Here is a 457,203-nt window from a genome sequence, read left to right on the forward strand (position 1 = left end):
GGGGCGCTCGCGCGTTCCGGCTACCGATACGGCGACTCCGTTTGCCCGACCATCGCGATCCACCCGAACTCTGCGGGTACGAGCGTTCGAATCGCTTCATGCATCCCAGCAGAGTCGACTGATGGTCCGATGACCGGGATGAAAGCTTGCTGCTCGATCCGGTATGCGCCGGACTCCGCGGGCGCGCCGCTAAGCATCTCCGGATGTGAGTCGGTGAGAAGGTCGAACTCGAGGAAGACTTTGATTCCCGTGGCCCCGGCGATGTGTCGGTACTGGAGGTTATGAGACTCCGACGAATGAGGTGAGATCAGCCTCCATTCATGCTCGGCGCTGAACGACCCGTGCTTGATGAGCGGCGCGAATCGCTCGAGATCTTCGATGAAGTCATTAACGAGATGGCCGCTGATCCCCTCCCGGGGGGAGGCGAGATCACGTCGCTTATTCCACAGGATCAAATGGTGCTTGACGATCTGCCGGACGAGCGCCAGGTGAGTCTCGGCGTCATAGACGCAGGGAGCTAACAGGTAGCCCTGGTCCGCAGCAACAAGTCTCAGATGCTCGGACTGGAAACCGAGTGCGACGCCACCACTTCGTGGGCAATACGCGCGCCACTGTTCGAGGGAGTCTCCCTCCGAAGTGAGTGAGACCGTATAAACCCTGGACGCACTCAACGAGACGGGTCTGCGCAGCCGAAGCATGTCGAGGGCATACTCGACCATTCCCTCCCCGAAGGATCCCGCAGGGAAGTCGAGTCGTCGCAGCTCCATGTCTGCATACTCCTGCGCAAGCAGTTGCTCGGTAGCATCGTTCATGTCGGCGGGACGCCCTGCCCACAGCTTCCGGGATTGCAGAATTCCGATTGCTCCGGCTGGTCCGGTGTAGTGATATAGGTGAGTAGGCGACTCCCGGTGGAGTAGCTCCCACAGTGGGCCGGCGTCGGTCAGCGCTTCCATTCTCTGATGATGGCATGACCGTCAGTATTGCGAGTGAGCTGGCGTAGGGGCATGGCCCGGACGCTTGTGACCGGATCGAGAGCCGCCGAGCAGAGTGGCCCCCTCCGGCGCGATGCCACGACCTCGGAGCGCGGGATGATTCAGTGGAGCAGTTCGGACCGCGGTTGCCTCTCCGGCGGCCAGCCCGCCATTTTCAGAGTGGCGGAGAACTGGCTGAAGCTCTCGACGCGGGTGAAAAAAAGGCCATGCGCTCCGAAACGCAACAGTTTGCGCGAGTCTTCTCGCGGGGTGAACATCAGCTCGGGGAGCAAGATCAAGCCTTCGAGCTTGTAGCCTGTCAGGTCATAGTTGTCCCCGATTGGTGCTTGGCGGAGAGTACGTATCCGGTCTTGCCATTCGTCGAGTGCGGCATTCAGCCGGAACGTCCCACTCCTTGCCGCGGCGTATTCGCCAGCCAGATAGTCGACCTTGCGAAGGAAATTCTTGCAGGACACCAAGAAGACTGTGCTGTCCACCATCAGGATGGCGTCGATGTCGGTGATCTGCCTGCCATTCAATCGAAGTGTGCGTCCTCGTAGCTTCCGCAGGCCCGGCGAAGGCGCGAGCACGCTCGCGTCAATGACCTGCTGCGCCGCGAGTTCGAACTCTTCCGCCGAAAGGTTGGCTATGGCGCCACCGGTGCGCGGTGAGAGCTTTAGGTCATGGGTGACGTGCCAGGAGTACGCCCAGAGATCGACTGTCGATCTTCCATCGTGATCTTGCAGGATGGGGCCGGGAAAGCTGCGCCGGTCATGTTCGTAGAGACTGCGGACGAGGTCGAGGACCACTCGTGGAGCCAGCGACTCGCGCCCACTCGAAGCAAGCCACTCCGCCATCTTCGGCTGGTCCAATGTCCTCTCGACCTCATGCAGTAGGCTCGCTGGGTCAATCTCCAGCACGCCGAGATGCGGAAGCGACTTTCCAGCGCTCTCCGCGGAGTCGAGCACGTAGCGGAGCAGCGTGTTGCCGAAGACGGCCAGCGCCGCGATGGCATCGGGGTTCTCGAAGCTCTCCAAAACGTCACCTCGACCGAGCGTCGTATAAGTCTCTTCGGCCGTCGTGAAAGCCCGGATGGTGAACTGGACGGCTTCTTCGCAAACTCGCCCCGCTGTGAAGGGGCCGTCCCACACCTGATCCATCGCAATTCCGTGGTGAAAACGGTATGCGACGAGCATGGGTGGGTCGTTCTCGAAATCATCGACATTGATAATCCCAAGGCGGGCCGCGTCATCGGCGGATCCCCACGTATTGCGGATGTCGAACTCATAGAGCGCGTCGAGCAGGGAATTGCTGTCGTGTGCGCGTGGTCGGTGGTGCCGGACCACTTTATACTTCACTCCCTTGGTGGAACAGCGGATAGCGCCCTCGAGCTCATCCACCATTCGGACGAGCGCCATCAGCCGAGCAAGTCGCATCGCTACGTCGGTTGGCACCACGTCGTAGTTGAGGCGCGGCGACAACCCCCGAGCTGTTCCGACAAGGTTCTCGGCGATGCGTTGGAGCGCGTCACCTTCGTGGTCCGTCGTCCCTGTCTCAACGAATCCAAGCGCGTGCGGGCTGAGGCGGCGGATTAGGTGCAACCAGGTAGCGGAGTCGTAGCAGCTCGCGGTTTCGGTGGCTGCGTCAGCGATTCGTTGTCGCAGAGACACCATGTAGTCGAACGCCGCTTCACCTGCGAGGACTTCGCCATTGAATCCTCGCGGCAGGGAATCCTCGAGCGTTGCCTGGGCAGACCGGCGGGCGGCGGGATAGCACTGTATGAACGCTTCGCTCAGCGCATCAAACTCGGCGCGAGACTGGGGTCCGGCGTGAGTGGGCGGAGGCCCCCCAGCGAACCAGGAAGGATCCGCTTGAAAGGTCGACGAAGGGTCCGGATCCGGCCGCCGAAACGAGTTGCCATTGAACATGGACTCATACTGCCGCATTGATCTCATGACTCACCGGATCGTCAATGTGATGCGATTCTGCCAAGTTGGGCAGGGCCTGCCCAGGAGACCTTGGCTGGAGTGTGCCCTACTCCTACTGGGATCGAAGGCCCCTGCCAAGGCTCCTTCCGAACTCCGAGCTCAAGATCTACGAGGGCTACCCCACCCCATGCTCACCACGCACGCCGATGTCTTCAACCCCGACATCCTGGCTTTCATCCAGCAATAGTGAGGGATCCGGCGGGTGCGACATACACGGTGAGTGCGTGCCGCACCAGCCGGGCGGCATAGAGTCGCTACCGCGGCCCGTTCTCCCATCGCGCTAACGCCGAGAGTGATCCCGATGAGCAGCACTGCTCGGCGTTCGGTGGGTTCTGATGGCTTGCTCCACGATGGACGCCACGAAACTGTCTGCGTTAGGGCTCGTGCGTGCTATGTCGGGGGAGACGCAGCATCGTCGAACGACACCGCGTTGCCCCACACCCAGCAGCGGAACGTCTGGTCTCCCGCGCGGAACTCGATTCCTGCGGCGGTCGGTGTGGAGCGCGCGAGCTTGGGTCGACGCGGATGGTCTCCGGCCCGAACCGCGCCCATGCCCGGATCATTCGGTAGGGGTGCGGGTAGATGGTGAGGGGGTGTTCTCGGAGGGCGAGTTCGCGGTCGGTGAGTGACTGGAGCGGTCCGGATCGGGCAGCCGTGAGGATCGCCTGATGCTGTGAGCGCATGTCGTAGTGGTCTGCCAAGCGCTTGCTCGTGCCCATGCCGGCTCCCTTCTCCGACCTGAATCCAGGGTAGCAACATTCGAATCTATGTTCTATTCTAGGATCATGCGACCGGCGACCGATCACCTCCCGCGACCCTATGGATGGTCGACGACATTCCCTCGCGCATGGTGTTCGCCGGGCAGCGTTGGAGAGTGTCCGACACGCCCACGCGCCTGCGTCACTCGATCTTGACGGCGTCTCCGGATCAGAACCACGGACTCTACGGATGGCGTTTCCAGGGCACGGACGACGATGGTCTGTCGCTGGTGTTCGACGTGTTCAAGGGTGAAGACGGCTGGCACGTACACCGGAGCTACGATTAGCCGGATACGCTCTCGACGGACCTAGCCAGGCGAGGTTGAAACGCGGCGGACCCCCTCCAGCGATTTTGCGAGCTGACCCTTAGCGTGAACCGAGCCCAGATCTGCGCCGGGTCAAGAGCTCCAGAACCACGCGGCGTGCCGAGCGTCGCGAAGCACTTCACCGCTCTTTCCCGCGCGGAGCTGTGCTATGGCGCTGGACACTGTTGCGCCTGACTCATCATCAGCTTGGGTATTCAGCCACTGCGCCCAGGTCCACGGAGAACGGGTACCCGTACACAACACTGAGAGAACATCGCCGAGCCCCGCGACAGGCCGCCCCTTCCATATCTGAAAGTCCGGGTAGAGCACTACTTCGTCATCTGTCAGTAGTTCGAGCACGGTGCGCGACGTCGCCGCCTCGACGACCTCGACTTCCGTCCATCCGAGGGCCCGAGCAAACGAAGCCTTGGTGTAGCAAGGGCCGACGATGGCAGACCACCGGTTGATGTCGGTGTCGCGTGTCATCGACCGGCCGCCTCTCGGATCTGGCGGAGGGTGGGCGTCTCGATTCGCAGTGTCTGCATGTCGAGGAACCCGAGGTTGCCCTGCTGTCCGTCCTGACCGAGGCTTGCCACACGTAGCCCATCGTCGGTCTGGCCGCCCCCGGGTGCGTGCATGTGGCCGTGAATGAGAAGCTCCGGGTACACGATGTTCCACACCTTGGCGACTCGGGCGCGGGATGTGGCCGAGTCCCGAAGTGCGTCATCAGGGAAGCCCATCGGGTTCGCGCGCAGAATCTGCTGTACCGCGCGCACCGGCGTTCCCGCCGGCGGCTCGTGGGTGAGCATGAGGTCCGCGGCACCGCCGGCGACGGCCGCCCTCACGTGCTCACTGGTGATCTCTTCGTCCTTCCAGTAGCTGAAGCCCTCCTGGCGCCATGCCCTGTCGACGGACACCGCGCCTCCAAGCGAGAGGACGCTACGGCCGCCGATGGTGAGGCGAGCAGGCCTCGGCAGAATCCAAGTGATCTCGGAGACCCGGATGGCGCAGCCGGCGTGCGCGTTGAGCAGCGGTGTGAGTTGGTTCCATGGTTCATGGTTGCCGAGCGTGACATAGATGCGCTCGATACCGGTCCCGTCGAGGGCCTCATCGGTTGTGTCGGGATCCATTGCCCAGTCGCCGAGCTGCAACATAGTGGAGACCCCCGGGGCAAGCGTCTGGACCGCCCTGGCGACGATGTCCAGCCATCGGAAGTTGCCGTGGACGTCGCCGACGACGGCTACGCGCTGGTCGGGCAGCGAGACCTCACGTGCCACCTCGCGCGCTCCTAAAGGGGGAGGGGTCCACATGATTCAAGCTGCCTTTCTTGCTTCGTTGCGGGGGATCATCGTGATCGGGCCGCCTGCCGCTCTCGCGAACGCGCCCGAAAAGTTGGTCCGACTCGCAGGCTGCGTTCAACGCCTGGATCCCAACTGATCCATCCGCCTCGTTTCCACTGAATGGCGACGTGGAGGCGGAACGCGTGATGGATGGCGGCGCGGACGGGATAGGTGAGACCTGTGGGCCATTCAGGGTGTAACGGCTCGTCTGAGAACAGCTCGGCGAAGAGCTCGGAGAAGGTGGGACCACGCCCGGTGCGGCGACGCACACGTGCGATGAAGATCGCGGCCGCAAGCCCCAATCCACTTGCGCGTTCTTCGTTGGTGAGCGCGTCGAACGCCTCAATCCAAGCCTCGGGAGCATCAACCTCCGTGGCGCTCCACCAGATCGGTCGGGGATCAGTCACTGCTACTCAACAATCGGGGTCGACCTGAACGGGACCTACGCATCGAGGCGACCCGGAGCCGATGCGCAGCGGCACACGTGCAGGTCGAGACGCGAGGCTGCGTCCGTCGATGGAGTGAATGTTTCGTATGGCTGAGCACGATTATGCCATATGAGAAAGGCCATGACGGCATGGCTTCTCGCAAGGCTGGACTCGTGGGAAAAGAGCCAGCAACATGGACCGCAGAGTGGGAGAGCTTCGCGGTCGCGCTGGGTCGTAACCTGCAGCGAGCTCGCTTGGCGAAAGATCTTAGTCAGGAAGCCGTTGCGTACCGCGTCGGCCTCACTCGCTACACCTACCAGGCCTATGAGCGCGGGCGCTCGCAATCACGTTCACCAATGAACCCTTCGCTGAGGGTCATGATCGCACTGTCTCAGGTTCTCGACGTCCCCGTGAACGATCTGATCCCGGCCCAAGCGCCGGACGTGACCACCCGGTAACTACCGTCGAGTCGTGGGCTGCGTCCGGTTCGGAGCGACGTACTCCAACCGGTGCGCGGCTCGAGCGCAACGTTCGAGTCGCACCGAAATCGACTTCGTGTTAGCGAACAGGCTCTCCGAAGCCACGGAGTCGCATCACACCGGCAACCGCGCGTCGTGGAAGACTGCCGAGATGTCGAGGGCAGGGGCCAGAGAGACCGCCTCGGCGGCGAGGTGGTCACGCAGGCCCTTGGATCTTCTGCGAGCGGCTGCCGCGCGGGACTGCACTGTGATCTGACCGGGCGGAAACGTGACTACTAAGTACACGCCGTGCGTGAGCCCGGCATCCTGTAGATAGTCCTTGGCGAGTTGTGCACGAAGACTTGTCTTGACTTCCGAGTTCCAAATCCCTTTCACCTCGACGACGACGATGTATGCGTGACCGCTGTCGGGATCGCGCACCTCGACTCGAAGGTCGTTACGCTTTCCGACCCCTCGACCTGTGCGGTTGACGACCTCAACCTCGCGGTTGATGATCAGACCACTGCGTGCGAGCAGCAAACGCAACCCGTGGCAGTACCAATCGGAGATGTGGTTTTCATCTTTCGGGTTTGCCAGGTTCGCCCCCAGATTCCAAAGCGCGAATGCTTGAGGTGTCTCGCCGCGCAACCAATCCTCAATCTCTCTCAGGGCATCCAATACGGCGAGCTTCACATCGCGGGAACTCCGCACCAAGCGCGTGTCAGTGCGTTCGAGTACGGAGTGAAGTTCTGCAACGGCGAGAGGGAACCAGCCGGCAAGGCGGTATGCCTCGCGGGCACGGATCAAAGCGTGACCGCTGACGTCGCCGGGAACTCGGCCTGCTATTGCCGAAACGGCCGCCAGACTGTCTCGTGTCCCCTCGCGGACAACGCCGGAGAGCAGTTCATCTCGCCACTCGGCGAGATCCTCTTGGGGAGTGACGGAGTGGACTCCGGAGGGCCATGATTCTCCGGGCGGGAATAGAGCTGCAACCTCGATGTACAACCTGGCGCGCGTTTGCACGTCTATCCCCAGAAGAGTCGCCGACTCGAAGCGCTCTGCCTGCGCGAACAACGGCATTGTCACCTTTGCCAGGTCGGCCCGGTTATTGAGTAGCGACTCCATGAATCGGACCCCCTCGGCGGGGTTCGCTCGCAGCGTTGACTCAATTATGGTGGCCAGCTCAGCGGCGGAGGATGAGACTTTCATTCGCCGACGCATCCACAACAGAGCGCCTTCCTCGTTCCGCTCGAGGTATATGCGCGTGAGTTCTCGTCTGGATTGTTGGCTGTTCCGAATACCGGACCGGATCTCTGGTTCCATGGAATCGTCCATGTAGGGGGCGAGCCCGGACACGTAGTGGCTGACGCTGGATTCCCGGCTGACACGTCGAAGATGTTCGTGCACCGCGCTGCGGAGCGCTTCAGGGTTTGCCAGGAAAGATCGTTGGAGCAACGCTTCTCTCTCCTCTCCCTCCACTCCCGTTGGCGGAAACTCGAGCACTGGGGTGTTCAGACGCGCCCAGTCATCGCCGGTTACGCTGTCGAGTGACGATTCGTCGTGTTTCAGCAGGGTATGCAGTGCCTGATAGGCGGCTACGGCCACGAAGCTGTACTCCGATGGCGATACCTCGGAAAGCCCCTCGACGTGCGAATTCCTGAGGAACTCACCGGCTAGTGCGCAGACATCGGCTCTCGTCCTGGCGTCCAGGTGCTGCGAGGCGTTCGTAGAAAGGAGATCTGGGCTGAAGCTGTACCGGAACTGCGCGCGCTCCAGGTCCACGTCCAGCCAACGCGCGAGGTCCCAGAATCGTACTGTGTCAGCACGCGACTCTTCCAACCGCTCGCGGATGCCCGCCGTGTAGGCATCGGCGGTCATTCCTTCGGTCTCCACTTGATTTGTTGCCGATGCCTCCTCGCGATAGGCGCGGAACTGCTCGCGAGCCTTGGCCGCGTGGTCGGAGTCGAGTCGGATCGGGTCGAATCGATACCGGAAGTGAGACCAAAGCGGCGTATCACGCGTGAGCCAGATCAACACCATGTCTTCGGGGCGTTCCGAGTCCAGGAATCGGTCGACGAGCTCGACCCAGAAGCTCCGCTCCGCCCCTGAGGCTCCCTGAGCGACCCTCAGCATCCAGCCCAAGTCTTCGCGCTCAATGAGTGAAGACCCATCAGAGAACCCGGCGCCCTGAAGTCGGAACCAGCCAATGCGGTCATCGGCGAACAGCGGACCGAGGGAGCGGATGAGCGCACGACGGGCTTCGCTACTCATCTCGTCCCGACGAATAGGGAGCTTACGATGTCCTGCGGTGAGCTGGGCGTGTAGCGCTGCCGTTACGTCAGCTGGAACATCGCCGTCGCCTGTGATCGTCTTGAGCCGAGTAGCCATGGCGCTTTGCACAAGCTGTCGTAGGCTGCCCCGCCCGGACCACCACCGGGTGTCCAACGCGTCAGCAGTCGCCGCCCAGGACAAGATTGCCGCAGCGTAATCGTCGGTCAGCGAGTCGCTCAGGCTTGATATAAACGTCGAGTAACTGCCCAGCACGTGTTCCCGCGGTTGCCACAACAACTCCGTGAGGAGCAGTGGCGTCATCTCTTTGGGCCAGAGCGCGCGCATCACAAGCCCGCGGAGCTCCCCGCTACGGTCGTTCGCAAAGTAGTCGCTGGTCACAAGGTCGGATTGATCCAGGTGCTCGGCGAGTTGCTGTCGCAAGATCACACTTGCTGACAACTCCCGCTCTCTCGGCGTCGCGGAGCGGTCGGAGACGATTGCAGCAAGCTCATCCTCTAGGCCAGGGACGTAGGAGTCGCGAAGAATCCGTAATGCGACCACTCGTTCGATCTCATCGCCTGTGCGCAAAGTCGATTGCAGCTGGCCCCGCAGTTCGGTGTGCTCGAGCCCGGCGAGCTCATCTCGCCAGGTGATTGCCCGCTCGACCGTCGCTGCTCGTTGTAACAAGAGCTCGACTAGGGAGCCTGCAAGCTCAGGAACGTCGAGCGCAATTTTGTTGCGGACGAGACTGATCGGGTCGAGTTCGACAAGCCAGCGAAAAGAGTCCCCATCAAGCGCTACCAACCAAGTGGCCACGTCGGCCATCTGGGGCGGAATCACCTCGCCATCGGGAACGATGAGGATCGACTCCAGGCGGGACCTCGAAATCTGATGGCGAATCAAGAACCGTGCAGCGAGAAAGTCTTGGAGACGTCGATGCGCGAATCGGCTCTGGCTCGTCCCGCTCGACGCGAACAAGGAAGTCCGGAGAACATCCTGGAAGTCGGTGTTCTCGATGTTCACTGAGCGATTCGCAACGGGGCTGATTCCTACTAGCAGCTCTGTCTGGGTCGCTTCGGACGGAGTTCCCGCTTGATAGAGGGCAAAGTCGGTGGTGCCCGAGAAAGTGGCGAAACCGGCGAGACGCTCTGCCGTGGCTATCTGCTGCAAAGGGACCGCCGTGCTCGGAGCCGGCGGCGTGTACCCTGCCACGGAGCTGTGTCCAAGTGAGAGCTGGATCGCGCGATCAAATAGGTCCGCTCGTGAGTCAGGGAACGACCCGTCCTCAAGGTAGATCTCACACAGTAAGTGCAAAGTGAAGGGCACCGCCGCGAGCGAATCGAGTCTCCGGCTCGCGAGTTCCGTTAGGAACGTCTCTGTTTCGATGCCCATCGAGTGCGCAACGGCTTCGACGTCACTGCGACGCAGCGGCAGGAGAACGTGTGATGCGCCCTCCTCCAGCTCGTCGAACAGATCATGCAACGCCATGACCGATTCCGCCGTGCGGCAGGTGGCGATCACCTGCCAGCCCGCCGTGGTAAGACGCGTCAGCGTCTTCCTGAGAAAAGGCACGAAGTTGTTGATGAGCGTCGGTGCCTCGTCGACGCTGTCCAGCAGAAGCAACCGTGCGTCTTCAAATGTGTCGAGCCGTTCGAACGCAACCTCCAGGCTGCGCCCTGAAGTGCACTCGCGAAGGTTCACTAACTCAATCGCGTGGCCATCGGCGCTCCACTGTTCGAAGAGGTGAAGCATCGCGGTCGACTTGCCTATCCCAGGTTCGCCGAGTACCAAGCTTGCGGTTCGGTCTCTCAGCGATGTCAGCGGAAGATAGAACTCCGGGCTCGCGTCCTCTGCTTCGGGCGCGTACTCCCCGCTGTGGCCGAAGGACTTAGCGGTGACGAGGCGGTCGACTACATGCACGACATCAAGCTATCGCCGACACACGCTATTCGGCGTGGATGAAAGTCATGCGTGTCGCCGGCGAGAGGAGTGCGCAGCGCTGGCGACACTGACGACTTAGGTTTGGCTGACGTCGGCGCATTCAGGGTGTGGATAGCCGTTTCTTGCTAGACGACGGGTCGTATCACTTACCACGCGGCTGAGGAGTCACAACCATGGATCCACCGCGCCGTAACGAGTAAACGAGCAAGACCTCAAGGCTGCGTGCGAGAGATCCCAGTCCGGCCACATCGGTAGGTCGTCGCTATTTATCGTCACATAGTGCACTCCAAACCAGCCGAAGTTGATCTGTTGGACGTGGAATGGCCCGAAGTGCCGAAGGTCGGATTCAGACGGGTAGGAGACGGACCAATTCTTGAGATTCTCGACCGCCCGAAAGGTCACTCGCGTTCTTGCCGCAGCACCGCGCCAATCCGCGCCGCCCGCGACGAAATCGGCGACCGCGCCATGTATCGGTACGTCGTGATTCGCATGACGCGAATACTCAAGCTTCAGCAGTCCGCGGTAGAGGTCAAGGGCATCGTGGTCCCCGAGATCCAGGGATACTTCTCTGGATCTCCAGATGTCGTCCTCCTTCGCGGCGACCCTTCTCAACAGGGAGTCGACCGCTCGGTCTTGTTTCGCTGTGCGCGCGTTGTTGCACTGAGAGCAGAGCACCGGCAGCTTGAAATTATTCGAGCCGGGGCCCTGTGTATGGAAGATCGACCCGTCGAAGCTTCCGTGAGACACGGTCTTCCAATCCACTCGCATCCGCCGAAGGTATCGGGCCGGATACTTATGCTCCCCAGAATTGGCGGGGGCGTCTCGGCAGATCCAACACAACCTCGCGGGGGCCATATCGGGAGCATAGCGCGGGAATCCGGGGGACTGTTGCCCCGCCCGGGGGGCTCACCAGATGAGTCTGGCTGGTGACCGATGTGCGGTGTGCTCACGCACTCGCAGCACGCCTCGACGCCTTACAGAAGCTGTGGGTAGAGTTCGGAGACGCAAGCCTCCACTGCCAGTCCGCTTCGGTGTATCATCGGGACACCTGATCGCTCGTCTTTGGCCCACGTCGACGAGACATGATACACGTCAGAAACCATACTTGAGCGCACCAGGTCGCTGTCACGGTGATAACCCCCGTGGGACTGCTTCGTGCAGTCCCACGGGGGGTTTCGTATGGATCAGGAGAGTCGAGGGCTCGCTGACCCGAGAGGCTCAGTCGAGACTCTCGAGGGTGGCTTCCGCCCGCTTCGCCGCCGCATCCGCATCGGCCAGTCCGGCTGCGGCGTCACGCTGCGCGACCTCGGCGCGCTGCAGTTCTCGTCGTGCGCGTTCGGCATCATGCCTCACTGCTTCGAGCTCCTTCTCCAGCTCCGCCGCGCGGGAGGCGAGAGCATCCGACGTGCGTGCGGTCTCCCGCACTCTGCGCGTCGAGAGGGCGGCTTCATCGGCCGCGTGGTCGCGGATCCGTCGAGCGTCCCGCAGCTCGCGTTCGGCGTCGCGTCGTCTTCGTCGAGCCGCCACCTCATCATCAGGGCGGCTCTCTCGGGCGGGCGCGACCGGTGCCCCGCCGCCGACGATCGTGTCCATCGCGTCAGAGAAGGTGCCTTGCGGTTCCAGAGCTCGAACGAGACGCCCTGACGATACGGCGACGGCGGCGTCGGCATCGAAGAACGCAGCGCTGAGTGTCTGGTTCACGGACTCCCGTGTCGCTGGGGTGATGCGCTCGCCTCGGCTCTCCGCGAGGTCGGCGGCCATGGATGCGAGGCGGACCGTGAGTGCGCGTCGTTCGCGGCCGAGCTGGCTGAGGGCTTTGGCGTCGAGGTCCTCCTGCGCTTCTCTCAGCTGTTCGGCGAGCTCGAGCGCCTCGGTGAGCTGCGCGGTTCGTTCGACCGCGAAGACGTTGACGACCCACGCGGCGACAGATGGCTTGCGCAGGGCGCGGATCTCGGCAGCCAGGGCGGGGTCCGTGGGGCGCACCGCAGCGGCGTGCCGGTCCCTCTCCCGGATGAAGTCGTCGAGCGGGCCTGCGTACAGCGTCGACGCGATCTCGAGAAGTGAGGCCTCTCCTGTCATGACTGCGACCCTACCGTCGCACGGTCCGGATGCGGCGACGCGCGGTCAGCTCGCCCAGTCGATCAGGATGAGCCCTTCGCGGGTGTCGGCGACCTTCACCCAGCCGTCGCCGAACAGATAGGTCATCCCGTACCCGGCCTCGTCTGTGCCCATCGCGAACTGAGGATCCTCGGTGATGTAGATGCCTTCGGGGCCGTCGTCACGGGTCCACCCATGCGACAGCAGCGATGACTGCGCGCGGGTCGCGTCCTCCGGAGTGATCTCCGACCATCCGTACAGCTGTCCATGGTCTGACGCGACCGAGTAGTCCGCCCAGAAGCACAGCAGGCCGTCAGACATCGTGACATCGCCGATGACGAACTCCTTCTCCTCGAACGTCCACCCGAGGTCCGTGAGCGCCGCGACAGTGCCCTCGGAGATCATCGCGTCGCACGTCGGCAGTCCGGCGCTCACAGAGGGCGACGGAGACGCCTCGGGCTGCGCGGGCGCCGTCGCAGACGGTTGCGCAGCGGGAGACGAGGGGGTCGTCTCAGGCGCGACGGCGGAGCAGCCCGTGAGTGCGACAGCGACGAGCAGCGCACCGCTCAGGGCTGAGGTGAGGCGAGGGGTCATCGGGGCCTTGGTCGTGGTGATCAGTCGTGCAGGAGCCGCAGGAACGCGTCGTGGAGAGTGCCGTTGCTGGCCAGTGTCGAGAGGTCGGAGATCGTCTCGGCGCCGTCGAAGCCGGTCATGCGTCCGCCTGCTTCTCGGACGATCGGTACGGCGGCCGCGATGTCGTATTCCTTCACGCCGAACTCCGCGACCATGTCGAGGCGTCCTTCAGCGAGGAGCATGTATGCGTAGATGTCACCGTAGGCCCGATCCCGCCACACTCGATCCGCAAGGGTCAGCAGTTGAGGCAGTCGGCCGGCCTCCGCCCACTGAGTGATGCTCTGGAAGCTGACGCTCGCATCGTCCAGTGACGAGACCGCGGAGGTGTGCAGCCGTCGCGGGCCGTCGTCGGTCGCGGTCCATGCGCCCGCGCCTGTCGAGGCCCACCATCGGCGCCCCATAGCAGGCATGCTCACGACGCCCACCTGCGGAACCCCATCGAGCGCGAGCGCGATCATGGTTCCCCACAACGGAACCCCGCGAAGGAAGTTCGCGGTCCCGTCGATGGGGTCGATGATCCATTGGCGCTCGGTGCTGCCTTCCGCGCCGAACTCCTCGCCGAAGATCCCGTCGTCCGGACGCTCGGCGGCGAGGAGCGCGCGAATCGCTCTCTCGGTCGCGAGATCGGCGTCCGTCACATGCGACCGGTCGGCTTTCGTGGAGATCTGCAGGTCTGCGCTGTCGAAGCGCGCCAGGGACTGCGCGTCGGCGGCGTCTGCGAGCCTGAGGGCGAGCTCGAGGTCGTGGCTGAGATCAGCCGGGTGCGGGGAAGCGGTCACCCCCTCAGGATAACCGCCCCGGGCTCGCCGCCCCGGGCGGTCCGAAACGGGGCGACACGCGCGGCGCGCACGGACCTCCCGTCCCGATTTCGCCTCGGCGTGATCGGCTGGTAATGTAATTCCTCGGCCGGGGGTTTCCCGGGCCACGCACCTCTAGCTCAATCGGCAGAGCAACTGACTCTTAATCAGTGGGTTCTGGGTTCAAGTCCCAGGGGGTGCACGGATCAGCCCCGATGACTCTCGCCAGTCATCGGGGCTTTTCTGCGTCTGTCCAGACGCGCGACCCTGCGCTAGCGTGATGCCAACGCAAGGGGATGGCGATGCGCGACGTGCGACGGGCAGTGGCAGCCGTGATGGTGGCGGCGGCGATCACGCTGCCGCTGGGCGGCTGCGCTTCGGTGATCGAGCGGCGCGTGGAGTACACGACGTCGTCCGTGTCGCTCGCGCGTGGCGAGGCACTCGTCGTCGAGTTCGGTGAGGTGAACCACTCGGTCGGGGACGACTGGGTGCTGACCCGCGAGCCGGATCCCGCGGTCCTCGGAGAAGGGGGCGAACGCAGCCGTTACCTCGGGGAGGAGGGTGCGACCGGCTCTCCGAGCGAGATGACCTATCGGTTCCCCGCGATCGGGGCCGGCACGACCGTCGTGCGCTTCGAGTATCGTTTCCGCGGCTCGGTGCCGGAAGACCCTGCGAATCGCAAGTCCGCTGAGATCGCCGTCACCGTCAAGTGAGAGCGATCAGGTGACAGTGATCACGGTGCCGCGGGTGAGGGCCCGCAGTGCGTCGAAGGTCAGCGGCATGACCGTGTGCGGATGGCCCGCCGCAGCCCAGAGCTGATCATGCGCTCCCAGAGCCGCGTCAATGTACGTGGGCAGAGGAGCCGGATGACCGACGGGCGCGACACCGCCGATCGTTTGTCCGGTGACCTCGCGCACGACCGACGGCGGTGCCATGCTCACCTCGTTCGCTCCGATGCTCAGCGCCACGGCCTGCAGGTCGGCGCGATGCCCACCGCTCGTCATGACCAGCACAGGAACCCCGTCGGCGAGGAAGACCAGGCTGTTGGCGATCGCCGACACGTCGCAGCCGATGGCTGCCGCTGCCTCCGTCGCCGTACGCGCCGACTCCGGGAGCACGATGATCTCGGCGCGGATGTCGGCCTCGTCGAGGTGCTGCTTCACGAGCATGCTGCGTTCGGGGAGGGCGTTCATCGCCCCACCGTAGCGAATCTCACTCGTGTCGCTCATCTGCGGGGTGGTGCTCGATCAGGCCGCGTCGCCGAGCAGGATGGCCTCAGCGTCTTCGAGCTCCGCGTCGGCGGGTTCGTCGTCGATGTGCGCCAATGTCGCTCTCCCGAAGAAGATCACGGCAGCGGCGATGAGGATCGCGCCGGCGGCGACGAGATACGGCACGGTCGCGCTGAATGCGTGCCAGAGCGCCGCAGCCAGCGGGGGTGCCACCGCTCCGCCGAGGAAGCGCACGGAGGAGTACGCCGAAGAAGCGACGGAGCGCGGCAGGTCGGTCGCCTCCATCACTGCCTCGGTGAGCACGGTGTTCATGATTCCGAGCAGAAGACCGCCGATGACGATGCAGGTGACCAGGGCGGCAGCGGACTCGACGAGGAGCCCCGCGACGACGAGATCGATCGCGAGCAGCGGGAGGACGGTCAGGATGACGCGGGTGCGCGACATCCGACGCATCAGCAGGGGAGCGACCCAGACGCTCGTGACGGCGAGTGCGACCCCCCAGCCGAAGAAGGTGAAGCCGATGCCCATCGCCCCGAAGCCGAGCGGGAACGGCGAGAAGGCGAGCAGGATGAAGAAGCCGATGTTGTAGAAGAAGGCCGCGACAGCGAGCACCGCCAGTGCGGGACGCGTGAGCGCTCTGAAAGGAGCCGAAAAGGGAATCGGCGTGCGCTTCCCCTCCGGACCGCGCAGCAGCACCAGCACGGCCAGGAACGCGATCGCCATGAGTGCGACGACGCCGAAGAACGGGGCACGCCAGCTCTGCTCACCGAGGATTCCACCGAGCAGAGGGCCGATGGCGATGCCGAGTCCGAGGGCGGCCTCGTAGAGGATGATCGCGGCGGCGCTGCCACCCGAGGCCGCGCCGACGATCGTGGCGAGGGCTGTCGAGATGAAGAGGGCATTGCCCAGACCCCAGCCCGCACGGAATCCGATGACCGCATCGACACTGCCGCTCAACGCGCAGAACAGGGCGAAGACGACGATGAGGGCGAGCCCGATCAGCAGGGTCTTCTTCGCACCGATGCGGCTCGAGATCCAGCTGGTCACCAGCATCGCGAGACCCGTCACGGCGAGGTAGCTGGTGAACAGCAGCTCGGTCTCGACGGGGCTGGCCTGCAGGGAGTCGGCGATGGCAGGGAGAATCGGGTCGACCAGCCCGATTCCCATGAACGCGACGACGCACGCGAATGCGACCGCCCAGACCTGCGCGGGTTGTCTCCAGATGGATGTGGTGGTGCTCGTCACCGGTTCACTCCTGTCGAGTCGATTGTGGTGTGTGCCGCCAGGATCTCGGCGGCGCGGGTGAGTGCGCTCCACTCGTCGTCGTCGAGGGCGGCGAAGCGAGGAGCGAGGATGTCGCGGAACTCCGCGCGCCAGGCGCTCAGAGCGTCGGAGCCGGCGGGGGTGATGTCGACCGCGATCGCGCGTGAGTCCTCGGGGACGGGCGAGCGCAGCACCAGGCCGTCGCGTTCGAGGTTGCCGATGAGTCTCGTCATGCCGGGCTGGGTGGTGCGCGCCGCGGCCGCGAGCTCCCCGACGCGTTGAGGGCCGGCGTTCTCGAGCAGGTTGAGGACGCGCCATTGGGCCGCGGGGGCATCGTTCCCCGCATCCTGCGCGGCGATCCGCCCCAGCGCGTACCCGGAGAGCACGAGAGACGGGATCACGTCGATACGATTCATACCAAGAAGTATATACCCGGTGGTATGTATTGCGTGCAGCGAAGCTGCAACGAGCTAGCGACGTGCGTTGGCGATCCGCGCGGACAGCTGATGTGCGTGCGCGAGAAGCGTTCGGCCGAGTTCGGGGAGCCGCTCCGGTCCGAATCTGAATCCGACTCCCGTGAGGCTCAACGCCCACTCGGGTCGACCTGATCTGTCGAACACGGCTGCGCCCAGCCCCCAGCTTCCCTCGACGATCAGGCCAGGGTTCACCGCATAGCCCCGCTCCTTCGTCTCGGCGAGCCGGGTGCGCAGGGGCAGAGCGCTGTGCGGCGCTCCCCACTCCTGCTCCAATCGGGGGTGGCGTTCGAGATAAGCGTCCACATCGTGGTCCGGCAGGAAGGCCAGGATGGCGAGTCCAGCGCTCGCGACACCGAGGGGGAAGCGGATTCCTTCACTGAGCACGAAGGACCGAATGGGGAAGGCTCCTTCCTCCCGTACGAGACAGACGGTCTCGTCTGCGCGACGCACCGAGAGAAAGGCGCTCTCCTCGGTCTTGACCGCAAGCGATCGCACGATGTCGCGCGCGAGCCCCGTGACGTCGTACCGCGCCGCCGCGACGCTGCCCATCAGGTAGAGCTCGGGTCCCGGCATCCATTTCGTCGACTCCTCATCTCGATCGACGAGACCCTCTGCACGCAGCGCCGAGAGGAGCCGGTGCGTCGTGGACCGGGTGAGGCCGGAGGCCCGGGCGAGGTCATGCAGCGGGGCGCCGCCGGCTCCACTGGCAGTGACGAGGCGCAACAGTGCGGCTGCGCGAGCGATGGCCTGCGCTCCGGGAACCCCGCGCGATGTTTGTTCCATGATGTGGACGCTACTGCCGGATCAGTCCACATCACAAGAGCGGGCTCGCGTGCGGGGGACGACCGCGGGATCCTGTTCCCAGGCACGTCTTCGAAGGAGCACGCGTGATCGACAAGCAGAGGGCATCCGCAGCGGAAGCCGTGGCAGACATCTGGGACGGATCCTCGATCGCGGTGGGAGGATTCGGGCTTTCCGGCAATCCGATCGCTCTGATCGAGGCGATCCTCGCGCAGGGCACCACCGATCTCCGCGTCGTCAGCAACAACTGCGGCGTCGATGATTGGGGTCTGGGAGTGCTGCTCGGCGCGGGGCGGATCCGCAAGATGACATCGTCGTACGTGGGCGAGAACAAGGAGTTCGAGCGTCAGTTCCTGTCCGGCGAACTCGAACTCGAACTCACGCCGCAGGGGACCCTCGCCGAGAAGTTGAGAGCCGGCGGTTCGGGCATCGGAGCATTCTTCACCCAGACCGGCGTGGGAACCCAGGTCGCCGAGGGAGGGCTGCCGCGTCGCTACGCACAGGACGGGGCGACCGCCCTCGCCTCTCCGGCAAAGGAGGTGCGCGTGTTCGACATCGACGGGACTCCCCAGGAGTACGTGCTGGAAGAGGCCATCACCACCGATTTCGCGCTGGTGCACGCTCTTGCCGGCGATCGCCACGGCAACCTCATCTTCAACAAGGCGGCACGCAACTTCAATCCGCTCGCGGCCATGGCCGGCCGTGTGTGCATCGCCCAGGTCGAGCATCTCGTGGAGCCGGGTGAGCTCGACCCCGATCGCATCCACCTGCCCGGCGTGTACGTGCACCGCATCATCGAGGTCGGCCCCGACATCACCAAACGCATCGAGCGGCGCACGGTCGCCGTGGAAGGGGCTTGAGATGGCGCTCACGCGTGACGAGATGGCGGCTCGCGCCGCCGCCGAACTGCAGGACGGCTCATACGTGAATCTCGGTATCGGGCTTCCCACCCTCGTGCCGAATCATGTGCCGGAGGGGGTGACAGTCGTGCTTCAGTCCGAGAACGGCATTCTCGGTGTGGGCCCCTATCCCCGCGAAGAGGCAGTCGACCCCGACCTCATCAACGCAGGCAAGGAGACGGTCACGGTGCTGCCGGGATCGGCCTTCTTCGATTCTGCGCTGAGCTTCGGCATGATCCGTGCGGGCAAGATCGACGCGGCGATCCTCGGAGCCATGCAGGTGTCTGCTCGGGGCGACCTCGCCAACTGGATGATCCCGGGCAAGATGGTCAAGGGTCCAGGAGGCGCGATGGACCTGGTGCACGGTGCGCGACGCGTGATCGTCCTCATGGAGCACACCGCGAAGGACGGCTCCGCGAAGATCGTCGACGAATGCTCGCTGCCGCTCACCGGGCGCCGTGTGGTCGACCGCATCATCACCGACTTGGCAGTGATCGACGTCACGGACGCGGGTCTGGTACTGGTCGAAACAGCACCGGGGGTGTCAGTCGACGACGTGGTCGCGGCGACCGAGCCGGTCTTGATCGTGGAATCGTGAAGAGCAATCGACGGAAGGACCCCGAAATGACCGACACCACGCACTCGGATGCCGAAGACATCGTGATCGTCGCCGCGGCTCGCACGCCCCAGGGGCGTCTGAAGGGGCAGCTGGCGGGCTTCACCGCACCGCAACTCGGCTCCTTCGCGATCCGCGGCGCGCTCGAGCAGGGGCGCGTCGACGGATCCGAGGTCGATGCCGTCATCATGGGGCAGGTGCTCGCGGCCGGATCCGGTCAGAATGCCGCACGCCAGGCGGCGATCGGAGCGGGCATCGGATGGGACGTGCCGGCGCATTCGATCAACAAAGTATGCCTGTCGGGTCTCACGGCCGTGATCGACGCGGCTCGCATGATCCGCACGGGTGACGCGGGGGTCGTGGTGGCAGGCGGAATGGAGTCGATGACCCGCGCGCCGCATCTGCTGATGGGGTCGCGCGAAGGCTGGGCCTACGGCAGTGTCGAGGTGCTCGATCACATGGCGTACGACGGCCTCACGGATGCCTACGACCGCGAGAGCATGGGGGCGTCGACGGAGCGCCACAACGCGCGATACGACCTGACCCGTGCCGCGCAGGACGAGGTCGCGGCGCTGTCGCATCAGCGCGCGGCCGCCGCACAGGACAGTGGGGTGTTCGATGCGGAGATCATTCCGGTGGCGGTGCCGCAGCGACGCGGTGAGCCGCTCGCCGTCTCGGCCGACGAGGGCATCCGCCGTGACACCACGGTCGAGTCGTTGAGCGGCCTGCGACCGGCATTCGCGGAGGGTGGCTCGATCACCGCAGGCAACTCGTCGCAGATCTCCGACGGTGCATCGGCGGTGATCGTGACGACGCGGGGCCGTGCCCTGGGATCGGGCTGGCCCGTTCTGGCGACGGTCGGTGCGAGCGGGCAGACGGCCGGCCCCGACAACTCCCTGCAGGCTCAGCCCGCCCGGGCCATCGAGCGCGCATGCTCCAAGCAGGGGATCCTGCCGACTGATCTCGACCTCGTCGAGATCAACGAGGCGTTCGGTGCGGTCGTCGCGCGGTCTCAGACTGAGCTCGGCATCTCGAGCGCCGTCGTCAACATCCATGGCGGAGGAATTGCCATAGGCCATCCGATCGGAGCCTCGGGAGCGCGCTTGGTGGTGCACGTGGCGCATGAACTCGCGCGGCGAGGCACCGGCACCGCGGCCGTCGGGCTGTGCGGAGGTGGAGGCCAGGGAGAGGCTCTCATCCTCACGCGCTGATGGTCAGCGCTTCAGCGGCTTCACCTTCGCGGAGCGCTTCTCCTCTTTCTCCTGCTCCCGCTGCTGCTTCGCGTAGACGGGGGAGTCGGGGGAGACAGGGCGTCCCTGCTTGGCGCGACGTGTGTCGATCACGGCGCCCACGGCCAGGGCGAGGCTGATCGCCCAGCTCACCCATGCGAGCGCCGAGCGCCAGGTGATCTTGGTGTCACGGGAGCCGCGGAGCAGGGTGACCCCGGTCATGATCGCGCCGATGAGTCCGGTACCCGAGAGGTAGTTCATGCCCTCACGCTACCCGCACAGGCGTCGCCCGTGCCGAGCCTTGACAGCGGCTGCACGGTCTGGCAGGCCCAGCACGCTCGCAGACGCCTGCGATAGCATGACGGAGTCGCGGCTCGTCCGCGTCCGAAACCCGTGTATCTACCGGCCGTCGGCTCCCCGGCGGACAGCGGCGGCACCCGACCCCGCGTCTTCGGGCGCGCGAGAGCCATGACACACGTATCTCCTCCGGCGTATGCCGCCGCTCCCTCACCGATTTCCGAGGCCCCGAGCCTTCTCCGCACGGCGGGGCTCCCGTACTTCGTGATCGCCTTCGTCGCGCGACTGCCGTTCGCCATGATGGTGGTCGGCGTGCTCACCGTCGTCGTCTCGGCGCGCGGCTCGCTCTCACTCGGCGGCCTCACGTCGGCGGCGGTCGGCCTGGGCACCGCCTGCTTCGGCCCACTGCTCGGCGCTGCAGCCGACCGCTTCGGTCAGCGCACCGTGCTGCTGCTCCTGGCGGTCGCGAACGGAACGATGCTGGTCGTCTTCACCATCGTCGTCTATGCCGATGCCGCCGACGCACTCGTGCTGGTCACGGCGATGGGCATCGGCGCCACGGCGCCGCAGGTGGCGCCGCTGTCGCGATCCAGGCTCGTCACGATGATCGCCGATCGGATGCCCGAGGCCGTGCGCGCCAAGACGACGTCGGGAACCATGGCCTACGAATCGGCAGCCGATGAGACGGTGTTCGTCTTCGGACCGTTCATCGTCGGCATCCTCGCCTCGGTGTTCGCGCCGTGGGCACCGCTCGTCGGCGCGGCTGCTCTCACGGTCATATTCGTCGGAGCGTTCGCACTGCACCCGAGCGCGCGCGTCGTGTCGGTGCATCGCGACAGTGACGGGCGCGCGCCATCGGCGGTGTCCGAACTGTTCCGACCGCCGGTGCTCGTCATCATCCTCGGGATCCTGGGCGTCGGCATGTTCTTCGGCACCATGCTCACCTCGCTCACCTCGTTCATGGCCGACCGCGGTGACCCCGAGCAGGCCGGACTGCTGTACGGCGTCATGGGAGTCGGATCGGCGATCCTCGCGCTCGGCGTCGCCTGGCTCCCGGTGAGGTTCTCGCTGCGGGCGCGCTGGCTGCTCTTCTCCGGAGTCCTGCTCGCCGGGAGCATCCTGCTGCTGTTCGTGGATACCCCCGCGACGATGATGATCGCACTCGCCGTCATGGGCGTCGGCATCGGACCGACGCTCGTCACGCAATACAGCCTCGGCGCGGCGCGCAGCCCGCTCGGACGTTCGGCGACGGTCATGACGATGCTCGGTTCCGGGATCGTGGTGGGCCAGTCGCTCGGCGCCGCGGTGGCGGGAGAACTCGCAGAGAACGTGGGCACCGGCAGCGCTCTGCTCCTTCCGATCGTCGCGGCCGGAATAGCGTTCGCTGCGGGGCTTGTCAACTGGCGCTGGGGCGCGTCCGGGTCTCGCGTACCCTCGGAAGAGGCCCCAGTAGCCTGAGGTCCGTCCCCCCTTCGCAGTGCCAAGGAGCTCCATGCCAGCCGCAGATTTCGTCGTCGTCGCCAATCGCCTCCCTGTCGATCGGGTGGTGGGTCCCGATGGCGAGGACGAGTGGCGCACCTCGCCGGGCGGACTCGTGGCGGCACTCGAGCCGATGATGCGCAGCGCGCACGGCGCGTGGGTGGGGTGGCCCGGACAGCCGGACGTCGAGCTCGACCCTTTCGAGATCAACGGGATCGATCTGGTGCCCGTGCCTCTCAGCACGGAGGAGGTCGCCGACTACTACGAGGGTTTCGCGAACGACACGATCTGGCCGCTCTACCACGACGTCATCGCGCCGCCGCAGTATCACCGCGAGTGGTGGGATGCGTACGTGCGAGTCAACCGGCGGTTCGCGCAGGCTGCCGCTGACATCGCCGCACCGGATGGGACGATCTGGGTGCACGACTACCAGCTGCAGCTGGTTCCTCAGATGATCCGTGAGATCCGCCCCGACGTCACGATCGGCTACTTCCACCACATCCCGTTCCCCGCCCACGGCCTCTATGCTCAGCTTCCCTGGCGCGATCAGGTGCTCACGGGACTCCTGGGCGCAGATGTGATCGGGTTCCAGCGTGCACAGGATGCCACCTACTTCCTGACGGCCGTCCGTCGGCGTCTGCGGCACGAGGTCAAGGGATCGGCGGTCACTGTCCCGACGGGCGACGGGGGCTCGCGCACAGCGGTCGCCCGGGCATTTCCGATCTCGATCGACACGACGCCGTACCTCGAACTCGCGGCTCGCCCCGACGTGCGCGCTCGCGCAGCGGAGATCAGGGAGAGCCTCGGCAACCCGAAGAAGATCCTCCTCGGCGTCGACCGGCTCGACTACACGAAGGGCATCCGGCATCGGATCAAGGCATACGGCGAGCTTCTCGAAGACGGCAAGCTGAGCGTCGACGACGTCACCTTCGTGCAGGTCGCCAGCCCGAGCCGCGAGCGCGTAGACGCCTATGTGCACCTGCGCGACGAGATCGAGCTCGCGGTCGGGCGCATCAACGGCGACCACGACACGATGGGGCACACCGCGATCCGCTACCTCCACCAGGGCTACCCGCGTGAGGAGATGGTCGCGCTGTACCTCGCCGCCGACGTGATGCTCGTGACCGCACTCCGCGACGGCATGAACCTCGTGGCGAAGGAGTACGTCGCGACGCGCGCCGACAATCGCGGCGTGCTCGTGCTGAGCGAGTTCACGGGGGCCGCCGATGAGCTGCGGCAGGCCGTGCGTGTCAACCCGCACGACATCGCGGGGCTGAAGGACGCGATCATGACCGCGGTCACGATGACGCCCGCCGAGCAGGGCAAGCGGATGCGGTCGCTGCGGCGCCGCGTGCTGGAGAACGACGTGAACGCGTGGTCGTCGTCGTTCCTCCGCGCACTCGCTGACGTCCGCGGACGCTGATCGGCCGGGTCGCATCGTTCCGCCGGGTCATACTGGGAGGACACCGCCTCGATTGGAGACCCTGTGACCCGTAGCTGGACCCCCGGAGCCGCAGACCCGGCGCTGAGCGCCATCGCCGCCACACCCAGACTCATCGTCGCCCTGGACTTCGACGGCACGGCCTCCCCGCTCGTCCCCGACCCGATGGCGGCCAGGGCGCTGCCCGAGGTCGCGGTGCAGGTAGCACGCCTCGCGGCGCTCCCCGACACGGTCGTCGCCTACGTCTCCGGGCGCAGCATGAACGACCTGCGGGTGATCACGGAGCACACGGACGACTCCCTGATCGCGCTGGCCGGATCGCACGGCGCCCAGTACTGGTATCCCGGCGTCGGCGCGGACGAGGCCGACGGAGACACCGCCGAGGGCTCGCGAGAGGAACTGTGGGAGGCCGCGCGGCCGATCATCGATCGTTACGAGGGTGCCGAGCTCGAACCCAAGACCTTCGGAATGGGGGTGCACACGCGCACGGCCACTCCCGAGGTCGAGAAGGCGGTGTTCGACGAGATCGACGCGCTCGTCGCGGAGCGCTTCCCGCATTGGCGACGGCGTGCGGGGCACCGTGTTCTCGAGTTCTCGTCCCGCAACGAGGGCAAGGATGCCGCGATGACCGCCCTGCGCGAGCACTTCGACGCCACGGCGATCCTGTTCGCGGGCGACGACGTCACGGACGAGGATGCCATGCGCGTGCTCAGCGGCGCCGATCTGGGCGTCCGCGTGGGGCCGGGGGAGAGCGCGGCCGAGCTTCGTGTGGAGAACCCACAACAGATCGCGCTGCTTCTGGAGGCACTCGCGGACGAGCGGACCTCGCGGCGGGAATAGACTTCCGTCATGTCCTCGCATGATCCCTCCACCAGCGCGCCCATCGACATCAAGCCCCGCAGCCGAGTCGTCACCGACGGCATCGAGGCGACGACCTCCCGAGGCATGCTCCGTGCCGTCGGCATGGGCGACGCCGACTGGGACAAACCGCAGATCGGCATCGCGTCCAGCTGGAACGAGATCACCCCCTGCAACCTGAGCCTCGACCGCCTCGCGCAGGGTGCCAAGGAGGGCGTGCACTCGGGCGGCGGCTACCCGTTGCAGTTCGGCACGATCTCGGTCTCCGACGGCATCTCGATGGGCCACGAGGGCATGCACTTCTCGCTCGTGTCGCGTGAGGTCATCGCCGACTCGGTCGAGACCGTGATGATGGCCGAGCGCCTCGACGGGTCGGTTCTGCTCGCCGGCTGCGACAAGTCGATCCCGGGAATGCTCATGGCCAGCGCCCGGCTCGATCTGTCGAGCGTGTTCCTCTACGCCGGCTCCATCGCCCCCGGCTGGGTCAAGCTCTCGGACGGCACCGAGAAGGACGTCACGATCATCGACTCGTTCGAAGCGGTCGGCGCGTGCCGTGCTGGTCTCATGAGCGAAGAGGACCTCAAGCGCATCGAGTGCGCGATCGCGCCCGGTGAGGGCGCCTGCGGTGGCATGTACACGGCCAACACCATGGCGTCGGTCGCCGAGGCCCTGGGACTGAGCCTCCCCGGCTCCGCCGCGCCGCCCGCCGCCGATCGTCGTCGCGACTACTTCGCGCACCGCTCCGGCGAGGCCGTCGTCAACCTGCTCCGTCAGGGGATCACGACCCGCGACATCCTCACCAAGGAGGCGTTCGAGAACGCGATCGCCCTCGCGATGGCCCTGGGCGGCTCGACCAACGTCGTGCTGCACCTCCTCGCGATCGCCCGCGAGGCCGAGGTGGAGCTGAGCCTCCATGACTTCAACCGCATCGGCGACAAGGTGCCGCACGTCGCCGACATGAAGCCTTTCGGCAAGTACGTCATGAACGACGTCGACCGCCACGGCGGCATCCCGGTCATCATGAAGGCGATGCTCGACGAGGGCCTGCTGCACGGTGATGCGCTCACCGTGACCGGCAAGACGCTCGCTGAGAACCTCGCGGACCTCGACCCGCAGCCGATCGACGGCGAGGTCATCCACACGTTCGACAACCCGATCCACGCGACCGGCGGCCTGACGATCCTGCACGGTTCGCTCGCGCCCGAGGGTGCGGTTGTGAAGACGGCGGGCTTCGATGCCGCCGTGTTCGAGGGCTCCGCCCGGGTGTTCGAGCGCGAGCGCGCCGCCATGGATGCGGTGGCGAACGGCGAGATCGAGGCGGGCACGGTCATCGTCATCCGCTACGAGGGTCCGAAGGGTGGACCGGGTATGCGCGAGATGCTCGCCATCACCGCGGCCATCAAGGGCGCGGGGCTCGGAAAAGATGTACTACTCTTGACTGACGGACGATTCTCAGGCGGCACAACCGGCCTGTGCATCGGCCACATAGCACCCGAAGCGGTGGACGCAGGTCCTATCGCCTTCGTGCGCGATGGTGATCTGATACGGGTCGATATCGCAGCTCGCTCTCTCGACCTACTCGTCGACGAGGCGGAGCTCGCCTCCCGCCGTTCTGGCTGGGAGCCGCTACCCCCGCGCTATACCCGTGGCGTTCTTGCCAAGTACTCGCGTCTCGTGCGGTCCGCCGCCGAGGGCGCGACGACCGGCTGATCCGCGTCGGCTCCGGCATCCCCGCCTCCGACGTCGCCAACAGACCATCAGAAGGAGTGTCATGACCGCTGACACCGTCTCGGCTGTGCCGAGGCCACCCGCACCCAAGTCCGCTGCGCAGGAGATCTCCGGAGCGGAGGCCGTCGTCCGCTCGCTCGAGCTCCTCGGCGTGAAGGACGTCTTCGGCCTCCCCGGCGGAGCCATCCTCCCCGTCTACGACCCGCTCATGGATGCCGCCGAGCTGCGTCACATCCTGGTGCGCCACGAGCAGGGCGCGGGCCACGCCGCCGAGGGCTACGCGTCGTCGTCCGGCAAGGTCGGCGTCTGCATCGCGACGTCCGGACCCGGGGCGACCAACCTCGTCACCGCGATCGCCGACGCCTACATGGACTCGGTGCCGTTGCTCGCGATCACCGGACAGGTCTTCTCGACGCTGATGGGAACGGATGCGTTCCAGGAGGCCGACATCGTGGGCATCACGATGCCGGTGACGAAGCACTCGTTCCTCGTGAAGGATGCGTCCGAGATTCCCGGGGCCATCGCCGCGGCCTACGAGATCGCCTCGACCGGTCGACCCGGTCCCGTGCTCGTCGACATCACCAAGGACGCCCAGCAGGCCATGGCGCCGTTCGTCTGGCCGCCGAAGTACGACCTGCCGGGCTACCGTCCCGTCACAAAGGCGCACGGCAAGCAGATCCAGGCGGCGGCCGCGCTGCTCGCCGAGGCCAAGAAGCCCGTGCTGTACGTCGGCGGCGGTGTGATCCGCGGTCGCGCCTCGGCCGAGCTGCTCGCTCTGGCCGAGACGACGAATGCGCCGGTCGTGACCACCCTCATGGCGCGGGGCGCCTTCCCCGACTCGCACCAGCAGCACCTGGGCATGCCCGGCATGCACGGCACCGTTCCTGCGGTGCTCGCGCTGCAGGAGGCCGACCTGATCGTGTCGCTCGGTGCACGGTTCGACGATCGTGTGACCGGCAAGGCCGCGCTCTTCGCACCGAACGCCAAGGTCGTGCACGTCGATATCGATCCTGCCGAGATCTCGAAGATCCGCACGGCCGATGTGCCGATCGTCGGCGACGTCCGTGACGTGCTGGTCGACCTCGAGTCGGCGTTCCGCACGGCTGCCAGCACCACCACCCCCGACACCGAGGAGTGGTGGTCGTACCTCGACGGACTGCGCAACGAGTTCCCGCTCGGCTACGCTCCGACGACCGACGGCCTGCTGGCGCCGCAGTATGTGATCCAGCGGATCGGCGAGTTGACGGGTCCGGAGGGCATCTACGCCGCGGGTGTCGGACAGCACCAGATGTGGGCCGCGCAGTTCATCAAGTACGAGCGCCCCAACGCCTGGCTGAACTCCGGGGGAGCGGGAACGATGGGCTACTCCGTGCCCGCCGCGATGGGTGCGAAGGTCGCAGAGCCCGACCGTGTGGTGTGGGCGATCGACGGCGACGGCTGCTTCCAGATGACCAATCAGGAGCTCGCGACCTGCTCGATCAACAACATCCCGATCAAGGTCGCGATCATCAACAACTCCTCGCTGGGCATGGTGCGCCAGTGGCAGACGCTGTTCTACGACGGACGTCACTCGAACACCGACCTCAACACCGGACACGGCACCATCCGCATCCCCGACTTCGTGAAGCTCGCAGAGGCCTACGGCTGTCTCGCGATCCGCGTGGAGAAGGAGGATGAGGTGGATGCGGCGATCAAGCTCGCCCTCGAGACGAACGATCGCCCCGTCGTCATCGACTTCGTCGTCAGCGCCGATTCGATGGTGTGGCCGATGGTTCCCCAGGGCGTGAGCAACAGCTACGTCCAGTACGCCCGCGAGCACGCGCCCGCATTCGACGAGGAGGACTGACCATGTCGACTCACGTGCTGAGCCTCCTCGTGGAGAACACCCCCGGCCTGCTGACGCGAGTCGCGGGACTGTTCGCACGCCGCGGCTTCAACATCGACTCTCTCGCTGTCGGCGTGACCGAGGTGCCCGGCATCTCGCGCATCACCGTCGTCGTCGACCTCGAGGACCTCCCTCTCGAGCAGGTGACGAAGCAGCTCAACAAGCTGATCAACGTCATCAAGATCGTCGAGCTCGACTTCCCGACGTCCGTGCAGCGCGAGCACATGCTCGTCAAGGTCCGCACCGACAACGCGACCAGGTCGAACGTCATCGAGGTGGCGAACCTGTTCCGCGCCTCGGTCGTGGACTACGCCTCCGACGCGCTGGTGATCGAGGTCACCGGTGACCGGGGCAAGGTCGACGCCATGCTCCGCGCCCTCGAGCCGTTCGGCATCAAGGAGATCGCGCAGTCGGGCCTCCTCGCCATCGGCCGCGGCGGCAAGAGCATCACCGAGCGCGTCCTGCGCGGCTGATCAGCTTTCACACACGTACACGAACATCAATCAAGGAGAGAAACCAGTGAGCACCGAGATCTTCTACGACGCAGACGCCGATCTGTCGATCATCCAGGGCAAGAAGGTCGCAATCGTCGGCTACGGCTCGCAGGGTCACGCGCACGCGCAGAACCTTCGCGACTCGGGCGTCGAGGTCGCGATCGCCCTCAAGGAGGGGTCGAAGTCGGCACCGAAGGCGGAGGAGGCCGGATTCGCGGTCAAGACCGTCGCGGACGCGACGCAGTGGGCCGACCTCATCATGATCCTCGCGCCCGACCAGCACCAGCGCACGATCTACAGCGAGTCCATCGCTCCGAACCTGACCGAGGGCAAGACGCTCGCCTTCGCGCACGGCTTCAACATCCGCTTCGGCTACATCGATGCTCCTGAGGGCGTCGACGTGATCCTCGTCGCTCCCAAGGCGCCGGGTCACACCGTGCGTCGCGAGTTCGTCGCCGGCCGCGGCATCCCCGACATCATCGCCGTCGAGCGTGACGCCTCGGGCAACGCGTGGGCGACCGCGCTGTCGTACGCCAAGGCCATCGGTGGCACCCGCGCCGGCGTCATCAAGACGACCTTCACGGAAGAGACCGAGACCGACCTGTTCGGCGAGCAGGCTGTGCTCTGCGGTGGCGTCAGCCACCTCGTGCAGGCCGGCTTCGAGACCCTCACCGAGGCGGGCTACCAGCCGCAGATCGCCTACTTCGAGGTGCTGCACGAGCTGAAGCTCATCGTCGACCTCATGTGGGAGGGCGGCATCGCGAAGCAGCGCTGGTCGGTCTCCGACACGGCTGAGTACGGCGACTACGTCTCGGGACCCCGCGTCGTGACCCCCGAGGTCAAGGAGTCGATGAAGGCGATCCTCGCCGACATCCAGAACGGCAACTTCGCCAAGCGCTTCATCGATGACCAGGACAACGGTGCCGAGGAATTCCTGGCACTGCGTGCCAAGGAGGAGACGCACCCGATCGAGGCCACCGGCAAGGAGCTGCGCTCGCTCTTCGCATGGAAGCAGCAGGACGAGGACTACGTCGACGGCAGCGCTGCACGCTGACGTCGAGTAGTCCTCGAAGGGCTGTGCTGGTCGAGCCGCTGGCGCGGCCGCCGGCCCTTCGGGCCTGGGTCGACGGCAGCGCTGCGCGCTGATCTGAGACAGTCGAAAGAGGGGGCCCGGTGCGAATCGCACCGGGCCCCCTCTCGCGCTCCTGGGGGTCACTCCGCCGGAGCCTCCTCGACCTCGATCGGCGCGTCGGCCGGGTCGGCCCAGACCGGCGCGGGCAGCAGGGTGTCGACTGCTCCGCCCTGGATCTCCCGCAATGCGTCCTCGATCTCGTCGGCGTTCTCCGGCACCGCGAGACCGCAGGTGCGCAGCTCGCTGGCGAACTTCAGCGTGAGGCGGCTCTTGCCGGCCTCGACGGCCTCAGCCGTGGTGCCGGTGCGCTTCTCGCTGCCGGTCTGGATGTCGGAGACCTCATCGCACACGTGGTACACCGCACCACCGTCGACCCACACGACCTCGTCCTTGCCGAGCATCAGGATGACCGCGGACTGGTCGGCCGTGTACTTCTCGACGGACGGCGGGTTGAAGTCGACACCGATCACCGTGGCGAGCACGGCGAGGACCACGCCGACGATGCCTGCGGTGGTCTTCTGGCCCTTGCTCATGTCCTTGTTCAGGAAGATCAGGATGACCAGGGGGAGGAAGGCCACGATCGCGATGATCGCGCCGAGCTGGTTCTGCACGAAGAAGCGCACGGTCTCGGACCTGCGCGCAGGGTCGAGCCGGTTGGCCTTCTTCCAGAGGATCGAGCCGGTGATCGCGAGCGCTGCGATGACCACCAGCAGCACGAGCAGGGTGACGAACGCCCACTGCGGGAACTGCGTCGTGACGCCCTGCTCTTCCAGCAGACCCGTGTCGGGGTCGCGGACGAGGGTGCCGTCCTCACCGACGTACACACGCTGACGAAGCAGCCAGAAGATCGACACCGCTTCAGCCGCGATGGCGACAGCCCACAGGATCGCGGCGATCCATCGGAAGGTCGTCGCCTTCGACTTCGCCGCGGCTGTCGGCTTCCACCCCGCGGCGGGCTCTTCTGCTCCGCCCGCTGTGCTCTGGTCGACCCTGTCGTTCTGCTCGGCCACTGGCTTCCCTCCCCGAGTGGGCCGCGATGGCCCAGATGCCCCCGAGCATAGTGGACGAGGTGTCCTACGCTGGGGACATGACTTCCGACTCCGACGATGCCCTGAGCTGGGACGGTGATGACGGCGTCGTGCCGAAGGCGCGGCGCACGGCGAAGGGCTCCGGGAGTGGGGCGCCCGCGCCGCTCGACCGCTCTGATGATGCGGCGCTGCCGGACGGATGGAACGCCGTCGGCCGCGGCAGCGAGGCTGTCGGTCGGGTCGAGACCGACGGTACTGCCACTGTGCCTGACGAGCAGGAACCGGCGCACCTGAGCACCGCCATGCTTCTGACCCTCGGGGTGGTCGGCGGCGTCTACCTCCTCTACAGCATCGGCTGGGTCGTCGGAGGGCTTCGACTGAAGCCGCTCGCCAACCTGATCGTGGCCGATGCGATGTACGTGCCGTGGTTCGTGCTCGCGGTGGCGGCGCCTTCGCTGTGGTTCCTGGCGGTGTGGGTGTTGACGCGTGCGAAGGCGACCTGGATCCGCGTCGGGCTGCTGCTGCTCGGAGTGGTGCTGCTCGTGCCCTGGCCATTCGTGACAGTGGGGGTGATCGGATCATGACCGTGCAGCCGACATCATCGGTGACGGGCGCCTCTCCACGGTGGCTCAGCGCAATCGTGCTCGGCGTCGCGGGCCTCTTCTACGCCTACGCGATCTGGAACGCCGTCGCTCACCTCGTCTCGATGGCCCAGAGCGGACTCACCGGCATCGGCTGGGTGACCCTTCTCTTCGGAGTGGTGTTCCCGGCGCTCGTCTTCGTGTTCGCGTACGCGATCGGGCGGCGGCGCCGCGCGGGCGAACTCGCTCTGGTGCTCCTGGCCGGTCTCGGCGTCGTGGCGGTGTTCTGGCTGAGTCTAATCGGCTACAGCATCCTCAACATGTCGGATCTCGTGACGGTCGCGCTCTGATCGACCGCGTCACACGGCACGGAGCAGCGGAGTCGCTCGGGTACAGTTGAAGTGATCGCGCCCCCATGGTGTGCGGCGCATCGGCCCCCTGTCGCGCTGCCCCGAAGGATCCCTGTGCCGAAGCCCGTCGTGCTCATCGCTGAAGTTCTCTCTCCCGCCACGATCGAGGCCCTCGGCCCCGACTTCGACGTCCGCAACGTCGATGGCACCGACCGTGAGGCGCTGTTCGCGTCGCTCGCGGATGCCGACGCGGTACTGATCCGTTCGGCGACGCACATCGACGAAGAGGCGCTCACCCACGCTCCGAAGCTCAAGGTCGTCGCCCGCGCAGGCGTCGGTCTCGACAACGTCGACATCAAGGCGGCCACGGCCGCAGGCGTCATGGTGGTCAACGCACCGACGTCGAACATCGTGTCTGCCGCCGAGCTGACGGTCGGCCACATCCTCAGCCTCGCCCGTCGCATCCCCGCCGCGCATGCGTCGCTCGCGGCCGGTCAGTGGAAGCGCAGCTCATTCACGGGAGCGGAGCTCTTCGAGAAGACGGTGGGCATCGTCGGCCTCGGACGAATCGGCGCCCTCGTCGCCGCGCGCCTCGCCGCGTTCGACATGCGCGTCGTCGCCTACGACCCCTACGTGACCTCGGCACGCGCGCAGCAGCTCGGTGTGCAGCTCCTCTCGCTCGATGAGCTCGTCGCAGAAGCGGACTTCCTCACGATCCACATGCCGAAGACGCCGGAGACGACCGGCATGATCGGTGCCGAGCAGTTCAAGGCCATGAAGCCCACCGCCTTCGTCGTCAATGTCGCGCGCGGCGGGCTCATCGACGAAGAAGCGCTCCACGCGGCACTCGTCGCGGGTGAGATCGCGGGTGCCGGTCTCGATGTCTTCACCTCCGAGCCGCCGGCCGAGGGCGGAACGGCCCGTCCGCTGCTCGACCTCCCCAACGTCGTCGTCACCCCGCACCTCGGGGCCAGCACCGAGGAGGCGCAGGAGAAGGCCGGTGTCTCCGTCGCCCGTTCCGTGCGCCTCGCGCTCGGCGGCGACCTCGTTCCCGACGCGGTCAACGTGGCCGGGGGAGTCATCGACCCGTACGTCCGCCCCGGCATCTCGCTCGTCGAGAAGCTCGGTCAGATCTTCGCCGCTCTCGCGACCTCACCTCTCACGAGCCTCGACGTCGAGGTGCACGGCGAACTGAACGACTACGACGTCAGCGTGCTGAAGCTCGCGGCGCTCAAGGGCGTGTTCACGAACATCGTCAGCGAGACGGTCTCGTACGTCAACGCACCGCTGCTCGCCGACCAGCGCGGTATCGCTGTGCGCCTGATCAAGGACGACGTGAGCGACGAGTACCGAAACGTCATCACGCTGGCCGGCGCGCTCTCCGACGGCACGCAGCTGTCGGTGTCGGGCACGCTCACCGGTCCCAAGCAGTCCGAGAAGCTGGTCGCGATCAACGACCATGCCCTCGAGCTGCCGATCGAGAAGCACCACGTCGTGATGCTCTACACCGACCGCCCCGGCATCGTCGCGGTCTACGGTCAGAAGTTCGGCGAGACGGGCATCAACATCGCCGGAATGCAGATCTCGCGTCTCGGCGCGGGCGACCAGGCGCTCAGCGTGCTCACGCTGGACTCGCCGGTCTCGGACGATCTGCTCGACGACCTGCGCAGCGAGATCGACGCCGACCTGTTCCGTCAGATCGAGATCACCGAGGTCTGATCGGGGGAGACCCGGACTCGAGAGCGGGAGGAGCGGCCGAGAGGTCGCCCTCCCGCTCTGTCGTCGCGCGTGAGTCAGGGGGCGGTCGCGCGCAGCACGAGCGTGATCAGATCGGACAGCTCGTCGCTTCTCGGCACGAGACGCTCGGGACCGTGCACGTCGAGCGAGTTGTTGAAGTAGAGACCGTCGCTCAGCAACATCACCAGGTCGAGGCTGGCGGCATCCCGCACATGGGGACGGATCGTGTCCTCCCAGCGGTCGCGGTTGCGGCGCAGCGCGTCGGCGGCAGGTGCCGAGCCGCCCTGGGCGAGGCGAGTGGCTGCGATGAGGGCGCGGTCGAGAGCATCGTCCTCCATGACCGACGTGCGGACGTAGTAGGCGACAGGCCCCTCGTCTGCCGCCGTCATGCGCTCGAGATCAAGGGTGGTGAGCGCATCGAGGCGCTCGATCAGGCCCGCCGCGAGCTCTTCCTTCGAGCCGAAGTGGTAGAGGAGGCCGCCCTTCGAGACGCCTGCGGCCTTGGCCGTCGCATCGAGTGTGGCCGCGCGCTCACCGTCTTCGATCACGATCGACTCGAAGGCGTCGAGGACGCGCTCGCGGGCGAGGGGAGGTCGGGGCATCGGGGATCCTCTGTTCGTCTCGATTCACAGTAGCGCGACGGTGTGACGACTCTGTTACTATACCATCTGGACGGTTTAGTAACGATGTCGTCCGGATTCTGAGAGGTGTTCCATGACCCGTACTGCGTCGATCCCGACGACAGAGACGGATGCCCCCCGCGTCGGCGCCCGTGGCTGGGCGGCTCTCGTCGTTCTCATGCTGCCGGTGCTGCTGGTGTCGGTCGACAACACGGTGCTGAGCTTCGCGCTCCCCGAGATCTCGATCGCGCTCGCTCCCACCGGAGCGGAGCAACTGTGGATCATCGACGTGTATCCGCTGGTGCTCGCCGGGCTGCTCGTCACCATGGGAACGCTCGGAGACCGCTTCGGGCGGCGCCGGATGCTGTTGATCGGAGCGACGGGCTTCGCTGCCGTGTCGGCACTCGCGGCGTTCGCCCCCACGGCAGGGCTGCTCATCGCGGCGCGGGCGCTCCTCGGCTTCTTCGGCGCGATGCTGATGCCGTCCACGCTCTCGCTGCTGCGCTCGATCTTCACGAACCGCGATCAGCGGCGCCTCGCGATCGCGGTCTGGGCGTCGGCCTTCTCGGCGGGGTCGGCCCTCGGGCCGATCGTCGGCGGCTTCCTGCTCGAGCACTTCGACTGGGGCTCGGTCTTCCTGATCGCCGTGCCGGTCCTGATCCCGCTCCTCATCGCCGCCCCGCTGCTCGTTCCCGAGAGCCGTGATCCCCACCCCGGACGCATCGACATCGTCAGCATCGCGCTCTCGATGGCCGCGATGATCCCGGTCGTCTACGCGATCAAGTCGCTCGCCGTCGACGGGCCCAGCCTCACCGCGGGTGCATGGGCGCTGCTCGGCATCGTGATGGGCTATCTCTTCGTGCGGCGGCAGCTCGCTGCCGAGGTTCCGATGCTCGACATGCAGCTGTTCCGCAGGGGGTCCTTCTCAGGGGCGATCCTCGTCAACCTCCTCAGCGTCGTCGCGCTCGTGGGCTTTCTCTACTTCGTGTCCCAGCACCTTCAACTCGTCCTCGGTCTCTCGCCGATGACGGCCGGCGCCGCGCTCGTGCCCGGAATGGCCGCGATGATCGTCGCGGGCCTCTCGGTCGTGCCGATCTCGCGGCGAGTGCCACCGCATGTGCTCGTGCCCGTCGGTCTCGCGTTCTCTGTGGCCGGCTACCTGCTGGTCGCGTTCACGACGGCGGATCACGGCGTCGCGCCGCTGATCATCGCCTTCGTGGTGCTGGGCATCGGGATCGGCGCGGCGGAGACGATCTCGAACGAGCTGATCCTCTCGAGTGCTCCGGCCGAGAAGGCGGGGGCGGCCAGTGCCGTGTCCGAGACCGCATACGAGCTCGGGGCGGTGCTCGGCACCGCCGTGCTCGGCGGCCTGATCACCGCGTTCTACCGCGGGGCCCTGGTGATCCCCGCCGGCATCCCCGCAGAGTCGGCGCACGCCGCGAAGGAGACGCTCGCCGGTGCCTACACCGCCGCGAAGGACCTCCCCGCGCAACTCGGAGAGGCGCTGTGGGATGCGGCATCCGCCGCCTTCGGATCGGGTGTCCTGGTGACCTCCCTGATCGGCGCGGCACTGGTTGTCCTGGCCGGGGCGATCGCCGCCGTCACACTGCGCAAGGTGCCCTCGCACTGACCAGTACGCTGGGAGGACCGGCGCGCTCGGCATGCATCCGAGCGTCGGCCGGTCCATCCCGATGCAAGGAGTGTCATGTCGCGTGTCGTGAAGCTGGCCGTCATCCCCGGTGACGGAATCGGCCCAGAGGTCGTCGCCGAGGCCGAGAAGGTCCTCGACGCGGTCACCGCATCGAGCGATGTGACGTTCGAGAAGACGCGCTTCTCGCTCGGTGCCGCGCGTTTCCTCGAGACCGGCGACACCCTCACGGACGACGATCTGCAGTCGATCTCCGAACATGACGCGATCCTGCTCGGCGCCGTCGGCGGTACGCCCGGCGACCCCCGCCTCAAGGACGCGAACATCGAGCGCGGCCTGCTGCTGAAGCTCCGGTTCACTCTCGACCACTACGTCAACCTGCGTCCGTCGAAGCTCTTCGCCGGCGCCTCCGGCCCGCTCTCGAACCCCGGCGAGATCGACTTCGTCGTCGTCCGTGAGGGTACCGAGGGGCCATACGTCGGCAACGGCGGCGCGATCCGCAAGGGCACACCGCACGAGGTCGCCAACGAGACGTCCGTGAATACGGCCTTCGGCGTCGAACGGGTCGTGCGTTACGCGTTCGATCTCGCGGAGCGTCGAGGCAAGAAGGTGACGCTGGTGCACAAGACCAACGTCCTCGTGCACGCCGGAGCGATCTGGCAGCGGATCGTGGACGAGGTCGCGGCGGAGCACCCGGACGTGGCGGTAGACTACCTGCACGTCGATGCGGCGACGATCTTCCTCGTCACACACCCCTCTCGCTTCGACGTGATCGTCACCGACAACCTGTTCGGCGACATTCTCACAGACCTTGCGGGAGCCGTCACCGGCGGCATCGGACTCGCAGCCTCGGGCAACATCAATCCCGACGGCACCTTCCCGTCGATGTTCGAGCCCGTCCACGGCTCGGCGCCGGACATCGCGGGGCAGCAGAAGGCCGATCCGACCGCCGCGATCCTGTCGATCGCACTGCTGCTCGACCATCTCGGTCTCACCACGGAATCAGCTCGCGTGAGCGCCGCCGTCGAGGCCGACATCGCCGCCCGCTCGGGCGCACGCACGACAGCGGAGATCGGCTCCGCGATCGCCGCGCTGCTCTGAGTGGCAGGCGTAGGCTGAAGCGGCGCGATGAGGCGCCCACCCACAAGGAACGGAATGAAGACATGACGACGATCGACGCAGAGACCGCCACGGCTCCGCTGGAGTTCGCTGTGACCAGGAACCTGGCTGCGGCCTCGCCCGCGCGGGTCGCAGAGGTGCACGAGAACCCGGGGTTCGGTGTCGTCTTCACCGACCACATGGTCGACATCTGCTGGTCCGCCAAGGGCGGGTGGCACCGTCCTCGCGTGCAGCCCTACGGACCCATTGCGCTCGACCCCGCGGCGTCGGTCCTGCACTACGCCCAGGAGATCTTCGAGGGCATCAAGGCCTACCGCCACGCCGACGGCTCGATCCACACGTTCCGGCCCGACCGCAACGCCGCACGGCTGCAGGCCAGTGCGCGTCGTCTCGCGCTGCCGGAGCTCCCGACGGAGTACTTCATCCAGTCGTTGCGCGAGATCATCGCCGTCGACGGTCGTTGGGTGCCGTCGGGCGCCGACCAGAGCCTGTACCTGCGCCCGTTCATGTTCGCCAAGGAGGCCTTCCTCGGCGTGCGTGCGGCGCAGAAGGTCGCGTACTACGTGATCGCAAGCCCGGCCGGCGCGTACTTCACCGGGGGCGTGAAGCCCGTGCGCATCTGGCTCTCCGAGGACTACGCCCGTGCCGGCAAGGGCGGCACCGGTAAGGCGAAGACCGGCGGCAACTACGCGTCGAGCCTGCTCGCGCAGAGTGAGGCCAGCGCGAAGGGCTGCGACCAGGTCGTGTTCCTCAATGAGGAGCGCAACGTCGAGGAGCTCGGCGGCATGAACGTCGTGTTCGTGTTCAAGGACGGTCGCGTGGTGACTCCGGAGTCCGACAGCATCCTCGAGGGGATCACGCGGGATTCGCTGCTGCAGCTCGCCGAAGACCGCGGATACACGGTCGAGAAGCGCCCGATCTCCATCGACGAGTGGCGCGAGGGCGTGGCCTCCGGCGACATCGTCGAGGTCTTCGCGTGCGGAACCGCCGCAGTCGTGACGCCCATCGGCGCTCTGGTGGGTGAGGGCTTCGATGAGCCGCAGCCGCTCGGCGAGCTCGCGCTGTCACTGCGCGAAGAGCTCACCGACATCCAGTACGGACGCCGAGAGGACAAGCACGGCTGGTTGCTGCGCCTCGACGCCTGAGCACCTTCGCACTCCTGAGACCCCGCTGCGCTCCCGCGCAGCGGGGTCTCGTCGTGCAGCACGCTGGATAGGCTGGTGGCATGAAGATCGCCCGATTCAGCCATGACGACGCCATCCTCTTCGGGATCGTCGACGACACCGACCTCGTCGTCCTCTCGGGCGATCCGCTCTTCGCGGGATACGAGCCCACGGGAGACAGGGTGCCGATCGCGGACGCGGTGATCCTCGCCCCGGTGATCCCGCGGTCGAAGATCGTCTGCGTCGGCAAGAACTATCACGATCATGCCGCCGAGATGGGGGGAGTGGCTCCCGAGGAGCCGCTGCTGTTCCTCAAGCCCAACACCGCTGTGATCGGCCCCGGCGACGCGATCGTGCGTCCATCGATCTCGGAGCAGACCGAGTACGAAGGTGAGCTCGCCGTCGTGATCGGCAGGGTCGCGAAGAACGTGAAGGCCGCAGATGCGCTCGATCACGTGCTCGGCTACACGATCGCCAACGACGTGACCGCGCGTGACCTGCAGCGCAAAGACGGCCAGTGGACGCGCGCGAAGGGGTTCGACACGTTCTGCCCCCTCGGCCCGACCATCAGCACCGACTTCGACCCCTCGGTCGCGACCATCGAGACCCGCGTCAACGGCGAGGTGCGGCAGAAGGCGCCGCTCACCGACATGATCCACTCGGTCGAGGCGATCATCGAGCATGCCTCGGCGGCGTTCACGCTGCTGCCGGGCGACGTCATTCTCACGGGCACGCCGGCGGGTGTGGGGGAGTTCGTCGCCGGAGACACCGTCGAGGTCGAGATCACCGGCCTGGGTATCCTGCGCAACACCGTGCGTGACGCCGTGCGCGCGTCATGACCGCTGGCGCCCTCACGGCTGCTCAGCAGGCGGCGGTGCAGCGGCGCACCGTGCTGGTTCTCTCGACCGGGCAAGTGCTGGGCGGGATCGCGTTCGGGGCGACCGTGTCGCTCGGTGCTCTGCTCGCCGCCGATCTCTCGGGCAGCGATGCGCTCTCGGGACTGGCGACGGCCTCTGTCACGCTCGGTGCTGCGGTGTGCGCGATTCCGTTGGCGCGGCTCGCTGCGAGGGTCGGCCGACGCCGCGCACTCACACTCGGCAACCTGTTCGCGCTCGTCGGCATCGCCGTGGTCATCCTCGCGGCTTCTCTGCGGGTGTTCCCTCTGCTCTTGGTCGGCATTCTGATGATCGGCGCCGGGAACGCCGGCAATCTGCAGTCGCGCTTCGCCGCGACCGACCTCGCGGCGCCGCAGCACCGCGGCCGCGATCTCTCGATCGTGGTGTGGGCGACGACGATCGGAGGAGTCGCCGGCCCCCTGCTGCTCGGCCCTGGTGAGATCGTGGGAGCGGCCATCGGGATGCCGCCGCAGACGGGGTCGTACGCCTTCTCGTTCGTCGCCCAGTGCGCCGCTCTCGTGCTCTATCTGGTCGCGCTGCGCCCGGATCCGCTCATCGCGGCGCAAGGACTCGCCAGAGCGGCAGCCGCCGCGACCGGCCAGGTCTTCGCGGATCGTCCGGTCGTCGCACGGTACGCCATCTTCGCCGTGGCAGGATCGCACGTCGTGATGGCGTCGGTCATGGCCATGACTCCCGTGCACCTCGCCCACATGGCGCACGGAGACCATGGCATGGCTCCGACGCCGGCCGACGTCTCGGCGCTCGTGGGGATCACGATCGCGCTGCATGTCGGTGGCATGTACGCGCTGTCTCCGCTCTTCGGAATCCTTGCAGACCGCTGGGGTCGACTGCGTGTCGTTCTGCTCGGGCAGCTGCTGCTGGGCGGCGCGCTCGCTTTCGCCGTGTTCGTGAACGACCAGGAGTGGGGCGTGATGGTGGCGCTCATCCTGCTCGGCCTGGGCTGGAGTGCGGCGACAGTCGCAGGGGCGGCTCTGCTGACCGAGTCGAGTGCTCCGGACCTCCGCACCCGCCGACAGGGACGGAGCGACTCGCTGATGAGCCTGTCCGCCGCGGCCGGTGCGGTGCTGGCGGGCGTGATCCTGTCGAATTTCCAGTATGCCGGGCTAGGGATCGCAGCATCCGTCCTGGTGGTCGCGATCGTGGCGCTCTCGCCGCTCGGAGTGGTGAAGAGGTGACGCCGCCGGGGGTGCCGGGTCGACGCGCCGGTTCAGCGCAGACACGACACCCCCGGCCGCACGCCGATCAGGTGTACCAGGTCGGTTCCGGCACTTCGTTGAGCAGTACGTACGCGCCCACTTCGCGCTTCTTGTAGGGGAGCGGATCGTGCAGGCTGTGGGTTCGCAGATTACGCCAGAAGATGTCGAGGCCCACGGAGCTCGCCGAGGCCCGGGCGCCCGTGAGCTCGAACACCTTGGTGGCGATCTGCAGGCCGTCGTCGACGATCCGCAGTTTGCCTGCAGCGATCCGCACGGCGACGTCTCCGCGTCGACGTGCGGTGAGCTCTTCCCGCGGTGCATGCAGGAGGGCGCTGATCTCTGCGCCGACGGCGTCGAGCAGCGCCTCGTCGGCCCACAGCTTCGACGCCAGCTCACCGTAGCCCTCAAGCACGTACCACTCGTCTGTGGCACGCTCCTTGTCGTCACCGCCGTAGGGCCATGCTCGGGTCGTGGTCCGTGTAGGCAAATGCCGTCTCGAGAGCTGCCTGCGCGATGCCGAGGTAGAAGTTGGCGAAGACGAGCTGGATCGTCGGAACGTTGAGGGTGTTGTATACCAGCGGAACGAACTGCCGGTCGACGAATCCGGCGGCTGAGGCTTGCGCCCCGAGAAGACGAGGTCGTCACCGTCTTCTCTGATCGTCAGGTCCGAATCGCGCGGGTTGACGGCACCGCCGAACAGCAGTTCGTTCGACGTGTAGAGCTCTTCTACAGCGGTGATCTGGTCGTCCGTCGCGACGAGGCGGGCCGCCCACGCCCAGACCCGAGTCCTTGAGCAGCTGCACCTCGGCATGAGGTGTCGCGGTCGCGCTCGACGGCGTCGACCGCGAGGATGTCGGCGACCTCCTGAGCCCTGTCGAGCCATTCGGCGCTCGTCCGAGGACGGTCGGCGCCTCGCCACCGATCGCCGAGTCCGGTAGCCGTCGTATCCGTGAGTGTCATGGTGGTGCCTTCCGTTCGTGCGTGTCCGACGGTGTGAGGATTGCCGCCACGATAGGAGCCGATGATCGCGTCGCACCGGGGTGTTACCCGGGGTGAGTCTGCGTTACCCGCTGTGACTGCATCGCGACGCGCGGCGACGTCGAGATGGCGCCGATGGGGCGCGAGCCTGGCGCAACTAGAATCGAAGGGCTATGGCTACTCCTCATCCCCTCACCACGACCGCCAGCGGTGCCGACGTCCGCGTCCGCTTCTGCCCGTCGCCCACCGGCCTTCCGCATGTCGGCATGGTCCGCACAGCGCTCTTCAACTGGGCGTATGCCCGTCACACGGGCGGGAAGATGGTGTTCCGTATCGAGGACACCGACGCCGCTCGCGACAGTGAAGAGAGCTTCCGTCAGCTCGTCGATGCGCTCACCTGGCTCAAGATCGACTGGGATGAAGGGGTCGAGGTGGGCGGCCCGCACGCTCCGTATCGGCAGTCCGAGCGTCATGAGATCTATCGCGGCGTGATCGACAAGCTACTCGACTCCGGGGCGCTGTACGAGAGCTATTCGACGGCGGACGAGATCGACGCCCGTAACGAGGCCGCGGGCCGCGCGAAGCAGCTCGGGTACGACAACTTCGATCGGCACCTGACCGACGAGCAGAAAGAGGCGTTCCGCGCGGAGGGCCGTCAGCCCGCCCTGCGCCTGCGCGTACCCGACGAGGATCTCACGTACGTCGACCTCATCCGGGGCGAGGTGACGTTCCCCGCCGGATCCTTCCCCGACTTCGTCGTCGTGCGTCCGAACGGCATCCCGCTGTACACCTTCGTGAACCCGGTCGACGATGCGCTGATGGGCATCACGCACGTGCTGCGCGGCGAAGACCTGATGCCGTCGACCGCGCGTCAGCTCGCCCTGTACGCGGCGCTGATCGATGCAGGGGTCACGAGCTTCGTCCCGCGCTTCGCGCACATGCCGCTCGTGCTGGGCGAGACCGGCAACAAGAAGCTCTCGAAGCGCGACCCGCAGGCAGACCTCTTCCTGCACCGCGATCGCGGATTCATCCACGAGGGTCTGCTGAACTACCTCGCGCTGCTCGGCTGGTCGATCGGTCCCGATCGCGACGTGTTCTCGCTCGATGAGTTCACCGAGGCGTTCGACATCGTGAACGTGAACCCGAACCCGGCACGGTTCGACCAGAAGAAGGCCGAGTCGATCAACGGTGACCACATCCGCAGGCTCGGCGAGAAGGACTTCGCCGAACGCACGGTGCCCTACCTCGCCGCCGCGGGTCTGTTCGAGGAACCCACGCACGAACAGCTCGTGATGGCGTTCCGGGTGGCGCCGCTCGTGCAGGAGCGTGTGCAGCTGCTGGGGGAGGTGCCGGGGATGGTCGGATTCCTCTTCACCGACGACGTCTCGTACGATGCGGATGCGCTCAGGGGGTTGCCGGCGAATGCCGCCGAGGTGCTCGACGCGTGTGTCGCGGCGCTCGAGCCGGTGTCGGAGTTCACGCCGGAGAAGATCCAGGAAGCTCTCTCCGCCGCCCTGGTCGAGACTCTCGAGCTCAAGCCGCGTGTCGCCTTCGGGCCTCCGCGTGTGGCGATCACCGGCCGTCGCATCTCGCCGCCGCTGTTCGAGTCCATGGAGCTGCTGGGCAAGGACGAATCGTTGCGCCGGTTGCGCGCGCTCTCGGAGTTCCTCGCCGGCTGATCCTGCAGAGAGGGAGAGCATCCCGTGGGTGCTCTCCCTCTCTCTGTCCTCTGCGGTGCAGGAGGCGTGGTCGAGGGCCCCAGCTCGAGCGACGCGCCCGGACGGCGGGGGGCGTTTTGGCAATACGGTCAAGGCTCGGGTAAGCTTGACTCTCGGTGCGAGGCTCCGGTTTCGCCCTTGGGGTATGGTGTAATTGGCAACACGGCGGTTTCTGGTTCCGTTGTTCTTGGTTCGAGTCCAGGTACCCCAGCAAGGTGAAGCCCGCGGATCTCCGCGGGCTTTCTTGCATTCTCAGGCGCTCCACTCCCGGTCGGAGCACCCCTCGTGCGAGTCCGTGATCACGAGAGCGATCATCTTCATAGCAGTTGGGTTAGCTCGCACGCCATGCCCTTCACAGAATCGCCCGCACCCCGCATTCTCATGCTCGGACGCTCCATACTCGAGAGGAGCGCCGGAGAGAGACGGCGATGGCACTGAGACGAGTCGTTCCGGGCGAGGAGCCTGGAATCCGACGCATCCGGTCGGGGTCGGGATTCCGCTATATCGACGCCGCAGAACAGCCCGTGATGGAAGCCGATCGCGAGCGGATCCGAGATCTCGTCATCCCCCCGGCGTGGAAGGACGTGTGGATCGCCGCGGACCCGCTCGCGCACATCCAGGCGGTGGGGACGGACGATGCCGGACGGCGGCAGTACCTCTACCACCCGCTCTGGCGTGCCGGCCGTGACCAGCGGAAGTTCGCGAGGGCGCTTCGGCTGGCAGCGTCCCTGCCTTCGGCGAGAGCCCAGGTCACCCGCGCGATCAACCAGCAGGGTCTCACGCGCGAGCGCGCTCTCGCGGTCGCGTTCCGTCTGCTCGACGATGCCGCTCTGCGCATCGGATCCGAGCGGTACCTGGTCAAGAACGGCAGCCGAGGCCTCAGCACGCTGCGTCGCCACGATGTGCGGATCGACGGAAGCACCGTCTCGTTGAGCTTTCCCGCCAAGAGTCGCCAGATAGCCTCCATCGAGATCAGCGATGCTCCGCTCGCCGACGCCCTGTCGGAGTTCGCCGTCGGTTCTCCCCGAGCGCCGCTGCTCGCATACCGGAAGGGGAGACGACGGGTTCGTGTGAACTCGGGAGAGGTGAACGACTACCTCAAACAGGTCACGGGCTCCGCATTCACGGCGAAGGACTTCCGCACGCTCCATGGGACGATCCTCGCAGCCGATGCCCTCGCCCGCATCGGACGCCTCGAGACCAAGAACGAGCGACGCAGAGCCGAGCGCCTCGCCGTCCAGGCGACGGCGTCGGCACTCGGCAACACTCTCGCGGTGGCACGGGGGAGCTACATCGATCCGCGCGTGTTCCGGCAGTACGCGCGTGGTCGCACCCTCGACCTCACGGTGTCGCCGGAGACCGCCATCCGCAAGCTGCTCGGGCGCTGAGGGCCCGCGCTCTCGCGCGGTCCTCAGCTCTCGCGAGGATAGGTGTAGAAACCCTCACCGGTCGCGACGCCGAGCTTGCCCCTGTCGATGTACTGCTCCTTCAGCAGATCGGCGAACCGCTGCTGCTTCTCGCCGCCCATGCGTGAGATGTTGTACGCGGTGGTGAGGCCCACGATGTCGTAGATCTCGAACGGCCCTGCGGGCGCACCGGTGCCGATCCGCCAGGTCGCGTCGATGGCCTCGGGTTCGGCGATGCCGTCGACGAGAAGCTCTGCCCCTGCTTCGAGGAAGGGCACGAGCAGCGAGTTCAGCAGGTACCCGGCCTTCTCCTTCTTGATCTGGATCGGGACCATGCCGATCTCGGAGGCGAAGTCGACGACCGACTCGTACACAACAGGGTCGGTGGCAGGAGTGCCCATCACCTCGGCGGTGTTGTGCGCCCAGATCTCGTTGGCGAAGTGCAGAGCGAGGAAGCGGTCGGGGCGACCCGTCGAGTCCGCGAGTGCGCTGGGCAGCAGGGTCGACGAGTTCGTCGCGAAGATCGTCGAGGCGGGGGCGACCTCCGCGAGAGTCCGGTAGATGCCCTGTTTGAGCTCGAGGCTCTCGGGGACGGCCTCGATGATGAGGTCGGCGTCGCTCGCGGCATCCGAGAGATCCGAGGTGAGTCGGATCCGCTCGATCGCCGCTTTCGCGCCGCCATCGGCGGAGCCCTCGACTCGATCTGTCACATAGCGTTCCGCGAGAGCCTGGAATCGTTCCGACGCCCGCGTGAGCGCCGCCTGGTCGATGTCGTATGCGACGACGTCGAATCCGTGGAAGGCGGTCTGGAACGCGATCTGCGATCCCAAGACGCCGGTCCCGAGAACGGTGATGTTCTTCATTTTCCTTCTTCTTTCCTCGATGGCCTTGTGGGCCTGGTCAGGGTGCGCCGTGGCCGCGGTCGAAGCGCTGCAGGTCGTGCGCGAATCGCGAGACCTCTTCGTCGGACCAGTCAGCCAGGTGGGTGTCGATGACATCGTGCAGTGCGGCGAGCGTGCCGAGGAAAGCCTCGTCGCCGGCCGGTGTCAGCGTCAGTGGGCGGCCGCGTCCCGCAGGCGACGAGGCCTCTTCGACCAGCCCGAGTGCGATGAGCGCGGAGAGCTGGCGTGACACGGTCGATCGATTCAGGCGGAACATCTGCGCGATGTCCGTCGAACGAATTCCGGGGGCGTCGGCGATCGCCATCACGATCGACTGCTCGGTGATCGAGAGCCGGGTCTCTCCGGCGCGCGCATCGACGAGACCGCGGCGCGTTATGCCGACGAGGGAGCGCAGCACGGTCGCGCTGTGTTCGCGTCGTGCATCCGATCCCTTGGATTGTTGCATGGCGCAACTCTACGCCTCTCTGTTGCACTATGCAACGCGATGCCGCAGAGCGTAGATGACAGGATGGACGCATGGACACCGCCAACCTCACCCGCGAGGAGACCGCCGCGCGATCCGCGGCCCTCTCCGTGCGAAGCATCCGAGTGGAGCTCGACCTGACCGGCGCACCGGAGCGAGCGCGCACGAGCTTCTCGACGGTCACGACCCTCGAGTTCGCCTCCACCTCGGAGTCGACGTGGGTGGACTTCATCGGTGAGAGCGTCGATCGCGTCGTCGTCAACGGCGTCGAGCAGGACGTGGAGTACGACGGTGCCCGGATCGCGATCCACGGCCTGGGGGAGTCCAACGTCGTGCGCATCGAGGCGGTCGCCGCATACAGCCGCTCGGGCGAGGGGCTGCATCGCTTCCATGACCCCGCCGACGATCTCACCTACCTCTACACGCAGTACGAGCCGGCTGATTCGCGTCGGGTGATGGCGTGTTTCGAGCAGCCCGACCTCAAAGCCGCGTTCACGTTCGTCGTCGATGCGCCGGCAGGATGGAACGTCCTCTCGAACCAGGCTCCGGCGAAGGTCGACCTCGGCGTCGGAGTGCAGCGCGTGGAGTTCGCCCCGACCCTCCCGATCTCGAGCTACATCACATCGGTGGCGGCTGGCCCCTACACCCGCATCGACGGCCACTGGCAGCGTGACGATCAGCGCATCGCGCTCGGCCTGTTCGCCCGACAGTCGCTCGCGCAGTACCTCGAGGCCGATGACATCCTCGAGATCACGCGTCAGGGGCTCGACTTCTTCGCGGATGCCTTCGCCTACCCGTATCCGTGGGGCAAATACGACCAGATCTTCGTGCCCGAGTACAACCTCGGAGCGATGGAGAATCCGGGACTCGTCACATTCACGGAGGCGTACCTGTCTCGAGGCGCTGCGACCGATGCGCAGCGCGCCGCCCGCGCGAACACGATCCTGCACGAGATGGCGCATATGTGGTTCGGCGATCTCGTGACCATGAAGTGGTGGGACGATCTGTGGCTCAAGGAGTCGTTCGCCGACTACATGGGCGCCCACGCCTCGGCGGTGGCGACGCGGTTCCACGATGCCTGGGTGAAGTTCGCGGCGAGTCGCAAGGCGTGGGCCTATCAACAGGATCAGCTGCCGACGACGCATCCGATCGTCGCGGACATCACCGACCTCGAGGCGGCGAAGCTGAACTTCGACGGCATCACGTACGCCAAGGGGGCGGCGGTGCTCAAGCAGCTCGTCGCGTTCGTCGGCGACGACGCGTTCTTCGAAGGCGCGCGCCGCTACTTCGCGGCCAATGCCTTCGGCAACACGACCCTCGAGGACTTCCTCGTCGAGTTGAGTGCCGTGTCGGGACGAGACATGACCGAATGGTCGCGCGCCTGGCTGCAGACCACCGGTGTGTCGACGCTGTGGATCGAGCGGGACGGTGACGAGGTCACCCTCGTGCAGAGCGCTCCGCGCCCGCACAGGCTCCGGGTCGGTCTCTACGAGAGCATCGACGGGCGGGTGGTGCGCACGCAGCAGATCGCCCTCGATGTCGCGGAGGAGAGGACTCCGATCGAGCTGCCGCACGCCGATCTCGTCCTCCTCAACGACGACGACCTGACGTATGCGAAGGTTCGCCTCGACGAGACGTCGCTCCGCACTGTCGAGGAGTCGCTGTCGTCGATCGAAGATCCGCTCGCCCGCGCCGTCGTCTGGTCCGCTCTGTGGAACGCCACGCGAGACGGCGAACTCCCTGCCCAGCGATACACGTCGATCGTCCGCTCTCACGCTCGCGGTGAGACGAACATCGGGCTGCTGGTCGGCATTCTCGCGAATGCGGCGTTCGCGATCCGGCACTACGTCTCCGAGGCTGTTCGCGACGACGAACAGCGCACCTGGGTGGAAGCGACCTGGACGGCGCTGCAGGACGCGGATGCCGGAGGCGACGCGCAGTTGTCGTGGGCGCGCGCCTTCGCGAGCGCCGCGACATTCGACGACTGTCGGCAGCGGGAGATCCGCGGCCTGCTCGACGATGACGTGCCCGCGGGCCTGGTGGTCGACCCCGACCTCCGGTGGCAGCTGCTCACGGCGCTGGTCACCACCGGGCATGCCGACGCTTCGGAGATCGCCGAGGAGCAGCGCCGTGATGACACCGGAAGCGGACGAACGGCTGCTCGACGAGCGTTCGCGTCTCGACCCGAGGCTCTCGTGCGCGCGGCGGCGTGGGATGCGGCGTGGAACGATCTCGGACTCAGCAACGACCACCTCGATGCGGAGATCGCCGGCATCCGCGCGGGCGGTCGGCGCGACCTCATCGACGGATTCGACGACGAGTACTTCGCGCGAATCGTCGACGCCTGGCGGTCACGGAGCATCGAACTGGCGCAGCGGCTCGTGGTCGGGCTGTTCCCCGCATCCCACTCGCTCGATGCGGTCGATGCCTGGCTCGCCGACAATGCATCGGCGCCGGCGGCATTGCGGCGCATCGTGATCGAGCAGCGCGACCACCTCGCCCGCGACCTCCGGGTCCGCGGCGCGCAGTAGTCAGCGTTCGGTGAGGGCGAGAACGGTGCTCGCCCCGAGTCTGCGGAACTCCGGCCGGTCGTCCATCTGCGTGAGGAAGACGGTCGCGAGGTACGCCGCCCAGGCGCGAGCGCGGATCCAGGTGGCGTCGTCATAGCGGGCACGAGTGGCGCGACGGAAGGTCATGTGGCCCGGTTGGTCGAACAGCAGCCACGCTGCGGCGAGATCGTAGGCGGGGTCGCCCGCGGTGACGTCGCCGAAGTCGATCAGCGCGCAGAGCGCTCCATCGCGCACGATGATGTTGCCGGGGTGGAGGTCCCCGTGGATCCAGACACGCTCACCGGTCGGCTCTGCATCCAGTCCGTCCTGCCAGGCCCGGCCGATGACCGGTGGCAGGGCGACGGTACGAAGCCTCTCCGCCATGACTCCGTCTCGATCTCCCAACGGCACTCCGCGCACGGGATTGCGCGGCGCATCGTCGGGGGCCGTCCGGTGCAGCGCCGAGAGGGCGTCGGCGAGACTCCTCGCCCACCGGGCGTTCTCGCCGCGGGTGATCCCGAGCGCGTGCTCGCCCTCGATCCACGGGACGATCGACCAGGGCCACGGGAAGCGGTCGGAGGCGCCGCCCGCCAGCACCGGTATCGGAGTGCGCACGCCGACGGCGGCGAGACGCGGCCCGAGGTGCGGCAACGCGCGCTGCTCGTGCTCCGCGAGCGCGAGCGAGGCATCGCGTCGGGGGATGCGAAGTGCCAGATCGTCGCCGATCCGCCACATCGCGTTGTCCCAGCCCGCGGCCACCAGGTGCAGAGACCGTTCGGCGAGGTGCGGTGCCGACGACTGCAGGAGGGTGCGGACCTGCGACTCGTCGAGCGTGATCTGCGCGGCCGGTGAGTCCGCCATCAGACGTCGAGCGACTCGCCGGGCTCCAACACGAAGAACTCGCCGCCGTTCTGCTCGGTGGCCCATTGCAGTCGCTGGCGATGCATCGTCTTGCCCGCCACCGAGAGCGTCATGTCATGAGTGCCGAACGCGCGCCGCGGACGCACGGCCAGTACGTAGTCCATCGCCTCGCCGATCTTCAGCCACGGGGCGCCGAGCGGGGCGGCGAGGATGTCGACGTCGACGCCCTCAGGGACGGCGTATGAGTCTCCCGGATAGTAGAGGACCTCGTTCACGAGCACGCCCACGTTCTCGATCGTGGGGATCGACGAGTGGATGACCTCGTGGGACCCTCCGAAGAAGCGGAGGCTGAATCGGCCGACCTCCACCGTGTCCCCGGGCGCCACGACCGTGATGTCGTATCCGGCGGCTGCGCGGGCGACTCCGGACGGCGCGTAGATCGGAGTCCTCGGTGCTGCGCTGAGGATGCGGTCGAGGTGCTCGGGGGTCCAGTGATCGGGGTGCTCGTGGGTGAGCACGACGGCCACGAGGCCACCGAGGTCCTGCGGGGGAGTCGTGAAGGACCCGGGATCGATGAGGAGGACCTCCGAACCCTGCTCGATGCGGAGGGCGGCATGTTCGAATTTCGTGACGCGCATGAGACGAGTCAACTCCTTCTGTCCCCGTCTGGCAAACGCCGCCGCGTCGCGCGCCACGCCCGGGAATCGACGACGGCCGCGCTCGATTTTGCGCGCACAGAATCGCCATGGCATACTTGAACAGTTGTCGCGGCACGGAAGTTCCGCAAGACGGCCCCATCGTATAGCGGCCTAGTACGCTGCCCTCTCACGGCGGTAACGCGGGTTCGAATCCCGCTGGGGTCACACAACATACGAAAGCCCTCCGGTTGTCCGGGGGGCTTTCGTGATTTCCGGGGTTTCCGGGCCGGTGATCTCCGGGTCGGGGCCGATCAGCTCTCGGCAGCAGACACTTCTCGGGAGCGTCGGATGCGGCGCGAGCGCCTCGTGCGGCGGAGGAAGAAGATCACGAGCATGAGCACACTGGCGACGGCGATCCACGGGAGCAGGAATCCGAGTGCGACGACGAGGGCGTTGAGCGAGGCCACGAGACCGTTCCAGCCCGCGAAGAGTCCGTCCGCGAACCCGGCGGGGTCGGCAGCGGTCGGCGGATCCGTGCGGGTCAGCTGCACCTGGAGGGTCGACAGGGCGACCTGATCGTCGAGCGCGGCGAGCTGCTGCTGGTACGACTCGAGCTGTGCCTGACGATCGGTGAGAGCGACCTCGGCCTCGATGAGCTCCGCCACCGTGCCTGTCTGCGACATGAGCTCGGTGAGACGCTGTACGGACGCCTTCATGGCCTCGACCCGTGCGCGCAGGTCGATAGCGGTCGAGGTGACGTCCTGCCGCGACACCGATGAAGACAGCACGTCTCCGGAGTCCGCGAGTGCGGCGATCGCTGCAGTGAGGTCGGAAGACGGCACGCGGACGTTGATCCACCCGTAGCCTGCGTCGGCGGGAGCCGGGGCAGTGGGACTGTCACCGGCTGCGCTCGCGCCGATCTCGGTGCTCTCGACATAACCTCCATAGGACTCCGCGAGTGCGCTGATGGCGGCGGACGCCGTGGGGATGTCCTTCACCTCGAGTGTGGCGGTCGCGGTCGCGATGATCTCCCGGTCCGCGGTGTCAGACGCCGCGGGTGCGAGAGCGGAGGACTCCGCCTCTGTGACCAGAGCGCCGGTATCGCCCTGCTCGACCGCGCCTCCCCGGGAGTCCTCGACGACGACGCCGGAGGGCATGTCTGCGCTGTCTGCGGTGCTCATGGCTCCGCCGGTCACGGCGCCGACGATGGGCGGTGCGACCAGGATCCCCACGACGAAGGCGGCGGCGATGCCTGCCCCGGTCAACCAGCGACGGCGCCGCACTCGTGCGCGCGCCGCGGTCGCCGTCGTCCGACGTCGGTCGTCGCTCGAGATCTCATGGAGAACGGCCGCCTCGATGCGCGCGACGGCGGAATCCGTGAGCACGGGCAGCTCGTCCGCAGGCACGGCGGCGCTCTGCGCTGCGCTGTCGACGGCTTCTCCGCCTTCCCTGTGCGCTGCGTCGTTCATGATGGCCCTGTCTTCGTCTGGAGTGCTGTCGTTCATGCGCCACTCGCTTCCTTCACGGCACCGCGCAGTCGGGTGCGGACTCGGGAGAGACGGTTCCGGACGATGGCATGGCTCACGCCCAGCTCTTCGGCCGCGGCCTGGTATGCGTACCCTTCAGCGGCACACAGACGGAAGATCTCGCGATCGAGCGCGTTCAGGGTGCCGATCTCGGCCGTGATCCGCGCTGCCAGTGCGGCCGTGATCACCTGGTCCTCGATGTCGATCGCCGAAGGGATCGCGTCATCGAGCATGTCCGTGGTGTGCGACCGGTCCCGCCTGCGCTGTCGCAGTCGGTTCGCGGCCTGAAACCGACAGATCGTCGCGAGCCAGGGGAGCAACGACTCGCCCCGCAGCTCGAGATCCGGCAGCTTCCGCCACGCGGTGACGAATGTCTCCTGCGTCACGTCCTCTGCATCGGAGGGGGAGCCGAGTAGTCCGTGCGCGATCCAATAGACCGCACGGACATGCGCGCGGTACAGCTCGCGGAAGGCGCTCTCGTCACCCTTTGCGGCCTGCGCCACCCAACTCTGGTCACTCGTCTGCACGGAAATCCCGTTTCGGTTCGGTGTCTCTCACCTGGGAAGTGTCGGACGACGCCTCATCGTCTCAGATCCTGTCGTGAGTCGCAGGAACCGATCCACGGCGACAGCTCGACTCGGCTAGAATCGACGACGCGAGAGGGAGTATCCCGCAAGCGCACCCGCCGTCATCACGAGCACCGTCATCGCTGCTCCGGTCGTGCGACGCATTCCATGCGTGGGAGAGACTTTCGGCAGTTTTGCGACCCTCCGACTATCCGGCCCCTCCCGAAAGGTGCAGAGCACCCTTGGACATCCCTGTCTGGTTCGAGATCACCTCGATGGTGGTCCTCTCGATCATCCTGATCGCCGACCTTCTGCTCGTACGTCTTCGTCCGCACATCCCCTCGACGAAGGAATCCACGCTGTGGGTCGTCTTCTATGTCGGGCTCGCGCTGATCTTCGCCGTACTTCTCGGAAACGTCGCGGGATGGCGCAATGCGGGCGACTTCATCACGGGTTGGGCGCTGGAGTACAGTCTCTCGATCGACAACCTGTTCGTGTTCGTGCTGATCATGGCGCAGTTCGCGGTACCGCGGCGCCTGCAGCAGCAGGTGCTGATGGTGGGCATCATCATCGCGCTCGTGCTGCGAGGTGCGTTCATCCTCGTCGGTGTGACGGTCATCGAGCACTTCTCGCCGATCTTCTACATCTTCGGCGCATTCCTCATCTACACCGCCATCAAGCAGGCGATGCCCGAGGGCGAGCATGAAGACGATGTGAAACGCGAGAACTTCATCGTGCGCCTGCTGCGGCGCCGCATCGACATCAGCGAGACCTACGACGGCTCGAAGCTGCGGACCACGGTCGACGGCACGCGCATGTGGACTCCGATGGTCATCGTGTTCATCACCATCGGTGTCACCGACCTGATCTTCGCGATCGACTCGATCCCTGCGATCTTCGAGATCACGACGAACGGGTTCCTCGTCTTCGCCGCGAACATCTTCGCTCTCATGGGTCTTCGCCAGCTCTACTTCCTGCTGGGCGACCTGCTCGACCGCCTGCGCTACCTGCACTACGGCATCGCGGTCATCCTCGGCTTCATCGGCATCAAGCTGATCCTGCATGCCCTGCACGAGAACGAGCTGCCGTTCATCAACGGTGGTCAGCACGTCGAATGGGTTCCCGAGATCGACAACCTCGTCTCGCTCGGCGTCATCATCGTGTCGATGACCGTCGCGACCGTGGCGAGCCTGATCGCCGCATCGCGCGAGAAGACCGCGGCGAAGAAGGCGGCGATCGTCGAGTAGGGGCGCGCCCTCAGTCTGCCGACCACAGCAGCTCGGCGTCGAGCGTGAGATCGACCACCTGACGAAGCAGGGCGCCGACCGTGGTCGACTGCAGGAGCGTGTAGCGGTCGTACTCTCCGAGCGGTGCGATCGCGGCGAGTTGCCAGGACGACTCGAGAGGGTCGACTGAGAGCTCGGTCTCCGGGTCCCACGGACCGTCGACGCGCGCGAGGACGCTTCGTACGATCGCCTCCGCTTCGGTGCGCAGCGGGGTGAGCGCATCGTTCCACTCCAGCACGGGAAGCGGCGAGATCTCGGCCCGAGGATAGGGCTCGTCGTCCGTCCACTGCTCGACCGTGAACCGAGTGGTGCCGACCGCGACGATGTGGAGCACGTCAGCATCCGCCGAGACGCTCGCCAGCCGGGCGAGCGTGCCGACCTGGCTGCGCCGGTCGCCGCCGCCGACTTCGTGACCGCGTTCGATGAGCATGACACCGAACTGCGGATCTTCTTCGTCGAGAAGCTGCCCGATCATCGTGAGGTATCGCGGCTCGAACACGCGCAGCAGGAGAGGCGTGTGCGGGAAGAGCACCGAGCCAAGCGGGAACATCGGTCGTGCGGCCATGACCCCAGTCAACACCGCGCGACGTACAGTGAACAGATGCGCAGACCAGACGTCATCACACCGGCTCCCGGACAGGAATCCGTGTGGGACTATCCGCGGCCGCCGCGGGTCGAGAGGGTGGCCGAGCGCGTCACCATTCGTCTCGGCGGTGAACTCGTCGTCGACACCCGTGATGCGGTGAGGGTGCTCGAGACGAGTCATCCTCCTGTGTACTACCTGCCGATCGCCGACTTCGTCGAGGGGGCGCTCCTGGATGCCCCCGGTTCGTCGTTCTGCGAGTTCAAGGGTGCGGCGCGCTACCTCGACGTGCGTGGCGGAGGGCGGGTGGCCGCCGGCGCGGCATGGAACTACCCGCATCCGACCCGCGGGTTCGAGGCTCTGTCAGGCCGGGTCGCTGTCTATGCCGGGCCGATGGACGAGTGCACGGTTGGCGGCGAGGTCGTCGTCCCGCAGCCGGGCGGGTTCTACGGCGGCTGGGTGACGTCGACCGTCGTCGGGCCGTTCAAGGGAGTGCCGGGATCCATGGGCTGGTGAGCCGGGCAGCTCGCTCAGAACGCGCGCAGATTCGCCTGCAGACCGCCCTCGACGTACTCCCGACGCAGGATGCCGCGGCGGCGGAGCACGGGCACGAGCTCATCGAGCGTCCGGTGCAGGGTGACCGGGTGGAAATCGCCCCACAGCAGTATGCCGTCGTTGCCCCAGTCGCCGAGCTCTTCGATGAGATCGGCGAACTCCTCGGCGGTCCCGACGAACCCCGAGCGGTCGGTGATGCGGCCGGTGCGGGCGAGCGCTGTGAGATGGGCGCGCAGCGGAGCTTCTTCGCCCCGGTCGCCGATCAGGCGCTGGATGCTGCCGCGCGAGACGTGCTCCCCGAAGACCGACAGGTCGAGCGGGCGGTCGAGATCGAGCGCGGTCAAGTCGGTCTCGAGGTCGCTCGACTGCTTACGAGCGATCTGCACGAGCGCGCTGTCGTCGGGGTGTGCCGACGCGGCGACGATGCGATCCGCCTCCTCGGGCGATGAGGTGATGACGGGCTGGATGGCGAACAGGATCTTGATGTCGTCGGCCGAACGGCCTGCAGCGACCGCCGCGTCGTGGATCTTCGCCCGATACGCTCGCACGGAGGCTTCGTCCAGAGGGGCCAGAGCGAGCTGCACGTCGGAGTTCGCACCGGCGAATCCGAGTCCTCGGCCGGATCCGCCGGGGGAGACGATCGCGGGTTCGCCGCCGGTGAAGGGCACCGCGTTCAACGGTCCGTCGAACGCGAAGTGCTCACCACGATGGCGCACGGGGCGCAGCCTCGATCCGTCAGCGAACACGTCGGTGCCGCGGTCCTGCACCAGAGCGCCGTCGTCCCAGCTCCGCCACAGCGCTCGGATCCCGGAGAGCCATTCCTCGGCGCGATCGTAGGCCGCATCGTGGCCCAGCTGCTCGGCGGCCGAGAAATGGCGGGCGCTGCCCGTGTCGGTGACGACGTTGAGTCCGAGGCGGTGCGCGCTGAGGTGCTGCAGGGTCGAGAACTGTCGCGCTGCCGTGTACGGCAGATAGGCCGCCGGGTTGACCGTCGGCACGACTCCGAGATGGCGGGTGGCCTGGAACAGATACGGCGCTAGCAGAAGCGGATCGTGCTTGGGGCCGCCGAACGCGTGGCGGACGCGCAGATCGATCGTCTCGGGAGAGCCGAGCGACGGTGCGTCCTCGATGATGACGAGGTCGAACCCGGCCTGCTCCAGAGTGCGAGCCGCCTCCTGGTAGATCTCGGGGCGGGTCCAGTCGTAGTCCCAGTCAAGTGACGGGTATCCCCAGCCCTGCGGACCGAAGCCGCGCGCCAGGAACCATCCGAAGTGCTGGGGCCTGCTCACGCGACGGCCTCTCGCGCCGGCTCCAGCACGCGCGCGAGATCCCCGAGGAGGTCGGCGACGTCTTCGATCCCGATCGAGAGACGCAGGGTTCCCGGCTGCACGCCGAGGATGTCGCGCTCCTCCTGCGTGCGGTGAGAATGGCTCGTCGTCCCCGGGTGCAGCACGAGGGAGCGGACATCGCCGATGTGCGTCATATGGGTGAACACCTCGACGCTCTCGACGAAGTCGCGTGCCGCGCCGAGCCCTCCGCGCAGCGTGAACGTGAAGATGGATCCGTAGCCGCCGTGCAGGTACTTCTCGGCAAGGGCGTGATCGGGGTGCGTCTCGAGGCCGACGTGGTCGACGCTCTCGACCGCATCCTGCGCGGCCAGCCAACGGGCCACCTCGAGCGCGTTGCGGGACTGGCGCTCGACGCGGAGCCCGAGCGTCTCCGCGCCCTGGCCGATCAGGAAGGCGTTGAGCGGAGACGGCGATGCGCCGAAGCGGGGCGCGACGGATTCACGGGCATACGCGATGCGTGCCTTGCCACCGTGCCGTGCGGCGACGCTCGGAAAGCCGCCGCGGCCGGGGAGCACAAGATGTGGTGCGTTGTGGCCCGCCTTCGCCGCGTCGAAGCGACCGTCGTCCACGAGGACCCCGCCCAGGACCGAGCCATGACCGGCGAGGAACTTCGATGCCGAGTGCACGACCATCGCGGCGCCGTGCTCGATCGGACGGACGAGGAACGGGGTGGCGAGCGTGTTGTCGACGATGAGCGGAATCGCAGCATCGTCGGCGACGGCGCTCACGGCTGCGATATCGAGGATGTCGTTGCGGGCGTTCGCGATCGACTCGGCGAACAGAGCCCTCGTGTTCGGACGGATCTCTCGGCGCCAGGCCTCCGGGTCGCCGATGTCGTCGATGAAGGTCGCTTCGATGCCGAGCCTCGCGAGGTTGTCGAGGAGAAGTCCGCGTGTGCCCTCGTAGATGTGCGTGGAGGAGACGATGTGGTCACCGGCTCCGGCCACTGTCAGGAGAGCGGTGACGACAGCCGCCTGACCGCTGGCGACGAGAACCGCATCCGCACCGGACTCGAGCGCGGCGAGTTGCCGCTCGACCGCGTGCACCGTCGGATTGCCGGTGCGCGTGTAGCCGAAACCCGTGCCCGTGCCGAAGTGGTGTGCCGCGTGGTCGAAGTCGTCGAATTCGAAGCCGGCGGTCAGATAGATCGGGGTCGCCCTGGACGACGCCGCACCCTGATTCCGGGCGGCGTGGACCGCCTTGGTGGCGAAGCCGGTGGTGTCGTCGGTCATGCGCGTGCCTCTCGAAGGTGCGGGTGACTGTAGCGTGTCACGCGGCGACTCGGGGTGCGGAAGCGATGGTAATCTGACGTCATGCGGACCGTGCTCCTTCTTAGCGGCCGCGACGAGACCTCGTTCTGAGCCCCTCCTCGTCGCGGAGTCCAACGTGGGCCGGCCCGCCAGCTTCAGGAGAAACGCAATGAACATGCCCGCAGCAGATTCTGCTCCCGCACGCCGCAGGACCCTCGCCGAGAAGGTCTGGGACGACCACCTCGTCGTCAAAGGCGAGAACGGCGAGCCCGACCTCATCTACATCGACCTGCACCTCGTCCACGAGGTGACCAGCCCGCAGGCCTTCGACGGCCTGCGTGCCGAAGGGCGTCCACTGCGCCGACTCGACCTCACGATCGCCACCGAGGACCACAACACCCCGACGTGGGACATCGACAAACCCATCGCCGACCTCACGAGTCGCACCCAGATCGAGACGCTGCGCCGCAACGCCGCCGAGTTCGGCGTGCGCCTGCACTCGCTCGGAGACGCCGAACAGGGCATCGTGCACGTCGTGGGGCCGCAGCTCGGTCTCACGATGCCCGGCATCACGGTGGTCTGCGGTGACTCGCACACGTCCACCCACGGCGCGTTCGGAGCCATGGCGTTCGGCATCGGCACGAGCGAGGTCGAGCACGTGATGGCGACTCAGACGCTGCCACTCAAGCCGTTCAAGACGATGGCGATCAACGTCGAGGGCACGCTGCGTCCCGGCGTCACGGCCAAGGACATCATCCTCGCGGTGATCGCGAAGATCACCACCGGCGGCGGTCAGGGCTACGTCCTGGAGTTCCGCGGCAGCGCCATCCGCGCGCTGTCGATGGAGGGCCGGATGACGATCTGCAACATGTCGATTGAGGCGGGCGCACGCGCGGGTATGGTCGCCCCCGACGACACGACGTTCGAGTATCTCAAGGGCCGACCGCACGCGCCCAAGGGGCAGGACTGGGACGACGCCGTGGCGTACTGGCGCACGCTGCCCACAGATGAGGGCGCGACGTTCGACGCCGAGGTCTTCATCGACGCCGACGAGCTCGAGCCGTTCGTGACCTGGGGCACGAACCCTGGTCAGGGCAGCTCGCTCTCGGCCGCGGTTCCCGACCCGGCAGAGATCGCCGACGCCAACGAGCGCGCGGCTGCCGAGCGGGCACTCGAGTACATGGATCTGACGCCCGGCACGCCCCTCAAGGAGGTGCCGGTCGACGCGGTCTTCATGGGGTCGTGCACCAACAGCCGCATCGAGGACCTGCGCGCCTTCGCCTCGATCGTCAAGGGCAAGAAGAAGGCCGACGGCGTGCGCGTGATGGTCGTGCCCGGGTCCGCGCGGGTGCGCCTCGAAGCCGAAGCGGAAGGCCTCGACCAGGTCATCAAGGACTTCGGCGCCGAGTGGCGGTTCGCCGGATGCTCGATGTGTCTCGGGATGAACCCCGATCAGCTCGCCCCGGGGGAGCGCTGCGCGTCGACCTCCAACCGCAACTTCGAGGGCCGCCAGGGCAAGGGCGGACGTACCCACCTGGTGTCGCCGCTCGTCGCTGCAGCGACCGCGATCCGCGGGACTCTGTCGAGCCCGAGCGACCTGCTGAACGAGGAACCCGTCGCCGCGGGTGCGACCACGGACGGAGCTTTCTGATGGAGAAGTTCACCACCCACACCGGTATCGCCGCGCCGCTGAAGCGCTCGAATGTCGATACCGATCAGATCATCCCGGCGGTGTTCCTGAAGCGAGTCACGAAGACCGGCTTCGAGGATGCCCTCTTCCACGGATGGCGGCAGGACCCCGACTTCGTGCTCAATCAGCCCGCGTTCCAGGGCGCCTCGGTGCTCGTCGCCGGCCCGGATTTCGGCACGGGGTCAAGCCGTGAGCACGCCGTCTGGGCGTTGCGGGATTTCGGCTTCAGTGTGGTCCTCAGCCCGCGCTTCGCGGACATCTTCCGCGGCAATTCAGGCAAGCAGGGCCTGCTCGCCGCGACGATCTCGGAAGAGGATCTCGAGCGCATCTGGGCCGAGATCGACCGGAATCCCGGGGCTCGGATCACCGTGAACCTCGAGGAGCGCGTCGCGTCCATCGGCGATATCCAGGCTGACCTCGGTATCGACGATTACACTAGATGGCGGCTCCTCGAAGGGCTCGATGACATCGGGCTCACCCTGCGCAACGAAGACAAGATCGCGCAGTTCGAGGCCCGTCGCGAGTCGTGGCGGCCCCGCACCCTTCCCGTTCAGTGAACGGCGGGGCGGGTGAGCTGAAGGGCGACCCGCCCCGATTCCCCTGAACGAAGTGAGGCCCGAATGACGACACCCGTGCGCGACGCTCTCCCCGACGGAGCAACCGCTCTCACCGGAGACGTCCTCGCCATTCGCGGAGGGCGCCCGCTTCGCGGACGCGTCGACGTCAAGGGCGCGAAGAACCTCGCGACGAAGGCGATGGTCGCCACCCTCCTGGGCGAGACGGCGAGCACGCTGCGCGATGTCCCCGATCTCAGCGATGTCGCCGTGGTGCGCTCGCTGCTCGAGGTGCACGGTGTGCAGGTCAACCCGGGCGACGAGCCCGGCTCGCTGGTGTTCGACCCGGTAGGCGTCGAGTCCGCCCACTTCGAGGAGATCGACGCCCACGCCGGCGCCTCCCGCATCCCGATCCTGTTCTGCGGTCCGCTCCTGCACCGTCTCGGACAGGCCTTCATCCCTGATCTCGGCGGATGCCGTATCGGTGACCGACCGATCGACTTCCACCTCGACGCCCTGCGCAAGTTCGGCGCCGTCGTCGAGAAGCTGCCGAGCGGCATCCGTCTCTCGACCGGTGGCTCGCGCCTGCACGGAGCGAAGATCCACCTGCCGTACCCGAGCGTCGGTGCCACGGAGCAGGTTCTCCTCACCGCGGTGCGTGCCGAGGGGACGACAGAGCTGCGCAATGCGGCCATCGAGCCGGAGATCATGGACCTGATCGCTGTGCTCCAGAAGATGGGCGCGATCATCTCGTACGAGCCGAACCGGGTGATCCTCATCGAGGGCGTCGAGAAGCTCCGCGGGTACGACCACCGGTCGATCTTCGACCGCAACGAGGCGGCCTCGTGGGCCTCTGCAGCGCTTGCGACCGATGGCGAGATCTTCGTCGGCGGCGCCAAGCAGCAGGAGATGCTCACCTTCCTCAACGTCTTCCGCAAGGCGGGCGGCTGGTTCGACATCCAGGAGGACGGGATCCTCTTCCGGCGCGAGGGCGAGCTCAAGCCGGTCATCGTCGAGACCGACGTGCATCCCGGCTTCATGACCGACTGGCAGCAGCCGCTCGTGGTGGCCCTGACCCAGGCGAACGGGCGCTCCGTCGTGCACGAGACGGTCTACGAGAACCGCATGGGCTTCACGGACGCGCTGGTCAAGATGGGCGCCGACATCGTCGTGCACCCGCGAGGACTGCAGGACGGACCCCGTCGGGTACCGCGCCGCGATCTCGAGCAGGCCGCTGTGATCACAGGACCGACGCCGCTGCACGGCGCCGACATCGTGGTCCCGGACCTCCGCGGTGGCTACAGCCACGTGATCGCCGCGCTGACTGCCGAGGGCGAGTCGAAGGTCTCCGGAGTCGACATCCTCAGCCGCGGATACGAGAAGTTCCTCGCCAAGCTCGACGCACTCGGCGCCGACTTCGACGTCATCCGGTGACCCCGATGGGTTCCCGGTCGACGGAGACCACGCGACCGAGCGCGTTCTGGCCGGTCGCGGCGATCGCCGTGCCGCTGATCTCGCTGGTCGCGAAGCTCCGCATCACCGGCGGTGAGAAGCTTCCCCGCGAGGGGGCCTTCGTGCTCGCGCCGAACCACTACTCCGAGTTCGATCCGCTCGTGGTCGCTCTCGCGGTGTGGCGCATCGGTCGCGCGCCTCGCTTCATGGCCAAGGAGAGCCTGTTCTCGGTGCCCGTCCTCGGGTCGATCCTGCGTGCCACGGGGATGGTCCCGGTGGCACGCTCGTCCTCGGCCTCCGCGGCGAAGCAGACGCTGAAGCAGTCCGCCGAACTCGTCGAGCACGGGCGCGGAGTGATCGTGTACCCCGAGGGCACGCTCACGCGGGATCCCGACATGTGGCCCATGCGCGGCAAGTCCGGAGCCGTGCGGCTCGCTCTCGCCGATGGCATCCCACTGATCCCCATGGCGCACTGGGGGACCCAGAAGATCATGGGGCGGTATCAGAAGGGGCTGAGTCTCTGGCCGCTGCGCAAGCCCGTGGACGTCGTCATCGGCGATCCCGTCGACGTCTCCGACCTGCGAGGACGCGCCGGCGAGGCGGCGGCCCTCAACGAGGCCACCGACCGCCTGATGAACGCCATCACGGCACTGCTGGAGGACCTGCGCGGCGAGAAGGCTCCCGCTGAACGCTGGAACCCCTCGGCGCACGGACAGAAGGAGACGGGTCGTCTTGACTCCTAAGCGCAACGTTCCTTCCGGGCCTCGCGTCGCGGTCATCGGCGCGGGGAGCTGGGGTACGACCTTCGGGAAGATCCTCGCCGACGGCGGAGCCCAGGTCACGATGTGGGCGCGCCGTGCGGAACTCGCCCACGAGATCGACGAGGCCAAGCGCAACTCGCGCTACCTGCCGGGCATCAATCTGCCACGGACGATGGCGGCGACGCACGAGCTGGCGATCGCGCTCCGGGATGTCGATCAGGTCTACCTGTCGGTTCCCAGCCAGTCGCTCAGGGAGAACCTGAAAGCACTTCGTCCGCTGCTCGCCGACAACGACGCGAAGATCGTCAGCCTGATGAAGGGCGTCGAGCGAACGAGCGGGCTGCGCATGAGCCAGGTGATCGAGCAGGAGCTCAGGTGCGATCCCGATCGGATCGCGGTCGCCTCAGGTCCGAACCTGGCTCTCGAGATCGCCCGCGAGCAGCCGACCGCCGCGGTGATCTCATCGCGCAGTCGCGAGACGGCCGAAGAGGTCGCGCGTGCGGCGCGCAACAGCTACTTCCGAACCTTCGTGAACACCGATGTGATCGGCACGGAGTTCGGGGGAGTGCTGAAGAACCTCATCGCGGTGGCGATCGGGATCGTCGACGGAGTCGGGTACGGCGAGAACACGAAAGCGTCGATCATCACTCGCGGGCTCGTCGAGATGACCGACTTCGCGGTGGCGAACGGCGCGCACCCCGAGACGCTCCAGGGGCTCGCGGGACTCGGCGATCTGATCGCCACATGCCAGTCTCCACTGAGCCGCAACAACACGGCCGGGCGTCTGCTCGGCCAGGGATACAGCTTCCAGGACGTCGTGAAGCAGATGCAGCAGACCGCGGAGGGCCTCGCGTCCGTGGCCCCGGTGCTGCAGCTTGCGCGCGAGTCCGACGTCGACATGCCCATCGTCGAGCAGGTGAAGATGGTGCTCGACGGCAAGATGAATCCCCGCGACATCGCACCCCACCTGACGACGGATGACGACACCCCACAGGGTGAGAGGACCAACCATGGACAAGCAGACGGTGGTGGTGCTCTTCGGAGGGCGCTCCAGCGAGCATTCGATCAGTTCCGCAACGGCGGGCGGGGTGCTGGGAGCGATCGACCGTGACCGCTACGATGTGATCCCCGTCGGGATCACGCGCGAGGGGGCGTTCGTCCTCGAAGACGATGACCCCGCGAAGTTCCCGCTGGATGCGGCGCATCTGCCGGAGGTCGTCGACAACGGCACCCGGGTGGTGTGGCCGGAGCCAGGGGGCGACCGGAGACTGCGTGTCGTTCGCTCCGACGGCACGATCGACGGTCTCGCCGAGGTCGACGTGGTGCTGCCCCTGCTGCATGGACTGCACGGGGAAGACGGCGCCATCCAGGGGTTCTTCGAGGTCATCGACATGCCCTACGCAGGATGCGGGATCCTGGACTCCGCGGTCTCCCTCGACAAGCACTTCACCAAGTTGGCACTCACCGCCGCCGGCATCTCGGTCTCTCCCGGCATCACGGTGCGCCGGCACGAGTGGCAGACCGATGCGGCCGGGGTGCGCGAGCGCATCGCGGCACTGGGAGACACGGTCTTCGTGAAGCCCGCGAGCGCCGGTTCCAGTGTCGGCGTGTCGCGCGTCGAGGGCGGCGACGGTCTCGACGCAGCCATGGAGCTCGCGTTCGACGAGGACTCGAAGGTCCTCGTCGAGTCGCAAGTGGTCGGGCGAGAGATCGAGGTCGGTGTGCTCGCAGGGCTTCCCGGCGAGCGCGCACGCGCTTCTCTGCCCGGCGAGGTCGTCCTCACCTCGCGAAGCTTCTACGACTTCGAGGGCAAGTACCTCGGCGGCGACGGCGTCGAGATCGTGTGCCCGGCAGACGTGGAGGAGGCACTGATCGAACGGCTTCGCGAGACGGCGATCAGGGTCTTCGAGGCCGTCGACGGCAAGGGCCTCGCGCGCGTCGACTTCTTCGTGACGCCCGCCGGCGACCTGGTTGTGAACGAGCTGAACACGATGCCGGGCTTCACTCCGATCTCGATGTTCCCGAAATGCTGGGTCGCATCGGGTCTCTCCTATGGCGACCTGATCTCAGAGCTGATCGAGGCGGGGCTGCGCCGCTGACGGCGCGGGCTGCGGCGGGCGGACTGCTTCCTACCCCTCGGCGGGGACGCGGTCCGTGCAGCGCGCGGTCGCGGGAGCGAGACCGGACTGGATGCTGGTCGAGAGACTCTCGACCACGGTGCGGAAGTCGATCGACTCGCCCCGGCGGATGATGACCTCGACCGCGGGATCGCGACCATAGGTCACGAGCCGCTGTCGCTCCTCCTCCTGGTCGAGCACGAGCCAGTCGACGCTGCCGATCGTCGTGCAGACGTCGGTCGACGGCGCGGGGGGCTCGACGCCGCACCGGAGCACGACGGTCGGGTCGCCCCATGCTCCCGTCGCCTGTGCGTCGGTCCAGACGCGGTCCAGCTCGCCCACTGCGTCGGGAAGGAGGACCGAGACCTCGGCGCAGGCGGGATCGTTGGCGTACTCCGCCGGTTCGAGGTGGATCGTGGTCGAGCATCCGGAGAGTGCCGCGGCGAGTGCCACTGCGCCCGCGACGAGGGTGACACGGCGGGAACGGGGCATGCATCCAGGCTACCTTTGACTGCATGCCCTCCCGACCCGACGACGACGACCCCCGCCTGGGAGATCTCTCTGAAGGGGAGATCCTGCGTGCGATCCTCGCCAGGACCGCGCCCGGATCGCACACCCTCCTGGGGCCCGGCGACGACGCCGCCGTGATATCCGCACCGTCGGGCAGCGTGGTGGCGACCACCGACACCCTCGTGCACGGACCGGACTTCCGCCTAGCATGGTCGAGCGGGTACGACCTCGGGTGGAAGTCCGCCGCGGTCAACCTCGCCGACGTCGCCGCGATGGGAGCCCGTCCGACCGCGCTGCTGGTCGCCTTGGCCGTCCCGCGTGACCTGCGCCTCTCGTTCGTCACCCAGCTCGCTGACGGGCTCCGCGAGGCATGTCAGGCACTGGCTCCGGGCTGTGCCGTGGTGGGGGGAGATCTGACGGTGTCGGACGTCCTCACCGTCGCTGTGACCGCCTTGGGCGACCTCGAGGGACGACCGCCGGTCACGCGCGCAGGGGCCAGGGTCGGAGATGTCGTCGCCGTGGCTGGGGAGTTGGGTCATGCCGCCCACGGCCTCGCCGTTCTCTTCGGTCGATTCCGCGAAGACGACGTGCCCGTTCCCGTCGATCCCCGCCGAGTCGGCGCAGGGGAGAGTGCGGCCCTGACCGCGCAACTGCGTCCCTCGCCTCCGATCGGCCTCGGCCCCGTCGCCGCGGTGAGCGGCGCGACGGCGATGATGGACATCTCCGATGGTCTCGCGATCGATGCTCGCCGTATGGCGTCGGCGTCCGAGGTGACCCTCTCGCTCGACGCCGCGACTCTGGGAACGCACCCCGAGCGGGCCCTGGCGGGAGGCGAGGACCATGCGCTCCTCGCGACCTTCCCGGCCGGCATGCTGCCCCCGGGCTTCCGGGTGATCGGCTCGGTGCTCCCGCGGGGCCAGGAGGGACTCCTGGTCGATGGCGATCCGGTCGACGTCACGGGTTGGGATCCCTACCGCGACTGGGACTCCGCCTCGGGCTGAGGAGCGGCGGGCTCCGCCCACCAGAGGGTCGTATCGCCATAGGACTTCTCGCGCACCAGGGCGAGTCCTGCCGCGGTGAGCTCCGGCGGTGTCGACCGACGTGCACGCTCGATGATCACGAGGGCGTCGGGCGACAACAGAGGAGCGAGCGCTGTGAGGTCGTCGGTCATCGCGGTGTCGGAGAGGTCGTACGGGGGGTCGGAGAACACGAGATCGTACGGACCGGCGGCTCGCTGGAGGAACGATCTGACGGAGCTCTCGTGCACTCGTGCGAGCGGCAGGTCTCTCGCCTTGGCGACGATCCCCGCATTGCGACGCGCCACGGCTGCGGCGGGGCGCCCCTGCTCCACGAGGTCGGCCGAGGCGGCGCCGCGACTGAGTGATTCCAGACCCAGCGCTCCGGACCCGGCGTACAGGTCGAGCACCCGCGCGCCCTCGAAGGCGTATGCAGACGCCAGGGAGCCGAAGAGCGACTCCCTGACCCGGTCGCTCGTGGGTCGGGTTCCCGCAGCGGGTACACCCAGGCGGGCTCCGCGTGCCTTGCCGGCGATGATCCTCGTCACCCGTTCACGATACGACAGCCACAGCACCTCGGGTGTCGGCGCCGCCTTCTAGACTCGGAGCATGTCGCTCACGCTCGATTCGTCCCTGGAGGAGGCACTCGGGGCGACCCCGGCGAAGACGCTCGATCGGGCGTTCGGAATGAAGTCGGTCGGCGATCTGCTCTCGCACTACCCCCGGCGCTATGCCGATCCCGGCGAGCTGACACCGATCCGGGAGCTGCCGCTCGGCGAGACCGTCACCATCGTCGCGGAGGTCCTGTCCTCGAGCGCGCGCGCCATGCGCAACAGGCGCGGCGCGATGGCCGATGTGGTCATCGGCGACGGCATCGGCAAGGTGTCGCTGACGTTCTTCGCGAAGAACCTGGGGGCGGCCAGGTGGCGCTCCGAAGAGCTCGCAGTCGGCCGTCGCGGGGTCTTCTCCGGCAAGGTGGGTGAGTTCAACGGTGTCACGCAGTTCGCGCACCCCGAGTACGAGCTGTTCGACGACGAAGATGCGGCCCGTCGTCGAGCCGATGCGCGGGCCGCGGTCCTGATCCCGATCTATCCCGCCACCGCGAGCGTGCAGACCTGGCAGATCGCGAAGTTCGTCGGACGTGTGCTGGACGCGGTCGAAGACGTGCCTGAGCCGCTCGCCGACGATGTGCGTGCGCGTGAAGAGCTCCTCACCGCCCGTGCGGCGCTCGAGCAGATCCATCGTCCGAAGACCCGCAACGACATCGATCCCGCTGTGCGAACGCTCCGCATGCACGAGGCGCTGACGCTGCAGACGGCACTGCTCCAGCAGCGTGCCGCCGTGCGGTCCCTCGCGGCTACGACGCGGCCGTCGAAGCCCGGAGGGCTGCTCGAGCGCTTCGACGCGAGCCTGCCGTACTCTCTGACTCCCGATCAGCAGACCGTGGGAGAGCAGGTCGCGACCGACCTCGTCGGATCCTGGCCGATGAATCGCTTGGTGCAGGGCGAAGTCGGCTCGGGCAAGACGCTGGTGGCGTTGCGAGCGATGCTCCAGGTGGCGGAGTCGGGCGGACAGTCTGCGCTGATCGCCCCGACCGAGGTCCTCGCCGGCCAGCACCTCCGTTCGATCACGAAGATGCTCGGTCCCCAGCTCGCGCCGCTGGTGATGCCGACCCTGTTGACGGGGCAGATGCCTGCGGCCGAACGTCGTAAGGCGGCGCTCCGCGTGGCCTCGGGGCAGGCGCTCATCGTCGTCGGGACGCATGCGCTCCTCGGCGAGAAGACGACGTTCGCCGACCTCGGCCTCGTGGTCGTCGATGAGCAGCACCGATTCGGTGTGGAGCAGCGCGAGGCCCTTCGCGCCAAGGGATCGAGCCCGCATGCTCTGGTGCTGACTGCGACTCCTATTCCGCGGACGGTCGCGATGACCGTCTTCGGCGACCTCGACACCTCTGTGATCCGCACCATGCCGAAGGGGCGCGCAGGGATCGAGTCGTTCGTGGCACCCCTCGCCGAGCATCCGGGCTGGTTCAACCGCGTCTGGGAGCGGGCCGCAGAGGAGATCGCTCAGGGGCGACAGGTCTTCGCGGTGTGCGCCGCGATCGATACGACCAAGAAGACCGCGGAGGCAGGCGCGCTCCCGGCGCCGTCGCCGGAGGGAGCGTCCGCCGAGGGCGCCTCGGGTCCACGGTGGGGAGTGGTGCAGCTCGACGAAGCGCTCTCGACGCATCCGACTCTGGGCGGGCTGCGGCGCGCAGTGCTGCACGGGCGGATGCCGTCGGACGAGAAGGATGCGGTCATGCAGGCGTTCGCGCGCGGCGAGATCGATCTCCTCCTGGCGACGACCGTGATCGAGGTCGGCGTCGATGTGCCGAACGCTTCGACCATGATCGTCCTCGACGCCGACCGATTCGGTGTGTCGCAGTTGCACCAGCTGCGCGGTCGCGTCGGTCGAGGAGGTGTGCCGGGCCTGTGCCTCCTCGTGACGGAGGCGGAAGAGGGGTCCGTCGCACGGGAACGCGTCGATGCGGTCGCCGCGACTCTCGACGGATTCGCGCTGGCCGAAGTCGATCTGGAGCTGCGCGGAGAAGGAGACGTGCTCGGGGCTGCGCAGGCGGGAGTGCGTTCGTCGCTCAAGCTGCTCCGCGTCGTCAAGGACTCGCACCTGATCGTCAGAGCTCGCGAGCTCGCAGAGGTCATCCTGGGCGAAGACCCAGAGCTCGAGAGCAACGACGGACTGAGATCTGCCATCGCACGACGTGTCACCGATGACGACCGCGCAGCGCTGGCCAAGAACTGAGCTGCTCAGCGTGTGCTTTAGGCTGTTCGCATGAGCAGTCGGATCGCCGTCGTCCCGGGTTCGTTCGATCCGCCGACCCTGGGTCACCTCGACGTGATCCGTCGCGCGGCGAATCTGTACGACGAGCTTCATGTGCTGGTCGTGCACAATCCCGGCAAGGAGGCGATGCTTCCGATCGCGCAGCGCATGACGCTGCTCGAGCAGTCGATCGCCGAAGAGGGTCTGGACGGCAACGTCGTGATCGGGTCGTGGAGCATGGGCCTCCTCGTCGATTACGCACGCGATGTCGGAGCGGGTGTACTGGTCAAGGGGATCCGATCGCAGATCGACGTCGCGTACGAATCGCCGATGGCCATCGTGAACCGCCATCTCGCCGATATCGAGACGGTCTTCCTGCTTCCCGATCCCGCGCATGCGCTCGTGTCGAGCTCTCTCGTGCGCCAGGTGGCAGGCCTGGGTGGCGATATCTCGCCGTTCGTACCGCGTGCCGTGGCCGCCTTCCTCGACACCGGGTCTCGCGGCATCTGAGCGCACTCGCGCCTGTCGCGCTCAGCTCGGAACCAGCCCCGGAGGCCGGAGAGCCGATACCATTGCGGGGTGCGTTCCCGACTCAATGGCCCCTTCGTCCTCCCCGTCCGCGACATCGTCCGCAAGCCGGGCGAGATGCGTGAGCATGAGTTCACGGTGACACTGCCCGAGGCCTGGGGAGAGGGGATCGTCTCCTACGAGGCCGGGTCCGAACTCGATCTCGATGTGCGTCTGGAGTCCGTGCACGAGGGCATTCTCGTGTCGGGAAACGTCGATGCGGAGTACTCCGGCGTGTGCGGCCGGTGCCTCATCGACATCACTCGGCCCGTCGAAGTCGAGTTCCAGGAGCTTTTCGCGTATCCTGGTGAGGAAGAAACTGACTTCGAGGTTCAAGACGACCACGTGGATCTTGAAACTCTAGTCAGGGATGCGGCCGTGTTGTCGCTTCCATTTCAGCCGGTGTGTCAGCCGGATTGCCCCGGGCTCGACCCGGAGACGGGCGAGAGGTTGACAGAGAAGGCCGGCACGGAGCGGGCAGCTCCCATCGATCCTCGGTGGAGTGCGCTCCAGAAGATCACAGACCAAGACGGCACGGAAGAACCTCGTGCCGCCGAGAAAGAAGAGAGCTAGTCATGGCTGGTAACCCCCCGAAGCGCAAGGTATCCCGTTCCAACACCCGCTCGCGTCGCGCGCAGTGGAAGGCGGCGCCCATCGCTCTCGTCAAGACCATCGAGAACGGCAAGGCCGTCTACAGCCGTCCCCACCAGGCGAAGGTCGTCACCGACTCGCAGGGCACCGAGCTGTTCCTCGAGTACAAGGGCCGCAAGGTCGCCGACGTCTGAGTCGCGACATCACGGTTGTGACCGAGGCCGACGGAGCGTCGAGACCTCTCGCCGAGAAGCTCCGCGTCGACATCGACGCGGAGCTTCTCGAGTTGGCGCTCACACATCGTTCGTACGCGTACGAGCACGGCGCGATCCCGCATAACGAGCGACTCGAGTTCCTCGGTGATTCCGTTCTCGGGCAAGCAGTGACGGTGATGCTGTTCACGACCCATCCTGAGCTCGACGAGGGATCGCTGGCCAAGCGGCGCGCGAGCGTCGTCTCCACGGTGGCACTCGCCGAGGTCGCACGCGGCATCGACCTCGGGCGCCACCTTCGTCTCGGACGAGGCGAAGAGCAGACGGGCGGTCGCGACAAGGACTCGATCCTCGCCGACACGATGGAAGCGGTGATCGGCGCCACCTATCTCTCGGCGGGCCCAGAGGCTGCGACCGAGCTCGTGCTCCGTCTGACGGCGCCGCTGCTTGCAGATCCCGAGCGCTACGGAGCCGCGATGGATCCGAAGACGAGTCTGCAGGAGCTGGCCGCGAAGATGGGGTCCACGCCGCCGCAGTACTCGATCGAGGCGAGCGGACCCGATCACGATCGCCGTTTCACGGCGACAGTGGTCGTCGGCGAGCTGGCGATGACGGGCAAGGGCAGCAGCAAGAAGACTGCGGAGATGGCTGCCGCGCTCAGCGCGTGGCGCTATCTCGACGAACGTGCCTGAGCTCCCAGAGGTCGAGGTCGTGCGGGCCGGACTCGCACCGGCAACGACCGGGTCGGTCATCACAGCGGTCAGCGTGTTCGATGAACGGGCCCTCACTCGACACGCCGCTGGAGCAGGGGACTTCATCAGCCGCCTCGAAGGCCGCACCTTCATCGAGGCGATGCGTCGTGGCAAGTTCCTCTGGCTGCCGCTCGACGACGGGAGCTCCGCTCTCATCGCACACCTCGGCATGAGCGGTCAGATGCTGCTCCGTCGCCCGGATGCCGACGCCGAGCGCCACGAGCGGATCCGCGTGAACATCGAGCATCCGGTGCACGGGGAGCTCGCCGTGGTGTTCGCCGATCAGCGGACCTTCGGTTCGCTCGCGGTGGATCACCTCGTGGCCGACGGGCCGTCGCGGATCCCCACACAGGTCGCGCACATCGCCCGCGACCCGCTGGACCCGTTCTTCGACGACGCCGTGTTCCGGCACTCGCTGCACCGGCGCGGCAGTGCGATCAAGCGAGTGCTGCTCGACCAGCAGATCATCAGCGGCGTGGGCAACATCTACGCCGACGAGTCGCTGTGGGCAGCCCGGATCCATCCCGAGACGCCGGCGAATGCGCTCTCGACCCGGGCCGTCGTGTACCTGCTCGCCGAGATCCGCTCGGTGCTCGCAAAGGCCCTCGCCGAAGGCGGCACGAGCTTCGACGCACAGTACGTGAACGTGAATGGGCAGGCCGGGTACTTCGCGCATTCACTCAACGCGTACGGGCGCGGCGGGCAGCCCTGTCCGCGCTGCGGGACTCTGATCCGCCGCGAAGCGTTCATGAATCGCTCGAGCCACTTCTGCCCGCGCTGTCAGCGGCGTCGCTGACGGGGCGTCACGCGTCGCGGAAGGCACGGGCGAGCAGCGGTCTGGTCGTCTGAGCGCTCGCCCAGACGATGCCGATACCGATCATGAGTACGACGCCGATCGTGAGCGGCGATGCGGGTGCCACGATCGACGCGAGTCCGAGGAGCGGGAAGACCAGGATTCCCGCGCAGGCCGCCGACCCGAGCGATACCGTCAGCAGCGGCGACATGATCGCCCGTCGGCGCGCCATGTCCACCGTCGCGAGGGGCATTCCGAGTCGGTGAAGACTGATATGCAGTTCGCGCTCGTCGAGCACAGCAGCCGCCTGATTGATTCCGACGGATGCCGCGACCATCAGGAACGACGCGACGAGCGTGATGACGAGACCTGTGCGGATGTCGGTGGCCAAAGCCGCTTCTGCGGGGTTCGGGTCGCCCTCCGACATCACGGAGAGGATCGATACTCCGGTCCCCGCGAATACTGCGACGAAGCTCGTCATCGCGACGCCGCTCACCTGGCGCCACGCGGCCTTCGGCGAGTCGAGAACGATTCGTGCGGCGAGAAGCCCGGCAGGCTTCTGCGCGCGGCGCAGCTGATGGGAGGCCCCGATCTTCACGACCCAGGGGCCGATGAGGTTGAGCACGGCGAGAGCGAGCCCGAACGATGAGGCGAGCACGACGATCGTGAGGGTGAGCCCCGCGACCGCGGGGAAGACGGCGATGACCGCGAATATGCCTCCGAGGGCGGCGACCCCCACGAGCGCGCGGACCCAGCGCACAGGCGACGCCGCAGCTCGCAGACGCACGCCGAGCGGAGAGACGATCACCCTGCGCAGGCCGAGTGCCGCGCTGAGTGCCGAGATGAGAACGATGACCAGCATGACGCCGGCAACGCTCAGCGGCGAGAGCAGGACGGCGTCGAGACCGAGCGCAGCGCCGCGGAACGGAATCATTCCGATCAGCGGCGAGATCACCAGATAGCCGAGCACTCCGAAGACGGCACCGGAAGACGCGACCAGCACGGACTCGGCGACCGTCACGACGCTGACGCCGGCGGGGGTCACTCCCAACAGGCGCAGAGTGGAGAGGAGCTCATCGCGTCGACGAGCGGAGAGACGTGCCGCGGCACCGCCCAGATTCGCCAGCGGCACGACCAGAAGCACGAGCGCGATGGCGGCCAGTGCGTGATAGATGGGAGCCTCAGCATCAGACCAGGACCAGAGGGCCTGGGCTCCGCCGACCACAGTCAGCACGAGAGCGGTGACGACAGCGAAGGCCGAGACGGGTAGCGCCAGCACTGAACTCCGGTTCTTGGCCGGACGAAGAAGAAGTGCGAGAGTCTGCGTGTTCACGCGGACACCTCATTCGCGTGGATCCGACCGTCACGGACGGCCACGACGCGCGAGCATCGTGCGGCCACATCGGAGTCATGCGTGACGACGAGCAGTGTGCGTCCCTGACCGGTCGTGGACCAGAGGAGGGCGTCCATCACCTCGTACGAGGTCCGTGAGTCGAGAGCTCCCGTGGGCTCGTCCGCGAACACGAGCTCCGCTCCGGTGACCTGCGCCCGCGCGATCGCGACACGCTGAGCCTGGCCCCCGGACAACTCGCCGATCCGACGCTCTTCCAACCCACCGAGCCCGAGCGCTCCCATCCAGGAAGCCGCGTGCGCGACAGCGTCCGCTCGCGTCATCCCGTCGATCATCGCGGCCAGGGCGATGTTCTCGACGGCGGTGAGCTCGGGGATCAGAAGCCCCTGCTGGAAGACGAACCCGAATCGTTCCCGACGAAGCCGTGATCGAGGCCCTTCGGCAAGACCAGTGACGTCGACAGGAGCACCCGTCGAAGGCTGAAAGCTGACGCTGCCGGAGTCCGGCGGGACGATGCCCGCGAGCACGTGCAGCAGTGTCGTCTTCCCCGAGCCCGAGGCGCCCATGATCGCCACGGACTCTCCGCGGTCGACCGTCAGATCGACCGCGGAGAGGGCGCGGGTGGTTCCGTAGGACTTGGTGAGGGACCGGGCTTCGATCACGGGTGTCTTCATGAACCCAGCCTCGCCGCACCGACCGGATCCGCGCATCGCTCGCACGTATGATCCGACGTGGCCGCAGTACACCGCGCGGATGATCCGTCAGAGACGCTTCTGCCACGCTCCCGCGTACGACACAGGCGCGAAACCCACCGCTTCGTTGATGTCGAGCATCGGTCGGTTCTCCTCCGCGTTGAAGGTCGATACTGCAGGCGACAACGGCATGGATTCTCTCCAATACAGCAGATTCGTGCACTTGACGATGATGCCGAGGCGATGCCCGCGGTGCTCGCGCGCGACGAGTGTGCCCAGCTGGTGAGTGACGCTCGAACGGTCCGCACCGATGAGGAGCTCGTTGTACGCGACGATGGTGTCGCTCGGAATGTGCTCCACCACCACGATCGAGAGCGCTTGACCTGCACTCGTGAGTCGTCGTTCACGTCGGACGACCCGGTCTGCGTCCCAGACCTCGGCGACGAAGTCCATGTCGCCGCTCGGCGCGTCGGTCGACAGCCGGGCCAGGATCGCGGCATAGCCGTCGCGACGGTTCGCCGGTATCGGAGCCATCCACTGCACCACTCGATAATCGGGTCCGGCTGCCGCCCTCGCATCATCCAGTGCCGCGTGCAATGGCGCCGGATCTGCGCGCAGGTCGAATTCGCTGTTGCGCTCCACCTGCTCGAACTCGTAGCCGCGAGCCACGACGGCCTCAGACAGGGCCGTCGCCGGCACACGCCCCCAACCCGTCCTCGGAGTGATCATGTGGTCGGTCTCGATGGGGCGATGCAGCGTCCAGGTCTGCACGAGCGAGCGACCGTAGGCGCGCGCCTCGGACTCGGCGAGGGTGAGCAGGGCATCCTCGACGCCGCGACCCCAGTGCCGCGCAGGCACCATCAGATCGATCTCCGCCGCCTGCGCGTCTTCCTCCTGGGGGTAGGCGATGGTGATCATGCCCACGATCTCATCGCCGTCCCTCGCTACGAACCCGACGCTCAGGGTGTCGGTCGGGTCCTGCCAGGATGCGAGCAGCTGCGTCGTGTCGGGGGCGAGGTCGGGGAGGCCGACCGCTTCATCGCAGATGAGCCGGTTCAGGTCTCCGTAAGCCCGGAAGTCCGACGCATCGTCGTCGTCGAGCGAGGCCGGGACGGATAGTGGGGTGATCGTCGGAGCGATCGTCGTCATGTCAGTACCTTCTTCCAGGCGCCCTCGTAGGCGATGGCGGTGAAGCCCATGGCTTCGTTGATCGAGAGCATCGGCCGGTTCTCTTCGGCGTTGTATGTGATCACCTCGGCCGAGGCGGGGAACGCCTCAGCCCACGACAGGAGCGCTTCGCATTTCACGAGCTGTCCCAAGCGGTGCCCACGATGCTCTTTCAGCACGAGGGTGTCGTGCTGGTGCGTGGTCAGGGCCGGATCGGGCCCGATGCCGAGCTCGGTGAAAGCGGTGAGTTCGGAGGTTCCGATGTGCTGCGCCACCGTGACCTGCACCGTCTGACCCATCTCCTGGATGCGCTTCTCCGAGGCGATCAGGCGCTCGGCGTCCCAGAGCTCCTCGTCGGTCTCCAGATCCGCCGATGGCGCATCGGTCGACATCCGCGACTTGAGCCACGCGTAGCCCTCGAGATGCTCCGAGGGGGTCGGCAGCATCCAACTGAGAACGCGATACTCGTCAGAGGGCCCGAGCGCGTCGGCGCGCAGGGCGGTGACGCGTTCGAGCACTGAGGGGGAGACCTCGAGGCGGCTTACACGGTAGACCTGCTCGAGGCTGAATCCGTGGCGGACGAGGAACCGCGCGACATGGTCGTCGGGCACGCTGCCGAACCCGGTCCTCGCCTCCAGCCGCGGGCCGTCGCTCGCCTGCTGCTCCGCCCAGTTCTGTATGACCGAGCGGCCGTGCAGCCTGGCGAAGGACTCGACGTGTGGCAGGACCGCGGTTCCGATTCCCCGGCTCCACACACGCGGGTGGAGCTCGATCGAGGCAATGGCCACCCGTGAACCCTCCTCGTGGGGGATGTCGATGACGGCGCGACCGACGATCTCGTCCGAGACTCGCACCGCCCACACTGCGGTCGTGCGCTCCTTGCGCGAGCGCAGGATTGGGAGCAGGGCCGCAGGGGTCAGATCCTGTTCGGTGCGCCCGGTGAGTTCCCGATAGACCTCGTTGCGCACCCGGGCGAGCTCGCGGAACTCGGCGGCGTCCGCTGCATCCGCCCGTGCCGGCAGCACGAGCGGATGCAGCGACGCATCGGCGGTGAGCGGAATGCTCATTGTGATCTCCAGATCAGCGCAGCTGACGCTGCAGGTCGTAGGTGAGAAGCGCTCGCTCCTCGAGCGGCGAGCGATTCCGACCGTAGAGATGCAGGGCATCTGCCTCGAGAGTGGCGGCCCGGTACGTACGACGCGGACGCTGTGCCCTCTGAAGCAGCCAGAGGCCGATCCTGAGGGAGATGCGATCTGTCAGTGCGAGGCGACGGAGCTCCTCGGGGGCGGGGATGTGGAGGACCTGCTGGTCCTCGGTATCCGGAGGGTGGGTGGTGCTGTGATGCAGCGTGGTGTTCACGATGATTCCTTCGAGATGACTGATGAGTGATGCGAGAGCGCTGCCGTGCGGCGCCGCGGGGGCGGCCGACGGAGCGCGACGAGAGTCGAGAGCCCGGGCGCCGGGAGGCGAAGGCCGGGGTCGGCAGAGATCCGTGATCCGGAGTGGATCAGGCGGGGGCGCGCGGAGAAGAGCGAACGAGGGGCCCCGTCACAGGTCGTGGACCGGTGCGAGATGCGGGGCAGAGTTCTCGGGCTGCGTGTCTACGAGAGAGCGCTTCGACGGACGCCGGCGGTTACCGAGTGCGCAAGGCGCGGCGCGAATGGCGCGGCGAGGCCAGTGGCCTGAGCAGTGAGCTGAGTGATCATCGGTAACCTCCTTTCGTGTGGCGATCCGGAGGTTACGGTAGCGAATCCCGGGCGTGTCCGTCAAGCACCCCCTGCGCGGATCGGCGTGTCGCACCGGACTCGCGTTCGCTCCGAACCCGCGCGGGATGCCGATTCTGAGCGGTCATTCCGGTAGCGTATGGGCGTGATTCACCCCCGAAATGCGGCACGCGCATGCATCTGAAGAGCCTGACCCTCAAGGGGTTCAAGTCCTTCGCGCAGCCGACCAGCTTCGTCTTCGAGCCGGGTGTCACATGCATCGTCGGTCCGAACGGATCGGGCAAATCCAATGTCGTCGACGCGCTTGCCTGGGTCATGGGCGAGCAGGGCGCCAAGACACTCCGCGGCGGCAAGATGGAGGACGTCATCTTCGCGGGCACCTCGACCCGTGGGCCCCTGGGTCGCGCAGAGGTGCAGCTGACGATCGACAACAGCGATGGCGCGTTGCCCATCGACTACGCCGAGGTCACGATCAGCAGGACTCTCTTCCGCAGCGGTTCCAGCGAGTACGCGATCAACGGCGAGAACTGTCGCCTGCTCGACGTGCAGGAGCTGTTGAGCGATTCCGGTCTCGGACGTGAGATGCACGTGATCGTGGGGCAGGGGCGTCTCGACACCGTGCTGCAGGCATCCCCCGAGGATCGTCGAGGTTTCATCGAAGAGGCCGCGGGGATCCTGAAGCATCGCCGCCGCAAGGAGAAGACCATTCGCAAGCTCGACGCGATGGAGACGAACCTCACGCGCCTGAGCGATCTCGCCGGCGAGATCCGGCGGCAGTTGAAGCCCTTGGGCAGACAGGCGGAGATCGCGCGCGAGGCTCAGACCATCGCTGCAGTCGTCCGTGACGCCAAGGCGCGCATCTTCGCCGATGACGTCGTGGCCCTGCGAACGGCTCTGGCCGACCACACTCGCACCGAGCACGAGCGGCACACGGAGCGACTGGTGCTGAGCGATCACGCCGAGGCGGTCCGCGCCGACATCACCCGGCTGGAGCAGGACCAGAACTCTGCCGCGGTGGATCAGGCGCGCGGCATCGCCTTCGGCCTCGAGCAGGTGCAGGAGCGCATGCGGGGGCTTTACACCCTGGCGAACCAGCGACTCGCTCTGCTCGGCTCCGAAGCGGACGATGCCGCCGTGACGGCGGTGACCGTGACTCAGGGCGCGATCGACGAGGCGAAGGATGAGATCACCGAGATCTCCGCAGGGCTCGGCGACGCGCAGGATGCCGCGAGCGTGGCGAGCCGCGAAGTCGTCCACGCACGGGCTGAACTCGACACGCTCGACGTCGATATCGCGGAGCAGAGTGCGCTGGTATCGGAATACGACATGCGGCTCAGCTCGCTTCGTGGCGCCGCGGATGCCGCAGCATCGGCTCTCGCCGCGGTGCGCGGCGCGGTCTTGCGACAGGAGAATGCGCTCGAGGCGGCGAACATCCGTCGCCGCGAGGCGGCCGAGGCTCTCGAGGCCATGGACGACGCCGAAGCGCCCGAGGGAACGGCAGCCGAGCACTCCGCCGCATACGAGAGTGCCCAGCGGGCGGCGACGGCGGCTGAGTCCGAGCGCGAGACGCTCCGGGAGCGCTTGCACGCCGCCGAACGAGAGGTCGACTCGCTCATCGCGAAGTCGGCTGCGCTCGGCAGCGCCCTCGCGGTGTCCGGCGGCGCGGCCGAGATCGTCGCGGCAGGTGGCGAAGGCATCCGTGGCCTCGTCGGCGATTCAGTGCAGGTGCGGGCGGGCTTCGAGGCGGCGATCGCGGCGGTGCTCGGGCCCCTGGCCGAGGGAGTGCTCGTCGAGCGTTCCTCGGTCGCTTTCGATCTTGCCGCGGAGGCTGCCGCGGAGCGTCGTGGAGTGGTCGATTTCGTCGTCGCCGACGCTGGGCGCGGGGCGGCAGAGGTACCGCGATTCGACAGCGTGACCGCGGCCGTCGATACCGTCACCGCGCCCGAGGGGGTGCTCGCGATCCTGTCGCATGTCCTCATCGCGGACAGCCTCGATGCGGCCCGCGCGGCGCGGGCCGCTCTCGATGCAGCGGGCGATGCCACCACGACCATCGTGACCACGACCGGCGATGTGATCACGGCTCAGACGCTGCGCACCGGGTCGGGCGGAGAACGCTCGCGTCTCGAGCTCGCCGCCGAGCGGGACGCGGCGGATGAGCGCCTCGCCGAGGTGCAGGTGATCGTGGATTCCTTGCGAGAAGCGCGGGACGAGGCGAACGAGACCGTCGAGTCGTCGCGTCGCCATGCGAAGGACGCACTGCGCGCACTGCGAGAGCATGACGCTGCGCTGGCCAGCCGTGCAGAGCGCGTCAACCGCATCACCGTGACCCACGAGTCGGCTGTCGCCGAGTGCGAGAGGCTGGAGTCCGGTCTCGCACAGGCCCAGGCAGCGGTGGTCGACGCCGAGGAGAAGGCGGCCAGGGCCAAGGACGATCTCGAGAGCGCGGTGTCATCGCCGCGTCCGGTCCTGGATGCCTCGGCGCGAGACGGTCTGCTGCAAGCGCTCGAGACGGCTCGAGAGAACGAGATCCGAGCACGTCTCGAGATCGAGACGCTGCGTGAGCGCGTGCGCGCGGCGCAGGCGCGTGTCGTGGCACTCGAACGGCAGCGGGAGCAGGAACGTGATGCCGCTGCCGAGGCGGCCCGTCGTGCCGTGATCCGACGAGCACAGCGCGAAGCCGCCGGAGCCGTCGCCGAGGAACTGCCGCGCATTCTCGACTCGATCGATCGCTCGGTCACCGAGGCGCGGGTGGCGTTGGCCGAAGCGGAGGCCGCGCGGTCGGCTCAGAATCAGGAGCTCATCGCGCTGCGCGCGCAGGAGACCTCATTGCGCGAGAGGCTGGCGGGCCTCACCGAGAGCGTTCATGGGCTCGAGCTCCAGATCCATGAGAAGAAGCTCCACCTGCACAGCCTGCTGGAGCGAGTGGCGTCGGAGCTGGCGCTCGACGAAGATATTCTCGTTGCGGAATATGGCCCTGACCAGCTCGTGCCGCGCGATCCGAGTGGGGGAGCCGCCGACGACGAGCATTCCGACGACACCGCCATCCCGTTCGACAGACGCATTCAGCAACGGCGTCTCGCCGACGCCGAGCGCAAGCTCGCGCAACTGGGCAGAGTGAACCCCCTGGCGCTCGAGGAGTTCGCCGCACTCGAGCAGCGGCATGCATTCCTCACCGAACAGCTCGCAGACCTGACGCAGACGCGGCAGGACCTTCTGACGATCATCGCGGACCTCGATGAGAGGATGCAGACGATCTTCGCGAGTGCCTTCGAAGACACGAGAGTCGCCTTCGGCGAAGTGTTCCCGCTGCTCTTCCCCGGCGGATCGGGGAGCATCTCCCTCACCGATCCCGAGAACATGCTCACCACCGGCATCGAGGTCTCGGTGCGTCCGGTCGGAAAGAAGATCGAGCGGTTGTCTCTCCTGTCGGGGGGAGAGCGCTCGCTCGCCGCGGTCGCGCTGCTCGTGGCCATCTTCAAGGCCCGTCCCAGTCCGTTCTACATCCTCGACGAGGTCGAGGCGGCACTCGACGACGCGAATCTCGGGCGCCTGCTGACCGTGTTCGAGCAGCTCCGAGAGAGTTCTCAGCTGCTGGTCATCACTCATCAGAAGCGCACGATGGAGATCGCGGACGCCCTCTACGGCGTATCGATGCGCCAGGACGGCGTCTCGGCCGTGGTCGGGCAGCGAGTGGGCGACAGGGCCACGGCCGCGAGTTGACGGCGGGCGCGGAGCCGGCGTGAACGACGAGTGGCGCGACGCGCTCGATGGACGGTCTTCCCGAACGGGGCACTGTCAGGGTGTCGGTGTCGGTGCCGAGTCCACGACCGACAACCGGAACGTCTGGATGCTGTCGGGGAGCCCGCTGGGCACGATCTGACTCGGGTGTCGCGGCGGGTCGATGATCGAGATCAGCATCCCGGTTCGCGTGTCGACCACGAACTGCTGCATCGTGTCGGCGTTCGAGCGTTGGATCGTCGCGAGGTCACCGTCTTCCGCGACGAGGGTGACCTCGCGCAGTCGGGCGAGAGCGCCGAGCAGCGCTGCCCGCAGGTCCGCGGGCGGGAGGTTCTGGGAGAGCGCATTCTCCCATCGGTGAGGATCTGATCCATCGTCGTCTCCACCCGCAGGTATTGCCCCGGTGACGAGAGGGCAGCGATACGTGGTCCGAGTGCGTGCACGGCAGGGAAGCATCCAGTCGGGTGTCGGAGCGTTCCTCGTGCGAACTCGAGGGCTGGGCCTGCGCAGACGCGCTCGCACGCCACACTCGCTGCTCATCGCGTCGGTGCCGGTGCATCACACGCGTGGCGATGCCCAGCAGCCAGGGCCGTGCCGAGTCCGACTCGCGGCGGAAGGATGCACGCTTGCGGAAGGCCACGAGGAAGGTCTCGCTCAGGACATCGTCGACGGCATCGAACCCGATCCGGCGTCGCGTGTATCCGCCGACTGCGGCGGCATGGCGCTCGAAGATCTGCGCGAACAGTGCGGGCTCGGCGATGGAGCGAGAGATGAGGTCGCTGTCGTTGGTCACACTGTGTATTCCTCCGCCGGCGTGACGCGGTTCCATTCTGACGGGGCCGGCCGAGCACGTGTCCGCGAGGGATCTCAGGATGCTACCCGTAGGCTGGAGGCATGGCGGAGAAGTCCTGGTCCCTCACCCGTGCTCTGCGCGGGATGTTCGTCAAGCCCACGATCGATGAGACGACCTGGGAGGATCTCGAGACGGCGCTCATCACGGCCGACTTCGGTCCCGACATCAGTGAGCGAGTCGTGGAGGAGCTGAAAGAGAAGGTCGAGCGCTACCGCACGACCGACCCTCAGGATCTCCAGCGGATGCTCCGAGAGACTCTCGAGGAGCATTTCGCAAAGTTCGACACGACCCTCACACTCACCGAACGACCCGCGGTCGTTCTCGTCGTCGGTGTGAACGGCGTGGGCAAGACCACGACGATCGGCAAGTTCACCAAGTTCCTCCGCGGATACCAGCGCAGTGTGGTGGTCGGGGCAGCTGACACCTTCCGAGCGGCTGCGGTCGACCAGCTCGCGACCTGGGCTCAGCGTGGGGGAGCGGCCATCGTGCGCCCGCAGCAGGAGGGGCAGGATCCGGCATCGGTCGCGTACCAGACTGTCGAGTACGCGCAGCGGGAGGGGATCGAGATCGCGATCATCGACACCGCGGGCCGACTGCACACCAAGGGCGGACTCATGGACGAGCTGTCGAAGATCCGACGGGTCATCGAGAAGCAGGCGCCGATCAGCGAGGTCCTGCTCGTGCTCGATGCGACGACGGGCCAGAACGGTGTGATGCAGGCAGAGGCCTTCCTGCAGCACGCCGGAGTCACCGGCCTCGTCCTCACCAAGCTCGACGGATCGGCCAAGGGCGGATTCGTGCTCGCAGTCCAAGAACGCACCGGGATCCCCGTGAAGCTCCTGGGGCAGGGCGAGGGCATCGACGACCTCACCGGATTCACCCCACATGTCTTCGTCCGTTCCATGGTCGGCTGACACAGGACTACCGTCACGAGCACGAGGCTGGTTTCATAGCGTTATGGCGATCGAACACGACTACTTCGGACTCCTGTCCTCAGGGCCCGACGGCTCGATCTTCTGGTCCGAGACCGTCGAGCTCGGTGATCAGAGCGTCACCGTCGATCTGACTGCTCCGGATCAGGACGACGTGTCCGTGGACGCGCTCGACATCGCTGCCTCACTGATCGCCGGTCTGGAGAACGTCGATGGCACGGCCAGGCGAGGGATGCTCGCGGAGGTGGACGATCGCACCAGCGAAGTGACCGAGTACATCCTGCAGCAGCAGGAGGCATACGGCGATGAGCTCGAGGACGTGCTGGTCGACGTGAGCGGCGACGCAGCAGTCGACATCATCCGTTCGCTCAGACTCATGAGCATGACGATTCTGGCCGACGAGCACGGCGGCTCCGAGCCGTTCGCGGTGCTCGAGTATGCACTCGACGAGGGTACGACCGACGACGTGCTGCTCGTGAACCTCGGGTCCGACGGCACCGTGCAGTCGGTCATGAGCGCCGACTGACGCGCGTTCGCCTGCTCCGCGTCGCCGCTCAGACCGCCTGGGCGAATCCCAGGTCCGCGCTCTCTGCGATGTGTGCGAGGTGCGGCGGGATCTCGCGTCCCTTCGACACCATGGACTGAGCCCACAGGCGGCCGGCGCGGTACGACGAACGCACCAGCGGGCCGGCGAGCACTCCGAGGAAGCCGATGCGCTCTGCCTCTTCCTTGAACTCGACGAACTCCGACGGCTTCACCCAGCGCGACACCGGCAGGTGGCGAGGAGACGGGCGCAGGTACTGCGTGATCGTGATGATGTCGCAGCCGGCATCGTGCAGGTCGTTCAGCGCCTGGACGACCTCTTCGGGCTCTTCTCCCATTCCGAGGATGAGGTTCGACTTCGTGATGAGTCCGGCGTTCCGGGCCTGGGTGATCACATCGAGCGAGCGCTCGTACCGGAATGCCGGTCTGATGCGCTTGAAGATGCGCGGCACGGTCTCGACATTGTGGGCGAACACCTCGGGCCGTGCGTCGAAGATCTGGCCCAGGAAGGCAGGATCGGCGTTGTGCTCGTTGGCGAGAAGCTCCACCCCGGTGTTCGGGTTCAGCTCATGGATCTTCCGCACCGTCTCGGCGTTGAGCCAGGCGCCGGTGTCGGGCAGGTCGTCGCGGGCGACGCTCGTGACGGTCGCGTACCGGAGGTTCATCCGCACGACGCTCTCGGCGACCCGGCGTGGCTCGTCCGTGTCGTAGGCAGCCGGCTTGCCCGTGTCGATCTGGCAGAAGTCGCATCGACGAGTGCACTGCGAACCACCGATGAGGAAGGTCGCCTCGCGGTCCTCCCAGCATTCGAAGATGTTCGGGCACCCGGCCTCCTGGCAGACCGTGTGCAGATCCTCGCTCTTCACCAACGAGTGGAGCGCGGTGTATTCGGGACCCATCTTCGCCTTCGTCTTGATCCACTCGGGCTTGCGCTCGATGGGGGTCTCGGCGTTGCGGATCTCGAGGCGGAGGAGCTTTCGCCCCTCGGGTGCAGCGGTCATGCGGGAACTCCTGCGTGGTCGGCGGGTGCGTATTCGGCAAGGAAGGCGGCGGACACGGAGTCGGCGATGTCGGCGGGGGAGATGTCCGCACCGACGATCTCGCTCACCGTCGTCACGCCGGCATCGGTGATCCCACAGGGGATGATGCCGCGGAATCCTGACAGGCTGTTGTTGCAGTTGACGGCGAACCCGTGCATCGTGACCCCCTGCTGCACGCGCACCCCGATCGCGGCGACCTTGTCCTCTGACAGCGGGCGGCGGACCCATACGCCGCTCCGGCCTTCGACCTGGTATCCATCGACCCCCACCGGGCGGAGCACATCGATGAGGATGCGCTCGAGACGGCGAACGTGCGCGACGACGTCCATGGGCTCGGGGAGCCGCACGATCGGGTAGCCGACCAGCTGGCCGGGCCCGTGCCAGGTGATCTTCCCGCCGCGGTCCACATCGATCACCGGGGTGCCGTCCTGCGGCCTCTCCTGCGGTTCGGTGCGCTTGCCGGCCGTGTACACGGCCTCGTGCTCGAGGAGGATGAGGGTGTCGGGGCGGGTGCCGTCGACCACTGCGGCGTGGGTGCGCCGCTGCAGGTCCCATCCGTCGGTGTACGGCACGTAGGCCGGAGCGAGTCCGGGGGTCACGATCTCGAGCATGCTGACGTCGCTCTCAGTAGATTGATGGATCGCGTCTAACAATACTCCTTCTGACGATCTGCGGCACGCGCTGACGACGCGCGGTAGCGTGTGAGCATGAGCAGCACGAGCCGAGCAGGGCGCCCGAAGGCGTCTTCGCGCGAGACCCTCGCCGAGGCTGCCTGCGAGCTCTTCCTCGAGCGCGGATACGACGCGACGTCCGTCGCCGACATCACGCAGCGTGCTGGCGTGAGTCGCTCGAGCTTCTTCAACTACTTCTCATCGAAGAGCGACGTGCTGTGGTCAGGTCTCGACGAGCGGATCGACGCCGCTGTCGAGGATCTCGCCGTGCTGCCTCACGACCGCGACGGCGCCGAGGTCAGGCGCATCCTCTCGGCACTCGTCGCGGACTTCGCGCCGGACAGTCTGGCTCTCGCCATGACCAACTCCTCGGCCATGGGCCTCGATGACGAGCTTGAGCAGGACGCCGCGCTTCGCCAGGCCCGGCTCGCCGCGGCCCTGGCCGACCTCGCGCGACGGTCGGGAGTCGTCTCCCTCACGGCGGACATCGCCGCGGCCACCTGGGCTGCTGCCGTTCTCGCGGCCGTTCGGGCCTGGGCGGAGAGCGGTGCCGGTCGAGGATCCGTGGCCGACAGGTTCGCAGATGCGATGGCGGCGATGGCTCGGCTCCCGTGGAGTTCGCGCGGTATCTGACAGACGCGCGGACGGATTCGCGGGATCCGGACAGGTCAGGAGTGAGGCACCCACTGACCGAGGAGACACAATGACCGCTGATCCGCTCGACGAGATGCTCGACCTTTCCGCCCCTCGGCGCCACGAACCGGATCCTGCGGTCACCCACGCCATGATCGTCGCCGCGCGCGAGGAGAGCGGGCCGCCGACGCGACGACGACGCCGAACCGCTGCGCTCAGCGGGCTGCTCGCATTGTTCCTGATCAGCGGCGCAGGCGTCGCGGCGGCGTCATCCGACTGGCTCTGGGGGCCCGGTCTCGATGACCTCGATCGGGTGTACAGCTACACATCGCCGACCTGGGGAGAGTGCGAGCTCCGGTTCAGCGCGATGGACACGCACGACGTGTTCACCGACGCGCGGGTCAACCGCATCATCGACGAGTGGTTCGCCTCCACGGATGTCGAAGCTGCCGCGGCGCCTCTCATCCCGAAGTATCGCGCGACCCTGGAGGCCGCGGACGCCGCCGGCACGTCCGCGGAGACCGACCCTCGGCGCGCGGACCTGAACGCCTGGACGGCGCATGAACAGGCCGTCGGTGAGCTGATCCATGACGTGCTGCAGAACCAGGGGTTCGCCGGCGATGTCCTGGCCGGAACGGACGCGCACAGTCAGGTGCGCTGTGCAGGCGAAGAGTGGGGAGCAGGGGAGTGACTCCCGAGGCGAGGCTGACGGCAGCGTTGGAAACGAGTTCGACCGACCTGCTCGCCTACCTGTCGCGTCGAGTGGGGTCCGGAGAAGCGGCGGACCTGCTCGGCGAGACCATGGTCATCGCGTGGAGACGCTCCGCGGATCTCCCTGTCGACCCGGAGCGCGCGCGGATGTGGCTCTTCGGCGTCGCTCGAGGCACACTCTCGAACCATGCGCGCGGACAGCGCAGGAGGTGGGCGCTCGCGGATAGGCTCCGTCTGCATCTGAGAGAGAGCGACATCTCGCCGTCGGCAGATGACGGGATCGAGGTTCGCGACGCCATCGCACGGATCGACCCGGATCTGGCCGAGATCGTGCGACTCGTGCACTGGGATCGTCTCTCGCTCACGCAGGCGGCAGAGCATCTGGGGGTCCCCTCGTCGACGGCTCGGGGACGCTACGCGCGCGCGAAGGAGCTGCTCAGGGCCGAGCTCGCGATCGGTGCCGCCCCGAGCGCGGAGAACGGAGCCGGAGTCGCGTAAACTCGGTGTCACCATGGCTACCTTTGGCACGCTCTCCGATCGGCTCACCGAGACCTTCCGCAACCTTCGCACGAAGGGAAAGCTCACCGCGGCCGACGTCGACGGCACCGTGCGCGAAATCCGTCGCGCACTGCTCGACGCCGATGTCGCGCTCACCGTCGTCAAGGAGTTCACTGCCAAGGTGCGCGAGCGCGCCCTCGGCGATGAGGTCAACAAGGCGCTGAACCCCGCGCAGCAGGTCGTGCAGATCGTCAATGAGGAGCTGATCCAGATTCTGGGCGGCGAACAGCGTCGTCTGCAGTTCGCCAAGACCGCTCCGACCGTGATCATGCTGGCAGGCCTCCAGGGATCGGGAAAGACGACGTTCGCGGGCAAGCTCGCGAAGCAGCTCGAGGGCGAGGGGCACACGCCTCTGCTCGTCGCCGCCGACCTCCAGCGACCCAACGCCGTCAACCAGCTCCAGGTCGTGGCGGAGCAGGCAGGCGCGACCGTCTACGCCCCCGAGCCGGGCAACGGCGTCGGCGACCCGGTGAGGGTCTCCCGCGACGGTGTGGAGTACGCGCGCCGTCAGCAGCACGACGTGGTCATCATCGACACCGCCGGTCGCCTGGGCGTGGATGCCGAGCTGATGAAGCAGGCGTCCGACATCCGCAAGGCGACCGACCCCGACGAGGTCCTCTTCGTCATCGACGCCATGATCGGTCAGGACGCGGTCAACACCGCCCGCGCGTTCCAGGAGGGCGTCGACTTCACGGGAGTCGTGCTGTCGAAACTCGATGGCGACGCCCGCGGTGGCGCGGCCCTCTCGGTCGCATCCGTCACCGGACGCCCGATCATCTTCGCGTCGACCGGCGAGCGGCTCGAGGACCTCGAGCCTTTCCACCCCGATCGCATGGCGAGCCGCATCCTCGACCTCGGCGACATCCTCACTCTCATCGAACAGGCCCAGCAGGCCTTCGATGAGGAAGAGGCCGTCAAGATGGCCGAGAAGCTCGCGACCGAGCAGTTCACTCTCGAGGACTTCCTCGACCAGCTTCAGCAGATGAAGAAGATGGGCTCCATGAAGAAGATGCTGGGGATGCTTCCCGGCATGGGGCAGATGAAGCAGCAGCTCGAGGACTTCGACGAGCGTGAGATCGATCGCACCGAGGCCATCATCCGGTCGATGACCCCGGGTGAGCGACGTAATCCGAAGGTCCTCAACGGCTCGCGACGCCTGCGCATCGCCCGCGGTTCGGGCATGACGGTCACGGATGTCAATCAGCTCGTCCAGCGGTTCGACCAGGCGGCCAAGATGATGAAGACCGTCGCGCGCGGCGGCACGCCGAACATCCCCGGAATGGGGGCGATGCCCGGGATGGGCAAGCCCGGCGCATCGTCCAAGCGCGGCAAGAAGGGCAAGTCGTCGGGCGGATCCCGTTCCGGAAACCCGGCCAAGCGTGCTGCTGAGAATGCCGGGATCGCGACCGCTTCCACCCCGACCGGGTCCGGATTCGGTCTGGGAGGGGGCAAGGCGGCACCCAGCGAGGCGGACCTCGCCGAGATCCAGAAGCTCTTCGGCAAGAGCTGACGTCCGTCACGATCGGGATGCCGTCAGTGAGTGCTCCCGAACAGGGGACGGCGACCGACGCGGTGTTCTGAGCGCCGTCAGCTGTCCCACGATGAGCGCGACGAATATCAGGGCGATCCCCAGCGCCTGGAGCGGCGTGAAGGACTCGCCGGCAACGACTGTGCCCAGCAGCGTCGCGACCACGGGGGAGAGCAGAGCGAGCAGCCCCGGGGCGATGACCGGCAGCAGCTGGATGCCGCGAAACCAGAGTGTGTAGGCGAGCAGCCCTCCGACCGAGCCCAGCCAGACGTATCCGAGCACAGCTCCACTGTCGACGGTGGCCGGCACGCCCTCGAAGAGCAGGGTGAGCGGCAGGAGGACGAGACCGCCGGCCGTCAACTGCCAACCCGCGTATGCCACGGGTCCGACCCCTGCAGGACGGCCCCAGCGCTTGGTGAGGATCATCCCGAGCGCGGTGGCGGTCACGCCACCGAGAGCGGCGAGGATCCCGAGGGCGTCGAGCTGCGCGGCCGGCCCCAGGACGACGAGAGCGACGCCGCCCGTTCCCACGACGGCAGCGACGGCGGTGAGCGGGCGGATCCGGTCGCCGAGAACGAGCGCGCTCATGCCGAGGATGATCATCGGCTGTGCTCCGGCGACGGCCGCGGCGACTCCACCGGGCAGCCGCTCGGCGGCCAGGAAGAGCAGGGGGAAGAATGCCCCGATGTGGAGGCTTCCGAGAACCAGCGACTTCAGCCACCAGTCGCCGGACGGGAGGGTTCTGCCGATCGCCAGCGCGATGAGTCCCGCAGGGAGTGCGCGGAGCAGCCCCGCGAGGAGAGGGTGACCGGCCGGAAGCAGTTCCGTCGTCACCAGGTACGTGGTGCCCCAGGAGAGGGGAGCGAGAGCGGTGAGCAGCAGAACCGATAAGCGTGTCATGCCTTCAGCCTGAACCGGTTCAGGGCATGAGTCCAAGGCGTGTTTGTCAACGGAACCATGAAGAGAGATCATGGATGTGTGGATCTACAGCAGCTGAGGTACGTCGTCGAGGTGGCGTCGACGTCGAGCTTCACTCGGGCGGCCGAACGGTGCTTCGTCACGCAGTCCGCCCTCAGCCACCAGATCGCCGCGCTCGAACGGGAGCTCGGACAGCGTCTCTTCGTCCGCTCGAGCCGGAGTGTCCGGCCGACGGAGGCGGGAGAGGCGTTCCTGCGTCACGCGAAGGTCGCGGTGATGGCGGCGGACGACGCCCGTGAGGCTGCGGCCGCGGCTTCCGGCCGTGTCGTGGGTACGCTGCGCCTCGGCGTCATCCCCACGGCGAGTGCGGTCTCGGTGCCGCGGGTCCTCTCTCGCTTCCGCGAGGCGCATCCTGATACCCGGGTCGAGCTCGCCGTCGGCAACAGCGACACCCTCGCCGACGCAGTGCGGCACGGCGACCTCGATGTCGCGCTGCTCGGTCTGCGTGAGCAGGCCACGCCGAGGGGTGTCGCCGCCCGAGAACTCGGTCGCGAGCGACTGGTCCTCGCGGTGCCGCCGTCGCATCGCCTGTCGGGTCGGGCCCGAGTGCGGCTCGCGGACCTCGCAGATGAGGACTTCGCAGACTTCCCTGCCGGCACCTCCGGGCGTGCACAGGGAGACGCGGCATTCGCGGCATCCGATGTCTCGCGCGATGTGGCATTCGAGGCCGACTCGTCGGAGCTGCTGCTCGGACTCGTGTCCGAGGGGCTCGCAGTCGCGCTGCTCGCGCCGGGCGTGATTGCCGCATCATCCTCCGAGGTGGTCGCCGTCGAGCTGCGCGACGGTCCGGTGCGAGTCCAGTACGTCGTGTGGGACGACCGTGCGCCGCGCAGCGTCACGACCGCCTTCCTGCGGATCCTCGCGTCCGTGACAGCTTCTCGGGGACACGAAACGGGCCCGGAGGAATCCTCCGGGCCCGCCTCCTCAGATCACTGAGGTCACTTCACGTCTTCGTCGACCCAGTCCATCGACTTGTTGACGGCCTTGCGCCACAGTCGCAGCTGGCGGTCGCGCTCGGCGTCCTCCATCGAGGGCTCCCAGCGACGATCCTCCTGCCAGTTGGCGGAGAGGTCGTCGAGTCCGTTCCAGAATCCGACGGCCAGACCCGCAGCGTAGGCCGCTCCGAGCGCCGTGGTCTCGGCGACGACGGGGCGAACCACGGGAACTCCCAGGACGTCGGCCTGGAACTGCATGAGCGCGTCGTTCGCGACCATGCCGCCATCGACCTTGAGCTCGGTGAGGTCGACGCCGGCGTCGGCGTTGACCGCGTCGAGCACGTCGCGGGTCTGGAAGGCGACGGCCTCGAGTGCCGCACGAGCGATGTGGTTCTTGTTCGCGTAGCGGGTGAGGCCGACGATCGCGCCACGGGCGTCGGGACGCCAGTACGGAGCGAACAGACCCGAGAATGCGGGGACGATGTACACGCCTCCGTTGTCGTCGACCTGCTTGGCGAGCTCCTCGACCTCGGGAGCGGATCCGATGATGCCGAGCTGGTCGCGGAGCCACTGGATCAGGGATCCGGTGACGGCGATCGAGCCCTCGAGCGCGTAGTGCGTGGGTCCGTCGCCGAGCTTGTAGCCGACGGTGGTGAGCAGCCCGTTCTTCGAGTGGACGATCTCCTCGCCCGTGTTGAAGATGAGGAAGCAGCCGGTGCCGTAGGTGTTCTTGCTCTCGCCCGTGTTGAAGGCCGCCTGGCCGAACGTCGCAGCCTGCTGGTCGCCCAGGATGCCGGCGATCGGGGTCTCGCGCAGCAGCGACGAGTCCTCGGCCGCGCCGTACACCTCGGAGGAGGAGCGGATCTCGGGCATCATCGAGCGCGGCACACCGAACGCCTCCAGGATGTCGTCGCGCCATTCGAGCGTCTCGAGGTCCATGAACATCGTGCGCGACGCGTTCGTGACGTCTGTCACGTGCACGCCGCCGTCGACGCCACCCGTGAGGTTCCAGAGCACCCAGCTGTCGGTCGTGCCGAAGGCGAGGTCTCCGGCTTCCGCCTTCTCCCGTGCTCCGTCGACGTTCTCGAGGATCCAGGCGATCTTCGTGCCGGAGAAGTACGTGGCGAGGGGGAGGCCCACCACGGGCTTGAACCGCTCGACGCCGCCGTCGGCCGCCAGGCGGTCGACGATCTGCTGCGTGCGCGTGTCCTGCCAGACGATCGCGTTGTAGACGGCCTTGCCGGTCTTCCTGTCCCAGACGACCGCGGTCTCACGCTGGTTGGTGATGCCGACGGCGGCGATGTCGTGACGCGTCAGGTCGGCACGGCTCAGAGCGAGACCGATGACCTCCTGCACGTTGCGCCAGATCTCGGCGGGGTCGTGCTCGACCCAGCCCGCCTTGGGAAGGATCTGCTCGTGCTCCTTCTGACCCGTCGCGACGATGCTGCCCTTCTTGTCGAAGATGATCGCGCGGCTGGAAGTGGTGCCCTGATCGATGGCGATGATGTAGTCGGCCATGTGTGTTCTCCTTTGAAGTCAGGTTCGGGTTCAGGCGAGGTTGAGCAGTGCCGGCGCGGCGACCGCCGCGAGGACGCCACCGATGAGCGGTCCGACGACAGGCACCAACGAGTAGGACCAGTCGCTCGAGCCCTTGCCCTTGATCGGCAGGATGGCGTGGGCGATGCGCGGGCCGAGGTCACGGGCCGGGTTGATGGCGTAGCCGGTCGGTCCACCGAGAGAGGCGCCGATCGCGACCACGACGAGTGCCACGGGGAGGGCGCTGAGCGGTCCGAGGCCGCCCGGGACACCGATCTCGATGTCGCCGTAGTCGGCGAACGCGAAGACGGCGAACACGAGGACGAACGTGCCGATGACCTCGGTGACGAGGTTCCAGCCGTAGGAGCGGATCGCGGGGCCGGTCGAGAACACGCCGAGCTTGTTGGCGGGATCGGGCTCCTCGTCGAAGTGCTGCTTGTAGGCGAGCCAGGTGAGGATCGCTCCGACGATCGCGCCGAGGAGCTCGGCTCCGGTCGCGACGGCGAACTGCGAGAAGTCGATCTTGTCGGCGACCAGGAGACCGATGCCGACAGCCGGGTTCAGGATGGCGCCGGAATACGCGGAGGCGAGGACACCCACGAAGACCGCGAGACCCCATCCCCAGTTGACCATCAGGAAGCCGCCGCCGAAGCCCTTGTTCTTCGCGAGAGCGACGTTCGCCACCACACCACATCCGAGGAGGATCAGCAACGCTGTGCCGACGAACTCCGAGAGGAAGTAGAGACCGAGATTCACTTCAGTCATGTCTTCATTGACCTTTCTCGAGTGCCAGGGCCCCATAGCCCTGGCACTTGTTGTTGATTACACCGCGTGGAGGGCGGTGCTCGGATCTCTCGTCAGCCGCGTGCGCGGGACGAGATCTGGAGTCCATGTCGTTCGTTCAGCAGCAGACGCGTCTGCTCGAGCTCGGCATCGTGCCGTGCACGATCCCAGTCGAGCAGAGGAGCCAGTGCGTCGGCAAGCTCTTCGAGCACATCCGCGTCGGCATGCCCCACGAACGCGATGCTGGTGCGGCGCAGGATGACGTCCTGCAGTCGGGCCACCATCTCGTTCTCCACCATCCAGGCCAGCTCGCGGGTCGAAAGATCGCCGCCGGCGAGGGGAGCGTCGTCACCCTGCTCGATGAACTCCCACACCTGCGAGGCGCGCGTGCCGTAGCGAGCGAGCAGCCGCTCTGCGCGGTCGCCCGCTCCAGGGAGGTTCTCCTGGATCCAGATGCGACGGGCCTTCTCCGTGCGAGGGAAGTCGCGGCCGCCGCCGATCGCGCGTCCCACAGTCGACACGGTACGGGTGCGCCCGATCAGGCCGAGCACGACATCCGAGAGCGATTCGCCGAGTGCGCGGAAGGTGGTCCACTTCCCGCCGACCAGGCTGACGAGCGGCGCAGCGCCCTGTTCGTCGACCTCGATGCGGTAGTCGCGGGAGACGAATCCGGGAGCGGTGTCCTCGTGGCGCGGCAGGGGGCGGATGCCCGAGAAGTTGTAGACGATCTGCTCACGCGTCACATCGATCTTCGGGAAGACGTGGTGGATGAGCTCGAAGAAGTAATCGATCTCCTCCTCCGTGCACACCGGGACCTCCCGCGGATCGGCGTCGATGTCGGTCGTCCCGACAAGAACGCGGCCCTTCAGCGGGTAGATCAGCACGATGCGTCCATCGGAGTGCTCGAAGAAGATCTCGCGTCCGCGGGTGGCCTCGAGGAGTTCGGGGTGATCGAGCACGATGTGCGAGCCCTTGGTGCCGCCCATGAACTTCGTGTCGGTGCCGAGAGAGTCGTTCGTGAGGTCCGTCCACGGACCCGAGGCGTTGACCACGACGTCGGCGGTGACGGCGAACTCCGTCCCGCTCTCGCGATCGCGGAGCAGCACGTCCGCACCGTCGCGACCGATCGCCTCGACGTAGTTCAGAGCGATCGCGCCGGGGTGGGCGAAGCGTCCGTCCTGCAGCACGTCGAGCGCGAGACGCTCGGGGTCGTGCATGGAGGCGTCGTAGTACGTTGCGGTGTACTTGATGTTCGGGTCGAGCGAGGGGAGTTCGGCGAGCGAGCGCTTGCGTCCCAGGAACCGATGGCGGGGGACGGTGCCTCCGTCGCGGGAGAACGTGTCGTAGATCGTGAGCCCGACCTTGATCAGGAACGCACCGCGCTCCTGCGGCTTTCCGCTCTTGTGCGTGAGGAAGCGCAGCGGGGCGGAGAGGATGCCGGAGAAGGTGGAGTAGATCGGGATCGTCGTCTGCAGCGGCTTCACGTAGTGAGGGGCGATCTTCAGCAGACCGTTCCGCTCTTCGACGGATTCACGCACGAGACGGAACTCGCCGTTCTCGAGATACCGGATGCCTCCGTGGATCATGTGGCTGGAGGCCGCCGACGCGCCGGATGCGAAATCTCCGCGTTCGACGAGCACCACGTCCACGCCCTGGAGGGCAAGGTCACGGAACGTGGAGATCCCGTTGATCCCTGCTCCGATGACGACGACGCTGGTGCGTCCGGATTCCCGTACGGCGCGGACGTCCGCGCGTTCGGGTGATGAGTGTGTCGACTCGATCATCTTCGACCCTTCTCTCTGCGTGCTCCCAGCTTCGACCCCTGTGCCCGCTGTGCGCAAGCCCGCTGCACATATGTGCAAGGATCGATGACCAGGAGGTCGACATGGCGCAGCCACCCGCAGAATCCCGGGATGCAAAGCTGATCGCCGCGCTCACCGCGGCCCAGCTCTACTACATGCAGGACAAGACCATGGAGGTGATCGCGAAGGAATTGCACACCTCGCGCTCATCGGTATCCCGCCTTCTGAGTTACGCACGCGAGAGCGGCCTCGTCGATATCCGCATCAACTCGCCCCTCGAACGACTGGGCATGCTCGAACAGCGCATCCGTGATCGCCATCGGGTGGTCGCGCACGTCGTGCCGATCCCCGAGATCGTGAGCGAGGTCGAGCGTCTCGAGAGGGTGGCGCTGACAGCAGGTCGTTTGCTGTCGCAGTTCGTCGACTCCAACATGATCGTCGGCGTCGCCTGGGGGTCGACGATCAGCGCGGTGAGTCGGGGCCTCACACAGAAGGAGACGCACAACACGACCTTCGTCCAACTCAACGGTGCAGGCAACACGCAGACGAGCGGCGTCGAGTACTCGAGCGATATTCTGCAGCGCTTCGGAAGCGCCTTCGGTGCGCAGGTGCAGCAGTTCCCGGTTCCCGCGTTCTTCGATGACCCGTCCACTCGCGAGGCGATGTGGCGCGAGCGCAGCACCCGCCGCGTTCTCGATCTCCAGTCGAAGATGGACATCGCTGTCTTCAGCCTCGGATCACCGGCCGCGGAAGTCCCCAGCCGGGTCTACGTCGGGGGATACCTGAGCAGAGACGACTATCAGAGTCTGCGCGAGGACCACGCCATCGGCGACGTCGCCACGGTGTTCTTCCGTGCGGACGGCTCGTGGCGCGACATCCGGGTCAATGCGCGAGCGACCGGCCCCGGTCTCGACCGGCTGCGCCGCGTGCCGCGTCGTGTGTGCGTGGTGTCAGGGGTTCCCAAGCTCGTGAGCCTCAGAGCGGCGATCGCCGCGGAGCTGATCACGGATGTCGTGCTGGACGAAGGGCTCGCCCGAATGCTCGTCGAGGACTGACCTCACGGTCCGTCGGTCGAGGACTCGGGTCCGGAGCGGAACTCGCGAATGAGGTGCTGCACGACTGCTCCGAGGTCTCCTCCCGTGGCATTGGCGATCGTCAGCTGCCGCTCGTAGCTCGCGCCCTCGCTCAGGATCGAGCCGATGCTGCCGAATTCTCGTACGCAGCCGAGCTCGACTGCGACGGGGGCGAGGTCCTCGATGATCTCGGCAAGGTGGTCTCGCACGGGGCGCTGAGCTCCGGCGGCGTCGACGATCACCCGGGCATCGAGCCCGCGGGCTGCCCGCCACTTGTTCTCTCGGTGGAACCAGGCCGGCATCGTCGCGAGGTCGCGGCCCTCGTCGAGCTGGCGCGAGAGATGTTCCACGAGGACCTGGACCAGGGCTGCCATCGCAGCGAGTTCGGGAAGCGTGGAGAGGCCGTCGCACGCGCGCACTTCGATGGTTCCCCATCGAGGTGCGGGACGGATGTCCCAGCGCACCTCGGTGGCGTCGGCCATGACGCCGGTCCTCACCATGTCCTCGAGGTAGGACTCGTACTCCGACCAGTCGCTCAGGGGCCAGGGCAGTCCTGCGGTCGGCAGCTGCTGGAACACGAGTGCCCGGTTCGATGCGTACCCGGTGCGCTCGCCCGCCCAGAACGGACTGGAAGCGGCCAGCGCCTGCAGGTGGGGGAGGTAGGCGGCCAGCGCGTTGATGATCGGAATCACCTTCCGCTGGTCCTCCACTCCGATGTGGACGTGGATTCCCCAGATCATCATGTTCCTGCCCCACCACTGGGTGCGCTCGATGAGCGTGTGGTAACGGGTCTTGTCGGTGACTTCCTGGTCGTACCACTGCGCGAACGGGTGGCTTCCGGCAGAGAGCAGCTCGATACCGGCAGGGTCCGTGGCTTCTCGCACCGCCGCGATGGCGTTGGCGATGTCGTCGACCGCATGAGCAACGGAATCGCCGATGCCGCTGGTGACCTCGATCGTGTTCGTGAGCAGCTCGCCCGTCACCGTGTGGCGTTCGTCTGCGCTCTCAGCCTCGAGCGCGGCCAAGAGCTCGGGCGCGCGACCGACGAGATCGCCACTCGCCGGATCGGCGAGCATGATCTCCCACTCCAGGCCTACAGTGGACCGCGCGGATGGCGCGAAATCGAGCTTCACGAGCACAGTCTGACACGCGCTGTCGGCGACACGGCAACCGTGATGTCGCCGCGTTTCGCGCCTGGGCCGCGCATCTGGCAGAATAGAAGGTCGGACGACGTGCTCGACCCTCTATCCAGCATTCGTCCTCCCTTTTTGAGCTTCCGCCGGGTGTGCACCCCACTCTCCAGGCGATCGGTTCGTCAACTTCCACACAATTCAGGAGAATCGTGGCTGTCAAGATTCGTCTCAAGCGCCTGGGCAAGATCCGTGCGCCGTACTACCGCATCGTCGTCGCCGACTCGAAGACCAAGCGCGATGGTCGCGTGATCGAAGAGATCGGCAAGTACCACCCCACCGAAGAGCCCTCGTTCATCGAGGTCGACTCCGACCGGGCGCAGTACTGGCTGTCCGTCGGCGCTCAGCCGACCGAGCAGGTCACCGCGCTCCTCAAGATCACGGGCGACTGGGGCAAGTTCAAGGGCGACAAGGACGCGAAGTCCACGCTCAAGGTCAAGGAGCCCAAGGTTCCGTTCGAGATCGACGCTTCCAAGAAGTCCGTCGTGAAGCCCAAGGCCGAGAAGAAGGCAGAGGCTCCCGCTGAGGAGGCTCCCGCCAAGGCCGACGCGGAGGCCGCTGAGGCTCCCGCCGCAGACGCGGAGTAATTCGTCGTGCTCGCCGCCGCGCTCGAACACATCGTCAAGGGGATCGTCGATCACCCGGAGGATGTGCGTATCGACTCGTCCACCTCGCCGCGAGGCGATCTCCTCGAGGTGCGTGTGCATCCCGATGATCGTGGACGCGTGATCGGGCGCGGCGGCCGCACAGCCAAAGCACTGCGTACGCTCATCACCGCTCTTGCCGATGGGCGTCGCGTCCGCGTCGATGTCGCGGATGACTGACGTGGTGTCGAAAGACCGCAACCAGGGCAAGAACCAGCTGCGGGTGGGGCGTCTCGTCAAGGCCCACGGCCTCAAGGGTGCCCTCAAGCTGGAGTTGTACACCGACAACCCGGAGAGACGGTTCACGACAGGAGCCGAGTTCACGTTGCAGGTGCCCGAGGCATCTCCGTGGCATGGAAAGACCGTGGTCGTGCGCGAGTACCGCGTGATGAACGGCAACCCCGTCGTCTTCCTGCAGGATGTCGACGATCGCGACGCGGCCGAGACCCTCGTTCGGGCGATCCTCTGGATCGATCAGGATTCCGACGAGGACGAGGACGACGCGTGGTTCGATCACCAGCTCGTCGGCCTCGATGTCGTGCGCGATGACGTCGTCGTCGGAAGAGTCGCGCGCGTCGATCACTTCCCGGCACAGGACCTGCTCATCGTCCGCTCGGGCGACGACGAGATCCTCGTGCCGTTCGTCAAGGCGATCGTGCCGACCGTGGACGTGAGTGCCGGTCGCGTCGTCGTGACCCCACCGCCGGGGCTCTTCGAAGAGCTGCCCGACACGTCGGACGGCACCGAGGCGGAGTCGCAGGACTCAGACGCCTCCGAGTGATCGCAGTCTCGATCACATGCGCATCGACGTCCTCTCGATCTTCCCGTCGTACTTCGATGGACTGACGCTCTCCCTCCTCGGCAAGGCGCAGAGCGCCGGCATCCTGGATCTGTCGGTTCACGACCTCCGCGAATGGACCTTCGATCGTCACCGCACGGTCGACGACACGCCCTACGGCGGCGGCGCCGGAATGGTGATGAAGCCGGAGCCATGGGGTCTCGCTCTCGACGAGCTGGCTTCTCGACCGCCGGCGCAGCCCTCCACCATCATCTTCCCTTCGCCCGCCGGTGAGGTCTTCACACAGGCGACCGCACGGGAGTTGAGTACACGCGAGCACCTCATCTTCGGTTGCGGGCGCTACGAGGGGATCGACGAGCGCGTCTTCGAATACGGAGCATCTCTCGGTGAGGTGCGGTTGATCAGCCTCGGAGACTACGTGCTCAATGGAGGAGAAGTCGCGACCATGGCGATGATCGAGGCCATCGGCCGACTCATCCCGGGAGTGGTCGGCAACCCCGAGAGCCTCGTCGAGGAATCACACGAAGACGGCCTGCTCGAGTACCCCTCGTACACGAAGCCGTCGCTGTGGCGCGATCGAGCGGTTCCAGACGTCTTGCTCAGTGGCAACCACCGAGCGATCGCGACCTGGCGTCGCGACCAGCAGATCGAGCGCACCCGCAGCCGGCGCCCGGATCTCCTGCCCGACGACGGATCCTAGGCGATCTCCGGCACCCTCCTGGCCGTCGTCGACCAGGAGGGCACGCGCGGGTCAGCGCACCCCGAGGAACGACCTGTCGGTGAGGATGATCGGTCCCTCGCCCGTCACGGCGACCGTGTGCTCCGAATGAGCACCCCGCGATCCGTCGGCACTGCGAAGGGTCCAACCGTCCGGGTCGGTGATGAGTTCGTCCGTGGTCTCGAGGAGCCACGGTTCGAGTGCGAAGACCAGACCTTCGCGCAGGGGGAAGCCTCGTCCGGGTCGACCGTCGTTGGGGACGTGCGGGTCGCCGTGCATGATGCGTCCGACGCCGTGCCCGCCGAAGTCCGTGTTGATCGAGTACCCCTCGCCATGGGAGACGGCTGCGATCGCAGCGGAGATGTCGCCGATCCGGTTGCCGACGACAGCTGCCGCGATCGCCGCATCGAGAGCGCGCTCAGTCGTCTCGATGATCCGGAGATCCTCGTCGCGCGGCGTGCCGACCACGAAAGAGACCGCGGAGTCCGCCACCCAGCCGTCGACCGACACCGCGAAATCGAGCGACACCAGATCTCCATCCCGCAGCTCGTAGTCGTGCGGGAGGCCGTGCAGGACCGCATCATTGATCGACGTGCAGATCACCTTGCCGAACGGACTCGCTCCGAACGACGGGTGGTAGTCGATGTAGCAGGACTCGGCCCCCGCCTTGCGGATCATGTCGTGTGCTCGGCGGTCGATGGACAGCAGGTTCGTCCCGACCCTCGTCTCATCCCGCAGGGTGGCCAGTGTCTCGGCCACGAAACGACCTGCGGCGCGCATCTCGTCGATCTCGGCAGGGGTGCGCAGTTCGATCATCGGGTGTCCTCTCGTCGCTTCCATTCTCCCCGATATGCCGATCGCGCGCGTCCACGCGCTCACAGCGAACACCGGGACAGGAGCCGGTGCGCCGTCGTACGATTCAGGCATGTGGTTGCGTCAGGCGTTCTTCCGCTGGCTGATTCCGGCGGCGTTCCTGCTGCCGCTGTGGCTGTTCATCGGCTGGGGCGTCTTCCAGGGTGGATGGTCGATCCTCTGGGTCCTGTTCATCGCCGTGCCATCCGTGTTCGTGGGGCAGCTGGTGTTGACGCTCCTCACCCGATCACGACCGTCGGTGCGTGCGAAGCGCGCGGTCTCCTGGTGGGATGTCGCGGGATTCACCCTCTGGCACGGCCTCACGATCGCGGTGGGGTGCTTCATCGACGGAGCGTTCGGCTGGCTACTGGCTGCCGCGGTCGTCGTGGGCATCGGCATGTTCTGGCTCCAGTTCTGGCAGCTCTGGTCTGAGGCGAAGGCCGATGGCGCGGGGTTCCGCCAGACCGTCTCATGGTCGATGACGGAGGGTGTGGGGACGACCGGCTCGACGAGTCGTTCCGCGAGCGCTCCCGAGGTCATCGTCGTGCGCGAGTCGGACCCCCGCGACTGAACGCGGTCGACGCGTTTTGGTTGCGGAGTGCACGCATGGCAGAATGGATGATTGTGCCGTGACCGGCCCTGCCTCAGGGGAGCCCGCGGACGCTTAGGCGCCGTACGACACGAACCCGTTCTTATTCCTTCCTAACATCATGCATCCGACCTGAGGCGAGTGCAGAGAGAGACGATCATGCAGATCCTCGACGCCGTCGACGCAGCCTCGCTGCGCTCCGACATCCCCGTCTTCCACCCCGGTGACACCGTCAACGTGCACGTCAACATCACCGAGGGCACCCGCTCGCGTATCCAGGTCTTCAAGGGCGTCGTCATCGGCCGCCAGGGCGACGGCGTGCGCGAGACCTTCACCGTCCGCAAGATCAGCTTCCAGGTGGGCGTCGAGCGTACCTTCCCGGTGCACTCCCCGGTGATCGACCACATCGAGGTCGTCACCCGCGGTGACGTGCGTCGCGCGAAGCTCTACTACCTCCGCCAGCTGCGTGGCAAGAAGGCGAAGATCAAGGAGAAGCGCGACAACTGACGTTCGCGCACTCCACAGCACCCCGGGACACGATGTCCCGGGGTGCTGTGTTTTCAGCCAGGTGTGCGACGCTTGGTACTGCCGTCTCCGAGCGGTGTGAGACTGTGAAGGATTCCAGATGACGACTGACTCAGCGGCTGCGTCCACGCCTCGGACCAGGCGTCCTCGCGGGTTCCTGATATTCCTGCGTGATGTGCTGGTGATCATCGTGATCGCGGCGCTCGTGTCGTTCGTGGTCAAGACCTTCGTCGTGCGCTCGTTCTACATTCCGTCGGCATCGATGGAACGCACTCTCATGGTCAAGGACCGGATCCTCGTGGACGAGCTCACTCCGCGTTGGACCTCGTACGAACGAGGAGACGTCGTCGTCTTCAAGGATCCGGGTGGATGGCTCGACGGGGTGCCGCAGACGCCCGCTCAACCACCGCTGATCGAGGCGGTGGACTGGGTGCTCAACGTGATCGGGATCTCCGCGACGGATTCGCAGGACCACCTCGTCAAGCGCGTGATCGGGTTGCCGGGCGATCACGTCGTCTGCTGCAACGCATTGGGCCAGATCACGATCAACGGCGCTCCGATCGATGAGCTGACGTATCTGAACCTTCCCGACGGCGACACCGCGGCGTCGAATGAGGCATTCGACGTCACGGTTCCCGAAGGTTCGCTGTGGCTGCTCGGCGACAACCGCGATCGCTCGCGTGATTCTCGAGCACACCAGGAACTGCCGAGCGGAGGATTCGTACCCCTCGACAACGTGGTCGGCAAAGCCTTTCTCACGACCTGGCCGCTGGACAGGTTGGGGACGATCGACGGCCATCATGACAGCTTCAACGGAGTGCCGGACCCGGAATGACCACAGTCGTGCCGACGCTCTCACTGGAGCGGAGACTGCTCAAGGAGTGCGAACTCGTGATCTCGCTCGACGAGGTGGGACGAGGCGCACTCGCCGGTCCGGTCGCCGTGGGCGCCGCGATGATGGATGCCGCGGGAGCCCGCCGACGAGTTCCGGATGGACTTCGCGATTCCAAGCTCGTCACGGAGCACCGCCGGCCGGACGTCGCACTCCGAGCTGCTGCGTGGGTGCAGGCCTCGGGTGTCGGCTGGGCGAGTTCGACGGAGGTCGACGAGCTCGGAATCATGCGCGCGCTCGGACTCGCTGCCTCGCGTGCGGTGCAGAGCATCGCCGACCAGGGGGTCGTGCTCGCGGATGCCCTGGTGCTTCTCGACGGCAACCACGACTACGTCTCGGCGATGCATCCCGCCCCTCTGCGTGTGCGCCCGGTGATCAAGGCTGACCGGGATTGCGCCTCGGTGTCGGCGGCATCGGTGATCGCCAAGGTCGCGCGGGACACGCATATGGCCCGATTGCACGATGATCACCCCGAGTATCACTGGCGCCGGAACAAGGGGTACGCGAGCGCGGAGCACCGTCTGGCGATACGAGAGCTCGGACTGTCGCCGCACCACCGTTCATCCTGGGCGATCGCGGACGCACCGACGCTGTTCTGAGATCCCGTGCGACTCGCTCGCGCCGTCGACTCTAGGATGGAGTGATCATGGATGAGGAAGCCTTCGACGACTACGACCGCGAGCTCGAGCTCGCTCTGTTCCGCGAGTACCGGGATGTCGTGGCCCAGTTCCAGTACGTCGTCGAGACCGAGCGGCGGTTCTACCTCGCCAACGAGGTCAACGTCGTCCGACGCGATACCGAGCACGACTTCTACTTCGAGATATCGATGACCGATGTCTGGGTCTGGGACATCTATCGGGCCGATCGATTCGTGAAGGCGGTCCGTGTGCTCACGTTCAAGGACGTGAACGTCGAAGAGCTGCAGCGACGAGAGTTCGAGATCCCGCAGGAGCTGTCGCTCGACGGCGAGTGATCCGCTCTGCACACCCTCCCGCAGGACGTCGGGTATCCACCGGACCCGGCGATGACGGGTGATCGTCTCCGCACGGGGATGCGGTTCTCGGCAGTCTGTCCGCATGGCAGCGAAAGACGACCTCGGCAGAGCCGGTGAAGAGCGTGCAGTCCGATATCTGAGCGCGATCGGCTATCGCGTTCTCGACAGGAACTGGCGATGCGTCCAGGGCGAGGTGGACATCGTCGCGCGCGTCGGCTCCCGTCTGGTCATCGTCGAGGTGAAGACGCGGAGGACGGACTCCTACGGCCACCCGTTCGAGGCCCTGGACCACCGAAAACGCCGACGGCTCTGGCAATTGGCTCATGCGTGGGTGGCTGCGCATCCCGGCGAGGCGCTGGGACATGACATCGCTGTGGAGGCGATCGGGATCGTCGGCGCCGACCCGGCCACAGGAGAACTCGAGCACCTTCTGGATCTCTCGTGACGACGGCGCGGACCTGGGCGGTGGCGCTCACGGGCGTCGTCGGACACATGGTCGAGGTCGAGGCAGATCTCTCGAACCAGACCCCGGAGTTCAAGATCATCGGCTTGCCCGACAAGTCGCTGGCAGAAGCGGTTCAGCGCGTGCACAACGCCTGCAAGAACGTGGGTCTGTCGCTCCCTCGCCGCCGACTGACGGTGAACCTGTCGCCGGCGAGCCTGCCCAAGCAGGGGTCGGCATTCGATCTGAGCATCGCAGTGGCCGCTCTGGCGTCGGGTGGTGCACTTCAGGCGCGTTCGATAGCCCAGACCGTGCATCTGGGGGAACTCGGTCTCGACGGGCGTCTTCGACCCGTGCCGGGGGTGCTCCCTGCCGTGTTCGCCGCCGCTCGTGCAGGCTTCGAGACCGTGATCGTGCCGCACTCTAACGAGGCCGAAGCACGGCTCGTGCCCGGAATCGACGTACGCGCGGCGACCACGCTCGCCCAGGTGGCGGCCTGGCATGGCGCCGACGTCGAGGTGACGGAGGTCGACGCGGTGGAACTCCCTCTCACAGACACTGACGAATCCGAGGCTCTCGACCTCGCCGATATCGTCGGACAGCGGGCCGCCGTCGAGGCATTGATCGTGGCTGCGGCGGGCGGTCACCACATGCTTCTGAGCGGCCCGCCGGGGGCGGGAAAGACGATGCTGGCGAAGCGGCTTCCCGGAATTCTGCCGAGGCTCAGCGACGACGAAGCACTCGAAGTCGCATCGATCCGCTCGCTCACGGGGGAGTCCGTGCGCAACCTCGACTTCACCCCGCCGATCCAGACGCCGCACCACAGTGCGTCCGTCGCGGCGCTGGTCGGGGGCGGTTCACGCGCGGCGCGCCCGGGCGCCATCGTCCGGGCACATCGAGGCGTGCTCTTTCTGGATGAAGCGGCAGAGTTCTCTCGTGTGGCTCTCGATTCGCTCCGGCAACCGCTCGAAGCGGGGACGATCGAGCTGAGCCGCGCGGGGTTCACCGCCAGCTATCCCGCGCGCTTCCAGCTCGTTCTGGCGATGAACCCGTGCCCGTGCGGCAACTACGGAGTCCGAGGATCCGAGTGCGTGTGCCCGTCGTTGGCGATCAGGCGCTATTCGACTCGATTGTCGGGGCCTCTCCGTGACCGGATAGACATCGAGCTGCACCTGGCCCGCGTCAGTGCTGCCCACGCGATGAGCGGCGAACAGGCATCGCTCACCTCCGCCGCTGCGGGTGATCGCGTCCGCGATGCGAGAGACCGCGCAGCGGCCAGGTGGCGAGGCACGCCGTGGCGTCAGAATGCGGAGATTCCGGGAGCCCGCTTGCGGCAGACGGATATCCGTATCGGTTCCGCGGCCCGCGCTCCGCTCGACAGGGCATTGGAGCGGGGAGCGCTCACGTTGCGCGGATACGACAGGGTTCTTCGCGTCGCCTGGACGCTGGCGGATCTGGCAGGGGTCGACCGGCCAGGTCGCGATGAGATCGGTGGCGCGCTGTTCCTCAAGAGAGGGATCGTCTCATGATCGATGCCCTCCTCTCTGACGCTGCACTCATGGCATCAGTCCGCGATGTGGGCCAGCTCGGTGATGCCCCCGAGGCGGTCGCACGGATCGCATGGTCTGTGCTGGCAGAACCCGGCGACGGCGTGGCAGGTGAGCTCATCCGCGAGCTGGGCGCGACCGAGGCCCTGCGCGTCGTCTTCGGGGACGGTCCGAGGCTCGTCGCGCCCGGTACGCTGGGCGGTCCCGTCGCTGAAGGGATCGCCCGATGGTCGGCGCGAGCGGATCCGTCGAGGGTGAGGCGCGCCGTCACCGATGCGCGCGACGTCGGGGCGCGTCTCGTCGTGCCCGAAGACTCCGAGTGGCCGCTCGGACTGAACGATCTCGGTCCCCACGCACCCGTCGTGCTCTGGGTGCGCGGTGATCCCTCGCTGCTCACGCGCGGTCCGCATGTGGCGATCGTCGGCGCGCGGGCCGCGAGCGCCTATGGCGAATCCGTGGCCGCGGAGCTGGCCGGCGATCTGGCGACCGGGGGAGCGGTCATCGTCTCCGGCGGAGCCTACGGCATCGATGGCGCTGCACATCGAGCCGCACTCGCGGTCGGCGGTGCCACGGTGGCGTTCCTCGCCGGCGGTGTCGATCGCGCCTACCCGCAGGGGCATCAGCAGCTGCTGCGTCGGATCGTCGACACGGGGGCGGTCGTCAGCGAAGTTCCGTGCGGCGTCGCGCCGACGAAGTGGCGCTTTCTGTCGAGAAACCGACTCATTGCTGCCGCCAGCCAGGCGACCGTCGTGGTCGAGGCCGGATGGCGCAGTGGATCGCTCAACACGGCCGGCCATGCGGCGTCGCTGGGGAGGCCGATCGGGGCAGTGCCCGGGCCGATCACGTCGGCGTCGTCGGCAGGGTGTCACCGGCTGCTCCGAGAGTTCGACGCCCGGTGCGTCACGAGCGCCGGCGAAGTCCGCGAACTGTGGGGGAGCGGGACCGATGCTGCGGTGGCCATGCCGGAGGACGATATCGACGCAGAGCAACGTCGGCTGCTCGATGCCGTCGGAACACGCACATGGGTGACCGTGACGGAGATCGCCAGCCGCGCGGGGCTCGCCCCGGGGCGCGTGGCAGCTCTTCTGGGGATGCTGGATCTGGAAGGGGTCGTGGAACGTTCCGAGACCGGGTGGAGGCGCAAGCGCGCGACCGGGCGGCGAGGCTGACCTCTGCCGGCGCCCCGGTCGTGCAAGCTGGCTCCGTGGAGTTCTCGGTCGCCGCTGATGCGTTCACCGACCACCTTTCGAAGGTGCGTCGGCTGTCCGCCGCGACCGTTCGCGCGTATCGATCGGACCTGCGTGACCTGGGCTCCGGCCTTGGTGACGCGGCTCTCGATGCCATCGACCTCGACGTTCTGCGCGATTGGCTGTGGAGGGCGACCCAACGGGGCGATGCCCGTTCCACGCTCGCGCGTCGCACGGCAGCTGCTCGTTCGTTCTTCGGGTGGGCGCATGAGCAGGGGCTCATCGACGTCGATCCGAGCCTGCGGCTGGTCAGCCCGAAGAAGGGGCGTACCCTGCCCACAGTCGCGTCACAGGACGCGATGCAGAACCTGCTCGAGGCGCAGCGCATCGCCGCGGAGTCAGGCGAGCCGATCTCGGTCCGAGATCGGGCGATCCTGGAGCTTCTCTACGGTGCGGGTATTCGCGTGTCCGAGCTCTGCGGAATCGATGTCGACGACCTCGACCTCGACCGGCGCACTGCTCGTGTGCTCGGGAAAGGGGCCAAAGAGCGAGTGGTGCCGTTCGGAGCGCCTGCGCGGACCGCGATAGGCGACTATCTCAGCCGTGCCCGTCCCGCTCTGCTCGCGAGATCGTCGACCTCGACTGCTGCGCTCTTTCTGGGAAGCCGGGGTAGCCGCATCGGAACGCGGGCGGTCTACGGTCTGGTCGCGGATGTCCTGTCGCCTTTCGTCGGGGCGGAGACCGTGGGTCCACATGCCCTCCGTCACACCGCGGCGACCCATCTCCTCGACGGAGGCGCGGATCTCAGGGCCGTGCAGGAGATCCTCGGGCATGCGAGTCTCGGTACGACTCAGATCTATACGCACGTGTCGGCGGAGCGGCTCACTGCCGCATACCGGCTGGCGCACCCGCGCGCCTGAACTCGTCGCGCGGCGCGGGCGTGCTCCGCCGAGATCCGAGAGCCACTGTCACAACGGATCGCAACAGGGAAGCAGCACGGCGCGGTCGACCGGACCGAAGAGCAGAAGCGGATTCAGGTAGACGCCGTCCAGGCGAACGCCGATGTGCAGGGTCCCCGATGCGGCGTGTCCACCCTGCCCGACAGCACCGAGGACATCGCCCCTCGACACGGACTCGCCCGGGGACAGCTCGGAGAGAAGCGGTTCGAACGTGGAGACGTAGCCGCCCGGATGCTCGATGGTGAGGAGCGGACGATCGACGACGGTACCGCGGAACGCCACCACTCCGTCGTCGGGGGCGTGCACGATGCCGCTTCCGGGACTCACGTCGACGCCGCGGTGCCCCGCGGCGAAGTCATGGGCCGGCGCTCGATAGGCGGCGACGACGCTGCGCGGACCGTCCACCGGCCAGTCCCACACCGGCCGCGACGGCTCAGACGGAGCGGCATCCGCGAGACTCGCGTACGCGCCCGATCCGGGGCATACGGTCATCATCAGCAGGATGTACGCGAAAAGGCGGATGAGGCGCGTGCGACGGCTGTGCATCGGTCGATCTTCGGACACCCGTGCACCACGGAGTGCGCGGTGCCGCCGACATCTCCGCGGATGGCGAGGCACTCGGCGATTCAGGGCAGCGGTGCAGAGCGAGTCGCGGGCGAGGATCCTGTATGATGGACGAGCACCTCGATCTCGGGGTGACTACGCGTGCCCAGAGCGACTCCGGTCGTGGCATCCACTCCCACAGGTCCTTGCTTCACGCAGGCGGGAGTGTGCCGGGCACCAGGAAGTTCGATCGTCCGATCGACTTGACAACCTCAAGGGCGCAGAATCGCGCCGGAACAAGGAGACGACCATGGCTGTGGTCACCATCCGCCAGCTGCTCGACAGCGGTGTGCACTTCGGACACCAGACCCGTCGGTGGAACCCGAAGGTCAAGCGCTTCATCCTCACCGAGCGCAGCGGAATCCACATCATCGACCTGCAGCAGTCGCTCGGGTACATCGACAAGGCCTACGACTTCGTCAAGGAGACGGTGGCGCACGGCGGCACCATTCTCTTCGTCGGCACGAAGAAGCAGGCGCAGGAGATCCTCGCAGAGCAGGCCACGCGCGTCGGTCAGCCTTACGTCAACCAGCGCTGGCTCGGCGGACTCCTCACGAACTTCCAGACGATCGCAAAGCGTCTCGCTCGCATGAAGGAGCTCGAGGAGCTCGACTACGAGAACCCGGCCGCTTCCGGCTTCACCAAGAAGGAACTCCTTCTCAAGAAGCGCGAGCTCGACAAGCTGCACAAGTCGCTCGGTGGTATCCGCAACCTCACCAAGACGCCGTCCGCCCTCTGGGTCGTCGACGCCAAGCGTGAGCACCTCGCCATCGACGAGGCCAAGAAGCTCGGCATCCCGGTCATCGGCATCCTCGACACCAACGCCGACCCGGACGACTTCCAGTACCCGATCCCCGGCAACGACGACGCGATCCGCTCCGTCTCGCTGCTGACCCGCATCATCGCGGACGCAGCCGCCGAGGGCCTTCAGCAGAAGCACAACCCCGAGACGGGCGACGCTGAGCCGCTCGCCGACTGGGAGAAGGAGCTCCTCGAAGCTCCGGTCCAGGAGTCGGCCGACGCCGCACAGGTCGATGACGCCGCTGCCGACGAGGCTGCCGTCGTCGAGACGCCTGCTGCTGACGAGACCGCTGCCGATGAGGCCGGTGCTGAGGCTCACGACGAGGCGATCGCCGCCGCTTCCGGTGAGGAGACCGCTGAGGTCGCCGCCGCCGAAGCAGCAGACGCCAAGTAATTCCGCGACCACCACACACATCACGAAGCAAGGAGCCACCACACATGGCCAACTTCACCATCGCCGACCTCAAGGCGCTGCGTGAGCAGCTCGGCACGGGAATGGTCGACACCAAGAAGGCGCTCGAGGAGGCTGACGGAGACGTCGAGAAGGCCACCGAGATCCTGCGTCTGAAGGGTGCCAAGGGCAACGCGAAGCGTGCTGACCGTTCGACCAGCGAGGGCCTCATCGTCGCTCGCGAGCAGGACGGCGCCGTGACGCTCATCGAGCTCGCCTGCGAGACGGACTTCGTCGCGAAGAACGATCGTTTCATCGCTCTGGCCGACAAGGTCGCCGACGCCGTCGCAGCCGTCAAGGCTGATTCGGTCGAGGCTGCCCTCGCCGCCCAGGCCGGCGACAAGAGCGTCGAGCAGGTCATCTCGGAAGAGGCCGCGATCATCGGCGAGAAGGTCGAGCTCCGCAAGGTGCGCACGATCTCGGGCGACAAGGTCGAGGTCTACCTGCACCGCACGAGCAAGGACCTCCCGCCGCAGATCGGCGTCGTCGTCGCCTACTCGGGTGACGACGCAGAGACCGCTCGCAGCATCGCGCAGCACATCTCGTTCGCGAACCCGTCGTACCTCTCCCGCGAGGACGTTCCGTCCGACGCCGTGGAGAAGGAGCGCGAGATCGTCACCGAGATCTCTCGCAACGAGGGCAAGCCGGAGGCGGCTCTGCCCAAGATCGTCGAGGGCCGCGTCTCCGCGTTCATCAAGCAGGTCGCACTGCTCGAGCAGGACTACGCGAAGGACAACAAGCTCTCTGTCGCCCAGGTGGCGAAGGACGCCGGTATCACCGTGACGGACTTCGCGCGCTTCAAGGTCGGCGCGTAACATCGTCGAAGGGGTTCGGATCAACGCGATCCGGACCCCTTCTTCATGCCCAGAAGGCACTATCTTGAATCGGGACGAGAGGACCACCCCCATGACCGACCGCACAGGACGCCGCCGCGTTCTTCTCAAGCTCTCCGGCGAGGCGTTCGGCGCCGGCCAGCTCGGCGTCAATCCTGACGTCGTCGGCCAGATCGCGCGCGACATCGCCGCCGCGGTTGACCGCGTCGAGATCGCCATCGTCGTCGGTGGCGGCAACTTCTTCCGCGGCGCCGAGCTCAGCCAGCGCGGCATGGATCGAGGTCGCGCCGACTACATGGGAATGCTCGGCACAGTGATGAACGCGCTGGCGCTGCAGGACTTCCTCGAGCAGGCCGGCGCGCCCACGCGCGTGCAGTCCGCCATCTCGATGACCCAGGTCGCCGAGCCGTACATCCCGTTGCGTGCCGAGCGCCACATGGAGAAGGGCCGTGTCGTGATCTTCGGCGCGGGCGCTGGCCTCCCGTACTTCTCCACCGACACCGTCGCCGCCCAGCGCGCACTCGAGATCGGTGCGCAGGAGGTGCTCGTGGCCAAGAACGGTGTCGACGCGATCTACACGGCTGACCCGAACAAGCATGCGGATGCCGAGCGCATCGAGCGCGTGACCTACCGCGATGCTCTCCAGCAGGGTCTCAAGGTCGTCGATTCGACTGCTTTCAGCCTGTGCATGGACAACAACATGGACATGCGTGTGTTCGGCATGGAGCCGGTCGGCAATGTCACGCGGGCATTGCTCGGCGAGCCCATCGGAACTCTCGTCACCGCCTGAGCGCCTGGCTGGGCTCGTGGGCCCGGGCCGATAGAATTGCTTCACACCCCGACGATAGGAGTCACCGTGATCGCGGATGTCCTCGCAGAAACCACTTCTCGTATGGCCCGAGCGGTCGATGCAGCCAAGGAGGACTTCTCCACTGTGCGCACGGGACGGGCGAACCCGCAGCTGTTCCAGAAGCTGCTCGTCGACTACTACGGGACGCCCACCCCGCTGGCTCAGCTCGCCTCGCTCGCCAACCCCGAGGCTCGTTCGCTGCTGATCACGCCCTACGACAAGTCCGCGCTCAAGGCGATCGAGCAGGCCGTTCGCGACATGCCGAACCTCGGTGCCAATCCGACGAATGACGGCAACGTCGTTCGCGTCACGATGCCCGAACTGACTGCCGAGCGCCGCAAGGAGTACGTCAAGCTCGTCAAGTCGAAGGGTGAAGACGCGAAGGTCCACGTCCGCGGCATCCGTCGCAAGGCGAAGGACGAACTCGACGCCCTCAAGAACGAGGTGGGCGAGGACGAGATCGCCCGTGGCGAGAAGGAACTCGACGCCCTCACGCGCCAGCACGTCGACCTGATCGACGACGCACTCAAGCGCAAAGAGGCCGAACTGCTCGAGGTGTAGGCGGGATGCCCGACGTTTCCACCGGTGCTGGCGCCGACCAGCCGAACACGCGCCGCGAGGCGCGTGACTCGTCGGCGTCGACCGGCGGTGTCGCCAGCGGCGACGGAGCAGTCCCTGTCTTCGACATCGAGAGTGCTCCGCCCCGTCCACCGTTGCCTCGCGGCGAGGAGGGCGCATCGGCATCGCCCCTCGACACGGCCGAGCACAAGGTCATCAGAGATCAGTGGCGCATCGCGCGAGATGAGCTCGGCTCTCATGTCTCCAACGCGCGCGACCAGTTCGACCAGGCGAACGAGAGGATCAAGGAGCGCACCGGCCGCGACCTGGTGCTCGCTATTCTGATCGGTCTTGCCTTCGGCGCTGCTCTTCTCGCCTCGCTGCTGTTCATCAAGGTGCTCTTCGTTCCGTTCGCTCTCGCTGCGGCGCTGCTCGGTGTGTACGAACTGGCGTTGGCGCTGCGCATCGCAGGCAGACGCGTCGACATCGCCCCACAGCTCGGCGCCGCCGCTCTGGTCGTGCTCACGGCATTCTTCGTCGACGTGTGGCTGGTCTGGGTCATGCTGTTCATCGCAGTGGCCGTCGTGATCGTCTGGCGACTCGTCGCGCAGATGATGACGAAGGACGGTCGCACTTACGGCGATGTGCTCACAGATGCGGTGGTCGCCGGCTTCGTCCAGATCTATGTCCCGTTCCTCGCAGCTGTCGCGCTGATCCTGTTGAAGCAGGACGGCGGACAGTGGTGGGTCCTGAGTTTCATCGCGATCGCCGTCGTCGCCGACACCGGTGCCTACGCGGCGGGCCTGGCGTTCGGTCGCCACCCGATGGCTCCGCGGATCAGCCCCAAGAAGACCTGGGAAGGTTTCGGCGGTGCGGTGGTCGGGTCGATCGCCGCGGGCGTCCTGCTGGCGATCTTCCTGCTCGGGCTGCCCTGGTGGTTCGGTGTCATCTTCGGAATCGCGATCCTGCTGTCCGCGACGCTCGGCGACCTCGGGGAGTCCATGCTCAAGCGTGATCTCGGAATCAAGGACATGAGCTCCTGGCTTCCCGGGCACGGTGGCCTTCTGGATCGCCTGGACAGCATCCTGCCCTCGACCGTTCCTGCGCTCGGCCTCTACTTCCTCTTCTCCTCCTGGACGGTGCTGTGATGACTTCCGACGACGTGTCTCTCCGGGACGGCGGCACCCGAACTGCTCCGGCGTTCTCGCTGACGGCCGGGCGTGAAAAGGGATACCACCGAGCGGCCGTGGACAGCTTCCTGGCGGCGGCCCGCGCCGCATTCGAGAACTCGAACGGCGAGCTCACTGCCGCCGACGTCCGGGTCGCCTCGTTCCCCCTCGTGAAAGAGGGGTACGACGTCGCGGAAGTCGATGCGGCTCTCGGCCGGGTCGAGGACGCCCTGGCAGCCCGAGAGCGCGACCAGGCTGTGCGGTCACGCGGAGCCGGAGTATGGGTGGACCAGGCCCGTGGTGACGCGCAGGTGATCCTCGACCACCTTGCTCGCCCGGCCCGTCACCTCTTCGCCCGCACCAACGTCCTCACCTTCGGCTATCGCGTCGACGAGGTCGATCACGTGGCTGGTCGCATCGTCAGGTACCTCCGCGACGGGGAGGCGCTCACTGCGGAGCAGCTCCGGTCGGCAGCTTTCCGCATGCAGCGCGGTGGTTACCGTGAAGAGCAGGTCGACGCACTGCTCGACGCGACCGTCGATGTGATCCTGGCGGTTCGCTGAACGTTCACCGTGGTCGAGCGTCGGCTCACCGGGTAGACTCCCTCGTATCGTGAACTCCCGAGACGACATGACCCTGAAGCGCGAAGATCAGACGCCGGTGCGTGCAACACCGGCGCTTTCGGTGCGCAAGGGATCACGCAAGCACACCGTGGCCGGCATCGTGAGCGCACTCGCGGTCATCGGTTTCGCCGGAGCCATGGTCGCGCCGACCGGGGTGGCTCTCGCGCAACAGCCGATGGAAGCAGCTCCCGAGTCCGCGTATTCCCTTGCGCTCGCGGACACGCAGAATCTCACCGTCACCTCAGACGGCGCGGCGATCGCGCCGGTTCAGCGCGGAACGTTCACCGTCTACGTGACGCCTACACCGACTCCGACCCCCACACCGACCGAGAAGGCTCCGTCGCCCTCATCGCCGGGCGGAGGCGGCGGCGGGCCTCTGTACTACACGGGCGGAGGCGCTCCCGCTGAGTGGATGGCGGCGGCCGGCATCGCCGAGGGTGACTGGGGTTACGTCGACTACATCGTGTCTCGTGAGAGCGGCTGGAACCCCAACGCCACCAACAAGTCCTCCGGCGCTTGTGGGCTCGTGCAAGCGCTGCCGTGCAGCAAGGTACCGGGCAACGGTTACGATCCGATCGACAACCTCAGGTGGGCGACGGGGTACGCGACCGGTCGGTACGGCAGCTGGGCCGGGGCGCACGCCTTCTGGACGAAGAACCACTGGTGGTGAGCGGCGGTCATGCCCCGCTCACATCGCCGCCGTCAGACGCGCCCGCAGGCTGACGACTCTCTCGATCGGCTGCTCGCATCCTGGAAACGCACGGAGGTGCGTCGTGGGTCGCAGTGGACCGTGCAGCCGGTCTCGGCGGCGCAGGCGCAGAAGGAGTACAGCTGCCCCGGATGCGGCCGCATGATCGACCCTGGAACGGCACATCTCGTCGCATGGCGCGCAGACGGGGTGCTCGGCGACGCGGCCGACCTCGCGGCGCGCAGACATTGGCATACGCACTGCTGGAGGTTGGCATGACCATCGAGATCCGTGGACCTATCGAACTGCCGGCGCGGCGCGAGGCCATCGAGCTCACCACGGCGGACGAGCTCACTCTGGTCGGTGAGCTCGCGGTGCCGGAGTCGACTGCTCCGGTAGCGACACTCGTCACCCTGCACCCGCTGCCCACGGCCGGTGGATTCATGGACTCCCACATCCTGCGCAAGGCGGCGGCGCGTCTGCCCGCCACGGCAGACCTCGCCGTGCTGAGGTTCAACACGCGAGGCACGAGCTCGCCCCGTGGCACGAGTGAGGGGCGCTTCGACGGCGGCGCCGCGGAACAGTTCGATGTCGCTGCGGCGATGGACTTCGTCCGGGATCGGGGGCTCCCTCGCCCCTGGCTGCTCGGGTGGTCGTTCGGCACGGAGCTGGCTCTGAAATACGGGCGCGACCACGATGTCGAGGGCATCATCCTGCTCTCCCCGCCCCTGCACCGGGCGACGGATGCCGAGGTCGCCGCGTGGGCGGACTCCGGAGTCGAAGTGGTCATCCTCGTGCCCGAGTTCGACGACTACCTCCGGCCCGATGAAGCCCGCTCTCGCTTCGCGTCGATTCCACACGCGACGTTGATCGCGGTGGAGGGTGGGAAGCACCTCTGGGTGGGGGAGACCCAGACGCGTCGCGTGCTGACCGAGATCGTCGCCGCTGTGAATCCCGCCGCGCTCCCGCTGCCTACGACGTGGCCGAGCGACTAGAGCTCGTTCATGCGGGGGATCAGGACCTGCCGATAGATGATCAGGATGCTCGCAGCCACAGGGATGGCGATCAGCGCACCGAGGAGCCCGAGCAGGCTGCCACCCGCAAGGGCGGCCACCACGACGACCGCTCCGGGCACAGACACCGCACGACTCATGATCCTCGGCGAGATGACGTACGCCTCGATCTGCATGTAGATCAGATAGTAGATGGCTGCGGCGATCGCCGTCCCGGGGGACCCGAGTCCGGGGATCAAGCAGACGAGCACGATGATCGTCGATCCGGTCAGAGTGCCGACGAGTGGGATGAGTGAGAAGAAGAAGGCGATCACGGCGAGGACCGCAGGGAATGGGGCGTCGATGATGGTGAGGAAGATCATGCTCAGGACGCCGTTGATGACACCCTGAGAGACCTGCCCCATGACGTAGTAGCCGACGGAGTCGGTGATCTGCTCGGCGAGGTCGATGAACCGTTCCCTCTTCGACGCGGGGGCCAGCTGGTAGACCGCCCTCTTGAGCGAGGGGGTGGATGCTGTGAGATAGATCGTCAGGATCAGCACGATGAAGGCGCCGAACAGGCCACCGACGACGGCGCCGCTGACTGCGAGAACACCCTGGCCGATCGAACCGCCGATCTGCGCGACATTCGTCTCGAGCCAGTTGGCGACGTACGCGAAGACCTCGTCGACCTTGAGGTTCGGGAAGGTGTCGACCATCCATTCGCGCAGGTCATCGAGGAACGTGCCTCGTTGCACGATGGCGGTGATCTGCGCGATGAGCTGCGAGATCTGGTCCACGAGGACAGGCAAGACGATCAGCACCACTCCGGCGAACACCCCGAGCACGGCCACGATCGTGATCAGGACGGCGAGCCACCGGGCGAGACGTCGGCGCTCGAGGAAGGTCACGAGAGGATCGAGGCCGAGGCTGAGGAACAGGGCCGTACCGACGTAGAGAAGGACAGTCGAGAGACTCTGGACGCTCCCGATGAGCAGAATACCCAGACCGACGCCGAGGGTCGCCACCAGCGCGGTGCGGAACGGGTTGTGGATCTTCATCTCACGGCTCCTCGGGAAAAGCGGATGCTGCAAGGGTATCCACCGGGCGGGCTGTGATCCTCCACGACGTGCCGCGGTATCGCGGAGGCGGGCCTCGTGGGCAACACACAGGTGATTTCGCTAGTCTGAAATGTCGAGTGTTGCGACTCGGGCGAGCGTCCGGGCCGCGTGAGGAGACTATTCGTGCGTTTCGTATGGGCCGTGGTGGCCTTCGTGCTGGCCGCGGGACTGATCGGTGCAGGCATCGCCCAGCGAACCATTTTCCAAGGGCCGTCGACCCAGAAGGTCGCCGTCGACGTCGCTGAACCGGCGCCGTTCGTGCTGATGGACGGCGAGGTGCTGCGCGAGAACCCGGGCGCCCAGACCCTCCTGATCCGAGGCCAGGGCGACATCTTCGCGGCGTACGGCCGCACAGCCGACATGGAGGCGTGGCTCTCGGACACCGAGTACAACCACGTGACGGCCGGCGCTGACGGGGGACTCGATGTCGAGTTCACGGAGGCTTCCGCCGATGCGGCGACGACGGAACCCGCACCGGGGGAGGAGCCGGTCGACGGTGCCACCGGTGAGACCGCCGAAGGGGGCGAAGCTGCAGAGAACGCGGGACGCAACCCCGCGGGCTCGGACCTGTGGCTCGACTCGTTCACGGAGAAGGACTCGCTGATCACCGACCTCCAGCTTCCCGAGGGAGTCAGCGTCCTCATCGCATACGACGGCACGCAGGCAGCCCCCGACGACATCGTGCTGTCGTGGCCGCTGGACAACTCGACTCCTCTCGCGGGACCGCTCATGGCCGCAGGTGCCGCTGTGCTCGTCGTCGGTCTCGTCCTCTACATCCTCGGCATCCGCCACCAGCGTCGCGGTCGGGGCCCGCGCCGAAAAGGTCCCGGACCGCTTCCCGTGACCGAGCCGATCGATCTGGCGCAGTTGCCGCCGTCCGAGCGCGCTGCCATCGAGGGGCCCGGCTCTTCAGCCGCGTCTGATCCGTCGGAATCCGAAGAGGCCGGCCCGCAGGACGAAGCGAGCGACGAAAGCCGTTCTGGGAGCGCCGGACGCTCGGCGGAGATGCGTGAGAATGCGCCTTCTCGACGACGACGGCTGTTTGCGGTTCCTGCGATCGCGCTCACCGCGCTCCTCGCCACAGGCTGCTCCGCGGATTCCTGGCCGCAGATCGGGGAGGGCTCGCCGTCACCGACTCCGACCGAGACGGTGATCGCCCCCGACAACCAGAAGCCTCCGGCAGTGACCGAGGCGCAGGCGAAGAAGATCCTGCAGAGCACGGCCGCAACCATCAGCGAAGCGGATGCCGCGATGAATCTCGACCTCGCGGGGACGCGCTTGGACGGGCCGGCGCTGACCGCGCGCACGACCGAGTACGCGCTGCGGACCGCCCTCCCTGAGACGACGCCGCCCGCGGCGATCCCGACCGACGACGTCGAGGTCGTGCTGCCCGAGGCGACGGATCGCTGGCCGCGTACGGTGCTGATGCTCTCGAAGAGCGAAGGCGATGACACGGTTCCCCCGGTGATCCTGACGATGACGCAACAGGATCCGTGGTCCAACTACCGCATCACCAACATGGCCGAGATGTCGGCTGATGCGGTGTTCCCGGACGTCGCCGCCACCTGGCTCGGAACGTCGCTCGTTCCCGATGATTCGGCATTCCTGAGCATCCCGCCGGGCGAACTCGCGGAGACGTACGCAGACGTGGTCGACGCCGGCGAACAGAGTGCGGCATACGGTCTCTTCGACGATCTCGCGCTCAACCTCGCGAAGTCGATTCGGGACAGCCGCCAGGCCGTGGTCCAGAACCTCGCCGACAATGGCGCCGCGGAGACCTCGCAGACCGCCTTCGACATCGCGCCCGCAGACTCGGCGCCGGTCTCGATGGCCACTCTCGGAAGCGGGGCGATCGTGGCGGTGTCGCTGATCGACAACGAGACGGTGACTCCGACGTCTGCCGACGCGGTGATCCGTTTCGGAGAGAACGCCCAGGTCAAGGCGCTGACGGGAGTCAGCGAATCGGCCAAGGGCGTGACCACCCGTTACGAGTTCCAGCTGTTCTTCTCCGTTCCCGCTCAGGGGTCGACCGAACAGATCCGCCTCCTGGCCGTCCGCCAGGACCTTCTTTCTGCCGAGGTGCTCAAGTGACCGATATCTCTCCTGCTGCCCTCCGCGGAGCCGTCGACCTCTCGACGCTCCGTAACCGACCGGCTGCGCCGCCTGCAGGAACTCCGGCCGCTGCCGGCGCACGTGGGCTCGTGGTCGATGCGACCGACGAGTCGTTCGGGGAGATCCTCGAGATCTCGCGAACCGTACCGGTGGTCGTCGACCTGTGGGCGGAATGGTGCGGTCCCTGCAAGCAGTTGAGTCCCATCATCGAAAAGGTGACGCGCGAGCTCAACGGCAAGGTGCTTCTCGCCAAGGTCGATGTCGACGCCAACCCGCAGCTCGCCCAGGGGTTCCGCGCTCAGTCCATCCCGATGGTCGTGGCGCTCATCGCGGGCCAGCCGGTGCCGATGTTCACCGGAGCGGTGCCGGAGCAGCAGGTCAGGGATGTCTTCGCGCAGCTGCTTCAGCTCGCGGCGCAGAACGGCGTGACGGGCACGCTCGACGTCGATGAGGAACCGGCAGGCGAGCAGACGCCCGAGGAGCCGCCGATGCCTCCGTTGCACGCCGAGGCCTTCGCTGCCATCGAGAACGGTGACTACGCAGCGGCTGTCGTGGCATACGAAAAGGCTCTCGCGGAGAATCCTCGCGACGAAGACGCCATCGCCGGGCTGGGGCAGGTTCGACTGCTCGACCGTGTGCAGAAGCTCGACCTGCAGGACGCCAGGGCAGCTGCGGCCGCCGGCCCCCTCGACGTTCAGGCCCAGTTCGATGTCGCCGATCTCGACCTCGCAGGAGGCCATGTCGATGACGCGTTCGGAAGGCTGCTCGACCTGTTCGCCCAGCTGCCGTCGGATGAGCGGACGCCGGTGAGGGAACGTCTTCTCGAGCTGTTCGGCCTGATCGGCGTCGCAGATCCGCGCGTCATCTCTGCGCGCAACCGATTGTCTTCTCTGCTGTTCTGAGCTGAGCCCGCAGCACGACAGCCCCCGGCCTGATGGCCGGGGGCTGTCGTGCCGTTCGACGCAGGCGTCAGCCGCGGCTGATCGTGGGTACGTGCGGGTCGCTCTCGTGGCGTAGCCAGATGGTCGACAGCGCCGGCACGGTGATGGTCGCCGTCGCCGGTCCGTCATCCTCGGAATGCGCGACGACCATTCCCAGGTTGCCGGATCCGCGGCCGCCGTACTCTGCGGCATCCGTGTTGAGGATCTCCTGCCACACACCCGCGGCCGGCAGCGCGAGGCGGTAACCGCTGCGTTCGACGCCGGCGAAGTTGCTGATCACGACGACACGGCCCCCGTGCGCGTCACGGCGTTCGAAGGCGATCACGTTGGGGTCCCAGCTGGGAGCACCGAGGCGCGAGAACGAGGACCCGTCGTTGTCCCGCTCCCAGAGCGGAGCCTGCGCGCGGTAGGTGCGGTTGAGCTGCCCGACGAAGCCCTGCAGCTGCGCATGCGAGGGCTGGTCGAGAAGCCACCAGTCGAGTTCGCGCGATTCCGACCACTCAGCGAGCTGTCCGAACTCCTGCCCCATGAAGAGGAGCTTCTTGCCGGGGTGGCCCCACATGTAGCCCAGGTACGCGCGCACGTTGGCGAGCTTGTGCCAGTGATCGCCGGGCATCTTCGCGAGAAGGCTGCCTTTGCCGTGAACGACCTCATCATGACTGATCGGCAGCAGGTAGTTCTCGCCGAACGCGTAGACGAACGAGAACGTCATCTCGCCTTCGTGGTGCGCGCGGTACATCGGGTCGCGTTCGATGTACTGGAGCGAGTCGTTCATCCATCCCATGTTCCACTTGAACCCGAATCCGAGTCCTGCGTGGTCGGTCGGTGCCGTCACACCGGGGAAGCTCGTCGACTCCTCGGCGATCATCAGCACCCCGGGGTGCAGGCGATAGGCGGTCGCGTTGACCTCCTGAAGGAACCGGATCGCCTCGAGGTTCTCCCTGCCGCCGTGGATGTTCGGCTCCCACTCGCCTTCCCTGCGGGAGTAGTCGAGGTAGAGCATCGACGCAACCGCATCGACTCGCAGACCGTCGACGTGGAACTCGCTCAGCCAGAAGAGGGCATTGGCGACCAGGAAGCCGCGCACCTCGGGGCGGCCATAGTCGAAGATGAGCGTTCCCCAGTCCTGATGTTCACCGCGACGAGGGTCGGGGTGCTCGTACAGCGGCTGTCCGTCGAACTTCGCGAGGGCGAATGCGTCTTTGGGGAAGTGTCCGGGGACCCAGTCCATGATCACGCCGATGCCGGCCTGGTGGAGCTGATCGATGAGGTAGCGCAGGTCGTCCGGGTTGCCGAAACGGCTGGTCGCCGCGTAGTACCCGCTGACCTGGTAGCCCCAGGAGCCGCCGAATGGATGCTCAGCGAGCGGCATGAACTCGACGTGGGTGAATCCGGACTCGGTGACGTGTGCGATCAGCGGTTCCGCGGCATCGCGGTAGCTGAGGCCCCCGCGCCAGGAGCCGAGGTGCACCTCGTAGACCGACAGAGGCTGAGCCACAGCGTGAGTTGCCGCGCGGCGCGTCATCCAGGCGCCGTCCGACCAGGCGTAGGTCGACTGTGTGACCACCGAGGCGGTCTCGGGCGGCACCTGCGCAGCCTGCGCCATGGGGTCGGCCTTGAAGATCCAGGAGCCTCCGCGGGTGCGGATCTCGTACTTGTAGGTCGTTCCGATGGCGAGGTCGGGGATGAACAGCTCCCAGATCCCGCTCACTCCCATCGACCGCATCGCGTGGGCTTCGCCGTTCCAGCCGTTGTGGTCGCCGGCGACGCGCACCGCGGTGGCGTTGGGCGCCCACACCGCGAAGGCGACGCCGCTCTCGCCGCCGGTGACCCGCGGGCGGGCGCCCAGCACCTCCCACAGCCGCTCATGCCGCCCCTCCGCGATGAGGTGCAGATCTATGTCGCCCAGCGTGGGCAGGTGCCGATAGGGGTCGCCGACGATCGTCTCCTCGTCATCGCCGTACGCGGTGGCGATCCGATACGGCACGGGAGCGCCGTCGTGCTGCGCCTCCCAGATGCCGTGGGCGACGTGATCGAGCTGCAGTCGGCTGCCGTCCTCGAAGACGGCGGCGACGGAGGACGCGAGAGGGCGACGGATGCGGATCACTGTGACGGTGCGCTCGCCCGCGTCCTTGAAGGGGTGGGCGCCGAGCACAGCGTGCGGGTCGTGGTGGGCGCCCGCAGCGACAGCGGCCCACTCCGAGGACGTAGTGGCATCTTCGACGTAGCTCATGCTCGTCTCCTCACCTTCAGAATGTGCACCGGCTCGGCGAAGGAGTCGAGGCGCACGTAGTTGTGATCCGCCCATGTCCACACGGCTCCCGTGAGGAGATCCTCCACCTCGAAGGGCTCGCCCGGCGGCACGCCCCAGACGGTGGTGTCGAGGTGGACAGTGGTCTCTCGAACGGAATGCGGATCGACGTTGGCGATGACGAGGATCGTATCCGGCTGTCCGGAGTCGGTGAAGGCCGCGTCGAGGTGCTTGCTGTAGACGAGCACGGAGTCGTCGTCGCTCCAGTGCACGGAGAGATTGCGGAGCTGTCGAAGGGCCGGGTGCTCGCGGCGGATCTCATTCAACCGACGAAGGAGGGGTGCCAGAGAGTCGCCCGAGGCCTCTGCGCCCTCCCAGTCTCGGAACTTGAACTCGTACTTCTCGTTGTCGATGTTCTCCTCGGAACCGGGACGCGCGACATTCTCGAAGAGCTCGTAGCCGGCGTACACGCCGTACACGGGTGCTGCGGTGGCCGCGATGCAGGCTCGGATCCGGTAGGCGGCCCGCCCGCCGAACTGCAGGTACTCGGTGAGGATGTCGTGCGTATTCACGAAGAGGTTCGGCCGCATGTAGTCGCTGGTCTCGTGCGCGACGCTGGTGAGGAACTCTTCGAGCTCGGCCTTGGTGTTGCGCCACGTGAAGTAGCTGTAGCTCTGCTGGAACCCCACGGCCGCGAGCGCACGCATGACGGCGGGTCGGGTGAACGCCTCTGCGAGGAAGATCACATCGGGGTCCTGCGCGTTCACCGTCGCGATGAGCCATTCCCAGAACTGCAGCGGCTTCGTGTGCGGATTGTCGACCCGGAAGATCTTGACGCCTTCGCGCACCCAGTGCTGCACGATGCGCAGCATCTCCTGATAGATGCCGGCAGGATCGTTGTCGAAGTTCAGGGGGTAGATGTCCTGGTACTTCTTGGGAGGGTTCTCGGCGTAGGCGATGGTGCCGTCGGGGAGGGTCGTGAACCACTCGGGGTGCTCGTCCACCCACGGGTGGTCGGGCGACGCCTGCAGCGCGAGGTCGAGAGCGACTTCGAGCCCCTCGCGCTTCGCCGCGCGGACGAAGGCGCGGAAGTCGGCGGGCTTTCCGAGCTCGGGGTGGATGGCGTCGTGTCCGCCGTCTGCGGATCCGATCGCGTACGGCGAGCCGGGGTCGCCGGGCTCCGTCGTCAGCGTGTTGTTGCGACCCTTGCGGTTGGTGGTGCCGATCGGATGGATCGGCACCAGATAGATGACGTCGAAACCCATGGCCGCGACAGCGGGCAGGCGCTTGGCCGCGGTCCGGAAAGTGCCGCTCTTGATGGAGCCGTCCTTGAGACGCTTCGCGCCCTCCGAACGGGGGAAGAACTCGTACCACGCGCCGACGCCCGCCGCCGTCCGCTCGACCAGCAGCGCATGCGCGGCGGATGCTGAGCGAAGCGTCATGAGCGGCCGCTCGCGGAAGACACCGGCCAGCTCGGGATCCGTCGACACCGCGGTCGTGGTCTCGGCATCGCCGTCAGCGAGCGCTGCGGCGAGTTCGCTGAGGCGTCTGCGCTGCGCGGCGGGGCGATCCTTCTCGCCGGCTGCGCGTGCGAGAAGCTCGGCGCCGAGGGCGGCCATGACCGGAACATCGACGCCGGCGGCGACCTTCACCTCGGCGGCGTGCGCCCAGGTCGCGAAGTCATCGGAGAACGCCTCGAAGCGAAAGCTCCAGCGGCCCTGCAGGTCCAGCGCGATCTCGGCGCCCCAGCGATCGGTTCCGTCCAGGAACGGGACGAGCCGGTGCAGCGATTCCTCGCCGTTGGGCGCGGTCAACCGCAGCTGCACCCCGATCAGATCGTGCCCTTCGCGGAACGCGACCACGCTGAACGGCACCACCTCGCCGACGAACGCCTTCGGTGCGAAGCCGCCCGGAACGGACGGTGTGCCACCCACCAGAGGGATTCGCGTCGCGACGAGTCCGCCGTCGTCCGAGACGGCTCCCCACGGGCGCGACGGGATCTGCGCGGGGCTCCGGAGAGCCTTGGGACTGGTGCTGCTCATGCGTGCGGCCACTCCCCGAATGTACCGCTCCCGACGTGGAGCGGGTAGCTCGCGGAGGGCACCGGCGCGCCGCCGTTCATTCCACGCGGAAGAGACGCATCGAGGTGCCCGGGATGGGCAGGATGTCGCCGGGGGCGAACACCTCGCCGCGGTCATCCGGACGGTCATCGGCGCTCGACCACAGCGACACGAAACGCGTCGCGTCCTCGAGATCCTCGGGAAGGCGCACGTCGATCGGCGACTCCGTGCCGTGCACAATGAGAAGGATGCGGTTCGCCGGCTCACGGTCGGGCGTCGATGCTGCGACGTACTGCAGCGTGCGGTTCCCCGGATCAGTCCACTGTTGACTCTCCATCGTCTCGCCGTTCTGATCGAACCAGTCCATGACCGAGGCGTTGGGGATGTGCTCGCCGAGACGGGCGTACCGGCTCGGGCGCAGGGCGGGGTTCTCGGATCGAAGCTCGATGAGACGGGTCGCGTGCGCGCGCAGGTCTTCCTGCCAGGGTTCGGCATCCCAGCCGAGCCATGTCATCGACGAGTCCTGCGCATAGGCGTTGTTGTTCCCGCGTTGCGTCCGACCGACCTCATCGCCTGCCGTGAGCATCGGGATGCCTGCGGACAGCAGCAGGGTGCCGAGCAGGTTGCGCATCGCCTTGCGGCGGGCGGCGAGAATGGCGGGATCGTCGGTCGGCCCCTCGATGCCGTGATTGAACGCCCTGTTCATGTCGGCGCCGTCGCGGTTCTGCTCGCCGTTCGCCTCATTGTGCTTGACGTCGTAGGACACGAGGTCGTGCAACGTGAATCCGTCGTGCGCCGTCACGAAGTTGATGCTCGCGAGCGGGCCCCGCTCGTCGGCGAACGTGTTCGATGAGCCGGCGAGACGAGTGGCGAAGCCACCGATGCCCACCGGAGCGGACGCGCGACGCGCGTAGTCGATGTCGCTGAGCCAGAAGTTGCGGACCCGGTCGCGGTAGCGGTCGTTCCACTCCATCCAGCCGTTGGGGAAGTTCCCGGTCTGCCAGCCACCCATGCCGACATCCCACGGCTCGGCGATGAGCTTGGTGTCACGGAGGACGGGGTCGTTCGCGATGGCGGTGAGCAGCGGATGCTCCGGAGTGTAGGTGTGCGTGCCATCGCGGGCGATCGCGGCGGCGAGGTCGAAGCGGAATCCGTCGATCTGCATCTCCTGGGCCCAGTAGCGCAGCGAATCCAGGACGAGCCGAGCACCGGCATCCGTCGAGGTGTCCAGCGTGTTGCCGCACCCCGTCGTATCGATGTACGCGCCCGACGCGTCCTGGCGGTAGTAGCTGGCGTTGTCGATGCCGCGCAGGCTTGAACGGGGACCCCCGAGGCCCTCCTCCGACGTGTGGTTGTACACGACGTCGAGGATGACCTCGAGTCCGGCCTCGTGCAGCAGTCGCACCATGCCCTTGAACTCGGCCAGAACGGCCTCCGGGCCGCCCTTGCGCGCCTCTTCGGTCGCATAGGCGTTGTGAGGCGTGAAGAAGTTGAGGGTGTTGTAGCCCCAGTAATTCGTGAGGCCGCGCTCGAGCAGTCGTGGCTCGGGAACGAATGCCTGCACGGGGAGCAGCTCGATCGATGTGATCCCCAGCGCGTGGAAGTACTCGATCATCGCCGGGTGTGCGAGTCCGGCATACGTCCCGTGTAGAGCAGGAGGCACCGCGGGCTGGCGCTTCGTCAGGCCCTTGAGGTGGCCTTCATAGATCACGGTCCGGTCGAGGGGGACCCGTGGCTTGACGGACTCGCCCCAGTCGAAGCCGTCGACGATCACGACGGACCTCCATTCCTCGTACCCGTCGCCCTGGGCGAGGCCACGGGCATAGGGGTCGAGGAGGAGGGTCTCGGGATTGAACGTGTTCCCCGGCCCGTGCGGACCTCCGACTCGGATGGCGTACCTTGTGCCGGGTTGGAGGAGGTCGGTCGTCACCTCCCAGACGCCGCCGGGGAGGCGAGCGAGGTCGACTTGGTCGGTGACCCAATCGAGGTCGGTCGCGTCGAAGACGACGAGTTCTATGGATGACGCGTTCTGCGACCAGACGCGGAGGGTTCCGACGCCGTCGTGAAGGCGCACCCCGAGGTTGTCGAGTGCAGTACCGCCGGGCACGGTGATGTCTCGGATCGCGGGCATGAGTACACCATAGAGGTCTGCACCCGGGTCTCAGGACAGAGCGCACTCAGTTCCAGATGCGCGCCATGCCCCCTCAAATGGGGGAGAGTGGAACGATGCAGCACTATCTCGACCACGCCGCGACGACACCGCTGCGCCCCGAGGCGCGGGACGCATGGCTCGAAGCGAGTCAGATGATCGGGAACGCATCGTCGACACATGGCGCCGGACAGGATGCGCGGCGTCTCCTCGAAGAGGCGCGGGAGCGCGCTGCAGCAGTGCTGGACTGCGATCCGATCGAGGTCGTCTTCACCTCAGGGGGAACGGAATCGATCAACCTCGCGCTCCAGGGACTGTGGCAGGCGCGAACCGCGGGATCGGATGCCATCGTCATGCCGGACGCCGAGCATCACGCGACGATGGACACTGTCGAGGCCTTGGTGGCGGCAGGAGCGGTGCTGCGCGCTGTTCCGGTATATCGCACGGCGGCGATCGATGTGGGCGCATTCGCGGCGCAACTGCCGGGGGCGGCGCTGGCCACCGCGCTGGTCGCGAACAACGAGGCGGGGACGACGAACGATGTCGCCTCGCTCACTGCCTCGGCCGCTCAGACACGCGTTCCGCTGCATCTCGATGCGGTCGCGGCGCTCGGCCATCTCCCGCTCTCCTTCCGCACGCTGAGAGGAGATGCCCCGGATGCGGTCGGTCTTGTCGCGATGAGCGTCGCGGGGCACAAGATCGGCGCGCCGGTCGGTGTCGGCGCGCTGGTCGTCGCTCGCACCGCGCGGCTCTCCGCGCTGCTTCGCGGTGGCGCGCAGCAGCGCGGGCTGCGCGCCGGAACGCAGGACGTCGCCGGCGCTGCGGCCTTCGCGACCGCGCTGGAGCTCGCCGAGTCAGAGCGGGAGGCCGAGGCGGCGCGGCTCTCGGCGATGCGCGACCGGCTGATCGACGGCATCCTGGCGAGAGTGCCCCAGGCCGAGCTCCTGGGGGACCACTCGAGTAGGCTCCCCGGCAATGCTCACGTCCTGTTCCCCGGGGCGGTGGGGGAGAGTCTCCTCTTCCTCCTCGACATGGCGGGTGTCGCCGCCTCGACCGGTTCGGCCTGCCAGGCGGGTGTCGCAGAGCCGTCTCACGTCGTGATGGCCATGGGACGCACCGAGCAGGACGCACGCAGCGCGCTCCGCTTCACGCTGGGACGCACGTCGACCGACGCCGACGTCGATGCTGTCCTCGCATCCATCGCCGAGGCCTACCTGCGGGCTTCCGGCTCCGGCTCAGCCGCACGCTCGTAGACTGGTCCCATGAGGATTCTTGCGGCCATGAGTGGTGGAGTGGACTCCGCAGTCGCGGCCGCACGGGCCGTCGACGCGGGGCACGACGTCGTCGGCGTGCATCTCGCACTCTCCCGCGCGGGCGGCACTCTCCGCACGGGAAGTCGGGGGTGCTGCACGATCGAGGATGCCCTCGACGCGCGTCGAGCGGCTGATCTCCTGGGCATCCCCTTCTACGTCTGGGACTTCTCGGAGCGCTTCCGCGAGGACGTGATCGCCGACTTCGTCTCGGAGTATCAGGCCGGGCGCACCCCGAACCCCTGCATGCGATGCAACGAGAAGATCAAGTTCGCGGCTCTCCTGGAGCGCGCGATCGAGCTCGGTTTCGACGCGGTCTGCACCGGACACTACGCAACACTGATCCCGACGGATGCCGGGCTCGAACTGCACAGGGCCGCCGACAATGCGAAGGATCAGTCGTACGTACTGGGCGTCCTGACGGCGGAGCAGCTTGCGCACACCTACTTCCCGCTGGGCACCACACCTTCGAAGGCGGTCGTGCGCGCCGAGGCGGAGGCTCGCGGGCTGAGCGTCGCCCAGAAGCCCGACAGTCACGACATCTGCTTCATCCCCGACGGCGACACCAGAGGCTGGCTCGCCGAGAAGGTCGGCACCGCCACCGGAGAGATCGTCGACCGCACCGGTTCGGTCGTGGGCTCCCACGAAGGCGCGCACGCCTTCACAGTCGGCCAGCGCCGCGGCCTCAAGCTCGGTGTGCCGGCGGCCGACGGCAAACCGCGGTTCGTGCTCGAAGTGCGGCCGGTGTCGAACACGGTCGTGGTCGGTCCGAAGGAAGCCCTCGCGACGCGCGAGATCTCAGGTGATCGATTCAGCTGGGCGGGTGCCGCCCCGGTCGAGTCCGAGTTCGACTGCGAAGTGCAGATCCGTGCACACGCGGAGCCTGAGACGGCGCGGGCCTTCGTCTCGTCCGATGGTGTCCGCGTGGTGCCGGACCAGCCTCTGAACGGAGTCGCACCTGGCCAGACGGCGGTGCTCTACGTCGGCACCCGGGTGCTCGGTCAGTTCACGATCGACCGCACGGTGTCCGCGGTTCCGGTCGACGCGTAGCGTCTGCCTCTGGATGTCAGTGGCCGCTCGTAGACTGGCGGAGTGCCGGAGAACATCTCGCTGGAAGACGCCCGTATCGAAGCCGACGAGCTGACCACTCGCATCCTCGAGGCGAAGGACGCGTACTACGGGCGCGATACCTCGCTCGTCGACGACTCCACCTATGACGGCTGGATGCACCGGCTCGAAGAGCTCGAGCGGTTGCACCCCGAGCTGCAGGGGCAGGACTCGCCCACGCAGATGGTGGGCGCGGCCGAGGCGACGGGGCTCGCGACCATCGAGCACGCCGAGCGGATGCTCAGTCTCGACAACGTGTTCTCGATCGACGAGCTCCGCGAGTGGGCTGCGAAGACGCGCGCGTCCGCGGGCCGAGACGTCGACTGGCTCACCGAGCTCAAGATCGACGGCCTCGCGATCAACCTGCGGTACGAGAACGGGCGCCTGACGTCGGCGGCTACTCGAGGAGACGGACGCGTCGGAGAGATCGTGACGGAGAACGCACTGCGTCTGCCCGAGATCCCTCTCGAGCTCAGCGGCGAAGGACACCCGCCGATCGTCGAGGTACGCGGAGAGGTGTTCATTCCGGTGGCTGCCTTCGAGCGTCTGAACGCCGCGCAGGCGCAGTTCCGCGAGCGCGCGTATGCCGATGCGCTGGCTCGGTGGGAGGCTCGAGGCGGCGCGAAGAAGCCGTTCGACGAAGAGAAGGCGCGAAGCGCGGCAGCCCGGCGGTTCCCCTCGTTCGCCAATCCGCGGAACGCGGCGAGCGGCGGTCTGCGTCAGCAGATCGACAAGAAAAACGGACTCGAGCTCGAGGCGGGGATGCTGCGCATCGAGTCGCTCGCGCTCTACGTGCACGGCATCGGCGCGTGGGAGGACCCGCCCGTCGCCGCGCAGAGCCAGGTGTACGAGCAGCTCGCGGAATGGGGGCTGCCGACGAGCCCGCACACGAGGGTGTGCACGAGCGTCGACGACGTGGTCGCGTTCGTCGAGTACTTCGGCGAGCACCGGCATGACATCGAGCATGAGCTGGACGGGATCGTCGTCAAGGTCGACGAGCTGTCGTTGCATGACGAGCTGGGCGCAACGAGCCGGGCACCCCGGTGGGCCATCGCATACAAGTACCCGCCCGAAGAGGTGCAGACGAAACTCCTCGACATCGTCGTGTCCGTGGGCCGGACGGGCCGCGCCACGCCGTTCGCCGTGATGGCTCCCGCCCAGGTCGCGGGGTCGGTCGTCAGACAGGCGACGCTCCACAACAAAGACGTGGTGAAGGCCAAGGGTGTCCTGATCGGCGACACCGTGGTGCTGCGCAAGGCCGGGGACGTGATCCCGGAGGTGCTCGGACCCGTCGTCGACAAGCGAGATGGCACCGAGCGGGAGTTCGTGATGCCGACCGAGTGTCCGGAATGCGGCACGCCGCTCCGTCCCATGAAGGAGGGCGACATCGATCTGCGTTGTCCCAACGCCCGGTCATGTCCGGCCCAGGTCCGCGGGCGCGTGGAGCACATCGGATCCCGCGGCGCCCTCGACATCGAAGCCCTCGGAGAGGTCACGGCCGCCGCGCTCACGCAGCCGACGTCGCCGGCGACCCCGCCGCTCGAGACCGAAGCCGGATTGTTCGCGCTGACGCTCGAGGAGATCGTGCCGATCGAGCTCGTCGTGCGCGACGCGGAGACGGGTCTCCCGAAGGAAGACGACGACGGTCTCGTCAAGATGCGCGCGCCCTTCCGGCGCAACCCCACGGCGGCCGAGAAGAAGTCCGGCCTCGAGGGGCCGCAGCCGTCATCACAGGCGGTGACTCTGCTCGCCGAGCTCGAGAAGGCCAAGACCAAGGATCTCTGGCGTCTCCTCGTCTCCCTCAACATCCGCCATGTCGGACCCGTGGCCGCCCGCGCGCTCGCGCAGTGGTTCGGTTCTCTCGACGCCATCCGGGCGGCCTCCCGCGACGAGCTCGCGGCCGTAGAGGGCGTCGGCGGCATCATCGCAGACTCGCTGCTCGACTGGTTCGAGGTGGATTGGCATCAGGAGATCGTGCGGCGATGGACGGAAGCAGGCGTGCAATGGTCGACGCCGGGGCACCCGGGGCCGGGCGCCGCGGTCGTCGAAGGTGGAGTGCTCGACGGACTCACAGTCGTGGCCACGGGTTCGCTCGACGGCTACACGCGCGACGGAGCACAGGAAGCCATCATCAAGGCGGGCGGCAAAGCAGCGTCGAGCGTCTCGAAGAAGACCGACTTCGTCGCTGCCGGACCGGGAGCCGGGTCGAAGCTCGCGAAAGCGGAAGAGCTCGGCATCCGCATCCTCGATGCCGCTCAGTTCCACATCCTCGTCACAGAAGGCCCTGGCGCTCTCGGCTGACGTGCCGAACCCCTGATCGCTGTCCCCGGTGCACGGCCGTGTGACGCCGTACGAGCGGGAGCCCCCGGATACACGCGAGCGCGCCGCGCCCGGACATCCGTCTGGGCGCGGCGCGCTCGATGCGTCGCGGCTGATCAGCCCTTGTGGCGGGGCTTGCGGAACGGTTTTCCGTCCCGGTCGTCGCCGCGCGAAGGACGATCGTCGCGGTCGTAGCGCGGACGCTCGTCACGGCGGTCGTAGCCGCCGCGGGAACCGGCGTCCCTCGGCCCGTCGTTGCGACGGGCTCCCGGTCCGCGGTCGGGCTTGATCTCGATCAGACGGCCCGAGATGCGCGTGTCCTTCAGCTTGTCCAGCACGGACGAGTCGAGGTTCGCGGGCAGTTCGACAACGGTGAAGTCAGGACGGATGTTGATCGCACCGAAGTCGTCGCGGCCGAGGCCGCCCTCGTTCGCGAGCGCGCCGACGATCTGACGCGGCTCGACGCGGTGACGACGCCCGACCTCGATGCGGTACGGCTTGTAGTCGCCGCGCCCACGGCGCTCGCGCGGCTCCCGGGGCTCGCGGCGGTCACCGCGGCCACTGTTCTCGCGCGGCGGCCGGTTGTCGTACTCGACGGCTCTCGACAGAGCGTCGTCGGCGGGGTCGAGGAGCAGGGGGGTGTCGCCCTGGGCGACCACAGCGAGAGCGGCGGCCACATCGGCTTCCGGCACGTCGTGGTTGCGCACGTAGTGATCGATGATGTCGCGGAACTTCTCGATGCGGGCCGCGTCGGTGAGCGCCGTGGTGATCGCATCGTCGAAGCGCGCGAGGCGCGTGGTGTTGACGTCATCGAGGCTCGGCAGCTGCATCTGCGTGGGTGCCTGACGGGTGGCCTTCTCGATGGACTTCAGCAGGTAGCGCTCGCGCGGGGTGATGAAGCTGATCGCATCGCCCGTGCGACCGGCGCGACCCGTGCGGCCGATGCGGTGCACGTAGGACTCGGTGTCCGTCGGGATGTCGAAGTTGACCACGTGGCTGATGCGTTCGACGTCGAGACCGCGGGCCGCGACGTCGGTCGCGACCAGGATGTCGAGCTTGCTCGCCTTGAGCTGGTTGACGCTGCGCTCGCGCTGCACCTGCGGCACGTCGCCGTTGATGGCGGCCGCCGAGTATCCGCGGGCGCGCAGCTTCTCGGCGAGCGTCTCGGTCTCGTTCTTGGTGCGGACGAAGACGATCATTCCGTCGAAGTTCTCGACCTCGAGGATGCGGGTGAGCGCATCGACCTTCTGCGCGTACGACACCACGAGGTAGCGCTGCGTGATGTTCGTGCCGGTCGCGGTCTTCGACTTGATGCTGATCTCTTCGGGCTCGCGCAGGTACTTCTGCGCCAGACGACGGATCTGCGGAGGCATGGTGGCCGAGAACAGGGCGACCTGCTTCTCCTCCGGCGTCTGCGCGAGGATCTGCTCGACGTCTTCCGCGAAGCCCATCTTCAGCATCTCGTCGGCCTCGTCGAGCACCAGGTACTGCAACTGCGACAGGTCGAGGGTGCCCTTCGCGAGGTGGTCCATGATGCGACCGGGGGTTCCCACGATCACGTGCACGCCGCGACGGAGTGCCGACAGCTGCACGCCGTAGCCCTGTCCGCCGTACACGGGCAGGACGTGGACGCCCTTCATCTTCGAGGCGTACGACTCGAACGCCTCGCACACCTGCAGCGCGAGCTCGCGGGTCGGAGCGAGCACCAGGGCCTGCGGAGTCTTCTGCGACACGTCGAGGCGCTCGAGGACGGGGAGCGCGAATGCTGCGGTCTTCCCCGTTCCGGTCTGCGCCATGCCGACGACGTCGCGGCCGGACAGGAGAGTCGGGATCGTGGCGGCCTGGATGGGGGAGGGGGTCTCGTAACCGAGGTCCTTGATGGCCTTGAGGACGGGGCCCGAGATGCCGAGCTCCTCGAATCCAGGGGTCTCGGGGGCGTCGGTGGGCACAGCGTCTTCAGGAGTCACTGACCAAGGGTAGCGCTTCGCGGGATCACGCGCCTGTGAGGGCGCCCTCAGGACCCCGAAGTCAGCGCGAGGAGCTTCTCCTTCACCTGCCGTCTGAGCACCTTGCCGATGAGTGACTTGGGGAGCTCATCGACGATGAAGACCCGGCGGGGAACCTTATAGGGGGTGAGGATGCTGCGCGCATACTCGCGAATCGCCTCGACGTCGACATCGACGTCGGCTCCGGCGTCCACGACGATCGCCGCGACCACCTCTTCGCCGGAGTGGTCGCTCGGGAGACCGACCACCGCAGCATCCGCCACCGAAGGATGCTGCCGCAGCGCGTTCTCGACCTCGGTGGGGGCGACATTGAACCCGCCCGTGATGATGAGCTCTTTGATTCGATCGACGATCCTGACGAACCCCGCGTCGTCGATGGTCACGATGTCGCCGGTGCGGAACCAGCCGTCGACGAAGACGGCCTCCGTCTCTTCCGGCTTGCCGTAGTAGCCGGAGAAGACCTGGGGCCCACGCACCAGCAGCTCGCCCGCGGAGCCCTCAGGGACATCGACCGTCGGGTTCTCGGGATCGACGACGCGGCATTCGGTGCCGGGGAGCGGAAGTCCGACAGTGCCGGGCACGCGGTTGTCCGCCACGGGGTTCGCCATCAGCACGGGTGAGCACTCGCTGAGTCCGTACCCCTCGACGAGGAAGCCGTTCGTCGCTGCCTCGAAAGGAACCACGAGCTCATGCGGCAGCGCCATGGCGCCGGAGATCGCGACCTCGATGCCGTCGAGGGAGACGCCCTGGGTGTTCGCGGCCGAGAGCAGCCGATCGGCGATCGGCGGGACGAGCGGGAGGAAGGTCGCCGGATGCTTCTTCATCACGTCGAGCACGAGGTCGGGATCGAACTTGGGGAAGAGTACCAGGCGGGCGCCCATGGACATCGCGAACGTCAGGCAGAGCGTGAGTCCATATGCGTGGAACATCGGCAGCACCGCGTACACGACGCAGCCCTTGCCGCGCTGGATCGACGGAACCCACGCCTGCGACTGAGCGGCGTTCGCGAGCAGGTTGCCGTGGGTCAGCGCGGCGCCCTTGGGCGTCCCTGTGGTGCCGGAGGTGTACTGGATGATCGCGAGGTCATCGGTCGCCGGCTTCGGATGCGTGGCAGGGATGGGCGCGGACTGCACCAGCGAGTCCCAGGTGACGGTTGCTCGCACCTTCTCGGTGAGAGCGGCGCGAGAGGCACGGGCCTTCGCCACCGGCAGCCGCAGGGCCACACGCGTGAGGAGAGGCATGGCTCGGGTGACATCGACGGAGATCAGGTTCGTCACGGTGAGATCCGACAGGAATTCCTGCACCGTGGTGACGACCTTGTTCCACACGATCGCGTGCTTCGCGCCGTGGTCCTCGAACTGCTTCCGGAGTTCGCGGGGCGTGTAGAGCGGGTTGTGCTCGACGACGACGGCGCCGAGGCGCAGCACCGCGTAGAACGCCACGATGTGCTGCGGGCAGTTCGGCAACACGATCGCTACCGGGTCACCCGCCCGCACGCCGAGGTCACGAAGCCCGGCGGCGGCCCGGTCGATCGCATCCTGCAGAGCGGCGTAGGTCGTCTCGCGACCGAAGAACTGCAGCGCGGGGGCATCCGGGTAATCGCGAGCCGATGCGGCAGCGATGTCGATCAACGACCCGGACACGGGGGAGAGGTCCTGCGGGACGCCTGACGCGTAGCTGGCGATCCACGGGCGAGGAGGCTGATACGAGCTCACTCGCCCAGCATAGGCGGGCGACACCGGACCGCAGGGACTCGGCGAGCGCGGGAACTAGACTTGGAGCGTGTCTGAAATCACCCCTGATCTTGTGCGCCATCTCGGCGTGCTCGCGCGCATCCAGCTCAACGACGATGAGGTGACCCGACTCACGGGGCAGCTCGATGCCATCGTCGACAACATCGCGAAGGTGTCGGAGGTCGCAAGCCCTGACGTCGCCGCGACGAGTCATCCGATACCGCTGAGCAACGTCTATCGCCCCGATGTGGTGGGTGAGCCCCTCACGCATGAGCAGGTGCTCCAGAATGCGCCGGACCAGGCTGACGGCCGGTTCCGCGTCACCGCGATCCTGGGAGAAGAGCAGTGAGCGACATCATCCGCATGACCGCGGCAGAGCTTGCGGACAAACTCGCCAGCCGCGAGATCTCGAGCGTCGAGGCGACTCGTGCGCATCTCGACCGCATTGCCGCCGTAGACGGCGACGTGCATGCCTTCCTGCACGTCAACGACGGCGCGCTCGATGCCGCGGCGGCCGTCGACGCCCGACGCGCGGCGGGCGAGGAGCTCGGACCGATCGCCGGTGTGCCGCTGGCGATCAAAGATGTGCTCGTCACGACCGATCAGCCGACCACGAGTGGTTCACGAATCCTCGAGGGCTACCGCTCGCCGTACGACGCCACGGTCGTCGCACGCTCGCGCGCCGCGGGCCTGATCCCGCTGGGCAAGACCAACATGGACGAGTTCGCGATGGGCTCTTCCACTGAGCACTCCGCCTACGGTCCGACCCGCAACCCGTGGGACCTCGACCGGATCCCCGGCGGGTCCGGGGGCGGCTCGGCCGCGGCGGTCGCCGCGTTCGAGGCCCCGCTCGCCCTCGGCTCCGACACCGGAGGTTCGATCCGTCAGCCTGCCCATGTGACCGGAACGGTGGGCGTGAAGCCGACCTACGGCGGTGTCAGCCGCTACGGCGCGATCGCACTCGCCTCGAGCCTCGACCAGGTCGGTCCCGTGACTCGCACGGTGCTCGATGCAGGTCTCCTGCACGACGCGATCGGCGGACACGATCCCAAGGACTCCACATCGCTGCGTGACGAGTGGCCGTCGTTCGCGGAGGCCGCTCGCGAGGGCACCCGCGGAGACGTGCTCAAGGGCCTCAAGGTCGGCGTCATCCGCGAACTGCCCGACAGCGGGTTCCAGCCCGGCGTGGCGGAGTCGTTCCGGAGTGCACTCGCGCTGATGGAGGCGCAGGGCGCGGAGATCGTCGAGATCGGCGCCCCTCACTTCGAGTACGGAGTCGCCGCGTACTACCTGATCCTGCCTGCGGAGGCATCGAGCAACCTCGCGAAGTTCGACTCCGTGCGGTTCGGACTCCGCGTCACGCCGAACGGCACGCCCACCGTCGAGGACGTCATGTCCGCGACGCGCGACGCCGGATTCGGCGACGAGGTGAAGCGCCGCATCATCCTCGGCACCTACGCGCTCTCGGCCGGGTACTACGACGCGTACTACGGCAGTGCACAGAAGGTGCGCACGCTCATTCAGCAGGACTTCGCGAATGCCTTCGCCGAGGTCGACGTCATCGCGACGCCCTCGGCCCCGACCACCGCGTTCAAGATCGGCGAGAAGATCGACGATCCGCTGCAGATGTACCTGAACGACATCACGACCATCCCCGTCAACCTCGCGGGAGTTCCCGGCATCTCGGTTCCGAGCGGGCTCGCGTCGGAAGACGGACTGCCCGTCGGCATCCAGTTCATCGCACCGGCGAGAGAGGACGCGCGACTCTACAAGGTCGGCGCCGCTGTCGAGACGCTGCTCGTCGATTCGTGGGGAGCACCTCTCCTCACGCGTGCACCCCAGCTCGCAGGAGGGACCCGCTGATGGCCACCGCCAAGCTCATGGACTTCGACAAGGCTCTCGAGCTGTTCGAGCCCGTGCTCGGGTTCGAGGTGCACGTCGAGCTCAACACGAACACGAAGATGTTCTCCGACGCGCCGAACCCCGCGAACGAGCTCTACCACGCCGCTGAGCCGAACACTCTGATCGCGCCCGTGGATCTCGGACTGCCCGGTTCGCTGCCGGTCGTCAACGAGACCGCGATCCGCTCGTCGATCAGCCTCGGTCTCGCGCTGGGGTGCTCGATCGCGCCGTCGAGTCGTTTCGCGCGCAAGAACTACTTCTACCCGGATCTCGGCAAGAACTATCAGATCTCGCAGTACGACGAGCCGATCGCCTTCGAGGGCTCGGTCGAGGTGGAGCTCGAGGACGGCACGATCGTCCAGATCCCCATCGAGCGTGCTCATATGGAAGAGGACGCGGGCAAGCTCACCCACATGGGTGGCGCGACCGGACGCATCCAGGGTGCGGAGTACTCGCTCGTCGATTACAACCGCGCGGGAGTGCCGCTCGTCGAGATCGTGACCAAGACGATCTTCGGCACCGAGCACCGCGCCCCCGAGGTGGCCAAGGCATACGTCGCGACCATCCGTGACATCGTGCGCAGCCTCGGGATCTCCGAGGCTCGCCTCGAGCGCGGCAACCTGCGCTGCGATGCGAACGTGTCGCTGCGCCCTCGCGGTCAGGAGAAGCTCGGAACGCGCACCGAGACCAAGAACGTCAACTCGATGCGCTCTGTCGAGCGCGCCGTGCGTTATGAGATCCAGCGTCAGGCGCAGATCCTCGCCGACGGTGGCACGATCACGCAGGAGACGCGGCACTGGCACGAAGACACCGGCACCACGTCCCCCGGTCGTCCGAAGTCGGATGCCGATGACTACCGCTACTTCCCGGAGCCGGACCTGGTGCCGGTGGAGCCCGCCGCAGAACTGATCGAGTCGCTCCGAGCCCAGCTTCCGGAACAGCCCGTCGCTCGCCGTCGACGCCTGATGGCGGAGTGGGGATTCACGGACCTCGAGTTCCAGGATGTGCGCAACGGGGGCCTGACGGAGGTTGTGGAGGCGACCATCGCTGCAGGCGCGACTCCCGCCACAGCGCGAAAGTGGTGGACGGGTGAGATCACTCGACTCGCCAATTCGCAGGAGAAGGATGTCACCGAGCTGGTGTCGCCCGAGAACGTCGCCGCCCTGCAGAAGCTCGTCGACGCGGGAACGCTCACGGACAAGCTGGCCCGTCAGGTGCTCGAGGGAGTCATCGCCGGTGAGGGCACCCCTCAGGAGGTCGTCGACGGCCGTGGACTCGCGGTCGTCTCGGACGACGGCGCGCTGATCGCCGCCATCGACGAGGCGCTTGCGGCTCAGCCCGACGTGCTCGCCAAGATCAGGGACGGCAAGGTGCAGGCCGCCGGCGCGGTGATCGGTGCCGTGATGAAGGCGATGAGGGGGCAGGCCGACGCCGCCCGAGTTCGCGAACTCGTGCTCGAGCGCGCTGCGCAGTAACCGGATCCCCCGGGCCTCATGTCGGAGGTCCGGGGGAGAATGGTCTCATGGGGCACGGTGACGGTAGAGGGCGCCTCGTGTCGTCTGCCGATGCCGACGACACGGGGACGAGCATCCTTCATGTCGACATGGATGCGTTCTACGCGGCCGTCGAAGTGCTCGACGATCCGAGCCTGCGCGGCCTTCCGCTGATCATCGGTGCGCCCGAGAGCCGCTCGGTGGTGTCGAGCGCGTCATATGAGGCCCGCCGATACGGGGTCCGCGCCGCGATGCCGGTGTCGCAGGCGCTCCGTCTGTGCCCGAGCGCCACCATCGTGATGCCGCACTTCCATCGCTATCAGGAGGTGTCGCGTCAGGTCATGTCGATCTTCGAGTCGATAACCCCTCTCGTCGAGCCGCTGTCCGTCGATGAGGCGTTCCTCGACGTTCGCGGTGTGCGCCGGCTCTGGGGCAGCCCCGCGAAGATCGCTCATCTCGTACGCGAGCGAGTGCGAGAGGAGGTCGGCATCACGTGCAGCGTCGGCGTCGCCGCCACCAAGCATGTGGCGAAGATGGCCTCGACGATCTCGAAACCCGACGGGATGCTCGTCGTCGCCGCGTCCGATACGCAGGAGTTCCTCGATCCCCGCCCGGTGAGGGCCATGTGGGGCGTCGGGCCGAAGACCGCCGAGGCTTTGGAGGGGCGCGGCATCCGCACGGTGCGTGACATCCGCTCCACGTCTCAGGCGATGCTCGACCGCGCCGTGGGCCCGGCTCTGAGCGCACGGCTGTCGGAGCTCGCTCGGGGGGAGGACCCGCGCACCGTCGAGACCGAGCGGGTGGAGAAGAGCGTCGGGCATGAGGAGACGTTCGACACTGACGTCTCCGACCGCTCGTTCGTGCGTGCGGAACTCCTGCGTTTGGCGGACCGGGTTGCGGCGCGCCTGCGAAGAGCGGGGTGGGAGACCTCGACCGTCGCGATCAAGATCAGATTCGATGACTTCCGCACCATCAGCCGCTCGCAGACGCTTCCCGAACCGACGGCGGTGGGGCAGCGCATCGGCGAAGCGGCCCAGGCGCTGTTCGATCAGATCGAGCGTCGCGATCCCGTGCGACTCGTCGGCGTGCGCGCCGAGAAACTGCGTCCTGCCGGAGGAGGTGGCTTCGGGCTGTGGGACGACGATGAGGATTGGCGTCGGGTCGAGGGTGCCGTCGATGACGCGGTCGCCCGATTCGGCTCGGCGACGATCACTCGTGCCAGGCACATCGGCAGGGACGACGGGAGAGGGGCAGCCCGCCATCCGAAGGCGCACGGCATCGATTGACCCTTCCGCGCTCTGCGTACTGGACTAGCGTGGAGCCATGCCCAACATTGCACTTGAACTCGGTAAGCAGGCATCCACCTTCGGCGTGAAGAGCGCGTACGGCGAGCCCCAGGACGTCGACGGCGTGAGCATCACGCCGGTCGCCCTCACGTACTCCGGCTTCGGCGGGGGAAGCGGAGAGGGCGCGGAAGGCGGCGGGGGCGGAGGAGTCTCCATCCCGGTGGGCGTCTATGTGCGTCGTGAGGAGGGTCTTCGCTTCGAGCCGAACATCATCACTCTGCTCGTGGTCGCTGTACCCTTCGTCTGGGTGACCGGACGTGCACTCTCGCGCATCATCCGTGCCCTCAAGAAGTGACGATCCTGTCGCGACGGCGCTGCGGCATGCTGCGACGCTGATCGTCGACGACATCCACGCTCTCGCGGCTGCCAATCCGGTCGTCCTGATCGACGGGCGCAGCGGTGCAGGCAAGACGACTCTCGCGCGCATGCTGATCGACCGATGGCCGATCGCCGGACGAGTGCAGCTCGTGGCGTTGGATTCGATCTACCCGGGCTGGGATGGCCTCGATGACGGGGTCGAGCGTGCCCTCGACGGCATCCTCCGTCCCCATGGTCGCGGCTATATGGGCGAGTGGCGCCGCTGGGACTGGGATCTCGGCTCGGAGGCCGAGAGCCATGCCATAGATCCGTCGCTCAGCGTCCTGATCGAGGGGAGCGGGATACTCACGCCCGCGACCGCGATGCTCGCCGACGTGCGAGTGTGGCTGGAGTCGCCGGAGAGCCGCCGCAAGCCGCGCGCATTGACGCGTGACGGAGAGACGTATCGACCGCATTGGGCTCGGTGGGCTCACCAGGAGCAGGCCCATATCGATCGCGATGATCCGCGCTCCCTCGCAACCCGGGTGATCGACATTCCCTGAGATCAGAGGAATTCGTCCGCTGCCTCGATCAGCAGTTCGAGGCGATAGCCGAGCCAGTCATAGACGTCGAACCGGGCATCGTCCGGGTCGCGGTCGTCATCGCTCTCGATGCCGAGTCGCTCCGCGATCACCAGTCGGAGCGCCGTGAGCGTACGGAGCCATGCATCGACGTCTGCATAGGGGATGCTCAGCTCATGCTCTGCCACTGCATCCGCCGGAGAGATCGCGTGCATGTCACCGCGCAGACTGCTCAGATTCGCGCGAACCACCTCGGCGTCGAGTGCGCGTCGGTCGAGAAGGTCGTCACGCGTCGCTTCGTGGAAGGCTCGTGATTCCTCCACGTCGTCGGGGTACGGGGCCGGGGAGAGTCGTTCGATCGCGGGGTCACTGACGTCACGGTCGCTCCCGATGAGGTCGCGGAAGTCATCGACCAGTTGAGCAAGCTGGATTCCCTCGACCCGCGCAAGCCGCATCCGAACGGTCGGTTCGCTCATCGCGCGGACCTCCGCACAGTCGCCCAGAGGCCGTAATCGTGCATGGCCTGAGCATGCACCTCCATCGTCTCTCGCGGTCCCGTGGCGACCACGGCATGACCCTCGTGATGGACGGCCCTCATGAGCTGTGTCGCGCGTTCGACGGAGAATCCGAAGTACGTGCGAAACACTCTCACGACGTACGACATCAGGTTGACAGGGTCGTTCCAGACGACGACCTCCCACGGCTCCATCGGCGCTGCGTCGAGTTCGACGACTTCCGCGACATCGGGTGCCGCCGACGGTGTCATGCCCACCCCAGCCGGTGCAGCTGGTCATCGTCGATGCCGTAGAAGTGGGCGATCTCGTGCACCAGCGTCGTGTGTATCTCGTCCCGCAGTTCTGCTTCGTCTTCGCACGCCGCCAGGTGGGGTTCCCGATAGACGACGATGCGATCGGGCAGTTCGCCGGTGCCGTATTGCGTACGCTCGGTCAAGGCCAAACCGTCGTACAGGCCGAGGAGATCCAGGCTCCCATCCTCCGGTCGGTCCTCGACGACGAAGACGACGTTCTCGAGGCCGTCGACCATCTCGTCGGGCAGGCGGTCGAGTTCGTCGATCACGAGTTCCTCGAAGGGGGCAGATTCCATCTCCATCCCATCCAGCCTATTGCCGTGAGGAGGAGCGGGGAGTCAGTGCAAGAACACGAGCAGCGCGGCCACAGCGATGAACAGCGACCCGAACACCGAGTTCAGGATGCGCTGGCCGCGCGCGGAGCGTGTGAACCGCCGGAAAGGACGCGCCGCCGCCGCGAAGAATCCCCACATCACCGCGACGTCGACCACGATCACCGTGATGATCAGAGTGATGTACTGCGGCAGCTGTGGCTGGTCCAGGCGGATGAACTGCGGAAGGAAAGCGAGGAAGAAGACGACCGCCTTCGGATTCAGGAGGTTCACCCAGAAGCCTCGCCGGATCATCGACCAATGGCCCTCATGGGCATCGATCGGAGAGGCGTCGTCGATCACCGGGGCGGGTTTCGCGAGCATCAACCTGATCCCGAGGACCACGAGATAGGCCGCGCCGGCGTAGCGGATCGCGTTGAAGAGCACTTCCGACTGAGACACGATGAGGCCGAGACCCGCCGCGACGATCGCCACATGGACGATGAGAGCAAGCTGCTGCCCGACGATTCCCCAGATGGAACGGCGCCAGCCCTGGCTGAGCGAGTTCGACATGGTGTTGATGGCGCCCGCGCCCGGAGTGAAGCTGATCACCACGCAGGCGGTCAGGAGAGAGAACCATACGGCGAGTGACACCCCGCAATCATAGGGGCGGGGAAAGGGCGGTTCTCATGGTGAGTGCGCTCACACGCAGAAGAGGCCCGAGCCATAGGACTCGAGCCTCTTCGTACTGGGGTGAGTAACGGGACTCGAACCCGCGACATCCGGCACCACAAGCCAGCGCTCTACCAGCTGAGCTATACCCACCATGTACCAACCTGGGTTGGCGACCTGACAAGTCTATTACATGTTCGGAGTGAACTCTGACACGGTGCGGGTCGCGATGTCGCGCGCATCGTCGCTGCTCGGGCCGGGCTCGTCGACGAAGACCGCCTCGCGGTAATAGCGAAGTTCGCGGATCGATTCGAGGATGTCTGCCAGCGCACGGTGGCCCCCATCCTTCGCAGGGGCCTGGAAGAACACGCGTGGGTACCAACGGCGAGAGAGTTCCTTGATGCTCGACACATCGACGTTGCGGTAGTGCAGCCACTGGTCGATGTCTGGCATGTACTTCGCGAGGAACATCCGGTCGGTGCCGATCGTGTTCCCCGCGAGGGGCGCCTTTCTCTCGAGCGGCACGAACCGCTTGATGTAGGCGAGGGTCTGCGCCTGCGCTTCGTCGAGAGAGACGCCGTCGGGGATCTCGTTGATCAGACCGGAGCTCTCATGCATCTTCGTCACGAAGTCATTCATGTTCTCGAGGGCGGCGTCTCCCGGCCGGATCACGATCTGGAATCCCGGGTCCACGGGGCGCAGCTCGAAATCCGTGATCACCACCGCGATCTCCACGAGTTCGTCTACGGAGAGATCGAGCCCCGTCATCTCGCAGTCGATCCAGACGAGGCGGTCGTTCTCTGACGCAGATACCATGCGGCCATCCTATCGACGGCTCGGACATCGGCCTCTGGCGCGGTACGGTAGAAGCTCCCCGCCTCCGTAGCTCAGGGGATAGAGCAGGAGCCTTCTAATCTCTTGGTCGCAGGTTCGAATCCTGCCGGGGGCACCGTGAATCCAGCCGGGTCGACGTCTGGCGCTCAGCCGTTGCGGAGCGCTGCCACCGCGTCGTCAGCTCGCCAGAAGTCGCCGACGAGTCGAAACGACCCCGTCGCGAGGTGGAGACGCTCGGCACGGTACCTGATGCCGAGTGGATCGCTCAGGACGCGCAGATGGCCGAGAGTCCGGCCGGATGAATCCTGCACACGCCAGAGGTGCGCTGCAGCGCGGGTCAGGTGCTCTCGCCGCGATGTGAGTGTCGGTGCAGCGTAGGGGACCTCGGGACGGGAACTGATCAGGGTGTCGGACATCGGTATCTCCTCTCCCTTCGAACATATGGGCGACCACCGACATTGGCCGCGCGGTCCTCTGAGGCGATGCCCGACCTCGCCTGCACAGATCAGCCGGGGCGCGCATCCGTTCACAACCGGCGTCTTCGCGCCGCTCCGCGGCGTGCTCGCGCCCGCAGGCTGGGTGCACCCGGGCATCCGCCCCGGCACACAGAGGAGAGAAGCAGATGCACGACACAGTCACCATCGTCGGCAACGTCGCCACCGACCCGACGCAGGGGCGGACCGCGAGTGGCATCCCCGTCACGAACTTCCGCTTGGCCAGCACCCACCGACGGTTCGACGACGCGACCCAGGCCTGGGTCGACGTCACCACCAACTGGTACTCGGTCGCCGCGTTCCGCCAGCTCGCCGAGAATGCGAAGGCCTCCCTGAGGTCCGGCGACAGCGTGATCGTCACCGGCCGGATGAAGATCCGATCGTGGGAGAACAACGGCAAGCAGGGGACGAGCGTCGACATCGATGCGGATGCGATCGGCCATGATCTGCGCTGGGGAATGACCGCCTATCGACGAAACCCGCGAACGGCAGGGACGGAGAGAACCCGCGAACAGATGCCTCAGCACGGCGACCACCGCGCCGAGGAAGGCCCGACGGACGCGGATGGCGGGCCGACGATCGACACGTCCTGGGCGGCGTCGGACGACCGCGCTCCCGACTTCGACACCGATTTCGCTTCGGCGACCGCGGCGCTCTGAGCGCTCATCCCGTATCGCGGGCCGGCGGGCCCCAAGGCGTGGCGGGGGAGGCCGACCCGTAGACTCGACCCGTGTTTCGACCCTCGGGCTCCTCCGTCCTCCGCTCAACGATCGCTGCCGCCGCTGTTGCCACGGTCGTAGCGGGGCTCACGGCATGCACACCTGCGGCACCCTCGGACCCCGCTCCGACAGAGACGTCTCCCGCAGCGAGTCAGACTCCGGCCCCGTCGGAAACGGGCCCCGTGCTCGTCGTCGACGGCAGCGCCGACGACAATCTGCCGCTCTTCACCGCGGTCACGGCTCAGGTGTGGTCGTCGGACTCCCGTGGTTCGGGGCGCGCGTATGTCGACGCTCTGGTCGCCGCCGGCTTCGACCGCGCAGCGATGCAGGTGACACAGGATGTGACGACCGTGGGGAACCCCGTCGAGAGTCTGCAGTTCTCGGTCCGATGGGGCGAGGCGGAGTGTCTTGTCGGTCAGGTCGGTCCCTCGACGGGAGAGCCCGTCACCGCGGTGCTGCCGCAGCTCGCGGAAGGCCGTTGCCTCGTCGGTGCGACGCGCGCCATCGATTGGTGAGTCCCTTCGGGCGGTCGAAGCTGTGACCACGCACGGCGGCAGCCGAGCGCAGGGCCGGTAGGCTTGAGTGTCGATCCTCGACGCCAACAGAAGGAGTTTTTTCGGTGGCTGAGTACATCTACTCGATGGTCCGAGCGCGCAAGGCGGTGGGCGACAAGCTCATCCTCGACGACGTGACGATGTCGTTCCTCCCCGGCGCGAAGATCGGTATGGTCGGTCCGAACGGTGCCGGTAAGTCGACGATCCTCAAGATCATGGCCGGCCTCGACACGCCCTCCAACGGCGAGGCGAAACTGACGCCGGGATTCACCGTCGGAATCCTGATGCAGGAACCTGAGCTCGACGAGACCAAGACGGTGCTCGAGAATGTGCAGGAGGGCATCGCCATCAAGGCGAAGGTCGACCGGTTCAACGAGATCTCCATGCTGATGGCCGACCCGGACGCGGACTTCGATTCCCTCCTCGCCGAGATGGGGACCCTGCAGGAAGAGATCGACGCCGCCGACGGCTGGGATCTCGACTCGCAGCTCGAGCAGGCCATGGACGCGCTGCGCACTCCTCCGGGCGACGCCGCGATCGCGCCACTCTCGGGCGGTGAGAAGCGCCGCGTCGCTCTCGCGAAGCTTCTGCTCCAGAAGCCCGATCTTCTTCTGCTCGACGAGCCCACCAACCACCTCGATGCCGAGAGCGTGCTCTGGCTCGAGCAGCACCTGCAGGCATATAAGGGTGCCGTCATCGCCATCACCCACGACCGGTACTTCCTCGACCACGTCGCCGAGTGGATCGCCGAGGTCGACCGCGGCCGTCTGATCGGCTACGAGGGCAACTACTCGACGTACCTCGAGAAGAAGGGCGAGCGCCTCGAGATCCAGGGCAAGAAGGACGCGAAGCTCGCCAAGCGCCTCAAGGAAGAACTCGAGTGGGTGCGGTCCAGCGCGAAGGGCCGTCAGACGAAGTCGAAGGCACGTCTCGCCCGGTACGAGGAGATGGCGACCGAGGCCGAGCGGACCAGGAAGCTCGATTTCGAGGAGATCACGATCCCGGCGGGCCCCCGGCTCGGCAGCATCGTCATCGATGCGAAGAAGCTCAAGAAGGGCTTCGACGGGCGTTCGCTCATCGACGGCCTCAGCTTCAGCCTTCCGCCGAACGGCATCGTCGGCGTCATCGGTCCGAACGGCGTGGGAAAGACGACGCTCTTCAAGACGATCGTCGGTCTCGAGCCGCTCGACGGGGGAGATCTCAAGATCGGCGAGACCGTCAAGATCAGCTACGTCGACCAGTCGCGCTCGAACATCGATCCCGACAAGACGCTGTGGGAGGTCGTCTCCGATGGCCTCGACTTCATCACGGTGGGCAAGACCGAAATCCCGTCGCGCGCCTATGTCTCCAAGTTCGGCTTCAAAGGTCCGGACCAGCAGAAGAAGGCCGGCGTGCTGTCGGGTGGAGAGCGGAACCGCCTGAACCTCGCGCTCACGCTCAAAGAGGGTGGCAATCTCCTCCTCCTCGACGAGCCGACGAACGACCTCGACGTCGAGACTCTGAGCTCGCTCGAGAATGCTCTTCTCGAGTTCCCGGGCTGCGCCGTGGTGATCACGCACGACCGGTGGTTCCTCGACCGCATCGCGACGCACATCCTCGCCTACGAGGGCACGGACGAGAAGCCCGACCAGTGGTACTGGTTCGAGGGTAACTTCGAGGCGTACGAGGAGAACAAGATCCAGCGCCTGGGTGCGGATGCAGCGAAGCCGCACCGCTCGACGCACCGCAAGCTCACGCGCGACTGATCGTCATCGTGTCGGAGTCGTCACCGGGTGCCCGGCTGCACATCCCGATCCACCTCCGCTGGGGGGATCTGGATGCGTTCAATCACGTCAACAACACCTCGATGCTCAAGTTGCTCGAGGAGGCGCGCGTGCGCGCGTTCTGGCGTGCGGGCCCCGGTGAGGAGGCTCCATCGACGGCTGTGCTCGACTCGGGGCTGGACGAGGGGATCCTGACGCTGATCGCCCGACAGGAGATCGAGTACCTGGCTCCTGTGCCGTACCAGCGGCGCCCGCTCGAGGTCCAGATGTGGTTCGGCAAGCTCGGCGGCTCGAGCGTCGAGGTCTGCTACGAGGTGCATAACGACCCTGGGGCTGAGCCTCGGGCCGTCTACGCGCGCTCGACGGCCGTCATCGTCCTCGTAGACGCCGCCACAGGACGCCCGACCCGGCTCACGCAGGAAATGCGAGATGCGTGGCAGCCGTACATCGGACCCTCGATCGAGTACGCGCACCGCTGAACGGCGTGAGCCCGCTCACGACTCGGTGGGGACCCGCACCATGATCTCCTGTGCGACCGAGGCGATCAGCTCGCCGGTGCGGCTGAAGATGCGCCCTTGAGCGAGCCCGCGACCGCCGCGGGCGTTCGGCGATTCCTGCATGTAGAGCAGCCATTCGTCGACGCGTGCAGGTCTATGCCACCACATGGCGTGGTCGAGACTCGCCACCTTGAGGCCGGCGAGCGACCAGTGCAGCCCATGGGCCCGCAGGATCGATTCCTGAATGGTCATGTCGCTCAGATACGCGAGGGCTGCGCGATGTATGCGCTGATCGTCGGGAAGAGGCGACCGCATCCGCATCCAGACACCCTGATGAGGCAATCGCTCATCGGTGCTGGGAAGGAAGAGCGGGCTGTCGATGTGGCGCACATCGGCGGCTCGGTCGCTGAGCATTCTCGCGGCGCCCGGCGGAAGTCCCTCGACTCGCTGCTCGTCGGGAAGCAGCGATTCGGGTGACGGCACGCCTTCGGGCATCGCCACGGCGTGCTCGACTCCCGGGTCGTTGTCCTGGAAAGAGGCGATCATGGAGAAGATCGGCACACCTCCCTGATAGGCCTGCGAGCGGCGAGTCGAGAACGAGCGTCCGTCATGGATCCTGTCGACAGCGATCGTGAGGCCCTGACTCGCGTCGCCCGGCCGAAGGAAATACCCGTGCATCGAGTGCACAGCCCTGTCCTCGGGAAGAGTCCGTTCTGCTGCCAGCAGGCTCTGCGCGAGGACCTGACCGCCGTAGATCCGCCCTGAGGGCATCGGATGGGACACACCGGTGAAGATGTCCTCTGTCGTCCTGGCCTGCGTCGAGTCGAGGTCGAGCACTGCCAGAAGCTGTGCGACAGTGCGTATCGCGTGTTCGTCGGCGGTCATGACTTCCTTCCCGCGACTGCGGTCGCTACGGCGTTGATAGTTTAGAGGGTGTGCCCCACCAGCTTCTCCTCACCGACGCCGAGACCTCGAAGGACGTACTGACCTTCGTCGGACGCTCGGCGCGCATCTCCGACGAAGGAGTACGCCTCCAGGCCGCCCACGGCATACTCGCATTGACCTCGGCGGCTCTGGCCCCGCACGGGATCTTCGACCAGACGCCGACGGTGTTGGCGATGCGCATCGTGAATGTCGACCCCGAACTCGAATGCGACGTCGTCGTGTCCTCGCTGTCGGCGACCGACGACGACCGGGCGCTGACGCTGCCGGAGACCGGGCTCTCGCCGTCGTGGGCCGGCGTCGCACCGCCGCGAGGCTCATGGCAGGCGGCGGGCAGCGTGGCGGCATCCGTCGTCGCTCAACGCGCGCAATGGGGCATCAGCGCTGTCGCGCGAGGAGCAACTCCCGGGTCGGGCGAGGAAGCCGTGCGAGCGTTGCGCGCAGCCATTTGGGGCGAACCCGATGCGGAGCTCGCGGGGCTGCCGCGCGGAGTGGCGTTCGCCGCAGATGCGTTCGGGTTCATCTCGGGGGAGGAGCAGGTGCCGATCACCGTCTCGGGGCGCTGGACTCGACTGGCTTTCCGTCGGGGCCATGTGCTCTCTCGAGGACCGGTCGCGACGGGACTCACCGCCGTCCGCGGAACCGGAGCGATCGGGTAGCGACGGTCAGCGCGACGCTGCGCGCCCGGCCTGCCTGCCCGAGAACAGGCACCCACCGAGGAACGTACCCTCCAGGGCGCGATATCCGTGCACGCCGCCGCCGCCGAACCCGCTCGCTTCACCGGCCGCGAAAAGGCCCGGAATCGCCTCACCGTCAGACGTGAGGGCACGTCCGTCGAGATCGGTGTTGATACCGCCGAGGGATTTGCGAGTCAGAACATGCAGCTTCACCGCGATCATGGGTCCCGCTGCGGGATCCTGAAGGCGATGCGGCGCCGCCGTGCGGATCAGCTTGTCACCGCGGTACGCGCGCATCGACCGCAGCATCGAGATCTGGGCGTCCTTCGTGAAGTCGTTCTCGATCTCGAGATCGCGGGCGATGATCTCTCGACGCACCTGATCGATGTCGAGGAGGTCGCCTCCCTCGTGGCGGCGCATCTGTTCGAGGAGGGACTCGAGGTCATTCTCGACGATGAAGTCGGCCCCCTCGTCGAGGAAGGACTGCACAGGGCCGGTCGGGCCCTTGGCCAGACGCGACTTCAGCAGAAGGCTCAGGTCTTTGCCCGTGAGGTCGGGATTCTGCTCGCTGCCCGAGAGCGCGAACTCCTTCTCGACGATCTGACGAGATGTGACGAACCACGAATGGTCGTGCCCTGTTCTACGCAGGTGGGCGAGCGTACCCAGCGTGTCGAAGCCGGGGAAGAGGGGAACCGGTAGACGGGTGCCCGTCGCGTCGAGCCAGAGGGACGACGGCCCGGGAAGGATGCGGATGCCGTGCGACGGCCACACCGGATCCCAATTGGTGATCCCTTCGACGTAGTGCCACATGCGGTCGCCGTTGATGAGCCGCGCACCCGCCTCCTCACTCACGGCGTGCATCGAGCCGTCGACGTATGCGGGGACGCCGGCGAGCATGTGCTGCGGAGGAGCGCCCAGACGCTCCGGCCAGGCGGCGCGCACCAGGTCGTGATCACCGCCGATCCCTCCCGAGCTCACGATCGTCGCACCCGCGGCGACCTCGAAGTCGCCGATGATCTCCCGCGAAGTCTCGACCCCTCGTGCGGCCGCGGTGGAGGCCAGTATCGAGCCGCGCGCTCCGGTCACCGCTCCGTCGGTGGTCACCAGTTGCGTGACGCGGTGCCGGGGGAGCACGATCAGGTGGCCCTCCCTCTCTCCCTGTTCGACAGCGGCGATGAACGGAGCCACCACGCCGGGTCCCGTGCCCCACGTGATGTGGAATCGGGGAACGGAGTTGCCCGGCCCTAGCGCGCCGTAGCCGCCGCGTTCGGCCCAGCCGACCACGGGGAAGAAACCGACACCGCGTTCGCGGAGCCACGCGCGCTTCTCGCCGGCCGCGAACTCGAGGTACGCCTCGGCCCATCGTCGGGGCCAGTGGTCTTCCGGGCGATCGAACGCGGCATTCCCGAACCAGTCCTGCGTGGCGAGCGCGTGCGAGTCCCTGATGCCCATGCGTCGCTGTTCCGGGGAATCGATCAAGAACAGGCCCCCGAAAGACCACCAGGCCTGCCCTCCGAGGTTCGTACGCGGTTCCTGATCGACCAGGATCACGCGTCGACCCGCCTCCAGGGCCTCGCTCGCGGCCACGAGGCCCGAGAGCCCCCATCCGATGACCAGGACGTCGGTGGACAGGGGTGTCTTCGTCATGGCTTCTCCGTTGATTCCTGACTGGATCGGGTGCCGAGGGTGGGGCGTCCGGCGGCGCCGGGGCCGATGCCGGACGGCTCGAATGTGTTCACCATGGCATACGCCGCTCGCTCCAGGTAGTCCCACAGCGTCGATTCGTGGAGTGGCGACAACTGCGCCTCGTCCACGGCCGTTCGCATGTGCCGCAGCCACCTGTCTCGCGCGTCGGGGTCGACATGGAACGGCATGTGCCGCATCCGGAGCCGCGGGTGTCCACGGGTCTCGCCGTACGTCGTGGGTCCACCCCAGTACTGTTCGAGGAACATCAGGAGGCGTTGCTCGGCGGGGCCCAGATCCTCTTCGGGGTACATAGGCTTCAGCACCGGATCGAGAGCGACCTCGCGGTAGAACACGGAGACGATCTTCGCAAAGGTCTCGCGACCCCCGACCTCTTCGTAGAACGTCACTTCTGCGTGCTCCCGTCGTCGTTCGTCTTCTTGCGCCGCCAGATCCCCCGATCCGGGATCACGGGTACACCCGTGACCGCGTTCGGGCGGGTTCTGGGCGGGTTCGCCCCGCGGACGCGCCGCGCTCCCTCGAGACCTGTCGGGATGACGGTCGTCATGCTCGGGAACGCGATCTCGTTCTCGAGCATCGCGGCGCGCAGACGCCTGCGCAGTTCCTGCGCGACGTCGTCCTTCGCATTCGCGCGGGCCTTGATCACGACGCGCACGACGAGAGCGTCGCCGTCGACCGACTCGAGCCCCCACAACTCGGGTTTCTCGATGATGCGGGTGCGCCACTTGGGGTCTTTCGCAAGGCTCTGAGCGGTGTCGAGCATGATCTGCTCGACCTTCTGGAGATCGGAGTCGACGGGGACCCCGATATCGATGATCGCTCGCGCCCACCCCTGAGACATGTTCCCGATCCGGAGGACTTCGCCGTTGCGCACGTACCAGAGCGTGCCGTTCACGTCGCGGACCTGGGTGATGCGCACGCTGACGTACTCGACCACGCCGGACGCGAGACCGAGGTCGACGACATCACCGATGCCGATCTGGTCTTCTGCCACGATGAACATCCCGTTCAGGACATCCTTGACGATGTTCTGAGCGCCGAAGCCGAGGCCTGCACCGACCGCCGCGGTCAGCAGGGTGAGCGACCCGAGCAGCGTCGGGGCCAGATGATTGACCACCAACACGATCGCGATCACCACCAGCATGACGTTGACGATGTTCTGCAGGATCGTGCCGAGGGTTCGGGTTCGCTGCACGAGCCGCATGTCGGCCAGCGGGGACCGTTCGAGCGCCTGCGTGTCGTCGACCGACGCCTTGTTCTTCGCGCTGTCGACGATTCGATGCACGATCCGACGGATGACGATGCGAAGCACCAGTGCGATCAGGATGCAGCCGACGATGATCGCGGCGACGCCGAGCGCTTGCAGGCCCACGTCGCGAAGCACGGTGACAGCGTCGGTCCACCAGTCGGGAAGAGGGGAATCCGCGGGGTCGGGGTTCGTTTCGAATGGCAGCATGATCATCCCCTCCAGAGTAGCGATCAGGCCTCTGTGCGGGCTGGATGCACCGCACAGAGGCCTGATCGGAGAAGAGGCGTCAGTCCTCTGCGTCGCGTGACTGCGCGGCGAGCGACCGCTCGACGTCTGCGAGGTTCTCGAGAACGAGGCGGCGGAGCGCCGGCGCGGCATCCTGGTTGGCGGAGAGCCAGGCCCGCGTCGCGTCACGCAACTCGACATCGGCGATCGCGGTCGGGAACAGCCCCACGACCAGATACTGCGCGATCTGGTAGCTGCGTGATTCCCAGATCGGCACGAGCATGTCGAAGTACGCCGGGACGAACTCGCGGAGCGACTCGACACCCGCCGGATGCACGAACCCGAGTGCGGCAGAACGCACGATCGTGTTGGGCGCGTCATCCCGCTCGATCAGCGACGTCCACGCGGCTCGCTTCGAGGCGGCGTCGGGCAGTGCGGCTCGCGCCTGGGCGGCGAACTCGCCGCCCTTGGACGTGTTGTCGGACGAGAGCGCGGCGTCGATCGACGCCGCGTCGGTCGCACCGATCGTGGCGAGGCCGACGAGCAGCTGCCAGCTGAGATCTGCGTCGATCTCGAGTCCGGGGAGCGTCTCTTCGCCGGAGCGAAGCCGCCCCACGATCCCGGCGTGCTCCGGGGTCACGAGCGCATTCGCGAAAGCCGTCACGAACTGGAGCTGGCTGTCGCTGCCCGATTCTGCGGCCTCTGCCAGTGCCCAGAGACCGTCTGCGACCTTCTGTCGAGCGGCCAGTCGATCTGCCGGCGCCACATACAGCGTGGCGGCAGTGCGCAGCTGCGCGAGTGTGGTGCGAACCGTGGTCGACTCCGTCTCGCGGCCGATGTTGCCCAGCACCAGGTCGATGTAGTCCGCCGCGGCCGTTTCGGCATCACGGGTCTGATCCCACGCGGCGCCCCAGACGAGAGAGCGGGCGAGGGGATCGCTGATGTCGGCGAGGTGGGCGATCGCCGTGGCGAGAGAGCGCTCGTCCAGGCGGATCTTCGCATAGGCGAGGTCATTGTCGTTGAGCAGCACGAGATCAGGGCGCTTGTGGCCGTGGAGCTCGGGGATCTCCGTGCGGTCGCCGTCGACGTCGACCTCGGCGTAGTGGGTCCGCACCAGCGCCCCGTCCCGCAGCGAGTAGAAGCCGATGCCCAGGCGGTGAGGCCGGATGGTCGGGTAGTCCGCGGGTGCGGTCTGCGTGACCGCGAACCGCGAGATCGTGCCGTCGGAGTCTTCCTCGATGACCGGCTCGAGCGTGTTGACGCCCGCGGTCTCGAGCCACTTCTTCGACCAGGTGCTCAGGTCGCGTCCGCTCGTGGCCTCGAGCTCGACCAGGAGATCGCTGAGCTCGGTGTTGCCCCACGAGTGCTTCTGGAAGTACTGCGAGACGCCGGCGAAGAACTCCTCGATGCCGACCCAGGCGGCCAGCTGCTTGAGGACGGATCCGCCCTTCGCGTAGGTGATGCCGTCGAAGTTCACCTGCACGTCCTCGAGATCGTTGATCTCGGCCACGATGGGATGCGTCGATGGAAGCTGATCCTGACGGTACGCCCAGGTCTTCTCCATGGCGTTGAACGTCGTCCAGGCCTCGGTCCATTCGGTGGCCTCGGCGGTGGCGATCGTCGACGCCCATTCGGCGAACGATTCGTTCAACCAGAGGTCGTTCCACCACTTCATCGTGACGAGATCGCCGAACCACATGTGCGCGAGCTCATGCAGAATCGTGACGACGCGACGCTCCTTGACGGCGTCGGTCACCTTGCTGCGGAAGACGTAGGTCTCGGTGAAGGTCACCGCTCCGGCGTTCTCCATGGCGCCGGCATTGAACTCGGGCACGAAGAGCTGGTCGTACTTCGCGAACGGGTACGGAACGCCGAACTTCGATTCGTAGTACGCGAAGCCCTCACGCGTCTTGTCGAAGATGTAGTCGGCGTCGAGGTGCTGCCACAGGCTCTTGCGGCCGTAGACGCCGAGCGGGATCACGCGCCCGGTGGAACTGGTCAGCTCGGAGAAGGTCGACTCGTACGGTCCCGCGACGAGCGCCGTGATGTATGAGGAGATGCGCGGTGTCGGGTCGAAGCCCCACGTGGCGACCGAATCGTCGTCGTGCACGATGGGCTCGGGCGTGGGGGAGTTCGAGACGACCTTCCACGATGCCTGAGCCGTCACGGTGAACTGGAACGTCGCCTTCAGATCGGGCTGCTCGAAAACAGCGAACACGCGTCGGGAGTCGGGAACCTCGAACTGCGAGTAGAGATAGACCTCGCCGTCCACGGGGTCGACGAAGCGGTGCAGTCCCTCGCCGGTGTTCGTGTACAGGCAGTCGGCGTCCACCACGAGCACGTTCTCGGCCTGGAGGCCGGTCAGCATGATGCGGGAATCGGCGAAGACCTCGTCGGGATCCAGCTGCTCGCCGTTGAGTGAGATCTCGCGGACGTCGCGGGCGATGAGGTCGATGAAGGTTTCCGCGCCCGGGGTGGCGGTGAAGCGCACGACGCTGCGCGAGCCGAACACCTCGGCGCCCTTGGTCAGATCGAGGGAGACCTCGTATGACTGGGTGTCGATGACGTCGCGGCGCTCCTGCGCTTCGAGGCGGGTGAGATTCTCTCCAGGCACAGCTTTACTCCCAGGGGTGAGGGGATGCTGCCGCAACCCAGCGCAGTTGGCGCCCACGGCAACCATGACAGCCTACGCCAGCGCGACGGCCTGTCCCACTCTCGGAAGGTGCGAGGATGGACATGTGACCGCGATCGAGCCGAACACCGTCCTCTTTGCCTCTCCCGCCGCCGCTGCAGGGGTGCCGTACGTGACGACCCCCACCGCGTACGACGGAATACTCCTCGCCGGCTTCGGCGGGCCGGAAGGGCAGGACGACGTCATCCCGTTCCTGCGCAACGTCACGCGTGGGCGGGGCATCCCCGACGAGCGGCTCGAAGAGGTGGCGCACCACTATCGGCACTTCGGCGGAGTCAGCCCGATCAACGGTCAGAACCGCATTCTGAAGGAGGCGCTCGAGGGCGAGCTCGCCCGCCGTGGAATCGATCTCCCGGTGTACTGGGGAAACCGCAACTGGAGCCCGTACCTCGAGGAGGTCGTGACCGAGGCCGCTGCGGACGGCAAGACGACGCTGCTCGCGTTCGCGACGAGCGCTTACAGTTCGTTCTCGAGCTGCAGACAGTACCGCGAGGACTTCGCGCGGGTGCTTCAGGAGACCGGGCTCGGCGACACCGTGACGATCGACAAGATCCGTCCCTTCTACGACCACCCCGGGTTCGTCGAATCCTTCGAGGCCGGAGTCCGTGAAGCGGTGGAGAGGTTCCTCGCTCAGGGGATCGCTCCGGCCGACATCCAGATCCTGTTCTCGACCCACAGCATCCCCACCGCAGACGCACAGCGCTCGGGTGCACGCGACATCGAGTGGGGCGAGGGCGGCGCCTATGCTGCGCAGCACCTCGCGGTCGCCGCCTGGGTCATGGATCGAGTCCGCGAGAGCGTGCCGGAGGCCGCCGACGTCTCGTGGGAGCTGGTCTACCAGTCGCGTTCAGGCCCCGCCTCGCAGCCGTGGCTGGAGCCCGACGTGTGCGATGTGATCGGCGAGCTTCCCGAGCGCGGTCGCAAAGCCGTGGCCGTCGTGCCGGTCGGATTCATGAGCGACCACATGGAGGTCCTCTGGGACCTCGACACAGAGGCGGCCGAAGCGGCTGAAGAGGCCGGCCTGGCGTTCACTCGCACTCCGACCCCGGGAGTCGCGCCCTCGTTCGTCACCGGGATCGTCGACCTGATCGTCGAGCGACTCGAAGGTCGCCCCAACGAGGATCGACCGCACGTGACATCGCTGCCGGGGGCGTTCGACGTGTGCCGCCCCGGCTGCTGCGAGAACGTCCGCGCGGGATTCAAGCCGGCCGCTGCCGGTGTGGCTCCGTGAGCACCCGCTGATCCTCGGCGCTTCTAGGATGGATGCCATGCGCATCCATATCGCCACCGATCACGCGGGTCTCGACTTCTCCACGCAACTGCAGGAACATCTGCGCGGCGCGGGACATGAGGTCATTGATCACGGACCGGTCGAGTATGACGCGCTCGACGACTACCCCGCGTTCTGCATCCGTGCGGCCCAGGCCGTCGTCGCCGATCAGTCCGCCGGTGTCGAGACGCTCGGCGTGGTGTTCGGCGGGTCCGGCAACGGAGAGCAGATCGCGGCGAACAAAGTCGTCGGCGTCCGAGCTGCGCTCGTGTGGAACACCTCGACTGCCGAGCTCGCTCGTCAGCACAATGACGCGAACGTGATCTCGATCGGGGCGCGTCAGCATTCCTTCGACGAGGTCACGTCCTTCATCGACACGTTCATCGCGACGCCGTTCTCGCAGGACGAGCGTCACATCCGCCGGATCGGTCAGATCGCGGACTTCGAGCGCAACGGCTCGCTGCTCCCGGATCCGCGAGCCTGACATGCCCGAGGGACATTCGGTCCACCGCATCGCGCGCCAGTTCGACCGGAACTTCGTCGGCAAGCAGATGCTCGCCTCGAGCCCCCAGGGTAGATTCGCCGAGGGCGCGGCCGTCCTGAACGGTCGCGAGGCGGTCAGCGTGCAGGCTGTGGGAAAGCAGATGTTCCTCGAGGCCGAAGGTGATGTGTGGCTGCGGGTGCACCTCGGCCTCTACGGAGCCTGGGACTTCGCCGGCGACATCCTGGTGGACCCCACGATCGCCTCAGCGAACGGCCGCATGGGGCAGACCAATCAGCGCGGCACGGTGGTCGACGAGGAGATCCTCGACGATGCCGGGGAGAACTCGCTCGCGTCGATCGGCGCGCCTCGCCGCACCAGGGTGCACGTGCGCATGTCGGAGCAGACCAAGGGCCTCGCCGACGACGGTCTCGAATGGCCGCCCCCGGTCGTCGGCCAGGTTCGGCTGCGTCTCATGACCGACATCACCGCCGCGGATCTGCGTGGTCCCACCGCGTGCGTGCTCCAGACTCCGGAGGAGATGCTCGCGAGCGTGGCGAAGCTCGGTCCTGATCCGCTCGTGGGGGATCCTCAGCACAACGAGGAGCGCTTCGTCAGGGCGGTGCGGAAGAAGCCGACGGTGATCGCTCTTCTGCTCATGGATCAGGCCGTGGTCAGCGGCATCGGCAACGTGTACCGCCCCGAGATGCTGTTCCGCCAGCGCCTGAATCCGCACACGCCCGGCCGCGACGTGCCGGAGGAGGTCGTGCGAGCGCTCTGGCACGACTGGGTGCGACTGCTGGCGATCGGCGTGGAGACCGGTCAGATGATGACCATGGACGATCTCTCGCCCGAGGCGTATCGAGCGGCGATGGCGACTCGTGACGACAGGCACTGGGTCTACCACCGCGCAGGTCTTCCGTGCCGCATCTGCGGTACGGAGATCGCTCTCGAGGAGATCGGGGCACGCAAGCTCTACTGGTGCCCGCGCTGCCAGGCGTGATCCTTCGGACATAGGCTGGGACGATGCGTCAGAACCCCAGCTTCACTCTCGCGGACGTCGCAGAGATCCGTCGTGTCATCGAGGGCAATCCGTGGGCGACGATCGTGAGCGACGGCCCCGAGGGGCTCGTCTCCTCGCACTATGTCGTGCTGCTCGACGACGATCGTGACGACCTCACGATCGTGGGGCATGTCGGACGACCGGACGACGTCATCCATGACCTGGGTGAGCGCGAGCTCCTGGTCGTCTTTCAAGGCCCGCACGGATACATCTCGCCAGGCTGGTACGGCGACGTGCAAGCCGTTCCGACCTGGAATTACGTCGCGGTGCACCTGTCGGGTGTCCCCGAGATCCTGAGCGATGCCGACAACCTCGCGGTGCTCGATCGCCTGGTCGATCGGTTCGAGGGACGGATGCCGCAACCGCGCCGCATGTGGGAGCGTCCGAACGACCCGGCCTTCGTCGCTCGGCTCGCCGGGGGAACCGTCGGATTCCGGCTCACGCCGACGCGAGTGGTCGCGAAGCGCAAGCTCAGCCAGAACAAGCCGGCCGACACCGTCGAGACGATCATCGCGGAGCTGGAGGGTGACGGACCGTTCGCTCAGCCCGAACTCGCTGCAGAGATGCGGCGGGCAGCGGAGGCCCGCCCGGGAGCAGCGCGGTGAGCGGCCACGGCGCCCCTGTCCGGACGATCACCGGTGTGCGGATCGCCGGTCCGGGGAACGAGTACCTGCCGGACGACGAGCCGGTCGACATCTTCATCGACGGCGGACGGATCAGCGACATCGCTCCCACCGGTGCGATCGCGCCGCGCGGCGAGACGCTTGCGGCCGGCGGCGCCTGGGCAGTGCCAGGACTCTGGGACAATCACGTCCACACCGTGCAATGGGCTCTCGCGGCGGAGCGCGTCGCATTGAGCGGTGCTGCATCGGCCGCCGAAGCCGCGGCGATCATGTCTGCCGCGGAGCCGCTGCCCGACGGACGCAAGGTCGGCAGCGGATTCCGAGACGCGTTCTGGGCGGATGCTCCGAGTCTGGCACTTCTCGACGACACCACCGGGTCGACACCCACCTACCTCATCAACGCCGACGTTCACAGCACGTGGCTCAACTCGGCCGCCCTCAGACTCGAGGGGTTCGCCAGTCCCGACGGCATGCTCCGCGAGGAGGATGCCTTCGAGATCTCTCGCCGGCTGAACGCCGTCGACCCGGCTCGTGGTGATCGCGCCGTGATCGCCGCGGGCGAACGCGCGGCCTCGCGGGGTGTCACCGGGCTCGTCGACTTCGATATGGGATGGAACGCAGACGCCTGGTCGCGGCGGATCGCGAGCGGCTTCTCGGCGCATCGAGTGGAGTTCGCGATCTATCCGTTCGACCTCGAGCGGGCGGTGGGAAGCGGCCTTCGCAGCGGCGAGCTGCACGAGGAGGCCGATGCGCCGATGGAGGGTCGCGGCCTCATCCATGTCGGACCGCTGAAGATCATCAGCGACGGATCGCTGGGCACGCGAACCGCCGCGTGCTCGCACGCGTACCTCGGAGACCCGTCGAACTTCGGGGTCCTCACCGTGCCGCCCGCAGAACTGACCGAACTGCTCACGGTCGCGACCGGTGCCGGTCTCGCCGTGGCCGTGCACGCGATCGGCGATCGGGCGGTCACGGGCGCGCTCGATGCGTTCTCGATCTCTGGAGCGGCGGGGAGCATCGAGCACGCTCAACTGGTTCGGCACGCAGATCTTTCACGTTTCGGACGTCTCGGTGTCGTGGCGAGCGTGCAGCCGCAGCACGCTCTGGATGACCGCGATCTGGTCGGCACGCACTGGGCGGAGCAGACCTCCATCGGATACCCGCTGAGCGCCTTGTGGAATGCCGGAGTCGAACTGCGCTTCGGATCCGATGCTCCGGTCGCTCCGCTGGACCCGTGGCAGGCGATCGCTGCCGCCGTGACCCGCACCGACGACGATCGGGAGCCGTGGCATCCCGAGGAGCGGTTGTCACGTGCGCAGGCGCTTCAGGCGAGTGTTCGCACGGCGCTCCGTCCCGGCGAGCCTGCCGATGTCGCGCTGTGCGGGTATGACCCTCTATCGGCGGCAGGTGCCGATCTTCGCGCGATGCCGATACTCGCGACGATGGTGGCGGGCCGTCTCACTCACGGAGCCTGACGGACGCAGAACAGCAGAGAGGGCACCGGGAGATCCCGGTGCCCTCTCATCGGCGGTCGCCTCAGGCGGCGATGTGCGACACGAGGAACCAACGGTCCTTCTCGAGCCCGCGCATGATCTCGATAGCGACGTCCTGGCTGGTCAGGTCGACCTCGTCGAGGCCGTCGATCGCCGCCTTCGTGTCGACGAGAATCGCGTCGATGTCGGCGATGACGGCCCGCACGAGCTCGTCCGACTGCGTGAAACCGGCGGGAACCGCGGTGGACGCACCCTTGGCGGAGACTGCGCTGGTGCGCGCATCGATCGGAAGGCCCAGAGCGACGATGCGCTCCGCGGCGGTGTCGGCGAAGTCACCGGCATGAGCGACGATGGTGTCGAGCAGCTCGTGCACGCCGACGAAGTTCGCGCCGCGGACGTGCCAGTGCGCCTGCTTCCCGTTGACGGTCAGTGCCTGCAGGCCGAGGACGACGGGGGAGAGGAACTGGGCTGCTGCGGCTGCCACGGTCGGGTCGCTGGCGGTGGTGGAAACGATCTGTGCCTTGCTCATCTTGGCTCCTCTAAGTGGTGTGCTTCGTGCCTGATGATGACAACGTTACTCAGCGGGAAACATTCCGCAAGCAAGCGAAGGCTCCGCTTAGTGGCCCGGAATCACGCGGCAGAACGCCCATATGAGGGTAGTCTCGCCTCATGCCGATCGCACCGGGTGCATCTCTGCTCGCCCTCCAATCCGCCGTCCCGTCCATCCATGACGAGGCCTTCGTGGCGGACGGGGCGCGCATCATCGGGGACGTGACCCTCGCCGCCGGTTCGAGCGTCTGGTACAACGCCGTGCTCCGAGCAGACTCGGCAGGAATCAGGATCGGACCCCAGAGCAACGTTCAGGACAATGTGTCGATCCACGTCGACGCCGGTCACGCCGTCGTGCTCGGAGCGAAGGTGTCTGTCGGCCACAACGCGGTCGTGCACGGCTGCACGATCGGCGACGGGTCTCTCATCGGAATGGGGGCAGTGATCCTCAGCGGCGCCGTGATCGGATCCGAGTGCCTCATCGCCGGCGGGGCCGTGGTGCTCGGAGGCTCCGTCATTCCCGACGGATCCCTCGTCGCGGGCGTTCCGGCAAAGGTGCGTCGTGTGCTGAGCGATGACGAGCGCGCGGGGCTGATCAGGAACGCGGACGCCTACCTCGCTCACCTGGACACTCACAGCCAGGCGCGTCCGCTCTGAGGCTCACCGTGCTCGCGCTAGGGTGGAAAGCACGGGGCGGTGGCCAAGCTGGTTAAGGCAGTGGGCTCATAACCCAACGATCGCGGGTTCAAGTCCCGCCCGCCCTACTCGACTCAGCACCGCTGCCGCAGGATCTCGCGGATGCAACACACCGCTCGTTCTCTCCCTCGGCTCAGGACAGCACAGAGCCGAGCGGATCGGCCGTCTCCACGTGCTCAGCGACCAGGGTGATCCCGCCGCTCGAATTGGCTGAATGCGCGAGTTCCTCGATCCATCGGCGACTCAGCTCCGGTGCCTCGGGGGCGTCGAAGACGAATCGCAGAGGGATCGAGGGGTGCAGCCACACGGTGGTACGCCCCTGCTGGTCGCCCTCCTGGTGCTGCCACGAGAGAGTGAAGCTCTCGTTGCGGCGCAGCTTGGTCGCAACGACGACCTTGAGGTGCGCAAGCGCACGATCTTCGATCGAGATCGGCGCGGAGGCGCCGTAATACAGGGAACCCATGCTCGGAATCTACGGTGTTCGGATCGTCTCGGGCCCGCACCCGCACGTGACGCGCGCTCGGCGCGAACATCCTGTGCGCGTGGTGTCATCGGCGCTGTCTGGCGGCTGTCACAGAAGGCAGCACGCCGAAAGCGTCCCGGTACGCGGCGGCGAAGCGCGAAGGGTGGGAGAACCCCCAACGGCGGGCCACGGCGGCGACGGACGTCGGAGTCCCCGACCGCAGTTCGCGATGCGCACCGTCGAGTCGCGCCTGGCGCAGGCACTCGGCGGGAGTCGCATCGAGCGCGCGGCGGAAGGCGTACTGCAGCCCCCGGGTGGAGATGTGCACCGACGCTGCGACGTCGTCGACGGTGATCGGCAGATGCGCGTTCTCGGCGATGTAGGAGAGTGCTCGGCGTACCGTCGCGGGAGCCGGCGCGGACTGCGCTGCGCGGTGAGGAGACTGAGACATCGACGTCGAGAACGTCGACAGTGTGGTCACGCCCGCATGTCTGGCGTACTCCGCCCGAAGCACGGCATCGTCTTCAGTCAAGGACGAAGCACTCCGCTCGAGGTACGAGAACATCCGGTTCCAGCGCGCCGCCGCATCGGCGGAGCGAGCCGACAGCTCGGCGACATGGAGTGAGAGCGTGTCGCGACCGCTGATCTGCTGAGCGAGTCGCTGGAGCTGCTCACGGTCGAAGATGAGTGCGGTCACGCGGGCACCTTCGTGCCAGCGGGCGTGCACGCTGGGGCCGTCGGAGATCCACGGCCGCGTCGCGTCCAGATCCTCTCGATCGGACCACACCGAGGCGTCCGCTCCCTCGACTCGGCACGCGAGGAACTGATCCACCGGATCCGCGGTCGAGAGGACCTCGGCGGCCAGCTCGTATCGCACGAGGTCGACGCCGCCGAGATCAGCCGAATGCCAGTCGAAGAGGAAGCGCTGGTGATCCACATCGTGCAGCACGGCTCCGGGCACGAACTGCTTCCAGGTGCTCTCGACACGGGCCACGTCGCGAGTACGGAACCTCATCTGTTCTGTCTATCTCCTTGTACACGGGGGGAGCGCACAGGCCAGCCCCCATCGAGGCGTTCTTCGGGATCCAACCGCCCGATGCTGATGAAATACTCGGTCAGACTCGCGGCCTGGGAACGTGCCCATCCGACCTGACGCGTGTGCAGATCGCTGAGCGATTCCGGCAGCACGAACTGCCGAGCGAGAGCCTGCGCGATCCGCCCCGCGGCCACGGCATCCGCCGAGGCGTCATGCGCGGCCTCGAGGCTGACCGCGTACAGCGCGGCCACGACGGAAAGAGTGCGCTTGCCTGGCCGGTATCGATCGTAAGCCTTGTCGATGACGAGGGGATCGATGATCGGCTGCGGGTCGAGCAGCGGGGCGATGCCGGAGCGGCGTGCTTCGTGGGCGAGAAGCGAGAAATCGTACGAGGCGTTGTATGCGACGACGGGCACACCCTGTGTCAGCAGAGAACGCAGCGCCGCGACGATCTCTGCCACCGCGAGGGCGGACGGTAGACCGTTGAGGCGAGCATGCTCGGTGGTGATCCCGTGGATGGCGGTCGCGCCCTCCGGGATGTCGACACCCGGATCCACCAGCCAGGTCTTCGAGACGATCTCCCGTCCGTCCCCATCGAGCAGACCGACGTGCGCGGACACGATCCGATCCGTCTCGACATCCACTCCGGTCGTCTCGAGATCGAAGACGCCCACTCGCCGTATCCAAGGGGGAGCGTCGGGAACCGCGGTCATGAGTTCAGAGTAGAGTCGCCCTCCGACATCAGCGTGAAGGCTCACGGTGATCATCGATCGACCACTCCTACACTGGAGGGATGACCGTGCCCTCGCCGTATGCCGATCGCCTGAGCCGCCTGCCGGTCGTCCGACGCGAAGTCGAGGTGCGCGGCGGAACGACGGCGTTCTGGGAATACGGCCCTGCCGACGCGGAGACCACGATCATCGCCGTCCACGGATTCCGCGGCGACCACCACGGCCTCGAGCCGGTCCTCGCCTTTCTTCCCGAGGTCCGAGTGCTGGCGCCCGACCTCCCCGGTTTCGGCGAATCGGCGCCTGTCGCCGGACGCACTTACGACCTCGACGAGTATGTGGAGTGGCTCACCGAGTTCGTGGCGACCGCTGCGCCCGGTGCGGTGATCCTCGGGCACTCCTTCGGCTCCATCATCACCTCGGCGGCAGTCGCTCGCGGGCTCCGGACTCCTCGACTGATACTGATCAACCCGATCGGCGCGCCCGCGCTCGAGGGCCCCAAGGGGCTCATGACCAAGCTCGCCGTGCTGTACTACGCGCTCGGTGCGAGGCTCCCCGAGCGAGCGGGCACTGCTCTGCTCCGAAATCGCCTGATCGTGCGGGTGATGAGCATCACCATGGCGAAGACCTCGGACCCGGATCTCCGCCGGTTCGTCCACGACCAGCACGACACCTACTTCTCGCGTTTTGCAGATCGGGACGTGTTGCGAGACGCCTTCGTGGCGAGCGTCTCGCACGACGTGAGCCAAGTGGCGCACGAGATCGCGGTGCCGACCCTGCTCATCGCCGCGCAGCGCGATGACATCACACCGATCGAGGTCGAGCGGAAGCTCGCGTCGCGATTCGCCGATGCGTCTCTCGTCGAGATCGCTCACGTCGGGCATCTGATCCACTACGAGACGCCAGCCGAGGCCGCCGGCGCGATCCGACGATTCCTCAGGATTCCCGTCGCGCGACGCCCATGAGGCCCGCTACCCGGAACGGGATGACCTCGCCCATCGCTAGCGACGTCTCGGTGCGCTCGACGCCGTCCACCGACAGGATCCGCGCATCGGTGTCGAAGAGATGACGTGCGTCGCGACAGGCCACACGGGCCAGCAGATCGACTGATCCGCTGAGACCGTGCGCCTGCACGATCTCAGGGATCCGTGCGAGCTCGTTGATGATGCGCGGCAACTCGGTCTGCCGCACGCCGATGCTCACGAACGCCTGAAGAGGAAATCCCAGCACGTCAGGCGAGAAGGACCTCTCGTAGGAGAGGAAGACGCCCGTCTCCTCCAATCGGGCCATTCGCGCCTGGATCGTGTTGCGTGACAGGCCGAGGTTCTCGGCGAGCGCGACGATCGTGATGCGCGGATCGTCGGCGAGCGCGGCGAGCAATTCCAGATCGATTCGGTCAAGTCCGGCCATAGTGCCAAAGAGTAGCAGCGTGATGCGGCGCCCTATTTGGCAACATGCTCAACCGGCTGGTCATTGCTTGAGCGGGCTGCTGAGCAGACGTACGCTCGAAGTGGCCGGCGATGACGCCGGCGGACGCGTGTGAAGCCTCACGAGGGCATCCACGAGCAAGGAGGACGACGATGTCACCGCAGAGCACTCCCACAGTCGACACCGCTCAGGATCTCGAATTGACCGAGCGGATATTGGCGCCGGACGGCACGCGGATCGCGCACCCGGAGCTCGACCCTTACATCGCAGAGGTCGACCCCGCGACGCTGAGGAACCTTCTGCGCGACATGATCATCCTGCGAAGGATCGATGCCGAGGGTGTCGCCCTCCAGCGGCAAGGCCAGCTCGGCCTCTGGGCGCCGTGTCAAGGCCAGGAAGCCACGCAGATCGGGACCGCCCGGGCACTCGCCGCTCGGGATTACGTCTTCCCGAGCTACCGCGAGACGGGAGTCATCTACGCTCGCGGCGCGCAGCCCGCCGACTTCGTCCGCATGTGGCGAGGTGAAGAAGGAGCGGGACATGATCCGGCCGCGCTCAGGGTCGCACCACTCCAGATCATCATCGGGGCGCAGACTCTGCACGCCGTCGGCTATGCGCTCGGCATCCAGCACGACGGAGCCGACGAAGTCGCTGTCACGTACTTCGGAGACGGAGCGACCAGTCAGGGCGACGTCAACGAAGCCATGGTGTTCGCGTCGTCGTACCGCGCCCCCGTGGTCTTCGTCTGCCAGAACAATCATTGGGCGATCTCGGAGCCGGTCGCACTGCAGTCGCAGTTCCCGATCGCCGGACGCGCGCCCGGATTCGGCATCCCGAGTCTGCGCGTCGACGGAAACGACGTGCTCGCGTGCATGGCGGCGATGCGTTGGGCTCTGGAGCACGCCAGGGCGGGCAAGGGCCCGGCGTACATCGAGGCCGTGACATACCGGATGGGACCGCACACCACGGCAGATGACCCGACGAGGTATCGCACCGGCGACGAGCTGGAAGCATGGCGGCGCCGCGACCCGATCGCCCGTGTCGAGGCGCACCTGCGCGGACTCGGCGAACTCGCCGACGTGCACACGACGGAGATGCAGGCTGCCGCGGATGCGGTCGCGAAGGACATGCGTGCACAGTGCCTGGGCATGGTCACTCGACCGCCTCTCGCGGTGTTCGACGGCGTGTACGCGGAGCCGCACTCGGGGATCGATCGTCAGCGGTCGGAGTACGCCAGCTATCTCGCCGCCTTCGACGTGGAGGCCTGAGATGACCGAACTCACCCTGGGCAAGGCCCTCGGAGCGGGACTTCGCCAGGCCATGCGAGACGACGATCGCGTCGTGCTTCTGGGCGAAGACATCGGTCGCCTCGGGGGCGTGTTCCGAATCACCGACGGACTCCTCGACGAATTCGGCGCGCAGCGCGTGATCGACACGCCGCTTGCGGAGTCCGGGATCGTCGGCACCGCCGTGGGCTTGGCGTTCCGCGGATACCGCCCCGTGGTCGAGATCCAGTTCGACGGTTTCGTCTACCCGGCTTTCGACCAGATCGTGGCTCAGGTCGCCAAGCTGCACTATCGCACGCAAGGTCGGGTGAAGATGCCGATCACGATCAGGATCCCCTGGGCGGGAGGCATCGGCGCGGCTGAGCATCATTCGGAATCGCCCGAAGCGTATTTCGTGCACACCGCAGGGCTGCGCGTGGTCGCGGTCTCCAACCCCGAAGACGCGTACCGCAGTCTGCGCCAGGCCATCGCATCCGACGATCCGGTCATCTTCTTCGAGCCGAAGCGGCTCTACCACCACAAGGGGGAGGTCGACCTCGAAGCGCCGCTGGCCGATGCGCCGCCCCTCGGACTTGCGCGCGTCGTGCGCCAGGGGAGCGACGTGACTCTCATCACCTACGGAGCCATGACGACGACGGCGCTCCAGGCGGCAGAGGCGGCGGAGGACGAAGACATCTCGATCGAGGTGATCGACCTGCGCTCCCTCTCGCCCGTGGACTACGACTCCGTCGCCGCTTCCGTGCGCAAGACCGGCCGGGTGGTGGTCGCTCACGAGGCATCCCGAGAAGCGGGAGTCGCTGCCGAGGTCATCGCCAGTCTCACCGAGCGGTGCTTCGAGTATCTCGAATCAGCGCCCCTGCGCGTGACGGGACACGACGTGCCGTATCCGCCGGCGAAGCTCGAGAAGTACCATCTCCCCGATCTCGATCGGCTTCTGGATGCCGTGGATCGCGTGCTCGACCGTCCGAACAGCCTCACGGGAGTCGACGCATGATCGCCGAGTTCCGCCTTCCCGATCTGGGGGAGGGGCTGATGGAAGCCGAGGTCGTGCACTGGCTCGTCGCGCCGGGCGACACCGTGGCGCTCAATCAGACGCTCGCCGAAGTGGAGACGGCCAAGGCGATCGTCGAGCTTCCCTCGCCCTTCGAGGGCACCGTGTCGACACTGCATGCCGAAGCGGGCGAGACTGTCGCTGTGGGTGCGCCCCTGATCGCTTTCGATGTCGCGGGCGCCGACTCGGCCGAGCCGGATGTGTCGGATGTGTCGGATGGGGGTCACGCCAGGAGTGAGCCGAACCTCGTCGGCTACGGGGCAGCCCCGGCCGTTGCGGGGCGGCCGACGCGTCGAGCCCGCCGTGCCGGCTCGGTGCCGGTCGCGAGTGACACTGCAGTGCTCGAAGCGGCCCCTCATGACGCCTCGCCGACGCCCAGCGTCGATACACCCATCGAGCGCCCCCGGTCGACACCGCCCGTGCGCGCATACGCGAAGAGCCTCGGCATAGATCTCGTGCTCGTCGCGGCATCGGTCGGTGACAGACTCATCACACGGTCGGATGTCGATGCGTTCGCGGGTCGACCCGGTGAGCGGGTCGTGCAGGACCGCGGCCGGGAAGAGGCGGTGTACTCACGGTCGGCGTCGGCCCCGCATCTGCCGGACAGCGACAGCCGAGAGGTGCGCATCCCGATCCGGGGCGTGCGCAAGCACACCGCTGCTGCGATGGTCGCGAGCGCCTTCACCGCCCCGCACGTGACGGTGTTCCACACGGTGGACGTCACCGCGACTCTGGATCTGCTGGCATCGCTGCGGGCCGACCGCTCGCTCGCCGATCACCGTATCGGGCCGCTCGCCGCGGTCGCCAAAGCCGTGTGCCTGGCGCTCGGCAGGAACCCTGAACTCAACTCACGATGGGACGATGACGCCGGAGAGATCGTGCGTCACACGTACGTCGATCTCGGGATCGCTGCGGCGACCGAGCGGGGACTCCTCGTCCCGAACATCCGCGACGCAGAGCGCATGACGCTCGTCGAACTCGCAGATGCGCTGAGGTCTCTCGCTGAGACGGCGCGGTCAGGAAGGACCACGCCGGCCGAACTCGCGGGCGGGACGTTCTCGATCTCCAACATCGGCGTGTTCGGGGTCGACGCGGGCACCCCCATCCTCCCGCCCGGCCAGTCAGGGATCCTCGCGATGGGAGCGATCCGCCGCCAGCCGTGGGAGTTCCGTGGAGAGATCGCGCTGCGCCACATGATGACCCTGAGCCTGTCGTTCGACCACCGGGTCGTCGACGGCGCCGAAGGTGCCACCTTCCTGAAAGACGTCTCCGACCTCCTCGAGGAGCCAGGACGTACGCTGCTGATGAAGTGAGTGCAGATCAGACCGGGGCCCTCAGGGCGCACTCTGCCATCGCGGCCAGCACGGCCGAGGTGGCGGAGTGGCGGCGTGCAGCCGCGGTGGTGCTGTGCGGCGTCGAGTTGATGAGGCCGAAACACGCCTGCACGCGAAGCCGCAGCTCGTCTGCGCCGGCGTCGATCAGCGCAGCGAGCGCGTCCATCCAGAGCTCGATGTACGCACGCTGCAGGCGTCGCACTTCGCTGTGATCGTGCGGTGCGAGGTGAGCGACATCGCTGTCGTGGACGCGGATGACGTCGGCGTGGCGCAGCGCGAAGTCGACGTGGAACGCGATCAGCTCGCGGATCCGCTCGTCGGGCGTGGTCGCGGCCTCGGCGACGCGCGAGCCGCCGTCTACGAGATCTTGGCTGACCTCCACCAGGACGGCGCCGAGGAGTGCCTGTTTGCCGGCGAAATGACGGTAGACGGCAGGACCGGACACTCCGACTGCTGCCCCGATGTCTTCCAAGCTGACCCCGTTGTACCCGCGCTCGGCGAACAGATGCGCCGTGGCACGCAGGATCGCGTCCGAGCGCTCCGCCTTGGCGCGGTCTCGTGCGGTGATCGGGGTTGTCATCTCAGTTAATCCTCGCTAACCTGATGTGACTGGTTAGTGCACACTAACCGAAGAAGCACGAGTCGCACCAGAGTGTGACGGATGCGCACGTGTGTCGAGGAGGACACCACGATGCCTGCGACCCAGCAGTCCCTCGCCGCCGAGCTTCGGGAGCGGCTCGCCGCGGCGGCTCGAGGGGGTCCCGAGTCCTCTCGCCAGCGACACGTCGCACGCGGCAAGCTTCTTCCGCGCGATCGGGTTGCTCGTCTCCTCGATGAGGGAAGCCCCTTCCTCGAGATCGCTCCTCTCGCGGCTGACGGACTCTATGACGGCGATGCGCCGGCCGCCGGGGTGATCGCCGGGATCGGCCTCGTGCACGGCCGACACGTCATGGTGGTGTGCAACGACGCCACAGTGAAGGGCGGCACCTACTATCCGCTCACGGTGAAGAAGCACCTCCGCGCGCAGGAGATCGCGCTCGAGAATCGTCTTCCCTGCGTGTACCTGGTCGATTCGGGTGGCGCATTCCTGCCCAAGCAGGATGAGGTCTTCCCCGACCGCGACCATTTCGGACGCATCTTCTTCAACCAGGCGCGCATGTCTGCGCAGGGCATCGCGCAACTCGCTGCCGTGCTCGGCTCATGCACTGCGGGCGGTGCGTATGTGCCGGCGATGAGCGATGAGACAGTGATCGTCCGCGGTCAGGGCACGATCTTCCTCGGCGGGCCGCCCCTCGTGAAGGCGGCCATCGGCGAGATCGTCACGGCGGAGGAACTCGGGGGCGGAGAGCTGCACGCGCGGCGGAGTGGAGTGGTCGATCATCTGGCCGAGGACGACGAGCACGCGCTGGAGATACTGCGCGATATCGTCGCGACACTTCCGCCGCCGCTCGATCCGGCGTGGGAGGTCACGGAGACCCGCGCGCCCGCGGCGGTCGGCTCGCTCTACGACTCGGTGCCGGTCGACGTCAACGCCCCGTACGACGTGCGCCTCGTCATCGCTCACCTGCTCGACGGGGATTCGTTCCGAGAGTTCAAGTCCGAATACGGCACGACACTCGTCACGGGTTTCGGACGCCTTCACGGGCACCCCGTCGGCATCGTCGCCAACAACGGCGTCCTGTTCGGCGAGTCCGCGCTCAAGGGCGCACACTTCATCGAGCTGTGCGACCAGCGCGGCATCCCCCTCGTGTTCCTGCAGAACATCAGCGGTTTCATGGTCGGCACAGAGGCGGAGGCAGGGGGGATCGCGAAGGACGGGGCCAAGATGGTGACGGCCGTGGCGAGCACTCGTGTCCCGAAGCTCACCGTGATCATCGGCGGCTCGTTCGGTGCAGGCAACTACTCCATGTGCGGTCGCGCGTACTCGCCCCGATTCCTGTGGACCTGGCCGGCGAGTCGGATCTCGGTGATGGGCGGCGCGCAGGCGGCATCGGTCCTCGCGACCGTGAAGGAGGATCAGCTGTCTGCTCGCGGTGACGCGTGGGACGCCGAGCAGCGGAACGAGTTCGAGGCACCGATCCGCAGGCAGTACGACGCTCAGGGCGAGCCCTACTATGCGACCGCCCGGCTGTGGGATGACGGCATCATCGATCCGCTCGACACCCGTGATCGCCTGGGTCTCGCCCTCGATGTGATCGCGCGGACTCCGCTGCCCGACTCCCGCTTCGGCTTGTTCAGGATGTGAGCACCACATGACAGATCTTCAGCCAGGCACCAGCCGGATCTCCGCGCCCGTGAAGGGCTTCGACACGATTCTGGTGGCGAACAGAGGAGAGATCGCGCGTCGCATCATCCGCACGCTGCGGGAGAAGGGGATTCGCAGTGTGGCGGTGTACAGCGATGCCGACGCCGCTGCTCCGCACGTGCGCGAGGCGGACGCCGCCGTGCGGATCGGCCCGGCACCCGCCGCGGATTCCTACCTCGACATCGATGCCGTGATCGCCGCGGCCCGCGCGAGCGGCGCTCAGGCGATCCATCCGGGGTACGGTTTCCTGTCCGAGAGCGTGGGGCTCGCCGAGGCGTGCGCCGAGGGAGGCATCGTCTTCATCGGTCCGTCGGTCGACGCGCTTCAGATCATGGGCGACAAGGCCAGAGCACGTGAACACGTGACTCGATCCGGGGTACCCATCGTGCCGGGTTTCGACGCGCGTGGACTCTCCGACGCCGAGATCCGTGACGAGGCCGAACGCGTCGGATTCCCCCTGCTGGTGAAGCCGAGCGCGGGAGGGGGCGGCAAAGGCATGGAGGTGGTCGAAGACGCTTCCGGATTGGCCCCGGCGCTCGCCTCCGCGCGGCGCATCGCGGCCTCCGCCTTCGGAGACGACGCACTGATCCTGGAACGACTCATACGTCGCCCGCGGCACATCGAGGTGCAGGTGTTCGGCGACGTCCACGGACAGGTGATCGTTCTCGGCGAGCGCGAATGCACACTCCAGCGCCGTCACCAGAAGGTCGTCGAAGAGGCGCCGTCTGCGGGCATCCCCGAATCCACGAGAGCGCGCCTGTTCGAGGCCGCCGTGCAGGCGGCGCGGAGCGTGGCATATGTCGGCGCGGGCACCGTCGAGTTCCTGATCGACGCGGAGAGGCAGGACGAGGTCTTCTTCATCGAGATGAACACGCGACTTCAGGTCGAGCACCCCGTCACCGAGGAGGTCACCGGCATCGATCTGGTCGCTCTCCAGATCGACGTGGCCGCAGGGGCCCCTCTGCCGCCCACGCCCAAGACGCGCGGCCACGCCGTGGAGGCGCGTGTGTACGCCGAGTGCCCGCACCGCGGATTCGTCCCGTCGACGGGTCGCGTGCTGCTGTTCGACGTGCCCGACGGCGTTCGAGTGGATGCCGCTGTCGAGACGGGTTCGGAGGTCACGGGATATTACGACCCTTTGATCGCGAAGGTGATCGCCCACGCAGACGATCGCGCCTCCGCCCTTCGGCTGCTGGATGCGGCACTCAGCCGGACGACGGTGCTGGGCGTCGACACGAACATCGCGTTCCTGAAGCAGCTCTGCAGCGATGCGCGGGTCGCTGCCGGAGACCTGGATACGGGGCTCATCGAATCGTTGCTGCCCCTGGCTGTCGAGCCTCCGTCCGAAGCGATGCTGTCGGCGGCGCGCGAGCATCTCATCATGTCGCGCCCGGAGGAGCGGTCGGCACGACGCGCGGGGCACGTGTGGCAGCGGCTGACCGATCACTCTCGCGTAGAGATCGTCTTCCTGACCGATGTCGAGGACGTCTTCGCCGTGCCGAGGGGAGCATCATCGTCGCGCAGCACCGCGGTCGCCGTCGACGATGATGGCGCCGTGTGGGTCGCCGAGGGCGGGCGGACGGTGCGGCTTCAGCCACTGGACCGACGTGATCGGATGCGTCGTCGTCTGGCCGGACTCGAAGCACGCGCCTCGGAGGCGGCTCCTGAGGCCCGCGCTCCGATGCCGGGTGGTGTCGTCGCCGTGCACGTCGCGGATGGCGACCATGTCACGACCGGAATGCCCCTCGTCTCGATCGAGGCGATGAAGATGGAGCACCCCGTCGTGGCACCCCAGGACGGAACTGTGCGGGTGCTGGTCTCCGCCGGAGATCAGGTGCGACGGGATCAGGTGGTCGCTCGCGTCACGATGGAGGATGAACGATGAGTCTTGAGCTGACGGATGAGGAGCGCGAGCTCGCAGGAATGGTGCGCGAGTTCGCAGACACCGTGGTCGCGCCTCAGGCGTATGAGGCGGACCGGACTCATACGCTCTCGATGGATGTCGTGCGGCAGATGGGGGACCTGGGTCTCTTCGGTCTGCCGTTCCCCGAGGAGTACGGCGGTCAGGGCGGCGACTACATGGCGCTGGGGATCGCGATCGAGGCGCTCGGACGGGTCGACCAGTCGATGGCGATCACGCTCGAGGCGGGGGTCAGCCTCGGTGCGATGCCGGTGTTCCGCTTCGGCACGGAGGAGCAGAAGCGAGCCCTGCTGCCGGATCTGCTCGCCGGGCGAGCCCTCGCGGGCTTCGGCCTGACCGAGCCTGAAGCGGGGAGCGATGCCGGCGCGACGCGCACGACCGCTCGACTCGATGGCGACGAGTGGGTGATCGATGGATCGAAGCAGTTCATCACCAACTCAGGAACGCCGATCACCCGCTTCGTCACGGTGACGGCGGTCACCGGTTCCATCGACGGGCGTAAGGAGATCTCCACGATCATCGTGCCGAACGGCACGCCCGGATTCACTGTCGATCCCCCGTACGACAAGGTCGGATGGAACGCCTCCGACACGCATCCGCTCAGCTTCGACGGCGCGCGGGTCCCGGTGGGGAACCTCCTCGGCGAGCGGGGGAGCGGCTTCCGCAACTTCCTGAGCATCCTCGACGAGGGCCGAATCGCGATCGCAGCCCTTTCCACCGGTGCGGCCGAGGGATGCCTGGAAGCGGCGATCGACTACGCGAAGTCGCGCACCATCTTCGGCAGTGCGCTCAGCACCAGGCAGAACGCGCAGTTCACGCTCGCCCGCATGCGAGCTCGAGTGCACACCGCCCGCCTCGCGTGGCGTCATGCGGCGCGGCTCCGCGACGCGGGGTCGGCCTTCGCCGAGCAGGCTGCCATCGCCAAGCTCGTGGCCGGGGAGGCCGCGATGGACAACGCGAGGGACGCGACGCAGATCTTCGGAGGGAACGGCTTCATGAACGAGTTCACGGTCGCTCGTCACTACCGTGACTCGAAGATCCTCGAGATCGGCGAGGGCACGACCGAGGTGCAGCTGCTCGTCATCGCACGTTCGCTCGGACTCACGGGGTAGCGTGACAGCATGACCGCGAGAGAGATCGTGCAGCGAGGCCTCTACTTCGAGGAGTTCGACGCCGACGCCCGGTACCTCCACCGGCCGGGGCGCACTGCGACCGAGACCGACAATGTGCTGTTCACGACGCTCACCATGAACACGCAGGCGCTGCACCTCGATGAGGCCTTCGCTGCGTCGCAGGAGCCCTTCGGCGCGAGGCTCATGAACTCGATGTGGACGCTCTCGACGATGGTGGGATCGTCGGTCGCACAACTCACTCAGGGCACCCTCGTCGCGCAGATGGGCCTCACGGAGATCACGTTCCCGCGTCCGCTCTTCGCCGGCGACACGCTGTACACAGAGAGTGCTGTCGTCGAGAAACGACTGTCCGTGTCGCGTCAGGGGCAGGGGGTTGTGACGATCAGCCACATCGGACGCAACCAGCACGATGCGATCGTCGCGACCGCGACGCGCACCGTGCTCGTGCGCTGCCGACCGGGGGACACGGAATGAGTCTCGACCTCGGCCCGGCGCTGCTCTTCTGCCCGGCAGACCGGCCCGAGCGGTTCAGCAAGGCTCTCGAAAAGGCTGATGCGGTCATCCTCGATCTCGAGGATGCCGTGTCGCCGGCAGCGAAGGCGACGGCCCGTGGCAATATCATCGACGCCGACCTCGATCCCGACCGAGTGATCGTGCGCGTGAACCCGCCGGGGTCCGAGGAATTCGCGTCGGATCTCGCCACGCTGTCCCAGACCGACTTCCGCACCGTGATGGTCGCGAAGACCGAGAACGCGTCGAGTCTGGACGTCTTCGATGCGCGGTTCGCGCTGATCGCGCTGTGTGAGACGGCGCGTGGTATCCATGCCGCCGATCGGATCGCAGCGCACGAGCGCGTCATCGCCATGATGTGGGGTGCGGAAGACCTCGTCGCGTCGCTCGGGGGCACCTCCAGCCGACGCGATGACGGGTCGTATCGAGACATCGCCCGATACGCGAGGTCTCGGGTGCTTCTCGAGGCCGGCGCTCAGGGCAAGGCCGCGATCGATGCGGTGCACATCGCCCTCGGCGACCTCGAGGGACTCCAGGCCGAGGCAGAGGACGCGGCGGCATCAGGTTTTGCGGCGACAGCCTGCATCCACCCCGACCAGGTCGCGGCGATCCGCGCGGCCTACGCGCCCGACGTCGCGGCGATCGACTGGGCGCGATCGGTTCTCGCTGCTGCGGAGTCGGAGCGCGGTGTCTTCCGATTCGAGGGACGCATGGTCGACGAGCCGGTGCTCCGACACGCCCGTTCCGTGCTCGCTCGCGCGCGGTGAGATCAGATCAAGACGGACTGGTCGAGGAGTCGGAGCACACCCGGAGATGCTTCGAAGCGGTGCGCCGAGCCGTTCACGATCTGATCGCCGGGACGGGGGAGCGTTCCTCCCGACACATGGTCGATGAGTGACCTGATCACTCCGCCGTGCGCGACGACGACCACGGACTCCGCGAAGGGAGTGGACCGACGACGCGAATCCCGAGCGATCGCATCGAGGGCTTGAAGTGCCCGCTCGGCGACATCCGCGAGGGTCTCCGCGCCCGGAACCTCGGAATGCCAACCGCCGTAGGTCTCCATGTACTCCGACACGCGCATCCCCTCGCCGGCGCCGAACTCGCGTTCGCGGATGCCGGGCACCAGGACGGGCGCGCCCAGGCCGAGTTCGGCAGAGATGATCTCCGCCGTCTCTCTCGCGCGGAGCAGCGGGCTGGTGTAAATCGCATGATGCGTCGTGCCCGCGAGATTCGCTGCCGCTGTGCGGGCGTCGGCCCGGCCGGTCTCGTTCAGGGGGATGTCGGTCGATCCCTGGATCCTGCGATCCAGGTTCCAATCGGTCTGGCCATGACGGACGAGGGTGAGCAGAGTCATTCGAGAAGCTCCTGGATGGCGGGGAGCACGTCGCTGGTGCCGGCGGCGATGGTGACATCCGCCCAGACGTCCGCTCGCGTCGGCTCCCGGTTGACGATAATGAGAGGGATGCTGCGGCGTCGCGCACGCTCGACCAGTCGCACGCCCGAGTTCACCACCAGCGACGTACCCGCGACGATGAGCGCGTCGCTGGAACGGAGCAGCGATTCGGCAGCGCGGAAGCGGTCCTGCGGCACATATTCTCCGAAGAACACGACGTCAGGCTTCAACATGCCGCCGCACACCGTGCAGGTCGGAACGATGAAGCCCTCGGTGTTCTCGGGCAGCACGTCTCCGTCGGGGTTCAACGCCACGTTCTCGGGAACGCTGATCCAGGGGTTCTTCTCTTCGATCTGCACAGCGATGTCGCGTCGATCGAACACCTGACCGCAGTGCAGGCACAGCACGCGCCTCATGGTTCCGTGCACCTCGATGACGTGCGAGCTGCCGGCCCGCAGATGCAGACCGTCGACGTTCTGCGTGATGACGCCGCTCACACGTCCCGATGACTCCATCTCGGCGAGGGCGACGTGCCCGCGGTTGGGGCCCGCCTGCGCGAATGCGCGCCAGCCGAGATGCCCCCCGACCCAGTATCGCCGTCTGGCTGCCTCGTCGCCGAGGTAGCGCTGAATGGTCATCGGATCGGCGCGCGTCCGTGCGCCTTCGCCGCGATAGGCGGGGATACCGGAGTCGGTGGAGATGCCGGCTCCCGTGAGGAGCGCGATGCGACGGCCGCGCAGGAGTTCTGCAGCGCGAGCGACGGCGGCCGACGACTCGACCGGACTCGTTGCGCTCACGTGACCTCCTCCTTCGAGTCTAGGCCGTGCCGTGCGGCGTATGCTTCGGGCCGGCCGCGAAGCCGATGCATCGACCGGTGGCAGACTGGGGCGCGTGGAACTGCTGCGCGTGACGAATCCGGACGATCGACGACTCGACGACTACCGCGGGCTCACCGACACCGCGCTTCGGACCGTCAAGGACCCCGCGGGCGGGCTCTACATCGCGGAGTCGACGAAGGTGATCGCGCGTGCCGTCGCCGCTGGGCACCGCCCGCGCTCCGTGCTCGTGCAGGAACGCCGGGTGGACGACATCAGAGCGATCGTCGGCGAGTTCGACGTGCCGGTGTACGTGGTGCCGGACGAGGTGGCAGAAGCGGTCACCGGCTTCGCGGTGCATCGAGGGACGATCGCGTCGATGCATCGACCCGGCCTGCGCACGGTGCGCGATGTCCTCGACGGGGCGCGACTCGTGCTCGTGCTCGAGAACGTCGGCGATCACACGAACGTCGGTGCAGCGTTCCGTGCCGCCGCCGGTCTCGGCGCGGACGCCGTGCTCGTGTCGCCCGGGGGAGCCGACCCGCTGTACCGCCGCAGCGTGCGGGTGAGCATGGGCACCGTCTTCCAGGTGCCGTGGACCCGGATCCCCGACTGGGATTCGGCCGTCGCCGATCTCCACGCGGCGCAGTTCGACATCGCCGCGCTGGCACTCAGGGACGACGCCGTGACACTCGACGCGTACGCCGCGGATCGTCCGGAGCGGGTCGCGATCGTGATGGGAACCGAGGGTGACGGACTCTCCCGCACTGCGCTCGAGAAGGCGGACACGGTCGTCACCATCCCCATGTTCGGCGGCGTCGATTCGTTGAACGTCGCCTCCGCGGCGGCAGTGGCGCTCTGGGCGCTCGGACCGCGCTGACACGCTGAACGTCGGTCAGTCGCGCTCCGGAAGAACGACGGGCGCGGCCTCGGGGCGTTTCGCGAGGATGTGATCGCCCGATGACTCGTGTCGCAGCCGCCGCAGGACCCACGGAACGAGGTGCTCCCGCGCCCAGCCGAGATCGCCGGAACGGGCCTCTCTCCAGGTGCGCACGGGCAGCGGTTCCGGCTGCATCGATTCCAGCTCGTTCGGGACGTTGAGGGCACGAAGAGCCATCCGTGCGACCTCGTGATGACCGAGCGCGTTGTAGTGCAGTCGGTCATCGTCGAAGAAGCGCATGTCTTGCACGACCTTGAGCGCCCACTGGTCGGCCACGATGCAGTCGTGACGGTCGGCGATCGCGCGGATGTTCTCGTTGTAGATCGCCACCTTGCCGCGGAAGGGGCGGAACACGGGCGTGAAAGCGGTATCGACGCCCGTGAAGAGGAGCAGCGTCGCGCCGGTGGATGACAGTCGCGCCACGGCATCCTCGAGCTGGACCGCGATCGCGTCCGGATCGGTGCCGGGCCGGATCACGTCGTTGCCGCCGGCGCAGATCGAGATCAGATCCGGATGCAGTGAGACAGCCGGCTCGACCTGGTCGTGCACGATCTGGGCGATGAGTTTGCCGCGCACCGCGAGATTCGCGTAGGCGAAGTCGTCGACCTGCTGCGACAGGACTTCGGCCACCCGATCCGCCCAGCCGCGGTGGCGACCGGGGTGCGAGAGATCGGGGTCTCCGATGCCTTCTGTGAACGAATCGCCGATCGCGACGAAGCGACGCCACGGGTGCGGAGTCTCGTTGTCGAGATACGGGGTCCGAGTCGAATCCTGGTCGGTCATCCAGCTCTCCTTCGCGAACGAGCGCAGCGCATCGGTGGTCGCGGCGCACCGGTCGAGCCTACTCGTGCGCCCCACGACGACGCGAGACGCCCTGTCTGCGGTCGTCGTCGCGCTCGGTGTCGGTGACAGCGATTATCGTGGAGTCGATGCTTTCTCCTTCCTTTCCTCAGCGCGCCCCGTGGGGAACCGCGAACAAGCTGCGCGCCTGGCAGCAAGAGGCTCTGGAGCAGTACTTCGAGGCCGATCAGCGGGACTTCCTCGTCGCCGCGACTCCGGGCGCCGGCAAGACGACGTTCGCCCTGACCCTCGCCGTCGAGCTGATGCGCATGGGCGAGGTCAATCGGATCATCGTGGTCGCACCGACCGAGCACCTGAAGACCCAGTGGGCCGACGCCGCGGCGCGCGTGCACATCCGTCTCGATCCCCGTTTCCGCAACAGCGACTGGGCTCCGGCGCGGCACTACCACGGTGCCGTCGTGACGTACGCGCAGGTGGCCGCGAAGTCATCCGTGCACCGGCATCTCACAGAAGATGCGCGCACGCTGGTGATTCTCGACGAGGTCCATCACGGTGGCGATGCGCTCAGCTGGGGCGATGCGATCCGCGACGCTTACGGGCCGGCCAAGCGTCGGCTGCTGTTGTCGGGAACCCCCTTCCGCAGCGACACCGCGCCGATCCCGTTCGTCGAATATCACCCCGACGAGTCCGGTGCGCGCATCTCGAGGACCGACTACAACTACGGATACGGTCGAGCTCTCGCCGATGGCGTCGTGCGTCCCGTGCTGTTCCACATGTACGCCGGCAAGATGCGGTGGCGCACGAGTACCGGCGATGAGCTGGAGACCCACCTCGGGCAGGACAACACGAAAGACGTGACCTCTCAGGCGTGGCGCACGGCGCTCGACCCCGAGGGCGAGTGGATGCCGGCGGTGCTCTCGGCGGCCGACCGGCGTCTCACCGAGATCCGGCACCACGTTCCCGACGCGGGCGGGCTCGTGCTCGCGACCGACCAGACGGTCGCGCGGGCCTACGCGAAGATCCTGCACAGCATCACGGGTCAGCAGCCGTCCATCGTGCTGTCCGACGATGCCACGGCGTCTGAGCGCATCGAGAAGTTCAGTGCAGGAGACGCCCGCTGGATGGTGGCGGTCAGGATGGTGTCGGAGGGCGTTGACGTGCCCCGGCTCGCGGTCGGCGTGTACGCGACGTCGTCGTCGACGCCGCTGTTCTTCGCCCAGGCGATCGGGCGATTCGTGCGCGCGCGTCGGCGGGGAGAGGCGGCCAGCGTCTTCCTCCCGCAGGTGCCGGTGCTCATGGGGCTCGCGAACGAGATGGACAAGCAGCGCGATCATGCCCTCGATCGGCAGTCGAAGGACGACGACGGTCTCGAGGACTCCCTGCTCGACAGCGCCAACCGCGAGGACGACGCATCCGATGCGCTGACTCAGGAATTCAGCTACCAGGCGCTGTCGTCGGTCGCCCACTTCGATCGTGTCGTGTTCGAGGGGCAGGAGTTCGGTCAGCTCGCAGAGCCAGGCACGCCCGAGGAGGAGGAGTTCATCGGGTTCCCCGGGCTTCTCGAGCCCGAGCACGTGCATGAGCTGCTCATGCAGCGCCAGTCCCGGCAGTCGCGCCTTCGCGAAGCACGAGAAGCCACGGCGTCTCCGACCGAGACGACGACTCTTCCCGCCCCGCTGCACCGGACGCTGAAGGAGCAGCGCCAACTGCTCAACAGCCTGGTGGGCCTGTATGCCCGGCAGAAGGGCGAACCGCACGGCGCGGTGCATGCCGAGCTCCGCCGTATCTGCGGCGGCCCGGCCGTCGCACAGGCAACCGTCACGCAGTTGCAGGCCCGTATCGAGGTCCTGCGCAAACGCGTGAGGTCCTGACGACGACTCGGGGTGCGAATCGCGCCCCGTCGTTCGGATTCCCGAAAACCTGGCAATACCGCTTCCAGTGCGATCCGGCGCGGACCCCGCAGCTAGCGTGGTGATGGCGTCCCGCGTGGGGCCCCCATCACACAGGAGATCGAATGACGGCCCCCGCTGCCCACACAGAGCCGACCGCCGCAGACCGCCGCCGCTGGGCACGCTACCTCGTCGAGGAGCGTGCCGAGGGCATGGTGTACCAGAGGCTTGCGCAGCGTCGTACCGGCGAGGAGCAACAGATCCTGCTGAGCCTCGCGGATGCCGAGCGTCGCCACGAGCAGCACTGGCTCGACCTGTTGGGGGCCGAACCCGCCCGCCTGCCGCGCGCGGGACTCCGATCGCGTCTGCTCGGCTGGATGGCGGGTCGGTTCGGGTCGATCTTCGTGCTCGCTCTCGCTCAGACCGCCGAGGCCCGTTCACCGTACGACTCCGAGCAGTACGCCACCCCCGCGATGAGGGCCGACGAGAAGGTGCACTACGAGGTCGTTCGCGGTCTCGCCGCCCGTGGCCGTCGTCGGCTCTCCGGCTCGTTCCGAGCGGCAGTCTTCGGCGCGAACGACGGCCTCGTCAGCAACCTCGCCCTCGTGCTCGGCATCGGAGCCACCGGGGTCAGCTCGAGTTTCGTGCTGTTCAGCGGCATCGCGGGTCTCCTCGCGGGCGCTTTGTCCATGGGAGCGGGCGAGTTCGTCTCCGTCCGGTCCCAGCGAGAGCTGCTGGCCGCGACCGAGGCCAATGAGGATGCGGCCGCGTCGGCAGCTGATCTCGACATAGATGAGAACGAACTGGCGCTCGTCTACCGTGCCCGCGGTGTCGCGCCCGATGAGGCGCTGGAACGCGCAGGCCGCATCGTCGCCGCCGCTCGTGCCGGCGTCGAGCGCACGGCCACCGGTCCGGTGCATATCCACGCCGCCACGGACCACGAGATCGTCGGCAGTGACTGGACCGCCGCCCTGTCGAGCTTCCTTCTCTTCTCCTCCGGAGCGATCATCCCCGTGCTTCCCTGGATTTTCGGTCTCGAGGGCACTGCAGCCGTGATCGTCGCACTCGCGCTCGTTGGCGTCGCGCTGCTCTCGACCGGAGCGATGGTGGGCGTTCTGTCGGGCGGGCCGCCTCTTCGGCGGGCGCTGCGCCAGTTGGCGATCGGCTTCGGCGCGGCCGCGATCACCTACGGGCTCGGCCTGCTGTTCGGGGTGGGGGCGGTCTGAGGCCGCACCCCGCCTGCGCGGCGTACTCGCCGTACACGAAAGAAGCTCCGGAACATGGTGTTCCGGAGCTTCTCGACTGTGCGCGGAGGGGGACTTGAACCCCCACGCCCTTACGGGCACTACGACCTCAACGTAGCGCGTCTACCATTCCGCCACCCGCGCAGGTGTTGGATGTTCGTTGCCGAACGAAGATTTACATTAGCACGGGCTTCACCGCACTCCGAAAACGAGCGCGATTCCCGGGCGCGCCTCCGCGCTTCGATAGCCTGGAAAGCATGACCGAACCGTCGCTTCCCGAGGTGGTGCGCATCGCGCAGGACCTGATCCGTTTCGACACATCCAATTTCGGGGGTGGCAACGCCAGGGGAGAGCGGGAGGCGGCCGAATACGTCGGCGCATACCTGCAGCAACTGGGCCTCGAGGTCGAGTACTACGAGCCGATCGATCGCCGCACGACCGTGATGGCCCGCGTGCGCGGGCGAGACCCGCAGAAGTCTGCGCTCGTCGTGCATGGCCACCTCGACGTGGTGCCGGCGGTCGCGGAGGACTGGACGGTCGATCCGTTCGCAGGCGAGGTGCGAGACGGGATGCTCTGGGGTCGAGGCGCGGTCGACATGAAGAACATGAACGCGATGATCCTGACCGCTGTCGCAGACATCCTGAGAGCCGGGGAGCAGCCCGCGCGCGATCTCGTGCTCGTCTTCTTCGCCGATGAGGAGAACGGGGGAGTGGAAGGGTCAGCGCTCGCTGTGCAGCACCGCGCGCACTGGTTCGAGGGTGCGACCGAGGCGATCAGCGAGGTCGGCGGCTACTCGATCAGCGTCGACGGACGACGCGCCTACCTGCTGCAGGTCGGCGAGAAGGCCCTGATCTGGATCCGCCTCGTAGCCAAGGGGCGCGCCGGGCACGGCAGTCGCCTGCACGACGACAATGCCGTCACCAAGCTCGCCGAGGCGGTGGCGGCCATCGGCCGGACACGATGGCCCCTGAAGCTCACGACGACCACCGAGGCCCTGCTCCGCGGACTCAGCGATCTCTCGGGACGCTCCAGCGACGACCCCGACGCCCTGGCGGCTGCAGCCGGGCCCGCCGAGGCGTTTCTGCGCTCGTCGTTCCGCACCACGACGAACCCGACGGCACTCACTGCGGGGTACAAGCACAACGTCATCCCCGAACGTGCCGAGGCGCTCATCGATGTGCGGGTCATCCCGGGTACCGAAGACGACGTGCTGGCCGAGCTGCAGGCCATCGTGGGCGAGGAGATCGAGATCGAGACCGTCGTGCGGGACATCGGAATGGAGACACCCTTCGAGGGCGACCTGGTCGAGGCGATGGTCGCGAGCCTGCATCAGCACGATCCCGGTGTTCCGGTGATCCCCTACCTGCTCGGGGCAGGCACCGACAACAAGGCGCTGGCCGCCCTGGGCATCACGGGGTACGGCTTCGCGCCGCTGCGCCTGCCTGCTGATCTCGACTTCACGGGCATGTTCCACGGTGTCGACGAACGGGTACCCGTAGAATCGCTTGTCTTCGGTCAGCGGGTGCTGGCCGATCTGCTGCGCACGTACTGAGCGCCCGGCTCCACGTCTGCGCCGCCACACGACCGAGAAGGCCTATCCATGCATCTGTTCGAAGCGCTCATCCTCGGAATCGTCCAGGGACTCACCGAGTTCCTGCCGATCTCCTCCAGCGCCCACCTGCGCATCCTGGGGACCTTCCTCCCTTCGGGCGAGGATCCCGGGGCCGCGTTCACCGCCATCACCCAGATCGGCACCGAAGCGGCCGTCGTCGTCTTCTTCTGGCGCGACATCGTCCGGATCGTCGCGCAGTGGTTCCGGTCATTGACGGGAAAGGTGCCACGCAGCGATCCTGACGCACGGATGGGATGGATGATCATCATCGGCAGCATCCCGATCGTCATCCTCGGACTGCTGTTCCAGGACCAGATCGAGACGGTCTTCCGGTCTCTCTGGATCGTGGCGATCATGCTCATCGTGTTCGGAATCCTGCTCGGCGTCGCGGACCACGTCGGCGCGAAGCGCCGCAAGCTCGATCAACTCACCTACCCGCATGGCGTCGCCTACGGATTCGCGCAGGCGCTCTCGCTGATCCCGGGCGTCTCGCGTTCCGGCGGAACGATCACCATGGGGCTCTTCCTGGGGTACGAGCGCGCTGCAGCAGCACGCTACGCCTTCCTGCTCGCGATTCCCGCCGTGTTCGGAAGCGGGTTCTACCAGCTGTTCAAGAGCTGGAACGAGCCATCGTTCTTCTCCTTCGGAGACACTCTCGCAGCGACGGGAGTCGCGTTCGTCGTGGCTCTCGCTGTGATCGCCTTCTTCATGAGCTACATCTCGAAGCGCAGCTTCCTGCCCTTCGTGATCTACCGCATCCTGCTCGGCTCCGTGCTCCTCGTGCTCCTCGGCACGGGCGTGATCGCAGCCTGACCCCGACGCTTCTCGGCGGCGCGAGACCGTGCCGCCGAGAAGGTCATGGCCTCAAGGTTCAGCGCTTGTGGTCGCTCGGACCGTCACCGCGCCGACGCAGGTAGCGCTCGAACGCCTGTGCGATCGCGTCGCCAGAGGCATCCGGGGAGTCCCAGGTGTCGCGCGTCTGCTCGAGCTGACGGATGTACTCCGCCATGTCCTCGTCGTCGGCCGCGGCGGCATCGATCGATGCCTCCCATGCGGCCGCCTCGGTGCGCAGACTGCTGTGCGCGAACTCGACGCCGGTGAGCTCTTCCAATCGGTCGAGCAGCGCCAGAGTGACCTTGGGGGAGGGGGTCGCGGACGCCACGTAATGCGGAACGCTCGCCCAGAGGCTCGCCGTCGGGATTCCTGCGCTCTCGGCGAAGTGCTCGAAGACGCTGAGGATGCCGACAGGGCCCTCATACAGAGAGCGCTCGAGCCCGTGAGCCTCGCGCACCTGCTCGTTCTGACTGGAGGCGAAGATCGAGATCGGGCGGGTATGCGGCACGTCCGAGAGCATGGCGCCCAGCGTGACGAGTCCGGTCACATCGTCTCTGAGCGCGACGTCGATGAACTCGGCGGCGAAGGACTGCCATGTCCGAGCGGGTTCCACGCCGGTCAGCACCCAGAACTCCGGTCCCGGGCCCGGGTCGCGTGGGCGCCAGAGTCCTGCTTCGGGCCACGTGAGCTGGCGACGACCTTCTGAATCCATCTTCGTCGCCGGGCGGGTGTACTGGTAGTCGAAGTACAGCTCCGGATCGATCGAGTGCACGAGGTCGTACTCCGATTGCGCGCGCAGCGCGGAGATCGCACCGCTCGCGGCTTCTCCGGCATCGTTCCAGCCATCGAAGGCGGCGATGATGATTCGTGAACCGAGGACATCCATCGTGGTCTCCCTTCGTGTTCGCCGGTGCCTATCCCTCCAGGCTAGCCCGCTCGGACGAGGACCGGGCGCAGCCACGGGTAACATGATCCGGTGAGCAGACAGCCCCGCGCGATCCTCTGGGACATGGACGGAACACTCGTCGACACCGAGCCGTACTGGATGGCGGCAGAGACCGCGCTCGTCGAATCCTTCGGCGGAACATGGACGCACGACGATGCCCTGCAACTCGTCGGCAACGGTCTGCTCGACAGCGCGACCATCCTGCAGCGCGCGGGGGTCGACATGGAGGCCGAGGCGATCATCTCCCTCCTGACCGATGGCGTGCAGCAGGCGCTGCGGACGAAGGGCGTGCCCTTCAGGCCGGGGGCGCGCGAGCTTCTGCAGGACCTCCGTGCTGCCGGAATCCCGACGGGTCTGGTGACCATGTCGCTTCGGCGGATGGCGCTCGGCGTCGTCGAGCTGATCGACTTCGACGCCTTCGACATCGTCGTCGCAGGCGATGACGTCTCGAATCCGAAGCCGCACCCGGAGCCCTACCTACATGCGGCGTCGCTCCTCGACATCGACATCGCGGATGCCGTCGTGATCGAGGACTCCCCGACGGGACTTCGCGCCGGCATCGCCTCAGGCGCCGTCGCGCTCGGCGTGCCGCACATCGTCGACCTCGATCACGTCGGCGCCCACGAGCTGTGGCCGACGCTTCAGGGCCGCACTGCGGCCGACCTGGTCGACCTCTTCGACCGCCAGACCTCGATGACGGGAGCCACCCGATGACCGACGCGACTGCGCCGACGCACACGACCGCACCGACCACAACCGGTGCGGCGCGGCCGAGCGGTCCGTTCCGCGCCGGGGATCGGGTTCAGCTGACCGGTCCGAAGGGGCGGCTGCACACCGTCACGCTCCGCGAGGACGGAGAGCTTCACACGCACCAGGGCGTGCTTCGTCACCGTGACCTCATCGGGCTGCCCGACGGCTCTGTCGTGTCGAGCAGCTCGGGTCACGACTACCTCGCGCTCCGACCGTTGCTGCGCGACTTCGCCATGTCGATGCCTCGAGGCGCGGCCATCGTCTACCCGAAGGACGCCGCGCAGATCGTGATGCAGGCCGACATCTTCCCCGGGTCCGTTGTGGTCGAGGCCGGCGTCGGCTCGGGAGCGCTCTCGCTTTCGCTGCTGAGAGCGATCGGTCCAGCCGGGCGCCTCGTGTCCTTCGAACGCAGGGACGATTTCGCGCAGGTCGCTCGGGGCAACGTCGAGACGTTCTTCGGTGAGACCCCCGACACCTGGGATGTGGTGGTCGGTGATCTCGTCGACGCGCTGCCTTCCGAGTTCTCGCCGGGGACCGTCGACCGGGTCGTGCTCGACATGCTCGCTCCCTGGGAGTGCATCGACGTCGTGGCTGAAGCGCTCACGCCCGGAGGAGTGGTGCTCTGCTACATCGCGACGGCGACACAGCTGTCGCGCGTGGCCGAGTACATTCGCGGTACCGGACTGTTCACCGACCCCGACGCGTCGGAGACGATGGTTCGCGGCTGGCACGTCGAGGGCCTCGCGGTACGGCCGGATCACCGCATGGTCGCACATACGGGGTTCCTGCTCACCGCGCGACGCCTCGCCCCGGGGGCTGTCGCGCCGTCGGTCAAGCGCAGGGCTTCGAAGAGCAGCTACGGAGAAGACGACGTCGAGCTCTGGACGCCGGGGGCCGTCGGCGATCGGGTGATCAACGACAAGAACCTGCGCAAGCGTGCCCGAGAGGCCACGAAGGCCGCTGAAGGGGCGCGCATCGCTGCAGCATCGCGCGAATCCGACGCTGCGACGGAATAGACTGGAGCGCGTGCGTAAAACGTCCGCCGTTCTGGCCACTCTCAGCCTCGCCGCCCTCGCTCTGACAGGGTGCTCAGCCGCGCCTTCGTACGCCGGAGCGGCTTGCGATCGCGCCGGCTCTTCGGCCGTCGCTGACTCGGTGACCGTCGATGGAGAGCTCGGTGAGAAGCCCGAGGTGACCGTGTTCAGTCCCGTCAAGTCGGACACCACGGAGTTCTCGGATGTGACCGTCGGCGACGGTGAGACGCTCACGTCGGATGTGCAGCCGATGGTGATCGACATCTCGTTCTACGGCGGAGAGAGCGGCGACAAGCTCTTCGAATCGGAGTACAACGGCGATCTGAGTCGTGTGCACAACATCGCCTACTGGGCGCAGCGTTCTCCGGGACTCGAGTCGGTGCTCGAGTGCGCGACCGGCGGCACGAGGACGGTCGCGATTCTCACACCCGAGGACTTCGGCGACAGCAACGTGCAGGCGTTCGGACTCGAGGACGGCGAGAACGTCGTCGCAGTCGTCGACGTGCTCGAAGTGCATCTGGCGAAGGCAGAAGGCGCGTCGCAGTTCAACGACGCGCGCGGCCTGCCCACGGTGGTGCGCGCACCTGACGGCACGCCCGGGATCATCATCCCCGACAGCGCTGCTCCGAAGGACACCGTGACGCAGACTCTGATCAAGGGTGACGGCGCCGAGGTCGAGAAGGAGTCGGTCGTCGTCACGAACATCATGGCTGTCGGCTGGGACGACAAGACCGTCGCAACGAGCACGTGGGGCGCGGAGCCGAACATCGGTCTGGCGGCGAAGGAGCTGGTCGGTGCGACTGTCGGCTCGCAGCTTCTCGTCGTCGCGCCCGGGGCCGAGGGCGCGTCTGCGACGGCGATCGTCGTCGACATCCTGGGGATCGTTCCCGTTCCGGAGCAGTGATGGCGGCCCGTATTCCCGCGGAGGAGCGCCTGACGAATCTCGTCGTGGCGCTGATGGCCACGGAGATCGGGTTGACCAAGCAGCAGATCCTCGACAACGTCTCGGGGTACCGTCAGCGCGCGGATGCCGGGGCGCGGTCGGATGCTCTGGAGAAGATGTTCGAGCGCGACAAGGACGAGCTCCGCACTCTCGGAGTGCCGGTCGAGACGATCGGCGATCCCGCAGACCCGAACGATCTCCGCGAGGCTCGGTATCGTATTCCCCAGGCGGAATACGATCTTCCCGGCGACATCGAGTTCACCGCCGCCGAGCTCGCGGTCCTGCAGCTGGCCGGCAGCGTGTGGAGCACGGAATCGGCGTCGGTCGATGCGAAAGCAGGGGTCCGAAAGATCCGCGCTCTCGGCATCGACGGCGACGAACCCATCATCGGATTCGCCCCGCGGATCACCGCACGCGATGTCGCCTTCCCACCCCTCCAGGACGCGATCGAGAAGTGCCGGGTGGTCGGATTCGACTACCTGAAGCCCGGCGAGGAATCGCCGCGGCGGCGCACCGTCCGGCCGCTGGCACTCGTGGACTACGAAGCCCGCTGGCACGTGTACGGCGTCGACGTCGACATCGACGCCGACAGGATGTTCCTGCTGAGCCGCATCGTCGGAGACGTGCGCATCACCTCGACCGCATTCGATCCGCACCTGCGAGACGGGGCGGGGGAGCGAGCGCTGTCCGGGCTGGAGCGCGTGGCGGCCCAGAACGCAGCGCTCATCGAGGTCACGCCTGGCACGGAGGCCGCGTTGAGGCTCGGACGACGAGCCACGCCCGCAGCACAAGGGATCCATGTGCCGTTCGTCGACCTGCACATCCTCGCGGACGAGTTGGCCTCATACGGCCCCGAGGTCCGCGTCGTCGAGCCGGCTGCCCTACGCGATGCCGTGATCGCTCGACTCACCGCCGTGGTCGCGGCGAACTCGGATCAGGAGGAGGGCCGATGAGCGCGAAGTCGAAGCCGCTCCTGGCGTCGGATCGTGTGCGGGTGTACCTGACGCTCGTGCCCTATCTGCTGGAGCTCGGACAGGTATCGCTCGCCGAGGCGGCCGAGGAGTTCGGGGTGACACCGAACGAGATGCGTCAGATGGTCGAGAAGCTCACCGTCATCGGCCTGCCCGGTGATGCCGGCTTCTGGCAGCAGCCGCAGGAGCTCTTCGACATCAACTGGGATCTTCTCGACCAGCAGGACATCATCGAGATCACGAACGATGTCGCGCTGCGCAGAGTCCCGCGCTTCACCGCTCGCGAGGCGGCCGCTCTTCTCGCGGGACTGCAGATGGTCGCGGCGCTACCCGCAGTGTCGGACGCGGGCCTCGTGAGCGGTCTGATCTCCAAGCTCTCCCGCGGCGCGGCGGATGCTCCGGCCGAGGTCGTGGTGGCGCCGAGCGCGGTCGACGAGGTCAGGCAGGTCGTGTCGCGCGCCGTGCAGGAGGGCGTCGCGGTCTCGTTCACCTATCAGGCGCCGGACGCCCAGCCGATGACGCGCACGGTCGACCCGGTGCAGATCCTCATCACGAATGCCCAGTGGTATCTGCAGGGCTGGTGCCACATGCGCGAGGCGATGCGCACGTTCCATCTCGACCGTGTGAGCGATGCGCGACTGACCGAGATCCCGATCACTCACGCCGGGGATCAGGTGCCCGAAGCCTTCTCCTCGGTGGACGATGAGGGTGAGGTGCGCGTCCGACTTCCAGAAAGGGTCGCACCGCTCCTGGGCGACTTTCTCACCGCCGACAACGTCGAGGTCGAGAGCGGCGTCGTGACCGCGAGACTGCGGCTGGCGGATCCTCGAGGCATCAAGCGTTTCGCAGGTCGTTTCGGTTGCGCCCTCGAAGTGATCGAACCCGTCGTCGCCCGCAGCGCCGCTCGCGAGTGGGCAGCAGCGGGACTCGCCCTCTATCGTGACCCGGACAAGGGCGACGCCGGTTAGACTCTAGAAAACGACGAAGGAGAATCATGGGCGCTTTCGGTTGGCCACATCTGCTGATCATCCTCGCCGTCATCCTGCTGCTTTTCGGCGCGGCGAAGCTGCCGGCGCTGGCGAAGAGCCTCGGTCAGTCCGCCCGGGTCTTCAAGGGCGAGATGAAGGCTATGAAGAACGACGACGCATCGGACGAGGCGAACAAGGACTCTGCATCTACGCAGCAGTCGGTCGCTCCGGAGCCGACGGTGACCGCTCGCGACTCCGATCCGGGTCAGCCTCCTCGATCCGCTTAGTCCGTGTCGGCTCTGGAATCCGCCGATCCACAGGCGCCGGGCCGCGACAAGCGGATGTCGCTCGGCTCGCATCTGATCGAACTCCGCAAGCGACTCGTGATCGCGGCGGCGGCCCTGGTCGTGGGGATGGTCATCGCGTTCATCGTCACGGAACCGATCATCGAGCTGCTCTCGATCCCCATCCGCACGATCGCGGAGCAGCAGGGTAAAGAGTACGTCGGCCTCAACTTCACCACGGTGACGAGCGGGTTCGACCTGCGCATGCGGATCGCGTTCGCCATCGGGCTGCTCATCTCGGCTCCGGTGTGGCTCTGGCAGGTGTGGGCGTTCATCATGCCCGGTCTCACCAAGAAAGAGACCCAGTACACGTGGGGCTTCCTCGGAGCCGCGATCCCGCTGTTCTTCGGGGGGTGCACCGTTGCGTTCTTCGTGCTTCCACACGTGATCGAGATCATGGCGGGCTTCGTGCCGCAGGGCATGGCGCAGTTCTTCGACTACTCGGCGTACTACGACTTCGTCTTCAAGTTCCTCATCGTCGTGGGTATCGCCTTCGTGCTCCCGGTGTTCCTCGTCGCACTGAACCTCGCGGGCGTCGTCTCCGGCAAGGAGATCCTCAAGGGCTGGCGGGTCGCGATCCTGGTGTGCACGCTCTTCGCCGCCATCACCACCCCACCCGCCGACGTCTTCTCGATGCTGCTTCTGATGGGGGCGATGATCGTCCTGTATTTCGCGGCCACTCTCGTCTCGATGCTCTTCGACCGTCGCAAACGCAAGATGGACGCTGCCGCGGGTGTCGTCCCCAGCGACGCATGACTTCCCCATCAGAGAGGTACGCGGCCGCGCGTCAGGCGGCCGGTCATCCCGAGACCGTGTCCTTCTCGGCGAGGCAGCGCTTCGAACTCGACCCGTTCCAGGTGGAGGGATGCCACGCCCTCGAAGACGGTCAGAGCGTTCTTGTGGCGGCGCCCACCGGAGCGGGCAAGACCATCGTGGGCGAGTTCGCGATTCATCTGGCGATGCAGACTCCGCGTGACAAGGCGTTCTACACCACGCCGATGAAGGCTCTCTCCAACCAGAAGTTCCGCGAGCTGGTGGAGGTCTACGGCGCCGATCAGGTCGGTCTCCTCACGGGCGACACGAACATCAACGGCAACGCCCGGATCGTCGTCATGACGACCGAGGTTCTGCGCAATATGATCTACGCCGATTCCGCGGCTCTGAAAGATCTCCGCTTCGTCGTCATGGACGAGGTCCACTACCTCGCCGACCGCTTCCGAGGCGCGGTGTGGGAAGAAGTCATCATCCACCTGCCGCAGCATGTGCGGCTCGTGTCGTTGAGTGCGACCGTCTCGAACGCGGAGGAGTTCGGCGACTGGCTCGACACGGTGCGTGGCGATACCGAGGTCATCGTCTCGGAGATCCGCCCGGTACCGCTCGAGCAGCATGTTCTCGTGCGCGATGACCTGCTCCCTCTGTTCGACGACCGTGCGGGGCTCGCGACGGCGAAGGTGAACCAGGAGCTCATGCGCATCCGCTCCTTCACCGGCTCCTCCTACGACAGCAATCGCGAGGCGCAGGCGTACCGCAGCAATCGGCATGCCGGCAGGCAGGCCCAGAGACCCCCTCGGGGCGGACGGCGTCCGGTGCGGTCATCGAACGTGCGCCGCATCGAGCGACTCGATCGTCCTGATGTGATCCAACTGCTCGAGCGGGCGAACCTGCTGCCGGCGATCTTCTTCATCTTCAGTCGTGTCGGGTGCGACGCTGCCGTGCAGCAGGTTCGCCGATCAGGCCTCCGGCTCACGTCGAGCGAGGAGCGGGAGGAGATCCGGGCCTTCGTCGAGGAGCACACCCGGACGCTGCAGGACGAGGATCTCGGCGTTCTCGGCTACTGGGAGTGGCTCGACAATCTCGAGCGCGGCGTCGCCGCGCACCACGCCGGGCTGCTGCCGGCGTTCAAGGAGGTCGTGGAAGAGCTCTATCGACGCAAGCTGGTCAAGGTCGTGTTCGCGACCGAGACGCTGGCTCTCGGGATCAACATGCCGGCGCGCACAGTGGTCCTCGAGAAGATGGAGAAGTTCAACGGCGAGGCGAGGGTCGCGATCACCTCCGGCGAATACACCCAGCTCACCGGCCGTGCGGGTCGCCGAGGCATCGATGTCGAGGGCCACGCCGTGGTGCAGTGGACCGAGGGGATGGACCCGCAGTCGGTCGCCGCCCTCGCATCGCGGCGGACGTATCCGCTCAACTCCAGCTTCCGGCCGACGTACAACATGGCGGTGAATCTGATCGATCTGTTCGGCAAGCCCCGGGCGCGAGAAGTGCTCGAGTCGTCGTTCGCCCAGTTCCAGGCAGACCGTTCCGTGGTCGGCCTGGCGCGTCAGGTCCGTGAAGCAGAGGCCTCGCTCGAGGGGTATCAGGCATCGATGGTCTGCGATCACGGCGACTTCATGGAGTACGCCACGATTCGGCGTGAGCTGAGCGATCTCGAGAAGAAGAACCGCCAGGACTCGAATGCACCGCGTGCAGCGCGTGACAAGCGGATGAAGCAGGTGCAGACCCTTCGGACCAGGATGCAGCGTCATGGCTGCCACCGCTGTCCCGACCGCGAAGCGCATGCACGATGGGCAGAACGGTACTGGAAGCTGAAGCGTCAGACGGACCGGATCCGTCGACAAATCGAGAACCGGACGGGTACAGTCGCTCGGGTGTTCGACCGGGTGGTCGAAGTACTCGAGACACTCGATTATCTTGAGCGCGACGGCACCGAGATGTCGCTCACCCCTGCCGGGCGCACGATGCGCAGGATCTACGGCGAGCGAGACCTTCTTGTCGCGGAGTCGCTCCGGCAAGGGCTCTGGAAAGGCCTGGACGCGCCATCGCTTGCGGCGATGGCGTGCTGTCTCGTGTATGAGCCGCGACGCGACGAGGCGAATTCGGGGGAGCGAGGCCTGCCGCGCGGAGCCTTCCGCACCGCCTACGAGAAGACGACCACGCTCTGGGCCGAGCTGGATGATCTCGAGAAAGACCACCATCTCCCGGGGTCGGAACCGCTGGCGGCGGGACTTGCCGGAGCGATGCATTCCTGGGCTCGTGGAGCGTCGCTCGACCGGGTTCTGATTGACGCCGACATGGCCGCCGGAGACTTCGTGCGATGGACCAAGCAGACGATCGACCTTCTGGATCAGCTCTCGATCGTCGCTGAGGATGCAGCGCTCGCGCGAAACGCACGGGCAGCGCTCGACGGAGTGCGTCGCGGCATCGTGGCGTACTCGTCCATGTGAGAAACAGGACCGATGGCTGATTCCCGAGCGCGCCAGCGCCCGCTTCTTCCTCTCTGGGCGGCCGTGCTCACCGCGGCGCTGTCCGCGCTACTCATGGATGTCTCGTACCCTGAGGCTGCGGTCTGGGCCCTCGCCTTTCCCGCCACCGCGGCGCTGCTCGTCAGCCTGATCGGGCGGCGGGCCGGGGGAGCGCTGCTGGTCGGTGCGGTCTACGGGGTACTGTTCTTCGGCCTCCTGGTCTCGTGGACATCGAGATACCTCGGACCGGTTCCCTGGGCGGCGCTGAGCGTCCTGGAGGGGGTCCTGACTGCCGTGGCGCTGATCCCGATCGCGCTTGCTTACCGGTGGCTCCCCGCGGCCGTACCGGGCCGCTGGGGGCGCCTCCTGGTGCTCCCAGCGGTGGTGGCGGCGCTGTGGGTCGCGCGTGAGACCTTCGTGGGTGCGTGGCCGTACGGTGGCTTCCCGTGGGCGCGGCTCGGCATGAGTCAGGCGCAGAGCCCGTTGGCACATGTGACATCGTGGATCGGAGTTGCGGGACTCAGCTTCCTGATGGTCTTCTTCGTCGCCCTGCTCATTGAGATCCTCCGGACGGGTTCATGGAGACGCCCGGTCGCATTCGTCGCACCGGCGCTCGTGGCCGTCGTGCTCCTGCTCACACCGCTGTTCCCGACGACTCCCGACGGGACGATGCGCATCGCCGCAGTACAGGGGAACGGGCCCACGGGGTATTTCGACGAACGCGAACCCTATTCGGTGGTGCAGGCGCAGACCGCCGCGACGGCGCCTCTGGTGGGTGAGGACATCGATCTGCTGGTCTGGCCCGAAGGGTCGCTCGACTATGACCCCTTCCAGTCGGAGGCCCTTGCGCGCCGCATGACACTCGTCTCGTCGCGCATCGGCGCACCGCTGCTCGCGAATGCGGCGACCGAACGGAACGGGCAGTTCTACAACACCTCGATGCTGTGGACCGAGCAGGGTACCGCTGACCAGATCCACGACAAGCGGCATCCTGTGCCGTTCGGCGAGTACGTGCCCGACCGGGCATTCTTCAACGCGCTGGCGCCCGACCTCATCGGGCTGCTGCAACGCGACTACACGCCGGGCACGAATGCCCCGGTCATGGATGTCGACGGCGTGACTGTGGGGCTGGCGATCTGCTTCGACGTGATCTATGACGATGTCGTCCGTGCGGGGATCCAGGACGGAGCGCAGGTGCTGGTCTTCCAGACGAACAACGCGGACTTCCGCGGGACCGATGAGAATGTGCAGCAGCTCGCGTTCGCGCGCATGCGTGCCATCGAGACCGGGCGCAGCGTCGTGAACGTCTCGACCGTCGGCACCAGCCAGATCATCCGGTCGGACGGCTCGACCGTCTCGAGCCTCGACGCAGGAGAGGCCGGCGCGCTGCTCGAGGATGTCGAGCTGCGCACCGGCCTCACCGCGGGTGTCGTGCTGGGGTCGTGGGTGCAACAGGTGCTGCTCTGGGGCGGACTCGGCGCGCTCGTGTTCGGGTGGTGGCGCGCCCGTCGGCTCCGGTAGTCAGGCGCCGATCTTCTCGCGGGTCGGGTCTTCGCCGGCTCCGCGGCGGGCGCGGATGAAGGCGAGTCGCTCTTCGAGGAGCTCCTCGAGCTCAGCGCGGGTACGACGTTCCATGAGCATGTCCCAATGGGTACGTGCTGCCTTCTCGTCACTCGCATCGAGCGTCACGGCCTGTCCGTCGACGTTCAGTCGAGCGTCTGCGCCGCAGGCACGGCACTCCCAGGTCTGCGGCGGCTCCGCGTCAGCCGCGAACATCAGGTTCGTGACGTGGCCGCAGGTGTCACAGGTGTAGGTGGTTTCACGGCGCTCCATGAAAACGACGCCCTCTTCGCTCTGTAGGCTCTGGGCGCCGAGTCGGATGCCGCGCAGGCTGCGATCTGCCATTGTGTGGTCCTCTCGTCGCTGTCAGGTATAACGCTCCAGCCTGTGCGCTTCATCCACACGGCGGAGTTCTGCGCGCTATTCACAGCGGAATCCCAGCGCGGGAGCGTATGTACGGCGCGCCGTGCGTCAATCCTGCAGGGCGTCGAGAGCGAGGTCCGCGCGGTCTGTGACCACGCCGTCCACACCGAGTGCGACCAGTCGGCGCATCTCATCGACCTCGTTCACGGTCCACACGTGGACTTCGGTGCCGTGACGATGTGCCGCGTCCACGAGGGCGCGGGTCAACACCCGCACACGGCCGTGTCGTTCGGGAATCTGCAGCGCGTCGATGCCGCGCAGTGTCCGAGCGGTCGGCAGACGCGCGGAAGACAGCGCGCGGAGGGCCGCGATGGTGCGGCTGCCGCCGGACGTCGCGGGAGGGATGTCGGCGCCCGCCCGGAGGGTCGCCGCGACCGTCGCTCGGCGATGGGCGTCGGTGAAGCTCGTCACCAGCACCCGATGAGTGTGATCGGCGAGGATCGGACCGAGCGGGACGGCGGCATCCGCAGACTTCACATCGATGTTGAACCGTGTCCGCGGGAATGCGTCGATCGCGTCGGCGACGCTGAGAAGTCCGCCGTGGTCTGCGAGGATCGCTGCGAGCTCACGGGTCGACACCTGGTCGATGGGTCGTTCATCGCCGTAGAGTCGACTCAGCGTCGCGTCATGGAAGAGTACGACATCGCCGTCTGCCGTCGCGCGACAATCCGTCTCGATGTACTCAGCGCCGGCCGCGTGGGCGGCGGCGAAGGCCGCTGCCGAGTTCTCCCACACTCCGGATTCCTCGCCCGCCGCGGTGATGAGCCCACGGTGGGCGAAGACTCTCGGGCGCGCCGTCTTCTCGAAGTACGGGTGCGTCACGCGCCCGGAATGCCCGTGGGAGGCTGACCGGGCTTGGGCGTGAACGCCGATCCGATTCCCTTCAGCGCTTCGGTGAGCTCGCTCGGGATGATCCAGAGCTTGCTCGACGAGCTCTCGCTGATCTTCGGGAGCATCTGCAGGTACTGGTAGGCGAGGAGCTTGTCGTCGGGCTGGCCCTGATGGATCGCGGTGAAGACGTTCTGGATGGCCTCGGCTTCGCCCTGCGCGCGAAGCACTGCCGCCTGCTTGTCGCCTTCCGCACGCAGGATCTCCGCCTGCCTGCGCCCCTCGGCCTCGAGGATCTGCGACTGCTTCGATCCCTCGGCGGTGAGGATCGCGGCGCGCCGGTCCCGCTCCGCTCGCATCTGCTTCTCCATCGAGTCCTGGATCGAGACGGGCGGATCGATCGCCTTGAGCTCGACGCGGCCCACGCGAATGCCCCACTTGCCCGTCGCCTCGTCGAGCACCACGCGAAGCTGCCCGTTGATGTTGTCGCGGCTGGTGAGGGCTTCCTCGAGGTTGAGGCCACCGACGACGTTCCTCAGTGTCGTCGTGGTGAGCTGCTCGACCGCGCCGAGGTAGTTCGCGATCTCATAGGTCGCCGCGCGCGCGTCCGTCACCTGGAAGTAGACCACCGTGTCGATGGAGACGACGAGGTTGTCCTCCGTGATCACGGGCTGGGGAGGGAACGACACGACCTGTTCACGCATGTCGATCAGCGGGCGCAACCTGTCGATGAAGGGCACCAGGATGTTGAGTCCGGGCGTCAGCGTCTTGTGGTACCGGCCGAGACGCTCGACGACACCGGCCGTGGCCTGAGGGATGATCCGGATCGAGCGCGCCAGCGTGACCACCACGAAGATGATGATCGCGATGACGAGGATCCAGCCGATGGCTGCGGGAATGAACGAAGTGTCGTCCATGGGTTGCTCCTAGTCGTTGACGGGGCGGACTGTGGCGGTGGCTCCGCTGATCGCGACGACGGCGATCGGTGAGCCCTGTGGGATCGGCATGGGGCCGGCGATGCGAGCCGTCCAGGTGTCGCCGTTGCTCAGCTTCACCTGCCCGGAGATCTGCGTGATGTCTTGCAGCGCCGTGCCGCGGAGCCCGACGAGGGCTTCGACATTGGACTTCGTCGGGTCTTCTCCACGATGGAGGCGCCTGATGAGAGGGGGCCGGAGGAAGAGGATGAAGAGCGCGGCGGCGGCCGCGGCGATGAGGACCTGGACCCACACGGGGATGCCGATGAAGTCCGTCACGAGTCCGACTGCGCTGCCGAAGCTGAGCATCAGGAAGGTGAAGTCCAGAGTCAGCATCTCGATCACGAGGAAGAGTGCGATCAGGACCAGCCACCCGACCCATGCCCATTGGTCGATGAACTCGATGAACGTCGCGAAAGTGTCCATGCGGCCTCCTTTGCGGTCAACCTATCACGCAGCCGATCGCTCATCCCGGGTACGCATCGACCGCTTGGTAGTGTGGAAGCGCCGTGCGATCGCGGCATTTCACGCACTTGAGGAGTCACCGTGACCGACGTTCTTCCCGCAGGTTCCCTCGACGGCAAGGTCGCTCTTGTCACCGGATCGTCTCGAGGCATCGGCGCCGACACGGTGACGTACTTGGCAGAGGCAGGCGCCGACGTCGTCATCAACTACCGCAACAAGGCTCCCCGTGCCGAGAAGCTCGCCACGCAGCTGCGCGAGCTGGGCCGCCGGGTGCTCGTCGTCGCCGCGGACCTCACCGACCCCGCATCCGTCGCCGAGATGTTCGGCGCCGTGAAGTCGGAGTTCGGACGCCTCGACGTTCTCGTGCTCAACGCCTCCGGTGGCATGGAATCCGGTATGGCGGAGGACTACGCGCTGACGCTGAACCGTGATGCTCAGGTGAACGTGCTCGAGGCGGCGACCCCGCTGCTGTCCGACGGAGCGCGTGTCGTCTTCGTCACCAGTCACCAGGCGCACTTCATCCGCACGACCCCGACGATGCCGGAGTACGAGCCCGTCGCACTCTCGAAGCGCGCCGGCGAAGACGCGCTGCGCGAGCGCATTCCTGCTCTCGCCCAGCAGGGGATCGGCTTCACGGTCGTCTCCGGCGACATGATCGAGGGAACGATCACCGCGACCTTGCTCGAGCGCGCCAACCCGGGCGCGATCGCCGAGCGGCGTGAGTCCGCGGGCAAGCTCTACAACGTCTCGGAGTTCGCGGCGGAGGTTGCTCGCGCCGCCGTCGATCCGGTGCCGGCCGACAACACCCGTCTGGTGGGCGACGTGAGCGGTTTCACGGCTGAATGAGCCGGATGCACGAAGGCTCCCCGTCTGTTCGGACGGGGAGCCTTCGTGCATCCGGAGGTCAGACGGCGGTACCCGACTGCACGCCGGAGACGAATCGCTTCGAATCCTTGCCCAACGTGATCGCACGGACGATCTGCACGATGCCCAGCGCGACGAGCGAGAAGCCGAACACGAGCCACAGCACGGCCGCTGCGTACAGGGGCGAGAAGAGAACGACGATACCCGCGATGATACTCAGCAGCGCATACAGCAGCGTCCACACGCGCGAGCCGTCCTGGCCGAGCAGGGTGAGTGAGACGACGCCGTCGACGATCCAGCTGATGCCGATGAAGATCACCACGACGAGCGCGAGAGTCGCGGCCGCGGCGCCGAGGTTGGCGAACGCGATGACGCCCGCGACGATGTACAGCAGGCCGAGCACGATGTGACCGACACGTGCCCAGCCGCCCTTCTTGTGCGAGAAGATCCCGAGCCCGATGTAGACGAGACCGGCGATGACGAGATAGGTGGCGACGATCCCGGTCACGATGACGGCGGATTTCCCGGGCCAGACGAGCAGCACGATGCCGGCGATGAGCGCGATGACGCCGGACACGGCGAGCGTGATGCGGATGGACTTGAACAGTGACTTCGCTTCTGAGGCGATCGAATCAGACATGGGTGGGGAACCTTTCTGAGAAATCCCTGTGAGGGATGCTGACAGAGTAGCGCCATGTCGGCAGCAGCGGGAGGCTACCCCGCGCCGACGACTCGCAGGGACATGCTGCGACCCGCCGGGACATGGCACTATCTACAGGTGAACTCAGACCCCGATGCCCGCCTGCGCGAGTTGGTCGTCATGCGCGGAGTGCGGGATCGCATCGACCGCGAGTATGCGCGACCTCTGGATGTCGAATCGCTCGCACGGGGTGTGCACATGTCCGCCGGGCATCTGAGCCGGACGTTCCGCGAGACCTATGGGGAGTCGCCGTACTCCTATCTGATGACTCGTCGGATCGAGCGGGCCATGGCTCTGCTGCGCCGCGGCGACCTGACGGTGACGGAGGTCTGCTTCGAAGTGGGATGCTCGTCGCTCGGCACTTTCAGCACACGATTCACCGAGCTCGTCGGTGTCCCACCTCGGGTGTACCGTGAACGCGCCGCGAACATCGACGGCATCCCGACCTTCCAGGCGAAGCACGTGGTGAGACCGATCAGGAATCGAGAAGCACCGCGTACCGACACCCACCTAACCTGAACCCATGAACATCAGCATCCACTACGCATTCCTCCCGCACACCGACGCCGACGCCGCCCTCGGCTTCTACCGCGATGCCCTCGGATTCGAGGTGCGGAACGACGTCGGCTACGACGGACTCCGGTGGCTCACGGTCGGACCCGTCGGTCAGCCGGAGACGTCGATCGTCCTGCATCCGCCTGCAACCGACCCCGGGATCACCGACGCTGAACGGCAGACCATCCTGGAGCTCATCGCGAAAGGCAGCTACGGAGCACTCACGCTGGCCAGCGATGATCTCGACGGACTCTTCGACCGCCTCGCCGGTCAGGGAGCAGATGTGGTGCAAGAGCCGATGGACCAGCCGTATGGGGTCCGCGACTGCGCGTTCCGCGACCCGGCGGGCAACCTTCTCCGAATCAACCAGGCCGTCTGAGCGGCCGTTACCCTCGAGGACCATCATGACCCACGTCGCCGACGGCCACGATCTGATCCGCGTTCAAGGCGCCAGGGAGAACAACCTCAAAGATGTTAGCGTCGACATCCCGAAGCGTCGCCTGACGGTGTTCACCGGAGTGTCGGGCTCGGGCAAGAGCTCGCTGGTCTTCGACACGATCGCGGCCGAATCCAGACGCATGATCGATGAGACGTACAGTGCGTTCGTGCAGGGCTTCATGCCCTCGGTCCCGCGACCCGATGTCGACGTGCTCGAGGGGCTCACGACCTCGATCATCGTCGACCAGGAGCGGCTGGGCGCGAACCCCCGGTCGACGGTGGGAACCGTCACGGATGCGAACGCGATGCTGCGCATCCTGTTCAGCAAGCTCGGTCAGCCGTACATCGGCGGACCCACCGCGTTCTCGTTCAACATCCCCACGCAGCGAGCCAGCGGTGTCATGACAGGACCAGGCGGCGAGAAGAAGATCGTCAAAGATGCGATCTATCTCGGCGGGATGTGCCCTCGGTGCGAGGGCAGGGGAGCAGTCTCCGACCTCGACCTCAGCCAGATCGTCGACGAGTCGAAGTCCCTCGACGAGGGGGCGATCATGGTGCCCGGCTATACGGCTGACGGCTGGATGGTGAAGGGCTTCTCGGCCTCAGGCTTCTACCCGGCAGACAAGCCCGTCTCGTCTTTCACGGAGAAGCAGCGTCATCTCTTCCTCTACGGAGAGGTGACCAAGGTCAAGATCTCGGGCATCAACATGACGTACGAGGGGCTGATCCCCAAGATCACCAAGTCGATGCTGTCGAAGGACCTGGATGCTCTGCAGCCGCACGTCCGCGCCTTCGTCGAACGGGTCGCGACGTTCGCGACCTGTCCGGAGTGCGACGGCACCCGGCTGACCGAAGGGGCTCGGTCATCGAAGATAGACGGCATCAGCATCGCGGACGCGTGTCGGATGCAGGTCACCGACCTCGCCGCGTGGGTGCGCGGCCTGGAGCTGCCGGGAGCCGGCCCTCTGCTGGACGCTTTGAAGGCGAACCTGGACGCCTTCGTGACGCTCGGACTCGGGTACCTGAGCCTGGAGCGACCATCGGGCACGCTCTCGGGAGGAGAAGCACAGCGCATCAAGATGCTGCGCCACCTCGGATCGTCTCTGACGGATGTCACCTACGTCTTCGACGAGCCCACGATCGGGCTGCACCCGCACGACATCCAGCGGATGAACTCGCTGCTGCTGCGTCTCCGAGACAAGGGCAACACGGTGCTCGTCGTCGAGCACAAGCCCGAGACCATCGCGATCGGTGACCACGTCGTCGACCTCGGTCCTGGGGCCGGCAGCGCGGGTGGTGAGATCTGCTTCGAGGGGACGGTCGAAGGACTGAAGGCCAGCGGCACGCGCACCGGTGCGCATCTCGACGACCGAGCAGCACTGAAGGCCACGGTGCGCACGAGCAACGGCGCCATCGAGGTGCGCGGTGCCAAGGCCAATAATCTCCAGGACGTCGATGTCGACATCCCCACCGGAGTGCTCACCGTCGTGACCGGAGTCGCGGGCTCGGGCAAGAGCTCGCTGATCCACGGGTCGGTGTCGAAGCTCGACGGGGTGGTCGCGATCGATCAGGGGGCGATAAAGGGGTCCCGTCGCAGCAACCCGGCCACGTACACCGGGCTCCTCGAGCCGATCCGCAAGGCCTTCGCGAAAGCGAACGGCGTCAAGCCCGCACTGTTCAGTGCGAACTCGGAGGGGGCATGTCCGACGTGCAAGGGCGCCGGTGTGATCATCACGGAGCTCGGGTTCATGGACACGATCGAGACCCCCTGCGAGGATTGCGGCGGTAAGCGCTTCCAGGCCGCTGTCCTCGTGTACAAGCTCGCCGGCAAGGACATCACCGAGGTGCTGGACCTTCCGGTTTCCGAGGCCCGACAGTTCTTCTCCGAGGGCGCGGCGAAGCTGCCCGCAGCGGCTGCGATCCTCGGACGCCTCGAAGACGTCGGACTCGGCTACCTTTCGCTCGGTCAGCCGTTGTCGACTCTTTCCGGGGGCGAGCGGCAGCGCATCAAGCTCGCCATCCAGATGGGGGAGAAGGGCGACACCTACGTTCTCGACGAGCCCACGACCGGGCTGCACCTGGCAGACGTGCAGAACATTCTCGGGCTCCTCGACCGCCTTGTGGAATCCGGGAAGACCGTCATCGTGATCGAGCATCACCAGGCCGTGATGGCTCACGCCGACTGGATCATCGACATCGGACCCGGAGCCGGGCATGACGGGGGGCGAGTGGTGTTCGAGGGTCCTCCGGCCGAGCTCGTCGCCGAGAAGTCGACGGTGACGGGAGAGCACCTCGCGGCCTACGTAGGAGCGTAGATCGAGGTCCGGTCAAGCGACGTCAGGTCGCGTCTTTCCGGGCGATGATGGTGTAGGTGCAGGGGATGAGGTCCCGCTCGTTCTCCGGCCAGGCGTATCCACGCGGAACCTCGACCATCCGGGGGCTGAAGGGCCAGGGGAGTGTTCGTCCTTCCTCGATGTGGACGAGACGCAGACCTGCGCGAAGCAGTGCTCCGAGGATCTCGGACAGCGGATGCGGCCACTCGTAGGTCCTCGAATGCGCGACGGTGCCGTCTCCCGCATAGGTCGACTCGTCATCCCATTGCTGTGCGCGACCGTCTCCGAAGTACGGGTAGCGAGTCACAAGACCCTGCGCGTCTTCGTCGAGCGCAAGCATCGCCGGATGGCCGTCGCGGATGAAGAACGTCCCGCCCGGCCGCAGCAGGGCGACGATCTGCGCCGCCCAGAGATCGAGATCCTTCAGCCAGCAGATCGTGCCTATGCTCGTATACACGACGTCGAAGTCACCGGACACTGCCTTGCGAGCTTCGAGAACGTCCGTTTCCACCCACGTCGCTGCAACCTGCACCCGCGCTGCCAGCTCGGCAGCGACGCGCAGGGCCGGCGCCGAGAAATCCACGCCGGTGACGATCGCGCCGGAGCGAGCCAGAGAGATCGTGTCGGTGCCGATGTGGCACTGCAGATGGCAGAGATCGAGACCTTCGAGGCTCGCACCGGGCAAGAATCGGCTGAGCACCGGCAGATCGTCGTGCACGACATCGCTGATGTGGTTCGGGTCGTCAAAAGCATCCAGGCCGTAGGCGGCCTCGTGCAGTGGCACTCGGTCGTCCCAATTCTGCAGGTTGGCACCGCGGGCGGCTTCCCAGTCGATCTCGATGTTGTTTCCATTCACAGCCCGAGCCTATCCACAGCCCCGATCGACTCAGGCAGATCGAACGCCGATAATGCACATTATGTCAGTAAGTAGGGAAGAGCGGACTCCTCCGCCTGCGCTCCGTACTCCGTCTGCCAGAATCGGTGGATGCGACGTCCCGCGCGATCTGCCATCTCCTCCCTGGCGATCCTGGCGGTGAGCGCAACGCTCTCTGCCTGCGGGACGGCGTCTGCCAGCTCTTTCGACAGCGTGTGCGCTGCCGACTTCGTCATCTCGTGCGATCGCCACTCGGACTCGGCGCTGGTGGTCATCGACGCAGACACCTCCGAGGATGTCGTCGCGTTCGCGGGCACGCTCGATCAGGCGACCGCTGCATTCGACGGCCCGGTTTGGCTGGAGGCACGCTCATCACACGCGATCGTCCTCGACCCCGAGGTGGCTGCCCCCTTTGCCTGGCAGATCGATCTGAGCGCCGTGGCGTCCGCCGACGTTGCTTCCTCCGTGGGAGGCATGCTCGATGCGGCCGAAGTCCCCGGAGCCGTCGGCATCGTCGTCGAAGACGGCTGGGGCCGCGTCACGGTGCAGCGCGTCGAACAGTTCGTAGATGTGTTCGACACCCTGTCTCAGGGGGCGTTCGAGAATGGCGCGACCTATACGCTGCAGTCCGTGGACGACCGCCTCCGGATCGTTCACGTGCCCGCACGCACCTCGGCCCACGCGATTCACGAGATCATCTCGGTGGCTGAGGCATACCCCGATGCCGAGGTGCTGCTGGAAGGGATGACGAGCGGGGCTCAGTGGCCCGTGCTGTACGTCTCGCACCTCACTCCCCCGCAACAGCAAGAAATTGCCGTCCGTCTCAGAGGTCCCGAGTTGGCCGACGCAGACATCGAGGGCTATCCCCTCGAGTTCATCCTCGGTGCGACGGGAGAAACAGGCGTGAGTTACGTCGACGGAACGTTCGGAGACGTGCCCGCCCGCTGAAGCAGGCTTCGAGGAGCGCTGGGGCCCTCAGATCGAAAGCAGTGTGCCGGCCCCGTGCGCGAGCGCTCCCCCGGCCGGGATCCGCGTGTCACCGCTCACCACGGTGTGCCCCGAAGATCGATGTCTCCCGCCGGCCACTCGGCTCCTGAGGCGGCGAAGACCATGATCGGACCATCGGTCGACACCGACGACTCGCGAGGATCGCGCATCGAGACATGTCGCTCCTCGGCGTGCACGCGGGACCAGCCCGTGCTCTCGTAGAACGGAACGACTTCTTCTCGGCATCCGAGATAACCGAACTCGATGCGTCGATCTCCGATCATCGCCTCCTGCGCACGCGACATCACGCGCCGGCCGACGCCCGCGCTTCGCCGCTCGGGATGGACGAGTACTCCCCCGGTTCCTGCGACACAGACGTCACGGTCGCCCACCGCGATCGAACGGCGCTGGTATCCGACGTGCCCGAGCAGGTGGGAATAGCGAATGAGCATCACATGCACATCTGCGGGCGAGTAGCCGTAGGGACGGTCAGGCTCCCACGCGCCGTGACCGGCCAGATACTCACTGTCGAAGAGGCGCCGGAGAGCATCGAGCTGACGGCCGGAGAGATCTTCATGCTCGACGACGAGGAACCGGTCGTGTGAGTGTGATCCACGTGAGCGGGTGCTTGCAGCGGGATGCGACGTCATCGCGCCTCGCCGTCGAAGCGGGCACTGCGGATCATGCAGACCAGCCCCGGCCGGTCGTCCCAGCTGGCGACTCTCTCGAAACCTCGGGACTCGTACAGGCGGATCGCGGCGGTTCGCCACTCCCAGACCGACAGCCTGAACTCGTCGCACGCGAGCGACAGCGCTGCATCCACGAGGGCCGAGCCGACGCCGCGACCGCGCAGCTCGGGGTCGGCCCACACCCGCTTGATCTCGGCTCCTCCCCCGTCGGCCCCGACGATCACGACTCCCGCGGGGCGATCATCGAACTCCGCGAGAAACGTCGTGCATCCGGCATATGCGGTTCGCGGATCCAGCAGTTCCCGCTCGTAACGCGCCGGCAGTCGGCGCCCCGCGAGCGTGCTGGAAGCCGCCGGGACATCCGCCACCCCGTGTTCGCGTTTCTCGCTTTCGGTCTGCACGAGATACTCCCGGACGAGGGCGCTCACCGCGCCGACATCGACACTCCAGTCGGCTTCGCGAACTCGCGGCTGGAGGCGCTGTCGCTCTCGGGGCATCCCTTCATTCTGCCGCCCCCACGTCACTGGGCCGACCAGACCCCCAGCTCGTTGCCCGTCGGGTCGATGAAGTGAAGGCGCCGTCCGCCAGGGAAGTCGTAGGGCCCCTGGGTGACCGCGCCGCCGGCGTCGGCGATCGCGATCTGGGTGGCGTCGAGGTCGTCGGAGTACAACAGCACGAGAGGGCCTCCGGCGGCGCGGCCGGTGTCGGAGAGCAGAAGGCCCCCCACCTCGGAACCGTCTCCTGAGGGGTCGGCGATTCCGGCGTACGACGGACCGTAGTCGACGAAGGCCCAGCCGAAGGCCTTCTGGTAGAAGCGCTTCGCCGTATCGATGTCGGTGACGACGATCTCGACGTAGTTGATCGAGTGGTGAACGGGCTTTGGTGTCATGCGGCCACGTTAGCGAGCGCATCCGACATCCGGCACCCCTCTGGCAGATCGCCATCGGCCGGAACAGCCTCGGGGCAGGAGTAGCGTTGAGGGGTGCAAAAGGTCCCCCACTCCCCCGTGACGACACCGGGCTGGAGGGCCTGGCTGATCTGGTCGGTGGGTGTGGCGGCGTACGTGCTCGCCATCACGAACCGCACCTCTCTCGGTGCGGTGGGAGTCGAGGCCGCCGATCGATTCCAGGCGGATGCGTCGACGCTCGCGCTGTTCTCCGTGGTGCAGCTCGCCGTGTACGGCGGCATGCAGATCCCGATCGGCATCTTGCTCGACAGGTTCGGCTCGCGTCCGATCATGACGGTCGGCATGCTGCTGATGGCAGCCGGGCAGCTCACGATGGCGCTCTCCCCCAGCATCGGCATCGCCGTGTTCGCCCGTGTCCTCCTCGGCGCCGGCGATGCGGCGATCTTCCCTGCCGTCCTGCGACTGGTGGCGACCTGGTTCCCGGCCCAACGAGGGCCGATCATGGTGCAGTTCACCGGCATCATCGGCCAGGCCGGTCAGCTGATCGCGTTGGTGCCGCTCGCCGCGCTGCTGCACGCGACGACCTGGACGATCACCTTCGGGAGCATCGCGGGTCTCGGCGTGCTGTTCACCGTTCTCGTCGCCCTCCTGATCCGCAACCACCCGGCGGAGCGGGGAGCCGATGTGACGGTCAATACCGACACGGGCGTGATCCGCGTCGTCACGTCGTCGATCGACACAGGTGTCGGCATCCGTGCAGCGCTGGCGCATCCGGGCACCCGCCTCGCCTTCTGGTCGCACTTCACGACTCCGTTCGCCGGCACGGCGTTCATCCTGCTGTGGGGGATGCCCTTCCTCACGGCCGCTCAAGGACTGGACACCGCTCATGCCGCCGGGATCATCTCCGTCTACGTGATCGCGGGTATGGTGCTCGGGCCGGTCATCGGCGACCTGTCACGGCGCCTTCCCAATCAGCGCTCTCTCGCTCTCGTACTGCCGGCGGTCGGCGTGCAGTTCGTCGCCTGGGTCGCCGTGATCGCCATGCCCGAACCCGCTCCCCTGTGGATGCTCTACGCGCTCGCCATCGCGCTCGCCACGGGCGGTCCCGCGAGCATGATCGCGTTCGATCACGCTCGGACCCACAACCCATCGCACCGCCTCAGCACTGCGACGGGCGTGACGAACGCCGGTGGTTTCATCGCGGCACTCATCGCGATCTGGCTCATCGGCCTCGCCCTCGACATCCAGGGCGCGGGTACGCCGGAGACATACTCGTTCGAGGCATTCAGGATCGCCTTCCTGATGCCCATCCCGCTCTGGATCCTCGGTGTGGTGTTCATTCTCGTCGAGCGCAAGCGCACCCGCATCAGGATGGGGCTGGACCCCGAGAAGCGCCGCTGAGTCTTCTAGGCTGTCGTTCATGCCCGGGCCATTCTCGTTCTCCAGCGACGTGCGCGTCATCGACCGCGATCTGGTTCACCGCTGGCTCAGCGAGCAGTCGTACTGGGCGCAAGGCCGGTCGCGCGACACTCAGGATGCCGCGATGGATGCGTCTCGCAACTACTGCGTCCTCGACGTCGACCGTCGTCAGGTCGCCTACGCACGAGTGGTCACCGACGGCGTGACGTTCGCCTGGCTGTGCGACGTGTTCGTCGACGAGACGATGCGGGGGCACGGAATCGGGAAGATGCTCGTCGAGGGCGTCATCGACGATCTGCAGCGCTACTCGACGGTGAAACGGATCATGCTGGCGACGAGCACGGCAAACGGACTGTACGCGAAGTACGGGTTCGCCGAATCGGCCGGACCGACACGCTATATGGTCAAGCCGATGGAGCGCCCCTGACGCCACTGCCGGCAGTGCTCGCCGAACACGAGAAGTCGGTCTCAGCGCCCGGGCCGTCTCAGCGGCGTCCATCCGAAAGGCACGGGTCCGTCAACGACGGCGTTCTCGCGGTCGGCTCGGTCCGACCACCCCTGAGCCTCCCCTGGCGTGTCGAATGCGCCACGCGCCACGCGGAAGCCCACGTCCTCGTGATGCATGCGAGGAGCTCCTCCCCGTCGTACAGAGGCCCGCACACTCCAGGAATCGTCGGCGAACCCGCCGCCACGGAACACGCGGTAGTCGCCGTATCGTGCGGGGTCGAGGAAATCCCAGCACCACTCCCAGACGTTGCCCAGGGTATCGAAAAGTCCGTTGAGGTTCGGCAGTTTGCCGCCGACATCCTGCGGCGCCGTCACTCCGTCGGCGCCCGTCCACGCAGCGTCCGCGAGCGGTGCGTAGTGGGGTCCGACGGAACCTGCGCGGCAGGCGAACTCCCATTCGGCCTCGGTGGGAAGCCTGTACCCCTCCCCCGCAGTGTCCCACGAGATATCCTCGCCGTCGAAGCGGTAGACCGGATCGAGTCCCTCCCACTCGGAAGCCGCGTTGCAGAAGTGCACGGCGCGGAGCCAGCTGAGATCTGAGGCCGGTCTGCGCGGGTGTCGCGACGGGATCGGAAGGATCTCGCCGAGCTGCTCCTCCGTCACCGGGAAGACGCCGATCTCGAAGTCGTCGAGGTCGACCGAGCGCTCGATCTTGCGACGGGCGTCATGCAACGTGACCTGACCGCCGACGATGCGACGCATCTCGATGTCGGTCACGAGCGCGGGGCCAACTCGATCCAGGCCGGATGCTTCGCGGCGCGCCCGTCTCCGGATGACGTGCGGGTGACGCGGCGCCTCACCCAGGGACCGACGAACTCCCGGTAATACGCGAGTCCGCCGGGACCCGCTGCTGCAAGCGACGACGGAGACCACCACGTCGGATCGGGTTCGAACCCGAGTCCGTGCAGGACTCGGGCGGCGACGCGGTGATGGCCTGCCGAGTTCATGTGAAGGCGATCTTCAGACCAGTACTGCGGCTGAGCCAGCTCGCGGTCCGGCCAGTTCAGCGCACGCACCACATCGGGGCGATCCTCGATGCGCCGAAGAACGGCTTCCGAGAGCAGGTCGCCGCGCTTCTTCACCAGGCCGCCCATCGGCAGCTGACCGCTCGGGTTCGCGCCCGAGAGGAGGATCAGCGTCACGCCCTCCTCGTCGCAGCGTCGCAGGACCCGGCTGAAGGCATCGGCGATGTGCTCGAGATCTGTGCGGGGACGCAGCATGTCGTTGCCACCGCCGTTGAAGGAGAGATGCGTCGGGCCGAGCGCGAGCGCGGGTTCGAGCTGCTGTTCGACGATCGGCCAGGCGAGCTTTCCACGGATCGCGAGGTTCGCGTATTTCACGACCTGTCCGGAGGCATCAGCCCAGCCCTGCGCGGCGAGATCAGCCCAGCCGCGCTCTCGTCCGTCGGGAAGCACGTCACCGACCCCCTCGGTGAAGGAATCGCCGATGGCCACATATCGTACCTCTGTCACGGAACCAGCCTAGGCGGTGCGCAGAAAGCGGAGCCTCATCGATCGTCCAGAGCTTGCCCGCGTCGATCCGAGAGCCCCCACGCGGCCGCGGCGGCCACCACGAAACATGCTCCGAACACCGTGAAGAGCAACGGCGCACCGCCGGCGATCAACATGACGGGGACGGCGAGCGGGGCCGCGATCGACGCGAGTCGTCCCACCCCAGCGGCCCATCCTGCGCCCGTCCCGCGCAGTGAGGTCGGGTAGATCTCGGGAGTGACCGCGTAGAGCGCTCCCCATGCTCCGAGGTTGAAGAAAGAGAGAGCCATACCCGACGCGATGATCGTGACCTCGGTCGCCGACGTGCCGAAGAAGACGGCCGACACAGCGGATCCCACGAGGAAGACAGACAACGTCGTGCGGCGCCCCCACACCTCGATCAGCCAGGCGGCGACGGCGTAACCGGGAAGCTGAGCAAGGGTGATGATCAGTGTGAAGCCGAAAGAGCGTACGAGGTCGAATCCGGCGTCGACCAGGATGCTCGGGATCCAGATGAACGCGCCGTAGTAGGCGAAGTTCACGCACAGCCACACGATCCACAGGCACAGCGTGCGCGTCTTGAACTCCGCGTTCCACAACGTGGTGAGCCGTGCCCGCGCGGTGGCGGCGATCGCGCGCGATGCCGGTTCGCGGCGAATCGCGGGACCGGGTTCCACACCTGCGTCTGCTTCGAACATCGACACGATGCGGTCCGCTTCGGCGATTCGCCCTCGAGAGGCCAGCCACCGCGGCGACTCCGGCAGACCCCATCGCACGATCAATGCGTAGACGGCAGGTATCGCGCCGAAGGCGAAGGCCCACCGCCAGCCGTTGTCCGAGGCGGGGATCACGAAGTAGCCGATCAGTGCGGCCGCGGTCCACCCGAGCGCCCAGAATGCTTCGAGGATCACGATCAGCCGGCCGCGGATTCGTGCCGGCGCGAACTCGCTGACGTACGTCGACGCGACGGGGAGCTCGGCTCCGAGTCCGAGTCCCACGAGGAATCGGAGGATCAGCAACGCGGCGATCCCGCCGACCAGCGCGCTGGCACCGGTGGCGACGCCGTAGACGAGAAGCGTCAAGGCGAAGACCTGGCGGCGTCCCAGTCTGTCGGCGAGGAGCCCTCCGAGAGTCGCCCCGATCGCCATGCCGATGAACCCCACCGAGGCGATCCAGCCCGCATCCGTCTTGGTCAGCCCCCACTGCTGGGTGAGCGCAGCGAGGATGAACGAGATGAGACCGACGTCCATGGCATCGAGCGCCCATCCGATTCCGGATCCTGTGAGGAGCCGCAGGTGACGGCGGGTGAACGGCAGATCGTCGAGACGTCCGGCGAGCGAAGCGCGGCTCGGCAACGAGGTGTTGGCCATTCCCTCATCGTAGGGTGCCCTGCCCATGCCCGTCGCCGGCCGCAGCCGTCGTCAGTCGCGCTGCGCCAACAGTCTGCGCACTCGCGGGATGACCTCGGTGCCGTAGAGCTCGATGCTGCGCATCATGGACTCGTGCGACAGCGTGCCGGTCGCGTACTTGAGATCGAATCGACCGAGGCCCAGGGTCGTCACCGTGTCTGCGATCTTCGCCGCCACGCGGTCGGGGGAACCGGCATACGTCGCACCCGCGGGTCCGATGTCGTTCTGGAACCGCGCCCTGCTGTATGGCGGCCATCCCCGCTCGGCGCCGATCGTGTTGTTCATCGCCTCGAAGCCCGAGTAGGCGGCCTCCCAGGCTTCTTCGTCCGTGTCGGCGATGTGACCGGGCGAGTGCACGGCGATCGGGTGCGAGGTCGTGCCGAAGGACGCGACGGAGCGGTGGTAGAGCTCGACGAAGGGCTTGAACCGGCCCGCCGGACCACCGATGATCGCGAGCATCAGCCCGAGGCCGTGCCGAGCGACCCGCATGACCGACTCGGGGCTCCCGCCCACGCCGACCCACGTGCGGAGGCCGTTCGCCGTCTTCGGGAAGACATCGGCGTTGTCGAGAGAGGCGCGCATCGACCCGGACCAGGTGACCGGCTTCTCGGCGAGCAACTCGACGAACAGCTCGAGCTTCTGCTCGAACAGCGCATCGTAATCGTGCAGGTCATACCCGAACAGCGGGAACGATTCGATGAATGAGCCACGCCCCAACACGACCTCGGCGCGGCCATCGGACAACGCGTCGAGCGTGGCGAAGCGCTCGAAGACCCGCACGGGGTCATCCGAGGACAGCACGGTCACCGCTGTTCCGAGACGGATGCTCTTCGTGCGTCCCGCGATCGTGGCGAGCACCATCTCGGGAGCAGAGACAGCGAACTCCGAGCGGTGGTGCTCCCCCACGCCGAAGAAGTCGACGCCCACGCGATCGGCCATCTCGGCCTGTTCGACGATGTTGCGGATCGTCTGCGCTCCTGTCAGAAGCTCGCCGTCGTCACCCCGCGTGATGTCGCCGAACGTGTCCAGCCCGAATTCGATGCTCATGTCATCCCTTTCCATTCAGATGAATGAACAGTGGTTCGACCTCGATCATTCCCTCAGCGCGACAGGAGCGCGGTGCGCAGAGTGTCGAGGCCGACTCCGCCCATGTCGAGCGCGCGCTTGTGGAATTCCTTGACGTCGAAGCCCGCCCCGCGTTCAGCCTGATAGGCATCGCGAACCTGCTCCCAGATGCGCTGGCCGACCTTGTAGGACGGAGCTTGTCCCGGCCAGCCGAGGTAACGGTTCACCTCGAACTGCACGAACTGGTCGGACATGTTGACGTTCTGACGCATGAAGTCGAGAGCGTAGTCCGCATCCCAGACTCCCTTGCCGTCGAGTCGCGGCTTGCCGAGGTGCACGCCGATGTCGAGCACGACGCGGGCCGCTCTCATGCGCTGGCCGTCGAGCATGCCCAGTCGATCGGCAGGGTCGTCGAGGTAGCCCAGCTGCTGCATGAGGCGCTCGGCGTAGAGGGCCCAGCCCTCGGCATGACCTGAGGTGCCCGCGAGCAGACGACGCCAGGAGTTCAGCTCGGTGCGGTTGTACACCGCCTGCGCGATCTGCAGGTGATGTCCCGGCACGCCCTCGTGATAGACCGTGGTGAGCTCGCGCCAGGTGTCGAACTCGGTGACTCCCTCGGGCACCGACCACCACATGCGGCCCGGGCGCGAGAAGTCGTCTGTGGGCCCCGTGTAGTAGATCCCGCCTTCTTGCGTCGGCGCGATCATGCACTCGAGGGTCCGGATCGCCTCAGGGATGTCGAAGTGCGTGGCTCCCAGCTCGGCGACCGCACGGTCGCTCGTCTCCTGCATCCACCGCTGGAGCGCCTCCGTGCCGACGAGCTTGCGTGCGGGGTCGGCCTCGAGATGGGCGACGGCTTCTTCGACGGTCGCACCGGGGAGGATCTCGTTCGCGATCGCCGTCTGCTCGGCGACCATGCGCTCGAGCTCTTCGCGGCCCCATTCGTAGGTCTCGTCGAGATCGATCGTCGCGCCGAGGAAGCGACGCGAGTTCAGCGCGTACAGCTCGCGTCCGACGGCGTCGGTCTCGGTTGCTGCGGGGGCCAGGTCTTCGGCGAGGAACCGGCGAAGCTCGTGATAGGCGACGCGCGCTGCCGCGGAGTTGTCGGCGAGCGTGCGGGCGAGCGACGCCGGCAGATTTCCCTCCGCCGGTGCGGCGTCTGCCACGAACGCCGCGAAGAAACCGTCGTCCGCGGTGTACCGGTCGATCTGCGTGGCCACCTCGACCACCTGCCGTCGAGCCGGAGTGACGCCGGCGGCGATGCCCGCGCGCAACGTCTCGGTGTAGCCGCGCAGCGCCTCAGGCACGGCCGCGAGGCGTGCGGCGATGACTGACCAGTCGTCCGCAGTGGCCGTCGGCATGAGGTCGAAGGCCGACCGCACATCCTGCGCAGCCGAAGCGATCACATTGAGATCGCGCAAGTGCCACTTCGCTTCGTGCAGCTCGAGATCGAGCCCGAGCTCCGCGGAGAGATCATTCTTGGTGATCTCGTCGATCGCATCGACGGGCGTGAGCGCGTCGAGCTTCGCGAGGGTCGCGCGCGTCGCGTCAGCGATCTCCTCGTGGCCCTCTGGACTCAGGTCGCCGAACCGATCGTTGACGTCATCCCGACCGATGTAGGTGCCGAGTGTCGGGGCGAGCACCGCGATGGTGCCGACCCATTCTTCGGCGATCTTGTCGATGGCTGACGGAGTGCGGGAGGCTGCAGTCATCCTTCCAGAGTAGTCCGGGTCGGTGGCGGGAACGTCTCGGTATGCCCGCCACCGCCCATCCACTCAGTGCGCGGCTTCGTTCCAGTCGCGCCCGCGGCCGACCTGCACATCGAGCGGCACTCTCAGATCGGCGGCATCGCCCATGCGCGTGCGAACGATGCGTTCGGTCGCGTCCCACTCCCCCGGGGCGACTTCGACGACGAGCTCGTCGTGGATCTGCAGCAGGACGCGGGATCCGAGCCCTTCTCTGCGGAGGTCGTCATGGATGTGCAGCAGGGCGATCTTCATGATGTCTGCGGCGCTTCCCTGGATCGGGGCGTTCAGTGCGGCCCGTTCGGCGTTCTCGCGCAGCACACGATTGGGGCTCGCCAGGTCGGGGAAAGGCCGACGGCGACCGAAGATCGTCTCGGTGTAGCCGACCTCCTTGGCCTGCATCACCGAGGCGCGAAGATAGTCGCGCACCGCGCCGAAACGCGCGAAGTACTCGACCATCAACTGCTTCGCCTCGGACTGCTCGATGCGGAGCTGCTTCGACAGGCCGAACGCGGAAAGACCGTAGACGAGTCCGTAGGACATGGCCTTCACCTTCGTGCGCATGGCAGGCGTGACGTCACTCGGATCGACGCCGAACACTCGTGCTCCGACGAACCGATGCAGGTCTTCACCGCTGTTGAAGGCCTCGATGAGACCCTCGTCACCCGACAGGTGCGCCATGATCCGCATCTCGATCTGCGAGTAGTCGGCGGTGAGCAGCGCTTCGTAACCTTCGCCGACCTGGAACGCGCTGCGGATCCGCCGCGACTCCTCCGTGCGCACCGGGATGTTCTGCAGGTTCGGATCGGTGCTCGAGAGTCGACCCGTCTGGCTTCCGGTCTGCACGTATGTCGTGTGCACACGCTGATCGTCTTTGATCGCGGTGTCGAGCGACTCGATGATCTGGCGGAGCTTGGTCGCCTCGCGATGCTGCAGGAGGAGGCCGAGGAACGGATGCGGATGACTGTCCTGGAGGTCTGCGAGGACCGCGGCATCCGTCGAGTATCCGGTCTTGGTCTTTCGCGTCTTCGGAAGCTGCAGATCGTCGAAGAGCACTTCCTGAAGCTGCTTGGGCGAGCCGAGATTGAACTCGCGCCCCACGATGCCGAACGCTTCCTGTGCGATGTTCTCGGCGCGTGTCGCGAGCTCTCCCGAGAACGTGGACAGCACCTCGTGCGACACCGCGACGCCGGCGATCTCCATGTCGGCGAGCGTGGTGAGCGTCGGCAGCTCGATGTCGGTCAGCACAGCGGCGACGGACTCCGGGATGTCTTCGCGCAGGGCCGCGGCGACCCGCAGAGCGAACCACGCCTCTTGAGAAGGAGTGGCCCCTTCGGTCTCCGGGACGAGCTGAGACGGGTCGGCTTCTGGGAGCTTCTCTCCGAGGTAGCGCTCGACGAGGTCACTGAGCGTCTTGTCGGGGAAGCTCGGGCGCAGCAGCCACCCCGCGAGGCTGGTGTCGTAGGCGAGTCCGCCCAGACGCACTCCTGCACGCAGCAGCGCCTTCACCTGCGGTTTGGCGTCGTGCAGAGCCTTCGGCGCCTCGGATTCGAGCCAGTCGCGGACGATCGGAGCGACATCGTCGCTCCACTCCAGCTCGCGCAGCTCGCTCTCCGTCGCCGCGCCGAGCCTGGCAGGACGCCCGCCATCGAGCACGAGCTTCAGCGCCACCTCCCCGGATTGACCCTCGGCCCACGTCGCGAACTCGGATCCGCTGACCTCGACGGGGGCCGGCAGCGCGACGACAGTCGTCGGGTCGTCAGCGACCTCGCCCGCCCCGACAGCCTCGAAGACTCGCGGCAGGAGGGTGCGGAACTCGAGCCGCGCGAAGATGTCTCGCACCGCTTGTGCATCGATCGGCGCGACCGCGAGATCGTCCGGAGCGACAGTCAGCTCGACGTCTGTCAACAGCCGGTTGAGCTTGCGGTTGCGACGGACGTCTTCGATGTGGTCGCGAAGGTTGCCTCCGACCACGCCCTTGATCTCGGTGGCGCGATCGAGCAGCTCATCGAGAGACCCGAACTGCGTGAGCCACTTGACGGCGGTCTTCTCCCCCACCTTCGGCACGCCCGGGAGGTTGTCGCTGGTCTCGCCGACGAGCGCTGCGATGTCGGGGTACTGTTCGGGACGCACCCCGTAACGCTCCTGCACGGTCACCGGGTCATAGCGCTTGAGCTGCGAGACTCCCTGCACCGACGGGTAGAGCAGCGTGACGTCGTCGGTGACGAGCTGGATCGTGTCTCGATCTCCCGAGACGACGAGGACGTCGTATCCCTGCGCGGCGCCCTGGGTCGACAGGGTCGCGAGGATGTCGTCTGCTTCGAAGCCCTCTTTCGTGAGGACCGGGATCGACATCGCTGCGAGGCAGTCCTGCAGCAGAGGGATCTGGCCGCGGAACTCCTGAGGCGACTCTGACCTGGTCGCCTTGTATTCGGGGTACTCGTCGGTGCGGAACGAATGGCGGGAGGTGTCGAAGGCGATCGCCATGTGAGTGGGCCGTTCGGCCTTGATCAGGTTCACCAGCATCGACAGGAAGCCGTAGATGGCGTTCGTGTGCTGGTTGTCTTTCGTCGTGAAGTTCTCGACCGGGAGGGCGAAGAAGGCGCGATAGGCGAGCGAATGGCCGTCGACGACCATGAGGGTAGGCTTTGCGGAGTCCGTCACCCTGTCAGCCTAACGAGGACGACAGACACCCGCTGAGGAGGATCCATGACCGAGACCGCGACGAGTGCAGGACTCGATTGGGCGACAGCCCGCGGGATGGGCGCACTGGCCCAGAAGATGGGCATGGAGTTCCTCGAGTTCACCACCGAGCGCTGCGTCGCGACCCTCCCCGTCGAGGGGAACACGCAGCCGGTCGGCCTCATGCACGGCGGCGCTTACGTCGTGCTCGGCGAGTCACTCGGCTCGATGGCGGCGAACCTCCATGCGGGTCCCGGGCGGCTCGCGGTCGGCGTCGACATCAACGCGACCCATACCCGCTCGGCAACCTCAGGACTGGTGACCGGCGTCTGCACGCCGGTGCATCTCGGACGCAGCATCACTGTGCATGAGATCGTCGTCTCCGACGATCAGGGCCGTCGTTGCTCGACCATCCGGATCACGAACATGATCAAGGACGCTCCTGCGGCGGACTGAGCCGCTCGACCAGCAGCAGCTGGAAGAGGACGTGGTCCTGCCACTCCCCCGCGATGCGCAGATACTGCGGCGCGATGCCGATGCGCTCGAACCCGTTGTCGGCGAGAACACGCTGTGAGCCGGCGTTGTGCAAGAGGGTCGCGGCCTGCAACCTGTGCAGTCGGATCTCGTCTCGAGCGTAGGCGGCGACCCGGTGCACTCCGCGGGAGGCCAGGCCTCGTCGCAGACGCGTCCTGTCGACCCAGTAGCCCAGGTCCGCGTTGCAGAAAGCCCCGCGGACGATGTTGTTGAGATTGATCCGTCCGCGGATCTCACCATCGGACGACTCGATCACGAATCGGATGTTGCGACCCGCCGACGCTTCGATGACGCACTGCTCCGCATGGAACTCCTGCCACTCCGCAGTGAAGAACTCCGCAGCCCTGAGTGGCTCCCACGGCGCGAGATGGTCGCGATTCGCGGAGTATGCTCTCGCGAGCGCAGCACCGTCACCGATGTGAACCGGACGCAGCAGGTGCTCCGCGTCGAGTGCGAACAAAGACTACTTCTTCGGCGCCAGCTGCTCGATGATGGCCTTCGCGACGTCCTGCATCGTCAGGCGACGGTCCATCGATGCCTTCTGGATCCAACGGAACGCCTCGGGCTCCGAGAGCCCCATCTTCTCGTTGAGCAGGCCCTTGGCGCGATCCACGAGCTTGCGGGTCTCGAAGCGCTCGACCATGTCGGCGACCTCGGCCTCGAGCGTGATGATCTGCTCGTGACGCGCCAGGGCGATCTCGATCGCGGGCAGAAGGTCGTTCGGCGTGAACGGCTTGACGACGTATGCCAGCGCACCCGCTTCGCTCGCACGCTCCACGAGCTCCTTCTGGCTGAAGGCCGTGAGGAGGACCACGGGGGCGATGTTGCCCTTGTGCAGCTTCTCGGCCGCGCTGATGCCGTCGAGCTGCGGCATCTTGACATCCATGATGACGAGGTCGGGGCGCAGCTCGGTTGCGAGTGCGACAGCGGTCTCGCCGTCTCCTGCCTCGCCGACGACATCGAAGCCGTTGTCGCGGAGGATCTCGACGATGTCGAGACGGATCAGCGACTCGTCTTCGGCGACGACGACGCGTCGGGGTGCGGATGCCGTGGGCTGCTCAGCTGCCTGTTCTTGCTCGGTCACGTGTCCATCCTACTGGAGAGCGCCGTCGGCGTTCCTGAAGGTGCCGGGCGTGGTCGCGCACGGTGCTTCCTGCGATAGGGTCGATGACGCGACACACGAGCCGGCGTGGCGGAATGGCAGACGCGGAGCACTCAAAATGCTTTGTCCGAAAGGGCGTGTGGGTTCGAGTCCCACCGCCGGCACTCTCAGATGTCCTCTCGCGCTACGGCACGGGCGAGAAGAGCTCGCCTATCTCGCACAGGGTGGCGCCGTCTGACATCGCCCACACGGCTTTCTCCCCCTGCACCAGAGGGCGCAGCACTCCGAGGCCCGGAATGCTCGGCCACTCGTTGCCGCGCAGGAGCTCACCCTCCTGGAGGAACGAGGCGACGGCCGCGGCCAGGCGCTGCGGCTGCTCTGCACAGACGCGCAGTGTGCGTCCGGCCACATCGATATGCGCCGTCAGGCCGCCGTGATCCGCGACCTCGATCCCTGCGGTGATCGGCTCTCTCGGCAGTCCGACCGCGGCGAAGTCGCTCAGGACGGACTGGAGGACCGACTCCGCACGGAATCTGTGGCGAAGCCTCGTTCGAGACGACTCGATCATCATCGTCCTCCTTCGGGTGTCGACCGCGCGATCGGCGGCGTGCGTGATGCATCCATACAGAGAGACGGTCGAAAGCGGGTTCTATGACGCGACTGTCGGCCGTCGTGCGACGGATGCACCGATAGCATCAGGGGATGACCGATCCTTCCCCCGGCGTCCCCCGCGCCAGGGGGCGCTATGCAAAGGGCATCGCTCGTCGCCAGGAGATCCTCGACAGAGCGATCGAGGTCTTCGCCCGTCGTGGTTCGAAGAAGACGACGCTGCGCGCGATCGCGGAAGAGGTCGGAGTGACGCACGCCGCTCTCACGCACTACTTCGGGTCTCTCGAGGAGCTGCTGGTCGCCGTGTATCGCGAATCCGAGCGGCGAACGGACGATGAGCATCCGAAGCAGAGCGATCTGAGCCCGGCGATGATGATGCGCGTCTCGGCGGAGGAGAACCGGACCATCCCCGGCCTCGTGCAGCTCTACTCGACTCTCGTCGCCACAGCGCTCGAGGAGAATCACCCGGTCGCTCATGAGTTCGCCACACAGCGCTTCTCACGGCTCCGCGCGGAGATGGCCGACCGTGTGCGCGAGATGCAGGAGTCAGGACAGTTGCGCGCGGATCTCGACCCGAACCTGGTCGCAGCGCTCGTGATCGCGGCGTCAGACGGCCTGCAGACGCAATGGCTGCTGGATCCGACGGTCGAGCACGAAGCGGCGCTCGAGATGCTCGACCGGCTGCTGGCTCGCGGCTGAAGGCCGCTGACGACCTCTGATCACAGCGCGAGGCCCTCGGGCCGCGGACTCGTCGCCCACGGCCCGAGGGCCTCCCAGAATGCGGTGGAGGTCGCTGTCTCAGAGCGTCGCCGCGAACGGGTCGAAGCCGGCAGGCAGCAGCGGCACGGGCGCGACCGTGCTCTCCACGACGACGGTCTTGCCCGTCGCAGCCGACTCCTGTGCGGAGAGCAGGATGTCGAGCACATGGAAACCGAGCTCGCCGGAAGCGACGTGCGGGCGTGCCTCTGCGATCGCACGCACCATGTCGAGAGCGCCGAGGCCGCGACCCACCGCGACGTCGTCGTGCTCGATCTCGACCCACTCCTGCGTGAAGGACATTCCGTCACGGATCACTCCGAGCGGCTTCACGTAGGCGATGCGCCCCGCGAACGCATTCGGGTCGGGGATCACGATGGTCCCGTCGGTGCCGTGGATCTCGACGATGCCGTGGCGCTCGAGCGCCGAGTCGAAGCTCAGCAGGCTCTGCGCCTGAGCACCCGCCTCGAAGGCTGTGACGATCTGGATCGTCGATGGAACCTCGACCGGGAAGGTCGTGCCCGCCTGCGGACCGGTGTGGATCTCGCGCTCCTCGCGCGCCTTCGACCCGACGGCCGCCACGTGGTCCACCGGACCCAGCAGACTCACCAGTGCCGAGAAATAGTACGGTCCCATGTCGAGCAGCGGGCCTGCGCCCTCGGCGAAGAGGAATGCCGGGTTCGGGTGCCACAGGTCGGGGCCCTGCGTCTGGAACACGGTCTGAGCGAAGAGCGGACGCCCGATGACCCCGTCCTCGATCGCGCGCCGTGCGGCCTGGAAGCCCGGTCCCAGCAGCGTGTCAGGAGCAGAGCCGATACGGAGTCCCGCGGCGTCGGCTTCCCGAAGCAGTTCGGCCGCTCCCTCACGGTCGAGACCGAGCGGCTTCTCGGTCCACACATGCTTTCCTGCCGCGATCGCGGCCCGGGAGACTTCGATGTGCACGGCCGGGATCGTGAGGTTGACCACCAGATCGACCCCCGGATGAGCCAGCACGTCGGCGGCGGATCCGAAGGAGGGCACGCCGTATTTCTCCGCCTGAGCCTGCGCACGTTCCGCCAGCAGGTCGCCGACGATCAGCACCTCGACATCAGGGAACGACGACAGGTTCTCGAGATAGGTGTCGCTGATGACTCCGACGCCGATGATTCCGATGCCGACCGCGCTCATCGTGCGAACCCGCCTTCGATGAGGAACGAGTAGCTCGCAGCGATGTCGGCGAACACGTCGCCCGGAGCGTTGTCGTATTCGATGATCGCGTACTCGAGGGCGGCGGCGGCGCGGAGCGACTCGGCCAGAGGCACGTCGCCCGTTCCCGCGTGTCGCTGGTCGAGCGCATCGGATCCGAAGTCGGGTGCGCCCGGTGCGAAGGGGTTGCTCGCCGGCGCCACGCCGTCCTTGACGTGCACGGCGACGAGCCGCTCGCCGAGCCGGGATACGAGCGCAGGAACATCCTGACCGCCGACGAGCGCCCAGTACAGGTCGAGCTCGATCGCCACCCGGTCGTCGGTGAGCGCGACGAAGCGCTCGAATGCGGTCTCGCCGTCGAAGTTCTCGACGAACTCCTGTGCATGGTTGTGGTAGCCGACTGTGAGCCCGAAGCCTGCGGCCGTCTCGGAGAGGGCGTTGAGCCGGTCGGCGATGTCGGTCACGCCCTCGAGCGTGAACCACCGCTCCGGAACGACGAAGGGATCGATGACCGTCTTCAGGCCGACCTTCGCGGCTGCCTCGAAGACGACCTCAGGCGCCGGTGTGGGGATGGAGCCGTCCGGCGTCCACAGCTCGTCCGAGAGAAGAGGCGCGTGACCGGTCGGCGATGCGAGTCCGGCTGCGTCGAGTGCCGTACGGATCTCGTCAGGACGTCGGACGAAGTCGAACGCCTCGACGTTGCGAAGACCGATCGCCGCGAGCTTCTCGAGCGAGCCCTCCATGTCGGCGGAGAACTCCGCGGCGAGTGTGTACAGCTGGACTGAGGCTTCTGGCAGGGCCACGGTGACCTTCCTTCGGTGTGCTGATCGCTGACGACCCGTGTCGTCGGCCATCAGATTATCAGAAACCTCCACGTGGAAGTTGTTCGATCGACATGTGTCGTCGACGGCTCACTCCTGTGCCAGCGCCTCGATCTCCTTCAGCACAGCGGGGTGCGCGAGGACGCGGAAGTGCCCGCCGGTGTGCAAACGCACGTTCCTCCTGGCGCCGGAGAGCTCGCTTCCCTCCGGGATATGGGGGTCGAAGGCGGCGTACACCGAGACGATGCGAGCATTCACCTCGCGCCTGCGGGCGAGTTCCAGGATCGCCGGGTCAGAGGGCGAGAAGGCCCGCACCGACCGCGTGGGGAACAGCCTCGCGTAGCGCGAGCCGCCGAACGGTGCGGCGACCGCGATCATCGCGCGCACCCTCTCCCCCTCGGCTCCCGTCATCACCGCCTTTCCGGCGAGTCCCCCCTTGCTGTGGGCGACGAGGAGCACATCGGTCATGTCCGCCTGCGCGAGCAGATCTGCGACGTGCCGCGCGGTGTCGAGCACGGGGAGCCGGTTGCGCGAAAGCGTCTCGACGACGTGCACCGGGTGGCCACGATCGTGCAGTGCCGTCACCAGCGGCTGCATGAATCGCCAGGTCTCGTAGACGCCGGGGAGGATGACGATGGGCAGCCGGTGCCCGCTGCGGAAGACGGCCGGATCGCGGCGTCCGGCTGCGGCGCGCAGCTGCCAGTAGCCCGCGTAGGCATAGTCCGCCGCCCACCAGGCCGCGCGCTGCCACCAGGTGATGCGTGGATACGACGAAGGGGCGGAACCGCGGTTCCACCCCTCCACTGCACGTCCGATCAGACGGTCGCCTCCTTGTAGATGGGAGCGGCGCCGTTGACGGCGTCACCCACCTTGTGGACGCGGATGTCGTTGGTCGAGCCGACGATTCCAGGAGGGGAACCGGAGATCACGACGACCTTGTCTCCTTCGGCGGCGAGGCCGTTGGAGAGCAGATAGTCATCGACCTGGAGATACATGAGGTCGGTGTGCTGCACCATGTCGACGAGCTTCGACTGGATGCCCCAGGTCAGCGCCATGCGCCGGCGGATGCCCGGCTCGGGCGTGAAGGCGATCATCGGGATCCGCGAACGCAGACGCGACAGACGGCGCGCCGAGTCGCCCGACTGGGTGAACACGCACAGGTACTTGGCTTCGACGAACTCGGCGACCTCGAGAGCGGCAAGCGTGATGGCGCCACCCTGCGTGCGGGGCTTGGTCGTCAGCGGCGCGATGCGCTCCAGACCGTGCTCCTCGGTCGACTCGATGATGCGGGCCATGGTCTCGACGACGACGACCGGGTAATCGCCCACGCTGGTCTCGCCCGAGAGCATCACGGCATCAGCGCCGTCGAGAACGGCGTTCGCGACATCCGACGTCTCGGCACGCGTGGGCACCGGGCTGTTGATCATGGACTCGAGCATCTGGGTCGCGACGATGACCGGCTTGGCCATGCGACGTGCGAGCTCCACGGCACGCTTCTGAACGATCGGGACGGCCTCGAGCGGCAGCTCGACGCCGAGGTCACCGCGGGCGACCATGATCGCGTCGAACGCGTCGACGATCTCTTCGAGTGCGTCGACGGCCTGCGGCTTCTCGACCTTGGCGATGACGGGGACCTTGACGCCCTCCTCCGCCATGATCTCGTGCACGCGGCTGACGTCCTCGGCGTTGCGGACGAACGACAGGGCGATCAGGTCTGCACCGATGCGCAGTCCCCAGCGCAGGTCGTCTTCGTCCTTCTCGCTCAGGGCGGGAACGTTCACGGCGACACCCGGGAGGTTGATGCCCTTGTTGTTCGACACGGCACCGGCGACGATCACCTTGGTCGTCACGGTGACGCCGTCGGTCTCGACGACCTCGACACGCACCTTGCCGTCATCGATGAGGAGGAAATCACCGGGCTTGACGTCCTGGGGCAGACCCTTGAAGGTCGTGCCGGAGATCTCCTTGTTGCCGATGATCTCTTCGGTCGTGATCTTGAAGATGTCGCCCTTGGCGAGCTCGTAGGGGCCGGCCTCGAACTTGCCGAGGCGGATCTTCGGTCCCTGCAGGTCGACGAGGATCGAGACGGCGCGACCCGCGTCGTCTGCGGCGCGACGAACGTTGGCGTAGTTGTTCTCGTGCACGGAGTAGTCGCCGTGGCTGAGGTTCAGACGGGCGACATCAACGCCGGCGTCGATGAGTGCACGCACGGTCTCATACGTGGATGTGGCGGGGCCCAGGGTGGCGACGATTTTCGCGCGTCTCAAAGATTGCTCCAGGGTAGTGGGGGATGGAAATCAGGCGACGGTGCCGCGGCTCAGCCTACGCGGGCTGAAGGCCGATAGCGACTTCATGAGGACGCACCGGCTCGGGCAGCACGGTGGTTCCCATGAGGAACCGGTCCACGTTCGCGGCTGCGGCGCGACCTTCGGCGATCGCCCAGACGATCAGAGACTGTCCACGGCCGGCATCGCCTGCCACGAACACTCCCGGAACGGTCGACTCGTAGTTGTCCGCGCGCTGGAACGCACCGCGGTCGGTGGTCTGCGGGCGGACCTCGTCGGTGAAGCCGTCCTGCTCGGGGCCGGTGAAGCCCATCGCGATCAGAACGAGATCCGCGGGGATCTCTCGCTCCGTGCCGCTCTTCGGCACGCGGCGTCCGTCGATGTACTCGGTCTCGGCGACCCGGAGTGCGCGGACCTCGCCGACGTCGTTCGAGAGGAACTCGACGGTCGACGCCAGGAACACGCGCTCACCACCCTCTTCGTGTGCCGACTGCACCTCGAACACGGTCGGCATCATGGGCCAGGGCTGGTGCCCCGGTCGCTCCGTGCCGGGCTGCTTTCCGATCGCGAGGTTCGTGACGCTCAGCGCGCCCTGACGGTGCGCGGTGCCGATGCAGTCGGCTCCGGTGTCGCCACCGCCGATGACGATGACGTGCTTGCCCTCTGCCGTGATCTGCTCGGGGACCTTGTCTCCGGCGACCGCGTGGTTCGACTCGACCAGGTACTCCATCGCGAAGTGCACACCGTCGAGGTCGCGCCCGGGGATCGACAGGTCTCGCGGGACCGTCGATCCGGTCGAGACGACCACCGCGTCATAGCGAGCGCGAAGGTCGGCCCAGGAGATGTCCTTGCCGATCTCCACACCGGCACGGAAACGCGTGCCCTCTTCCTGCATCTGACGAAGCCTCGACTCGAGCTGGCCCTTCTCCATCTTGAAATCAGGGATGCCGTAGCGCAGCAGACCGCCGATGCGATCGTCGCGCTCGAACACGGCGACGGTGTGTCCGGCACGCGTCAGCTGCTGTGCGGCCGCGAGACCGGCGGGACCCGATCCGACCACGGCGACCGTCTTGCCCGTCAGGCGTGCGGGCGGCTGCGGCTCGACCCAGCCCTTGGCGAAGGCCTCGTCGATGATCGAGACCTCGATCTGCTTGATCGTGACCGGAGGCTGGTTGATGCCGAGCACACACGCGCTCTCACACGGCGCGGGGCACAGACGCCCGGTGAACTCCGGGAAGTTGTTGGTCGCGTGCAGGCGATCGATCGCGGCGCGGCCTTCGCCCCGCCACGTCAGATCGTTCCACTCCGGGATCAGATTGCCCAGCGGGCATCCCGAGTGGCAGAACGGCACACCGCAGTCCATGCATCGGCTCGCCTGCCGACGAAGCACGGCCTGATCGCCGGGTTCATACACTTCTTTCCAGTCCATGATGCGGACGGGAACGGGGCGACGCTTGGGAAGCTCACGCTCCGGGACCTTCAGAAAGCCTTTGGGATCAGCCACCGGTCACCTCCAGGATGCGGTTCCAGACGATGTCGCCGTCGGGGTCGATCCCCTCGGCGACTGCTTCATCGCGCATGCTGCGGACAGCGGCGTAATCGCGCGGAAGCACCTTCGTGAACTGGCCTGCGACCTCATCGAATCGCGCCAGGATGTCGGAGCCGAGCGGCGAGGCCGTGCGCTCCACGTGCTCGGCGATCAGGCTGCGAAGCACTTCGAGATCTGCGCGATCGAGCGGCTCGAGGAGGAGTTCTCCGCTGCTGAGCGACTGCGCGTTGATCTTGCCGGTCTCGAGCGAGCGGATGTAGGCCACTCCCCCGGACATACCGGCGCCCAGGTTGCGGCCGGTGGATCCGAGGATCACGGCCACACCGCCCGTCATGTATTCGAGCGCGTGGTCTCCCACGCCCTCGACGACGGCCGTGGCGCCCGAATTGCGCACCAGGAAGCGCTCGCCGACCACGCCCGAGAGGAACATGGTTCCCGAGGTCGCACCGTATCCGATGACGTTGCCCGCGATCACGTTCTCGTGCGGGACGATCTTCGAGCCACGCGGCGGACGGATCGAGATGTCGCCGCCCGAAAGGCCCTTGCCGACGTAGTCGTTGGAGTCGCCTTCCAGACGCAGGACGATGCCGGACGGGAGGAACGCACCGAGCGACTGACCGGCCGTGCCGTGAAGGGTGACGTCGATCGTGCCGCGGGGAAGACCCGCCGCGCCATGACGCGAGGTCACCTGGTGACCCAGCATCGTCCCGACAGCTCGCTCGGTGTTCGCGATGGCGAGCTCGGCGACCACGGGCTCGCCGTTCAGCAGGGCGTTCTTCGCGATGTCGATCAGCTGCACGTCGAAGTGCTTCTCGAGCTCGTGATCCTGCGTGCGAGCGCTGCGACGAGGCTCGCTCGCCGGGAACGCGGGGCCGTCGAGCACCGGGCCCAGGTCGAGCCCCTCGGCCTTCCAGTGGTCGACGGCGGCATCGACCTCAAGAAGCTCCGCGCGGCCGACGATCTCGTCGATCGAACGGAAGCCGAGAGCGGCGAGATGCTCGCGCACCTCTTCGGCGATGAACTCCATGAAGTTCACGACGAACTCGGGCTTGCCGCTGAAGCGCTCGCGCAGGACCGGGTTCTGGGTCGCGACGCCGACCGGGCAGGTGTCGAGGTGGCAGACGCGCATCATGATGCATCCGCTCACGACGAGCGGCGCAGTCGCGAATCCGAACTCCTCCGCGCCGAGCAGGGCGCCGATGATGACGTCGCGCCCGGTCTTGAGCTGACCGTCGACCTGCACGACCACGCGATCGCGCATGCCGTTGAGCATGAGCGTCTGCTGGGTCTCGGCCAGACCGAGCTCCCAGGGCGTGCCGGCATGCTTGAGGGAGTTCAACGGGCTGGCGCCCGTGCCTCCGTCGTGGCCCGAGACGAGGATGACGTCGCTGAGCGCTTTGGCCACACCGGCCGACACCGCCCCGATGCCGGACTGGCTCACGAGCTTCGTGTGGATCCGGGCCTCGGGGTTGGCGCGCTTCAGGTCGAAGATGAGCTGCTTGAGGTCTTCGATCGAGTAGATGTCGTGGTGCGGAGGAGGCGAGATCAGACCGACCCCGGGAGTGCCGCCGCGTGTGCGCGCCACCCAGGGATAGACCTTTTGCGGAGGCAGCTGGCCGCCCTCGCCGGGCTTCGCACCCTGAGCGAGCTTGATCTGGATGTCGTCGGCCTCGGTGAGGTAGAGGCTCGTGACCCCGAACCGTCCGGACGCGACCTGCTTGATCGCGCTGCGGCGTTCCGGATCGACGAGGCGATCGACGTCCTCTCCGCCCTCTCCGGTGTTCGACTTGCCGCCGAGACGGTTCATCGCGATCGCCAGGGTCTCGTGCGCTTCCTTCGAGATCGAGCCGTAGCTCATGGCACCCGTCGAGAACCGCTTCACGATGGACGAGACGGACTCGACCTCGTCGAGCGGCACGGGCTTGCGAGTGCCGGTCCGCAGTGTGAACAATCCGCGCAGCGTCTTGAGCTCTGCTGCCTGATCGTCGACGAGCCTCGTGTACTCGCGGAAGACGTCGTAGCGGCGCTCCCGGGTCGCGTGCTGCAGCTTGAACACCGTCTCCGGGCTGAAGAGATGCGGAGAGCCGTCACGGCGCCACTGGTACTCGCCTCCGGTCCACAGCCGCTCGTGTGCACGAGCCGCTTCGTCTTCCGGGTAGGCGTAGTCGTGGCGCGCCTGGTTCTCGATGAAGATCTCTTCGATCCCGATGCCGCCGAGCTTCGACTCGGTGCGGGTGAAGTACTTGTCGATGAACTCCTCGCTCAGCCCCACGGCCTCGAAGACCTGCGCGCCGGCGTAGGAGGAGACCGTCGAGATGCCCATCTTCGACATGATCTTCAGGACGCCCTTGCCGAGCGCGTAGATCAGGTTGCGGACCGCCTTCTCGGGACTGATGCCCGTGATGTAGCCGGTACGCACGAGGTGCTCCACGGTCTCCATCGCGAGGTACGGGTTGACCGCCGAGGCGCCGTATCCGATGAGCGTCGCGACGTGGTGGACCTCGCGGACATCTCCGGCCTCGACGATCAGACCGACCTTCATCCGGTTCTCGCGACGGATCAGGTGGTGGTGGATCGCCGACACCATGAGCAGCGAAGGGATCGGCGTCAGGTCTTTGTTGGAGTCCCGGTCGGACAGGATGATGAACTCGGCACCCTGCGCGATGGCCTCATCGACCTCGGCGTACATCTCGGTGAGCCGCTGCTCGAGCGTGTTGGAACCGGCGTCGAAGTGGTAGAGACCGCGGATCGTCACACAGGAACGATCGGGCAGCGCCTTGTCGATGTGACGGATCTTCGCCAGCTCGTCGTTGTCGATCACGGGGAAGTCGAGCGACACCGTGCGCGTGTGGTCTGGGCCCCACGTGAGCAGGTTGCTCTCGGGCCCGAGCCCCAGCTTGAGACTCGTGACGACCTCTTCGCGGATCGAGTCGAGCGGCGGGTTGGTGACCTGCGCGAACTGCTGCGTGAAGTAGTCGAAGAGCAGACGCGGCCTCTTGCTGAGGACGGCGATGGGCGTGTCGGAGCCCATCGCGCCGAGGGGCTCCATGCCGTTCTGGCCCATCGGGGTCAGAAGGATGCGGATCTCCTCCTCGGTGTATCCGAAGGTGCGCTGGCGCCGCGTGATCGATGCGGGCGGGTGCACGATGTGCTCGCGCTCGGGCAGGTCGGCGAGTCGCACCGCTCCGGCATCCAGCCATTCCTGCCACGGGTGCATCGTGGCGAGATCGTGCTTGATCTCGTCGTCCTCGATGATGCGTCGCTGCGCGGTGTCGACGAGGAACATCTTGCCGGGCTGCAGCCGCCCGCGACGCTTGATGCGCTCGGGCTCGAACGTGAGCACGCCTGTCTCGGAGCCGATCACGATCAGCCCGTCGGTCGTCTCGGTCCAGCGCCCTGGACGCAGACCGTTGCGGTCCAGCGTGGCTCCGACGAGAGTGCCGTCGGTGAAGATGAGCGCGGCCGGACCGTCCCACGGCTCCATCTGGTTCGAGTGGTACTCGTAGAAGGAGCGTAGCTCGGGCGAGATGTCGGACTGCTTCTCGTAGGCCTCGGGGACCATCATCATGATGGCGTGCGGCAGGCTGCGCCCGGTCAGCGTCAGGAGCTCGAGAACCTCGTCGAACGACGCCGAGTCGCTCGCGCCGTCGGTGCAGATCGGCAGCAGAGGGGCGACATCGCCGAGCAGCTCGGACTCGAGCTGCGACTGGCGCGCCCGCATCCAGTTCCGGTTTCCGCCGACGGTGTTGATCTCGCCGTTGTGCGCGAGCATGCGCAGCGGCTGAGCCAGCGGCCAGGACGGGAACGTGTTCGTGGAGTAGCGCGAGTGCACGACCGCGAGCTCCGACATGAACCGCTCGTCCTGCAGGTCGGGGTAGAACGGCTCGAGCTGCAGGGTGGTGACCATGCCCTTGTAGCCGAGCGTGCGCGCGGACAGCGTCACGAAGTACGCGCCGAGCTCATGACCGGCGCGCTTGCGCAGCCGGTAGGCGACACGGTCGAGGGCGATCCCGGTGAGCGGGGCGTCCGAATGCGTCGCTCCCCCGGCGCTCACGAAGAGCTGCTCGAAAGCGGGACGAGCCTCGTCGGCGAGCTTTCCGAGGTTGTCGTTGGCCGTGGGCACCTCGCGCCACCCGAGGACGCGGAGGCCCTCGGAACGCGCGATCTTCTCGATGCCTGCCTTCTGCTCTCGGCGGACGCTCGAGTCGCGCGGCAGGAAAGCCAGGCCCGCGGCGTACTCGCCGACCGGGGGCAGTTCGAACGGGACGACCGCCCGAAGGAACGCGTCGGGCATCTGCGTCAGGATCCCTGCGCCGTCTCCGGTGCCCGCATCCGACCCGATCGCCCCACGGTGCTCGAGGTTGCGCAGCGCTTCGAGCGCCAGCGCGATGATGTCATGGCCTGCTTCGCCGCGCAGGGTCGCGACCATGGCCAGGCCGCAGGCGTCCTTCTCGAACGCCGGGTTGAACATGCCCTGCTTCGGGGGGTAAGCGCCGGAAGCGCCGTAGGGAGGCTGAAAATACACCAGTACCGTCCTCAGATCTTCGGATGACCCGGGGGCGTCATTGGCCGGGTGGATGCGATGGGGTCCGCACGGACCGGTGGGCTATCGAGAGCTTTCCGTGTCCGTGGGAGCGGTGCTTGTGGCGCTGGCTCCTGCGGCGACTTCTTCGGACGGAGGCTCACTCACGTCCACGAAATCGGAGGGATTGTTCTGCGATTCTACATCAGCGTCGACGTCCTTCCGGCCGCGGCCAGGCTGGTACGGCGAAGGCTCGAGACCGGGGTGACGACGGGACTGCACGATGAGGATGGTGATTCCCACGAGGATGCCGAGGATCGCCGCCCACACGTTGCTGCGCAGGCCCAGGATGATCTCGCTCGGATCGATGCGGATCGACTCCCAGACCACGCGGCCCGCGCTGTACCAGATGAGGTAGATCGCGAACAGCTTGCCCCACTGGAAGGCGGTCGCCTTGCGGCTGAGCCACAGAAGCACGATGACGCCGAGGCCGTTCCAGATCACCTCGTAGAGGAACGTCGGGTGGAACAGCGTGCCCTCGGGGAGGCCGGGAGGGAACGCCGAGTTGTCCGACGGGATCTCGAGGCCCCAGGGCAGGTCGGTGGGAAGACCGTAGAGCTCGTTGTTGAACCAGTTGCCGAAACGGCCCATCGCCTGCGCGAGGAGGAGCCCGGGAGCGAGTGCATCGGCGAAGGTCCAGAAGCGGATCCCGGTCCACCGGCATCCGAGGTACGCGCCCACTGCGCCTCCGAGGAGTGCGCCGAAGATGGCGATGCCACCCTCCCAGATCGCCCACACGGAGCCGGGCTCGAAGGGATTCCAGGTGTTCTTGCCCTCGCCGAAGTAGAAGTTCGGGTGCGTCAGCACATGGAAGATGCGGGCGCCGATGATGGCCGGCGGCACGGCCAGGATCGAGATGTCGATCACGACCCACGGCTCTGCTCCGCGCTTGGTGAGGCGGTGGTTGGTCAGCAGCACGGCGGCGATGATGCCGGCGATGATGCAGAGCGCGTAGAAGTGGATCCGGAGCGGACCGAGGTCGATGTACGAGACCGTGGGGCTCGGGATGCTGGCGAGCACGCCGCTGAAGGTGCTGTGGAGCGCGAGGGACATGAGTGCGATTCTAGTTCTCGTGTGCGGGGCGTGCCGACGACGTGCCGACCGCCAGGTTTCGGGTGACCTCTGCGAGTGCGGGGACTCCGCCGTCGCGGAGAGCGCGGACCAGTGCTGTGCCGACGATCGCGCCGTCGGCGTACTCCGAGACCCCGGCGATCTGCTCGGCGGTCGAGATGCCGATGCCGACGCACGCGCGGATGCTGCCGTGCTCGCGCAGGCGAGCGACCAGCGTGCGCGCCGCGCGATCGAGCTCCGTGCGCTCACCGGTGATGCCCATGGTCGAGACCGTGTAGACGAATCCGGTGGACGACTTCACGACGAGCTCGAGGCGCTCGTCGGTCGAGGTGGGCGCGGCGAGGAAGACGCGATCGAGGCCCGTGCGCTCGCTGGCCGCGATCCACTCCCCCGCCACGTCCGGCGTGATGTCCGGCGTGATCAGTCCTGCGCCGCCTGCGGCGAGCAGGTCGTCTGCGTAGCGGTCGACCCCGTACTGGAACACCGGGTTCCAGTACGTCATGACCAGCACCGGCACGTCGGTCGCATCCGTGATGGCACGCACCGCGGTGAAGAGATCCTTCATCTTGAAACCGTTCGCGAGCGCCGCGGTCGTGGCTTCCTGGATCACCGCGCCGTCCATCACCGGGTCGCTGTAGGGCGGGCCGAGCTCGATGATGTCGACGCCGTTCTCGGCGAGGGCGATGGCAGCCTGGATGCTCGTCTCGAGATCGGGGAACCCGACCGGGAGGTAGCCGACGAACGCGCTGCGACCGGCAGCGTGGGCGGAGGCGATGGCCTGTTCGACGCGACTCACAGTTCCGGCTCCCCCTTGGACGCTGCCGCCTCGGCATCGCTCTCGTCTGCGACGTCGTGCGCGAGCGCCTCTGCGTCGTAGAGGTCGAAGTATCGGGCCGCGGTGTCCATGTCCTTATCGCCGCGGCCGGACAGGCAGATGGCGAGAACCGCGTCGGGTCCCAGCTCACGACCGAGACGCAGAGCGCCGGCGAGGGCATGGGCGGACTCGATGGCCGGGATGATTCCCTCGGTGCGGCTGAGCAGACGCAGCGCCTGCATGGCCTCGTCGTCGGTCGCCGGGATGTACTCGGCGCGACCGATGTCGGCGAGCCAGGAGTGCTCGGGACCCACGCCCGGGTAGTCGAGACCGGCGGAGATCGAGTGCGACTCGATCGTCTGCCCGTCTTCGTCCTGCAGCACATAGGTCTTCGCGCCGTGCAGGATGCCGGGGCGTCCGCGCTCGATGGACGCCGCATGCCGCGGAGTGTCGACGCCGTCGCCGGCCGCCTCGACCCCGTAGAGCTTGACGTCCTCGTCGTCGAGGAAGGCATCGAACATGCCGATCGCGTTCGAGCCGCCTCCGACGCACGCGATGACGGCGTCAGGGAGTCTGCCGACCTCGTCGAGCAGCTGCTGACGCGCCTCCTCGCCGATGATCTTCTGGAAGTCGCGCACCATCGCCGGGAACGGGTGCGGGCCCGCGGCGGTGCCGAAGATGTAGTTGGTCGTCTCGACGCTCGCGACCCAGTCGCGGTAGGCGTCGTTGATCGCGTCCTTCAGCGTGCGCGAACCCGAGGTGACGGCCACGACCTCGGCGCCCAGCAGACGCATCCGCGCGACGTTCAGCGCCTGGCGCTCGGTGTCGACCTCGCCCATGTAGATCGTGCAGTCGAGGCCGAAAAGGGCCGCCGCGGTGGCCGTGGCGACACCGTGCTGGCCTGCTCCGGTCTCCGCGATCACCCGGGTCTTGCCGAGGCGCTTCGTCAGCAGCGCCTGGCCCAACACGTTGTTGATCTTGTGCGAGCCGGTGTGGTTGAGGTCTTCCCGCTTGAGGAAGACGCGAGCACCGCCGGCGTGCTCTGCGAACCGGGCGACCTCGGTGAGCGGCGAGGGGCGTCCGGCGTAGGAGCTGAGCAGCGACGCCAGCTCATCGCGGAACACCGGGTCGACGATCGCGTCCGCATAGGCCGCGGAGAGCTCGTCGATCGCGGCGATCAGCGATTCGGGCATGTACCGCCCGCCGTAGTCGCCGAACAGTGGACCATGCTGGTCTCGCAGGCTCATCACGCCTCCAGGAAGCTCTTGAGTGTGGTGATCGGGTCGCCCGTCACGAGCGCCTCCCCGATCAGGACGACGTCGGCGCCCGCGGAGCGGTAGTGCGTGACGTCTTCAGGGGTGAGGACCGCGGACTCGGCGATCTTGATCGCGCTGTCCGGGATGCGGTCCACGAGGCGACCGAAGAGATCGCGGTCGAGCTCGAGGGTCTTCAGATCGCGGGCGTTCACGCCGATCAGCGGAGCACCGAGGTCGATCGCCGCCTCGAGCTCATCGGCCGAGTGCGTCTCGACGAGCGGCGTCATCCCGAGCTCGGTGATGAAACCGAACAGGTCGCGCAGCACGGCGGGCTCGATGCCGGCGACGATCAGGAGCGCGAGGTCGGCTCCCGCGGCCCGGGCCTCGAGCACCTGATAGCGCGTCGCGATGAAGTCCTTGCGCAGCACGGGAAGCCCGACGCGGGCCGTGACCGCCTCGAGATCGGCGAGGCTGCCGCCGAAACGGCGCTCCTCGGTGAGGACGCTGATCGCCGACGCTCCCCCCTGCTCGTACAGCGAGGCCTGGAGCGCAGGATCGGGAATGTCCGCGAGCGCCCCGCGCGAAGGACTCGCCCGTTTCACCTCGGCGATGATCTTCACGCGCTCCGATCGCGCGAGCGCGGCGACGGCGTCTTTGGCGGCAGGGCGTGCCAGAGCGTCGCGCTCGACCTCGGCGAGGGGCCGGGTGAGAGAGCGACGCTCCGCGTCTGCGACTGCGCCGGCCGTGAGGTCGGCGAGGACCACTAGTGCGCCTTCGGCTGGTACTTGGGGCCCTTCACGCCGTAGCCGGCCTTGGCCAGCGCCCAGCCGACGAGCGCGCCGATCGGGATGAGAGCCGCGAACACCCAGACCAGGGTGACCCAGATCGGGCTGAACTCGGCGAGGCAGAAAGCCAGCGTGCCGAGTGTGAAGCCGGCGAGCATGATGATCACGGCCGTCCAGGCAGCAGGCGAGTGTCCGTGGCCGGGGTCAGCGATCGGGTTGGTCATGGTCTCCTCCGGGGACGACGTGCGGGATCGGTCTCAGTCTATCGGGGTCACCGTGTCGGATCGGTTCCACGGGAGAGGTCGTCCCAGGAATCGATCGCATCCACGGGCCCCGTGGCGTGCGTGTCGTGCGTGGCGTCCGTGCGATACCGCCGCCCTCCCGACTTCCATCGACGCCAGGTGCCGAGCACCGTCGTCGATGCCAGGAGCAGGACGGCCCAGCCGATCAGCGTGATGGTCGGCCATGCCGACAGTGAGATGCCTGAGACGACGTCGGCGATCGCGCTGCTGCCGGCGAGCCCGGTCGTCTCGGTGACGGTGGCGGTCACGGCGCCCAGAGGTTCTTCGAGGTACAGGGAGAGCGTGGTGGCCCCGAGGAAGATCGCAGCCGCCACGCCGAGCGCGCCGAGGACGACGCGGACGATGGGGCTCGCGATCGACAGCGCGAGTCCGAGTGCGAGCACCGCCAGGCTCAAGGGCGCGAGGAGCGGGAGCGCGGAGGCCCCCGGCACGAGGATCGCCTCGCCGGCATCCGCCCTCTCGACCGTGAGCCAGGTCTGCGTCGAGGAGATGATGCCGGTGGCTCCGGCGAGCAGGAACCCGCATACGGCGATCGAGCGCCCTCTCTGCGCGAGACTCATGCGGGAGTGCTCCCTGCGACCGCCTCGAGGTCGGTGGAGTCGAAGCAGGTGCGGGTGCCGGTGTGACAGGCGGGCCCGGTCTGATCCACGCGCAGCAGGATCGCATCGCCGTCGCAATCCAGACGCGCCTCGTGCACGACCTGGATGTGACCGGAGGTGTCGCCCTTGCGCCAGTACTCCTGACGCGAACGAGACCAGTACACCGCGCGACCGGTCGTGAGAGTTCGGCGCAGCGCCTCGTCGTTCACCCACGCGAGCATGAGCACCTCGTTCGTGTCCCACTGCTGCACGATCACCGGCGCCAGGCCGTCGGCGTTGAACGCCACCTGCGCGATGCGCTGCTCGACGTCGCTCATCGGACGATCACTCCTTCCGCACGCAACGCGTGCTTGACGTCGCCGACCGTGAGCGCGCCCGTGTGGAAGACGCTCGCTGCGAGTACCGCGTCTGCTCCGGCCTTGATCGCCGGCGCGAAGTCCGAGGCCTTGCCAGCGCCGCCGGACGCGATCACGGGTACCGAGGCGACCTCGCGCATGAGGCGCACGAGCTCGAGATCGAAGCCGTCTCGAGTGCCGTCCGCGTCGATCGAATTGACCAGCAGTTCGCCGGCTCCGCGCTCGGCGGCCTCGCGGGCCCACTCGAGCGCATCCAGAGTGGTCTGGGTTCTTCCGCCGTGCGTGGTGACGACGAAGCCGGAGACCGTGGTGTCCGCCCGCTTGACGTCGAGCGACAGCACGAGCACCTGAGCGCCGAAGCGGTCGGCGATCTCGCCGATGAGCTCGGGCCGCGCGATCGCGGCGGAGTTGACGCCGACTTTGTCGGCACCGACCGAGAGCAGGCGCGCCACATCGTCGACCGTGCGGACTCCCCCGCCGACCGTGAGGGGAACGAAGACCTGCTCGGCCGTGCGCTGCACGACGTCATAGGTCGTGGCGCGCGCGTCGACCGTGGCCGTGACGTCGAGGAAGGTGATCTCATCGGCGCCCTGTGCCGCGTAGTGACGGGCGAGCTCGACGGGGTCGCCCATGTCGCGCAGGTTCTCGAAGTTCACGCCCTTCACGACACGACCGTCAGCCACGTCGAGACAGGGGATGACGCGACTCGCGAGAGTCATCAGAGCCTCGCGTTGTGGATCGCCGTGACGAGGATCGCGCGCGCGCCGAGAGCGTACAGCGAGTCCATGACGGGGTTGACGCGCGCACGTGCGACCATCACCCGCACGGCCACCCATTCGGGATCGCGCAGCGGAGACACGGTCGGCGACTCGATGCCGCCCGCGATCTTGACGGCGTCGTCGAGCAGTGCCAACGGCAGGTCGTAGTCGATCATGACGAAGCGCCGCGCCACCATGACGCCGCGCAGCCGTCGCAGCAGAGTCTCGGAGCCGTCGGCGTCTTCGGGCCCGGCGATCAGCACGGCTTCGGACTCGAGGATGACCGGCCCGAACACGTCGAGGCCCGCCTGACGGAGCGTCGTGCCCGTCTCTACGACATCGGCGACAGCGTCGGCCACGCCCAACCGGACCGCCGACTCGACAGCGCCGTCGAGCGGCACCAGATCGACGGCGATCCCCCGCTCGTCGAGGAATCGGTCGACGAGACCGGGGTACGACGTCGCGACACGCAGGCCGTCGAGTTCCGAGACGTCGCTGTAGCGCCCCGAGGGGGCCGCGAACCGGAAGGTCGAGCCTGCGAAACCGAGAGCCTCGATCTCCCGCGCACCGGGCATGCGGGCATCGAGGAGCAGATCGCGACCGGTGATCCCGACGTCGATCGCCCCGGAACCGACGTAGGTCGCAATGTCCTTCGGACGGAGATAGAAGAACTCGACGTTGTTGTCGGTATCGACGACGTGGAGGGTCTTGGGGTCACGGCGACCGGCGTAGCCGGCCTCCGCGAGCATGTCGGCGGCCGTCTCGGAGAGAGAGCCCTTGTTGGGAACAGCAATGCGCAGCATGGGATGCCTTCAGATCGAAGCGAGTGGGGCGGAGCGCTTCACAGATGTCGGTAGACGTCCTGCAGGCTGAGACCCTTCGCGATCATCATCACCTGCACGTGGTAGAGCAGCTGCGAGATCTCTTCGGCCGCCGCCTCGTCGGACTCGTACTCGGACGCCATCCAGACCTCGGCGGCCTCCTCGACGATCTTCTTGCCGATCGTGTGCACGCCGCCGTCGAGTTCTGCGACCGTGCCCGATCCCTCTGGTCGGGTCTCGGCCTTGCCGCTGAGCTCGGCGAACAGCTCGTCGAAAGTCTTCACGATTCCAGGCTAGCGGCTCTGGCGCGGTCCCTGAGCCGGGTGACGGCCGCCTCGACGTCGTCGGCCCCGTAGACGGCCGATCCTGCGACGAAGGTGTCGGCTCCGGCGGCGGCGGCGGCCTCGATGGTCGAGTCCGAGATCCCGCCGTCGACCTGCAGCCACACGTTCGAGCCCCGACGCTTCGCCTCGTCAGCGAGAGCCCGCAGCTTCGGCATGGTCTCGGGCATGAATCCCTGACCGCCGAATCCGGGCTCGACGGTCATCACGAGGATCTGGTCGAACTCCTCCAGCACGCTGTAGAGGCCATCGGCGGGGGTGTCGGGCTTGATCGCGACACCGGCCCGCGCACCGATGCTCCGGAGCGTGCGGGCGAGCGAGATCGGGTCGGCGGCGGCTTCGAGATGGAACGTGACGCTCGCAGCTCCCAGCTCGGCGTACGCGGGGGCCCACCGCTCGGGATCCGTGATCATCAGGTGCACGTCGAGCGGGATCGGGCTCGTCGCCTGGATCCGCTCCACCATCTGCGGACCGAACGTGAGGTTCGGCACGAAGTGGTTGTCCATGACGTCGACGTGCGCGAAGTCGGCGGAGGCGATCTTCGCGAGGTCGCGTTGCATGTTCACGAAGTCGGCGGCCAGGATGCTGGGGTTGATGCGCGGTGCGCCAGGCAGTTCCACGTCTCTAGTCTCCCTCTCCGGCGCTCACGCCGGGGTCGTCGTCGCGCCGGAGGAGCGCGAGGAACATGGCGTCGGTCCCGTGGCGATGGGGCCAGAGCTGGGCCCGGCCCGATCCGTCGCTTCCGAGATCGATCGGAGAGTCGGAGAGGCCGGAGAGCACCGCTCTGGCATCCAGCTCTGTGACGTCGGTGCGGCCACGCAGCACCTCCGACACGACGCCGACGGTCTCGGCGAGATGCGGGGAGCAGGTCGCGTAGGCGACGATGCCACCGGGTGCGAGCGCATCGAGCGCGGAGGACAGGAGTTCGACCTGGAGGGGCACGAGTTGCGAGACATCGGCGGGCGTCTTGCGCCACCGCGCCTCCGGGCGCCTCCTCAGCGCCCCGAGACCCGTGCACGGGGCATCGACGAGGATGCGATCGAATTCACCGGTGCGGGTCGCCCCGAACGTGCGGCCGTCGAGCTCATGCACGGTCACCTCGCCGGGCACGGCTCGTACGGCGTTGCGCACGAGCCGTGCGCGGGTGGGGATCACCTCGTTCGCTTCGAGGATGACGTCGTTCTCATGGGCGATCGCGGCGAGCAGAGCCGTCTTGCCTCCGGGACCGGCACAGAGGTCGAGCCAGCGCTCTCCCGCCGTGATGGGTGCAGCATCGGCCAAGGCGAGAGCCACCAGCTGCGAGCCCTCGTCCTGTACCCGCACGGTGCCGCCCGACTCAGCGATGACGCGATGGGGGTCACCGCCGGGCGATCCGTACGCAGTCGGGGCGTAGGCGCGGCGCGGCTCGCCCGGCTCCGCGAGGCCGGGGAGCGCGACGAGCGTCACCTCGGGCGAGACGTTGTCTGCATCGAGAAGCTCATCGAGCTCGTCTGCCCGATCTTCGGCGGCCAGAGCGCGCCGCAGAGCGCGGATCACCCAGACAGGATGCGCGGAGCGCAGCGCGAGCCGTTCGTCATCGGAACGCGCCGCACTCTCGATGCGCTGCTCCCACTCCCCCGGCGTCTCGCGGGAGATCCGTCGCAGCACCGCGTTCGCGAAGCTGGATGCTCCTCGACCCAGTGCCGCGGCGACGAGATTCACGGACTCGTTGACGGCCGCGTGCGAGGCGACGCGGGTGGAGAGCAGCTGATGGGTCGCGAGCCGCAGCGCGTCGAGCACTGCGGCATCGATCTCTTCGGCGGGTCGGGCGGCAGCTGCGGCGATGATCGCGTCGTAGGTGCCACGACGGCGAAGCGTGCCGTAGGTGAGCTCGGTCGCGAGGGCAGCATCCTGCGGGGTGAGTCGGGCCTCGGCGATCGCGGGAGGGAGCACGAGGTTCGCGTAGGCGTCGGATTCCGAGACCGCGCGCAGCACGTCGTAGGCCACGCGGCGCGCCGGCTGCACCGATCGCTCCGAACCCCGCGCCCGTTCTGCGTGTGAGCGCTGTGCGCGGGGCGCCTGCGCACGGCCGCGGGATGCTCCGTCGCCGTTCTGGGACTGTGGGCTGTTGCCCTGGCGGCCGCTCACGCGCCGGCTCGCAACGTCAAGGTGTCGCGCTGCCCGCGCCACCAGTCGACGGCGCTCATCGCTCCCTTGCCGGCAGGCTGCACGCGAGTGACCGACAGCGGACCCGACGCGGTGCCGATCAGCAGCGCGGACTTCGTCGGCATGATCTCTCCCGGCTCCAGGGCGAGATGTTCGTCGAGGTCGGCGGGCGCCGCCTCGAGGATCTTCAGGCGCACACCGTCGACGGTCGTGTGGGCGCCGGGCTCCGGGGTCACGCCGCGGAAGCGTGCGAACACGCTCGCGAGCGGATCGGTCCAGTGCAGCATCCCGTCGTCGAGCGTCAGCTTCGGAGCGAGCGTCGCCTCTCCGCGCTGTGGAACGGCTCGAGCCGTGCCTGCGGAAATGGCGGCGACGACCTCGGCGGTGAGTTCTGCGCCGTCGACGGCGAGGGCGTCGAGCGCGGCATCGGCCGTCACATCGGCGGGAACGGCGACGGCACGCGAAGCGAAGACGTCGCCCGCATCGAGAGCGGGCACGAGCTGGAAGACGCTCGCGCCGAGCTGCGCGTCGCCGTTGATCAACGCGCGCTGCACGGGGGCTGCACCGCGCCAGTGCGGCAGCAGCGAGAAGTGGAGGTTGATCCATCCCTTCGCCGGTGCGGAGAGAAGGGGTTCACGCACGAGTCCTCCGTACGCGACGATCACACCGAGTTCGGCGTCGAGGGCCGTGATCGCTGCAGTCGCCTCGTCGTCGAGCCGGGCGGCCTTGATGAGGGGAAGCCCGAGATCGACGGCGGCCTGAGCCACGGGCGAGGGCGTGAGAACCCGCTTGCGCCCGAGCGGCGCGTCGGGTCGCGTGACGACCGCGGCGATGTCGTGCTCCGCCGCAAGGCGACGGAGAGTGGGAACGGCGGCCGACGGGGTGCCGGCGAAGACGAGACGCATGAAGGTGCTCCGGTGGGATGCGGGGAACTGAACGATCGGGATGATGATGACGACTGCCAGGGGCGGGCGAAGCGTGATCAGAGCTCCGGGTCGAGGATATCGAGCCGAACCGAAAGTGCGCTCCGAGTCGCCCCCTTGCCCCGGCGGTTGCTCACGGCCTCCGCCACGACCGAGGCACGCAGGCTCGCCGCGACCTTGGCACCCGCGCCGTACTCGAACCGCACGAGAGCGCGGACACGGGGCGGATAGTCGTCCGAGTCGACCGGCACCGGGCCGAGCACCGCGTCGGAGGGAAGCGCGAGCTCCTGCAGCGAGGCAAGAGCTCGCGCGACGGCCGCGGCTGTCCCCTCGACCAGAGCGACACGAGCGGCCGGCGGCATGTGCAGGGGCGCGCGCTCGGCGAGCTCCGCACGCGCATACCCGGCGTGGTTCCAGGTCGCGAGCGCCCGCGCGATCCCGCCGTCGACTCCGACGAGGTGGATGGGGGCAGACGGTGCGGCGAGGGCTGCCGCATTCGACCACCAGCGCAGGCAGGACTCGCCGATGCGCAGATCCGGGGCCTGGAGCATGCGCGGCCCGTCGAGCAGGATCACGGCGCGATAGCCGCCGTCGGCCACGGGCTCGGCGCCGCGAGTGGCCACAACGAGGGCGGGTCTGTCGGCCACGCTCTCGACCGGGTGTGCGCTGTCTGCGACGATGACGCGGACTCCCGGGAACGCCTTGCCCAGTTCATCGGCCGTGCGCTCGCTGCCCGACGAGGCGAGCCGCAGGGCCGTCGACGAGCAGTGCGGGCAGGCCCACGCTCGGGCGCCCCGTCCGCACCAGCCGCAGACCGGCACGGCTCCGCGGTGCTTCGCACCGAGCGGTCCTGCGCAGTGCGCGCACCGGGCCGGCGCGCGACACTCGGCGCACACCAGCGACGGCGCGAATCCCGGGCGCGACACCTGCACCAGCACCGGTCCCTCCGCAGCGGCGTTGCGGGCAGACAGGAATGCCGACGACGGCATCCGCTGGGCCGTGGGCGCATCCATCTCCTGAGGCGTGCTCAGGATGACCCTCGGCAGCACACGGCGCTCTGCCCGCACGTCCTTCAGCCATCCGTGCGCGACCAGTCTCTCGACGTCGGTGGTGCGCGTGTGCCCGACGAACAGCAGCGCCGAGTCCTCCTGCTCCTGCCGGAGCAGCGCCGCGTCGCGGGCGTTGATGTACGGTGCCAGCGGTTCGCCGAGCAGCGGGTCGCCGTCGTCCCAGACGGCCACGAGCCCTGCGCGCACCGGGGCGTACACCGCCGAGCGGTTGCCGACGACGATGCACGGCGAATCCTCCAGCGAACGCAGGAATGCGCGATAGCGATCGGGGTTCGTCTGACGAGAATCCCAGCGGGCGATCGCCTCGGCGGGCACGAACGAGGCGAGCGCGACGAGAAGGTGATCGAGATCGCGATGGTCGGGGACGATCAGGATGCTGGAGCGCCCGTGTGCGAGCATCCGACCCGCGGCGGCCGAGAGGAGAGCTGCCCAGCCGGAGTCCCCGAGGTGAGCCACAGGGATGGCCTCGACGGCTGCTCGCCCGCATTCTTCGAGGACCGTCTCGAGGCCGTCGTACATGCCGATCAGGTGCGCGGCGGCGTCGCGAGCGGAGTCTGCGAGCACCGGCGCGGGAGAATCGGCCGTCCACGCCTTCTCGACGCGCACCTGGCGCTTGGGGATCACGAGCCGGAGCACATCGGATGCAGAGCCGGCGGCACGGTCGGCGGCGCGCCGCGCCAGGCGATAGGTGTGCTCAGGAAGCACCGGCACGAGCGACACCACGCTCTCGACCTCGGAGAGCGGCCGATCCGCATCGTCCTCGGTGTCGAGTTCGACGACATAGGCGTCGACGACCCGCCCTGCCGTGCGCAAGGGCACCCGCACGCGCACACCCACCGGCACCTCGCCGAGCTCGGCCGGGAGCGCGTAGTCGAACAAGCGATCGAGCTGCGGCAGAGGCGAATCGAGAAGCACACGCGCGATGCGCCGGCTCTGCGTCGTCATGAGCGGAGGGCTGCCATCAGGCCGCGCCTCAGAGACCGGCAGCGCGGCGCAGCTCTTCTGCGCGGTCGATGCGCTCCCAGGTGAAGTCCGGCAGCTCGCGGCCGAAATGACCGTAGGCCGCCGTCTGCGCATAGATCGGACGCAACAGGTCGAGCTGCTCGATGATCGCCTGCGGGCGCAGGTCGAACACGCTCTCGATCGCGCGTGTGATGACCTCGTCAGACACCTTGCCGGTGCCGAAGGTCTCGACATAGAGCCCGACGGGTCGAGCGACTCCGATCGCGTACGCGACCTGGACCTCGAGTCGATCGGCGAGGCCGGCAGCCACCGCGTTCTTGGCCACCCAGCGCGTGGCGTAGGCGCCTGAGCGGTCGACCTTCGACGGATCCTTGCCGCTGAAGGCGCCGCCGCCGTGCCGAGCGGCGCCGCCGTAGGTGTCGATGATGATCTTGCGGCCGGTGAGCCCGGCGTCGCCCTTCGGACCGCCGGTCACGAAGGGGCCTGCAGGGTTGATGTAGTACGTGACGTCGTCGAGGTCGAGCCCCGTGCCGGCGAGGATCGGATCGATCACGTGCTCGCGCACCTGAGATGTGATCTCGTCCTGCGAGATGTCGGGGTGGTGCTGGGTCGACAGCACGACAGCATCCACCGTCTTCGGCGTGAAGCCGTCGTACCCGAGGGTGACCTGTGTCTTGCCGTCGGGGCGGAGGAACGGGAGCGCACCCGATCGGCGCACCTCGGCGAGACGTTCGGCGATGCGATGCGCGGTCCACGCCGCCATCGGCATGAGCTGCGGGGTCTCGTTGGTCGCGAACCCGAACATGATGCCCTGGTCTCCGGCGCCGAGTCCGTCGAGCGGGTCGACCGAGCTGCCGTCGCGGTGCTCCTGAGCGTTGTCGACTCCGTGTGCGATGTCGGTCGACTGCTCACCCACAGAGATGCTGACTCCGCAGGAGTCGCCGTCGAACCCGGTGTCGCTGGAGGTGTACCCGATGCGGTTCACGACCTGACGGACGATCGTGGGGATATCGACGTACGCCTCCGTGCGGATCTCGCCCGCGACATGCACGAGACCGGTGGTGACGAGCGTCTCGACCGCGACGCGGGAGCCCGGGTCTTTCGCGAGGAGACCGTCGAGGATGCTGTCCGAGATCTGGTCGCAGATCTTGTCGGGGTGCCCCTCCGTGACGGACTCGGACGTGAACAGACGCAACGCGCTCATCGGGGCTCCAGAACGGGGTCGGACAGAAGGGGGATGCTCACATGATGGACCGCACCGCCGACATCAGTCGACGGTGCGGTCATCGGACGTCACTCGGCGTGACGGAGACGGAGCTTGTCCTCGTTGATCTCGTGCAGAGCGATCGTGAGGGGCTTGTCCTCGACAGACGAGTCGACGAGCGGGCCGACGTTGTCGAACAGGTTGCCCTCATGGAGATCGGAGTAGTAGTCGTTGATCTGGCGAGCCCGCTTGGCGGCGTAGATCACGAGCTCGTACTTCGAGTCCACGCGGTCGAGCAGGTTGTCGATGGGGGGATCGATGATTCCGTTGGTGTGGTGTCCGGCCATGGTGGGACCTCCTGATCAGGCGACGGGATCGTCGCGAAGACGGTGCAGCGGGCGCGCGAAGACGGTCAGCGCGCAGAGCTCGAAGACAATTCTACGACCTCGGCGGCCGCAGAGGCGACGTCCTCGTTCACGATGAGGTGATCGAACTCGTTCTGCGCCGCCAATTCGACCTTCGCGGTCCGAAGTCGGCGGGCTCTCTCCTCGGCGTCTTCCGTGCCGCGCCCCACGAGTCGCTGCACGAGCTCGTCCCACGAAGGAGGCAGCAGGAAGATGAGCGTCGCCTTCGGCTCGGCCTTGCGGACCTGGCGTGCACCCTGCAGATCGATCTCGAGGAGGACGGTCTTGCCTGCAGCCAGCGCTTCATCGATCGGGGCGCGCGGCGTGCCGTACCGCGAGCGATTGTGCACGACCGCGTACTCGAGGAGCTCGTTCTCGGCGATCAGGCGATCGAACTCCGCGTCATCCACGAAGAAGTAGTGCACGCCGTCGATCTCTCCGGGGCGTGGCGGACGCGTGGTCGCCGAGACCGAGAGGTGGATCTCCGGGTTGTGCTCCCTGATGTGCGCCGCGACGGTGCCCTTGCCGACGGCTGTCGGACCCGCGAGCACGAGCAGGCGGCTCCGTGCACCGCGCGGAGCTGTGCTCGGGAAACGGGTGTCGAGCCAGTGCGCCAGCGCGACGCGCTGACGCACACCGAGACCACCCAGTCGCTTCACCGGGGAGATGCCCAGTTCGGCGAGTATCCGGTCGCGCTTCCCCGCACCGATCGCCGGGAGCGCGAGGAGGAAGTCGGTGATCCGCATCGATCCCTCGACGGAATCGGCGTCGGCGATCGCTCGCTCGAGCACGGCCTGGGGCGTCACGACGCGGGTGGTGAGGTCACGTTTGAGCGACGCTCGAGCACGGCGACGTTCGACCGCGCGACGCGCTGCGGCGGCTCGATCGACGTCGGGAACCGGACGGGACTCAGCCACGGTCGGCCCCCCTGTACTCTGCGACGCGAGCGTCGATGGCGGCCGCGAGACCGGAGGGCCCCGCCGCGAGGATGCTGCGGCTCTCGCTGGCGATGACGGCCGGGCTCATCGACCCGAAGCGATGACGCAGGTGGGCGGGGGCAGCTCCCTGGCTTCCGAAGCCCGGAGCCAGGATCGGCGAGAACGGCGTGAACGCCGCGAGCCCGGCATCCGGCCACTCGACGGTCGCGCCGATCACGAATCCGACACTGCCCCACTCCCCCGGCGCGGTGTGCGCGGAGTTGCGGGCGGAGACGACCGAGACGACATCGGCCGACACCGTGCGACCCGTCGCCGAGAGAGAGCGCTGCACCGTGGTCGCTTCCGGATTACTGGTCGCCGCCAGAACGAAGAGACCCTTGCCGTGCGCATGGGCGACATCGAAGGCGCCGTCGAGAGCGCCGACACCCAGAAAGGGGTTCACGGTGAGTGCGTCCGCTTCGAGCGGCGACCCCGGAGTCAACCAGGCTGCGGCGTACGCCTCCATGGTGGAGCCGATGTCGCCCCGCTTGGCGTCTGCGATCACGAGGAGACCGGCTGCGCGAGCCGCTGCCAGGACCTCCTCCAGAGCCGCATATCCCGCCGAGCCGAATCGCTCGAAGAACGACACCTGGGGTTTGACGACCCCGACCCGACCGGCCGCCGCGTCGACGGTGCGGAGTCCGAACTCCCGCAGCCCCGACGCGTCGTCCGGCAGACCCCACGCGCCGAGCAGCGAGGCATGCGGATCGATGCCCACGCAGAGAGGGCCGCGCGCCGCGAGCGCCGCGCGTACCCTCTCGCCGAAGCCCTCGCTCACACCTTGGCCTTCCGGTCGAGCGCATACTCCTGCAGGCTCTTCACCTGGAAGCCCTCGTGTGCCGCGTCCATACCGCTCACGGCGGCGCCGAGCACCGCCATCGTGGTGAACAGCGCCTTGTCGGCCGCGACCGCCGCCGCCCGGATCTCGTATCCGTCGGCGCGCGCTGCGCCGCCCGACGGGGTGTTCACGACGATGTCGATCGAGCCGTCGTTGATGAGGTCGACGATGTTGGTCGCCCCCGACTCCTGCGTCTCGCTGTACTTCTCGACCACGGTCACCGCGATGCCGTTGCGCGAGAGGATCTCGGCGGTGCCCTCGGTGGCGACGATCGTGAAGCCCAGCTGCCGCAGCCGGTGCGCCGGCAGGATGACCGCGCGCTTGTCGGAGTCGGCCACCGAGATGAACACGGTTCCCGAGGTCGGCATGCCGCCGTATGCGGCCGCCTGGCTCTTGGCGAACGCCGTCGGGAAGTCACGGTCGATACCCATGACCTCACCGGTCGAGCGCATCTCCGGCCCGAGGATCGAGTCGACGGTCTTGCCGTCGGCCGTGCGGAAGCGCTTGAACGGAAGCACGGCCTCCTTGACCGACACCGGAGCGTCGAGCGGCACACGCGAACCGTCCTGCTCGGGCAGCATGCCCTCGGCGCGGAGCTCGGCGATGGTCGATCCGACCATGACGCGGCTCGCGGCCTTGGCCATCGGGATGCCGAGCGCCTTCGAGACGAACGGCACCGTGCGGCTCGCGCGCGGGTTGGCCTCGATCACGTAGAGCACGCCGGCGCTGATCGCGAACTGCACGTTCAGCAGGCCGCGGACGCCCACGCCCTTCGCGATCGCGAGCGTCGCCTCACGGACCCGGTCGATGTCGGTGCGGCCGAGCGAGACGGGCGGGAGTGTGCAGCTCGAGTCGCCGGAGTGGATCCCGGCTTCCTCGAGGTGCTCCATCACGCCGCCGATGAACAGCTCGGTGCCGTCGTACAGGGCGTCGACGTCGAGCTCGATCGCGTCGTCGAGGAAGCGGTCGACCAGAAGGGGCTTGCCCTCTTCGATGATGACCTCACCGGCCGTGCGGACGAAGTAGTCGCGCAGCGACTCAGAGCTGTAGACGATCTCCATGCCGCGTCCGCCGAGCACGAAGCTCGGGCGCACCAGCACCGGGTAGCCGATCTCCTCGGCGACCGCGACGGCGCCCTCGGCGTCGATGGCGGTGCCATGACGGGGGGCGACGAGACCCGCGGTGTCGAGCAGCTGCGAGAAGAGCTCGCGCTCCTCGGCGATGTCGATCGCCGCAGGGCTGGTGCCGAGCACCTGGTATCCGGCCGCCTCGATGCCCTTCGCGAGCCCGAGCGGGGTCTGGCCGCCGAGCTGGCAGACGACGCCGAGGATGGTGCCGCTCGCGGCTTCCGCGTCGAGCACCTCGAGCACGTCCTCCAGCGTCAGCGGCTCGAAGTAGAGCCGGTCGGACGTGTCGTAGTCGGTGGACACCGTCTCGGGGTTGCAGTTGACCATGATGGTCTCGAAGCCGGCATCCGAGAGGGCGAACGACGCGTGCACGCACGAGTAGTCGAACTCGACGCCCTGGCCGATGCGGTTCGGGCCCGATCCGATGATCACGACCTTGGTGCGATCGGACGGCGTGACCTCGGTCTCGAAGTCGTAGCTCGAGTAGTGGTACGGCGTGAGCGCCGGGAACTCGCCGGCGCAGGTGTCGACGGTCTTGAACACCGGGCGGATGCCGAGCCCGTGACGCACGCCGCGGATCTCCGCCTCCTTCTCCCCGCGGAGCTCCGCGATCTGCGCATCGGAGAACCCGTGCTCCTTGGCGTAGCGGAGCGTCGACGCGTCGAGCTCGGGCGCCGTGCGCACGATCTCGGCGACCTCGTTGATCAGGACGATCTGGTCGATGAACCAGGGATCGATCGCCGTTGCGTCGAACGCCTGCTCGACCGTGGCGCCCTTGCGCAGCGCCTGCTGGAGGGTGACGATCCGTCCGTCGGTCGGGATCTTCGAGACCTCGAGCAGCTCGTCGACGGAACGGGTCTCCTCGCCCCAGTGGAAGCTGGAGCCGCGCTTCTCGAGCGAGCGCAGCGCCTTCTGCAGCGCGGTCGCGTAGTTGCGACCGATCGCCATCGCCTCGCCGACCGACTTCATGGTGGTCGTCAGCGTCGCGTCTGCTGCCGGGAACTTCTCGAAGGCGAAACGAGGCACCTTGACGACGACGTAGTCGAGCGTCGGCTCGAAGCTCGCGGGCGTCACGCCCGTGATGTCGTTGGGGATCTCGTCGAGCCGGTAGCCGAGTGCGAGCTTGGCGGCGAGCTTGGCGATCGGGAACCCGGTGGCCTTCGAAGCCAGGGCGCTCGACCGCGAGACACGCGGGTTCATCTCGATCACGATGATGCGGCCGTTGCTCGGGTCGACCGCGAACTGGATGTTGCAGCCACCCGTGTCGACGCCGACCGCGCGGATGATGTCGATGCCGATGTCGCGGAGCTTCTGGTACTCGCGGTCCGTGAGCGTCAGAGCGGGTGCCACGGTGATCGAGTCGCCCGTGTGCACGCCGACGGGGTCGACGTTCTCGATCGAGCAGACGACCACCGTGTTGTCGGCGGTGTCGCGCATGAGCTCGAGCTCATACTCCTTCCAGCCGAGGATGGACTCCTCGAGGAGCACCTCGGTGGTCGGCGAATCACGCAGACCGGCGCCGCCGATGCGGCGCAGGTCCTCTTCGTCGTACGCGAAGCCGGATCCGAGACCGCCCATGGTGAACGACGGGCGCACGACGAGCGGGTAGCCCAGCTCAGCCGCTCCCTCGAGCAGGTCGTCCATGGTGTGCGCGATGATGCTGCGCGCCACGTCTGCGCCGGCATCCAGCACGAGCTGCTTGAAGATCTGGCGGTCCTCGCCCTTGTTGATCGCCTCGAAGCTCGCCCCGATCAGCTCGACGTCGTACTTCTCGAGGATGCCGTGGTTGTGCAGCTCGATCGCGGCGTTCAACGCGGTCTGACCACCGAGGGTCGGCAGGATCGCATCCGGGCGCTCCTTGGCGATGATCGTCTCGATGACCTGCCAGGTGATCGGCTCGATGTAGGTGGCGTCGGCGAAGTCGGGATCGGTCATGATCGTCGCCGGGTTCGAGTTGACGAGGATGACCCGCACGCCCTCTTCGCGGAGCACGCGGCACGCCTGGGTGCCGGAGTAGTCGAACTCGCAGGCCTGACCGATGACGATCGGGCCGGAGCCGATGACGAGAACGGAGTTGATGTCGTCGCGCTTGGGCATTACTTGGCGTCCTTCTTGCTCGCGATGACCATGTCGCGGAAACGGTCGAAGAGGTAGTTGGCGTCGTGCGGGCCTGCGGCCGCCTCCGGGTGGTACTGCACCGAGAACGCCGGGATGTCGAGCGCTCGGAGTCCCTCCACCACGTTGTCGTTCAGTCCGACGTGACTGACCTCGACCTTGCCGTAGCCGTGGGGGCTGTCGAAGGAGCCCTCGAGAGGAGCGTCCACCGCGAACCCGTGGTTGTGGGCGGTGATCTCGACGCGTCCGGTCGACTTGTCGAGCACCGGCTGGTTGATGCCGCGGTGACCGAACGGCAGCTTGTAGGTGCCGAGGCCGAGTGCACGGCCGAGCAGCTGGTTGCCGAAGCAGATGCCGAAGAACGGAAGACCGTCATCGAGAACCGCGCGCAGCAGCTCGACGTGGTCGCCGGAGGCGGCGGGGTCACCCGGACCGTTGGAGTAGAAGACCGCGACGGGATCGATCGAGCGGATGTCGTCGATCGTGACGTTCTGCGGCAGTACGTGCACCTCGAAACCGCGGGCGGCGAGGTTGTCGATCGTCGCCTGCTTGACGCCGAGGTCGAGGACGGCGAGGTTGCCGACCCTCTCGCCCATGGCCGTCGTCACGGTGGCCACGTCGACGGACACCTGCGCCGAGAGGTTCTGACCGGCCATCTGCGGCGCTTCGCGCACGAGGCGCAGCTGCTCGTCGGCATCCAGACGTGCGGCCTCACCCGAGAAGATGCCGCCGCGCATGGAGCCGGCCGACCTGATGTGGCGCGTGATCGAGCGCGTGTCGATGCCGCTGATGCCGACGATGCCGTCCTGAACCAGCACCTCGTCGAGCGACGCGTTCGCGCGCCAGTTCGACACGACGCGTGAGGGGTCGCGCACGATGTAGCCGGCCACCCAGATGCGGCGGGACTCGGTGTCCTCGTCGTTCATGCCGGTGTTGCCGATGTGAGGTGCCGTCTGGAGCACGATCTGGCCCGCGTACGACGGGTCGGTCAATGTCTCCTGGTAGCCGGACATGCCGGTGGCGAAGACCACCTCGCCGATCGTGGTGCCGAGGGCACCATAGGCGCGGCCGGTGTGGCGGGTCCCGTCTTCGAGGACGAGGACGGCAGGTTCGGGGAGGGCTGTCATGACGTTGCTCCTGTGTCGGGGGCGGCGGTGTCGTCCGAGGCGCCGGAGGCGGGGACGAGTCGCTGCAGTTCTGAGATGAAGTTCTGAGGGTCGCCGTCGGTGAGACGGAGGTACGAGTCGACGATCGTGTCATCGTCAGGGCTCCAGGCCACGCGGACCAGCCCGCCGGGCTCGACGACGCGGTCGATCGTGACGGTCGCGCGGTCGACGCTCTCGAGGCGGGCCGAGGCCAGGAACACCGTCGGTGCTCCGTCGAGGCAGAGCGCGAGTCCCCGATCGGTGACTGCGACCTCGCCTCGGGCTCGGTACGCGAGCGGCGACAGCGTCAGGCGCTCGAGCGGCTGATCGTGCTTGGTCGTCGACACGTAGAGCACCTCGTGGCGGTCGAGCACCTGAGCGTGCTCGGGAACGCCGAGGGGTGCCGTGAGCCCGGAATCGCGTCGGAGTCGTCGTCGCCAGGCGAAGAGCATCGAGAGCAGCACGAGGACCGCCAGGGCGATCATCAACGCGATCGCGACATCCCTGGGGATCATGCGCCGAGCTCCTCGACCACGTGTCCGGCGTCGACCGTGAGCAGGCCTCCGTGCACCGTGTACTCGACACGGCCGGGAAGATCGCGGCCGAGGTACGGGGAGTTCCGGCTGCGGCCGTGCAGGTCGGCCTCAGTGAACACGCCCGCGACCGACTCGTCGTAGAGCGCCAGATGGGCCGGTGCGCCGACCTCGAGCGGCGTTCCGTGTCCGTCCAGTCGTCCGATCCGTGCCGGTGCGGCGCTCATCACGCGTGCGACGTCGTTCCAGCCGATCAGGCCCGTGGCGACCATCGACTGGTGCACCACGCGCAGAGCACTCTCGAGACCCACCATGCCGTTGGCCGCGGCCTGCCACTCGCATGCCTTGTGCTCGCTGGGGTGCGGCGCGTGATCAGTCGCGACGATGTCGATAGTGCCGTCGGCGAGGCCCTCGCGCACGGCGAGGACGTCTTCTTCGCGACGAAGCGGCGGGTTGACCTTGTACCGCGCGTCATAGCCGCGCACGAGCTCGTCGGTGAGGAGCAGGTGATGCGGCGTCACCTCGGCGGTCACGTCGATGCCGCGCTTCTTGGCCCAGCGGATGATGTCGACCGATCCGGCTGTCGACAGGTGGCAGACGTGCAGCCGAGAGCCCACATGCTCGGCGAGAAGCACATCGCGGGCGATGATCGACTCCTCGGCGACCGCGGGCCACCCTGCGAGGCCGAGCTCGGCGGAGACGGTGCCCTCGTTCATCTGGGCGCCTTCGGTGAGGCGGGGGTCCTGCGCGTGCTGCGCGATGACGCCGCCGAACGACTTCACGTACTCGAGGGCGCGACGCATGATCAGCGGGTCGAACACGCAGAAGCCGTCGTCGCTGAAGACGCGAACCCGGGCGCGTGAGGTCGCCATGGCTCCGAGCTCGGCGAGACGCTCACCCTTCTGGCCGACCGTCACCGCCCCGATCGGCTGGACCGTGGCATAACCCGCCACATCGCCGAGTGCGAGCTCCTGTTCGACCACTCCGGCTGTGTCGGCGACCGGCGAGGTGTTCGGCATCGCGAAGACGGCGGTGAAGCCGCCGGCCGCGGCCGCGCGGGTCCCCGTGAGGATCGTCTCGGAGGCCTCGTAGCCGGGCTCGCGCAGATGCGTGTGCAGGTCGACGAGGCCCGGCAGCGCGACGAGGCCGTCCGCGTCGATGACCCGGGCGCCCGTGCGGCTGAGTCCCGAGCCGATCTCGGCGATCACGCCGTTCTCGACGATGATGTCGGCACTCTGCGTGCCGAGGATCCGTGCGCCTGTGATGACGAGGGTCTCGCTCACTGGTCTCCCCCTCGTTCGTCGTCTCGTTCTCCCGCAAGAAGCAGGTACAGCACTGCCATCCGGATGGACACTCCGTTCGTCACCTGTTCCAGCACGGTGGAGCGCGCGGAATCGGCGGCTTCGGAGGAGATCTCCAGACCCCGGTTCATGGGTCCGGGGTGCATCACAATGCTACCGTCCGAAAGACCTGCGACTCGCAGTGCGTCAAGACCCCATCGTCTGGAATACTCCCGCTCAGTCGGGAAATACGCGGCATTCATCCTCTCGAGCTGGATGCGCAGCATCATCACGGCGTCCGGCCCCTCGGCGAGGGCCTGATCGAGGTCGTACACGATGCGCACGGGCCAGAGCGTCACGTTCTGCGGCACGAGCGTCGGGGGCGCGACGAGTGTGACCTCGGCCCCGAGCGTCGTCAACAGCCACACGTTCGAGCGCGCGACGCGAGAGTGAAGCACGTCGCCGACGATGACGACCTTGATGCCGGCGAGGTCGCGCCCGCGGCTGTCGACCCCGAATCGCCGCTTGCGGATCGTGAAGGCGTCGAGCAGCGCCTGCGTGGGATGCTCGTGCGTCCCGTCTCCGGCGTTTACGACGCCCGCAGAGATCCAGCCGCTCGTCGCCAGGGTCTGCGGGGCGCCGGAGGCATGGTGCCGGATGACCACGGCATCCGCCCCCATGGCCTGCAGAGTCTGAGCGGTGTCCTTCAGGCTCTCGCCCTTCGAGACGCTCGAGCCCTTGGCGGCGAAGTTGATGACATCGGCGGACAGACGCTTCGCGGCCGCCTCGAAGGAGATGCGCGTGCGGGTCGAGTCCTCGAAGAAGAGGTTCACGACGGTCTTGCCGCGCAGCGTCGGAAGCTTCTTGACCTCGCGCGACTGCGTGTCGGACATGTCCTCGGCGACGTCGAGGATGCGCAGCGCCGTCTCGCGATCGAGCGATCGGGTGTCGAGGAGATGTCTCATGCTTCGATCGTCACCTCTTCAGCGCCGTCGTCCTCATGCAGACGCACGTTCACGCGCTCCTGGCGTGACGACGGGATGTTCTTGCCGACGAAATCCGGACGGATCGGAAGCTCGCGGTGCCCGCGGTCGATGAGGATCGCGAGACGCACGACCGCGGGACGACCGATCGACTGCAGCGCGTCGAGGGCGGCACGGATGCTGCGTCCCGAGAAGAGCACATCGTCGACGAGCACGATCGTCTTGTCGTCGATGCCGCCGGCGGGGATCTCGGTGGGGCGCGGAGAACGGGTCGGATGCTTCGCGAGATCGTCACGGAACATCGTGACGTCGAGCGCCCCCACCGCGACGGTGGTCGACGCGATCTCTCCGATGACGGATGCGAGCCGTCGGGCGAGTGTCACGCCGCGGGTCGGGATGCCCAGCAGGACGAGGTTCTCAGCCCCTCGATTCGACTCGAGGATCTCATGTGCGATGCGGGTCAGAGCCCGCGAGATATCGGCTTCGTGCAAGACAGTGCGTGCACTCATGAGCCGCTCCCTTCTCCGCCTCACAGGACGGTGTTAAAGGTTGCTTGTTCCCGCCAGTCTAGCGCGCCCTCAGCGCCACCCCAGCACGTCGCGGACCACTGCCTGCGAGAACGGTGCACCGTCGTCGGGCACTCCCCGGAGGAGCTCGTGCGAGACCATGGCGCCTTCGGCCCCGGCGGCGGCTGTGATCCCCTCGAGCGCTGCGCGGATGCGCGGCCCCGCCGCCCTCGAGTACTCCGCATCGCCACGGCGGGAGACGTGCGGGAACGCGACGAGTTCGGCGACACCCGTGGCCGCACGCCGAGCCGCCACCACGACGAGTGTGGGCGGGATCGATCGCTGCAGCGCCCGAGGAAGGGGAAAGGGAAGGTCGTCGGTCAGAAGCCCCTGCCAGAATCCCCGTCGCGAGCGTTTCTCGTCGCCGATCTCGAGCGCTGCGGCCGTCCACTCCGAGTTCTGCGTGCGCAGGGCGACGTCGAATCCGTCGGCCCGGCTCTCGAATCCCTGCTCCTGGAAGAACTCGGAGGCGATCTGCACCAGTCGTGGAGCATCCGATCTCACGATCCAGCGCGCGCCACGAAAGGGACCGTCGAACTGCAGACGGGAGGTTCGAGCGTGTCGCCCCGACCCCTGCGGATGCCCACCGGACACGTCAGCTGGCCTCGCTCAGCACAGCCTCGGTGACCTCGTCGATCTTCGACGCGCGAATCGGGTGACCGCTCGTCGACAGGCAACGGCCGGACTTCAGATCCCACTTCCAGTCGTGCATGCTGCAGGTCAGGATGCCGTTGTCGTCGACCGTTCCGGTGCGGGTGAGATCGGCACGCAGATGCGGGCAGCGGCGCTGCACGACCCAGTCGCCGACCTCGGCGTCCTCCGTCTGGTCGGTCTGCTCCTGGTACCAGTTCTCGACGTATTCGATGCGGTCGACCGAGAGGCACTTGAGGAAGGTCGTGAGGAACTCGTTGAACTTGCCGCTGCGTCCCACGCTGAACTGCATCGAGAGGAAGATCGAGTTCGACCAGTCGATCTCGTGATCACGGATGTTCGTCGAGACGAGGTCGGCAGGGATGGTGTACCAGTAGATGCACTCCTCCCCCGCGTACTCGCGCACCTTGGCGCGCGGGAAGTCGACGACCATGTCGAGCTCGCCGATCTTGAATCGCACGCAGCCTCCGACGCCGAGACGGATCGTGCGCGACTTCTTGAGCAACGGCTCCCACCAGGTCTTGAGCTCGTCGAGCATCTGCGCCGGCGGGATCACCTCGGCGCGCGAGGCCTCCTCGGCACGGATCTCATCCTGACGGCTCGCCCGCTGCTCCTCGAGGTACTCCCACTTCTCGTCGAAGATGTGCACGAGCTCATCCTCGGTGTACAGCGACTGCTCGGTCGACACGTCTCCGCCCTCGACGGTCACGACGGTTCCCGGCACGAAGAGGTGCCCCGCGTACTGCGGGGAGAGCTCTTTCATGTGCGCGAGGAACTGCTTCTGATCTGTGAAGATCGACTCGCCGTTGCGACCGATGCCGTTGAAGTCGAAGAGGTCGTCACGCAGGAACATGGGCGGACCGGCCATGGGGAAGACATGCGGGGCGTCGACCTTGTCGATGTAGTACATCGCGCGCTTGTTCTGTGCCTCGCGCTTGAGACGCGCGAAGTTCTGCTTCGCATCGAGGGGCAGGTCGTAGACCATCGGCCACCAGATGGCACCCGAGACCTGAGTGAAGTACGCATCGGGCTTGCCGAAGTGCAGCAGGCTCTCGAGATCGAGCGGGTGCGAGTCGTTCTGATTGAGCACGGAGCCCGTGCTGTCGTCGACACTGAGTGAGGAATCGCCGATCGGGCCGTCGCTGGGCGCGCGCAGCGGCGTGATCATGATCTTGAGCTCACCGCGCTCGATGATCTCACCGGCCGGCGCATAGGTGATGTTCGTGTATCCGAGAGCGCGGATGTCCCTCTCGAGATCGTCTATGGGGTACTCCGGCAGCAGGACCTCGATGTCCTTGCGGATGTACCGCTCGAGCAGCGCGGGATCGAAGTGGTCGCGATGGCGGTGCGAGATGTAGAGGAAGTCCGCTTCACGACCGAAGCGTTCCCAGTCGAGGCCCCGGTTGTCGGGGAACGGGAACCAGGAGCCGAAGAACGACGGCCCCAGAACCGGGTCGCAGATGATGTTCCCGCCGACCGTCTCGATGAACATCCCGGCGTGGCCGAGTCCGGTGATCCGCATGCAATCCTCCTGAGGTGAACCGTTCGATTCTACCGGCGGCCCCCTGTGCGGCTGCGGTGACCGGCCGGGAGAAATCAGGTGCCGTCGAAGAGACCGCGGATGTCGTCGGCCGTGAGCGACTGCGCGAAGAGCTGCTCGTCGTCCATGACGGCGGTGAACAGCCGCGCCTTCCGTCGCTGCAGCTCGAGCACCTTCTCCTCGATCGTTCCGGTCGAGATCATCCGGTACACGAAGACCTGACTCGTCTGACCGATCCGGTGCGTGCGGTCGATCGCCTGCGCTTCGGCCGCGGGGTTCCACCACGGGTCGAGCAGGAACACATAGTCGGCCTCCGTGAGCGTGAGACCGAACCCGCCCGCCTTCAGACTGATGAGGAACACCGGCTGCTGCCCGGTCTTGAACGAATCGATGACGTCTTCACGACGACGTGTCGAGCCGTCGAGACGCGCGAACGGGATGCCGGCCTCGCTGAGCCTCGCCCCGGCGAGGTCCAGGAAAGACGTGAACTGGCTGAAGACGAGTGCGCGATGCCCCTCGGCCTGGAGCTCGATGACACGATCCAGCAGTGTGTCGAGCTTGCTCGATCCGATCTCCGCGTCGTCCTCGTCGATCAACCCCGGCGCGAGACTGAGCATGCGGAGCAGAGTCAGCGATCGGAAGACGATGAAGCGGTTGCGATCCAGATCGTCGAGGAGCCCCAGCACCTTCTGTCGTTCCCGCTGCAGCACGACGTCGTAGCGCTCCCGGTGAGCCGGAGTCAGTTCGACTTCGAGGATCTGCTCCTGCTTCGCCGGCAGGTCGGCGGCGACCAGCTCTTTGGTCCGTCGGAGCATCAGGGGACGGATGCGCCGGCGAAGCTGGGCGAGCCTCCGGGCGCGATACTCGCCGCCCTCCTCGTTCTCGGGGACCTTGCCCTTCTCGATCGGCTGGATGTACCGATCCCGGAACTTGCGCGCCGAGGGGAAGAGACCGGGGGCCGCGAGTTTCAGCAGAGACCACAGCTCGGACAGGCTGTTCTCCATCGGGGTACCGGTGACGGCGTACGTCGCATCGGCGCGGAAGGTCGAGATCGCGCGATGCAGCTTGGTCTTCGGATTCTTGACGAACTGCGCCTCGTCGAGGATCAGCCCCGCCCATTCGACCTCGCGGAACTCCTCTTCATCGAGCCGTGCGACCGTGTACGAGCTCACGACGACGTCAGCCGTGGCGGCCGCGTCGCGGAGAGCTGCCGATCGGGTCGAACTCGTGCTCGCGACGACCGCGATGCGCAGGTCCGGGGTGAACCGCGCGGACTCCGAGCGCCAGGTGCTCAGCACCGACGTGGGCGCGAGCACGAGGAAGGGCCGGGTCTCGCCGCTCTCGCGGGTGTGCTGGATGAACGTCAGCAGCTGCAGCGTCTTGCCGAGCCCCATGTCGTCGGCGAGGATTCCGCCGAGGCGATGCCTCCACAGGAATGCGAGCCAATCGAAACCGGCCTTCTGGTACGAGCGCAGGTCGGCGCGGAGACCGGCCGGGACCGGAGTGGCGGGCACGCCGTCAGAACGACGCAGCCCTTCGGCGGTCGCGCGCCAGCTGACCGCGGGCTGCGCCTCGTCCGCGAGATCCTCGAACTCCTCCCACAGGTCCACCTGGTAGCGGTTGATGCGCGGACCCGTCTCCCACTCGTCCAGCTCAGCTGCCTCCTCGATGAGGTCGCGGAGGCGGTCGAGTGCCGGATGGCTGAGTGAGAAGTAGCCCCCGTCCGCGAGGAGCAGCTTCTTCTTGCCCTTGCTGAGTGCGGAGAAGAGCGGGCCGAACGGAATCCGGCGTCCGTCGATCGAGACCAGGATGCCGAGGTCGAACCAATCCGCGTCCGGGGACTCCACCGTCGTGACCGTGACCTGAGGGTCGCCGCTGAGCTCGCGGTAGTCCTTCCGCGCACCCTGCGAGTCGACGCGCACACCGACCGCCTCCCAGGCCGGAACGAGCTGCGCGACGAAGTCCGCCGCGTCGATGTCGTGCAGTGAACCGGCGGGCCGGAACTTCGTGACCCTGTGCTCCTGCCAGATCGACTCGATCTCGGCTCGACGTTCAGCCTCGGCGGCGGCGTCGCGGACGGCCGAGGTCGTCCATGCGAAGGGCACGGTGCCGAAGCTGCCGTACGACCAGCGGAAGTCGTAGCTCACGACATCGCCGCGCTCGAACGCGACCGTGAGCACCGGCGTCGGCTGAGGCACCTCCGGCAGCGCCACCGGACCGACGGCACGCACCGAGGCACGCCGCGCGAGCAGCGGATACGCGCCGTCGATGAACGCCTGTTCCTCGTTCGCGGGGACGACCACGGGCGCGGATGCCGCGAGCAGGGTGCGTGTCTGCTCGCTCAGCGGAGCCTCGGCGAGGACGATCTCGATCCGGTTGCCGGTGAGTCGCGCGGTGTAGAGCCCGGTGCGCCCGATCGGATGCGCCTGAGCGGCGTCGATCGGGTCGCCCTCGACGCTCACCTCAGCAGCGACCGACAGCGACCCGTCGTCGGATCGGGTGATCGCAGCCGTCACGGCGGCGGCGGCCGCCATGCGCACGGACGAGTTCTTCTGGCTCGTCACGAGCGGTATGCCGAGCTCGGCGCCGGCACGGAGATGCCCCCACAGGAGATTCGACTCGATCTGATCGACGACGAGCCACTCGCCCGCGTTGCCCGAGAGGAGCGAGTCGCGCGAGATGCTCAGCAGATCGCCGAACCATCGCGTCTGCGCGCGACCGAACTGCGCGGCGTCGCGGCGGACCGCGTCCCAGCCCGCGTGACCCTGGATCCACGATCCGGTCTGCGCGCTGCGCATGAGCGGCCGGATCGCGAGCAGCAGCTCGCCCGAGGGGCGTGCCAGATCGCGAAGAGTGGCGGCGCGCATCGGGCGCGGACCCCAATGGTTCTCGGCGCGGGATTCACGGTGGCGGAGTTCGACGCCGAGCGCGAGAGGCAGCGCGTGACGAGCGACATCGGGCTCGAGCAGCGTGCGCCACGACGTCACGCTGGGACGGGGAGGGGTCTTCGACGGCTCAGGAGCCACCTCGAGCGCAGCCGCCTGCTGAGAATACTCGTGGACGTTGGAGGCCAGAACCGTCGCGACGACGTGCTTGCACCCCGAACGCACCGGGCACGAGCACCGGGTCGAGCGCATCCGGCGTCTGCCATTGGATGAGACGAAGGTGATCTCGGTGAGATAAGGGTCATCCTGACCACCGCGCACGTGGCCCTCGAGTTCGAGGAGATCCTCGTGCCAGACCACGTCTAGCACATTGCCCTCGCGGAAGTACGCGAGACCTCTCTTGTACCCTCCGGCGTCCGTGATCTGCATGATCTCGCGGAGATCGACGTGCGGCGCGGACATACCCTCATCCTTCCCGCGGGTACCGACATCGGGGATGTCGGACCGTGGCTCAGCCCTCAGGCGGCGCGTGCGACGCGTGCGAGCACGCCGTGCACGAAGGCGCCGGAATCGTCGGTCGAGAACTCCTTGGCGAGTTCGACGGCCTCATCGATCGCGACCGCGGTCGGGACCTCGGGGTTGAAGAGGATCTCCCACACGCCGATGCGCAGGAGTGCGCGATCGACGGCGGGCATCCGCTCGAGTCTCCAGTCACGGCTGTGGGTCGTGATCTGCTCGTCGATCTCGTCGCGGTGGTCGACGATGCCGTCGACCACTTCGCGCGCATACAGCCATGACGCCTCGCGCGCAGGCTCGGATGCCGCTCGCTTCGCCTCGGAGGCCAATGCCACCGCGACCTCGTCGCCGCGGACGTCGGCCGAGAACAGGATGTCGAGTGCGCGCTTGCGCGCTTTCGTACGGGCGCTCACGCCTTACTTCTCGCGGCCGAGGTAGTCGCCGGTGCGAGTGTCGACCTTGACCTTGGTGCCCGTCTCGACGAACAGCGGCACCTGGATCTCGTATCCGGTCTCGAGGGTGGCGGGCTTGGTGCCGGCCGAGGAGCGGTCTCCCTGCACACCGGGCTCGCTGTAGGTGATCTCGAGGATCACGGATGCCGGGAGATCGATGTACAGCGGGTTGCCGTTGTTGAGTGCGATCGTCACCTGCTGGTTCTCGAGCAGGAAGTTCTTCGCGTCGCCGACGGTGGCCGCCGGGACCGTGATCTGGTCGAATTCGGTCTGGTCCATGAACACGTAACCGTCGCCGTCGGTGTACAGGTACGTGTAGTCACGGCGGTCGACGTTCTCGATCTCGATCTTCGCGCCGGCGTTGAACGTCTTGTCGACGACCTTGCCGCTCATCACGTTCTTGAGCTTGGTGCGCACGAACGCACCGCCCTTGCCGGGCTTGACGTGCTGGAACTCGACGACGCTCCAGAGCTGCTTCTCGATGTTGAGGACGACGCCGTTCTTGATGTCTGCAGTAGATGCCATGCGCTGAGAGTTCCGTTCGTGGGTGAAAGATCTGGGGCGCCGCGCCTGTGCGGGGGCGGGCCGACAGTCGATTCTACGGGATGAGGGCTGCCAGCTGCCGCACAGCAGTCGTATACCCGTCGACACCCTCTCCGATCACGCGCACGGCCGCCACATCGTGCAGGAAGGAGTGGTGGCGGAACTCCTCCCTCGCGTACACGTCGGAGATGTGCACCTCGGCGAAGGGCAGTGCCACCCCCGTGAGCGCATCGCGCAGCGCCACCGAGGTGTGCGTGAGGCCGCCGGGGTTGATCACGATCGCGGCACAGTCGTCACGCGCGGCGTGGATCGCGTCGATGAGCACGCCCTCGTGGTTGCTCTGGATCGCCCGCAGATCGAAGCCGGCATCGGTCGCCGCGGCGCGCGTGAGAGTCTCGACGTCGGCGAGGGTCGCCGTGCCGTACACCTCGGGCTCGCGGGTGCCGAGCAGATTCAGGTTCGGCCCGTTGACCAGGAGGATCCGCCTGGTCATTCGCCGATCTCCTGGTACGCCGCGAAGAGCAGGGACTCGTCAGGCGCCTGCAGCACGGTCGGCTTGGCGATGTCGTCGAGCAGGATGAAGCGCAGCATCCCGCCCCTGCTCTTCTTGTCTCTCTGCATCGTGGCCAGCAGCTGCTGCCAGGCGCCCGCACGATACGAGACCGGAAGACCCAGTGACTCGAGCACCGTGCGGTGCCGCTCGGCCGCCGAGTCGGACAGTCGTCCGGCGAGCCGCGAGAGCTCGGCTGCATACAGCATCCCCACCGAGATCGCGGCGCCGTGCCTCCAGCGGTAGCGCTCGGAATGCTCGATCGCGTGCCCGAGGGTGTGCCCGTAGTTGAGGATCTCGCGCTGTCCCGCTTCGCGGAAATCGCTCGAGACGACGGCGGCCTTCATCTGGATCGCGAGTTCGACGGCGCGGCGGAACTCGGGGGTCGCGGTGTCGACGGCGCGGCTCGGGTCCGCCTCGATGATGTCGAGGATCTCGGGCTCCCAGATGAACCCGGCCTTCACGACCTCGGCGAAGCCGGCCGTCGCCTCGTTCGGGCTGAGACTCGCCAGCTCGTCGAGGTCGCCGATCACCGCGCGCGGCGCCCAGAACGCCCCGACGAGGTTCTTGCCCTCCGCGGTGTTGATTCCCGTCTTGCCTCCGACCGAGGCGTCGACGAGGCCGAGAACCGTGGTCGGCACGTGCACGACCTGGACGCCGCGCAGCCAGGTCGCGGCGACGAAGCCGGCGAGATCCGTGACGGCTCCGCCGCCGTAGCCGACGACGGCGTCCGTGCGGGTGAAGTCGGCCTGCCCCATGACCTGCCAGCAGAAGGCCGCGACTTCGATGCGCTTTCCCTGTTCGGCGTCGGGCACCTCTGCGAGGAGCACTTCGCGCGGTCCCTCGCTGACGTCGGCGAGCAGCCGATCACGCAACTCGGCGGCACGGGCCGCGAGCGTCGGCGGATGCACCACGAGCACCTTGCGCACTCCGGGCGCGAGTGCGGCGGACACGCGATCGAGAATGCCTCGTCCGATGCTGATGTCGTAGGGGGTCTCCCCCGTGACGGTGATGGTCGTCGTGCTCATATCTGCTCTCTCTTCCATGCCACGATGTCGTCGGCGATCCGCTGCATCGGCCGCCGCGACGTGTCGAATGTCACCGTCGCCACCTCGTCGTACCAGGCTCTGCGCTGGGCGAAGATCTCCGTCCAGCGGGCCACCGGGTCCTTACCGTCGAGCAGGGGTCTCCCCCCGGCGGTGATCCGCTCCGCCACTGCGGACGGGCTCACGGTGAGGAAGACCACGGGGTGCTCGTGCAGCAGGCCTCGTGTTCCGGCGTCGGTCACCGCGCCGCCCCCGAGCGAGATCACACCGCCCTCTGCCAGTGCCGCCGCCACCGCCTGCCGCTCCAATGCGCGGAAGTGCTGCTCACCGTGCGCCTCGAAGATCGACGGGATGGATCCGTGCTCCGCCGCCACCCGCTTGTCGGTGTCGACGAACGGCAGCTCGAGCGCGCGTGCGACACGTCGCCCGATGCTGGTCTTGCCGGCCGCCATCGGACCGACGAGCACCAGCGTCAGGTGCTCAGCCCCGCTCGTCATGCGCGATGAGCGCGGCCTCAGATGCCGGGGCCGTGCGCAGCTCGGCGGGGATGGCAGCGAGGTAGCTCTCGAGGTTGCGGCGCGTCTCGCGGATGCTGTCGCCGCCGAACTTCTCGAGCACGGCGTGGGCGAGTTCGACGGCCACCATGGCCTCAGCGACGACGCCCGCGGCAGGAACCGCGCACACATCCGATCGCTGGTGGTGCGCCGTGGCGTCTTCCCCGCTCGCGACGTCGATCGTGCGGAGCGCGTGCGGCACGGTCGCGATCGGCTTCATACCGGCGCGGACGCGCAGAACGGTGCCCGTGGACATGCCGCCCTCGGTGCCGCCAGCGCGGTCGGAGCCGCGCGTGATCCCGTCCGACGTCGCGAAGAGCTCGTCGTGCGCTGCCGAGCCGCGGCGACGGGTGGTCTCGAAGCCGTCGCCGACCTCCACCCCCTTGATCGCCTGGATGCTCATGAGCGCCTGAGCGAGGCGCGCGTCGAGGCGGCGGTCCCAGTGCACGTGCGAGCCGAGTCCCGGGGGAAGACCGTACGCGAGCACCTCGACGATGCCGCCGAGCGTGTCACCGTCCTTCTTCGCATCGTCGACTTCGGCGACCATTCGCGCGGAGGTGGCGGGATCGAAGCACCGCAGCGGGTCGGCATCGAGGATGTCGACGTCGTCGGGAGTCGGCAGTGCCGCCCCCTCGGGAACCCGCACCGGCCCGATCGACAGCGTGTGGCTCACAAGACGGATGCCGAGTTCGCCCAGGAACGATCGGGCGATGGCGCCGAGCGCGACGCGCGCGGCGGTCTCCCGCGCGCTGGCACGCTCGAGGATGGGACGCGCCTCGTCGAAGTCGTACTTCTGCATGCCGACGAGATCGGCATGACCGGGGCGCGGCCTGGTGAGCGGCGCTCCCCTGCCGCGCGACTTCTCGGTGAGGTCGACGGGCTCGGGGTTCATGACCTCGATCCACTTCGGCCACTCGGTGTTGCCGATACGGAGGGCGATCGGGCTGCCGAGAGTCTTGCCGTGGCGCACGCCGCCCGAGATCGTCAGTTCGTCCTGCTCGAACTTCATCCGGGAGCCGCGCCCGTAGCCGAGCTTGCGCCGCGCGAGATCGGCTTGGATCGCCTCGGACGACACCGGGACGCCGGAGGGAAGACCCTCCATGACGGCAATGAGTTCTGGGCCGTGCGATTCGCCGGCCGTGAGCACGCGGAGCATTGCTCTAGTCTCCCATGCGTTTCGGGCGACCTCGTGCCGCGTGTCGCCCTACGACGAGAGGACGCCGCGCATCGCCGCCACGACCGTGTCCTCATCCGGAAGTCGCTGCGACGGATCGCCGGTGCTGAACACGCGGATCTGACGCACCGCCTGATGCAGCAGCATCCCGAGACCGGAGATCGCGGGCCCGCCGACCCAGCCGGTCGCGAGTACCGAGGGCCAGGGAGAATAGGCCACGTCGAAGAGTGGCCCCCCTGCCTCGGCCATGCGTGTGATCGCATCCGGATCGATGCTCGCTCCTCCGGGGAGAGTCGCGATGGTCAGATCGACCGGGTCGACGGCGGCCGGGAACTCGCGGGCCGACACCTCGACGCCGAGCCGCTCCCCGAGACTCACGAGCGACGCAGCGCGTTCGGGACGCCGCGCGCGTACATCGATGCGCGTCGCGCCCATCTCGGACGCGGCGACCAGCGCCGATGCGGCTGTCGCGCCCGCACCCAGGATACGGACGCTCTCGATCCGGGTCAGGCCCTCGTCGCCCAGGGCGTCGACGATGCCGCCCACATCGGTGTTGAATCCTCTGACGGTCTCCCCGAGGAGCAGCGTGTTGACAGCCCCGGTGAGTTCGGCATGCTCGTCGAGCGAATCCGCGGCGAGCCGCGCCTGCTCTTTGAGCGGCATCGTGAGGGACAGGCCTCGCCACGATCCGTCGAGCACAGCGAGGGCTGCGGTGAAGCCCTCCTCGTCGACCTGCTGGCGTGAGTACTCCCAGTCGAGTCCGAGGATCTCATAGGCCGCCGCATGCAGCAGTGGCGACCGCGAATGCCCGATCGGGTCACCCCAGACCGCCAGACGATGCGCGGTCATCCGGCCGAACATCCGCCGTCGGGGTTCGCCTTGCACCACTGGTCCCACTTCTCGACGCCCTGGAGGTGCTCTTCGTAGGTCTCCGAGAACTGCGTCTCGCCCGTCTCGAGATTGATCGTGACGAAGTACAGCCACGGACCGTCCGCAGGATGCATCGCGGCATCGATGGCCTTGTCGCTGGCGCTCGCGATCGGCGTGATCGGGAGTCCGGTGTGCACGTAGGTGTTCCAGTCGTTCGGATCCTCGAGCGCCTCGGCCGAGCTCGACACGACTCCCTCATGCAGCGACCCGTAGCCGTATTGCGCGGTCGAGTCCATCTGGAGCTTCATGTCGATGTCGAGCCGGTTCTGGATCACCCGCGATACCTTCGGGAAGTCCGCGGTCAGACCTTCTCTCTGGATGATCGACGCGATGGTCAGGATGCGCTGAGCGTCTTCTGCGGGCACTCCGGCCTTGTCGAGGGACTCATGGGTGCGGTCGACCATCCGCTGGATCACCTGCTGAGCGGTGACTCCGGGATCGAAGGTGTACAGCGCCGGGAACAGCCATCCCTCGAGCGTCTGCGCGTTCACGCCGTAGACAGAGGGATCGGCGACAGCCGCCTCGAGATCCGCGAGTGGGATTCCGAGCGACTCGGAGATGCCGGGCAGAGACGACTCGATGGTCGCGCCCTCCCCCACATTCGCCGAGTTCTCGAGCTTGTTCTCGGGATTGCGCAGGGCTTCGAGTGCCGCTTCTGCGGTCATCTTCTCCTGCAGGCGGTAGTTGCCCGGGTAGAAGGTGACGGCGATCCCCTCGTCGACGAGGTAGTCGTAGAAGACGGTATCGGTGCGCGTGACCCCCGCCTCGTAGAGCGCGGTCGAGACAGGAGACCCGGTGTCACCCTCCTTGACCGTGACGACCACCTCTCCCGTGGCGAGACCGGGCTCCCAGTCGTCGGGCTCTCCCCAGCCGAGAGCGTCGCTGATCTTGTCGCCGTAGGTGTTCATCGCCCACACGCCCGCGGCGGCCAGGCCGCCGATGAGGGCCAGGACGATGATCAGCGCGACCAGACAGCCGGTGCGTCGCTTCTTCTTGGGCGGCTGCGAGACGGATTCCTCGCCCGCGTGACTGTGGAACAGGTCTTCCAGACGTCCACCGGCCACGTCGCGACCGGCCGGGCGACTCGTCGACGGCACCTCTGCGGCGCCGGCGGCGGGCCCTTCCGCCGTTCCGGATGCCGCGGAGATCGAGGTGCGTCGAGCGTCGTCGTTCGCCTGCTCGACGCGCACCGTCGGCGTCGCGGCACCCTGGGCGACGTGCGCGTCGTCGTCGACGTGCCGATCCTGCGTCGCGGGTGTGTGCGCGTCCTCGGGGCCGGAAGAGCGCGACTCGGAGGTCGTGGGTCGAGACGCCGCCTCTCGAGCAGCGCGTCGGGATCCGGGCGCCGGGGGTGTGTCATCGACCGTCGGGATCTGCTGGGTGGGTTCCGGCAGGTTCTCGAACAGGTCGCTGAGGCGGGAGTCCGGATCGTGCCGGGGGGAAGCACTATCGCGTTCGGGCATGGTCAGGAAGACTCCTCATCGAGCGGAATCGTGACACCGGGCGGGTTTCCGGTGCTCTTCTCCGTGTCGATCGCCTGCTGCAGCAGAACCACCGCGGCGACCTGATCCACAATGCTACGAGAGTTCTTCTGGGTTCTTCCCGAAGATCTCAGCGCGGCGTGTGCGGATACCGTGCTCAGGCGCTCATCGACGAGTCTCGTCGGGATCCGCGTGCGCACCGACAGCGCCGCCGCGAACTCCCTGGCATCGAGCGTCGACGGCGTGTCTGCGCCCTGCATGTTGACGGGGAGTCCGACCACGAATTCGACGGGTTCGTACTCCGCCGCGAGGGCGGCGATCCGATCGATCGACTGTTCCGAGCGTGGCACTGTCTCGACAGGAACGGCGAGCATGCCGTCCGGATCGCAGCGCGCTATGCCGACGCGAGCCCTGCCGACGTCCACGCCGAGTCGCACACCGCGACGGAAGCCGCTCACGCTGACTGCAGCTCCTGCGAGACGGCTTCGAGCGCTGCTGTGAGCGCTGCGGCATCCGTTCCGCCACCCTGCGCCACATCGTCTCGTCCGCCGCCGCCACCGCCGAGCACGGACGCCGCGCGCTTCGCGAGGACGCCGGCCTTGGCTCCGGCTGCACGGGCAGCGTCGTTCGTGGCGACGACCACCACGGGGCGATCGTTCACGATCCCCCCGAGGGCGACGACAGCAGCTTCGGACCCCAGACGATCGCGCACTCCGAGCACGAGTTCGCGCACGTCGTCGGCCGAGGCGACCGTGCCGAGCGACTGGGCTGCGACGCGGAAGGCGCCGACACGACCGGCCGCATCCGCGATGGCGGGAACCTGACCCGCTCGCTCCTTCGCCTCGAACTGTGCGATCCGCTTCTCGGCGGCCTTGAGGTTCGACGACAGGTCGGCGATCCGCTCGGCCAGCTGATCGCGCGGCGTCTTGAGCGACGATGTGAGCTGGGAGACCAGGGCGCGCTCGGCGGCCAGCTCACGGAACGCGTCACGTCCCACGAGAGCCTCGATCCGTCGGTTGGACGCGCCGACCGACGACTCGCCGACGACGCTGACCAGACCGATCTCTGCGCTGGTGCTGACGTGCGTACCCGCGCAGAGCTCCCGCGACCAGGGGCCGCCGATGTCGACCATGCGCACGACGTCGCCGTACTTCTCCCCGAACAGGGCCATCGCGCCCGCATCCTTCGCCTCATCGAGCGAGACGATCCGCGTGGTCACCTCGAGGGCGTCCTGAACCGCGCGGTTCGTGATCTCCTCGATCTCGCTGCGTGCGTCGGCGGAAAGGGCCTGCGACCAGGCGAAGTCGAAGCGCATGTATCCGGCTCGGTTCAGCGAGCCCGACTGGGTGGCTGTGGGGCCGAGGGTGTCGCGAAGCGCCGCGTGCACGAGGTGCGTCGCGGAGTGGGCCTGACGCGCGGCGCGCCGGTTGGCGGCATCGACGACAGTCGTCGCCGCGTCGTCGACCGCGACCGCACCGCGAGTGACCTCGACAGTGTGGCTGATGAGGCCCGGAACCGGACGCTGCACATCGAGCACCTCGAGTTCGAACCCGGGGCCGACGATCACGCCCTTGTCGGCGACCTGCCCGCCGGACTCCGCATACAGCGTGGTCTCGGCCAGCACGACCTCCGCGATCTGCCCCTCGTGCGCGGTCTGCGCGAGCTGACCGTCGACGAGGATGCCGAGAATGCGTGAGTCGACCTCGAGCTCGCTGTATCCGTCGAATCCGGTCTCTCCGAGCGCGCGCAGGTCGCGGTAGACCGACACATCGGCGAGCTGACGCTTGCGGTTGCGGGCGTCAGCCTTCGCGCGGGACCGCTGCTCCTGCATGAGGGAGTCGAAGGCCACACGGTCGACATCGAGCCCGGCCTCCTCCGCGACCTCGAGGGTGAGGTCGATCGGGAACCCGTAGGTGTCGTGGAGCAGGAAGGCCTCGCGACCGCTCAGCGACGCGTCACCCTTCTTCTTCGTCTCGTCCAACGCGAGGTCGAGGATCGTCGAGCCCGACGCGAGCGTGCGCCGGAACGTCTCCTCCTCGGCGAAGGCCGCGGTCGACAGCGTCGACCAGTCCTTCTCGAGGACCGGATACGCCGACTTCATGGCGTCGCGCGAAGTCGCGAACAGCTCGGGGAACACCGGCTCGTCGACGCCGAGCAGACGCATCGAACGCACCGTCCGGCGCATGAGACGACGCAGGATGTACCCGCGACCCTCGTTCGACGGGCGCACGCCGTCGGAGAGCAGCATGAGCGAGGAGCGCACGTGGTCGGCGACGACGCGGAAACGGACGTCGTCCTCGTGCACGGCGCCGTATCGACGCCCCGAGAGCTCGATGGCGCGGTCGAGCACCGGGCGCACCTGATCGGTCTCGTACATGTTCTCGACACCCTGCTTGAGGAAGGCGACCCGCTCGAGGCCCATTCCGGTGTCGATGTTCTTCTGGGGCAGCTCCCCCACGATGTCGAACTCCGTCTTGCCGCGGATGTTCTCGATGAAGTCCTGCATGAAGACCAGGTTCCAGATCTCCAGGAACCGGTTGTCGTCGACTGCCGGACCGCCGTCGTTCCCGTACGCGGGGCCGCGGTCGAAGAAGATCTCGCTGTCGGGGCCGCCGGGACCGGGCTGACCCGTGTTCCAGTAGTTGTCCGCGCGACCGAGTCGCTGGATGCGCTCGGGCTTGAGTCCGATGATGTCGCGCCAGATCGCCTCGGCCTCATCGTCCGTCTCGTAGACGGTGACCCAGAGGTCCTTCTCGTCGAACCCGAGGCCGCCATCGGCCTCAGAACTCGTCAGCAGCTCCCACGCGTAGCGGATCGCGCCTTCTTTGAAGTAGTCACCGAAAGACCAGTTGCCCATCATCTGGAAGAACGTGCCGTGGCGGGCGGTCTTGCCGACCTCTTCGATGTCGTTGGTGCGGATGCACTTCTGCAGGTCCGCGATCCGCGGATGCGGCGCAGGAACGACACCCGTGAGATACGGGATCATCGGCACCATCCCGGCGACGGTGAACAGCAGAGAAGGATCGTCGCTCACGAGGGAGGCGGACGGGACGATGACGTGATCGTTCTTCTCGAAGTAGTCGAGATAGCGCTGCGCGATGTCCGCAGTTTTCATAGGGGTGCCAGGTGTCCTTGCGTACAGGGTGAATGGAGCTGCGCGGGGCGGCGCGGGATCAGTCGGCGGTCGGCTCGGTGAGTCGCGCCTGCTCCTCGCGGTAGGCGTCGCCGATGATGCCGGTGAACTCGTTGAAGCGCGCGTCGACCTCGGCGAGGATGTCGCGACCCCTCGGGTCCTTGTTCATGAAATGTGCCGCGACGAAGCCGCCGATCACACCGATCAGGAACCACAGCACGTTCTTCATGTCGCCATCCTTGCCTCTGACCCGCGAGGGCGCGGTTGTTCCATCGTATGCGGAAACGACAGAAGGCGTCGGGGTGAACCCGACGCCTTCTGCGGAAAAGCTGAACTCAGCGAGCTGCGTAGTACTCGACGACGAGCTGCACTTCACAGGTCACGGGGACCTCGGCGCGCTTCGGGCGACGAACCAGGCGAGCCTGGAGCTTGTCGAGCTCGACCTCGAGGTAGCCGGGAACGGGAGGCAGGACCTCGGCGTGACCGCCGGCGGCTGCGACCTGGAAGGGCTCGGTGCCCTCGCTCTTGGCCTTGACGTGGATGAGCTGACCCGGCTTCACGCGGAAGGACGGGCGGTCGACGAGCTGACCGTCGACGAGGATGTGACGGTGCACGACGAGCTGACGAGCCTGCGCGGTGGTGCGGGCGAAGCCCGAACGCACGACGAGAGCGTCGAGACGCATCTCGAGCAGCTCGACCAGGTTCTCACCGGTCAGGCCGTCCTGACGACGAGCCTCGTTGAACGTGTTGCGCATCTGCTTCTCGCGGATGCCGTACTGCTCGCGGAGACGCTGCTTCTCACGCAGACGGACGGCGTAGTCGCTGTCTGCCTTGCGCTTGGTGCGGCCGTGCTCGCCCGGAGCGTAGGGACGCTTCTCGAGGTAGCGGGCGGCCTTCGGGGTGAGCGGGATGCCGAGGGCACGGCTCAGACGGACCTTGCGGCGGTCCTGGGACTTCGTGGTCACGAAGTTTTCCTTCCGATGACGTGGTCGCGTCTTTCACGACTCACGGACGTATCGTCCGCGTTCTGCCTTGGAGCGCACGCCGGGGCGCCAGCAAGGTGGGGTGTGAACGAGGAGATGCCCGAAAACACGGTTTCGAGCCGATCAAGTCTAACAGATTCGGGTCAGCGCCCGTCGAGGATCCGGCGGATGCGCTCGAGGCGAGCCGAGATGTCGCGTTCGGCGCCCAGGTTCTTGGGCTCGTAGTATCTCTTGCCGCGCAGCTCGTCGGGCAGATATTGCTGCGGGAGGATGCCGAACTCGCTGTCGTGCGGGTAGACGTATCCACGGCCGTGGCCGAGTCGTTTGGCGCCGGGATAGTGCGCATCGCGCAGATGCAGCGGCACCCTGCCGAACCCTCCGGAGCGGATGTCGGCGATGGCCTGGTCGATTCCGACGTATGCCGCGTTCGACTTCGCGGTCGTGGCGAGGTACACGGTCGCCTCGGCGAGCGGGATTCGTCCCTCCGGCATCCCGATGAAGGCGACGGCGTCTGCGGCGGCGACCGCGATCGACAGCGCCTGCGGGTCGGCCAGACCGACGTCTTCTGACGCCGAGATGACCAGCCGCCGGGCGATGAAGCGCGGGTCCTCCCCCGCTTCGATCATCCGGGCGAGGTAGTGCAGCGCCGCATCGGGATCGGATCCGCGGATGGACTTGATGAACGCACTGATGACGTCGTAGTGCTCGTCGCCCTGCCGGTCGTAGCGGAGCAGAGCCTTGTCGACGGCCTGAGCCACGTCATCGGCGGTCGCGGCGGGCACCGCGCCCTCCTCGCCCTTCGACAGGGCCACGGCCGCTGCGGCCTCGAGGCCGGTGAGTGCGCGGCGGGCATCGCCGGAGGCGAGCCTGATGAGTGCGGCCCGTGCGTCGTCCGCCAGGGTCACCGCACCGTTGAGACCGCGAGCATCGGTCACCGCCCGGTCGATCAGAAGGCCGATGTCGTCATCGGTGAGGGGCTGCAGTGTCAGTAGCAGCGACCGCGACATGAGCGGCGAGATCACCGAGAACGACGGATTCTCGGTCGTCGCGGCGATCAAGAGCACCCAGCCGTTCTCGACGCCGGGGAGCAGGGCGTCTTGCTGCGCCTTGGTGAAGCGGTGGATCTCGTCGAGGAAGAGGATCGTCGTCTGACCGTAGAGGTCGCGTTGCGTGATCGCCTCCTGCATCACCTCGCGCACGTCTTTGACACCCGCCGTGATCGCGGACAGCTCGACGAACCGACGACCCGACGACCGCGCGATCGCTTGGGCGAGCGTGGTCTTGCCCGTTCCCGGTGGGCCCCACAGGATGATCGACACCGCACCGGGTGACGACGCCGCGGGATCGGCCAGTGCCACGATCGGCGACCCCGCGCGCAGGAGATGCTTCTGACCTGCCACCTCGTCGAGGGACACAGGGCGCATGCGCACGGCGAGGGGCGTCTGCCCGGAGAGCAGTGCAGCGGCGGCGGTCATCCGTCAAGGCTAACGCGACGCACCGACACTGCGGGCAGGATCCGCCTGGCCCCACGACGGTAGGCTCTCAGGCGACGGTGCACATCACGTCCATCAAGGGAGCAGACAATGGCCGGACGCGGTTCGAAGAGTGCGCAGTCGCGCGCCGAAGCGGAGCGCGCGCGTCTCCACACCGCGCGCAGGGCCTGGCATGACGGGCAGATTCGCCGCCGCGCGCGAGACAACACGATCGCGAGCATCGTCGGGGCCCTGATCGTCGTCGCTGCGATCGGCAGCCAGGTCGCGTACGCACAGGCGAATCCGTCGGCGCCCGAGCCCACTCCCAGCGTCGAGCCGACCGAGGCTCCCCTGCCGACCGACACCGGCATCCCCGAGCCCGTTCCCACAGAAGAGCCCGCCGAGTAGCAGCCGCAGGCCCGTTCCGCATCCGTGCGGATGTCCCGTCTCGGCGTCGTTCACCGAACGCTCAACCGTCGATGACGGCGAGGCGATACCCGCGCTTCACGACCGTGTGCACGAGTGCCCTCTCGCCCAGGGCCTCACGCAGGCGCGCGACCGCGACCTCCACCGCGTGAGCGGTGCGCTCCGCCCCGGGGAGCACGTCGCCGAGTTCCGAACGCGAGAGAACACTGCCGCCCGCCGCCGCCAGCGCGTCGATCAGGGCGGTGGCCGATCGTGTGAGCGGGATGAACTCGTCATCGACCACGACGCCCCTGCTTCTGACCTGAATCCACCCCGAGTCGGTCGGAAGAAATGGTGCTCCCCCACCATCGAAGTGATCGATGACGGGGCGTGCGAAGGCTTCGGCGTGATCGGCGTGCGCGATCGTGGTCCGGATCTGCGCCCGGTCCATCGCCGCCGCGGCGCTCGAATCGCCGACCACCACGAGCATTCGGCCTGTCTCCGCACGGCGACGGATCCGGTCGAGTGAGCCCGTCTGATCGGCGGCCTCTGCCCACGATGCGGCTGCCGCGTCCGATGCGAACAGCACCGCGTCGGCGTCCCCGTGCGCAGCCCCTGTGACGGTGTCACTGAGCCGCTCCGTCCCCGCGCCTCCTGCGACCCGGACATCGCGCACGACAGCGCCGCCGCCTGCGAGGATCGCAGTGACATCCGCACGATCCCCGTCGCCCACCACGATCACGGTGCAGCCGGCCAGGGGCGGGTCCGGCGCTCTCACCGGAGCGGTCCGCGCGGCACGCACGATGGCCCTCGCCATCAGATCGCCTGGAGCGCGCGCCCTCGCCGCGTCCGTCGTGCCGAGATGCCGCTGCCGCCGGCGCGGGACGACCCGTTCCATCTGCGAGCCTCACGATCGGCTCTCCCCGACTCACGGACCTCCGCGAGGCGAACGCTGTGAAGATCGAGCGCCCGCGGGTCCTCGTGGCGGCGGAGCATGGCGTCCCCTCCGAGAATCCTCGTCGTCGCCACCTCGGCCATCACGAGGCCCGGAGCGAGGAGACCGATGCAGCGCCCCTCGAACCACGAGACCTCCCCGATCGCCAGGATGTGCGGGTCCGACGTCCGGCAGCGCTCGTCGATCACGATGCCGCCTTCCGGAGCGACCTCGATCGATGAGTTGCGCGCGAGCTCGTCCCGCGGTCGCACTCCCACCGCGAACACGACGACGTCAGCCGGTTCGACCGACCCGTCATCGAGTTCGAGCGCACTGACGCCGTCGGACGATTGCGCGGCGATACGGGTGGGGCGTGCATCGGAACGCACCTCGATGCCCCTCGCCTCCAGCAGCGCGGCGACCTCGGTCGCGTCGGACGGCCCGAGCTGCCGCGACGTGAGGTGCTCGGAGTACGGGAACACCGTCGGTTCGATCCCCATCGCGACCAGCGCATCGGCAGTGGTGAGCCCGAGCGGGCCGCCTCCGATGATCGCGCCGCGGAGTGGCCGGCCGAGAGCGCGCCCGCGCGCCGCGGTGTAGCTCTCGAGTCGCGCCAGGTCGTCCAGGGTGCGATACACGAAGCAACCGACCAGATCCGTGCCCTCGACCTCATCGGGAGTGACCGGGTGGGAACCCGTCGCGAGCACCAGCGTGTCATAGGGAACGACCTGACGGGATCGGGTCATCACCGCGCGCCGCGCCCTGTCGATGCGGAGCACACGGTCATCGGCCATGAAGCGCACGCGGAAGTCGTCGAACACGGACCGGTCGAGCTCCAGCCCCTCGGGGGCCACTCCTGTGAGGGAGGCGGTCAACCCCACTCGGTCATACGGATGCCGCCCCTCGTCACCGATCACGGTGACGTGCATCGGCCTCTCGGTCCTGCTGAGGAGATTCTCGACGAATCGGTGCGCCACCATGCCCGCTCCGACGACCACGATCTCCTCCGTGGTGAGGGTGGCCTCGTTCATGCTGCTCCATTCGCCGGGGGGACGTCGTGAAGGCGACGCTAGGCGGACGGTGTTTCCCGCATGTGACGCGCAGTGTTTCCTGCGTCGAACGTTCTGCTCACAGAACGGTAACGGCCATTGTGAGAAGCGGTCACCACTACGGATGCTCCTTGGCGTACTAGGCTGAAGCTCGTCCTTTCCGCCTCCCGCGGGCCCTACCGCGCAAGGAGAATCACCGTGTCTGCCACAGAGCCGTCGAAGCCGACTCCCCCCGTCCCCACCCGCCCGGCCGCTCCGCTTCCGCGGAAGCTGCCCAAGCCCGCGGCGTCGACTCCGGCCGCCCCGGCGGCACCCGTGAGTGCGGCGTCGGCCGCAGAGGCCGCCAAGTGGGGCCGAGTGTCCGAAGACGGCACGGTCGAGGTGCGCGAAGGCGAAGAGTGGCGCGTCGTCGGTCAGTACCCCGACGGCACCCCCGACGAGGCCCTGTCCTACTTCGTCCGCAAGTACGAGGACATCGCGTTCAAGGTCAACACCCTCGAGCAGCGCCATCAGGCCGGCGGAGCATCGGCCAGCGACCTCGTGAAGCAGGCCGGTCACCTGCGCGAGGAAGCGACGGATGCTGCGGCAGTCGGCGACCTCGCCGGGCTGCGGGAGCGGCTCGACGCACTCACCTCCTCACTGTCGGAGGCGACCGCGCAGGAGGCCCAGCAGGCGAAGGAGCTCGTCGACAAGGCGGTCGCGGAGCGCACCGAGCTGGTCGAGCGTGCCGAGGCGATCGCCGCCCGAGACCTGTCGAAGGTGCAGTGGAAGCAGGTCACTGCCGAGCTCGGCGAGCTGTTCGACGCCTGGCAGGCGCATCAGCAGAGCGGTCCCCGCCTCTCCAAGGGAGTGTCGCAGCAGCTCTGGAAGCGATTCCGCGACGCCCGGAGCGCGGTCGACAAGGCCCGCCGCTCCTTCTACTCGGAACTCGACGATTCGCACAAGGTCGCTCGCGACGCGAAGACGCGGCTCGTCGAGCGTGCCGAGGCACTCGCTCCGCGCGGTGTCGACGGCATCCCCGCGTATCGTTCGCTGCTCGACGAGTGGAAGGCTGCCGGCCGCGCGGGTCGCAAGGTCGATGACGCGCTGTGGGCGCGATTCAAGGCTGCCGGCGACGCTCTGTACTCGGCCCGTGCCGAGCAGGCCGCCGCCGAGGAGGCCGAGTCCGGCCCCAAGATCGAGGCCCGTCAGGCTCTGCTCGAAGAGGCGAAGGCGGTCGCTGACGAGCCCAACATCAAGCGTGCGCGTGCGGTGCTGACGGCCATCCAGCGGCAGTGGGACGAGATCGGTCGGATCTTCCCGCGCGACAAGGAGCGGGCCCTCGACGACCGTCTGCGCGTGATCGAGCAGGCGCTGAAGGCGCGCGAAGACGTGGACTGGAAGAAGAACAACCCCGAGACGAAGGCGCGCGCGAACGACATGAGCTCGCAGCTGCTCGAGGCGATCGAGAAGCTCGAGTCCGAGCTCGCCGCGGCAGAGAAGTCGGGCGACAAGAAGGCGGCCAAGGAGGCCGCGGACGCTCTCGAGGCGCGCCGCACCTGGCTGAGCGCACTCGGCGGCTGATCTCTCCACAGTCAGACGACTCGACAGAGAACGCGGGATCATTGCGCCACACTGGCGTGATGCATCCCGCGTTCCTGTATCTGGCCGGCTCGGCGCTCACTGTCGCGGAGTTGACCGCCGCGCGCATCGACGGCGACCTGTTCGACATCGGCGAGGGCTACATCCCCGCCGACCTGGTCGAGGCCCGCGGCACGCGCGCCTCATCGATCGCCGGCCTCATCCCGGTCGACACTGCGGCATCGGGCCCCACCGCCGCCTGGATCCACGGAGCCGGCGACTCGCCTCCCGCGATCCATCATGTGCGCCGCGCGGTCGAACGCCGCATCCGATCCAATCGGCCAGCACGAATCGTCCTGCACGACACCAGCGTGCCGTCGCGCGATCTCGAGTCGCTGGGCGGGGTGCTCGTGATGACGCCGTCCCGAACCATGGTCGATCTGGCACTCGGGCTGCATCGCGATGAGTCGCTCCTGCGCTGGCTCGTGCTGCTCGCCGAAGTGGACGAGACTCTGATCGACGCGGCGATCCGTCACATCGAGGGTCTCGAGCGAGTCCCCGGCACGAGAGCGGCACATGCCGCCCTCGTGCGGACACGAAGCAGGATCAGGATGTCGTGACGCGATAGACGTCGTAGACCGCGTCGATCCGACGCACCGCGTTCAGCACGCGATCGAGGTGCACGGCATCGCCCATCTCGAAGACGAAACGGCTGATGGCCAGTCGCTCATCCGTGGTGCTGACCGACGCGGACAGGATGTTCACATGGTGCTCGCTCAACACGCGAGTCACGTCGGACAGCAATCCCGAGCGATCGAGCGCCTCGACCTGGATGTGCACCCGGAAGACGCTCTTGGTCGTGGGGGCCCACGACACGTCGACGAAACGGTCTTCCTCGCTCGCCAGAGCCTTCACGTTGACGCAGTCGGCCCGATGCACCGAGACGCCGCTCCCGCGCGTCACGAATCCCACGATGTCATCGCCGGGCACCGGGGTGCAGCACTTGGCGAGCTTCACCAGGATGTCTGCGGCTCCCCGCACGAGGATGCCGGAGTCGCCCGCTCGCGGCTCGCGGGTCGCGACGGTGCCCGGTAGATCGATGGGGCCGGTCGCCGGGTCGGTCGAGGCCACGAGGGCCGTGACCTTCTCGAGCACGGACTGCGTCGACACATGGCCCTCGCCCACCGCGGCGTACAGCGCGGAGACGTCTTCATAGCGCAGCTGGTGAGCGACCTCGGTGAACGAGTCCTGGCTCATCAGTCGCTGCAGCGGCAGGTTCTGGCGCCGCATGGCACGCGCGATCGCCTCTTTGCCCTGCTCGATGGCCTCTTCACGACGTTCCTTCGTGAACCATCCGCGGATCTTGTTGCGGGCACGAGTGCTCTTGACGAAACTGAGCCAGTCCTGGCTCGGACCGGCATCCGGGTTCTTCGAGGTGAAGACCTCGACGACGTCGCCGCTCTTCAGCTCGGACTCGAGCGGGACGAGGCGTCCGTTCACCTTCGACCCCATCGTGCGATGACCGATCTCGGTGTGCACGGCATAGGCGAAGTCGACCGGCGTCGCGCCGGCGGGCAGCCCGATCACCCGTCCCTTCGGCGTGAAGACATAGACCTCCTTCGCACCGATCTCGAAACGCAGCGAGTCGAGGAACTCCCCCGGGTCGGCCGTCTCGGCCTGCCAGTCGGAGATGTGCGCGAGCCACGCCATGTCGTTGTCGGCGGCGCGGACCTCGGCCTTGCCGCCGTTCATCCGCTCCTTGTACATCCAGTGCGCCGCGACGCCGTACTCGGCCTGCTGGTGCATCTCGTGCGTGCGGATCTGGATCTCGACGGTGCGACCCGATGGCCCGATCACCGTGGTGTGCAGCGACTGGTACAGGTTGAACTTGGGCGTGGCGATGTAGTCCTTGAACCGGCCGGGAAGAGGCGTCCACCGAGCATGGATCGCTCCCAGCACGGCGTAGCAGTCACGGACCGATGCGACCAGCACGCGGATGCCGATCAGATCGTAGATGTCGTCGAACTCGCGACCGCGCACGACCATCTTCTGGTACACCGAGTACAGCTGCTTCGGCCGACCGACGACCTTGCCGCGGATTCGCAGATCGCGCAGATCCTCATCGATCTCACCGACGACCTGGGTGAGGTACTTCTCGCGCTGCGGCGTGCGCTGCGCGATGAGATTGTGGATCTCGTTGTAGATCTTCGGGTGGAGCACGGCGAACGAGAGATCCTCGAGTTCCGACTTGATCGCCTGGATGCCGAGTCGGTTCGCCAGCGGCGCGTAGATCTCGAGCGTCTCCTTGGCCTTCTTCGCCGCCTTCTCGGGCGGGACGAAGCCCCACGTCCGGGCGTTGTGGAGTCGATCGGCCAACTTGATCAGCAGCACTCGGATGTCTTTCGACATCGCCACGATCATCTTGCGTACGGTCTCGGCTTGCGCGCTCTCGCCGTACTTGACCTTGTCGAGCTTCGTCACGCCGTCGACGAGCATCGCGACCTCGTCGCCGAACTCGGCTGTCAGATCGGAGAGTGCATACCCGGTGTCCTCGACCGTGTCGTGGAGCAGCGCGGCGGCGACGGCTCTCGGGCCGAGACCCATCTCGCCCAGGATCTGCGCCACGGCCAGGGGGTGCGTGATGTAGGGCTCGCCGCTCTGACGCTTCTGGCCCTCGTGCTTGACCTTCGCGACCGCGTAGGCACGCTCGATCACGGCGAGATCGCCGCGCGGGTGGTTCGCCCGCACGGTACGGATCAGGTTGTCGAGGTCGTTGATCCTGGGCGCGCGGGAGAAGATGCGAGGAACCAGTCGTCTCAGGCTGGAGCCCTGCGACGCCGTCTGCGGTTCCGCCATCCGCTCACCTCCGAATCACAACAGCTTACGCGTGCTCAGCGGGGTGCGGACCCGCCGAGCGGGGACTATCAGACCTCTGCGGTGGCGAGGCTTCGCGCCTCGCGGATCCGCGCGTCGCGAGCGGCGAGCTGCGGCTCGTTCTCGCGGAAGAGCGAGTAGAGCGGCGCGGCGACGAACAGCGTCGAGTACGTGGCCACGAGGATGCCGACGAAGATCGACAGCGAGATGTCGGTGAGCGATTCGGCGCCGAGCCAGAAGGCGCCGATGAAGAGCACGGCACCGACCGGCAGCGCGGCGACCACCGAGGTGTTGATCGATCGGATCAGCGTCTGGTTGACGGCGAGGTTCACCGACTCTCCGAACAATCGCGAAGACTGCTCGCCGTCCTCCGTCGTGTTCTCGCGGATCTTGTCGAACACCACCGTCGTGTCATAGAGCGAGTACGCCAGGATCGTCAGGAATCCGATCACCGCCGCGGGCGAGATCTCGAATCCGGCGAGGGCGTACACGCCCACGGTGATCACGAGCACGTCGAGCAGACCGATGATCGCCGCCGCCGACATCTTCCAGGTGCGGAAGTAGATCGCGAGGATCAGGAAGGTGAGTGCGAGGAAGATCGCCAGACCCCACAGGGACTGCTTGGTCACGTTCTCGCCCCACGCGGGACCGATGAACGACGAGGTGACGCTGTCGGGCTCGACGCCGTAGGCGTCGGCCAGCGCTGCGGAGACCTGCTGAGTCTCGTCTGCACTCATCTGGTCGGTCTGCACGCGGATGTCCGCGTCGCCCACGACCACGACCTTCGTCGCGGCATCGGGAACGACGGACTGCACGGCCGTCGTCGCAGTGTCCTGATCGAGCGAGTCGGGCGCTTGCACCGTGAACTGCGAACCACCGGTGAACTCGATCGAGAACTGGACCGGACGGAAGAGCGGGACGAGCGCGGAGCCGACCACGAGGACGATCGCGATGATGAACCACAGCCGGCGCCTGCCGACGAACGGGAAGGATGTCTTTCCCGAGTAGAGATTGTTGCCGAACTCGTTCATGGAAGCCATCACGCGTCCCCCTCACTTCCGGAGCTGGTGGGTCTCTCACCGGCGAGTGCCTCGGCGCGCTTGCGCTCTGCGATGGTCTGACGCCGCTCGGCTTCGCCGCGGGCGCGGGTGTTCTTCGCTCCACGACCGGCAGTGGCCGTCGCGACCTCCCGGAACTGCGCGCGGCTGCGGTAGACGGCGCCCAGCGACTCGGGGTCGAGCCCCGAGAGCTTGTGCCCGCCGCCGAAGAACTTGGTGCGAGCGAGGAGCTGCATCACGGGGTGGGTGAAGATCACGAAGATGAAGACGTCGATCAGGGTCGTGAGACCCAGCGTGAACGCGAAGCCCTTCACGGTCGCATCCGCGAGGATGTACAGCACGACGGCCGCGAGGATGTTGATCGACTTCGAGATGTAGATCGTGCGCTTGGCACGGCCCCAGCCGTCTTCGACCGCCGAGGTGATCGACTTGCCGTCGCGCAGCTCATCACGTATTCGTTCGAAGTACACGATGAACGAGTCGGCCGTGAACCCGATCGAGACGATGAGACCGGCGACTCCCGCGAGCGACAGACGGAATCCGAGGCGCCACGCGAGGATGCAGATGATGATGTAGGTCAGCACGGCCATCACCGCGATCGACGCGATGATCACCGTGCCGAGCGCTCGATAGACGATCAGCGAATAGATCGCGACGAGTGCGAGACCGATGAGGCCCGCGATCAGTCCGATCTGCAGCTGCTGCGTTCCGAGCGTCGCAGAGACGGTGTCACTGCTCTGCACGACGAAGCTCAGCGGCAGCGCGCCGAACTTGAGCTGATCGGCGAGCGTCGTGGCCGTCTCCTGAGTGAAGCTCCCCGAGATGCTCGGACGTCCGTCGAGGATCTGGCCGTTCATCTGCGGGGCGCTGATCACCGAGCCGTCGAGGACGAACGCGAACTGGTCACGGGGCGTCGCACCGTCGATGCGGTTCTGATTGAGGCGCGTGCTCACCTGGCCGAACTTGTCGGTGCCCTCGCCGTTCATCTCGAGCTGCACGAGCCATGCCCCCGAGCGAGGATCGCGCCCCGCCGTCGCGTCGGTGATCACGTCACCCGTGAGCTCGGTCGGGCCGAGGAGGTACTTGGCCTGGTTCGTGGGATCGCACGCGATGAGCGGCTCGTCCTTGGGGGCGTTCGACGGATCCGTCGACGGATTGGCGCAGTCGTACGCGAGGAACTCTGCGCTCAGCTTGTCGGTCACCCACGCGAGGTCGCTGGCGTCGGTGGGTTCTGCGGTGGGCGTCGCATTGAGGGAGTCGTCAGGCGTCGGGTACGGCGTCTCGTTCCCGTCTTCGCCCACGAACGACGTGGCCGCCGCCGTGGTGGCCAGCACGGGCCGGAACTCGAGCTGTGCACTGGACTGGATGCGCTGGCGCGTCTCCTCGTCGGCGTTGCCCGGGATCTGGACGACGATGTTCTGTCCGCCCTCGGTGGTGATGTCGGCCTCGGCCACGCCCGAGGCGTCGACACGCTGGCGGATGATCGCCGCGGCCTGGTCGAGCTGCTCCTGCGAGGGAGCGGCGCCGCTCTCGGTCTCGGCGCTGAGGACGATCTGCGTGCCGCCCTGCAGGTCGAGGGCGAGCTCAGGCGTCCAGGAGCTCTTCTGGAACACGTACACGCCCAGCGCATTGACGCCGAACAGGACCCCCGTCACCAGGAGCAGGCCGAGGAGGACCCGCCAGGCGTGACGGACCGGAGAGGATGAAGCCACGTGTGATCAGCTTTCTGAGATGCCCGAGCGCGGAACGCTGCGGCGCCGCGAAGAAGGGTGCTTACTTGTCGTCGGCGTCGCGCTCGAGGCGACGACGGGTCTCTTCGGGCGTCTCGAGCACGGCAGCGTCTGCGGCGAGCGGGTCGACGTCGCTCACGACCGGAGTCTCGTCGTCGAACTCGGCGACGGTGACGTCGTCCTTGGGCTCGACGATGCGCAGGATGGCCTGGCTGTGCACCTCGATGACCGTGCCGGGAGCGATCTCGATGAGAGCGGGCGAGTCGAGGTCTTCGTGGTCGTAGGCGACCACGGTGCCGTAGATGCCACCCTGCATGAGGACCTTCGCGCCGGGAACCGTCTTGGAGGCCTTCTCCTCCTGCTCCGCCTTCATCTGCTTCTGGCGCTTGCGTCCGTTGACGAACATGAACACGACGAGAACGGCAAGAAGACCGAAGAGAAGGATTTCCATGGGTGGCTAGCGCCTTTCGCAGGTGCACGCACCAACCAGCGGGCGCACAGATTTATCGGGGGAAGTCTTCAGTGATTATAGGTCATCGAAGCGAAGCGCCCCGTCAGGGTGGGCGACCCCGAGGTGGGCGTACGCCTCGGGCATGGCCACCCGGCCGCGCGGGGTACGCCCGAGGAAGCCGATCCGCACGAGATACGGTTCCACGACGCTCTCGACCGTCTCGGCCTCTTCACCGACGGCGACGGCCAGGGTGCTGAGGCCCACCGGACCCCCGCGGAATCGGCGCACGAGCGATTCCAGCACCGCTCGGTCGAGCCGGTCCAGCCCGATCGGGTCGACGTCATAGAGCTCCAACGCCGCCCGCACGCCGTCGAGCGTGGCTGCTCCCCCGCCGTGCACCAGGGCGTAGTCCCGCACCCGCCGCAGAAGCCGGTTGGCGATACGCGGCGTGCCGCGCGAGCGTCGTGCGATCTCCGAGAGCGAGTCGCGCGGCAGATCGACGCCGAGCACGAGCGCCGATCGCGCGATCACCTGTTCGAGCTCTGCCTCGTCGTAGAACTCGAGGTGGCCGGTGAAACCGAAACGATCACGCAGGGGGTTGGGCAGCAGTCCGGATCGGGTCGTGGCACCGACGAGCGTGAACGGAGCGAGCTCCAACGGGATGCTCGTGGCCCCGGCCCCCTTGCCGACCATGATGTCGATGCGGAAGTCCTCCATGGCGAGATACAGCATCTCTTCGGCGGACCGCGCCATGCGGTGGATCTCGTCGATGAAGAGGACCTCGCCCGGCACGAGGCTCGACAGCAGGGCGGCCAGGTCTCCCGCGTGCTGGATGGCCGGTCCGCTCGAGAGGCGCAGCGGACGCTGGCTCTCGTGCGCGACGATCATCGCCAGCGTCGTCTTGCCGAGACCTGGAGGGCCAGCCAGCAGAATGTGATCGGGCGGACGATTCTGGATCCGCGCGGCGTCGAGGAGCAGCTGCAGCTGGCCGCGCACCTTCTGCTGACCGACGAACTCGCCGAGGCTCGTCGGCCGCAACGCTCCTTCGATCGCGAGCTCGGTCTCGTCGACCGGCTCCTCGGCGTCTCGAGCGTCAGACACGTGCGGGTCCCAGCATCGCCAGTGTGCGGCGGAGGAGCGGTGCGACGGCGGAGCGCTCGGCATCCGTGGCCTCGGCCGCCGTCTGGCTCGCGGCCTCGGCTGCGACCCTCTCCGACCATCCCAGCCCGATGAGCGCGGCGGTCACCTGGTCGACGACGTCGGAACCGCCGCTCGTCGAGGCCTTCGACGTGGTCCCGGCGGGCTGCACCTTGCCCGCGAGCTGCACGACGATCAGCTTCGCCGTCTTGGGACCGATCCCCGACACTCTGCGGAAGGGCGCGTCGTCTTCGGCGTTCACCGCCTCGGCGATCTGATCGACCGTCAGATGCGACAGCACACCGAGCGCCGACTTCGGCCCGACACCCGTGACGCTGATGAGCAGACCGAAGATCTCCAGCTCGCTGCGATCCGCGAAGCCATAGAGCGACAGCGCGTCCTCCCGGACGATCAGGCTCGTGTGCAGCAGGAGCCGCTCACCCACGGTCGCCGTGTGCGCCACATCAGCGGGAACCGCCACCGAGAAGCCGACACCCCCGACGTCGATGACGACCTGGTCGGACGACGAGTGCAGGACCGAGCCGTGCAGCGAGGAGATCATCACTCCAGACTAGGCGGGCGATCGTAGGTATGTTCGAGCGACACGCTCGGCATCGGCCCATGCCCGCTGTGCAGGCGTCAGGGCCTGACCGCCGGGGGCACCGGCTCTCCCGCGCCGCCACGCATGACACAGCGCGATCGCCAGCGCATCGGCCGCGTCGGCCGGCTGCGGAGGAGCATCCAGTCGAAGGATGCGGGCGATCATCGCCTGCACCTGCTTCTTGTCTGCGGAGCCGTAGCCCGTGACCGCGGCTTTCACCTCGCTCGGCGTGTGGGTCGCGGCGGGAAGGCCCGCCTCGGCCGCCAGGAGCAGCGCCACACCGCTCGCCTGGGCCGTGCCCATGACCGTATGCGTGTTCTGCTGCGCGAACACCCGCTCCACCGCGACGGCATCCGGTCGGTGTTCGCCGAGCACCTCACGGATGCCTGCTGCGACGAGCGCGAGCCGTTCGCCGATGGGCAGGTCCGGGTCGGAGCGGATGACTCCGACGTGCACGAGCGTCCCTCGTCGGGAGCGATCGACATCGACGACCCCCACGCCGCAGCGTGTGAGTCCGGGATCGATGCCGAGCACGCGCAGCGAGGAGGTCACTCCCTCAGGCTATGCGCCGTGCACGCGAGCACCGAGGCGGCGCGCCTACGCGTCGTCGTTCTCGAGCTCGGCCTGCACCTCGGCCGACAGATCGAAGTTCGTGAAGACGTTCTGCACGTCTTCGCTGTCTTCCAGGGCATCGATGAGACGGAACACCTTGCGCGCTGTGTCGGCGTCGATCTCGACCTTGAGGTTCGGAACGAACTCGACGTCGGCGGATTCGTAGTCGATGCCGGCATCCTGCAGGGCGCTGCGCACCGACACGAGGTCGGTCGCCTCGGTGATGATCTCGAAGCCCTCGGCGTGCGGCTCGATCTCTTCGGCGCCGGCTTCGAGGGCCGCCATCATCACGTCGTCCTCGGTGGTCCCCTCGGACCCGACGACGATCACGCCCTTACGACTGAAGTTGTAGGCGACGCTGCCGGGATCGGCGAGAGTGCCGCCGTTGCGGCTCAGCGCGGTGCGCACCTCGGCCGCCGCGCGGTTCTTGTTGTCGGTGAGACACTCGATCATCAGCGCGACGCCGTTGGGCCCGTAGCCTTCGTACATGATCGAGGTGTACTCGACGGCCTCTCCGCCGATTCCCGCCCCGCGCTTCACCGCGCGGTCGATGTTGTCCTTCGGCACCGAGGTCTTCTTGGCCTTCTGAACGGCGTCGAACAGGGTCGGGTTGCCGGCCAGGTCAGCTCCGCCGAGCTTCGCCGCGACCTCGATGTTCTTGATGAGCTTGGCCCAGGACTTGGCGCGCCTGGAGTCGATGATGGCCTTCTTGTGCTTCGTGGTGGCCCACTTGGAATGCCCGGACATAAGTCTCCGCTCGTCGTATCCGCCCCGGGGCTCGGCCCAGGGCATCGTCCATTCTATCGAACCATGCCGCCGTTCGTGGCTGGACACGTCCTCGTCCTCGGCCCGTCCGCACGCGTGATGCTCTGGTGCGAGGGCAGACGCGGGTGTAGTCCTGAGCCATGGATGACGACGTCGACGATGACAGGGTCCGCGGACTGGACGCGGCCCACCGCGCGGCACTGGATTTCCTGGGCACACTCGAGGACAGACCGGTATGGCCCCGAGCGACGCTCGCCGACATGCTCGACGCGTTCGGCGGGCCGCTGCCCGAGGAGGGCCTGACCGCGGCCGAGGTGATCGCCGAGATCGCCTCACGGGCGGATCCCGGGCTCGTCGCGATACCCGGCGGCCGGTTCTTCGGATTCGTGGTCGGCGGCACCCACCCTGCCGCCCTGGCCGCCGACTGGCTGGTCTCGGCGTGGGATCAGAACTCGGGCTCCGCCCTGCTCACTCCGACCACCGTGGCGTTGGAGCGCATCGCCGGTCGGTGGATGCTCGACGCCCTCGGCCTGCCCGATTCCGCCAGCGTCGGCTTCGTCACAGGTGGCCAGATGGCGAACTTCACCTGCCTCGCGACCGCGCGCAACGCCGTGCTGGCCCGCGTCGGGTGGAACCTCAGCGACCGGGGACTGCGGGAGTCGCCGCCGATCCGCTTCGTCGTGGGCGCTGATCGGCACGGCTCGATCGATCGCGCAGCGCGCTTTCTCGGTCTCGGCCGTGACGAGATCAGCATCGTCGAATCGGACGAGCAGGGGCGCATGCGACCGGATGATCTGACACGGGTGCTGGCCGAGGGCGCTGGCCCGCTGATCGTGTGCCTGCAGGCGGGTGAGGTGCACACCGGGGCCTTCGACGACTTCGCATCACTCGTGCCGATCGCGCACGCACAGGGGGCCTGGGTGCATGTGGACGGCGCCTTCGGCCTGTGGGCAGCGGCATCCGACTCGCTGCGACCTCTCACGACGGGCATGGCGGCCGCCGACTCCTGGGCGACCGATGCGCACAAGACGCTCAACGTGCCGTATGACTGCGGGATGGCGATCGTGCGCGACCCGGCGGACTCGATCGCCGCCTTCCGAACGGGCGGCGACTATCTGGTCTACACGAGCCTGGATCCCTGGGACGTGTCCCCCGAACTGTCGCGTCGCGCGCGCGGCGTGCCCGCATGGGCGGCGATGCGCGGTCTCGGCAGAATCGGGATCTCGCAGCTCATCGACCGGCTGCACGAGAACGCGGTGGCGATGGCCGAGGGACTCGCCGCGATCGACGGCATCCGCATCCTCAACCAGGTCGACTACACGCAGGTGATGTTCTGCCTCGACTCCGACGCGGCGACGCGCGCGCTGGGCGACGCCGTGCTGGCCGAGGGCACGGCGGCGCTGACCGGCGCCGAATGGCGACGTCGCGCCGCACTCCGCTGCTCGATGTCCTCATGGGCGACGACTCGAGACGACATCGACCGCACGGTCGCCGCGATCCGCGGGCTCGTCGTCGCCTGAGGGATTCCCGCGCCGATCACGGCGCCTCGGTCGGCAGCCCCACCTTCGGCCGTGCCCATGACCGCCCCCTGGTGTCCTTCAGGATGTCGTACTCGACGTCGACGTGCGGTTCGATCGCGCTGTACTTGTCGTTCGGTGCACCGATCACGAGCTGGAAGCCCAGACCGCGCCACGCGCCGATCGCCCTCTTCGTGAAGTGCGCGTCTGCTTTGATCAGCGCCTCGTCCATGAAGACCGGGGCATACCTCGGACGCTCAGCCCCCGCGTCACCGAGCTGGTAGCGCAACGCGGCTCCCACGATGAATGCGACGAGCTCCTGCGACTCCCCACCTGACTTCTCGCCGATGTGGTCGTAGAGCGCGACGTGCTCCCGCGTCACCGCGTGCACACGCTCCGCGCTCACGCGCACATGGTTGCGCACGTCGATGAGCTCGGCGAAGTCGGGTGCCGTGCGGCGCATCCTGGCGATCAGGCGGCTCATCCTGCGATAGACGTTCTCACGGTCGGCGTCACTCGTCGCCGCGTCGATCAGACCGCGCACCTCACGCAGCTCCCGGCGGAACCGTCTGCGCGCCTCTGACTGATTCTCTCGGGGCGAGATCTGCAGGCGGTGGTCGTCATCGTAGAAGGGAAGCTCTTCCATGATCCGGTTGATCGGCTCGATGCGATTCCTGATCTCGCGAAGCGACCGGCTGAGCGTCGAATCGAGACTCGTCAGATCGTTTCCGGAGAGCTTGAGGAGGCTGTCGCGCCATTCCGACTCGAGTTCATGGAGTCCGTTGGTCTCGAGAGCGTCGAGGATCGACTCGAACTCGGCGACGGATTCATCGGGGTCGGGCAGGATCGTCAGCGTGTCCCACCGCTCGAGGAAGCCCGTCATCAGGCGTCGCATCTGCTCGCGCTGCTCGGCGTGGGAGGCCGCGGCCGCCGTGCGGTCCTCGAGCAGGCGTGTCGCAGCGGTTCGCAGCGCGGAATCGAGCTGGGCCAGTCGTTCGGATGCCGTCACGCTCGCCGCCGTGTCGGCGCCCAGGAACCGCGCGTCGAGGAAGGTGCGATGCCTCTCCGCGACTGTCAGGCCGGACGCGTCGGCGGCATCCACGATCCGCTGGCAGGCGTCGACCTGATCGGTGACCTCGACCCAGCGATCCTGAGCGAGGGTGAGCTCGCCGCCGAGCCGTGCGCTCTCGTCGCGCAGGCGCGCCGCGCGGGTGCGCAGCCCGTCGGCCTGGGACTGCAGATCGGCGACCTGCGGATGCTCGGCGGAGACCTCGGACTGGACGCCGACCCACCGCTCTCGCTCGGCCGAAATCGCCTCCACATCGAGCTGCTCCCACGTGAGGTCCTCGATCTTCGCGCGAGCTTTGGCGGTGACGTCGAGCTGGTCGAGGCGACGTTCCGCATCGGCTGCCGCGGCAGTCGCTAGGACATGGCGCTGCTCGAGCTCTGCGATCTGCTCGTCGAGGTCGCGCAGACGACGCCCGTTCGAGAACCCGAGCAGGTTCGCGCGCCCGTGCCCTCCATGCGAGCCGCGGTCGCCCTGAGACACCTGGCCCGTCAGCGTCAGCGCACGCGAGTGCTGGGCGAGTTCCGCCGAGGAGTCGACGCACACATATCCGAACCGCTCGTCGAGCCTGTGCTGAAGCCACCCCGTGAAAGGGGTGGACCTGTGGTCGAGACGACCGGGCAATGTGCGAGGGTCCGAAGGTCGCGACTCGGCAAGGCCCGTCTGCACGCCTTCGTAGGTGATCCGTTCAGGGGTGCGCACCGACTCGATCGCCGAGCGGAATCGCTCGAGGTCCGCGACATCGACCAGCAGCGTCCGAGCGAAGCCGCCGAGCGCCAGGTTGAAAGCCTCCCGCCAGGGTTCGAACGCGGTGCGCACCTCGATGAGCTCTCCCACGAAGGGCAGATCCTGAGGTGTCAGCCCTGCAGCGGCGGCGAGCAGCGCGCGCGACTCATGCAGCTGCGCAGGCATGCTGCCGCGCAGCTGCTCTGCGCGCTCTCGCTCCGCACGCGCCTCGGCGAGTTCGCGTCCCGCTGTCCTGCGGGCGGACTCCGCGTCCGCGAAGGCGGCGCGAGCGGCGCGGAGCACATCATCCGGGAGCTCGTCACGCAGTCGCGAGAGGAGGTCCTCGTGCTGCGCGGCCGTGCGCACCTCGACGCCCAGCTCTCGCACGACGGCATCGAACCGCGCGCGTTCGCGGTGCACGTCGTCGAGACGGCGTTCGACCGCGCGCAACTCGCGCTGTGCGGTGTCGAGACGATCGCCCCCCGACTGCCGCACGACGTCGAGCAGCCCCTCGCGCTCGATCTCGGCGGCGTCGATCAGGGCATTCTTCTCGCGGAGCGCGAGCTGGAGCGCCCGAGTCCGATCGCGCAGCTCCTCCTCGACCTGGCGCAGCAGCCCGAGGCGACGCTCCGCGCTCCACAGCGCCGCGACCGAAGACGCATCCGAGAACACGCCGACCTCGTCGACGACCCGCATCCGCTCCGCCGCAGTGGTGATCCTCTGTGAGATGCCGCGGATGGGCTCGAGGGCCGCGACCTGCTGCTTGGCGACCAGCATCCGCGTGCGTGTGCTCTCGAGCTCGTCGAAGTGGGAGACGACCGCGTCCGCGGTCGCCATCGTCTCGGGCTCGTCGAGCACGAGCTTCTTGTAGAGATCGTCGACTGTGGTGATCTGCTGGCCCGCCTGGATGCGTGCGAGAAGACTGATCGCCTTCGCGCCTGATCCGGCCGCCCCGATCCCGAGCACTGCGTGCAGTCGTGCGGAGAACTCGCGATCGGTCGGCAGCGGCTCCAGCCCGAGGGCGCGCGCGGATCCGTCACTCAACCGCATCGTCGCCGCCTGCTCGAGGCGCCCCAGGTCGAATGCGCCCTCGATCGTCGCCCGGAGCCGCGTCGTGTCCTCGAGCGTCCGGGCGTCGGCCGGGATGTACCAGCCGCGTACCGCGGTGAAGCGTGAGCCGTCGTGGTCGAGCCAGGTCATCGCGACGGCACTCCACGTGTCCTCGCCGTCGCCGCGCAGCACCCGGAGCTTCGTGCCTTCGTCGGTGCGGGACTCGTCGATCTTCCCGCGCCCGTACGACAGGATGTTCCGCTGCTCCTCACCGCGCGGGCGGCCCGTGACCCCGCCGTTGGATGCGCCGTTGAAGGGCGTCGTGTGAGGCATCATCAGGGCGATGTAGCCGTCCATCAGCGTCGACTTGCCCGAACCCGAGCCACCGCAGAGCAGGGTCGCGTCCGGCGAGAACCGCACCCGGTGCGGCCCGCCGTCGTAGCCGCCCCAGTTGACGAGCTGCAGCTCTTCGGCGATCCACTGCTGGCCTCGAGAACTCGACGGGATCATGCCGAAGAGGGTGTCGATCATGGTCATCGGGTCACCACCGCCTGTGCGCGCAGCCATTCGCGCAGCTCCTTCAGGGTCTGAGCGCTCAGCACCACCTCGACGAGCGCGGTGATGCGATAGCGGCCGCTGGTCTCCTCCTGCACGATGCCCTCTCGGTCGAGTCGGTCCAGAGCGCTGCGGATCGCGCGCTGCTGCTTCGCGGTGCCGCCGTCGGCTTCGGCGAAGTAGCTCAGAACGGTCTGCTCGATGTCTTCGATGTCGATGCGCACCGACGATTCGCCCGCTGCGGATTCCCGCTGATACACGGTGCGCAGGTGCACGAGCACCAGCGTCTCCGCGCGCGAGTACGGGGCGTCCTTCAGAAGCACCGGCATGTCGACCTCATCGGATCGCAGCTGCTGCTTGTAGGCGAACCCGCGTGCGTGGTCGATGACGAGCCTCAGATAGATGTCGTTCAGCCGGGACTCGATGACGTGCTGGTGATCGCGCAGCAGTGCCCACTCCCGCGGGTTCCGCTCCGCCGCGATGAACCGACGTTGCAGCAGGTGCACGAGCACACGCCTGATCTCGGGATCGAGCGTCCCTCGGTCGCCGGGGAAGTGCTCCTCGATGTCCTGCTCCATCGCCGTCGGCGCGATGAACACATCATCGTCGGCGTCGACCGTGGTGAGATTCCGGTCAGGCATCCTCATCCTCTCTCCTGCTGCGGGCCACCACAGTTCCGAAGGCGAATCGACGGGTGGTCCCGTCGGGACGCAGAGCGTCGACCGTCGATATCCCGTCGGCGTCGGTGAGACCGTTCCGGTGGGCGATCTCGAGAAGTCCGAGGAGGTCCACGGGCCGTCTCGTCGCATCCGGCACACGGCGGAAGGCCTCGGCGAGATCGAACTCGTCGCCGAGTCCCGCGACATATTCCTCGAGCTCGGCATAGCGCGGCCCACCCCATGCCCGCGTGTCTGCATCGACGAAATCGACGTCATCGGCGTCGGCGAGGGGCGCGGGCGCACGTGGCGGTCGGATGTCGCTCGTGGTCTGGCGCAGATGTCCGAGGTCGATCAGAGGCATGCTGCGCACCGGATCGACGAGCGTCGCCGACCCCGACCAGCCGTGAAGACCGGCGATGACATCGCGCAGGAGATCGTCGATCTGTCGGTCGCGCAGCGGGTCATGTGTCTTGACCTGTCCGGTGATGACATGTGAGGCCCGGCGCTGCGCGGCGAGCACCTCTTCGACACCCAGCTCGACACGGCGTCCGACAGCATCGAGCTCGGCGCGCTGCGACGCGTCGAGCATGCGGGCGAAGGGCTGATCCAGAAGGCCGCTGAGCTGCTCGGTCAGCGCGTCGATCCGATCCGGGTCCCCGATCAGCCGGAGCGCGCCTGCGAATGCCCGCCCCTCCGGCGTCGACTGCATGACATCCTGCGCGCGCTGCAGGTACTCGCGGAGCACCTCGCCGGTGGGCCGTTCATCTCGGCGCAGGTGCGCGACGACGTCACGCTGCATCGCCTTGAGGGACTCCGCGACCCGCGTGAAGTCCGCGGGCAGCTCGCGGGCCAGATGCAGAACGTTCTCGGCCTCTTCGAGAAGCTCGTCGTCGTCGAGCGGGTCGACCCGACCGGATTCCTCGATACGGGAGATCTCGGTGTCGAGCAGATCGCGCTCGGCACGGAGACGAGCGAGACGGCGCACCGGGTCGGCCTCGGCACTGTCGGAGAGGTGCTCGACGGCATCGAGCAGGGTTCGCACTCGCGAGTTGGAGACACGGGTGCGCCCGGCACCCGTGCGACCGGAGATCTCGAGGGCCTCGACCGCGTGAGCCGAGAGTCGATACACCTCGACGTCATCGTCGATCTGCTGCACGAGCCACCCGAGCCTGACCCAGTTCCGGCAGACGTCTCTGCCGCTGCCCGACGGCACGCGTCTGCCCTCGTCGTCGCCGTCTGCATCACGCAGCTCGTCGAGCACTTCGGCGAGTTCTGCGTGGGCGTCGGCGACCGGGACCGACGCGCGATCCGCGGTGAACAGGATGGTGAGCGACGCCACGACGAACGGGGCGAACCTGCCGTGCAGCAGGTCGAGCGTAGGGGTGCTGAACGCGGCCACCGCGCGCGAATACGCGGCCTCTGCTCGGGATCCAGTCACCCGATCGAGAGTAGTCGCGACGCCACGCACCCGTTGTCATCACGGTACGCCCGGGCGGGTCGCGCGCGCAGTCTCACGCTGCAGTCGCGTGCGCCACCACATGCGCGAGGAAGCGCTCGTGGAACCGGGTCTCGCCGTCGACCTCGGGGTGGAAGCTCGTGCCCAACAGCCTTCCCTGCTCGACCGCGACGATCGCTCCGTCGGCCAACGCCGCGAGCACGGTGACCTGCTCCCCCGCACGCGCGACGATCGGTGCGCGGATGAACGTCGCGCGCACCGGCGTATCCCCGAGCGCCGGCACGTCGAGATCGGTCTCGAAGGACTCGGTCTGGCGCCCGAACGCGTTGCGCCGCACCGAGATGTCCATGCCGCCGAAGGACTGCTGCCCTGCGATGCCGTCGACGATCTCGTCCGCCAGGAGGATCAGCCCCGCGCAGGTTCCGTAGACGGGAAGGCCCGCCGCGATCGCCGCACGGATCGGCTCCTGCATCCCGAAGATGCGCGACAGCTTGTCGATCACGCTCGACTCGCCGCCGGGGATGACGAGCCCGTCGACGCCCGCGAGCTCCTCCGGGCGGCGCACCAGCGCCACCTCGGCTCCGAGCCCCGCGAGCAGGGCGGCGTGCTCGCGCACGTCGCCCTGCAGCGCGAGGACGCCGACCCGCGGGCTACCAGCCACGCTCGGCCAGGCGGTGCGGCGCGGGGAGATCGGAGACGTTGATGCCGACCATCGCCTCTCCGAGACCGCGGGACACCTCGGCGATGACCTTGGCGTCGTCGAAGAAGGTGGTCGCCTTCACGATCGCCTTGGCGCGCTCCGCCGGGTTGCCCGACTTGAAGATGCCCGACCCCACGAAGACGCCGTCGGCGCCCAGCTGCATCATCATCGCGGCATCCGCCGGCGTCGCGACGCCGCCTGCGACGAACAGCACGACGGGGAGCGTGCCGGTCTCGGCGATCTCGGCGACGAGCTCGTAGGGAGCCTGCAGCTCTTTCGCCGCGACGAACAGCTCGTCCTTGGGAAGTGCCGTGAGCGCGGCGATCTCCCCCCGGATCTTGCGGATGTGCTTCATCGCCTCCGAGACGTCTCCCGTACCCGCCTCGCCCTTGGAGCGGATCATCGCCGCACCCTCGTTGATGCGGCGCAGGGCTTCGCCCAGGTTGGTGGCGCCGCACACGAACGGCACGGTGAAGCCGTACTTGTCGATGTGGTTCACGTAGTCGGCGGGCGAGAGCACCTCGGACTCGTCGATGTAGTCGACGCCGAGCTCCTGCAGAACCTGCGCCTCGACGAAGTGGCCGATACGCGCCTTCGCCATGACCGGGATGGAGACCGCGTCGATGATGCTGTCGATCATGTCGGGGTCGCTCATGCGCGACACACCGCCCTGTGCGCGGATGTCGGCGGGGACCCGCTCGAGTGCCATGACGGCGACGGCCCCGGCGTCTTCCGCGATCCTGGCCTGGTCGGCAGTGACCACGTCCATGATCACGCCGCCCTTGAGCATCTCGGCGAGACCGCGCTTGACGCGCGAGGATCCGGTGGTGGTCTGTTCGGTCATGAGAGCTCCTGTCGGGGAAGCACGATGTGCATGAGTGTGTCGAACGATGTCTCGTTTGATCTAGGCCAAACAGTAGCACTGTCCGGAACGACCTAGAATCGGGGTGAGGAGACATGAACGAGCAGATCACCGGAACGACCGCAGCGGACATCGCCGACAGCGTGCGCGCCCTGCGCGACCGCGGCGTGTTGAGCGCCGGCAGCCCTCTGCCCCCCGTGCGCGAACTCGCCTCGCTGCTCGGCGTCAACCGCAACACGGCCGTCGCCGCCTACCGTCAACTCGCGCAGGCGGGCCTCGTCGTGTCGCGCGGACGCGCCGGCACGATCATCGCCGGACACGAGTCGGTCGCTCAGGAGGGATACGCACCCGACACCGTGCTGCGCGACGTGGGCACAGGGAACCCCGACCCTCGCCTGATCCCCGATCCGTCGCCGGCCCTGGCGACCGTGGCCGGACGTCCCGTGCTCTACGGGGAGCCGGTGATCGACCGGAGTCTCGACGAGTGGGCACGGGAATGGATCGCTCAGGATCTTCGTCACCCCGACTTCGGCATCACGATCACGAGCGGCGCCGTCGACGCCGTCGAAAGGCTGCTCTCCCAGGCGCTGATGCGCGACGATGCCGTCGCACTCGAGGATCCCTGCTTCCTCGCCAGCATCCACACCGTGCGCCTCGGCGGATATCGGGCGGTGCCCGTGCCGGTCGACGATCAGGGGATGACGGTCGACGGTCTTCGCGCGGCCTTGGATGCCGGAGTGCGCGCCGTGATCTGCACCCCGCGCGCTCAGAATCCCACCGGTGCGAGCCTCACGGCCTCGCGCGCAGCCGATCTGCGGGCCGTCCTCGCCGAGCACCCCTACGTGCTGGTCATCGAGGACGACCATTTCTCGATGCTGTCGCAGCGCCCCTACGAATCGCTGATCGGCCCCGACCATCGCCGGTTCGCACTGGTGCGCTCGGTCTCGAAGTTCCTCGGTCCCGACATGTGCCTCGCGATCGCCGCGACAGACGCCACCACGGCAGAGCGCCTCGCGATGCGTCTGAGCCCGGGCACCACATGGGTCAGCCACCTTCTGCAGCGACTCACGCTCACTCAGCTCACCGACGACGCGGTGCTCTCACAGATCGCCGACGCTCGCGCGCACTACGCGGCACGGAACGAGGCCTTCGCGTCGCGTCTGCGCGCACACGGCCTCGACTCCGGTGCGACCGACGGCCTGAGTCTGTGGATCGAACTGCCCACGCCTGCGCGGCTCGTCGCCGAGAAGCTCATGCGCCGCGGCTGGCTGGCCCGCACCGGCGACGACTTCGCCCTCGACGAGCGGGCGGATCCCTCCCACCACCTGCGCCTCACCGTGCACGACCTGACCGACGACGACGCCGCGACGCTCGTCACCGACCTCGTCGCGGCCGTGCGATGACCATCCGCCGCGGGAGCACTCCCGCCCTCACTGAAAGGATCGGGGAATGAAGGTCCTCTCCATCCAGTCCGCCGTCGCGTACGGACATGTCGGAAACTCCGCCGCGGTCTTCCCGCTGCAGCGCATCGGCGTCGAGGTTCTGCCGGTCTACACGGTCAATTTCTCGAACCACACCGGCTACGGCGCCTGGCGCGGCCCGCTCATCTCGCCCGACGACGTGCGTGAGGTCATCACCGGCATCGAGGAGCGCGGTGTGTTCGGCGAGATCGACGCCGTGCTCAGCGGCTACCAGGGCGGCGAGGGCATCGGCGACGTGATCATCGACGCCGTGGCGCGCGTCAAGGCCGCGAACCCCGACGCCGTGTACGCCTGCGACCCCGTCATGGGGAACGCGAAGTCCGGATGCTTCGTCGCCCCGGCGATCCCGATCCTGCTGCGCGAGAAGGTCGTGCCCGCCGCCGACATCATCACCCCGAACCAGTTCGAGCTCGGATTCCTCACCGGCACCGAGCCCGACACTCTGGAGTCGACGCTCGCATCGGTCGATCTCGCGACCGCGATGGGTCCCCGCACGGTTCTCGTCACGAGCGTCGAACGCCCCGACCGCGAAGAGGGCACGATCGAGATGCTCGTGGCCGACCCGACCGGCGCATGGATCGTGCAGACCCCGCGCCTGCCGATGAAGGCGAACGGCTCGGGCGACGTCACCGCCGCGCTGTTCACGGCCCACTACGTGCAGACGCACGATGCGAAGACGGCACTCGAGCGGACGGCGTCGAGTGTCTTCGACCTGCTCTCGCAGACCTTGGAATCGGGTGCCCGCGAGCTGCAGCTCGTCGAGGCGCAGGAGTTCTACGCGAACCCGCGGATGCAGTTCACCGCACGCCAGGTGCGCTGATCCGCCGCGGCGCGTTTCGTCTCGGTCGGCTCCGCCGTCCTCGCTCAACGACCGGGAGAGGTGGCGGCGGCTCCGCCGTCCTCGCTCAACGACCGGGAGAGGTGGCGGCGGCTCCGACGTCCTCGCTCAACGACCGGGACGGGCGGGCCGTCCTCAGTGCCCGGGCGTCGGCCAGGCGTTCGCCACCGCTTCGCGCACTTCGCCGAGGAGCTGAGGCAGGGCCTTGGTCTTGGCGATGATGGGGAAGAAGTTGGCGTCAGACGTCCACCGCGGCACGATGTGCTGGTGCAGGTGGCCATCGACGCCGGCGCCCGCGACCGCCCCCTGATTCATGCCGAGGTTGAATCCGTCGCAGCGCGAGACCTCCCGGAGCACGCGCATGCAGATCTGGGTCAGCGCGCCGATCTCGGCGACCTCTTCCGGCGTCGCCTGGTCGTACGTGCCGATGTGGCGGTAGGGGCACACCAGCAGGTGCCCCGAGTTGTACGGGAAGAGGTTGAGCAGCACGTAGGCGGTCTCGCCGCGCGCGACGATCAGCCGCTCGGCATCCGGGAACTTCGGCGCCTCGCAGAACGGGCACTCCTCGCGCAACGGCTCGGGACCGGCCTGGATGTACGCCATCCGGTGCGGCGTCCAGAGCCGCTGGAACTCGTCGGGGACGCCGGCGAACTCGCCGGCGTCCTCCCACGATTCCGGGGGCGTGGTCACGCCAGGTCCCCTGCTGTCTGCACGAGCGTGTGCGCATCGATCGCGCCACGGATGCGCGCCACGGCGTCGGCGATCGGCACGCCGTTCTCCTGCGTCCCGTCGCGATAGCGGAACGAGACGGTGCCCGCATCGCGGTCCTTCTCCCCCGCGATCAGCAGCAGCGGGACCTTGCCGGTCGTGTGCGTGCGGATCTTCTTCTGCATCCGATCGTCGGACGCATCGAGCTCGGCACGCACGCCCTGGGTGCGCAGCGTGTCGACGATGTCGCCGAGGTAGTCGGCGAACTCGTCGGCGACCGGAATGCCCACGACCTGCACCGGAGACAGCCAGACCGGGAAGTCACCGGCGTAGTGCTCGAGCAGGATCGCGAAGAAGCGCTCGATCGAGCCGAACAGCGCACGGTGGATCATGATCGGACGCTTCTTCTGGCCGTCCTTGTCCATGTACTCGAGCTCGAAGCGCTCGGGCAGGTTCGGATCCACCTGCACGGTCGAGAGCTGCCAGGTGCGGCCGATCGCGTCACGCGTCTTCAGGTCGATCTTCGGTCCGTAGAAGGCCGCCTCACCGGGGACCTCGGTGAGCTTGAGCCCGGATGCCACGGCGACGCGTCGCAGCGCATCGGTCGAGGAGTCCCAGAACTCGTCGGAGCCGATCCACTTGGACTTCTCGTCGTCCTTCATCGACAGCTCGAGCTCGAAGTCGGTCAGACCGAAGTCGCGGAGCATCGAGAGGATGAACTCCAGGACCTTCGCGACCTCGCCCTCGAGCTGGTCGGGGGTGACGAACAGATGCGAGTCGTCCTGCGTGAAGCCGCGCACGCGGGTGAGGCCGTGCAGCGCGCCGGACAGCTCGTTGCGGTAGACCGTACCGTTCTCGGCGAACCGCAGGGGCAGGTCGCGGTAGCTGCGCGCACGCTCCTTGTAGATCAGGATGTGCATCGGGCAGTTCATGGGCTTCAGGTAGTAGTCCTGACCCGGCTTGGTGATGTTGCCCTCGTCGTCGCGCTCCTCGTCCATGACGATCGGCGGGTACATGCCCTCCTTGTACGTGACGAGGTGGTTCGAGGTCAGGAAGAGGTCTTCCTTCGAGATGTGCGGCGTGTACACGTAGGTGTAGCCGCCCTCGATGTGACGTCTGCGGGCGTGCTGCTCCATCTCGCCGCGAACGACGCCGCCGCGGGGGTGCCAGACGGAGAGACCCGAACCGATCTCCTCGGGGAACGAGAACAGGTCGAGCTCCTTGCCGAGTCGGCGGTGGTCGCGCTTGGCGGCCTCCTCGAGACGGTGCTGGTACTCGCGCAGCTCTTCCTTCGACGGCCACGCCGTGCCGTAGATGCGCTGCAGCTGCGGGTTCTTCTCGCTGCCGCGCCAGTAGGCGGCGGCGATGCGGGTGAGATCCCAGCCGTTGCCGATCATGCGCGTGTTGGGAAGGTGCGGCCCGCGGCAGAGGTCCTTCCAGACGACCTCGCCGTCGCGGGTCGTGTTGTCGTAGATCGTCAGCTCGCCCTCGCCGACCTCGACGGAGGCACCCTCTGCCGCCTCCTTGCCGCCTTTGAGGCCGATGAGCTCGAGTTTGAACGGCTCGTCCGCGAGCTCTGCCCGTGCCTCGTCGTCGGTGACGACGCGGCGCACGAAGCGCTGGCCCTCACGGACGATGCGCTGCATCTCCTTGGTGATGGCCTTGATGTCTTCCGGCGTGAACGGGGTCTCGACGCCGAAGTCGTAATAGAAGCCGTCGGTGATGGGCGGGCCGATGCCGAGGTTCGCCTGCGGGTTGATCCGCTGCACCGCCTGCGCGAGCACGTGCGCCGCCGAGTGACGGAGGATGTTGAGTCCGTCGGGGCTGTCGATCGTGACCGGCTCGACCTCGTCGGCATCCGTCACTGTCGCGGCGAGGTCCTTGAGGGTTCCGTTGACGCGCATCGCGACGACTGAACGGTCAGAGAACAGGGCGAAGCCGTCTTTCGGCTGAGCATTTTCAGGCACTGCACACTCCATCTGGGTCTGGATCTAGGCTACTCGCATGCCTGGCGGCTGCCGACCGCTACGACACGCTCTCTGTCGCCGTGTTCGCCGCCGTCGGCGCGAGGATGATGATCGCCGCTCCGCCCAGCGCGATCGCCGATCCGACCCAGTCCCAGACCGTCGGCTTGAAGCCATCGACGATGATGCCCCACGCCAGCGATCCGGCGATGAACACCCCGCCGTATGAGGCCAGCACGCGCCCGAAGTTCGCGTCCGGTTGGAGCGCCGCGATGAACCCGTACGCCCCCAGCGCCATGACGCCGAGCACCGCGAACACCCACCCCCGGTTCTCCTTGACGGCCTGCCAGATGAGCCAGGCGCCGCCGATCTCGGCGACGGCTGCAAGCACGAAGAGGATGCTGATGCGCAGTACGGTCATGCACTCAGTGTGGCAAAGACCGGAATCGACCGGACGTATGACGGGGCGGCGCGCGCGGTCCCCGGTAGCGTGAGCGGATGATCAAAGCACTCGCGCGCGGGATCCTCGCACTCGCACTCGGCGCGATCGGCGTCGTGCATTTCGTGAGCACACGGGGTTTCCGCGTGGTGGTTCCCGACTGGGCCACGCGCGTCACGCGCCTCGACAAGGATGCGATCGTGATCGCTTCGGGAGTCGCAGAGGTCGCCCTCGCGGCGGGGCTGCTCGCCCTGCCGAAGGAGCGGCGACGGATGGGCCTCGCGACGGCCGCCTTCTTCGTAGCGGTGTTCCCCGGCAATGTGCATCAATGGCGTACCCATCGCTCGACCCCGGGACTCGACACGGAGGCACGGCGGTTCGGCAGGCTGTTCCTCCAGCCGCTCCTCGTGCTGTGGGCGCTGTGGGCGACCGCCCCGGAACGACCGCGGAGGGCGCGCGGACGCCGTAGCCGCTGAGTCGCCGCTCCGGCAAGCCCCGCCCGCGGTTCGGCTGACCCGGCCAGAATGGAGCCATGTCCTCTCCTTCGCTCGTGTGGCTCCGTGACGATCTCCGCCTCGCCGACAATCCTGCGCTGAGGGCCGCGATCGACCGCGGAGATCGCGTGCTCGTGCTGTTCGTGCTCGACGAGGAGACCGACGGCATCCGCCCGCTCGGAGGTGCCGCGAAGTGGTGGTTGCATCACTCGCTCGCCTCTCTCGCCGAGCGTCTCCAGGAGGCGGGGGCCGATCTGATCCTCCGCAGGGGGCCGGCCGAGAAGGTCGTGGCGCAGGTGGTCGACGACAGCGGCGCATCCGCGGTGTTCTGGAATCGTCGGTACGGGGGTGCAGAACGCGAGGTCGACGCCGCACTGAAGTCCGGTCTTCGCGAGCGCGGGATCGAGGTCACGTCCTTCGCCGCCTCGCTGCTTCACGAGCCGTGGACGGTGAAGACCGGCGCCGGCACCCACTTCTCGGTGTTCACCCCCTTCTGGCGCGCATGTCTGGCGCTTCCGACGCCGCGCGCGCCCTTGCCGGAGCCCCGGACCATCGAGGGTGCGACGATGCCGCCGTCCGACGACCTCGACGACTGGCAGCTGCTCCCCACCCACCCCGACTGGGCGTCAGGCCTTCGTGAGACCTGGGAGCCCGGCGAACCGGCCGCCCGTGCCCGACTGCGCGAATTCCTGCACGACGATCTCCCGGGCTACGACAGGGCACGCGACGAGCCCTCGGCGGGCGCCACCTCGCTGCTCTCCCCACGCCTGCGATGGGGAGAGGTCAGCCCGTTCACGGTGTGGCACGAAGCCACCGGGGTCGACGGCGCCGCGGGCTTCCTGTCGGAGCTCGGCTGGCGAGAGTTCGCCTGGCACACCGCGTTCCATTTCCCGCGTCTCGCGACAGACAACCTGCGTCGCGAGTTCGATGCCTTCCCGTGGCCTCGCCTGAAGCCGTCGCACCTCGTGGCGTGGCAGAGGGGCGACACCGGCATCCCCCTCGTCGATGCCGGGATGCGAGAACTCTGGCACACGGGATACATGCACAACCGGGTGCGCATGGTCACCGCCTCGTTCCTCGTCAAGAATCTCCTGATCGACTGGCGTCGCGGCGAGGAGTGGTTCTGGGACACCCTGGTCGATGCGGACGGCGCGAACAACCCCTTCAACTGGCAGTGGGTCGCCGGTTCAGGGGCAGACGCAGCCCCGTATTTCCGCGTCTTCAATCCGGAGCTGCAGGCCACGAAGTTCGACCCGCAGCGCGTGTACATCTCGCAGTGGGCCTCGGATGCACCGCAGGAGCCGATCGTCGACCTGCGAGAGACCCGCAAGAACGCCCTCGCCGCCTACGACATGGTGAAGCGGTCATCACGCCCGGCCGACTAGGCCACAGCGCTCAGGCGGCGTAGCGCTCCACCCGCAGTACGCAGTCGAGAGTCTCGTCCTGCACGTCGACAGTAGCCGACCAGTCGGCGCTCGCGCCCGGATCGGTCGGGTCGACGTTCACCTGAGTGAGCGATCGCGTGTCGCCTCCCTCGGTGAGCAACGAGACGTAGATGCGGTACGAGGCGGCCCCCTCGCTCGAGTTCGTGACCGTGCCTGCGACCTCCCAGTGGTCGTCGACGCGCTCGCACTGCGTCACCTCGGCATCAGCGAGGGCGCCCGCCAGTCCCTCACCGGAGCCCGGTGTGTCGACGATGTCGGTGACCCCGGCCTCGGCCGCCTCCGTCGCGGTCGGCGTCGGCGTCGGTTCGGGCGCGGCGTCGGTGCAGCCGGCGAGGAACAGCCCGAGCGCGACGGCGAGGCCTGCCACGGCCATCCCTCTGCTCGCCGTGCGGCGGCCGGCGGTGGTCGGGGTGAGGGTGAGGTTGTGCATCGGAGGGCCTTTCAGTACGGAGTGCATTCAGGAGAGGTTCTGGGGCTCGCTGGTCCGACGGCGACGGCCGACGAGGAACAGCACGAGGCCTGCGAGGAGAAGGATCATCGATCCGCCGACGAGCGGCGTCGCATCTCCTCCACCGGTCGTCGGCAGCGGGCTGATCGGGGGCTCTTCGCTCGGCGACGGGGAGGTCGGAGCCGTCGGAACGGGCGGGTCGGTGGGTTCCGGGGTCGTCGGCCCGGGCGTCGGCGTCGGAGTGGGTGCGGGCGTCGCAGTCGGCTCCGGGGTCGGCGTGGGCTCAGGCGTCGGAGTGGGCTCCGGGCTCGGCGTCGGCTCAGGCGTCGGAGTGGGCTCAGGCGTCGGAGTGGGCTCAGGCGTCGGCGTCGGAGTCCCGGTCGGCGTCGGCTCAGGCGTGACCGTGGGTGTGGGCGTCGGTTCACGGTCGGGAAGACTCACCGAGTCGTTCGCGGGATCCGTGACCACGTCTCCCGTCACGACCTCGACCGCCACCACTGTCGCACGGGACGCGACGACCGTTCCCTCCATCGCCTCCGTGATGATCACGGTGGCGACCGCGGTGACGCTCTGTCCGGGCATCAGCACCCCCGGCTCTCCGGGCCACCGATACGCGATGGCCGAGAGCCCCGGGAACAGATCCGTGATGGACACCCCGGTCAGCGTGGTCGTTCCGGTGTTCGTGGCCGTGTACCGGAACACGAGTTCGTCTCCGGCGTATCCCGATTGGCCGTCCCTGACGGCGATCGTCATGTCGAGACGGATGCGCGATTCGTTCGGCACATCGACGCGCACCGAGTCCTCGGCGGTGATCGACCCGCCGGCCGGTGTGCGTCCGACCGCTGACGCGGTGTTGTCGATATGACCCCGATCGACGTCGGCCTGGCCGATCACGTATGTGGCGAGGAACGTCGCCGACTGACCGGACGCGAGAGTGCCCGGCGTTCCCGGCCACGCGGCGGTCGGCGCCCCGAGGCCGGCGAGTTCGTCGGAGACGCCCACGTCGGTGAGCGTGACATTGCCCGTGTTCGTCACCGTGAGGGAGTACTGGACGACACCGCCCTGCTGCGCGGGTCCGGTGAGCTGTGCTGTCTTGTCGAGCGTGAGACCGGGGTCAGGAGCGATGAGGTTCTCGCCGGCATCGACGTCTCGGACGACGACTCCCGCTCCTGTGCCCGTGACCACGGCATCCGAGCCGATGCGGCCCGCGTCGACCTCTGCCCGGGTGAGCGTGTGGGCCGCCACCGCGGTCGCGACCTCCCCGGGCGCGAGCACGCCAGGTTCACCGGGCCACGTGATCCTCAGTCCTTCGAGACCGGGCTGCGCGTCTGCGAGTGTGATGCCGCGCAGGGTGACGTTGCCGGTGTTCCGGAACGTGAAGGTGTAGTCCACGCGATCGCCCGGATATCCAGAGGCACCCGCGGCGTACACCTGATCCTTCTCGAGATCGATCGACGGCGCGGAGGCGACCGTCGGAACGATCGACGTCGGAGAGCTGGCGTTCACTGCGCTGCCGCCGGGAAGTCTGCCCGCCGCAGCGGCGGTGTTGCGGACCGTGCCCGAATCGACATCGGCCTGACGGATCGCGTATGTCGCGTTCGCGACCACCGACTCCCCCGGCGCCAGAGTGCCCGGAGTGCCCGGCCACGCGTAGGAGATCCCGGAAAGACCCGGGAGAGGGTCGGTGAGAGCGACAGAGGTCGCCGTGAGGGTCCCCGTGTTGGTTACGACGAAGGAGTAGTCGATGCGGTCGCCGACAGCACCCGATCCCTGCCTCACACCGTCCTTGCTCACCGACAGCGACCCGGACCCCGCGATCAACGGCACGACCGTCGCCGACGAGTCATCGGTCACCTCTGCGCCGGAGGGCTGCTCACCGGTTCCGGTGGCGATGTTCCGCACGGCGCCGGCGTCGACGTCGGCCTGCGTCACGGTGTGGAGCGCGGTGATCACCACGCTCTGGCCCGGCAGCAGCCGACCGGGCTGCGACGGGTCCGGCCACGTGAACGCGAAGCCGCTGAGCCCGCCCACGGTGTTGTCCAACTGCACGTCGGTGAGGGTGGTGTTTCCGGTGTTGCGGATCCGGAAGGTGTACTCGACGGAGTCACCCCGCACGCCGGTGTCGCCGAGCGCGAGGGCCGCGGTCTGCGTGGTCTCGATGGACCGGTCGGGGGCGGTCGGCGGCTCTGTGTCGATGGTGAACGGATCAGAGCTGTCCGAGACCACGGTTCCGCGCGGCGAGGTGCCGAAAGAGGTCGCCACGTTGCGGATCGACCCGGCGTCGACGTCGGCCTGAGTGAGCGTGTATCGGGCGACACCGCTGGCCGTGCCACCCGGCGGGAGGATGCCCGTCGTCGACGGGAACTCGATCTCCGGAGTGCTGAGGCCCGCGAGATCGTCCTGCAGGCGGATCAGTCGGAGAGTCACGTTGCCGGTGTTGGTGATGTCGAAGGTGTACTCGATCACGCTTCCCACGCCGCCGGATCCGCTGACGTACGCACCGCCCTTCTCTGTGCGGATCGCCGGATCGTGCGCAGCGGTCGCTATCGGAACCATGGTCGAGCTCGCCGAGACCGTGTCGCCTGTCGGAGTGCTCGCGCGGACCGACGCCGTGTTCTCGACCGAGCCGCGGTCGACGTTCTCCTGACTGATGGCGTACGACGCCGAACCGGTCGCGACCTGCCCCGGTGCGAGGCTGCCCTCGACGCCGGGCCACTCCACGGTGATCGGACCGATGCCGGCGAGGTCGTCGGTGATCCGGATGTCCGACAGCGTCAGAGTGCCGGTGTTCTCGATGCGGAAGCCGAAGGTCACGCCATCCCCGGCGCCGTTCTTCCCGGCTGCGTCGAGGACGCCCGTCTTCGAGAACACCAGACCGGCGGAGCCTGCCAGCGGCACGGTGGCCGGATCAGTCGCGGTCGCGGGTGCGCCGGTGGGGGGTGTTCCGGTGCCGGTCACGATGCTGGTCACCGCACCCGCATCCACATCCGCCTGCGTCAGCACATACGTCGCCGTCGCCCGCACGGACTGCCCGGGAACCAGCACACCCTCCGCGCCCTCCCACACATACTCCGCACCCGACGCCCCCGCCAACGCATCCACCAACCCCACACCACTCAGAGTCACGTTCCCCTCATTGGTGAACACGTAACTCCACGTCACCACATCCCCGGCCCGCCCCGACGCACCAGGAGCAAGCGCCCCCTCATTCGACACCGACACCACCGGAACCGCCGCCTCGGTCTCCACCACACTTTCCGGCGACACCACCGAAATCGCCTCCGACCGCGCCGGCACACCCGACGCCGACGCCGTGTTCACCACACGACCCGCATCCACATCCGCCTGCGTGATCACATACGACCCCACCGCCCGCGCCGTCTGCCCCGGAGCAATCACACCCGGCGCCCCCACCACCGGCCACACCACATCCGACAACACCACACCCGGAACCGCATCCGACAACACCACACCCGACACCGACACATTGCCCGTATTCGTCACACCGAACTCATACGACACCACATCGCCGACACCACCACCATCGACCAACGCACCCGACTTCGACACCACCAACCCCGGAGCCGGCAACACCGTATTCACCCGCACCGTATTCGTCACCGCCGACACCGGCACATCTCCCGGGGCCATCGCAGAGACCCGCGCCGTGTTCACGACCTCGCCCGCATCCACATCCGCCTGGGTGATGTCGTAGAACCCGCGTCCGATCACGGACTCCCCCACGCCGAGGCGCCCGGGCTGTGTGGGGTCGGGCCACGCGATGGTGACGTCGCGCAGACCGCGCTTCGGATCCACCAGCACACCATCGGTGACGGTCACGTTGCCCGTGTTCGTCACCACCACCGCGTACTCGATCGTGTCACCCACCACACCGATGTCACCCGCAGCCAACACCCCCGACTTCACCGCCGACAGCACGGGGGTCCGAGGCACCGGCACGGTCGTCGAGTCTCCGGCGTCGATCGCGTCTCCTCCGGGTGTGGCCGCCGTCACCGTCGCCGTGTTCACGACCGATCCCGCGTCGATGTCGGCCTGAGTGAGAAGGTACGTCGCCGTCCCCCGCGCCTCCGAGCCGACCGGCAGGACCCCGGCCGCCGCCGGATCGTCGATCGGCCACGTCACGGCGATGTCCGAGAGGCCGGCGAGGCCGTCGGAGAGAGTCACGTCGCGGAGGGTCTGATTCCCGTCATTGACGATCGAGAACGAGAACTGCACCGCGTCGCCCACCTGGCCGGTCGAGCCCGCCGCCAGCGCTCCGGACTTCTCGAGCGTGACCGCGGGATCCGCGGATGCCGTGGGCGTGCGCACCTCGTCGGAGGAGTCTGCGACCGGGATGCCTCCGAGCGTCGTCCCCGAGGCCGTTGCCGTGTTGACGACAGCGCCGTCGTCGACATCCGCCTGCACGATCGCGTAGCTCCCCGTCGCCGTGGCGACGTCGCCGGGAGCCAGCGTGCCGGGCTCGTCCGGCCAGCGCACGACAGGAATCGAGAGACCGGGCAGCGGGTCGTCGAGAGTGATGCCCGAGACCGTGACGTTCCCCCTGTTCTCGATCGTGAACTCGTAGTCGACGATGTCGCCCACGGCGCCGTCGCCGCGCACCGCGGCAGACTTGCCCACGACGAGTGCCGGGGCGGCCGTAGCCACGCCGGTCGTGGTCGGCGGGGTGCTCACGCTGATCGTGTCGCCGACGGGCGGCTTTCCACTCGCGGTCGCGACGTTGATCACAGACCCACGATCCACGTCTGCCTGGGTGATCGTGTAGTCGGCCGTGGCCTCGACGGTGTCGCCCGGGATCAGAACGCCCGGCTCCCCGGGCCAGTCGAAGACGGGGTCGCTGACGCCGGCGAGTGCATCCGCCAGATCGACGAGCGTCAGTGTGACGTTCCCGGTGTTGGTGATGCCGAAGGTGTAGTCGATGCGATCGCCCACGCCTCCCTCGCCCACGACCACGCCGTCCTTCGTCGCCTCCAGTCCGGGGCGAGCGGCGATCTGAACCCCGGAGGTCGCCTCGCCGGTGACAGCGGCACCGCGCGGAGGCGTGCCCGATCCGTCGACCGCGCTCGATACGCCGCCGCGGTCCACGTCGGACTGGGTCAGCGCGTAGGTCGACGTCGCCGTCACGGTCTGTCCGGGGAGCAGCACGCCAGGGCGCGTCGGATCGGGCCAGATGTACGCAGGCGCCGACGACCCGTCGAGCCTGTCTGTCAGCGTGACACCGGTGAGAGTCACATTCCCGGTGTTGCGCAGCGAGTATCCCCAGGTGACGACGTCGCCGACGACTCCTTCCGCGTCCGGCGCGAGCGTCGCGGTCTTGTCGACCTCGATGGCGGCTCGGATCCCCTGAGTGTCGACCGTCTCGATCGCCGCAGGACTCGTCACCGGGCCCCCACGGGAGCTTCCGCCCGCGGATGCCGTGTTCGCGATCGAGCCGGCGTCGATGTCCGTCTGAGTGATCGTGTACTCGGCGGTCGCGGTGGCGGTCTGTCCCGGGGCCAGCGTGCCGTCCGCTCCGGGCCAGATGATCCGCGGCGTGCTCAGGCCCGGCATCGCATCCGTCAGAGCGATGCCGCTCACGGTCACGTTGCCCGAGTTCCTGATCGTGAAGGCATAGTCGACGGTGCTGCCGACCGCGCCGGAACCGTCGACGACTCCGTCCTTCGTCACCGTCAGCGCAGCGGCGGGCAGGACCGTGTTGATCGTCACGGGGTTCGAGTCCGCGACGACCTTTCGGCCGTTCGGGGCCACCGCCTCGACGCCGGCGATGTTGAGCACGAAACCGCGATCGATGTCGGCCTGAGTGAGGGTGTACAAGGCGGTGCCGACGACGGTGGCGCCGACCTTCAGCTCGCCCTCGGGTCCGGGCCACTCGATCTCGGGCAACGACAGCCCGGCGAGGCGGTCGATCAGGCGCCCTTCCTGAACCGTGACGTTGCCGGTGTTCGTGACGACGAGGCGGTACTCGATCACGTCGCCGACAGCACCGATTCCGCCGTCGAGGATCTGCCCGCTCTTGACGGCCGTGAGCTCGGCGGCCTCCGCGATCGGCACCTCGGCCGTGGCGGAGCGTTCGACGCCCGAACCGCCGGGCGCCACCGCGGTCATCGTGGCCGAGTTCGAGGCGTAGCCGCGATCGACGTCGGCCTGGGTGAGTTCGTACTCCGCGGAGGCGTCTGCTCCCTGGCCCGGTGCCAGTACGCCTTCCGCACCCGGCCAGGCGATATCGATCTCCGACAGACCCGCGAGCGGATCGGCGATGCCCACGTCGCTCAACGTCACGTTGCCGGTGTTGTCGACGCGGAACGAGAACCGCACGATGTCTCCGGCGCGGCCGGTCGCACCGGGTGCCAGCACCCCGCTCTTCGAGAACGTGGCATCCGGCGCCGGAGGCACGAGACCGACCACGATCTGCTCCGACGGGTCATCGACGACCTCGCCGGAGGGGGCGGTGCCCGATCCGGTGGCGACGTTCACGACCTGGCCGCGATCGACGTCGGCCTGGGTGAGGACGTACCGGGCCGTGCCCACGAGCGTCTCGTTCGGAGCGAGCACTCCGGCGGCGCCGGGCCAGACGACGGCGATGTCCGAGAGCCCTTCGAGAACATCGACGATGCCGACGTCGCGCAGCGTCACGTTGCCCGAGTTGCGGACCTCGACGCGGTACTCGATGACATCGCCGACGTTTCCGGCCTGTCCCAGGACCAGCTGGCCGGTCTTGGTCGTCTCGACGGCGGGAGCCGCCTGGGCGAGAGGTGTCGTGACCTCTTCGGATTCATCGGAGACCGCGGAACCGCCGGGAGCCGATGCCCGCACCGAGGCCGTGTTCGTGACCTCGCCGCGGTCGACGTCGGCCTGGGTGATCACGTACGTCGCCGTTCCGGTCGCCACCTCACCCGGGGCGAGAACGCGTTCGACCGTCGGCCACTCGATGGACGGGGTGCTGAGGCCCGCGAGAGTGTCCGAGAGCACGACGCCCGACAGCGTGACGTTGCCGCGGTTCGCGATCGTGAACGTGTAGGTGATGATGTCGCCCGCGCCGCGACCCGTCGTCGTATAAGCCTTGGTCACCTCGATCACCGGAGCGGAGGTGAGCGGGACTGTCGCGGGAGCGCTTGCCGACACGGGTGCGCCGGTGGGGGGTGTTCCGGTGCCGGTCACGATGCTGGTCACCGCACCCGCATCCACATCCGCCTGCGTCAGCACATACGTCGCCGTCGCCCGCACGGACTGCCCGGGAACCAGCACACCCTCCGCGCCCTCCCACACATACTCCGCACCCGACGCCCCCGCCAACGCATCCACCAACCCCACACCACTCAGAGTCACGTTCCCCTCATTGGTGAACACGTAACTCCACGTCACCACATCCCCGGCCCGCCCCGACGCACCAGGAGCAAGCGCCCCCTCATTCGACACCGACACCACCGGAACCGCCGCCTCGGTCTCCACCACACTTTCCGGCGACACCACCGAAATCGCCTCCGACCGCGCCGGCACACCCGACGCCGACGCCGTGTTCACCACACGACCCGCATCCACATCCGCCTGCGTGATCACATACGACCCCACCGCCCGCGCCGTCTGCCCCGGAGCAATCACACCCGGCGCCCCCACCACCGGCCACACCACATCCGACAACACCACACCCGGAACCGCATCCGACAACACCACACCCGACACCGACACATTGCCCGTATTCGTCACACCGAACTCATACGACACCACATCGCCGACACCACCACCATCGACCAACGCACCCGACTTCGACACCACCAACCCCGGAGCCGGCAACACCGTATTCACCCGCACCGTATTCGTCACCGCCGACACCGGCACGCCACGCGGAGTGGTCGCCGCGACCGATGCCGTGTTCTCCACGAACCCCGCATCGACGTCCGCCTGCTTCAGATCGTAGAAACCACGACCCGTCGCCGACTCCCCCACCCCCACACGACCCGGAGCAGCGGGATCCGGCCACGCGATCGACACCCCGTACAGATCCTTCATCGGATCCACCAGCACACCGTCCGTGACGGTCACGTTGCCCGTGTTCGTCACCACCACCGTGTACTCGATCGTGTCGCCCACCACACCGATGTCACCCGCAGCCAACGCCCCCGACTTCACCGCAGACAATGCGGCTCCGGGCACGATCGGAACGGTGGCGGCGGCCGTGTCGGCCACCGTGCCCCCGGCCGGTGCGGTGGCACGTGCCGTGAAGGCATTGACGACCGACCCGGCGTCGACGTCGGACTGCAGCAGCGTGTACGCGGCAGTGGCCGTCGCGCGTCCGTTCGGTGCGAGCACGCCCGGAGCAGCGGCATCGGGCCAGGTGATCGTGAGTGGGCCGAGACCCGGCATCGTATCGTCGAAGGTGACATCACGCAGCGAGGTGTCACCGGTGTTGACGATCGCGTAGCGGAACTCGACGGTGTCGCCCGCCCGCCCTGTCGCGCCCGCGGCGAGGCTGCCGCTCTTCGTCGCAGCGACCTCGGGCGTCGTGGGTGCCAGTTCGGTCGTCACCTCTGCAGGGACCGAGACCACGTCGGACTCGTCGGCCCCTACCCCGGTCGCGACAGCACGGTTGATGACCTCGCCGGCATCGACATCGGGCTGTGTGACGGTGTAGCGCGCCGTCGCAGCGACCTGCTGTCCCGGTGCGAGGACGCCGGTCTGAAGGCCGGGCCATGCGCCGAACGAGATGCCCGAGAGACCCTCGAGCTCGTCCGAGATCGCAACTCCGCTCACCGTGATGTTGCCGCTGTTGCGGACCACGAAGGAGTAGGTGATCGGCGCGCCGATCCTGCCATCGCCGTCGAGCACGTCTGACTTGGTCAGTTCGAGTGCCGGCGCTCGCGTTCGGGTCGCCAGATCGATGACGTCGGATGCCTCGACGACCGTGTCGGTCGGCGTGAGTCCTGTCACCGTCGCGAGATTGCGGATGCCGCCGCGGTCGACGTCGGATTGGGTGACGACGTACGATGCATCCGCCGTGACCGATTCGCCCGGTGAGAGCGTGAACTCCTCGCCGGGCCAGTTCCCGAAGGAGATCTGCGAGAGCCCCGGCAGCTGGTCGCTGAGCGCGAGGCGCTCGACCGTCACGGTTCCCTCGTTGACGATCGTGAACGAGAACTCGACCTCGTCGCCGACGATGAGATCGGCGTCTCGGGACGCCGTCTTGTCGAGCGAGAGCAGCGGGCGCTGCGCGATCGGCACCGATGCCGGCTGCGTCGCGGTGACGACCGCGCCTGACGGCGCGGTTCCTCGGCCCGTGACCACGCTGATGATGGATCCGGCGTCGACGTCGGCCTGAGTGAGTGTCGTCGTGGCCGTGGCTCGCACGGAGGCGCCGGGAGCCAGCACGCCCTCTGCTCCAGGCCAGTCGTAGACCGGCTGCGACGTGCCGGGCAGCGCATCCGCGAGTGCTGCGCCCGTGAGCGTCACGTTCCCGGAGTTCGTCAGGGTGTAGTTCCAGGTGACGACGTCACCTGCCGCGGATCCGGGCTCGATCGATCCCGTGTTCGTCACCGAGACCGCCGGTCGCGGGCTCGGCATCGCCACGGACACGCTCTCCGAGGTCGCCGACACAGGTGGGGCCCCGTCGACGCGCGGAACCCCCGACACGGAAGCGGTGTTGGTGATCGTCCCCGAATCGACGAGCTCCTGGGTGACCAGGATCGTGGCAGTGGCCCTGACGGTCTGACCGGGCTCGAGAGTGCCGGGGGTGCCGCCGCCCCATTCGAAGACCGCCGCCGAGATGCCGGGGAAGCTGTTGCCGATCGCGTCGATCGCGTCGACGGAGACGGTGCCTGCGTTGCGCACCTCGTACGTGAACGTGACAGTCTGACCGAGCGCGGCCTGCGCGGGCGCGGACTGGGTGATGACCAGCTGTGCGCGCTGAGCGCCTGTGGGCACATCAGCTCCGGCCGCGACGGGCTCGATCGCGCCGGCCGGTGAGTCGGCCGTGACGGTCACCGAGTTGCTCACGCCGCCTGCGTTCACGTCGTCCTGCGTGATGATGTAGAAAGCCTCGGCCGTGGCCCGTGCTCCCGGCACCAACACCCCCGGGGCACCGGGATCGGGCCAGACGACCTGGGGGACGAGACCGTCGATCGCCTCATCGAGAGCGACGTTCTCGAGGGTCACGTTCCCGGTGTTGACGACGACGAAGTCGAATTGGATTCGGTCGCCGGCGAGACCCGTGCCCAGCACGGTCCCCGTCTTCGAGACCGACACCGAACCGGCTCGCGTGATCGGGACGGTCACCTCGGCCTGCTCGCTCACGGCGACGTCGCCCGGCGCCGTTCCTGCACCCGTGACGACGTTCCGGATCGAACCGGCATCGACGTCGCCCTGAGTGAGTGTGTAGGCGGCCGTGGCCGTGACGACCTGGTTCGGCGCGAGAACCCCTTCGGCTCCGGGCCAGGAGTACACGAGCGGAGTCACACCTGGTTCAGGATCGACCAAAGACACGCCAGTCAGAGTGACGTTTCCGGCGTTGCGCAGGGAGAACGAATACGTGACGGTGTCTCCGGCGCGAGCCGTGGCGCCCGCGGTGAGGGTGCCCGTCTTCGACACCTCGATGTCGGGTGCGCGCTCAGCGGTCACCGTCGTGATCGGCTCGGAAGCGCTGGTGACCGCCGGGCCGCTCGGCGGAGTACCCGTCGAGCTCGCCGTGTTCACCACGGCTCCCGCGTCGAGGTCCGCCTGGGTGATGCGGTGCGTCGTCGTGGCCGTGACGGATGCCCCCGGCTGCAGCGTGCCGCTCGCGCCCGGCCAGGGTCCGTAGACCAGCGGACTCAAGCCGGGCGCCGGATCCGTCAGAGCGACGCCCGTGAGCGTCACATTGCCGGTGTTGGTCGCCCGGAGCGTATAGGTGATGAGATCGCCGAGACGACGGTCACCGCTCACCGAAGCCGACTTGGTGGTGACGATGGTGGGCGACGCGGCGTCGGTGGCCAAGACCACGGGTTCGGAGGTCGCCGAGACAGCAGCGCCCGTCGGCGGGCGCCCCGAGACCGACGCGACGTCGGTGACCGATCCGGCGTTCACATCGCTCTGCCGCACGACGTAGGTGGCCGTCGCTGTGACGGTCTGGTTCGGCGCGAGCACACCCGCTGTCCCCGAGGGCCACGCGCCGTAGCCGATGCCCGAGAGTCCGCTGTGCGGATCGGTGATGGTGACGCCGGTGAGCGTCACATTGCCGTTGTTGCGCAGCGAGTAGTTGTAGGTGATCGTGGATCCGACCGCTCCGGACCCCTCGGTGTATGCACCGGACTTCGCGATCGCGATCGCGGGCGCGGACCTGAGCGGAACCGTGCCCGCGCCGGTCGCCGACGTCGGCTGCCCGACGGCGGGTGCGCCTGTGGCCGTCGCCGTGTTCGACACGGAGCCGGCGTCGACATCGCTCTGCAGCACGCGCGAGGTCGCGGTGGCGATCACCGAGGTTCCCGGCGGCAGCACACCGGGCGACCCGGTCGGCCATGCACCGTAGGCGAGATCGGAGATGCCGGGGAGCGAGTCCGTGGCCGTCACACCCGAGAGCGTGACGTTGCCGACGTTCTGGATCGTGATGCTCCACGTGATCGTCTCGTCGGGGACTCCGGTGGCGCCCGCCGGCAGCGCTCCCGCTTTGGTCACCTGCAGCCGCGGAGCACTCGCGGCAGTGGGAGTCGTGACGGTGCTCGAGGCCGCGCTCACCGGCGCGCCACTCGGTGCCACCGCACTGCCGGTCGCCACGTTCGTGACCGCCCCCGCGTCGACATCCGCCTGGGTGACGGTGTGACTGGCCCGCGCGACCACCTGCGCACCCGGCGCCAGGATGCCGGCATCCCCTGGCCATGTGAACTCGAACGGCGTCAGGCCCGAGAGCGGGTCGGTCACGGCGACGCTGCGGAGCGTGACGTTGCCGGTGTTGGTGACACGCACCGTGTAGTCGATGACATCGCCGACGGCTCCCGTGCCGCGCACGGTCGCCGTCTTCACTGTCGCGAGGCCCGGTCCTCCCGGCGACGTGGGGAGCGTCACTGTGGGCGAGGTCGCAGCTGTGCTCGCGCCCGAGGGTTCGGTGCCCGAGACCCGGGCGGTGTTGCTCACAGTGCCGGCATCGACGTCGGCCTGCGTGACGGTGTACGTCGCTGAGCCCGTGACCTCCTGCCCCGGTGCCAGCGTGCCCGAAGCACCCGGCCAGGTCAGAGCGATCGCGCTGAGGCCCGTGTGGGGATCGGTGACCGTCACTCCCGTGAGCGTGACGTTGCCGGTGTTGCGGGCCGAGAAAGCGTAGGTGATGACGCTGCCTACCGCCCCCGAGCCCTGCGTGTACGCACCGGTCTTGCTGAGTGTCAACGCCGGCCCCGACACGAGCGGCAACGTCGCTGCGGCCGTCACCTGGGCGGGTGATCCGGTCGGCGGGGTCCCGGTCGCCGTCGCCGTGTTCGCGACCGCACCGGCATCCACATCCGCTTGCGTCAGGGCCCGTGTCGCGCTCGCCGTCACGCTCTGTCCCGGTTGCAGGACTCCCTCGGTTCCCGGCCACGCCGAGTATGCGATCGGCGAGAGACCCGCGAGAGGATCGGCGATGCCGACGCCCGACAGCGTGACGTTGCCGGAGTTGCGCACCGTGAAGCTGTAGGTGACCAGGTCGCCGGCCCGTCCGGTGGCGCCGGGCGACAGGGCGGCGGTCTTGTCCAGCGTCAGGCGGGGGGCTGCTGTGGCGGTCGCCGTCACGACCTCCGCCGAGGTCCGCTCGATGAGCACGCCACCGGGGGCGGACGCGGTCGACACCGCGCGGTTGCGGATCTCCCCTGCGTTCACGTCCGCCTGCGTGATCACGTAGGTGGCTCGTGCTGTGGCACTCTGTCCAGGCGTGAGCACACCCGCCGCCGCCGGCCATGTGATCGACAGCGGCGAGAGCCCCGGGAGCGGATCGCTCAGCGTCACTGCGGTGAGCGTCTGATTGCCCGTGTTCTCTGCGCGGATCGAATAGGTCACGACATCGCCGACGCGGTTCCCGGAGCCGGTGGCGGAGCTCTTCGTGACCGCGAGGTCCGGCGCTGCCGCGCTGGTCGGGACGACGGTCTCACCCGACGTGCTGCTGACAACCGGCCCCGTCGGTGGGCGGCCGCTCACCGACGCGGTGTTGCGGACCGCGCCCGCGTCGACGTCCGACTGGCGCACCGTGTACGTCGCGGTCCCCGTCGCGGCCTGCCCGGGCGCGAGCGTGTTGGGCGCCCCGGGCCAGGTGATCGTCGGGGTGCTGATACCCGCGAGATTGTCGGTGAGCGTGACACCGCTGAGCGTCACGTTGCCGGAGTTGCGGATCGTGAAGGAGAACGTCGCGGTGCTCCCGGCGCCACCGTCGCCCGACGTGATCGACCCGGTCTTCGCCACCGCGATGGTCGGCACTGCAGCGATGCGCACGGTCGAGGGAGCGGTGCCCGACACCGACGCACCGCGTGGCGGTGTCGCGGTCGCTGTGGCCGTGTTGACGACGGATCCGGCGTCGACGTCGGTCTGTCGCACGGTGTACGTCGCCGTCCCGGTCGCGCTCTGCCCGGGTTGGAGTGTGCCCTCCGCACCCGCCCACCCCGTGAGCCGCACCGGTGCACCGCCGAGCAGCGGATCGGTGAGCGAGACGCCCGTCAACGTCACGTTTCCCGAGTTCCGGGCCGTGAAGGCGTAGGTGATCGTGTCGCCGGCTGCCCCGGAACCCGACAGGGTGCCGACCTTCGTGACCGCGATCGACGGTGCGATCGCCGTGGTCGGTGTCGTGACGGCGCCGGAGGCCGCGGTCACGGTCGCTCCGCCACCCGTTCCCGAAGCACTCGCCGTGTTCGTGATCGAGCCCGCATTCACATCCGCCTGGGTGACCGTGTAGGTCGCCGTGGCTGTGACGGTCTCACCGGGCGCCAGAGTTCCGGACGCTCCCGGCCACTGATAGTCGAGCGCGCTCAGACCGGCCAGAGGATCTGCGACGGTGACACCGGTGAGCGTGACGTTGCCGGTGTTGCTGGCTCGGAACGTGTACGTGACGACACTGCCGACTCCGCCTCCGCCGCCCGCCGCGGTCTTCGTGACGGCTATCGCGGGCGCCGCCGCCACCGTGGCGACCGAGACCTCGGCCGACGATGCCGTGATCGCGGGACCCGCGGGAGGAGTGCCTCTGACCGACGCCGTGTTCTTGGCGGCGCCCGCGTCGACATCGGCCTGTCGCACGGTATAGGTCGCGGTCGCGGTGACCGTCTGATTCGGCTGCAGTGTGCCTGCGGCTCCGGGCCAGGTGTAGCTGAGCGACGACAGCCCGGCGTGCGGGTCGGTGATCGAGACCCCGGTGAGGGTGACGTTGCCCGTGTTCTGAGCCGAGAAGGAGTAGGTGATCGTGCTGCCCACGGAGCCGTTGCCGGAGGTCACGCCTCCGGTCTTGATCAGGACGAGTCCCGGCGACGATGCCAGAGAGACTGTGGCGGGAGCCGTGCTCGTCACTGCGGGTCCCGAAGGCGGCGTGCCGCTGCCGGTCGCGGTGTTGCTCACCGCGCCGGAGTTGACGTCCGTCTGCGAGATCGTCGACGACGCGGTGGCGGTGACGGTCTGTCCCGGCTGCAGGACGCCGGCGGTTCCGCTCGGCCACGTGCCGTATACGGGGGCGGAGATGCCGGGCAGCGAGTCCGCCGCGGAGACGCTGCTCAGCGTGACGTTTCCGGAGTTGCGGAGAGTGATGGTCCAGGTGATCGTGTCGCCGGCGCGGCCCGACGAACCGCTCTGCAGCGCTCCCGTCTTGGTGGTGACGATCCCGGTCGTCGCGGCGACCGTGGGCGTGGTCACCGGTCCAGAGGTGCTGGTCACCGGGGTGGAGCCGTACGACGCGGTCGACGACGCGACGTTGCGGACGGAGCCCGCATTCACATCCGCCTGCTTGATCGTGTACGTGGCGACCGCGGTCACCGATTGCCCGGGTGCCAGGGTGCCCGCCGTGCCGGGCCACGTGTAGGTGAACGACGAGAGTCCGGCGAGCGTGTCGGCGACCGTGACGCCGGTGAGCGTCACGTTCCCGGTGTTGGTCGTCCGCACGGTGTAGGTGATCACGTCACCCACAGCCGCGGTGCCCGACACGGTGGCCGACTTCGTCGTCGAACTCGCCGGAGACGCGGCGATGGTCGATACGCGAGTGGCGGGAGAAGAGCCGGACACCGCGGTCCCGCTCGGTGTGCGGGCCGATGCCGTGGCGGTGTTGGTCACGGCCCCGGCATCCACATCGGATTGCCGCACCGTATACGTCGCTCGCGCCTGCACCGTCTGTCCCGGCGCGAGGGTGCCCACCGCCCCGGGCCAGGTGTAGGTGACGGCCGACAGCCCCGGGAGCGGATCCGCGATCGCGACCTGGGTGAGGGTCACGTTGCCGTTGTTCGTGGCAGAGAAGGCGTAGGTGACGGTGCTTCCGACGCCGCCCGTGCCCGAAGTGACACTGCCCGACTTCAGCACGGTGAGTGCTCCGGCCGGCGCGACCGGCAGCGTGAACGAGCGGCTCTGAGTGAGGCGCGCGCCGCTCGGCGGCGAGGCCGATGCGGTGGCGGTGTTGACGACGGCCCCGGCATCCACGTCCGCCTGCGTCAGCGTGTAGGTCGCGGTCGCGGTGACCGCCTGTCCGGGCGCGAGCACTCCCGCAGCCGCGGGCCAGGCGTAGGTCAAACCCGAGAGTCCCGAAAGCGGATCCGTGATGCCCGCCCCGTTCAGGGTCACGTTGCCGGTGTTGGCGAGCCGGAAGGTGTAGGTGACGACGTCACCCGCCTTGCCTGTGCTCCCCGGCGCCATCGCACCGGTCTTGGTGAAGCTGACTGCCGGCGCAGCTGCAGCGGTCGCGATGACGGATTGGCTGCTGGGAACCGTCAGAGTGGCCCCGGCGGGAGTCCGCGCAGTTCCCGTCGCGGTGTTGCGGACTGCCCCCGCGTCGACATCGGCCTGGGTGACGGTGTACGTCGCGATCGCGGTTGCGGACTGGCCGGGTGCGAGCGTCCCAGCGGTCCCCGGCCAGGTGTAGGCGAGTGCGGAAAGGCCTGCGAGCGGATCCGTGATCCCGACCGACGTCAGTGTCGTGTTGCCGGAGTTTCGAACGGTGAAGGTGTAGCTGATGGTGCTTCCCACGCCACCCGAGCCCTGCGTGATGGCCCCCGACTTCGTCGTCGAGAGGTTCGGTGCCGAGGCGATCGTAGAAACGGTGACCTGTGGGGACGAACCCGAGACGGTGGCTCCGCCGGGAGTGCGAGCAGAGGCGGATGCGGTGTTGCGGACGCTGCCTGCGTCGACGTCTGCCTGCGTGATCGTGTAGAAGGCGGTGGCGGTAGCGGTCTGCCCCACGGCGAGCGATCCGGCGGTCGCGGTCGGCCAGGTGATGACCGGAGGCGAGAGCCCGGGGAGCGGATCGACGAGCGAGGCGTTGGCGAGAGTGACGTTGCCGGTGTTGCGCACCGTGAAGCTGTAGTTGATGCGGTCACCCACGCGACCCGTGGCACCGCTCGCGAGCGCACCGGTCTTCGTCACCGTCAGGGCGCCGGCGGCAGCGATCGGTGTCACCCTGTTCGCGGATCCGGAGGGGCGTGCGCCGCCGTCGTCGTCTGCGGCGCTGACCGTCGCCGTGTTCGCTATGGAGCCGGCATCGACGTCGCTCTGCTTCAGGGTGTATGTCGCCGTGGCGGTCACGGACTGTCCGGGGGTGAGAACACCCGCCGTGCCGGGCCACGCGTCGAAGGTGATCGCCGAGAGCCCTACGAGCGGGTCGGCGATCACGATGTCGTTCAGCGTGGACTGTCCTGTGTTGGTCACGGTGAATGTGTAGATCAGAACGTCGCCCGCGCGTCCCGTGCCGCCGGGGGCGAGCGCACTGGTCTTCGTGAGCGTGACGGCACTCAGCAGCACCGTCGTGGAGTCACTGTCCTGCGCCAGGAAGTCTCCGACCACGGTGCGCGCTGTGGCCTCGGCCGTCGAGACGAAACCTGTCGACGACGGAGCCGTCGCCGTACACGTGAACTCTCTCGACTCCAGCGGTGCGAGCGTCACAGCGCCCAGACTCCGTGCGCATCCCGACTGGTCATCGGTGATCACGATGTTGCGCAGCGTCCCGGCACCGGTGTTCGTCAGTCTGATCACGAACGTCGCGAGCTCTCCCGCCGTCCGCGACTGTGTGTCGGCCGTCCCGTTGAAGGTCTTCTGGATCTGCAGGCCGGCCGTCGGCACCGACAACATGGCGTTGCGCAGCAGATACGAGTCGCCTGCGGTGCCGAGCCGGAGATTCACGGTCGAGTCGCCCGCGACCACGTTCGAGAGCGGTGCCGTCGCGACATCGACGCTCTGGTTCGTGAACGCGGTGCCGGCTGTTCCCGTGTAGCGAACCGAGCCGACCGCCCGGGAGATTCCGATGTTCCCCGTCGCCCCTGCGGCGTTCGGGATCTCGGTGTACGCGGTCGATCCACCGCGCGAGTACGCCGCGGAGTCCCCGGTGATGTTCCTATCCCCCTCGAACAGCGTGAAGCCGGCGCGAGTTCCCGCGGCGACGGCGGTGAACCCGTTGAAGGCGACCGTCAGCGCCGGGTCATTCGCCCCCTGACGCACATGCCCTTCGTAGTAGATGATGTTGTGCGGCACGGAGGCCGGGTTGTCGGCGATGAAGGTTCCGTAGTCGTACACCACGTTGATCGACCAGCCCGCGTAGCAACCGGCGCCCGTGGGTGTCCAGATGTTGCCGGCCGAGATGGTGATCTCCGAGCCGGTCGGCACCGAGGCGAACGCCGTGGTCACGTCGGCACTGGCGGAGTAGTAGAGCGCCGTCGCCTGAGACGCGGGGTCGGCCAGCATGCTCTGCGGCGCGACGTTCACGATACCGGCGCCGGCGACCTTCAGCTGCACAGCCCGTGTGGTGTAGCCGGTGGCGCTTCCCGTCGGCATCGTCGCGAGTCCTCGCGCAGCCGAGTACTGAGAGCACAGCGCCCGGTTGTCGCCCGTGTACACACCGGTGTTCGCACTCCAGGTCAAGAACGCCTTCACGACCGTCGCACCGGCAGGGATCGTCATCGTCGCGCTGCTCGAGTTCGAGGTGAACCCCGCCGCGGAGTTGGTCTGCGTCATCACGAAGTTGTCGTTGACGTTGTTCGTGTTCGTGCTCGACGCCGCATGCAGATCGGCACAGGTGCCATTGGCGGTGCCGGTCGTCGCAGAACACGCGAGCACACCGTTGCCGGCCATGATGAAGTCGCCGTTGACATTCGCCTGATAGTTCGGTGCGGTGCCGGAGTTGGTGCCCCACTGCACGACGGCCGCTTCCGCGGTCTGCGGAGAGCCGAGCGTGAATCCGGCGGCGATGAGGGCGACGGCGGTGATCATCGCGACAGCGGACCTGCGCAGCCCGCGCCGATCATCTCCCCGCACCATCTCGGACCCCCCTCAGAGTCACGGCGCTCAGCTCCAACGAGCGACGTGGAAACAACCCTAAGAGATATATCGGTGTGGTGACAATGGTGCGGATGTGACAGAGGGGGCGTGCGTTGCTGGAGGATGACCCACACACCATGGAGTGAAATATCAGTTGATCTGCAGTTATGCCCGATGGTCCAGACCGCGTTCGACGAATGTCCGGAGTTGACCCGCTGCCCCACCCGTGACGTGCCCACAGAAGATCAATCGCGCAGACACCTCGACACGTCCCGGCATCATCTGGATCCGTGCTCGATTGAGTACCTTGCATCGGCGTCGCTGATCACTCGCGGAACGTGCTCAGATACTAAAGCAGACGACAGGGTGTACCCGGTACCGTCTGGGTATCGCTCGACGAGCTCGTAGTCCACGAGATAGCGGCGAAGAACGGCGACGTCCTCTGAGTAGGGCAAGAGTCGATCGTTCACTTCGCGCTCTGGCAGCACTTCGTCTGCGCCGAACGCACTCGTTGCCACCCAGGCGAGGAGCCGGCCACGCTCGTCGAGGTTCGCGGGATACTGACGAATTCGCTTCCCGTCGACAAACCGATCTATCCCTTCGCGTTTCTTGGGCGCCGGCGCAGCGTCGAGGATCGCGCGGAACACGTCAGACTCGAAGACCCGCGTGTGGGCGTTGACGAGGCCACTGCGCATCATCGCCTCTGTCACGCGTCGGCGCTTCGACGGCGACAGACCGGCTGTCGCCGACTCGAGCGTGGCACCCAGCATCACCTCAGCGGCAACGCGTCGAGTCTCCGGATTCGCAAGGAGCGCGATCATCGGCTTCCATTGATTCGGCTGTGCCATGTCAGTCCGCTCCTTCTGCGATGACGACTTCCTTGCGGATGCTGCGACGCAATCCACCGGCCACGACGATCACGTAAAGCAGAGACGATATCGCTACGCCCCAGCCAATGCCGAACGACTGCCCGACGATCGCCACGACCGGAGCCCCGAGCGCGACGACGAGCGAGTCCGCCATTGAGGTCACCGAACCTGCAGTCGCCTACGGTAACTAGACCCGCCACGGCGGTTCTCATGACGCGAAACCACGCAAGAACGGGGATTGCGTGTGGCTTGCCGACGAGGCAGCCGACGTCACCCGTTCCTCAGAGGGCGACACCGTGCGGCGCGGGAGTCAGACGCGCGCGCATCGCAACGCGAGGTCGCGGCCTCGTTGCTCCTCGGCGAGCACGACGAGGTCGACTCCCTCAGTGAGCAGATGCCGGGCGACGCGCTCCCAGAGATGCGCACGTGACCGATATGGGCACTTGAAGACGGCTCTGCAGTCAGCCGAGAGACGTTGCCGTCCCTCAGCCTCCGAGGACCGAGATCACTACGGAGACTGGCCACTCATACTCCTCGCCTCTGCCCGCGAGGGATGTCAGCTCATCCTGCGGCGGGCGCGAGGCCCAGACGAGCGAAGATGATGCATCCGACTGCGAGCACGACACCGACTGCCGCAAGATAGACGATCCCGCGCAGGCGCTGTCGCGGCGGGCGGGCGCGATCGCGCCAGACGAGCGCTCCGTCGGCGATCGCGAGTGCGATCGGTGCGATGGCTGCGATGTGGACGGCGACCAGTGCTGGAAAGACGTCCTCGGAATCCGTGAAGATGCCGCTGAAAGCGAGACCGAAATAGGCAACGGGAAAGGCGATCATCGCCACCAGGCAGGACCCGGCGGTGACGACAAGATGTTGATATCCGATGAGCTCCTGCGCCGCGACGAGAACGAGCCCTCCCACGACAAGGAAGAACCCGAGGACGTACGGCCATGCCTCGAGGATGTTCCTTGTGGGATACCGAGTGCCGCGGTGCTGCCGCGGAACAGATGAATCGTCACAACGACGCAACCGGTCAAGACGATGAGCGTCGCGAGATACGACACGATACGGCTGCGCACACTCGCGAACTCCGACTCTGCACCCACGGACTCCGCATTGACAGGGGCTCGCTGTACTGGGTCAGTGCTCAGATCAGACCCAGCGGCGCTCATATCACGCATCACGATCGTCGAGAAGTGGGAGACCTGCTCCGGTGAGGCGGTAGAGCGAGGGAGAGATCGGCTTGCCGTTCCCTGCGTTGAATGCCTGTTCAGCGCTGCTGCGCAACGCCACTTTCGAATCGTGGTCGGCGGAACCGCAGACGAGGAGCTCGACTCGGGTGGGAACGGCGATGACGAGTTCTCCCTCGAGCGGGACCGATGGACGCCACCGCTCAGGGTCGAGGACGAGGGGCGCGCTGACGTCGCGCTCCACCGGCACGGTGAGTCGGTACCGGCCATCGCCGCCCTCGACGTGGATGTCTCCGCGCTGGCGCAGGTTCGCCAGTGCCCGCACTCGCATGGCCTCGCTGTCTCCCATGGTCTGCACCGTGTCGTTGTTCACGATCTCCCATGACCCATTCGGATCGATCGCGTAGGCACTATAGAGACATGCGGAGACGGGCGGGGCGAACGGACGGCTGCCGGCGGGGAAGTCCGGGATCTGCGCGAACATTCTCTCGTTGGCGTCCATCCAGGATTGCCCTGAGAGCATCGGCACCACCAGGGACAGAAAATCCGGCAGAGCACCCTCCTCATGCCGTGGCTGCGCTGGTTTCGAGGCTGACGACTTCCGTGCGCGACGTGAGAACAGGCCCATGGCACTCCCCCGGTTCCTGGTGCGAGCCGGCGATCCGGCTCACATGGCCGGCAAAACAACGTGGAAAAACAAAAAACCCCCGGTGAACCGGGGGTTTTCATCTGTGCGCGATACTGGGATCGAACCAGTGACCTCTTCCGTGTCAGGGAAGCGCGCTACCGCTGCGCCAATCGCGCCCGAGTGGGCTGTTCAGTTTTTGAGAGGTGGCGACGGGATTCGAACCCGTGTAAACGGCTTTGCAGGCCGGTGCCTAGCCGCTCGGCCACGCCACCGTGTGGATTGACCCCACGTGCGGAAGGCCCTCCGAAGAAGGCCCCTGCACTTGAGCGGATGACGAGACTCGAACTCGCGACCCCAACCTTGGCAAGGTTGTGCGCTACCAACTGCGCTACATCCGCGTTGTTCCCGGTTGTTGTCCCGGGCACTTATGAAACATTAGCCGATGATGGGCGACTGTCCAAACCGGAACCGAATCTCGCGCGTGTCTCCCCCGATGGTCAACTCGGGCTCCGACGGTCGGGTAGTATCGGTTGACGTACCCCGCAGGTATGGGCGATTGGCGCAGTTGGTAGCGCGCTTCCTTCACACGGAAGAGGTCATCGGTTCGAGTCCGGTATCGCCCACCACATAGCCACCTGATCTTGCAGCGCCAGCGCTGCATCGGGCCCAGCAGTTCCGCGCCTCGTCACAGCGGAGAGGTCCTCGCGCGACGGGCGGATCGCTACCGGCGCGAGAACCCCTCTACCGGAGCCACGTCGCGGCGAGGTTCCCCATGAACTCGTCCAGCGCGTGCTCTGGCCGCACCGTACGCCTGAGATCGTCGGCGCACCATCCCGTAGCGCCCCACCACCCACAGGCGTACTCTGTTCGGTCAATCCATCGCGTCACGAGCCGCACACCTCGCTTCTGGTAAGGTTTACCTAACCTGCCGGAGAGACGATTGGTGAGCCGACGATGTCGCTGATCGAACCCGATCCTGAACCGATCATCTGGCGCATCGATACGAACTCCTTCGATCTCGCCGAGCACGTCGAGTGGGAACGCCATTCGCATGCAGACCGACACGAGCTTCTCTGGGCCACGCGCGGCACACTGACCGCCGAGACTGCGGACGGCTACTTCGCCATTCCCGGATCACTCGGCCTGTGGATCCCCGCGGGAACCGAGCATCGCGTGATCGGCGCCGCCGGCACCACCTTCCGCTGCACGTTCATCGACGCGGGGCTGCCGTCGATTGCGCCGAGCACCACTGCGGTGGCGATCCCCGAAGTCGTGCGAGTGGTATTGGAACGCCTTGAGGCGACTCCCTACCTGGTGCCCACTCCGCGGCTGCATGCCGAGGAGCTGACCCTGAGCCTCCTCGAGCCCGTCGAGGTGTCGACGATCGATCTGCCACTCCCTGTCGCAGGTGTTTCCGTACGCCACGCGTCGCCTTGGTCTCTCCGGCCACCCAGACGTATCCGGGGCCTCGGGGAAGCTCGGACGCTCGGAGGATCTCCTCGCCGCGCGACAGTCCGCCGACTGAACCGCGACAGAGGGATGAAGGGTGAGGCGATGGCGACAGATGGCGATTCCCACGGCGGCACTCCGAGGAGTTCGGCCGTCCGATCTGACCCGGCCCGCGCGGTCGCGTTCAGCGACGCCATCATCGCCATCGTCATCACCCTCCTCGTCCTCGATCTCCGTCCGCCGAAGACCGAACCGGGCGGGCTCCTTCCCGCGCTGCTCGCCGAGTGGCCGACCTATCTCGCGGGGGTCCTCGTGCATACCCTGGTCGCCTCGGTGGTCTTCCTTCTCCTCCCGGCGTTCTACGGCCTCACCAGTCATGGCCACGACCATGGGCCGTCTCTTTCCGACGCGGGTGTCCGTGGGGGTCGCTAGCCTCATCAGGTGACCAGCCCGACCCTCCCCGATCCGTGCCTGCTCTGCGGCCGGATCGACGCGCGCCGCGTGACCGGAAGGCTCGTGTGCGCCTGGTGCGGGTGGTGCGTCGGTGATGTGCCGGACGACGACCTCCCTCGGCCCGTCATCGAGGTGGTCTACTATCTTCGCTACGATCGCCGCGTCAAGATCGGCACCAGTCGACGTCCTCGCCAGAGGCTGTCGAGCATCCGTCATGACGAGCTGCTCGCCTTCGAGCGCGGTGGCCGCGAAGTCGAACAGGCACGTCATCGCGAGTTCGCCGCCGTACGAGAAGGAGGCGAGTGGTTCACGCTCACACCGCAGCTGCGCGCGCACATCAGGGGTCTGCAGACCGTGCCCGACCCGTGGCAGCTGCACGCCCAGTGGATCGCACAGGGTTTCGGGATGTGACGTCATCCTGTCGGGAACAGGACTGAGGCCCCGCACGGGACCGATACCGTGCGGGGCCTCAGGGTCTTTGTCGTCAGGCGCGTGCCGAGGCCTTGACCTTCGCGGGCTGCGGCTGGGAGAAGATCACGACGATGATCACGGCGACGCCCACGACCACGTGCGGGACCCAGACGTTCGGTGCCTCGTTCGAGAAGCCGAAGATCCACGGCGAGAGCGCCAGGAACAGGCTTGCGACGATGTCGAACACGAGGTGAACGGGCATCGGGATGAAGCCGAAGGGGCCCCATTCGTACTTGGTGAACAGGCTGTACACGATGAGCCCGACGCCCAGGACGATCGGGATGATGACGGCGGGTCCGCCCATGCCTGCGAAGCCGAACAGCCACGGAGCAGCGATCAATGCGACTCCGACGACGTAGTCGAGAATTCCGTGGACCTTGGTGGGGATGAAACGCATGATTCCTCCTGTGGTGTCGTCGCGTGCTGCGACTCACAGTTGGTTCGCAGCGGTCGAGGAATCGGATTGCGCGATCGGTGCTCCTACGCTGATCGAATGGCCTCCGCCCCACCTGTCTCCGCCCCACCTGCCTCCGTCGCCCTGCTCCGTGTCTCCGGCGGAGTCGCGGTGATCGGCATCCTCGGGTACACCTATGCGATCGGCATCCCGCTGCGTGGTGCGAGCCTCTTCGACTACCTCGGCTACTTCACGAACCTGACCAGCCTGCTCACCGCGTTCATACTCATCGCGAGCGGCGTGTGCGGCCTGATCAGACGCCGCGCGCCCGGCTGGCTCGACACCGCCCGCGGCGCATCCGTCGCATCGATGCTCGTCGTGGCCCTGGTGTACAACCTTGTCGTCCCGGGCACAGGCAGCGCGCCGGTCTGGGTCAGCGTGACTCTGCATCTCGTGCTGCCCGTGCTTGTGTCGATCGACTGGGCGTTCGTGCCGGACCGCGCACCGCAGCCATGGGCGCGTCTGTGGGTCGTCCTGCCCTACCCGGTGGTCTGGCTGACCGTCGTCCTGACCCGCGGCGCGACGGACGGGTGGGTGCCCTACGGATTCCTGCTGCCGCAGAGAGGGCTCGTCGCGCTCGGTGCGACAGTGGCCGCGCTGTTGCTCGTGCTGCTGGCGTCAGCGGCCCTGGTCTGGGGCCTGAGCAGGCTGCGGCCCGCGCGTCGTCTGTCGGCGACCGCCGTCGATCAGTCCCTGGCCCAGCCGTAGCGCGCAGCGAGAGCCGCAGCCACCCGGTCGTAGCGCGGACGTTCGAGCACGGCGGCCTCCCGTCGCAGCCCCGTCACATGCACGCTGTACAGCTGCTCGACATCCACCCATGACTCGCGTCGCTGCGAGTCCCAGGAACCCGAGCCGATCGAGAGGTAGTCCCGATCCCGATCGTGCGCCTTGCTGGTCATCCGCACCGCGTACACCCGGTCTGCGGACTGCCTCCCCACCACGAGCACGGGGCGGTCCTTGCCTCGGCCGTCGCCCTCTTCGTACGGAACCCACGTCCAGACGATCTCGCCGGCGTCGGGAGCACCATCCCGGTCCGGCGCGTATCCGATGCGCAGGTCATCGATGCGGTCCGGATCGATGCGCACCGTGCCTGTTCCTGCGCCTGTGCCTCGGCCCGTGCCCGCCGCCGACGGCGAGGCGCGCACCTCGTCGGAGGTGCGCAGACGCGCGTCCGGGCGCCTCGGACGTGGTGTCGTCTGAGACGCCCGGTCAGATCCCAATGCTGTGAGGAGGATCTCCGCGAGTCTTGTCAGGATGCCGTTGCTCTTAGCCACACGGTCACCCTAACGGCATGTCATGCGTCGGCGAGTGCGTAGCCCTCCTCGCCGTGGACGACCTGGTCGACACCGGCGATCTCGTCCTCGTTGGTGACGCGGAAGCCGATCGTCTTCTCGATCGCGAAGCCGATGATGAAGGCGACCACGAACGAGTAGATCAGCACACCGAGGGCGGCGATCGCCTGGACCGCGAGCTGACGGGCGTCTCCACCGACGAGCAGTCCGGTGCCGGTGGCGAAGAAGCCGAGGTACAGCGTGCCGATCAGGCCACCGACGAGGTGGATGCCGACCACGTCGAGGGAGTCGTCGAACCCGAGACGGAACTTCATCTCGACGGCGAGTGCGCAGACGATACCGGCCACGGCACCCAGCAGCAGCGACCAGCCCGGGGTCAGGTTGGCGCAGGCGGGGGTGATGGCGACGAGACCGGCGACGGCACCCGATGCCGCGCCGACGGAGGTGGGCTTGCCGTCCTTGATCTTCTCGATCAGGATCCATCCGAGGATCGCGGCGGCCGTCGCACCCAGCGTGTTCAGACCGATGAGTCCGACACCGCCCATGTCCTCAGCCAGCCACTCGGCACCGGCGTTGAAGCCGAACCACCCGAACCACAGGAGTGCGGCACCGAGAAGAGTCAGCGGCACGTTGTGCGGCTTCAGGATGCCCTTCTGGAACCCGATGCGCTTTCCGAGCACCAGGGCGAGAGCGAGTGCTGCGGCGCCGGCGTTGATGTGCACGGCGGTTCCACCGGCGTAGTCGATGACACCGATACCGCTGTCCTCACCGAACAGGGTCGTGCCGAGGTTCATGATCCAACCGCCGCCCCAGACCCAGGCAGCGACCGGGAAGTAGCCGACGGTGGCGAACACACCGGCGAAGATGAGCCAGCTGCCGAACTTGGCACGGTCGGCGATCGCACCCGAGATGAGTGCGACCGTGATGATCGCGAAGGTCGCACCGTAGGCGACTCCGAGAAGCGCCACATTCGAGCCTTCACCCTCGGCGAGGGAGGAGAGGCCGATGTCGGCGAAGGGGTTGCCTGCGAAGGCGGTGGGACTGTCGACGGCGCTCATCGAGAATCCGAAGAGGATCCAGAGCACCGCCACGAGTCCGATCGAGCCGAAGCTCATCATCATCATGCTGACGACGCTCTTGGCCTTCACGAGGCCGCCGTAGAAGAAGGCGACGCCGGGCGTCATGAGCAGTACGAGGGCGGTCGCGGTGATCGCCCAGGAGATGTTGCCTGGAGCATCCATAGTCAAACCTCACATTCGGGAACTGAGAGCTTCAGTGTGACGAGGCCCGATTTCCGGAATGCGTGAAGTTTGTTGCCGGGGTGTTACAGGGGCAGCCCCCGTGTGAACATCGCGTTACGCGACGCTGCGATCCGCGTGTGTGAGTGCATTGAGTCTGGAGATAGCTCGCAGATACTTCTTGCGGTAGCCCCCGCCCAGCATCTCGTCGGCGAAGACCTGGTCGAGGCTCACCCCCGTCGCGACGATCGGGATCTGCGCGTCGTACACGCGGTCGACGAAGGCGACGAATCGCAGCGCCTCGGATTGGTCCGTCAGGGTGTGGACATCACGAAGCCCCACGAGACCGAGTCCGGAGATGACCCGGAGGTAGCGCGACGGGTGCACTCGGGCCAGATGGCGGATCACGTCCCCGAAGACGTCGTCGGAGACGGTTCCCGCGGCGGCCTCCGCGTCGACCGCAGCCGCGTACGTGTCCTCGTCGCTCACCACGGCGTGCCCGTCGAGCGCGCGCTGGCGGAAGTCGACGCCATCGATCCGGAGCGTCTGGAAGCTGTCGGACATCGCGTGGATCTCACGGAGGAAGTCCTGCGCGGCGAAGCGCCCCTCTCCCAAGGCGTTCGGCGGGGTGTTCGACGTCGCCGCGAGCTTCGTTCCCGTCGGCACGAGCTCGCCGAGCAGGCGGGTCATGACCATCGTGTCGCCCGGGTCGTCGAGTTCGAACTCATCGATGCAGAGCAGATCTGCCCCCTTGAGCAGGTCGACCGTGTTCTTGTAACCGAGCGCGCCGACGAGGGCGGTGTACTCGATGAACGAGCCGAAGTACTTCCGGCGTGCCGGCATGGCGTGATAGATCGATGCCAGGAGGTGCGTCTTGCCGACTCCGAAGCCGCCGTCGAGGTAGACGCCCGGCTTCACCTCGGGCTCTTTCTTCGCGCGGCTGAAGAACCCGCCACGCTTGGCCGGGGCGCCGCGACCCGCGAAGCGGATCAGCGTCTCCTTCGCCTCCTCCTGCGACGGGTACTCCGGATCCGCGCGGTAGCTTTCGAACGTCGCACCGTCGAACTGCGGCGGCGGCACGAGGCTTGCGAGCATCTCGGGGCCGGTGACGGTCGGCTGTCGATCGGTGAGGTGCACGATGCCCGTGCGGGTGGGCGTGTCGGTCATCACGGTCCTGTATCGGGTGCGCACCTGTGTCGAAGTCTTACGAATCGGGTGCAGTGCGCTCGGCGTGGATCTATCGTCGAAGTGACGGATACACACTACGCCGTCCGCACCCGGCATCATCGCCGCTCACCGTCTGAGGAGATCCCTGTGGCCATCGAGTTCGACACGTCATCACCGAAGTTCGCCGAATACGCCGAGCCCGGCCGTCTCGTCACCACCGAGTGGCTCGCGCAGCGTCTCGGTCAGCCCGGCCTCGTGGTGGTCGAATCCGATGAGGACGTGCTGCTCTACGAGACGGGTCACATTCCGGGAGCCGTGAAGGTCGACTGGCACACCGAACTCAACGATCCCGTCGTTCGCGACTACGTCGACGGCGAAGGATTCGCGAAGCTGCTCAGCAGCAAGGGCATCTCCCGGGACGACACGGTCGTCATCTACGGCGACAAGAACAACTGGTGGGCGGCGTACGCGCTGTGGGTCTTCTCGCTGTTCGGACACGACGACGTCCGGCTGCTCGACGGCGGCCGCGATCGCTGGATCGCAGAGGGCCGCGAGATCACCCGCGAGGCACCGCAGATCACGCCGACGGAGTACCCCGTCGTCGAGCGCGACGACTCGACCATCCGCGCCTACAAGGAGGATGTCCTCGCCCACATCGGCAGCCCCCTGATCGACGTGCGCTCCCCCGAGGAGTACAGCGGAGAGCGCACCACGGCGCCCGCCTACCCTGAGGAGGGCACGTTGCGTGCCGGACACATCCCGACCGCGCAGAGCGTGCCGTGGGCGAAGGCCGTGGCGGAGGACGGCGGCTTCAAGTCGCGTGCCGAGCTCGACGCCATCTACCGCGACGGCGCGGGCCTCGCCGACGGCGATGACGTCGTCGCCTACTGCCGCATCGGAGAGCGCTCCAGCCACACGTGGTTCGTGCTCAAGCACCTCCTCGGCTTCGAGAACGTGCGCAACTACGACGGCTCATGGACCGAGTGGGGCAGCGCGGTGCGCGTCCCGATCGTGACCGGCACGGAGCCCGGTTCGCTCTGACGTGTGACAATGACAGGGATGAGCACGAGCGAAGTTCCTGACACCCTCGCCGAGATCCGCGACGGATTCCTCGAGACCCCTGAGGCAGATCGTCTGCTGCTCCTTCTGGAGTACTCGGACGAGCTGCCCGAGGTCTCGGAGGAGGTCGCGAACCACCCCGAGATGTGCGAGCGCGTGGCCGAGTGCCAGTCCCCCGTCTACATCTACGTCGAGGTGAACGACGGGATCGTCACCATGCATGCGACCGCCCCGCCGGAAGCCCCGACGACCCGTGGTTTCGCGAGCATCCTCGTGCAGGGCATCACCGGCCTCACCGCCGACGAGGTGCTGGCCATCCCCGACGACTACCCGCAGTCGATCGGTCTCACCAAGGCGGTGTCGCCGTTGCGGATCGGCGGGATGACCGGAATGCTCATGCGCGCGAAGAAGCAGGTCAGGCAGAAGCGCTGAGGCCCCGGTCGCGCAGCCAGTCGGTGATCGCCGCGGTCCATCCCATCTGGTCGTAGTTCCACAGCTTGGTGTGCCGCGCGACCGAGAACCGAGGCATCGTGACGATGTCGGGTCGCTCTCTCTGCAGAGCATGAGATGCATCTGCAGGAACGAAGCCGTCGTCATCGCTGTGCAGGATCAGGATCGGCAGATCGAGTTCGGCGGCGCGGGCGACGACGTCGAGTCGGTCGAACGGAATCGCCTCGTCGGCGCCGCTGAGACGCGCCGTCAGCGGGACCGAGAGGGCGCTCATCGCGAGGTCGGGAAGAGGCGCCCTCATTCCGGCTTTCCTCGCCTGGAAGCGCAACACAGAGCGCCAGTCGACCACCGGCGACTCGAGTATCAGCCCCGCCACTCGTTCCCGATTGCCGGAGTTCAATGCTGTCTGCAGGGCCACGGCGCCGCCCATCGACCAGCCCAGCAGCACCACGCGTTCGGCTCCCCGGCGCAGCGCGTACGAGATCGCCGCGTCGACATCGCGCCATTCCGCTGCTCCCAGCGCATAGCCGCCATGGCGGCTGCGCGGGGCCTCCCCGTCGTTCCGATACGACACGACGAGGTTGGGGAGCCCGGCGGCGTGCAGCACCGGCACGGCCCGCAGGCACTCCGCTCGTGTCACACCACGACCATGCACCTGGATCACCCACGTGCTCGACTCCGCGGGGAAGAACCATGCAGGGCATGGCCCGGCGGGCGATCCGATGAGGACGTTCTCCCAGCGCAGGTGGAGCTCGCTCGGCGACGTGTAATACCAGCCGCTGAACGCCGCCGATCGGTCCACGCGAGCGCCGGTCTCGATCTGGGTGAGGAGCTTCCGCCGCACCGTCGACGAGTCGGCTGCGAGCACCGCGCCGAGCTTGACGTATCCGTGGGTGCCGGTGGTGAACAGTCCGTAGCGACCGGGGAGCTCGGTATCCGGCGTGCGGCTGAGCTCGATCGTCTGAGCACCGGTGTCGACGGCGATGATCTCGACGTCCGCCGGGCGTGCGGCCGGGCGGACCACTCGCCGCGCCACGCTGATCACGAGCAGAGCCATCGCCCCGCCGAGGGCGATCAATGCGGGGACAACGAGTGCAACGGCGTGCCTGAGACTCTTCATCGCCTCCTGACTCTAGCCTGTTGCCGTGACCGCATACCCCGATGCCGGGACGATCTTCGACGCCGCTGTAGCCGAACTCCGTGACACAGCGTTCCGTCCCGACCTCACGGTCCGAGAGATCTCCACCCCTCAGGGCCTCGCGCCGTACGCTCTGGCGCTGGCTGCCGATGTCCGTCCCGATGACGGGGGCGAGTCGGTCTACGGCACCGGTCGCTTCGTGCTTCTGCACGACCCCGAGGCTCCTTCGGCCTGGGGAGGGGCGTGGCGGATCGTGATCTTCGCGCAGGCGCCGCTGGAGACCGAGATCGGCACCGACCCGCTTCTCGCGGACGTCACGTGGTCGTGGCTCGTCGACGCGCTCGACTCCCGCGGCGCCGCATACGACGCGCCCTCCGGAACCTCGACCAAGACGCTCTCGAAGGGCTTCGGCGGGCTCGCGGAGGAAGGCGACGGAGCGCAGATAGAATTGAGGGCGTCCTGGACGCCTTCCGGCCCCTTCCGACCTCACGTCGAGGCATGGGCTGAACTGGTGGGGATGCTGGCGGGCCTTCCGCCGGGATCCGAGGGCATCGCCGTGATCGGCGCGCGAAAGGCAACACGTGACTGAGTACTCCGTGATCTCCGACGTCTCGGAGTTCCATGCGGCATGCGCCGCGCTGGCCGCAGGCACCGGCCCTGTCGCCGTCGACGTCGAGCGGGCATCCGGATTCCGCTACTCACAGCGGGCGTACCTGGTTCAGGTGTTCCGGCGAGGTGCCGGAGTGTTCCTCTTCGATCCGCCGGCGATCGGCGACTTCAGCCCGCTGCAGGCAGCCATCGGCGACGTCGAGTGGATCTTCCACGCCGCCAGCCAGGATCTCCCTTCCCTGCGTGAGCTCGAGCTGCTGCCACGATCCATCTTCGACACCGAGCTCGCCTCACGTCTGCTCGGTCACGAGCGCGTCGGACTCGCGGCTGTGGTCGAGAGCACCCTGGGAATCACACTCAAGAAGGAGCACTCGGCTGCGGACTGGTCGACTCGGCCCCTCCCCGCCGCATGGCTCGAGTACGCGGCTCTCGACGTGCTCCACCTCATCGACGTCTACGAGATCCTCACGCTCGAGCTCGAAGAGCAGGGGAAGACGGAGTACGCGGCGGAGGAGTTCGCGGCGACGCTGACACGCTTGCCCAAGCCCCCGCGGGAAGACCCCTGGCGCCGCCTGAGCGGCCTGCACCAGGTGCGCGGGGCGCGCAACCTCGCGGTGGCGCGCGAGCTCTGGCGCGCCCGGGAATCGTTCGCACAGGAACAGGACGTGTCGCCCGGGCGCCTCGTGCCCGACCGATCACTCGTCGCCGCCGTCCTGGCGAATCCTCAGAGCAAGCAGGCGCTTGCAGGAATCAAGGAGTTCCAGGGACGAGCGAGCCGTACTCAACTGGATCGCTGGTGGCAGGCCATGGTCGACGGCCGCACGACCGAAGAGCTTCCCCGCGAGCGTGTTCCCAGCGACACGCTTCCGCCCCCTCGCGCCTGGGCGGACCGCAACCCCGAAGCCGATGCGCGCCTCAAAGCCGCCCGCCCTCTGGTCGAGGCGACGGCTGAAGAACTCGGGATGCCCACGGAGAACCTCCTGACACCCGATCACCTGCGACGCATCGCCTGGGATCTTCCCGGAACCACGCCGGAGGCGATCGCCGAGGCGCTCGCCGCGCTCGGCGCGCGGCCCTGGCAGATTGCACAGACTGCACAGAAGATCGCCGATGCCTTTGTAGAGGCGGCGCAAACGCCTGACGAGGCGTCCACCCCCGCTTCGTAGGTTCGATCCAACCGATTCCTCCCGGTTTCGGGGCCTCCATAGACTGAGGCCACCGCACAAACTTGGAGGCAGAGTGGCCGAGATCTCGGACGTCTTCTTCGTCGATGGAGTGCGCACCCCCTTCGGGCGCGCCGGCGAAAAGGGCATGTACTGGAACACCCGCGCAGATGACCTCGCCGTGAAGGCGACCATCGGCCTGATGGAGCGGAACGCCGCAGTCCCGGCCGATCGCATCGACGACGTGGCCATCGCCGCGACCAGCCAGACGGGAGACCAGGGGCTCACCCTCGGCCGCTCGGTGGCGATCCTCGCCGGGCTTCCGCAGACCGTTCCCGGTCTGGCGGTCGAGCGCATGTGCGCGGGCGCCATGACCAGCGTCACGACCATGGGCGCATCGATCGGCGTCGGCATGTACGACTTCGCCCTCGCCGGTGGCGTCGAGCACATGGGCCATCACCCGATCGGCGGCAACGCGGATCCCAACCCCCGGTTCGTCGCGGAGCGCATGGTCGACCCCGGCGCTCTGAACATGGGTGTCACGGCAGAGCGCATCTTCGACCGCTTCCCGCACCTCACCAAGGAGCGCTCCGACCGGTTCGGCATGCTCAGCCAGCACAAGGTGCAGGCGGCGTACGACGCCGGCAAGATCCAGCCTGACCTCGTCCCTGTCGCCACCAAGACGGCCGACGGCGCCTGGGGCCTCGCCACGGAGGATGAAGGTCGTCGTCCGCAGACCACCATGGAGGACCTCGCGGCCCTCAAGACGCCGTTCCGACCGCACGGTCGCGTGACCGCCGGCACCTCGTCGCCCCTCACCGACGGCGCGACCATGTCGCTGCTCGCCGGCGGCGGTGCGGTGAAGGAGTTCGGTCTCGCGCCGAAGATGCGCATGGTCTCGTTCGCATTCGCGGGCGTCCAGCCCGAGATCATGGGCATCGGCCCGATCCCCTCGACCGAGAAGGCGCTGAAGAAGGCCGGGCTCACGATCGCCGACATCGGTCTGTTCGAGCTGAACGAGGCCTTCGCGATCCAGGTCATCTCGCTGCTCGACCACTTCGGCATCGCCGACGACGACCCCCGGGTCAACCAGTGGGGCGGCGCCATCGCGCTCGGGCACCCGCTCGCGGCATCCGGTGTGCGTCTGATGATCCAGCTCGCGGCGCAGTTCGCCGAGCGTCCCGACGTGCGCTACGGCCTGACGGCGATGTGCGTCGGTCTCGGCCAGGGCGGATCGGTCATCTGGGAGAACCCGCACTTCAACGGCAAGAAGAGGAAGTAATCGCCGATGGCACACTCGATTTCCGAACAGTACGCGAACGTCGACTTCTCCCCCATCCAGGCCCTCACCGACGGTGAGGTGATCACGCACTCCCCCGTGCGTGACATCCGCCTCGCCTCGGGCAAGACACTGGCGCTCATCACGCTCGACAACGGGCGCGACCACACGCGTCCGAACACCCTGGGGCCGGCAACGCTCACCGCTCTCGGCGACACGCTCGACGCCCTCGCCGCCCGCGCCGCCGCCGGAGAGATCCAGGCCGTGGGCATCACCGGCAAGCAGTACATCCTGGCCGCCGGCGCCGATCTGTCCGACATCAGCAAGGTCGGCTCGCGCGACAACGCACGCCTGATCGCGCAGCTCGGCCACAAGGTTCTCGGCAAGTTCGGCGAGCTCGGCGTTCCCTCGTTCGCGTTCGTGAACGGGCTCGCGCTCGGCGGCGGGCTCGAGATCGCCCTCAACTCCAGCTATCGCACGGTCGACGCGTCCGCCGCCGCGATCGCGCTGCCGGAGGTCTTCCTGGGCATCATCCCGGGCTGGGGCGGCGCCTACCTGCTGCCGAACCTGATCGGCATCGAGAACGCCCTCGAGGTCGTCATTTCGAACCCGCTGAAGCAGAACCGGATGCTGAAGCCGCAGCAGGCGTTCGACCTGGGCATCGTCGACGCGATCTTCCCCGCGGCGAACTTCCTCGAGAACTCGCTCGCCTGGGCCGACGCGGTCCTCGGCGGCAAGAAGGTCGAACGCAAGAACGAGCCCGGCAAGATCGAGCGGCTCACCAAGTGGCCGATCGCGATCAAGATGGCACGCGGAATGCTCGAGTCGAAGATCGGCACCGTGCCGAAGTCGCCGTATGCCGCGTTGGAACTGCTCGACAAGGCGAAGAGCGGCACCAAGGCCGAGGGCTTCGCCCGCGAGGACGAGGCTCTGGCCGACCTCGTCACGGGTGATCAGTTCGCGGCGTCCATGTATGCGTTCGACCTCGTGCAGAAGCGCGCGAAGCGTCCTGTCGGCGCCCCCGACAAGGCTCTCGCCAAGAAGGTCACCAAGGTCGGCATCATCGGCGCCGGCCTCATGGCGAGCCAGTTCGCACTGCTGTTCGTGCGCAAGCTGCAGGTGCCTGTGCTGATCACCGACCTCGATCAGACGCGCGTCGACAAGGGCGTGGCATACATCCACGAAGAGATCGGCAAGCTCGAGAGCAAGGGCCGGCTGGATGCCGACTCCGCGAACAAGCTGCGCGCGCTCGTGACCGGCACGACCGACAAGAGCCTCTATGCGGACTGCGACTTCGTCATCGAGGCCGTGTTCGAAGAGGTCGGCGTCAAGCAGCAGGTGTTCGGCGAGATCGAGAAGATCATCGCCGAGGACGCGATCCTCGCGACCAACACCTCGTCGCTCTCGGTCGAGGAGATCGGTGCGAAGCTCGCTCACCCCGAGCGCCTCGTCGGCTTCCACTTCTTCAACCCGGTCGCGGTGATGCCGCTGATCGAGATCGTGAAGACGCCGACGACCTCCGAAGCGGCGCTCTCGACGGCGTTCGTCGTCGCGAAGAACCTCGGCAAGAACGCGGTCCTGACCGCCGACGCCCCGGGCTTCGTCGTGAACCGCCTGCTGGCGAAGGTCATGGGCGAGGCCGCTCGCGCGGTCTACGAGGGAACCCCGATCACGGACGTCGAGAAGGCCTTCGCGCCCCTCGGACTGCCGATGGGGCCCTTCCAGCTGATCGATCTGGTCGGATGGAAGGTCGCCGCTCACGTGCAGGACACGATGGCGCACGCGTTCCCCGACCGCTTCTACGCGAACGAGAACTTCCACGCGCTCGCGGAGCTCGACGCGGTCGTCGAGAAGGACAAGGGCGGTCGCGTCACAGGCTGGACGAAGCAGGCCGAGAAGCTGCTCAAGCCGGCCGTCGGCAAGACGCCGGCCTCGGCCGAGACCATCCTGCAGCGCGTGCAGGACGGCCTGGCGAGCGAGATCAAGCTGATGCTCGACGAGGGCGTCGTGCCCGAGGTCGAGGACATCGACCTGTGCCTCATCCTCGGCGCGGGCTGGCCCTTCATCGATGGTGGGGCCTCGCCCTACCTCGACCGTGAGGGTGCCTCGGAGCGCGCTTTCGGCGGGGAGTTCCACACCCCGCAGATCCGCGGCATCGAACACCGCTGATCGGCTCGTTCGAAGGGGGTCGCGCGTCGCGCGGCCCCCTTCGTCATGCGAGCTGCGCGGGACGCTCGTCGGCGTCGCCGGAGCGCGGCCAGAAAGACATCGCCCGCTCCGCCAGCGCCGTGATCGTCAACGACGGGTTCACCCCGGGATTCGCGGGCACCGCTGCGCCGTCGACGACGTGCAGCCCCGGATGACCCCACACCCGGTGGAAGCGGTCGACGACGCCGGTCTCCGGCGACGCCGAGATCACGGCCCCGCCGAGGAAGTGCGCGGTGAGCGGGATGCCGAAGACCTCCGGCCACGAGCCCCGCGCCTCTGCGGGGACGCCGCCCTCCCTCTCGACACGTGCGGCTATGGCCGCGGCCGCGCGATGCGCCTGCGGCAGGTAGCTCGGGTTCGGCTCCCCATGCCCCTGAGAGCTCGTCATGACCAGGCGCCCGAATCGGCGACGCAGCGACAGCGTGAGCGAGTTGTCGACGGTCTGCATGACGAGCGCGATGATGCCGCGTTCACTCCAGCGCCGGAGAGAGCCCAGGCGCAGCTGACGGATCGGCGCCCGCAGGAACCTCGCGCCGAGAGCGCCCAGTCGACGACCGAGCGGCACATCCCCGGGAACCATGATCGACGCCAGAGCACCCATCAGGTTCGAGCCTGCTCCGTAGCGCACGTTCTCGACGTGCGTGCGCTCGTCGATGTGGAAGGACGTCGTGATCGCGACGCCGTGCGCGAGCTCCAGCGACGCGGGGACGTCGACCGCCACGGCGCCGTCGAGGGCTTCCGAGTTGGTCCTCGTGAGCCGCCCGAGGGAGTCGGAGACGCCGGGGAGCGCTCCCGAGCGCTTCATGCGGTGCAGCAGCTGCTGAGTCCCCCATGTGCCCGCAGCCAGCACCACCTGACGTGCCTTCACGGTGCGGCGCTCCCGCCGCAGCCATGCACCGCTGCGCTCCGTCGTCACGGCGAAGCCGCCGTCCGCGAGTTCGCGCACCTCCGTGACGGTGCGCCGTGGCTCGATCGCGACGCCGCGCCTCTCAGCGAGCGCGAGGTAGTTCTTCATCAGGGTGTTCTTGGCCCCGACTCGGCATCCGACCATGCAGTTGCCGCACAGCGTGCACCCCGTGCGCTCCGGGCCCTCCCCACCGAAGAAGGGATCGGGTGTGCGCACGCCCGGCATCCCGAGCCAGACACCGACCGGTGCGTGGCGGAACGTGCTGCCGACGCCGAGGTCTGCTGCGGCTCCTGCCATGATGCGCTCTACCGGACCCGTGTGCGGATAATGCTCCACCACCCCGAGCATCCGCTTCGCGGTCGCATAGTGCGTCGACAGCTCGGCGTCCCAGTCCGCGAGTGCACTCCACTGCGGATCCGTGAAGAACGCGGCGCCGGGCTGGTAGAGGGTGTTGGCGTAGTTGAGGGAGCCGCCGCCGACACCCGCGCCGGCGAGGATCATCACGTGCGGAAGACGATGGATGCGCTGGATGCCGAAGCATCCCAGCCTCGGTGCCCACACGTAGCGACGGACGTCCCAGCTGGTCTTCGCGAAATCCTGGTCCTCGAAGCGACGGCCTGCCTCGTACACCCGAACGCGATAGCCTTTCTCGGCGAGGCGCAGGGCGGCCACCGAGCCGCCGAACCCCGACCCGATCACAACGACGTCCTCGTCGTGAGCACCGAAGCGCGGCTGGTCGCGCCGGGTGTCGTTCATGCCTGCTCCCCTCGTCCAGCGGGAACGAGGACGGTCAGCGCCGCGCGTCGGATCCCGATGGTGCATTCGTCCTCTCCCATCCGCTCGCCGTCGGCGTACACGACGAGCCCGGGGGCGCTCACGGTCACCGACCGCGCCTGCCGATGGGTCACCTCCGGTCGAGTCAGATGGGTGCCGCGCAGCAGCAGCGGGAACAGCCGCAGCAGCCGGAGCCGGGTCAGCGGCGCCACCTGCACGATGTCGAGCACTCCGTCGTCGGCCGCAGCACCGGCGCACAGGGGCATGCCCCCGCCGTAGCTCTCGGTGTTCCCCACCGCGACGAGCGTTCCTGGCAACAGCCGACGCGCCTCGCCGTCGATCGCGACCGTGAAGTCCATCGGCCGGAGACGCACGAGCTCCACGACGAGCGCCAGGTAGTAGCGCAGCACTCCGTGCGGCCAGCGCAGGCGGTTCGTCCGATCGCTCACCTTCGCATCGAAGCCGAGCGCGGCGATGGTCAGGAAAGACCCGACGCGACCCGCTGCGCGAATTTCACCGACGTCGATGGTCCGAGGCACGCCCGTCAGAGCGAGGTCGGCGGCGGCCGCCGGGTCGCCGCGCGGCAGGCCGAGAGCTCTGGCGAGGTCGTTGCCCGTGCCGGCCGGCACCAGGGCGATGGGTACCCCCGCGGCGCAGACGGGGTCGAGGATGCCCGACAGCGTGCCGTCGCCGCCGATGACCATGAGCACTCTCGGGCGTTCGTCGAGCGCCCGCGCGACGAGTTCGCGACTCGACGCGGCCGATTCCCCCACGTACACGCGAACGTCCGCGCCCCGTGTGCGCAGATGCCCGAGTGCGGCCTCAGCGCCATGCTTGCCGCGTCCCTTCCCCGCGAACGGGTTCACCAGCACGGCGATGTGATCGCCCACGTCACCGCGCCCGATCCGCGGAGAGGACCGCCCCGGGGTTGAGGATCCAGGTCGGGTCGAGCTCGCGTTTGATGGCGCTCAGGATCCGCACCCCCGTCTCTCCGATCTCCTGCTCCAGCCAGGGAGCGTGATCACGACCGACGGCGTGGTGATGGCTGATCGTTCCGCCCGCCGCGATGATCGCGTCGTTCACCCGTCCCTTGACCTCGGACCACGCCCCGAGGGGATCGGACCCCAGGTTCGCGAGCACCGTGAAATACAGCGATGCCCCGGTGGGGTAGACGTGCGAGACGTGGCACATCACGTACGGCTTCGCCCCGAGCCCGGCGAAACCGCTTCGCAACGCTGTCGTGATCTCCGACCTCAGGTGATGCAGGTTCGACCACCTCGTCGCGGTTTCGAGCGTCTCGCAGAACACCCCGGCGTCGAGCAGCGAATCGCGCAGGTACGGACCGTCGAATCGTGTGTCAAGCCACCCTGCCGCAGGTCCCTCCCCGGAGGACGTGCCGCCCGCCGCGGCCAGGATCTCCGAGGTGCGCGCTCGGCGGTCGGCGATGCCGTCGCCCTCGTAGACGGTCACGATGCTCGCGCCCTTCGTGAGCGCCTTGCCTATCCGTCCGACCTGAGCGAGGTTGACCGCGGTCTCCGCTTCGTCGGACAGCCGGATGACCGTCGGACCGCCACCGCGCTGCGCCACCGCGCGGAGGCCGTCCACGCCGCGGGAGAAGTCGGCGAAGCTCCAGGCCTCGAAGACGCGCTCACGTGGCACCGGATGCACACGAACCCGCACCTCGGTGATGACGCCGAAGATGCCCTCTGATCCGAGGAAGACCCGGATGAGATCGGGGCCGGCTGCCGACCCCGGTGAGCGACCGAGGTCGACATCGCCGGTAGGGGTCGCGACCCTGAGACCCGTGACCATCGCATCGAAGCGGCCATGCCCCGCAGAGTTCTGCCCGGACGAGCGCGCAGCGGCGAAGCCTCCGATCGTGGCGTATCGGAAGCTCTGCGGGTAGTGGCCGAGCTCGAAGCCCTGCGCGGCGAGCAGCTCTTCGGCGTCCGGACCGGTGGTCCCGGCTCCGAACCCGGCCTCCCCGCTGACCTCATCGAGGTGGAGGAGACCCGAGAGTCGGCGAAGATCCAGACTGACGACGGCGTGGTGGGTTCCCCGATCGGGCTCGAGAGCGCCGACCACGCTCGTCCCGCCGCCGAAGGGGATCACCGCGATACCGCGTTCGGCGCACACGCGCAGCACACCGACGACCTCGTCGTGGGTGCCTGGCAGCACGACTGCATCCGGCGCGGCCTGCTCCCGAGTGCGTCGCTTGAGCAGGTCGGGCGTCGAACGGCCACCGGCATGACGGATCCGCGCCTCGCTCCCGGTGTCGACGTGCGCGGCGCCGACGGCAGCCACCAGATCGCGCAGATCGTCGTCGTGGAGAGACGTCGGCGTGAGCCGCACATCGGCGAGTTCCACCGCCGGCTCCGGCGTGCGCACTCGGCCCAGCAGCAACGGCAGCAGCATCCGTGCGGCGCGGGGAAGGTCGGAGGCCCGTGCCGGGTCGCCCCAGCCGTTCCATCGCATCTCCGTCCTCACGGCGACTCTGCCGTTCTCTGCGCTCATGCGTTACAGTGTGACACATCATGGAAGAACGTCAAGCGATCATGGATGTGACGATCGGCATCGCGCCCCAGTGGGATCACACCCAGTCCCGCATCCTCGACGCCGCCGACGCGCTCATCGCCCGCCGCGGTGTGACGGGTGTGACGATCGCCGAAATCGCGCGACGCGCCGGCCACAGTCGGCCCACGATCTATCGCAGCTGGATCGACGCGGACGACGTCGTGCGCGCCGCGCTCCTGCGCAGGGTCGCCGTGATTCTCGAGCAGTTCGCCCGCACTCCGACCAGCCGACACGAACTGGTCGACGACGTCCTGCGCTTCTCCGCGCTCTTCCGCTCCGATGCCGTGTACGGGCGGCTCCTCGTCGACGAGCCGGAGGCCTTCACGCGGTATACGCTGCAGCGGGTCGGGTCGAGCCAGCGGCTGATCCTCGGCTGGCTCGCGACGTCGATCGGTGCGGCGCAGCCTGGCGGAACGGTTCGCCGCGGCGATCCCGACGAGATCGCCGTCATGCTGCTGCTCATCGCACAATCCGCCGTGCTCTCGCATGGCACGGTCTCGGAGCTCATCTCCGAGGAATCGTGGGAGCGCGAGCTGCGCGCGGCACTCGACGGGCTGCTCCGGCCGTGACCACCCACTCCCCCGACCTCAACGTCGCGCGTCGGGCCGCCGAGCTGGCACGCCTCGGCGACGATACGGTCGATCTGCTGGTGGTCGGCGGAGGCATCACGGGTGTCGGCGTCGCTCTCGACGGCGCCTCGCGGGGCCTGAGCGTCGCCCTCATCGACGCCGAGGACCTCGCGTTCGGCACCAGTCGGTTCAGCTCGAAGCTCGTGCACGGCGGACTCCGGTATCTCGCCACCGGAGATGTGGCGACGGCCAAGGAGAGCGCGTACGAGCGTCACCTGCTCATGACCCGTGTCGCCCCGCACCTCATCGGCCCGCTCGCCCAGCTCCTGCCCTTCACCACCGGGATCACCGCCCGTCAGCGTGCAGCCGGCACGATCGGGATGGCGATGGGCGATCTGCTCCGGATGCGCGCAGGCACGCCCACGCGCTTCCTGCCCCCGCCCCGTCTCGTCTCCGCGCGGACGGCACTGCGTCTCGTCCCCTCCCTCTCCGTCGACGGGCTGCGCGGCGGGATGCTCTCGTACGACGGTCAGCTCATCGATGACGCACGGCTCGTCGTGGCGGTCGCCCGAACTGCGGCGAGCCACGGCGCCCGCATCCTCACGCGAGTGCGGGCGCTCGATCTGCGCGCAGACGGGGCGACGGCGGAAGACACGGTCACGGGAGAGCGGCTCGAGATCCGGGCGCGGACGGTGGTCAATGCCACCGGCGTATGGGCCGGCAGTCTCGATGAGTCGATCACGGTGCGTCCCAGCCGCGGAACCCATATCGTGCTCGACGCCGCCGACCTCGGTGCCCCGGCGGCCGCGCTGACGATCCCCCATGAGGGCTCCATCAGCCGCTACGTATTCGCCCTGCCGCAGCAGCACGGACGTGTGATCGTCGGACTCACCGACGAGGACGCTCCAGGACCGGTGCCGCGCGTGCCGATGGCGACCGAGGGCGAGATCCAGTTCCTGCTCGCGAGCCTCAACCGCGTGCTGTCCACGTCCATCACCCGCGCGCAGGTCAAGGGGTCGTTCGCCGGCCTTCGCCCGCTCGTCGACACGGGCGCGGCGACGACGGCGGACATCTCCCGCCGCCATCTCGTGAGCGTCTCCGAACGCGGCATCGTCAGCGTGCTCGGCGGCAAGCTGACGACCTATCGGCGGATGGCGCAGGATGCCGTCGACCTCGCCACGAACGCTGCGGGACTCGTCACCGGCCCCAGCCGCACGGCATCCCTGCGGCTCACGGACTCCGCTCCGCCGACGTCGGACGGCCAGTCCCTGGAGCACGGGCGGGTGTCCCGGGCCGTCATCGAGTTCGCCGTGCGCGCCGAGGGCGCGATGACCGCCGATGACGTCCTCGATCGACGCACGCGCATCGGCCTGGTCGATGAGGACAGGGAGCGGAACCGGCCGTCGGTCGAGGACGCCGTCGCCGAGATCCTCGCCGAGCTCACCTGAGCGCTCTTGTCGACGCGTGCCCGCGCGCGCCGTATCCACCTCGGGCCGCGCTGGGGAACGCACACGGAACAGCGCATGAACAGCTGCTCGGCGCGGCCGAACACGATGCCCTCCGTCCGGGCGACGAGGCACAGTGGTGACATGGACATGCTCCTCTCGATGCTGGGCGGCAAGGGGATGTCGGGGCTCTTCAAGACCGGCACGGCGATCCTCACGATCCTCCTGGTCGTTCCCGCGCTGTTGAAGATCTTCGTCGTCACGGTCGACGAGGGATGGGCGGCGATCCGCACGCGAAACGGCAAGCCCATCATCCGGAACCGCCCACAACGCCGCCCGTCATCCCGTGGCGGAGCGCTCGGCGAGGTGGTCGTGCTCGACCCGGGATCCCACTGCGCGTTCCCGCTCTTCTACTGGTACCGACTCATCGACGTCCGCTGCAGGGCGACGGACCTGCCGGCGCGCGAGATGACCGGCGCGGCCGGGCACCAGCACCGGGTGCACGCATCGTTCGAGTGGCGCCCCATTCCGACCGGGCGAGATCTCCGTGTGTTCGAACTCGACGTGGTCAACGTCACAGAACGCGCGTCGAACATCGTCGGAGCAGCGCTGCGCGACGTCATCCGCGGTCTGGACAGCGCAGAGCTTCCGCACAACGATGAGATCAACGCCCGCGTGATCGCGGCCAGCGCCGACGAGGTGCGGCGCGCCTGCGGGGTGGAGCTGGTGCGGGTCATGGTCACCGGCGATGCGCTGACCGACGGATACCTCATGTCATCCGCGCTGCGCGACGCCGATCGCGGGGCTCAGGCAGTCGCCGCCCTCCACGCGCTCAACTGAGCCGCAGCGCCCCGCCGCGCCGGGAGCAGGAAGAAGTCAGCTCCGCTCGTGGAGCGGCAGATCGATCGTCCCGCTCGCACCGGCATCCCGCGCGACCGGGATCCGCGTTCCGAGCACCTGGGACACGACGTCCTGCGCGATCTTCGATGCGGTCAGACCCGCATCGGCGAGAATCTCGTCCCGCGACGCATGGTCGATGAACTCGTCGGGCAGCCCGAGCTCATCCACGGCCGTATCGATACCGGCCTCGCGAAGAACCTGACGCACGCGTGTGCCGATGCCGCCGACGCGGATGCCGTCCTCGAGGGTGATGACGAGGCGGTGGCGCGCGGCCATGCTCACGATCGACGGCTGCACCGGGATGGCCCAACGCGGGTCGATGACGGTGGCGCCGATGCCCTGGGCACGCAAACGTTCTGCCACATCCATCGCCAACGCGGCGAACGGGCCGATCGCGACCAGGAGAACGTCTTCCGACTCGCCCCGAGCCAGCACATCGACGCCGTCGTGCAGCCGCTCGAGGGCCGGGAGATCCGGCGCGACGTCGCCCTTGGGGAAACGGATCACGGTGGGTGCGTCCTCGACCATGACGGCTTCATCGAGCGCCTCACGAAGCCGCGCCCCGTCACGGGGAGCCGCGATACGGATGTGGGGCACGATCTGCAGCATCGCGAGGTCCCACATGCCGTGGTGGCTGGGTCCGTCCGGTCCGGTGACTCCGGCCCGGTCGAGCACGAAGGTCACGCCCGCGCGGTGAAGCGCCACGTCCATGAGCACCTGGTCGAATGCGCGTCCCATGAACGTCGCATACAGCGCGACCACGGGGTGCAGCCCGCCGAACGCGAGCCCTGCTGCCGATGCCACGGCATGCTGCTCGGCGATGCCCACGTCGTACACCCGATCCGGGAAGCGCTCGGCGAACGGGGCGAGGCCCGTCGGACGCAGCATCGCCGCGGTCATGGCGATCACATCGTCGCGTCGCTCCCCCACCGAGACCAGCGCGTCCGAGAAGACATCGGTCCAGCCCGTCCCGCTCGACGACAGGGTCTCGCCCGTCACCGGGTCGATCTTGCCGACGGCGTGGAACTGATCGGCCTCGTCGTCTCGTGCCGGCTGGTAACCACGCCCCTTCTCGGTGATCGCGTGCACGATGACCGGAGCGCCGAAGGACTTCGCGAGCTCGAGGGTCTCGAGGAGAGCCGGGAGATCGTGGCCGTCCACCGGACCGAGGTACTTGATGTCGAGATTCGAGTAGAGGGCCTCATTGTTGGTGAAGCGCGAGAGGAAGCCGTGCGTCCCACCCCGCACACCGCGGAAGACCGCTCGCCCCATCGGACCGAAGGCGCGGAAGAGGCGATCGGACTTGTGGTGCAGCTCCTTGTACGCCGCAGCGGTGCGCACGCGGTTGAGATAGCGGGACATGCCGCCGATCGTCGGTGCGTAGGAGCGACCGTTGTCGTTGACGACGATCACGAGATTGCGGTCGTTGTCGTCGGAGATGTTGTTGAGGGCCTCCCACGTCATTCCGCCCGTCAGCGACCCGTCGCCGAGCACGGCCACGACGTGACGGTCGGCGCGGCCCGTGGCCGTCAGCGCCCGTGAGACACCATCAGCCCAGCTCAGCGAACTCGACGCGTGCGAGGACTCGACGACGTCGTGCGGGCTCTCTGAACGCTGCGGGTATCCGGCCAGGCCGCCGCGGAGGCGCAGCGACGAGAAGTCCTGCCGCCCCGTGAGCAGCTTGTGCACGTACGACTGGTGTCCTGTGTCGAAGATGAACGGGTCGTCTGGCGACGAGAAGACACGGTGCAGAGCGATCGTGAGTTCGACGACACCCAGGTTCGGGCCCAGATGCCCGCCGGTGCGCGACACATTCTCGACGAGGAACTCGCGGACCTCGCCGGCGAGTTCGATGAGCTGGTCCTCTGACAGGGAGTCGAGGTCGCGGGGTCCTGAGATGCTCGGAAGAATGGGCATCTGCACCTCCTCATAGGCACCGTTGGCGGCATCCGATTCCGGTTCGGAGGCCTGCTCGATCCTACCCCGGGCATCCGGGAAAGCTCAGGGAGCCACTCCCCCTTGACACCGCCCCTGGCATGCGGAAAGGGCCCGATTCCGAAGAACCGAGCCCTTTCCGATCCAGCGATCAGACCAACGAACGCAGCACGTACTGCAGGATGCCGCCGTTGCGGTAGTAGTCCGCCTCACCGGGAGTGTCGATGCGCACGACGGCGTCGAACTCGACGACCTGCTTGCCTTCGGGCGAGTTCTCGCTCGGGGCGGCGGTCACGCGGACCGTCTTCGGAGTGACACCGTTGTTGAGCTCCTCGAGACCCGAGATCGAGACGATCTCGGTGCCGTCGAGACCCAGCGACTCCCAGCTCTCGCCGGCCGGGAACTGCAGCGGGACGACACCCATGCCGATCAGGTTCGAGCGGTGGATGCGCTCGAAGCTCTCGGTGATGACCGCCTTGACGCCGAGAAGACTCGTGCCCTTGGCCGCCCAGTCACGCGACGAACCCGAGCCGTACTCCTTGCCGCCGAAGATGACGAGGGGCGTGCCCTGCTCCTGGTAGTTCATGCTCGCGTCGTAGATGTACGACTGCGGCCCGCCGGGCTTCGTGAAGTCGCGGGTGTAACCGCCCTCGACGACCTGACCGTCGTTGACGGCCGAGACCATGAGGTTCTTCAGGCGGATGTTCGCGAACGTGCCACGGATCATCACCTCGTGGTTGCCTCGACGCGATCCGAAGGAGTTGAAGTCCTTACGGTCCACGCCGTGCTCGGTGAGGTACTGCGCGGCCGGCGTGCCGGGCTTGATGTTGCCGGCGGGCGAGATGTGGTCGGTCGTGACCGAGTCACCCAGAGTCGCCATGACGCGCGCGCCCTCGATGTCGCGCACCGGGGTGAGCTCCATCGTCATGCCGTCGAAGTACGGAGCCTTGCGCACGTACGTCGAGTTCTCGTCCCACTGGAAGATGTCATCCTCCGGGGTGGGCAGGCTGCGCCAGCGCTCGTCGCCGTCGAAGACCGTCGCGTACTGCTTGATGAACTGCTCGCGCGAGATCGAGGAATCGACGATCTCCTGCACCTCGTCGGGCGACGGCCAGATGTCCTTGAGGAACACGTCGTTGCCGTCGGAGCCCTTGCCGAGCGCGTCGTTCTCGAAGTCGAAATGCATCGACCCCGCCAGCGCGTAGGCGATCACGAGCGGCGGGCTCGCGAGGTAGTTCATCTTCACGTCGGGGCTGATGCGGCCCTCGAAGTTGCGGTTGCCCGAGAGCACGGCGGTCACGGCGAGGTCGTGATCGTTGATGGCCGCGGAGACCTCTTCGATCAGCGGACCGGAGTTTCCGATGCAGATGGTGCAGCCGTAGCCGACGGTGTAGAAGCCGAGGCCCTCGAGGTCCTTGTCGAGGCCCGACTTCTCGTAGTAGTCGGTGACGACCTTCGAGCCAGGGCCGAGGGTGGTCTTGACCCACGGCTTCTGCTTGAGGCCCTTCTCGAGCGCCTTGCGGGCGACGAGACCTGCCGCGATCATGACCGAGGGGTTCGACGTGTTGGTGCACGACGTGATCGCTGCGAGAGTGACCGCGCCGTTGTCGAGGATGTACTGCTCGCCCGCCGGAGTGGTGACCGGCACGGGCTTCGACGCGTTCGCCGGAGCGCCGCTGTTGATGTGCACGGGCCGAGTGGTGCGCGGCTCTTCTTCGCCCGGAGCGTTGCCGGGGTCGGAGGCCGGGAACGAGTGCTTCGACTCGAGGTCGACGACGTCGTCCGACGTCGACGGCGCGGCGTAGGCCAGGATGTCCTGCTCGAACTGCGACTTCGCCTCGGAGAGGAGGATGCGGTCCTGCGGGCGCTTCGGGCCGGCGATCGACGGCACGACGGTGCCGAGGTCGAGCTCGAGGTACTCGCTGAACACGGGCTCCTGCGAGGCGTCGTGCCAGAGCTTCTGGGTCTTGGCGTAGGCCTCGACCAGCGCGACGGCCTCTTCGCTGCGACCCGTCAGGCGCAGGTAGTCGAGGGTGACGTCGTCGATCGGGAAGATCGCCGCCGTTGAGCCGAACTCAGGCGACATGTTGCCGATCGTCGCACGGTTGGCCAGCGGCACGGAGGCCACTCCCTCGCCGTAGAACTCGACGAACTTGCCGACCACGCCGTGCTTGCGCAGCTGGTCGGTGATCGTGAGCACGACATCGGTCGCCGTGACTCCCGCCGGGATCTCGCCGGAGAGCTTGAAGCCGACGACGCGCGGGATGAGCATCGACACGGGCTGGCCGAGCATGGCGGCCTCTGCCTCGATGCCGCCGACGCCCCAGCCGAGCACGCCCAGACCGTTGACCATCGTGGTGTGCGAGTCGGTGCCGACGCAGGTGTCGGGGTATGCGCGCAGCACGCCGTCGACCGTGCGGTCGTAGATGACCTTCGCCAGGTGCTCGATGTTGACCTGGTGCACGATGCCGGTTCCCGGGGGAACGACCTTGAAGTCGCTGAAAGCCGTCTGGCCCCAGCGGAGGAACTGGTACCGCTCGCCGTTGCGCTCGTACTCGATCTCGACGTTGCGCTCGAGCGCGTTCTCCGAACCGAAGAGGTCGGCGATCACCGAGTGATCGATGACCATCTCGGCAGGCGAGAGCGGGTTGATCTTGTTCGCGTCGCCACCCAGCGCCGTGACGGCCTCACGCATGGTGGCGAGGTCGACGATGCAGGGAACACCCGTGAAGTCCTGCATGACCACGCGGGCCGGCGTGAACTGGATCTCGGTGCTCGGCTCGGCCGCGGCATCCCATGAGCCCAGGGCTTCGATCTGCGCCTTGGTCACATTCGCGCCGTCTTCGGTGCGAAGCAGGTTCTCGAGGAGGACCTTCAGACTGAAAGGGAGCTTGTCGAAACCGGGCACCGTGTCGATGCGGAAGATCTCGTAGTCGGTGCTGCCGACCGTCAGGGTGCTCTTGGCACCGAAGCTGTTCACCGTGGACACGAATCCGTCTCCTTCTATTCGGATGGGAGCGACAGGCGCCTCCATCTTGCTCGCCAGCGAGCCCCTGCGGCTAGCAAGGCAGTCCTAACCAGTCTGCTCCGCTCAGCCTCCGGGCGAAAGCCTGCAAATTTATCTTGATATCAAGATAAATCTATCACGACTGCGGCGGTGTACCGGAATCCGGGGTGCGCGGGTAGAGCGCACGCACGACGAGCCATGTGACGGCGATCAGCGGCGCGAACAGCGGGAGTCCCATGATGAGCTTCAGCGTGCCGAGAGCCGTCACGTCACCCGCGAGATACAGCGGGAGCTGCACCGCGAGCCTGGCGTAGAACAGCGCGGCCCAGGCGACTCCGAGCCACAGGAACGCCCGACGCTTGCGCCGGTCGTTGCGCCACGCCGTGCCCTCCCCCATGAGGAATCCCACAGCAAGACCGATCAGCGACCATCCGACCAGCGCCGACACGAGCATCGCCGTGCCGTACGCCGCGTTGGTGAGCAGCCCGGGAACGAAGTTGTCCTCACCCCGCCCCGTCCACAGCGCGATACCGGCCGCAGCGGCAGCCGCCACGAGACCGCCGATCGCCGCGGACGGCGGCGACTTCTGGATGAGGCGGACCACGGTGAACACCGCTGCGAGACCCACCGAGACCCCGAGCGGCAGGAGCAGCGGTTCGGGCGCGATCGTGAAGAGGATGACGAAAGCGAGGCTCGGCAGGACCGACTCGAGGATTCCGCGCCATCCGCCGATCGCCGACCACACGACCTTGTGCGTCGCGCCGGTCTCGGCAGGATCCAGGCCCGCACGGCGCGCCGCTCCTCCGAGCGCCGCCCCCAGCATGTCCGAAGCGCTCTGCTCGCGCTCCGGCTCCGGCGGCGTCAGAGGCGTGCTCACGCCGAACCGGGCGTCGCGGGCATCTTGAGCGGGATCAGGTCGCGAGGCGGCATGGGAGCCCCGCCGCGCACGACGACGATCGACCGGAAGAGGTCCTCGACCTTGGCAGCGGCTTCGAGGTCGGACGCCGCTGCGCCTCCGATCACTCCACGCAGGAACCAGCGGGGCCCGTCGATGCCGATGAAGCGCGCGAGCCGCAGGCCCGAGCCCTCGTTGGCCGCCGCGGGAACCTCGGCGAGAAGCTCCTTGCCCAGAGGCCCGTCGCGCTCCTCGACTCGTCCCCCCTGAGTGCGCACCTGATCGCGCAGCTGCACGCGGGTCTCGTCCCACAGCCCACCGGAACGCGGAGCCGCGAACGGCTGCACCTGCAGCGACGAGTCGGCGTAGTCGAGCCCGACCGCGACGATGCGCTTCGACTGCTCCTCGACCTCGAGCCGGAGATTGAGGCCCTCACGCGGCAGGATCTTGATGCCGCCGAGATCGATGTACGGGCGAACCGGGTTCGCCTCGGAGTCGTCGAAGGGGCCTTCGGTGGCCCGGTTCTCGGGGGCCGACTTCGAGGGAGTCGCGTTGTTGTCAGTCATTGGCCTGTCCTGCCGGAGTCGAATGAGATGCTGCCTGGTACCCGGTCGAGCCGAAGCCGCCTTCACCGCGGACGCTGTCCGGCAGCTCCTCGACCGGGAGGAAGACGGCGCGCGTCACGGGCATGATGATCAGCTGCGCGATGCGATCGCCGACGGCGACATCGTACGCGCTGCGGATGTCGGTGTTGATCAGACTCACCTTGATCTCGCCGCGATACCCGGCGTCGACCGTGCCGGGCGAGTTCACGATGGAGATCCCGTGCTTGGCGGCGAGGCCGCTGCGGGGAACCACGAACGCGGCGTAGCCCTCGGGCAGAGCGATGCGCACGCCGGTGGCCACCAGCGCGCGCTCCCCCGGTTCGAGGTGCACGGCCTCTGCCGCGACGAGGTCGGCACCGGCGTCTCCCGGATGCGCGTATCCGGGCACGACGGGTGCGCCGTCGAGCACAGGCGCGATAATGGGGAGATCAACGGAATCAGTCACCCCCCGAGGCTAATGCAGAACATCGCTCACGACACACGACCGCGCTACCGCGAGAGGCTCTCACCGAGCCTGCGGCTCCTGACGACGGTGGCACTGGCGGGCCCCATGGTGTCGCTCATCTTCATCCCGCTCGGCTCGGCGACCGTGGCTCTGATCGTCGGCGCGGCGGTCTCCGCACTCCTCGTCGCCGGACTCGTCGCCTCCGCCCCCGTCGTCTCTGTCGAGAGCGGAGTCCTCAGGGCAGGACGCGCACACATCGACACCCGCCATCTCGGCGACGCTGTCGCGCTCAGCGGCGAAGCCGCCCGGCAGGCGCGTGGGCCAGGGCTTCCGGCCCGCGGGTGGCACCTGATCCGCGGCGGCATCGACGGCATCGTCACCGTCCCCAACACCGATCAGGACGATCCCGTCGACACCTGGACGATCTCGACTCGCACGCCCGATCGCCTCGCGGCCGCGATCGCTCGCTCCACGCACTGACCCCTCAACGACGAACGCGCCCCTGACCGTGAGGTCGGGGGCGCGCGGAGCGTCGCTCGGATGCGCTCAGGCGGCGCATTCCTTGCAGATGGGGCCGGACGCGTCCTCGTGGTCGAGCTGCGAGCGGTGCTTCACGAGGAAGCAGCTCATGCAGGTGAACTCGTCCTGCTGCGCGGGCAGCACGACGACATCGAGCTCGAGGTCGGACAGATCGGCACCGGGGAGGTCGAAGCTGGACGGGTTGTCCGCATCCTCGTCTCCCGAAGAGCCGGAGAGCTTGTCCGGCACACGCTCCTTGAGGGCTTCGATCGACTCGGAGTCGTCTTCACTCTTTCGGGGAGCGTCGTAGTCGGTTGCCATGTGGTGAATCTCCACTTTCATGCGAGTGGGTGGTGCGCCGTCGGGGTAATCGGCGGCCATAGTTTGCATGACCTCGGGACAATAAGCAAATGCCCGGGGCTGCGACAGACCAAACTGGCGGCGCGCCCAGAGTATTCCCTGCCCCGAGCGCGGCCTCATGACACCATGAATGCACACCCATCAGAGGGGCATTCGCATGGAAAACGTCACCATCGTCGGCACAGAAGCAGGAGTCCTCGTACTCGCGACCGAGTCGGGCGAGCGGTTCGCGCTGCCCATCGACGACGTCCTGCACCGCGAGATCAGGCGGGCGACCCGCCAAGGCGAGCCCGCACCGCAGCGGCTGGCGGCCAGCCCCCGCGACATCCAGGCGCAGATCCGCGCCGGCCTCACGGCCCCCGAGGTCGCCGAACTGCTCGGCATCACGGTCGACGACGTGGCGCGATTCGAGGGCCCCGTGCTGGCCGAGCGCGAGCACATCATCGGCCAGGCGCTCGCCGTGCCGGTTCTGATCGGCAGCGATGTCGAGCCGGATGCGCAGCCCACCTTCGGCACCGCCATCCGCGCCAAGCTCTCCGAGGTCGAGGCCTCGGCCGAGCGCTGGGCGAGCTGGAAGGACGACAGCGGGTGGATCATCAAGCTCGAGTTCGCGGCCAACGAGGTCGAGCACGACGCACGGTGGAGCTTCGATCCACGCCGCAGCGCTCTCGCTCCGCTTAACGCGGATGCCACGCAGCTGTCTCGTCAGGGGTCGCTCCCCGAGGGGCTGATCCCGCGACTGCGCGCGGTCGAGAGCGAGCGGCAGGTCTCGCCGTACAAGGACGACAGCCGTTTCGACTCAGGGGCCTTCGGACCGCGACTCGTGCCGGCGACTGACGGCGTCGACGATGCTGCTGGGCGCGAGCGCTCCCCCGCATCGGTGCAGGAGGCCGCGACCAAGCGTGCGCCCGACTCCCAGACGACCAGCCCGGAGACGGCCGATCTTCTCGAGGCGCTCCGTCGCCGACGTGGCCAGCGCGAAACCGCCCCGCTGATCGACGATGACGCTCTCCTCACCACCGACAACGATCCGATCGCGATCTTCGACGCGTTCGAGACGGGCTCGATCGACGAGCCCTCGACGACACCCGATCCCGCACCGGAATCCAGCGGCTCGGATGGCAGCGGTCGTCGCAAGCGCCGCAACGCGATGCCCTCGTGGGATGAGATCGTCTTCGGAGCACGGACGGACGAGTGAGCCCCGATCCTGCGGCGTGCGCGCGCTCAGCGTGAGAACGCGCCGAAACGCAGCAGTGGCACCTGGCGTTCCTCGGGCGTGAGTCCGCCGTGCTGGCCGATCATTCCCCGGTTGCGCTGGTCGGGTGCGGTCCCGTCGTAGACGGCGACGTTCCCGCGTGCGACGACCAGCAGATCGCCGATCCGAGACGCCGCAGCCTCCGTGACCGTCGGCCCGAACAGCCCCGCCGCGATCGCCTCCTGACGAGTGCCGACATCGGCGAGTCCCGCGAGATCCTGCGACCAACGGGCAGACGTCTCGGCCGCATCCGAGCCGGGGTCGAGGTAGACGTGCAGCATCCTCGGCTCGCCGCCGATCGAGTGCACACCACGCAGGTGCTCCGCCTCGAGCACGACCTGGCGATGCGCCGGGACGTCGACCATGCCGTGGTCCGAAGTGACGAGCACTCCGACCCCGGCCGGCACACGCAGTGCCAGCGCCCGATCGATCTCCTCGAGGGCCGCGACCCACTCCTGAGATGCGACTCCGTGCCGATGGCCCGCCTTGTCGGCCTCGGGGAGGTAGCAGTAGACGAGAGACCCCGGGTTGCTCTCGGCGAGGTCGTACGCCACTTCGACGCGCTGGGCGGGCGTGTCCGCGGGCACGAACTCCGCGCCGCGCAGGGTGGCTCGCGTGAACCCGCTGTGCGCGTACGCGGCGACCCCGACGGCGAACGCCGGCCGTCCTTCGGCGCGGGCTCGTTCGAAGACCGTGGGCATGCTCTGCCAGGTCGCCGGATCCACCCCCTCCGTCTCCCAGCCGGTGAGCTGGTTCACGAGCACATCACGCGAGCGATCGAGCACTCGGTATCCGACGAGACCGTGCTGGCCCGGCCAGGCACCGGTCAGCAGACTCGTCAGTGCGGCGGCGGTGGTCGACGGGAAGACGGACTGGGCCACATCCTTCTTGGCCATCCCGGAAGTGAGAGCGCGGGCATGGCCGGCATGAGCGCGGAGGCCGATCGCACCCAGTCCGTCGATGAGGACCAGCACGGCGGATGTCGCGCGCGGCAGCACCGCGGATTCGCCTCGGAGAGCGGCGAACAGGTCGTCCGCCACCCCGACGAGGCTCCGGGCTGAGGGCGACTCGGGCGGTAGAATGAGGGACATCCGAGCCAGTCTGACACAGGCTCCCGTACGTTCTCAGCCTCGCACCATTCAGGATGGCCATGCCGAAGACCCCGCCGCCCGAGCTCGCTCCGGAGAGAATCCAGGACATCGATCTCGAGAGCGAGATGCAGGGTTCGTTCCTCGAGTACGCGTACTCGGTCATCTACTCGCGTGCGTTGCCGGACGCGCGCGACGGTCTGAAGCCCGTGCAGCGCAGGATCCTGTACCAGATGGCCGAGATGGGTCTGCGCCCTGACCGCGGGCATGTGAAGAGCGCCCGTGTCGTCGGGGAGGTGATGGGAAAGCTGCACCCGCACGGCGACTCGGCGATCTACGACGCCCTCGTGCGCCTCTCTCAGGACTTCGCGTTGCGCGTGCCCCTCGTCGACGGGCACGGCAACTTCGGATCGCTCGACGACGGGCCCGCCGCCGCCCGCTACACCGAGGCCCGGCTGGCGCCGCCGGCGATGGCGCTGACCGAGAACCTCGACGAAGACGTCGTCGACTTCGTGCCCAACTACGACGGGCAGTTCCAGCAGCCCGCCGTACTCCCTGCCGCGTTCCCGAACCTGCTCGTCAACGGTGCCAGCGGCATCGCTGTGGGCATGGCGACCAACATGGCCCCGCACAATCTGATCGAGGTCGTCGCGGCAGCGACGCATCTGCTCGAGAACCCTGATGCCACCACCGAGGAGCTCATGGAGTTCGTGCCCGGCCCGGACTTCCCGTCCGGCGGGATCCTCATGGGGCTGGACGGCGTCAAGGATGCCTACGCGAACGGTCGCGGCGCGCTGAAGGTGCGTGGAAAGGTGTCGATCGAGTCGCTCGGCCCCCGCCGCACCGGGATCATCGTCTCCGAGCTGCCGTACATGGTCGGGCCCGAGCGTCTCATCGAGAAGATCCGCGACGCCGTGCAGTCGAAGAAGCTGCAGGGCATCAGCGATGTCACCGACCTCACCGACCGGAACCACGGACTGCGGGTCGCGATCGGGATCAAGACCGGCTTCGACCCGAACGCCGTGCTGGAGCAGCTCTACCGGCTGACGCCCCTCGAGGACTCCTTCAGCATCAACAACGTCGCGCTGGTCGACGGACAGCCGCGGACGCTCGGCCTCAAGGAGATGCTCAGCGTCTACGTCGCGCACCGCCTCGAGGTGATCACGCGGCGCAGTCGGTATCGTCTCGCGCGTCGCGAGGAGAGGCTGCACCTCGTCGAGGGCCTTCTGATCGCGATCCTCGACATCGATGAGGTCATCCAGGTCATCCGCTCCTCGGACGACTCCGAGCAGGCGCGCTCCCGGCTGCGCTCGGTCTTCGACCTCAGCGAGCTCCAGGCCGAGTACATCCTCGAGCTGCGTCTGCGCCGCCTGACGAAGTTCTCGCGCATCGAACTCGAAGCCGAGCGAGATGCACTGCTCGCCGACATCGCCGCACTTCGAGAACTGCTCGCGAGCGATGTGCTGCTGCGCGCGGCCGTCGCCACGGAGCTGGATGCGGCGGCGGATGCCTACGGCACGCCTCGCCGCACACTCCTGATGAACGCGGCGCCGGCAAAGCCCCGCGCGGCCAAGGGAGCGGCTGCCGATCTGCAGATCGCCGACGCGCCGACGGTTCTCGTGCTCTCGACGACCGGTCGAGCGGTTCGCGTCGACCTCGCAGAAGGCCAGGAGCTCACGGTTCCGGCCCGCCGCAGCAAGCACGATGCGATCCAGACGACCGTGGCCACCACGGTGCGCGCCGATATCGGAGCCCTCACCACCGAAGGCCGCGTGCTGAGGTTCACACCGGTCGATCTCCCCTCGGTGCCGTCGTCTTCGGTGCAGCTCGCTGCCGGCACTCCCCTGCGCGACTACCTGGGAATCACCACCCGAGGCGAGCGGATCCTCGAGTTCATCCGGTTCGACAGCGACGTGCCGATCGCGCTCGGCACGGCGCAGGGCACGGTCAAGCGGATCGTCCCGTCGACGCTTCCGGTACGGCCCGATCTCGAGGTCATCGGAATGAAGCCGGGAGACACCGTGGTCGGCGCCGCGGAGGCGCCGGACGACACCGATCTCGTCTTCGTGACCACGGATGCTCAGCTCCTTCGGTTCTCCGCGTCCGCCGTGCGCCCTCAGGGAGCCCCCGCGGGCGGCATGGCGGGAATGAAGCTCGGCGCCGGAGCTGCGGTGCTGTTCTTCGGTGCCGTGGCACCGGCAGCCGATGCCGTGGTCGCGACCGTCTCCGGCGGCGACAGCAGCCTGCCGGGAACCGAGCCGGGTCGCGCCAAGGTCTCGTCGTTCACCGAGTACCCCTCCAAGGGCCGGGCCACCGGCGGCGTACGCGCGCATGCCTTCCTGAAGGGCGAAGACCGCCTCCTGATCGCGTGGGTCGGACCGAGCCCCGCGCAGGCTGTCGACCCGACCGGGGCCGTGCGCAAGCTCCCCGAGCCCGGCGCGCGACGCGATGCCTCGGGTCAGCCCATCGACGGAGTGATCGGCAGCATCGGACGCACTCTGGTCTGATCCGGGCGGCCGCCGCCCTCCGCGTCCAGCGCCGAAGCGCCCGACTCAGGCGTCGATGGCCTCGCGCGACAGCCGGTCGGAGGACTCGATGATGAATTCACGCCTCGGCGCGACCTCATTGCCCATCAGCAGCTCGAACACACGACCCGCGGCTTCGGCATCCTCCATGCGCACACGACGCAGCAGTCGTCCCCCGCGATCCATCGTGGTCGTCGCGAGCTGCTCGGCATCCATCTCGCCGAGGCCCTTGTAGCGCTGGATGGGCTCGTGCCACTTCTTGCCGGCCTTGCGCAGCTTCGACAGAAGCGCGTGCATCTCCTGCTCGCTGTAGGTGTAGATCGTCTCGTTCGGCTTGGACCCCGGGTTCATCACGATCACGCGATGAAGTGGCGGCACCGCGGCGAACACGCGCCCGTGCTCGATGAGCGGACGCATGTAGCGATAGAAGAGCGTCAGCAGCAGGGTGCGGATGTGAGCGCCGTCGACATCGGCATCGCTCATCAGGATCACCTTGCCGTAGCGAGCCGCGTCGATGTCGAAGCTCCGGCCGGAACCGGCGCCGATCACCTGGATGATCGAGGCGCATTCGGCGTTGGACAGCATGTCGCCCACCGACGCCTTCTGCACGTTGAGGATCTTGCCCCGGATCGGCAGCAGCGCCTGGAACTCGCTGTTGCGCGCGTTCTTGGCCGTGCCGAGGGCGGAGTCGCCCTCGACGATGAAGAGCTCGCTGCGCTCGACCTCGTTGGTTCGGCAGTCGACCAGCTTGGTCGGGAGGGTCGAGGATTCGAGCGCGTTCTTGCGACGCTGCGTCTCTTTGTGCGCGCGTGCCGAGACGCGGGCCTTCATCTCGGCCACGACCTTGTCGAGCAGCTGCGTCGCCTGGCTCTTGTCGTCGCGCTTGGTCGACGAGAACCGCGCGGCGAGATCCTTGCGCAGAACCTGGGCGACGATCTGGCGCACAGCGGGTGTGCCGAGCACCTCTTTGGTCTGGCCCTCGAACTGCGGTTCGGGGACGTTCACGGTGAGCACGGCGGTGAGTCCCGCGAGCACATCGTCTTTCTCGACCTTGTCGTTGCTGCCGACCTTCAGTCGACGTGCGTTCTGCTCGACCTGAGCGCGGAGCACCTTCAGCAGCTCCTGCTCGAAGCCCTGCTGATGCGTGCCGCCCTTGGGCGTCGAGATGATGTTGACGAACGAGCGGGTCACCGTGTCGTACCCCGTGCCCCAGCGCATCGCGATGTCGACGGCGCAGACGCGCTCGACCTCTGTGGCCACCATGTGCCCGTCGGCCTGCAGCACGGGCACGGTCTCTTTGAAGGTGCCCTCGCCCTGGATGCGCCAGGTGTCGGTGACCGGGGCGTCGGTGGCGAGGTACTCGACGAACTCCGAGATGCCGCCCTCGTAGTGATACGAGGTCTGATCGACCTGAGCGGTCTCGTCGCTCTCCGCCGTCGCTCGTGCGTCTGTCACGACGATCTCGAGTCCCGGCACGAGGAAGGCGGTCTGGCGTGCGCGCGTCTCGAGCTCGCTGAGCTGGAATGCCGCGTCCTTGGTGAAGATCTGTCGATCCGCCCAGTAACGGACCCTGGTTCCGGTCGCGCCGCGCGGAGCCTTGCCGATGACGCGCAGTTCGCTCTTCTGCTCGAAGGGCGTGAACGGTGCGTCAGGCCTCTTCTCCCCCTTGTCGGCGAACAGACCGGGTTCGCCGCGGTGGAAGGACATCGCGTACGTCTTGCCGCCGCGATCGACCTCCACATCGAGGCGTTCCGAGAGGGCATTGACGACCGATGCGCCGACACCGTGGAGCCCACCGGATGCGGCGTACGAGCCGCCGCCGAACTTGCCTCCGGCGTGCAGCTTCGTGAACACGACCTCCACACCGGTGAGCCCGGTGCGGGGCTCGACGTCGACCGGGATTCCACGACCTCTGTCGTGCACCTCGACACTGCCGTCCGCGTGCAGGATCACGTCGATCTTCGACCCGTTGCCCGCCACCGCCTCGTCGACGGCGTTGTCGATGACCTCCCAGAGGCAATGCATCAGGCCCGGCGAGCCGTTGGAGCCGATGTACATGCCCGGTCGCTTACGGACTGCTTCGAGCCCTTCGAGCACCTGGAGGTGATGGGCGGAATACTCGGAAGTCACAATCTCCGAGTCTATTCGCGAGACGCCGTGCGGGCCTGCAGACACTCCCCACCGCCCCGCAGACGGCGGGCCCCGCGTACGCGCTGAGCGAAACACGCCGCAAAGCGGGCATGCCCACAGGTAGGGCGTGGTTGTATTGAACACGCCCACGCAGCGAACCCGACACTCAAGGAGGCACCATGATGAACGCAACGACCGAACGTGAGACCTCCGCCGTCGAGTTCCGCCTGACCGCCATGGATCGTTGTGATTCCTGTGGCGCTCAGGCCTACATCGCGGCCGAGGTCAACGGCTCCGAACTGCTCTTCTGCGCCCACCACGGCCGCAAGTACGAAGAGAAGCTCCGCAGCATCGCCACCAGCTGGCACGACGAGACCGCGCGCCTGATCGACTGATCGCCGCGGTTCGCCGAGAACGGAGCCCGACTTCTGGCGGGCTCCGTTTTTCATGTCACGGGGCCGGTGTCGCGAGATGCGGTCAGTTCACGACACGATCGTCCGTCGCACACGCGAGGTGAGCCTCGTCAGGATCTCCTCGCCGACCGTGTCGATCCGCTCTGCGAGGCCGGTCGCACTCTCTTCTCCGTGCTCCCCCGCCCCGAACAGCCAGACGGTGTCACCGACCGCGGCATCGGGCCATCCGGCCACGAGCGACTCGGTCGCATCCACGCGCTTCAGCTGTCGACCCCCGGCAGGAGTCCCGACGGTCGCCCCGGCCAGCGTCGAGGGGATTCCGTCGAACGATCCGATCGAGATCACCGCATCCGGGCCCGTGAGACGCGCCACCGTCGCCGTCAGCTCTGCGACAGGGACGATCCCGTCGAGTTCAGGACCGTCGGCCGATCGGATGCCGTAGCAGAACGCCCCGATGCGCGAGAGCGTGCCTCGCAGCTCCGGCCGCCACCACGACGCTGCAGACGCGGTGAGGTGCAGCGCCTCCGGAGTCGACCCCGACTCGGTCACGACCCGCACGGCGTCGAGGAACACGGCCCGTGCATCATCGTCCTCGGCGTCGCTGGCTTCGGCGAGGTGACTCCAGACGCCGACGAGATCGACGAGTCCTTCGCGCTCCGCCGCGCGGACGGAGGCGACCGTCGACTCCCACTCCTCCGGCAGGATGCCGTTGCGGTGAAGCCCCGTGTCGATCTTGAGGTGCACCCGCGCACAGGCGCCCAGCGCGCTCGCACGCGCGATGATGCGCCCGAGATACTCGTCACTGCCTACGCCCAGATCGATCCGGTGCATCAGTGCCTCGTCGATCTCCGCATCGGTCGACGTCACCCAGGCGAACACCCTGCCCTGTGCTCCCAGCAGTCGCCGCGCCGTGACGCCGCTGGTGATGTCATACGACCCGAACCACTCGACTCCTGCGTCTTTCGCCGACTCCACTGCCCAGGAGAGCCCGTGTCCGTATGCGTCGTCCTTGAACACCAGCATCAGCGCCGAGGGCGAGATGCGGTCTCGCACCGCCTCGATGTTCGCGACCAGTCGATCCGTTCGCAGCCGCAGCTCCGGTCGGCTCATGCCTCCCACCCCCGATCGGCGTGCGTCCCCGCGACCGTGATGAGCTCTGCGACGGTGAGCCCGGTGACGGCACTCCAGCGCGCGAGCGCGGGCGCAGCCGGGCCGGCGCCTCCGAAGTACGTCGCGTCGCTGCCCACCGAGACATCCTGTCCGCCGAGGTCTATCACGCACACATCCATCGCGACTCGGCCGATGATGGGCATCTGCACGCCATCGACCTCGACGTGAGCGGCGTTCCCGAGCGCACGGGCGATTCCCTGCGCGTATCCGCCGGTGATGAGCGCGGCCGTCGTGTCGGTGGCGGCGCGATGGGTGTATCCGTACGACACGGCCTCACCCGCCTTGAGTCTCTTGATGGAGAGGACTCGACCGGCCAAGCGCATGACCGGCCGAGTGTGAAGTGCGCCATCGCTGTCGGGCAGACCATAGAGAAGGCGCGGATCGATGTCGGCCGCGCCGTCGACCGTCGCTTGGATCCCCTCGAGGGCGAGCGTCTCGGCCTCGACCAGCGAATCCACGAGCACAGCGTGCGCCCCCGCCGCGGTCACCGCGTGCGCGACCGCGAGCACCCCATGACCCCACGCGTCGCGGCGGAGGTCTGCCACGACGCCCCCCGCGGCGACCGCGGTCGACGCAGCGGAGGCGAGTGCCGCGCGGGAGATCATCGCGCGCGGGCGGGAGGATGAAGTCGTCTCACACACGTGTTCCAGCCTAGCCGGGGCGCTCCAGGTTGCCCTGAGCGGGCCCCCGTAGACTGGTGCGGTACCCGACCCAGGAGATCCATGTCACGCTTTTCCCCCGTGCCCCGCGTCCGCTATCTGCTCGCGCGCGCCCGTCGCATCGACGTCACCTCTGTCGTGGACCGTGCCAAGGAAGCCTCCGCGCAGCACGGCAAGGCGGTACCGCTGGTCGTCGCCGACATGCTGTGGTCCGCCGGCCGTCACAACGTCGGCTTCCAGGACTACATCGACTACGACTTCGCGATCCTCACCAAGGCGGAGCGCGACACGTACATGACCCATCCGGTGTCGAACCAGATCTCGCAGCAGTACGACCACCCCGATTTCCGTCATCTGTTCCACGACAAGGCCGAGTTCAACGCCCGTTTCGACGCACTGCTCAAGCGCGAATGGATGATGATCGTCGAGGGCAACGCCGATGAGCTGCGGGACTTCACCGAGCGACAGGGAACGATCGTCGTCAAAGAGACGCACGGTCAGGCGGGCACAGGTGTGCACCGGTACCACGCGGCCGACGTCACCGACTGGAACGCCTTCCATGCCGAACTTCTCGGCAAGAACCAGGTGCTCGTCGAAGAGGTCATCCGCCAGCACGCCGACCTCGCAGCCGTATGCCCGGGGACCGTCAACACCACCCGGGTGACCGCATTCTTCGACGGAGAGAAGACGCACATCCTCGCGATGGCTCAGAAGTTCGGCCGCGGCGCCGTGAGCGATCAGATGAGCTTCGGCGGCTTCTACACGATGCTCGACGAGAACGGGCACTCGGTCGGTGCCGGATACGACTCCCACGGGCACGTGCACGTCACGCATCCCGATTCCGGTTTTCCCATCGCCGACTTCCAGCTGCCGATGATCGATGAAGTGAAGGCCTTCGTCGATCAGGCGGCGCGGGTGGTCCCGCAGGTGCAGTACGTGGGCTGGGACATCGTGGTCACCCCTGACGGCCCCGTGCTCGTCGAGGGCAACTGGGGTGCGGGCGTGTACGAGAACAAGCCCAGCGTCACCGGCATCCGCACCGGACACAAGCCGCGCTACCAGGCCGCGATCGGATTCTGATCCGCCGACCACCGAGACACGCAGAAGGCCCGGATGCTGAGCATCCGGGCCTTCGCGCTGTGCGATGAGAGTGCGGTCAGACCTCGCGGACGATCCCCATCGGAGTCGACTGGGTCGCCTGCCCGAGCGGATTGTCACCCAGGATCTGAACGAGCCGACGCTCGCCCGCCTTGTCGAGCGTGGATCCGAGGATGTTGCCGCCGATGTCGTTGATGTCCACGACCGCGACGTCGACGTCGGTGCCGACGATCTTCTGAATGCGCTGAGCGACCTCGCGCGGATTCTTCGGACCGAGAACCACGGCCTCGTTGTAGGGAGGGATGGTGTTCTTCGTCGGGCCGTCGATCGCGCGTGCCTTGTCGCCCGCGATGCGGTAGAAGTCACCGCGTCGACCGAATGCCTTCGTGATCACCGAGACCCCGGCTGCGAAGAGGATCCGCAGCGTCCCGCACTCGCGTAGCGCCATCTCCATCGTCTCGGGCATACCGAGACCGATGCCGTAGGACGTGCGCACCACGTACCGCGAGAGGAAGCGTGCCAGCGGACGAGGCGTGATCTCGTCGAGGCGGTATGAGCGCCCCTGTGTGATCGCGACGATCTTCTCGGTGACGAACAGCAGGTCGCCCGGCTGCACGGCATCCTTCGCGTACTCGACGATGACCGAATCGAGGTCGTCGTTCGGCATGACGACGCGCGTCTTCAGCGGAATGCGCGCATAGCTCTTGCCGTCGACGCTCGTCTCGAGGGCCTTGCCTTCGTTCGCCTGCATCACTCGAGGTAGTCCCGCAGCGACTGCGACCGGCTCGGGTGCCGCAGCTTGGCCATCGTCTTCGACTCGATCTGACGGATGCGCTCACGCGTCACGCCGAACGTGTCTCCGATCTGGTCGAGCGTCTTGGGCTGCCCGTCGCCGAGTCCGAAGCGCATGCGGATCACGCCGGCCTCGCGCTCGGACAGCGAGTCGAGCAGCTGCTCGAGCTGGCGCTGCAGCATCGTGAAGCCCACCGCGTCGGCGGGGACCACAGCCTCGGTGTCCTCGATGAGGTCACCGAACTCGCTGTCTCCGTCTTCACCGAGAGGCGTGTGCAGCGAGATCGGCTCACGGCCGTACTTCTGCACCTCGACGACCTTCTCGGGCGTCATGTCGAGCTCACGGCTGAGCTCTTCCGGCGTGGGCTCACGGCCGAGGTCCTGCAGCATCTGGCGCTGCACTCGGGCGAGCTTGTTGATGACCTCGACCATGTGCACCGGGATACGGATGGTGCGGGCCTGGTCGGCCATGGCGCGGGTGATCGCCTGACGGATCCACCAGGTGGCGTACGTCGAGAACTTGAAGCCCTTGGTGTAGTCGAACTTCTCGACCGCACGGATCAGACCGAGGTTGCCCTCCTGGATCAGGTCCAGGAACTGCATGCCGCGGCCGGTGTAGCGCTTCGCGAGCGAGACGACCAGACGCAGGTTGGCGCCGAGCAGGTGACTCTTCGCGCGCTGACCGTCGCGGGCGACCCACTGCAGGTCGAGTCCGAGCTGGCTCGTCTTCTCGGCAGCCGTCATCGCCGAGAGCTTCTCCTCGGCGAAGAGGCCCGCCTCGATACGCATCGCCAGCTCGACCTCTTCGGCCGCGTTCAGAAGCGCGACCTTTCCGATCTGCTTCAGGTAGTCCTTGACCGGGTCGGCCGTGGCGCCGGTGATCTGGGTCGAGTAGACCGGCACATCTTCATCGTCGTTCGACGAGATGACGATGGCGCCGGTGGGCAGGGGCTCGGTGAACTTGGGCTTGGAGTCCTCGTCCTCGTCCTCAGCCGTCTCGGCGACGGGAGTCTCGTCATCTTCGACGATGTCGTCCGACTTCTTCTTCTTCGCGGGCGCACGCTTGGCAGCGGCACGCTGCGCGGCGGTCTTGGGGGCCGGCTTCTCAGCCATCTCCTCGACCTTCGCCTCGCCCTCCGGAGCTTCAGCGGTCTTCTTCGTCCGGGTGTTCTTTGTCGTGGCAGGAGTCACGTTTCGCCTTTCACGGGGCCGCTGGCGACCCCGGGACATTTCGGACACTAGTAAGACCCTTGTCAAGTCGGATCTCCGGAAAGATCGATTGACAACGGGTCAGAGTCCTAGTATCGCACACGTGAGGGGATGCGGGCGCATTACCCTCGAGTTCGTCTGTGCGACGCCCCGTGGGTCCGCCGTGCACTCAGCCGCGGCCGGGCTTGTCCTCGTCGCCGCTCGGGCGCGACGCGAGATACCTCTCGAGCTCTGCCGCGAGTTCATCGGCGCTCGGGAGATCGCGCTCGCTGAATCCGCCTTCGTCGTACGAGCCGTCCTCGGGGTCGCGCCCCGCCATGTAGGCGTCGTAACGACGCTCGAGCCCCTGGACCATCTGCTGCAGCTCGTCGTTGCCGATCACCTGCTCGTCGACACGCGTGACGTACGCCTCACGGCTCTCGCGCACCTCGTCGAGCATGAGCACCAGACCGGTGGCCGCCATGAGGCGCTCGGCGGCGGCGATCACGGCGTCCGGGTTCTCGGTCTCGGCGAGGTAGTGCGGCACGAGCAGCACGAAACCGACCACGCGGTCCCCTCGCTCGGCGAAGCGGAACTCGAGCAGATGGCCCGCCGTCGCAGGCACTTGGGTGCGAGGGCGCCACACCGAATGGGCCACGGTGAGCTCCCGGCGATTTCCGCTCACGGTGGTTCCGATGGGCCGGGTGTGCGGTACCGGCATCGCGATCGAATGCACCCAGTTGAGGCCGGACACCTCGAACTCGTCGGCGAGATCGAGCACCGTTCGCGCGAACGCGTTCCACGCGAAGTCGGGCTCGTACCCCGCCAGCAGCAGGAACTTCTGGCCCAGAGCATCCGTCGCGAGCGAGAGCTCGAGTCGGCTCGGACGGAACTCGGTGAGGTGGTCCTGATCGAAGGAGATCACGGGGCGCCGCGCACGGTAGTCGAGCAGCACGTCGTTGTCGAAGATCGCGATCGGCTCCGGCGATGCCGTCTCACGCAGGTGCTCAATGAGGCCCGAGACGGCGTTGCCGGCGTCCGTGAAGCCGGTCAGGAGCAGCACGAGGGGCAACCCACGCGGCACCGCCGGCGCATTCGCGACACGTTCGAGGATCTCACCGGAGAAGGGCATGTCTCCATGCTACGAGCACGTTCCGATGGGAGGGCAGCGGGCGTCATGCTGAGAGCGAACACTCCGCTCCACGACCCGACCGGTGACGATCCGTAGGATGGAGGCATGACGCTTCCCGCGCTCTCGCGCACCTCAGATCTGTTCCCCGGAAGCGCTGCAGACGCCGCAGTGCTCGTCATCCCCGACATCTCGGAGTCCTCGGAGTCTCTGTCCGATCATCCGGGACTCGCCGCGTCGTTGAGCGCCATCGGCTTCACGGGCTCCGCGTCGGCCTTCACCCGCGTCTACGCGCCCGATGTCACGGACCTTCCGCTCGCCGTGGTCGGCGTCGGACGCGCACCCGACGCCCGGGCCGTGCGCAACGCCGTCGGCACGGCGTTGCGCAGCCTGACCGGGTTCGCGACCGTCTCAGTGGGCTTCGTCCCGGGACTCGAGGAGTTCGCGCACGCGGCAGCCGAGGGCGCCGTGCTCGGCGGCTACCGATTCGACGGATACCGACGAGACGCCGGCAAGACCCGCGCCACCGCGGTGATCCTGCACACCGAGCTCGACGAGTCGGCGCAGGCCACCGCGATCGCCGTCGGAGAAGCGGTCGCGCTCGTCAAGGACCTCGTGTTCGTTCCGGCCGAGTGGCAGAGCCCTGCGCAGCTCGCGCAGAGCGCGGCGGACAGCGTCGACGGCCTCGGGGTCACGGTCGAGATCCTCGACGAGGACGCGCTCGCGGCGCAGGGTTTCGGGGGGATCCTCGGGGTGGCGCAGGGCTCTGACCGCCCGCCGAGACTCGTGCGACTCGACTACGCACCCGAGAACGCCACCCGCCACATCGCCCTGGTGGGCAAGGGCATCACGTTCGACACCGGGGGCCTGTCGCTCAAGCCGGCGGCGTCGATGGTGGGCATGAAGTTCGACATGGCCGGTGCCGCGACCAGCGTGGCTGCGCTGCGCGCGATCGCCGCTCTCGAGCTCCCCGTGCGCGTGACCGCATGGCTCTGCATCACCGACAACATGCCCTCGGGCCGGGCACTGCGCCCGGGTGACGTGATCAGGATGCTCGACGGCACCACCGTCGAGGTCCCGAACACCGACGCCGAAGGAAGACTCGTCATGGCCGATGGCCTGGTCGCCGCCAGCCGCGAGAATCCGGACGTGATCATCGACGTCGCGACCCTCACCGGCGCGATCGTCATGGCGCTCGGACACCGTCACACGGGCGTCTTCGGCGACGATCGCTCGGTGGCGGAGTTCCTGGCGGCGGCGGATGCCGCAGACGAACTCGCATGGCACATGCCTCTGCCCGACCACATGGAGGACTCCCTCGACTCCCCGATCGCCGACATGCAGAACGCCAACATGAGCGATCGCATGGGCGGAGCGTCGTACGCGGGGCTCTTCCTGAGGCGTTTCGTCGGCCGGGTCTCGGACGAGCAGGACGCGCCGCGAATCCCCTGGGTCCACCTCGACATCGCGGGTTCCGCCGAGCACAACGGCGCACCGTACGGCTTCACGGACAAGGGCCCCACAGGAGCGATGGTCCGATCGATCATCGCGTTCGCCGCCGCATCCCATCAGGAGGCATGACCATGACCACGCACACCTTCGACATCGTCGTCCTGGGGGGCGGCAGCGGCGGCTACGCGGCCGCTCTGCGTGCACGAGAACTCGGCAAGTCCGTCGTTCTCGTCGAGAAGGACAAGGTCGGGGGCACCTGCCTGCACCGCGGCTGCATCCCCACCAAGGCGCTCCTGCACGCGGCCGAGGTGGCCGAGCACGTGCGGGACGCCGCTCATGTCGGCATCTCGGCCACCCTCGACAACATCGATCCGGCAGGGGTGCGCGCCTATCGCGAGGGCATCGTCGCCAAGAAGTTCAAGGGCCTCGAGGGTCTCGTCAAGGCACGCGGGATCACTACCGTCGCCGGCGCGGGCCGCCTCAATCCCGACCACTCCGTCAGCGTCGGAGACGACGTCTACGTCGGGACGGACGTCATCCTCGCGACCGGCTCGTACAGCCGCACACTTCCCGGGCTCGAGATCGGCGGGCGCATCCTGACGAGCGAACACGCGCTCGCTCTCGATGTGATCCCGGAGCGTGTGATCATCCTCGGCGGCGGAGTCATCGGCGTCGAGTTCGCGAGCGTCTGGCGTTCTTTCGGCGCCGAAGTCACGATCATCGAGGCTCTGCCGCATCTGGTCCCCAATGAAGACATCGCCATGAGCAAGGGACTCGAGCGCGCCTTCCGTCGACGCGGCATCCAGTACTCGCTCGGAGTGCGGTTCCAGACCGCGACACAGGACGACACCGCTGTCACGGTGACGCTCGAGGACGGCAAGGAGTTCACTGCGGACTACCTGCTCGTCGCGGTCGGGCGCGGGCCGGTGACCGCCGACCTCGGCTATGAGGAGGCGGGCGTCGCGCTGGACCGCGGCTTCGTCACGGTCGATCAGGATCTCCGCACGAGCGCACCGGGCGTGTGGGCCGTCGGCGACATCACTCCGGGCCTGCAGCTCGCCCACCGAGGGTTCCAACAGGGCATCGCCGTCGCCGAGCGGATCAGCGGCCTGTCGCCCGCCAACATCCCCGACGTGCAGATCCCCAAGGTCACCTACTCCAGCCCCGAGGTCGCCTCGGTCGGCGTGACCGAGGAAGCCGCCATCGCCGAACACGGCGCGGCCGCGGTCGTCTCCTATGAGTACAACCTCGCCGGCAACGGCAAGAGCGAGATCATCGGCACGAGCGGTCTCGTGAAGGTCGTGCGGCTCGCAGACGGCCCCGTCATCGGCGTCCACATGCTGGGCGATCGCGTGGGCGAACTCATCACCGAAGGCCAGCTGGCCGTCGCGTGGGAGGCCCATCCGGAAGACATCGCACCACTGATCCATGCGCACCCGACACAGAGCGAGGCGCTCGGTGAAGCGTTCCTCGCGCTGGCAGGAAAGCCGCTCCACACCCTCTGAACACCAACCGGTGCGCAGTTCACTAAGCTAGTCACGCGTCATTTAACTTCTTGAAGGAGACTCAGTCATGAGCACATCCGTCGTCCTCCCTCCGCTCGGCGAGAGCGTCACAGAGGGTACGGTCACCCGCTGGCTCAAGCAGGTGGGAGACACCGTTCAGGCGGATGAGGGCCTGCTCGAGATCTCGACCGACAAGGTCGACACCGAGATCCCCTCCCCCGTCAGCGGTGTGATCGAGGAGATCCTGGTCGCCGAAGACGAGACCGTCGAGGTCGGAGCGCTCCTCGCACGCATCGGCGACGGCAGCGACCCGGCTCCCGCCGCAGATGCCCCCGCTGAGGCTCCGGCTGAGCAGCAGGCGGCTCCGGCTGAGCAGCAGGAGGCTCCGGCAGAGTCCGGGGCTCCCGCGGCCGCAGAAGCTCCCGCCAGCGAGGCCCCGCAGGCCGCTCCCGCCGGCGACGCGAAGGACATCGTCCTCCCCGAGCTGGGCGAGAGCGTGACGGAAGGAACCGTCACGCGCTGGCTGAAGCAGATCGGAGACACCGTCGAGGTCGACGAGGCACTGCTCGAGATCTCGACCGACAAGGTCGACACCGAGATCCCCTCGCCCGTCGCCGGTGTCCTGCAGGAGATCCTCGCCGCGGAAGACGAGACCGTCGCCGTCGGCGCCGTGCTCGCTCGCGTGGGTTCAGGATCCGCTCCCGCTGCCGCACCCGCCGCCGAGGCTCCCGCGGCTGAGGCTCCCACCGAGACTCCCGCGTCGCCTGCTCAGGCTCCCGCAGCTCCCGCCGCTGAGGCTCCTGTCACCCAGGCTCCTGCCGCCGAGGCTGCGGCCGCACCTGTGGCTCCCGCCCCTGCTGCCGCGCCGTCGGAGCCCGCCCCCGCGGCCGCGTCGGCTTCCGCGTCCGAGGCGTCTGCTCCGGCCGCGAAGCTCAACCTGCCGACCGAGAACGACAACCTCTACGTGACCCCGCTCGTGCGGCGTCTCGCTTCGCAGCAGGGCGTCGACCTCGCCAGCGTCACCGGCACCGGTGTGGGAGGACGCATCCGCAAGGAGGACGTCCTGAAGGCTGCCGAGAGCGCCTCGTCGGCACCCGCCGCCGCTGCTGCTGCGCCGGCTGCCCCTGCGCCGCTCGAGGTCTCGCCGCTGCGTGGCACCACGCAGCCGATGTCGCGTCTGCGCAAGGTTCTCGCCAAGCGCGCGGTCGAGTCCATGCAGCAGACCGCTCAGCTCACCACCGTGGTCGAGGTCGACGTCACGGCTCTCGCGGAGTACCGCGACAGTGTCAAGGGCTCGTTCCTCGAGAAGACCGGCGACAAGCTGTCGTTCCTGCCGTTCTTCGCCCTGGCCGCTGCTGAGGCGCTGCGCGCCTTCCCGATCGTGAACGCCACGGTCGACGGAGAGAACATCGTCTACCCGGAGTCCGAGAACGTGTCGATCGCCGTCGACACCGAGCGGGGCCTGCTCACTCCGGTGCTGCGTGACGCCGCGTCGAAGAACATCGCCGAGATCGCGCACGAGATCGCAGATCTCGCAGCGCGTACGCGGGACAACAAGCTGAAGCCCGATGAGCTCGCCGGGGGCACGTTCACGCTGACCAACACCGGTTCGCGTGGCGCTCTTTTCGACACGCCTGTCGTGTTCCTGCCCCAGTCCGCGATCCTCGGCACCGGAACAGTCGTCAAGCGTCCCGGTCTCGTGAAGGTCGGCGGCGCCGACGCGATCGCCGTGCGCTCGTACGTCTACCTCGCGCTGTCGTACGACCACCGCATCATCGACGGAGCGGATGCTGCGCGCTTCCTCGGCGCAGTCAAGGCACGCCTCGAGTCGGCACAGTTCGCCGCTCAGCTCGGAGCCTGAGCACCGACTCATGATGGCTGGTCCGCGACGTCGTAGGCGTCGCGGACCAGCCATTCTTCGTCTGTCCTGACAAGCACGAGCAATCGCTCTTCTCCCGTAGGCGCTTCGCCATCGGCATCCTCAGCGGGTGCGACCCGCACCACAGCGACGTCGCCGTACGCGTCGACGAGTGAGAACTCCGCCCGTGCGTCGATCGCATCGATCGCTCCCGTGGACACCAGGTCGTGCACGGCGGTGGATCCCGGAGCAAGCGCACCGGGGCACACCTCGTCCCCCGACTCCGCACAGTCACGCATCGATGATGTGAGACGCGACGCAGCCTGCACAGGATCGTCGTTCGCGGGCTTCTCGGGCGGGGCACCCGGAGTGGTCTGACGCGCTATGTCGTCCTGGCGTCCACTCGGCGCGGGCGAGGGCGCCGTCGCGCCTCCCTCACTGTCGGAGCCTTCGGCGTTCGTCGCGATCGTCGTGTCAGGGACCGCGGCCGAACCGTCGGCGGACGGCGCTTCCCCCGTGGCTCCCCCGGGCCAGAGAAGACCGCCCGCCAGGACCAGCGCCGCCACCCCCGCGGCGACGACGAACCGACGCCCTGAGCGTGAGGACGCCCCCACCGCGCCCTCACGCTCAGGATCGGCCCGCGTCGGCTGGGCGGTGCGGTCACGTCGTCCGCTCCCGACCCCACGCGCCGCTGGTCCGGTACCGCGCAACCGTTGAGCTCCGGCCCTGCTCGCGCCCTGCAGCGACGAGATCGCACTCACGAGGATCCCGCGGCGCAGGGACCATCGATCGTGCATCTGCGCGCCTCGCGCGGCGGCGCGCGCGTTCCGCCGGGACTCGAACGGCTCTGTCCGAAGGCTTCGCACCATCTCGATGTCGCGCACGCGCTCAGGCGCATGAGAGTCGCGTCGCAACGGCCGCGGTGAGGCGATCGCGAGGAGCTCCGATTCCCACAGATGCAGCTGTCGCTGTGGAGCGCCGGGGCGCTCGGTGTCTTTCCTGAGCCCGTCTCGGATCCCCGCGAGCAGGCGCGCCAGCATGCGGTCGACGATCGTTCGGTGCAGCGCCTCCACGAGCCGCGCTGCGCTCAGCCGCGCATCGTCTCCCGCACCGATCACGAACAGCGGGCGCCCCTGGTCAGACAGCCACCACTCACCCGTCTCTGTGCCTGTGGGCGAATGCCTCAGCTCGTCGAGGCCCCGGAGGAGGCTCCCCACCAGAGTGGTCACCTCGCCCGCAGACAGCGGCTCCGCGACTGCCTCGCGACGACCGAGAAAGACCGCGATCCGCTCGGTGCACCACGGCAGGAGCACATCATGACCGTCACGGCGCCGCACCACGTCGACGGGAGCGGCGACATGCTCGTCGCCCGCGTGCGCCCATCCCGCCCACCCGCCGAGCGCGTCGGCGTCGGTCATCACCGCGACGGACTCTCGATCGCTCACGAGCACACCCGCGAAGGGACCTTCGTCCACATCGAGAATCCGGATCACCCTGTGGGCCCCCGGCACGAGCACGACCGATTCGTGACGAGCATCCGCGCTGTTCATGAGCCCATCTCACCGCGTCGGCGCCGTGCCGGACCGCCGGTGGTGCGTGATGTGCGCGGATCGCCGGCCGCCTGTCCACCGTGCAGCAGGAGTGCTCCGACCGAATCCGCCTCACGCGAACGGCGTCATGAAGCCGTCGGGCAATCGGTATCCTTAGACACATGGCAAACCGCACGCCCGCACCCGAGAAGCGTCCTGGGTTCTTCTCCCAGATCAAGTCCCTCTTCAGGTTCACCCGCGAGGTGTACCCCTGGCTTCCCTGGGCCCAGATCGCCCTGCTGGTGATCGGCGTGCTCCTCGGCCTCATCGTCGGATACCTCATTCCGCCGTTCCAGGTGTGGACACTGATCCTGTGGGGCATCTCGGGTCTCATGCTCGGCGTGCTCGGAGCGATGTTCCTGATGACGCGCATGTCGACCTCCGCGATGTACCAGAAGATCGACGGAATGCCCGGAGCGACGGGTCACGTGCTCAGCACCAGCCTGGGCCGCAGCTGGTCGGCGTCGGAGACGCCCGTCGGGATCAACCCCAAGACCCAGGATGCCGTCTACCGCACCGTCGGGCGCGGCGGCGTGGTCGTGGTCGGTGAGGGTTCCCGCGGCCGACTGACCCGTCTGGTCAACGATGAGCGCAGCAAGGCCGCGCGCGTCGCCCACGGTGTCCCGGTCACCGTGCTCTACGTCGGACACGGCGAAGACGAGGTCGCGATCGCCGACCTCGCCAAGACGATCAAGAAGCTTCCGAAGGTGATCGACAAGGCGACCATGGCCGCCGTGATCCGTCGCATCGAATCCGTGTCCCAGTCGATCTCCTCCCTTCCCATCCCGAAGGGCATCGACCCGACCAAGGTCCGCGCTCAGCGTCCGCGCTGATCGTTCCCACCCGCATACGCGAAGCGCGGCCGCTCTCTTCGGAGGGCGGCCGCGCTTCGTCGTTCACTCCGAGAGGGGCTGACGCGGGAGCCTTCGCACCTTGGCGCGGCGGCGGCGACGCTCGGGGATCATGGAGCGCATCTCGTCGAGCTTGCCGAAGCAGAACAGCCGGTCGTCTGCCTCGAGCACGACGTGCTTGCGCGGATTGGGAATCACCGAGACGCCGCGGTGCAGTGTCAGCACCGTGATGTCACGCTCCCAGAGGCCCGCCTCGCCGAGCGTCTTACCGACGAGGTCGACAGCCCCGTGCACCATGAGCTCGGCGACGCCATAGCCTGTCGAGACGGTGAGGCGCTGCCGCACGTCGATCTCGGGGAAGGCGACCTGCCCCGCGATGTAGTCGATGATCGCGCCCGCCACATCGAGCTTCGTCGCGGTCTCGATGCCCTGCAGTCCGGGCGACGAGTTGACCTCCATCACGAGCGGGCCATCTTCTCCCTCGAGCATGTCGACACCCGCCACGCGCAGGCCCATGATCTGCGCGGAGCGCACAGCCGCGCGCTCGTACACGGGGTCGAGCTCGATCGCCTCGACCGAGCCTCCGCGGTGCACGTTCGAGCGGAACTCATCACCGGCCGCGGAACGCCGCATGGCGGCGACCACCCGGTCGCCGACGACGAGCGCGCGGATGTCGCGCCCCCGACTCTCGGAGATGAACTTCTGGATCAGCACGTTCTGCTTCGTCGAATGCAGCGTCTCGATGATCGCCTCGGCGACCTTGACCTGCGGAGCGAGGATCACGCCGATCCCCTGCGTCCCCTCGAGCAGCTTGATGACCACCGGCGCACCGCCGACGCGCTCGATCGCCGGGCGCACATCGGCGCGGTTGCGGACGAACGCCGTCGGGGGCATCGCGATGTTGTGACGCGAGAGGATCTGATTCGCCCGCAGCTTGTCGCGCGCGCTGGAGATGCCGTTCGCGGTGTTGGGCGTGTACACGTCCATCTGCTCGAACTGACGCACCACCGCCGTGCCGAAGTAGGTGATCGAGTTGCCGATACGAGGCAGGATCGCGTCGTAGTCGCTGAGCTGACGTCCGCGATAGTGCAGATCGGGTTCGTCGGCGGTGAGGTCGATCGCGAATCGCAGCGTATTGAGCACCTTGACGTTATGGCCGCGCTGCAGCGCAGCCGCACGCAGTCGTTGGGTGGAGTACGCCTGCGGCGCACGGGAGAGCACTGCGATCTTCACGGGGATTTCCTGCCAGGATGGTCGGGTGAGCAAGTCATCCCATTCAAACACTCTTATCGGGTGGCGCGAATGGGTGAGCCTGCCCGATCTCGGCGTCGACTGGATCAAAGCCAAGATCGACACGGGAGCGCGCACCTCTTCACTGCATGCATTCGATATCCACGAATTCGAACGCGACGGCGCGTCGTGGGTGAGGTTCCAGGTCAAACCCTGGCAAGACAGTCAAGAAGACGCCGTCATCGTCGAGTCTCCAGTGCACGATCAACGCGATGTGCGCAGTTCCTCCGGCCACGCGCAGCGCCGTTACGTCGTCGAGCTGCTCATCCGCCTCTACGACCGCGAGGTGCTCGCCGAGGTGACTCTGAGCAACCGGGACGAGATGGGATTCCGGATGCTGATCGGGCGCGAGGCCCTGCGTCAGGGGTACGTCGTGGACCCCGCTCGCTCGTTCGTGGGCGGACGGGCGCCGCGGGAAGCCCGTCGCCGCAATCGCGGCAAGGACTGAGTCCGCTCAGGCGCGGATGAGGACCAGTCCTGACGCCTTGTCATGGAGTCCGCGCTGATCGGCATCCCAGATGACGGCCGGGATCACGACGATGATCAGGAGCGTCCTGACGATCGGACGCCAGACGCCCACCCATCCGCCCGAGAACCGGACGACGCGCATGCCGAGGATCCGGTGCCCCGGACTGCCGCCTGCGGTGGGGATGAAGAGGATCTGCAGCAGCGCGAAGACGGCCAGCGGGGCGAACTGAGTCAGTCCCGCTTCGGAGGGCAAGGCGAACTGATCGAAGCCCAGGAAGCCCGTCGCGATGATCGTCGCGGCGGCGTAATCGATCAGGAGTGCGCCGATCCGGCGCCCGGGGCGGGCGATGCTTCCGGGTCCCGCCTCCGGCATTCCGAGTCGTTCTCCGGGGTACGTATTCGCGGCATCCGTCACGTCATAAGCCTACCGGCGCGTAACATCCCCGAAACAAAGTCGATACCGTGGGGTAACGCCCTGCACGTACTGTGCACAATGGCCGTGAAGCCATCGATCCGCAATCCAGGAGTCGTACATGTTCAAAGATTCGTCCGAGGTGCTCGCCTACATCAAGGAGAACGACGTCAAGTTCCTTGACATCCGATTCACCGATCTTCCTGGTGTTCAGCAGCACTTCAACATCCCCGCCTCCACCGTCGACGAGGACTTCTTCACCGACGGCCAGCTCTTCGACGGCTCCTCGATCCGCGGGTTCGCGAGCATCCACGAGTCCGACATGCAGCTCATCCCGGATGTCACGACGGCGTACATCGACCCGTTCCGCGAGGCCAGCACGCTGGTCATGATCTTCGACATCTACAACCCGCGCACCGGCGAGATCTACTCGAAGGACCCGCGCCAGGTCGCCAAGAACGCCGAGAAGTACCTCGCGTCCACCGGTATCGCCGACACCGCTTTCTTCGCACCCGAGGCGGAGTTCTACATCTTCGACGAGGTCCGCTACTCGGTCACCGCGGGCGAGAGCTTCTACAAGGTCGATTCCGAAGAGGCCGCGTGGAACACGGGTCGCGAGGAAGAGGGCGGAAACCTCGGCAACAAGACCCCGTACAAGGGCGGCTACTTCCCCGTCTCCCCCGTCGACAAGACGGCCGACCTGCGTGACGACATCACGCTCAAGCTCATCGATGCCGGATTCATCCTCGAGCGCTCGCACCACGAGGTGGGCACCGCCGGTCAGCAGGAGATCAACTACCGCTTCGACACGATGGTTCACGCGGCCGACGACATCCTGAAGTTCAAGTACATCGTCAAGAACACCGCAGATCTGTGGGGCAAGACCGCGACCTTCATGCCGAAGCCGCTGTACGGCGACAACGGTTCGGGCATGCACACGCACCAGTCCCTGTGGAGCGACGGCAAGCCGCTGTTCTACGATGAGGCCGGCTACGGCCAGCTCAGCGACATCGCGCGCTGGTACATCGGTGGAATCCTGGCTCACGCACCGGCGCTGCTGGCCTTCACCAACCCGACGCTGAACAGCTACCACCGTCTGGTCAAGGGCTTCGAGGCACCGGTCAACCTGGTCTACTCCGCCGGTAACCGCTCCGCCGCGATCCGCATCCCGATCACGGGCTCCAACCCCAAGGCCAAGCGCATCGAGTTCCGCGCGCCGGATGCCTCGGGCAACCCGTACCTCGCGTTCGCCGCGCAGCTCATGGCCGGCCTCGACGGCATCAAGAACCGCATCGAGCCGCACGAGCCGGTCGACAAGGACCTGTACGAGCTGCCGCCCGAGGAAGCCAAGAACATCCCGCAGGTGCCGAACTCGCTGCTGGACTCGCTCGACGCACTTCGTGACGACCATGCGTTCCTGCTCGAGGGCGGCGTCTTCACCGAAGAGCTCATCGAGACCTGGATCTCGTACAAGTACGAGAACGAGATCCTGCCGATGGCACAGCGCCCGCACCCGTTCGAGTTCGAGCTGTACTACGGCGTCTAAGCGTCGAACACTCCGAGCCCCGGCTCTGCCTGGCTTCTCCTTCGTGAGGACCAGGCGGGCCGGGGCTCGGTCGTCAGCCGACGAGCTCGCGCGGCACAGCGCCGTCGGCGACTCGTGCGGCACCAGCCCGTGTCGAGAGAACCGCGGCGGCAGCGGCGAGGACACCGGCCAGAGCGAATGCGAGCGATTGCGTGTAGCCCGTGCCCGGCGCCACATCCCAGTGGCCGCCCGCGAAACCGAGCCACAGGATGTACTCCGTCGGGTAGTTCATGACGAGCACGAGAACCCCCGCGACGGCCGCCGACACGCGGGCCGCTCGGCCTCGCGCGGCGATGAGCGCGAGAATGCACAGAGCCAGCGCGGCGATCCAGAGCACCTGGAGCGAGGCGAGGTGTCCCGGCTGGTCCATCGTGCGAAGACACCGCTCAGTCGTCTGATCCCCCGAGCACACAGACCAGGTGGCGTGGGTCGTGAAGAATCCCATGACACCCGCGAGCAGCAGTCCGATGGCCGCCGTCCATGCTGCGACGCTCGACATCCGTGTCATGGGTGGCCTCCCGCTAGGTCGTCTTCGACGCTTCACCATACCGGGGCGCCTCGAGGTCGAACACCCACTCGTTCATGGTCAGCTCAGCGCCGCGGAACGTGTCGGTGATCGATCCCACCATCTCGAATCCGGTACGACGGCAGAGGGCATTCGAGCCCGGATTCGTCACGGACGGGAACGCTGTGAGGTGGCGTCGCCCATCGCGGTGAACACGGACGTCGTCGATCAGCATCCGGAGTGCCCGCCCCGCGACACCGCGGCGCTGGGCATCGGGTACCACGAACCAGCCGGCCTCCCACGCCGGCTCATCGCGCCAGTCCGTCTTCCAGTAGCCGATCGAGCCGAGCGAGCGTCGTTCGTCGCCCTCGATGACGAACATCCGCGCTGAGCCCTCGCCCCAGAGCCGCAGATACCTCTGATTTCGCTCGATCAGCTGCTGCTCGGTCTCGCTTCCGTTGAGGTGCGCCGTCATCTCGGCGGTGTTGGCCACTCGAAGCAGATCGAGGTCGTCGGCGGACCAGGGCCGGAGGATGAGCGTGTCCATGGACGAACCATGGCACGGGCCACGGACACCGGGAGAAACTGCCGCCGGATCGCGCCCGTGTCGCGCTTGCATTCCCTCTGCACGACTGGTCAACTGAGGGGTCCGATCGAACACAGTGGGGGCCGCAATGCGCCGCAAGCACGACAAGCCGCAGTCGAAGAGGGTCTTCACCTCGGAGACTCCCCCGGCGCAGCCCAAGACCGCCGCCGCGGCCATCGCCCGCATCAATCCGTTCATGTTCGGACTGCTCGGGGCGCTCGGCGTCCTGGTGGCCCTGGTGCTCGGCGGAATCGTCAATCAGCTCGCGACGGTGCTCGTCTACATCGGCGTCGCGATCTTCCTCTCACTCGGCCTCGACCCCGTCGTGAGCTTCATCGAACGCAAGCTCCCCCGCCCCGCCGCCGTCACCATCGTCGTGTCCGCCGTGGTCCTCGCTTTCGCAGGCATCATCCTCGCCATCGTGCCGATCCTGGTCGAGCAGATCTCGAATCTGATCGAAGACGGGCCGCAGATGATCAAGGACATCATGGCGTCGGCCTGGTTCCAGGATCTCAACGACCAGTTCGGGTCGACGTTCGAGGACGCCGCGAACGGCATCCTGTCGTTCCTGCAGGATCCGGGCAACCTCGCCGACATCGGCGGCGGTGTCTTCGCCGTCGGAGCAGGCATCGCGGGTGGATTCACGGGTGTGACGATCGTGCTCATCCTGACCCTCTACTTCATGGCCTCGCTGCGCAGCATCAAGGGCGTCGCAGCACGCTTCGTGCCCGCCTATCAGCGCGACACGTTCCGCGGCCTGCTGGAGGACGTCTCGGGCGCGGTCGGCCGCTACGTCATGGGTCAGGCCAGCCTCGCGCTCATCAACGGCGTACTCAGCCTCATCGTGCTGAGCATCATCGGAGCGCCGGTGCCTGCCCTGCTCGCCCTGATCGCGTTCATCGGATCGTTGATCCCGCTCGTCGGAACCCTGAGCGCCTCGATCATCAACGCGCTCATCTGCCTCATCGTCAGCCCGGTGACGGCGCTGATCGCCTTCGGCTACTACCTCGTCTACATGCAGATCGAGGCGTACGTGCTGTCACCGAGGATCATGAACAAGGCCGTCGCCGTGCCCGGCGCCCTGGTGGTGATCGCAGCGGTCGCCGGAGGTGCGCTCGGAGGCATCCTCGGTGCACTCGTCGCCATTCCGGTCGCGGCGAGCATCATCATCATCGTGCAGAAGGTCGTCTTCCCCACTCAGGACAGCAAGGTCGTGCCGCCGGGCACGCTCAGCGAACGGTGAGCGCCCTCAGCGGACGGTGAGCGCGCCCGCCTGAACTCGCACCGAGAACGTCGTGACCTCGCCGACCTCTTCACCGTCGATCTCGAAGACCTGCGGCGACGCGAGCGTCACCGTGATGCGTTCGGCGGCGACATGCGTCGTCGAGTCGGTGCTCACGGCCTGATCGACGGCACCGAAAGCACGGCGGATCCCGTTCTCCCAGATGAAGGAACGGACCGTGTCGAGCCACTGCAGCGGACCGTCGGCGCTCACGAGCAGCATGTCGAGCTGACCGTCATCGATGACAGCATCCGGAAGCAGACGGATGCCGCCCTGCAGCATCCCGCAGTTGCCGATCAGCATGGTGTGACCGCGAAGCCCCTGCGGCTCTCCGTCGTCGAGCGTGAGAGTGATGTCGGTCATCTGCGTGCCCGCGAGCGCTCGGCCCATCGCCTCGACGTAGGCGATCCAGCCCGCTCGGTTCTTCAGGTCCTCGTCGGTCTCGACGAGCATCTGCGCATCGATCCCGAACCCGACCATGACCACGAAGGCGTGCTCCTCGCCGTCACGCTCGACCCATCCCATGTCGATGGCGCGAGGTTCTGCGTCGCGGACGCGTTGCAGCGCCGCAGGGATGTCGCCGAGGGGCACGTCGAGGTTGCGGGCGAGCAGATTGCCGGTGCCCTGCGGCACGATGCCGAGAGAGACTCCGCTGCCTGCGAGCCCCTCTGCGACAGCACGAACAGTGCCGTCGCCACCCGCGGCGATCACGATCTCGCATCCCGCTGCCACGGCGTCAGCGGCCATGCCTCGTCCCGGGTCGTCGACCGTCGTCTCCCACCACTGCACCGGCGAATCGGTGTCGCCGCCGCCGAAGACCTCGTCGACGGCAGCCTTCAGCTTGTCGCCCCCGGGCTTCGAGGGATTCCAGATCACACCGATCTTCGCGTTCGTCATGAGTCAGCTGCTTCCTTGTGGGTCGGTCGGTGAAATGCGGGGGCGATCACCCGTAGAACAGGTCTTCGAATGCTCTGCGGGCGCGTCGCGTGACACCCAGGTAGTCGTCGTCCAGCTCGCTCGCGGAACGATCGGGATAGCCGAGCAGGCGCCCCACCGCGTCGAGATCGCGCGGCTCCGTGGGCAGGATATCGCTGGTCTTGCCCGTGTACAGGGTGATGGCCGATCGCAGGCGGCTCGAGAGCAGCCATGCGTCGCGCAGCAGATCAGCGGAGTCCGAAGGAACGAACCCGGCGTCGACGGCGGCATCGAGGGCGCCGAGCGTCGACGTCGTGCGCAGCGCCGGCACGTCGTGGGCGTGCTGCAGCTGCAGCAGCTGCACGAGCCACTCCACATCGCTGAGGGTGCCGGGGCCTAACTTCAGATGCCGCCTGGGGTCGACGCCCTGCGGCAGGCGCTCGCCTTCGACGCGAGCCTTGATCCGTTTGATCTCGCGGGTGCCCTGCAGGTCGATCGTCGCCGGGTAGCGGATGCTGTCGGCGAGGTCGGTGAACCGGGCGATGAGTTTGGCACTGCCGGCGACTCCTCGCGCGCGAAGAAGCGCCTGGGCCTCCCACGACAGCGACCAGCGGCGGTAGTACTCGGCGTACGCGTCGAGGGTGCGGACGACGGGCCCGTTGCGCCCTTCCGGACGCAGGTCGGCATCGAGGTCGAGCGGCACCCGATGATCGGTGAGGTGCTCACGCAGGCCCGCGACGATACGTGTGGCGAGCGACTGCGCCCGCTGCGGGTCGACTCCGTTCGCGTCGTACACGTAGAGGATGTCGGCGTCGGAGCCGAATCCCAGCTCTGCTCCCCCGAAACGCCCCATCGCGATCACGGCGAAGTCCATCGCGTCCGCCTCGTCGGGAACGATCTCACGCCGCACGGCACGCAACGCCGCCTGGATCGTCGCCTCGGTGATCTCGGTCAGCGATCGTGCGATCTCCTCGATCGTCAGCACGTCGAGCACTCCGCCCATCGCGGTGCGCAGCAGCTCCCGCCGCCGCAGGGCACGCACGGCCTGCAGCGCGCCCCCGATCGACTCGTGACGGGTCTGGATCGCCCTGGCCTCCTCGTCGATCGCAGCGCCGCTGCGCGGCCGCAGCAGGTCGCTGCTGTCGAGCCACGCGACCGACTCGGGGATCCACTCCATGAGCTCGCCGACGTAGCGCGACGACGACAGCAGCCGGGTGAGGCTCTCGGCAGCCCCCGAGGAGTCGCGCAGCATGCGCAGGAACCACGGGGTGTCTCCGAGCCGCTCGCTGATGCGGCGGAAGGCGATCAGCGCATAGTCGGGGTCGCTGCCGTCGGCGAACCAGCGCACCATGACGGGCATCAGATGCCGTTGGATCGTGGCCTTGCGGCTGAGTCCCGTGGTGAGGGCGCCGATGTGCCGCAGCGCTCCCGCGGGATCACGGAAGCCGATCGCCATGAGGCGATCGTGCGCCTGCGCGGTCGAGAGCGTGCGCTCCTCCTCGGGCAGAGCCGCGACCGCGCTCAGCAGTGGCCGGTAGAAGAGCTTGGTGTGGATGTCGCGCACTTCACGGCGCACGCTCTCCCACCGCGCCCAGATGGCCTCACCGGAATCCGCGAGTCCCGAGCTGCGGGCCAGGGTGCGGAGTCCGGCGGGCGTCCGCGGCATCAGATGCGTGCGACTCAACTCTCGAAGCTGCAGTCGGTGCTCCATGACCCGGAGGATGCAGTAGTCGTCGGCGAAGGTTCCCGCCTCTGCACGGCCGATGTATCCGCCGTCGACGAGCGCGTCGAGGGTCTCCAACGTCCCTCGCGTGCGCAGTCGCGAGTCGGTGAGCCCGTGCACGAGCTGCAGCAGCTGCACCGTGAACTCGATGTCTCGGAGCCCTCCCGAACCGAGCTTCAGCTGGTACGGAGCGTCGGCGGGGTCGATGTACTCCATCACCCGCTCGCGCATCCGCTGCACACTGTCGACGAAGTTCTCACGGGCTGCGCTGGAGAACACCTTCGGCTGCACGGCCGCGATGTACTCGGCACCGAGGACCGGATCACCCGCGAGGGGTCGCGCCTTGAGCAGGGCCTGGAACTCCCAGCTCTTGGCCCAACGGTCGTAGTAGGCGAGATGCGAGGACAGCGACCGGACGAGCGCTCCCTGCTTGCCCTCAGGACGCAGGGCTGCATCCACCTCCCAGAGCGGGGGCTCGACCTCGATGCCGCTCAGACCGCGCATGGTCTCGCGCGCGAGTCGAGTCGCGATGTCGATCGCCCGCGACTCCTCGACGATCTCCTCATCGCTCGTTCCGCCGACGAAGATCACGTCGACGTCGCTGACGTAGTTCAGTTCGCGCGCGCCCGCCTTGCCCATGCCGATCACCGCGAGCTGGGTGGCTGCCACCTGCTCGCGGGGCAGCGTGTCTGCCGCCTTCGTTCTCGCGACCGCGAGCGATGCCTCGAGCGCGGCGCCCGCGATGTCGGCGAGAGCCGCAGCGACGTCGGGCAGCACCATCACGGGATTGTGTGCGGCGAGGTCGAACGCCGCGATCGCGGCGAGACTCCGGCGATAGGCGACCCGCAGCGCGACCACGGCCGCATCATCGCCGGTCGCGGCGAAGCCTTCGTGCGCCCCGACGGCGTCGAGCAGCCGGAGCCTCAGCTCGTCGGCGGTGGGAAGCGCTATGATCGGCTCTGCGAGCACCGAGATCTCTCCCGGGTGCCGCAGGAAGAAGTCCGCGATCCCGCTCGAGGCGCCGAACACCCGCCACGCGCTGCGGCGGGCTTCGGCATCTCCGAAGAGGGTCGCGACAGGCTGCGCATCGCGACGAGCAACGCGCAGCAGCCCGTCCACGGCTGCGTCTGGGTCGGCCGCCACCGCTCCGTCGAGGAGGGTCGCGCGGTCGACGCCGAGCAGCGCCGCCAGCTCAGCGAGGTTCGCGGCGGCCTCGCTCAGCCCGGCGAACCCGAGCCTGGCGAGTGCCGAGAGCGAGACCGATTCGTCTGAGCGAGCCATGCCGGCAGGTCAGAGGAGCTCGAGGTTGTTCTTCAGCTCGAGCGGCGTGACCTGGCCGCGGTAGGCCTCCCACTCCTTGCGCTTGTTGAGCAGCACGTAGTTGAAGACCGACTCGCCCAGAGTCTCGGCGACGAGTTCGGACGTCTCCATGTACTCGAGCGCGTGATCGAGGCTGGCCGGGAGCGATGCGTAGCCGAGCGCGCGGCGTTCCGCGTCACTCAGCGACCACACGTTGTCTTCCGCCTCGGGCGGGAGCTCGTAGCCCTCCTCGATGCCCTTGAGACCCGCGGCGAGCATGAGCGCGTAGGCGAGATAAGGGTTCGCAGCGGAGTCGAGAGCGCGGTACTCGACGCGCGAGGACCCGCCCTTGTTCGGCTTGTACATCGGCACGCGCACGAGCGCGGAACGGTTGTTGTGCCCCCAGGTCACGAAGCTCGGGGCCTCGTCGCCGCCCCAGAGCCGCTTGTACGAGTTCACGAATTGGTTCGTGACTGCCGAGATCTCGTTCGCGTGCCGCAGGAGCCCGGCGATGAAGTGGCGACCGGTCTTGGAGAGCTGGTACTTGGCGCCCTCTTCGTAGAACGCGTTGCGCTCGCCCTCGAAGAGCGACATGTGCGTGTGCATCCCGCTTCCCGGGTGGCCGCTGAGGGGCTTCGGCATGAACGTCGCGTAGACGCCCTGCTCGATGGCGACCTCTTTGATCACCGTGCGGAAGGTCATGACGTTGTCGGCCATGGTCAGAGCGTCCGCATAGCGCAGGTCGATCTCGTTCTGACCGGGCCCGCCCTCGTGGTGGCTGAACTCGACCGAGATGCCGAGGTCTTCGAGCATCCGCACCGAGCGTCGACGGAAGTCGTGCGCCGTCCCTCCGGGCACGTTGTCGAAGTATCCGGCGGAATCGACCGGAACCGGCCCCTCGGGACCGAACGACGAGGACTTCAGCAGGTAGAACTCGATCTCGGGGTGCGTGTAGAACGTGAAGCCCGCGTCGGCGGCCTTCGCCAGAGTACGCTTGAGCACGTGCCGGGGGTCGGAGACCGCGGGTCGGCCGTCGGGCGTGGTGATGTCGCAGAACATGCGCGCGGTGGGGTCGATCTCGCCGCGCCACGGCAGGGTCTGGAAAGTGGTGGGGTCGGGCTGCGCGAGCAGATCGGATTCGTAGCTGCGCGTCAGGCCCTCGATCGCCGACCCGTCGAATCCGATCCCCTCGGCGAACGCTCCCTCGACCTCGGCCGGGGCGATCGCGACGGACTTGAGCGTGCCGATGACATCGGTGAACCACAGGCGGACGAACTTGACGCCGCGCTCTTCGATCGTCCGGAGGACGAAATCCCTCTGCTTGTCCACGGTCACTCAGCGCCCTTGCCGATTCCGGCGTCCCAGCCGCTCTCGGCCGCTTCCTCCTCGGCCCATGCGCGCGAGCGCTCCTTGAGCTTCTCCGGTGCGCGAGCTGCCTCGGCCTCGGTGTCGAAGGGCCCGACGCGGTCGGCGGATGCGGAGATCATGCCGAACTCCACCTGACCGGTCTCCAGGTTGTACCAGTACTTCTCATCGCCGTTCGACATGGCCGATCCCCTTCTTCACGTGGTGTCATCGATCCTATCGGCGCTGACGTCGGTCGCTAAGCTATCGAGCATGGCAAAAGCGATCGGCGTCGACATCGGCGGCACGGGTATCAAGGCAGGCATCGTCGACCTCGAGCACGGCATCATGGCTTCGGACAGGGTACGTGTACCCACTCCCGAGGGCGCATCTCCGCAGGACGTCCTGCAGGCGGTGCAGACCGTGCTGAAGACCCTCGACGTGCATGACTCGACTCTGCCCCTCGGAGTGGCGTTCCCCGCCATCGTCAAGCGTGGCAAGACCCTCTCGGCGGCGAACGTCTCGAAGGAGTGGCTCGACTTCGACGCCGAGCGCTTCTTCCGTGACGGACTGGGCCGCAACATCGTCTTCGTGAACGACGCGGATGCGGCCGGCGTGGCGGAGGCTCGTCACGGCGCGGCACGCGATGTGCGCGGTTTCACTCTTCTCACGACGCTCGGCACCGGGATCGGCTCCGCATTCCTGTACGACGGCGTGCTGCTGCCGAACACCGAGCTCGGTCACCTGAACTTCGGCGAGTACGAGTCGGTCGAGACGTACGCCGCGACCTCGGCACGGGAGCGCGAAGGACTCAGCTGGGCCGAGTGGGCCGAGCGTCTGCAGAACTTCTACTCGCACATCGAGTTCCTCTTCAGCCCCGACCTCTTCGTGGTCGGCGGCGGCGTGTCGAAGAACGCGGGCGACTTCCTGCCTTTGCTCGACCTCAAGACCCCGATCGTCCCCGCGATCCACCGCAACAACTCGGGCATCATCGGCGCCGCGTCGCTCGCCGGCGACTGATCCACGGACACAGACGACAGAGGGCCCCGCCGATCCGGCGGGGCCCTCTGCATGTCCGGGGCACGGAGAATACTGCGCGCCCTCGCGACACGTGCCAACATGGCATCCCCTCCGTGCGCCCTCCGGCCGCGGAGATACCGCTGAACGACAACCCCGTCCTGCGAGTTGCGGCGAGACGAAAGGCAGCTTCGAGATGAACGAACACTCTGAATCGTCATGGGACCGGCCGGTCTCACCCGAGACGACAGCCGGCATGGTGCCCGTCGACAGGCCGCAGGCGAAGAAGCTGCGGTCGCGCCACGTCACCATGATCACGCTGGGCGGCATCATCGGCGCCAGTCTCTTCGTCGGCTCCGGCAACGTCATCCGCGCCGTGGGACCGGCCGCGGTGCTGTCGTATCTCATCGGCGGACTTCTCGTCTTCCTCGCCATGCGCATGCTGGGTGAGATGGCGGCCTCTCGCCCGGCGATCGGCTCGTTCATGGAGTACGCGCGAGTCGGTCTCGGCAACTGGGCCGCCTACCTCGTCGGATGGCTCTACTGGTACTTCTGGGTCGGCGTGCTCGCGTACGAGGCAGTGCTGGGCGGCGAGACGATGGCGACTTGGTTCCCCGTCGTGCCGTCCTGGGCATGGTCGCTGATACTCATCGGCGTCTTCGTCGGAACGAACATCATCTCGGTCCGCGCGTTCGGCGAGGTCGAGTTCTGGCTCGCCAGCGTGAAGGTGCTCGCGATCGTCGTCTTCCTGGGCGCGGGTCTGCTGTTCGCCTTCGGCCTATGGCCCGACTCCGAGGTGTCGATCTCGAATCTGTGGGAGCACGGCGGGTTCGCTCCGAACGGGTTCGGAGTCGCCTTCACGGGTGTAGCGCTGGTGATCTTCTCGTACTTCGGCACCGAGATCGCCGTCATGGCCTCGGCCGAGTCGGAGGATCCGGCCAAGGGCATTCGGCAGGCGACGAGCACGATCATCTGGCGCATCCTGCTGTTCTTCGTCGGCTCGGTGCTCATCATCGTCACTGTGGTGCCGTGGAACGAATTGCCGGTGCCGACGGATGTCGCCAACGCGCCATTCACCTACGCACTCGAGCAGTTCGGCATCCCCGGCGCGAGCATCATCATGCAGCTCGTCATCTTCACGGCGGTCATCTCGGTGCTCAACTCGGGTCTGTACTCAGCCTCACGCATGTTCGCCGCGCTTGCCGAGCAGGGCTTCGCACCGAAGATCGTGGCACGGAAGTCGAGAAGCGGCGTCCCCGTGATGGCGCTGCTGGCATCGACCAGCGGCGGACTGATCGCGACTCTCGTGAACTTCCTCACTCCGGGGTCGGGCATCTTCGACTTCATCATGAACTCGGCAGGCCTGGTCGCGCTGTTCGTATACGTCTTCATCGCCCTCACGCAGTGGCGTCTGCGACAGAAGATGACGCCGGACGAGGTCGCGAATCTGAAGCTCAAGATGTGGTTGCATCCCTGGCTGAACGTGCTCTTGATCGCATGCATCGCCGCCGTGATCGTCGTGATGATGTTCAGCGAGGGAGGCCGCACCCAGGTCTGGACGAGCCTGATCGCCACCGGCGTGCTGGTGCTGTTCTGGCCGCTCGTCCGGCGCCACCTCAGTCGGAGCGTAGATGCCGCCCCTCCCCCTCAGGAGCAGTAGCCGGGCAGAAGAGAGCGCCCCGGGGAATCTGGGGAATTCTCGGGGCGCTCACCAGCAAGCTGGGGACATGCTGGAGGGTGGCGCAGTAGTCACGGCCACGCGCACAACCTATCAAGATCCCTAGCTTAGCGAAAGACTTGCTCGCCACGAGGGGCGAGTGCGAATGGGCCGACCTGTACGCCGGGTTCTGTTCCGGGGTTCTTCGCCCCATCGACGGCCATCTCTCTCGGCGACACGTTGCCGTGGCACTCTAGCGGTCTACCCGAGGACTCGGCGAGCCGCGTCATCATCCCCTGTCTGACCTTGCTCCGGACGAGGTTTACCTGGCGGGTCATGTCACCATGGCCCCCGGTGGTCTCTTACACCACCCTTTCACCCTTACCCCTTGCGGGGCGGTCTGCTCTCTGTGGCACTTTCTCGCGGATTGCTCCGGGTGGGCGTTACCCACCGTCCTGCCCTGAGGAGCCCGGACGTTCCTCGGTGCGGTTGCCCGCCACGCGACCGTCCAGTCGACCCATTCGCAGATCCAGTCTACGACCACGGCGCGCTACTTCTCGGCAGACTCCGCGATCCGCAGATCGAGCGGGACGTCGATCGGGAAGTTCCCGAACAGCCGACGCGTGGCCACGGCAGCCGCTTCGCGGACCGCCTCGGCAGCGGCATCCGCCTGCTCCGCGGGAACATGCAGGATCACCTCGTCGTGCAGGAAGAAGGCGAGGTGCGCGCGCGAGCGGAAGACCCCGGATGCCGTCGCCGGTCGCTCCGCGTCGGGCAGCGCCTGCAGGCGGTGCCTGATCTCGGCGAGCCAGATCAGCGACCACTCGGCCGCTGTGCCCTGGACCACGAAGTTGCGGGTGAACCGGCCCCAATCGCGCGCACGGCGGCGCGCGAGCGCGACGGCCGCGGGGTCGGCATCGGCGTCTGTGGCAGCCGCCTGCATCGCCTCCCATTCGGTCGAGGGCCGAGGCGACGACCTTCCGAGCCAGGTCGAGACCACGCCGCCGTCCTCCCCGAATCTCGCCGCCCTGTCGACCAGCGCCATCGCCCGCGGATACACCTTGCGCAGTCGCGGCACGAGTCGACCGCTGTCGCCGGTGGTGGCGCCGTACATCGCGCCGAGCACGGCGTACTTCGCCTCTTCGCGTGTGGCGACCGCACCGGATTCGACCACTCCCGCGTAGAGGTCCTTCCCCTGAGCCGCCCGCGCCATCGCTCTGTCTCCGGCCATGCCGGCGAGCATGCGCGGCTCGAGCTGGGCGACGTCGGCGACCACCAGGGTCCATCCTTCGTCCGCGCGCACCGCCGCCCGAAGGTTGCGAGGCAGCTGCAGCGCACCTCCGCCGGCCGAGGCCCATCGCCCCGTGACGACGCCGCCGGTGATGTAGACCGGGCGGAAGCGGCCGTCGTGCACCCACTCCGACAGCCACGCCCACCCGTTGGCGCTGAGCAGCCGAGACAGCTTCTTGTAGGCCAGCAGGGGCTCGACGACCGCATGGCTGTGCTGTGCGAGTTCCCAGCGGCTCGTCGACTCGACCTGGACTCCGACACGGTGGAGTGCGCGGAGGAGCTTCGGCTGGCTCTCGAGGTTCAGCGTCGGGTCGCTCAGGATCGATCTGACGCGATCAGCCTCCGCGACCATCCGGCTCGGCAGACCGCCGGCACTCGGACGCGTGCCGAGGATCTCGGTGAGGATCTCGTCGTGCACGGCCTCGTTCCAGGGCAGACCGGCTGCGCGCATCTCCTCGGCGACCAGTCCGCCCGCCGACTCCGCGGCCGTGAGCAGCGTGAGGCGACCGTCCTTGCCGTCTCTCAGGACACGACGTTGCTCACGGTACTGGTCGAGAGCATCGCCGATGGGATCCTCCCCGTCGCCGTGGTCGACCACGTCGAACAGCGTCGGCGCGTCATCGACCGGGTCGCGCCGCACCCACGACGACGACGGCGCAAGCGGGCGGGCGACCTTGTCGGTGTCACGCAGAATGGCATGGCACAGCACGAGGTCGTGCGAGCGCCCGATCAGGATCCCGGCCTCGAGCAGCAAGGGATAGATGTCGCGCGCGCTTCGGATCACCCAGCGCGGTGGGTTGTGCCGCTCCTGATCCGCGACCCAGCCCGGCATCTCGGCGGACGTGAGATCGACCCTGCCCAGCTCGGAGTCGTCTGCATCGAGCTCGATCGCCGTGTAGCCGTGTCGACCCACGGCCAAGAGCGCGACACGGCGCTCCGTCGACGGTTTCTGCGTCACCGCACGGACACGCGCGGCGCGGGGGTCACAATCCCGATTCCTCGGTGCGCACCAGGATGCACCCGCACTCGGGGCAGGAGACGACGGCGTCGTCGGGAGCACGCCGGATGTCGTTCAGATCCGTGCCCGGCAGCAGCATCCGGCAGCCCTCGCACGTACCACGGGTCAGGAGCGCCGCGCCGGCGCTGTTCGCCGCGCGACGTGTGTACTCGGCGAGAAGCGGTGCCGGAAGCGACTCCGTCACGGCCTTGCGATCCCGCGCGAGCTGTGCGCCGAGCTCGCCGGCGGCGGCGACGTCGGCCTTCGCCTGGGCAGTGAGCGCGCTGCCCTCGGCGGTGGTCACGTCGAGCAGGGCCTGCTGCGCGGCGACCGCGGCATCCGCGTCTTCGACCCGCGCCATCACAGCGAGCTCGATGTCTTCGAGGTCGCTCTGGCGCCTGGCCAGACTCGCGAGCTCGTGCTCGAGCGCCTGCGCCTCCTTGGCGTTCGTCGCCGCGGCGAGGCGCTCGGAGTCACGTGCGCGGCGCTGCTCGACCAGGGTCACATCGGACTCGAGCCGGGTGAGCTCGGTGCGTGCGTCGTCGCGGACGCCGGTCAGCGTGGTGAGCTCGCGCAGCTGCTCCTGCCGGATGGCGACGAGCTCGGTGATGCGAGCCGCCTGAGCGGGCTTGGTGCGCGCACGCTCGGCCTGCGCGATGCGCCGATCGAGGTCGGCGACGTCGAGCAGAATGCGCTGGTGTTCGGGGCTGGCGTTCACGCTCTCAAATCTACCTGTTGCACGGCGGGCGCCATCACCCGATCTCGCCGTCGACGTAGAACCAGCGCCGATTCTCGCGCGTGAAACGGCTGCGCTCGCGCAGGGAGCCGCGTTCACCGCCCTGCACCCAGAAGGCCTCGAACTCGACCATGCCCTCACTGTCGAAAGGCCCGCCGCCGGTGCGGGCGACGATCACGAGTCGGCGCCAGTGCAGATCATCATCGAGCTCGATCCGCGACGGGCGCGTCGATGGGTGCCACGTCGCCCGAAGGTGGTCCGCGTCGTGCAGGGCGAAGGCGGTGTACCTCGACCGCATCAGGCGCTCGGCTGTCGGTGCCGGCACGCCGTCGAGCAGCGGTCCGCAGCACGCGCCGAGGACGTCGCCCGAGTTGCAGGGGCAGCGGGACGAATCATCGCGCATCGCGTCATCCGGCGCCATGGTCTCTTCATCGCCCATCGCTCCAGCGTACGCTGACGCCATGACGGCTCTTCCTCTCTTCACCGCGCACAACGGCTTCTCGCTTCCCGCTCTCGGCCTGGGCACGTATGCCCTGAACGGCGACTCCGGAGCCGACGCTGTGGCCGCAGCGATCGGGTCCGGCTACCGCCTCATCGACTCCGCCTTCAACTACGAGAACGAAGGCTCGGTCGGACGCGGAGTGCACGCCTCCGGCGCCGACCTGTCGGACCTGATCGTCACGACGAAGCTTCCGGGGCGGCACCACTCGCGTGCGAAAGCCCCCGCGAGCATCGAGGAGAGTCGGTCTCGGCTCGGGCTCGACGCGACCGACCTCCACCTCATCCACTGGCCCAACCCCTCACAGGACGAGTACGTGCAGGCGTGGGAGTCCCTGGTCGATGCACAGCAGCGCGGCATCGTCCGCCAGATCGGCGTGTCGAACTTCCTCCCGGAGCATCTGGAGCGCATCGAGCGCGCCACCGGGGTGCGGCCCGTGGTCAATCAGATCGAGGTGCACCCGTACTTCCCTCAGGACGAACAGCTCGCCTACCACCGTGAGCACGGCATCATCACCGAGGCCTGGAGTCCGCTGGGCCGCGCGAAAGAGCTCATGCAGGAGCCGGTGATCGCCGAGATCGCGAACGCCCACGGCATCTCCCCCGCGCAGACCGTGCTGGCCTGGCACATCGCACGAGAGACCGTCGCGATCCCCAAAGCCTCGTCGCGCGACCACCAGGAAGCGAACCTCGCCGCGGCATCCGTGGTTCTCGACGACGCCGAGGTCGCCGCGATCTCGGCGCTCGGCCGCACCGACGGTCGTCTCTTCGGCGCCGACCCCGCGACGCACGAGGAGTCCTGAGACCTCGACGTCACGAAGGCGCTCGGCGGCGCTTCTAGACTGACGGGGTGCTCGTCATCGCCGGCCTCCGGATCGCTCCCGCGGCGGCACGCGCGTACTTCGCAGTGCAGGCGCTCGCGGGTGCTCTGTGGTGGATCGGCGTGTTCACGGTCGACGCCGTGCGCATCGCGACGCTCGGGGAGCTTCCGGTCCCGGTGACGGCCGCGCTCGACATCCCGCTCTTCGTGGTCGGCTCCGGTCTCATCGCCGCGGGCATGCGGTGGGCGCTGTGGATCACGGTGCCGTGGACGGCTGTCGTCGCGGCCGTCATGGCCCTGTATGCGACCGTCACGACACTCGCGGGCTGGGGTGCTCTGCTCATGGTGCTCGCAGCTGGGGCGAGCCTGGCATGCGCGGTGGTGATCGTGTGCGGACGCGCCCCTGTCGAGTGGCTCGTGACGGGTCCGCTGGCCTTCAGAACGTCTGCTCCGGTCGGCACCGGGCGGCTCCTCGCACGCACAGGGCTGCAGACTCTGTTCTTCTGGGGCACCTTCCTTCTCGCCATTCCGTTGGTGGTGGCATTCCTGGAGGGGCGCTGGCAGCTGAGGCTCGATCTTCCGTTCGCCGTGCACGCGGCGGGCGCCGTGCTGCTGGTCGTCGCGACCGCTCTCGGAGTGTGGTCCGCCGTGTCGATGACGGTCGAAGGAGAAGGCACGCCGCTGCCGTCGCAGATGGCGCGGCATCTCGTGGTCACCGGACCGTACCGGTTCGTCCGCAACCCGATGGCCGTCGCCGGCATCGCGCAGGGTGTCGCCGTCGGTCTGCTGCTCGGCTCATGGATGGTCGTCGTGTACTCGCTGTGCGGATCGGTGCTCTGGAACACCGTCGTGCGTCCTCTCGAGGAGCGGGACCTCGACGAGCGCTTCGGTGCCGAGTTCGCCGACTACCGAGCGCGGGTCTCCTGCTGGGTTCCGACGATCCGGCACGCCGCACGCACCGCGCACTGACCGGCTGCGGGAGCACTCCGCCCGGGGCTGCGGATCCAGGGATCAGCGGTCCCTGGATGAGACTCGCACCGTGCTCGAGAGTGGAGCCATGAACATCACCGGAAACACCATCTTCATCCCCGGGGCGACGAGCGGCATCGGCCTCGCCCTCGCGCAGCGGCTGTCGGCGAGGGGCAACACCGTGATCGTCGGTGGGCGACGCACGGACCTGCTCGAGCGGATCGCGCACGAGAACCCGGGAATCCAGACGGTCGCGATCGACACGACCGATGCGGACAGCATCCGGAGCGCGGCGCAGAGCGTTCTCGCCTCGCACCCCGATCTGAATGTGCTCATCACGATGGCAGGGATCATGCGGACCGAGGACTGGACGTCGTCGGGCGGGTTCCTCGAGACCGCCGAAGCGACTGTCACGACCAATCTGCTCGGCCCGATCCGATTGATCGCCGCGTTCATCGATCACCTGGTCGCGATGCAGGATGCGACGATCATGACCGTGTCATCCGGGCTCGCCTTCGCGCCGCTGCGGGTGACACCCACCTATAACGCGACGAAGGCCGCGATCCACATGCTCAGCGAATCCGTGCGGCTGCAGCTCGACGGAACGAGTGTGAAGGTCGTCGAGCTCGAACCGCCGGCGGTGCGGACCTCGCTGATGCCGGGACAGGAGTCGAGCGAATTCGCGATGCCGCTCGACGACTTCGTGTCCGAGGCGATCGATCTCATCGAGACGCATCCCGACGCGACCGAGATCCAGGTCGAGAATGTGAAGTTCCTCCGCTACGGGGAAGCGCGCGGAGACTACGCCGAGGTGGTCGAGACCCTCAACCGTCGAGACCCGCACGGGCGCTGATCGACAGGTCGGCGTCGCGTCTCAGAGCGCGGCGTCGACCGCGGCCTCGGGCGTGCGGTGCACGAAGGCGAATCCGGTCTTCTCGAGCACGGTCGGTCTGACGTCGGCGTCGGAGAGGAGAAGCGAGTCGGCGGCCGCCGCGCTGAGCACCAGACGCAGGGCGACGGTCGGGGCCGGGAGCCAGAAGGGACGGCGCATGCGGTGTGCGAGTGCTCGCCCGATGCGGTTCGCCGAGGCCGGAGTGGGACCGGTCAGGTTGACGGGACCATCGATCTGACGATCGATGATGTGTCGGATCGCGTTCACCTCATCGTCGAGCGATATCCACGGCCACATCTGCGTGCCGGGGCCGATGGGTCCCGCGACGCCGAAACGGGTGAGCTGGATCAGCGGCTTGAGCACGCCCCTGCGATGGATGATCGGCGCGGTGCGCAGCAGCGCGACCGGAGCGCTGTCGCCGGCGCGACGCGCCTCCTCCTCCCACCGGACGCAGAGGGTCGCGAGAAACGTGTCTCCGGCACCCGACTCCTCGGTCAGGGGCTGACCGGGAGCCGAGCCGTAGAAACCCACAGCGGATGCCGAGACCAGGGCGGGTGCGTCGGCACCCAGGCCCCGCACTGCCGTCGCGATCGTGCGGGTCGTCACGAGGCGCGAATCGACGAGCTCACGGCGGTACCGCGGTGTCCAGGGCAACCGTCCGACGCTCGCACCGCCGAGCGCGACGACGGCCCGCGCCCCCGAGAGCACCTCAGGATCGAGCTCTCGCTCCCCCGGCCACCACTGCACCTCGTCTCGCGTGCGCGGTGGTCGCCGGACCAGAGTCGTGACGGCGACGCCGTCTTCGCGCAGGGACGACGCGAGGGTCGAACCGATGAGACCGGAGGCCCCGCTGATGACGATGCGCTGTGCCATGGCCGCTCCTGTCCGTAGGGGTGTGAATGTCGCTCGCTCCGAGTCTCGCACGGTCCGGAGTGTCGGCGGCGATGTCGGTGCGTGCGGGTAGCGTGCTGCGCGTGACCGACACGGTGCAGATCTGGTGGGCGCGGCGACAGTTCTCGAAGGGGCGTCCCGTGCCGTACGAGCGTGGGACCTATCGCTCGGAATGGGCCGCCTATCCCGAGCTCATCCGGCAGTACCACCCTGAGCTCAACCACGGAATCGTGCTCTCCCAGGTGCCGCTCGCCGCCGATGTGCTGCTGTGCTGGGAGTGCAGAGCAGGCCACCGCTTCGCCGCGACGCCCACAGAGCAGCGAGAGCGTCCGGGACGAGTGCGGCGCCAATCGGCCTGGTGCCCCGAATGCTCGTCACTCGCACGCCCGCAACCCGTGATACTCGGCGAGGCGCGAGCCATTCCGCGGCGTGCGCGACCGTCGGCTCCTGCGCTGTGCGCGAAGACGCCTCCCCTGCGTCCCGGAGAGAGCTTCCGCAGCGTGTGCGCTCCCGCACCCGCGTCGGCCGCCGAGGCACGGCTGCGACAGATGCTGAGCGCGCGACTGCCCGTCGGCGGCGACGCCAACGCGGTCAAGATCGCGCGCCCGTTCTTCCGTCACACCGAAGTCTGGCCCGACATCGTGCTGTCCGAGCTTCGCGTCGCGATCGAGTATGACACGGTCGGCAGACACGGCCTCGAGCACGTGGGGAAACGGCAGGACTCCGACCTCCGCAAGGATCGCCATCTGCGGGCGGCCGGCTGGGAGGTCGTGCGCATCCGCACCGGGCACCTGGAGCCGCTCGGCCCCTTCGATCTGCAGATGCCCTCGGTCACGCTGAGCGGAGTGGAACGCATCATCGACACGCTGCGCGAGATCCGCGGCGCGCTGGTGGTCGACGCCTATCTCACTCCGACCTGAGGCACGCGCAGCGGAGTGCGTTCATGGCAGCGGAGTGCGTTCACGGCAGCGGGATGCGTTCACGGACGAGTTCCCATTCCGAGGTGCGGAAGGTCGCCGGTCCCGCCGCCACGATCTGGGCGTTGAGGTGCGGTCCGAGTTCCGGTCGCATCGTGAGTCCGCCGACGACCAGGCTCGGAATCTCGCGCGCGATGCACTCGATGCTGCCACGCACGAGCAGCTCTGCAGCCTGCTCGGGCGAGGTCACCGACCCGATGACCGTGTCGTCGTGCGCAAGGAGCGTCTCACTCCACACCCGTCGCGGCCCCTCGGGGTCGAGCGTGTAGCGCAGCATTCCCTGTGGCGCCGCTTCGACGACCAGCTCGATGGCGCCCTCGAACGGTTCCTCCACTGGCGTGCGTGCAGTCATGACAGTCCCCCGACCGGAGCGGTCCCAGCCGCTGTCGGCTCAGGATACTGCCCGGGCGGGAGAGACGGAACGCGCAAGATTTCTTCGCGATGTGCCTTACGGCTCGCAGGATCCCGTCGATAGTCATTGTGGGGAGAGAAAAGGACAGTCGGAGGACCTGTGGCAAGCACTTACATCGAGACCGGCGGACACGTGCGCGTCTACGACGACGCCGTCCGAACGCATCAGATGTTCCCTCTCGGGACCTACCGGGTGCACTTCTCCTCGAAAGAGGGGTTCAGCCTCATCAAGATCGACGACCTCACCGTGGGTGACGAGCGGGTCTACGGCGGGCGGGATCGCAAGGTCTCGAAGATCTTCCGGTCCTACGCTCTCGCCGAACGCAGCCTCGGCGTGATGCTCTCGGGCGACAAGGGCATCGGCAAGTCGCTGTTCCTGAGGATGGTCGCCGAGGCCGCTCGCGAGCAGGGCCTCCCCGTCGTCGTCGTGTCGGAGGACCACGACGGGATCGTCGAGTTCCTCGACAGTCTCGACGAGTGCCTGATCGTGTTCGACGAATTCGAGAAGATCTTCCCCGCCGGTCGCCGCGGGAGCACAGACGGCGGAAATCGTCAGAACCAGTTCCTGTCGCTGTTCGACGGCCTCTCGGCGGTCAAGCGCATCTACTGCCTGACGGTGAACGACGTGGCCGACGTCAGCACCTATCTGGTGAATCGTCCAGGTCGGTTCCACTACCACATGCGCTTCGAGTACCCGGGCCCCGACGAGGTGCGTCAGTACTTGATCGACCAGGCTCCCAACGCCCACCCTGATGAGATCGAGAACGTCGCGCTCTTCTCTCGGCGTGCCCGGCTGAACTACGACCACCTGCGCGCGATCGCGTTCGAGCTGCAGCAGCCCGACTCGCTGTTCGCGGAGATCGTCGAAGACCTGAACATCAAGTCGATCGAACCGAGCACCTACCGCATCGAGGCACGCTTCCCCGATGGGAAGGTCTGGTCCGATGAGGTCGAGATGAACCTGTTCGAGCGCGGGGACGTCGGCCGCACGTTCGAGCTGCGCAACGCGACGCGATCGATGTTCGTGTCGTTCACGCCGAAGGACCTCATCTTCGAACCCGACGGCGGGATCTTCGTTCCGATCACGCGCCTCGACATCCTCGATGACGAGGACGAGGAACCCGAGATCTATCCCTCGTCGGTCAGTCTCACGCTCGTGGGCCAGACCGCCTACGGTTTCGGTCTCTGATGCACGCACCCGTCATACAGCGAGAGGCAGCGGCGCGAGCGCGCGCGTGAGGGTGCGCCCGCCGGCCGCGACCCGGGCGAAGTACGCCTCCAGGGTCGACCCCGATGAGCGCGACACCGGCGAGGTGCGGCTCTGACGCTCGTCGGCGTAGTGACGCTCGAGCGCGTCGCGGAGCATCCGCACGCCTTCCGCGCGCTGCTGCGAGACCGCCGCATGCGAGACCCCGAGCTCGGCTGCGAGCTGCCCGACGGTGCGCTCCTCGAAGTAGATGGCACGGACGATGTGGCGTCGACGTTCCGGCAGAGCGTCGATCGCGCGATGCAGCAGCGCGTCGCGCTCCGTCGACAGGACCAGCTCGTCGGGCAGGAAGCCCGGCCAGGCCAGCTCGCTCGCATCCGCCACGTCGAGGCTCGCGACCGTGAGGAGCTCGACATCGGCCAGGCTCTCACGCACTGCGGTGGGCTCGATGCCCATCACCGCCGCGATCTCGGAGGCGAGAGGCGTGCGACCGAGCGAGGCGCCCAGCGTCTCGCGCACCCTGGCGGTCTGTCTGGCACGGATCCTGACGTCTCGGGGCGCCCAGTCCATCGATCGCAGTTCGTCGCGCAACGCCCACTTGACCCGACTGGTCGCGTACGCCGCGAACGGAACCCCGAGGTCGGGGTCGAAGGTGTCTGCGGCGCGGATCAGCGCCAGCGATCCTGCCGAGGCGAGATCATCGCGAGACACATGGGTCAGCCGAGAGGCGAGCTGGGCGGTCGCGACCCCCACGATGTGCAGGTGATCCACGACGAGTCGGTTGCGAGCGTGCTGATGCATTGCACATCGCCCTTTCCACTGTCAGCGCAAGCCCTCCCCATCGACTCACAGTGCGGCCACACCCCAGCGGCCAGACGTCCGTTCGTCTCCATGCTAGGGCCGCCGCGGGCACGAAACATCCCCGATGGCCGAAACCATCGGGGATTCTCGTTTACGTTCAGATAACGATGTTCAGTCGTTCACCTTCACTCGACGGTTCACCTCGCGCGTCGCCGAGAACTTGAGCACTGTGTAATCCGTCACCTCAGCCGAGTCGTCGTTCTTGGCGAACTGCACCCGATGCCCCTTGTGGGTCTGCGGATAGAACTTGCCGAAGTTGGTGAGCGTGACCGTGTTGCCCTGACTCACAAGGTCGAGCAACTCATCGATCATGGCGTTGTACGCGGCCTGCGCGGCATGGACCGAGATCCCACCCCGTCGTGCGAATCGCTGTACGAACTCCCGCTTGCTCACGCGATTGGCCTCGAGCGTCCTTGATGTGCTCATCTGCTTACCGTCCCAATGGTTTCGCTCGTCACCGAGCGTTTTGCGCTGTACCCCTACCAGCGGCGCCCGCGGCGCGACGACGTCAGAATCTCCGTCGACGACGCCGGGATGTGCCAGTACCCCAGCCTGTGCTCTACGAGGGTAACCCCTCTTCCTTGATATATGCAGTGAACTCAAAGATCCCCTGATCTTCGAGTTCTTCACTCGCCGCGCGCTACTGCACCAGCACGGGTTCTTCGAGACCCGCGGCCCGCACGGAGTCTCGCGTGCGTCGGGCCAGCCGCATCGAATCGTCGATCTGTGCGCGGATCTCGCGGCCATGCGCGTCGGGTCGCACGGACAGCTCCGTCGCCGTGAGCGTCTTCGTGTTCACGACCACGGCACCGTCGTCGATCAGGAGATCGGCCCGAACACCGTAGACGCGTCCCACGACGTTCCCGCCCGAATCGACGAGGTCAGTCGCGTTGTCTCCCGCGGCCGCCGCGATCGATGCCAGCTGATCCGCCGTGTAGGGAGCGGAGTGCTCCCACCGACCGCCCGCGGCAGCAGGCACGAGTGCGAGATCGGTCTCGCCGGGTGCACGCCTGTCCCCCGGGTGCACACGTGCATCGAGGTGGTGCAGGGCGACGTCGCCTTCCGTCACGACATGCGCGTCGAACGCCATGACGACGACGTTCACTCCTCGCGTCGCTCCTGCGCCGTGGGTCCTGGATCGAAGATCTACCACTGGGTGCTCCTGCCTAGAGGCGGTCTCGCGCGAGCGCGCGGCCGCCGGATGTCGGGCTCGTCTGATCAGTCGCCGATGAGGGCGCGGATCGGGTAGTCCTGGTCGTCGAGGATGACCTGCGCCGCACGACCGCTCTGCGCGTGGACGATGACGGGTGCACGAAGGTTCAGGTACACGCCGTCGTCTGCCGGGTTGGCCACCACGAAGACGCGGATGTCGCCCGCCTCGGCGGCGCCGATCTCGGCACGATGGCCCGCGGAGAACACCGGGGCGTACTCGATGCCCGCGGGACGCGGATCGAGGAGGAACAGTCGCAGATCGGCGTCGACCGCCCTGAGCGCGTAGAGCCCCTCCGCCCCGTCGAGCGGCTGGAGTCGGAAGGTCGTGTGCGGGCTCAGACCGGGCATCGGAGAGGCGAACTCGACCTCGAACGCCTGTGTCTCAGCCGGTGTCTCGGCCCGTGTCTCGGTGCCGGGCATCGGGGCAGGCGTCGCGGTCATCGCAGGAACTCCATGAGGTTGGTCTGCAGTGACCGTGCCGTCACCTGCAGGGCGGACTGGAAGACGAGCTCGGCGGATTCCAGGTTCACGAGCACCTCGAGGGTGTCGACATTCTCGACCTCCGTGCGTCGCGCCTCGAGGTCGATCGACGTCGAGAGGTTCTGTGCCGTCGCGCGCTCGATCTGCACCTGACGCGCACCGGTCGCGCCGCGGGCCGAGACCACGTCCTTCAACCGGGCGTCGATGTCGTTCAGCCGTCCTCCGATGTCCGCGCCCCCGCGGAGCTCGGCGGCGATGTCGTTCAGCATGGCGAACGCGCTGTTCGCCCCCTGGCCGAAGACCTGACCTCCGTCGTAGTCGACTCGCACGGTCTCGTTCTCGCTGATCCTCCGCTGCACGCCGTCTCCCGGTGCACCGTTGAAGGTGAAGGTCGTGCGATCGAACGCTGCATCCGCATCGCTCGTGCCGGCGAAGATGCTGCGGCCGAGAAGAGTGGTGTTCGCCTGAGAGAGCAGCTCCTTGCTGATCGTCTCGAGCTCCTGCGCGATCGAGTCGCGCGCCGTCGGACTCAGCGCACCGGAGTTCGCTCCCTGGGCCACCAGATCGCGTGCGCGATTGAGCAGGTCGGTGGTGGCGTCCAGGGCCGCGTCGACCGTGGTGACCCACGCCATGCCGTCGCTGAGATTGCGCGCGTACTGCGCGACGCGCGACTGCTCGCCGTGCACGCCGATCGCCGTCGCGGCAGCCGCCGGGTCTTCGCTCGGGGAGCGGAAGGCGCGCTGCGAGGCCGCCTGGTTCTGCAGTCGCTCGCGATCGGCGAGATTCGTCTGCAGCGTGCGCAGCGACTGCTGGGTCATGGTGGTGCTGGTGATTCGCCCGATCATGGTGACTCCCGGGGTCAGCGGCCGACGAGGCCGGTGCGATTGATCAGCAGGTCGAGCGCTTCGTCCATCGCGGTGAGCACACGAGCCGCCGCCTGGTACGCCGTCTGATAGGTCAGCAGGTTGACCGTCTCCTCATCACCGTCGACGGATGCGTTCGACTGCTGGGCCGTCACCGCCGCAACCGCACCCATGTCGGCGATGTCGGCGCGCTGCAGGTCTCCCGCCACCGTGACGGCGAACCCGGTCACGAAGCTCGTCCAGGTCTTGCTCGGCCCGGTCGCGGAGGCGCCCAGCGCGCTGATGCGATCGGCGATCGTGGTGTCTTTCGCGCCCGCACCCGGGGCCGCGAGAGCGAGGTCGTCGAGTCCCGTGGGAACGACGCGGAGACCGAGCGCGGCGGGCCCGGAGGTGTCGAGCGAGAAGAAGTCGCCGCCCGCCGTGCCCGCTGCCGTGACACCGCTGCGATGGAGATCGTTCACGGCAGTGGCGAGATCGGTGGCGGTGCGGTTGTACGCCGCGGCGACCGCGGCGAGGGATCCTCCGTCGGCCTGTGGAGCGAGCGCGCTGATCGTGCCGCCGATCACTCCCCCGGTGACCGAGACGGCTGCTCCCGGGCGATCCGCCCATGCGACGACGATCCGACCGGCATCCGAGATCTCCCGCGGTCCGTCGGTGACGAGGCCCCGGCTCGCATCTCCCGACACGAGGGCGTTGCCGTCGATGCGCAACGTGAGCGTGCCGTCGGCTTCGACGACGCCCGTGGCCCCGACCGACGTCGAGATCTGCTGCGCGAGCACGTTGCGCTGATCGATCAGCTCGTTGGCGTTGCGGCCGGAGTTCAGAGCGTCGCGGATCTTGCCGTTGAGGGCGGCGACCTGCGTGGCTGCCGAGTTCACGTCGGCGATGTCGCGATCGACCTGGCCGCGCAGATCCGTCCATTGACCCGCGATCGTCTGGTATCCCGCCGCGATCTGGCCGATCAAGACCTCTGCGTCGGTGAGCACGACCTGAGCCGCTGCCGGATCAGGCGTGTTGGCGAGGTCGGACCAGCCCGCCCAGAATCGGTTGAGGTTCGCCGCCAGACCGTCTTTCGTGGGCTCGGCCATCATGGTCTCGGCCTGCCCCGCAGCAGACGCCCTGGCCGACCAGAAGCCTGCCGTCGAGAGCGCATCACGGACGCGGGCATCGAGCACGTTGTCGCCGAGCCGGGCGATGCCCGTGACGCTCACCCCCGCTCCTGCGCCGAATCCGGTCTTCCACAGCCCCGAGAGTCCCGGAGCGGATACGGGCTCCTGGTCGACGCGCTGACGCGTGTATCCCGAGGTCGTCTGGTTCGCGATGTTCTGGCCCGTGACCGTCATGCCCGCGCGAGCCGCGGAGAGTGCCGATTCGGCCATGCGGAGTCCTGAGAACGAAGACATGGTCAGCTCACATCCGTGTGTCGAGCAGGCGTGCGTCCGCATCGCGGACCATGCCCCCCGCGGGGTCGTACTCGCCGGTCGGTGTGCCGAGTCCGGCGATGGTCTCCTGCGTGACGCGGATCGCGGTGCGCAGTCGCTGTTCGTTGATCTGCTTCATCTGCGTGATCTCATCCGCGAGACCGAGCATCGTGGTCAGGTGGCCCGTGAGCACCTCGCGCCAGGCGTCGGTCGGCGCGGCGTCGATGAGCTCGCGCAGCGAGCTGGCCTCGGGCACTCCCCATTCGTCGGCCACGGCCACCACGAGCGCGTCTCGCGAGAGCGCGACGGTCGGCATCGCGGCGAGCACACGCTCGATCTCGTTCGCGGCGTGCCGGATCCAGCGGTTGCGTCCGGTCGCGAGCAGCATCTGCTGCGCGTCGAGCTTGAAGAGCAGAAGCTCGAGCATCTCTCGCTCGCGCATCAGCTGCATGCTCAGGTCATGAGCGGCCACGGTTCGTCACCTCGTCAGTCGCGGATTGTCCGACGGGTCAGCCCGTCATGTCGACGACTATCGCGACAACACGCCCGGCAGTAACTCATCCGGTGGCGCAGCCCCGCACCGCGGAGGTCAGCGGCCGCTGTGGACCTGACCGAGAGCGCCCAGCAGAGCGGCCTCCGCGGAGCCGTCGGACGACGCCTGCACCGCATCCTGGTTCGCGTCGCTGACCGCGACGACGATCTCTGCGCGGTGGATCCGCGTCTCGCGTGGAGCGTCGATTCCGATCCGCACTCCGCCGGGAGTGACCGCCAGGATGGTCACCGTGATGTCGTCTCCGATCACGATGCTCTCGTTCGCGCGCCTCGTCAGTACCAGCATGCTCGTCGTCCGCCCTCCGTGGCTCAAGCGGGTTCGCACCGCACTTCAGCAAACATACTTTATTCCACTCATAAATGAGTGGAACAGGCGTCAGACGGTTGCGCTGGGCAGCGCCGAGCGGGTCATGCGGACCACTCCGACGACATCCGTCGCCATACCGCCCGCGGCGGCCTCGTCGTAGGACAGGACGGGCAGCCCGCTGACCTGAGCCGCCACGAGGCGGCGCACCGCCTGCCGCAGCGAGGGCGCACACACGAGCACGGGCTCGGGACCGAGCTGGTCGAGGTCGGCCACCGTGCGGCGCACGCTGTCGATCACCTGCATGGTGGCCTCGGGGGTGAGCACGATCTGAGACTGCCCGTCGATCACCCGCATGCCCTCGAGCATCTGCTGCTCGAGCATCGGATCGAACATGATCACCCGGATGCGCCCCTGCTCGGCGAAACGCGCCGCGATCGCGGGACCGAGGGCTGCTCGTGCTGCGTCGATGAGCGCCGGCGTCTCGGTGGATGTCTTGCCCCGCAGGGCCAGCGCCTCGTAGATGCGGGCGAGATCGTTGATCGGCACCCGCTCGGCCAGAAGCCCCGCGAGGACCCGCTGGATCGCGGCCAGCGAGAGCACGGCCGGTGTGAGCTCCTCGACCGTGGTCGGACTCGTCTGCTTCAGATGCTCGGTCAGCTGGCGCACGTCCTCGAGCGACAGGAGTCGGTCGGCCTGCCCCTGCACGACATCCGAGAGATGGGTGATGATCACGCTCACGCGGTCGATCACGGTCGCTCCCGCCATGTCCGCGGCATGCGACATCTCGGTCGGCACCCACTTTCCCTCGAGACCGAACACCGGATCCACCACCGCGGTTCCGGGGAGCTGCTCGAGCCCCGTGCCGAGCGCGAGCACATGCCCGCGGGGCACCGATCCGCGCCCGACCTCGACCCCGGCGATGAGGATGGCGTAGGTCTGCGCCGGAAGATCGATGTTGTCGCGCGTGCGAACAGGCGGCATCAGGATGCCGATGTCGAGCGCGAGCTTGCGCCGCAGCGACTTCACCCTGGTCAGCAGATCACCGGCGCCCCCGGAGGCAAGATCGACGATGTCGGGCGAGAGGGAGATCTCGAGAGCGTGCACGCGCATGCGGTCCATGAGCTCTTCCGGTCCTTCCGCCGCGGCATCGCTCGCCTCCTTCTGCAGCGCCTCGACTTCACGCTCGGCCTCGCGCGTCTCGCTCGCCTTCACCCTCGACGCCGCGAAGAGCAGGAGCGCGCCGATGGCGAGGAAGACCACGAGCGGCATGCCCGGGATGAATCCCATGGCGATCGCCGCGAGACCCGTGATGATCAGGGCGTTGCGCGACTGCATGAGCTGGCGCCCCGCCGCCTGCCCCATCTCGGACTCCGCGTTCTCGCGGGTCACGATCATGCCGGTGGAGACCGCCATGAGCAGCGCCGGGATCTGGGTGACGAGTCCGTCGCCGATCGTCAGGATGCTGTAGGTCTCGAACGCCTCGCCGACCTCCATGCCGTGCTGCAGCATGCCGATGATGATGCCGCCGACGAAGTTGATGACGACGATCACGATCCCGGCGATCGCGTCTCCCTTGACGAACTTCGATGCACCGTCCATCGCACCGTAGAAGTCCGCCTCGGCCGCGACCTCGGCCCGACGCTGCCGCGCCTCGGTGTCGGTGATGAGGCCCGCGTTCAGATCGGCGTCGATCGCCATCTGCTTGCCCGGCATCGCGTCGAGGGTGAATCGGGCGCCCACCTCGGCGACGCGCTCGGCTCCCTTCGTGACGACGACGAACTGGATCACGGTGAGGATCAGGAAGATCACGGCGCCGATGACCAGCGATCCGCTGATGGTGATCTGTCCGAAGGCCTGGATCACCTGCCCCGCGTGCGCCTCGCTGAGCACGAGTCTCGTCGAGGCGACGTTCAGTCCGAGTCGGAAGAGCGTCGCCACCAGCAGCAGGCTCGGGAACACCGAGAAGTCGAGCGGCTTCTTCACGAACATCGCGGTGAGCAGGATCAGAAGCGCGAACGAGATGTTGAGCACGATGAGCACATCGAGCAACGCCGTCGGGATCGGCACGATGAGCAGCAGGATGATGCCGACCACGCCGACCGGCACCCCGGCCTTCGACAGCAGCTGACCGATCATGCGGTCCTCACCTTCCCGTTCCCGTCGTCATGGATTCGTCTTGGTCGTCGCTCGGCACCTCGCGCGACGCGACTCACAGTCCGCGCTCCCGCGTGCTGGCGAACGGCATCGTGTGGGTGCCGCGCGCCGATCCTCGCCGCTTCAGATGCTCGATGAACGCGAGCACCTGGGCAACGGCGGTGAAGAGCTCTTCGGGGATCTCCCGGCCGATGTCGCACGCGGCGTGCAGCGCGCGGGCGAGGGGGATGTCGCGGACCATGGGCACCCCGGCCTGCTCGGCCTTCTCCCTGATCTTCAGCGCCACGATGCCCGCCCCCTTGGCCACCACGCGCGGTGCCGACCGGCCGGGCTCATAGCGCAGCGCCACGGCGACGTGCGTGGGGTTCACCAGCACGACGTCGCTGTCGCCGACCGCCGCGATCATGCGGTTCCGACTCATCGCCATCTGCCGGGAACGTCGCTGAGAGCGCACGAGAGGATCACCCTCGGTCTTCTTGTGCTCGTCTTTCGCCTCGTTCTTGGTCATGTGCGTGTGCTTGCGATTGCGACGCATGACCACGGCGACGTCGAGCGCCGCGAGGATGATGCCCACCACGACCGCGACCTGCAGCAGCGAGGCCGCTCCCCCGGCTGCCTGCTCGATCAGCCACGTGATGTTGTGGCTGCCGCTGGCCATCAGCACGGGTACGAGGCCTGCGACCACGACCCACAGGGCCATCCCGATCGCGAGCGTCTTGAGCAGCGCCTTCGCTCCCTCCCACAGAGCCTGCTTGCCGAAGACCCTCATGAGACCTGCCGCGAGGTTGAACTGCTCGACGCGCGTGGTGACACCGCGCAGGTGGATGCCGCCCTGCGCCACGGCGGTCGCGGTCGTCGCGAGCAGCACGACGGCCAGCATCGGCAGCAGGATGCCGCCGAGCGACGCGAAAGCGGTGCCCAGGACATCGAGCGCGGCGGCATCCGTGGGGTCGTTGGCCATCTGAGGCACGCGGAGGAAGAGCTCCGTCAGCACCTGCGTGCTCGAGGCGATCGTCGGGACGATCATCACTGCGGCGGCGCCGATGCAGACCCAGGCCGTGAAGTCCTGACTGCGACCGATCTGTCCCTTGCGGCGCGCCTCCTTCAGGCGCCTCTCCGTGGTCTTCTCGGTGCGTTCTCCGCTGCCTCCGTCGCTCATCGGGTCACCTCCACCAGCAGCGTGGCCGCGGTGTCGGCGATGACCGCGACGACAGCGGGAAGTGCGGCGTACACGAAGCCGACGAGGAGCAGAGTGAGGCCGATCTTGATCGGGAATCCCAACGCGAACGCGTTGAGCGCGGGCGCGACCCGAGACACCAGTCCCAGTCCGACATCGGCGAGGAACAGCACGATCAGCAGCGGTCCCGCGATCTGCACGGCGCTGAGCATCATCTGCCCCGCCGCGCCGACGAGAGCGTGCGCGGGTTCGGCGAGATCGATCATGGCCGTGACCGGAACCGCGTCGAACGAGCGGAACAGACCGGCCAGCACGAGCTGGTAGCCGTCGGAGGCGAACAGCAGCATGATCGCCGTCATCTGGAAGAGCCGCGTGAACTGCGCACCGTTGATCGCCATACCCGGGTCGAACGCCTGCGCCAGCTGGAACCCGCCGAACGTGTCGACGAGGTGACCGGCGCCCTGGATCGCACTGAACAGCACCATGACGAGGAATCCCAACAGCGCTCCCGTGATGGCCTGCCCGACGAGCGCGAACATGAACCCGCCCGTGTCGAGGCGCTCGTACCCCTCGGAGATCACCGGCGAGACCGCGAGCGCCAGACCGACACCGAGCATGGCCCGGATGCGCATGGGGATCGTGCCGTGACTGAAGGGCGGCGCGATGACCAGGAAGGCCGTGATCCGCACGCAGGCGAGAGCGGTGGCCTCGAGCCAGGTGAAGTCGATGGGGATGTTCATCAGCCGCCGTTCAACAGCGACGGGATGCGTGCGAACATCTCGTTCGTGAAGGCGATGAGTTCGGCGATCATCCACTGGCCGCTCACGAGCAGCGCGATGCCGACGGCGATGAGCTTCGGCACGAACGAGATCGTCATCTCCTGCACCTGGGTGATCGACTGCAGCAGCGAGATCGCGAACCCGACGACGAGCGCCGTGACGAGCAGGGGCGCGCACAGCTTCGCTCCGACGATGAGCGCCGCGGTGCCGATGTCGATGACAGCTTCGGGGGTCATCCGCCACCCCCGCTGTACGACTGCACGAGAGCCGTGATCACCATGCCCCACCCGTCGACCAGGAGAAACAGCAGGATCTTGAACGGAAGCGAGATCATGACCGGCGGGAGCATCATCATTCCCATCGACATCAGCGCGCTCGCCACCACGAGGTCGATCACGAGGAACGGCACGAAGATGATGAAGCCGATGAGGAACGCGGCGCGGAGCTCGCTGATCATGAAGGCCGGCACGAGGGTCTGCAGCGGGATGCTCGCGGGATCGGTCGGGTTCTCGAGCTGCGCAGCGCGGTACATCAGCGCGATGTCCTCTTCGCGCGTGTACGACAGCATCCACTGACGAAGCGGCTCCTGAGCGAGTTCGAACGCACGCCCGAAGTCCATCTGACCGGCGGTGAAGGGACTCACGGCGACCGTGTTGATGTCGGTGAGCACGGGCCACATGATGAACAGCGTGAGGAACAGGCTGAGACCGGCGAGCACCTGGTTCGGCGGGATCGACGGCAGCGACAGCGCGTTCCGGGTCAGCGCGAGCACCACGAAGATCTTGGTGAAGCTCGACATCATGAGCAGCAGCGCAGGAGCGACGCTGAGGACCGTGATCCCGAGCAGCGTCATGATGCTGTCGGAGGGGGTGCCGTTGATGCCGTTGATCGTCACCCCGCCCGAGCCGCCGTCGTCGACGGTCTCGGTGGGGACGATCACTCCCGCCGCATGCGCTCCCGAGGCATGCAGCAGTACGACGAGCAGCGCGACCGCGCATCCGACCAGAACGAGCAGGGCCGTGCGTCGCGGCGACCTCGACCACGCGCGCGCGGGCGGCGCTGTGGGAGACGCGGATGGGGGCACGGCGGCACTCCGAAGATGGGTGTCGTGGCCGATCCGTAGCCGGGGTGTCGAGCGATCCGTGCTCGCAGGCGACTATCGCGACAGCGGACGCGCGCGTAACCGCCGCCGTCGAGGGCGCGGTCCGGCGCGGTCAGGCGACCGAGCGCAGCGCGCGATCGACGATGTCGTTCGGCGGCTCCTCCGTGGGGCCGGTCGTGTCATCGTCGATCCGGTCGCGGTCGACGGGTTCCTCGTCGATCAGCGGCGCCTCCTGCGTGTCGACGACGCTGATGCCCTGCTCCGTGACACCCAGCACATAGCGGATGCCTCCGAACTCCGCTACGACGAGCTGCGCCTTGCCGCCGATCCCCGAGCGGGCCACGACCGTGATCTTCTCCGCACGCGGGCGGCCGCCACCGGCGGAGGGGCTCTTCGCGGGACGGAGTTCGGTGAGCCTCGCGAGCTTCTTCGGCATCAGCCCCGCGAGCGGGCTCGTGCCCGCGTTCTGGCTCTTCTGCAGCCGACGGCTGAGGAAGAGCAGCAGACCGAGTACCGCCGCGAGAGCGACGACCGCGCGGACCGCGACCAGCAGGTCGTCCACCGTCAGACCGTCTCGGCGCCGTCGAGGATGCGCTCGACGCGAATGGCGAAGTCGCCCTCTGCCACGACGACAGTGCCGTGTCCGATCAGGCGACCGTTGAGCTTGATGTCGGCCGGCGATCCTGCCGCACGGTCGAGTTCGACGACGCGGCCGGGTTCGAGTGCCAGCACGTCTCGCACCGGCATCCGCGTGCGGCCGATCTCGACCACCAGCTCCATCTCGACTCCGGCGATCCTGCTGAGGCGCTGCGGTCCTTGCGCCGGCGCCGTGGCACCGCCCTCCACCCGCACAGACGCCCGGGCCGCCACGGCGCCGTCGGCGTCGACCAGGTCGAAGACCTGGGTGCCCGGCTGCGAGAACACCTCTGCCGCGTCGACCGGTTCGGCGGCGCTGAGAGCACCGGCACCGAACACGGCGGCTGCCGACTCGAGGATCGGATGCAGTCGATCGGCGAGACGCGCCGTGGGCGAGCCGTCGTCGAGCTGCGACGGATCGACGACCTGGATCGCGATCCGCGCGCCCGGGGTGCCCGTCACGGTCACGGCGACGGCCTCGCCGGTCGCACCGGGGTCGGTCGACGGCGTGGGGATCACGGGGTAGCCGAACGGCAGCCTGCCGGCAATCGCCGCGGCGACGGCGGTCTCGTGGAAGGTGCTCATCAGTGGGTCTCCTCGGTGATGGTCGTGATCTTGCAGGTCAGGCGCGAGCCGCGGCTGCCCGGTGTTGCCCGTGCGATGGGGATCTCTCCGGCGACGAGCTCGAACGGGGCGGTCTCGGCGTGGGGCAGCCGCAGCAGATCCCCGGGCGCGAGGTCGAGCACCTCGCCCGTGCCGATCGTGAGCGGCGCGAGCCGCAGGGTCAACTCGAGCGGGGTGCTGCGCACCTGATCGAGCGTCTGCGTGGGCGTGTGATCGGCAGACGAATCGGTGCCGGAGGCGGCCAGGCGGTCGACCACCGTCGTCGCGGGCAGCATCACGGTGGCGGTGCTCTCGGCATCGCCCAGACGCATCGTGTAGCGAGCGACGATGACGGCCGCTGCGGCCGAGATCACCTGCATGTACTGCGGGTTGTAGTGCACCGCCGTGAACCTCGGCTCGCTCGGCAGAAGCGAGCCCAGGCTCGCATACAGATGCTCGAAGGTGCCTTCCATGATGTTGCGCACGAGGGCGAGCTCGATCGGGGTGAACGTGCGAGCCTCGGGGGGCGACGTGGTGCGCCCTCCCATCATCTGCACGACCCACAGCAGCGCGCTGTCGAGGCCGAACTGCACGACGCAGGGCTCATCACGGCCGTCGAAGGCCCCCGTGACCATGGCGGTGGTGCTCGGCAGCGTCTCGGCGTACTCCTCGTACGAGATCAGGTCGACGCTCTCGACGGCCAGATGAGCGCGCACCCGCACCTTCGCCGTCAGCTGCGACGACCAGAGACGCGCGAACGACTCGAATGCGGCCTCGAGGTGGCGGGTGCTCTCGCGTCCCAGTTGCGCAGGGCGGCTGAAATCGTACTCGGCGTACCGCGTGGCAGGCTCATCCATACGCACGGATGCGGTCATCGACGTCTCCTCGACTGTGCTGGTCATGTGATGTCAGCTCCCCTCGGCAGCGGCGGCGATCGCGGGGATCAGCGCTCGCACCTGCTCTTCCTCGCTCGATTCGACGACGATGTCGACACGCCGGTTGCCCGCCAGCGCCTCGGGGCTGTCGCCGGGAACGAGGGGTCGCGTATCGGAGAACGCGGTCGCCTTCACACGCGGGCCGCCGACTCCCTCGTGCTCGACGAGGAACCGCGCGACCTGAGTGGCTCGTCCTCCCGACAGCTCCCAGTTCGTGGGGTAGGGATCGGCCGAGACGCGATGATCGGCGTGGCCCTCGACGCTGACCTGGTTGCCGACCGTGATCAGCACGTCGCCGATCGCGTCGAGCACGGCGTCGGCCTTGCTCGAGAGGGAGGTGCTGTTGTCTCCGAAGAAGGTCTCGGCGCCGATGAGGCCGACGTTGAGACCGCGGTCGTCGATGACGAACTCGACGGCGTCCTGAAGGCCCTGCACCTGCAGCGCCGCGCGCATCCGGTCCTTCAGGTCTTCGAGCGACTCGTATTCGACCTCGGCGCGAGCGGTGAGGTCGACGACACCGTCTTCGTCCTGGAGCTCGGGCGGGATCACCATCCCCTCGGCCGTGTCGGCTCCGCCCTCGGTGCTCTCCTGGCCGAATCCGGTCGCCAGGCTGTTCGCGAGGAGCTCGAACTTGGTCTTGTCGACGTTCGAGACCGCGAACAGCACGATGAACAGACACATCAGCACCGTGACCATGTCGGCGTAGGACACCGCCCAGCGCTCGTCCGGCTCGTCGTGCTCTTCGTCGTGCCCGCGCGAACGCGACCGGCGAGCCGTGCTCACGGAGACTCCTCCGCGGGCTGGCCCTTCTTCTTCTTCGCGGCCTTCGGCGTGACGGTCGAGAGTGCCTCGAGTCGCTCCTGCAGAAGGTGCGGCGCGCTGCCGGCCTGGATGGCGAGCATGCCCTCGGCGACCAGGGTCATGCGCTCGAGCTCGACGGCGCCGATCCGGTTCAGGCGTCCGGCGATCGGGTTCCAGATGAAGTTCGCCGAGAGCAGTCCCCACAGTGTGGCGACGAACGCGGCGGCGATCATGGGTCCGAGGTGGTCGGGCTCATCGAGCTTCTCGAGCACGTGGGTGAGCGAGACGACCGTGCCGACGATGCCGATCGTCGGGGCGTAGCCGCCCAGCGACGCGAAGAACTTCGCCGCCACGCGGGTGCGCGACGAGGTCGCGGTGATCTCGTCATCCATCGTCATGCGCAGGTCCTCGGCATCGGTGCCGTCTGCGAGAGCCTGCAGCGCCTGACGTGTGAACGCGTCGGGTGCCGAGTCGACCTCCTGTTCGAGGGAGAGCAGTCCTTCGCCGCGCGCCTTCTCGGCGTAGCCGACGAGGAACGGGATCACGGCCTCCGGGGTCGCCTTGGGCCCGCGCACCATGCGTCCGAGACTCTTGACCGCGATGATCGTGTCGCGCATCGTGTGGCTCGCGATGCCGACGCCGATCGTCGAGCCCAGCACGAGGATCATCGGGGCCGGGATGAGCAGCGCCTGGAAGCTCGCGCCCTCCATCGTGATCATCGCGACCAGCGCGCCGAACGCGAGGATGACTCCGATGATGAAAGCGGGATCCATCGTCACTCCCCCGTCCGGGCGGTCATGGCGTGTGCCGCGTGCAGCACGCGGGCGCGATACGACACGATGAGGTCGACGACCGCATCCAGGGCTTCGGCGACGACGTACACATGGCCGTCGATCATGTGCAGGGTGGTGTCGGGCGATTCCTGGATGCGTTCGATCAGGTCGGGGTTGACCGCGAACCGGGTGTGGTCGAGGCGGGTGACGGTGATCATCGGATCGTCTCCGAGCGTGGGAGGAGGGGCAAGTCCGCCCGACTATCGCGACGCGGGACGGCTTCGGTAACCGATGACGAAAGGGCTCCCCGCGAACCGCGAGGAGCCCTTCCGTCATCCGGACCGATCGGTGGATCAGCGCTTGAGCTGCGTGAGCTCCTGAAGCACCTCGTCGCTCGTGGTGATGATGCGCGCGTTCGCCTGGAAGCCGCGCTGAGCGACGATCAGGTTGGTGAACTCCTGCGAGAGGTCGACGTTGCTCATCTCGAGAGCGCCCGAGACGAGGTCGCCGAAGCCGGCCTGTCCGGCCTCGCCCATGCGCACCGCCCCCGAGTTCACCGACGCGCGGTAGGAGCTCCCGCCCGCCTTCTCGAGCCCTTCCGGGTTCGCGAACGTCGCCATGGCGATCTTGCCCAGGGTCTGCGTCGCGCCGTTGCTGAACGTGCCGACGATCGACCCGTCGCCCGTGATGCTGTAGGACTTGAGCGTGCCTGCGGCGGCGCCGTCCTGATCGGTGACCGCCACCGTCGACAGCGTCGCGTAACCGGTGACGGCGCTGAGGTCGACGCTCACGCCTCCGACCGCGAGAGTGAGCCCGGGTGCCGCCTGCTCACCGTTCGTGAAGGTCAGTGCGCCGGTCGCCCCGCTGGTGGGCTCTTCGACGTTCCACCCGGTGGTCGTCTTGGTGAATGTCAGGCTGAGCGTCGAGGGAGTCCCCTGCGCGTCGAAGACCGTGACGTCGCGCACCAGCTCGTCGCCCACGGCCGCGGTCGAGGGCAGGTTGCCGGTGACGGAGGCGGCGCTGGTCGCGCGCGCCGGCGACACGACGTCGAGCGGGAGCACGATGTTGCCGACCGCCTGTCCGGTGTTGACGACGCCGTTCTGAGCCGGCCACCCCTGCACCACGGCACCGTCAGCGGTGACCATCTTGCCCGTCGGGTCGAAGGAGAACCCTCCGGCGCGGGTGTAGAGGGTCTCTCCCCCCGAGCTCACGGCGAAGAATCCGTCGCCCGAGATCATCAGGTCGCCGCCGCGACCGGTCGCCTGGGCCGACCCCTGCGCGAAGTTCGTGCGCACGCCGGCGACCTGCACACCGAGGCCCACCTGGGCGGGGTTTCGCCCGCCGACCTCGTCGTCGGGGATGCCGGGGTTGCCGATGAGCTGCGACAGCGAGTCCTGGAACAGCACCGACGACCCCTTGAAGCCTGCGGTGTTGACGTTGGCGATGTTGTTGCCCGTCACGTCGAGCATGGTCTGGTGTGAACGGAGGCCGGAGATCCCGGAGTAGAGCGAGCGAAGCATGTGTGTCTCTCTTCCTGTGTGGGTATGCGAGGTCAGGCCGCGGCGGGGGTTTCCGGCACGGTGGGGGTCTGGGGTGATTCGGGGGTCTGTGGGGATGCGGCCTGCGTGGCGACCCCCGTGATGGCGTCGAGCGCGACGGTCTTGTCGCCGATGGTCACCTGGGGAACGGGTCCGTCGAACGAGACCTTGGTGACGATGCCGGTGACGGTCTTGCCGTCGGCATCCTTGTAGCTGGCTTCCTGCCCGATCAGCGCGGTCGCGGCCTGACGCATGTTCAGGGCGAACGCCTCGGTGCCGTTCTCGGTGAGTGTCGTCAGCTGCTCCATCATCGCCAGCTGGGTCGTCTGCGAGATCATCTCGTTCGTGTCCATCGGGTTCGAGGGGTCCTGATGCGTGAGCTGGGTCACGAGGAGCTTGAGGAAGACCTCTCCGTCGAGCGTCTGCTTTCGGGCAGCGGGATCGGCTGTGCCGCTGGTGTGGATCGAGGTCGGTGCGCTCACGGCGTCGACGGTCATGGGTGTGTCCTCTCAGGCGAACGTGTCGAGGCCCTCGCCGACGCCGGCGCGGGTGCTGGTGGTGATGCGGATCGTGTGGGCGGGGCCGTCGCCCCGGTCTGAGCCCGGGCGCTGCCCTCTCTGGTCGGGCGGGCCGTCTCGGCGCTGGCCCTGGTCACCCGCCGCGGCTTCGGCACCGGCTTGTCCTCCTCGGCCGGAGCCCGGATCGGCGGAGACCCCGGTGCTCACCGAGAGAGTGGCGTGCGGCGACACGGCGGCCAGGTCGCGTCGCAGATCGGCGACGATCGACCGCAGCGCGTCGCGCCCCGCATCCGTGCCTCCGATCAGCTCCACCTGCACCTCGCCGGCCTGACCGATGTGGGCGCGCACCGTGACGGGCCCCAGCGAATCGGGGTTCACTGTCATGGTCAGCTGGTGCGCTCCCGCGGGTCGCTGCGCAATGCTGAGCACCGCCGGAGCCACCTGAGCGGCGACGGTACGGGTGGCGTCGGGCGCGACGTCGCCCGCCGCGACGGCGGCAGCAGGGGCCACGGCGCTCGGCGTGATGACGGAGACACCGGTGGCGGCGGGAGCGGCGGAGTGGGAGCCGGATGCGGCAGTGGCAGCGGGCAGCGACGCTGCGCGGTCGCCGGTCGCCAGCACGGGCTCTGCCGTGCCGTCGCCGGCCGCCTCGGCGGACGCCGTGATGTCTGCAGTCGGCCCCACCGGAGCGGGGGGCGCAGGCACCGTACGACCGGCGACCGGCGCCGGCGAGCCTTCCGTGCGCGGCACGCCCGCACCCCCGGGTGCAGCCGACTCGGGCGTCTGCAGGCGAAGCGGCTGCGTGGAGCCTGCGTGGACGGCCTGCGCATCGAGCGACTCCTCGGCGACGCGCGGGGCGTTCGGCGATGAGCCCTGCGGGCCCGCCGCCCCACCGACGGCGGCGGATGCGGCGACGGTGGCGGAAGCGATGGAAGCTGTGGATGCCACGGATGCGGCGGAACCAGCGGATGCCGCAGAGCTGCCGCCCCCGGCAAGGCCGCCGCCCATGACCGCTGGCGGCGATGCAGACGCGGATGCGGATGCGGATGCCTCGGCATCCTGCGGTGCGAGGGCCGCCTCCAGAATCGTGGTCGTCGTCGCGGCGTCGAAGGGTACCGCGATCACGATCGGTCCGGCAGCGACCGTGCCGTATGCCTCGGCACCGTCGGCCGCGCTCGCGTCGTCGGCGCCGCGGGGATCCGCACTCGCCTCGGGGGCGGCCGGAGTCTGGTCGACGACGCCGAGCAGCGCGGCGGCGGCAGCGAGGGCTCTCGCATCCGCCTGTGCGGGGGCGAGGTCGCCCTCCCCGGACGGCCCCGAGGCCTCTCGACCCACGGGATGCAGTCCCGACGCGAGTTCGCGAACCTGCACGATGATCTCGTCGAAGGAAGTCTCGGGCTCACCCGTGTCGCGACCCGAAGCCGTGCTCGTCGCGGAGCGATCCGCCGCCAGCGCGCCCAGGAGACCTACCGTCGTCATGTGATCAACCCCGCATACTGCGAAAGCGAGGAGGCGCCGCTCCCGCTGCTGTTCGCCGCGAACAGCGTCTGCAGAGCGCTCACCAGCTCGGCAGCGTCGGCGCTCGTCACGGTGGACGTCGCGGTGCTCGTCGATGCCGCGGTCTCCGACCCTGCCGAGGCCTCACGGGCCGTGACGGCGCGCGCCGCGGCATCCGATGCGCCCGCAGATGCGCTCGTGGCTGTCTCGAGCAGTCCGGCGAAGGTCGATGCAGCGGTGGTCGGAGCCTCCGCAGCAGCCTCGGCGGGGGCCGATGCGGTCGCGGCAGAGCCGCGCGCCGCCGGATCGAGAGCGATGATGCGGCTCTCGATCTCGCCGACACGGACGATCACGCCGTCGATGCCGGTCATGCGGCACCCGCTGCTTTGCGCCCGGCGCGGGCGACGGCGATCTCGTCGAGTCTGTTCTGCTCGGCCGACAGTTCGGCGCGAGCCTCCTCCACGCGGTGCGAGCTCTCCAGTCTCTCGAGGCCCTTCAGCTCACGCCTCGCCTCGATATGCGCGCTCTTCGCCTCGTCCTCCGCCGCACGGCTGAGCGCGGAGAGCGCCTGAAGATCGCTCAGGGCGCTGCGGCCGGCGGCTCGCGCCGCGGCCATCGCCAGCAGCGTCGATGAGTCATTCACCTGCGCGCTGAGATCGGCGAGGCTCGCCTGAGCATCCTGCGTCGCGGTCTCGGTCCGCACGCGCTCGGCGGTCGCACGCGAGAGGTGCTCTGCGGCGACACGTTCCTGGGCGCCGCGCACGCGGAGCAGCCCGGCCAGAGGGAAGGTCATGGGGTGAGTCCTCCGAACTCGCTCGTGAGGGCAGCGAGCTGCTGCCAGGATTCGTCGACGGTGCTCAGGTGATCCATCGGCTGGGTGAGGAACCGTGCGATCTCCGACTCATGCTCGACGGCGGCGTCGACGAGCGGATTGGCCCCTTGACGGTAGGCGCCGATGTCGATCAGATCGTTCGCGCTGCGACGTGCGGCGAGCACGCTGCGCAGCATCACCGCCTGCCCACGCTGCTCGGGGGTCGTGATCTTCGAGACCACGCGCGAGACGGATCCGAGAGCATCCACGGCCGGGAAGTGCCCGCGGATCGCGAGAGAGCGATCGAGCACCACGTGCCCGTCGAGGATCCCTCGCGCGGCGTCGGCGATCGGCTCGTTGTGGTCGTCGCCGTCGACGAGAACGGTGTAGAGGCCGGTGATCGACCCGGTCTCGGCGGTGCCCGCGCGCTCCAGGAGTCTCGCGAGCACCGAGAACGTCGACGGCGGATAGCCGCGCGTCGCCGGGGGTTCGCCCGCGCTGAGTCCGATCTCGCGCTGCGCCATCGCGACGCGCGTGAGCGAGTCCATCATGAGCACGACGTCGAGACCGTCGTCGCGGAACTGCTCCGCGATGCGGGTGGCCACGAAGGCCGACCGCAGACGTGCCATCGCGGGCTGATCGGACGTCGCGACCACGACCACCGAGCGCGCGAGACCGTCTTGGCCGAGATCGTCCTCGAGGAACTCCCGCACCTCTCGTCCACGCTCGCCCACGAGCGCGATCACCGTGACGTCGGCGGACGATCCGCGAGCGATCATCGACATGAGCGACGACTTGCCGACTCCCGATCCGGCGAACAGGCCCATGCGCTGGCCGGAGCCGACCGGGGTCATCGTGTCGAGCACGCGCACGCCGAGACCGAGCTGCCGATCGATCCGTCGTCGCGTGATCACGCTCGGCGCATCGTGATCGAGCGGAACGAGCGGCGCGGTGCTCGGCAGCGGCCCCTTGCCGTCGATCGGGCGGCCGAGGCCGTCGAGAACGCGTCCGAGCAGTGACGGGCCGGTGGGCACCTGAAGCGGCGCGCCCGCGTGGCGGACCCGCGCTCGCGCCGTGATGCCGTCGAGCCTTCCGAGGGGCATGCAGCGCGCCGCGGCCCCGTCGAGCGCCACGATCTCCGCCTCGACGGAACGCCCCGTGGTCGTGTCGATGCGCACGCGGTCGCCGACCGCTCCCGCCACCCCACGCACCTCGACGCCGAGGCCTCGCACCGCCTGCACGACGCCCGTGTGCTCGGGGCGAGCGGCCGCGATCGCGCGCGTCCAGGAGGTCGTCATCAGGCGATCCGCTCGCCTGGCTCGGTCTCGCGCCGCAGCTCGGCCTGCGCACGTCGCAGTGCGTGCGCGATCCGGGTATCGATCTCGCCGTCTTCGATCTCGACCAGCGCGCCCCCGGGATCCACCGCAGAGGACGCGACCACCTCGATGCCTGCCATGAGGCCGCGGAGGTCGTCGTCGGCCTCGACGATCGGCGCATCCTGCTCGCTCAGGAAGACTGTGGTCCAGCGATCGACCGGAGCCTCTTCGACGGCTCTGCGCACTGCATGGGCGGCTGAGCGCGCGGGGTCGGAGACCTCGGTCCCGAGGATCGTCTCGGCGAGTTCGACCGCCAGCTGCTCGAGCGTCTCGACGGCGACCGCACGCACGCTCTCGGTCCTGGCGTCGAGAGCATCCCGCGCGGTATCGAGAGCGCGCAGCGCCGAACCCCGCTGATGAAGGTAGGTCTCGGAGAGCTCGCGCTCGCGTCGTTCCGCGTGCGCCGCCTGGATCGCCGCCTCATCCCGTGCCCGTCGCAGCCCCTCGGCGTAGCCGTCGGCATAGCCGCGCGCTCGGGCCCGATCCGTCTCGGTCCGGAGGTCGAGCGGCGGCTCGCCCACGCGCGGCATCACGAGAGGAGTGAAGACGGAATCGAGCACGGTGGGCACCCCGGGGGTAGAGGGTCTGGCCTGTCCGTGGCCCGAAGGACGAGCGATCCGTGCTCCCCCGGCACTATCGCGACATCGCGGCGATGGCGTAACCACCGTCGTGCCTTCCGCCGGCGACGGACTCACTCGACGAGCTCGTCCTCGTCCTCACGGGAGATGGTGATCTCCTCGGACGCCTCGAGTTCGCGGATGATCCTCACGATCTCGGCGCGGGCCTCGTCGACCTGCCGCATGCGCACCGGTCCGAGAACTCGCGTCTCCTCCGCCAGATTCTCCTGGTTGCGCTCGGTCATGTTGGTGCGCACCTTCTCGACGACCTGCTCGTCGGCACCCTTGAGCGCGAGAGCGAGCATGCGCAGGTCGATGCCGCGGAGCACGCGTTGAGCGTCGCGATCCTCGAGGCGCGCGAAGTCCGCGAACGTCACCATGCGGCTGCGGATGTCCTCCGCGAGCGCCAGATCGCGTCCTTCGAGCGACGCGAGCAGAGACTTCTCGAGAGCCGTGTCCGACCGGTTGATGATCTCGACGAGCGGCTGCACTCCCCCGATCGACTCGTGGTTGTCGCGCATCGCGAACACCCCGGTGCGCGAACGCAGCGAGTCGGCGACGATCGAGATCGCCTCCTGAGTGGCGGTGCCCATGGTCGCGATCGCCTGTGCGACGTCGGTGCGCAGCGGGTCCTGGAGTGCGGCGAGAACCGCCGCCGCACGATCTGCTCGCAGGTTCGCCAGCACGACGGCCACGGTCGTGGGCAGCTCTCCCTCGAGGATCGTCGCGAGCTGCGCGGGATCCGCCGCGTTCAGGAAGTCGAACGACACCGAGCCCTGCGACATCACGCGGCCCACCATGCCCACGGCCTTCTCGCGCCCGAACGCGGTCTCCAGCAGTCCGGTGGCCAGCTCCTGCCCGCCTTTCGACGGCACGGAGCCGCCCGTGGCGATGCGGCGGAACTCGCCCAGCGCGCGTGCGGTCGACGCGACATCCACGCCTCCGAGCTGCGTGAGCTCGGCGGCCAGCATCTCGGAGCGCTCCTCGCCCAGATGGCGAAGAACCTCGGCGCCTGCGGCACGGTCCATGTTCATGAGCACGATCGCCGCCTTGCGCAGCCCGCTCATCGGGTGCTCGGCCGACGCCGATGCGGTCACCACGGCCGTCGACACCTCGACCGTATCGGCCTGTGCGTCGAGCAGTTCGGTCAGAGCGCTCATACCCTCGCCTCGTCCATCAGACTCGCCAGGGCGACCGCGATCGCCTCGGGCTCCCGCTTCGCCAGATCGTCGATCTCACGGCGTCGGCGCTCGACGAGCATCTGGTCGGGCTCGCGCTCGTCGTCGAGATCGGGATCGACGCCGACGGACGGCAGGAGCGTGGTGGGCGCGGGCAGCGGAATCGCATCGCCATCCTTCAGCCCGCGGAGCGACTTCAGCTTCTGCTCCTCGCTCTCGGTCACGGTCGCGAAGTACTCGATCGGGCCGTCCTCGGTGTACATGACGCGGCGCTTGAGCTTGCGTCTCACGGCCAGGAAGACCACGAGGATGATCACGGCGAGAAGAATGGATCCGCCGATGATCGCCGCGCGCAGCAGCTCCTGCTGCATCTGAGCGGCCTGCTCGGCCTCCGCCGCCTGCAGAGCGGTCTGAGCCGCCGTCGCGCCCGTCTCGCTGAACTCGACGAACTCCACGGCGATCGCGTCGCCCCGCTCGAGGTCGATCCCGGCGGCCGAGGCCACCAGCGTCTCGACCTGCGCGGCGGTGACCCCGGTGACAGCACCGCGATTCAGCGCGATGCTCACGGTCTGGCGGGTCACCTCTCCGGCGGGTGTGACGGTCTTCTCGGTCGACTTGTTGACCGCGTTGTCGCGCGAGGTCTCCTCGAACTCGTACGCGCCGTCACCCGCGGCTCCGTTCGGAACGGCGATGTTGTCGGGGCCGAGCACTCCGGTGCCGCCGGCCTGTCCGCCCGTGTACGTCTCGGTCTTGGTCTGCTCCGAGGCACTGAGCGCGCCTTCCGGCGCGGAGTACGTCTCGTCCATGCGCTCGGACGTCGAGTTCGCGACGTCTGCCGAGACCGTCACCGTGGCGTTCCCGGGGCCGACGATGGTCTCGAGCATCGCGCTCACCGACGCCGCGACCTTCGCCTCGTGCTCGGTGGCCTGCTTCGACGAGGTGCCCGTGAGACCCGCACCGACAGCCGAGAGCACCGCGCCGTTCTGATCTGTGACCGCGACGTCTTCAGGGGTCATCCCCGGCACCGCCGCGCTCGTGAGGTGCACGATGGCCTCGATCTTCTCGTCGCTCAGCGTCGACCCGTTGCGCGTCTTCACGAACACGGATGCCGTGGGGCTCTGGCGCTCCGAGACGAACACGCTCTCTTCGGGGATGGCGAGCTGCACGGATGCCGCGCTGATGCCGTCCATCGACCCGATCGTGCTCGCGAGCTCCCCCTCGATGGCGCGCTTGTAGGTGACCGACTGCTGGAACTCGCTCGCGGTCACACCCATCTTGTCGAGCAGCGTGTAGCCCTCGCTCGAGTCTCCCGGCAGGCCGGCCGACGCTGCGGAGAGGCGCTGCGCGTACACCTGATCGTCGGGCACGAGGATCGTCGCACCGCCTTCGGCGAGCTCGTACGAGACGCCCGCGGTCTTGAGCTGGTCGACGACCGCCGACGCGTCGCCTGCGCTGAGACCGGTGAACAGCGGACTCATCTGCGGCCGCGCCAGCCACGAGCCGAGTGCGATCGCCCCCATGACCAGTAGCGCCACGCCGATGATCGCGATGGTCCGTTGGGCGAGGGTGAACCCTGAGACGACCTGCTTGGCGCGGTCGAAGTATCCCGTGAGCATCTTCGGCATCGCTTAGGCCTGCATCCTCATGATCTCGTTGAAAGCGGAGACGCTGCGGTCGCGCACCGCGACGACCAGATCGAGCGTGACCGAGGCGCGCGACGAGGCGATCATCGCCTGGTGGATGTCCTGCAGATCGCCCGTGACGGCCTGCACGGCGAGTTCGTTCGACGATGCCTGCAGCTGCTGCAGATTCTCCATCGCTCCGGTCATGGAGTTCGCGAAGGCTCCGCCGCCGGTCCCGGCAGTGGCGTCGGTGCCGCCCTCGAAACTGAGCGCCGAGAGCGGACTCACCCCCGCAGCCGAGATTCCCTCGATCGGGGTGCTCATCAGTTGCGTCCGATCTGCAGGGCTGCCTCATAGGTCGTCTTGGCGCGATCGACCACTGCAGCGTTCGCCTCATAGCCGCGCTGCGCGACGATCAGCATGCTCATCTGGTCGCCGAGTTCGACGTTCGGGTACTGCACGTACCCGTCGGCGTCGGCGTAGGGGTGCTCAGGGTCGTACACGCGCTTCGCCTCGGCCTCGGATTCGGCCACCCCCGTGACATAGACGCCGGGGCTCTCGGTGCCCGCCTGCACGGTGATGAGCTTCTCGCGGAACGCCTGTTCGCCCGCGGGCGTCGCGGTGTTCGCATTGGCGATGTTGTCGCTCAGCGCGTCGAGCCATTTGCGGTGCGCGGTGAGACCGGTGCCGGCGATGCCGAGGGCGTCGAACGTCATGCCGTCGCCTGACCGATCGCCTTGGAGATCGATGCCGCCTGACCGCCGATGGCCTGACTCGCGAACTGGAACCGCAGCACGGTGTCGATGTTCGACAGCGTCTCGGTGTCGAGGTTCACGTTGTTGCCGTTGATCCGCGTCGGCTCCAGCGAGCGTTCGACGGTCGGTGCGACAGCGCCCGAACCGGCCGACACGGCGGAGCGGAGCTCGTCTTCGAACTGCACGCGCTTGGCCTGGTAGCCGGGCGTGTTGACGTTGGCGATGTTCTCGGCGATCGAACGCTGGCGCAGCGCCAGACCGTCGAGCGCGCTGATCAGCGCGGAAGAGGTAACGGATTCGAGCACGGGGGCACTCCGGACGTTGGTGGAGAAGCCGATCCCTGGCCAGTCGTCGAGCTATCCGTGCTCAGGTGCGACTATCGCGACACACGACCTGGGCGTAACCCGGCCCGCTCAGCCTTCGACGTCGAGATACGCCGGCATGTCGGTGGGGCTCGTCGGAACGCGGCGCAGTGCGGCGATCTCGCGTGCCACGTTGGCGCGCGAGGCCATGAGCCCGCCGATCATCAGCTGCTGCCGCGCCAGCACCGCTTCGGCCCGCTCACGCAACTCCTCGGGAACCGCGCCGGACGGCCGCTCGACGTCTGCGGGCGCCATCTGATCGTCGGCGGCATCGAGGGCGCGCTCGAACTGGTCGAGCACCGCCAGCCAGGCTGCGAGGTTGTCGGGCACGAGGGATCAGGCCGTGGCCGAGGTGAGGGTCTGAGACGCATCGGCGGTCGCCGCTGCGGCCTGGTGCCAGGCCTCGCGCAGGGGGGCGACGATCTCGCGGCACTCGGCCGTGATCGCGCGATCGCGCTCGATGTTCGCGGCGATGAGGCGCCCCGTGAGATACGTGTACACGCCTCGCAGGTCATCCGCGCCGTCCCAGACATCGGTGAGCGAGCCGCTCAGCTCGGCGACGATCCACTGCGCGTGCGTCAGGTGCGTGCCCGCCGCGGCCCAGTCCCCGGCATCCTGCGAGACGCCGGCGCGGTCGACATCGACGAGGAGCCGGTCGTACAGGAGGACGAGCAGGCGTTCGGGCGATGCCGACGCGACCTGCTGCTCGAGATACTGCTGCTTGGCACGGTCGAGAGAGGTGATGGGCATGAGTGCGGACTCCAATGCGGATTCGTGTGTGCTGTCGGCTCAGGATGACGACGAGTTGGGCGTCATCGCGGCGAGCTGACCGGTGAGCCAGCTGGACTGGGACTGCAGCTTCGACAGCTGCACCTCGAGTTGGGCGTAGGTGCGCTCGAGTGTGGCCCGACGCTGTTCGAGTCTGATGTCCCACCGCTCGACCTGCGTCTTGAGCGTCTTGACCTCGGTCTCCTGGCCGGTGATGCGCGCGGTGAGCAGACCGTCGTACTTGTCGGAGTATTGGGTCGTCACCCCTTCGAGCCTGCTGGCGACGGACGAGAACAGCTCCTGCGTCGCCTCGGGGTCATCGGCGACCGCCGCCGCGAATTTCTCGGCGTCGAACGAGAGCACGCCCTTCTCGTTGATCGTGATGCCGATCGTCGAGGGCGAGATGCCGTTGATCGGATGCTGCACCGCGTTGGCCAGTGCCCCCCGCAGGTTGCGCACGGTGCTGTCTCCCGTGAACACCCCCAGCGTCGTCGATTCTCCGACTCCCCCGACCGTCGCCTTCGACCCGTTGTCGATCCGTGTCAGCAGCGCCTCGATCTCCTTGACGAACGACTCGGCTGTGGTCGTCTGCTTCTTCTGATCGCGGGCGACGATGATCGTGACCGGATCGGTGCTGGGCTTCGTGATCGTGACGTCGATGCCCTCGCCCACGCTGATCGTGTTGCTGGCGCTGGTGAGAGTCTGCTCGGCCGCCGTGCCGGCGAAGAGACGCACCCTCGCGTCGGCGCCCTGTGTGATCATCGCGGCGCCGGGTTCGGCCCCGAGGTCGCTCGCCGTTCCCGCGGCGAGTTCCGCGGCGCTGCCGCGGTGGATCGTGAACTCGCCCGCGGCGCCGGTCTCGATCGATGTCAGCTGGATGCGCGAGAGCGGCTTGCCGTCGGCATCGGTTCCGGCGGGGACCACCGTCGCGGTGACGCCTGTCTTGGCGTTGTTGATGGCCTTCGCGAGATCCTGCGGGCCCGTTCCGGTCGGCGTGATCTCGACGGGCTCGCCGTCGGTCCCCACCACGGTGAAGGTGCCGCCCCACGCCGACGCGCCTCCGGCGGCGGTGACGACGGAGTGCGAAGTGGCGACCGCGTCGACGACGACGTCCGTCGAAAACGCCGTGGCGGTGGCGCCGGCGGAGACCTTGATGGTCTCGGACGACGACGTCGCGGTGAACGAGGCCAGCGACGTTGCCCCTGCCGCGGTCTTGGCCTTGGCGACCAGACCCTGCAGCGTCGTGTTGAGCGATTGCAGATTCGTGATGATCGCGTTGCGATCAGCGATCTTGTTGGTGATCAGCGTCTTGGGGATCGCCGACACGTCCATCAGCGCTTTGATGAGCTCTTCGGTCTTGAGCCCTGATACGAGTCCGTCGAGTTTCATCCCGGTCGTCTTCCGTGCGATGCGGTCACGATGTCCTGGAGGAAGGCGCCCGAACGGAGGTGACTCCGCCCGGGCGCCCTCTGCGCCTCAGGCGCAGCGGCTCAACGGAGCAGCTGCAGGACGCCCTGGCCCGACTGGTTCGCCTGCGCGAGCATGGCGGTACCGGCCTGCTGCAGGATGTTCGAGGCGGTGTACTTGACCATCTCGGCAGCCATGTCGGTGTCGGCGATGCGGCTCTTCGCAGCGGCCAGGTTCTCGGCCGAGACCTGCAGCGAGTTGATCGTCGACTCGAAGCGGTTCTGCACTGCACCGAGGTCGGCGCGAGCCGACGAGACGCTCTTGATGGCCGTGTCGACCGTGGTGATGGTCGCGGCGGCGGCCGTCGGGTTGGCGAAGCCGTCGGTCGTCACGATGTCGGTGCGCAGCTGCGTCGTGAGTGCCTTGATGTTCGCGCTCGTCAGGTCGACGGTGATCTGGCTGGATGCAGAACCGTCGGCTCCCACCTGGAAGCTGAGCGTGCCGTTGCCCGCGGCTCCGGCGGTGCCGTCGAGCAGCTGGATGCCGTTGAAGTTGGCGCTGTCGGCGATGCGGTCGAGCTCGTCGACCAGCTGCGTCACCTCGGTGGTGATCGCGGTGCGCGAGTCGGCGTTGTTCGAGTCGTTGCCGGCCTGCACCGCGAGGTCACGCACGCGCTGAAGGATCGAGTGCACCTCGGTGAGCGCGCCTTCTGCGGTCTGGATGACCGAGATGCCGTCCTGCGCGTTGCGGGCTGCGACGTTCAGGCCGTTGACCTGCGAACGCAGACCCTCGGAGATGGCGAGACCGGCGGCGTCATCGGCTGCGCGGTTGATGCGCAGACCGCTCGAGAGCTTCTCGAGCGACTTCGAGACGTCGTTCTGGTTGACGGACAGGTTGCGGTACGCGTTGAGTGCACCGACGTTGGTTGCGATCTGAAGACCCATGAGAATTCCTCCGTGGTTATGGGGTTGGACTCGGGCCCATCCGTGGGCCCTTACTCCCCACATTCGCGACGTGCGGAACGCCCGTAACCGCCGCGAGGGGGAATTCTCAGACCGCCGCGAGCAGCCGCTCCGACGCGGGCGTCACGACCGGAGCCGGCATGCCGAAGAGCGCCTCGAAGAACTCCGACTTCGCCTTGGTGGACCGGTCGCCGCCCGTGCCGTCCTCCCAGGCCTGCATCGCCTCGCGCATCAACGCGAGAGCCTTCGATCGCAGCTTCGAGACGTAGGCGTGACTGACCGCGAGTTCTTCCGCGATGTCCTTGACCATGCGGTCTTCGAGGTAGATGCCGCGGACCACGTTCCGCATCGCCTCCGGCAGCGCCTCGATGACCTGCGCGAGCATCGTGCGCAGTTCGGACTGTTCGACCGCGTGCTCGGGCAGGATCACACTGTCGGTGAGATCAGCCGCCTGACGCCCGGTCTCCACATCGAAGTGCTCTTCGAAGCTGGTGGCGGTGCGCACCATCTCATCGAGCTTCTGCATCTCGACCACTGCCGCGATGTCGAGGCCCGACTCCTTCGCCAGCTCCGCTGTCGTGGCCGGGCGACCGGTGCGCGCCGACACCGTCTCGCCTGCCAGACGCACCCGCTCGATCTTGTCGCGACTGCGCTCTCCGGCGGGGTCGGCCCGGCGCATCTCCGAGAGCATCGCCCAGTTGATCTGCCCGCTCGCGAACGCACCGAAGGGGATCCCGCGCGAGGGGTCGTACGACAGGGCGGCCCGTGCGAGTCCCAGCCGCGCCGCCGAGAGCAGGTCGTCGAGATCGACGTGCGTCGCGGATCTCGCCTTCTCGACCGCCAGGAAGGTGGCGAGCGGCATGTTGTCGCGAGCGAGCTTCTCGGGCGTCCACAGGGAATCGGCGCCGGTGCTGTTATCAGCGGAAACAGCAGAATTACTCAGCAATGCGACTCCGTAGCTAGATCACCCTATTTACGAGGAAACTAGCACATACATCACGTTTATGAGCAAAAAATGAGACTTTGCTGATGCTCAGCTGAGTGCGGAACCGCGGGCGGGTCTGTGCTCACGCCGGCTGCGCTGCACCGCGGCGACCGCTCACGGCTCGATCCGATCGGCCCACTCCCGCACGACGGTCGCCACCGCATCCGGCGCCGTCCTCTGCACGACATGGTGGCGCCCGGGGATCGACACGACCCCGACGTCGCCGGCGCGCGCCGCGAGGCGAGCGCACCACGACGCGCCGGCAACGGGATCCTTCGCTCCGCGCACGACGAGCAGAGGCACCGAGAGAGACCGAACCCGCTCCTCGATCCGGTAGCTCAGCATGTGCGCGGCCTGCCGGAGATACCAGCGCGGGCCGCATCGCAGGTAGTCGCTGAAGACGATGAGGTTCGTCGCCGGAGTCTCGCCCAGGGTGTCGCGAGCGAGCGCCAGGGCCTGCGCGCCGAGCGTGCGACGGGCATCGTCGACGACGGGCCCGATCGCGACCACTCCGGTGACCCGCGCAGGATGACGAGCCGCGGTCTCGACGGCCCACTGCGCGCCCATCGAATGGCCGACGAGCAGCACAGGGCCGTCGCTGATCGCGGACAGGACCTCTGCGATCGCGTCAGCCATGTCCTCGATCGTCACGTTTCGAGACGGCTTGGCGAGCCCACCGAAACCGGGCAGGTCGAGTGACACGACGCGCGCAGAACGAGCCAGCGCACGGTGCAGTCGCACGAGATAGCGGTGCGACATCCCGATGCCGTGGATCAGCACGATCGTGCCGGCCGCGTGCTCCGCGCCGGTATCGATCATGCCGAACTGCAGGCCACGCACGGTCAGCGTCATGTCGACCATCCTCTCGTGCGTCATTCATCGCCGACCCGTGCGACACCGCGTGGGCCGGTCCTAGAATCGGTGCGAGAGCCAGCCGAATTCGACACGTGCAGGACGCCTCTGCGCGATCGATCGGGTGAAATGGACTCGACCCCAGGAAAGAAGGCGATCATGGCTGTGATCTCCCGCGGCTTCGGTGCACGGCGGCGCGAATCGAATGACCGCCTCCCCCCGGGGCAGTACCTCACCGAGGACTTCCCCGTGCTGTCGGCGGGGCCGACGCCTCGTGTCGAGACCGGCACGTGGGAGTTCGCGGTCGTCGGGCTCGACGGCATCCGCCGCACCTGGTCATGGGATGAGCTGCAGGCGCTGCCGATCGACACGATCACCTCCGACATCCACTGCGTCACGCGGTGGTCGAAGCTCGGCACCGAGTGGCGCGGAGTCTCGCTCGATCACCTGCTGCAGGACGCCGGAGACGGCGACTTCACGCGAGTCTTCTCGTACGGCGGGTACACGACGAATGTTCCCCGCGCCGACCTGACGGGAGGCAAGGCGTGGATCGCGTTCGAGTTCGAGGGTGAGCCCCTCGCACCCGAGCACGGCGGGCCCGCGCGCCTCCTCGTCCCCCACCTCTACTTCTGGAAGTCCGCGAAGTGGGTGCACGGTCTGGATCTGCTCGAGAACGACGAGCCCGGGTTCTGGGAGCAGAACGGCTACAACATGTACGGCGACCCCTGGAAAGAAGAGCGTTACTGGTGACCTCGTCACCGTGGCACCGAGCCAGAGTCGACGCGGTCCGGCGGGCCACGGCTCACGGCCGCGTGCTGTCCCTGCGCGTCGAAGGCTGGCCGGGGAACCTGGCCGGCCAGCACGTCGATGTGCGTCTGACCGCGGAAGACGGCTATCAGGCGGTCCGGTCGTATTCGCTCGCATCTTCCGGTGATGGCGACGTGCTGGAGCTCGCCGTCGACGAGGTTCCGGACGGCGAGGTCTCTCCCTACCTCGTCGAGGACGTGCGTCCCGGCGACGAGCTGGAGGTACGCGGTCCGATCGGCGCGTACTTCGTGTGGACCCCCGAGCAGACCGAACCCGTTCAGCTCATCGCGGGCGGATCGGGGATCGTCCCGTTCCTGGCGATGGCTCGGGATCATGCGCGCGCGGCCAGCTCTGCGCCGATGCGGCTGCTGTACGCGGTGCGCTCGACCGATGACGCCTTCTACGCCGACGAGCTCGACGGCATCACCGATCACGCGTTCACGATCGACTGGGCGTACAGCCGCTCGGCACCCGCAGGCTCCGCGCGACCGGCCGGAAGGGTGGATGCGGCGACGATCGCCGCGTCCGTCATCCCTGCCGCGGAGCGCCCTTCGGTCTACGTCTGCGGGCCGACGGGTTTCGTCGAAGCCGTCGCAGATCTGCTCGTCGCGGCCGGGCACTCCCCCGACCGCATCCGCACCGAGCGCTTCGGAGGTGCCTGATGAACGCCGCCCACCCCGGTCATCACCCGCGACTCGACGGCAACGCGGCCGGCGGGATGCTGCTCGAGCTGTTCGGCAGGGACATGACCGCCGCACGCGGAGTCTGCGCGCACTGCGATCGCGAGTCGGAGCTCGGCGATGCCGTCGCCGAGCTGGATCCGGCCGGAGTGATCCTGCTCTGCCGCGGATGCGGTCATACGCTGCTGACCTGCCTGCGGCTCGACCGGCGATACACGCTCGTCTTCGGCGCTCTCACCCGACTGCGATGGCCGCCTGACCCGGCCTGACTGCGCGCTGCTGAGGCCGCCAGCGGGTGGCGCCGGAGACGCGCATGATGCCCGAGAATTGCACAACAACGCCTCGGTGACAAGCCCCGGGCTGGTTTCCTCCCGCGCGTCTAGCTTCTCCTCCCATGAAGACCGCATCACGGCAGGGACGCCAGCGACGTCAGCGCGATCCGTACAACCGGCGTGAGGTCCTGGCCGGATACCTGTTCATCGCACCGTGGCTCCTCGGATTCCTGATCTTCACGGCGGGAGCGATGGCGTACAGCCTCTTCATCTCGTTCAGCAACTACAACCTCGCCACCAACTCGGCGCGTCCGATCGGCATCGCCAACTACGCCGAGCTCTTCGACGATCCTCGCGTGGGGCTCTCGCTCGCCAACACCCTGTTCTACGTCGTCATGGCGGTGCCGCTCGAGATCATCTTCGCCCTCGCCCTGGCACTCCTGCTGAACCGGGTGGGTCGTGGCGCCGGCTTCTTCCGGGTGCTCTACTACCTGCCCAAGATGACCCCGGCTGTCGCCACCGCCGCCGTCTTCTTCCTGCTGCTCAACGGCAACTCGGGGGCGATCAACCAATTCCTGCGTCTGTTCGGCGTCTCGGGGCCGCAATGGCTGGTCGACCCGGCATGGGTCAAACCGAGCATCGTCATCATGACGCTCTGGACGGTCGCCGGCACCATGGTGATCTTCCTCGCGGCGCTCAAGAACGTGCCGGTCGAGCTCTACGAGGTGGCGTCGCTCGACGGCGCGGGACCGATCCGCAGGTTCTTCTCGATCACGCTGCCGATGATCTCGGGCGCGATGTTCTTCAACGTCATCGTGCTCTCGATCGCTGCCTTCCAGATCTTCGATCAGGCGTATCTGCTCTTCTGGCGTGATCAGAGCAACGCCTCTCCCGAGGCATCGCTCTTCTACGCCATCTACCTGTTCCAGCAGGCGTTCCGCCAGTTCGACTTCGGCTTCGCCGCCGCCATGGCCTGGCTGCTGTTCGTGATCATCATGCTGATCACACTCGTGCAGGTGAAGGTCGGCAATCGCTTCGTCTACTACGAGGGAGACCGCTGATGTCGACGACGATCCGACCTGTCCCGCTCCCCCCGCCTCCGGGAGACGAACCCCGGACCGACACGGTCTCGGTCACGACCCCGGGGCAGCCGCGCAGACGTCGACGCCTCGCTCGACCGAAGAGCCTGGTCGCACGCATCCTGCTCACGATCGTTCTGATCGGCTTCGGCCTGCTGTTCCTCTACCCCTTCATCTGGTTGATCGCCGCGAGCCTGAAGCCCCGGGGAGAGGTGTTCGACAACAGTCTCTTCCCGCGCACGTTCGTTCCCGAGAACTACATCGAGGTGTGGAATCAGCTGCCATTGCTGAGCTGGGTGTGGAACAGCGTCGCCATCGCCCTGCTCGCTGCGGGTACCGTCGCCATCTCGAGCTCGATCGTGGCCTTCGGGTTCGCCTACTTCCGATTCCCGGGCCGCAAGCTGCTGTTCGGACTGGTGCTGGCGACGATGATGCTGCCGGGAGCGGTGACGATGATCCCGGTCTATCTCATCTGGAAGCAGACCGGCATGCTCGGCACCTGGGTTCCGCTGTGGGGCATGAACCTGTTCGGCTCCGCCTTCTACATCTTCCTGCAGCGCCAGTTCTTCCTCGGACTTCCCCGAGAGCTGTTCGAGGCCGCGCGACTCGACGGAGCGAGCGCCTGGGGCCTGTTCTGGCGCATCGCGATGCCGCTCTCGATCCCGTCGTTCGTGATCGTGTTCCTCTTCGAGTTCCAGGCCAGCTGGAACAACCTGCAGGCTTCGCTGATCTACCTCAACGCCGGGTCCGTCGACGAGTTCACCGCGCCTCTCGGCATCGCCTACGCGATGACGAAGTACAGCCCGACGGCCGGTGGTCACGGCGACTACCAGTACGTGATGGTGGCATCGCTCATCGTGACCCTGCCGATGCTGCTGCTCTTCGCCTTCGGCCAGCGGTATTTCATCGAGGGCGTCGCGACGCAGGGGCGCAAGGGCTGATCCCTATCCCGCAGGGCGGGTATCCGCCCCCACATGAATGGAGAACGACATGAAGACACGAATCCTTGGAGCCGCCGCAGCCGTGACGGCATCCGCTCTGCTGCTCAGCGGGTGCGGCGGGGGAAGCGGCGAGAGCGCCGCAGAGTCGGTCGACTTCGGCGCGGACGCCACCGGAACCCTGAAGGCCTGGGGTTTCGAGAACGCCGATGATGTCGGCACCTCGCGCATGGACTATGCCGCCGAGCAGCTCTCGGACGTCGAGGTCGACCTCGACGCCACGGCGTTCGACGCGCAGAAGTTCACCACCCGCATCGCGAGCGGCGATGTGCCCGATGTCGTGCAGATGGACCGACGCTACGTCACGACGTATGCGGCACAGGACCTGATCATGCCGTTGGACGCCTGCTTCGAGGCGCACGACGTCTCGCCGCGCGATCACTGGTATCCCTTCGTCGTCGACGATGTGACGTACGAGGACGGCGTGTGGGCCGTGCCGCAGTTCTACCAGCCGCCGGCGATCCTGCTGAACAAGGCGGTGCTCGCCGAGGCCGGTGTCTCGGCCGAGGAGTTCGACACGTCGAAGCCGGATGCCCTGATGGGAGCGATCGAGAAGATCTACCAGGAGTCGGGAGGAGTGCCGACCCGCCTCGGCTTCGACCCCGTCGCGACCGGGCAGGGCGGCCTCTGGGTGCTCGCGATGGGCGGCCAGCTGAACGACGAGGACGGCACCCCCACGCTCGACGATCCGAGCAACGTCGCGGGCCTCGAGATGCTGAAGCAGATCACCGACGCGCAGGGCGGATTCGCCGCCGTGAAGAGCTTCACCGACTTGTTCGACGCTTTCGGCGACAACAACCAGTACGTGGCCGGCCAGGTCGGCGGCCAGGTCAACGCCCAGTGGTACCCGAACGTGCTCTCCCCCTATGTCGATCAGCTCGACCTCGAGGCAGTGCCCTTCCGCTCTTCCGACGGAGAACCCTTCTCGGTCGCGTCCGGCACGGCGTTCGTGATCCCGGTCGGGGCGAAGAATCCTGCTGCCGCCTGCGCCTGGATGCTCGAGCTCACGTCGGATGAGGCCTGGAACGCCGCCGGCGAGGCGCGCGCCGAAGTCCGCGAACAGGACGGCGGCATCAACACCGGTCTCTTCACCGGGTCGCCCTCCGCCGACCAGGCGATCCGAGACAAGTGGGTCACCGAGAGCGGCAACGCCGGGTTCGATCAGGTGATCGCGACGTACTACGACGTCGTCGACTACGGAGAGTCCTTCGGCTCCTCCCCCGCGGGGCAGGAGATCCAGAACGAGCTGAACAACGCCATCACCGCTGCGCTGCTCGGCGACAAGTCGATCGAGGACGCTCTGGCCGACGCACAGGCTGCGGCGATGCGCGCCTACGAGAAGACCGCGGGCTGATGCGTCGAAGCCGCGAGGAACCGACGCCCCGACGAACCGACGATGAGGAGATCCGACATGACTGACCACGCACACGCACCCCGCAGGGCGATCGTGACGGCTGGCGACTCCGGCATCGGCCGTGCGACGGCGGTGGCGCTCGCCACCGCCGGCATGGACGTGGCGATCACGTGGCTCTCCGATCAGGCCGGTGCCGAGCAGACCGCCGAAGAGGTGCGCACCCACGGCGCGCGGGCGATCACGGCGCAGCTCGACGTCGCCGACATCCCGGCGTGCGGCGACGTGATCGACCGGCTCATCGCTGAACTCGGCGGCCTCGACGTCTTCGTGAACAACGCCGGTACCGGCGCCTCGACACCGTTCCTCGAGCTGTCGCTCGACGAGTGGCGGCGGGTCGTCGACACCGACCTGACGGGCGCCTTCGTGTGTCTGCAGCGCGCTGCCCGCGCGATGGTCGCGGCGGGCGCCGGAGGACGCCTGATCGCGGTGACGAGCGTGCACGCCCATCAGCCGATGGTCGGCTCCAGTGCGTACGACGCCGCGAAGCACGGACTGAGCGGGCTGATGAAGAACCTCGCACTCGAACTGGGATCGGCGGGCATCAGCGCGGTGAGCGTCGCGCCGGGCGAGATCGCGACTCCCATGACCGGGCAGACCGATGTCGACCCGCACACGCAGGACCGCCCGGGGATACCGCTCGGTCGGCCGGGCGATGCGCGCGAGGTCGCGGCGCTGATCGCGTTCCTCGCGTCGCCGCCTGCCGCCTACATCTCGGGAGCGTCAGTGGTGATCGACGGCGGCATGCTCCAGATGGGACCGCAGGCCGGCGCGAGCATCGAATCGCACAGCTGGCGCGACGGCTGACCGCAGCCTCGTCAGTCGGATTCGACGCTGCTGACGTGGTGCGGCACGCCGACCGGCTTCGACTCGCTCGAACCGCGCTGACGCAGATAGATCGAGAAGGCGACCATGGCCCCGACCGCGAGGAACTCGGACTGCCAGTTCTGCAGCGTGCGGTTCCAGAACTCCGCCGAAGCGACGTAGTCGATCCAGGTCTCGGGCGGCAGGCCGTGCTGTGCGTTCTGCTCGTTGGCGACCAGGTGCCCCGCGAGCGACTGCGCGAGCCACGAGAGCAGGAAGACCGTGCCCATCGCGACGAGCAGTGAGTTGGCAAAGATCCAGCCGCGCACACCCCGCACCTTCGCCCACTTCGGCGAGTCGGGGTGCGCGTGTTCGCCGACGAGCTGATCGGCGTCAGAGCCGACGCCTTCATCTCCGGGTTTCTTCGACTCGGGAGATCCCCGCTGGATGAACCAGACGGTCGCGAGGATGAAGAGGAAGAACTGCAGGAACTCCGACTGCCAGTTCTCCGCCACGTCCACCAGGAAGTCCGAAGAAGTGACGAACTCCAGATACGGGAGCGGCGGTCGACCATGCTGAGCGAGCTCTTCGTTGTTGTACGCGTGACCGGCGATCGACTGCCCGACAAGGCTCAGGATGAAGATCGCCAGGAAGACGAGGGTGAGTCCCCCGTCTCGGACGAAGCGACGCATGGTCGTCACCGCCCGAGCAGAGGCAAGGTGATCATGATCGCGAGCCCGATCACGATGATGAGCGTCCAAGACCAGAACGCCATTCGCATCGAAGCGCGACCGACGGTTCGATCCGACATCATTGTCTCCTCTCTCTGCGCCCGGGTCAGGCGCCGAATGCGTCGAGCGCGGGGCGCGGCGCTCGCCCCCGTGGCTGCCGGGGCTCGGTGCCCGGCGGATTGAACGGAGGGATCGTCGCCGTCACCGGGTGTCCTGCGTCGAGGGTGAGCTGCTCGTCGTAATGGGTGATCGTGAGCGGCTCCCCCGACGCGAGCCGGTAGGTCGCTTCACCCTGACGGACATCGACGCGCAGGATGCAGCCGTGGACGCGCACGCCGAACTCGAGCCTGTCGATCTGCCGCGGAAGACGCGGACGGAACCGCATGCCGTGGTCGCTGTCGCGCATGCCCCCGAAGCCCGAGGTGACGGCGGTCCAGACCCCTGCGAGTGCGGCGATGTGAAGACCCTCGCCGGCGTTGCCGTGCAGGTCGTCGAGATCGAGAGTGGCCACCTCGGCGAGGTAGTCCAGCGCCAGATCGAGATGGCCGACCTCGGCCGCCACCACCGCCTGAGCGGCCGCCGACAGCGAGGAATCCCGCACGGTGATGGCCTCGTAGTAGTCGAACGCCCGCGCTTTCTGCTCGGCAGTGAACGCCTCATGCGCGAAGAAGAGCGCGAGCACGAGATCGGCCTGTTTCACGACCTGCTTGCGATACAGATCGAAGTACGGAAAGTGGTCGTGCAGCAGGTACTGATCAGGCGACGTCGACTCGAAGTCCCATCGCTCGAGGTCGGTGTACCCGGCGGATTGCGGGTGCACGCCCCGCTCGACATCGAACGGCACGGTCATCGACGCCGCTGCGAGTTCCCACCGCGCGATCTCGTCGTCGACGATCCCGAGGCCCGAGGCGACGTCCGGATGCCGTCGCGCCGCAGCCGCCGCGCCGCGAAGGTTCCTCTGCGCCGCCAGGTTCGTGAAGACGTTGTCGTTCGTGATCGCCGAATACTCGTCGGGGCCTGTCACGCCGTCGATGTGGAAGCCGCCCTGTGCGTCCCACCGACCGAGCGAGAGCCACAGACGCGCGGTCTCGATGACGATCTCGAGCCCCGCCTCCCGTTCGAAGGCGACATCGCCCGTGGCGCGGACATAGTGCAGAACCGCTCCGGCCACATCGGCATTGATGTGGAACGCCGCCGTGCTCGCGGGCCAGTAGCCCGACGACTCCCTGCCGTCGATCGTCCGCCAGGGCAGAGCGGCGCCCTGCAGATGCAGCTGCGCCGCTCTGTCGCGCGCACGATCGAGCACGGAGTGCCGCCACCGCAGAGCCTGCTCCGCCGCGTGCGGCAGCGTCGAGGTGAGTACCGGGAGCACGAAGGCCTCGAAGTCCCAGAAGGTGTGCCCCTCGTATCCGGAGCCGGTCAGTCCCTTCCCCGGAACGGATCGCAGCTCCATGCGCACGGAGGCCTGGAAGACCTGGAAGAGCGCGAACCGCACCGCCTGCTGCAGTCGGCGTGGGCCGTCGACGCGCACATCGGCGCACTCCCAGAAATCGTCGAGTCGAACCCGCTGATCGTCGATCACGGTCTCCCATCCGGCACGCATCGCGTCGCCGACCGCCGCCTCGGCCCGATCCCGCAGCGCGGCCGTCGAGAGGTCGCCGGAGAACTCGTGACCGACCATCTTGACGATCTCGAGTGTCTCCCCCGCGGCCAGCCGCGCGCGCACCGTGGTGCGTGCGCGATCTCCCGCCGGGTCCACGTCGGTGTCGACGCTCGGCTGCTGCTGTGACGGTCCGCTCACCCGATGGTCCATCGACACCGCTGTCGTGAGTCCGCTCTTCCTCGTGCGGTGCACGAGGGTCGCGGCGCCCCTGCGGCCTGCGGACGCCACCGCCTCCAACGGCTCGCTCAGCAGCTCCTGCACGCGAGGGTCGTCGTGAGTGATCGGCAGCGGTTCGTTCGCGAGCAGCTCCGATACGACGGTCACCTCGGCCGACGCGTCGAGTGCCTGCACCCGATAGCGCACCGCCGCCACGGCGCGGTGTGTGAACGAGACGATCCTCGTCGATCGGATGCGGATGCGCTGGCCGGTCGGACTCGTCCAGTCGACCTCGCGCTCGAGCGTTCCCGCCCGGAGGTCGAGGCGCCGCCGGTGCGACTCGAGCGTGCCGCGGCGCACGTCGAAGGGCTCGTCTCCGACGATCAGCCGGATGAGCTGGCCGTTCGCGGCGTTGATGACGCTCTGCCCGCATTCGGGGTATCCGTACCCCTCCTCCGCGTACGGCATCGGGTGCTCTTCGAACAGACCGTTGAGATAGCTGCCCGCGAGCCCGCGGGGATCCCCCTCGTCGAGGTTGCCGCGCCAGCCCACGTGGCCGTTCGAGAGTCCGAAGACCGACTCTTCATGAGCGAGATCGTCGAGGTCGATGCCGTCTGCGACGACGCTCCACTCGTCGACCTCGAACCGCGGTCGCCTCCCGTGCATGCACTCACCTTCCGTCGACAGCGTCTCGCACCGAAGGTATCGGCGACGAATGGCCGGCAGCAGTGGGTTGATTCCGGATGCCGCGCCGGGTAGAGGCGACTCGCCTTCGGATCTGCCGCCTGCTGTGGGCGGCGACGCGCATCCGCTCTCCTCCGTACCGGACACCGCCGCGAAGACGCACCACGATGGCGATCCACGAGCACACCGCTCGCTCGGCGACCCACAGCGGCGCCCAGAGGGCGCTCGACGGCGGGAACACCGAGCGACCGGAGCTCTTGCGTCGTCCGAGTTCGGCGAGCAGCATGGCGGTCAGCGCCATGACTCCCAGCACCCGCGGTCGGCGTCGCAGGAGGCAGACGGCGGGCAGGATCGCGGCCTCGATCGCGAGTCGTCGCGGTTGTGCCCAGCTGTCGTACGCCTGCCTGATGCGTTGCGACAGGAAGTGTCGCGCTGTGGGCGGACGGCGCACGACGTAGAGGTCGGGTCGCGAACAGATCCGGCCGCCCGCCGCGACGATGGTGCGTTCCAGCTCGAGATTCTCGAACAGGGTGTCGGCGGCATATCCCCCGGCCGCGAGCACGGCCGAACGACGCACGGCGTAGGTGCCCGGGTAGTCGGTGGCCAACGCGCGGTTCAGCAGGCTGCGCGCGGTGTCCCAGCGGGCATGCCACGGCAACGGCGAGAAGTGGTTCTGCGGCTTCACCAGGGCGGAGCAGGTCAGGTCGGACGCGACGGCGGCGAGGGTCTGACGGTCGTAGCGCACATCGTCGTCAGCGATCACCACGCGTTCGTGGCGGGCAGCGGCGACACCGGTGAGCACGCCGTGCACCTTGCCGTTCCCGCGCCGGCGGCTCGCCCTCTCACCGCCCCCGCGCTCGCCGCACGGGACATGACGCACGAGATGCGACCAGGCTGCGGCGTGGCCGACGAAGAGCGCGGAGTCCGAGCCGTCGACCACCGTCACGTCAGCCCAGTCACGAAGTCGCTCGAGATAGGACGTGAGTTCCTCCATCGCGCCGTCGCTCGTCCAGCGCAGGGGGAGGACGTATTCGATGTCACGCTGCGGCGCCCGCCCCATGACGTCGACTACCGATCCGAGGGCGCGCCGGGCTCGTCGTCCGGCGGCAGCTCAGCCTGCTCCGCGGAGAGAGCTCGGAGCACCTCGGTGGCGCCGTGATAGTCGACGCGCGGCAGCTCGTGGATCGCGTCGATGAGACGCACTTCGAGGTGGTCCGCCACCGCGATTCGCAGCAGGTCGTCGGTGGTCGCCGGGTAGTCGATGCTGCGCAGGGTGTGCGCGAGTCGTGAATCCTTGGATTCGCCGGATGCGAGGGAAGGTGAGGATCGGTCCATGCGCTCATTCTCTGGACCGGTCACCGCACTTCCCCTCTCTTGACACCCGAGGCATCGTCGCGGTAATGGAGCGACACCTCTGCTGACCATGGCAAGGGCCTTGCGACGTGCCGCCTCGCGCGGTAGTCCTGGGCTTTCACGGGGAGATGAAGAAGGGCGGGTCAGATCGTGGGAAAGTTCGTGTACGACGGCAATCAGAAGGTCGAGATCAACGACCGCGCACTCCACCACCTGCAAGTCGTGATCACGACCAAGCTCCGGCGTGGGGAGCCCTTCCTGTTCACCTGGCGGGAGGACCCCAGCATCGGCGGCGGGCGCAACTCGGTGTGGATGCACCCCGGCTGCAACCTCGTGTTCAAGTACTCCCGGGGCAAGGTGCCCGATCTCAATCGCCACTGGGTCGAGATGCTGGCCTTCACCGCCAACGCGCCGTCAGGGTTGTACCTGGTCCACGAGCCCGAGAACGAGCCGAACTCGCGAGATCAGCCCGTGGCCGTCGCCTGAGGTTCTCCGGGTTCGTCCCCCGTGGGATCGATGATCTCGTCGGTGAGACAGACGCCTCCCGTGCTGCTGAGCGCCTGCGAGAGCTCCTCGATCCACCGACGGTTCAGAGTCGGCGCCTCCGTCTCATCGAACACGAAGCGCAGCGGGATCGAGGGATGCAGCCAGATGGTCGATCGCCCCGGCGCCTCCCCGTCCTTGTGTATCCACGACAGGGTGAAGCTCTCGTTACGGCGCAGCTTCGTCGTGACGACGATCTTGAGATGCGCCAACGCACGGTCCTCGATGAGGATGGGCGGCTGAGTAGCTCCGTAGAAGAGTCTTCCCATATATGAACGATACTCGCGTGCTTTCGGAAGCGGGAGTCCGATCCTCAGCCCATCGAGACGGGCACGACGGAGCAGGAATTCGGAGTGGGCCCTGCCGGGATCGAACCGACGACATCCACGGTGTAAACGTGGCGCTCTACCAGCTGAGCTAAAGGCCCTGGTCCATCCAGTGTATCGCTGTCGCGATGCGCGACCATGTCGTGGAAGGGGGATAGGGTGAGGAAGGCACGCGTTGTGCACAGCCGACAAGGCTGCCCGCGTCGCTTCCCGTTTCAATGGCATGACCTGCCAGCTTGACGAAAGGCTCCCCCGTGACTGTGCACGACCAGGATCCGTACTCCCAGGGCCCCCTCGACAGCGATCCGGATGAGACGGGCGAGTGGCAGCAGTCGCTCGACGAGCTCGTCGACGCCAAGGGCCACGGCCGTGGCCGCGAGATCATGCTCAGCCTGCTCAAGCGCTCGAAGGAGCTGCACCTGGGCGTGCCGATGGTCCCGACCACCGACTACATCAACACGATCGCTGCCGAGAACGAGCCGGAGTTCCCCGGTGACGAAGAGATCGAGCGCCGCTACCGCGCGTGGATCCGCTGGAACGCGGCCATCACGGTGCATCGCGCGCAGCGTCCCGGCATCGGGGTCGGCGGACACATCTCGACCTACGCCTCGTCGGCTGCTCTGTACGAAGTCGGCTTCAACCACTTCTTCAAGGGCGCCGACAACCCCGGCGGCGCCGACCAGATCTTCATCCAGGGCCATGCCTCGCCCGGCACCTACGCCCGCTCCTTCCTCGAGGGCCGCCTGAGCGAAGACCAGCTCGACGGGTTCCGCCAGGAGAAGTCGCACGCCCCGCACGGCATCCCGTCGTACCCGCACCCGCGTCTGATGCCGGAGTACTGGCAGTTCCCGACCGTCTCGATGGGTCTCGGTCCGATCAACGCCATCTACCAGGCGATGTCGAACAAGTACCTCGAGAACCGTGGCATCAAGGACACGTCGCAGTCGCACGTCTGGGCCTTCCTCGGCGACGGCGAGATGGACGAGGTCGAGAGCCGCGGACAGCTGCAGGTCGCAGCCAACGAGGGGCTCGACAACCTCACGTTCATCGTCAACTGCAACCTGCAGCGCCTCGACGGCCCTGTGCGCGGCAACGGCAAGATCGTCCAGGAGCTCGAGTCGTTCTTCCGCGGTGCCGGCTGGAACGTCATCAAGGTCGTCTGGGGTCGTGAGTGGGACGACCTGCTCGCCCGCGACACCGAGGGTGCTCTTCTCAACCTGATGAACGTCACCCCCGACGGCGACTACCAGACCTACAAGGCAGAGTCCGGCGCATACGTCCGCGAGCACTTCTTCGGCCGCGACGAGCGCGCCGCGGCCCTCGTCAAGGACTACTCCGACGACGACATCTGGAACCTGAAGCGCGGTGGCCACGACTACCGCAAGGTCTACGCCGCCTTCAAGGCCGCGACCGAGCACAAGGGCAAGCCCACCGTCATCCTCGCGAAGACCGTCAAGGGCTACGGCCTGGGTCCGCACTTCGAGGGCCGCAACGCGACCCACCAGATGAAGAAGATGACGCTCGACAACCTCAAGACGTTCCGTGACGCGATGCACATCCCGATCACGGATGCGCAGCTCGAGGAGAACCCCTACCTGCCGCCGTACTACAACCCCGGCCCGCAGGACGAGACGATCCAGTACATGCTGGAGCGCCGTCAGGCACTCGGCGGCTTCCTGCCCGAGCGTCGCTCGACGCACGTCGGCCTCTCGCTGCCCGACGACGCGGCCTACGCCCTTCCCAAGAAGGGATCGGGCACGCAGGAGATCGCCACCACCATGGCATTCGTGCGTCTGCTGAAAGACCTGCTGCGCTCGAAGGACTTCGGCCACCGCATCGTCCCGATCATCCCGGATGAGGCGCGCACGTTCGGCATGGACGCGTACTTCCCCTCGGCGAAGATCTACAACCCGAACGGCCAGCACTACACCTCGGTCGACCGCGAGCTCCTCCTGGCCTACAAGGAGAGCCCGCAGGGGCAGATCGTGCACGTCGGCATCAACGAGGCGGGCGCTCTCGCGGCGTTCACCGCGGCCGGCACGTCGTACGCCACGCACGGCGAGCCGCTGATCCCGGTCTACCTCTTCTACTCGATGTTCGGATTCCAGCGCACGGGCGACGCACAGTGGGCTGCCGGCGACCAGATGGCCCGTGGGTTCATCATGGGCGCCACCGCAGGTCGCACCACCCTCACGGGTGAGGGCCTGCAGCACGCTGACGGCCACTCGCACCTGCTCGCCGCCACCAACCCGGCGACGATCTCGTACGACCCGGCCTACGGCTACGAGATCGCGCACATCATGCGCTCCGGCCTCGAGCGCATGTACGGCGGAAACCACGAAGACCCGAACGTCATGTACTACATCACGCTCTACAACGAGCCGATGGTCATGCCCGCCGAGCCTGAGAACGTGGATGTCGACGGCATCGTGCGCGGTATCCACCGCGTCTCCGTCGGTGAAGGCGAGGGCCCGCGTGCCCAGCTCTTCGCGTCCGGTGTCGGACTCCCCTGGGCGCTCGAGGCGCAGGAGCTGCTGAAGAACGACTGGGGCGTGATCGCCGACGTCTGGTCGGTCACTTCCTGGACCGAGCTGCGCCGCGACGGCCTCGCCGCCGACGAGCACAACTTCCTGCACCCCGAAGAAGAGCCGCGCACTGCGTACCTCACGCAGAAGCTGCAGGGCGCCGAAGGACCCGTCGTCGCCGTGAGCGACTACATGCACGCCGTGCAGGACCAGATCCGTCCGTGGGTCCCGCAGCGTTTCGCGACGCTCGGCGCCGATGGCTTCGGCTTCTCCGACACGCGCGCGGCCGCTCGTCGCTTCTTCAAGATCGACGGCCCGTCGATCGTCGTCCGCACGCTGCAGTCGCTCGCCGAAGACGGGGTCGTCGACCGCTCGCTCGCCGCGCAGGCCATCCAGAAGTACAGCCTGCACGACGTGAACGCCGGCACCAGCGGCAACGCGGGCGGCGAAAGCTGAGCCATCGGTGACGGATTCCTCTTCGCGCGGCATGGACAAGTCCGCCACGCTCACCTGGCTTCGCCGGATCTCCGGTGACATCGCCTCGGTGACGATCAAGCGCCTCGAGGACACCCTGCCGTGGTACGCCGACATGCCACCAGCCCGCCGCTCTGCGGTCGGGCTGGTGGCCCAGGCGGGCATCACGTCATTCATCCAGTGGTACGAGGATCCGAACTCCACGCCCTGGATCGCCGCAGACATCTTCGCGGCCGCACCGCGCGAACTGCTCCGCAGCGTCAGCCTGCAGCAGACCCTGCAGCTCATCCGCGTCACGGTCGAGGTCACGGAAGAGCGGGTCGCAGGCCGAGGTGCGGATCTTCGCGAGGCCATCCTGCTGTACTCGCGCGACGTCGCCTTCGCCGCGGCTGACGTCTACGCCCGAGCCGCCGAGGCGCGTGGACTCTGGGATGCGCGACTCGAAGCGCTCGTCGTCGACTCGATCCTCACGGGCGAGGCCGACGAGGAGCTGCCGAGCCGGATCGCAGCGCTCGGCTGGCACGGCCACGGCGAGGTGGCTGTGCTCGTCGGCACGACTCCCCCGCAGTTCGATGTCGATCTGGTGCGCCGCACGGCACGCAAGCTCGCCGTCGACGTCCTCATCGGCGTACAGGGTTCACGACTCGTGCTGGTGATCGGCCGGGCGCGCGTCGCGGGCCAGGAGCCGGTCGAGGGCGAAGAAGATGAACTCGGCTTCGAAGAGATCGCCGCGCGGCTCGAGCCCTCCTTCGGCCCCGGGTACGTCGTGCTGGGTCCGGCGGTGGCGGCGCTCGTCGATGCGAGCCAGAGCGCGCGTGCAGCCCTCGCCGGTTTTGCCGTCGCACGTGCATGGCGCGCGGCCCCGAGGCCTGTGGATGCCGACGATCTGCTCCCCGAGCGCGCGCTGGCAGGCGACCCGCTCGCCAAGCAGACGCTGATCGAGCGGATCTACCGCCCCCTGCAGGCGCATTCGACAGACCTCGTGACGACCCTGTGGAGCTATCTCGACAACGGACGCTCGCTCGAGGCGACGGCCCGCGAGCTGTTCGTGCACCCGAATACGGTGCGTTACCGGCTCAAGCGCGTGAGCGAGGTCATCGGATGGGATGCCACAGGCCCGCGCGAGGCACTCATCCTGCAGACCGCTCTCGTGCTCGGTTCGATCGGAGCCGCCGAGCAGGTCCGGCGACGACCGCCGCTGAGACGCTCACCTCGCTGACCCGCGACTCCGAAGACTGTGCGCCACACACAAGGGATCTTCCGAATCTTGTGATGGATCATCCACCACTTCCGGCCGATCGTTGGCAGACTGGGGATGTGATCGTCGTCGTATGCCCGGGACAGGGCTCGCAAACCCCCGGTTTCCTCTCTCCTTGGCTCGAGTTGGAGGGCGTCTCCGACACCATCGCCGCCTACTCCGACGCCGCCGAGGTCGACCTCCGGCAGCACGGCACGCTGTCGGATGCCGACACGATCCGCGACACGCGCATCGCGCAGCCTCTGATCGTCGCCGCCTCGCTGGTCGCTGCAGCCGCTCTCACCTCTCGTGCCGGACGCCGGGCAGACGGCGTCGCCGGACATTCGGTCGGTGAGATCGCCGCACTCGTGAGCGCCGGAGTGATCGACGCCGAGACCGGCATGCGCCTGGTCGGCATCCGCGGTCGTGCGATGGCGGATGCCGCGGCACAGACGCCGACCGGCATGAGCGCCGTTCTCGGCGGAGACGAAGAGGCCATCCTCACGCGTCTCAGCGAACTGGGCCTGTCCCCCGCGAACTACAACGGCGGTGGCCAGCTCGTCGTGGCGGGCGAGCTCGCGGGGCTCGACGCGCTCGCCACCGAGCCGGTCAAGGGCACCCGCGTCATCCCGCTGCAGGTGGCCGGTGCGTTCCACACCTCGTTCATGGGGTCGGCCGTCGCCGCGCTGCGCGACGCTGTGGCCACCGTGACTCCCCGTGACCCCGACATCACCCTGTGGACCAACCGCGACGCCTCCGTCGTCTCCGACGGCTCGCAGGCGTTGACCTACCTCGTCGATCAGGTCTCCTCGCCCGTGCGCTGGGATCTGTGCATGGCCTCCTTCGCCGCACAGGGCATCACGGGCCTGATCGAGCTCGCTCCGGCCGGCGCACTCACCGGCCTCGCCAAGCGCGGTCTGCGCGGCGTGCCGACGGTCGCAGTGAAGACCCCCGATGATCTCGATGCAGCCGTCGTGCTGCTGAACGGAGAAGCCGCATGAGCCCCACCCTGAACCAGATCACCGGCCCCGCCTACACCCGCATCTACTCGTACGGCGCTGCGCGCGGCGAGAACGCCGTGCCGAACGACGACCTCGTCGGCCCGATCGACTCGAGCGACGAGTGGATCCGCCAGCGCACCGGCATCGTGACCCGCGCCCGCGCCGACAAGGGCACGGATGCGATCGACCTCGCCGCCATCGCTGCGACAGAGGCCATCGAGAAGTCCGGCGTCCCGGCAGACCAGGTCGACCTCGTGATCGTCGCGACGATCAGCAACCCGAAGCAGTCGCCCTCGGTCTCCGCCATCGTCGCCGACCGCGTCGGAGCGAATCCCGCCGCGGCGTACGACGTGAATGCCGCCTGCGCCGGTTATGCGTATGCGATCACCCAGGCCGACGCCCTGATCAAGTCGGGGGCTGCTCGCTACGCTCTCGTGATCGGCACGGAGAAGCTGTCGGATGTCGTCGACCCGACCGACCGCAGCATCTCCTTCCTGCTGGGCGACGGCGCTGGTGCCGCGCTGATCGGTCCGAGCGACACGCCGGGCATCGCCCCCGCTGTCTGGGGCTCCGACGGCTCCAAGGCCGACGCCGTCGGCATGAACGCCACGCTCACCGAGTTCCGTGACGGCGAGGTGCCGTGGCCCACCCTTCGTCAGGAGGGTCAGACGGTCTTCCGCTGGGCCGTCTGGGAGATGGCGAAGGTCGCCCGCGAGGCGCTCGACAAGGCCGGCGTCGAGCCGAGCGACATCGCCGCCTTCATCCCGCACCAGGCGAACATGCGCATCATCGACGAGTTCGCCAAGCAGCTGAAGCTGCCCGAGACGACGGTGATCGCTCGAGACATCGAGACCACCGGCAACACGTCGGCCGCCTCGATCCCGCTGGCGAGCCACCGGCTGATGGCCGAGCACCCCGAGCTCTCGGGCGGTCTCGCGCTGCAGATCGGATTCGGCGCAGGACTCGTGTTCGCCGCTCAGGTCGTCGTCCTTCCCTGACAAACCCCTGATTTTCCCTAGACTGTTCCACGGTTCCGAATACAACCCGTAAGAAAGAGGAAGACCACATGGCTTTCACCAACGATGAGGTCCTCGCTGGCCTCGCAGAGCTGATCACCGACGAGACCGGCATCAACGCCTCCGAGGTCGCCCTCGAGAAGTCGTTCACCGACGACCTCGACATCGACTCGATCTCGATGATGACGATCGTCGTCAACGCGGAGGAGAAGTTCGGCGTCACCATCCCCGACGACGAGGTCAAGAACCTCAAGACCGTCGGCGACGCCGTCTCCTTCATCGTCGCAGGCCAGGAGTAATCCACGAAGGATGCCACCCCCGCATCCGCGGGGCGTGGCATCCTCCGCCTTGCGCGCCCTTCTACTCGACCCGCCTGACAAGGAACCACACATGACCAAGCGCATCGTCGTCACCGGCATCGGCGCCACGTCCGCCATCGGCGGGACAGCTCCCGAGAACTGGACGAACCTGCTCGCAGGACAGTCCGGCACCCGCACTCTCGAGCACGACTGGGTGCAGGAGTACGAACTCCCCGTGACCTTCGCCGCCGAGGCGATCGTCCGCCCCGAAGAGGTCCTGCCCCGTCACGAGGCGAAGCGGCTCGACCCCTCATCGCAGTTCGCGCTCATCGCGGCTCGCGAGGCCTGGGCCGACGCCGGATCCCCCGAGGTCGCGCCGGAGCGACTGGGAGTCGACTTCGCCACCGGTATCGGCGGACTCTGGACCCTCCTCGACGCGTGGGACACTCTGCGCGAGAAGGGCCCCCGCCGGGTGATGCCGCTGACAGTCCCGATGCTCATGCCGAACGCCGCAGCAGGCAACCTGTCGCTGCAGTTCCAGGCCCGCGCCTACGCGCAGACGGTCGTCAGCGCGTGCGCCTCCAGCACCGAATCGATCATCCACGCCTTCCACCACCTGCAGGACGGCCTCGCCGACGTCGTGATCGCCGGTGGCACCGAGTCGGCGATCCACCCGATCACGATGGCGTCGTTCGCCTCGGCGCAGGCACTGTCGCGCCGGAACGACGACCCCGCCACCGCTTCACGTCCCGGCGCCATCGACCGCGACGGCTTCGTCATGGGCGAGGGTGCGGCGGCGTTGATCCTCGAGACCGAGGAGCACGCGAAGGCCCGTGGCGCCAAGATCTACGGCTACGTCCTCGGTGGCGGAGTGACCGCTGACGCGTACCACATCACGGGCAACGACCCCGAGGGCAACGGCGCAGCTCGCGCTGTCACCCAGGCTCTCGAAGAGGCCGGCATCACCGCCGAGCAGGTCGCCCACATCAACGCGCACGCGACGTCGACCCCGGTCGGCGACCCCAACGAGTACGTCGCGCTCAAGAAGGTCTTCGGCGACCGGATCGACGAGATCCCCGTGTCGGCCACCAAGGCTTCGACGGGTCACCTGCTGGGTGGCACCGGAGCCCTCGAGGGCATCTTCTCGCTGCTCGCGCTCCGCGACCGCGTCGCGCCGCCGACGATCAACATGACAGAGCCCGATCCGGCCGTGCCGTTCAAGCTCTCCGGCGAGGCACAGCCTCTCGGCGACGGTCAGCTGTATGCGATCAGCAACTCGTTCGGCTTCGGCGGGCACAACGCCGTCGCCGTCTTCGCCAGCGCCGACTGACGCAGGCAGAAGAGAGAACGGCCCCCGGGTGATCCCGGGGGCCGTTCTCGTAGGACCTGGAGCTTCTATGCGCGGGCGAGCTGCTGCGAACGAGCCGCGCGCACCCGTGTCGTCCAGGGCAGGAACCAGCCGACCAGCGGGCCGACACCGAATGCGAAGAGCACCGTGCCCACGCCGACGGGCCCGCCGAGCACGAACCCGATCAGCAGCACGCTTCCCTCGATGAGGGTGCGCACCACCCACACCGGCCACCCGGTGCGACCGACGAGCCCGGTCATCAGGCCGTCACGCGGGCCGGGACCGAAGTCGGCCGCGATGTAGAGACCGGTGGCGAAGGCGAGCAGCAGCAGACCAGCCACGAACATCGGTGCGCCCACCCAGATCGACGGGGGCGCGGGGAGGACGAACAGCGCGAGATCTGCACTCGGTCCGACCAGCAGCGCGTTCAGCAGCGTGCCGAGACCCACCCGTTGCCGCAGCGGAATCCACAGGATCAGCACCAGCACGGATACGAGCACGGTGACGAATCCGTAGCCGAGGCCGGTCTTCCCCGCGATCCCGAGGGCGAGCACATCCCAGGGCGCGACGCCGATACCGCCGCGCACCATCAGACCGAGCGCCACTCCGTAGAGGAACAGCCCGATGAGGAGCTGCGCGGCGCGCTCGGCGAGGTCCCTGCCACTGCTGGCGTGGATCGGGAGAAAGACGGATCGAAGCTGCATCCTCTCATCGTGGCGCACCGGGCCCGCTGGACCGCGAGACCACTCTCGCAGAAGTGGCCTGCGATCATGACACCACTTTGCGTCATGCTGTACTCATGACCTCACGGCTCGTGCAGCAACTCGGTGCTCACAACGTCGCTGGTGCGACGGCGAAGTCACTGGCGGAGAACATCCGCGCCCTGATCCTCGATGGGCGACTGACCGTCGGCGAGCGACTGCCCAGCGAACGCGCCCTCGCTCTGGAGCTGCGGCGTTCGCGCTCCACGATGACCCGCGTGTACGGTCTTCTCGAAGATCACGGCTACGTGTCACGCCTGCACGGGGGCGGCACCCGTGTCACACTGCCGCACACTGATCACTCGGCCGGCACGGAAGACGACGAATCGGCGATCGATCTGTCGATCGCCTCGATGGACTCGACACCGGGCCTGTACGACGCGACCGTTCGCTCGCTCCCCCGACTCGCATCGCTGCGCGGCACCAGCGGCTATTCGCTGCGCGGTCTCCCCGAACTCCGCGAGGCCGTCGCGCAGCGCTTCATCGACCGCGGCGTCGAGACGGACGCCGACGAGATCATGATCACTTCCGGCGCGCTCAACGCGTTCAACCTGGTGCTCTCGACGATCGGGCGGCGAGGCGAACGCGCGCTCGTCGAACAGCCGACGTTCCCCCACGCACTCGAGGCGCTGCACCGCAACGGGTACCGGCTGCTGCCCACACCGGTCGACGTCACGGGGTGGGATGAGCGTCACCTCACGGACACCCTCCTGCGCAGTCGCCCCCACGTCGCCTACCTGATCCCCGACTTCCACAACCCCACCGGGGCCACCCTCACCGACGCCGAACGGTCGCGCATCGTGGCGACCGCTCGCGGAGCCGGCACACGTCTGATCGTCGACGAGACGACAGCAGAGCTCGACATCGACCGCGGATGGGCGCCGCTGCCGATGGCCGCGTTCGACCCGCAGGTCATCACGGTCGGATCCATGTCCAAGATCGCGTGGGGCGGTCTGCGCGTCGGATGGATCCGAGCAGACCGCGCGCTCATGACCCGCCTGCTGTCCACCCGCCCCTCGTTCGAGCTGGGCACGGCGCTGCTCGAGCAGTGCATCGCGGTCGAACTGCTGCACGAGATGCCCGCTCTCACTGCGCATGTCGCGACGCGGCTGCGCGAGGGCCGCGCCGCCGTCGCCGAAGGACTCGCGGCGATCGGCGGTCCTCCGATGCCGTCGACGCACGGCGGTCTCTCGACTTGGCTCGACCTCGGCGCCCCCGTGTCGACGCAGCTCTCGCTCGCGGCACGCGATCACGGGCTGGTGCTGCCGCCTGGGCCGAGATTCTCCACCGGCGGGGTGCTCGAGCGACGGCTGCGACTGCCGATCACCCTGCCTCCGGAGCGCACCGCCGAGGCGTTGCGGCGGCTCGGCCTCGCGTGGAGCGACGTCGTCGCGGGCGGCTCCTCGCCACGAGAGGAAGCACCCCGCTCGGCGGTGATCTGAACGACGAAGACCCCGCCCCTGAGAGCAGGGACGGGGTCTTCGTCATGTGGAACGGGAATTCGCCTTCTCAGCGTCCGGGATCACTCACCGGCATCCGATACTCGCACCTTCCCGTTCCAGGTCTGTGGGGCCGGCTAGCCGACCTTGTGCAGCCACACCACGCGGGCGTCGTCGCTCGCGTGACGGAATGGCTCCAGCTCCTCGTCCCATGCCGAGCCGAGGGCGATGTCGAGCTCACGCTGCAGTTCGCTCGCGTTCCCCGCCGCGATCTCCATCGCGTAGCGGATGCGGTCCTCGCCGATCACGATGTTGCCCGCGGCATCCGTCTGGGCGTAGTGGATGCCGAGATCAGGCGTGTGCAGCCAGCGACCGCCGTCGCTGCGGGGTGTCGGATCCTCGGTGACCTCGAAGCGCAGGTGCTCCCACCCCCGGATCGACGTCGCGAGCGCAGCGCCGGTGCCGACCGGGCCGTCCCAATAGAACTCGGCACGGCGGGCGCCATCGAGTACAGGCTGGTCGCTCCAGTCGAAGTTCACGGCGCGACCGATAGCGCGTCCGACCGCCCATTCGAGGTGCGGGCAGAGCGCGCGAGGTGCAGAGTGGATGAACACCACTCCGCGTGCGTAAGCCGTCGCCATGATCTCTCCGTTTCATCAGGTGCGTCTTCCCCAACGACCTGAACCACGAGAACTGGCGAGAATATGCGGTTGTGCGCCTATTCTCGCCGAGACCAGGCGAAATCACAAGCATGTGCTTCGACGAAGAAGGCCCCGGTCACGAGGACCGGGGCCTTCGACCGTCACCGGTCCTGAATCACACGAGGATCACGCCTCGCTCATGGCCTGCTTGACCTGCTGGCCCTTGGCTGCGTAGTACGCGGCGCGGGCGGCGTCGCGGCGAGCCTGCTCGGCGTAGCCGGCCTCGAGGACCTCCTGCGGGACCTCGACGTTCGGCACGTCCTGGGTGCCGTGGTACTTCTCGATGTAGGCGTCGAGCTCGGGGCCCGACGTCCACGACGTGATGAGGCAGTAACGCGGCTCGGTGCCCACGTGGGTCGCGGCGTGCCACAGACGCTGCGTGTCGACGATCAGCTGCGCACCGGCGGGCAGAGCGATGCGGTACTCGATGCTCGGGTCCGTGCGGTTCTCGCGCAGCACGAAGAAGCTGTCCTTGTCGTCGCTGAGGTTGAAGAAGCCGCGAACGACCCAGCCGGTGCCGTCGGGGTTCAGACGGTTGTTGTCGTCCTGGTGGAGGTTGTACAGGCACTCACCGTACGGCGTGGGCTGCAGCTCGATGACGCGGCAGCGTCCGACGTTGGCACCGGGCTCCTGCGCGCGGCGCGTGAGGTTCGGAGCCTTCGCGGTCTGCGAGTCGATCCAGACGCCGTCCTTGTCGGTGCGCGGCGGCTTGTGGTTCCAGAAGCCGTTGCACTCGATCTCGCCCTTGGCGCTCGCGAGCGGCGCGAAGCGGGTGTCACCCGACGACTTCCAGTCGTTGTACTCGATGTCGAGCCACTCCTTGGGGTCGAGCTCCTGGTCGTAGCTGTCGAGAACGACGAAGCCCTTGTCTTCGAGCGCCTTTGACTTGATGTATCCCATGATCTGAACCAGATCCTCTCATCGGGGGCCAGCACGTTTCAACAGGCCCTGATAAGGCAAGCCTAACAGGACGGCTCTGGAGCGCCGCCGAGGGCCGCCGTGAATAAGCGAATAGACTGAACCGGGCGCCTGGCGACTCCTCGGCGCCGGGCGTTACGGGAGGACGAGACACCAGCATGAGCACTGCGACCAACGTCGAGGCGACAGCTGTCAACACGATCGATTGGCTCGCAGCAGACTCCACCACCATCGTCGTGCCGGTGTATCAGCGGCAGTACCGGTGGGACATCGGCGGGTGCGAGCAGCTTCTCTCGGACGTCCGCGCGGTCGCCCGTGAGGACTCGTCCCACCGCCACTTCATCGGTTCGATCCTGTCGGCGGCCGACGACTCGGATGCCGACACCGACCTCGTCCTGATCGACGGGCAGCAGCGCATCACCACCCTGATGCTCCTCGTCGCCGCGCTGCGGCACGCCGTGCAGGACACCTCCCCCGAACTCGTCGCAGAACTCGACCGGGTGCTCGTGCGCCCGGACGATGCGGCGCGCACCAAGCTGCGCCCGCACGACGCCTGGGCCGAGCTGTACGAGTCCGTCATCCTCGCGCGCGGCGATCATGCCGATCGCGAGTCGCGCTTCGACGACAACTATGCGTTCTTCCGCAGCCAGATCCACGCCGACGAGGTGCCGCTGATCTGGCGTGGATTGAAGCAGCTCGAACACGTGTCGATCACTCTCGGCACCGACGCCAATGCGCAGCAGATCTTCGAGAGCCTGAACTCCACGGGTGAACCGCTCCGCGATCACGAGCTGATCCACAACTACATCCTCATGGGTCTCACCCACACCGAGCAGCTCGACGTCGAGACACGGTTCTGGATGCCGATCGAACAGCGTACGGGCGAGACGATCGGCGCCTTCTGGCGCCATTTCCTCGTCATGACGACCGGGCGAGAGGTCGCTGCCAACGGCGAGCACGGCGTGTACAGCGCCTTCCGACGATCCTTCCCCCGAGTCGACCTCGAGCATCTCCAGTCCGAAGCCGAAGTATGGAGGCACTACGCCGAGATCTACGGCATCCTGCTCGATCCCTCGCAGGAGCAGGATCCCGAGATCGCGCAGCAGCTGCGCTTCGTCAACACCTTCGGACGCGCCTCGTATCCGCTCGTGCTCCGTGTCTACAGCGACCACTCGAGAGGGCTCATCGCACGCGCCGAACTCCTCGAGACGCTCGAGTGGATCCAGACGATGTACCTGCGCCGCACACTGGTCAATCTCCCCAACGAGAGGCTCGTGGCCCGTCTGTGCCGAGCGCGGGCGCACGGTCGTGACGCGCTGGCTCGCGCCTTCGCGCGCATCACCCCCTCGGACGAGCGCGTGAGCGCGGTGCTCAAGTACAGCGAGCTTCCGCATCCGGCCTACGTGCTCGGTCGGCTCGAGGGTGTCGACGACACGAGTGAGTACGACGTCGAGCACATCGTGCCCACCGTCCCGAGCGACAGCTGGTCGGGCGACGGCATCCGCCCCTGGCTCGAGTACTCCGACGACGAGCGCAATGCGCATCGCGCGCTCGCACCGACGCTCGGCAACCTCACCCTGCTCGAGCAGCACCTCGCAGAACGCGTGTTCGGCGAGTCCTACGCGGTCAAGCGCGACTCCGCCTATGCCCGCAGCACCGTCGCCGAGACTCGGGCGCTCGAACACACCGCCACGTGGGGCACCGCCGCGATCGCGGAGCGAACGGTCCGGCTGACCGCCGATCTGCTGCGCATCTGGTCGCGCCCTGCACTTCCCGAGATCGACGACGACGGACTCACCCCCATCCTCGATGCGGTCCGCCGCCGTGGTTGGCCCGCCGGGTGGGAACGCGAGTTCGAGTACGTGGAGTACCGGGGAGAGCGCTGGGAGGTCTTCGATGTCAAGCACCTCTTCAACCGCGTCTTCCGGCGGGCGTGGACCGATACCCGAGATGCGGCGATCGCGTACTGCACCGCGCACGGCGGTCCCATCTATGAGGGGATGGCCTGGAAGGGTCAGTGGGACCAGCTCGATGAGACGCACCATCTCTACATGGGGTGGGACTCGAACTACATGATGAACGCAGTCCAGGGCGTGCTTCATGAGGCGGACATCGCCTCGGAGGTCTTCGTCAAATACTCCTACATCGGGAATGTGATGTGACATGACCACGACGATCCGACGCCTCCTCGATCTGACCGTCGAAGAGCACACGCTCACCGTTCCGCTGGTCTGGGCGGATCCCACCGACACCCGCACGATCGAGGTCTTCGCCCGTGTCGTGACCCGCGAGGGGGGCGAGAGACTCCCCTACCTCGTCTTCCTCCAGGGCGGACCGGGCCATGAGGCACCACGCCCGTTCCACTCCTCGTCCGCCCCTGCGTGGCTCGATGAGGCTCTCGCGCAGTACCGCGTCGTGATGCTCGACCAGCGCGGCACCGGCCTGTCGACCCCGGTGGGCGACGCCGACCTCGAGCTGGGGGCCGCAGCCGTGGCTGAACGCCTCACCCATCTCCGCGCGGACTCGATCGTCCGTGACTGCGAGGCCGTGCGCGAGCACCTCGGCGCCGAGACGTGGAGCGTGCTCGGGCAGTCGTTCGGCGGGTTCACGGTGCTCGCGTACCTGTCGACCGACGCGGACTCGCTCGCCGACGTCTTCGTCACCGGCGGCCTCAGCACGGTCAGCCGGCATCCCGATGAGGTCTACGCGCTCTGCTACGACAAGATGCGCACGGCCTCTGAGCAGTACTATCGCCGATTCCCCGAGCACCGCGACGTCATGCGCCGTCTGGTCGATCGGGCGGATGCGGGAGAGATCGTGCTGCCTGACGGCGAGGTCGTCTCGCGGTCGCGGCTGCGGTCTGTGGGTTCCGCCCTGGGGACCGACGACGGATGGCAGACGCTGTGGTCGCTGCTCGAGCGCGATCCCGCATCGAACGCGTTCCGCCACGACCTCATGCACGCGATGCCCTACGGCGGCCGCAACCCGCTGTACTTCGCGTTCCACGAGTCCAGCTACTCGAACGGTCACACGACGCGGTGGTCGGCGGAGCGCGTGGAGCCCGACGACTTCCGTGACGACGTCACCCTGTTCACGGGTGAGCACATCCGCCGGGAGTGGACCGAGACCGTGCCCGCCTTCCAGCCGTGGCGGGACGTGACGCTCTCGCTGGCGGAGTTCGAATGGCCGCGCATCTACGATGAGGTCGCCATCGCCACCTCGGGTGCCACGGGCGCGGCTGCCGTGTACGTGAACGATGTCTACGTGCCTCTGGAGTACTCGCTCGAGACCGCCCGTCTTCTGCCCGATGTCCGACTGTGGGTGACGAGCGAGCACGAGCACAACGGACTGCGCTCGGGCCCCGTGCTGACGCGCCTCATCGATCTCGCCCAGGGCCGGCGCCTCCGCTGACATTCCCTCCCGACTCGTCTACGCCGACGGCATGGAAGATGTCATGGGCTGGGCGGCGCTGGCGATGGTGCTGCTGTCCGGCCCCGCCCTGATCGTCTTCGGGACGGGACCGTCAGACCAAGCGGACCGCACCCGCGCCCTCCCCTGGTGATCCGCCGAGTCCGATCATGGGCGATCGCATCACTCTCACGCTCTGACCATCCTGTACAGACGACGAAGGCCCCGTGTTCCGAGGAACACGGGGCCTTCGATCGCGGGGTCGTTACTTGGACGAACCGCCGAAGCCCTTGAAGCGCTGGTTGAACTTCTCGACGCGACCGGCCGAGTCCATGATGCGCTGCTTGCCCGTGTAGAACGGGTGCGATGCCGACGAGATCTCGACGTCGATGACGGGGTACTCGACGCCGTCGAGCTCGATGGTCTTGTCGCCCGTGACGGTCGAGCGGGTGAGGAACGTCTCTCCCGAACCGAGGTCGCGGAACACGACAGCCTTGTACTCGGGGTGAATGTCAGTCTTCATGGGATTCCTTAGTTGCTGCCCTGGATTGTGCCAGGGACGAGGGAAGTCTGCGGTGCAGAGAGCACCAAGGGTCGATTCTATCAGATCGCGATCAGGATGCCGCGCGGGCCGCGTAGCGGCCCTCTTCACTGCTGAGGACGATCGGCATGCCGAACGTCTCGGTGAGGGCATCGGCCGTGAGAGTCTCGGCGACGGGTCCGGCGGCGACGATGCGCCCATCCCGGATCAGCAGCACGTGCGTGAATCCGACGGGGATCTCCTCGACGTGGTGCGTGACCATCAGCATCGCAGGCGTCGTCGGCGATGAGGCATACCCGCTCAGCAGAGCGAGGAGCTCCTCACGGGAGCCGAGATCGAGCGACGCGGTCGGCTCGTCGAGCAGCAGCAGCTCGGGGTCGGTCATCACCGCCCGGGCGATCTGCACCCGCTTCTGCTCGCCGTCGCTGAGAGTGCCGAACGTGCGGTCGGCGAGTTGATCGAGTCGCCAGTCGCCGAGAACACGCAGCGCACGCCGCTCGTCGATGTCTTCGTAGCTCTCGTTCCACCGCCCGAGAACCGAGTACGCCGCCGTGAGAACGGTGTTGAGAACCGTCTCTTCACGCGGCACGCGCTTCGCCATCGCGGAGGAGGCGAAGCCGATGCGCGGGCGCAGCTCGAAGACATCCGTGCGACCGAGGGTCTCCCCCAGCACCGTGACGGTGCCGGAGGTCGGATGCATGAGCGTGTCGGCCAACTGGAGCAGCGTGGTCTTGCCCGCCCCGTTGGGTCCGAGGATCACCCACCGCTGATCATCGTCGACCTGCCAGGTCACGTGATCGATGATGTTGCGCCCCTCGCGGCGCACGACGACGTCGGTGAATTCCAGAGCGCTCGACATGCTCTCAGCCTATCGGCTCACGCGGTCAGCTCCGCGTACAGCGCGCGCGTGGTGTCGGCGATCGCGCCCCAGCTGAACTCATCACGAGCCCGCGCCCGACCGGCCTCGCCATACGCGCGAGCCTGCTCGGGGTCGGCGGTCACCTCGGTCAGCACCCGGGCGAGGTCTGCGATGTAACGCTCGGGGTCGACAGGCGTGCCCGTGCCGTCCTGGAGCTGCTCGATCGGCACCAGGCGTCCGGTCACCCCGTCATCGACGACCTCGGGGATGCCGCCGGTCGCCGTGCCCACGACGGCGGCGCCGCACGCCATCGCCTCGAGGTTGACGATGCCCAGCGGCTCGTAGACCGAGGGGCAGACGAATGTGGTGGCCGCGGTGAGGATCGCCGAGAGCTCGTCGCGCGGCAGCATCCGGTCGATCCAGACCACTCCCTCGCGGGTCTGCTGCAGCAGCTTGACGCCCTCCTGCACCTCCGCCATGATCTCGGGCGTGTCAGGCGCCCCGGCACAGAGGATGAGCTGCACCTCGGGGGGCAGCAGACGTGCCGCCTGGAGGAGATACGGCAGGCCCTTCTGCCGGGTGATCCGCCCCACGAACACGACGGACGGGCGGTTCGGGTCCATCCCGACCGATTCGAGGAAGGCCGGGTTCTGCACCGGACGCCAGCGGTCCACGTCGATGCCGTTGTGGATCACGCGCACCTTCGCGGGATCGACCGCCGGATAGCTGCGCAGGATGTCGGCCCTCATCCCCGCGCTGACCGCGATGACTGCGGCCGCGTTCTCGTACGCGAGCTTCTCGATTCCGCTCGACACCGCGTACCCGCCGCCGAGCTGCTCGGCCTTCCACGGACGCAGCGGTTCCAGGCTGTGCGCGGTGAGCACGTGCGGGATGCCGTGCAGCTGCGAGGCGATGTGGCCGGCGAAGTTCGCGTACCAGGTGTGGCTGTGCACGACATCGGCGTCCGAGATCGCGGCGACGATCTCGAGGTCCGTGCCGAGGGTCTGCAGCGCGGCATTCGCCGATGCGAGTCCGGAGGGCGTGCGGTAGGCGAATGTCCCCTCCTCGTCACGCGGAGATCCGAACGCCCTGACCCGTACATCAATATTCTGCCGGAGGGCCGTGACGAGCTCCGCGACGTGCACACCCGCACCCCCGTAGATCTCCGGCGGGTATTCCTTCGTGATCATCTCGACGCGCATGTCTAGACGGTAGTGACTCAGTTGTCCAGATGCTAGTTCGCCGAGCCGAATCGCATCTATGGTTGGTGCATGTCCGCACCAAAGAAGATCTTCGGCATCATCCTCGCCGGCGGCGAGGGAAAGCGTCTCATGCCCCTCACGGCCGACAGGGCGAAACCTGCAGTGCCGTTCGGCGGACAGTACCGATTGATCGATTTCGCGATCTCGAACCTCATCAACTCGGGTCTGCGCCAGATCGTCGTGCTCACTCAGTACAAGTCGCACAGCCTCGACCGTCACATCTCGCAGACGTGGCGTATGTCGGCACTGCTCGACTCGTACGTCACGTCGGTGCCCGCGCAGCAGCGTCTCGGCAAGCGCTGGTTCTCCGGCTCCGCCGACGCGATCCTGCAGAGCCTGAACCTCATCAACGACGAGAAGCCTGACATCGTCGTCGTGATCGGCGCCGATCACGTCTACCGCATGGACTTCCGACAGATGCTCGACGCGCACATCGAGTCGGGCGCGAAGGCCACGGTCGCCGGCATCCGGCAGCCGCTCGCCATGGCCTCCCAGTTCGGCGTGATCGACGCCGACACGGAGTCGGGTCGCATCAAGCAGTTCCTCGAGAAGCCGACCGACATCGCGGGTCTCGAGGACTCGCCTCACGAGGTGCTCGCCTCGATGGGCAACTACATCTTCGACGCGGATGCGCTCATCGCCGCGGTCGAGGCCGACGGAGAATCCCCGACCTCGGGCCACGACATGGGCGGCGACATCGTGCCCTACTTCGTCGACCGCGGTGAGGCCGGCTACTACGACATGAAGCGCAACGACGTGCCAGGCTCGTCTCCGCGCGACCGCGCGTACTGGCGTGATGTGGGTACGATCGACTCCTTCTTCGACGCGCACATGGACCTGATCTCCACGCTGCCGATCTTCAACCTCTACAACATGGAGTGGCCGATCCATTCGCAGGCGGTGAACTCGCCTCCCGCGAAGTTCGTGCGCGACTCCGTCGGGCGCATCGGCAACGCGATCGATTCGATCGTGTCGCTGGGCTCGGTCCTCTCGGGGACGCACCTCGAGCGCAGCGTCGTCGGGCCGTGGACGCTCGCCGGCGGAGGCTCCACCATCACCGATTCCGTCGTCTTCGACGGAGTGCGCGTGGGAGCGGGCTCCCGCGTCCATCGTGCCATCCTCGACAAGAACGTGGTCCTCGCGGACGGCGCGACCGTCGGCGTCGATCGTGAGCGAGATCTCGCTCGCGGGTTCACCGTGACGGAGTCGGGCATCACCGTGGTCGGCAAGGGGATGTTCATCGAGAGGTGACGCCGTCTCCGCGCGACGTCGTGCACAGCGGGGGTCAGCGGTCGATAGGCTCGAGACGTGACCGCTGCGCGCTTCCTCGTCGTTCTCGATGCCGACTCCACCCTCATCCGCAACGAGGTGATCGAACTGATCGCCGATGAGGTCGGCCGGGGCGCCGAAGTACAGGCAGCCACGGAAGCCGCGATGCGCGGCGAGATCGACTTCGCCACGAGCCTGCGCTCCCGCGTCGCTGCACTCGAAGGCGTGCCGGTGTCGGGGTTCGCGCGCGTGCTCGCGCGCATAGAGCCGACCCCTGGGGTGCGCGAGCTCACTGCGGCCGTCCATGAGCGCGGCGGTGTCGTGGGAGTCGTGTCCGGAGGGTTCCACGAGATCCTCGACGACGTCGCACCCGGGCTCGGAGTGGATCGGTGGCGCGCGAACCGCCTCGAGGTGGTCGACGGCGCGCTCGCCGGTCGGGTCGACGGCGAGATCGTGGATGCCGCGGTGAAGGCCGCGACGCTGCAGGAGTGGGCTGATGAGCTCGGGGTGGCCCGGCACGCCACGATCGCGATCGGCGACGGAGCCAACGACCTGCAGATGATGGCCGTCGCCGGTCTCGGGCTGGCCTTCAACGCGAAGCCTGCCGTGCGCGCGGCGGCGAGTCTCGTGATCGGTCCGCAGGACCTCTCCGAGGTCATCCCGCTGCTCCCCTAGCGGATGTCGGAGGCCCCGTCTAGCGTCGGGGCATGGACATCATCCTCATCCCCGGTCTCTGGCTCGACGCGTCCAGTTGGAGCGAGGTGACCGCCGACCTCGAGCGCGCGGGCCACACCGTGCATCCGCTCACCATGCCGGGAGTCGGTCGTCCGGCTGTCGAATCGTCCGACATCGGGATCGCCGAGTGGGTCGACGCCGCCGTCGCCGCAGTGGACGCGATCTCAGGACCCGCGGTCGTCGTGGGTCACAGTGGCGGTGGGAACGTCGCATGGGGCGTCGCCGACGCCCGCCCCGACCGCGTGGCTCGAGTCGTCTTCGTCGACACCGTGCCGCCGCCCTCGGGATTCGGCATCAGCGAGTTCGAGACCGTCGACGGCGTCGTCCCCTTTCCGGGGTGGGACTTCTTCCCCGCAGAAGACGTCGATGACCTCGACGACGCGACCCGGGCACGCACCGCCCCGCTCACATGGAGTGTGCCCGCGCTGGTGCCGACCGATCCGATCGCGCTGAGCAACGAGGCGCGACGCCGGGTTCCCGTGACGATGCTCATGGGAGGGATGGACCAGGCGACCCTCGAATCCGAGCTCGACCAGTGGGGTCCCTATGCGGACGAATTCCGAGCGATCGACGACGTCGAGGTCGTGCGCATCGGCTCAGGGCATTGGCCGCAGTTCTCGGTCCCGGGCAGGCTGGCAGAGCTGATCGACTCAGCGGTCACGCGCCGCTGACATCGACGCTGTCGGCTCCGCTCAGTGCCCCATCCCGAGGCCACCGTCGACGGGGATGACCGCACCCGAGATGTATCCGGCGTCGTCGCCGGCGAGCCAGGTGACGACGCCGGCGACCTCATCGGGCGTTGCAAACCGCCCGGCGGGAATGTTCGCCTTGTACTGCTTCTGAGTCTCTTCAGGAAGCTCTGCCGTCATGTCCGTCTCGATGAACCCGGGCGCCACGACGTTCGCGGTGATGCCTCGACCGCCGAGCTCGCGTGTCAGCGACCGCGCGAACCCCACGAGTGCACTCTTCGACGCCGAGTAGTTGACCTGGCCGGCCGAGCCGTAGAGGCCCACAACGCTGGAGATCAGGATCACTCGGCCGAAGCGGGCCCGCAGCATCCCCTTCGAGGCGCGCTTCACCACCCTGAAGGTGCCGCCGAGGTTCGTGGCGACGACGCTGTCGAAGTCGTCCTCGCTCATGCGCAGGAGCAGCGTGTCCTTGGTGATGCCGGCGTTGGCGACGACGATCTCGACCGGTCCCAGCTGCTGCTCCACTTCGGTGAAGGCCGCATCGAGCGCCGCCGCATCCGTCACGTCGGCCCGCACGGTCAACGTCCCCTCGGGGCCTTCGCCGGAACGTGCAGTGACAGCCACGCGATAGCCGTCGCGCACGAAGCGCTCCGCGATCGCCCGGCCGATGCCGCGGTTTCCTCCGGTGACGAGCACGACGCGCTGAGAACTCATTTCCATCCACTCCTGATCTGGCCGGCGGGATCTGCGGCCTGGTCGTGATCGATCCTACCGAGCATGGTGCTGCCCTCTCTTCCCGACGTTTGACACGCTCCACCTGCCCTGGAACCCTGAGAGCGACGAAAGGCATCACGTGACCGACAGCAGCAGTCCTCTCCCGCCGAGCGGGAATCCACCGGTCGCTCCCCCGATCCCACCGGCTCACACATACCCACCGGCGCAGACATACCCACCGGCGGCGCCCGCGCCTCTCCACCCCACGTACCCCGTATACGGCGGTCAGTACGTACCCGCGCCCCAGCCCACGAGCGGACTCGCTGTCACGTCGCTCATCTGCGGAATCGCGGGCGTGCTCCTGTTCTGGCTCTTCGTCCCCCTGCTGGCGTCGATCGCGGCAGTCATCACCGGGCATCTGGCCATCCGTCAGGTCAGGACGAGTCCCGGGATGAACGGTCGGGGCATGGCCATCGCCGGCATCATCATGGGATACGTCATGGTGGCGTTTCTGGTGCTCAGTATCGTGTTCACACTGTTGAGCATCGTGTTCGTGGGGGCCTTCACTCTGCCCTTCATCTTCGCCTCCTGAGTCCTCGCGAACGGCGCGCCGTTCGCGCCAGGTCGGCGTAGGCTTGACTCATCGTGAAGAGCAAGCACCTGGTCCCGGCTGTCACCTCCCTGCCGCAATCGCCGCAGGCTGAGGCAGACCACCGTGTGCGCCGATACGCGCTGACCATGACGATCCGAATCGTCTGTTTCGCCCTCATGATGTTCGTGCAGCCGTATGGCTGGTACACCTGGGTGTTCGCCGCTGCCGCTGCGGTACTGCCCTACATCGCCGTCGTGTTCGCGAACGCCGGAAGCGACAGCACCGAGACGACCGCAGAATCCCCGCTCCAGGAGATCGAGGCGCCCGCGCCCGTGGTCGAGGAGCCGCCGACATCGCCGTCAGACCCGCAGGTCATCACGATCCGGGAGAGCGGCCGGGACGACGCGTGAACGAACTGGAGTGCTCGCGCGCCGGATGCCGGAACGCGGCGACGGCTCAGGTGGTGTGGCGGAATCCGCGGATCCACGCCGCCGATCGAGAGAAGGTGTGGCTCGCGTGCGCCGAGCACGTCGAATTCCTCCGCGACTATCTGGCGGCCCGTGACTTTCCGGTGACTGTGAGAGACGGTGTTCCTTCGTGAGCTCCCGACTGACCCGCTGGGCGATCTACGTCTTGATCGCGATCGGCTTCGCGATCGCATGCGCTTTCCTCTCCCAGTGGCAGTTCGACCGCAATGAGTCCAGAGCCGAGCAGATCTCGCTGGTCGAGCAGAACTACGATGCCGACCCCGTTCCTCTGCTCGATCTCATCGGCACCGACGGCGAACTCGCGGCCGGCGATGTCTGGCACCCGGTGGTGCTCACGGGCGAGTACCTGAGCGACCAGCAGCTGCTCGTGCGGAACCGCCCTCATGGCGGCACGAGCGCGTTCGAGGTGCTGGTGCCGTTCCGTGACTCAGACGGGCGCATCATCATCGTCGATCGGGGTTGGGTGCCGCCCGGCGACGGAGAGTCTCCGGATGCCGTTCCCGCTCCTCCCGACGGCGAGGTCGAGGTCATCGTGCGTCTGCGGCCGGGCGAGCAGCTGCCCGCCTCGGGGCGCGGCGCACCGGAGGGACAGGTTCCGACGATCAATCTGCCGTCGATCGCCGAGATCATCGGGGGCGATGTCGTGACCAGCGCCTACGGTCAGATCGTCAGTGAGAGCCCTGCTCCGGCCGTCGCGCCGAGTGGATTCGACTCCCCCACCGACGATCCGGGCCCGCATCTCTCGTATGCGATCCAGTGGATCCTCTTCGCGCTCATGGGCTTCATCTTCATCGGGTACATCATCCGCACGGAGATCGCGAAGCATCGTGAAGACCTCGAAGGTGCCCCTGCGGTGGCGAAGAAACCCCGTCGGCGCGACAGCGACGCGGCTGTCGAAGACGAGCTGCTCGACGCACACTGACCCAGCACGTCATCGCTGCGGGCTATCGCGAGGCGTGTAGAAGCGGCTGCAGCTGGTCCAATGAATCGATGCTCAGTCCGAGGTCGGAGTGCGTCTGGTGGCCTGCACCGAAGTGGATGAAAGGGGATCCGAGCTCGTGCGCGATCTCGCGGTCATGATTCGTATCCCCGATCAGCAGCACCTGCGCAGCAGGTAGTCCCGTCTCCTCCAGCCATCGTCCGATGACGTCTCTCTTCGAGGCGCGGAGAGGATCGTCGATCGCGAGAACCCGCTCGAAGGTATCGGCCACGGCATGGGGCGCGAGTTGGAGGTCGAGCAGCGCAGACAACGTGGCGGATGCCAACACCTGTCGGATCCCCAGAGCGCTGATGTCAGCGAGCGTCTGCCGCGCATGCGGCTGGAGCTTCGACTCCGAGGCCCGGGCCTCGAGACGCTGCAGGTACGATGCGACCGCTGCCGCGAAGCGATCGTCACCGATGCCGACATCGGCGTAGAAGTCGCGGATGGGAAAGCGAAAGACAGACCGATATTCGATCACGTCGGATAACGGAGCCTCGCCGATTTCCCTCAATCCGTCCACGGCATCGGCTTCTCGGGCAGACGCGCACTGTCATCGGGGAGATGCGGCAGTTCTTCGCCACCGGCCCTGATGCACAGCCAACGAAGTTC

Annotated in this window: 433 protein-coding genes, 13 tRNA genes, 1 other RNA gene and 1 pseudogene (1 of these 448 running past the window's edge); 194 read left to right on the top strand and 254 right to left on the bottom strand. The window is 67.5% G+C overall.

The features are described 5' to 3' along the window. Nucleotides 1-20: 20 nt before the first annotated feature. The 3 genes from AC3WS6_RS09660 to AC3WS6_RS09670 form a co-directional block, all read right to left on the bottom strand. Nucleotides 21-953, bottom strand: coding sequence for a DUF2971 domain-containing protein (locus tag AC3WS6_RS09660; protein ID WP_492500811.1), 933 nt, complete (start codon nt 951-953; stop codon nt 21-23). A 140-nt stretch (nt 954-1,093) separates the two neighbouring features. Beyond that, on the bottom strand, nt 1,094-2,899 hold the full coding sequence (locus AC3WS6_RS09665; protein WP_492500812.1) for a ubiquitin family protein: 1,806 nt from the start codon (nt 2,897-2,899) through the stop codon (nt 1,094-1,096). Nucleotides 2,900-3,349: 450 nt separating this feature from the next. Next, the gene (locus tag AC3WS6_RS09670) at nt 3,350-3,511 is read right to left on the bottom strand and encodes a hypothetical protein (RefSeq protein ID WP_492500813.1); all 162 of its coding nucleotides are present in this window, start codon (nt 3,509-3,511) and stop codon (nt 3,350-3,352) included. Nucleotides 3,512-3,833: 322 nt separating this feature from the next. Here AC3WS6_RS09670 and AC3WS6_RS09675 point away from each other — a divergent pair, with 322 nt between their 5' ends. Continuing rightward, nucleotides 3,834-4,004, top strand: coding sequence for a hypothetical protein (locus AC3WS6_RS09675; RefSeq protein ID WP_492500814.1), 171 nt, complete (start codon nt 3,834-3,836; stop codon nt 4,002-4,004). 111 nt (nt 4,005-4,115) lie between these two features. Here the strand turns inward: AC3WS6_RS09675 and AC3WS6_RS09680 are convergent, their stop codons facing one another. Beyond that, complete coding sequence (locus AC3WS6_RS09680; protein WP_492500815.1) at nt 4,116-4,508, bottom strand: hypothetical protein; 393 nt, start codon at nt 4,506-4,508, stop codon at nt 4,116-4,118. After that, nucleotides 4,505-5,299 carry a metallophosphoesterase gene (locus AC3WS6_RS09685; protein ID WP_492500816.1) on the bottom strand — a complete coding sequence of 265 codons (795 nt, stop codon included), beginning with the start codon at nt 5,297-5,299 and terminating at the stop codon, nt 4,505-4,507. Before AC3WS6_RS09685 ends, AC3WS6_RS09680 begins: the two co-directional genes overlap by 4 nt. 640 nt (nt 5,300-5,939) lie before the next feature. Between AC3WS6_RS09685 and AC3WS6_RS09690 the strand changes: the two genes are divergently transcribed. Next, complete coding sequence (locus AC3WS6_RS09690) at nt 5,940-6,248, top strand: helix-turn-helix transcriptional regulator (protein ID WP_492500817.1); 309 nt, start codon at nt 5,940-5,942, stop codon at nt 6,246-6,248. Nucleotides 6,249-6,383: 135 nt separating this feature from the next. Here AC3WS6_RS09690 and AC3WS6_RS09695 read toward each other — a convergent pair whose 3' ends face one another. The 5 genes from AC3WS6_RS09695 to AC3WS6_RS09715 form a co-directional block, all read right to left on the bottom strand. Continuing rightward, a complete protein-coding gene (locus AC3WS6_RS09695; protein ID WP_492500819.1) occupies nt 6,384-10,439 on the bottom strand; it encodes an NACHT domain-containing protein in 4,056 nt (1,351 codons plus the stop codon). Between the two features lie 186 nt (nt 10,440-10,625). After that, a complete protein-coding gene (locus AC3WS6_RS09700; RefSeq protein ID WP_492500820.1) occupies nt 10,626-11,222 on the bottom strand; it encodes a hypothetical protein in 597 nt (198 codons plus the stop codon). A 456-nt stretch (nt 11,223-11,678) separates the two neighbouring features. Further along, nucleotides 11,679-12,539, bottom strand: coding sequence for a transposase (locus tag AC3WS6_RS09705; RefSeq protein ID WP_492500821.1), 861 nt, complete (start codon nt 12,537-12,539; stop codon nt 11,679-11,681). A 45-nt stretch (nt 12,540-12,584) separates the two neighbouring features. Continuing rightward, nucleotides 12,585-13,151 carry a hypothetical protein gene (locus AC3WS6_RS09710; protein ID WP_492500822.1) on the bottom strand — a complete coding sequence of 189 codons (567 nt, stop codon included), beginning with the start codon at nt 13,149-13,151 and terminating at the stop codon, nt 12,585-12,587. Between the two features lie 20 nt (nt 13,152-13,171). Next, nucleotides 13,172-13,969, bottom strand: a complete 798-nt coding sequence (locus tag AC3WS6_RS09715) for an inositol monophosphatase family protein (RefSeq protein WP_492500823.1) — start codon at nt 13,967-13,969, stop codon at nt 13,172-13,174. A gap of 147 nt (nt 13,970-14,116) precedes the next feature. Between AC3WS6_RS09715 and AC3WS6_RS09720 the strand changes: the two genes are divergently transcribed. After that, nucleotides 14,117-14,189: transfer RNA gene (locus AC3WS6_RS09720), tRNA-Lys, on the top strand. A 100-nt stretch (nt 14,190-14,289) separates the two neighbouring features. Further along, nucleotides 14,290-14,700 (top strand): hypothetical protein, encoded by a 411-nt coding sequence (locus tag AC3WS6_RS09725; RefSeq protein WP_492500824.1) that lies wholly within the window; start codon nt 14,290-14,292, stop codon nt 14,698-14,700. A gap of 6 nt (nt 14,701-14,706) precedes the next feature. On the opposite strand, the gene AC3WS6_RS09730 is transcribed toward AC3WS6_RS09725, so the two are convergent. Genes AC3WS6_RS09730 through AC3WS6_RS09745 form a run of 4 tightly spaced genes read right to left on the bottom strand, consistent with a single transcriptional unit; the run spans nt 14,707 to nt 17,738 of the window. Beyond that, nucleotides 14,707-15,180, bottom strand: coding sequence for a YbaK/EbsC family protein (locus AC3WS6_RS09730; protein WP_492500825.1), 474 nt, complete (start codon nt 15,178-15,180; stop codon nt 14,707-14,709). A gap of 54 nt (nt 15,181-15,234) precedes the next feature. After that, nucleotides 15,235-16,461, bottom strand: coding sequence for an MFS transporter (locus AC3WS6_RS09735; protein WP_492500826.1), 1,227 nt, complete (start codon nt 16,459-16,461; stop codon nt 15,235-15,237). After that, nucleotides 16,458-16,895: a MarR family winged helix-turn-helix transcriptional regulator gene (locus tag AC3WS6_RS09740; protein WP_492500827.1), complete on the bottom strand. Its 438-nt coding sequence runs from the start codon at nt 16,893-16,895 to the stop codon at nt 16,458-16,460. The genes AC3WS6_RS09735 and AC3WS6_RS09740 overlap by 4 nt, the downstream gene beginning before the upstream one ends. A gap of 54 nt (nt 16,896-16,949) precedes the next feature. Then, the gene (locus AC3WS6_RS09745; protein WP_492500828.1) at nt 16,950-17,738 is read right to left on the bottom strand and encodes an IclR family transcriptional regulator; all 789 of its coding nucleotides are present in this window, start codon (nt 17,736-17,738) and stop codon (nt 16,950-16,952) included. Nucleotides 17,739-17,842: 104 nt separating this feature from the next. Between AC3WS6_RS09745 and AC3WS6_RS09750 the strand changes: the two genes are divergently transcribed. Genes AC3WS6_RS09750 through AC3WS6_RS09760 form a run of 3 tightly spaced genes read left to right on the top strand, consistent with a single transcriptional unit; the run spans nt 17,843 to nt 20,482 of the window. After that, complete coding sequence (locus tag AC3WS6_RS09750) at nt 17,843-18,616, top strand: CoA transferase subunit A (protein WP_492500829.1); 774 nt, start codon at nt 17,843-17,845, stop codon at nt 18,614-18,616. Between the two features lies 1 nt (nt 18,617). Next, complete coding sequence (locus AC3WS6_RS09755) at nt 18,618-19,253, top strand: CoA transferase subunit B (RefSeq protein WP_492500830.1); 636 nt, start codon at nt 18,618-18,620, stop codon at nt 19,251-19,253. 26 nt (nt 19,254-19,279) lie between these two features. Then, on the top strand, nt 19,280-20,482 hold the full coding sequence (locus AC3WS6_RS09760; protein WP_492500831.1) for an acetyl-CoA C-acetyltransferase: 1,203 nt from the start codon (nt 19,280-19,282) through the stop codon (nt 20,480-20,482). Between the two features lie 3 nt (nt 20,483-20,485). Here AC3WS6_RS09760 and AC3WS6_RS09765 read toward each other — a convergent pair whose 3' ends face one another. Further along, nucleotides 20,486-20,761, bottom strand: a complete 276-nt coding sequence (locus AC3WS6_RS09765; RefSeq protein WP_492500832.1) for a hypothetical protein — start codon at nt 20,759-20,761, stop codon at nt 20,486-20,488. Nucleotides 20,762-20,968: 207 nt separating this feature from the next. Between AC3WS6_RS09765 and AC3WS6_RS09770 the strand changes: the two genes are divergently transcribed. The 7 genes from AC3WS6_RS09770 (at nt 20,969) to ilvC (ending at nt 29,736) form a co-directional block, all read left to right on the top strand. Further along, a complete protein-coding gene (locus AC3WS6_RS09770) occupies nt 20,969-22,255 on the top strand; it encodes an MFS transporter (RefSeq protein ID WP_492500833.1) in 1,287 nt (428 codons plus the stop codon). 34 nt (nt 22,256-22,289) lie between these two features. Further along, nucleotides 22,290-23,699: an alpha,alpha-trehalose-phosphate synthase (UDP-forming) gene (locus AC3WS6_RS09775; RefSeq protein WP_492500834.1), complete on the top strand. Its 1,410-nt coding sequence runs from the start codon at nt 22,290-22,292 to the stop codon at nt 23,697-23,699. Nucleotides 23,700-23,762: 63 nt separating this feature from the next. Continuing rightward, the gene (gene otsB / locus AC3WS6_RS09780; protein ID WP_492500835.1) at nt 23,763-24,557 is read left to right on the top strand and encodes a trehalose-phosphatase; all 795 of its coding nucleotides are present in this window, start codon (nt 23,763-23,765) and stop codon (nt 24,555-24,557) included. 9 nt (nt 24,558-24,566) lie between these two features. Further along, a complete protein-coding gene (gene ilvD, locus AC3WS6_RS09785; RefSeq protein WP_053095858.1) occupies nt 24,567-26,285 on the top strand; it encodes a dihydroxy-acid dehydratase in 1,719 nt (572 codons plus the stop codon). A gap of 61 nt (nt 26,286-26,346) precedes the next feature. After that, nucleotides 26,347-28,149, top strand: a complete 1,803-nt coding sequence (locus AC3WS6_RS09790) for an acetolactate synthase large subunit (protein ID WP_492500836.1) — start codon at nt 26,347-26,349, stop codon at nt 28,147-28,149. Between the two features lie 2 nt (nt 28,150-28,151). Beyond that, nucleotides 28,152-28,661, top strand: a complete 510-nt coding sequence (ilvN, locus tag AC3WS6_RS09795) for an acetolactate synthase small subunit (protein WP_056278631.1) — start codon at nt 28,152-28,154, stop codon at nt 28,659-28,661. Between the two features lie 25 nt (nt 28,662-28,686). Continuing rightward, nucleotides 28,687-29,736 (top strand): ketol-acid reductoisomerase, encoded by a 1,050-nt coding sequence (gene ilvC, locus AC3WS6_RS09800; RefSeq protein ID WP_072592268.1) that lies wholly within the window; start codon nt 28,687-28,689, stop codon nt 29,734-29,736. A 158-nt stretch (nt 29,737-29,894) separates the two neighbouring features. On the opposite strand, the gene AC3WS6_RS09805 is transcribed toward ilvC, so the two are convergent. Beyond that, complete coding sequence (locus tag AC3WS6_RS09805) at nt 29,895-30,824, bottom strand: hypothetical protein (protein ID WP_492500837.1); 930 nt, start codon at nt 30,822-30,824, stop codon at nt 29,895-29,897. A 77-nt stretch (nt 30,825-30,901) separates the two neighbouring features. Between AC3WS6_RS09805 and AC3WS6_RS09810 the strand changes: the two genes are divergently transcribed. The 3 genes from AC3WS6_RS09810 to serA all read left to right on the top strand — a co-directional run bounded on the left by AC3WS6_RS09810 (nt 30,902) and on the right by serA (nt 33,492). Then, on the top strand, nt 30,902-31,426 hold the full coding sequence (locus tag AC3WS6_RS09810) for a hypothetical protein (RefSeq protein WP_492500838.1): 525 nt from the start codon (nt 30,902-30,904) through the stop codon (nt 31,424-31,426). After that, entirely contained in the window at nt 31,423-31,773 is a 351-nt protein-coding gene (locus AC3WS6_RS09815; protein ID WP_492500839.1) for a hypothetical protein, read from the top strand. Before AC3WS6_RS09810 ends, AC3WS6_RS09815 begins: the two co-directional genes overlap by 4 nt. Before the next feature lie 114 nt (nt 31,774-31,887). Beyond that, a complete protein-coding gene (gene serA, locus AC3WS6_RS09820) occupies nt 31,888-33,492 on the top strand; it encodes a phosphoglycerate dehydrogenase (RefSeq protein WP_492500840.1) in 1,605 nt (534 codons plus the stop codon). A gap of 74 nt (nt 33,493-33,566) precedes the next feature. On the opposite strand, the gene AC3WS6_RS09825 is transcribed toward serA, so the two are convergent. Next, nucleotides 33,567-34,112 carry a TetR/AcrR family transcriptional regulator gene (locus tag AC3WS6_RS09825; protein WP_492500841.1) on the bottom strand — a complete coding sequence of 182 codons (546 nt, stop codon included), beginning with the start codon at nt 34,110-34,112 and terminating at the stop codon, nt 33,567-33,569. A 112-nt stretch (nt 34,113-34,224) separates the two neighbouring features. Between AC3WS6_RS09825 and AC3WS6_RS09830 the strand changes: the two genes are divergently transcribed. The 5 genes from AC3WS6_RS09830 to AC3WS6_RS09850 all read left to right on the top strand — a co-directional run bounded on the left by AC3WS6_RS09830 (nt 34,225) and on the right by AC3WS6_RS09850 (nt 40,152). Next, the gene (locus AC3WS6_RS09830) at nt 34,225-35,760 is read left to right on the top strand and encodes an MFS transporter (protein ID WP_492500842.1); all 1,536 of its coding nucleotides are present in this window, start codon (nt 34,225-34,227) and stop codon (nt 35,758-35,760) included. A gap of 75 nt (nt 35,761-35,835) precedes the next feature. Further along, on the top strand, nt 35,836-36,879 hold the full coding sequence (locus AC3WS6_RS09835) for a 3-isopropylmalate dehydrogenase (RefSeq protein WP_492500843.1): 1,044 nt from the start codon (nt 35,836-35,838) through the stop codon (nt 36,877-36,879). A 62-nt stretch (nt 36,880-36,941) separates the two neighbouring features. Then, complete coding sequence (locus AC3WS6_RS09840) at nt 36,942-38,042, top strand: branched-chain amino acid aminotransferase (RefSeq protein WP_492500844.1); 1,101 nt, start codon at nt 36,942-36,944, stop codon at nt 38,040-38,042. An 80-nt stretch (nt 38,043-38,122) separates the two neighbouring features. Continuing rightward, nucleotides 38,123-38,899: a fumarylacetoacetate hydrolase family protein gene (locus AC3WS6_RS09845; protein ID WP_492500845.1), complete on the top strand. Its 777-nt coding sequence runs from the start codon at nt 38,123-38,125 to the stop codon at nt 38,897-38,899. Next, a complete protein-coding gene (locus AC3WS6_RS09850) occupies nt 38,896-40,152 on the top strand; it encodes an MFS transporter (RefSeq protein ID WP_492500846.1) in 1,257 nt (418 codons plus the stop codon). Before AC3WS6_RS09845 ends, AC3WS6_RS09850 begins: the two co-directional genes overlap by 4 nt. Before the next feature lie 67 nt (nt 40,153-40,219). Here the strand turns inward: AC3WS6_RS09850 and AC3WS6_RS09855 are convergent, their stop codons facing one another. Then, nucleotides 40,220-40,660, bottom strand: coding sequence for an acyl-CoA dehydrogenase family protein (locus AC3WS6_RS09855; protein ID WP_492500847.1), 441 nt, complete (start codon nt 40,658-40,660; stop codon nt 40,220-40,222). 664 nt (nt 40,661-41,324) lie between these two features. On the opposite strand from AC3WS6_RS09855, the gene gltX reads away from it, so the two are divergent. From gltX to AC3WS6_RS09870, 3 genes are all read left to right on the top strand, one after another. Further along, on the top strand, nt 41,325-42,830 hold the full coding sequence (gltX, locus tag AC3WS6_RS09860) for a glutamate--tRNA ligase (protein ID WP_492500848.1): 1,506 nt from the start codon (nt 41,325-41,327) through the stop codon (nt 42,828-42,830). Nucleotides 42,831-43,008: 178 nt separating this feature from the next. Next, nucleotides 43,009-43,080 (top strand) — tRNA-Gln (locus tag AC3WS6_RS09865). 217 nt (nt 43,081-43,297) lie between these two features. Further along, nucleotides 43,298-44,257: a DNA topoisomerase IB gene (locus AC3WS6_RS09870; RefSeq protein ID WP_492500849.1), complete on the top strand. Its 960-nt coding sequence runs from the start codon at nt 43,298-43,300 to the stop codon at nt 44,255-44,257. Nucleotides 44,258-44,280: 23 nt separating this feature from the next. Here the strand turns inward: AC3WS6_RS09870 and AC3WS6_RS09875 are convergent, their stop codons facing one another. Continuing rightward, nucleotides 44,281-45,138, bottom strand: coding sequence for a 3-hydroxyacyl-CoA dehydrogenase (locus tag AC3WS6_RS09875; RefSeq protein ID WP_492500850.1), 858 nt, complete (start codon nt 45,136-45,138; stop codon nt 44,281-44,283). 37 nt (nt 45,139-45,175) lie between these two features. Then, nucleotides 45,176-45,622: a MarR family winged helix-turn-helix transcriptional regulator gene (locus AC3WS6_RS09880; protein WP_492500851.1), complete on the bottom strand. Its 447-nt coding sequence runs from the start codon at nt 45,620-45,622 to the stop codon at nt 45,176-45,178. Between the two features lie 71 nt (nt 45,623-45,693). Between AC3WS6_RS09880 and pepN (AC3WS6_RS09885) the strand changes: the two genes are divergently transcribed. Next, entirely contained in the window at nt 45,694-48,171 is a 2,478-nt protein-coding gene (gene pepN / locus AC3WS6_RS09885) for an aminopeptidase N (RefSeq protein ID WP_492500852.1), read from the top strand. Here pepN (AC3WS6_RS09885) and AC3WS6_RS09890 read toward each other — a convergent pair whose 3' ends face one another. After that, on the bottom strand, nt 48,172-49,050 hold the full coding sequence (locus tag AC3WS6_RS09890; RefSeq protein ID WP_492500853.1) for an aminoglycoside phosphotransferase family protein: 879 nt from the start codon (nt 49,048-49,050) through the stop codon (nt 48,172-48,174). After that, nucleotides 49,050-49,688 (bottom strand): MBL fold metallo-hydrolase, encoded by a 639-nt coding sequence (locus AC3WS6_RS09895; protein WP_492500854.1) that lies wholly within the window; start codon nt 49,686-49,688, stop codon nt 49,050-49,052. Before AC3WS6_RS09895 ends, AC3WS6_RS09890 begins: the two co-directional genes overlap by 1 nt. Nucleotides 49,689-49,840: 152 nt before the next feature. Between AC3WS6_RS09895 and AC3WS6_RS09900 the strand changes: the two genes are divergently transcribed. After that, a tRNA-Glu gene (locus AC3WS6_RS09900) sits at nt 49,841-49,913 on the top strand. 86 nt (nt 49,914-49,999) lie between these two features. On the opposite strand, the gene AC3WS6_RS09905 is transcribed toward AC3WS6_RS09900, so the two are convergent. Further along, entirely contained in the window at nt 50,000-51,193 is a 1,194-nt protein-coding gene (locus tag AC3WS6_RS09905; RefSeq protein ID WP_492500855.1) for a DUF4349 domain-containing protein, read from the bottom strand. Next, nucleotides 51,190-51,747, bottom strand: coding sequence for an RNA polymerase sigma factor (locus tag AC3WS6_RS09910; protein WP_492501479.1), 558 nt, complete (start codon nt 51,745-51,747; stop codon nt 51,190-51,192). The genes AC3WS6_RS09905 and AC3WS6_RS09910 overlap by 4 nt, the downstream gene beginning before the upstream one ends. A gap of 275 nt (nt 51,748-52,022) precedes the next feature. Between AC3WS6_RS09910 and AC3WS6_RS09915 the strand changes: the two genes are divergently transcribed. Beyond that, nucleotides 52,023-53,027 (top strand): TerC/Alx family metal homeostasis membrane protein, encoded by a 1,005-nt coding sequence (locus tag AC3WS6_RS09915; protein WP_492500856.1) that lies wholly within the window; start codon nt 52,023-52,025, stop codon nt 53,025-53,027. Between the two features lie 10 nt (nt 53,028-53,037). Here the strand turns inward: AC3WS6_RS09915 and AC3WS6_RS09920 are convergent, their stop codons facing one another. Next, the gene (locus AC3WS6_RS09920) at nt 53,038-53,631 is read right to left on the bottom strand and encodes an LON peptidase substrate-binding domain-containing protein (RefSeq protein WP_492500857.1); all 594 of its coding nucleotides are present in this window, start codon (nt 53,629-53,631) and stop codon (nt 53,038-53,040) included. Nucleotides 53,632-53,667: 36 nt separating this feature from the next. Here AC3WS6_RS09920 and AC3WS6_RS09925 point away from each other — a divergent pair, with 36 nt between their 5' ends. Then, nucleotides 53,668-54,165, top strand: coding sequence for a DUF427 domain-containing protein (locus AC3WS6_RS09925; protein ID WP_492500858.1), 498 nt, complete (start codon nt 53,668-53,670; stop codon nt 54,163-54,165). 14 nt (nt 54,166-54,179) lie between these two features. Here the strand turns inward: AC3WS6_RS09925 and AC3WS6_RS09930 are convergent, their stop codons facing one another. Beyond that, nucleotides 54,180-55,493: an LLM class flavin-dependent oxidoreductase gene (locus tag AC3WS6_RS09930; RefSeq protein WP_492500859.1), complete on the bottom strand. Its 1,314-nt coding sequence runs from the start codon at nt 55,491-55,493 to the stop codon at nt 54,180-54,182. Then, entirely contained in the window at nt 55,490-56,785 is a 1,296-nt protein-coding gene (locus AC3WS6_RS09935) for an O-acetylhomoserine aminocarboxypropyltransferase/cysteine synthase family protein (RefSeq protein WP_492500860.1), read from the bottom strand. The genes AC3WS6_RS09930 and AC3WS6_RS09935 overlap by 4 nt, the downstream gene beginning before the upstream one ends. 193 nt (nt 56,786-56,978) lie before the next feature. Between AC3WS6_RS09935 and leuC the strand changes: the two genes are divergently transcribed. The 6 genes from leuC to AC3WS6_RS09965 all read left to right on the top strand — a co-directional run bounded on the left by leuC (nt 56,979) and on the right by AC3WS6_RS09965 (nt 63,359). Further along, nucleotides 56,979-58,454 carry a 3-isopropylmalate dehydratase large subunit gene (leuC, locus tag AC3WS6_RS09940; RefSeq protein ID WP_492500861.1) on the top strand — a complete coding sequence of 492 codons (1,476 nt, stop codon included), beginning with the start codon at nt 56,979-56,981 and terminating at the stop codon, nt 58,452-58,454. Continuing rightward, nucleotides 58,454-59,050, top strand: coding sequence for a 3-isopropylmalate dehydratase small subunit (gene leuD / locus AC3WS6_RS09945; protein WP_492500862.1), 597 nt, complete (start codon nt 58,454-58,456; stop codon nt 59,048-59,050). The genes leuC and leuD overlap by 1 nt, the downstream gene beginning before the upstream one ends. A gap of 63 nt (nt 59,051-59,113) precedes the next feature. Beyond that, nucleotides 59,114-60,481, top strand: a complete 1,368-nt coding sequence (murA, locus tag AC3WS6_RS09950) for a UDP-N-acetylglucosamine 1-carboxyvinyltransferase (protein ID WP_492500863.1) — start codon at nt 59,114-59,116, stop codon at nt 60,479-60,481. 5 nt (nt 60,482-60,486) lie between these two features. Further along, complete coding sequence (locus AC3WS6_RS09955) at nt 60,487-61,242, top strand: lysophospholipid acyltransferase family protein (protein ID WP_492500864.1); 756 nt, start codon at nt 60,487-60,489, stop codon at nt 61,240-61,242. Beyond that, nucleotides 61,232-62,371, top strand: a complete 1,140-nt coding sequence (locus tag AC3WS6_RS09960; protein ID WP_492500865.1) for an NAD(P)H-dependent glycerol-3-phosphate dehydrogenase — start codon at nt 61,232-61,234, stop codon at nt 62,369-62,371. The genes AC3WS6_RS09955 and AC3WS6_RS09960 overlap by 11 nt, the downstream gene beginning before the upstream one ends. Continuing rightward, entirely contained in the window at nt 62,271-63,359 is a 1,089-nt protein-coding gene (locus AC3WS6_RS09965; protein ID WP_492500866.1) for a D-alanine--D-alanine ligase family protein, read from the top strand. Before AC3WS6_RS09960 ends, AC3WS6_RS09965 begins: the two co-directional genes overlap by 101 nt. 30 nt (nt 63,360-63,389) lie before the next feature. Here AC3WS6_RS09965 and AC3WS6_RS09970 read toward each other — a convergent pair whose 3' ends face one another. Then, nucleotides 63,390-63,869, bottom strand: a complete 480-nt coding sequence (locus AC3WS6_RS09970; protein WP_492500867.1) for a DUF3515 family protein — start codon at nt 63,867-63,869, stop codon at nt 63,390-63,392. A gap of 23 nt (nt 63,870-63,892) precedes the next feature. Here AC3WS6_RS09970 and thiL point away from each other — a divergent pair, with 23 nt between their 5' ends. After that, complete coding sequence (thiL, locus tag AC3WS6_RS09975) at nt 63,893-64,888, top strand: thiamine-phosphate kinase (RefSeq protein WP_492500868.1); 996 nt, start codon at nt 63,893-63,895, stop codon at nt 64,886-64,888. On the opposite strand, the gene rsmD is transcribed toward thiL, so the two are convergent. Further along, nucleotides 64,858-65,451: a 16S rRNA (guanine(966)-N(2))-methyltransferase RsmD gene (gene rsmD / locus AC3WS6_RS09980; protein ID WP_492500869.1), complete on the bottom strand. Its 594-nt coding sequence runs from the start codon at nt 65,449-65,451 to the stop codon at nt 64,858-64,860. The genes thiL and rsmD overlap by 31 nt on opposite strands. Nucleotides 65,452-65,512: 61 nt before the next feature. Between rsmD and AC3WS6_RS09985 the strand changes: the two genes are divergently transcribed. From AC3WS6_RS09985 to mutM, 6 genes are all read left to right on the top strand, one after another. Continuing rightward, nucleotides 65,513-67,702, top strand: a complete 2,190-nt coding sequence (locus AC3WS6_RS09985; RefSeq protein ID WP_492500870.1) for an ATP-dependent DNA helicase RecG — start codon at nt 65,513-65,515, stop codon at nt 67,700-67,702. Nucleotides 67,703-67,732: 30 nt separating this feature from the next. Beyond that, nucleotides 67,733-68,230, top strand: a complete 498-nt coding sequence (coaD, locus tag AC3WS6_RS09990; RefSeq protein ID WP_492500871.1) for a pantetheine-phosphate adenylyltransferase — start codon at nt 67,733-67,735, stop codon at nt 68,228-68,230. A gap of 135 nt (nt 68,231-68,365) precedes the next feature. Further along, complete coding sequence (locus AC3WS6_RS09995; protein WP_492501480.1) at nt 68,366-68,860, top strand: YceD family protein; 495 nt, start codon at nt 68,366-68,368, stop codon at nt 68,858-68,860. A 2-nt stretch (nt 68,861-68,862) separates the two neighbouring features. After that, complete coding sequence (rpmF, locus tag AC3WS6_RS10000) at nt 68,863-69,072, top strand: 50S ribosomal protein L32 (protein WP_314841597.1); 210 nt, start codon at nt 68,863-68,865, stop codon at nt 69,070-69,072. 17 nt (nt 69,073-69,089) lie between these two features. Further along, nucleotides 69,090-69,782, top strand: a complete 693-nt coding sequence (rnc, locus tag AC3WS6_RS10005; RefSeq protein ID WP_492500872.1) for a ribonuclease III — start codon at nt 69,090-69,092, stop codon at nt 69,780-69,782. After that, nucleotides 69,775-70,638, top strand: a complete 864-nt coding sequence (gene mutM, locus AC3WS6_RS10010) for a bifunctional DNA-formamidopyrimidine glycosylase/DNA-(apurinic or apyrimidinic site) lyase (RefSeq protein WP_492500873.1) — start codon at nt 69,775-69,777, stop codon at nt 70,636-70,638. The genes rnc and mutM overlap by 8 nt, the downstream gene beginning before the upstream one ends. Nucleotides 70,639-70,645: 7 nt before the next feature. On the opposite strand, the gene AC3WS6_RS10015 is transcribed toward mutM, so the two are convergent. From AC3WS6_RS10015 to AC3WS6_RS10035, 5 genes are all read right to left on the bottom strand, one after another. After that, a complete protein-coding gene (locus AC3WS6_RS10015; protein WP_492500874.1) occupies nt 70,646-71,968 on the bottom strand; it encodes an FtsX-like permease family protein in 1,323 nt (440 codons plus the stop codon). Beyond that, nucleotides 71,965-72,660, bottom strand: a complete 696-nt coding sequence (locus AC3WS6_RS10020; protein ID WP_492500875.1) for an ABC transporter ATP-binding protein — start codon at nt 72,658-72,660, stop codon at nt 71,965-71,967. The genes AC3WS6_RS10015 and AC3WS6_RS10020 overlap by 4 nt, the downstream gene beginning before the upstream one ends. A gap of 87 nt (nt 72,661-72,747) precedes the next feature. Beyond that, the gene (locus AC3WS6_RS10025; RefSeq protein ID WP_492500876.1) at nt 72,748-73,827 is read right to left on the bottom strand and encodes a GNAT family N-acetyltransferase; all 1,080 of its coding nucleotides are present in this window, start codon (nt 73,825-73,827) and stop codon (nt 72,748-72,750) included. Continuing rightward, complete coding sequence (locus tag AC3WS6_RS10030; RefSeq protein ID WP_492500877.1) at nt 73,824-74,912, bottom strand: GNAT family N-acetyltransferase; 1,089 nt, start codon at nt 74,910-74,912, stop codon at nt 73,824-73,826. The genes AC3WS6_RS10025 and AC3WS6_RS10030 overlap by 4 nt, the downstream gene beginning before the upstream one ends. Before the next feature lie 13 nt (nt 74,913-74,925). Then, entirely contained in the window at nt 74,926-75,204 is a 279-nt protein-coding gene (locus AC3WS6_RS10035; protein ID WP_492500879.1) for a hypothetical protein, read from the bottom strand. A 539-nt stretch (nt 75,205-75,743) separates the two neighbouring features. Between AC3WS6_RS10035 and smc the strand changes: the two genes are divergently transcribed. Beyond that, a complete protein-coding gene (smc, locus tag AC3WS6_RS10040) occupies nt 75,744-79,289 on the top strand; it encodes a chromosome segregation protein SMC (RefSeq protein WP_492500880.1) in 3,546 nt (1,181 codons plus the stop codon). Nucleotides 79,290-79,364: 75 nt separating this feature from the next. On the opposite strand, the gene AC3WS6_RS10045 is transcribed toward smc, so the two are convergent. Together AC3WS6_RS10045 and AC3WS6_RS10050 are read right to left on the bottom strand one after the other, a co-directional pair. Then, nucleotides 79,365-79,763, bottom strand: coding sequence for a hypothetical protein (locus tag AC3WS6_RS10045; RefSeq protein WP_492501501.1), 399 nt, complete (start codon nt 79,761-79,763; stop codon nt 79,365-79,367). 85 nt (nt 79,764-79,848) lie between these two features. After that, nucleotides 79,849-80,136, bottom strand: a pseudogene (locus AC3WS6_RS10050) (RNA polymerase sigma factor); the annotation flags it as partial. Nucleotides 80,137-80,201: 65 nt separating this feature from the next. On the opposite strand from AC3WS6_RS10050, the gene ftsY reads away from it, so the two are divergent. Both ftsY and AC3WS6_RS10060 read left to right on the top strand, forming a co-directional pair. Next, a complete protein-coding gene (ftsY, locus tag AC3WS6_RS10055; protein ID WP_492500881.1) occupies nt 80,202-81,074 on the top strand; it encodes a signal recognition particle-docking protein FtsY in 873 nt (290 codons plus the stop codon). 43 nt (nt 81,075-81,117) lie between these two features. After that, entirely contained in the window at nt 81,118-81,618 is a 501-nt protein-coding gene (locus AC3WS6_RS10060) for a DUF2004 domain-containing protein (protein WP_492500882.1), read from the top strand. A 28-nt stretch (nt 81,619-81,646) separates the two neighbouring features. Here AC3WS6_RS10060 and lipA read toward each other — a convergent pair whose 3' ends face one another. Both lipA and lipB read right to left on the bottom strand, forming a co-directional pair. Continuing rightward, complete coding sequence (gene lipA, locus AC3WS6_RS10065) at nt 81,647-82,636, bottom strand: lipoyl synthase (RefSeq protein ID WP_492500883.1); 990 nt, start codon at nt 82,634-82,636, stop codon at nt 81,647-81,649. Beyond that, the gene (lipB, locus tag AC3WS6_RS10070) at nt 82,633-83,316 is read right to left on the bottom strand and encodes a lipoyl(octanoyl) transferase LipB (protein ID WP_492501481.1); all 684 of its coding nucleotides are present in this window, start codon (nt 83,314-83,316) and stop codon (nt 82,633-82,635) included. The genes lipA and lipB overlap by 4 nt, the downstream gene beginning before the upstream one ends. 66 nt (nt 83,317-83,382) lie before the next feature. Between lipB and AC3WS6_RS10075 the strand changes: the two genes are divergently transcribed. From AC3WS6_RS10075 to ffh, 4 genes are all read left to right on the top strand, one after another. Continuing rightward, entirely contained in the window at nt 83,383-83,979 is a 597-nt protein-coding gene (locus tag AC3WS6_RS10075; protein WP_492500884.1) for a TetR/AcrR family transcriptional regulator, read from the top strand. A 70-nt stretch (nt 83,980-84,049) separates the two neighbouring features. Beyond that, nucleotides 84,050-84,670, top strand: a complete 621-nt coding sequence (locus AC3WS6_RS10080) for a hypothetical protein (protein WP_492500885.1) — start codon at nt 84,050-84,052, stop codon at nt 84,668-84,670. A 26-nt stretch (nt 84,671-84,696) separates the two neighbouring features. Beyond that, nucleotides 84,697-85,188, top strand: coding sequence for an RNA polymerase sigma factor (locus AC3WS6_RS10085; protein WP_492500886.1), 492 nt, complete (start codon nt 84,697-84,699; stop codon nt 85,186-85,188). 13 nt (nt 85,189-85,201) lie between these two features. Then, nucleotides 85,202-86,758 carry a signal recognition particle protein gene (gene ffh / locus AC3WS6_RS10090; protein ID WP_492500887.1) on the top strand — a complete coding sequence of 519 codons (1,557 nt, stop codon included), beginning with the start codon at nt 85,202-85,204 and terminating at the stop codon, nt 86,756-86,758. Between the two features lie 6 nt (nt 86,759-86,764). Here the strand turns inward: ffh and AC3WS6_RS10095 are convergent, their stop codons facing one another. Next, entirely contained in the window at nt 86,765-87,676 is a 912-nt protein-coding gene (locus AC3WS6_RS10095; protein ID WP_492500888.1) for an EamA family transporter, read from the bottom strand. Between the two features lie 78 nt (nt 87,677-87,754). Between AC3WS6_RS10095 and AC3WS6_RS10100 the strand changes: the two genes are divergently transcribed. Beyond that, nucleotides 87,755-88,690, top strand: coding sequence for a LysR family transcriptional regulator (locus AC3WS6_RS10100; protein ID WP_492500889.1), 936 nt, complete (start codon nt 87,755-87,757; stop codon nt 88,688-88,690). Nucleotides 88,691-88,692: 2 nt separating this feature from the next. Here the strand turns inward: AC3WS6_RS10100 and glpK are convergent, their stop codons facing one another. The 3 genes from glpK to AC3WS6_RS10115 form a co-directional block, all read right to left on the bottom strand. Continuing rightward, nucleotides 88,693-90,207 carry a glycerol kinase GlpK gene (gene glpK / locus AC3WS6_RS10105; RefSeq protein ID WP_492500890.1) on the bottom strand — a complete coding sequence of 505 codons (1,515 nt, stop codon included), beginning with the start codon at nt 90,205-90,207 and terminating at the stop codon, nt 88,693-88,695. A gap of 30 nt (nt 90,208-90,237) precedes the next feature. Then, complete coding sequence (locus tag AC3WS6_RS10110) at nt 90,238-90,990, bottom strand: MIP/aquaporin family protein (protein WP_492500891.1); 753 nt, start codon at nt 90,988-90,990, stop codon at nt 90,238-90,240. 92 nt (nt 90,991-91,082) lie between these two features. Continuing rightward, nucleotides 91,083-92,792 (bottom strand): glycerol-3-phosphate dehydrogenase/oxidase, encoded by a 1,710-nt coding sequence (locus AC3WS6_RS10115; RefSeq protein WP_492500892.1) that lies wholly within the window; start codon nt 92,790-92,792, stop codon nt 91,083-91,085. Nucleotides 92,793-92,893: 101 nt separating this feature from the next. On the opposite strand from AC3WS6_RS10115, the gene AC3WS6_RS10120 reads away from it, so the two are divergent. After that, nucleotides 92,894-93,865 carry a sugar-binding transcriptional regulator gene (locus tag AC3WS6_RS10120; protein WP_492500893.1) on the top strand — a complete coding sequence of 324 codons (972 nt, stop codon included), beginning with the start codon at nt 92,894-92,896 and terminating at the stop codon, nt 93,863-93,865. A gap of 2 nt (nt 93,866-93,867) precedes the next feature. On the opposite strand, the gene AC3WS6_RS10125 is transcribed toward AC3WS6_RS10120, so the two are convergent. Then, a complete protein-coding gene (locus AC3WS6_RS10125) occupies nt 93,868-95,016 on the bottom strand; it encodes a glutamate--cysteine ligase (RefSeq protein WP_492500894.1) in 1,149 nt (382 codons plus the stop codon). 209 nt (nt 95,017-95,225) lie between these two features. Here AC3WS6_RS10125 and rpsP point away from each other — a divergent pair, with 209 nt between their 5' ends. From rpsP to trmD, 4 genes are read left to right on the top strand one after another with little or no spacing between them, the layout of a single operon-like run. Then, a complete protein-coding gene (gene rpsP, locus AC3WS6_RS10130; RefSeq protein WP_492500895.1) occupies nt 95,226-95,660 on the top strand; it encodes a 30S ribosomal protein S16 in 435 nt (144 codons plus the stop codon). Nucleotides 95,661-95,666: 6 nt separating this feature from the next. Further along, nucleotides 95,667-95,897: an RNA-binding protein gene (locus AC3WS6_RS10135; protein WP_492500896.1), complete on the top strand. Its 231-nt coding sequence runs from the start codon at nt 95,667-95,669 to the stop codon at nt 95,895-95,897. Further along, the gene (gene rimM, locus AC3WS6_RS10140; RefSeq protein ID WP_492500897.1) at nt 95,890-96,498 is read left to right on the top strand and encodes a ribosome maturation factor RimM; all 609 of its coding nucleotides are present in this window, start codon (nt 95,890-95,892) and stop codon (nt 96,496-96,498) included. Before AC3WS6_RS10135 ends, rimM begins: the two co-directional genes overlap by 8 nt. Before the next feature lie 16 nt (nt 96,499-96,514). Then, complete coding sequence (gene trmD / locus AC3WS6_RS10145) at nt 96,515-97,216, top strand: tRNA (guanosine(37)-N1)-methyltransferase TrmD (RefSeq protein ID WP_492500898.1); 702 nt, start codon at nt 96,515-96,517, stop codon at nt 97,214-97,216. A 51-nt stretch (nt 97,217-97,267) separates the two neighbouring features. On the opposite strand, the gene map is transcribed toward trmD, so the two are convergent. After that, nucleotides 97,268-98,050, bottom strand: coding sequence for a type I methionyl aminopeptidase (gene map / locus AC3WS6_RS10150; RefSeq protein ID WP_492500899.1), 783 nt, complete (start codon nt 98,048-98,050; stop codon nt 97,268-97,270). Nucleotides 98,051-98,159: 109 nt separating this feature from the next. Here map and AC3WS6_RS10155 point away from each other — a divergent pair, with 109 nt between their 5' ends. The 9 genes from AC3WS6_RS10155 (at nt 98,160) to AC3WS6_RS10195 (ending at nt 105,182) form a co-directional block, all read left to right on the top strand. Then, a complete protein-coding gene (locus AC3WS6_RS10155) occupies nt 98,160-98,657 on the top strand; it encodes an MFS transporter permease (protein WP_492500900.1) in 498 nt (165 codons plus the stop codon). Nucleotides 98,658-98,834: 177 nt separating this feature from the next. Next, complete coding sequence (gene rplS / locus AC3WS6_RS10160; protein ID WP_194764096.1) at nt 98,835-99,182, top strand: 50S ribosomal protein L19; 348 nt, start codon at nt 98,835-98,837, stop codon at nt 99,180-99,182. Nucleotides 99,183-99,300: 118 nt separating this feature from the next. Further along, entirely contained in the window at nt 99,301-100,035 is a 735-nt protein-coding gene (gene lepB, locus AC3WS6_RS10165) for a signal peptidase I (protein ID WP_492500901.1), read from the top strand. Next, nucleotides 100,032-100,691 (top strand): ribonuclease HII, encoded by a 660-nt coding sequence (gene rnhB / locus AC3WS6_RS10170; RefSeq protein WP_492500902.1) that lies wholly within the window; start codon nt 100,032-100,034, stop codon nt 100,689-100,691. Before lepB ends, rnhB begins: the two co-directional genes overlap by 4 nt. 47 nt (nt 100,692-100,738) lie before the next feature. Beyond that, nucleotides 100,739-101,065, top strand: coding sequence for a DUF2469 family protein (locus AC3WS6_RS10175; RefSeq protein ID WP_201469650.1), 327 nt, complete (start codon nt 100,739-100,741; stop codon nt 101,063-101,065). 103 nt (nt 101,066-101,168) lie between these two features. Continuing rightward, nucleotides 101,169-101,531 carry a YraN family protein gene (locus tag AC3WS6_RS10180; RefSeq protein ID WP_492500903.1) on the top strand — a complete coding sequence of 121 codons (363 nt, stop codon included), beginning with the start codon at nt 101,169-101,171 and terminating at the stop codon, nt 101,529-101,531. Continuing rightward, nucleotides 101,528-103,057: a YifB family Mg chelatase-like AAA ATPase gene (locus AC3WS6_RS10185; RefSeq protein ID WP_492500904.1), complete on the top strand. Its 1,530-nt coding sequence runs from the start codon at nt 101,528-101,530 to the stop codon at nt 103,055-103,057. Before AC3WS6_RS10180 ends, AC3WS6_RS10185 begins: the two co-directional genes overlap by 4 nt. A gap of 29 nt (nt 103,058-103,086) precedes the next feature. Then, on the top strand, nt 103,087-104,244 hold the full coding sequence (gene dprA, locus AC3WS6_RS10190) for a DNA-processing protein DprA (protein ID WP_492500905.1): 1,158 nt from the start codon (nt 103,087-103,089) through the stop codon (nt 104,242-104,244). A 35-nt stretch (nt 104,245-104,279) separates the two neighbouring features. Beyond that, entirely contained in the window at nt 104,280-105,182 is a 903-nt protein-coding gene (locus tag AC3WS6_RS10195; protein ID WP_492500906.1) for a tyrosine recombinase XerC, read from the top strand. Nucleotides 105,183-105,230: 48 nt separating this feature from the next. Here AC3WS6_RS10195 and AC3WS6_RS10200 read toward each other — a convergent pair whose 3' ends face one another. Further along, on the bottom strand, nt 105,231-105,767 hold the full coding sequence (locus AC3WS6_RS10200; RefSeq protein ID WP_492500907.1) for a murein hydrolase activator EnvC family protein: 537 nt from the start codon (nt 105,765-105,767) through the stop codon (nt 105,231-105,233). A 307-nt stretch (nt 105,768-106,074) separates the two neighbouring features. On the opposite strand from AC3WS6_RS10200, the gene rpsB reads away from it, so the two are divergent. The 9 genes from rpsB to AC3WS6_RS10245 all read left to right on the top strand — a co-directional run bounded on the left by rpsB (nt 106,075) and on the right by AC3WS6_RS10245 (nt 112,792). Next, nucleotides 106,075-107,019, top strand: a complete 945-nt coding sequence (gene rpsB / locus AC3WS6_RS10205) for a 30S ribosomal protein S2 (RefSeq protein ID WP_492500908.1) — start codon at nt 106,075-106,077, stop codon at nt 107,017-107,019. A gap of 44 nt (nt 107,020-107,063) precedes the next feature. Continuing rightward, nucleotides 107,064-107,891 (top strand): translation elongation factor Ts, encoded by an 828-nt coding sequence (gene tsf, locus AC3WS6_RS10210; RefSeq protein ID WP_492500909.1) that lies wholly within the window; start codon nt 107,064-107,066, stop codon nt 107,889-107,891. A 91-nt stretch (nt 107,892-107,982) separates the two neighbouring features. After that, nucleotides 107,983-108,699: a UMP kinase gene (pyrH, locus tag AC3WS6_RS10215; protein WP_492500910.1), complete on the top strand. Its 717-nt coding sequence runs from the start codon at nt 107,983-107,985 to the stop codon at nt 108,697-108,699. A gap of 66 nt (nt 108,700-108,765) precedes the next feature. Beyond that, nucleotides 108,766-109,320 (top strand): ribosome recycling factor, encoded by a 555-nt coding sequence (gene frr / locus AC3WS6_RS10220; RefSeq protein WP_492500911.1) that lies wholly within the window; start codon nt 108,766-108,768, stop codon nt 109,318-109,320. A 5-nt stretch (nt 109,321-109,325) separates the two neighbouring features. Further along, nucleotides 109,326-110,465 (top strand): phosphatidate cytidylyltransferase, encoded by a 1,140-nt coding sequence (locus tag AC3WS6_RS10225; protein ID WP_492500912.1) that lies wholly within the window; start codon nt 109,326-109,328, stop codon nt 110,463-110,465. Continuing rightward, a complete protein-coding gene (locus AC3WS6_RS10230; RefSeq protein ID WP_492500913.1) occupies nt 110,465-111,049 on the top strand; it encodes a DivIVA domain-containing protein in 585 nt (194 codons plus the stop codon). The genes AC3WS6_RS10225 and AC3WS6_RS10230 overlap by 1 nt, the downstream gene beginning before the upstream one ends. A 49-nt stretch (nt 111,050-111,098) precedes the next feature. Further along, nucleotides 111,099-111,779: an aggregation-promoting factor C-terminal-like domain-containing protein gene (locus tag AC3WS6_RS10235; RefSeq protein ID WP_492500914.1), complete on the top strand. Its 681-nt coding sequence runs from the start codon at nt 111,099-111,101 to the stop codon at nt 111,777-111,779. Nucleotides 111,780-111,788: 9 nt separating this feature from the next. Continuing rightward, the gene (locus tag AC3WS6_RS10240) at nt 111,789-112,076 is read left to right on the top strand and encodes an Rv1322 family protein (RefSeq protein ID WP_492500915.1); all 288 of its coding nucleotides are present in this window, start codon (nt 111,789-111,791) and stop codon (nt 112,074-112,076) included. Further along, nucleotides 112,073-112,792: an alpha/beta hydrolase gene (locus AC3WS6_RS10245; RefSeq protein ID WP_492500916.1), complete on the top strand. Its 720-nt coding sequence runs from the start codon at nt 112,073-112,075 to the stop codon at nt 112,790-112,792. Before AC3WS6_RS10240 ends, AC3WS6_RS10245 begins: the two co-directional genes overlap by 4 nt. On the opposite strand, the gene AC3WS6_RS10250 is transcribed toward AC3WS6_RS10245, so the two are convergent. Beyond that, nucleotides 112,789-113,850, bottom strand: a complete 1,062-nt coding sequence (locus AC3WS6_RS10250; protein WP_492500917.1) for an AI-2E family transporter — start codon at nt 113,848-113,850, stop codon at nt 112,789-112,791. The two genes, AC3WS6_RS10245 and AC3WS6_RS10250, sit on opposite strands and share 4 nt — an antisense overlap. Nucleotides 113,851-114,033: 183 nt before the next feature. Here AC3WS6_RS10250 and AC3WS6_RS10255 point away from each other — a divergent pair, with 183 nt between their 5' ends. Together AC3WS6_RS10255 and AC3WS6_RS10260 are read left to right on the top strand one after the other, a co-directional pair. Continuing rightward, nucleotides 114,034-116,001: a DUF8094 domain-containing protein gene (locus AC3WS6_RS10255; protein ID WP_492500918.1), complete on the top strand. Its 1,968-nt coding sequence runs from the start codon at nt 114,034-114,036 to the stop codon at nt 115,999-116,001. Then, nucleotides 115,998-116,924: a tetratricopeptide repeat protein gene (locus AC3WS6_RS10260; RefSeq protein ID WP_492500919.1), complete on the top strand. Its 927-nt coding sequence runs from the start codon at nt 115,998-116,000 to the stop codon at nt 116,922-116,924. The genes AC3WS6_RS10255 and AC3WS6_RS10260 overlap by 4 nt, the downstream gene beginning before the upstream one ends. Before the next feature lie 67 nt (nt 116,925-116,991). Here AC3WS6_RS10260 and glgB read toward each other — a convergent pair whose 3' ends face one another. The 3 genes from glgB to glgX all read right to left on the bottom strand — a co-directional run bounded on the left by glgB (nt 116,992) and on the right by glgX (nt 123,405). After that, the gene (gene glgB, locus AC3WS6_RS10265) at nt 116,992-119,196 is read right to left on the bottom strand and encodes a 1,4-alpha-glucan branching protein GlgB (RefSeq protein WP_492500920.1); all 2,205 of its coding nucleotides are present in this window, start codon (nt 119,194-119,196) and stop codon (nt 116,992-116,994) included. Then, nucleotides 119,193-121,256: an alpha-1,4-glucan--maltose-1-phosphate maltosyltransferase gene (locus tag AC3WS6_RS10270; protein WP_492500921.1), complete on the bottom strand. Its 2,064-nt coding sequence runs from the start codon at nt 121,254-121,256 to the stop codon at nt 119,193-119,195. The genes glgB and AC3WS6_RS10270 overlap by 4 nt, the downstream gene beginning before the upstream one ends. A gap of 76 nt (nt 121,257-121,332) precedes the next feature. Further along, nucleotides 121,333-123,405, bottom strand: coding sequence for a glycogen debranching protein GlgX (gene glgX, locus AC3WS6_RS10275; protein WP_492500922.1), 2,073 nt, complete (start codon nt 123,403-123,405; stop codon nt 121,333-121,335). A 95-nt stretch (nt 123,406-123,500) separates the two neighbouring features. Here glgX and AC3WS6_RS10280 point away from each other — a divergent pair, with 95 nt between their 5' ends. Genes AC3WS6_RS10280 through ligA form a run of 3 tightly spaced genes read left to right on the top strand, consistent with a single transcriptional unit; the run spans nt 123,501 to nt 128,141 of the window. After that, nucleotides 123,501-124,676 (top strand): cysteine desulfurase family protein, encoded by a 1,176-nt coding sequence (locus tag AC3WS6_RS10280; protein ID WP_492500923.1) that lies wholly within the window; start codon nt 123,501-123,503, stop codon nt 124,674-124,676. A gap of 9 nt (nt 124,677-124,685) precedes the next feature. Continuing rightward, on the top strand, nt 124,686-125,783 hold the full coding sequence (mnmA, locus tag AC3WS6_RS10285) for a tRNA 2-thiouridine(34) synthase MnmA (RefSeq protein WP_492500924.1): 1,098 nt from the start codon (nt 124,686-124,688) through the stop codon (nt 125,781-125,783). A 42-nt stretch (nt 125,784-125,825) separates the two neighbouring features. Next, nucleotides 125,826-128,141, top strand: a complete 2,316-nt coding sequence (ligA, locus tag AC3WS6_RS10290) for an NAD-dependent DNA ligase LigA (protein WP_492500925.1) — start codon at nt 125,826-125,828, stop codon at nt 128,139-128,141. Between the two features lie 134 nt (nt 128,142-128,275). On the opposite strand, the gene AC3WS6_RS10295 is transcribed toward ligA, so the two are convergent. Continuing rightward, nucleotides 128,276-130,126, bottom strand: coding sequence for a DEAD/DEAH box helicase (locus AC3WS6_RS10295; RefSeq protein WP_492500926.1), 1,851 nt, complete (start codon nt 130,124-130,126; stop codon nt 128,276-128,278). A gap of 47 nt (nt 130,127-130,173) precedes the next feature. Continuing rightward, nucleotides 130,174-131,880 (bottom strand): long-chain-fatty-acid--CoA ligase, encoded by a 1,707-nt coding sequence (locus AC3WS6_RS10300; RefSeq protein ID WP_492500927.1) that lies wholly within the window; start codon nt 131,878-131,880, stop codon nt 130,174-130,176. Between the two features lie 67 nt (nt 131,881-131,947). Here AC3WS6_RS10300 and gatC point away from each other — a divergent pair, with 67 nt between their 5' ends. The 6 genes from gatC to AC3WS6_RS10330 are packed head-to-tail and all read left to right on the top strand — an operon-like array spanning nt 131,948 to nt 137,499. Beyond that, nucleotides 131,948-132,247, top strand: coding sequence for an Asp-tRNA(Asn)/Glu-tRNA(Gln) amidotransferase subunit GatC (gatC, locus tag AC3WS6_RS10305; protein WP_201469672.1), 300 nt, complete (start codon nt 131,948-131,950; stop codon nt 132,245-132,247). Further along, nucleotides 132,244-133,761: an Asp-tRNA(Asn)/Glu-tRNA(Gln) amidotransferase subunit GatA gene (gatA, locus tag AC3WS6_RS10310; protein ID WP_492500928.1), complete on the top strand. Its 1,518-nt coding sequence runs from the start codon at nt 132,244-132,246 to the stop codon at nt 133,759-133,761. The genes gatC and gatA overlap by 4 nt, the downstream gene beginning before the upstream one ends. Then, entirely contained in the window at nt 133,761-135,275 is a 1,515-nt protein-coding gene (gene gatB / locus AC3WS6_RS10315) for an Asp-tRNA(Asn)/Glu-tRNA(Gln) amidotransferase subunit GatB (RefSeq protein WP_492500929.1), read from the top strand. Before gatA ends, gatB begins: the two co-directional genes overlap by 1 nt. A 47-nt stretch (nt 135,276-135,322) precedes the next feature. Next, the gene (dinB, locus tag AC3WS6_RS10320; protein WP_492500930.1) at nt 135,323-136,579 is read left to right on the top strand and encodes a DNA polymerase IV; all 1,257 of its coding nucleotides are present in this window, start codon (nt 135,323-135,325) and stop codon (nt 136,577-136,579) included. Between the two features lie 37 nt (nt 136,580-136,616). Then, entirely contained in the window at nt 136,617-136,934 is a 318-nt protein-coding gene (locus AC3WS6_RS10325) for a hypothetical protein (protein WP_492500931.1), read from the top strand. Beyond that, nucleotides 136,918-137,499, top strand: a complete 582-nt coding sequence (locus AC3WS6_RS10330; RefSeq protein ID WP_492500932.1) for a nucleoside/nucleotide kinase family protein — start codon at nt 136,918-136,920, stop codon at nt 137,497-137,499. Before AC3WS6_RS10325 ends, AC3WS6_RS10330 begins: the two co-directional genes overlap by 17 nt. Nucleotides 137,500-137,501: 2 nt before the next feature. Here AC3WS6_RS10330 and AC3WS6_RS10335 read toward each other — a convergent pair whose 3' ends face one another. From AC3WS6_RS10335 to orn, 6 genes are all read right to left on the bottom strand, one after another. Continuing rightward, nucleotides 137,502-137,993, bottom strand: a complete 492-nt coding sequence (locus AC3WS6_RS10335; RefSeq protein WP_492500933.1) for a DUF2017 family protein — start codon at nt 137,991-137,993, stop codon at nt 137,502-137,504. Next, a complete protein-coding gene (gene clpS, locus AC3WS6_RS10340; protein WP_492500934.1) occupies nt 137,990-138,283 on the bottom strand; it encodes an ATP-dependent Clp protease adapter ClpS in 294 nt (97 codons plus the stop codon). Before clpS ends, AC3WS6_RS10335 begins: the two co-directional genes overlap by 4 nt. Beyond that, the gene (locus AC3WS6_RS10345; RefSeq protein ID WP_492500935.1) at nt 138,280-138,627 is read right to left on the bottom strand and encodes a metallopeptidase family protein; all 348 of its coding nucleotides are present in this window, start codon (nt 138,625-138,627) and stop codon (nt 138,280-138,282) included. The genes clpS and AC3WS6_RS10345 overlap by 4 nt, the downstream gene beginning before the upstream one ends. A 36-nt stretch (nt 138,628-138,663) precedes the next feature. Further along, nucleotides 138,664-139,290 carry a LysE family transporter gene (locus AC3WS6_RS10350; RefSeq protein WP_492500936.1) on the bottom strand — a complete coding sequence of 209 codons (627 nt, stop codon included), beginning with the start codon at nt 139,288-139,290 and terminating at the stop codon, nt 138,664-138,666. Nucleotides 139,291-139,385: 95 nt separating this feature from the next. After that, nucleotides 139,386-139,461, bottom strand: a tRNA-His gene (locus AC3WS6_RS10355). A 36-nt stretch (nt 139,462-139,497) separates the two neighbouring features. Beyond that, entirely contained in the window at nt 139,498-140,124 is a 627-nt protein-coding gene (gene orn / locus AC3WS6_RS10360; RefSeq protein WP_492500937.1) for an oligoribonuclease, read from the bottom strand. A 60-nt stretch (nt 140,125-140,184) separates the two neighbouring features. On the opposite strand from orn, the gene AC3WS6_RS10365 reads away from it, so the two are divergent. Continuing rightward, nucleotides 140,185-140,257: transfer RNA gene (locus AC3WS6_RS10365), tRNA-Arg, on the top strand. A gap of 31 nt (nt 140,258-140,288) precedes the next feature. On the opposite strand, the gene AC3WS6_RS10370 is transcribed toward AC3WS6_RS10365, so the two are convergent. Continuing rightward, the gene (locus tag AC3WS6_RS10370; protein ID WP_492500938.1) at nt 140,289-140,558 is read right to left on the bottom strand and encodes a hypothetical protein; all 270 of its coding nucleotides are present in this window, start codon (nt 140,556-140,558) and stop codon (nt 140,289-140,291) included. Nucleotides 140,559-140,764: 206 nt separating this feature from the next. Here AC3WS6_RS10370 and AC3WS6_RS10375 point away from each other — a divergent pair, with 206 nt between their 5' ends. The 4 genes from AC3WS6_RS10375 (at nt 140,765) to AC3WS6_RS10390 (ending at nt 144,151) form a co-directional block, all read left to right on the top strand. Beyond that, on the top strand, nt 140,765-141,295 hold the full coding sequence (locus AC3WS6_RS10375; protein ID WP_492500939.1) for a single-stranded DNA-binding protein: 531 nt from the start codon (nt 140,765-140,767) through the stop codon (nt 141,293-141,295). Nucleotides 141,296-141,537: 242 nt separating this feature from the next. Then, entirely contained in the window at nt 141,538-141,870 is a 333-nt protein-coding gene (locus AC3WS6_RS10380; RefSeq protein ID WP_492500940.1) for a DUF6993 domain-containing protein, read from the top strand. A gap of 104 nt (nt 141,871-141,974) precedes the next feature. Then, entirely contained in the window at nt 141,975-143,654 is a 1,680-nt protein-coding gene (ettA, locus tag AC3WS6_RS10385) for an energy-dependent translational throttle protein EttA (protein ID WP_492500941.1), read from the top strand. An 8-nt stretch (nt 143,655-143,662) separates the two neighbouring features. Further along, a complete protein-coding gene (locus AC3WS6_RS10390; RefSeq protein ID WP_492500942.1) occupies nt 143,663-144,151 on the top strand; it encodes an acyl-CoA thioesterase in 489 nt (162 codons plus the stop codon). Nucleotides 144,152-144,166: 15 nt separating this feature from the next. On the opposite strand, the gene AC3WS6_RS10395 is transcribed toward AC3WS6_RS10390, so the two are convergent. Continuing rightward, nucleotides 144,167-145,054: an acyl-CoA thioesterase gene (locus AC3WS6_RS10395; RefSeq protein WP_492500943.1), complete on the bottom strand. Its 888-nt coding sequence runs from the start codon at nt 145,052-145,054 to the stop codon at nt 144,167-144,169. A 50-nt stretch (nt 145,055-145,104) separates the two neighbouring features. Between AC3WS6_RS10395 and AC3WS6_RS10400 the strand changes: the two genes are divergently transcribed. Further along, entirely contained in the window at nt 145,105-145,770 is a 666-nt protein-coding gene (locus AC3WS6_RS10400) for a DUF8185 domain-containing protein (RefSeq protein ID WP_492500944.1), read from the top strand. A 6-nt stretch (nt 145,771-145,776) separates the two neighbouring features. Here AC3WS6_RS10400 and AC3WS6_RS10405 read toward each other — a convergent pair whose 3' ends face one another. The 4 genes from AC3WS6_RS10405 to pepN (AC3WS6_RS10420) form a co-directional block, all read right to left on the bottom strand. Continuing rightward, complete coding sequence (locus AC3WS6_RS10405; protein WP_492500945.1) at nt 145,777-147,435, bottom strand: FAD-binding dehydrogenase; 1,659 nt, start codon at nt 147,433-147,435, stop codon at nt 145,777-145,779. Beyond that, nucleotides 147,432-147,881 (bottom strand): globin, encoded by a 450-nt coding sequence (locus AC3WS6_RS10410; RefSeq protein WP_492500946.1) that lies wholly within the window; start codon nt 147,879-147,881, stop codon nt 147,432-147,434. Before AC3WS6_RS10410 ends, AC3WS6_RS10405 begins: the two co-directional genes overlap by 4 nt. Further along, a complete protein-coding gene (locus tag AC3WS6_RS10415) occupies nt 147,878-148,948 on the bottom strand; it encodes a mechanosensitive ion channel family protein (protein ID WP_492500947.1) in 1,071 nt (356 codons plus the stop codon). Before AC3WS6_RS10415 ends, AC3WS6_RS10410 begins: the two co-directional genes overlap by 4 nt. 79 nt (nt 148,949-149,027) lie before the next feature. Continuing rightward, nucleotides 149,028-151,580: an aminopeptidase N gene (gene pepN, locus AC3WS6_RS10420; protein ID WP_492500948.1), complete on the bottom strand. Its 2,553-nt coding sequence runs from the start codon at nt 151,578-151,580 to the stop codon at nt 149,028-149,030. 124 nt (nt 151,581-151,704) lie between these two features. On the opposite strand from pepN (AC3WS6_RS10420), the gene AC3WS6_RS10425 reads away from it, so the two are divergent. From AC3WS6_RS10425 to AC3WS6_RS10445, 5 genes are read left to right on the top strand one after another with little or no spacing between them, the layout of a single operon-like run. Continuing rightward, on the top strand, nt 151,705-152,889 hold the full coding sequence (locus AC3WS6_RS10425) for a ferrochelatase (RefSeq protein ID WP_492500949.1): 1,185 nt from the start codon (nt 151,705-151,707) through the stop codon (nt 152,887-152,889). 37 nt (nt 152,890-152,926) lie between these two features. Further along, on the top strand, nt 152,927-153,412 hold the full coding sequence (locus AC3WS6_RS10430; protein WP_492500950.1) for a ribose-5-phosphate isomerase: 486 nt from the start codon (nt 152,927-152,929) through the stop codon (nt 153,410-153,412). Between the two features lies 1 nt (nt 153,413). Continuing rightward, nucleotides 153,414-154,412, top strand: a complete 999-nt coding sequence (locus tag AC3WS6_RS10435) for an Fpg/Nei family DNA glycosylase (protein WP_492500951.1) — start codon at nt 153,414-153,416, stop codon at nt 154,410-154,412. 23 nt (nt 154,413-154,435) lie between these two features. Next, nucleotides 154,436-155,077: an FMN-binding negative transcriptional regulator gene (locus AC3WS6_RS10440; protein ID WP_492500952.1), complete on the top strand. Its 642-nt coding sequence runs from the start codon at nt 154,436-154,438 to the stop codon at nt 155,075-155,077. After that, a complete protein-coding gene (locus AC3WS6_RS10445) occupies nt 155,074-156,570 on the top strand; it encodes an amidohydrolase (RefSeq protein ID WP_492500953.1) in 1,497 nt (498 codons plus the stop codon). Before AC3WS6_RS10440 ends, AC3WS6_RS10445 begins: the two co-directional genes overlap by 4 nt. Nucleotides 156,571-156,631: 61 nt before the next feature. Here AC3WS6_RS10445 and AC3WS6_RS10450 read toward each other — a convergent pair whose 3' ends face one another. Further along, nucleotides 156,632-157,117, bottom strand: coding sequence for a Dps family protein (locus AC3WS6_RS10450; RefSeq protein ID WP_492500954.1), 486 nt, complete (start codon nt 157,115-157,117; stop codon nt 156,632-156,634). Between the two features lie 140 nt (nt 157,118-157,257). On the opposite strand from AC3WS6_RS10450, the gene AC3WS6_RS10455 reads away from it, so the two are divergent. Together AC3WS6_RS10455 and AC3WS6_RS10460 are read left to right on the top strand one after the other, a co-directional pair. Beyond that, complete coding sequence (locus AC3WS6_RS10455) at nt 157,258-157,794, top strand: gamma carbonic anhydrase family protein (RefSeq protein WP_492500955.1); 537 nt, start codon at nt 157,258-157,260, stop codon at nt 157,792-157,794. Between the two features lie 33 nt (nt 157,795-157,827). Further along, nucleotides 157,828-157,901, top strand: a tRNA-Ile gene (locus AC3WS6_RS10460). 65 nt (nt 157,902-157,966) lie between these two features. Here the strand turns inward: AC3WS6_RS10460 and AC3WS6_RS10465 are convergent. The 3 genes from AC3WS6_RS10465 to AC3WS6_RS10475 form a co-directional block, all read right to left on the bottom strand. Beyond that, on the bottom strand, nt 157,967-158,296 hold the full coding sequence (locus AC3WS6_RS10465; protein WP_492500956.1) for a DUF7882 family protein: 330 nt from the start codon (nt 158,294-158,296) through the stop codon (nt 157,967-157,969). 85 nt (nt 158,297-158,381) lie between these two features. Beyond that, entirely contained in the window at nt 158,382-159,311 is a 930-nt protein-coding gene (locus tag AC3WS6_RS10470; RefSeq protein WP_492500957.1) for a helix-turn-helix transcriptional regulator, read from the bottom strand. Then, a complete protein-coding gene (locus AC3WS6_RS10475) occupies nt 159,308-160,045 on the bottom strand; it encodes an exonuclease domain-containing protein (RefSeq protein WP_492500958.1) in 738 nt (245 codons plus the stop codon). Before AC3WS6_RS10475 ends, AC3WS6_RS10470 begins: the two co-directional genes overlap by 4 nt. An 80-nt stretch (nt 160,046-160,125) precedes the next feature. Between AC3WS6_RS10475 and AC3WS6_RS10480 the strand changes: the two genes are divergently transcribed. Next, complete coding sequence (locus AC3WS6_RS10480) at nt 160,126-161,025, top strand: alpha/beta fold hydrolase (protein ID WP_492500959.1); 900 nt, start codon at nt 160,126-160,128, stop codon at nt 161,023-161,025. Here the strand turns inward: AC3WS6_RS10480 and AC3WS6_RS10485 are convergent. Next, nucleotides 160,997-161,470, bottom strand: a complete 474-nt coding sequence (locus tag AC3WS6_RS10485) for an Lrp/AsnC family transcriptional regulator (RefSeq protein ID WP_201469701.1) — start codon at nt 161,468-161,470, stop codon at nt 160,997-160,999. The two genes, AC3WS6_RS10480 and AC3WS6_RS10485, sit on opposite strands and share 29 nt — an antisense overlap. A 170-nt stretch (nt 161,471-161,640) precedes the next feature. On the opposite strand from AC3WS6_RS10485, the gene pdhA reads away from it, so the two are divergent. Genes pdhA through AC3WS6_RS10500 form a run of 3 tightly spaced genes read left to right on the top strand, consistent with a single transcriptional unit; the run spans nt 161,641 to nt 165,138 of the window. Continuing rightward, nucleotides 161,641-162,756: a pyruvate dehydrogenase (acetyl-transferring) E1 component subunit alpha gene (gene pdhA, locus AC3WS6_RS10490; protein ID WP_492500960.1), complete on the top strand. Its 1,116-nt coding sequence runs from the start codon at nt 161,641-161,643 to the stop codon at nt 162,754-162,756. Nucleotide 162,757: 1 nt separating this feature from the next. Beyond that, on the top strand, nt 162,758-163,768 hold the full coding sequence (locus tag AC3WS6_RS10495; RefSeq protein WP_492500961.1) for an alpha-ketoacid dehydrogenase subunit beta: 1,011 nt from the start codon (nt 162,758-162,760) through the stop codon (nt 163,766-163,768). Next, complete coding sequence (locus AC3WS6_RS10500; protein WP_492500962.1) at nt 163,765-165,138, top strand: dihydrolipoamide acetyltransferase family protein; 1,374 nt, start codon at nt 163,765-163,767, stop codon at nt 165,136-165,138. Before AC3WS6_RS10495 ends, AC3WS6_RS10500 begins: the two co-directional genes overlap by 4 nt. A gap of 7 nt (nt 165,139-165,145) precedes the next feature. On the opposite strand, the gene AC3WS6_RS10505 is transcribed toward AC3WS6_RS10500, so the two are convergent. Then, on the bottom strand, nt 165,146-165,739 hold the full coding sequence (locus tag AC3WS6_RS10505; protein WP_492500963.1) for a TetR/AcrR family transcriptional regulator: 594 nt from the start codon (nt 165,737-165,739) through the stop codon (nt 165,146-165,148). Between the two features lie 111 nt (nt 165,740-165,850). Between AC3WS6_RS10505 and AC3WS6_RS10510 the strand changes: the two genes are divergently transcribed. Genes AC3WS6_RS10510 through AC3WS6_RS10530 form a run of 5 tightly spaced genes read left to right on the top strand, consistent with a single transcriptional unit; the run spans nt 165,851 to nt 171,795 of the window. Next, a complete protein-coding gene (locus tag AC3WS6_RS10510; RefSeq protein ID WP_492500964.1) occupies nt 165,851-167,404 on the top strand; it encodes a carboxyl transferase domain-containing protein in 1,554 nt (517 codons plus the stop codon). 7 nt (nt 167,405-167,411) lie between these two features. After that, nucleotides 167,412-169,349, top strand: a complete 1,938-nt coding sequence (locus tag AC3WS6_RS10515) for an acetyl/propionyl/methylcrotonyl-CoA carboxylase subunit alpha (protein WP_492500965.1) — start codon at nt 167,412-167,414, stop codon at nt 169,347-169,349. After that, nucleotides 169,346-170,497 (top strand): acyl-CoA dehydrogenase family protein, encoded by a 1,152-nt coding sequence (locus AC3WS6_RS10520; protein WP_492500966.1) that lies wholly within the window; start codon nt 169,346-169,348, stop codon nt 170,495-170,497. Before AC3WS6_RS10515 ends, AC3WS6_RS10520 begins: the two co-directional genes overlap by 4 nt. Before the next feature lie 9 nt (nt 170,498-170,506). Beyond that, nucleotides 170,507-170,992: a MaoC family dehydratase gene (locus AC3WS6_RS10525; RefSeq protein WP_492500967.1), complete on the top strand. Its 486-nt coding sequence runs from the start codon at nt 170,507-170,509 to the stop codon at nt 170,990-170,992. Then, nucleotides 170,989-171,795, top strand: coding sequence for an HpcH/HpaI aldolase/citrate lyase family protein (locus tag AC3WS6_RS10530; RefSeq protein ID WP_492500968.1), 807 nt, complete (start codon nt 170,989-170,991; stop codon nt 171,793-171,795). Before AC3WS6_RS10525 ends, AC3WS6_RS10530 begins: the two co-directional genes overlap by 4 nt. A 2-nt stretch (nt 171,796-171,797) precedes the next feature. Here AC3WS6_RS10530 and AC3WS6_RS10535 read toward each other — a convergent pair whose 3' ends face one another. Further along, nucleotides 171,798-172,385: a histidine phosphatase family protein gene (locus tag AC3WS6_RS10535; protein WP_492500969.1), complete on the bottom strand. Its 588-nt coding sequence runs from the start codon at nt 172,383-172,385 to the stop codon at nt 171,798-171,800. Then, nucleotides 172,382-173,221 (bottom strand): Sir2 family NAD-dependent protein deacetylase, encoded by an 840-nt coding sequence (locus AC3WS6_RS10540; protein ID WP_492500970.1) that lies wholly within the window; start codon nt 173,219-173,221, stop codon nt 172,382-172,384. The genes AC3WS6_RS10535 and AC3WS6_RS10540 overlap by 4 nt, the downstream gene beginning before the upstream one ends. A gap of 94 nt (nt 173,222-173,315) precedes the next feature. Here AC3WS6_RS10540 and AC3WS6_RS10545 point away from each other — a divergent pair, with 94 nt between their 5' ends. Then, nucleotides 173,316-174,119, top strand: a complete 804-nt coding sequence (locus AC3WS6_RS10545; RefSeq protein ID WP_492500971.1) for a TrmH family RNA methyltransferase — start codon at nt 173,316-173,318, stop codon at nt 174,117-174,119. 15 nt (nt 174,120-174,134) lie between these two features. Here AC3WS6_RS10545 and AC3WS6_RS10550 read toward each other — a convergent pair whose 3' ends face one another. Then, a complete protein-coding gene (locus AC3WS6_RS10550; RefSeq protein ID WP_492500972.1) occupies nt 174,135-174,962 on the bottom strand; it encodes an SGNH/GDSL hydrolase family protein in 828 nt (275 codons plus the stop codon). 146 nt (nt 174,963-175,108) lie between these two features. On the opposite strand from AC3WS6_RS10550, the gene AC3WS6_RS10555 reads away from it, so the two are divergent. Further along, nucleotides 175,109-176,851: a DEAD/DEAH box helicase gene (locus AC3WS6_RS10555; RefSeq protein ID WP_492500973.1), complete on the top strand. Its 1,743-nt coding sequence runs from the start codon at nt 175,109-175,111 to the stop codon at nt 176,849-176,851. A 143-nt stretch (nt 176,852-176,994) separates the two neighbouring features. Then, nucleotides 176,995-178,095, top strand: a complete 1,101-nt coding sequence (locus AC3WS6_RS10560; protein ID WP_492500974.1) for a VIT1/CCC1 transporter family protein — start codon at nt 176,995-176,997, stop codon at nt 178,093-178,095. A gap of 79 nt (nt 178,096-178,174) precedes the next feature. On the opposite strand, the gene AC3WS6_RS10565 is transcribed toward AC3WS6_RS10560, so the two are convergent. Further along, nucleotides 178,175-178,257, bottom strand: a tRNA-Leu gene (locus tag AC3WS6_RS10565). 113 nt (nt 178,258-178,370) lie between these two features. Between AC3WS6_RS10565 and AC3WS6_RS10570 the strand changes: the two genes are divergently transcribed. After that, a complete protein-coding gene (locus AC3WS6_RS10570; protein WP_492500975.1) occupies nt 178,371-179,666 on the top strand; it encodes a M20/M25/M40 family metallo-hydrolase in 1,296 nt (431 codons plus the stop codon). Between the two features lie 48 nt (nt 179,667-179,714). After that, on the top strand, nt 179,715-180,539 hold the full coding sequence (locus tag AC3WS6_RS10575) for an undecaprenyl-diphosphate phosphatase (protein WP_492500976.1): 825 nt from the start codon (nt 179,715-179,717) through the stop codon (nt 180,537-180,539). A 58-nt stretch (nt 180,540-180,597) separates the two neighbouring features. Here AC3WS6_RS10575 and AC3WS6_RS10580 read toward each other — a convergent pair whose 3' ends face one another. Beyond that, complete coding sequence (locus AC3WS6_RS10580; RefSeq protein ID WP_492500977.1) at nt 180,598-181,446, bottom strand: PAC2 family protein; 849 nt, start codon at nt 181,444-181,446, stop codon at nt 180,598-180,600. A 90-nt stretch (nt 181,447-181,536) separates the two neighbouring features. Here AC3WS6_RS10580 and AC3WS6_RS10585 point away from each other — a divergent pair, with 90 nt between their 5' ends. The 9 genes from AC3WS6_RS10585 to lnt are packed head-to-tail and all read left to right on the top strand — an operon-like array spanning nt 181,537 to nt 191,282. Then, a complete protein-coding gene (locus AC3WS6_RS10585; protein ID WP_492500978.1) occupies nt 181,537-182,220 on the top strand; it encodes an HAD family hydrolase in 684 nt (227 codons plus the stop codon). Beyond that, nucleotides 182,217-183,272, top strand: a complete 1,056-nt coding sequence (locus AC3WS6_RS10590; protein ID WP_492500979.1) for a tRNA (adenine-N1)-methyltransferase — start codon at nt 182,217-182,219, stop codon at nt 183,270-183,272. Before AC3WS6_RS10585 ends, AC3WS6_RS10590 begins: the two co-directional genes overlap by 4 nt. 10 nt (nt 183,273-183,282) lie before the next feature. Continuing rightward, nucleotides 183,283-184,194: a hypothetical protein gene (locus AC3WS6_RS10595; RefSeq protein WP_492500980.1), complete on the top strand. Its 912-nt coding sequence runs from the start codon at nt 183,283-183,285 to the stop codon at nt 184,192-184,194. Next, nucleotides 184,194-185,186: a helix-turn-helix transcriptional regulator gene (locus AC3WS6_RS10600; RefSeq protein WP_492500981.1), complete on the top strand. Its 993-nt coding sequence runs from the start codon at nt 184,194-184,196 to the stop codon at nt 185,184-185,186. Before AC3WS6_RS10595 ends, AC3WS6_RS10600 begins: the two co-directional genes overlap by 1 nt. Further along, nucleotides 185,183-186,172, top strand: a complete 990-nt coding sequence (locus AC3WS6_RS10605; RefSeq protein ID WP_492500982.1) for a helix-turn-helix transcriptional regulator — start codon at nt 185,183-185,185, stop codon at nt 186,170-186,172. The genes AC3WS6_RS10600 and AC3WS6_RS10605 overlap by 4 nt, the downstream gene beginning before the upstream one ends. A 26-nt stretch (nt 186,173-186,198) precedes the next feature. Next, nucleotides 186,199-186,459 (top strand): Sec-independent protein translocase subunit TatA, encoded by a 261-nt coding sequence (gene tatA, locus AC3WS6_RS10610; protein ID WP_492500983.1) that lies wholly within the window; start codon nt 186,199-186,201, stop codon nt 186,457-186,459. A gap of 54 nt (nt 186,460-186,513) precedes the next feature. Then, entirely contained in the window at nt 186,514-187,272 is a 759-nt protein-coding gene (tatC, locus tag AC3WS6_RS10615) for a twin-arginine translocase subunit TatC (RefSeq protein WP_492501482.1), read from the top strand. Then, on the top strand, nt 187,269-189,743 hold the full coding sequence (locus AC3WS6_RS10620; protein WP_492500984.1) for a DEAD/DEAH box helicase: 2,475 nt from the start codon (nt 187,269-187,271) through the stop codon (nt 189,741-189,743). The genes tatC and AC3WS6_RS10620 overlap by 4 nt, the downstream gene beginning before the upstream one ends. Before the next feature lie 12 nt (nt 189,744-189,755). Beyond that, on the top strand, nt 189,756-191,282 hold the full coding sequence (gene lnt, locus AC3WS6_RS10625) for an apolipoprotein N-acyltransferase (RefSeq protein WP_492500985.1): 1,527 nt from the start codon (nt 189,756-189,758) through the stop codon (nt 191,280-191,282). On the opposite strand, the gene AC3WS6_RS10630 is transcribed toward lnt, so the two are convergent. The 4 genes from AC3WS6_RS10630 to AC3WS6_RS10645 all read right to left on the bottom strand — a co-directional run bounded on the left by AC3WS6_RS10630 (nt 191,283) and on the right by AC3WS6_RS10645 (nt 193,972). Next, a complete protein-coding gene (locus AC3WS6_RS10630) occupies nt 191,283-191,666 on the bottom strand; it encodes an RNA polymerase-binding protein RbpA (protein ID WP_201469727.1) in 384 nt (127 codons plus the stop codon). Between the two features lie 126 nt (nt 191,667-191,792). Further along, nucleotides 191,793-192,566 (bottom strand): glycerophosphodiester phosphodiesterase family protein, encoded by a 774-nt coding sequence (locus tag AC3WS6_RS10635; RefSeq protein ID WP_492500986.1) that lies wholly within the window; start codon nt 192,564-192,566, stop codon nt 191,793-191,795. Continuing rightward, entirely contained in the window at nt 192,563-193,489 is a 927-nt protein-coding gene (locus tag AC3WS6_RS10640; protein ID WP_492500987.1) for an SPFH domain-containing protein, read from the bottom strand. The genes AC3WS6_RS10635 and AC3WS6_RS10640 overlap by 4 nt, the downstream gene beginning before the upstream one ends. A 9-nt stretch (nt 193,490-193,498) precedes the next feature. Then, the gene (locus tag AC3WS6_RS10645; RefSeq protein WP_492500988.1) at nt 193,499-193,972 is read right to left on the bottom strand and encodes an NfeD family protein; all 474 of its coding nucleotides are present in this window, start codon (nt 193,970-193,972) and stop codon (nt 193,499-193,501) included. 120 nt (nt 193,973-194,092) lie between these two features. Here AC3WS6_RS10645 and AC3WS6_RS10650 point away from each other — a divergent pair, with 120 nt between their 5' ends. Next, nucleotides 194,093-194,857, top strand: coding sequence for an SDR family oxidoreductase (locus AC3WS6_RS10650; protein WP_492500989.1), 765 nt, complete (start codon nt 194,093-194,095; stop codon nt 194,855-194,857). Nucleotides 194,858-194,915: 58 nt separating this feature from the next. Here AC3WS6_RS10650 and AC3WS6_RS10655 read toward each other — a convergent pair whose 3' ends face one another. Further along, a complete protein-coding gene (locus AC3WS6_RS10655) occupies nt 194,916-195,515 on the bottom strand; it encodes an HdeD family acid-resistance protein (RefSeq protein WP_492500990.1) in 600 nt (199 codons plus the stop codon). A 102-nt stretch (nt 195,516-195,617) separates the two neighbouring features. Between AC3WS6_RS10655 and AC3WS6_RS10660 the strand changes: the two genes are divergently transcribed. The 3 genes from AC3WS6_RS10660 to AC3WS6_RS10670 are packed head-to-tail and all read left to right on the top strand — an operon-like array spanning nt 195,618 to nt 198,883. Next, nucleotides 195,618-196,094: a helix-turn-helix transcriptional regulator gene (locus tag AC3WS6_RS10660; RefSeq protein WP_492501483.1), complete on the top strand. Its 477-nt coding sequence runs from the start codon at nt 195,618-195,620 to the stop codon at nt 196,092-196,094. Between the two features lie 4 nt (nt 196,095-196,098). Next, on the top strand, nt 196,099-196,509 hold the full coding sequence (locus AC3WS6_RS10665) for a VOC family protein (RefSeq protein ID WP_492500991.1): 411 nt from the start codon (nt 196,099-196,101) through the stop codon (nt 196,507-196,509). A 25-nt stretch (nt 196,510-196,534) separates the two neighbouring features. Next, nucleotides 196,535-198,883, top strand: coding sequence for an ATP-binding cassette domain-containing protein (locus tag AC3WS6_RS10670; protein ID WP_492500992.1), 2,349 nt, complete (start codon nt 196,535-196,537; stop codon nt 198,881-198,883). Between the two features lie 22 nt (nt 198,884-198,905). Here AC3WS6_RS10670 and AC3WS6_RS10675 read toward each other — a convergent pair whose 3' ends face one another. Together AC3WS6_RS10675 and AC3WS6_RS10680 are read right to left on the bottom strand one after the other, a co-directional pair. Beyond that, nucleotides 198,906-199,757 carry a class I SAM-dependent methyltransferase gene (locus AC3WS6_RS10675; protein ID WP_492500993.1) on the bottom strand — a complete coding sequence of 284 codons (852 nt, stop codon included), beginning with the start codon at nt 199,755-199,757 and terminating at the stop codon, nt 198,906-198,908. A gap of 59 nt (nt 199,758-199,816) precedes the next feature. Further along, entirely contained in the window at nt 199,817-200,050 is a 234-nt protein-coding gene (locus tag AC3WS6_RS10680; RefSeq protein ID WP_492500994.1) for a hypothetical protein, read from the bottom strand. Between AC3WS6_RS10680 and AC3WS6_RS10685 the strand changes: the two genes are divergently transcribed. Then, nucleotides 200,043-200,723 carry a hypothetical protein gene (locus AC3WS6_RS10685; protein WP_492500995.1) on the top strand — a complete coding sequence of 227 codons (681 nt, stop codon included), beginning with the start codon at nt 200,043-200,045 and terminating at the stop codon, nt 200,721-200,723. The genes AC3WS6_RS10680 and AC3WS6_RS10685 overlap by 8 nt on opposite strands. A 95-nt stretch (nt 200,724-200,818) precedes the next feature. Here AC3WS6_RS10685 and AC3WS6_RS10690 read toward each other — a convergent pair whose 3' ends face one another. The 3 genes from AC3WS6_RS10690 to AC3WS6_RS10700 form a co-directional block, all read right to left on the bottom strand. Continuing rightward, nucleotides 200,819-201,280: a GNAT family N-acetyltransferase gene (locus tag AC3WS6_RS10690; protein ID WP_492501484.1), complete on the bottom strand. Its 462-nt coding sequence runs from the start codon at nt 201,278-201,280 to the stop codon at nt 200,819-200,821. Nucleotides 201,281-201,408: 128 nt separating this feature from the next. Then, complete coding sequence (locus tag AC3WS6_RS10695; RefSeq protein ID WP_492500996.1) at nt 201,409-201,948, bottom strand: GNAT family N-acetyltransferase; 540 nt, start codon at nt 201,946-201,948, stop codon at nt 201,409-201,411. Between the two features lie 23 nt (nt 201,949-201,971). After that, nucleotides 201,972-202,340, bottom strand: a complete 369-nt coding sequence (locus AC3WS6_RS10700; protein WP_492500997.1) for a VOC family protein — start codon at nt 202,338-202,340, stop codon at nt 201,972-201,974. Between the two features lie 93 nt (nt 202,341-202,433). Between AC3WS6_RS10700 and AC3WS6_RS10705 the strand changes: the two genes are divergently transcribed. Together AC3WS6_RS10705 and AC3WS6_RS10710 are read left to right on the top strand one after the other, a co-directional pair. Continuing rightward, the gene (locus AC3WS6_RS10705) at nt 202,434-203,759 is read left to right on the top strand and encodes an MFS transporter (protein ID WP_492500998.1); all 1,326 of its coding nucleotides are present in this window, start codon (nt 202,434-202,436) and stop codon (nt 203,757-203,759) included. Nucleotides 203,760-203,778: 19 nt separating this feature from the next. After that, nucleotides 203,779-204,204, top strand: a complete 426-nt coding sequence (locus AC3WS6_RS10710; protein WP_492500999.1) for a GNAT family N-acetyltransferase — start codon at nt 203,779-203,781, stop codon at nt 204,202-204,204. A 41-nt stretch (nt 204,205-204,245) separates the two neighbouring features. Here AC3WS6_RS10710 and AC3WS6_RS10715 read toward each other — a convergent pair whose 3' ends face one another. The 6 genes from AC3WS6_RS10715 to polA form a co-directional block, all read right to left on the bottom strand. Then, nucleotides 204,246-205,001: a formylglycine-generating enzyme family protein gene (locus tag AC3WS6_RS10715; RefSeq protein ID WP_492501000.1), complete on the bottom strand. Its 756-nt coding sequence runs from the start codon at nt 204,999-205,001 to the stop codon at nt 204,246-204,248. Beyond that, entirely contained in the window at nt 204,998-205,756 is a 759-nt protein-coding gene (locus AC3WS6_RS10720; protein ID WP_492501001.1) for an SGNH/GDSL hydrolase family protein, read from the bottom strand. Before AC3WS6_RS10720 ends, AC3WS6_RS10715 begins: the two co-directional genes overlap by 4 nt. Nucleotides 205,757-205,791: 35 nt before the next feature. Then, the gene (locus AC3WS6_RS10725; RefSeq protein WP_492501002.1) at nt 205,792-207,144 is read right to left on the bottom strand and encodes an MFS transporter; all 1,353 of its coding nucleotides are present in this window, start codon (nt 207,142-207,144) and stop codon (nt 205,792-205,794) included. A 51-nt stretch (nt 207,145-207,195) separates the two neighbouring features. Next, nucleotides 207,196-208,230: an LLM class flavin-dependent oxidoreductase gene (locus tag AC3WS6_RS10730; protein WP_492501003.1), complete on the bottom strand. Its 1,035-nt coding sequence runs from the start codon at nt 208,228-208,230 to the stop codon at nt 207,196-207,198. A gap of 53 nt (nt 208,231-208,283) precedes the next feature. Next, nucleotides 208,284-209,960, bottom strand: coding sequence for a DUF885 domain-containing protein (locus tag AC3WS6_RS10735; RefSeq protein ID WP_492501005.1), 1,677 nt, complete (start codon nt 209,958-209,960; stop codon nt 208,284-208,286). Between the two features lie 63 nt (nt 209,961-210,023). Next, complete coding sequence (gene polA / locus AC3WS6_RS10740) at nt 210,024-212,657, bottom strand: DNA polymerase I (protein WP_492501006.1); 2,634 nt, start codon at nt 212,655-212,657, stop codon at nt 210,024-210,026. Nucleotides 212,658-212,702: 45 nt separating this feature from the next. Between polA and AC3WS6_RS10745 the strand changes: the two genes are divergently transcribed. Further along, nucleotides 212,703-213,131, top strand: a complete 429-nt coding sequence (locus AC3WS6_RS10745; RefSeq protein ID WP_492501007.1) for a hotdog fold thioesterase — start codon at nt 212,703-212,705, stop codon at nt 213,129-213,131. Here AC3WS6_RS10745 and AC3WS6_RS10750 read toward each other — a convergent pair. Further along, nucleotides 213,106-213,669: a GNAT family N-acetyltransferase gene (locus AC3WS6_RS10750; protein WP_492501008.1), complete on the bottom strand. Its 564-nt coding sequence runs from the start codon at nt 213,667-213,669 to the stop codon at nt 213,106-213,108. The two genes, AC3WS6_RS10745 and AC3WS6_RS10750, sit on opposite strands and share 26 nt — an antisense overlap. A gap of 3 nt (nt 213,670-213,672) precedes the next feature. Then, the gene (locus AC3WS6_RS10755) at nt 213,673-214,293 is read right to left on the bottom strand and encodes an ANTAR domain-containing response regulator (RefSeq protein WP_067118227.1); all 621 of its coding nucleotides are present in this window, start codon (nt 214,291-214,293) and stop codon (nt 213,673-213,675) included. Nucleotides 214,294-214,392: 99 nt separating this feature from the next. On the opposite strand from AC3WS6_RS10755, the gene AC3WS6_RS10760 reads away from it, so the two are divergent. Next, nucleotides 214,393-214,475: transfer RNA gene (locus AC3WS6_RS10760), tRNA-Leu, on the top strand. Nucleotides 214,476-214,495: 20 nt separating this feature from the next. Here AC3WS6_RS10760 and AC3WS6_RS10765 read toward each other — a convergent pair. Next, on the bottom strand, nt 214,496-214,879 hold the full coding sequence (locus AC3WS6_RS10765; RefSeq protein WP_492501009.1) for a hypothetical protein: 384 nt from the start codon (nt 214,877-214,879) through the stop codon (nt 214,496-214,498). A 134-nt stretch (nt 214,880-215,013) separates the two neighbouring features. On the opposite strand from AC3WS6_RS10765, the gene AC3WS6_RS10770 reads away from it, so the two are divergent. Beyond that, nucleotides 215,014-215,619: a TetR/AcrR family transcriptional regulator gene (locus AC3WS6_RS10770; RefSeq protein ID WP_492501010.1), complete on the top strand. Its 606-nt coding sequence runs from the start codon at nt 215,014-215,016 to the stop codon at nt 215,617-215,619. Nucleotides 215,620-215,718: 99 nt separating this feature from the next. Here AC3WS6_RS10770 and AC3WS6_RS10775 read toward each other — a convergent pair whose 3' ends face one another. From AC3WS6_RS10775 to AC3WS6_RS11000, 46 genes are all read right to left on the bottom strand, one after another. Then, nucleotides 215,719-216,843 carry a Gfo/Idh/MocA family protein gene (locus AC3WS6_RS10775; protein WP_492501012.1) on the bottom strand — a complete coding sequence of 375 codons (1,125 nt, stop codon included), beginning with the start codon at nt 216,841-216,843 and terminating at the stop codon, nt 215,719-215,721. Next, entirely contained in the window at nt 216,840-217,664 is an 825-nt protein-coding gene (locus AC3WS6_RS10780; protein ID WP_492501013.1) for a sugar phosphate isomerase/epimerase family protein, read from the bottom strand. The genes AC3WS6_RS10775 and AC3WS6_RS10780 overlap by 4 nt, the downstream gene beginning before the upstream one ends. A gap of 108 nt (nt 217,665-217,772) precedes the next feature. Next, complete coding sequence (locus tag AC3WS6_RS10785; protein WP_492501014.1) at nt 217,773-218,486, bottom strand: esterase/lipase family protein; 714 nt, start codon at nt 218,484-218,486, stop codon at nt 217,773-217,775. A gap of 11 nt (nt 218,487-218,497) precedes the next feature. Beyond that, a complete protein-coding gene (gene pyk / locus AC3WS6_RS10790; RefSeq protein ID WP_492501015.1) occupies nt 218,498-219,949 on the bottom strand; it encodes a pyruvate kinase in 1,452 nt (483 codons plus the stop codon). A 55-nt stretch (nt 219,950-220,004) separates the two neighbouring features. Then, complete coding sequence (locus tag AC3WS6_RS10795) at nt 220,005-221,471, bottom strand: glutamate synthase subunit beta (RefSeq protein WP_492501016.1); 1,467 nt, start codon at nt 221,469-221,471, stop codon at nt 220,005-220,007. After that, nucleotides 221,464-225,987 carry a glutamate synthase large subunit gene (gltB, locus tag AC3WS6_RS10800; RefSeq protein WP_492501485.1) on the bottom strand — a complete coding sequence of 1,508 codons (4,524 nt, stop codon included), beginning with the start codon at nt 225,985-225,987 and terminating at the stop codon, nt 221,464-221,466. The genes AC3WS6_RS10795 and gltB overlap by 8 nt, the downstream gene beginning before the upstream one ends. 135 nt (nt 225,988-226,122) lie before the next feature. Further along, nucleotides 226,123-227,151, bottom strand: a complete 1,029-nt coding sequence (lgt, locus tag AC3WS6_RS10805; RefSeq protein ID WP_492501017.1) for a prolipoprotein diacylglyceryl transferase — start codon at nt 227,149-227,151, stop codon at nt 226,123-226,125. Nucleotides 227,152-227,161: 10 nt separating this feature from the next. Continuing rightward, nucleotides 227,162-227,965, bottom strand: coding sequence for a tryptophan synthase subunit alpha (gene trpA / locus AC3WS6_RS10810; protein ID WP_492501018.1), 804 nt, complete (start codon nt 227,963-227,965; stop codon nt 227,162-227,164). Further along, nucleotides 227,962-229,230 (bottom strand): tryptophan synthase subunit beta, encoded by a 1,269-nt coding sequence (trpB, locus tag AC3WS6_RS10815; RefSeq protein ID WP_492501019.1) that lies wholly within the window; start codon nt 229,228-229,230, stop codon nt 227,962-227,964. Before trpB ends, trpA begins: the two co-directional genes overlap by 4 nt. Further along, nucleotides 229,230-230,003, bottom strand: a complete 774-nt coding sequence (gene trpC, locus AC3WS6_RS10820) for an indole-3-glycerol phosphate synthase TrpC (protein ID WP_492501020.1) — start codon at nt 230,001-230,003, stop codon at nt 229,230-229,232. The genes trpB and trpC overlap by 1 nt, the downstream gene beginning before the upstream one ends. Continuing rightward, nucleotides 230,003-230,248: a DUF6704 family protein gene (locus AC3WS6_RS10825; protein WP_241795261.1), complete on the bottom strand. Its 246-nt coding sequence runs from the start codon at nt 230,246-230,248 to the stop codon at nt 230,003-230,005. Before AC3WS6_RS10825 ends, trpC begins: the two co-directional genes overlap by 1 nt. A 47-nt stretch (nt 230,249-230,295) precedes the next feature. Beyond that, entirely contained in the window at nt 230,296-230,886 is a 591-nt protein-coding gene (locus AC3WS6_RS10830) for a Trp biosynthesis-associated membrane protein (protein WP_492501021.1), read from the bottom strand. After that, nucleotides 230,883-231,242, bottom strand: coding sequence for a phosphoribosyl-AMP cyclohydrolase (hisI, locus tag AC3WS6_RS10835; protein ID WP_492501022.1), 360 nt, complete (start codon nt 231,240-231,242; stop codon nt 230,883-230,885). Before hisI ends, AC3WS6_RS10830 begins: the two co-directional genes overlap by 4 nt. Then, nucleotides 231,239-232,000, bottom strand: coding sequence for an imidazole glycerol phosphate synthase subunit HisF (hisF, locus tag AC3WS6_RS10840; RefSeq protein ID WP_492501023.1), 762 nt, complete (start codon nt 231,998-232,000; stop codon nt 231,239-231,241). Before hisF ends, hisI begins: the two co-directional genes overlap by 4 nt. Further along, nucleotides 232,000-232,842, bottom strand: a complete 843-nt coding sequence (hisG, locus tag AC3WS6_RS10845) for an ATP phosphoribosyltransferase (RefSeq protein ID WP_492501024.1) — start codon at nt 232,840-232,842, stop codon at nt 232,000-232,002. Before hisG ends, hisF begins: the two co-directional genes overlap by 1 nt. Before the next feature lie 38 nt (nt 232,843-232,880). Continuing rightward, nucleotides 232,881-233,144, bottom strand: coding sequence for a phosphoribosyl-ATP diphosphatase (locus AC3WS6_RS10850; protein ID WP_201469762.1), 264 nt, complete (start codon nt 233,142-233,144; stop codon nt 232,881-232,883). Then, on the bottom strand, nt 233,141-233,821 hold the full coding sequence (gene rpe, locus AC3WS6_RS10855) for a ribulose-phosphate 3-epimerase (RefSeq protein WP_492501025.1): 681 nt from the start codon (nt 233,819-233,821) through the stop codon (nt 233,141-233,143). Before rpe ends, AC3WS6_RS10850 begins: the two co-directional genes overlap by 4 nt. Nucleotides 233,822-233,825: 4 nt before the next feature. After that, entirely contained in the window at nt 233,826-235,205 is a 1,380-nt protein-coding gene (locus AC3WS6_RS10860; RefSeq protein WP_492501026.1) for an RsmB/NOP family class I SAM-dependent RNA methyltransferase, read from the bottom strand. Between the two features lie 119 nt (nt 235,206-235,324). Beyond that, nucleotides 235,325-236,251 carry a methionyl-tRNA formyltransferase gene (gene fmt / locus AC3WS6_RS10865; RefSeq protein ID WP_492501027.1) on the bottom strand — a complete coding sequence of 309 codons (927 nt, stop codon included), beginning with the start codon at nt 236,249-236,251 and terminating at the stop codon, nt 235,325-235,327. Nucleotides 236,252-236,328: 77 nt separating this feature from the next. Then, nucleotides 236,329-238,284 (bottom strand): primosomal protein N' family DNA-binding protein, encoded by a 1,956-nt coding sequence (locus tag AC3WS6_RS10870; RefSeq protein WP_492501028.1) that lies wholly within the window; start codon nt 238,282-238,284, stop codon nt 236,329-236,331. Nucleotides 238,285-238,312: 28 nt separating this feature from the next. Further along, a complete protein-coding gene (metK, locus tag AC3WS6_RS10875; RefSeq protein WP_492501029.1) occupies nt 238,313-239,506 on the bottom strand; it encodes a methionine adenosyltransferase in 1,194 nt (397 codons plus the stop codon). 89 nt (nt 239,507-239,595) lie between these two features. Next, nucleotides 239,596-239,853, bottom strand: a complete 258-nt coding sequence (rpoZ, locus tag AC3WS6_RS10880; protein ID WP_042536631.1) for a DNA-directed RNA polymerase subunit omega — start codon at nt 239,851-239,853, stop codon at nt 239,596-239,598. 65 nt (nt 239,854-239,918) lie between these two features. After that, on the bottom strand, nt 239,919-240,827 hold the full coding sequence (gene gmk / locus AC3WS6_RS10885) for a guanylate kinase (RefSeq protein WP_492501030.1): 909 nt from the start codon (nt 240,825-240,827) through the stop codon (nt 239,919-239,921). Further along, nucleotides 240,820-241,665 carry an orotidine-5'-phosphate decarboxylase gene (gene pyrF, locus AC3WS6_RS10890; protein WP_492501031.1) on the bottom strand — a complete coding sequence of 282 codons (846 nt, stop codon included), beginning with the start codon at nt 241,663-241,665 and terminating at the stop codon, nt 240,820-240,822. The genes gmk and pyrF overlap by 8 nt, the downstream gene beginning before the upstream one ends. Further along, the gene (gene carB / locus AC3WS6_RS10895) at nt 241,662-244,949 is read right to left on the bottom strand and encodes a carbamoyl-phosphate synthase large subunit (protein ID WP_492501032.1); all 3,288 of its coding nucleotides are present in this window, start codon (nt 244,947-244,949) and stop codon (nt 241,662-241,664) included. Before carB ends, pyrF begins: the two co-directional genes overlap by 4 nt. Further along, nucleotides 244,949-246,094, bottom strand: a complete 1,146-nt coding sequence (gene carA / locus AC3WS6_RS10900) for a glutamine-hydrolyzing carbamoyl-phosphate synthase small subunit (RefSeq protein ID WP_492501033.1) — start codon at nt 246,092-246,094, stop codon at nt 244,949-244,951. Before carA ends, carB begins: the two co-directional genes overlap by 1 nt. Beyond that, a complete protein-coding gene (locus AC3WS6_RS10905) occupies nt 246,091-246,627 on the bottom strand; it encodes a PH-like domain-containing protein (protein WP_492501034.1) in 537 nt (178 codons plus the stop codon). Before AC3WS6_RS10905 ends, carA begins: the two co-directional genes overlap by 4 nt. After that, nucleotides 246,624-247,928, bottom strand: coding sequence for a dihydroorotase (locus AC3WS6_RS10910; protein WP_492501036.1), 1,305 nt, complete (start codon nt 247,926-247,928; stop codon nt 246,624-246,626). Before AC3WS6_RS10910 ends, AC3WS6_RS10905 begins: the two co-directional genes overlap by 4 nt. Further along, entirely contained in the window at nt 247,925-248,890 is a 966-nt protein-coding gene (locus AC3WS6_RS10915; RefSeq protein ID WP_492501037.1) for an aspartate carbamoyltransferase catalytic subunit, read from the bottom strand. Before AC3WS6_RS10915 ends, AC3WS6_RS10910 begins: the two co-directional genes overlap by 4 nt. Next, complete coding sequence (gene pyrR / locus AC3WS6_RS10920; protein WP_492501038.1) at nt 248,887-249,417, bottom strand: bifunctional pyr operon transcriptional regulator/uracil phosphoribosyltransferase PyrR; 531 nt, start codon at nt 249,415-249,417, stop codon at nt 248,887-248,889. Before pyrR ends, AC3WS6_RS10915 begins: the two co-directional genes overlap by 4 nt. Before the next feature lie 69 nt (nt 249,418-249,486). Then, a complete protein-coding gene (locus tag AC3WS6_RS10925; protein ID WP_492501039.1) occupies nt 249,487-249,954 on the bottom strand; it encodes a hypothetical protein in 468 nt (155 codons plus the stop codon). Between the two features lie 115 nt (nt 249,955-250,069). Then, nucleotides 250,070-251,647: a Rieske 2Fe-2S domain-containing protein gene (locus AC3WS6_RS10930; protein WP_492501040.1), complete on the bottom strand. Its 1,578-nt coding sequence runs from the start codon at nt 251,645-251,647 to the stop codon at nt 250,070-250,072. 74 nt (nt 251,648-251,721) lie between these two features. Next, nucleotides 251,722-255,012, bottom strand: a complete 3,291-nt coding sequence (locus AC3WS6_RS10935) for a DEAD/DEAH box helicase (protein ID WP_492501041.1) — start codon at nt 255,010-255,012, stop codon at nt 251,722-251,724. Nucleotides 255,013-255,068: 56 nt separating this feature from the next. Next, a complete protein-coding gene (nusB, locus tag AC3WS6_RS10940) occupies nt 255,069-255,479 on the bottom strand; it encodes a transcription antitermination factor NusB (RefSeq protein ID WP_492501042.1) in 411 nt (136 codons plus the stop codon). Between the two features lie 3 nt (nt 255,480-255,482). After that, nucleotides 255,483-256,043 (bottom strand): elongation factor P, encoded by a 561-nt coding sequence (gene efp / locus AC3WS6_RS10945; RefSeq protein WP_492501043.1) that lies wholly within the window; start codon nt 256,041-256,043, stop codon nt 255,483-255,485. Nucleotides 256,044-256,116: 73 nt separating this feature from the next. Further along, on the bottom strand, nt 256,117-256,554 hold the full coding sequence (gene aroQ, locus AC3WS6_RS10950) for a type II 3-dehydroquinate dehydratase (RefSeq protein ID WP_492501044.1): 438 nt from the start codon (nt 256,552-256,554) through the stop codon (nt 256,117-256,119). Beyond that, on the bottom strand, nt 256,551-257,639 hold the full coding sequence (gene aroB, locus AC3WS6_RS10955; protein ID WP_492501045.1) for a 3-dehydroquinate synthase: 1,089 nt from the start codon (nt 257,637-257,639) through the stop codon (nt 256,551-256,553). Before aroB ends, aroQ begins: the two co-directional genes overlap by 4 nt. Then, on the bottom strand, nt 257,636-258,154 hold the full coding sequence (locus AC3WS6_RS10960) for a shikimate kinase (RefSeq protein ID WP_492501046.1): 519 nt from the start codon (nt 258,152-258,154) through the stop codon (nt 257,636-257,638). The genes aroB and AC3WS6_RS10960 overlap by 4 nt, the downstream gene beginning before the upstream one ends. Beyond that, nucleotides 258,138-259,367: a chorismate synthase gene (gene aroC, locus AC3WS6_RS10965; RefSeq protein WP_492501047.1), complete on the bottom strand. Its 1,230-nt coding sequence runs from the start codon at nt 259,365-259,367 to the stop codon at nt 258,138-258,140. The genes AC3WS6_RS10960 and aroC overlap by 17 nt, the downstream gene beginning before the upstream one ends. A 48-nt stretch (nt 259,368-259,415) precedes the next feature. Further along, the gene (locus AC3WS6_RS10970) at nt 259,416-260,234 is read right to left on the bottom strand and encodes a shikimate dehydrogenase (protein ID WP_492501048.1); all 819 of its coding nucleotides are present in this window, start codon (nt 260,232-260,234) and stop codon (nt 259,416-259,418) included. Beyond that, nucleotides 260,231-261,778 carry an endolytic transglycosylase MltG gene (gene mltG, locus AC3WS6_RS10975; protein ID WP_492501049.1) on the bottom strand — a complete coding sequence of 516 codons (1,548 nt, stop codon included), beginning with the start codon at nt 261,776-261,778 and terminating at the stop codon, nt 260,231-260,233. Before mltG ends, AC3WS6_RS10970 begins: the two co-directional genes overlap by 4 nt. 2 nt (nt 261,779-261,780) lie before the next feature. Next, nucleotides 261,781-262,254, bottom strand: a complete 474-nt coding sequence (gene ruvX, locus AC3WS6_RS10980; RefSeq protein ID WP_492501050.1) for a Holliday junction resolvase RuvX — start codon at nt 262,252-262,254, stop codon at nt 261,781-261,783. Beyond that, complete coding sequence (alaS, locus tag AC3WS6_RS10985) at nt 262,251-264,911, bottom strand: alanine--tRNA ligase (protein WP_492501051.1); 2,661 nt, start codon at nt 264,909-264,911, stop codon at nt 262,251-262,253. Before alaS ends, ruvX begins: the two co-directional genes overlap by 4 nt. A gap of 58 nt (nt 264,912-264,969) precedes the next feature. Next, complete coding sequence (locus AC3WS6_RS10990; RefSeq protein ID WP_492501052.1) at nt 264,970-265,158, bottom strand: hypothetical protein; 189 nt, start codon at nt 265,156-265,158, stop codon at nt 264,970-264,972. 106 nt (nt 265,159-265,264) lie between these two features. Further along, nucleotides 265,265-265,894 (bottom strand): 30S ribosomal protein S4, encoded by a 630-nt coding sequence (rpsD, locus tag AC3WS6_RS10995; RefSeq protein WP_052677824.1) that lies wholly within the window; start codon nt 265,892-265,894, stop codon nt 265,265-265,267. A gap of 161 nt (nt 265,895-266,055) precedes the next feature. Beyond that, complete coding sequence (locus tag AC3WS6_RS11000) at nt 266,056-267,387, bottom strand: replication-associated recombination protein A (protein ID WP_492501053.1); 1,332 nt, start codon at nt 267,385-267,387, stop codon at nt 266,056-266,058. 108 nt (nt 267,388-267,495) lie between these two features. Between AC3WS6_RS11000 and AC3WS6_RS11005 the strand changes: the two genes are divergently transcribed. After that, nucleotides 267,496-267,792 (top strand): hypothetical protein, encoded by a 297-nt coding sequence (locus AC3WS6_RS11005; protein WP_492501054.1) that lies wholly within the window; start codon nt 267,496-267,498, stop codon nt 267,790-267,792. Nucleotides 267,793-267,853: 61 nt separating this feature from the next. Here AC3WS6_RS11005 and AC3WS6_RS11010 read toward each other — a convergent pair whose 3' ends face one another. Further along, complete coding sequence (locus AC3WS6_RS11010; protein ID WP_492501055.1) at nt 267,854-268,606, bottom strand: winged helix-turn-helix domain-containing protein; 753 nt, start codon at nt 268,604-268,606, stop codon at nt 267,854-267,856. Continuing rightward, on the bottom strand, nt 268,606-269,754 hold the full coding sequence (locus AC3WS6_RS11015; protein ID WP_492501056.1) for an NAD(P)/FAD-dependent oxidoreductase: 1,149 nt from the start codon (nt 269,752-269,754) through the stop codon (nt 268,606-268,608). The genes AC3WS6_RS11010 and AC3WS6_RS11015 overlap by 1 nt, the downstream gene beginning before the upstream one ends. Nucleotides 269,755-269,970: 216 nt before the next feature. Here AC3WS6_RS11015 and AC3WS6_RS11020 point away from each other — a divergent pair, with 216 nt between their 5' ends. Together AC3WS6_RS11020 and AC3WS6_RS11025 are read left to right on the top strand one after the other, a co-directional pair. After that, nucleotides 269,971-271,335, top strand: coding sequence for a DUF349 domain-containing protein (locus AC3WS6_RS11020; RefSeq protein ID WP_492501057.1), 1,365 nt, complete (start codon nt 269,971-269,973; stop codon nt 271,333-271,335). Nucleotides 271,336-271,394: 59 nt separating this feature from the next. Then, complete coding sequence (locus tag AC3WS6_RS11025; protein ID WP_492501058.1) at nt 271,395-271,952, top strand: type IV toxin-antitoxin system AbiEi family antitoxin; 558 nt, start codon at nt 271,395-271,397, stop codon at nt 271,950-271,952. On the opposite strand, the gene AC3WS6_RS11030 is transcribed toward AC3WS6_RS11025, so the two are convergent. The 8 genes from AC3WS6_RS11030 to AC3WS6_RS11065 form a co-directional block, all read right to left on the bottom strand. Next, nucleotides 271,939-274,188, bottom strand: coding sequence for a RelA/SpoT family protein (locus AC3WS6_RS11030; RefSeq protein WP_492501059.1), 2,250 nt, complete (start codon nt 274,186-274,188; stop codon nt 271,939-271,941). The genes AC3WS6_RS11025 and AC3WS6_RS11030 overlap by 14 nt on opposite strands. A 68-nt stretch (nt 274,189-274,256) precedes the next feature. After that, nucleotides 274,257-275,246 carry a protein translocase subunit SecF gene (gene secF / locus AC3WS6_RS11035; RefSeq protein ID WP_492501060.1) on the bottom strand — a complete coding sequence of 330 codons (990 nt, stop codon included), beginning with the start codon at nt 275,244-275,246 and terminating at the stop codon, nt 274,257-274,259. Next, the gene (gene secD / locus AC3WS6_RS11040) at nt 275,246-276,976 is read right to left on the bottom strand and encodes a protein translocase subunit SecD (RefSeq protein WP_492501061.1); all 1,731 of its coding nucleotides are present in this window, start codon (nt 276,974-276,976) and stop codon (nt 275,246-275,248) included. Before secD ends, secF begins: the two co-directional genes overlap by 1 nt. Before the next feature lie 61 nt (nt 276,977-277,037). Then, nucleotides 277,038-277,445 (bottom strand): preprotein translocase subunit YajC, encoded by a 408-nt coding sequence (locus AC3WS6_RS11045; protein ID WP_492501062.1) that lies wholly within the window; start codon nt 277,443-277,445, stop codon nt 277,038-277,040. 75 nt (nt 277,446-277,520) lie between these two features. Then, complete coding sequence (gene ruvB / locus AC3WS6_RS11050) at nt 277,521-278,546, bottom strand: Holliday junction branch migration DNA helicase RuvB (RefSeq protein WP_492501063.1); 1,026 nt, start codon at nt 278,544-278,546, stop codon at nt 277,521-277,523. Continuing rightward, nucleotides 278,539-279,144 carry a Holliday junction branch migration protein RuvA gene (gene ruvA / locus AC3WS6_RS11055; RefSeq protein ID WP_492501064.1) on the bottom strand — a complete coding sequence of 202 codons (606 nt, stop codon included), beginning with the start codon at nt 279,142-279,144 and terminating at the stop codon, nt 278,539-278,541. Before ruvA ends, ruvB begins: the two co-directional genes overlap by 8 nt. A 9-nt stretch (nt 279,145-279,153) precedes the next feature. Continuing rightward, the gene (gene ruvC, locus AC3WS6_RS11060) at nt 279,154-279,735 is read right to left on the bottom strand and encodes a crossover junction endodeoxyribonuclease RuvC (RefSeq protein ID WP_492501065.1); all 582 of its coding nucleotides are present in this window, start codon (nt 279,733-279,735) and stop codon (nt 279,154-279,156) included. A gap of 45 nt (nt 279,736-279,780) precedes the next feature. Next, a complete protein-coding gene (locus tag AC3WS6_RS11065) occupies nt 279,781-280,542 on the bottom strand; it encodes a YebC/PmpR family DNA-binding transcriptional regulator (protein WP_492501066.1) in 762 nt (253 codons plus the stop codon). Nucleotides 280,543-280,700: 158 nt separating this feature from the next. Between AC3WS6_RS11065 and AC3WS6_RS11070 the strand changes: the two genes are divergently transcribed. Continuing rightward, nucleotides 280,701-282,080 (top strand): pyridoxal phosphate-dependent decarboxylase family protein, encoded by a 1,380-nt coding sequence (locus AC3WS6_RS11070; RefSeq protein WP_492501067.1) that lies wholly within the window; start codon nt 280,701-280,703, stop codon nt 282,078-282,080. A gap of 16 nt (nt 282,081-282,096) precedes the next feature. Here AC3WS6_RS11070 and AC3WS6_RS11075 read toward each other — a convergent pair whose 3' ends face one another. From AC3WS6_RS11075 to pdxS, 5 genes are all read right to left on the bottom strand, one after another. Further along, nucleotides 282,097-285,456 (bottom strand): ATP-binding protein, encoded by a 3,360-nt coding sequence (locus AC3WS6_RS11075; protein ID WP_492501486.1) that lies wholly within the window; start codon nt 285,454-285,456, stop codon nt 282,097-282,099. Further along, nucleotides 285,453-286,115: a DUF4194 domain-containing protein gene (locus tag AC3WS6_RS11080; RefSeq protein ID WP_492501068.1), complete on the bottom strand. Its 663-nt coding sequence runs from the start codon at nt 286,113-286,115 to the stop codon at nt 285,453-285,455. The genes AC3WS6_RS11075 and AC3WS6_RS11080 overlap by 4 nt, the downstream gene beginning before the upstream one ends. Next, a complete protein-coding gene (locus AC3WS6_RS11085) occupies nt 286,108-287,571 on the bottom strand; it encodes a DUF3375 domain-containing protein (RefSeq protein WP_492501069.1) in 1,464 nt (487 codons plus the stop codon). Before AC3WS6_RS11085 ends, AC3WS6_RS11080 begins: the two co-directional genes overlap by 8 nt. A 73-nt stretch (nt 287,572-287,644) precedes the next feature. Then, on the bottom strand, nt 287,645-288,250 hold the full coding sequence (gene pdxT, locus AC3WS6_RS11090; protein ID WP_492501070.1) for a pyridoxal 5'-phosphate synthase glutaminase subunit PdxT: 606 nt from the start codon (nt 288,248-288,250) through the stop codon (nt 287,645-287,647). Then, the gene (gene pdxS, locus AC3WS6_RS11095; RefSeq protein WP_492501071.1) at nt 288,240-289,133 is read right to left on the bottom strand and encodes a pyridoxal 5'-phosphate synthase lyase subunit PdxS; all 894 of its coding nucleotides are present in this window, start codon (nt 289,131-289,133) and stop codon (nt 288,240-288,242) included. Before pdxS ends, pdxT begins: the two co-directional genes overlap by 11 nt. Nucleotides 289,134-289,246: 113 nt before the next feature. On the opposite strand from pdxS, the gene AC3WS6_RS11100 reads away from it, so the two are divergent. Then, nucleotides 289,247-290,554 (top strand): aminotransferase class I/II-fold pyridoxal phosphate-dependent enzyme, encoded by a 1,308-nt coding sequence (locus AC3WS6_RS11100; RefSeq protein ID WP_492501072.1) that lies wholly within the window; start codon nt 289,247-289,249, stop codon nt 290,552-290,554. A gap of 46 nt (nt 290,555-290,600) precedes the next feature. Continuing rightward, nucleotides 290,601-291,452 carry a pyridoxal kinase PdxY gene (gene pdxY / locus AC3WS6_RS11105; RefSeq protein ID WP_492501073.1) on the top strand — a complete coding sequence of 284 codons (852 nt, stop codon included), beginning with the start codon at nt 290,601-290,603 and terminating at the stop codon, nt 291,450-291,452. Between the two features lie 153 nt (nt 291,453-291,605). Here pdxY and AC3WS6_RS11110 read toward each other — a convergent pair whose 3' ends face one another. From AC3WS6_RS11110 to AC3WS6_RS11120, 3 genes are all read right to left on the bottom strand, one after another. Then, the gene (locus AC3WS6_RS11110) at nt 291,606-292,160 is read right to left on the bottom strand and encodes an HIT family protein (protein ID WP_492501074.1); all 555 of its coding nucleotides are present in this window, start codon (nt 292,158-292,160) and stop codon (nt 291,606-291,608) included. Then, nucleotides 292,157-294,082 carry a threonine--tRNA ligase gene (thrS, locus tag AC3WS6_RS11115; RefSeq protein ID WP_492501487.1) on the bottom strand — a complete coding sequence of 642 codons (1,926 nt, stop codon included), beginning with the start codon at nt 294,080-294,082 and terminating at the stop codon, nt 292,157-292,159. Before thrS ends, AC3WS6_RS11110 begins: the two co-directional genes overlap by 4 nt. Nucleotides 294,083-294,203: 121 nt before the next feature. Continuing rightward, nucleotides 294,204-294,563, bottom strand: coding sequence for a YnfA family protein (locus AC3WS6_RS11120; RefSeq protein ID WP_492501075.1), 360 nt, complete (start codon nt 294,561-294,563; stop codon nt 294,204-294,206). 77 nt (nt 294,564-294,640) lie between these two features. Between AC3WS6_RS11120 and AC3WS6_RS11125 the strand changes: the two genes are divergently transcribed. Beyond that, on the top strand, nt 294,641-295,057 hold the full coding sequence (locus AC3WS6_RS11125) for a DoxX family protein (RefSeq protein WP_492501076.1): 417 nt from the start codon (nt 294,641-294,643) through the stop codon (nt 295,055-295,057). Between the two features lie 56 nt (nt 295,058-295,113). Continuing rightward, nucleotides 295,114-296,460, top strand: a complete 1,347-nt coding sequence (locus tag AC3WS6_RS11130; RefSeq protein WP_492501077.1) for a cryptochrome/photolyase family protein — start codon at nt 295,114-295,116, stop codon at nt 296,458-296,460. A 10-nt stretch (nt 296,461-296,470) separates the two neighbouring features. Here AC3WS6_RS11130 and AC3WS6_RS11135 read toward each other — a convergent pair whose 3' ends face one another. The 9 genes from AC3WS6_RS11135 to AC3WS6_RS11175 all read right to left on the bottom strand — a co-directional run bounded on the left by AC3WS6_RS11135 (nt 296,471) and on the right by AC3WS6_RS11175 (nt 318,485). Beyond that, entirely contained in the window at nt 296,471-296,950 is a 480-nt protein-coding gene (locus tag AC3WS6_RS11135; RefSeq protein WP_492501078.1) for a hypothetical protein, read from the bottom strand. Nucleotides 296,951-296,977: 27 nt separating this feature from the next. Then, entirely contained in the window at nt 296,978-315,355 is an 18,378-nt protein-coding gene (locus tag AC3WS6_RS11140; RefSeq protein WP_492501079.1) for a DUF7507 domain-containing protein, read from the bottom strand. 326 nt (nt 315,356-315,681) lie between these two features. Beyond that, a complete protein-coding gene (locus AC3WS6_RS11145) occupies nt 315,682-316,251 on the bottom strand; it encodes a DUF2087 domain-containing protein (RefSeq protein WP_492501080.1) in 570 nt (189 codons plus the stop codon). 1 nt (nt 316,252) lies between these two features. Next, nucleotides 316,253-316,426: a hypothetical protein gene (locus AC3WS6_RS11150; protein ID WP_492501081.1), complete on the bottom strand. Its 174-nt coding sequence runs from the start codon at nt 316,424-316,426 to the stop codon at nt 316,253-316,255. A 407-nt stretch (nt 316,427-316,833) separates the two neighbouring features. Continuing rightward, nucleotides 316,834-317,190, bottom strand: coding sequence for a hypothetical protein (locus tag AC3WS6_RS11155; protein WP_492501082.1), 357 nt, complete (start codon nt 317,188-317,190; stop codon nt 316,834-316,836). Between the two features lie 252 nt (nt 317,191-317,442). Next, a complete protein-coding gene (locus AC3WS6_RS11160) occupies nt 317,443-317,832 on the bottom strand; it encodes a DUF1444 domain-containing protein (RefSeq protein ID WP_492501083.1) in 390 nt (129 codons plus the stop codon). Nucleotides 317,833-318,191: 359 nt separating this feature from the next. Continuing rightward, nucleotides 318,192-318,263 (bottom strand) — tRNA-Val (locus AC3WS6_RS11165). A gap of 25 nt (nt 318,264-318,288) precedes the next feature. Further along, nucleotides 318,289-318,359, bottom strand: a tRNA-Cys gene (locus AC3WS6_RS11170). A 53-nt stretch (nt 318,360-318,412) separates the two neighbouring features. Beyond that, nucleotides 318,413-318,485, bottom strand: a tRNA-Gly gene (locus tag AC3WS6_RS11175). Between the two features lie 152 nt (nt 318,486-318,637). Between AC3WS6_RS11175 and AC3WS6_RS11180 the strand changes: the two genes are divergently transcribed. The 3 genes from AC3WS6_RS11180 to AC3WS6_RS11190 all read left to right on the top strand — a co-directional run bounded on the left by AC3WS6_RS11180 (nt 318,638) and on the right by AC3WS6_RS11190 (nt 320,400). Beyond that, a tRNA-Val gene (locus AC3WS6_RS11180) sits at nt 318,638-318,713 on the top strand. 328 nt (nt 318,714-319,041) lie between these two features. Then, nucleotides 319,042-319,968, top strand: a complete 927-nt coding sequence (locus tag AC3WS6_RS11185) for a TMEM175 family protein (RefSeq protein WP_492501084.1) — start codon at nt 319,042-319,044, stop codon at nt 319,966-319,968. Nucleotides 319,969-319,977: 9 nt separating this feature from the next. After that, complete coding sequence (locus AC3WS6_RS11190) at nt 319,978-320,400, top strand: GIY-YIG nuclease family protein (RefSeq protein WP_492501085.1); 423 nt, start codon at nt 319,978-319,980, stop codon at nt 320,398-320,400. 73 nt (nt 320,401-320,473) lie between these two features. Here the strand turns inward: AC3WS6_RS11190 and AC3WS6_RS11195 are convergent, their stop codons facing one another. Next, the gene (locus AC3WS6_RS11195) at nt 320,474-320,857 is read right to left on the bottom strand and encodes an SPW repeat domain-containing protein (RefSeq protein ID WP_492501086.1); all 384 of its coding nucleotides are present in this window, start codon (nt 320,855-320,857) and stop codon (nt 320,474-320,476) included. A gap of 96 nt (nt 320,858-320,953) precedes the next feature. Here AC3WS6_RS11195 and AC3WS6_RS11200 point away from each other — a divergent pair, with 96 nt between their 5' ends. Then, nucleotides 320,954-321,622 (top strand): Pr6Pr family membrane protein, encoded by a 669-nt coding sequence (locus AC3WS6_RS11200; protein ID WP_492501087.1) that lies wholly within the window; start codon nt 320,954-320,956, stop codon nt 321,620-321,622. Here AC3WS6_RS11200 and AC3WS6_RS11205 read toward each other — a convergent pair. The 3 genes from AC3WS6_RS11205 to zapE form a co-directional block, all read right to left on the bottom strand. Then, entirely contained in the window at nt 321,601-322,188 is a 588-nt protein-coding gene (locus AC3WS6_RS11205; RefSeq protein WP_492501088.1) for a type II toxin-antitoxin system PemK/MazF family toxin, read from the bottom strand. The genes AC3WS6_RS11200 and AC3WS6_RS11205 overlap by 22 nt on opposite strands. Nucleotides 322,189-322,208: 20 nt before the next feature. After that, the gene (locus tag AC3WS6_RS11210; RefSeq protein WP_492501090.1) at nt 322,209-323,447 is read right to left on the bottom strand and encodes an ammonium transporter; all 1,239 of its coding nucleotides are present in this window, start codon (nt 323,445-323,447) and stop codon (nt 322,209-322,211) included. Nucleotides 323,448-323,561: 114 nt separating this feature from the next. Further along, nucleotides 323,562-324,611, bottom strand: coding sequence for a cell division protein ZapE (zapE, locus tag AC3WS6_RS11215; protein WP_492501091.1), 1,050 nt, complete (start codon nt 324,609-324,611; stop codon nt 323,562-323,564). A 147-nt stretch (nt 324,612-324,758) separates the two neighbouring features. Between zapE and AC3WS6_RS11220 the strand changes: the two genes are divergently transcribed. Further along, nucleotides 324,759-325,652: a sulfurtransferase gene (locus AC3WS6_RS11220; RefSeq protein ID WP_492501092.1), complete on the top strand. Its 894-nt coding sequence runs from the start codon at nt 324,759-324,761 to the stop codon at nt 325,650-325,652. A gap of 18 nt (nt 325,653-325,670) precedes the next feature. After that, nucleotides 325,671-326,102 carry a SufE family protein gene (locus AC3WS6_RS11225; protein ID WP_492501093.1) on the top strand — a complete coding sequence of 144 codons (432 nt, stop codon included), beginning with the start codon at nt 325,671-325,673 and terminating at the stop codon, nt 326,100-326,102. Here the strand turns inward: AC3WS6_RS11225 and AC3WS6_RS11230 are convergent. Then, nucleotides 326,086-327,240: an alpha/beta hydrolase gene (locus AC3WS6_RS11230; RefSeq protein ID WP_492501094.1), complete on the bottom strand. Its 1,155-nt coding sequence runs from the start codon at nt 327,238-327,240 to the stop codon at nt 326,086-326,088. The two genes, AC3WS6_RS11225 and AC3WS6_RS11230, sit on opposite strands and share 17 nt — an antisense overlap. A gap of 25 nt (nt 327,241-327,265) precedes the next feature. Between AC3WS6_RS11230 and AC3WS6_RS11235 the strand changes: the two genes are divergently transcribed. The 4 genes from AC3WS6_RS11235 to AC3WS6_RS11250 all read left to right on the top strand — a co-directional run bounded on the left by AC3WS6_RS11235 (nt 327,266) and on the right by AC3WS6_RS11250 (nt 332,478). After that, the gene (locus AC3WS6_RS11235; RefSeq protein ID WP_492501095.1) at nt 327,266-327,847 is read left to right on the top strand and encodes a DUF3000 family protein; all 582 of its coding nucleotides are present in this window, start codon (nt 327,266-327,268) and stop codon (nt 327,845-327,847) included. Further along, entirely contained in the window at nt 327,840-329,033 is a 1,194-nt protein-coding gene (locus AC3WS6_RS11240) for a ribonuclease D (RefSeq protein WP_492501096.1), read from the top strand. Before AC3WS6_RS11235 ends, AC3WS6_RS11240 begins: the two co-directional genes overlap by 8 nt. A gap of 73 nt (nt 329,034-329,106) precedes the next feature. Further along, on the top strand, nt 329,107-330,312 hold the full coding sequence (locus AC3WS6_RS11245; protein WP_492501097.1) for a thiolase family protein: 1,206 nt from the start codon (nt 329,107-329,109) through the stop codon (nt 330,310-330,312). Nucleotides 330,313-330,318: 6 nt separating this feature from the next. Further along, entirely contained in the window at nt 330,319-332,478 is a 2,160-nt protein-coding gene (locus tag AC3WS6_RS11250; protein WP_492501098.1) for a 3-hydroxyacyl-CoA dehydrogenase NAD-binding domain-containing protein, read from the top strand. Nucleotides 332,479-332,521: 43 nt separating this feature from the next. Here the strand turns inward: AC3WS6_RS11250 and AC3WS6_RS11255 are convergent, their stop codons facing one another. The 3 genes from AC3WS6_RS11255 to AC3WS6_RS11265 are packed head-to-tail and all read right to left on the bottom strand — an operon-like array spanning nt 332,522 to nt 336,712. Next, on the bottom strand, nt 332,522-334,180 hold the full coding sequence (locus tag AC3WS6_RS11255) for a GMC oxidoreductase (RefSeq protein ID WP_492501099.1): 1,659 nt from the start codon (nt 334,178-334,180) through the stop codon (nt 332,522-332,524). Further along, nucleotides 334,177-335,088 carry a YegS/Rv2252/BmrU family lipid kinase gene (locus AC3WS6_RS11260; RefSeq protein WP_492501100.1) on the bottom strand — a complete coding sequence of 304 codons (912 nt, stop codon included), beginning with the start codon at nt 335,086-335,088 and terminating at the stop codon, nt 334,177-334,179. Before AC3WS6_RS11260 ends, AC3WS6_RS11255 begins: the two co-directional genes overlap by 4 nt. Nucleotide 335,089: 1 nt before the next feature. Further along, nucleotides 335,090-336,712: an FAD-binding oxidoreductase gene (locus AC3WS6_RS11265; RefSeq protein ID WP_492501101.1), complete on the bottom strand. Its 1,623-nt coding sequence runs from the start codon at nt 336,710-336,712 to the stop codon at nt 335,090-335,092. Nucleotides 336,713-336,732: 20 nt separating this feature from the next. On the opposite strand from AC3WS6_RS11265, the gene AC3WS6_RS11270 reads away from it, so the two are divergent. The 3 genes from AC3WS6_RS11270 (at nt 336,733) to AC3WS6_RS11280 (ending at nt 339,626) form a co-directional block, all read left to right on the top strand. Continuing rightward, nucleotides 336,733-337,341 carry a TetR/AcrR family transcriptional regulator gene (locus AC3WS6_RS11270; protein WP_492501102.1) on the top strand — a complete coding sequence of 203 codons (609 nt, stop codon included), beginning with the start codon at nt 336,733-336,735 and terminating at the stop codon, nt 337,339-337,341. Next, nucleotides 337,338-338,789, top strand: a complete 1,452-nt coding sequence (locus tag AC3WS6_RS11275; protein WP_492501103.1) for a glycerol-3-phosphate dehydrogenase/oxidase — start codon at nt 337,338-337,340, stop codon at nt 338,787-338,789. Before AC3WS6_RS11270 ends, AC3WS6_RS11275 begins: the two co-directional genes overlap by 4 nt. Nucleotides 338,790-338,930: 141 nt before the next feature. Next, nucleotides 338,931-339,626 carry an SPFH domain-containing protein gene (locus tag AC3WS6_RS11280; RefSeq protein ID WP_492501104.1) on the top strand — a complete coding sequence of 232 codons (696 nt, stop codon included), beginning with the start codon at nt 338,931-338,933 and terminating at the stop codon, nt 339,624-339,626. A gap of 36 nt (nt 339,627-339,662) precedes the next feature. Here AC3WS6_RS11280 and dxs read toward each other — a convergent pair whose 3' ends face one another. The 5 genes from dxs to dut form a co-directional block, all read right to left on the bottom strand. Next, entirely contained in the window at nt 339,663-341,603 is a 1,941-nt protein-coding gene (gene dxs / locus AC3WS6_RS11285) for a 1-deoxy-D-xylulose-5-phosphate synthase (protein ID WP_492501105.1), read from the bottom strand. Between the two features lie 169 nt (nt 341,604-341,772). Beyond that, complete coding sequence (locus AC3WS6_RS11290) at nt 341,773-344,655, bottom strand: aconitate hydratase (protein ID WP_492501106.1); 2,883 nt, start codon at nt 344,653-344,655, stop codon at nt 341,773-341,775. A 109-nt stretch (nt 344,656-344,764) separates the two neighbouring features. Beyond that, nucleotides 344,765-345,505, bottom strand: coding sequence for a DUF3159 domain-containing protein (locus AC3WS6_RS11295; protein ID WP_492501107.1), 741 nt, complete (start codon nt 345,503-345,505; stop codon nt 344,765-344,767). Beyond that, entirely contained in the window at nt 345,502-346,089 is a 588-nt protein-coding gene (locus tag AC3WS6_RS11300; protein WP_201469841.1) for a DUF3710 domain-containing protein, read from the bottom strand. Before AC3WS6_RS11300 ends, AC3WS6_RS11295 begins: the two co-directional genes overlap by 4 nt. Beyond that, entirely contained in the window at nt 346,082-346,573 is a 492-nt protein-coding gene (gene dut, locus AC3WS6_RS11305) for a dUTP diphosphatase (RefSeq protein WP_492501108.1), read from the bottom strand. The genes AC3WS6_RS11300 and dut overlap by 8 nt, the downstream gene beginning before the upstream one ends. Nucleotides 346,574-346,585: 12 nt before the next feature. Here dut and AC3WS6_RS11310 point away from each other — a divergent pair, with 12 nt between their 5' ends. Next, nucleotides 346,586-347,053 carry a DUF3093 domain-containing protein gene (locus AC3WS6_RS11310; RefSeq protein WP_492501109.1) on the top strand — a complete coding sequence of 156 codons (468 nt, stop codon included), beginning with the start codon at nt 346,586-346,588 and terminating at the stop codon, nt 347,051-347,053. A gap of 66 nt (nt 347,054-347,119) precedes the next feature. On the opposite strand, the gene AC3WS6_RS11315 is transcribed toward AC3WS6_RS11310, so the two are convergent. Further along, nucleotides 347,120-347,413, bottom strand: coding sequence for a DUF4193 domain-containing protein (locus tag AC3WS6_RS11315; RefSeq protein WP_201469844.1), 294 nt, complete (start codon nt 347,411-347,413; stop codon nt 347,120-347,122). A gap of 196 nt (nt 347,414-347,609) precedes the next feature. On the opposite strand from AC3WS6_RS11315, the gene sepH reads away from it, so the two are divergent. Continuing rightward, nucleotides 347,610-348,650, top strand: a complete 1,041-nt coding sequence (gene sepH / locus AC3WS6_RS11320) for a septation protein SepH (protein ID WP_492501110.1) — start codon at nt 347,610-347,612, stop codon at nt 348,648-348,650. Between the two features lie 26 nt (nt 348,651-348,676). Here the strand turns inward: sepH and AC3WS6_RS11325 are convergent, their stop codons facing one another. Further along, nucleotides 348,677-349,798: an alkaline phosphatase family protein gene (locus AC3WS6_RS11325; RefSeq protein WP_492501111.1), complete on the bottom strand. Its 1,122-nt coding sequence runs from the start codon at nt 349,796-349,798 to the stop codon at nt 348,677-348,679. A gap of 59 nt (nt 349,799-349,857) precedes the next feature. On the opposite strand from AC3WS6_RS11325, the gene AC3WS6_RS11330 reads away from it, so the two are divergent. Continuing rightward, the gene (locus AC3WS6_RS11330; protein ID WP_492501112.1) at nt 349,858-352,302 is read left to right on the top strand and encodes a DNA gyrase/topoisomerase IV subunit A; all 2,445 of its coding nucleotides are present in this window, start codon (nt 349,858-349,860) and stop codon (nt 352,300-352,302) included. 45 nt (nt 352,303-352,347) lie between these two features. Here the strand turns inward: AC3WS6_RS11330 and AC3WS6_RS11335 are convergent, their stop codons facing one another. Further along, entirely contained in the window at nt 352,348-354,453 is a 2,106-nt protein-coding gene (locus AC3WS6_RS11335) for a DNA gyrase/topoisomerase IV subunit B (RefSeq protein WP_492501488.1), read from the bottom strand. Between the two features lie 179 nt (nt 354,454-354,632). On the opposite strand from AC3WS6_RS11335, the gene AC3WS6_RS11340 reads away from it, so the two are divergent. After that, nucleotides 354,633-354,845 (top strand): DUF7455 domain-containing protein, encoded by a 213-nt coding sequence (locus AC3WS6_RS11340; protein WP_042540282.1) that lies wholly within the window; start codon nt 354,633-354,635, stop codon nt 354,843-354,845. 87 nt (nt 354,846-354,932) lie between these two features. Here the strand turns inward: AC3WS6_RS11340 and AC3WS6_RS11345 are convergent, their stop codons facing one another. Together AC3WS6_RS11345 and AC3WS6_RS11350 are read right to left on the bottom strand one after the other, a co-directional pair. Next, nucleotides 354,933-355,973, bottom strand: a complete 1,041-nt coding sequence (locus AC3WS6_RS11345) for an alanine racemase (RefSeq protein ID WP_492501113.1) — start codon at nt 355,971-355,973, stop codon at nt 354,933-354,935. Further along, complete coding sequence (locus tag AC3WS6_RS11350) at nt 355,970-356,674, bottom strand: alanine racemase (protein WP_492501114.1); 705 nt, start codon at nt 356,672-356,674, stop codon at nt 355,970-355,972. Before AC3WS6_RS11350 ends, AC3WS6_RS11345 begins: the two co-directional genes overlap by 4 nt. Nucleotides 356,675-356,755: 81 nt before the next feature. On the opposite strand from AC3WS6_RS11350, the gene AC3WS6_RS11355 reads away from it, so the two are divergent. Beyond that, on the top strand, nt 356,756-357,772 hold the full coding sequence (locus AC3WS6_RS11355) for a sugar-transfer associated ATP-grasp domain-containing protein (protein WP_492501115.1): 1,017 nt from the start codon (nt 356,756-356,758) through the stop codon (nt 357,770-357,772). A 76-nt stretch (nt 357,773-357,848) separates the two neighbouring features. Here the strand turns inward: AC3WS6_RS11355 and AC3WS6_RS11360 are convergent, their stop codons facing one another. The 3 genes from AC3WS6_RS11360 to AC3WS6_RS11370 all read right to left on the bottom strand — a co-directional run bounded on the left by AC3WS6_RS11360 (nt 357,849) and on the right by AC3WS6_RS11370 (nt 360,902). Further along, nucleotides 357,849-358,541, bottom strand: a complete 693-nt coding sequence (locus AC3WS6_RS11360; protein ID WP_492501116.1) for a coenzyme F420-0:L-glutamate ligase — start codon at nt 358,539-358,541, stop codon at nt 357,849-357,851. Then, a complete protein-coding gene (locus AC3WS6_RS11365) occupies nt 358,541-359,773 on the bottom strand; it encodes an RNA polymerase sigma factor (RefSeq protein ID WP_492501117.1) in 1,233 nt (410 codons plus the stop codon). The genes AC3WS6_RS11360 and AC3WS6_RS11365 overlap by 1 nt, the downstream gene beginning before the upstream one ends. 187 nt (nt 359,774-359,960) lie before the next feature. Next, nucleotides 359,961-360,902, bottom strand: a complete 942-nt coding sequence (locus tag AC3WS6_RS11370; RefSeq protein ID WP_492501118.1) for a proteasome assembly chaperone family protein — start codon at nt 360,900-360,902, stop codon at nt 359,961-359,963. Nucleotides 360,903-361,007: 105 nt separating this feature from the next. Here AC3WS6_RS11370 and AC3WS6_RS11375 point away from each other — a divergent pair, with 105 nt between their 5' ends. The 3 genes from AC3WS6_RS11375 to sucB all read left to right on the top strand — a co-directional run bounded on the left by AC3WS6_RS11375 (nt 361,008) and on the right by sucB (nt 365,717). Then, on the top strand, nt 361,008-362,480 hold the full coding sequence (locus AC3WS6_RS11375) for a leucyl aminopeptidase (RefSeq protein WP_492501119.1): 1,473 nt from the start codon (nt 361,008-361,010) through the stop codon (nt 362,478-362,480). Nucleotides 362,481-362,482: 2 nt separating this feature from the next. Further along, nucleotides 362,483-363,856, top strand: coding sequence for a dihydrolipoyl dehydrogenase (gene lpdA / locus AC3WS6_RS11380; RefSeq protein ID WP_492501120.1), 1,374 nt, complete (start codon nt 362,483-362,485; stop codon nt 363,854-363,856). Nucleotides 363,857-363,923: 67 nt separating this feature from the next. Then, nucleotides 363,924-365,717 carry a 2-oxoglutarate dehydrogenase, E2 component, dihydrolipoamide succinyltransferase gene (gene sucB, locus AC3WS6_RS11385; RefSeq protein ID WP_492501121.1) on the top strand — a complete coding sequence of 598 codons (1,794 nt, stop codon included), beginning with the start codon at nt 363,924-363,926 and terminating at the stop codon, nt 365,715-365,717. 8 nt (nt 365,718-365,725) lie between these two features. Here the strand turns inward: sucB and AC3WS6_RS11390 are convergent, their stop codons facing one another. Next, a complete protein-coding gene (locus tag AC3WS6_RS11390) occupies nt 365,726-367,264 on the bottom strand; it encodes a hypothetical protein (RefSeq protein WP_492501122.1) in 1,539 nt (512 codons plus the stop codon). Nucleotides 367,265-367,425: 161 nt separating this feature from the next. On the opposite strand from AC3WS6_RS11390, the gene AC3WS6_RS11395 reads away from it, so the two are divergent. Beyond that, a complete protein-coding gene (locus AC3WS6_RS11395; protein WP_492501123.1) occupies nt 367,426-368,136 on the top strand; it encodes a DUF4191 family protein in 711 nt (236 codons plus the stop codon). Between the two features lie 63 nt (nt 368,137-368,199). Here the strand turns inward: AC3WS6_RS11395 and AC3WS6_RS11400 are convergent, their stop codons facing one another. Next, on the bottom strand, nt 368,200-369,387 hold the full coding sequence (locus AC3WS6_RS11400; RefSeq protein ID WP_492501124.1) for a RimK family alpha-L-glutamate ligase: 1,188 nt from the start codon (nt 369,385-369,387) through the stop codon (nt 368,200-368,202). Nucleotides 369,388-369,412: 25 nt separating this feature from the next. Here AC3WS6_RS11400 and AC3WS6_RS11405 point away from each other — a divergent pair, with 25 nt between their 5' ends. Next, nucleotides 369,413-369,892, top strand: a complete 480-nt coding sequence (locus AC3WS6_RS11405) for an ATP-dependent zinc protease family protein (protein WP_201469864.1) — start codon at nt 369,413-369,415, stop codon at nt 369,890-369,892. Nucleotides 369,893-369,898: 6 nt separating this feature from the next. Here AC3WS6_RS11405 and AC3WS6_RS11410 read toward each other — a convergent pair whose 3' ends face one another. After that, a complete protein-coding gene (locus AC3WS6_RS11410) occupies nt 369,899-370,285 on the bottom strand; it encodes an RDD family protein (RefSeq protein ID WP_492501489.1) in 387 nt (128 codons plus the stop codon). Between the two features lie 160 nt (nt 370,286-370,445). On the opposite strand from AC3WS6_RS11410, the gene glnA (AC3WS6_RS11415) reads away from it, so the two are divergent. After that, nucleotides 370,446-371,870, top strand: coding sequence for a type I glutamate--ammonia ligase (gene glnA / locus AC3WS6_RS11415; RefSeq protein WP_201469865.1), 1,425 nt, complete (start codon nt 370,446-370,448; stop codon nt 371,868-371,870). Nucleotides 371,871-371,943: 73 nt separating this feature from the next. Here the strand turns inward: glnA (AC3WS6_RS11415) and AC3WS6_RS11420 are convergent, their stop codons facing one another. After that, entirely contained in the window at nt 371,944-372,417 is a 474-nt protein-coding gene (locus AC3WS6_RS11420) for a hypothetical protein (protein WP_492501125.1), read from the bottom strand. Nucleotides 372,418-372,430: 13 nt separating this feature from the next. Continuing rightward, nucleotides 372,431-372,961, bottom strand: a complete 531-nt coding sequence (locus AC3WS6_RS11425) for a GNAT family N-acetyltransferase (RefSeq protein WP_492501126.1) — start codon at nt 372,959-372,961, stop codon at nt 372,431-372,433. 127 nt (nt 372,962-373,088) lie between these two features. Between AC3WS6_RS11425 and AC3WS6_RS11430 the strand changes: the two genes are divergently transcribed. After that, nucleotides 373,089-374,243 carry an AI-2E family transporter gene (locus tag AC3WS6_RS11430; protein WP_492501127.1) on the top strand — a complete coding sequence of 385 codons (1,155 nt, stop codon included), beginning with the start codon at nt 373,089-373,091 and terminating at the stop codon, nt 374,241-374,243. Between the two features lie 6 nt (nt 374,244-374,249). On the opposite strand, the gene AC3WS6_RS11435 is transcribed toward AC3WS6_RS11430, so the two are convergent. Genes AC3WS6_RS11435 through AC3WS6_RS11450 form a run of 4 tightly spaced genes read right to left on the bottom strand, consistent with a single transcriptional unit; the run spans nt 374,250 to nt 379,766 of the window. Next, nucleotides 374,250-375,179 (bottom strand): diacylglycerol/lipid kinase family protein, encoded by a 930-nt coding sequence (locus tag AC3WS6_RS11435; protein ID WP_492501128.1) that lies wholly within the window; start codon nt 375,177-375,179, stop codon nt 374,250-374,252. A gap of 46 nt (nt 375,180-375,225) precedes the next feature. Continuing rightward, the gene (locus AC3WS6_RS11440) at nt 375,226-378,201 is read right to left on the bottom strand and encodes a bifunctional [glutamine synthetase] adenylyltransferase/[glutamine synthetase]-adenylyl-L-tyrosine phosphorylase (RefSeq protein ID WP_492501129.1); all 2,976 of its coding nucleotides are present in this window, start codon (nt 378,199-378,201) and stop codon (nt 375,226-375,228) included. A gap of 9 nt (nt 378,202-378,210) precedes the next feature. After that, a complete protein-coding gene (gene glnA / locus AC3WS6_RS11445) occupies nt 378,211-379,548 on the bottom strand; it encodes a type I glutamate--ammonia ligase (protein ID WP_201469871.1) in 1,338 nt (445 codons plus the stop codon). Nucleotides 379,549-379,550: 2 nt separating this feature from the next. Continuing rightward, on the bottom strand, nt 379,551-379,766 hold the full coding sequence (locus AC3WS6_RS11450; protein ID WP_492501130.1) for an SPOR domain-containing protein: 216 nt from the start codon (nt 379,764-379,766) through the stop codon (nt 379,551-379,553). A gap of 70 nt (nt 379,767-379,836) precedes the next feature. Between AC3WS6_RS11450 and ppgK the strand changes: the two genes are divergently transcribed. Together ppgK and AC3WS6_RS11460 are read left to right on the top strand one after the other, a co-directional pair. Continuing rightward, a complete protein-coding gene (gene ppgK, locus AC3WS6_RS11455) occupies nt 379,837-380,583 on the top strand; it encodes a polyphosphate--glucose phosphotransferase (protein WP_201469872.1) in 747 nt (248 codons plus the stop codon). 193 nt (nt 380,584-380,776) lie between these two features. Further along, nucleotides 380,777-382,240: an amino acid permease gene (locus AC3WS6_RS11460; protein ID WP_492501131.1), complete on the top strand. Its 1,464-nt coding sequence runs from the start codon at nt 380,777-380,779 to the stop codon at nt 382,238-382,240. A 160-nt stretch (nt 382,241-382,400) separates the two neighbouring features. On the opposite strand, the gene rnpB is transcribed toward AC3WS6_RS11460, so the two are convergent. From rnpB to AC3WS6_RS11480, 4 genes are all read right to left on the bottom strand, one after another. Beyond that, nucleotides 382,401-382,757, bottom strand: an RNA gene (gene rnpB, locus AC3WS6_RS11465) — RNase P RNA component class A. A 30-nt stretch (nt 382,758-382,787) separates the two neighbouring features. Then, entirely contained in the window at nt 382,788-384,485 is a 1,698-nt protein-coding gene (locus AC3WS6_RS11470; RefSeq protein ID WP_492501132.1) for a bifunctional 3'-5' exonuclease/DNA polymerase, read from the bottom strand. A 25-nt stretch (nt 384,486-384,510) separates the two neighbouring features. After that, nucleotides 384,511-385,242 (bottom strand): zinc ribbon domain-containing protein, encoded by a 732-nt coding sequence (locus AC3WS6_RS11475; protein WP_492501133.1) that lies wholly within the window; start codon nt 385,240-385,242, stop codon nt 384,511-384,513. 34 nt (nt 385,243-385,276) lie between these two features. Next, nucleotides 385,277-385,699 carry a YchJ family protein gene (locus AC3WS6_RS11480; RefSeq protein WP_492501134.1) on the bottom strand — a complete coding sequence of 141 codons (423 nt, stop codon included), beginning with the start codon at nt 385,697-385,699 and terminating at the stop codon, nt 385,277-385,279. A 22-nt stretch (nt 385,700-385,721) separates the two neighbouring features. On the opposite strand from AC3WS6_RS11480, the gene AC3WS6_RS11485 reads away from it, so the two are divergent. The 3 genes from AC3WS6_RS11485 to AC3WS6_RS11495 all read left to right on the top strand — a co-directional run bounded on the left by AC3WS6_RS11485 (nt 385,722) and on the right by AC3WS6_RS11495 (nt 388,400). Beyond that, complete coding sequence (locus tag AC3WS6_RS11485) at nt 385,722-386,561, top strand: aldo/keto reductase (RefSeq protein WP_492501135.1); 840 nt, start codon at nt 385,722-385,724, stop codon at nt 386,559-386,561. Between the two features lie 47 nt (nt 386,562-386,608). After that, complete coding sequence (locus tag AC3WS6_RS11490; protein WP_492501136.1) at nt 386,609-387,547, top strand: methyltransferase family protein; 939 nt, start codon at nt 386,609-386,611, stop codon at nt 387,545-387,547. 88 nt (nt 387,548-387,635) lie between these two features. Next, nucleotides 387,636-388,400, top strand: coding sequence for an SDR family oxidoreductase (locus tag AC3WS6_RS11495; protein ID WP_492501137.1), 765 nt, complete (start codon nt 387,636-387,638; stop codon nt 388,398-388,400). A 21-nt stretch (nt 388,401-388,421) separates the two neighbouring features. On the opposite strand, the gene AC3WS6_RS11500 is transcribed toward AC3WS6_RS11495, so the two are convergent. Next, nucleotides 388,422-389,312 carry a TIGR01777 family oxidoreductase gene (locus tag AC3WS6_RS11500; RefSeq protein WP_492501138.1) on the bottom strand — a complete coding sequence of 297 codons (891 nt, stop codon included), beginning with the start codon at nt 389,310-389,312 and terminating at the stop codon, nt 388,422-388,424. 101 nt (nt 389,313-389,413) lie between these two features. Here AC3WS6_RS11500 and AC3WS6_RS11505 point away from each other — a divergent pair, with 101 nt between their 5' ends. After that, nucleotides 389,414-390,250, top strand: a complete 837-nt coding sequence (locus AC3WS6_RS11505; protein WP_492501490.1) for a zinc-ribbon domain-containing protein — start codon at nt 389,414-389,416, stop codon at nt 390,248-390,250. Between the two features lie 40 nt (nt 390,251-390,290). Here the strand turns inward: AC3WS6_RS11505 and AC3WS6_RS11510 are convergent, their stop codons facing one another. Next, on the bottom strand, nt 390,291-390,659 hold the full coding sequence (locus AC3WS6_RS11510; RefSeq protein WP_492501139.1) for a hypothetical protein: 369 nt from the start codon (nt 390,657-390,659) through the stop codon (nt 390,291-390,293). A gap of 159 nt (nt 390,660-390,818) precedes the next feature. Here AC3WS6_RS11510 and AC3WS6_RS11515 point away from each other — a divergent pair, with 159 nt between their 5' ends. Further along, complete coding sequence (locus AC3WS6_RS11515; RefSeq protein WP_492501140.1) at nt 390,819-391,907, top strand: AAA family ATPase; 1,089 nt, start codon at nt 390,819-390,821, stop codon at nt 391,905-391,907. Nucleotides 391,908-391,919: 12 nt separating this feature from the next. On the opposite strand, the gene AC3WS6_RS11520 is transcribed toward AC3WS6_RS11515, so the two are convergent. The 37 genes from AC3WS6_RS11520 to AC3WS6_RS11700 form a co-directional block, all read right to left on the bottom strand. Beyond that, on the bottom strand, nt 391,920-392,726 hold the full coding sequence (locus AC3WS6_RS11520) for a sigma-70 family RNA polymerase sigma factor (RefSeq protein ID WP_492501141.1): 807 nt from the start codon (nt 392,724-392,726) through the stop codon (nt 391,920-391,922). Between the two features lie 171 nt (nt 392,727-392,897). Further along, nucleotides 392,898-393,212, bottom strand: coding sequence for an HU family DNA-binding protein (locus tag AC3WS6_RS11525; protein ID WP_492501142.1), 315 nt, complete (start codon nt 393,210-393,212; stop codon nt 392,898-392,900). Nucleotides 393,213-393,426: 214 nt separating this feature from the next. Further along, nucleotides 393,427-393,891 carry a hypothetical protein gene (locus AC3WS6_RS11530; RefSeq protein WP_492501144.1) on the bottom strand — a complete coding sequence of 155 codons (465 nt, stop codon included), beginning with the start codon at nt 393,889-393,891 and terminating at the stop codon, nt 393,427-393,429. Between the two features lie 113 nt (nt 393,892-394,004). After that, nucleotides 394,005-394,439, bottom strand: coding sequence for a flagellar assembly protein FliW (gene fliW / locus AC3WS6_RS11535; protein ID WP_492501145.1), 435 nt, complete (start codon nt 394,437-394,439; stop codon nt 394,005-394,007). Next, on the bottom strand, nt 394,436-395,323 hold the full coding sequence (flgL, locus tag AC3WS6_RS11540) for a flagellar hook-associated protein FlgL (RefSeq protein WP_492501146.1): 888 nt from the start codon (nt 395,321-395,323) through the stop codon (nt 394,436-394,438). Before flgL ends, fliW begins: the two co-directional genes overlap by 4 nt. Before the next feature lie 14 nt (nt 395,324-395,337). Then, nucleotides 395,338-396,744, bottom strand: coding sequence for a flagellar hook-associated protein FlgK (gene flgK, locus AC3WS6_RS11545; protein WP_492501147.1), 1,407 nt, complete (start codon nt 396,742-396,744; stop codon nt 395,338-395,340). A 7-nt stretch (nt 396,745-396,751) separates the two neighbouring features. Next, entirely contained in the window at nt 396,752-397,234 is a 483-nt protein-coding gene (flgN, locus tag AC3WS6_RS11550) for a flagellar export chaperone FlgN (protein WP_492501148.1), read from the bottom strand. Nucleotides 397,235-397,351: 117 nt separating this feature from the next. Further along, nucleotides 397,352-397,600, bottom strand: a complete 249-nt coding sequence (gene csrA, locus AC3WS6_RS11555) for a carbon storage regulator CsrA (protein ID WP_492501149.1) — start codon at nt 397,598-397,600, stop codon at nt 397,352-397,354. Nucleotides 397,601-397,690: 90 nt separating this feature from the next. After that, complete coding sequence (locus AC3WS6_RS11560; protein ID WP_492501150.1) at nt 397,691-399,757, bottom strand: flagellar biosynthesis protein FlhA; 2,067 nt, start codon at nt 399,755-399,757, stop codon at nt 397,691-397,693. A gap of 73 nt (nt 399,758-399,830) precedes the next feature. After that, nucleotides 399,831-400,934, bottom strand: coding sequence for an EscU/YscU/HrcU family type III secretion system export apparatus switch protein (locus AC3WS6_RS11565; protein ID WP_492501151.1), 1,104 nt, complete (start codon nt 400,932-400,934; stop codon nt 399,831-399,833). Next, the gene (locus tag AC3WS6_RS11570; protein ID WP_492501152.1) at nt 400,931-401,692 is read right to left on the bottom strand and encodes a flagellar biosynthetic protein FliR; all 762 of its coding nucleotides are present in this window, start codon (nt 401,690-401,692) and stop codon (nt 400,931-400,933) included. The genes AC3WS6_RS11565 and AC3WS6_RS11570 overlap by 4 nt, the downstream gene beginning before the upstream one ends. Then, entirely contained in the window at nt 401,692-401,967 is a 276-nt protein-coding gene (gene fliQ / locus AC3WS6_RS11575; RefSeq protein ID WP_492501153.1) for a flagellar biosynthesis protein FliQ, read from the bottom strand. Before fliQ ends, AC3WS6_RS11570 begins: the two co-directional genes overlap by 1 nt. Then, a complete protein-coding gene (gene fliP / locus AC3WS6_RS11580; RefSeq protein ID WP_492501154.1) occupies nt 401,964-402,815 on the bottom strand; it encodes a flagellar type III secretion system pore protein FliP in 852 nt (283 codons plus the stop codon). Before fliP ends, fliQ begins: the two co-directional genes overlap by 4 nt. Before the next feature lie 130 nt (nt 402,816-402,945). Then, nucleotides 402,946-403,395, bottom strand: a complete 450-nt coding sequence (locus AC3WS6_RS11585; RefSeq protein WP_492501155.1) for a flagellar biosynthetic protein FliO — start codon at nt 403,393-403,395, stop codon at nt 402,946-402,948. A gap of 2 nt (nt 403,396-403,397) precedes the next feature. Next, nucleotides 403,398-404,054: a FliM/FliN family flagellar motor switch protein gene (locus AC3WS6_RS11590; RefSeq protein ID WP_492501156.1), complete on the bottom strand. Its 657-nt coding sequence runs from the start codon at nt 404,052-404,054 to the stop codon at nt 403,398-403,400. Then, nucleotides 404,054-404,974 (bottom strand): flagellar motor switch protein FliM, encoded by a 921-nt coding sequence (locus AC3WS6_RS11595; protein WP_492501157.1) that lies wholly within the window; start codon nt 404,972-404,974, stop codon nt 404,054-404,056. The genes AC3WS6_RS11590 and AC3WS6_RS11595 overlap by 1 nt, the downstream gene beginning before the upstream one ends. 6 nt (nt 404,975-404,980) lie before the next feature. Beyond that, complete coding sequence (locus AC3WS6_RS11600; protein WP_492501158.1) at nt 404,981-405,790, bottom strand: OmpA/MotB family protein; 810 nt, start codon at nt 405,788-405,790, stop codon at nt 404,981-404,983. Then, complete coding sequence (locus AC3WS6_RS11605) at nt 405,787-406,581, bottom strand: motility protein A (protein ID WP_492501159.1); 795 nt, start codon at nt 406,579-406,581, stop codon at nt 405,787-405,789. The genes AC3WS6_RS11600 and AC3WS6_RS11605 overlap by 4 nt, the downstream gene beginning before the upstream one ends. 2 nt (nt 406,582-406,583) lie before the next feature. Further along, on the bottom strand, nt 406,584-406,799 hold the full coding sequence (locus AC3WS6_RS11610) for a flagellar FlbD family protein (protein ID WP_492501160.1): 216 nt from the start codon (nt 406,797-406,799) through the stop codon (nt 406,584-406,586). A 135-nt stretch (nt 406,800-406,934) separates the two neighbouring features. Continuing rightward, a complete protein-coding gene (locus AC3WS6_RS11615) occupies nt 406,935-408,101 on the bottom strand; it encodes a flagellar hook protein FlgE (RefSeq protein ID WP_492501161.1) in 1,167 nt (388 codons plus the stop codon). Nucleotides 408,102-408,133: 32 nt separating this feature from the next. After that, entirely contained in the window at nt 408,134-408,616 is a 483-nt protein-coding gene (locus tag AC3WS6_RS11620; protein ID WP_492501162.1) for a flagellar hook capping FlgD N-terminal domain-containing protein, read from the bottom strand. 12 nt (nt 408,617-408,628) lie between these two features. Continuing rightward, the gene (locus AC3WS6_RS11625; protein ID WP_492501163.1) at nt 408,629-410,116 is read right to left on the bottom strand and encodes a flagellar hook-length control protein FliK; all 1,488 of its coding nucleotides are present in this window, start codon (nt 410,114-410,116) and stop codon (nt 408,629-408,631) included. Continuing rightward, entirely contained in the window at nt 410,113-410,505 is a 393-nt protein-coding gene (locus AC3WS6_RS11630; protein ID WP_492501164.1) for a hypothetical protein, read from the bottom strand. The genes AC3WS6_RS11625 and AC3WS6_RS11630 overlap by 4 nt, the downstream gene beginning before the upstream one ends. Next, nucleotides 410,502-410,927, bottom strand: a complete 426-nt coding sequence (locus AC3WS6_RS11635) for a flagellar FliJ family protein (protein ID WP_492501165.1) — start codon at nt 410,925-410,927, stop codon at nt 410,502-410,504. Before AC3WS6_RS11635 ends, AC3WS6_RS11630 begins: the two co-directional genes overlap by 4 nt. Further along, a complete protein-coding gene (locus tag AC3WS6_RS11640; RefSeq protein ID WP_492501166.1) occupies nt 410,924-412,243 on the bottom strand; it encodes a FliI/YscN family ATPase in 1,320 nt (439 codons plus the stop codon). Before AC3WS6_RS11640 ends, AC3WS6_RS11635 begins: the two co-directional genes overlap by 4 nt. Next, a complete protein-coding gene (locus tag AC3WS6_RS11645; protein ID WP_492501167.1) occupies nt 412,243-412,881 on the bottom strand; it encodes a FliH/SctL family protein in 639 nt (212 codons plus the stop codon). Before AC3WS6_RS11645 ends, AC3WS6_RS11640 begins: the two co-directional genes overlap by 1 nt. A 131-nt stretch (nt 412,882-413,012) precedes the next feature. Next, nucleotides 413,013-414,098 carry a flagellar motor switch protein FliG gene (gene fliG, locus AC3WS6_RS11650; protein ID WP_492501168.1) on the bottom strand — a complete coding sequence of 362 codons (1,086 nt, stop codon included), beginning with the start codon at nt 414,096-414,098 and terminating at the stop codon, nt 413,013-413,015. After that, on the bottom strand, nt 414,095-415,741 hold the full coding sequence (gene fliF / locus AC3WS6_RS11655; RefSeq protein ID WP_492501169.1) for a flagellar basal-body MS-ring/collar protein FliF: 1,647 nt from the start codon (nt 415,739-415,741) through the stop codon (nt 414,095-414,097). The genes fliG and fliF overlap by 4 nt, the downstream gene beginning before the upstream one ends. A gap of 3 nt (nt 415,742-415,744) precedes the next feature. Beyond that, nucleotides 415,745-416,062 (bottom strand): flagellar hook-basal body complex protein FliE, encoded by a 318-nt coding sequence (gene fliE, locus AC3WS6_RS11660; RefSeq protein ID WP_492501170.1) that lies wholly within the window; start codon nt 416,060-416,062, stop codon nt 415,745-415,747. Then, complete coding sequence (gene flgC / locus AC3WS6_RS11665; RefSeq protein ID WP_492501171.1) at nt 416,062-416,454, bottom strand: flagellar basal body rod protein FlgC; 393 nt, start codon at nt 416,452-416,454, stop codon at nt 416,062-416,064. The genes fliE and flgC overlap by 1 nt, the downstream gene beginning before the upstream one ends. Further along, nucleotides 416,451-416,798: a flagellar basal body rod protein FlgB gene (gene flgB, locus AC3WS6_RS11670; protein WP_201469905.1), complete on the bottom strand. Its 348-nt coding sequence runs from the start codon at nt 416,796-416,798 to the stop codon at nt 416,451-416,453. Before flgB ends, flgC begins: the two co-directional genes overlap by 4 nt. A gap of 108 nt (nt 416,799-416,906) precedes the next feature. Further along, the gene (locus tag AC3WS6_RS11675) at nt 416,907-417,185 is read right to left on the bottom strand and encodes a hypothetical protein (protein WP_492501172.1); all 279 of its coding nucleotides are present in this window, start codon (nt 417,183-417,185) and stop codon (nt 416,907-416,909) included. A 6-nt stretch (nt 417,186-417,191) separates the two neighbouring features. Further along, on the bottom strand, nt 417,192-417,605 hold the full coding sequence (fliS, locus tag AC3WS6_RS11680) for a flagellar export chaperone FliS (protein WP_492501173.1): 414 nt from the start codon (nt 417,603-417,605) through the stop codon (nt 417,192-417,194). A gap of 39 nt (nt 417,606-417,644) precedes the next feature. After that, a complete protein-coding gene (gene fliD / locus AC3WS6_RS11685) occupies nt 417,645-419,012 on the bottom strand; it encodes a flagellar filament capping protein FliD (RefSeq protein ID WP_492501174.1) in 1,368 nt (455 codons plus the stop codon). 101 nt (nt 419,013-419,113) lie between these two features. Then, nucleotides 419,114-419,974, bottom strand: coding sequence for a flagellin N-terminal helical domain-containing protein (locus AC3WS6_RS11690; protein WP_492501175.1), 861 nt, complete (start codon nt 419,972-419,974; stop codon nt 419,114-419,116). Between the two features lie 106 nt (nt 419,975-420,080). Further along, the gene (locus AC3WS6_RS11695) at nt 420,081-420,938 is read right to left on the bottom strand and encodes a sigma-70 family RNA polymerase sigma factor (protein WP_492501176.1); all 858 of its coding nucleotides are present in this window, start codon (nt 420,936-420,938) and stop codon (nt 420,081-420,083) included. 153 nt (nt 420,939-421,091) lie between these two features. Beyond that, on the bottom strand, nt 421,092-421,829 hold the full coding sequence (locus AC3WS6_RS11700; RefSeq protein WP_492501177.1) for an alpha/beta fold hydrolase: 738 nt from the start codon (nt 421,827-421,829) through the stop codon (nt 421,092-421,094). Between the two features lie 159 nt (nt 421,830-421,988). Here AC3WS6_RS11700 and AC3WS6_RS11705 point away from each other — a divergent pair, with 159 nt between their 5' ends. The 7 genes from AC3WS6_RS11705 to AC3WS6_RS11735 all read left to right on the top strand — a co-directional run bounded on the left by AC3WS6_RS11705 (nt 421,989) and on the right by AC3WS6_RS11735 (nt 427,883). After that, entirely contained in the window at nt 421,989-422,579 is a 591-nt protein-coding gene (locus AC3WS6_RS11705) for a sulfite oxidase-like oxidoreductase (protein ID WP_492501178.1), read from the top strand. Further along, a complete protein-coding gene (locus AC3WS6_RS11710; protein ID WP_492501179.1) occupies nt 422,576-423,298 on the top strand; it encodes a ferredoxin reductase in 723 nt (240 codons plus the stop codon). Before AC3WS6_RS11705 ends, AC3WS6_RS11710 begins: the two co-directional genes overlap by 4 nt. Then, nucleotides 423,298-423,585 (top strand): DUF6510 family protein, encoded by a 288-nt coding sequence (locus AC3WS6_RS11715; RefSeq protein WP_492501180.1) that lies wholly within the window; start codon nt 423,298-423,300, stop codon nt 423,583-423,585. Before AC3WS6_RS11710 ends, AC3WS6_RS11715 begins: the two co-directional genes overlap by 1 nt. A 125-nt stretch (nt 423,586-423,710) precedes the next feature. After that, nucleotides 423,711-424,649, top strand: coding sequence for a carbohydrate ABC transporter permease (locus AC3WS6_RS11720; RefSeq protein WP_492501181.1), 939 nt, complete (start codon nt 423,711-423,713; stop codon nt 424,647-424,649). After that, nucleotides 424,649-425,608 carry a carbohydrate ABC transporter permease gene (locus AC3WS6_RS11725; RefSeq protein WP_492501182.1) on the top strand — a complete coding sequence of 320 codons (960 nt, stop codon included), beginning with the start codon at nt 424,649-424,651 and terminating at the stop codon, nt 425,606-425,608. Before AC3WS6_RS11720 ends, AC3WS6_RS11725 begins: the two co-directional genes overlap by 1 nt. Before the next feature lie 49 nt (nt 425,609-425,657). Further along, a complete protein-coding gene (locus AC3WS6_RS11730; protein ID WP_492501183.1) occupies nt 425,658-427,019 on the top strand; it encodes an ABC transporter substrate-binding protein in 1,362 nt (453 codons plus the stop codon). A gap of 57 nt (nt 427,020-427,076) precedes the next feature. Beyond that, complete coding sequence (locus AC3WS6_RS11735) at nt 427,077-427,883, top strand: SDR family oxidoreductase (protein ID WP_492501184.1); 807 nt, start codon at nt 427,077-427,079, stop codon at nt 427,881-427,883. An 11-nt stretch (nt 427,884-427,894) separates the two neighbouring features. Here the strand turns inward: AC3WS6_RS11735 and AC3WS6_RS11740 are convergent, their stop codons facing one another. From AC3WS6_RS11740 to AC3WS6_RS11755, 4 genes are all read right to left on the bottom strand, one after another. Next, the gene (locus tag AC3WS6_RS11740) at nt 427,895-428,572 is read right to left on the bottom strand and encodes a DUF6766 family protein (RefSeq protein WP_492501491.1); all 678 of its coding nucleotides are present in this window, start codon (nt 428,570-428,572) and stop codon (nt 427,895-427,897) included. A gap of 145 nt (nt 428,573-428,717) precedes the next feature. Beyond that, nucleotides 428,718-431,096 (bottom strand): glycoside hydrolase family 65 protein, encoded by a 2,379-nt coding sequence (locus AC3WS6_RS11745; protein ID WP_492501185.1) that lies wholly within the window; start codon nt 431,094-431,096, stop codon nt 428,718-428,720. Nucleotides 431,097-431,100: 4 nt separating this feature from the next. Continuing rightward, complete coding sequence (locus AC3WS6_RS11750; RefSeq protein ID WP_492501186.1) at nt 431,101-432,174, bottom strand: glycosyltransferase family 2 protein; 1,074 nt, start codon at nt 432,172-432,174, stop codon at nt 431,101-431,103. Between the two features lie 8 nt (nt 432,175-432,182). Then, complete coding sequence (locus AC3WS6_RS11755) at nt 432,183-432,449, bottom strand: DUF2795 domain-containing protein (protein WP_492501187.1); 267 nt, start codon at nt 432,447-432,449, stop codon at nt 432,183-432,185. A 168-nt stretch (nt 432,450-432,617) separates the two neighbouring features. On the opposite strand from AC3WS6_RS11755, the gene AC3WS6_RS11760 reads away from it, so the two are divergent. Further along, on the top strand, nt 432,618-432,953 hold the full coding sequence (locus AC3WS6_RS11760; protein WP_492501188.1) for a DUF7882 family protein: 336 nt from the start codon (nt 432,618-432,620) through the stop codon (nt 432,951-432,953). Here the strand turns inward: AC3WS6_RS11760 and AC3WS6_RS11765 are convergent. Together AC3WS6_RS11765 and AC3WS6_RS11770 are read right to left on the bottom strand one after the other, a co-directional pair. Continuing rightward, the gene (locus AC3WS6_RS11765) at nt 432,932-433,279 is read right to left on the bottom strand and encodes a DUF7882 family protein (RefSeq protein WP_492501189.1); all 348 of its coding nucleotides are present in this window, start codon (nt 433,277-433,279) and stop codon (nt 432,932-432,934) included. The genes AC3WS6_RS11760 and AC3WS6_RS11765 overlap by 22 nt on opposite strands. 85 nt (nt 433,280-433,364) lie before the next feature. Continuing rightward, nucleotides 433,365-433,437, bottom strand: a tRNA-Val gene (locus AC3WS6_RS11770). Between the two features lie 153 nt (nt 433,438-433,590). Here AC3WS6_RS11770 and aceE point away from each other — a divergent pair. From aceE to AC3WS6_RS11800, 6 genes are all read left to right on the top strand, one after another. Beyond that, nucleotides 433,591-436,317 carry a pyruvate dehydrogenase (acetyl-transferring), homodimeric type gene (gene aceE / locus AC3WS6_RS11775; protein WP_492501190.1) on the top strand — a complete coding sequence of 909 codons (2,727 nt, stop codon included), beginning with the start codon at nt 433,591-433,593 and terminating at the stop codon, nt 436,315-436,317. A gap of 31 nt (nt 436,318-436,348) precedes the next feature. Next, the gene (locus tag AC3WS6_RS11780) at nt 436,349-437,554 is read left to right on the top strand and encodes a PucR family transcriptional regulator (RefSeq protein WP_492501492.1); all 1,206 of its coding nucleotides are present in this window, start codon (nt 436,349-436,351) and stop codon (nt 437,552-437,554) included. A 98-nt stretch (nt 437,555-437,652) separates the two neighbouring features. Further along, nucleotides 437,653-438,573, top strand: coding sequence for an ACP S-malonyltransferase (locus AC3WS6_RS11785; RefSeq protein WP_492501191.1), 921 nt, complete (start codon nt 437,653-437,655; stop codon nt 438,571-438,573). Further along, a complete protein-coding gene (locus tag AC3WS6_RS11790) occupies nt 438,570-439,571 on the top strand; it encodes a beta-ketoacyl-ACP synthase III (RefSeq protein ID WP_492501192.1) in 1,002 nt (333 codons plus the stop codon). The genes AC3WS6_RS11785 and AC3WS6_RS11790 overlap by 4 nt, the downstream gene beginning before the upstream one ends. Before the next feature lie 68 nt (nt 439,572-439,639). Further along, nucleotides 439,640-439,888, top strand: coding sequence for an acyl carrier protein (locus tag AC3WS6_RS11795; RefSeq protein ID WP_017830435.1), 249 nt, complete (start codon nt 439,640-439,642; stop codon nt 439,886-439,888). A gap of 91 nt (nt 439,889-439,979) precedes the next feature. Beyond that, nucleotides 439,980-441,218, top strand: coding sequence for a beta-ketoacyl-[acyl-carrier-protein] synthase family protein (locus tag AC3WS6_RS11800; RefSeq protein WP_492501193.1), 1,239 nt, complete (start codon nt 439,980-439,982; stop codon nt 441,216-441,218). A 65-nt stretch (nt 441,219-441,283) separates the two neighbouring features. Here the strand turns inward: AC3WS6_RS11800 and yczE are convergent, their stop codons facing one another. Continuing rightward, nucleotides 441,284-441,940 carry a membrane protein YczE gene (gene yczE, locus AC3WS6_RS11805; protein ID WP_492501194.1) on the bottom strand — a complete coding sequence of 219 codons (657 nt, stop codon included), beginning with the start codon at nt 441,938-441,940 and terminating at the stop codon, nt 441,284-441,286. A gap of 95 nt (nt 441,941-442,035) precedes the next feature. On the opposite strand from yczE, the gene yczR reads away from it, so the two are divergent. Continuing rightward, nucleotides 442,036-443,439: a MocR-like transcription factor YczR gene (gene yczR / locus AC3WS6_RS11810; protein ID WP_492501195.1), complete on the top strand. Its 1,404-nt coding sequence runs from the start codon at nt 442,036-442,038 to the stop codon at nt 443,437-443,439. 134 nt (nt 443,440-443,573) lie between these two features. Here yczR and AC3WS6_RS11815 read toward each other — a convergent pair whose 3' ends face one another. Together AC3WS6_RS11815 and AC3WS6_RS11820 are read right to left on the bottom strand one after the other, a co-directional pair. Beyond that, the gene (locus AC3WS6_RS11815) at nt 443,574-444,077 is read right to left on the bottom strand and encodes a DUF3145 domain-containing protein (RefSeq protein WP_492501196.1); all 504 of its coding nucleotides are present in this window, start codon (nt 444,075-444,077) and stop codon (nt 443,574-443,576) included. A gap of 186 nt (nt 444,078-444,263) precedes the next feature. Continuing rightward, entirely contained in the window at nt 444,264-445,037 is a 774-nt protein-coding gene (locus tag AC3WS6_RS11820) for a hypothetical protein (RefSeq protein ID WP_053096395.1), read from the bottom strand. Nucleotides 445,038-445,213: 176 nt separating this feature from the next. Between AC3WS6_RS11820 and AC3WS6_RS11825 the strand changes: the two genes are divergently transcribed. After that, nucleotides 445,214-447,217 carry a DUF262 domain-containing protein gene (locus tag AC3WS6_RS11825; protein ID WP_492501197.1) on the top strand — a complete coding sequence of 668 codons (2,004 nt, stop codon included), beginning with the start codon at nt 445,214-445,216 and terminating at the stop codon, nt 447,215-447,217. A 1-nt stretch (nt 447,218) separates the two neighbouring features. Further along, nucleotides 447,219-448,466, top strand: coding sequence for an alpha/beta fold hydrolase (locus AC3WS6_RS11830; protein WP_492501198.1), 1,248 nt, complete (start codon nt 447,219-447,221; stop codon nt 448,464-448,466). A gap of 262 nt (nt 448,467-448,728) precedes the next feature. On the opposite strand, the gene AC3WS6_RS11835 is transcribed toward AC3WS6_RS11830, so the two are convergent. The 3 genes from AC3WS6_RS11835 to glgA all read right to left on the bottom strand — a co-directional run bounded on the left by AC3WS6_RS11835 (nt 448,729) and on the right by glgA (nt 451,065). Further along, a complete protein-coding gene (locus AC3WS6_RS11835; RefSeq protein ID WP_028501712.1) occupies nt 448,729-448,986 on the bottom strand; it encodes a type B 50S ribosomal protein L31 in 258 nt (85 codons plus the stop codon). A 91-nt stretch (nt 448,987-449,077) separates the two neighbouring features. Further along, on the bottom strand, nt 449,078-449,863 hold the full coding sequence (locus AC3WS6_RS11840) for an ABC transporter ATP-binding protein (RefSeq protein WP_492501199.1): 786 nt from the start codon (nt 449,861-449,863) through the stop codon (nt 449,078-449,080). Between the two features lie 17 nt (nt 449,864-449,880). Continuing rightward, nucleotides 449,881-451,065, bottom strand: coding sequence for a glycogen synthase (gene glgA / locus AC3WS6_RS11845; RefSeq protein ID WP_492501200.1), 1,185 nt, complete (start codon nt 451,063-451,065; stop codon nt 449,881-449,883). 69 nt (nt 451,066-451,134) lie between these two features. Between glgA and glgC the strand changes: the two genes are divergently transcribed. The 3 genes from glgC to AC3WS6_RS11860 are packed head-to-tail and all read left to right on the top strand — an operon-like array spanning nt 451,135 to nt 453,800. Beyond that, nucleotides 451,135-452,376, top strand: coding sequence for a glucose-1-phosphate adenylyltransferase (gene glgC, locus AC3WS6_RS11850; protein ID WP_492501201.1), 1,242 nt, complete (start codon nt 451,135-451,137; stop codon nt 452,374-452,376). A gap of 57 nt (nt 452,377-452,433) precedes the next feature. Continuing rightward, nucleotides 452,434-453,069: a phosphoserine phosphatase SerB gene (serB, locus tag AC3WS6_RS11855; RefSeq protein WP_492501202.1), complete on the top strand. Its 636-nt coding sequence runs from the start codon at nt 452,434-452,436 to the stop codon at nt 453,067-453,069. A gap of 32 nt (nt 453,070-453,101) precedes the next feature. Next, entirely contained in the window at nt 453,102-453,800 is a 699-nt protein-coding gene (locus AC3WS6_RS11860) for an alpha/beta fold hydrolase (RefSeq protein ID WP_492501203.1), read from the top strand. 21 nt (nt 453,801-453,821) lie between these two features. On the opposite strand, the gene AC3WS6_RS11865 is transcribed toward AC3WS6_RS11860, so the two are convergent. After that, a complete protein-coding gene (locus AC3WS6_RS11865; protein WP_492501204.1) occupies nt 453,822-454,532 on the bottom strand; it encodes a beta-ketoacyl-ACP reductase in 711 nt (236 codons plus the stop codon). Nucleotides 454,533-454,671: 139 nt separating this feature from the next. Between AC3WS6_RS11865 and AC3WS6_RS11870 the strand changes: the two genes are divergently transcribed. Genes AC3WS6_RS11870 through AC3WS6_RS11885 form a run of 4 tightly spaced genes read left to right on the top strand, consistent with a single transcriptional unit; the run spans nt 454,672 to nt 456,534 of the window. Beyond that, the gene (locus AC3WS6_RS11870) at nt 454,672-455,124 is read left to right on the top strand and encodes a DUF4190 domain-containing protein (protein ID WP_492501205.1); all 453 of its coding nucleotides are present in this window, start codon (nt 454,672-454,674) and stop codon (nt 455,122-455,124) included. Between the two features lie 53 nt (nt 455,125-455,177). Further along, a complete protein-coding gene (locus AC3WS6_RS11875; RefSeq protein WP_492501206.1) occupies nt 455,178-455,534 on the top strand; it encodes a DUF3099 domain-containing protein in 357 nt (118 codons plus the stop codon). Next, nucleotides 455,531-455,725 carry a hypothetical protein gene (locus tag AC3WS6_RS11880; RefSeq protein WP_492501207.1) on the top strand — a complete coding sequence of 65 codons (195 nt, stop codon included), beginning with the start codon at nt 455,531-455,533 and terminating at the stop codon, nt 455,723-455,725. Before AC3WS6_RS11875 ends, AC3WS6_RS11880 begins: the two co-directional genes overlap by 4 nt. Continuing rightward, entirely contained in the window at nt 455,722-456,534 is an 813-nt protein-coding gene (locus AC3WS6_RS11885; protein WP_492501208.1) for an SURF1 family cytochrome oxidase biogenesis protein, read from the top strand. The genes AC3WS6_RS11880 and AC3WS6_RS11885 overlap by 4 nt, the downstream gene beginning before the upstream one ends. 22 nt (nt 456,535-456,556) lie before the next feature. On the opposite strand, the gene AC3WS6_RS11890 is transcribed toward AC3WS6_RS11885, so the two are convergent. Further along, nucleotides 456,557-457,072 (bottom strand): HAD family hydrolase, encoded by a 516-nt coding sequence (locus AC3WS6_RS11890; RefSeq protein WP_492501209.1) that lies wholly within the window; start codon nt 457,070-457,072, stop codon nt 456,557-456,559. Nucleotides 457,073-457,101: 29 nt separating this feature from the next. Then, nucleotides 457,102-457,203, bottom strand: partial view of a cupin domain-containing protein gene (locus AC3WS6_RS11895; RefSeq protein ID WP_492501210.1) — the final stretch only. It continues 333 nt past the right edge of the window; only the last 102 of its 435 coding nucleotides appear in the window; the start codon falls outside the window, past its right edge — the gene reads right to left on this strand; it ends in the stop codon at nt 457,102-457,104.

The organism is Microbacterium sp. EB106-03-03-XG65, assembly GCF_058791955.1.

Coding starts and splice junctions, on each gene's coding strand:
- AC3WS6_RS11745 (WP_492501185.1), bottom strand. CDS start 431,096: ATGCACGGGAGGCGACCGCGGTTCGAGGTCGACGAGTGGAGCGTCGTC.
- AC3WS6_RS11045 (WP_492501062.1), bottom strand. CDS start 277,445: ATGGAAATCCTTCTCTTCGGTCTTCTTGCCGTTCTCGTCGTGTTCATG.
- fliD (WP_492501174.1), bottom strand. CDS start 419,012: ATGAAACTCGACGGACTCGTATCAGGGCTCAAGACCGAAGAGCTCATC.
- carB (WP_492501032.1), bottom strand. CDS start 244,949: ATGCCCAAGCGCGACGACATCAACTCCGTTCTCGTCATCGGCTCCGGC.
- AC3WS6_RS11510 (WP_492501139.1), bottom strand. CDS start 390,659: ATGACTGCACGCACGCCAGTGGAGGAACCGTTCGAGGGCGCCATCGAG.
- sepH (WP_492501110.1), top strand. CDS start 347,610: ATGGAAAACGTCACCATCGTCGGCACAGAAGCAGGAGTCCTCGTACTC.
- AC3WS6_RS10500 (WP_492500962.1), top strand. CDS start 163,765: ATGATCGCCGAGTTCCGCCTTCCCGATCTGGGGGAGGGGCTGATGGAA.
- AC3WS6_RS10370 (WP_492500938.1), bottom strand. CDS start 140,558: ATGTCCGACACCCTGATCAGTTCCCGTCCCGAGGTCCCCTACGCTGCA.
- AC3WS6_RS10175 (WP_201469650.1), top strand. CDS start 100,739: ATGGATGAGGAAGCCTTCGACGACTACGACCGCGAGCTCGAGCTCGCT.
- AC3WS6_RS10655 (WP_492500990.1), bottom strand. CDS start 195,515: ATGTCTGATTCGATCGCCTCAGAAGCGAAGTCACTGTTCAAGTCCATC.
- AC3WS6_RS11070 (WP_492501067.1), top strand. CDS start 280,701: ATGGATGACGACGTCGACGATGACAGGGTCCGCGGACTGGACGCGGCC.
- AC3WS6_RS11725 (WP_492501182.1), top strand. CDS start 424,649: ATGTCGACGACGATCCGACCTGTCCCGCTCCCCCCGCCTCCGGGAGAC.
- AC3WS6_RS10375 (WP_492500939.1), top strand. CDS start 140,765: ATGCACGACACAGTCACCATCGTCGGCAACGTCGCCACCGACCCGACG.
- AC3WS6_RS11010 (WP_492501055.1), bottom strand. CDS start 268,606: ATGGCGAGGGCCATCGTGCGTGCCGCGCGGACCGCTCCGGTGAGAGCG.
- AC3WS6_RS10480 (WP_492500959.1), top strand. CDS start 160,126: ATGACCGTGCCCTCGCCGTATGCCGATCGCCTGAGCCGCCTGCCGGTC.
- AC3WS6_RS10570 (WP_492500975.1), top strand. CDS start 178,371: ATGACCGAACCGTCGCTTCCCGAGGTGGTGCGCATCGCGCAGGACCTG.
- AC3WS6_RS09845 (WP_492500845.1), top strand. CDS start 38,123: ATGAAGATCGCCCGATTCAGCCATGACGACGCCATCCTCTTCGGGATC.
- AC3WS6_RS11430 (WP_492501127.1), top strand. CDS start 373,089: ATGCGCCGCAAGCACGACAAGCCGCAGTCGAAGAGGGTCTTCACCTCG.
- AC3WS6_RS10830 (WP_492501021.1), bottom strand. CDS start 230,886: ATGAGTCTCGCGCAGAGAGGGCGCTCGATCGCCGTATGCGGGTTCCTG.
- coaD (WP_492500871.1), top strand. CDS start 67,733: ATGAGCAGTCGGATCGCCGTCGTCCCGGGTTCGTTCGATCCGCCGACC.
- AC3WS6_RS11460 (WP_492501131.1), top strand. CDS start 380,777: ATGAACGAACACTCTGAATCGTCATGGGACCGGCCGGTCTCACCCGAG.
- AC3WS6_RS11480 (WP_492501134.1), bottom strand. CDS start 385,699: ATGGGCGATGAAGAGACCATGGCGCCGGATGACGCGATGCGCGATGAT.
- AC3WS6_RS11860 (WP_492501203.1), top strand. CDS start 453,102: ATGGACATCATCCTCATCCCCGGTCTCTGGCTCGACGCGTCCAGTTGG.
- AC3WS6_RS10730 (WP_492501003.1), bottom strand. CDS start 208,230: ATGAGCATCGAATTCGGGCTGGACACGTTCGGCGACATCACGCGGGGT.
- AC3WS6_RS09815 (WP_492500839.1), top strand. CDS start 31,423: ATGACCGTGCAGCCGACATCATCGGTGACGGGCGCCTCTCCACGGTGG.
- AC3WS6_RS11590 (WP_492501156.1), bottom strand. CDS start 404,054: ATGAGCACCTTCCACGAGACCGCCGTCGCCGCGGCGATTGCCGGCAGG.
- AC3WS6_RS11755 (WP_492501187.1), bottom strand. CDS start 432,449: ATGGACCGATCCTCACCTTCCCTCGCATCCGGCGAATCCAAGGATTCA.
- AC3WS6_RS09760 (WP_492500831.1), top strand. CDS start 19,280: ATGACCGACACCACGCACTCGGATGCCGAAGACATCGTGATCGTCGCC.
- flgL (WP_492501146.1), bottom strand. CDS start 395,323: ATGATCGGGCGAATCACCAGCACCACCATGACCCAGCAGTCGCTGCGC.
- AC3WS6_RS09690 (WP_492500817.1), top strand. CDS start 5,940: ATGGCTTCTCGCAAGGCTGGACTCGTGGGAAAAGAGCCAGCAACATGG.
- AC3WS6_RS09665 (WP_492500812.1), bottom strand. CDS start 2,899: ATGTTCAATGGCAACTCGTTTCGGCGGCCGGATCCGGACCCTTCGTCG.
- AC3WS6_RS09810 (WP_492500838.1), top strand. CDS start 30,902: ATGACTTCCGACTCCGACGATGCCCTGAGCTGGGACGGTGATGACGGC.
- fliE (WP_492501170.1), bottom strand. CDS start 416,062: ATGAGCACCCCGATCGAGGGAATCTCGGCTGCGGGGGTGAGTCCGCTC.
- AC3WS6_RS11030 (WP_492501059.1), bottom strand. CDS start 274,188: ATGGCGGAACCGCAGACGGCGTCGCAGGGCTCCAGCCTGAGACGACTG.
- AC3WS6_RS09790 (WP_492500836.1), top strand. CDS start 26,347: ATGACCGCTGACACCGTCTCGGCTGTGCCGAGGCCACCCGCACCCAAG.
- AC3WS6_RS11700 (WP_492501177.1), bottom strand. CDS start 421,829: ATGACGCTGACCGTGCGTGGCCTGCAGTTCGGCATGATCGATACCGGC.
- AC3WS6_RS10250 (WP_492500917.1), bottom strand. CDS start 113,850: ATGAAGATCCACAACCCGTTCCGCACCGCGCTGGTGGCGACCCTCGGC.
- AC3WS6_RS10970 (WP_492501048.1), bottom strand. CDS start 260,234: ATGACCGCGCATCGTCTGGCGGTCTGGGGTGACCCGATCGGGCATTCG.
- AC3WS6_RS11370 (WP_492501118.1), bottom strand. CDS start 360,902: ATGCCCTTCTCCGGTGAGATCCTCGAACGTGTCGCGAATGCGCCGGCG.
- pdhA (WP_492500960.1), top strand. CDS start 161,641: ATGTCACCGCAGAGCACTCCCACAGTCGACACCGCTCAGGATCTCGAA.
- yczE (WP_492501194.1), bottom strand. CDS start 441,940: ATGCAGCTTCGATCCGTCTTTCTCCCGATCCACGCCAGCAGTGGCAGG.
- AC3WS6_RS10020 (WP_492500875.1), bottom strand. CDS start 72,660: ATGAAGACACCCGTGATCGAAGCCCGGTCCCTCACCAAGTCCTACGGA.
- AC3WS6_RS10680 (WP_492500994.1), bottom strand. CDS start 200,050: ATGACCACCAGCGCCGAGTCCGAGTGGCGATCGCACGAGATGACGAAG.
- AC3WS6_RS11750 (WP_492501186.1), bottom strand. CDS start 432,174: ATGGGGCGGGCGCCGCAGCGTGACATCGAATACGTCCTCCCCCTGCGC.
- AC3WS6_RS11570 (WP_492501152.1), bottom strand. CDS start 401,692: ATGAACATCCCCATCGACTTCACCTGGCTCGAGGCCACCGCTCTCGCC.
- AC3WS6_RS11435 (WP_492501128.1), bottom strand. CDS start 375,179: ATGACGAACGCGAAGATCGGTGTGATCTGGAATCCCTCGAAGCCCGGG.
- dxs (WP_492501105.1), bottom strand. CDS start 341,603: ATGCCCATTCTTCCGAGCATCTCAGGACCCCGCGACCTCGACTCCCTG.
- glpK (WP_492500890.1), bottom strand. CDS start 90,207: ATGGCCGACTACATCATCGCCATCGATCAGGGCACCACTTCCAGCCGC.
- glgX (WP_492500922.1), bottom strand. CDS start 123,405: ATGCCCGCGATCCGAGACATCACCGTGCCCGGCGGTACTGCACTCGAC.
- fliQ (WP_492501153.1), bottom strand. CDS start 401,967: ATGACCCCCGAAGCTGTCATCGACATCGGCACCGCGGCGCTCATCGTC.
- AC3WS6_RS11130 (WP_492501077.1), top strand. CDS start 295,114: ATGTCCTCTCCTTCGCTCGTGTGGCTCCGTGACGATCTCCGCCTCGCC.
- AC3WS6_RS10550 (WP_492500972.1), bottom strand. CDS start 174,962: ATGACCGACCAGGATTCGACTCGGACCCCGTATCTCGACAACGAGACT.
- AC3WS6_RS11000 (WP_492501053.1), bottom strand. CDS start 267,387: ATGACCGCCGCCGCTGCACTGCTCTCCGGGCAGACGCCCCTCGCCGTG.
- AC3WS6_RS10180 (WP_492500903.1), top strand. CDS start 101,169: ATGGCAGCGAAAGACGACCTCGGCAGAGCCGGTGAAGAGCGTGCAGTC.
- AC3WS6_RS10520 (WP_492500966.1), top strand. CDS start 169,346: ATGAGTCTTGAGCTGACGGATGAGGAGCGCGAGCTCGCAGGAATGGTG.
- AC3WS6_RS10495 (WP_492500961.1), top strand. CDS start 162,758: ATGACCGAACTCACCCTGGGCAAGGCCCTCGGAGCGGGACTTCGCCAG.
- secF (WP_492501060.1), bottom strand. CDS start 275,246: ATGGCTTCCATGAACGAGTTCGGCAACAATCTCTACTCGGGAAAGACA.
- AC3WS6_RS11195 (WP_492501086.1), bottom strand. CDS start 320,857: ATGCGTTTCATCCCCACCAAGGTCCACGGAATTCTCGACTACGTCGTC.
- AC3WS6_RS09925 (WP_492500858.1), top strand. CDS start 53,668: ATGCGCAGACCAGACGTCATCACACCGGCTCCCGGACAGGAATCCGTG.
- AC3WS6_RS10080 (WP_492500885.1), top strand. CDS start 84,050: ATGACCGCTGATCCGCTCGACGAGATGCTCGACCTTTCCGCCCCTCGG.
- AC3WS6_RS11815 (WP_492501196.1), bottom strand. CDS start 444,077: ATGGCGACGGCTTACGCACGCGGAGTGGTGTTCATCCACTCTGCACCT.
- AC3WS6_RS10990 (WP_492501052.1), bottom strand. CDS start 265,158: ATGAAGAACGTGCTGTGGTTCCTGATCGGTGTGATCGGCGGCTTCGTC.
- AC3WS6_RS10770 (WP_492501010.1), top strand. CDS start 215,014: ATGACCGATCCTTCCCCCGGCGTCCCCCGCGCCAGGGGGCGCTATGCA.
- AC3WS6_RS10440 (WP_492500952.1), top strand. CDS start 154,436: ATGCGTCAGAACCCCAGCTTCACTCTCGCGGACGTCGCAGAGATCCGT.
- AC3WS6_RS10725 (WP_492501002.1), bottom strand. CDS start 207,144: ATGGCCAACACCTCGTTGCCGAGCCGCGCTTCGCTCGCCGGACGTCTC.
- AC3WS6_RS10960 (WP_492501046.1), bottom strand. CDS start 258,154: ATGACGAGCGGGGCTGAGCACCTGACGCTGGTGCTCGTCGGTCCGATG.
- AC3WS6_RS10530 (WP_492500968.1), top strand. CDS start 170,989: ATGAGTCTCGACCTCGGCCCGGCGCTGCTCTTCTGCCCGGCAGACCGG.
- fliF (WP_492501169.1), bottom strand. CDS start 415,741: ATGCCGAAGATGCTCACGGGATACTTCGACCGCGCCAAGCAGGTCGTC.
- AC3WS6_RS09705 (WP_492500821.1), bottom strand. CDS start 12,539: ATGACAGGAGAGGCCTCACTTCTCGAGATCGCGTCGACGCTGTACGCA.
- AC3WS6_RS11300 (WP_201469841.1), bottom strand. CDS start 346,089: ATGACTGACAACAACGCGACTCCCTCGAAGTCGGCCCCCGAGAACCGG.
- AC3WS6_RS10045 (WP_492501501.1), bottom strand. CDS start 79,763: ATGCTTCCCTGCCGTGCACGCACTCGGACCACGTATCGCTGCCCTCTC.
- AC3WS6_RS11520 (WP_492501141.1), bottom strand. CDS start 392,726: ATGCATCAGCACGCTCGCAACCGACTCGTCGTGGATCACCTGCACATC.
- AC3WS6_RS09875 (WP_492500850.1), bottom strand. CDS start 45,138: ATGAAGAACATCACCGTTCTCGGGACCGGCGTCTTGGGATCGCAGATC.
- AC3WS6_RS11200 (WP_492501087.1), top strand. CDS start 320,954: ATGGCCTCCGCCCCACCTGTCTCCGCCCCACCTGCCTCCGTCGCCCTG.
- AC3WS6_RS10870 (WP_492501028.1), bottom strand. CDS start 238,284: ATGACGACGCAGAGCCGGCGCATCGCGCGTGTGCTTCTCGATTCGCCT.
- AC3WS6_RS10620 (WP_492500984.1), top strand. CDS start 187,269: ATGACTTCCCCATCAGAGAGGTACGCGGCCGCGCGTCAGGCGGCCGGT.
- AC3WS6_RS09890 (WP_492500853.1), bottom strand. CDS start 49,050: ATGGCGGACTCACCGGCCGCGCAGATCACGCTCGACGAGTCGCAGGTC.
- AC3WS6_RS11355 (WP_492501115.1), top strand. CDS start 356,756: ATGTCACGCTTTTCCCCCGTGCCCCGCGTCCGCTATCTGCTCGCGCGC.
- tsf (WP_492500909.1), top strand. CDS start 107,064: ATGGCCAACTTCACCATCGCCGACCTCAAGGCGCTGCGTGAGCAGCTC.
- AC3WS6_RS11800 (WP_492501193.1), top strand. CDS start 439,980: ATGACCAAGCGCATCGTCGTCACCGGCATCGGCGCCACGTCCGCCATC.
- AC3WS6_RS10030 (WP_492500877.1), bottom strand. CDS start 74,912: ATGAGCATTCCGCTCACCGCCGATGCGTCGCTGCATCCGCTCGTGCTG.
- csrA (WP_492501149.1), bottom strand. CDS start 397,600: ATGCTGGTACTGACGAGGCGCGCGAACGAGAGCATCGTGATCGGAGAC.
- lepB (WP_492500901.1), top strand. CDS start 99,301: ATGACGACTGACTCAGCGGCTGCGTCCACGCCTCGGACCAGGCGTCCT.
- AC3WS6_RS11280 (WP_492501104.1), top strand. CDS start 338,931: ATGGACATGCTCCTCTCGATGCTGGGCGGCAAGGGGATGTCGGGGCTC.
- AC3WS6_RS10280 (WP_492500923.1), top strand. CDS start 123,501: ATGCAGCACTATCTCGACCACGCCGCGACGACACCGCTGCGCCCCGAG.
- AC3WS6_RS10025 (WP_492500876.1), bottom strand. CDS start 73,827: ATGACGACGATCGCTCCGACGATCACCCCACTATCCGTCCCGGCCTCG.
- rpsB (WP_492500908.1), top strand. CDS start 106,075: ATGGCTGTGGTCACCATCCGCCAGCTGCTCGACAGCGGTGTGCACTTC.
- ruvA (WP_492501064.1), bottom strand. CDS start 279,144: ATGATCTCCTCGCTGCACGGCTCGGTCCTGCACTCGTCGTCCGACCAG.
- fmt (WP_492501027.1), bottom strand. CDS start 236,251: ATGCGTCTCGTCTTCGCCGGCACCCCGTCGGCCGCCGTTCCCACTCTC.
- AC3WS6_RS11565 (WP_492501151.1), bottom strand. CDS start 400,934: ATGAGCGACGGAGGCAGCGGAGAACGCACCGAGAAGACCACGGAGAGG.
- AC3WS6_RS10590 (WP_492500979.1), top strand. CDS start 182,217: ATGACCGACGCGACTGCGCCGACGCACACGACCGCACCGACCACAACC.
- AC3WS6_RS11125 (WP_492501076.1), top strand. CDS start 294,641: ATGATCAAAGCACTCGCGCGCGGGATCCTCGCACTCGCACTCGGCGCG.
- AC3WS6_RS11375 (WP_492501119.1), top strand. CDS start 361,008: ATGACGCTTCCCGCGCTCTCGCGCACCTCAGATCTGTTCCCCGGAAGC.
- AC3WS6_RS11185 (WP_492501084.1), top strand. CDS start 319,042: ATGTCGCTGATCGAACCCGATCCTGAACCGATCATCTGGCGCATCGAT.
- ilvN (WP_056278631.1), top strand. CDS start 28,152: ATGTCGACTCACGTGCTGAGCCTCCTCGTGGAGAACACCCCCGGCCTG.
- pdxY (WP_492501073.1), top strand. CDS start 290,601: ATGAAGGTCCTCTCCATCCAGTCCGCCGTCGCGTACGGACATGTCGGA.
- AC3WS6_RS10470 (WP_492500957.1), bottom strand. CDS start 159,311: ATGAGGTTCCGTACTCGCGACGTGGCCCGTGTCGAGAGCACCTGGAAG.
- AC3WS6_RS09970 (WP_492500867.1), bottom strand. CDS start 63,869: ATGCCCCGTTCCCGCCGTGTCACCCTCGTCGCGGGCGCAGTGGCACTC.
- AC3WS6_RS11005 (WP_492501054.1), top strand. CDS start 267,496: ATGGCCGGACGCGGTTCGAAGAGTGCGCAGTCGCGCGCCGAAGCGGAG.
- AC3WS6_RS11825 (WP_492501197.1), top strand. CDS start 445,214: ATGAGCACTGCGACCAACGTCGAGGCGACAGCTGTCAACACGATCGAT.
- AC3WS6_RS11620 (WP_492501162.1), bottom strand. CDS start 408,616: ATGACCGTCGACGCCGTGAGCGCACCGACCTCGATCCACACCAGCGGC.
- rpmF (WP_314841597.1), top strand. CDS start 68,863: ATGGCTGGTAACCCCCCGAAGCGCAAGGTATCCCGTTCCAACACCCGC.
- AC3WS6_RS10710 (WP_492500999.1), top strand. CDS start 203,779: ATGCCCGGGCCATTCTCGTTCTCCAGCGACGTGCGCGTCATCGACCGC.
- flgC (WP_492501171.1), bottom strand. CDS start 416,454: ATGACGTTCGACGCCCTCGGCATCGCCGGCACCGGTCTCACCGCGCAC.
- AC3WS6_RS10555 (WP_492500973.1), top strand. CDS start 175,109: ATGCTTTCTCCTTCCTTTCCTCAGCGCGCCCCGTGGGGAACCGCGAAC.
- AC3WS6_RS10665 (WP_492500991.1), top strand. CDS start 196,099: ATGAACATCAGCATCCACTACGCATTCCTCCCGCACACCGACGCCGAC.
- AC3WS6_RS09710 (WP_492500822.1), bottom strand. CDS start 13,151: ATGACCCCTCGCCTCACCTCAGCCCTGAGCGGTGCGCTGCTCGTCGCT.
- AC3WS6_RS11730 (WP_492501183.1), top strand. CDS start 425,658: ATGAAGACACGAATCCTTGGAGCCGCCGCAGCCGTGACGGCATCCGCT.
- AC3WS6_RS11015 (WP_492501056.1), bottom strand. CDS start 269,754: ATGAACGAGGCCACCCTCACCACGGAGGAGATCGTGGTCGTCGGAGCG.
- AC3WS6_RS09775 (WP_492500834.1), top strand. CDS start 22,290: ATGCCAGCCGCAGATTTCGTCGTCGTCGCCAATCGCCTCCCTGTCGAT.
- AC3WS6_RS11560 (WP_492501150.1), bottom strand. CDS start 399,757: ATGATCGGTCAGCTGCTGTCGAAGGCCGGGGTGCCGGTCGGCGTGGTC.
- AC3WS6_RS10525 (WP_492500967.1), top strand. CDS start 170,507: ATGACCGCGAGAGAGATCGTGCAGCGAGGCCTCTACTTCGAGGAGTTC.
- AC3WS6_RS10515 (WP_492500965.1), top strand. CDS start 167,412: ATGACAGATCTTCAGCCAGGCACCAGCCGGATCTCCGCGCCCGTGAAG.
- aroC (WP_492501047.1), bottom strand. CDS start 259,367: ATGCTCCGCGTGCTCACGGCCGGCGAATCGCACGGCCCAGAACTCATT.
- AC3WS6_RS11720 (WP_492501181.1), top strand. CDS start 423,711: ATGAAGACCGCATCACGGCAGGGACGCCAGCGACGTCAGCGCGATCCG.
- aroQ (WP_492501044.1), bottom strand. CDS start 256,554: ATGACCAGGCGGATCCTCCTGGTCAACGGGCCGAACCTGAATCTGCTC.
- AC3WS6_RS11440 (WP_492501129.1), bottom strand. CDS start 378,201: ATGGCTCGCTCAGACGAATCGGTCTCGCTCTCGGCACTCGCCAGGCTC.
- AC3WS6_RS09830 (WP_492500842.1), top strand. CDS start 34,225: ATGACCCGTACTGCGTCGATCCCGACGACAGAGACGGATGCCCCCCGC.
- AC3WS6_RS10405 (WP_492500945.1), bottom strand. CDS start 147,435: ATGACGAAGACACCCCTGTCCACCGACGTCCTGGTCATCGGATGGGGG.
- AC3WS6_RS10575 (WP_492500976.1), top strand. CDS start 179,715: ATGCATCTGTTCGAAGCGCTCATCCTCGGAATCGTCCAGGGACTCACC.
- ilvD (WP_053095858.1), top strand. CDS start 24,567: ATGTCCTCGCATGATCCCTCCACCAGCGCGCCCATCGACATCAAGCCC.
- AC3WS6_RS09995 (WP_492501480.1), top strand. CDS start 68,366: ATGCGTGAGCATGAGTTCACGGTGACACTGCCCGAGGCCTGGGGAGAG.
- rpoZ (WP_042536631.1), bottom strand. CDS start 239,853: ATGGCCGGACACCACACCAACGGAATCATCGATCCCCCCATCGACAAC.
- AC3WS6_RS09765 (WP_492500832.1), bottom strand. CDS start 20,761: ATGAACTACCTCTCGGGTACCGGACTCATCGGCGCGATCATGACCGGG.
- AC3WS6_RS11065 (WP_492501066.1), bottom strand. CDS start 280,542: ATGTCCGGGCATTCCAAGTGGGCCACCACGAAGCACAAGAAGGCCATC.
- AC3WS6_RS10225 (WP_492500912.1), top strand. CDS start 109,326: ATGCCCGACGTTTCCACCGGTGCTGGCGCCGACCAGCCGAACACGCGC.
- AC3WS6_RS10155 (WP_492500900.1), top strand. CDS start 98,160: ATGTGGTTGCGTCAGGCGTTCTTCCGCTGGCTGATTCCGGCGGCGTTC.
- map (WP_492500899.1), bottom strand. CDS start 98,050: ATGATCGAACTGCGCACCCCTGCCGAGATCGACGAGATGCGCGCCGCA.
- AC3WS6_RS11500 (WP_492501138.1), bottom strand. CDS start 389,312: ATGGCACAGCGCATCGTCATCAGCGGGGCCTCCGGTCTCATCGGTTCG.
- ppgK (WP_201469872.1), top strand. CDS start 379,837: ATGGCAAAAGCGATCGGCGTCGACATCGGCGGCACGGGTATCAAGGCA.
- AC3WS6_RS10415 (WP_492500947.1), bottom strand. CDS start 148,948: ATGCTGCCATTCGAAACGAACCCCGACCCCGCGGATTCCCCTCTTCCC.
- fliG (WP_492501168.1), bottom strand. CDS start 414,098: ATGAGCGCTCTGACCGAACTGCTCGACGCACAGGCCGATACGGTCGAG.
- AC3WS6_RS11740 (WP_492501491.1), bottom strand. CDS start 428,572: ATGCGTCGCTTCGTCCGAGACGGGGGACTCACCCTCGTCTTCCTGGCG.
- AC3WS6_RS11605 (WP_492501159.1), bottom strand. CDS start 406,581: ATGGATCCCGCTTTCATCATCGGAGTCATCCTCGCGTTCGGCGCGCTG.
- AC3WS6_RS10060 (WP_492500882.1), top strand. CDS start 81,118: ATGGCGATCGAACACGACTACTTCGGACTCCTGTCCTCAGGGCCCGAC.
- AC3WS6_RS11310 (WP_492501109.1), top strand. CDS start 346,586: ATGCAGAACATCGCTCACGACACACGACCGCGCTACCGCGAGAGGCTC.
- AC3WS6_RS11495 (WP_492501137.1), top strand. CDS start 387,636: ATGAACATCACCGGAAACACCATCTTCATCCCCGGGGCGACGAGCGGC.
- AC3WS6_RS10455 (WP_492500955.1), top strand. CDS start 157,258: ATGCCGATCGCACCGGGTGCATCTCTGCTCGCCCTCCAATCCGCCGTC.
- AC3WS6_RS10450 (WP_492500954.1), bottom strand. CDS start 157,117: ATGAGCAAGGCACAGATCGTTTCCACCACCGCCAGCGACCCGACCGTG.
- trpB (WP_492501019.1), bottom strand. CDS start 229,230: ATGAGCCTGCGAGACCAGCATGGTCCACTGTTCGGCGACTACGGCGGG.
- rplS (WP_194764096.1), top strand. CDS start 98,835: ATGCAGATCCTCGACGCCGTCGACGCAGCCTCGCTGCGCTCCGACATC.
- AC3WS6_RS10745 (WP_492501007.1), top strand. CDS start 212,703: ATGACCGAGACCGCGACGAGTGCAGGACTCGATTGGGCGACAGCCCGC.
- AC3WS6_RS09880 (WP_492500851.1), bottom strand. CDS start 45,622: ATGCAACAATCCAAGGGATCGGATGCACGACGCGAACACAGCGCGACC.
- AC3WS6_RS11615 (WP_492501161.1), bottom strand. CDS start 408,101: ATGCTTCGCTCGCTCTACTCCGGGATCTCCGGCCTCCGTTCACACCAG.
- mltG (WP_492501049.1), bottom strand. CDS start 261,778: ATGCCCGAACGCGATAGTGCTTCCCCCCGGCACGATCCGGACTCCCGC.
- AC3WS6_RS10245 (WP_492500916.1), top strand. CDS start 112,073: ATGACCATCGAGATCCGTGGACCTATCGAACTGCCGGCGCGGCGCGAG.
- AC3WS6_RS11100 (WP_492501072.1), top strand. CDS start 289,247: ATGAACGAGCAGATCACCGGAACGACCGCAGCGGACATCGCCGACAGC.
- AC3WS6_RS10660 (WP_492501483.1), top strand. CDS start 195,618: ATGCTGCGACCCGCCGGGACATGGCACTATCTACAGGTGAACTCAGAC.
- AC3WS6_RS11395 (WP_492501123.1), top strand. CDS start 367,426: ATGGCAAACCGCACGCCCGCACCCGAGAAGCGTCCTGGGTTCTTCTCC.
- AC3WS6_RS11795 (WP_017830435.1), top strand. CDS start 439,640: ATGGCTTTCACCAACGATGAGGTCCTCGCTGGCCTCGCAGAGCTGATC.
- AC3WS6_RS10395 (WP_492500943.1), bottom strand. CDS start 145,054: ATGACCGCCGACGAACACGCGATACGCACTGTCGCACAGCTTCTGGCA.
- AC3WS6_RS10075 (WP_492500884.1), top strand. CDS start 83,383: ATGAGCAGCACGAGCCGAGCAGGGCGCCCGAAGGCGTCTTCGCGCGAG.
- pepN (WP_492500852.1), top strand. CDS start 45,694: ATGGACACCGCCAACCTCACCCGCGAGGAGACCGCCGCGCGATCCGCG.
- clpS (WP_492500934.1), bottom strand. CDS start 138,283: ATGACACCGTCGGCGGCACCCGATGTCGCGGAAGTCGTCGAACTCGAC.
- lgt (WP_492501017.1), bottom strand. CDS start 227,151: ATGTCCCTCGCGCTCCACAGCACCTTCAGCGGCGTGCTCGCCAGCATC.
- AC3WS6_RS10930 (WP_492501040.1), bottom strand. CDS start 251,647: ATGCGGATCACCGGACTCGGCCACGCCGGGATGTTCATCGAGACGGTC.
- gltX (WP_492500848.1), top strand. CDS start 41,325: ATGGCTACTCCTCATCCCCTCACCACGACCGCCAGCGGTGCCGACGTC.
- AC3WS6_RS10110 (WP_492500891.1), bottom strand. CDS start 90,990: ATGACTGAAGTGAATCTCGGTCTCTACTTCCTCTCGGAGTTCGTCGGC.
- AC3WS6_RS11150 (WP_492501081.1), bottom strand. CDS start 316,426: ATGGCGGACTCGCTCGTCGTCGCGCTCGGGGCTCCGGTCGTGGCGATC.
- metK (WP_492501029.1), bottom strand. CDS start 239,506: ATGAGCGCGTTGCGTCTGTTCACGTCCGAGTCCGTCACGGAGGGGCAC.
- AC3WS6_RS11330 (WP_492501112.1), top strand. CDS start 349,858: ATGCCGAAGACCCCGCCGCCCGAGCTCGCTCCGGAGAGAATCCAGGAC.
- AC3WS6_RS10580 (WP_492500977.1), bottom strand. CDS start 181,446: ATGGATGTCCTCGGTTCACGAATCATCATCGCCGCCTTCGATGGCTGG.
- AC3WS6_RS11765 (WP_492501189.1), bottom strand. CDS start 433,279: ATGGGAAGACTCTTCTACGGAGCTACTCAGCCGCCCATCCTCATCGAG.
- AC3WS6_RS11210 (WP_492501090.1), bottom strand. CDS start 323,447: ATGGATGCTCCAGGCAACATCTCCTGGGCGATCACCGCGACCGCCCTC.
- AC3WS6_RS10435 (WP_492500951.1), top strand. CDS start 153,414: ATGCCCGAGGGACATTCGGTCCACCGCATCGCGCGCCAGTTCGACCGG.
- AC3WS6_RS11410 (WP_492501489.1), bottom strand. CDS start 370,285: ATGCCGGAGGCGGGACCCGGAAGCATCGCCCGCCCCGGGCGCCGGATC.
- AC3WS6_RS10485 (WP_201469701.1), bottom strand. CDS start 161,470: ATGGCCGGACTTGACCGAATCGATCTGGAATTGCTCGCCGCGCTCGCC.
- smc (WP_492500880.1), top strand. CDS start 75,744: ATGCATCTGAAGAGCCTGACCCTCAAGGGGTTCAAGTCCTTCGCGCAG.
- AC3WS6_RS10505 (WP_492500963.1), bottom strand. CDS start 165,739: ATGACAACCCCGATCACCGCACGAGACCGCGCCAAGGCGGAGCGCTCG.
- ffh (WP_492500887.1), top strand. CDS start 85,202: ATGGCTACCTTTGGCACGCTCTCCGATCGGCTCACCGAGACCTTCCGC.
- AC3WS6_RS09725 (WP_492500824.1), top strand. CDS start 14,290: ATGCGCGACGTGCGACGGGCAGTGGCAGCCGTGATGGTGGCGGCGGCG.
- AC3WS6_RS10465 (WP_492500956.1), bottom strand. CDS start 158,296: ATGGGTTCCCTGTATTACGGCGCCTCCGCGCCGATCTCGATCGAAGAT.
- thrS (WP_492501487.1), bottom strand. CDS start 294,082: ATGCGCGTCAACGGAACCCTCAAGGACCTCGCCGCGACAGTGACGGAT.
- AC3WS6_RS10700 (WP_492500997.1), bottom strand. CDS start 202,340: ATGACACCAAAGCCCGTTCACCACTCGATCAACTACGTCGAGATCGTC.
- AC3WS6_RS11640 (WP_492501166.1), bottom strand. CDS start 412,243: ATGACGACCTCCTGGACGCGCGCGATCGCGGCCGCTCGCCCCGAGCAC.
- AC3WS6_RS09840 (WP_492500844.1), top strand. CDS start 36,942: ATGACGACGATCGACGCAGAGACCGCCACGGCTCCGCTGGAGTTCGCT.
- AC3WS6_RS09985 (WP_492500870.1), top strand. CDS start 65,513: ATGTCGCTCACGCTCGATTCGTCCCTGGAGGAGGCACTCGGGGCGACC.
- mnmA (WP_492500924.1), top strand. CDS start 124,686: ATGAGGATTCTTGCGGCCATGAGTGGTGGAGTGGACTCCGCAGTCGCG.
- AC3WS6_RS10775 (WP_492501012.1), bottom strand. CDS start 216,843: ATGAGCGCGGTCGGCATCGGAATCATCGGCGTCGGAGTCATCAGCGAC.
- AC3WS6_RS10645 (WP_492500988.1), bottom strand. CDS start 193,972: ATGGACACTTTCGCGACGTTCATCGAGTTCATCGACCAATGGGCATGG.
- AC3WS6_RS11345 (WP_492501113.1), bottom strand. CDS start 355,973: ATGAGCCGACCGGAGCTGCGGCTGCGAACGGATCGACTGGTCGCGAAC.
- AC3WS6_RS11705 (WP_492501178.1), top strand. CDS start 421,989: ATGGCTGTGATCTCCCGCGGCTTCGGTGCACGGCGGCGCGAATCGAAT.
- AC3WS6_RS10560 (WP_492500974.1), top strand. CDS start 176,995: ATGACGGCCCCCGCTGCCCACACAGAGCCGACCGCCGCAGACCGCCGC.
- gltB (WP_492501485.1), bottom strand. CDS start 225,987: ATGTTCAACCCGGCGTTCGAGAAGGACGCCTGCGGCCTGGCCATGGTC.
- dprA (WP_492500905.1), top strand. CDS start 103,087: ATGGCATCAGTCCGCGATGTGGGCCAGCTCGGTGATGCCCCCGAGGCG.
- AC3WS6_RS10640 (WP_492500987.1), bottom strand. CDS start 193,489: ATGGACGACACTTCGTTCATTCCCGCAGCCATCGGCTGGATCCTCGTC.
- AC3WS6_RS10935 (WP_492501041.1), bottom strand. CDS start 255,012: ATGTCCGCGCCGCACGTCGATCTCCGCGAGATCATGCAGATCACGGAC.
- AC3WS6_RS11230 (WP_492501094.1), bottom strand. CDS start 327,240: ATGAAGAGTCTCAGGCACGCCGTTGCACTCGTTGTCCCCGCATTGATC.
- AC3WS6_RS11525 (WP_492501142.1), bottom strand. CDS start 393,212: ATGAGCACATCAAGGACGCTCGAGGCCAATCGCGTGAGCAAGCGGGAG.
- AC3WS6_RS09850 (WP_492500846.1), top strand. CDS start 38,896: ATGACCGCTGGCGCCCTCACGGCTGCTCAGCAGGCGGCGGTGCAGCGG.
- aroB (WP_492501045.1), bottom strand. CDS start 257,639: ATGAGCACGACGACCATCACCGTCACGGGGGAGACCCCCTACGACATC.
- pyrH (WP_492500910.1), top strand. CDS start 107,983: ATGACCGACCGCACAGGACGCCGCCGCGTTCTTCTCAAGCTCTCCGGC.
- AC3WS6_RS09825 (WP_492500841.1), bottom strand. CDS start 34,112: ATGCCCCGACCTCCCCTCGCCCGCGAGCGCGTCCTCGACGCCTTCGAG.
- AC3WS6_RS11080 (WP_492501068.1), bottom strand. CDS start 286,115: ATGCCTGACCGGAATCTCACCACGGTCGACGCCGACGATGATGTGTTC.
- AC3WS6_RS09740 (WP_492500827.1), bottom strand. CDS start 16,895: ATGAATCGTATCGACGTGATCCCGTCTCTCGTGCTCTCCGGGTACGCG.
- sucB (WP_492501121.1), top strand. CDS start 363,924: ATGAGCACATCCGTCGTCCTCCCTCCGCTCGGCGAGAGCGTCACAGAG.
- hisI (WP_492501022.1), bottom strand. CDS start 231,242: ATGAGCGACGTCGAGCAGCGCATCGCGCAGGTGGCGTTCAACGCCGAC.
- AC3WS6_RS11425 (WP_492501126.1), bottom strand. CDS start 372,961: ATGGACACGCTCATCCTCCGGCCCTGGTCCGCCGACGACCTCGATCTG.
- AC3WS6_RS11450 (WP_492501130.1), bottom strand. CDS start 379,766: ATGTCGAACGGCGATGAGAAGTACTGGTACAACCTGGAGACCGGTCAG.
- AC3WS6_RS10335 (WP_492500933.1), bottom strand. CDS start 137,993: ATGAGCGAACCGACCGTTCGGATGCGGCTTGCGCGGGTCGAGGGAATC.
- murA (WP_492500863.1), top strand. CDS start 59,114: ATGACGACACCCGTGCGCGACGCTCTCCCCGACGGAGCAACCGCTCTC.
- AC3WS6_RS11610 (WP_492501160.1), bottom strand. CDS start 406,799: ATGATCACCGTCACCCGCCTCGACCACACCCGGTTCGCGGTCAACCCC.
- AC3WS6_RS10915 (WP_492501037.1), bottom strand. CDS start 248,890: ATGAGACATCTCCTCGACACCCGATCGCTCGATCGCGAGACGGCGCTG.
- orn (WP_492500937.1), bottom strand. CDS start 140,124: ATGGTATCTGCGTCAGAGAACGACCGCCTCGTCTGGATCGACTGCGAG.
- AC3WS6_RS09835 (WP_492500843.1), top strand. CDS start 35,836: ATGTCGCGTGTCGTGAAGCTGGCCGTCATCCCCGGTGACGGAATCGGC.
- AC3WS6_RS11325 (WP_492501111.1), bottom strand. CDS start 349,798: ATGTCCCTCATTCTACCGCCCGAGTCGCCCTCAGCCCGGAGCCTCGTC.
- AC3WS6_RS11835 (WP_028501712.1), bottom strand. CDS start 448,986: ATGAAGACTGACATTCACCCCGAGTACAAGGCTGTCGTGTTCCGCGAC.
- AC3WS6_RS09870 (WP_492500849.1), top strand. CDS start 43,298: ATGGCACTGAGACGAGTCGTTCCGGGCGAGGAGCCTGGAATCCGACGC.
- AC3WS6_RS11025 (WP_492501058.1), top strand. CDS start 271,395: ATGCATCCCGCGTTCCTGTATCTGGCCGGCTCGGCGCTCACTGTCGCG.
- AC3WS6_RS11735 (WP_492501184.1), top strand. CDS start 427,077: ATGACTGACCACGCACACGCACCCCGCAGGGCGATCGTGACGGCTGGC.
- lpdA (WP_492501120.1), top strand. CDS start 362,483: ATGACCACGCACACCTTCGACATCGTCGTCCTGGGGGGCGGCAGCGGC.
- AC3WS6_RS11140 (WP_492501079.1), bottom strand. CDS start 315,355: ATGATCACCGCCGTCGCCCTCATCGCCGCCGGATTCACGCTCGGCTCT.
- AC3WS6_RS10475 (WP_492500958.1), bottom strand. CDS start 160,045: ATGACCGCGGTTCCCGACGCTCCCCCTTGGATACGGCGAGTGGGCGTC.
- leuC (WP_492500861.1), top strand. CDS start 56,979: ATGCCCGCAGCAGATTCTGCTCCCGCACGCCGCAGGACCCTCGCCGAG.
- AC3WS6_RS11790 (WP_492501192.1), top strand. CDS start 438,570: ATGAGCCCCACCCTGAACCAGATCACCGGCCCCGCCTACACCCGCATC.
- AC3WS6_RS11595 (WP_492501157.1), bottom strand. CDS start 404,974: ATGACCAGCACAGTCGAGGAGACGTCGATGACCGCATCCGTGCGTATG.
- glgA (WP_492501200.1), bottom strand. CDS start 451,065: ATGCGCGTCGAGATGATCACGAAGGAATACCCGCCGGAGATCTACGGG.
- AC3WS6_RS10120 (WP_492500893.1), top strand. CDS start 92,894: ATGGCGCAGCCACCCGCAGAATCCCGGGATGCAAAGCTGATCGCCGCG.
- AC3WS6_RS11820 (WP_053096395.1), bottom strand. CDS start 445,037: ATGGGATACATCAAGTCAAAGGCGCTCGAAGACAAGGGCTTCGTCGTT.
- AC3WS6_RS11485 (WP_492501135.1), top strand. CDS start 385,722: ATGACGGCTCTTCCTCTCTTCACCGCGCACAACGGCTTCTCGCTTCCC.
- alaS (WP_492501051.1), bottom strand. CDS start 264,911: ATGAAAACTGCGGACATCGCGCAGCGCTATCTCGACTACTTCGAGAAG.
- AC3WS6_RS11635 (WP_492501165.1), bottom strand. CDS start 410,927: ATGACCTTCCCTCTGGCCGGGCTGCTCCGCGTGCGCGGCGCCCAGGAA.
- AC3WS6_RS10535 (WP_492500969.1), bottom strand. CDS start 172,385: ATGACTCTGCTCACCCTCGTCCGTCATGGCCAGACCGATTGGAACCTG.
- ftsY (WP_492500881.1), top strand. CDS start 80,202: ATGGCGGAGAAGTCCTGGTCCCTCACCCGTGCTCTGCGCGGGATGTTC.
- AC3WS6_RS11780 (WP_492501492.1), top strand. CDS start 436,349: ATGGACAAGTCCGCCACGCTCACCTGGCTTCGCCGGATCTCCGGTGAC.
- AC3WS6_RS09745 (WP_492500828.1), bottom strand. CDS start 17,738: ATGGAACAAACATCGCGCGGGGTTCCCGGAGCGCAGGCCATCGCTCGC.
- AC3WS6_RS11135 (WP_492501078.1), bottom strand. CDS start 296,950: ATGCACAACCTCACCCTCACCCCGACCACCGCCGGCCGCCGCACGGCG.
- dinB (WP_492500930.1), top strand. CDS start 135,323: ATGGGGCACGGTGACGGTAGAGGGCGCCTCGTGTCGTCTGCCGATGCC.
- AC3WS6_RS09730 (WP_492500825.1), bottom strand. CDS start 15,180: ATGAACGCCCTCCCCGAACGCAGCATGCTCGTGAAGCAGCACCTCGAC.
- AC3WS6_RS11360 (WP_492501116.1), bottom strand. CDS start 358,541: ATGCAGGCGAACGAAGGCAAGGCCCTCGAGACGAGCGTCGACGGCAAG.
- AC3WS6_RS10630 (WP_201469727.1), bottom strand. CDS start 191,666: ATGGCAGATCGCAGCCTGCGCGGCATCCGACTCGGCGCCCAGAGCCTA.
- AC3WS6_RS10345 (WP_492500935.1), bottom strand. CDS start 138,627: ATGGAGATGGAATCTGCCCCCTTCGAGGAACTCGTGATCGACGAACTC.
- AC3WS6_RS10430 (WP_492500950.1), top strand. CDS start 152,927: ATGCGCATCCATATCGCCACCGATCACGCGGGTCTCGACTTCTCCACG.
- glgB (WP_492500920.1), bottom strand. CDS start 119,196: ATGAGCTACGTCGAAGATGCCACTACGTCCTCGGAGTGGGCCGCTGTC.
- hisG (WP_492501024.1), bottom strand. CDS start 232,842: ATGCTGCGCATTGCTGTTCCCAACAAGGGCTCTCTCTCCGAGACGGCC.
- gatB (WP_492500929.1), top strand. CDS start 133,761: ATGGCCACCGCCAAGCTCATGGACTTCGACAAGGCTCTCGAGCTGTTC.
- carA (WP_492501033.1), bottom strand. CDS start 246,094: ATGACAGCCCTCCCCGAACCTGCCGTCCTCGTCCTCGAAGACGGGACC.
- AC3WS6_RS09770 (WP_492500833.1), top strand. CDS start 20,969: ATGACACACGTATCTCCTCCGGCGTATGCCGCCGCTCCCTCACCGATT.
- trmD (WP_492500898.1), top strand. CDS start 96,515: ATGCGCATCGACGTCCTCTCGATCTTCCCGTCGTACTTCGATGGACTG.
- glnA (WP_201469865.1), top strand. CDS start 370,446: ATGTTCAAAGATTCGTCCGAGGTGCTCGCCTACATCAAGGAGAACGAC.
- AC3WS6_RS11420 (WP_492501125.1), bottom strand. CDS start 372,417: ATGACACGGATGTCGAGCGTCGCAGCATGGACGGCGGCCATCGGACTG.
- AC3WS6_RS10765 (WP_492501009.1), bottom strand. CDS start 214,879: ATGATCGAGTCGTCTCGAACGAGGCTTCGCCACAGATTCCGTGCGGAG.
- AC3WS6_RS10905 (WP_492501034.1), bottom strand. CDS start 246,627: ATGATCCCCAGGGATGTCGCGATCGCGTTGATGATCGCCCTGGCGGTC.
- AC3WS6_RS09920 (WP_492500857.1), bottom strand. CDS start 53,631: ATGGCCGCACGACCGATGTTCCCGCTTGGCTCGGTGCTCTTCCCGCAC.
- AC3WS6_RS10600 (WP_492500981.1), top strand. CDS start 184,194: ATGGCGGCCCGTATTCCCGCGGAGGAGCGCCTGACGAATCTCGTCGTG.
- AC3WS6_RS09965 (WP_492500866.1), top strand. CDS start 62,271: ATGGACAAGCAGACGGTGGTGGTGCTCTTCGGAGGGCGCTCCAGCGAG.
- tatA (WP_492500983.1), top strand. CDS start 186,199: ATGGGCGCTTTCGGTTGGCCACATCTGCTGATCATCCTCGCCGTCATC.
- AC3WS6_RS10510 (WP_492500964.1), top strand. CDS start 165,851: ATGCCTGCGACCCAGCAGTCCCTCGCCGCCGAGCTTCGGGAGCGGCTC.
- rnhB (WP_492500902.1), top strand. CDS start 100,032: ATGACCACAGTCGTGCCGACGCTCTCACTGGAGCGGAGACTGCTCAAG.
- AC3WS6_RS11390 (WP_492501122.1), bottom strand. CDS start 367,264: ATGAACAGCGCGGATGCTCGTCACGAATCGGTCGTGCTCGTGCCGGGG.
- fliS (WP_492501173.1), bottom strand. CDS start 417,605: ATGCCCATCACCTCTCTCGACCGTGCCAAGCAGCAGTATCTCGAGCAG.
- AC3WS6_RS09755 (WP_492500830.1), top strand. CDS start 18,618: ATGGCGCTCACGCGTGACGAGATGGCGGCTCGCGCCGCCGCCGAACTG.
- flgK (WP_492501147.1), bottom strand. CDS start 396,744: ATGTCTTCGTTCTCAGGACTCCGCATGGCCGAATCGGCACTCTCCGCG.
- AC3WS6_RS09895 (WP_492500854.1), bottom strand. CDS start 49,688: ATGCGCGTCACGAAATTCGAACATGCCGCCCTCCGCATCGAGCAGGGT.
- tatC (WP_492501482.1), top strand. CDS start 186,514: ATGTCGCTCGGCTCGCATCTGATCGAACTCCGCAAGCGACTCGTGATC.
- AC3WS6_RS11630 (WP_492501164.1), bottom strand. CDS start 410,505: ATGACCGGCATCGACGGCGTGATCGTCCGTGTCGGCGAGATCGAGAGC.
- AC3WS6_RS11690 (WP_492501175.1), bottom strand. CDS start 419,974: ATGGGTCTTCAGATCGCAACCAACGTCGGTGCACTCAACGCGTACCGC.
- glgC (WP_492501201.1), top strand. CDS start 451,135: ATGTCCGCACCAAAGAAGATCTTCGGCATCATCCTCGCCGGCGGCGAG.
- AC3WS6_RS10230 (WP_492500913.1), top strand. CDS start 110,465: ATGACTTCCGACGACGTGTCTCTCCGGGACGGCGGCACCCGAACTGCT.
- AC3WS6_RS10325 (WP_492500931.1), top strand. CDS start 136,617: ATGCCCAACATTGCACTTGAACTCGGTAAGCAGGCATCCACCTTCGGC.
- AC3WS6_RS11120 (WP_492501075.1), bottom strand. CDS start 294,563: ATGACCGTACTGCGCATCAGCATCCTCTTCGTGCTTGCAGCCGTCGCC.
- AC3WS6_RS10095 (WP_492500888.1), bottom strand. CDS start 87,676: ATGACACGCTTATCGGTTCTGCTGCTCACCGCTCTCGCTCCCCTCTCC.
- AC3WS6_RS09660 (WP_492500811.1), bottom strand. CDS start 953: ATGGAAGCGCTGACCGACGCCGGCCCACTGTGGGAGCTACTCCACCGG.
- AC3WS6_RS09905 (WP_492500855.1), bottom strand. CDS start 51,193: ATGAACGACAGCACTCCAGACGAAGACAGGGCCATCATGAACGACGCA.
- AC3WS6_RS10735 (WP_492501005.1), bottom strand. CDS start 209,960: ATGACTGCAGCCTCCCGCACTCCGTCAGCCATCGACAAGATCGCCGAA.
- AC3WS6_RS11290 (WP_492501106.1), bottom strand. CDS start 344,655: ATGGAGGCGCCTGTCGCTCCCATCCGAATAGAAGGAGACGGATTCGTG.
- lnt (WP_492500985.1), top strand. CDS start 189,756: ATGGCTGATTCCCGAGCGCGCCAGCGCCCGCTTCTTCCTCTCTGGGCG.
- AC3WS6_RS11145 (WP_492501080.1), bottom strand. CDS start 316,251: ATGGCACAGCCGAATCAATGGAAGCCGATGATCGCGCTCCTTGCGAAT.
- AC3WS6_RS10200 (WP_492500907.1), bottom strand. CDS start 105,767: ATGCACAGCCGTCGCACGCGCCTCATCCGCCTTTTCGCGTACATCCTG.
- AC3WS6_RS10605 (WP_492500982.1), top strand. CDS start 185,183: ATGAGCGCGAAGTCGAAGCCGCTCCTGGCGTCGGATCGTGTGCGGGTG.
- AC3WS6_RS10825 (WP_241795261.1), bottom strand. CDS start 230,248: ATGACCAACCCGATCGCTGACCCCGGCCACGGACACTCGCCTGCTGCC.
- AC3WS6_RS09955 (WP_492500864.1), top strand. CDS start 60,487: ATGGGTTCCCGGTCGACGGAGACCACGCGACCGAGCGCGTTCTGGCCG.
- AC3WS6_RS11625 (WP_492501163.1), bottom strand. CDS start 410,116: ATGACGACGGTAGGTCTCCTGGGCGCGCTGGCGGCGGATCGCTCCGCG.
- AC3WS6_RS11840 (WP_492501199.1), bottom strand. CDS start 449,863: ATGTCGAGCGCTCTGGAATTCACCGACGTCGTCGTGCGCCGCGAGGGG.
- AC3WS6_RS11270 (WP_492501102.1), top strand. CDS start 336,733: ATGGAAGAACGTCAAGCGATCATGGATGTGACGATCGGCATCGCGCCC.
- pdxS (WP_492501071.1), bottom strand. CDS start 289,133: ATGACCGAACAGACCACCACCGGATCCTCGCGCGTCAAGCGCGGTCTC.
- AC3WS6_RS10270 (WP_492500921.1), bottom strand. CDS start 121,256: ATGAGCAGCACCAGTCCCAAGGCTCTCCGGAGCCCCGCGCAGATCCCG.
- zapE (WP_492501091.1), bottom strand. CDS start 324,611: ATGACCGACACGCCCACCCGCACGGGCATCGTGCACCTCACCGATCGA.
- yczR (WP_492501195.1), top strand. CDS start 442,036: ATGACCTCACGGCTCGTGCAGCAACTCGGTGCTCACAACGTCGCTGGT.
- fliW (WP_492501145.1), bottom strand. CDS start 394,439: ATGACCGCGACGCCTGCCCCGATGCCCGGCACCGAGACACGGGCCGAG.
- AC3WS6_RS11250 (WP_492501098.1), top strand. CDS start 330,319: ATGGCACACTCGATTTCCGAACAGTACGCGAACGTCGACTTCTCCCCC.
- AC3WS6_RS11265 (WP_492501101.1), bottom strand. CDS start 336,712: ATGAGCGCAGAGAACGGCAGAGTCGCCGTGAGGACGGAGATGCGATGG.
- efp (WP_492501043.1), bottom strand. CDS start 256,043: ATGGCATCTACTGCAGACATCAAGAACGGCGTCGTCCTCAACATCGAG.
- hisF (WP_492501023.1), bottom strand. CDS start 232,000: ATGACTCTCGCGAGTCGCGTCATCCCCTGTCTCGACGTGGCTGACGGT.
- AC3WS6_RS11225 (WP_492501093.1), top strand. CDS start 325,671: ATGAGCACGAGCGAAGTTCCTGACACCCTCGCCGAGATCCGCGACGGA.
- AC3WS6_RS11830 (WP_492501198.1), top strand. CDS start 447,219: ATGACCACGACGATCCGACGCCTCCTCGATCTGACCGTCGAAGAGCAC.
- AC3WS6_RS10115 (WP_492500892.1), bottom strand. CDS start 92,792: ATGATCGAGTCGACACACTCATCACCCGAACGCGCGGACGTCCGCGCC.
- pyrR (WP_492501038.1), bottom strand. CDS start 249,417: ATGAGTGCACGCACTGTCTTGCACGAAGCCGATATCTCGCGGGCTCTG.
- AC3WS6_RS10695 (WP_492500996.1), bottom strand. CDS start 201,948: ATGCCCCGAGAGCGACAGCGCCTCCAGCCGCGAGTTCGCGAAGCCGAC.
- AC3WS6_RS11315 (WP_201469844.1), bottom strand. CDS start 347,413: ATGGCAACCGACTACGACGCTCCCCGAAAGAGTGAAGACGACTCCGAG.
- AC3WS6_RS10670 (WP_492500992.1), top strand. CDS start 196,535: ATGACCCACGTCGCCGACGGCCACGATCTGATCCGCGTTCAAGGCGCC.
- AC3WS6_RS11865 (WP_492501204.1), bottom strand. CDS start 454,532: ATGAGTTCTCAGCGCGTCGTGCTCGTCACCGGAGGAAACCGCGGCATC.
- lipA (WP_492500883.1), bottom strand. CDS start 82,636: ATGACCGCTGCACCCGAGGGGCGAAAGCTCCTCCGCCTCGAGATCCGC.
- AC3WS6_RS11340 (WP_042540282.1), top strand. CDS start 354,633: ATGAACGCAACGACCGAACGTGAGACCTCCGCCGTCGAGTTCCGCCTG.
- thiL (WP_492500868.1), top strand. CDS start 63,893: ATGCCCTCCCGACCCGACGACGACGACCCCCGCCTGGGAGATCTCTCT.
- AC3WS6_RS11715 (WP_492501180.1), top strand. CDS start 423,298: ATGAACGCCGCCCACCCCGGTCATCACCCGCGACTCGACGGCAACGCG.
- rimM (WP_492500897.1), top strand. CDS start 95,890: ATGACTGACGTGGTGTCGAAAGACCGCAACCAGGGCAAGAACCAGCTG.
- AC3WS6_RS11255 (WP_492501099.1), bottom strand. CDS start 334,180: ATGAACGACACCCGGCGCGACCAGCCGCGCTTCGGTGCTCACGACGAG.
- AC3WS6_RS09680 (WP_492500815.1), bottom strand. CDS start 4,508: ATGACACGCGACACCGACATCAACCGGTGGTCTGCCATCGTCGGCCCT.
- AC3WS6_RS09670 (WP_492500813.1), bottom strand. CDS start 3,511: ATGGGCGCGGTTCGGGCCGGAGACCATCCGCGTCGACCCAAGCTCGCG.
- AC3WS6_RS10240 (WP_492500915.1), top strand. CDS start 111,789: ATGCCCCGCTCACATCGCCGCCGTCAGACGCGCCCGCAGGCTGACGAC.
- leuD (WP_492500862.1), top strand. CDS start 58,454: ATGGAGAAGTTCACCACCCACACCGGTATCGCCGCGCCGCTGAAGCGC.
- AC3WS6_RS11075 (WP_492501486.1), bottom strand. CDS start 285,456: ATGACCATGATCGACACCCTCTTCGGCATGATCCCGTCGAGTTCTCGA.
- AC3WS6_RS09935 (WP_492500860.1), bottom strand. CDS start 56,785: ATGACCGACGACACCACCGGCTTCGCCACCAAGGCGGTCCACGCCGCC.